The following is a 461,373-nucleotide window of genomic DNA, read 5'->3' on the forward strand; positions in this document are numbered from 1 at the left end:
ACGAAGTTCGCGATGCCGGAGACTTCGCTTTCAGGCATCTTGGCCTCGGTGTTGGTGGAGATCTTTCCGTCACCGAGCTGCGGCGCCATGCCTTCTTCAGTCATCATGAACCGCGCGAAAAGCTTGGCAGTGTTCGGGCTTTTGGTTCCCGCGGCGATGACAGCAACGCGCGGCGTAAGCTGGCCGATCCAAGGCTTCATCTCCTTGCAGATGCCCATGCCATAACCGTCTTTCTTCGCATCACGGAAGATGGCGGCGCTGAGGAAACCAACCGGTGGCTTTTCTTCCTTGGCACCAACGATCGGGCCAACATCCGTATCGGTCTTGGTGACCTTCGGTTTGTTCTGGGCAAGGCGTTTGACCCACTCGGCCGTTGCGCTTGCCTCATCGGTCTTCAGGTCTTCACCAAACTGCGCCTTGTAGGCTTCGCGCATCGCGTCGTCGCCATGGGTGGCCAGCTGGTTGAACCAGAACATCGTTTCATTGCGAAGCAATGGATCCGGAATGGCGACGCGGCCCTTCCATTCCTCTGTAGTCAGGGCCCACAGATTGTTAACAGGGCAGGTCTCACCGTTGACGTCGGTGTTATAGGCAAAGACCCAAGGGTTGTTGCTGGTGATTGCCGGGCTCTGATATTCAGCCGGGATCTTATCCTTAAGATCCGGTGCCAACCAGGAAACACCGAAACCCTGCGGCAGGATTTGGCTTGCCACTGATGGCAGGTTGCTCATGTTGAAGACGTCAGTGCGGACGTTGCCAGCAGCGGCTTCGCGAGCGATAACCTGCTCCTGTTCCTGTCCGCTCATCTTGACGCCGGTTGCCTTCAGACCGTATGTCTTCGAAAAATTCTCGGCCATCGAGACAATCTTGCCGGTGGCGTCAATGACGGTGATCGGCTCTTCTTTTTTGGCGGCCTCAATCAGCGCTTCCAGCGAATATTCGCTGTCGGGAATGCCGATTTCCTTAACGTCCTGTGCTTGGGCGCTTGAAAGGCCCATTGCCAGAACGGAAATGCCAGCCAGCATGTAGATTGATGTTTTAGGCATAGTTTTCCTCCACTGCCTTTGATTTCGCATCCCCGTTAGCGGGCGATACGTTTCTTCTCCTGGTCGAACAGATGCAGGTGTTGTCGTTCGACCCAGAAATGGATGCGCTCGCCTGCGGCGATATGCGGGTTTTCGGTTGCTATGGCGAAGAAGCTGGCTCCTTGGACGTCGAGTTCGACGATCCAGCTGCCGCCGGTTGGAACGACGTCAACGATGGTGCCTTGTCCGGCCGCGCAGCGGCTGGCCTCTTCAGCAGACAGGACGCCCACACGTGTGGCTTCCGGTCTGATACCGGCCGAAGCGACGGCCACACTGTCGATGCCGAAATGCGAGAGAACGCCGTTCAGCCAGACATGCAGCGGGCCGGTCTGACCCTCGGCTCGCTCAATGATGTTGATGGGAAGGCTGCCGACGAATTCGGCGACAAAGCGGTTGGCAGGACGCTCATAGATATCGTCAGGCGTGCCGATCTGCTGCAACTCTCCCTCACTCATGACAGCGATGGTGGTGGCGAGTGTCATTGCTTCCCACTGGTCATGGGTAACAAACACGATGGTCGAACCGGCCTCCGCGTGAATTCGCTTGAGCTCCGCACGCATTTCCAGACGCAGCTTGGCATCAAGGTTTGACAGCGGCTCGTCGAGCAGAATGATCGAAGGTTTCAACGCCAGCATGCGGGCCAGGGCAACACGTTGTTGCTGACCGCCCGAAAGCTGTGCCGGGTACCGATCCGCATATCGTGCGATGCCCAGTTTCGTCATGACCTGATCAACGATGGCGTTGCGTTCGGCGGTCGGTATCGACCTTAATGTCAGGCCGAAGGCGACGTTGTCGCGGATTGTCATGTGCGGCCACAGCGCGTAGTTCTGGAAGACCAGTCCCATATTGCGCTTTTCCGGCACGGTGAAAACGCCGTCACCAACGGAGACGATAGGCTTGCCATCAACGAGAATGCGACCGTCGGTGGGATGTTCAAGGCCTGCGATCATGCGCAGTGTCGTGGTTTTTCCGCAACCGGACGGGCCGAGCAGGCAAAGGAACTCGGATGCACCGATTTCCATGTTGAGATTGCCGATCGCGGCAGGCCCGCTGCGACCGTAGCTTTTGCGAATGTTTTCTAGGGTAATGCTGGACATTATTTGCTTCCCATGCCGTCTGAGAGATTGGCCTTGCCGATTTTCTGGACGAGCATCGTGCCGGTGAATGCGACGATGCAGAGCATCACAACCACTGCATTGGCAGCCTGGCTGTAGCCGTAGTCGACGAGGCGGATTGCGTAGGTCGTGAGCAGGTCTGTGCCTGGAACGGCAAGCACCACGACAAGACTGAGGCCCTTAATGCCGGATATAAAAGGCAGAAGGATTGCCGACACCAATGCGCCGCGCTGGATTGGTAGTACGATAGAGCGCATGCGGCGGAACCAGCCAGCACCGACAATCTGCCCGGCTTCCTCGGGTTCCTTGCCAAGCTGCATCATTGACGAGATGCCGGCGCGCGACGCGAATGGCATTTGGTCTGCGAGAATGGCGAGAACAAGGATGATCGGTGTGCCGTAAAGTGCCGGCAGTGGTGGACGGGCAACGGCAAACATCGAGAGATAAGCCGCCGCGAACGCGATGCCGGGCACCAGATAAGGCAGGAAGGTAATCTGCCGTAGCGCCACTGACACGAAGGGCACCGGTGAGCGAACCACGGCGTAACCGACCAGCAAGCCAAGCAGGCCCGCGCCAGTGGCGGCAAGGCCGACCATCCACACCGTGTTCCACAGCGCCAGCCAGAATTCACCGGTCAGCAATATACCCTGATGCAGCGCAGTCGTGCCGAGATTGGTGCCAATCCAGTAATCGAGCGTGAAGTTATCAAGGCTGAACGAACCCGGCACGCGCATGACAGTCGTCAGCGTCAGCGCGATAAGCGGAATGGCTGCGCTGATGGCGAATACCGTGAATGCCCAGGTGAGTGCCGGAATTTGCCATTTGCCCAGCGGCGTCTGACGGACCATCGAGCCTTTCGAGCCAATGGTCACGAAACGTTTGGCTTCTTTCAAAAGCCGCATGTCGATGACGATGGAAATAGCTCCTAAAAGTACGATCATGCCGGCAAGCACGGCAGATGCACCGGCCTGGCTGGTGGAGATGGCGCGAAACAGCGAGGTTGCGAGCACATCGAAACCAACTGGGACACCGAGCACATAGGCAACGCCGAAATCACCGAGACATTTTGCGAAAATCAAAGTTGTTGCCGAGACCAGCGATGGCATCATCAGCGGTAGGATAATGCGGCGTGCGACAACGGTAGGGCTCGCACCGAGGCTGCGCGCGGAATCTTCCAGCTGTGTATCAAACTGCTTGAGCGCATTGCCAAACAGCAGAATGACGAAGGGTGCGTAATGGAGCGCCAGAATGAGTGAAATTGGCAGCGCACCATAGGCAAGCCAATCCGGCGGTGTGAATCCAAGTGTCTCCATCCATCCGGGTTGACCACCGGTCGTGCGGTTCTTGAAAAGCGTCAGCCAGGCAAGTGCGAATGTCCAGGAAGGCAACATGTAAGGCACGAGCAACGCGGTGGAGAACCACTTCTTGCACATCAAATCCGTTCGGCTCAGCAGCCAGCCAATCGGGGCACCCACCAGAAATGCGATGATGATGGCTGCAGCCGAAATGATGGCGGTGTGGGCAAGTGGCCACCAGAAGAGATCCCGCGAAATTGGCGAAAGAAGCACGCGGTTCAGGTAGTAGAGCGTCAAATCGCCCAGTTCTTGCCGGGTGCGTGCGAGATCGGCGAAATGCACCGTCACCGCATCGACCAACAGTAGCAGGACCGGGGCGAGGATAAGATAACCGAAGACGACCAGCAGCAAAAGCGCCAGCAAAAGCGTCGGGTCTGCGCTGTTGACGCGCAACAGATAAAAAAGCCTTTTCCAGGCCGGTTGAGGGCGCAAAGGGTCCTCCGGCAAAGTTGTTTGCAGGGTCATGGGATCACTTTCTGGGGTTTGAACGGTGTTGTTCCGACGTCAGTCCGGCAAGGTGCCCACCGCGTCGGTCACCGCACGGACGGCTCGCCAAGCCTCGTCATATCGAACTGGCAAGAACTGCTCGTCACCGTTGAAGGCGGCAGTCATTTCCGGTGGAAAACGGAATGAAAAGAAACATGCTTTCAGCTTATCCGCGAGCACGGGATCAAGATCATGAGCATGGGTAAAGGCGGCGGTTGGAAACAGCGGACTTTGATAGATGACCCGAATGGCCGCCGTATCAATTGCCCCGCGTTCCACCAGGCGCTGCAGGACGTCGGAGGCGACCGCTGCCATATCGTAATCGCCTGACAGCACGCCCATTACCGATTTGTCATGAGCGCCGGACATGATTGGGCGATAGTCGGTATCCGGCACGAGACCTTCGGCGGGAAATAACGCGCGGGGTGCGAGATTGCCGGAATTGGAAGCGACAGCGACATGGGCGACACGTTTGCCCTTCAAATCTGCCAGATTTTGGTAAGGGGAATCTGCGCGCACAATTGCGACGAGGTGATAACCGCGCACCTCGCCATTTTGCCCTTTGGCGGCAAAAGGCACAGCGCCGGCCATATTGACCGCCTCGACCGTTGGGCCAGTAGAAAAGCCAGCAAAATGCAGGCGTCCAGAACGCATCGCGGCAATTTCCGCCGAGACGGATTGCACAGGGTAATAGACGATTTGCCGGTCAAGACAGGTGGAAAGGTGTTTTGTGAACGGGCGGAACAACCGCGCATAAACGGCGGGATCCTCGATCGGTGCGAAGGCCCAGACGAGTGTATCGGGATTGCGCAATTTCGACGGGTCGGTCGGCAGGTCGGCAACGAGGTCGCCATCGGCGTCGCAATAGGCCTGATCAAGCGCTGCGCGCTGATCGCACGGGGCTGCGCTTGCAACCGCACTATCGGTCAACATGAAAGCAATCAGCATGCAGCATGCCGCAAGGGCGCCGTGGTAATTCATTTTCTCCTCCCGAAGGATTTTACCGTCTCGCGTCGACAAAACCCTTGCTATAGGATGACAGCTATACCGAATTTCCTGTCAGAGTCCTGTCAACCTCATGCGCATCCTTCTCATAGAAGATTCCGTCGACATTGCCGAAGCGATTGAATCCAAGCTGATGCGGGCTGGACACCATGTAACGTGGGCGCAAGACGGTATATCTGGCGAGGAGTTGGCGATCCATGGCGAATTTGATGTCGTGGTGCTTGATATCAACCTGCCGGGGCGGAGCGGTTTTGAGGTGATGGCGCATATGCGCGACCGGAATTCACCGACTCCGGTGCTCGTGATTACGGCCAGAAACCAGCTGGATGACAAGATCAGCCTGCTTGATCTTGGCGCCGATGACTACATTGTCAAACCGTTTGACCTCGGTGAGCTTGAGGCGCGGTTGAGGGCGGTCACGCGCCGTCACAAGGGGCTTGCTAAATCGATCATTCGCATTGGCGGGCTGGAGATTGATCTGAATTCGCGGGCCGCCAGCGTGGATGGAAGCCCGCTGGAACTCGGGCGTCGCGAATTCGAATTTCTGGAAGTGCTCGCCACGCAAGCTGGCAATACGGTCAGCAAGGACAAGCTTTATCTGAAACTGTTCGGGCATGATGACGTTGGCACACCCAATGCCGTGGAGCTGCTGGTGTCGCGTGTGCGTAAAAAGCTTGAAGCCGTTGATGTCGAGATCGTCACCCATCGTGGCGCGGGTTACATGCTGCGCAGCAAGACCGATGCGATAAGCTGATGGCGCGATTGTCGATCGAGCGCCGCTTGCTTATCACAACTGTCTGTCTGTTCGTGGTGATTGGCAGTGTGCTTGCCCTGACGGTCCGCACCTATGCGCGGCGTGCAGCAGACGAGGCGTTTGACCGTGTGTTGACGGCCTCCGCACTTGCCATTGCCGATACTGTTGGTATCGAGGAAGGCGCCGTTACGGTCGATATTCCCTATTCCGCCTTTGCTATCCTCGGGACCTCGCGTCTCAATCGGGTGTTCTATCGGGTCACAGCGCCCGACGGCAGTCTGGTGACCGGCTCCCCTATTCTCGGCCTCGACATACCACTTGCCAATGAAGAGACCCTGCACCTGCATGATGCGGTCTATCGCGGCGATGCAGTGCGTATCGCTTCTGTGCAACGTTACCGCGCCGACACGGTGACGGGAACGGGCGGCTGGATCGGCGTGATGGTGGCTGAAACCCGCGAGGCGCGACGGGAACTGGCCGGGCAATTGACCTTCAACGGCATGTTGCCAGCTGTCACCATTGCGCTGTTGGCCGGTGGTCTGATCCTCGTTTCGGTCCGGTCGGCTTTTTCGCCGCTTCGTCTTATCGAAAGTAATCTGCGGGCACGGCGTCCGTCCGATCTGAGCCGGATTGACCGGGAAGTTCCGGTGGAAGTGTCCGCGCTGGTGTCTGCATTGAATGAGTTTATGGACCGCTTGGGCTCGGTTCTGGATGGAGTAAAACGCGTCACTGCGGATGCTGCGCATCAGTTGCGAACGCCACTGGCCGCCATTCAGGCGCAGGCCGAGGTAGGGCTTGAAGAAGCGGAAGACCCGCAAACGCGTCGCCGTCTGTCGCGTATCCATCACAATGCGCGTGAAGCTGGGCTGCTGGCGAACATGTTGCTTTCCGAAGCAACAACACTGCACCGATTGGAAACGCAGGAACGCGAGATCGTCGATTTCGGCGACGCCATCAGGAATGCTTTGCAAATGTTGCGGGCAGAGAGCGCCTATACCAGCCAGATGCTCTGCCTCACGCTCACGACGCATGATGCTCCGGTCCCGGTGGAGGCAGAACCGGTCGTGTTGCGTGAGATGGTTCGGAACGTGATCGAAAACGCCTTCATTCACGCGGCTGGTCCAACGACGGTGCAATTGGAGGCGGTGGATGGTTCGGCGACCTTAAAGGTCATGGACCGTGGGCCGGGTATACCGGATGCGGAAAAGGGCAAGATTTTCCAGCGGTTTGTTCGCGGTGGTGCGCGACGGCCAGGATCAGGCCTTGGCCTTGCCATTGCAAAGGATGTGGTCGTGGCCTTCGGCGGACGTATTTCCGTTGCGGACCGTGTCGGTGGTGGTCTTGTCGTCGAGGTCGTGCTGCCAATGATTGCTGGAGGGCAGGACAAAGATGTCTAACGTTGTTCGTAGCGCGCTGTTTTGCCTGTTGTTGATTGGCAGTCTTGTGCCAATGACCGTGCAGGCACAGGACAGAGCGGTCCGCATTACCGGTGTCGTGTCTGAAGAACGGATTGCGCCTTTGATTGCAGTGATCGAGAGCCGCTTGCCGGGAACGCAGCTGTCTTACGTCAGGCTTTCCTCTGCGCAGATCGCTGCCGAAGCAAAACGTGCCAACCCGCCATTTGACATTGCTCTGTTCTCTTCGCCGGATATTGCCGTCTCCGTCGCCAATGAGGGTTACGCAGCCGATAACGGCGCGGCTGTCATCGCTGCCGAAGAACAATGGCGTCATGAAGTTTTTGGTTTCTGGTCAGACCCCGCCGTGATGGTGTTGAGGCAGGACGCCTTTGCGGATCGACTGCCGCGCACCCGTATCGAGCTGGTACGTGCCCTTGAACAGAACAGCGAGCAGTTCTCACGCCGTGTCGGCATCGTCAATATCGGGATAGATGATGTAAGCTACCTGCTGGCTTCGCAGGACTCCATACGCACTTCGCTCTATTGGCGATTGATGCGCTCTTTCGGCGTTGCCAAAGCGCGAATTTACGACACGACAGACGATTTGCTGGAGGCGTTGCGGGCCGGTGAGATTGATGTTTTGTACAATGTGCCGCTGTCTACCCTATCAGCCAATGGTGCCTTGCCAGCGGGTGTGACGGTTGCCGTACCGCAAGATTACGTGCTTGCGGTGCCGTGGACTGTGCTAATGCCAAAGGGTGCAACAAACCTTCGCGATGCACGCGCTGCCCTGCAAGTGCTTCACTCGGTTGACGCGAAGCCCGCTCTTGCCGAAGCCGGTTTCAGCTATCCCATCGATTTTACGTCGTTCGACAGTCTGCAGGGGATCGAGCTTGGGCCTGAACTTCTGGTGTTTCGCGATACGATCAAACGCAGCAAGTTTCTCGACATCTGGTTTCAGATGGTTGTGAATTGACTGCTTTTTCAGGCCAGCTGCAAATCAAGCTGTGGGTAAAGCTTTTTGAGGTTTGGCAGGGATTTCGATTGCCAGGGATATTGCGAAGTGCCCTTGATCAAAAACTGCGTCTCTGATTGTTTGCGTGCTTCGATTGTCAGTTTGGCCAGAAGGTTTATTCCGGATGAGTTCAGGAACTCCAGGCCGGTCAGATCAAAGATCACCCGATCACGATTTTCGTGAAGCGCAGTCAGGGCAAGAGAGTAGATCGGCGCATAGGCATCCGGTCCAGCCAGCCGCAAAACTCCATCAAAATAAACGCAATCGTTTTCGGTCCATATCCGAAAATTCTCGTCTCTGATTTCCATCTGCTATTCACCTGTTGGAGGTCAGTGGCAACGCAAGCGAAGCTGTTGTTGTCAGTCTAACGCGATCGTCATTGGAAGTCTCAAACTCCCATGACATGCGCGCATCATAATCGGCCAAAAGCGTTAGCAAGCCCAATCCCGAACCTCCGGTGTCGGATACGGCATTGGCTTCAATTTGCCGGATAAGCAGTTCGCCCGGGTCAACTGATAACATGTTTATCAGTATTTCCTGAAATTTACCTGATGTTTCGGCATTGATCTTATTGCGAACCCGCATCAGAAACGTGTCGTCGACAACACAGGCTTCGATGACGATCTTGCCGGGCTGCCTAAATTTTACTGCGTTTTCGATCAGTTCGTTGCTCAGATATCCAATGTTGTGACGAATATTCGTGTGCAGCGCTCGCGAGCCGAAAAAAGGCAGTGCCATCGCCTCGGCGATAAAATCGGATGTGAGCCCCGAGTGCCGCCAACCAAGTTCAAGCGGACCGTCAACCAGCGTCAGGCGGGCCCCTTGTGAGAAGCTTGCTTCAGTAAGATTGTAAACCCCAAGGACGCTTCTGGACATAGCTTACCTGTGCCGCAATACGAGAAGGGTGATGTCGTCGTGAACCTTGTGTGGACCGATGTAGTCCATAAGCTTGGCGATGATGCCGGCGGCGATACGGTCAGCACTTTGCCGGTGTAATTTCACCGCTTCGTCGCAAAGACGGTCTATGCCGAAAAGCTCTCCGCTAACGTTTTCCGCTTCGGTCACACCGTCCGTGTGCAGAACGATGATATCGTCTTTTGCCAGACTGATCTTGCGCGTTCCAACAAAAGGCGAAATGTCGGACTCCAACCCAATTGGAAGGCCGAGATCCATGGTTTCAATTCGTTCCAGCGCACCATTGGCACGCACGACAATGACCTCCTCATGCTGTCCGGAAATCAGCATATCGTGCCCGTCATAGTCAAGGAAGGCCAGCGTCAGATGTTTGTCGATCCGGGTTCTGATGATATTCTTGAACAGTGCGCTGTTCAGATCAACCAAAAACTTCACCGGATCGGTCGTGCCTGCTTCATGCAGCGCTCTGGCAACAGATTGCACCATCAGCATCAGGACACCGCTTTCAAGGCCGTGCCCGGTGACATCACCGATACCAATCTTGAACCGCCCATTCGCTTCCAGAACGTCATAGTAGTCACCGCCCACCTCGTCAGCGGCGCTCATAAAGGCAGCGATCTCCAGATCCTTGGATGAGGCGAGTTCGGAGGCAAGCGGCAGAACCATCATCTGGATTCTTTCGGCAACTGCGAGTTCCGTGCCTAAGCGCCGATTTTCTTTTTCTAGCTGGGCGTTGAGCACCGAAATCTCTTCTTTTGCCTCTTCGATTTCGGCGGTTCGCTCCTCAACCAGCTGTTCGAGATTTTCGGTGTGATAACTGATCTGCTGCGCCATTCGATTGAACGCTTCACTGGCCTGCCCCACCTCGTCGCGGCTGGTGACCGGCACACGCACCGAATAATCCTGCGTCTGGATTCGGCGTGCGGCACTGGCAAGCGCACTGACGCCGCCGGTAATGCGTTTCGACACTGCCAGCACGGCCAATGTCACAATGATCAACGACAGGAGGATCGCGAGGATCTGATAGATGATGATGCGGTTGGTCGCGTCGGAAATCTTCGATTGAGCCGCAAAAAGCGAAGCATATATTTCCCGCTCAGGTACAACGATGCCAAGCGACATAGCATCTTTGCGGACATGGCCCGGCTCCCAGAGGTTGCTGGGTGGTAGGTTTTTCATGATCACCATATAGGGCACCGGCTCGCCGTCCTGCTCCAGTGTAAGGTGCCTTATGTCCTCACCGGGATTGTTGGCCAATTCCGTTATGGCAGGTTGCGAGCTGCCTTTCAGTGAGCGTTCGAGACCGGTCACACCGGTTCCCTTGGTGTCGCTGGCCGAACGGAGGCCAATCGTCTGTTCACCGTCCTTGCTGATGGCGATGACGTTGCCATCGGACATCGACAAAAATCCGAAGCCGGTTTCGGCAACTTTCACATTTTCGACGATCTCGGCAAGCTGATCGAGGGTGATGTCGGCACCAGCCGTTCCGGCAACGTTTTTCCTGTCAGTGCTCCATAGCGGATGAAAAAAGCTGACAATCTGTTTGCCAGTTATAGCATCGGTATACGGGGCTGTTCGGGTGATGTCATCGGGACCGGTATGTGCCCTCAACTCCGCGTCCCAACCCTGCCAGGACTCATAGAGGCCGGGGAAAAAGAAGTCCCAGAAATTGGCGGTGTTGTGCCCGGGATAAAGCCGGTCAAAAGTCTGCGCCTGATCGGTATAGGGTGCGGTCCTGAAGATCGGCCGTTCCTTTGGGCCGATAAAATACATCTGTAGTTTGGAAGAGCCGTTTTTCAGAAGACTGGGTGCCACGAGATCAAGAACGGCGCTTGTCTGAATTTCGTCCTGTACATCAGCTCGCGGTGAACGGTCTTCATTCAGCAGGTAACCCCAGGCGCTGACGACAGATGGTGCACCCGGCGCATTCTGTGCCCACTGACCAGCGGGGTCGAAGGTAAGCTGAACGCTGGCCGGCGAGGTTCCGGAAATTGCAGAGCCGATATTTTTCTGCCGTTGTGGATTGTCGATTTGTTCCTGCAACACGCCGGCAAGGACGCTGACGTCATTGTTGACCTGACCGAGAAGCAGCGAGACCTGGGCCGCTGTAGAATTGGCATAGGTACGGATATAGTCCTGGCTCGCCTGCTCAAGACCATGGCCGACCTCTTCGGTTGCGTCACGCGACAGGCGCTGCACATTCCATAAAGCCAACCCACCACTGATCAGCAAGTCAATGAGAACAGCGCTGCCGACGACAATAATGAACTTGGCCCGAAATGAGCCCCAAGGGCGGATTGTGGTCAAGGTTTTGGGCATCAGTATGGTTTCCGTCCGGATGCAGCCCAGATTGGCCATCCCGCATATCCCTTGGGGTGTAGGGCGGCGAGCACATGATCCTTGAACCCTTGCCGGAACCGGCGGATGAAGTCGGGAGGATCACCGCGACGCACGGCCATCTGTCCGGCATAAACATCTTCCCACGCTTCAATCACATCGGCGAAATCTCTTGGGTCCCCATCGAGGTTTGTTACCATGAAGGATTCCACCTTGATGTCGTCAAAACCGGCATCGTTGAGAAGACGGCGGCTTTTTGGTCCCATTTCCACATCCATGTCGAAATGGCTGAACAGTTTCGCCACCTGCTCATAGGTCCAGCGGATCGATTCCGAATGGGGTTCACCGAGGCAATGGGAGTTTTTTTCGTTGGTGATGTAAACTCGGCCACCCGGTTTGCAAATCCGAAACAACTCGCGCAGAAGGATGTCCGGCCGGTCAAAGATCTGCAGAGAGTGGCGGCAGGTGACAAAATCAAACTGATTGTCGGCCAACAACATCTGTGCGGCATCTCCATAGGTGTATTCAATTGAGGTCAGACCGAATTCTGCGGCGACACGCCTGGCGTAGTCGAGGCTTCTTTTCGAGTGATCCAGCGCAACCAGACGTGCCGGTTCGAATTGACGTTTGATCAAGGTCGCGAAGTCACCGATACCGCAGCATATGTCGGCGATGCTCAGCCCATTTCGCATCCCATGCCGCGGCAGAATTTCGCGTTCGTGTCGCCAGGTCATTTTGGTCTGTGTTCGGAGAATAGGAATGAAGCTCTCGTCCTCGACGAAGGTTTGCCCGGGATAAAAGGCTGAATCGTAAATCTCGACCGACAGGTTATTTTGGCGGGAGGCAAGCGTTTGGAAAAGAGGTGCGGACCACGCAATGACACTCGATGCAACAACGATGATGTTGCGCTGGGTATTTGTCTTGCAGGCCTCTGTTAGTACCTGCTCAAGACAACGAAACGCGGTCATGTTCAGATGTGTGACCCGTTTTATGTTGAGATAGATGACATTGCCGTTGCTATTGAGACTGCGCCTGATCACATCAAGAACACCAGCCATCTCACTGGGTGATGAAGGACGTATCCTGCCGCTCAGCACGATTTCCTGGTTGATATCGTCGAATTCAGCGGAAAATGATGGCGAGAACTGGCTCATTATGCGCCCTCCTGCAGCATAAAATCTGCAGTCAGGATTACGCGATCGTCGGCGTCAGTCTCAGCTTGGACATTGACCTTTATGGCCTCAGCAAGAACCAGCAGATCGTGGTCGGGATGATATTCCTCTCTCCGTGCCGATCGATCAAGGTTTTGCCAGCGCAGCAGGTCCGTCCTGTCGGGGGTAAAGCCGACGCAGACGCGGACACATGCGTCACCCCTCAGAAGATTAAAATCAATATTACCGACAGGTTTTGCAGAACGAAAAGCCAGTTCCACAATCTCGTTGATAAGCAACGAACTGAAGTTGGCGTAGCGGGACGGGTCCTCGTGCGACTGGGCAACAATGTCGGCGAGATATTCGGAGATTGTGTCACATAGGCGAAACTCCGACGTGAAAAGGCTGACGTCTAGCGCCAATGCTGCCATGTCCTGAAACGTTTCCGGGTTGGGACTGGCATATGGTCCGGTCATGATCACCTCCAAACACTTCAGGTAAGATGTCGAGATATTGCTTACAGACGGGTATATTTGTCAGGAGTAATCGATCGTCGGGGGACTGTCTCCGGCAGTGACACTGAACCGGCCATAAAACTATTTATCGCCGATGGTGGCATCGGTTTGCTGATGGCATAACCCTGCAGACGGTCACATCCAAGACCACGCAGCCAGGTAACCTGTTCGGTGGTTTCAACGCCTTCCGCCGCAACCTCCATGCCCAGATCGTGAGCGAGCACTATCACAGATCGAACAATGGCTTGGCTTTTGGCATTTGTTTCCAGGTCGGACACAAAATACTTGTCGATTTTCAGCGTATCGAAGGGAAAGTTCTTCAAGTAACTCAACGACGAGTACTGCGTTCCGAAATCGTCCAACGCAATTCGGATGCCGAGCACACTCAGAGTATTGAGTGTGTCGAGATTGTTGACGGTGCGTTCCAGCAGCACACCCTCGGTAATCTCCAGTTCAAGACGGTCGGAAGCAAGGCCCACGGTATCGAGTATCTGTGAAATCCGGTCGGTCAACCCGCTGACCAGAAACTCGGCTGGCGAAAGGTTCACGGCAACGATGTAGTCGGCAGGCCAGTTCAAGGCTTCGCGGCAAGCATTCTCCAGAACCCATTGTCCTATCTCACTCATCAGGCCGTCTGTTTCTGCCATCGGAATGAAGACGGCAGGCGGAATCTCGCCTAACAGCGGGTGTTGCCACCGCAGCAAAGCTTCAAAGCCGAATATCCTGTTGCCTTCGGCAATCGGCTGGTACTCAATGGAAAACTGGTCTTTTTCCAAGGCTATGCGTAGGCTTCTCCGCAGCAGTTCGCGCTGTTCGATGATTTGCAGCATCGCGACATCAAAGGCGCTGGCGCGGCCGCGACCTTCCTTTTTGGCCGCATAAAGCGCGATATCGGAGGCCTTCATCAGTGTCTCGGGATCGCTGCCATCACCCGGCGCAATCGAAATGCCAACGCTGAGGCCTACGAATACCGAAATTCCATCGATTGTGAAGGATCGCTTGAAGGCGTGAACCAGGGCATCCCCCAATTCACTGGTACGTTGGCGCTGGTCCTGACCGGAGGTGATGACGGCAAACTCATCCCCTGCCAAACGGTAGGCGGACTCCTTGCCGACAAGACATTCCTTGATCCTGTCAGCAGCCAGTTGCAGCAGCTTGTCGCCAGCGGGATGCCCCAGCGTGTCGTTGACAGGTTTAAAGTCATCAAGGTCAAGCTGCATCAGTGAAACACTGTTGCCATCAGACGAAATGGCGGTGAGTGCCGCCGATAAATCTCGCGCGAACTGGCGCCGGTTCGGCAGTCCGGTCAGCGGGTCATGGGTTGCCTGATAGAGCAGGGCCACGCGTTCAGTTTCATCTGCCGTTCGATGGGTCTGGACGACGCCGTAAAAATCACCGATCGCGTGGATTGCAAGTTCGCGAAATGCGCCAGCACCGAGGTCACGGCTGAGACGCAGTGGTTGATCCGGTGTCGCACCAAAGTGGCTCAAGACGCTCGCCCTGTCCAACTCTGGATAGATCTCCCAAAGGGATAAATCGCTTTCACGCGAAACGGAGGTCTGCACAGTTGCCGCGACATCAACGAGTTTGAACTGACGATCGAAGATCGTCAACTTGTCAGCACAATCACTGGTGCCGCCGGAAGACCGTTGCCAACTCGATTGCGCTTTGCTCATCTCTGAGAGATTCTCCCTCATCACAGGCTGCTAGAAGCTCTTTTCTTGGCTCAATATTAAGGCATATTAGCGTCGACTACTTAAAAGTCGATCAATAAAGTTGGTCGCATCAGAGATTTGCTTTTCCAAGCCATTCGGCCAAAGTGTCTGCATATCCATCTGATAGTGCTTGCGATTTGAAATTAGAACGCCGCAATTCTTGGTCTCGTCAATCGACGTGTCAGGCGCAGGACGACAAAGGTTGTTTGCACAATTAAATCTCACCGGATCCTGCAAGTTGCTTTTGCAGTTGCAACAGAGCGCGCCACACTCTAACGCCTTGTACCACAATATCGGGCGGATAGCGTCACGATCGTAAAAGCATTGAGATAATGACCGCAGCTCCCGACAGCAGAACTCTTCTTGGAATTGCCCTTGCATCTGGCGGCTACGCCTGTTTTGCCTTACAGGACGCGCTGGTTAAATGGCTGGTGGATACCTATGAAGTGCCGCAAATCCTGTTCATGCGAAGTCTGGTCATCGTATTGATCACCGGCACGCTTGCAGCGCAATTTCGCCACCCGTCGATATTCAAGAGTAAATATCGTGGGACGCTGGTGCTTCGCGCGGCTTTGATGTTGTTTGCCTGGTTGCTTTTTTATAATTCCGCCAAGGTCATGGGGCTGGCGGAGCTGACGACGCTCTATTTTTCCGCGCCAATCATGGTTGTGTTCCTGTCGATCCCGATCTTGAAGGAAAAGGTAGGCATTGGTCGCTGGATTGCCTGTTTTGGCGGGTTTGCCGGCATGGTGATCGCGGCAAATCCGACCCATTCACCCCACGTCATTCCGGCGCTGATGTGTATCCTTGCCGGTTTTTTCTGGGCTTGCAGCACCATTCTCATTCGCCTTGTCAGCAAGACGGAAACGACGCTCACCCAGATGTGGGCGACGAGCCTGCTGTTCGGTCTTGCTTGCGCCGTGACATTTCCGTGGATCTGGAAAACGCCTGACATGCTCGGTTGGTCCTTGATGATCGGTCTGGGTCTTGTCGCGACAATAGGTCAATACCTGCTTTACGAAGGGTTCCGCCATGCGCCGGCGTCTGCCTTGGCGCCGGTGGAGTATACCGGTCTCATCTGGGCTTTCGTGTACGGCTATCTGATCTGGGCCGAAATCCTCGCGACCAATGTTTTTGTCGGTGCCTTTGTAATCGTTGCCTCAAGCCTTGTTCTTGTCGCATGGGAGCGGCGGTCCATTCGTCTGGCAGAAGGTCGCGCTGCTGTCTAATTGCGGAGCCCGTATCTCGCGATCAGCATACCCGTGGTGTCCGGATATGAATAAGGCGGGAATGATCTCCATTCCCGCCTTTGCTTGTTCAACGTTTTAAACCTTCAGATCAGAACTCTTCCCAACTGTCGGTCGCTGCCGCCGTTGCCGCACCAGAACGACCACTAAAGGCCTGAGCGATTTTGCCAACCATACCACGTGCAGGTGACGGGGAAGGGGTTGAACGCGGCGAGGCAGCCATCAGGCCTGCCGTCTTGCGCAGGGCTGCAGTTTGGTTGCTCGTGCCGCCAACGCCACCATGTCCAAGCTGGAACTGGCTGATCAATTCGCGCAGACGACCGGCTTCGGTGGCAAGCGTAGCACCGGCGGCATTGGCTTCTTCCACCATCGCCGCGTTCTGCTGCGTTACCTGGTCCATTTGGTTGACGGCCGTGTTGACTTCCGCCAATCCAACAGACTGTTCGCGCGACGATGTCGCAATCGAATCCATATGCTGATTGATGGTGACGATGTAGGATTCAATGGTACGAAGAGCTTCTCCGGTTTCGCTGACCAGTTTGACACCGCTGCCAACTTCGACAGACGACTTGCTGATCAGTTCTTTGATTTCCTTGGCAGCCTGCGCTGAGCGCTGGGCCAGCTCCCGCACTTCCTGTGCAACGACCGCAAAGCCCTTGCCAGCCTCGCCTGCTCTGGCGGCTTCAACGCCGGCATTCAGGGCGAGAAGGTTGGTCTGGAAGGCAATTTCATCGATCACACCGATGATACTGGAAATCTGGCCGGAGGACTCCTCGATCCGTCCCATCGCCTGTACGGCGTTGGCAACAACGGCCCCGGAAAGGCGTGCGCTCTCGTTTGCCTGGATCGCGACCGTACGAGCCTCTTCGGCGCGTTTGGAAGAGTTGGTGACATTGACCGTGATTTGGTCGAGCGCCGCTGCGGTCTCTTCCAGTGATGCCGCCTGCTGTTCAGTCCGCTTCGACAGGTCGTCGGCACTCTGGCTGATTTCGCGCGAGCCGCTATCGATAGAGCTGGTCGAGTGCGCAACAGATTGAAGCGTGTTGCGCAGCTGTTCGGCCGTTGCGTTGAAGTCTGCACGCAGGTTTTCGAAGTCTGCCGCAAACGGACGATCAAGTTGATAGGTCAGGTCGCCGGATGACAGATGTTTAAGACCGGCAGCAAGGCCGTTGGTCGCTTCAGCCATGGCCTCGGCGCGTTGACGCTCTTCCTCGGTATTTTTGCGGCGCTGCTCTTCGGTCAGATTGCGCTGCTCGTCGGCCTGACGTTCAAGTTCCTGTGTCTTGAGGGCATTGTCCTTGAAGACCTGAACGGCGCGCGCCATGGCACCGGTCTCGTCAGAGCGGCCTTCGCCTTCGATGGTAACCGAGAGATCGCCAGCCGCAAGACGTGACATAGTCCCAGTCAGGCGACCGATTGCATCACCAAGTGATTTTGCAAACATAAAGAACGCCGCAAGTGCAAGCAGCGACGTCACAATGGTCACGCCGATCATGGTCCACAATGCGGTGCGGGCCTGCGCCAGCATATCCGTTGCATCGGTGCCAATTTCAAAGACGCCGATCTTTTCCCCAGAGAAGGAATTGAAAGGTACTGCCTTGACCAGTATGTCGCGACCGTCGAGCACCAACGGTTCGAAGATGGCTTTACCATCAAATGCAGCCTGCACCGTTTCCATAGGCAGAAGCGTCTTACCGTCTTCGGTCGATGACTGGTTGACCAGCTTGCCTTCGGACATGACGTTGACGGCGATCTCTGCGCCAAGTCTTTGGGCAAGCGGTGTGAAATAGGCGTTGGAAAGTTCGGTTCCGATATCAACGACACCGACAACCTTGCCGTCGACAAGAACAGGTGCGACGGCATAAATGCCAATGCCGGTACGACCGGGCTCGATACCGGCGGAAACCTTGCCGGTCGAGATTGTCGAGGCGACCGTCTTGCGGCGGTTCAGATAGTTGTCACCGAATTTTTCAGGCGCATGGGCGCGCGCAATGACGTTACCCTTGGCGTCGGCAACGGTAAAGTTCTGCAACCCGCCGACCTGTGCGATTTCTTTGATGTTCTTGGAAAATTTGTCCAGAAGTTGCTGGCGGTCATTTGCGTGAACCAGGCCTGCAATATCAGGTTCACCCGCAAAGGCCAAAGCCATCGCCGAAGCAGAGCGTTGAATGGCTGCCATATCGGTCTGGATAACCTGAAGATCACTTGCTGCCTTGCTATCAAGCGCCTTGTCATTCATATCCGCCTGACGATACCAGGCCAGTCCACCGATGGCAGCACTGGCAAAAAGCACAGCGGCAAAGCCGTAGCCCGTGATTTTGATCCAAAGTGGTTTTGTTACGGCTTTCGCATTCATTTCGGTCCCCCTCCGCGAAATATCTCTCCTCGGGACTATGTGCCTAAAGCTTCAATTTTTAATAAAAATCGTGATGATTTATTACTATTTATTTTCGATGCCGCTTGGCATTTCGGGGAGGTGTGGGGGTGTTTTGCTTCGTCAGCTAAGTTTCGATTTCAGCCGCGTCTGCCTGCACTTTCGCTGTTACTTTCCTTTTGGCCGAAATTCGACCAGCAGCGACTTGAGCTCTACTTCACGGACACGGCGCGCGGCTTCGTCGGGAGAAAACCATGCGACCTCGCGCTGCCCTCGTTCCTTGAAGTCGGCGACGGCATCGGTGGCCTCGACTTGAAAAACCTCAACCACGCAGGGTGCGACATCGCCGTCATCCAGCCATTTGAGGTATGTGTATCGACCAACCGGTTTCTTTCTGGCACGGCCACGAATGCCCGCTTCTTCCCAGGCCTCGATTTCTGCAGCCTGATAGGGCTTTTTCTTTTTCATCGGCCAGCCCTTGGGAATGACCCATCGCCCCGTGCCTCTCGTTGTGACCAGCAGGATCTGAATGTCATCTTGCTCGGCTAACCGCCGAAAACACAACGCGCCATATTGCGTTCGAAACCCGCCAGTGAACAGCTTGTCCGGCATCGATGCTAATTGTTGCAGCAAACTGCTTGATTTGGGAGGCGACCTCTTACGGTCCGGTTTTGGGGCTTTCATCCAAAGATAAATCGCTGATTTTTAGCCAAGCTTCAATCGTCCAGTTGCATTTATGACAGTTTTATGACAGCGCAACAGCGATCAGCCTGAAGGCAAGGAATAGAAGTCATGATGAGTATCTTCCGGAAAATGATGCCGCGCGAAGACAAGTTCTTCGATATGTTCAATGAACATGCGCGAACGGTCGTGGAGGCCGCAGAAGCCTTGCGGAATCTTCTGAATGGCATAGACCTTGAAGCCAATTGCGAACGTATCGTTGAGCTTGAAGATCGCGCCGACAATATCACCCGTGACGTTCTCCTTGCGGTTCGTCGCAGCTTCATCACACCCTTTGACCGTGGTGACATTAAGGATCTCATTCAGTCGATGGATGACGCGATCGACATGATGCACAAAACGGTAAAGACCATCCGCCTGTTTGAGCAGAGAAGCTTCGATCCGCTGATGCGCCAAATGGGTGAAGAAATCGTGCGGGCTGCACATCTTGTCGCAGCGGCCATTCCACTTCTCGACAAGGTTGGCGCCAATGCCCAGCGACTCAGCGCAATTGCCGAGGACGTTACGCGTGTCGAAGGTCGTTCGGATGACCTGCACGATCAGGGTCTGAAAGACCTGTTCCTGCGCCACGGCGCGACTGGCAACGCGATGGCCTACATGATTGGCAGCGAAATCTATGGCGAACTGGAAAAGGTTGTCGACAGGTTCGAAGATGTCGCCAATGAAGTCAGCGGCATTGTGATTGAGAACGTCTGATGGACGCAACACTCGCTTTTCCGCTTTTGGCGGCCCTGATCGGCATCGCGCTGTTTTTCGACTTTCTCAACGGGCTGCATGACGCGGCCAATTCGATCGCAACGATCGTCTCGACGCGCGTTTTGCGCCCGCAATATGCGGTAGCCTGGGCTGCATTTTTCAACTTCATTGCCTTTCTGTTCTTTGGCCTGCATGTGGCTGAAACACTTGGAACCGGTATCATCGACCCCGGTATCGTGTCGCCTGCGGTGATCTTCGCCGCATTGATCGGGGCGATCGTCTGGAACATCATTACCTGGATTTTTGGCATTCCATCGAGCTCGTCGCACGCTCTGGTCGGTGGCTTGATCGGTGCTGGCATTGCCAAGGTCGGCGTTTCCTCAATCGTCTGGAGCGGCTTCCTGAAAACCGCTGGCGCGATTTTTATGTCGCCGGCAATCGGCTTCTTTCTGGCCCTGGTTCTGGTGCTGGCGGTGTCCTGGATCTTCGTGCGCCAGACGCCGTTTGCGGTTGATCGTACCTTCCGTATCATGCAGTTCATTTCGGCATCGCTTTATTCACTCGGTCACGGCGGTAACGATGCTCAAAAGACCATGGGTATCATCGCGGTCCTTTTGTTCAGCCAAGGCTATCTCGGCTCTGAGTTTTACGTTCCTTTTTGGGTAGTGATTACCTGCCAGTCGGCGATGGCGCTCGGCACATTGTTTGGTGGCTGGCGCATCGTTCACACGATGGGATCGAAGATCACTCGTCTTAATCCAATGCAGGGATTCTGCGCGGAAACCGGAGGCGCATTGACGCTGTTTGCCGCGACGTGGCTCGGCATTCCAGTTTCGACCACCCACACGATCACTGGCGCTATCATCGGTGTTGGTGCAGCCCGTCGTATGTCGGCGGTGCGCTGGGGATTGGCGGGCAATATCGTCATTGCCTGGATTGTTACCATGCCAGCAGCGGCGCTGATTTCCTACGCGACCTTCAAGCTGGTTTCGCTGTTTGGATAAAATAATGGCTCCGGCTTGATTGTTAGCCGGAGTTTCCTCTTGTCAGCGGCTCATCTGACGTGATGGTTCAGATGATCTCCGTGATGACCTTGGAGCGGCGATATTCTCGCCAGACCGTGAACAGGCCGGCTCCCACCACAATCACTGCGCCAAACACCATGTTCAATGTGATGGTTTCACCGAAGAACAGGGTAGCAACTGCGACGCTGAGCACCAGCTGGAAATAAGTCAGGGGCTGCACCTCGACCGCTGTCAGCAGTGAATACGCCTTGATCAGGAAATAGTGGCTTATCGCACCGCAGATGCAGAGAGCGGCCATCGGCAGCCAGTCGCTTGGGGCAATGGGTGTCCAGTAGAAGGGACCAATGATGGAGGCCGCGATCGCGCCCACAATGCCCGCATAAAAAACGCTCGTGGTGGCGCTGTCGTGATGCCCGACGGCACGGGTTGCGACGTTGTAGAGTGCGTACATCAGGCTGGCGCCGAGCGGAATGAGCAGTCGAACGTCAAAATCGACATTCACAGGGTTGAGGATAACGAGAACTCCGATCAGACCGACAAGAACGGCCAAACCTCTTTTCCAGCCAACCTGCTCACCAAGCAGCGGAATGGATAGAACCGTGACGATGAGGGGAGTGGACTGCATGATTGCCTGGCTCATGGCGAGGCCTGCAGTCGTAAAGGCAATAACAACAATAACCACTTCGCTAACCAGCAGCAAACCACGAATGATCTGCAGAAACGGCCGTTTGGTGGTGAGCGATGCCCGCAGGCCACCAGGTGCAGCGGCCGCCAGAATTGTCACAAAAACGGCGAATGCCCAGAACCGGATCATGGTCACCATGATTGGCGGGTATTTTTCTCCAAGCAGCTTCGAAAAAGCATCCTGACCGGCGAATATCGTGACGGCGAGCAATACGTAGACGTAGCCCGATGCTTTACTGTTCATTTCTGCTGCCTTGAGCCTGTTCTCGTGGTGGAAAGCATATCTTCTATACCCGAAAACAAGACATTGCTTGAAAATTATGATGGCAAATGTTGGTACCCTGCAAGAAGAGGAGTTTTGGTTTTGCCTGATACTATACCGTTGGTACGCAGGCTGATTTTGTGCAGATTTCAGGCGTCAATTCAGACACAGAAACGCCCGGACAACCAACGGCTGATCCGGGCGCTTAAAGTGGTTATTGTGGGGTGGTTTGCAGCCGTTGTTTCAAAAGCCAGTCCCATAGTTCGGGATCGTTCAAGGCAGCCAGCTCAACGCCTGAGTGATCGACACCTTCAAACACCGTCAGTTTGGCGTCCCGTTTCAAAGTCTTGAGACGTTCATACAGGATGACGGAATCCGACAAAGGGATCACGTCGTCATTGGCGCCATGAAAGACCCAGAATGTCGCTTTTTCGTTGGTTCTGTTGAGGTAGTGGCGATTGCCGCCGCCCGCTATCGGCGCAAACGCAGCAAAGGTTTCAGGATATTGCTCAGCCAAGGCCCAGGCTCCAAAGCCGCCACGGCTATACCCTACAACATAGATACGGGATGGATCGACACGGTGTTTTGCAATAACTTCATCAAGCGCTGATTTTACTTTCTCGATAGGATAAAGCAGCTCCTCACTCGGGTTTTGAGGTGAAAAAACCAGAAACGGAAACTGCTTGCCATCTGCGATCAGCTTCGGAAGCCCGCTCGATTTGACTTTTTCAATATCGCTGCCGCCTTGGTCGCCGCCGTGAAGCCAGACAACGAGAGGATATGTTTCGCTTGAGGTTTCATAACCCTCCGGCGTGTAAATCAGATAATTGAGGTCATTCTTGATAGTTGCCGTTGATGTCATGGCAACCTGATCGGCCAGTGCTGCTCCGAACGTGCTTGCTGTCAGTGCTGCGCACAAAACAGCAGACAAAAATCCCTTTTTCATCCGTGTATCTCCTCTTTAACGGTTTCGGGGTTCGTCATGGTCATGCCCCACGTCTGACAAAGAAAGTTTCATGGCCAATGAAGGGTGATGACAGTTTGAGGCACCAACGTCTTAAAGAGTAGCGAAGTTGCAGATAAGGGCGCGAAACACATATTATCGTTGTTGCCCACTCTCACTATTTTGCGTCCAAGGCGCCAATTTGGGAACTGGATAAGGCTTCAGCCGTTTTCTTTTACACATCGCGCGGCACGCTCACGACATGGACTTCCCCGGCGTTTTGACCGGATAGCAATTGTCAGGCGTGCCGCAACGATCCCCGACATTATTGATAATTTGGCTGGGGGGTTGAGCAAATACATTTGCCATCGGCTGTCTTGAATTATCAAACCTGACTCCTACATCGCTTTCCGTTGTGGAGGTCACATTTGTAATGCCATCGTTTTTTGAAACCACTTTTGGACCTATTGAACTAAAAATTATTGATACTGCTTTGCATGAGTGGCGCAGCCATCACGCGCTGAAAAAAGATGATCCGGATGTCAGCATTGCAGCTGAGATTTGCATCAATCTTTTCCGGGAAGGCCACAGAACTGTGCCAGATCTGCAGGATGCCATGGCCCGCCATAAGGCTCTCAATGATATGACAGCCCGCCACTAAAGCATCTATTTCAGGCGGTTTTTCCGTCCTGAGTAAAACGTTGTGTCGCAAGTCAGAACATCGAAATTGTCTTATTGGGACATGTGTAAGTGTTAGGTTTGCGGCACCAAAACGCCGACAGCAAGCTCCCCGGTTGGAGTGCCCTGTCTCAGATGGCTTTTTCTAAATTCGCTTGGGCTCATTCCACGTTCGGCCCGCAAAAGCCTAGTGAGGTGTGGAGCATCGCAAAAACCACTCGCCAGCGCAATTTGCGTGACGGTTTCTTCTGTGGTGCGAAGCAACGAGAGCGCTCTCTCAAGGCGAATTTCCAGATAAATCTTTGATGGCGTCGTGCCTAGATCACTCAAAAACCGCCGTTCCAGACTGCGCCGTCCAACGCCCAGATCCTCGCCGATCTCCGCGACTGTCTTTGGGGTTTCGATATTCTGCTGCATGCGAAGGATGGACTTTTTGACGAGCGGATCATTGGCCCGCCTTGAGCTTTGTTGCCCAGGTTGAGGTTTTTCACCGCTTAGCGCGTTGTCGATCATCATGATGTTGAGGCTTTTGATCGCCGCCGACTGACCGATATGCCGCTCGACCAAAAAGGCTGCCAGATGCGCAGCACTGTGACCGCCGGAACAAGTCAGGCGGTTGCGATCCACCACAAAGATCTGATCTGCAACCAGTTGTTCGGTATCGAAGCGGTCCAGAAAATCCTGATGGTGAAACCAGCTTACACAGCAGCGATAACCATCCAGTAGACCTGCCTCATGCAAGATAAAGACACCTGTACACAGACCAACAACAGGGAGGCCGGTGGTTGCTCGTGACTGGAGAAAACGCAGCGTTTCCGGATCCAACGCACTTTGGTCACCAATCAACCCGCCCACGACGACGATATAATCATAGTCTTTCGCCTGGGTGAGACGGGTATCGGGCTGCACCTTTACGCCGCAACTTGACCGCACGCTGTCCATGGTCGCCGACAGCACCGACCATTCGCACAATATAGGCCTGGAACGGTCTGCCTCATCGGCCGCCAAACGCAACACATCCACGAAATTTGCAAATGCTGACAGTGTAAATCGGTTGGCAAGCAGGAAGGCGACACTGAGGCGTTTCTTGGGGCGTTGTAGGGTCATGGCGCAAATATTCATGCAAAGGGACGCAATTGTCCAGCTGGGTCCAAATAAATCTCCGTAGATTTTCCATCACGAGATGTTCCAACCAGCAGGCCCGCTCATGACGCGCTTTAATGCCTTTAACCTGTTGCGCAACGCCCTTACCGGCCACAAGAACTGGGACGAGCAATGGCCCGACAGTGCGCCAAAGGCCGAATATGACGTGATCATCGTCGGCGCTGGCGGTCATGGTCTGGGGGCCGCCTACTATCTGGCCAGTCAGCACGGCATTACCAATGTCGCTGTCATCGACAAGGGTTGGCTTGGCGGTGGAAATACCGGCCGCAACACCACGATCATCCGTTCAAATTACCTCTATGATGAAAGTGCGCGGCTTTACGACCACGCCGTCGATCTGTGGGAAAATCTCAGCCAGGAGCTGAACTACAACGTCATGTATTCGCGGCGCGGTGTTCTGATGCTGGCCCATACGGTGCATGACGTGCAGAGCTTCAAGCGTCACATTCATTCCAACCGTCTCAACGGCGTCGATAACCGCTGGCTGAGCGCCGAGGAATGCAAGGAATATTGCCCTCCGCTGAGCATTTCGCCCAATGCCCGTTATCCTGTCGTCGGTGGTGCGTTGCAGGAGCGTGCAGGCACGGCACGTCATGATGCGGTCGCCTGGGGTTATGCCCGTGGTGCAGCAGCGCGTGGTGTCGACATCATCCAGAATTGCCCGGTTACGGCCATTCGCCGTAATGCTGACGGTTCCGTTGCCGGCGTTGAAACCGCAAAAGGTTTCATCAAGGCCAAGAAGGTCGCCGTTTCCGCCGCAGGCCATACATCGGTTGTCATGGAAACCGCAGGCGTTCGCCTACCGCTGGAAAGTTATCCGTTGCAGGCACTGGTCTCTGAGCCGATCAAGCCGATTTTCCCTTGCGTCGTGATGTCGAATGCCGTTCACGCCTATATCAGCCAGTCCGATAAGGGTGAACTGGTGATCGGTTCGGGTACCGACCAGTATACATCCTACTCGCAGCGGGGCGGTTTGCCGCTGATCGAACACACGATTGCAGCGATTACGGAAATCTTCCCGATTTTCAATCGCATGCGGATGTTGCGCAAATGGGGCGGCATTGTCGATGTGACACCGGACCGCTCGGCCATTCTTGGCAAAACACCGGTTGACGGTCTCTACGTCAATTGCGGCTGGGGCACCGGCGGGTTCAAGGCAACCCCGGGTGCTGCCCATACCTTTGCCTGGACCATTGCGAAAAACGAACCGCATCCGATCAACGCACCTTTCACGCTGGAGCGTTTCCGCTCGGGTCGCCTGATCGACGAGGCCGCTGCCGCGGCTGTGGCTCACTGAGGAGCTTAAGATATGTTGCTGATCAATTGCCCCTATTGCCAGGAAACACTGCCGGAAGCTGAATTCGCCTATGCCGGTCAGGCCCATGTCATTCGCCCAGCTGATCCCTCGTCACAGACGGACGAGCAGTGGGAAGAGTTTCTGTTCATCCGTGAAAACACCAAAGGCCCGCATTTTGAAAGATGGCGGCATCTGCATGGCTGTGGCCGCTTCTTCAATGCTGTGCGCGACACGGTCAGCGACCGCTTCCTGACCACCTACCGTGCAGGTGAGCCACGCCCTGATCTTGCTTCTTTGCCGGGTGTTCCTGCCGGCTCGCCAGTCCGCTCCGAGGTGTCGAAATGAACTCGTACCGCGTTTCCGGTCGTGGCCGGGTCGATACAAGCAACCCTGTAAGCTTTACCTTTGACGGCAAGACCTATCGCGGCGCCAAGGGTGACACGGTTGCGTCAGCACTGCTTGCCAATGGCGTGCACCTGATGGGCCGCTCCTTCAAATATCACCGGCCACGTGGTCCGGTCGCTGCCGGATCGGAAGAGCCGAACGCGCTGATCGGTACACGACGGGGTGCAGGACGGTTCGAGCCAAATACCCGCGCCACCGTGCAGGAAATCTGGAACGGTCTGGAGACCACATCCCAAAACAAATATCCAAGCCTGAAGTTTGACGTCGGCGCCATCAACGACATGGCCTATATGCTGTTTTCGGCCGGCTTCTACTACAAGACCTTCATGTGGCCGAAGAGCTTCTGGAACAAGGTCTATGAACCTTTCATCCGGGCCGCGGCCGGACTTGGTGTTTCCCCGGCTGAAGAAGACCCCGACCATTATGCCTCGCGCAACCTTCACTGCGATGTGCTGATCGTCGGTGCTGGTCCAGCCGGTCTGGCTGCTGCACGCGCTGCCGCCGTTGATGGTCTGAAAGTCGTTGTCGTCGATGAAAATGCCGAGGCTGGCGGTACCTTGCTGTCTGAGCCGCAGGCACAAATCAATGGTCAACCTGCGTGGGATTGGTTAGCCAATGAGCTGAAGGCATTGAAGGATTTGGGCGTCAGGGTCATGACCCGGACAACAGCCATTGCCTATTATCACCAGAACATGATCGGTCTATGCGAAAAGCTAACCGACCACCTTCAAACCCTGCCTCGGGATGTGCCGCGTGAACGCCTGTGGCGGGTACGGGCGCGCCAGGTGGTGCTGGCGCAGGGTGCGCTGGAAAAGCCATTGGTGTTTCATGGCAATGATCGTCCGGGGGTAATGCTGGCTGGTTCTGCCCAGACCTATCTCAACCGTTACGGCGTTAAGGTCGGCAACAGGCCAGTGGTGGTCACCAGCCATGACAGTGCGTGGTATGCCGCTTTTGATCTTCATGGTGCTGGTGCTCGCGTTCAGGCAATCATCGATACACGGCCTGATGTACGGCCAGAACTGGTGAATGAAGCCCGGGCACTCGGCATCCCGGTTCGATTGTCGCATACGGTGACGGCGACGTCGGGACGGCTGCGTGTCAGTTCGCTTCGCGCGAACCCGGTCAATGGTTCTACTGTCGGCGCCGGCCAGTCTATCGCGTGCGATGCGGTGCTGATGTCGGGTGGATGGACCCCTTCCTTGCATCTCTTTTCCCACACTCAAGGCAAGATAGCCTGGGATGATGAACGCACCACTTTCCTGCCAGCTGTAACCAATGAAGATTGCTTGATTGCCGGTGCAGGGCGGGGGCTTTGGGGCATTGAAGCTGCGCTGAAGGACGGTGCGGAACGAGGCCGTGAAGTTGCAGAAGCGCTTGGCAAGACAAGTGGTACCTCCGGCTATCTGGTGGATCATGACCGGGTAGGCACAGGCGTCTCGCATACAGAACTGCCAAGCAACCGTCATCCCGGCAAGGCAAAAGCCTTTGTCGACTACCAGAACGACGTGACTGCCAAGGACTTGCGACTGGCGGTTCGTGAAGGCATGCGCTCGATCGAACATGTCAAACGTTACACCACCAATGGCATGGCGACCGATCAGGGCAAGATGTCCAACATCAACGGCCTGAATATTGCGGCCGAAGCGCTGGGCAAACGCCAGCCGGAAGTCGGTCTGACCACATTCCGTCCGCCTTACACGCCGACGACCTTTGGCGCCTTTGCAGGGTATCACCGTGGCGGACATTTTGAGGTAACACGCAAGACACAGATTGATGGCTGGGCCGAAGAGCACGGCGCCGCCTATGAGCCTGTCGGCCAATGGCGCCGCGCCTGGTATTTCCCGAAGCCCGGCGAAGATATGGATGCTGCGGTTGGCCGCGAATGCCGTGCGGTGCGCGACAGCATCGGTATTTTCGATGCCTCGACACTTGGCAAGATCGAAGTCGTCGGCCCCGATGCCGTTGAATTCATGAACCGGATGTATACCAATCCGTGGACCAAACTGGCACCAGGTCGTTGCCGTTACGGTCTGCTGCTCGGCGATGATGGATTTATCCGCGACGACGGTGTTATCGGCCGCATGACGGAGGATCGTTTCCACGTGACCACCACCACCGGCGGTGCGGCGCGGGTTCTGAACATGATGGAGGATTACCTCCAGACCGAATGGCCTGACCTTAATGTCTGGCTGACCTCCACTACCGAACAGTGGTCGACAATCGCCCTGAACGGTCCGAATGCGGCAAAGCTGCTTGCACCGCTGGTCGAGGGTGTCGAGCTGACGGAAGAGGCTTTCCCGCACATGTCCTGTGTGGAGTGCACGGTGGCCGGAATGCCGGCGCGACTGTTCCGGGTCAGCTTTACTGGTGAGATCGGTTTTGAGGTCAATGTTCCGGCGCCGCTTGGTCGCAAGCTGTGGGACATCCTCTGGGAGGCCGGCCAGCAATATGGGATTACCGCCTACGGCACGGAAACCATGCACGTGCTGCGCGCCGAGAAGGGTTACATCATTGTTGGTCAGGACACCGACGGCACGGTCACGCCTTATGACGCGGCGATGGGCTGGGCAGTTGGCAAGAACAAACCTGACTTCGTTGGCAAACGTGGCCTTGCACGCCCTGATCTCACTGCCAAGGGGCGCAAACACCTTGTCGGCCTTCTGACCGAAGACCGCTCGAAGTTGGAAGAGGGTGCCCAGATCGTCTTTGATCCAAACCAGCCGATCCCGATGAAAATGGTGGGTCACGTGACCTCCGCTTACCACTCGGACGCGGTTGGCCAGCCAATTGCACTGGCTCTGGTGGAGGGTGGTCATGAGAGGGCCGGTGAGACGGTCTACATCCCGATGCCGGACCGCACCATTGCCGCAAAAATTACCGGCATGGTGTTTGTCGATCCCGAAAACTCCCGCCTGAAGATCTGATCTGGAGATGACCATGAATATGCGCGTTTCTTTTCCCACCTCAGGTACGCTGGCCGAAAGCAAGGCTGCGCGGGTCGGCCTTTCCTCGGCCAGTGGGCGCTTGTCGCTGCGGGCGCGTGGTGACCTGTCACCGCTGAACAATACTCTTGGTCTTGTTTTGCCAAACAGGATCGGTGCGCGTGTTTCCTCAGGCGCAGTCGAGGTGGTTCACCTCGGTCCGGATGAGTGGACGATCCATTGCCCAGTGGATGACGTTGCGGGTCTGGTTGCTGCCTGTGCAAACATCTATGCGGCTCATCCGCATAGTCTTGTCGATATCTCCGGCCGCGAAGTGACAGTGGTGATCGAGGGGCCACAGGCCGCCGAACTGCTGACGCTTGGCTGCGCCCGCGACATCGATACCATTCCTGTTGGTGAGGCGCGTCGTACAAATTTCGACGGTGTAACCGTGGTGCTGCGGCGTGATGCGGCAGATCGGTTCCGCATGGATATCTGGAACAGTTTTGCGCCGCATCTTGGCCATCTGCTCGAAACCGGCTGCAAGGAACTTGCTGCAGAAATCGTCTAAAATATTGTGCAGCAGCGAAATAGAACACTGTGAAAGCGGATTTTACCCTGGTGATAGGGTTGAGCAGGAGAGCAGGGTAGAATGGCATACATCATGAAAGTCTCGTGCCCCGCACGAAGCGGTATCGTTGCCGCCGTGTCCGGTTATCTGGCCGACTGCGGATGCAACATCAACGACAGTTCACAATTCACCGATCAGGAAAATGACCGGTTTTTCATGCGGTTAAGTTTTGTTTCGGAGAAGGGCACGGACCGGGACGCCCTGGCTGAGGGCTTTGCATCCATCGCAAAAGATTTTGACATGGGATACGAGTTCCACGACCAGTCCCGCAAAGCCAAGGTGGTGATCATGGTGTCGCGCTTTGGCCATTGCCTGAATGATCTTCTGTACCGTTCTCGTATAGGGGCGCTGCCGGTGGAGATCGTTGCGGTGATTTCCAATCATCTCGACTATCAAAAGCAGGTGGTAAATGATGATATTCCTTTTTACCACATCCGCGTCACGCCGGAGACCAAGCCCGAGGCCGAAGCGGCGATCCTGCAGGTTGTCCATGATACCAATGCGGAACTTGTTGTGCTGGCTCGCTACATGCAGGTTCTGTCGGACCAACTGTGTCAGGAAATGTCTGGCCGGATCATCAATATTCACCACTCTTTCCTGCCATCCTTCAAAGGGGCCAACCCTTACAAACAGGCCTATGAGCGAGGTGTGCGGCTGATTGGTGCGACGGCGCATTACGTCACCGCAGATCTCGATGAAGGGCCGATCATTGAGCAGGACACCACGCGCGTAACCCATGCACAAAGTGCGATGGACTATGTCAGTCTTGGCCGTGACGTGGAGAGCCAAGTGCTGGCCCGCGCCATACATGCCCATATTCATCACCGGGTCTTCCTGAATGGAAACAAGACCGTGGTATTTCCAGCATCGCCGGGCGAATATGTTTCTGAACGTATGGGATAGTGCTAGCAAGCCATCTCACTACTTGCCGCTCAAAAATCTAGCGTAAAAATCCGTCGCGGTCGAAATCTTCCCATCCTGACAGATTGGTCTCATCGGATTTGGGTTTTGCTTTTGTTTTGTCCTTGCTGGCCTTTTTCAACGAGCGTGTGAGTTTGGCCTGATAGGCTGCTCGCCGTCTGTTTTCCAGCTTGGCGGCGGCATCTTCTTCACGCCATTCATCGACCGTTCCACGGTCCAGCAGATCTTCGACAACCTTCGGCTCGAAGACATGGAAGGTGATCTTTTTCGCACGTCCTCGCAGTTTCACCGTGCGCGTTCCGGCACTGGGCAATCGGCCATCATTCAGCCACCTATGGCGTTCCGTTGTCGAGATGGTCAGGATGTCTTCGATTTCCCGGGGTATTACCGGCAGGCTGGCAATATTGGCGAGCACTTCGGAAACCGTTGCTGATGCGGCACGAAAAGTTGTTCTCGACGTTTCCGGTAGTGCCAGCGTGAGTATGCCGACCTCAAGGTCGATCGACTTGCGAATGGTCATCGGAAGCCGTGCCTGAACTTCCTGCAGAATGCCTTTGGCGCGTACAGCCGATCCGAGCGTTGCCGAGGTTGGCAACTCCCACGTTTTGACCAGCTCAGGGCCATCATTTTCTGTCGGCTTTTTCTTCGGCATGTCAGTTAAAGATGGAGGTTGGACCGTGCAAAGTCAACGCCTACAGGTCGTTGGCGCCCCGGCAGTCTCGCGGTACGACTGCCGGGGCATGTATTGTCAGTGACGGACCGAAGTCACGCCTCGAGAGAGGTTATTTCCAGCTCTGTGAGGTGTTTTTTAATTCTCACCTTGTTGATGTTGCGGCCATCAAGCGCGACCACTTCGAAGACTAGACCTTTAAATACGACCGTTTCACCCTGACGCGGAAGATGGCCAAGACGCCACAGGATGAGGCCTGCCAACGTGGAGTAACGGTCGGCATCATCCACCAGATCGGCATCAACGATCTTTGACACGTGACGAATGTCGGTACGGCCATCGACCAGCAGGGCATCATCTGCCTCGCGCTCGAGAGTGAACGGCTCGTCATCATCCAGGAACTCGCCGGCAATGGCTTCCAGCAAGTCGGTTGGTGTGACCATGCCTTCCATCGAACCATATTCATCAAGGACAATAGCGACCTGAAGAGGCGACTGGCGAAGCTGCTCCAGAAGGCGCAGGGCGCTGACGCTTTCATGCACGACAAGAGGCTGGCGCAGGGAACGATCGAAATCGATCTTACCGGTTTCCAGGAGGTCGCGGAGCAAGTCCTTCGCGAACGCGACGCCGACGAAGTCATCCAGGCTGCCACGACCGATCGGGAAACGGGAATGGCCCGTTTCGATGATCTGCTTTCTCAACTCTTCTTCGCTGTCGTCGATATCAAGCCACTCGACATCACGGCGTGGGGTCATGATGGATTTTGCCGGACGGTCGGCGAGCGACAGTACACTTTCGATCATGTCATGCTCGACCGGGGTGAAGAGTTCGTTCTCCGTTGCCCGGTCGGCAATCACGTCGCCTGCTTCGCCAAGCGACGTCTCGCTCTTGCGGCTGCCAAGTAGCGACAGAACCGCATTGGCCGTACGCTCTCTCAGGTCACCCGTGCTCATGAACCGTTCGCGATTGCGTCGACCGACTTGGTTGAACGCTTCGATCAGGATAGAGAAACCGATAGCGGCATAGAGGTAACCCTTCGGAATATGGAAGCCGAGACCTTCAACGACCAGCGAGAAACCGATCATCATCAGGAAGCCAAGGCAAAGGATGACGACGGTTGGATGTTTGGACACAAATGCCATTAGTGGCTTGGATGCCATCATCATGACGGCCATTGCGACGATAACACCGATCATCATGACCGACAGTTCTTTCACCATGCCAACGGCGGTGATGACGCTGTCGAGCGAGAAGACTGCATCAAGCACAACGATCTGGACAAGAACCTGCCAGAAAATGGCGTGGTGGATCTTGCCTTCCTTGTGTTCGGTATGTCCTTCTAGCCGTTCGTGCAGTTCCATCGTTCCCTTGAACAACAGGAAGACGCCACCAACAATAAGGATCAGGTCACGACCGGATATCTCCATGCCTGCAACGGTAAACAATGGGGCGGTCAGGGTAACGATCCACGCGATCGAAGCGAGCAGGATGAGGCGCATGACCAGCGCCAGACTAAGGCCAATCAGGCGGGCCTTTTCGCGTTGGTGTTCCGGGAGCTTGTCCGCCAGAATGGCAATGAAGACAAGATTGTCGATACCGAGAACAATTTCGAGAACGATAAGGGTGGCAAGACCCGCCCAAGCGGCCGGGTCGGACATCCATTCGAAAATCATATATTGTAGAGACCGCCCGTCAGGGTGAGGCCAATCCTTCTGTTGTTGAAATTAGGAAACGCGTAAAGCCGCCCCGTTGCCGGCGCGGTTGATGTAAAAGCTTTGATTTCATGAAAAAGCGACGCCGCGTCGAAGCGGGTCGCGGTCATTCGGTATCCGTCAGTACTGTCGCCGTCTTCGGCTTCGTCTGGCATTTTCGGTTTCCTCTGGGGCAGAGAGGTATAACAAGACCACGCTCCAAAGCTAGAGCCAATTTGCAATTTTTGGCGTTCCCGCCGGGTAGGCATAAAACTTGTGGCTGCGTTTTGACCGGTGAGAGGGATGACAAGGCACCGATCTACGCCGGGGGAAAAGATGCTGATTGGCACCAAGGCCCGTTTTGATCAGAGCAAGGGAATTGATGTTGAAAACCGCTGGTTCGAGGACCGGATAGCCCGATCCTCGATGTTTTTCAGCCGATTTCCTTGGTTTAACCGCAACGTCCATCGAAATTCGTGCTGTCGATCGCCGTGCCGTTAAGCAGCAGCACGGAACCCGGATCCTGCGAAATCGAGCCGCTCAGGCCGCCCATCCACGACGCGTCGGATTTGCAATCGCGTGGCGTGTTGATAACGCGAATGTTACCTGTGAGGTTTTCACTTGGCCCCATGAAATAAAGCCCTGCCAGCGTCGCGTCATCGATGACGACATTGTCGAAACTGATGTCTTTGATGGGGCCGCCCAGGAAACCCCATTCATCGCCATACAGGAACATGCCGTAAGTACCGGCATTCTTGATGGTCACATTGCTGAGGCTGATGTCGGTCACTGGATTGAAGAATATCCCGGTATTGTTGGTGTCTTCGATCGACAGTCCGTTCACACGCACATTGGTTGTCTTGGCTTCATCAGGCAACGTACTGGCGGAAATCAACATCAGACCGTTGACGCCTCCCTTCAGTGTCATGTCCGTTATCGTCACATTCGAAGTCCCCTGAAGAACAACCAGATCCATGTCGCGGCCTTGCTGCGAGTTATCGATCCTAACTTCATTCATGCTGACGGTGTCTGCAGCAACGAGAAGAATACCTTCACGACGGGAGCGGGAAATCGTCACATTGTCGAGGCTGATGTTGCTGGCCAGATCCGTGACCACGGGTGGCCATCCACTGTCATCGATCGCACTGCCTGCAAAGATACCGTATGTTACGCTGTCGATTGTCGTGTCCTTGACCGTGAGGTTTCGGGTGCCGTGCGCGCTGATAGCTGCATAAGGCGCGACATTCGGATTTCCGACGGCAAATTCACACGCAGTATTGTTTTCGCAAATGAACAGATCGTGGATACGGCTATTCTGGATGACTGCTCCATCCACCTGCGTCAATCGAATGCCGTCATGTGCAGTGTTGGTTACATCAATGCCGTCAATGAACAGGTTGGATGTACCGGTACTACCGATACCCGCCAACCCGCCAGAGATCGAAAGCGAGGATACAACACTGTTCGACGCCATGGTGATGACGTCTTGAGACGGGTCATAACCCGTCAACACGCCGGTAGCATTCCGGTTGACATAACTTCCCCTGGCGCCACTTGAGGCACCGCGCAGTGCCAGACTGCCACCGCCGCCAAGCAGCGTCTGTCCGCTTGCCAGTGATAAGGATTGGTCAAGCCCGATGCTGCCATCGACTAGGATCACGGCGCCAGTGCCCGCCGATGCGACACGCGCATTTATGGCCGATGTGTTGCCGCTTGCCGATGAAATAGAGACAACCTGTCCAGCCATCTGGCCATTCAGATCGATAATAGCGTCTTCGAGATCGCCTGTTGCCCCAACATGTGTGCGAATTGCAGAGTTACGCTCGACGCGCTGTGTCCACGGATCAAAGGGCTCTGCGTTTTCTGTTTCCGTAACACCGAACGGTATTCTGAGACGTGCCATCAGGGCGCCGTCAAATCGGTCCTCATTGTCATAGGTTCCTGTCAGCGCGATATGCGCAGTCGATCCTGCGGGTAACACCGGAAGATTTGCAAAGGCCAGCTCTGCTCGCAATTTTGCGCCGAACATGTCGTCCATGTTCTTGCCACCATACCTGTAGCTACCGGCAAACAGCTTGAGTTCCGCGTTGCCATTGGACGATATTCCGGGAACCTTGATGCCGATTTCGGCATCGATGCCTGATCTTGCTCTTTCCATGCCTTCGCGGAATTTCAAGGTTCCACCATCAATCACCCCGGCGCCTGCGCCATCGACGGACTTGCCCGCACTAATCGGCAGGTAGATGTTGGCCCTTGTTTCATAGATCTGGCAGATTGCTTCAGCACCGAAGGACATCTGGTGGAAACTGTTGTCCAGTCCGCTGTTGAGATAATCGTAATAACCATAAAGGCCACCGACCCAACTGCCCGCCGAAAATCGATAGCCGCCGCCGAATGAGCCTTTTTGCACATCACCTTGCTGGATGGCGGCCCCGATATCGAAAAATAGTGCAGTGCTGTTGTCCAGCATGAACGGCAACATCAGCCCAAGGTTTGCCGCGGACTCCTGACTTTGCCAGCGTCCTTCAAATTCAGTGAAAGCCTTCAGTTGCTGGGCATTTGCAGGCACAGCAAAGACTGCCGCTGCCACCACCGGCGCGGTTAAAACTCTCAAAAATGTCATAAAATCCCCCATGCAAAAAGCCGATAACGGCTTCAGGAGATGGCTCTATAATACATGATAATTTGAGTCAACAAAAGTAATTCGCGATATATGTACTGTTCACATATGCGGCTATTGAACAGAGCTTATTGCAAGGCAGCATCGACAAACATGCCCGATCCGCCCTATACCCAAGGGACTGTTCACAAACCAAAGCATATGCCGCATGTCATTCTTAGAGCGCTCTCATTCTTCTTGTCCAAAACGCGGTTCAATCGCAAACCTGGGGACGACGCTAAAGCGTCTCACAGGAAAAATGCTGACAAGCGTGTTGCTCAGCGCTTCTTTCCTGGCGAGTTCAGCGGCAAATGCAACGCCTGTTCTTGTTGTTGATGTTGCAAGTCGCGGCGTGCTTTATCAGGAAGATGCAGGCGTGCCATGGTATCCTGCTTCCACAACCAAGTTGATGACGGCCCTGCTGACTTTCGAAGCTCTTCGTGCAAATGCAGTGACCCTGACGACGCCGGTCGTGATGACGCGCAATGCAACGAAGCAGGCATTTCTGGAATCGGGGCTGACCTTTGGGCGTACTATGACGCTTGAAGATGCGCTTTACGCGACAATCACAGCGTCCGCCAATGATGTGGCCGTTGCCCTTGCGGAAACCGTGGCTGCCAGCGAGCAAGCATTCGTTGCGCGCATGAATGAAAGGGCGGCTTCGCTTGGTATGACCGGCACGCATTTTGCCAGCCCAAACGGTCTGTTCAACCGACAGAATTATTCCACCGCTCGGGATCTTGCGATCCTTGGAATGGAAATAGACAGGCTGTTTCCGCAGTATCGCCATTTCTTTGAAGCAACGGCGGTCACCATCGATGGTAAGGAAATTAAGTCCAATAATTTGTTGCTGACCCGCTTCAGCGGCACGGTGGGCATGAAGACCGGTTTCCTGTGTGCCTCTGGCAGAAACTACGTCGGGCTTACCGAGCGTAACGGCAAACAGGTGATGGTGGTTGTTCTCGGTGCAACCACTGAACGCGAACGCAATGAGCGTTCAGCGCAGTATCTGACGCAGGCCTTTGACGGACGTCTTACTGCAAATGCAGGCCGTGTGGATGATATCCGTAACCGACCTGATGTCGCGCCTGAGGATATGCGTGTTCGCCTTTGCACAAACCAGAGCGTTGCATATGAGAACAGCCGTGAGGCTTTGTATCCGATGGGACTGCCGGGCCATGCCAGCTATCTAGAGACTGAAATGCCAGGTCGTCCGCACGCTATCCGGACGTGGGCGAGCGAAAATGTGCTGAATGTACCAGTGCCGACACCGCGTCCGGCCAATCTTTAATGATGACATGAAGCTCGGTCTGCCGCCGTGGCAGACCGATTGAAGCAGCTTAAGCCTGCTACGATAACTATTGGCTCTACCCTGCATTGCTGCGGTGCACGAATTTCAATTAACTTACCATTAACCATGCTCATTTAGCTTTGGCTTATAAAGCCGGGTTGTATCGGCGTATCACAGGCCATTTTTTTTGTTCTGCGTACTGGCAAGTTGCTCATTCTTCTCGTTTGAAGGTGGAACGTTGTATGCAGTCTCACTGGCTTCCCGCGCTTCTTTGCACTATTGCCGTTTGTGTCTTGGCGACCGGTTGCGCAAACGGTTCCCGTATCCAGAAACAACAGGTCAACACGGCAAGTACGGGAGATGCTGGTGCTCAGGCGCGCACATCGCAGGGTGATGATCTGCCAGGCGTCACTGGGCCGATAACCGGCTCAATCAAGCCGGCCAATTTTGAAAAGGCCGAACACAAGGGGCCTTTGTCGCTTGAAACGGCGGTACGAAAAGCCGTTGATTGGCACCCCGCAGTCACGGAGACGGTGGGCCGCCTGCGCCAACAAACAGAGTCCGTTAACGAAGCGCGTTCAGGCTATCTGCCTAATGTCAGCTGGGGTGTGGATTCGGCCTACAATACCAATCGATCGGATCGTTACAGCCCGGACCTTAACCTCAATGTCTCGCAAATGCTGTATGACTTTGGCAAGGTCGACAACAAGGTGAAGATTGCCACGGCCGGTATTTCTGGCCGCAAGTCGCAGGTTTTGATGGCAGTTGATGACCTCGCGCGAGAGACGTCATATGCGGTGATTGAAATTCAGCGCAATCGTGCTCTGCGCGTTGTGGCGCGTGACCAGATCAAGGATACCAAAGCAATTCTGGAATTGGTCAGTTCCCGGACAGACAAGGGTGCAAGCACCCGTTCCGACCTGCTTCAGGCGGAGGCACGCGTCCAGGCTGCTGAAGCCACATTACTGGAGATCGAGGGGGAACTGGCCCGCTGGCAAGCGGTGCTTTCGAATCTGAGCGGTATTGCCGGACGGATTGATGTCTCTGACGCGATGCCAGCCTGGCTGGCGAAAGCCTGTGGCTCGACAAATCTGGACTGGTCGCAGGTACCGGCAGTGATGCAGGCAGATGCGGACCGCAAGGCTGCCGCAGCGCAGGTTGATCTTGCCAGGGCCGAAGGGCTTCCAACCCTGTCGCTTGATGCAGGCATCGGTGTCGATCCCACGGATATTGGTTCTTACAAACCGGACTATAGCGTTGGCTTGCGGGTAACCGGCAGCCTCTACAATGGCGGCGCAACAAGTGCCCGGCGTAACATGGCAACGCAGGCGCTTGGTGCATCGCAGGCGGCAGAAGCACGCGCGCGGGTCGATATCTTGCGGAACCTCACGGAGGCCAGCAGCCAGATATCGAGCAAGGAAAGCCTGTATCGCTCTCTTTCCGTCCGCCAAACCACCATGCGGCAGACCCGCGATCTCTACCAGACGCAATATATTGAACTGGGCACGAGAAGCCTGCTGGATTTGCTCAATGCTGATCAGGAGTTGCATGCCGCGAGGTTTGACATCAGCAATATTAAATATGATCTGCATCGGTTGAATATTGACTGTACGTTCAGTGCGGGACAAATGCGCAAGGCTTTTGCGCTTGAAGGTCAAACCGTTCAAGGCGTGTCATTGTAGGTGGTTGCCAACACAATCATCTTGAGGCCTATAAATAATTGATTTTTGTCATTTTATCGAAAATATTCCAGCCTTTTCATGTTATGTGAGTAGGTTCCTGAACCTGTGCCGGTTCTTCTAATTGAGATTTTACCGCCCGCTGGCGTGGCACAAATCGGAACGGTACTGTCTACAAGCGGTACGAATGATCGCTAGAGAACAAAAATAAAGCAGATTTTTTACTGGAGACCACCTCCGTAACGGCACAGGTGGTTCTGAGCGCCGCACATTAATTCCCTGCTTTTTGTTCTGGGAAATTGCCGTTCGTTTTCGAAGAATTAACTAAAGTAGACTTTACTAATACTATTGCTGGTTGTTTTTCTTGCAACGCCCAGCTTCTATGCAATTATGAGAATGGGAGAGGCCCTTCAGAGGTAAATTTCCTTAAGGCCAAAAATCAGAGCTGATGGTTCAGCTCTACATCTCGCGGCGGTTCGCCGTTCGCAAAAATCCGGTTTCTTGAAAGTTGCTTGGTGTTCCGAGTGGCAGTGAATTTCTGTCACCGCTTGTTGCCGCGTTGCAGGAGAACAATTTCATGGTTGCGATAGTCACAGATAAGTCAGAGGGAAGTTCTCGATCGGTGTCACTCAATGACCTGAATGTAGATAGACCCAGTATCGTACAGATTAATGCGTCGCCCAATGACGTTGCCAATTTCGTTCGTGATGGCGACGATCTGCTGATGCGCATGCGATCAGGTGAGACGATCCGGATAGGCAACTTCTATCATGAGGTTGACGGCGAACACAGCCAGCTGGTGCTGGAAGACGAAAACGGAAATCTCTGGCTTGGCGAACATGGCGATGGCTTGGCGGATTTCCAGTTCTCGCAAATTGAAGGTGTAGACCAGCTGGTCGGTGCCACAACAGGCGATGGTTCTATTCTTGGTCTGGCGGCACTCGGCCTGCTGGCCGGCGGAGCGGCTCTCGCTCTTGGTGGCGGATCCTCTGGAGACGACAGTGATGCCGATGCTGATGCCGATGCTGATGCCGATGCTGATGCCGATGCTGATGCCGATGCTGATGCCGATGCTGATGCTGATGCTGATGCTGATGCCGATGCTGATGCCGATGCTGATGCCGATGCTGATGCCGATGCCGACGCCGACGCCGACGCCGATGCCGATGCCGATGCTGACGCTGATGCCGACGCTGATGCCGATGCTGACGCTGATGCCGATGCCGACGCTGACGCAGATCTCGAGCCTACCAATGACGTGGCATCAGCCAGCGTGACAATTCTGCCAACAGTGACGGAAGATGTGCCACTGGGTAACGCGAGTTATGTTGCTATCGTCAACCTGCTTAATATCGACCTGCAGGTCATAGCTGATGCAATCGAATTTGAGGTCGATACTGGTCACACGCAGGATTTGCAATTTGACTTCAGCGGAATCCTCAATGTCGGCGTGCTCGGAAACTACAATCTCGTTCTGCAAAAATGGGATGCGGTAACTGAGCAGTGGACTGGCATTGATGGCCAAGGTGAATCGACACCCTTGTCCCTGTCTCTTCTGGGAGGGACCAGCGGAACCGTTACTGGGCTTGAACCCGGCGAATACCGCGCCTTTATGGGGTATAATGATGGCACTTTGCTCGGCGTTGGTGTCGGCGGTACTTTGACGCTGAATGCAACTGATTATGACTTCACCGAAATTGCCGGATATGAAGCTGTTCCGGCAACTGGCAATGTCCTTATCAACGACGATGTGCCGGTTGGCACGACGGTGCAAAGTGTTGATGGTACAACGATTGATCCGGGCGGAACGACGATCCAGGGTGACTTTGGTCAATTGACCATTCTGCCGAACGGCACGTTCACCTATACCCCAACTGCTAGCGGTGCGGGGATAGGTAAAGTCGACACGTTCGAGTACACGCTGGTCGATGCTGATGGAAAAACAGGCACTGCGACACTGAATGTCCAGATTGGCAGCGACAGTGTAACCCTCGCCTGGGATGGAGCCGATCCGAGCCAGGCAGCAACGTTTGAATTCTCCGCCACTGGCGACGATGCAAGTGCATCTGTTGTCTGGGAAAATGTCACAAACGATGCATTCTTCGATGATAGTGAAGACGTGCTAATCAGCCTTCTCCAGCCAACAACAACATATAACAGTCAAGCATTTGTCGTCACCGACAGCATGGATGTTTCCGGCACCATTGTTCTTTCGGTAATCGCTGCGGCACTATCCAACGGCGAAATTGCTCTCCAAAGGGAGGTAAGCCCAGGAAACTGGCAGAATGTGCAGAGCGCACCCTTCAGCATCCTTGTTGGATTGCTTGGACCTATTGCCACAATCGATCTTTCGACAGTCGATTTTACTGCTGGAAACTATCGAGTTCATGCAACGTTGTCAGGGGTTGGTGTCGGTGTTCAGACCTCCCTTACGACAAATGTCGATGTCACCTATACCGATCAGTTCGAAATCGGGAGTGCGACTGGCGATACGGGTAACCTGCTGACCAATGACGATTTGGGCTCGGCCTTCACGTCATTCCAGATCTTTGACGGAACGAGTTATGTCAAAGTGACCGGCGCTATGAACATAGTAGGAGATTACGGCACGCTTACCGTAAACTCTGACGGGAGTTATAGTTATGTGCCGGACCCGACCCTGACGCACTTCACCGATGTTCAGACGGATACGTTTGAATATCAGTTGGTGCATCCTACAGGTTCTGTGGAGCAGTCCTCTCTGGTTGTCACCGTCGAGCCATCTGGCGCTGGTGTTCCAGTCCAGACAATGATGATGTTTGTTGCAGACGATATTGGCGGGCTCGACCAAATCGATGCAACCCATGACGACAGTTCTTCCTCACATGCCCACACGGACAGTCACGACGATCTATCACAGCTTATCGATGATAGTGGCGATGACCTGACTATTCCTCTTGAGGGACTGGATTCGCTGCCTGCGGATGATTCGGATGCTGACCTGACCACCGTCGAAGAGCGTGTGGACATGATCGATACTCCGGATCCGGTAGATTTGCCCGTTGATCCCCTCGGGCATCTCGCCACCGAAGACGACTGGAACTCTCATAACTCGCACGTAGTCTGAAAGAACTGAAGCGGCAGGTTGGCACCAACAGTCCACCTGCCGCGCAAGAGGAGCATTGATGTCTCTTTCCGATGGACAAACGGCCCCCCCCCCGGACACCAACGCGCCCGGCCTCGATATCGCGGGCTGGAATGAAGCTTTCCAATATGTGGCACGCCATTATGGCGTGCCTTTTTCCCCCGGTGCGGCCAAACAACTTGTCAAGACGCTGCATAATAACGGGACAGAAGAATGCCTGACCCGGATGGCAGGCAAAATGGGGCTGCGCATCAAACGGGCAGCACCGACCTCCAACCTGCTAACAAGCTGGCGACTGCCGACGATCCTGCAATTTGCGGATGGTGCAGTCGGTGTTGTCACGGCACTTTCTGCCAGCCAGGAGGTTTCCGTTGTCTTTAGCGGCGATGGTGGTTGCGCCACGACCCTGCCTCTCGACATCGTTCTGTCGCATAGTGATTTTGCCGTTGTGGCACGCCCGCAACGCGGCACAGTGGATGAACGGGTCGATAGTTACATTGCCCCACATCGCGAACACTGGTTCCGCACCATTGCCTTCAAGGACTTAGGCGCCTACAGCCATGTCATGCTGGCGTCTCTGGTTGCCAATGTCTTGGCATTGGGAGGCGTGATGTTTTCCATGCAGGTTTATGACCGGGTGGTGCCATCAAAGTCATTCAACACGCTTTATGTGCTGTTTATCGGCGTGCTTCTTGCCGCCCTGTTTGATTTCATAATGCGGCGGCTGCGCACCCGCATTATCGATATTGTCGGCAAACGGACTGACATGCGCATATCGGATCTTGTTTTCGGTCATGCTCTTCGTGTGAAGAACCAGGCTCGTCCGACATCGACAGGCACATTCATCGCCCAGTTGCGTGATCTGGAACAGGTGCGTGAACTTCTGACCTCGACGACGGTGGCCGCGGTCGCTGACCTGCCGTTCTTTTTGCTGTTCCTGTTCATTTTCTGGATGATCGGCGGACCACTGGTATTCATTCCGATAACAGCCCTGGTTCTCCTGTTGCTGCCGGGCCTTCTTGTCCAGGGCAAACTGCGGGCGGCAGCCAATGAAGCCATGCGTGAATCCTCGTTGCGCAATGCCATGCTGGTCGAGGCGGTGCAGGGCATCGAAGATATCAAAACCCTGCAGGCCGAAGATCATTTCCAGCAGCGCTGGAACCATTACAATGCAGTTTCGGCTGAAGGTCAGCTTCGTTTGCGTTCCATCACCAACGGTCTCGCCGCGTGGAGCCATTCTATCCAGACAGGAACATTTGCCGCCGTGGTTTTTGTCGGTGCACCGATCGTAATGGAGGGTGACATGACGACCGGCTCTTTGGTTGCCTGCTCCATTCTCGGCTCACGCATGATGGCGCCAATGGCGCAACTAACTCAAATCCTTGGCAGATTTCAGCAGGCACGGGTCGGCCTCAAAAGCATCGACGCCATCCTGCAAATGCCCTCTGACCATCCGGCGACCGAAACACGCGTCAGCGCGCCAAATCTGCGCGGGGCTTACCGGATCAAGGGTGCTATTTTCCATTATGGTGCTGGAGCCGGAAAGCCGGCGCTTGTCATTGGTGACCTTGCCATTGCCGCTGGCGAGAAAGTCGCGGTGCTGGGCAAAAACGGTGCAGGAAAATCCACACTTCTGATGGCGATGTCCGCCATGATCGAACCAGCTGCCGGAGAAATCTTGCTGGACGATCTGGCACTGTCGCAAATCGATCCATCCGATGTCCGCCGCCATGTCGGCCTTCTGACGCAGGATACCAGGTTATTTCACGGTACTATCCGTGAAAATGTGACTTTGGGTGCCCTGCATGCACCTGAAACTGCTTTGCTTGAGGTGTTGGCAATGACAGGTGCCGACGACTTCGTACGGAAGCTGCCGCGCGGGCTTGATCATCCCATCCTTGAAGGTGGCCGGGGTCTTTCCGGTGGTCAAAAGCAGGCTTTGCTGCTGGCGCGCCTGGTCATTCGCGATCCCGCTGTCGTGCTCCTTGATGAACCAACGGCTGCAATGGATGAGGCGACGGAACGTCAGTTCATCGCACGCTTCCAGACCTGGAGTGCAGGACGGACAGTGGTCGTTGCTACCCACCGAATGCGTGTCCTTGATCTGGTCCAGCGCATTGTGGTGGTTGAGGGCGGTCAGGTTGCACTCGATGGCAGCAAGGAAGAGGTTCTCAACACTTTGCGCGGCGTGACCAAGGTGGTTCCCCCGAAGGACAATCGCGCCAAGACTACCGGTAGCGTTGGTAGCAACGCAGTCGCAGGTTTTCCACTCAAGACCGTCAAGGAGGCATGAATGGCGACAATCGGCGATCGTGATTTTTCCGGTCAGGGTGGATGGGCTTTCGGTGACGATGACGGACGAAAACTGAGCCGTTCGACCCGGGTGGTACAGATTTTTGTTCTCCTGCTGATCGCCATGTTGGTCTGGGCCTATTTCGCAACACTGGACGAGGTTTCCAGCGGTGACGGCCGCGTGGTTCCTACCAGCCGCGAGCAGGTCATCCAGTCGCTGGAGGGCGGCATTCTCGCAAAGCTGCTTGTGCGGGAGGACCAGGTGGTTGAACCTGGGCAGATTCTTGCCCAGCTCGACCCCACCAGAAGTGAATCGGATGTTGAAGAAACCGCCGCAAAATATCGTGCCGCACTGGCAGCTTCCGCGCGGCTTGATGCCGAAGTCAACGGCACGGCACTTGCATTTTCACCGGCATTGGACGCTTATCCTTCACTGATCGCCGCCGAGACCGAACTTTACAATGCGCGTAGCCAGTCGCTTGAACAGTCCCTGCATTGGGTGGAAGAATCGCTTGAACTGGTGCGCAGTGAGCTGAAGCTTAACGAGGAGCTGCGGGTCGTGGGGGCGGCAAGCAACGTGGAAGTTATCCGTCTGCGCAGGCAGATCGTTGAACTGGAGCTCAAGAAGGTCGAAGTCAGATCAGAATATCTTGTGCGCGCACGGGAGGAACTGGCCAAGATGAATGGCGAGGTGAATTCGCTCTCACCTGTCGTGACCGGTCGGACCGACAGTCTTTCCCGCCTGACCCGTCGTTCTCCAGTACGGGGTATCGTAAAGAATATCGAGGTGTCGACGATTGGTGGTGTGATACCGCCTAACGGCAAGCTGATGGATATCATTCCGCTGGGGGACGAGCTTCTTGTCGAAGCCCGTATTTCGCCACGTGACATTGCCTACATCCACCCCGGTCAGCGCGCGAGCGTTAAGGTCAGCGCGTATGATTACGCGATTTACGGCAGTCTCGACGGGCAGGTAACCACCATTTCGCCCGACACGATCCAAGACGAGGTTGATCGCACGATTTATTATTACCGCGTCTTCATCAAGACCGAAAAAGATGCGCTTGTGAATGCCGACGGCCGGGAACTTCCGATCGTGCCGGGTATGGTCGCAACTGTCGACATTCATACCGGGGCAAAGACCGTGCTGGAATATCTTATCAAACCTTTCAACAAGGCTCGGGAGGCGCTGCGTGAACGTTGATATAGAGGCGGTATTGCCGATAACGCCGCAGGATATGACAGAGCGGCTTTCCAGCGTCAGGTCGTATTTGCGCGGCCGAATTCACCCGCTGAAAAGACCGTTCCCGGCTGTAACTCTGTTTTTTTCCGTTTCGGATGGTGACAAAAAGGCGCGCGTGATCAATGCCTCCGGGCCATCGCTGGAATCGGCATGGCAAAAAGGCATTGAGCAGCTTTTAAACGTCATGAAGGCGAACGGCATCAAGGGGCGCTGGCTTCGTGTGGACTGGGTTGATGTTGCGGAGGCAACAACCTGGTCACGATTGAAAGCGTTGCTTGATCAGGTCAAGCGTAACTATTTTCGCTTTGGCATCGCACTTGATACGGATTTGCGATTTACGTTCACGGAACAGGAATTGAACGCGAACGCGATGCTTTATGGTGGCAACACCATTGACCATGCTGTACTCAATGAGAAAAATTTCAGTCTCTATGCCCGTACACGGTATCACGTACTCCCCGAACTGCGTTTTGCGGATGACCAGTCTGTCTATCTTTTCCAGACGAAGGGTGTCTTCTGCGATGAGGCTGGCAGGCTGCACCAGCTGGATGGAACCGGCCTTGAGGCAGGACGACGTAAAATTGAAAAGATTGACGGCGGCATAGCACTGTCGCTGATCCGCGATTCATCGACCTATCTAGCCGGACAGGTCAAGCCAGATGGTTCCTTTGTTTATGGATATCACGCCTGCTTTGATCGGCGGATTGACGCTTACAATGCGCTGCGCCACGCCAGCACGACCTATGCGATGATAGAGGCTTGGGAAGTGACGCGTGACCCAAAGCTCAAGGATGCGATCGACCGTGCCCTGACATATCTGGCTCAGATGTTGATAAAACCTGCTGTCCTTCCCGATGGGGCTGACGCTGCCTTTCTCGTTGAGGCCGACGGCGAGATCAAGCTGGGCGGCAACGCCGTCGCGATACTGGCATTTGTGAAATACATGACAGTCATGGGCAATCATGACTGGCTGGAATTGGCGGAGGGGCTGGCGCTTGGCATCCGCCACATGCAGAACGCCAAGACCGGTGCATTTGTCCATGTGTTGAATTTCCCGGATTTGAGCATCAAGCAGCGGTATCGCACCATTTATTATGACGGTGAGGCGGCTTTCGGATTGATGCGTCTTTATGCTTTGACCGGAGACACGGTGTGGCTGGCGACGGTGGAGAAGGCTTTTGAACACTTCATAGCCAAGGAGCACTGGAAACATCACGATCATTGGCTTGGTTACTGCGTCAATGAATTGACCCGTTATAAGCCGGAGGAGCGGTATTTTCGTTTCGCCATCCGCAACATTGCCGGTTATCTCGGCTTTGTTGAAAACCGCATCACCACCTTTCCGACACTGCTGGAATTGATGATGGCGGCGCGACAGACCTTGTCACGGATCGCGGCGGAGCCACAGTTGCAGCGGTTGCTTGGCGATATCGATTTGGTGCATTTCGAGCGGGCGCTCGAAAAACGGGCGCAGCACCTGCTCAATGGGCATTTCTGGCCAGAAATGGCGATGTATTACGGCAATCCCGACCGCATTTCGGGCTCGTTCTTCATCCGTCATCACGCTTTCCGGGTGCGGATTGATGATGTGGAGCATTACCTCTCTGGCTTTGTCGCCTATCGCAGCTACCTGCGGGAACGGGCAGCTTTTCGTGAACTGGTTCGCCAATCTGCAGCAGCCAAACGTCGCTCTTTACCCATTCTGGAAGCGTCCAAGGTCCCGCTTCCCGATGGGCAGTGGACAGCTGCTCATGTCGAGGCCGCAACCGGTGGCCGTTGGCTTCGTCAACCGCCTGAGGGCTGGACGGCCAATGGACTTTGTATCTTCGCGCCAGCGATGCAGCCGGGTGCACTTGTTCTGGTACGCAGCGCAGATGGGGAGACGGGCGTCGCCGTTTCCAATCTTCATGGCCTACCGTCCCCGGCGGGCCTTATTACGACGGATGCTACACTGACGCAGATTTATCCGGGTCCGGTCCTGCATGTGGAGGATGGTACGCGTGCCATCCTTGATATGGGCGATTATGCGCGCCGTCAGATGACAGGCAATGTGCTTGGTGTAACCGGCAGTGCTGGCAAGACAACTGTCGTTGCCATGCTTGCACATGCACTCTCGGCCTGGGGCAATGTTGGCAAAAGTCATCACAATGCCAATCTGCCTGCCGGTGTTGGCTGGAATCTGGCCTCCATGGCCTGGAACACGCCACATGTGGTTCTGGAACTGGCGGTTGGCAAAATGGCGGTAAGCGCCCGCATGGCGCGGCCGCGGGTCGCCATTTTCACCAACGTTCTGCCGGCTCATTTGGGTCGGAATAGCACGGTCGCCGATATTGCCAGAACAAAAAGCGGGATTTTTCTTGGCATGTATCCCGGCGACGTCGCCGTGCTCAACCGGGATATGCTGGAATGGGATACGGTGCATGATGCTGCGCGCAAACGCGGGCTCGATATCATGACCTACGGGACCACTGACGACTGCGCATTTCAACTGATCCGCTATAACGCCGCCGATGGTCTGACCCATGCCCGTATTGAGGGGCGTGAGATCAGCTACCGTGTCGGTGCGGTTGGCCAGCATATGGCCTTAAACAGTCTCGCCGTGCTGGCCGCAGTGGCGTCGCTCGGCCATCCGCTGCAACCGGCCATCGCGCAGCTTGAAAGCTTTGCGGCACTGCCTGGTCGTGGCGAAGAGATTTGCCTGTCACTCGACGGTCGCCGTCTGACGGTGATTGACGATGCCTATAATGCCAATCCCGGCTCGATGCGCGCGGCGCTGGATCGTTTGAACGATCACGGTGATGGCCGCCGCCGGGTTGCCGTGTTGGGCGAAATGGCAGAGCTGGGTCCCGGTGCTGCAAGCTATCATACCGAACTTGCGGTATCGCTGCGGGAGAGCTCGATCAATCAGGTCTATGTTGCCGGTGATCTCTACAGTGAGTTCTGGGACGAACTGTCCCCGGAACTGAAAGGCGCCTATGTGCACTCGCGGCAGGTTCTCAAGGACATTTTGCGGGAAAAATTGCAAGACGGAGACGTCGTGCTGGTCAAGGGCTCACATAGTGCGGGCATGCATGAGCTGGTTGCCTGGCTGAAGAAAAGCGCTGACGGCAGCGCCGCTGCCTGACTTCGCAGGTCGTGGAAATTGACCGCTACTTGAACTGTTCCAGATCCATCTCGTTTACGGCGCGGCGAATATCGACCTGCGATTGCCCCTGAGCCAGCAGCGCGGCTGCAAGACGGCCGTGCTGGGCGAGTAGATGGCGCTGACGATCCGTGGCCTGAGCGTAGATATGGTGCGGCTCGAAACCAGCTGCGCGCAAACGTCTGACGTAATAAAGCTGGCTAAAAAACGGCACGACCCGGTCTTCCGGGTCCGATATGATATAAATATCCGGCCGTGGTTCTGTCGTGATTTTGTCGATTTCCTCAATGGGATCGTAAAAGCCGGATGCATCATAGAGAAGCTTCCCGGGCAGTTTGCGGCGTCGTTCCCAGAAATCAGAAACCTGTTTCACTGACACCAGACCCGATGTGATAACGACAGACGAAACATCATCCCGTTTGTTGAGAAGGCCTGCCACGATCTGCCCTCCGGCGGAATGACCGTTTAAAATGAAGGATGATACCCGGTGCCGTTGTTTGATCAGGTCCAGCGCACGTCCCATCAGGGCAATTTCACGTGGTTGACGACGATTGTTGTGATCACCAGACGAGCCGTATATGCCAGGTCTCGCCATAAAGATCACCGGATACCCGGCTTTTTGTGCCCATTCTGCCATGTCGGCAGCAATGGTGGCCGGTGATTGCCGCATATAGGATTCGGTTATGAACCGAACCCCTTTGGCACTGCGCAACATCACGTCTCCGCCGAAATAAACCAGCACCTTCTGGTTCTCGCCATCCGCCAGCGCATGCGGATAATAACGAATGCAATCCCCTTGGCCATCGACCTCAACCCAAAGACCGTAGGGAATATCGCTGCAAGCTATTTCGGTGGTGAAGGAGCCGTTGAGCGCCTCGGTCGGGTCAAAGCTTTGCTGGTCGTTAAAAGAGGTCAGCTGGCGCGGTTTGGGTAATTCAAACGGTCCCAGACGTGGTGCATCCGCCAGCGCAGAATGCGATGCCCCGGGAATAGCCAGTGCCAGCAGAGCCCAGCGAATGATCCACCAGGCGAGTCTTGGTTGTTGGGTGTTCAATGACGTACTCCGCTCATGACTTCATTCGCTATGCTGATGACAATCGAGTGAGTTCCTTCGCCATCACACCAGATACCGCCCGTCTCTTGCAAGCCTGTTTGTGCATGAAGCTTAACGTGGTGGTAACGGCGCCGTTAGCATCGCGGTCACGGTTAGACAGGAGCTGTCAAAATCCTTTCACAGCTGCGGGTGTGGTGTTTCTGCCGCGTCCATGCCATAGGGGTGCGCACAATTCAGAAGGCCATTCCGTTTCATGATCCGCATCGAAAATATCAGCAAGTCCGCCAGCCATCGTATCCTCTATATCGAAGCGTCTGCTGCGCTCAATCGCGGCGAGAAGATTGGTCTTGTTGGCCCGAACGGAGCAGGCAAAACGACGCTGTTTCGTATGATCACCGGTGAGGAACAGCCGGATGAAGGTCAGGTTGCTGTCGAAAAAGGCATGACAGTCGGTTACTTCGATCAGGATGTCGGTGAAATGGCAGGCCGGTCCGTGGTTGCCGAAGTTATGGAGGGTGCTGGCCCGGTCAGCGTCATTGCAGCCGAACTGCGCGAACTTGAAGCGGCGATGTCCGATCCTGATCGCATGGATGAGATGGATGCGATTATCGAGCGCTACGGTGAAGTTCAGGCACGTTACGAAGAGCTGGACGGATATGCCCTGGAAGGCCGCGCCCGTGAAGTTTTGGCGGGCCTCAGCTTTTCGCAGGAAATGATGGATGGCGACGTCGGCAAATTGTCCGGTGGCTGGAAGATGCGCGTGGCACTGGCCCGTATTCTCCTGATGCGCCCTGATGTCATGCTGCTGGACGAACCTTCGAACCATCTTGATATCGAAAGCCTGATCTGGCTGGAATCCTTCTTGAAGACCTATGAGGGTGCGCTTTTGATGACCTCGCACGACCGCGAGTTCATGAACCGTATCGTCAACAAGATCATCGAAATCGATGCGGGTTCGCTGAATACCTATTCTGGCGACTACACGTTTTATGAAGGCCAGCGCGAGCAGAACGAAAAACAGCAGCAGGCCCAGTTTGAGCGCCAGCAGGCGATGCTCGCCAAGGAAATCAAGTTTATCGAACGCTTCAAGGCGCGTGCGTCACATGCTTCGCAGGTACAAAGCCGCGTGAAGAAGCTGGACAAGATCGACCGCGTGGAACCACCACGTCGCCGCCAATCGGTGGCGTTTGACTTCCTTCCCGCGCCCCGCTCGGGCGATGATGTTGTGAACCTCAAGGGGGTTCACAAGGCCTATGGCAGCCGTACTATCTACGAAGGGTTGGACTTCATGATCCGCCGCAAGGAGCGGTGGTGCATCATGGGCGTCAATGGTGCGGGTAAATCCACGCTGTTGAAGCTGGTGACCGGATCGACCGAGCCGGATCAGGGCGCGGTGAATTTGGGGGCTAGCGTCAAACTTGGTTATTTCGCGCAGCACTCTATGGATTTGCTGGAGGGTGAACTGACCATTCTGCAATGGTTGGAACAGAAGTTTCCAAAGGCCGGACAGGCTCCACTGCGGGCACTTTGCGGCTGTTTCGGCTTCTCTGGTGATGATGTGGAAAAACGCTGCCGCATTCTTTCGGGCGGTGAAAAAGCTCGCCTTGTCATGGCGGCCATGCTGTTTGATCCTCCAAACTTCCTGGTTCTCGACGAACCGACCAACCACCTTGATCTTGATACCAAGGAAATGCTGATCAAGGCACTGGCTGCCTATGAAGGCACCATGCTGTTTGTTTCGCACGATCGCCGTTTTCTTGCTGCCCTGTCGAACCGGGTGTTGGAACTCACCGCCGATGGTATTCATCAATACGGCGGCGGCTATACGGAATATGTCGAACGTACCGGCCATGAGGCACCGGGCCTGAGCAGCTGATTATTCAGCACGGATGCTCTTGGAACGTCGCTGTCACAACCGCTGTTCTCCTGCAATGCTCGCCGTTGCCTCTACCAAGGAGCAGCAAGGCACTCGCTTTTGAAGCCAACTCGTTGAGTGCAATTTAGGTGTGCATGCTCAAACTTTGATGACGTCGTTTCTCGTTGTCATCAGGCATGTTTCCCTCCCGCTGCCATGCGAGGCGTAGCGGGAGGGGATTGCAGATGGAGTGATCAGGCGCGGCGGCTTGTCATTCCAAGCAGGTGGTAGAGTGCAATTGCACCGATCGTTGCAGTCCCGATACCATCAAGCGTGAAGCCTGCGACCTGTAGCTTGAAATTGCCTGCGCCGAGAACCAGTGCGACACCAACAGTGATCAGGTTGCGTGGTTCGGAAAAATCGACCTTGTTTTCTACCCAGATACGGCCCGCAGTCGCGGCAATCAGGCCGAAAACAACAATCGAGAGACCACCGATCACAGGACCTGGAATGGTCTGGATCAGCGCGCCGAATTTCGGGGAAAAGCCAAGAATGATGGCGACTGCCGCAGCAACCAGGAAAACAAGCGTCGAAAAGATCCGGGTTACCGCCATGACGCCCATGTTCTCAGCATAGGTGGTCATGCCGGTGCCGCCAAAGGCGCCGGAAAACATCGTTGCAATACCGTCACCGATAAAGGCGCGACCAAGGTAGGGGTCAAGATCGCGATCGGTCATTGCTCCGATTGCCTTGATATGTCCGAGGTTTTCCGCAACCAGAATGATCACGACAGGGGCAATCAGTGTGATTGCCGAGGCCGAGAAGGTTGGTGCGGTAAAATGAGGCCAGCCGAACCATGCGGCAGCCGCAACGCCGGAAAAATCAACCGGTGCGCCAAAGCCGAGCCCGTTGGTGACCACCATATAGGCGATATAGGCCACCGCACCACCGATCAGGATTGGCAGGCGGCGCGCCATGCCCGGCGCATAAACCGCGACGACGCCGACGGCAACAAAGGTTGTAATGGCAATCCAGCGGGAAAGCTGGTCACCATCGGGGCTTGCGGGTCCGGAACCAGAGGCGTTTGATACGGCAATCGGCGCAAGAACCAGTCCGATGGCAGCCACAATTGCACCCGTCAGAACTGGCGGCATCAGCCGCTCGATCCAGCGATGGCCAACAAACATTACCAGCAGGCCGATCAGGGTATAAAGCGCGCCTGCGGCAATGATGCCGCCAAGGGCCAGCGAGATGTCCGGGTTAACCGCTCCGGCGGCTGCGCCAGTTGCAACCAGCACCGGGCCGATGAATGCGAAGGACGAACCGAGATAGCTCGGCACCCGCCCACCTACGGCAATGAAGAAAATCAGCGTTGAAATACCAGAAAACAGGATCGATACGTTTGGATCGAACCCCATGAGAATAGGTGCCAGGACGGTGGAACCGAACATGGCCACAACATGCTGAAAACCAAGCACAACTGTTTGCCCGGTCGGCAGCCTCTCATCGGGCAGAATGCGCCCTTCCGTCTTCAGTCGCCAACGTGGAAAATACCCGCCAGTCTCGCTCATTGCTCGCCCCGCTCTGTTTGATGCGCGCCGTGCAACCGCGCGCAGATCATCCGCAGCAAGTCGCAGGCGTGAAGTAAAATTACCATTGTCCCGATATGTGACGGTGCTGGCGTCGATTCGACGCACCCGCACCGGATGTTCTTGATAATGATATTGGGCGCGACTGTCATCGCCTTGGATAAATTACCCACAACGCCGAAGTATAATATGCAGGAAGCTGGGCGCCGCGTCTTTTGCACGCGTCAGCAAGGCAACCAAGCTTGCCGTTCGGGCAGGCTACCTGGCCGGTGTAGGCCAGGTAATTATTGATATCGGTCGTTTTAAACGACGATACTTGGGGGCAAACAGTCAGGCTGTGGCGCTGACCTGTTCTGGTTTGACCTTGTGGATGAGGTTCATGATCGCTTCACTCATGCGTTCATAAACGCCGTCGTTTTCGATTGCGCCTTGCACCTTGTAATTATCCATCACCACAATCCGGTCTGCCAGCGCGACCATTTCCGGCATGTCACTGGTGATGACAATGACGGCGGTGCCATTATTGGCAAGTTCACGCAACAAATCGTGCAGATAGGCTTTGGTCTTGATGTCGATGCCGACGGAGGGCTCGTCGATGATCAGGACCTTGATGCCGGCGGCAAGCCATTTGGCGACACTGATCTTCTGCTGGTTGCCACCGGACAGGTTGCCAACCGTTTGTGCCAGGCTTGGTGTTTTGACTTCCAGCCTTTCGAGGAATGGGACAACGGCCTTGCGGATCTTGGCGTCGGACAGGCTTCCGAACAGGCCGGACAAACGTTTCCAGACGACAATGCCAGCATTGGCGAGGACCGAATGCGGCAACAGCAGGCCTTCCGTCTTGCGGTCTTCGCTGACGTAGCCCAAACCATATCGGTGGATAGCATCGCCGACCGAGGAGATGCGGGCAACCTGCCCATCGATCAGCACCTCGCCGCTGGTGACCGGAATTCGTCCCATGATCGATTTGGCGAGTTCGCTGCGTCCGGCTCCGATCAGGCCGTAAAGGCCGAGAATTTCACCCTTGCGGACTGTCAGGTCGACATTGCTATGACCGATGGCTGTCGACACGTCTTTCAGCTCAAGGGCCACCGGGTTGGTTGACGTGTCGCGCTTTTGCCAGCCGCCAGCGCTTTCGTTGCGGCCAATCATGAAACGCACGAGATCCTGACGACCAAGACCTTCGAGTGATTGGCTCTGGCAGGCATTGACGCCATCACGCAGCACGGTAACGCGGTCGCAAATCTCCAGAACTTCTTCCAGCTTGTGACTGACGAAAACCAGACTGACGCCATTGTCCCGCAATCTGCGCAAAACCGTAAACAGCGTTTTCGTTTCATTTGATGTTAGTGATGCTGTCGGCTCATCCAGCAGGAGAACGCGGCTTTGTAAGGACAGGGCTTTGGCAATTTCGACGAGCTGCATCTGCGCAACTGACAGGTCCATGACTGGTGTTGCCGGATCGATGTCGAATTCCAGTGCATCCAGCCATTTGCGTGCCGAACGGTTTAGTTCGGCATAATCAATTGGCTTGAGCGCGTGACGGGTTGTTTGTTCGAGGTGTATGTTTTCGGCAATCGAAAACCGCGGAATGAGATTGCGTTCCTGGTGAACAACGCCAATTCCTTTTGCCACGGCATCGCGCGTGCTGGAGAACTGGGCGTCCTGTCCGTTGACGAGAAGCTGGCCAGATGTTGGGCGATGAACGCCGGTGATCACCTTGATCAGTGTCGATTTGCCAGCACCATTTTCCCCAAGCAGGGCATGTATCGAGCCCGGCATAAGGGAAAGGGACACGCCGTCCAACGCCTTCACACCCGGAAAACGTTTTTCGATATTGATAGCTTCGAATACGGGAGTGACGGTCATTGTCATGCCTTTCTCGACACGGGGGCCGTGCCGCGCAGCTTGTTGACGCCAACGGCCGCAAGAATGAGTGCTCCCAACACGACCTGAACAAGGAACGGGTCGATTGAAAACAGCACCAATGCCTGAGTGATCAGCGCAACCACGACAACACCGAGGAAGGTGGCGGCAACGCTGACATGACCGCCCGCCAGAACTGCACCGCCAATCACCGGTGCGGCAAAGGACAGGATAAGCCAGTCATCACCAATCGACGGCTGGCCGATCTGCAGACGTGCGACCAGCAGCATGCCAGCACAGGCGGCAAGCAGACCCGAGATCGAGTGTGCAACGACCACGACGGTGCGGACCGAAATGCCCGACAGGGACGCTGCGTGTTCGTTACCGCCGACCGCCAAAATGAAACGACCGATTGGCAGACGATTGAGCAGATACCAAAGGCCGATGGCGACGATGACAGTTGGCAGTGCCAGCATGGGGATTGCGCCGAACAATGTCATGGAACCAAGTTCCTTGACGCTGTCAGGAATGCCGTAAAACGGCTGGGCACGGGTAATGCCGAGGTTGATGCCCTTATAAATGGACAGTGTCGCAAGCGTGATCACGAAGGCGGATATGCCGGTGATGCTGATCAATACACCGTTGAGCATGCCGCAGAGGACGCCGATCCCAAGCGCGAGAACGGCTGCAATCGGAGCTGGAAGCCCCCATATTTCCATCAGTCCGGCAAAAGAGATTGCCGCAAGACCGCCAATTGCACCAACTGACAGGTTCATCTGTCCGATGGCGATGATGATCATCTGCGAAAAACCGATCAAGGCATTGATGGAAATGGCCAGCAGCAGTGTCTGAATGTTGAAGGATGACAGGAAGTTCGGGCTGAAGCTACGGATCACGATAATCGCAATCACCGTTGCAAGCAGCGGTCCGAACCAGTCTGCCTTGGCGAGGCGGGAAAGTTTGAAATTTGTCATCGATCGTACCTCAGGCAAGGTTATGATAGGCAAGGTAGCTGCGACGCGCCTTGTCCATGAACACTGCGACGAGAAGGAGAAGACCAAGGAAGGTTTGTACCCAGAAATCACCGATCTGAAGCAGTAGAAGGCCACCGGTCAACAACGTGACGAGGGCGGCACCCAGGCAAGTCCCCAAAACAGGTGCCTTGCCGCCGTTCAATAGTGCGCCACCCAGCACAGGGCCGAGGAAGGCTGGCAGCAACCAGTCTTGCCCCAACTGGCCAGCCATCGATGGAATGGCGGCGCCATTGCGGGCAATGAGCATCAATGCGGCGATTGCGGCGAGGGACCCCGACAGCATGTGGCACAGAACGGTGATGCGACCGACACGAACGCCGGACAGCTCTGCTGCCTCCGGGCGCGCACCTGCGGCCAACATTTCACGGCCGAGAACACTGCGGTGATAAAGCCAGGTCAGCGCAATGGCGACGGCGATGGTTATCAGCAGCAGTGGCGAGAAGTAGGTGAAAAATTTCATTTTGCCGAAGGCGGCGAATTCGGGCGGCAGATTGCGATAGGCTTCCGCTCTGGTCAGGAACACCATGACACCGAAGAATATGCTCATGGTGGCCAGCGTAATGATGAAGCTGTGCAAGCCGGTGCGAACAACGGTGAAACCGTTGACGAAACCAAGCGCTGCACCCAGACCAATGCCGCCCACGATGGCCAGTGGCCAGGGAAGTTGCAGGATCTCGATGGCGTAGCCGGTAAACATCGCGGCACAAACGCCGATGGCGCCAACCGCGAGGCTCAATCCACCTGTGACGATCACCGTCATCATGGACAGGCCGATCATGATGTTGACTGCAGTGTTACGCCCAAGCGTGAAAAGATTGAAAGGGCTAAGGAAACCCTTCGTCGTCAGGCTAAAAACAAGGACGAAGATGGCGATCAGCAAGATCAACCCGAATTCGTTGGAGACAAAAATACTGGTGCGGGACGTTCCCGTGCCGAAGGCTGGACGGCTTGTGTCGACTTCGGCGGGTACTGGAATTTGTTGCGATGACATGGGTGTTCCTTCGAATTCCGGTCGTGGGGACAAGGCGCAAACGCCTATGCCGGACGGGGCAGGTCAGACGACGCTCCGTCGACGCAAGGAAGAGGCTTCGAAAAGCCTCTTCCTCCTTCGAACTCAAAAAACTTAGTTGCAGCTCAGATAGGTTGCGTCGAAGCTTTCGAGCAGCTTCTTGGTTTCGTCACGCATCGAATTGACATAGCTATCAACCTGGCTGGCATCGATGAAGGCGGTGCCGGAATCGATGAACTTGCTGGTCAGTGCATTGGTCTTGAATGGCGCGTCAGCCTTGACCGTGCAACCCGAGCGAAGCTTGTTGACAGCGTAGGAGCCGACATAAGCCTGACCATACGGATTCTGCAGCATGGTGCCGTCGACGAAGCCGTCCTTGATGGCCTGAAGCACAACCTGGTCATGGTCGATGCCAACCATCTTGATACGCTTGTCGCCGATTTTGCGCAGGGCATTGGCGGCAACGACCGATGGTACCCAGGCAGTTGCGATAACGCCGTCCACTTCGCTGGCATGCGCTGCGAGGTAAGCGTTGATCTTTTCTTCAGCCGGTTCCGGCGCGTCAATGTCGGCAATAACCTGCACGACTTCATTGCCGGTTTCTTCTGCAGCCTTCTTCACGGCGTCGATACGCAGCTGCGTATTCGGGTCGACCAGGAAGCCGGTGAGGTGCAAGATGCGCTTTTTGCCCGGCCCCAGGATGCGGGCCAGTTCCTTGGTGCCGATATAGGCCGAGTTACCGGTGTCGGTACCCAAGCAGAAGGCCGCAGATGATGGATCTTTAAAGCAGCCGCCTGCCGCGATCACTGTTGCATCATTGGATGTCAGCTCTTCTGCTGTCGAAACGGATCCAACCGGGTCGCCCGGGAAGATAACAAAGCCATTATATCCTTGGGAAAGCAGGCTTTCGAGCAACTGGTTCTGCTGGGCGAGTTCCCATTTCTGCGGCACCTTGTAGTCAGCCGACTGCAGGCCAAATTCTTTTACGGCATCAGCGCCGCCCTGTTCCCAAGCTGCGAAATAAGGGTGTGGGCCTCCCGGCACCAGTGCAACAGTCGTGTCGCTTGCCTGAGCGATACCCGCCAGGCCGACACTCATTCCCAATGCAGTCACAGCCGCAAAGCTACGCAATCCATTCAACATGAGTTTCCTCCTCATTGTGTTGACCTCCTCAACTCTGTCAGGTGTCTGATTAAGCGCCCAAAATGCGGGCTGCTCCCAACTAGCCACTTGCAAGAACGGCTTGGACACTATAATACTTGTATACAAGCTGCAAATGGAATCTTTGCGGCCACCGTTTTTCAGGATGAGGTGAGATGAAGCGCACTTTGACCGAGTTGCCGCAGGTGAATGATCAAGGCTCCTTGCAGAGCGTAACCCTGGGATCTGCGGGTCTGGAAGGGCTTGAGCTGGTTCTGGATCGTCAGCGTTCCGCCTCGGATCAGGTTCATGCTGCGTTGCGTCGCGCCATCATCGAAGTCCGCCTTGCGCCTGGCAGTCCAATCAGCGAAAACTCGATTTGTCGGCAGTTTGCCATCTCTCGCACACCTGTGCGCGCCGCTATCCAGAGATTGTCCGAGGAAGGGCTGGTGGATGTTTATCCGCAGGTCGGCAGCTTCGTGGCGCCGATCCGGCTAGCTGGTCTTCAGGACAGCCATTTTGTCCGGCGCTCGCTGGAAATTGCGCTACTGCGCGAGGTTCTGCCGTTATGGACGTCGGAAATGAGCCGCGCGATGCGTCAGTTGATCCGTGAGCAAGAGCAATTTATCGCCGCAGGTGACGGTGATGGATTTTTCCGCGCCGATGAGGAGTTTCACCATCTTCTGGGCACCTTTGCCGGGCGCGAAGGGGTTTGGCAGGCCGTGCTGAGTGCCAAGGTTACGCTGACGCGTTTCCATCGCCTGTGGCAGACGGCCGAGCGTCTGCCGGATGTTATCGCTGAACATCTGGCAATTGTGGACGCACTTGATCGCGGCGATGGTGCTGCCGCCGAGCAGGCGCTTGTCACGCATCTTGATATGATTTTCGTCATTTTCGGACGGATGTCCGAGCAGCAAAGAAAAAATCTGGCCGTTTGATAACGGCAAGTGGAGGGGAGTTTCAATGGAATTGAAGGGCAGGATCGCACTGGTGACCGGTGCGGGAGGTGGTATTGGCCGCGCTATCGTAAAAGCGCTGGCTGCGGCGGGAGCCCATGTGCTCGCGGTCGATCGTGATGCCGCTGCAATCGAACAATTGGGCCCGATTTGTGAGCCTGTTATCGTTGACCTCTCGGACCCTGCCGCCATTCAGTATGCGATGAAGGGTGTGCTTGAGCGCCATGGTCGCGTGGATGTTCTCGTCAACAATGCCGGCATACTTTCGCCGAACAAACTTGCGGGTACCACGCTGGAGGAATGGCACCGGTTGATGGCCATCAATCTGGATGCTGCCCTTCTGCTGACGCAGGCAACCATTCCCGCGATGAAAGAAAATGGTTGGGGACGCGTCATCAACATCTCGTCTTATGCCTGGAAATCCGGTGGTCTTACTGCGGGAACGGGTTATGCGGTGTCCAAGGCGGCACTTGTCGGCTTGACCTATTCCACGGCCCGCGAGTTGGCCTCTGCTGGCATTACCTCCAATGCCATTGCGCCAGCTTACGTCGTTTCGCCCATGATCATGGAACAATTGTCGGAAGAAGATCGCAATCGTCAGCTTGCGCAGATCCCGGTTGGACGCCTGTGTGAACCTGAAGAGGTTGCCCATGCGGTGCGGTTCCTCGCATCACCTCTGTCCGGTTTCATGACCGGCGTGGTGATCGATATGAATGGCGGTTTGCAGTTCGGCTGAGCAGGCGTGCCCGCAGCTATCGCCGGCCCTCAGTCGCGCCGTCAGGACATAATCGTGTAATTGTAGATTGGAAATACAGTGCCGGGTAACCGTCTCTCACAAACAGCGCTTGCTGCCCTGCCAACCGTTATCTCGGTTCCTGGCTATGACCGGTCGAAGGTAACACCGGGTATTGTTCATCTCGGTGTTGGCGCTTTCCACCGCGCACATCAGTCGGTCTTTGTTGATGATTGCCTTGGACGTGGTGAGACGGATTGGGGCATTGTCGCTGCTTCGATGCGCAGTGCCGACACGCGTGATGCGCTCGCACCGCAGGACAATCTCTATACCTATTGCGAACGCAACGGGCAGACCGTGACCTACCGGGTTATCGGCTCAATCCTCGAAATTCTGGTGTCACCGGAAGATCCGTCAAAACTGATCGACCGGCTTAGCGATCCTCGTGTGCGTATCGTAACCCTGACCGTGACGGAGAAAGGCTATCTCGCCAATCTGTCCGAGCGGACCTTGCTGCGCAGCCATCCGGATGTGCAGAACGATCTAGACGCTACCAAGGCACCGCGCTCGATCTATGGAGTGCTGATCGCCGCCTTCAGACGTCGCCGTGCCGAAGGTGCCGTACCACTGACACTCGTCTCCTGTGACAACCTGCCATCTAATGGCAAGGTGCTGAAAGCGCTGTTGGTGGAGTTCGCGGGTCTGACCGATTCAGATCTCGCAGATTACATAGCGCAGAATGTATCCTGCCCTTGCGTGATGGTAGACCGCATCGTGCCAGCGACCACGGATCAGGATCGTGCTGCAGTAAACCAGGCGCTCGGCGTGGACGACGCCTGGCCAGTTGTTGCAGAGCCCTATTTCCGATGGGTCATCGAGGATCATTTTCCGCATGGTCGCCCCGAGCTTGAAGCCTCAGGCGTCGAATTTGTCGATGATGTCGAACCCTACGAGCACATGAAGCTCCGGATGCTCAACGGGGCTCATACAGCGATTGCCGCCATTGGCCAAATCACCGGACTCGAAACGGTTGCCGATGTCTACGCAGATCCGCGTGCGCGCCGGTTCATCGATCGGTACTGGAGCGAAATAGACCCGACACTGCCATCGCATCTCAATGGTGCGACCTATGTCGGTGGTCTGCGTCAGCGTTTTGCCAATCCTTCGCTGCGGCACAAGGCGGTGCAGATTGCGTCCGATGCCTCGCAGAAGGTGCCGCAACGCATATTGTCGCCACTTGCTGAACTAATGGATCAGGGCAGACCGCATGGTGCGGTGCTGATGGCCGCTGCGTTGTGGATCTGCTCCTGCGCCGCACGCGATGAACAGGATGCGCCGATCATCATCAATGATCCGGCCTTCAACGAATGGCCAGCCGTCGACCAACGCGCATTGTCTGCCGAACAGGTGGTCGAGCGGTTCTTGGGTTTCGATCGAGTTTTCACACCGGAATGGCGCAACAAGCCCGGTTTTGCCGAAGCATTGGCTTCCGCCTGCAAGGCCATCAACACACAAGGCGCTCTTTGCGCCATTGACGACATTATCTAAGGGAGGAATACATGCAGGAAACTTGGCGCTGGTACGGCCCGAACGATCCGATCACACTCGAACATGTCCGCCAAACCGGTGCTACCGGCGTGGTGACGGCGCTTCACGAGATTCCCGATGGTACATCCTGGCCGCTTGAAGAAATCATCAAACGCAAGGAGATGATCGAGGCGGCCGGTCTTGAGTGGAGCGTTTGCGAATCCATTCCGATGGAGCAATGCGTAAAACGCGGTGACGCAGATGCGCCCAAGGCGATCGCCCGCTGGAAAGAAACCCTAGCCAATCTCGGTCGTGCCGGTATCCCCACCGTTTGCTACAACTTCATGCCTGTGGTTGACTGGACACGTACCGACCTTCGCTGGCGCACCGAACGTGGCACTGGACTGGCCCTGCGTTTCGAGATGACTGATTTCGTTGCCTATGACGTATTCATCCTCAAGCGTCCCAATGCTGCTGAAAGCTATGATGCCAACGTCGTTGCACGTGCCGAACAGCGGGCAAAAGCGATGAGTGATGATGAAAAACTGCTGCTGGAGCGCAATATCATCGCCGGCCTGCCGGGCGGTGCACTTGTGCAGACGCGGCAATCCATCAATAGGCTCTTGGAATCCTTCGGCGGTATCGATGCCGTTACAATGCAGAGCAACTTGCTGGCCTTCCTGAAAGAAGTGGTGCCTGTTGCAGAGGAACATGGTGTTTATCTCGGCATTCACCCGGATGACCCGCCATTCTCGCTTTTCGGTCTGCCGCGTGTTGTATCGACGCCGCAAGATGTTCGCAGCATCCTGTCTGCCGTCGACAGCCCTTACAACGGTATCACACTGTGCACCGGGTCTTACGGTTCACGTCCTGATAATGACTTGGTTGCCATGGCGACGGAATTTGCACCGCGTATCAACTTTGCGCATCTGCGCAATGTTACCGTCGAGGCGGATGGTTCGTTCTTTGAAGACGACCATCTGGATGGTGGTACCGACATGGTGGGTGTTGTCGAGGCGTTGTTGCGTGAGGAACGCCGTCGCGCGGCAGCCGGTGATACCCGCCGCGCAATTCCACTGCGCCCAGACCACGGGCATCTGCTCGGTGACGATATCGATAAGAAGACCAACCCCGGTTACTCCTATATCGGCCGCGTTAAGGGCCTGGGTGAGCTTCGTGGCGCGATCCGCGCAATTGAGCGCCAACTCGACAAAGAGGGGGCGGCGGCATGATCGGGCGGCCACTTGGAAACACAGGCCTTGAACTCAGTACATTTTCGTTCGGAGCCGCCGGTATCGGCAACCTCTACCGCGAAGTATCGCGTGAAGATACCATGGCCACGCTGGAAACGGCGTGGGAGGCTGGTATTCGTTATTTCGATACGGCCCCGCATTACGGACACGGCCTTTCGGAGCGTCGGCTGGGCGACTTTTTACGCGACAAACCCAAGGGGTCCTATGTCCTGTCGAGCAAGGTCGGCCGGTTGCTGAAGCCCGTCGCAGAGGAGGACATTCCCGATCACGGGTTTGTCCGTCCTTTGCCGTTCGCGCAGGTACACGACTATACCTATGACGGTATCATGCGATCCTATCAGGACAGCCTTGCCCGTCTCGGGCTGAATGGCATTGATATTCTTTACATCCACGATCTCGAAGCGACCACGCTTGGTGCGGATTATGATCGCCATTTCGCAGATTTTGTCGAAGGTGGTGCGCGTGCGCTTGAGGAACTCAAGGCAAGCGGCGCAATCAAGGCCATTGGCCTTGGTGTGAACGAGGTGCCAGCCTGCCTCAACCTTCTTGCGCGGGTGCCGCTGGATGTCATCCTGCTTGCTGGTCGTTACACGCTGCTTGACCGTTCTGCAGAAGCCGAGTTGCTGGCGCGTTGCGAGGAAACCGGGACGCGTCTTGTGATCGGTGGTGTTTTCAACTCCGGCATTCTTGCGACCGGTGCCCGGCCGGGCGCTACCTTCAATTACGTCGAGGCATCGCCCGATGTGATGGAAAAAGTGCAGGCTATGGAAGTGGTTGCGCAGTCGGCCGGTACGACGCTTGCTGCCGCCGCCTTGCATTTTCCGCTGCGCAATTCGCTGGTGGTGAGCGTACTGATTGGCACGGCAAAACCTTCCAGCCTTCTGCGCAATGTTAAACTTTTCGACCAGCCCATCGCAGAGACGGCTTGGGCGCAATTTGAAGAGCATGCGATCGGTACGGAGGGGTAAATGGAAACAGACCTGATCGATACACATCAGCATCTTATCATGCGTGGCGATCTCGGTTACGCATGGACTGAAGAGGTCCCGGCCATTGCGTCCGGCACCTTTGACCAGAATGTCTACGCTGAGCAAGCTGCAGGCTGCAACATCACCGCCACCATCTTCATGGAAAGTGGCGTGGATGACGTTGATTACCAGAGCGAGGCGCGGCTGGTGTCAAGACTGGTCGGATCGGGTTCTCCCAAAATGCTGGGTGTGATCGCCAGTTGCCGTCCTGAAACCGATGATGGTTTTGATGCCTGGCTGGAAGAATGCGGTGACCTCAACGTGGTTGGTTTCCGTCGTATTCTTCAGGTCATGCCGGATGATCTCAGCCGCAGCGAAACCTATCGGCGCAATCTTCGCAAGATTGGCAAGGCCGGATATCCCGTCGATCTCTGCTTCGATGGACGACAGCTGTCGATCGCCTACGATCTGGTTCGTGCTGATCCCGATACCGTGTTCATCCTCGACCATTGCGGCAGGCCGGATATTGCTGGCGGTGACTTAGCGGCCTGGCGTCAGGAGATGATCAAGCTCGCCGAATTGCCGAACTTCTGGGTCAAGCTTTCCGGTTTGCCGACATATTGCGATCCGACCGGCTCGAAGATCGATGGCGTCAAACCTTACAGCGACGCTGTCCTCGAACTGTTTGGCCCGAGCCGCATGGTTTGGGGTGGTGATTGGCCGGTCATTGATGTCGGTGGCGGTTTGGCCAACTGGGTAGATATCACAACAGAACTGTTGTCAGCCCTGTCGGTCGACGAGCGGCAATTGATCGGCACGCTCAACGCGAAACAAGTTTATTTGGGCAAGCGCTGATCAATAACGACATCTGATGCCGCGTCCCAGAGGCTTTGGACTGTCGTAACATGGGGTGCGCGAGCAACGGCTTGCGTGCCCCATTGCCGATAGCGTCAACAGAAACCGTTGAGCTTGAGGATCTTGTGTGCGTCGATTGCTGCACGCAGATCGTCTTCCGAGTTGCGGTTACCCTGATTGGCATCGGGATGATGCATTTTCAGTTTTTGTTTGTAGCGAACCCTGATTTCTTCAGGTGTCGCATCCTCTGACAGTCCAAGCGTTTCGAAAGCCTTTGCTTCCAGCACCTTCAACTTGCGCTGCTTAAGTTGAGCTTTTTCACGCTGACGCTGTTCCGCATCCTTGCGGGCATTGATGGTTTTGGCAGAGCCGGAACGGGCGGATGACGGCAGCGGAGCTTCCGACGGTTTGTTGACGGGTGTGCCATAGGTGCGGCGACGGCCTGTCGCTGCTTCCTTCTGATACCGCGCGACAACGGGGTCGGACAGTTCAACTGCGAAGTTATATCCGCTGTTATATTCCTTGGTGTGCTTCGGACAGAACAACAGGTACAGCCCTTCGCCGTCCCTGCCAACGGGAGCACGGTGCGCGCCTTCGTTTTCGCAGCCGTCCCATTGGCACTTCGGGCCAAGCGGCTTGCTTGATGCAGCCTTGGTTTTTTTGGTTGACCTTAAGCCGACGAAAATTTTTGAATCAGATGTCATGGGCGCCTTATAAGTTGACTGGGATCAACTGATCAAGAAAACAGCGCGTGACATCCATCTATTTTGTTAAAATCATGTGAACCGTTGCAAATTGTCCCATGCACCATGTGCCGATCTGGAATATCCGCTCATAGAACAGCAACTAATGTAAAAAAGCCCGGCGCGGTGGCCGGGCTTCGAACTGGTATTTAGTGGTGATGCTCAGGCATGTCCTTGAGCTGATCTTTTGTCCAAGCCGTCACGGCGTGAATGTCACCATCCTCGTCACGCATGAAATCCAGATCGCTGAGCGGAACCGCAACAGGTTTTGCACCGATGCCGAGGAAGCCGCCGACGTCGATGATGGCCTTACCGCCTGCGCCTGCACCGTGAATGTGGTCGACCTTGCCAACCTTGTGATCGTCAGCACCGTAAACGGTCGCGCCTTCCAAAACTGCTGGCGTGAGTTCAGTGGTCGTGAGACGAACGTGATTAGTGTGATCCATGGTCGTTTTCTCCTCTTGTTTGGAGTTAGAAAAACGTCCATGCGGGCCATCGGTTCCAAAAGTTTTCGCGTAGCCGCAGACACTAAAGGTTACGATAACCGTTATAATGTCTGTTGCACGGTCACCGTCTGATGGAAAAATTAACCGGAACTGTCGGTCTGTTTCAGGCAAATCCTGCGGATAAAAAACGTGCGACGGAGACGACAGCGTGTCGTCTCCATCCTTGTACACTCGGCTCTCATCATCAACGCTCACGGCAAAACTGCTGTCAAAAAAGTATCGGTTTAATTTTCGCCATGATGTAGATGCCTTGAATTTCAGGGGTTATGGTCTTGTTAATGATGAAATTTGCAAATTGGAGGTTTGCAGATTTTGCCGCAGACATTGTGCGCTCGGTGGGAGGAAACGCTGTGCAACCCGATCTGGAACTGGTCCATATCCGCAAAGGCGAAAGCTTCGCCGCGTGGAGACACGGCTATCCGTTTCGCACGGTTCGCTGGCACTATCACCCTGAATATGAAATTCATCTGGTTATTGCGACCTCAGGTCGTTTTTACATCGGTGACCACATTGGTCGCTTTGAACCTGGTCAGTTGATCATGACCGGCCCCAATCTGCCTCAAAACTGGATTTCCGATATCGAGCCTGACGAAATCGTGCCTGCCCGCTCGCTGGTTCTTCAGTTCCCGCAGAAATTTGTCGACGACAGTGTTGCCGGCATGGCGGAGATGGAAGCCATTGCACCGCTTCTAGAGCGCAGCCATCGCGGCCTGCTGTTCGACAACGTCACGAGTGACAAGGTGCGCCCTTTGATCGAGAAATTGATCGAGACACGCGGCATCATGCGGTTGGCACTGTTTTGGGAAATCCTTGATGTCCTGGCAAATGCGCCCGAACCGGAAGTGCTGGCCAGTCTGAGCTATGAACTGGACCTGTCGAATATCAATGAAAGCGGCATTAACAGGGCCATCGCGCACCTGCGTGAACATCTGACCGACGATATTGATGAGCGCGATCTCGCTGACATGGTTGGGCACACCGCCAGTTCCTTTTCACGGGCTTTCAAACGCCATACCGGAACAACGCTAGTTCGTTACAAGAACCAGCTGCGTGTCGATTTGGCCTGTCTGACACTGTTGACGCGTCCCGAAGTCAAGATTGCCCAAATCTGCTACGAGATCGGCTTTTCCAATATTTCGAATTTCAACCGGCATTTCCAGAACCTGAAGGGAATGTCGCCTTCGCAATTCCGCGCGACCTTTAAAGCCAACGGAGCATTTAAAGCCGCCGGATAAGCGCCACGATCCATATCCCGTACCGGGACAATAGAATTCGGAAAGCATGGTGCTTTCCGGAAACGGCCGGGCTTTGCCTGCCGTTCAAAGGGAGGAAAAACTGACATGAAAAGAGCTTTGACAGCATTGTCGATCGCCACCGTCGCGCTGACCGCGGTGCCTGCCTTGGCGCAGGACGCCAAGTTGAAGATCGGCATGACATTTCAGGAAATGAACAACCCTTATTTCGTCTCGATGAAGGAAGCGCTGGACGAGGCAGCGAAATCCCTCGGTGCGCAGGTTATAGTGACAGATGCCGCCCATGACGTTGCCAAGCAGATTTCCGACGTTGAAGACATGTTGCAGCAGAAGATCGACATTCTGCTTCTCAACCCGACAGACTCGGCCGGCGTGGAGGCCGCCGTCAATGCAGCCAAGGCACAGAATGTGATTGTTGTTGCCGTTGATGCCAATGCCAACGGCCCGGTTGATACATTCGTTGGTTCCAAGAACAAGGATGCCGGTTACCAGTCTTGCCAGGCTCTCGGCAAGGCGCTGAACGGCGAAGGCGAAGTCGCAATTCTCGACGGTATCCCGGTTATTCCGATCCTGCAGCGCGTGGAAGGTTGCAAGGAAGCGCTTGCCGAATTCAAGGACATCAAGCTGGTCGATACGCAGAACGGTCGTCAGGATCGCTCGATTGCACTCGGCGTTGTCGAAAACATGTTGCAGGCACGTCCAAACCTCAAGGGTATCTTCTCGGTCAACGACGGTGGTGCCATGGGCGCACTTGCCGCCATCCAGGGCTCGGGCCGCGACGTCAAGCTGACCTCGGTTGATGGTGCACCGGAAGCCGTCAAGGCGATTGCCGAAGGTACGCCATTCATCCAGACCACCGCACAGTTTCCGCGTGACCAGATCCGCGTAGGCCTTGCCATGGCGCTGGCACAGAAGTGGGGTGCGCGCGTCGTGCCGAAGGAAGTGCCAATCGACGTCCGTCCAGTCACCAAAGAAAACGCTGCCGACTTCAGTTGGTAAGCGCCTCCCGAGCGCCCTCGCCGGAGACGGCGGGGGCGACTTTTCCAATCAAACACGGGAGGAACAGATGCTACAGCTGAACGGTATCAAAAAAAGCTTTGGCAGGATCGAGGTTCTGCATGGGGTGGATCTCACCGTGCAGGCGGGTGAAGTTCACGCGCTACTGGGTGAAAACGGTGCTGGTAAATCGACACTGATGAAAATCCTGTGCGGGATTGTGAAACCCAGTGAAGGCGAAATCCGCATCAACGGCGAGGTTCGCCATTTCAGTGATTATAATGAAGCGATCGATGCCGGTATCGGTGTGGTGTTTCAGGAGTTTTCTCTCGTTCCTTATTTGAATGCGGTCGAAAACATGTTTCTGGCGCGCGAACTCAGCAACGGGCTTGGTTTCATGAAACGATCGGCGATGCGCAAGCGCGCCGCCGAAATCATGAAACAACTCGGTATCTCCATTCCATTGAATGTGCCAATCCGCAATTTGTCGGTTGCCGAACAGCAGTTTGTAGAGATTGCCAAGGCACTGGCACTCGACGCCCGTATTCTTGTGCTCGACGAACCAACAGCGACGCTGACGCCGGCCGAAGTCGAACATCTGTTTCACGTCATGCGCAGCCTTCGAAAACAGGGTGTCGCGATCATCTTCATTTCGCACCATCTCGAAGAGATTTTTGAGATTTGCGACCGCATCACTGTGTTGCGGGACGGTGAATTTGTGGCCTCCTGTGCTGTCAGCGACGTCAATCAGGCACGGCTGGTCGAAATGATGGTTGGTCGCCGGATCGAAAACAGCTTCCCGCCAAAACCTGTCATTCCTGCCGATGCCAAGACTGTTCTTGAGGTGGAAGAGGTCAAGCTCACCAGAAGCGGACCGGTTTCCAGTTTTCACCTCAAGGCAGGAGAAATCCTCGGTTTTGCCGGTCTGGTAGGTTCGGGCCGTACCGAAACAGTTCTGGCGATGCTTGGTGCCTATCGGGCCGCACGTTGCAAGCTGTTGATCAACGGTGTCGAGATACGGTTTGCTGATCCATCCCAGGCACTGGAGGCGGGTATCGGTCTGCTTCCTGAAAGTCGCAAGGAGCAGGGGCTGATCACCAGTTTCCCGATCATGCACAATGTCTCGCTGAACAATTACGGCAAATACCTGATCGGCCACTTCTTCATCAACCGCTCGCGTGAACTTGCAGATACTCGCACTGCCATGCAGCGGGTGCGTGTGAAGGCGTCAAGCCCGCATGCGCGCGTCGATACACTGTCCGGTGGCAACCAGCAGAAAGTGGTGATCGCCCGCTGGATCAACCACAACATGAAGGTGTTGATTTTTGACGAGCCGACCCGCGGCATTGATGTTGGCGCCAAGACCGAAATTTACCAGCTCATGCGCGAATTCACCGCCCGTGGCTATTCCATCATCATGATTTCGTCGGAACTGCCTGAAGTGATCGGCATGTCCGACCGGGTCTGTGTTTTCCGCTCAGGCGGGATTGTCGCAACGCTTGAAGGCGATGCGATCACCTCTGAGCAGATCATGACCCATGCAACAACCGGGAGGACACAACATGTCGCATGACGCGGACGCTCTTACGGGCGCGCAGGCGGAGGCTTCTGCCACCCCGATCTGGAAGACCATCATACAATCGCCTCTGGCCTTGCCACTGGCTGGCTTGATCGTTGTTTCGATCCTGATGGGTTTTGCCTCGGATAACTTCCTTTCCGTCTCCAACATTCTCAATGTCTTGAGACAGGTATCGATCGTCGCCATTCTGGCGGTTGGCATGACATTTGTCATCTTAACCGGCGGTATCGACCTGTCGGTCGGGGCACTGATGGCGCTTGCTGGCACGATGGCGGCGGGGCTGATGGTACATTTCGGCATGCCCGGCTGGGCCGGACTGCTGTCCGGCGTCGCTATTGCCATCGGGCTTGGCCTTTTCAACGGAATTCTGGTGGCATGGGGCCGCATGCCGGCCATCATCGTCACTCTCGCCACCATGGGTATCGCCCGTGGAGCTGGGCTTATCTATTCCGGCGGCTACCCGATCTCCGGCCTGCCATCGTGGATTTCCTGGTTCGGCGTCGGTCGTGTTGGTATTATTCCGGTTCCCGTCATCGCCATGGTCATCATCTACGCATTGGCGTGGCTGCTGCTGGAGCGGACTGCATTTGGTCGCCATGTCTATGCCATTGGTGGCAATGAAACGGCAGCACGACTGTCGGGCGTCAAGATTGGTCGCATCAAAATTGCGGTTTACTCGATCTCCGGCCTCACGGCGGGACTTGCAGCCATCATTCTGACCGGGCGCCTGATGTCGGGCCAGCCCAATGCCGGCGTTGGTTTCGAGCTCGATGCCATTGCGGCAGTGGTGCTCGGCGGCACTGCAATTGCCGGTGGCCGGGGTTTCATCCTCGGTACGCTGATTGGTGCTGTCCTGCTCGGCATCCTCAACAACGGCCTCAATCTGATGGGTATCAACCCCTATCTGCAGGACATCATCCGCGGCTTCATCATCCTGCTCGCTATCTACATCGCCCGCGAATGGCGCTGACGAAATCTCAACAGCTTTTCATAACGTTAGGAGAATAATATGGCTCAATCACTGGAAGGCAAAATCGCGGTTATAACAGGCGCCGCTTCCGGCATCGGTCTGGCAACGACCGAGAAGCTTCTGGCCAATGGCTGCACGGTCGTCATCGTCGACTGGAACGAAAAAGCGCTCAACGACCTGGTCGCCAAGCTTGGTAAAAATGCCATTCCTCAGGTCACCAACTTGCTGGATGCCGACAGTTGCGCTGCGATGGTTCCCGAAATTCTCGAGAAGGTCGATCATATCGACATTCTCTATTGCAATGCCGGAACCTACATCGGTGGCGACCTGACAGAGACCTCAGCCGACGAAATCGACCGCATGCTCAACCTCAATGTCAATGCCGTGATGAAGAATGTGCATGCAGTTGTACCGCATATGAGTGCGCGCAAAACCGGTGACATCATTGTCACCAGCTCGATTGCCGGCCATTTCCCGACCTATTGGGAACCGGTCTATGCCGGTTCGAAATGGGCTGTGACCTGCTTCGTTCAGACCATGCGCCGCCAGCTCATTCCGCATGGCATTCGTGTGGCCCAGGTTTCCCCCGGGCCCGTTCTCTCGGCCCTGCTTGCTGACTGGCCGGAAGAAAACCTGCGCAAGGCCAAGGAATCCGGCAGCATCATTGAAGCGAGCGAAGTTGCAGATGCTGTGGAATACATGCTTACCCGCAACCGCAACGTCACGATCCGCGATATGTTGGTCTTGCCGACCAACTTTGACCGGGTTTGAGTCTGGTCGGACTAGTTTGCTGAGCCGTGCTTTGAATAGCACGGCTGGCTGTTTCACTCCGGCGAGGGATAGGATCGTATGAGCAGTTACTTTATCGGTGTCGATGTTGGCACAGGTTCGGCACGCGCTGGCGTGTTTGATGCGGTTGGCACGCTTTTGGCCTCCGCCAAACATGACATCCTTATCTTTCGCAATGATGATGGGCATGTCGAGCAGTCGAGCGCCCAGATTTGGGATGCGGTGTGTACGGCTGTTCGTGATGCCGTCACATCGGCGGCGATCGATCCCTCGGCCGTGGCCGGGATCGGATTTGATGCTACCTGCTCACTGGTGGTGCAGGGCGCATCCAACGGAGTGGGCGATCCTGCGCATCCTGAACGCGATATCATCGTGTGGATGGATCATCGCGCGCTTGAACAGGCACGGCGGATCAATGCCACAGGACATATGGTTCTGTCTTATGTCGGCGGTGTTATCTCTCCGGAAATGCAGACGCCGAAACTGCTTTGGCTGAAGGAACATCTGCCTGAGGTGTATTCCAGTGCCAAGCACTTCTTTGACCTGACGGATTTTCTGACCTGGAAATCGACCGGTGCATTGGAGCGATCTTCCTGCACCGTGACCTGCAAATGGACCTATCTGGCGCATGAGGACAGGTGGGACGAGACCTATTTCCGTACGATAGGGCTGGATGACCTTCCTGATGACGGTTTTCGCCGGATTGGTCAAAGTGTCGTGCACCCGGGAACGCCATTGGGCAACGGCCTGAACCAGGAAGCGGCTGATGCGATGGGACTGCGCGCTGGCATTGCTGTCGGGGCAGGATTAATTGACGCCCATGCCGGTGGCGTTGGGACTGTGGCGGCAAAAGGTGGCTTGCAGGATGCATCATCCTGCCTTGGTTACGTGTTTGGCACATCGTCCTGCACCATGACAACGACTGCCGAGCCGACATTTGTGCCGGGTGTCTGGGGCCCGTATTTTTCCGCCATGGTGCCCGACATGTGGCTGAATGAAGGTGGTCAGTCGGCCGCCGGTGCGGCCATCGATCAGTTATTGAGCCTGCATCCCTACGCGGGCAAGGCGTCGCAGGAGGCAAAACAGGATGGTACCAGCTTGGCGCCATGGCTTGCGGCGCGGGTGCTGGCTGGCGTCGACAGACCGTCAGATGCGGTAAATCTTGCCGGACAGTTGCAGGTAGTCCCAGAATTCCTCGGCAATCGCGCACCTTTTGCCGATCCATATGCACGCGCCGTTGTGATGGGGCTTGGCATGGAAAGCGGTGCGGACAATCTTGCCGCACTGTACGTCGCCGGGCTTTGCGGGCTTGGTTATGGACTGCGCCAGATCATCGAAACGCAGGCCGAAAACGGCGTCTCCGTTTCCACGATCTCTGTTTCCGGCGGAGCGGGAACACATCCGCTAACCCGGCAGATTCTCGCTGACGCAACGGGAGTTCCCGTTGAGGTCACGGCCTGCTCGGAGCCGGTTTTGCTGGGCGCAGCTATGTTGGCGGCTGTTGCCGCCAAACTCTACCCCGATTTGCAGGCCGCAATGCCCGCCATGTCCACTGTGGCAGGGCGTAGTGAGCCGGTGCGTGATGCGGCGCGGGCGCTGCACGAGGCGCGTTACCAGGCATTTCTGAGAATACAGACACTCGCCCGTGAGGTGCGAAAAGACATTGAGCCATTGTTTCCCGCAGCCTCTGGCTAAGTTGCAGGCACATATATCAGGGAGGAACCAGCATGCAGTTTTCAGGGACATCGGTCATTATCACGGGCGCAGGCAAAGGCATCGGTCGGGCTTGCGCCCGTGTCATGGCTGAACGCGGTGCCGAAGTCATCGCCCTTAGCCGCACCACGTCGGATCTCGACAGTCTGCGTGACGAGATTGGTGGTCGTTCGATTACGGTTGATCTGGCTGACCCTGCTGCAACGCGCAAGGCTATGGCGGAGGCCGGCACTGCTGACTTCCTGATCAACAGTGCCGGTATCAATGTTCTCGAGACAAGCTTTGACATGACCGAAGCGGGCTATGAGGCGGTGATGGGCATCAATTTGAGGGCGGCCCTGATCACCAGTCAGGAGTTTGGCCGTGCCCGCCGTGCCGTTGGCGGTGGCGGTGCGATCGTCAACATAACCTCGATTGCCGGACATCGCGGTTTTAACGAACACTTGTGTTACGCAGCCTCCAAGGCCGGTCTTGAAGGTGCAACACGGGTGCTGGCCAAGGAGTTTGGCCCTTATGGCATAAGGGTCAATTCCGTTGCGCCAACCATCACTCTGACAGAACTTGCAATGGCTGCCTGGAGCGATCCGGAAAAGTCTGCACCTATGATGGTGCGTCATCCGATCGGCCGTTTTGCCGAGGCCGATGACGTTGCCCGCACCATCGCCACGCTACTTTCGCCCGATACGGCCATGGTCAATGGTGCCGTTATCAATGTCGATGGCGGTTTTCTCGCCGTTTGAGGGACTGCTCAATCGTTGAGGCGTGGCGCTGATCGTAGCTACCGCCTCAGCGACGTCAGGCTTGGCTGCTGTGCAAGGTTTGAGAGGGTGTGAGTGGGAAAATCAATTTGATCGAGGTGCCCTGTCCAAGGGTTGAGTGGATACGGGCCTCTCCGCCACTTTGGCGAACAAAACCATAAACCATTGCCAAGCCAAGGCCCGCTCCACCATGTTCTTCACGGGTTGTGAAATAGGGCTCAAAAGCCTTGTCGACCGCTTCGGGTGTCATTCCGATGCCTTCATCGGTCACATCAATGATCAGTACATCTTTTTCCGATGAAGCGCCGATAGAGATCAGGCCACCCTTTGGCATTGCTGCGGCGGCATTCAGGCAAAGATTGAGGATCGACTGCTCAAGAAGGGCAGGGTCAAGCGGAATGGTTGGCAATTCCTCGTTCATATGAAGTGTAATATGGCATTTCGATCCAACAGCAATCTCCAGAATATCCGCCATGCCACGCAGCAAGCTGGCGACGTCGATGTGCTGCGCGTGGATCGGTTGCTGACTGCCGACCGTCAACATGCTCGAGGCAAGTGAGCGCCCGCGGTCGGCGGCCTTGCGAATACGGGTGATATGGCGTTTCTGACGGTCATTGAAACCAGCCTCGCGCTCCAGCAGGCCGAGACTGCCGGTTATGATGCCGATCATGTTGCCGACTTCGTGGCTGACCTGATGGGTCATGCGCATGATGCCATCCAGTCGCTGGGCCTTTGCGGCTTCGGCTTCCTGGCGGTCCAGAGCAGTGACATCACGCGCCAGCATGACGATGCCGCCGTCCGGCTGGCGTGAGAGTGAGACTTCAATGACCTGCCCGTCAACGCGATGCCGGATAAAGATACGGTCTATCAACGCGCCGCGGTCACTATCTGATGGCAACAAGGACGGATCGATTTCCGGAATGGGTTCCACAAAACGTCGCAATGGCAATTTGCGTGAGGAACCTGAGCGGCCAACAAGCTCGATAATCCGGCGGTTCATGGTAATCGGCCGGCCGCTCGGGTCAAACAGCGCGATGCCTTCATTCATGTTGCGGAAGGTTGAGCGGATGGTGCGGGCCGCAGCCTCTGCCGTGCGGCGCAGCCGTGAGACACGATCAACGCTGTCATGAAACGCGCGAAATGCGTCGAGCAGCTGAATCAGTTCCGTTTCCGGCCCGCGATAGGATGGCGGGCCAACATCCTTATCACCCTTGGCCAGCGCGTTCATGCCATTCGACAGCGTGACGATACCGCGTGAGACACGCATGACCGAGCGAATGGAGAAAACCGCCATGACCAGCACCAGGAAGGACGCAAGCGCGACGATGACCAGCAAACGGCTGAGCGCATCGGACGTGGAAAGCAAATCCTCGTTCAGGCCACGGGCAATTGCATCGCTTTGGGTTTCTGTGGCGTGGGAAAGGTCACGCGACACGGTGTGGAGTTTGGCGACCGAGGCGCGTATTGCAAACATTTCAAGGAGATACTGAGTCTGTGCCTTGAAGACACGCTCATAATGCAGCAGTTCGAATGCTGCTAGGCGTTGGCCCGGATATCCTTCCTGACGGTCGGTTGTTTCCGAGACATAGCGACGGCGCAGTTCTCCGAGCTGGAAAAGGCTGTCAGAGGTTGAGGCCGCTTGCACAATGCCGTTCATGCGCTGGCGCAGATTGGGATCCAGAATGCCTTTGCCGGTGGCGATTTCGCCAAGTGCGGCGGCAGCATCTGCCTTATGAACCTGCGCTGCATCGGCATCCTTGACCAGATCGAGAGTTTGTGTGCGAATTTGCTGCAAGAGTTCCGCAATTCGGTCGCTTGCAAATCCCGGAATGCGTCGCTCGTCCTCTTTCGAGGTTATCATGGAGAGCAGGCTGTCAACCTGCTGCACCACCGAGCGGCTTTCGCTGGATACCCGGTAGGGCGAGGCGGCATTCATCAAGAAGGGTGCGCTCGACACCAGATCCGACACCTGCCGCGAAACCAGTGATACCTTGCCCAGGCTGGAAAATGCCTGCACACCGTAAGCGGCCATCTCGTCACGGGCCCTTTGCAAACCATATATGGCGATTGCCGAGAGGCTGAAGACCAGAACGCAGATAAACACAATCGCAAAAGGCAGGCGGAACGCAATCGACGACAGAAATGAACGATTGATCACGGGGACAGCTCGGCTTCGTCGGTATGCAGCACATAACCCTTGCCGCGTCTGGTCTTGATGTGGCGCGGCAAGTCCGGGTTTCGTTCGATCTTGCGGCGCAAGCGCAGAACCAGCACATCGACATTGCGGTCAATGTAGCGGTCGCTTTCTGAGCCCAGGCGGTCGAGGATTTGTGTGCGACTGACCGGCTGGTTCGGTGTTTCCGCCAGGATTTCAAGCAGCGCAAATTCCGCTGTTGTCAATGTCTTGCTACGATCGACAAGGCAAACGGCCTGATGGGCATCATGATCAAAAACCCAGTCCCCGAGATGCAGGGCCGAGCGACTGTGATCTCGTTCGCTGTCTTTTTCGTGTTTCAACGATGGAATGGTCCTGCGCAACACCGCCTTGATGCGCGCAGTCAGTTCGATTGGCTCGAAGGGTTTCACCACATAGTCGTCGGCGGCGGTTTCGAGGCCAAGCACCCTGTCTATGGCGCTGCCCGCTGCCGTTACCATGACAATGCCGATATCGACCTTTGTACGCAATCGCTGGGCAAAGGTCCGACCGGATGTGCCGGGCAGGTTATGGTCCACCAGCACGAGCTGCATGGTGTCCGTTGCCAAAATTGCGTCCGCTTCCTCGGCAGATCGCGCGCAGGTCGGCACCCAACCCTCAGCCTCGACCAGATCGGCAATAAGTTCGGACATGTCTGGATCGTCCTCGACGATCAGAATCTTTACCTTCTGATTGAGCACTGCGTATTCCTCCCGCAGCTATCATAAGCACGCTCTTTGCGATCTTCAAAGCTTCGGTGATTATCGGAAATGTCATATTTGTAACAAATGTCATGTTGTTGGGCGCTTTGGTGAAAGATTGGTAACCATTCTTCGATTGCGGCGGCGGCAGTATCTGACATGCTATATGCGGAGATTGGAACGGGGAGGTTCCAAGCAGGGAGGCTCAATTGAGAGCAGTGACCGCTTTTGCGGCAAGCATGGTCGTATGGCTGTGCGGAGCAGGCCATGGCATGGCCGAGTCGAAGTTGAACGTCCTGTGCGGCGTCGACGAGGCTTGGTGTGTGACCATGCAAAAGGCATTTGAAAGCAAGATGGGTGTCGAGATTTCGGTGGTTCGCAAGAGCACTGGCGAAATTCTCGATCAGATCCGCGCCGAACGTGCACATCCGACCATAGACGTATGGTGGGGCGGTACTGGCGATACCCATTTGCAGGCCAGCTCGGAAGGTTTGCTCGAAGAATATCACCCCGCCAACCCGCATGATCTGTTGCCCTGGGCACAGAATTTTTATGCGATGTCAGGTTCACGCTCTGCCGGAATTTATGCCGGGGCCCTCGGTTTTGCCTACAATACCGAACTGCTGGCTGAAGCGGGGCTGCCAGCGCCGACCTGCTGGAAAGATCTGGCCAAGGATATTTATCGCGGCCATATACAGTCGGGAAATCCGAATTCGTCGGGCACCGCCTTCACTTTGCTTGCCACGCTTGTGCAGCTGTTTGGCGAGGACGAAGCTTTCAGTTTCATGGCGAAACTGGATCGCAACGTCGTTGCCTACACCAAGGCAGGTTCAGCACCGGTCAAGGCAGCCGCCCGGGGAGACGTGTTGATCGGAATTTCCTTCATGCATGATGCGGTAACGCAGAAGATTGAAGGGTTTCCGCTGGCCATCGTCGCGCCCTGTGAAGGGACCGGCTATGAGATTGGTGCGGCCAGCATCATCAAGGGCGCGGCCAATCTGGCTCTTGCACGTGCCTTTGTCGACTACGCCTTGAGCCCGGAAGGGCAGGCAACCGGATTTCGCGCAGGTCAAAACCAGGTGCCATCCAATGCCAAGGCAAGCCTGCCGCTGACGGCGCCAGACATATCGATGATCAAGATGGTGGATTATGACTTTGCCACCTTCGGTCTGCCAGAAGAACGAAGTCGGCTGTTAGCCCGCTTCGACAATGAAATCCACCCGACGCAATAGGGTCGGCAATTCAAACAACAAAAACAAATAGCGCAGCACTGCAAGTGCTGCGAACGGCAGCGCCATGTTCAAACGCTGTCCCCCATTCAGACGCAAGCTATAGGAGGATACCCATGCGACTGACTATACTGACCAGCCTGCTTTTTGCCGGTACTGCACTTGCCACCACCGGCGCTCAGGCCGCAGGCGAGCTTAACCTGATTTGCTCGGCTGACGTTGTTATCTGTGAGCAGATGAAGGGCGACTTCGAGAAATCCCATGACATCAAGGTCAACATGGTGCGCCTGTCGTCGGGCGAAACCTATGCCAAGGTTCGTGCAGAAGCGCGCAACCCGAAGACCGATATCTGGTGGGCCGGTACCGGCGATCCGCATATGCAGGCTGCATCTGAAAACCTGACGCTGGAATACAAATCGCCAATGCTTGACCAGTTGCAGGATTGGGCCGTGAAACAGGCAGAAAGCACCGGTTACAAGACAGTTGGCGTTTACGCCGGTGCGCTCGGTTGGGGCTACAACACAGAAATCTTCAAGTCCAAGGGCTACAAGGAGCCGCTGTGCTGGGCCGATCTTCTGGCACCGGAACTGAAGGGCGAAATCCAGATCGCCAACCCCAATTCCTCCGGCACAGCCTACACGGCACTCGCTTCGCTGGTGCAAATCATGGGTGAAGACCAGGCCATCGACTATCTGAAGAAGCTCAACGCCAATATCTCGCAATACACCAAGTCGGGTTCTGCACCGGTCAAGGCGGCTGCGCGTGGCGAGACTGCGGTTGGTATCGTCTTCATGCATGATGCGGTGGCGCAGACGGCAGAAGGCTTCCCGGTCAAGTCGATCGCGCCATGTGAAGGTACCGGTTATGAGATCGGCTCCATGTCGATCATCAAGGGTGCCCGCAACCTCGACAATGCGAAGGTCTGGTACGACTGGGCGCTGCAGCCGGACGTGCAGTCTCGTATGAAGGATGCCAAGTCCTTCCAGTTGCCGTCCAACAAGACGGCCGAAGTGCCGAAGGAAGCGCCGAAGTTCGAGGATATCAAGCTGATTGACTACGACTTCAAGACCTATGGCGACCCTGTCAAGCGCAAGGCTCTCTTGGAGCGTTGGGATCGTGAAGTCGGCGCTGTCGCCAACTGATCCGAGACGTGACGGCCGATACCCCGACCTTTGGTTCGGGTATCGGCCTCAAGTTCATTCATCAGCATAAAAATAGCGAGGTTGGCCATGACGCGTGGCAATCGCAGGCTGGACGTTGTCCTGATGCTTGGGGCAGTGGCCCTGTTTCTTCTCCCCTGGTACCGCATCGAAGGCGGCTTCTACAGTTTTCGCTGGTTTTCGGAGTTCTTCTCCGCGTCCAGTAACGCGCCGGGCGTTCTGCAAATTCTTGTCTACGGCAAGCCGTGGCTGATTGGTATTGCGCTGATCTTCCTTGGTGCATGTGCTGTCAGGCCAATCGCCGATCCAATGCGACGCGGCAAGTTGCTGGCATGGATGGGTGCGATAGGTCTGTTGTTCCTTAGCCTACAGGGACTGGCGATCGGTTTTACCGGTTGGACATGGACCATTAGCGAGACCCTGTTTGGCCAGCTGGCCGATGGTCAGCCGTCGATTGGTGCGGGTGGCGTCTTGATGTCGCTGGTCTTTGTGCTGTTGTTTGCTTTCGGTCTTGCCGAACGCGGCGTGATGAAGGGTGATGCCTTTGTCGTCGGTTCGATTTCGGTGCTGGTTTTCCTCGTTACCGTCTTCGTGTTCTATCCGATTGGCAGCATGCTGATTGCCTCGGTTCAGGACTTTGACGGTTCGTTTAATGCCGATGGTTTTATCCGCAATATCCAGGATCCAGGTATCTGGAGCCTCGGCTGTGTGCTCGGTGAAGAACGCTGCGGCGTCGCGTGGCGGACATTGTTCCTCGCTTTGATGACTGCGTTTGGCTCGACGGTGCTTGGGCTTGGTTTTGCGCTGGTCGCAACCCGCACCCGTTTTCCGTTCAAGAAGGGGCTGCGCCTGCTGACGGTGTTGCCGATCATCACGCCACCCTTTGTGATCGGTCTTGCGCTGACGCTTCTGTTTGGCCGCGCCGGTGTTGTCACGCAGGGACTGTCTGATCTTTTTGGCATAGAGCCGGGTCGATGGCTTTATGGCCTGACCGGCATCTGGATTGCCCAGGTTCTGTCCTTTACCCCCATTTCATTCCTCGTGCTGATTGGCGTTGTTGAGGGTGTAAGCCCATCGATGGAAGAAGCGTCGCAGACGCTGCGGGCCGATCGCTGGCGTACCTTTTGGCGCGTGTCGCTGCCGCTGATGAAGCCTGGCCTCGCTAACGCCTTCCTCATTGGTTTCATCGAAAGTATGGCTGATTTTGGCAATCCGCTTGTGCTGGGTGGAAGCCATGGTGTGTTGTCGACTGAAATATTCTTTGCGGTGGTCGGTTCGCAGAATGACCCGTCACGCGCGGCTGTTCTGGCTATCATCCTGCTCTGCTTCACACTATCGGCTTTCCTTGCCCAGCGTTTCTGGCTTTCGGGCAAAAATTTCGCGACGGTTACCGGAAAGGGCGACAGCGGTGCCCACATTGCCCTGCCGCGCGGCCTGTCGATTGGTGTACACGCGGTTGTCGTTCCGTGGATGCTGTTCACCATCGTTGTTTACGGCATGATTCTGGTCGGTGGTTTCGTGAAGACCTGGGGTCTCGATAACTCTCTGACCTTTGCACACTATATCCGTGCCTTCTCGGTCAGTTTTGCAAACGGCTCCATCGCCTGGACAGGTGTCGCCTGGAATTCGTTCTGGACGACCATGGAGATTGCGTTGATTTCGGCGCCGCTGACTGCTGCTGTCGGCCTGCTGACAGCCTATATCATCGTCAGACAGAAATTTGCCGGTCGCAATATCTTTGAATTTGCCCTGATGATGAGCTTTGCCATTCCCGGTACGGTCATTGGCGTTAGCTATATCATGGCTTTCAACCTGCCTCCGGTGGAGTTGACCGGTTCGGCTCTGGTGCTGATTGCCTGTTTTGTTTTCCGTAACATGCCAGTTGGCGTGCGCGGCGGCATTGCAGCGATGAGCCAGCTCGACAAGAGCCTTGATGAAGCGTCGCTGACGTTGCGGGCCGACAGTTTCCGCACCATCAGAAAGGTCATCCTGCCATTGCTGCGTCCGGCCATCACGGCGGCGCTGGTCTACTCCTTCGTGCGTGCGATCACCTCGATCAGCGCCGTGATTTTCCTCGTCAGCGCGGAATACAACATGGCAACCTCCTACATCGTCGGTCTCGTTGAGAACGGTGAATATGGCGTGGCCATTGCCTACTCCTCAATGCTCATCGTGGTGATGATCACGGTCATTACCGGCTTCCAGCTGCTGGTCGGCGAGCGTCGTTTGCGACGTGAAAACCGTGTCGCAGGCCTGCAGCCAGCAAACTCCGTTCCTCTGTCTCAGGAGAAAACAGCATGATTTCCGTAAAACCCGGTTCCGTTATCTTTCAAAATGTTCGCAAGACCTTTGGTTCCTTCGTTGCCATTCAAGACCTGTCCCTCACCATTGAGCCGGGAACGCTGGTGACACTGCTTGGTCCATCCGGTTGCGGCAAGACGACAACGCTGCGCATGCTGGCGGGTCTTGAACACCCGACCGCTGGACGCATCTTGATTGGCGGCAAGGATGTCACCATGCTGCCTGCCAATGAACGTGACGTTTCCATGGTCTTCCAGTCCTATGCCCTGTTCCCGCATATGACCGCGCTCGACAATGTCGCTTATGGCCTGCAATCCTCAGGGTTACGTAAAGCAGAGGCGCGGGAAAAGGCTGAAGAAGGCCTGAAACTGGTTGGTCTTGCGGGTATGGGTCACCGTCTTCCCGCCGAGCTTTCAGGCGGTCAGCAACAGCGTGTTGCTGTTGCCCGCGCGCTGGTGCTTGAACCACAGGTGCTGCTGCTTGATGAGCCACTTTCCAACCTTGATGCGCGTCTGCGCCGCCGGGTCCGTACTGAAATTCGTGAGCTGCAGCAGCGTCTGGGTTTTACGGCGGTTTACGTGACGCATGATCAGGACGAGGCGCTGGCGGTCTCCGACCGCATCATCGTGATGAAAGATGGCGAGATCGCACAATCGGGCTCGCCACGCGAACTTTATGAAGCGCCAGCTTCATCCTTCATTGCCGACTTTATGGGCGAAGCGAATGTCATTGGTTGCGAAGTGGTTGGTATCGAAGGTCCAAATGCGCTGATCCGGGTCGGTGGTGTCGATCATCGTATACCGGCTCGTGATGCAAAAACCGGAACGGCACAACTGGCTGTTCGCCCCGGTTCTATTTCGATCGGGCAACCCGGCGGTCAAGGGTTGGCCGGTCGGGTGCTGCACAGCGCATATCTGGGCGGTCATGTCGAGTATGAGGTCGAGACGGATGTCGGCACGCTGTTCATCATCGATCATGCGGTTGAAACCAGCCTTCCGCCGGCCAGTGATGTGACGCTCGGGTTCAAAAGCCGCGGCATTGCCTTGATCCAATCTTGAATTCAACCAAGTGCATAGGAATGATGAAATGACCAAGCATGATATCGGCCTAGATCAACGCTTCGAACTGGCGAAGTCTCTGGCCGTAGAAGCGGGCGCCTTGGCGCTCGATTACTTCAACAAGCGCGATACGCTTGTTGTCGAGACCAAACGCGATCTTCAGGACGTCGTGTCGATTGCCGACCGTAATGTCGAAACCTTTCTACGTGAAAGGGTGCTCGCGGCCATTCCGGAAGACAGCTTTCTGGGTGAAGAATTTGGTCTGCAGGACGGAACATCGGGTTACACCTGGGTGGTTGATCCGATCGATGGCACGGCGCCCTTTGTCAACGGCTTGCCAACATGGTGTGTATCGATTGCCGTGTTGCGTGGTGGTGTGCCAGTGATCGGTGTCATTCAGGTGCCTTGCATGAACGAAACCTACGCCGCAGCAGATGGCATGGGTGCGACGTTAAACGGTAAATCGCTCAAACTTGATCCAAGCCGCACCATCCAGAATTCAATGACCGGTATCAGTTCCAACACCATGGTGACGCCGGAACTGGTTGGCTCGATCATCACCGATCTGCTCGCCCGTGGCGGCAGTTTTATCCGCAACGGTTCGGGTGCCCTGATGCTGGCCTATGTCGCGGCCGGACGCCTCGTGGGATACTACGAACCTTATATGCGCGCCTGGGACTGCATGGCCGGTTTTTGCCTCGTGAAAGAAGCCGGTGGCCGCTTTATGCCATTCCCGGCAGAAGGTGAAGCGCTGCTGAGCGGCCATCCGGTTCTGGCTGGCAATGTCTCTGCCTATGATGAGCTGATAGCGCTGCACAACACGTGCTACGTCACGCCCGCTGCAGCCGTTGCGTAGGGCCAGGAACGGGAGATAGTCATTCACAGGATTGGCGATATCAAGCGCTGCTGCTTGCTTGCAATCAATGAACACGTGTGCAATATTGCACGCGTGTTCAAATCGATTTGATGGTGATCTCGTGGAAAGCTTGCATTACGCCGATACGCTTCAGGCTCGCGCCGATCTCTGCCGTGCGGTCATCCGCTCTGCCGGAGAGCTGGTTCTTAAGGGTTTTCATGGTGAGGCCGAGCGCAGTGTTTCGATGAAGGGTCCACAGGATTTTCTCACCGTGACGGATGCTGCTTCCGAGGCGCATATCCGCAGCATGATTGAAAAACATTTCCCGGATGATACCTTCTTTGGTGAAGAGGGTGGCGGAAATATCGGTGCCAAGGTCTGGGTCGTGGACCCTGTCGACGGGACTGCCAACTTTGCACGGGGCATCCCGCATTTCTGCATTTCGATTGCCTATGTTGAAGATGGTCGAACAGAAATTGGGGCCATCTACAACCCGGCGCTAGACGAGCTTTATTTCGCCGTTCGCGGCGAAGGCGCGACACTCAATGGCAAGCCGATCAGTGCATCCGGAACCCAGCGTTTCGATGCCGCGTCCATCGAAATGGGATGGTCGACACGGGTATCCAACGATACCTATCTCGGTGTCGTCAAAAATCTGCTCGATATGGGGACCAATGTCCGACGTGCCGGATCAGGCGCACTTGCTCTGGCCTATGTCGCGGATGGCCGGTCAGACGGTTATCTTGAGCTACATATGAATTCCTGGGACTGCCTTGCCGGACTGCTGTTGGTCAGTGAGGGTGGAGGCGATGTCTGCCCGTTCCTGGAAATTGGCAGTCTTCGTGATGGCGGAGCAGTTCTGGCCGCCGCGCGAGGCGTCGCAGCAGGCGTAAGCAAGGCATCCGCCATTCCGCTGGCGGTGGTTGAAGCGAGCGGCGCGAGACCGGTTTCGTCGGTCGCCTGAATAAATTTGCAAAGATGAATGACGGCGCAAGCGCCGGTATGGAGGAATGGATTATGGACGGACCGGTTTATGCAAGACCCGCAATCAGCAAGATTGCCGAAGGTCTCGGGCCGCACAATGCCACGCTTTATATCGGTGGTAGTGATGGCGCGCGCGATATTGGTCTGCTGCGTCGCCACGGCATTACCACGGTTGTCAATTGCGCCGTCAATCTGGACATCAATCTGGTGCGGGGCGCCGACGAGGACGGTGATCTTCTCGCCACCGGTTACGGCGATATCCGTTATTACAAACTTGGCCTGATCGACGGGGAGGGAAGCCCCGATACGATGATGCTGGGTGCCTACTATATTCTGGATGGGGCTCTGCGCCAGACCATGCCGAAACGGGCGACCTATCCGTTCCCCGATGGCGGCAATGTACTCGTCAACTGCCGTAGTGGTCGCAGCCGGTCGGTGTCTCTGGTGGCGCTGTTTCTCCACAAACAACAGCCTGAACTTTATCCGACGCTTGATGATGCTGTTGCAGTCATCCGTGAGCGACGCGAATTGCGTCCGGACGAGTGGTTTGAAACCCCGAAACCGAGCCTTTATGAAGCGGCGCGGCGTGCATCCGACTGGATTGATCTCGTCGAAGGCCGAAAGAAGGCTTGATCATGGGTGTAAGACATTTCCCGCCGGTCGCTGTTATCGCAGACGCACATTTTCATGATACCTCGGCAGATTTTGGCTTTACCGGTATCAATGTGGATGGCCAGCAACTGACCATGCGAAGCTGGTCAGATACACGCCAATCGACCCGCGTTTTTAACGAAAGTGCGGACGCGCTGCGCGCTGCCCTTGATCAGGTGGCTGCCCGCAACATCCGCCATGTTGTGCTGCTTGGCGATTATACCGATGACGGTCAGCGTGCCACGACGGAAACGTTGCGCGGTTTGCTACAGGCCCATACCGATACCCATGGCACTGCCTTTTACGCCCTGCCGGGCAACCACGACATTTTTGGCCCGCAAGGTCGCCATCATCAAAAGGAATTCTTGGGGGAGGCGGGACGGAGCCTGTCGATAACAAGCAATCCAAGCACGATTGATGACTGTGTGGCGTTCAGCGATGCCATGTATTGTGAAGGCTATCCATCGGGCCTGAACCCGATGGCGGCATTCGGTTATTTTCGTCGTCCGGAATATCTGCACTGGGAGACACCCTTCGGCACAAGCGATGCTGCCGACGACCGGGTTTATACCGTGACCTCGCCTGATGGCAGCAATGTCTATCGCCTGATGGACGCCTCCTATCTTGTTGAACCGGAGCCGGGCCTTTGGTTGTTGATGATCGACGCCAATGTATTTGAACCGCTGGACGGGCAGTTCGAGCGTGGCGAGGAGGCTGCCTTTACCGACAGCACGTCTGGCGGCTGGAATGCGATGCTCAGGTCCAAACGCTTCATTCTGAATTGGATTGCTGATGTCAGCCAACGGGCAAAGCAGCAGGGCAAGACGCTTCTGGCGTTCTCGCATTACCCGGCGCTCGATCCGTTTGACGGAGCTTCCGGTGCCGAGGCGGTATTATTCGGCGAAACCAATGTCGTACGGCGCACGCCTGTGAAGGCTGTCGAGGATGCATTGCTCGCCGCTGGCGTCACGGTTCATTTCAGTGGCCATCTGCATGTGGAAGGTGTGACGAGACGAGGAGCCTCCGGTCGGAGCCTGACCAATGTTGCGGTCCCGTCACTGGTGGCTTTTCCGCCAGCCTTCAAGGTTGTACATGCCTCGATGACTGAGGTTGCGGTTGAAACCGTTGAAATGTCAGACTTGCCCGTCAACGATCTCCTATCGCAAGGATATGGTCGAGAGACCGATATCCGCGGCGAACAGCCTGATCTGGCCTTTACCGCCGGTCACTATGGTGACTTCCTGCGGCATCACAAACGCGCTTTGGTGCGGCATCGTTATTTCGTCAAGGAATGGCCTGCAGATATCGTTGCGGCAATCGGCAACAGGCTCGTGCTGGACGTGGTCTCCTCGCTTGGTGTCATGGATGACACCGTGCCTGTCCGGTTTGACGGCTTGGCTGATCTGCCGATGTTTGAATTGATTGCAGATTGGTACTGTCTGCGACAGGGGGCGTCGCTGGCTTTGTCGCATATCGAGCCGGAAAGGTTGATGCTCTACCGTTCGCTGGCCTTGAGGTTCGGGCGGGCTCCCGGAGTTCATGACGGCTCTCTCTCGAGTTTCCTTGGGATATTCTTCGGGGCTCTCGGGCTTTTTCTTGATCGTGCCGAAGGAGGAGCGCAGAATCTGGTTCTGTCGATCCCGACGGTTGGCGACGTCGTGCCGGCATAATTGTCGATATGAGGTGAGTGCATGGAATCGGCCATCGTAAGCATCAACCTGTTTGGCGCAGTCGCTCTGCTGCTCTTTGGTCTGCGTCAGATCAAGGACGGCATGTCTAGAGCGCTGGGTGCAAAGTTGCGGACCGGCCTTGCTGCCGGCACACGAAGCGGCCCTCGTTCATTTGCCGCCGGTTTCCTTGCAACCGTTGCGCTGCAAAGCTCGACAGCCACCGCCCTGATGGTCGCATCCTTCGTTGAGAAGGACATGATCGTGCCAGCAATGGCGCAGATCGTCATGCTTGGTGCAAACATTGGAACAGCGACCACGGCGTGGATCGTTGCCTTGGGTCTCGGTTGGTTGTCGCCGCTGCTGATCCTGGCCGGTGTCGTGTTGATGCGCATGACCTCGTCAGCCAAGCAGGGCGCTGGCACGGCGCTTGTTGGTGTCGGTCTCATGCTCTTGTCGCTGCATTTGCTGTCTGCGGCCACCGATCCGCTGCGTCAGTCGCCAGTACTCAATCTTTTCATCACCATGCTGGGTAATGCCTGGCCGGTTGCTTTGATGTTTTCAGCAGGTCTTGCTGTGCTGGCGTCGTCCAGCCTCGCGGTCGTTATTCTGATCCTGTCTTTGGCTGCGAGCGGCAGTATCGATTCCAGTCTGGTGATTGTGCTGGTGCTTGGCGCTAATCTCGGCGGTGCCGTGCCGCCAGTTCTGGCAACCATGAAGGCATCGATTGCCGCAAGGCGTGTGACGATTGGCAACCTCATCATTCGCGCCATTGGTTGCGCCATTGCCATGCCACTTGCTGGTTATGGTGCCGCGATTTTGGAACTTCCCTATTTTTCGCACCAGCAGCTCGCAGTTGATGCGCATCTTCTGTTCAACATTGCCGTGGCGCTGATTGCCTGGCCATTGTCACCGTTCATTTTGCGACTGACGGCGGCCATCCTGCCGGACAAAAAAACCGGCGATGATCATCGCAGCTTCCTTGATAGTCATGATCTCGACCAGCCGGTTGCAGCTCTTGCGGGTGCCAGCCGCGAAGTGATGCTGGTTGGCGATCTGGTTGAGCGCATGTTGCGTCAAGCTGCAGAAGCAATGCGCCGTAACGACCTTTCGCAACTGAGTGAAATCAGTGCTCTTGAAGGGCGCGTCGACCGAATTCAGCATGAAATCAAGGTGTTTGTGTCGCGGGTCGGGCAGGGGCAGTTGAGCGATGAGGATTATCGTCGTTCAATGGATATCGTTGAATATGCAATCAATCTTGAGCATATCGGCGACATCATCGAAAAGGGCATCCGGCCGGAAATTGCCAAGAAGGTTAGCCTTGGTTTGACATTCTCTGAAGACGGCCAGCAGGAATTGCTGCGCCTGTTCACCATCACGCTCGACAATCTGCGCATGGCCCAGACGGTTTTTTCGACGAAAAATTCTGAACTGGCGCGCCGTCTCGTCGAAGTGAAGGAAGATGTTCGTCGACTGGAAAAGCAGTCATCCGCCCGCCATTTGCAGCGCCTGCGGGACGGCAGGGCCGACAGTATCCAGACGAGTTCTCTGCATCTCGATTTGTTGCGAGACCTCAAGCGCATCAATGCCCATGTCGTGGCGGTGGCGCTTCCCATTCTCGATGATAGCGGCCTGCTTAACGAAAGCCGTATCCGGCAAGTCAATTAAGGTATGAAAGCCAGTTAACGGGCGGTTGTCCGCTCCACCATGCTGACCGGTACGACCTGCAATCTGGTTTCCGGTTCGTCGCTGTCGAGCGCGGTCAAAACCTTTTCAGTCAGCGCATCAAAGGACTGGGCGATGGTGGTGAGCTGATAACTTTTCCAGCCGGCCTGGGGGATGTCGTCAAAACCGACAACCGAAAGATCCTGCGGTACGCGGCGCTTCATTTCCAATCGGGCGGCGTCGAGAAAACCGAGCGCCAGCAGGTCGGTGACGCAGAATGCGCCATCTATATCCTTGTCTTTCAGCAATTCACAACCGGCCTGATAACCGCTGTCATAACTGGTTGGGCCGTTAGACCAGCTGACAACTTCAATACCTTCGCTGTCCATCCGTTTGGTAAAGGCCTTGGCGCGGCGAAGCTGTGCCGGGGTCTGGCTGCCACTGGTGACGACGGCGACTTTTTTGCATTTCGCAGTCCGCAGCCGCATTGCCGCCAGATCGGCGCCATGTGAATCGTCACTGAGAACGATATTGGTGTCAGTGCGGTCCATGCTCTGGTTGATCAGGATAAGACGCACGCCATTGGCAATACATTCATCCACGATCGAGGCCGGTGGTTCACCTGACAGTACAACGATTGCCTGCGCACGGAACTCAAAAAGCAGTTCGATCAGCGGTGCGATATCTTTGCGTGCATCCGCGGCGTTCAAAAGAAGGCACTGTGAACCACGACGCAAAAGCGCAAGGCTTAAAGCATCGAGTTGTTTGGAAATGAACGGCGAACTGAGATTGGCACCGACCACACCAATGAGATTGGAGCGATCATTGTTCAAACCCTGCGCCAGACGATTGACGCGGTAGCCAAGATCTTGCGCCGCTTTCAGAACCTTCTTGCGCACCGCTTTCGACACGCTGCCGCCCGGGGTGAATGTTCGTGATACGGCCGAGCGAGATACGCCAGCCCGTTTTGCCACTTCTTCCGCCGTTACAAAGCCTCGGGCCATGCATTCCCCCTGATATTTTTCACTTCATCACAGGCCACAAAGTTGGGGTTTTTCCAATCCCCAAAATGTCGAAACACGCGTTTGTGGTGCGAGAATTTCTCGTAACGCGTGGTCCGGCACGTCCATTGTGACGTCTCTGTTCAACTCTGTCACAGACACGCGTGATGTCATTTTTATCTGACGGGCTTTCCCTCTGATCACGTGTGCAATAAATATCCAAAATATACATAAAATAATCAAGCAAAATCAATTAATTATAATATTGATCACGTGTGCAATTTTATCGTTGACAAAACCTTCATGAGGATTGATCATCCAACCATAGTCGAAGGCATCGGGGCTCAAAATCCATGCCTTGGATAAGCAGGAGCGCCCCTGATTGGGCGTTTACCAAGGCTGACGGGTCGGGAGTCCCGTTGGGAGGATTGAATACATTGCTGATGCCCACAGTGCCCAAAATCGTATTTACGCGATTTGGGTGGAGGGATTTTGCGCGCTTTTCATCGAGTGGCGCATGACATCGCAATGGAAGGCCTGGGGAGGAATGATGGCTCTTCTAAGTGACACAAACAAAGCCGATGCGGTGGAGCAACGCGCCATAGGTGCACCTTCAGCGTGGCAGGCTTGGCGCTATCGGCTGAAGATTGCGCTGCGAGAGCCGACGACATTGATCGGCGTTTTGACCGCCTTGCTGTTCACCTATCTGATTGTCGTGCCGATCATATCCATCGTGCTGGATTCGGTTCGGGTGCAGTTCGGTCACGAGCGCCGACTTGGCAAGGATGTCGGCGATCTCACGATGTATTATCTCGACCGGGCGTTTTTCTCGCCGGTCGCAACGGACCTGTTCTGGCGGCCGCTGGCCAACACGCTGACAGTGGCGCTAGGCGCAATTTCCCTGTCGCTGGTAATTGGCACCGTGTTGGCCTGGCTGATCAGCCGCACCGACATGTTTGGCCGTCGCTGGTTCGCGACTGCGCTGATCGTGCCTTACATGCTGCCTGCATGGACATTCGCACTGGCCTGGACAACCCTGTTTAAAAACCGCACCGTGGGCGGCCAGCCCGGCTGGTTTGAGGCCATGGGCCTGACGCCGCCGGACTGGGTTGCCTATGGGCGTTTTCCAATCACCATCATTCTGGCGCTTCATTATACGCCGTTTGTCATCCTGCTGTTTGGTTCTGCCCTGCGCCGGTTTGACTCGCAGCTTGAGGACTCGGCCCGTATTCTCGGTGCGCGTCGTTATCAGGTCGCCATCCAGATCATCATGCCGCTGATGCGCCCGGCGCTTCTGTCATCCATGGTGCTGATTTTTGCAAAGTGCCTTGGCGAGTTTGGTGTGCCCTACGTTCTGGGTCTGCCAGTGAAGTTCGAAGTGCTGTCAACGTCGTTGTTCCGCAGTATCGCCTCGCGCCAGACGGGTGTCGCCGGTGTGGTTGCCGCATCGATCATGTTGATCGGTATCATCACCTTGATGATTGATGCACGGCTGGTGCGGGAAGCACGTCGTTTCGTGACTATCGGTTCCAAGGGATCAATGAACCGCCAGAACCGCCTCGGCAAACTTCGCCTTCCGGCAACCGGGTTTGCTGCGGCCGTCTTTATCCTGAGCGTTGGCATGCCGTTGCTCACGCTGGTTCTGTCGACTGTCATGAAGGTGCCTGCGCGTTTCACCTTCGACAACTTCACCCTCGATTACTGGATCGGCACCAACCTGCATACGGTTGCGCTGCAAACAGGCGTGCTGTTGAGCCCTGATCTGTGGGCGGCTGCCAAAAACACCATGATGATCGTTGGTTTCGCATCACTGACTTCAGGTGTTCTTGGTCTGCTGGTCGGCTACGTAGTTATCCGTACACCAGTGCGTAGTCTGTCGGTCTATTTGCGTCAGGTAACCTTCCTGCCGTATCTGGTGCCGGGCATTGCCTTTGCGGCGGCCTATCTGTCGCTGTTTGCGGTACCGCGTGGACCCATGCCTGCGCTTTATGGCACAGTGACCATCCTGATACTGGCGCTGATTGCCGATCAGATGCCCTATGCGTCGCGTGCCGGTATTTCCGCCATGACGCAGCTGGGCAAGGATCCGGAAGAAGCGGCACAGGTTGCTGGTGCCGGCTGGTTCCGCCGCATGATCTCCATCGTGATCCCGATTCAGAAGGGCTCACTGGTCACCGGCGTGCTGCTGCCCTTCATCTCGGGCATCAAGGGCCTCAGCCTCTTCGTGATCCTGGCGGTACCGAGCACTGATGTTCTGACCACCTTTTCCCTGCGACTGGTCGACTACCACTACACACAGGCAGCCAATGCCGTGGTGCTGATCATTGCCGCAATTGCCTATTTCGGCACGCTGTTGGCCCAGAAGCTGACACGCACAAATCTTGCAGAAGGACTTGGAAGCTAATGCCTACAATCAACCTGCGCGGCGCGCAGAAAAACTATGGTGTGAACTCCGCAAACGCGGTTGCCGATCTTGATCTGGAAATCCGCGACGGCGAATTCATGTGCCTACTCGGTCCTTCTGGCTGCGGCAAGACCACAACCCTTCGCATGATTGCGGGGCTGGAAAACCTGTCAGGTGGCGAGATCAGGGTAGGAGAACGGGTGGTCGACTCCGTACAACAGGGCGTCTTTGTACCACCGGAAAAGCGTGAAATGGGTCTGGTGTTCCAGAGCTATGCGCTGTGGCCGCACCTGACGATCGAGCGCAATACCGATTTTGGTTTGAGACTGCGCAACTTGCCGAAGGCCGAACGCGAAGCGCGGGTAGAGCGTGTCATGCAGGCTCTCGATATTGCCAAGTATCGTGATCGTTACCCGTCGCAGCTGTCCGGTGGTCAGCAACAGCGTGTTGCGCTGGCTCGTATGCTGGCGGTCAATCCGGGCGTGCTTTTGCTCGATGAGCCTTTGTCCAACCTTGATGCGCGCCTGCGACTTGAAATGCGTGCCGAGCTGAAACGCCTGCACAACGAATTCAAGACGACGATTGTTTTCGTGACCCATGACCAGTGGGAAGCGATGACACTGGCAACGACGATTGCTGTGATGAACGAAGGCACATTGCAGCAGATGGGTACGCCAAACGATATCTATGATCGTCCGGCAAACCGGTTCGTTGCCGAATTCGTCGGTAGCCCGCCAATTAATATTCTGACCTTCGGCAAACCGGGCGTGTCTGACATTGCCGACAAGGCCGAAGCCTATTTCGCGAAGAATTACCCGAAACTGCGCGGCATCGGTTCGGTTGGTATCCGGCCGGAAGCGCTGGAATACACCTCAAAACAGAAGTCTGTGCCCGAAAACAATTTCGGCGTGGAGATGACCGTCACTGGCGTACTGCCAACCGGTGGCAGCTGGATCCTCGAATTGAAGAGCCAGAACCACACGCTGTTTTTGACGACGCATGCCCTGCCACGGATCGACAGCGGCGAGCGGGTATTTGTGCACGCGCCGCCGGAAGCCCTGCATGTCTTCGACGCGGATGGGCGTCGGGTCAACGAGGCGGACACGGTGCTGAGGAAGAATAGTTACAACTGAAATTCACTGATCATTGGGGCGCTTGCTGGAGGAGAAGCAGTATGAAGCGTGACGTGAAGGGATGCATGGGCCGGTTTTTGTTAACGGCCGCGGTTTTGACAACTCTGGGGGGCGTGGTGAAGGCGGAGGAGCCTTTTAACCTCGATGCCCTGGTTGAGGCTGCAAAAAAAGAAAAGCCGATCACTGTCTATGACAGTACCGGCAAGATTGTCGAAATGGCTGCAAACTTTGCCAAAAAATACGGACTTTCCGCCGAAGGTTCGAAGGTCAAGGCAACAGCACAGCTTGAGATGATCATTCGTGAGGCGCGTGCCAACAATATTCAGGGCGACGTGTCGATTATCAGCGATGCTCCAGCCGCCATGGCGCAGCTGATACCTCAAGGATTTGCGGAAAGCTGGCTGCCACCGGATCTCGCAGACAAGATCCCTGCAGAATACCAGTCGCCGTTGACCGTGGTGAACAGCGCCAATGTATGGGCCTACAACACTGAACTGTTCGACAAATGCCCTGTCACCAACATCTGGGAACTGACCGAGCCAAAGTGGAAGGGCAAGGTTGCTATGCAGGACCCGCTCGGCAAGGCGTCCTATGTCGACTGGTTCAACCAGATGGCCAAACACGGCGATGACAAGGTCGCAGCCGCTTACAAGGAATTCTACGGCAAGGACCTTGAAAAGGGCGAGGAAACGGCAACGGCAGCTTGGATCAAGGCGCTCGCAGTGAATGCTCCGCTTCTGACCGATGCCGATGCGGCGGCTGCAGATGCGGTGGGTGCACCGGGCCAGTCTGAGCCATTCATGGGGCTGATCAGCTCTGCCAAGTTCCGTGATAACGCCGACAAGGACATGAAACTCGGCCTCTGCAAGGATTTGAAACCATGGCTCGGCTGGCTTTATCCCGGGGTTGGCCTGATCACCAAGGGCACGGACAGTCCGAACGCCGCCAAGCTCTTCATGCATTACGTGATGACTGCTGAAGGCATCGCGCCGCAGGCAATCGACGGAAAGATGTCCACCAACCGTGATGTCAGCCTGCCTTCGGACGAGCCGTCCGGCATTGGCGCGGTTCTTGATCAGGTGCTGCCGTACAGCATGGCAAGCGCTCTCGAAGATTGGGATGCGCGCGAGGACTGGCAGGATTTCTGGCGGATGAATTACCGAAAATGAATGGCGGATGTGGAGTTGATATCATGACCCAAACCAAACGAACCAAGCTTGATCGGCGCAAATCGGCGGTATCCGCCGTTGCACTGCTGGTTGCAACAGCTCTCAGTGGCGCGGCCCGTGCAGAAGATGCCTTTAATCTCGACGCGCTGATTGATGCGGCTAAAAAGGAGCCACCGATCACCGTCTATGCTGTCACCGGCAAAATCGTTGATACCGCGAAGTCTTTCACCGAAAAGTATGGTGTTCAGGCCAGCGGCAAAAAGGTGAACGAAGCAACGCAGATCGAACTGATGATCCGCGAGCACCAGGCCGGTAATATCGTTGGTGACGTCAGTGTCGCCACCGATGTGGCCTCCGCCATGGGCGAGTTGCTGCCGCAGGGTATCGTCAGCAGCTGGACGCCACCGGATTTGACGAATGACATTTCCGAAAAGCTGCGCGACCCGCTTGTTGTCGTTTCCGACCCGCATGTGTGGACCTATAACACTGAAAAATACGACAAGTGCCCGGTCAGCAATATCTGGCAACTGACGGAACCGCAGTGGAAGGGCAAGCTTGCTATGCTCGACCTCTTCGACAAGCCGCTTTATGCCGACTGGTTCAACCAGATTGAGACCCATCACGATGAGGATGTCGCCAAGGCCTATGAAGCGCTTTACGGCAAACCGCTTGATACGACCAATCAGACGGCGACGGCCTCCTGGGTGAAGGCATTTGCGGAAAATGCGCCGCTATTGTCGGATTCTTCGACCGTGGCAGAAGCTGCCGGGGCGCCGGGACAGGCCGAACCTTTCTTCGTGATCACGTCCACGGCAAAATACCGTGACAATGAATCCAAGGGCCTGAAGCTTGGTCTTTGCACTGGCGTACAGCCCTTTACCGGCTTTCTGTATCCCGGTTTTGGTCTGATTGCAGGCCAGACGAAAAGCCCCAACGCCGCAAAACTCTTTGTACGCTACCTGATGACTGAAGAGGGCATCGCTCCGCAAATCGCCGACGGCAAGATATCGGGCAACTCGAAGATTGGCCTGCCAGCAGATGAGCCATCGGGCATCGCCAAGCATCTCGACGAGCTGATGGCATTTGATGCGAGCACCGCTGCTGAGGACCTGGACAAGCGTGAAAGCTGGCAGGATTTCTGGCGGGTCAACTACAAAAAATGAAGCACGGGGCAGGCGGGAGGCCTGCCCTATTTTCCTTGGGAGGGGAAGTCATGCGCAATGGAAAGCATATGATGCGGGTGCTGCTGGCCACCAGCCTTTTGGCGGGTGTCTCAGCGGGATCTTTGCGGGCCGAAGAAGCCTTTGATCTCGATGCTCTGGTCGCTGCGGCCAAGCAGGAAAAACCAATCAACATCTACGACAGCACAGGCAAGATCGTCGAGATGGCCGAGAACTTCAGCAACAAATATGGGCTGAAGGTGACCGGCATGAAGGTGTCTGCCAATAGCCAGCTCGAAATGATCATTCGTGAAAGCCAGTCCAGCAATGTGCAGGGTGATGTGGTGCTGATCACCGACGCGCCGGCCGCCCTTGCGCAGCTTTTGCCGGAAGGTTTTGTCGAGAATTATCTGCCCGGCGATATGGCGTCGAAAATTCCCGAGGAGTTTCAGGACCCATTGGCAATTTCGACCAATGCCAACGTCTGGGCCTACAATACCGAGGCTTACGACAAGTGCCCGGTCAGCAATATCTGGGAACTGACGGAGACCAAGTGGAAGGGCAAGGTTGCTCTGGTTGATCCGCTTACCAAGGGCACTTACACCGACTGGTTCAACCAGCTTGAAACACATGGCAATGACAAGGTTGCCGCCGCTTACAAGGCGCATTTCGGCAAGGATCTGGAAACGTCGGAGAAAAGTGCCGCTGCCGCGTGGATCAAGGCACTGGCACAAAATGCACCACTTGCCACCGATGGCGACGACCCGGTGGCTGAAGCCGTTGGTGCTGCTGGCCAGAAAGAACCGTTCATTGGGCTGCTAAGCTCCGCCAAGTTTCGCGATAATGGAGACAAGGGATATAAGCTCGGCGTGTGTGCCGACCTCGATCCGTGGGTGGGCTGGACCTACATCAAGCTTGGTCTGATTGCCTCCAAAACGAAAAGCCCCAACACCGCAAAGCTTTTTGTCCATTACATTCTGACGGAAGAAGGCATTACACCGCAGATGAAGGACGGGAAAATCCCGACCAATACCGACATCAAGGTGCCGGATGATGAGCCATCGGGTCTTGCAAAGGTCGCCGATAAGCTACTCGGCTATCGTTCGGCAACCGGCCTCGACGACTTTGATCGTCGTGAAGAGTGGCAGGACTTCTGGCGGGTCAATTACAAGAAGTAACGTTGTCCGGCGCGGTTTTGGCCGCGCCGGCTTTTCCATCGCAAAGAGGTAAAACATACATGTCGACCGACAAGAATTCCACCAGCCCGCAGCCTGCTTCAGAGGATGCACTTGCCCGATCCCGACGGTTGATGGAGCTTGCGAAATCAGCGGCACTTGCAGTTCGTGCGCCGCTTCTGGAGGCTTTTCGGTCGAACATGACGATTGATTACAAAGTCGATCTGCATGACATTGTGACAGTCCATGACAAACGGGCCGAGGCGACGATCCGTGCCTTCATTCTGGAGCGTGAGCCTAATTCGGCGATCATGGGTGAGGAAGGTGGCCAGATCGGTTCAGGTGACATCCAGTGGTATGTCGACCCGATTGATGGCACCGCAAATTTTGCCCGCGGTCTGGCATTCTGGTGCGTATCGATTGCAGCTGTCATTGACGGTGAGGTGGTTGCCGGCGCGATACTGGACCCGGTGGCAGATCTGATGTTTGCCGCCGATCTTGAATTTGCCTATCTCAATGATGAGGCGATCCGTTCCCGTTCGGTTGCCGATGAGGCCAAGGCAACCCTGATTACCGGTTATCCGGTTTCGCGTGACTTCCGTCTGGACGGCAAGGAGGTAGCTCTCGCCAATTTTGGGGTGCTGGTAGAGACCTTTTCGACGCTGCGTCGTCCGGGCAGTGCAGCCCTCAGTATCGCCCATGTCGCAGTCGGTTGGGCTGATGCCGCCACCGGGTTTGGGGTCAATGCCTGGGACGTGGCAGCGGCCACGCTTATTCTCAAAAATGCCGGTGGCCAGTATGAGCCGCTGACGCTGGGCAAGGTGGCGCCGGGTTCACTCGATTTTCTGTGCCCCGGTTACATCGCAACAGGCGAAGGTGCGAACTATCCGGCGCTTGAGCATGTTGCCCGTTCCATTTCGGAAACCCGTATCGCCAAGGCTAGCCAGATACAGACATCGACCCGGGTCGGATAATCGGGTTGAAGCAATCAAGGTAAGCCGTCATTTGCGGAGGAAAATATGCAGCACATTGAAACCAGAAAACCGCAGATGCCGGAAAGCCGCGAACTGCCGAAACTCAGCCTGATCTATGAGCGTCACCCGACCTATGGGGTCGATCTGTTTATTTCGGGTAAGGAAGGCGCAAGCGATCTCGATCTTTTGCGTCGCAACGGTATTACCACCGTCGTCAATTGCGCTGTCAATCTCGACTTCAACTATGTCCGTCAGCCGCAGGTCGTGTCGGACCACGAAGGCAGCGTATATGGGCCGGGCGAAATCCGTTATTACAAGATTGGCTTAATCGATGGCGATGGCAATCCGGACACGCAGATGGTGGCGGCTCATTATATCTTCCGGGCGGCGTTGGAGCAGATACTTCCCGACAAACCCTCTTATCCTCGTCGGGAACGTGGCAGCGTGCTGGTAAACTGCCGCGGTGGCCGGTCCCGTTCGGTTGCCGTCGTTTCGCTGTTTCTGCACCTGACCCTGCCGGATGAGTTTCCGACCCTGGAAGCGGCAGTCGACCATGTCCGCGCTCGTCGCGAGTTGCCGGAAGATGAGTGGTACAAGGCACCAAAGCCGGTGTTGGCGAATGCGGCACGGCGTGCCGCCGAATGGATCAAGATGATCGACCGCTCGGCCTAGCGGTCGACATGATGCTGGGCAGACTGGATGAAATGCTGTCCGGCTAAAGCTCGTCCAGACTGTCGTTCAGTGCCTCGATGCTGCGCAGTCTGGCGCGGCCCGCGATATCTGCTTTTTCCAAGCATCGGGTGATCAGCAGATGGCAGAGAGTGAGAACCGATGTGTGGTTGAACAATGGGCCGGGCGCTAACGTCTGGCAGTGAAGATGCCAGGCTGCCGTGGTCAGCAGCGGAGCGCCTTCATCGGTGATGTATACGAGCTTTGCCTTTGATTTTGCAATCTGTTCCAGCAGCGTGTCCATGGTTGCGACACGACGGCGAAGACCAAACAGAATGACCACGTCATCGGGTCGGAAACTGACGAGGTGCTCTCCCAAGGTTTGCCCGGGGCCCGGGATGGCGACGATGTTTTCGATCACCTGAGTCAGTTGCCATTGCATATAGGCTGCGAACGGCTGGCTGCTGCGAAATCCGATGACCCAAACCTTTCTTGCCGCCAATGTTGCCTCGGCAATGGCATCGATCTGATGATCAGTGATTGACAGGAACGTTGCCTCGATATTGACGATCCCTTGAGCCACATGTGCTTTGACCGACTGGGTGGACGATGCATCCGCTGAAGTCGTCAGAAACAGCCGCGATCCCGTCTGTTTTTCGGTGCGGGCATGGCGACGGGCTTCTTCGTAATTATCGTACCCCAACCGTTGCACAAAACGCGAGACGGTGGCTTTCGAGACATGGGCCAACGCCGCCAGTTCCTGTGCAGAATAGCTGGCCAGTTCGCCGGGAAAATCGCAGACGAACTCACCAAGCCGGCGTTCTGCGGGGTGAAGCTCGGGAAGCGCCTGTCTTACGCGAAACAGAAACGACTTTTCTTTCGGCACACCTAACTCCACCAGATTATCTGCTGTCGCAGTTTTGACAGGCGTAGCGGTATTAGCAACCAGAATGCTTCTGGATGATGAATGTCGGTGGGAGGGCGCTCTCACGAGCATGCCTCGCGCATGTTGCCCGATCTGTCTGCCATGTGACGTAGCAACTGTTCAACCGCAGTACTGATCGGTGCAATAACTGGTATCTTGAAGCGAGGGGCAAGCCCGACAGCCGCCTGCCCCAAGGGGCCGCCGCCAATAATCACGGCCTCAGCGCCATCCAGCTCGAAAGACTGCTGCACGGTTATCGCCAGTGCGTCTTCAAGAGCGATGGCATTGGACGCCAGTTCAAGCGGGTCGTCAGGGGTCAGACGGGTGCCGGTATAGAGATGGCCAAGGCCAAGGCCGATTGCCTTGCTGGAGAAACTCGCCACGAGATCAGGTGTCACGGTGGCAATACCAAAGCGGCGTCCGCCCTTCGACGCTTCCAGCATGCCCGCTTCGCAAATGCCAACCACGGGAATATCGACCAATGGCCGCAACTGGTCGATGCCGGGGTCACCAAAGGCACTGATAATGATGCCATCTGAGCGGGAGGCCGCTGCGAGCCCCATTTCCACCACGCCAGCGACGGATGCGGCAAGTTGCCGATCATCGATGATCATCGGCACACCACGCTCTGCGGTGACGCCATCAATCGTCACGCCAGGTGGTAACAGGCCACGGGCAATCTCCGTCATCATCGCCGTCGTGTGCTTTGATGTATTAGGGTTGATGAGGGTTATATGTGTCATGTCATTTGGGGCGTCCGGTACAGGGACGCCCACCTCCCTTGTTCATTTTTATTTTTGGAACACGATAAGGCAAACGCTAGGTGTATTGAAGGCAGGCAACCTGCCCATTCGTGTCAGTGCCAACCAGCCTCGGCACCGTCGAATGGCAGCTTTGCACCGCCTGCGAGCAGCGCGGTGCAAAGGAGCAGCCGGGTGGCATATTTGCGAGATCCGGCGGTGATCCGGGAATGGTGATCAGGCGGTCGCGGCCGTGAGCAAGCTCAACGCGTGCGCCAAGCAGCCCCTTGGTATAGGGATGTCGAGGGTTCTTGATAATGTCACTGACCGTGCCTTCTTCAACAATGCGACCCGCATACATGACGGCGATCCGGTCTGCGACCTCTGCGGCAACGCCGATATCATGGGTTACGAAAATGACCGACAGTCCATATTCCTTTTGCAACTCGCGGATCAGCAGCAGGATCTGTATCTGCACGGTTGCATCCAGCGCGGTGGTTGGCTCATCGGCCAGAAGAACCTTCGGATTGCAGGCCAGCGCCATGGCAATCATTGATCGTTGCAACATTCCGCCCGACATTTCATGCGGATAGTTTTGCAGGCGGCGTTCAGGCGAGGGGATTTTTACCTTCTGAAACAGGGCGAGCGCACGCTCTGCGGCCTCCTTTCTGGAAACTCGCTCGTGGCGCATGATGGTTTCCTCGATCTGTCGCCCGAGAGTATAGACCGGATCCAGAGCCAGACGGGGTTCCTGAAACACCATGGAAACGACCGCGCCACGAAAATTGCCCAATTCTCGTTTTGAAAGGCCGGTGATGTCACGGCCGCCGACGACCATAGAGCCGTCCATTGTTGTGCCTTTGGGATGTAGCCGCAAAAGCGAGCGCATCGTTACGCTTTTGCCAGAGCCGGATTCGCCGAGCAGTGCCACGACTTCGCCGGATTGCACCGAAAGACTGACGCCGCTCACCGCTTTTACCGGACGGCGACCGCGATTGAACGTCACCGAGAGATTGCTGATATCGATCATCGGACTAATCATCTCATGCCTCCATCATGGCGTGGGCCTTGCTGTGTCCCGATCCCGAAAGGGACATGAGACAGGCGGCCTGTTGCTGCGCAGATACATTTGCAAGCGGCGGAACGGATATGCTGCAGATCTCTTCAGCGAGGGAGCAGCGGGTATGAAAACGACAACCTGACGGTGGGTCGATCGGGTTTGGGGGATCACCCGCCAGTGGTGTCTCCATTGTTCGTTCTGCGGGATCCATCTTGGGCATGGATGCCAGAAGGGCGGCAGAATAAGGGTGTCTGGTATGGTCGAAAATCGCGTCGCGGCTGCCGATTTCTGCAACCTTACCCAGATACATGACCATGACCCTGTCGCACATGAAGCGTACGACGTTCAGGTCGTGCGAGATGAACAGGTAGGTCAGGCCGAAATCACGTTTCAGATCGAGCAGAAGATTGAGGACCTGCGCTTCGACTGATTTATCCAGCGCGGACACGGCTTCATCGAGAATGACCAGACGCGGTTCCAGAGCCAAGGCGCGGGCAATGTTGACGCGCTGGCGCTGACCGCCTGACAATTCATGCGGATACCGTCCTGCAAAACGGCTGGGCTCAAGTCCGACGCGGTGTAGCAGGTCATGAGCCCGCGCCAGGGCCTTGTTGATCGGTACACCGTGAACCTGTGGACCGAAGGCGATGGATTCTTCCATGGTGAGGCGCGGATTTAGTGACGCGTAACTGTCCTGAAACACCATCTGGACCTGACGGCGATAGTCCGTCAGCGGCAGGGTGCCACCAACCGTTTCACCGTCAAACAGCAGTTCGCCTTGGTCGGGTTTGATCAACTGCATCAACAACCGTGCCGTCGTGGATTTGCCGCACCCGCTTTCGCCCACCACGCCAAGGGTTTCGCCCTTGAGAATGTCGAAATCGACACCATCAACGGCGCGCACGACCTTTTTCGGTTGAAACAGCCCGGATGATTTGACCGGAAAGTGCTTCAATAACCGACGTGCCGAAATCAGAGGCTGCGCCGGTCCGCCGCGATCACGCGGATCTTCCTTATCATTTGTAAGGTCCATCATGACTTCACATCCATGGCTGAGCGCAGCCCGTCAGAGAAAAGATTAAAGCTGATCGATGTGATGAAAATCATCACTCCCGGCAGCGCTGCGACCAGTGGATTGACGTAGATCGCAGTGCGCAATGTATTGAGCATCAGTCCCCATTCGGCATCCGGTGGGCGGGCACCGAGACCGAGGAATGAAAGGCCGGATGCGAGGATCATGGATACCGAAATCAGGCTGGTGGCAAAAACGAAGATCGGGCCGAGGACATTGCCCAGAATATGCACGCTGATGATAGTCGGAGCACGTGCACCGGACGCGCGGGCTGCATCGACATAATCCAGCCCTCTGACCTGTGTTGTCACACTTTCTGCGATACGAGCGATCTGGGGTATAAACACAACGGTCAGCGAGACCATGGCATTGGCAAGGCCGGACCCGAGGGCACCCGACAGTGCAACAGCCAGCAGCACTGAAGGAAAGGCATAAAAGACGTCAACGGTGCGCATGATCAGCGTGTTGGTGAGACCGCCAGCATAACCGGCGATGATGCCGATTGTCGAACCGATGACAAATGCGATCGGGACCGGGACAACGCCCATGATCAGCGATAGTCGTGTGCCGTAGATCAAACGAGAGAGCATGTCGCGGCCAAGCTCATCGGTGCCCAGCCAATGGCCGGGTGTTCCGATTGGCCGCAGTCGACGAATGACATTGGCTTTGGTCGGGTCGTGAGGTGCCAGATAGGGTGCAAAAATGGCGATAGCAACGAGCAGCACGATGATGGAAAGTGCAATCAATGCCACCGGATCACGACAGATGCGTTGGACGACGCCATGCCAGAAACCGGGAGAGCGGGCGATGCGCGGAGCATCGGTAACGGGATCTGCGGTAATGACTGCCATGCCTCAGCTCCTTTGAATGCGCGGATCGATGGCGCTTTGCAGCACATCGACGATCAGATTGACGAGGACGAAGAAGATCGCGAGCACCAGTATTGTGCCTTGCAGCACCGGCAAGTCGCGAGTAAAAATGGCACCATTCAGCAGAAAACCTGTGCCGGGGTAGGAGAACACGGTTTCGATAATGATCGAGCCACCGAGCAGATAACCAAGCTGCAGGCCCATGACAGAAATAGCTGTCGGCGCGACATTGCGCACCACGTGCCGCAGAACCTGCCTGGTCATCAACCCCTTGGCGGCCAGAGCCTGCGTGAAATCCTGCGCCAGAATATCGGCAACCAGTGAGCGGATCGTCCGAGCGATAATGCCCATCGGTATCACCGACATGGTGACGGCTGGCAGGATCAGGTAGCGGATGTAATCCCAGCCAATGGTGCGACCGTCCGAACCACCGGGTCCGCCGCCCATGGCGGGAAGCCAGCCGAGCGTGACCGAGAAGATGATAACCAGCACCATGCCCAACCAGTAATGCGGGATGCTGACGCCGAGCATGGAAATGGCCGATGCAATGCGGTCAATCCATGTGCCGCGAAACACACCTGCCATAAAACCAAGGGCGGTTCCCAGCGTGAAGCCGATGAGCGTTGCAGCCACAGCTAGAATGATGGAATTAATCGAAGCTGAGACGATCTCGCCGAGGACCGGACGACCGGTGGCAATCGACATGCCAAGATCACCTTGCAGGGCACGCCACATCCACATCAGATATTGTATGGGTAGAGGCTGGTTGAGGCCATAGAAGCTACGCATCTGTGCCTGGAGCTCAGCCGAGGCATCGGAAGGCAGTACGGCGGCGAGCGGATCGCCCGGGGCGATGTGGATCAGCAGGAAGCATACGACACTGACGCCTATGGCGACCGGTATGACATGCAGAAGTCGTTTCAAACCATACGCCAGCATTGGTCCTCGCTTGGAAATGGGTTGGATCGGGCAGCTGGGATATGCCGGGTATCCGGCATATCCTTTTCATTGCGATGGATCAGGGTTCGATGGTGATTTGCGAAAAATCCTGGAACCAGTTCTGTGCCTGCACGAAGCCTTTGACCTTTGCGGACATGGCGCGTGTGTTGACGTCATGGGTGACCATCAGGAACAGGGCATCGTTGACGTATTTTTCGTGAACCTGCTGCAGGACCTTGTCCTGTTCTGCCGGGTCAAATGCATTGCGGACCTTATCGAACAAGGCATCCATTTCCGGATCACAATAGAAACCCCAGTTGGTGCCAGCTGGCGGTGCGAGATTGCACTGTGACTGACGGATCATCGCGCTGAACGGATCCTGGATGAAGTAGCTGTAGTTGACCGCGGTGCCGCCCTTCGAGCTGGCATCCTTTGCCCCTGCACGCCAGATGTTGATGACGGTGTTCCAGTCTGCCACTTCGAACTCGACGTCGATGCCGATTTCAGCCAGCGTCTGTTGGATATATTCATTCATCGCCAGTGGCAGCATCTGGCCGGAACCTGACGAGGAAATGATAACCTTGGTCTTCAAGCGTTTGTCCGGGCCGTAACCGGCTTCCTCCATCAGCTTGGTGGCGGCCTCGACATTATATTCGAGTTTGAAATCTGGCTTGCCAAACCACTGATGCCCCGGAGGCAGATATCCCTGGGCTGGCACTGAAAAACCACCCAGCAACTCGTTCAGGCCGTCGCGATCAACGGCGAGGTTTGCGGCCTTGCGGACCCTGATGTCGTTCCACGGTGAACCTTCGATACGCGAAAGGTGCCAAGTCCAGTTATGCGGATAGGCGTTCGTGACGATGTTGAAACCGGCATCCTTGACCGATTGGGCAGAATCCGGTGCGGGCGCCTCGATCCAGTCCACTTCACCGGAGCGAAGGGCTGCGATGCGGGTGTTGGCTTCTGGCAAGGGGATCAGGACGAGTTTATCGAGCTTCGGAACGCGGTTTTTGTCCCAATATTCGGTGTTTGGCGTCAGTTCGGCCCGCTCACGTGGCGTAAAGCCATTTTCAAGTTTCCAAGGGCCGGTGCCTGACGGTTTTTGCGCTACTGCCTCCCAGCTTTTGCCCTGGGCTTCCCAGTTGGCAGGAGACGACAGCAGGATCCAGCTTAACTGATAGGGGAGGGTTGCATCTGGGGTCTTGGTGGTTATCTCGACGGTAGTCGGGTCGACGACCCGGTAGCTTGCAACTGCGGGAATACGTGATTTTCCTTGCGCGGATTGACGTTGGTCGAACTGCGGCGCGTCGGTTTTCAGCAATTTGTCGAGGTTCCAGACGACAGCCTCGGCATCAAACGTGCTGCCATCGTGGAATTTGACGTTTTCACGCAGCTTGAATGTCCATTTGGAGTTGTCAGCCGGATCAACATTCCAGGACAGTGCGAGGCCGGGGGTGAGGACCGATGGTTTGTCGGCGCTCGACAGATCCCATTCAACAAGCGAGTCATAAACGGTGTAACCCATGAAACGCTGACCTTCGCCGCCCTGATCGGTTTGACCTGTGGTCAGTGGAATGTCCGAGGCGGTCATGCCAATACGCAAAGTGCCAGCGGCCAGCGAAATACCTGCATTTGTGGTGATCAGGGCCAAAGCAGTGGCGCCGACCAGCATGGAGTTTTTCAATCCGCGCAGAATGGATGGTTTGGTCTGTATCTGCCTCGCAATTTGCATCATGCTGTTTCCCTCTTGTTGTTTATGCTGAACCTCTGTCCAGTCGTTTTGTGAGAAGCAGTTTTCATGCCAGTTCGTATGAAAATATAGTTTCATGTTGTTTTACAATTGTTTGGGTTGCAATTGGAAAGAGTTGTGGCAATCTGACGCCACTTATTGTTTGCTTAAAACTCGTGCTGCTTCTAATGAAGATGCACAATTGTGCGCCGCGGAGATGAACCATGGATACGAAACGATATCACTCACAGTTTGGCGGCTTGCCGGGCCAGACAGAACTTCTGTCGAGCAAGGCTGTTTTTACGACCGCCTATGCCGTTATTCCGCGTAGTGTGCTCACTGACATTGTCACCAGCGTTCTGCCGCACTGGAAAGCGACGCGCGCCTGGATCCTTTCCAGACCACTGACCGGTTTCTCTGAAACCTTTTCGCAATATGTGATGGAAGTACAGCCGGGTGGCGGTAGCGACCGTCCGGAGCCGGACAAACGTGCACAAGCGGCAATCTTTGTCGTCGAGGGTGGCATGGTCATCGAGTACGATGGCGGTGAACATACGCTGCGAAGCGGTTCCTTTGCCTATATCCCTGCTGGTTCATCGTGGAAATTGCACAATCCCGGCACCGAGGCTGTGAAGTTTCACTGGGTTCGCAAGGTCTTCCAGGAGGTTGAAGGACTGGAACTTCCGCCAGCGATTTTCGCGCATGAAGATGAGCGCTCGCTCTCGGCCATGCCTGGAACGGATGGCCGCTGGGCGACAACCCGTTTCATCGATCCCGATGATGTGCGTTACGACATGCACCTCAACATCGTGACCTTTGAGCCAGGCGCGACCATTCCATTTATGGAAACCCATGTCATGGAACACGGCCTTTATGTGCTTGAAGGCAAGGCCGTTTACCGGCTCAATCAGGATTGGGTCGAGGTCGAAGCCGGCGACTTCATGTGGCTGCGCTCTTTCTGCCCGCAAGCGTGTTATGCCGGTGGACCGGGCCGCTTCCGGTACCTGCTCTACAAGGATGTGAACCGCCACACCTCGCTCTGGTAGTCTAAGCAAGCGGGATAATTATCCCTAGGAAACGCGTGTTGCATCAAGCCAGATTTGTTTTGGAGCAGCACGCGTTTTTGTTTTTGTGCAAGGATTGTATGTGCTGGAGCGATTGATCAGCCCGTTACAGAGGAAATTTCATGAACCTTTGCGAAGGGGAGTTTCTCGGTCGCGATGTCGCATAAATGCCTGTGGTGGGTCAGGTAGATGACCTGTCCGACCTCAGCCATCCGCCCGAACAGCCGGAATACTTCTTCTGAGCGGGGTTCGTCGAAGGTCTCCATAATGTCGTCAGCGATAAACGGCACGGACGGGCGAGCCATGGCGAATTCTTCATATCCGGCCAGGCGCAGTGCCAGATACAGCTGAAATTGCGTTCCCTTGGACATTTCAACGGCAACCTTGGAGCCGCCGTTTCGCGGCAGGCCGATCAGGACTTCCTTGTCTTTGTCTGGTCGCGTTGCAAGGCCGTTATATTCTCCGCGGGTGATAAGTCGAAACGCCTCTGATGCCCGGTTCATCATCGCGCTTCGATGTTTGTCGCGATAGGCACGAATGCCATGTTCAGCGATCAGATTGCCGCTGCGCAGCCGAAGATAACGCAGCGCAAGATCTTCGACCTCCAACAGCAATGTGCGGCGCTGGGCTTCAAGACGTGCGACGGCATCATCGCCACCAATCGCCGACAGGCGCTCGGCCGCACGTGCCTTGTTGGCAAACAGGGTCTTTGAGCGTTCATCGAGAGCGTCAAGGCGTGCCACAAGTTCGGCTTGCTCGCGCTGTAATTCGCTCAAATCGACATCGGATGCACTGTCCATGGCAATATCCAGCGACGGCATCTGCATCTCGCTGAAAATCTGCTGTTCCAGCTTGTGCTGCTGGGCCACCAACTTGTCTCTGTTGCCAGACTGGTCCAATGCCTGCCGCACCTCTGCCAGTGTCTCGACACCAAAAAACTCGGTCATCTGGGTTTTATGTGCGGCGTGAAGTGCGATCTCGCTGTCCAGGTTCTCACGCTCAAGCGCCAGACCAGCAAGGGACTGATCCCGTTCCTGCCGTTTTGTGGCGACGTGTCTGGCTTCGTCAAGACGCTTGATCAAGGTTCTGGCTGCGGTGAGAGGATCGGTGTCGTCACATGTGTCGCCGAGAACCTCATAGATTTGCGCGACAGTGTCGACAAAGGATTTCTGGTTGGCTTCCATCGATGTGATGCGGTGGTGCAGGTCGGCCTGTTCACGCAATGCTTCGGGCAGGGCAACGACAACGTCGAGAAGTTCTCTGACCGCGCCAATGCTGTGTTGCCTGTCTGCAAACCACGTGGTCATCAGTGCATTTGACCAGCCGCGTTGCCACTCCTCAGAAGCTTTCGCGGCTCCATCACGTGTTGTCTTGCGCTGAGAAACAGCCGTTTCCAGTTCTGCAATGCGTTTGTCGGCGTCCACTCGTTTGGCTTGCAATGCCGTGTGGTCGGAGAGCAGGTTCTCCGCAGCCTGTGTCATGGCGGTGAGATCAAGTGCGTCCATCTCAACGCCACTGGCACTTAAGGCCTTCGCAAGGCCATCCTGTTCTGTTGCAAGTGCTGTTCTTGCCTGTTCGACGCTGTGTAAGGTCTGGCGTAAATCGTCCCAGGCGGCCAATCCGGCGGCGTGGCCTTCTGCCCATTGGCTTGTTTTCGCCAGCCAACTGGCAAGGGAGGCGTCTGTTGGGAGCTCGATTTCAGAAGGTGTCTCCGACTGGATTTCGTGGCGCAGCGTCGCAAGTTCGCCATTCGTTTCTTCAAGCAATTGACGCTGTCGCTCATTATTGGCCGTGGTTACAGCGAGTGCTGCCGTCAGGGACCGCAGTTCTTCCAACTCCTTGGCTCTGTCGAGACGGGCGGTGACAACCTCGTCGGTTTTTCGCATCTGTTTTTCAAAACGCGCGGCGGTTTCCCGATCAAGTGCGGCGAGGTGCTGCTTCCAGATTTCATCCCGTTCGGTAAGGGTGAGCTTAGTCTGCTCATCATCCAGAATGCTGGCTGATGCGCGCAAGGCTGCAATCCTCGCGGTTTCCTCGTCCTGTCGGCTCGTAAGCTCTCTTTGCCGTTCAATGATCTGGGCGCGACGTTGCTCGATCGCGGAAAGCCGCAATTTCCATGTCTCACGGCGATCAGCGGACGGTAAGGATATGCGTCTGAGGGCGTCTCCATCACCCGACCATGGGAAAAGTCTGGCGACGGCATCGTCGAAAGCCTGAAGTTTGGTGGTCAGACTGCGTTCCGCAAGACGCAATTCTGCGGATAGATTACCGTTTCGCACTCGGTTCAGCGTCGACTGAAGCTGTGCCAATCTGCTGGCGTTGAGCGCAACGACGGCTACATCCAGAGTTTTACGGGCCCGTTGCTCGTTCTCCAGAGCTTGTTGTGCCGCGACGTGTTCTTTTTCAGCAGCCAAAAGCGCGACGTCAATGCCGGATTTTTCGCTGATCAGATCGCGTAGTATTCCGATCGTAGCCGCCTGTATCAGCAGTGCTTTAGGGTTCTTAACGTCGGTATGCCCCAAGGATGCCAGGATCATGTCGAGCTTGCGGTTTGCCTGCGACAATGCCTCTTTTCTTTTCGGCAAATCTTCCTCTGCCGTGGCATAACGTGCTGCAGCATCGGCCAGTTGATCGATCCGCTCGGCAGTGGCCAATAGATGCTCATCGGTAACCAGTTGGGCCAGTTCGCCGCGAAGTGTTCGTTCGCGTTGGTCAAGGCCGGTCAACCGTGTCTGAAAGCGTGCCTCTTCGACAACGAGATTGGGGAGTGCCGTTGACCATTCGTCTGGTGGCCTTGGCAAATCATCATACTGCGAAAGCTGGTCTTTGCCGCGGTTGTATTCACCAACAAGCGGATGGGTGCGCAGAACGCGCGCAATCTCATCCTGCCGTGTTTTTGCGGCACTAATCTCCTTCATCACGGCGTCATAGGCCGCCTCGGCCTGTTCCAGTTCTGCCGTCAGGGCCCGATAGGCAGAAGCCTGCGTATCGATTTCGTCGCGCTGCGATTTAAGGTCTGCGATCTGTCGCTTGAGGCTGGCAATTTTTGTCGAGCTTGCGCGCTTGCGGAAAATCCCATCGGCTTCACTGGTGGCCGCTTCGAGAATGGAACTGACGCCTGCCAGGCCAGCACTGGCCGAAAACAGCAATTCGCCCAAGTCGCCCTTGCTTTCCAGAATGGCGTTGCCGCCATCTTCCAGCGTCTGGTCGTCGAGCGAAAACATCATGCGATAAGCATCACGGCTCAGACCGGCAAGCGGAACACTGAGCGCGCCCTCATTGAGCGGTTGGCCCTGTTCGTTCAACAGTGAGTTGTTGCGCTGCTTGATACGTTTGAATTCATGGGCCTGACCATCGAATTCGAGGCAGGCACCAATCTCCATCGCCTTGCCCTGATGCAGGAAACCGTATCGCGTGCGTTCTTCGATGCCGAACAGCAGATCGAGATAGGCATTCAGCGAGGTCGATTTTCCTGCCTCGTTGAGGCCGTAGATAATGTGCAGGTCCGGCGTGCCGGCTTTGTGCTCGCCAAAGTCGATCGAATAATCGGTAAATTTGCCATAACGGGTGAGATCGAGCCTGCGCAGACGCATCAGTTGATCTCCGACGCTTCCGGTTTTAACCGGGCGAGGATGTCATCACTGCCTTCCGCGAGAAGCTGGTCAATCAAGGCTTCAAATGCCACTTCGTTATCGCCACTGAATGCTCGTGCCTCCGGTGGCAGATCATCGCGCAATTCCTTGACCAAATCCCTTACTGCTTCACGAATGCCATGTTGTTTGATGATGTCGTTACGCATCAACTCGCCAAGCTCGAGTACCGGATCGGCGGCCGTATCTCCACTCGTGACACTTGTTGGGGCTATCGTCGCCACTTCGATCTTTTCAATCCAGGTCCGTCCGAGGCTTTCGGCACGTTGTTCGGTTTCTGCCAATAAAAGGTCTCGATCACGACGCAGCTGAAAGGACAGTGGTGTTGCCCCTGTCAGTCGCAGGCGTCCAACCAGATGCGTCGAGTTTGCTTGATCCCGGGCGTTGCCCATGGCCGCCTCAATCAGATCTGCGGTTTCACGCCAGGTTTCGGCTGAAGACAGATCCACCGGGATGCGTTCAAACTGTGCGATGCTGGTTGCGCGCTCTTCGATGGTAAGGCTGCGATCATCGTTGACTGTCACCAGGGTGACGGTCTTTTCGCCGTTTTCATTGATGTCGCGGCCCTGCGGCATGCCCGGCATGATGACGGTGCGCTCACCCTTATGCTGTGTGCGGGCATGGACGTGTCCAAGAGCCCAATAGTCGAAATTCCAGTCGTGCAGGTCAGATACCTTGCATGGCGCGTAAAGATCATGACCGGGCGCTCCGGCCAAACTTGTATGCATGATGCCGATATTCACCGCGTCCGGTGTGGGGCGATGATATTTTTCGAGAAGGCTTTCCGGCGCATGCGGTTTGGCAAAGCTCAGGCCATGAATGGCCAGCGTGAGGTCCCCATGGGCAAAATCAATGGTCTGGGGCCGTCCGCCAAATACGGTGACGGAAGGTGGCATGATCAATTCCTGGGTGATGCGGGACAGGGCATCATGATTGCCACGGATGACAAAGGTGGCGATGCCTGCCTCATGCAGCCGACGCATCTGGCTTGCCAGAAAGCGCGCAGTTTTCATCGAGGTCTGGTCACCGTCATAGAGATCACCGGCAATAACCAGCGCGTTGACCTGCTCATCGATACACAGATCGACGATGGCTGCAAAAGCTTGCCGTGTGGCGTCACCAATCAGCTCGGCAAGATCGCTGTTTCGCAATGCCAGAGAACGGAGTGGAGAATCGAGATGAAGGTCGGCGGTATGAATGAACCTGAACGGCATGCGACATTTTTCGAGGAATTCACCGGCAAAGTAAAGTGACGAATGCCGTCAGTGGTCGCGCAACAACAAGATAACTGTTGGTCCTGTCAGCGGCCATAAAAATTCCGGCCGTGCGGACACGGCCGGATTGGTGGGCATGGATAGTTGGTAGAAAGACCTACGCTGCGCCCCGGTACTGTATCGGGGAAACATTATGCGTTTGGGTCAGCCGGAACTGGCCAAGGCGGTTGGAGAGGGCAGAGACCTCCGTTACCAACGTATGGGAGGCGGCGTTGGATTCCTCAACCATTGCAGCGTTCTGCTGGGTGGCCTGGTCCATCTGGTTCACCGCAGCATTGATCTCCTGCAGACCGGTTGATTGTTCGCGCGCGGATTGCACAATCGCCAGGACATTCTGGTTGATCTGCTGCACCTCCGCGACAATCGCCTGCAGCGCTGTGCCGGTCTGTCCAACCAATGAGACACCACGTTTTACATGATCACCAGATGAGGAAATCAGGCTCTTGATCTCCTTTGCTGCCTGCGCCGAGCGTTGGGCAAGTTCACGAACTTCCTGCGCGACCACCGCAAAACCCTTGCCGGCCTCACCGGCACGGGCGGCCTCAACGCCAGCATTGAGGGCGAGTAGGTTCGTCTGGAAGGCAATTTCATCAATGACGCTGATGATGTTGGAGATGGATTGCGAGGAGTTTTCGATCTCACTCATTGCATTGACGGCTTCGCGCATCACATCGCCGGATTTCTCAGCACCAAGCCGCGTGCGTGTGACGAGATTGCCGGCTTCTTCAGCACGCGCGGTCGAATCTCTCACCGATGTGGTGATCTGCTCCAATGCTGCAGCTGTCTGTTCGACCGATGCCGCCTGCTGTTCGGTGCGGCGGGCAAGATTGTCGGCGGCGTTGCGAATTTCTTCCGAGCCGGATTGGATTGTTGAGGCGTTGTCGCGGAACGACAACATTGCCGCCTGCAATTTCTCCACGGAATGGTTGAAGTTGCCGCGAATTCCGTCGAGCGCCTGACAGAAGGATTCGTCGAGGCGCACGGTCATGTCACCTTCGGACAGCCGCTCCAGTCCACCAGCCAGTCGGGTTACAGCAAATCGGACTTCTTCTTCCTGCGCGGAATTGATCCGCTCACGTTCGAGACGCTCCGCCTCTTGCGCTGCGCGTCCTGCCTCGGCCTCGGCTTCGAGTTCCACACGGCGGCGGTTGTTCTGAAGCAAGATTTCAAGAGAACGTGACAGGTCACCAATCTCGTCATGCTTTTCACGGTCACGAAGATCGACATTCAGATTGCCGCTGGCAATTTCGTTGGTTTCACCGATCACATTGGCAATGCGGCCAATGAAGCGACGGGCAATCAGCCAACCGGAAAGACCAAGCAGCGCAATCGCCCCGGCGGTAATGAAAGCTGCACTCCACATCATGCTATAGAGACCGGCAAAGACCGTGTCTTTCGGGATAAAGGCAATCGCATACCAATTCATCTCGGGTGTGAGTTTGACCGGAGCGGCAATCGAGAAATAGGTGGTGCCATCCGGCGCCGTCATCTCCTCTTCGGTTCCGGAATTGGCGATGATATTGGCCCAACCTGCAACAGCATCGCCTGCATTGGATATGGATTTTCCGACCAGTGCCTTGTCCGGGTGGCTGATAATATTGCCCTTGGCAGTTACCAGCGCCAGAAAACCGGTATCCATCGGATGGATTTTTGAAATTGTTTCGTTTGCGGCGGCGAGCGAGATGTCGATGCCTGCAACGCCAACAGATTTGCGATCTTCAATAATCGGCATGGCAACGGATGTGATTAGCACGGTCTTGCCATCAACCGGGTATTCATAGGGTTCAATGACAACCGTTTTCTGGCTGTCGCGGGCCAGAAGGTAATAGTCGCCAACGCCAGGTACGGTGTAGTCCACAAGTGGATCGTGTGCGATCTTGTCGCCGCTGCGCGACATGTAAGGAACGTAACGTCCTGTCGCATCATGCCCCGTCTGACCGGTGTTATCGACGTCATGGCCGTCGAAAGCGTTCGGCTCCCAAGCTGTCCATGTGGCCAGAAGGGCGGGGTTGTCGCGAAGGGTTGCGGTTAGCATGGCATCAGCCGCTGTACGATCGGCCTTTTGCGCGGTTTGCATCGCTGTCAGGCTGGAGCGAATGCCGCTCGCCACCTGGACGGCGTTGCTCATATCCTTGGCGATCCCGGCGGCACCCGATTCCGTGATCTGTTTCATGCGAGTGATGCTCGCTTCCCGCATGTCGCTGTAGGTGATCGAGAATAGAATTCCAGCCGCAGCCGCTGTTGTCAGCACCCCAGCTGCTGCAACAGAGAAAATATTGCGGCTTGTGGCAGATCTGAAAATCATGACGCTCCCCCATATGAAGTCACGGAATACTCCTCCTCGAAGTTGCCGTGACTTGGAGCGGACAACCCTCGGTACCGGTAATCGGTGAGGATCGCTCCAAATGTATGTATATTATATATCTGTTATTAATAATGCGTTGTTTGCCATCGCCTGAAAGACGGTGCGAAATAAGGCCTTTCACGATTTTAGGCCCGGGCAAGCGGTGGTGGTTTTGCCTCATCCTATTGCGGATACGATAAGACAGTCGCCTGCCGTGCAATTAGTGGGACAGGGTGGTCGAGTGGTGTGAATTTTATGATTGTATTATTGTCATTTTGTGATATTACCCATTTTAAGGATTAGGTAACGCAAAAGGGGAGGTTTGCATGCCGGCACTGGAGGGATTGCGTGCTGTTGTCACCGGAGGCGCGAACGGTATCGGTCTTGCTATCGCAGTTGGTCTTGCAAAAGCTGGGGCCACCGTTGGCGTCCTCGATAATGATGCAGGACGTTTGGACGTTGTGATCTCCGAAAATGCGCATGTTGATCTTGTCGCTCTGGCCTGCGATGTCAGCGACCGTCAGGCCGTTCATAAGGAGATTAATACATTTGCCGCAGATGGCGGTCTCGACATTCTCGTCAACAATGCCGTTGTTTTCCATTATTCGCCACTGGCAGAATTTCCCGAACATGAAGTGCACCGGATGCTGGATGTTGGCATCAAGGGTTTTCTCTGGGCAACGCAGGCGGCGACGCCGTTCATTGAGAAGAGCGCAAACGGCAGCATCATCAATCTCTCATCCATTGCTGTTTCGATGGCTGTTGGCCGCACCTCGGTTTACACGACAATCAAGGGCGCAATCGATGCTTTCACGCGCCAACAGGCTGCCGAACTGGGCGCCAAGGGTGTGCGGGTGAATGCTGTTGCGCCCGGCTCGGTGCGCACGCCAGGAGCCAGCGCAGTCATTACGGATGCTGGCTGGGCGCAACGGGAGGCGAAGTCGCTGCTCGGCCGTTTGCCTGAGGCGGAAGATGTTGCCAATGCCGTGGTGTTTCTGGCCTCGGATGATGCGCGCTGCATTACCGGCGTATCTCTGAAAATCGACTGTGGAATGTCAATCGCGGGCGCTTGAAGCGCGGCCGCGACGGGTTTGCCAATTTGCATGAATGGAGGCGGGCTGTCCCTTTCCGGGCGCCCGAACCCTTGCTCATGCCTGCCTTTAGGCGGGCTGACCAAGGGCCAAAAGGGAGAGAGTTCAATGAGAAGCAATGCGCTATTGCGCGAACTTGTCGCTCAGGCAAAACCTGAAGGCGGCTTCCCGGACGAGGTCCGGGCAAAGGCAGCCACCTGCCTTGCCGACTTCATCTCCTGCGCAATCGAGGCTGCCGATCTACCGTGGAGCAGGCAGGCACTGGCTGTCGCGGTTGGCGGCAATGGCCCGTGCGCCGTGATTGGTGAGGCGGCGACTGTTGGTGCATTGGATGCAGCCTTCGCCAATGGCGTTCGTGGCCACGGCCTGGTGCGCGAAGACATGCATGCCGGCAGTATCAGCCACATGGGTGTCGTGGTCTGGCCAGTTGTTCTGGCGCTCGTTGCCGAAAACCCTGACCTTGTCGCAGATCCACTGGAAGCAGCTATTGCGGGTTATGAAATCGGCGGTCGGGTCGGGCGGGCGCTGATAACGCCAGATATGGCGCGGCGTTTTCGTCCCACGGGCCTGATAGGCCCACTTTCAGGCGCACTGGCTGGCGCAATATTGCTTGGTCTCGATCAGGACAAGACAGTCAACGCGCTGGCGCTTGCTGCAAATGCCTTTGGTGGTCTCAACGAGTGGCCGCATAGCGGCGCTGACGACATGTATTTTCACCCCGGTTTTGCGGCCCGCAATGCACTGAGTGCTGTGAAACTTGCCGCACTCGGTGCCAAAGGGTCAGACAGCGCGCTTGATGGTGTTGCCGGCCTGTTTCCCGCATTTGGCATTCCGCTGCCGACTGAGCGTATCTCGCTTTATCCAAATGGCGCGTTTGAAATCATGGCGGTTTTCAACAAGGAAGTGCCTGCCTGCAATTTTGCACAGTCACCTTGTCAGGTGGCTTTGGCAGCCATCAACCGGGTGGGAGATGGCGATAGCGTCGAGAAGATCCACCTGTCGACCTACAACGCCGCGCTGAATTATCCGGGCTGCAATTATCGCGGTCCATTTGAGACGCCGTTGCAGGCAAAGATGAGTATTTTCTTTGGCATGGCCGCGACGATTGCCCGTGGCGAGATTGCTGAGGCCAATTATGCGCTGCTCAATGATGCAGCGATCACAGACCTGATCGACCGCACGACCATCACGGTTTCCGATAGGCTGGATGGAGCCTTTCCGGCCCGTCAGGGCGCGGAACTCCGGTTGGAGACGAAGCGGGGTGAGGTGATCGTTGAACTCCTTGATGATGTGCGTTCAGCGTCGCCAGAACTGGTTCGCAAGAGATTGGCCGATGCCGCGGCAACTCGCCTGGGCAAACAACAAGCGCAGCAAATCGAACTTGCCATTGAAAACCTGACGAAGAGCGGGGCCAGCGCACGCGCTGTAGCGGCGCTGGAACAATTATGCCGAACTGGAGGAGGAGAAAGAGCCGTATGAGCGACTTTCAGATATTGATTGAGAGCATCTTGCAGCTCCTGATTACAGGTGTGCTGGTTGGTGCGCTTTACGGGATGATGTGCGTGGGTCTGGCTATGATCTTCGGCATCATGCGTGTGATTAACTTCGCCCAAGGCGATTTCATGATGCTCGGCATGTACGCGACTTATTTCGCGTTCGGCGCTTTTGGCATTCAGGCCTTTTTCGGTGCTGAACTTGGCGCCTATGTTGCCGTCATGGCAGCAGCGCCTGCGATGTTCCTGTTCGGCTGGATCATCCACCGTTTGATGATCCGTCGGGTGACGGGAACACGGACTGTGGGCATGGAGGCCGACGGCCACTACGCACAGCTCATCCTGACGCTTGGTATTGCCCTTATCCTGCAGAATGGCGCGATGATCCTGTTTGGTGCCGATCTGGTATCGATCCGCACACCGCTGTCGAGTGACGCATGGGCACTTGAACCGTTTGGTGAAAGCATGCCGATCCTGCTGTTCTTCAACAAGTCGCGTGTGCTGACGGCGCTGTTTTCGGCCGTCGCCATCATCGGCCTGTGGCTGCTGATACAACGCACCTTCCTTGGCAAGTCACTACGTGCTGCGGCCGACAATGCTGAAGCTGCGACCTATATGGGCATCAATGTCGACAAGTCGCACCGTGTGGCCTTCGCCATTGGTACTGCGGTTACGGCGATGGCCGGCGGTCTGCTTGCCACCAACTATCCGTTCAGCCCGTTCGTCGGTCTCGAATACGTCATCATCATGTATGCGGGTGTTGTTCTCGGCGGCATCGGCAGCGTCATCGGTGCCTTCTGGGGCGGCATGCTGATTGGTCTCATCCAGCAGTTCTCGACACTCGTCCTGCCCACCCAGTTGCAGAATGCGACAATCTTCGTGTGCTTCCTGCTGGTTGTCATGCTGCGACCCCAAGGCCTGTTCGGCCGCAACGTGGAGAGAACGTGATGAATATGTCTGTTCTCAAATCTATCAGGGTCTTCTTCGCATTAGCGCTTGGCTACATGGTGCTTGCGATCTTTGTGACCAATTCCTACTACCAACTCATTTTGACGCTGGTACTGATCTGGGCCATTTTTGGCCTGAGCTGGAACATCTTCAGCGGTTATACCGGGCTTGTGTCCTTCGGCCATGCCAGCTTTTTCGGCATAGGCGCCTTTGCCACCGTGCTTGCACAAATCTACTGGGGTCTGTCGCCCTGGCTGATGTTCTTTGTGTCGGGTCTGATCGGCGCGGTTGCCGGTGTTCTGATTGGTTTTCCAACCTTCAAGCTGCGCGGCCACTACTTCGCGCTCAGCATGCTCGCCTATCCGCTGGCACTGATGTACGTCTTCCAATGGCTTGGTTTTCCTGAAGTCAGCATTCCACGTGTCCACGACAATCCTGCCGCTTACATGCAGTTCACGGATGGTCGGGTCTACACGCTGATTGCCATGGTCTTCCTCTGCGCCGTTGTCGTGCTGTCGCGCGCAATCGAAGCCTCTCGTTTCGGCATGGCGCTTATCGCCATCAAGCAGAACGAGGCAGCTGCCGAGGCTGCCGGTATTGATACCCTGCGATGGAAACTCAAAGCTATCGCGCTGAGCGGTGCCATTGCCGCGATGGCCGGGTCGCTCTATGCCGTCGTCATTCTCGTCATTACACCGCAGTCGGTGTTTGGCATGCTGGTCTCTGCGCAGGCGCTGACTGTGACGATGTTCGGTGGTGCGGGTACCTTGTGGGGGCCGATTATCGGTGCGTCCTTCCTGATCCCGATTGCCGAAATCCTGCACGCGGAACTCGGCAACTTCCTGCCCGGTATTCAGGGCGTGGTTTACGGTGTTGCCATCGTGGTTCTGATCACCGCTGCACCGGAGGGCATGTTCTGGAAAATTCGTGACCGTTTGCGTAGCCGCAAGGAAGAAACGTCACCTGTGATCGCCGATCAGCCGGTGGCTGCCAATGTCACACCGCTTCCGGCCCGGGAAACCCGAGCACTCAACCCCGAAATCGTCCTCGACGTGCGCAATATGTCGAAGAACTTCGGTGGTCTGAAAGCCGTGCAGAATGTCAGCTTCCAGGTCAATAAGGGCATGATCCTCGGCATTATCGGCCCGAACGGTGCTGGCAAGACCACGCTGTTCAATCTGCTCAACGGCTTTCAGCTGCCGAGCGAGGGTGAGGTTATGGTTGATGGCGTCAATATGGCGCGTCGTAAACCGCATGAACTGTGTCAGGCCGGTGTCGGCCGCACGTTCCAGATCATGCGTCCGTTCACCCGCATGAGTGTTCGCGACAACGTGAAGGTCGGCTCTTACGTCACCGCAAAAAGCGAGGAAGAGGCAGAGACCATCGCTGACGATGCACTTCGTCAGGTCGGATTGTTGCATATCGCGCACCAGCTTGCTGGGGGTCTCTCGACCAAGGACCTGCGTCTGATGGAACTTGCCCGCGCTTTGGCCGGAAAACCACACATCCTGTTGCTGGATGAGACATTGGCAGGGCTTGGCAAGGAAGAGGCGGTCGAAGTGGTTGCCGTTATCCGTCGGCTGTCAGCGTCAGGTGTCACGGTCGTGATTATCGAGCACACGATGCATGCCATGGTTCAGCTGGTTGATCGCTTCCTTGTGCTCGATCACGGGCAGGTCATTACCGAAGGACTGCCGCAGGAAGTTACCCGGGATTCACGGGTTATCGAGGCCTATCTTGGAAAGAAATGGGTGGCAAATGCTTGAGATCGAAGACATCACCGCCGGCTATTCATCATCCATCGCGGTTCTGCACGGCGTGTCACTCACGATCGGCCAGGGCCAGTTCATCTCGGTTGTCGGTCCGAATGGTGCGGGCAAGACCACGTTGTTCAAGGCAATTTCTGGGATCGTTCCATTACGCGGTGGTCGCATTCTCTGCGAGGGACAGGATATTTCCAACCTTGAGCCATCCAGTCGACCACATCTGGGCATCGCCCATGTTCCAGAGGGACGGCAGGTGTTTCCGTCGATGACGGTGCTTGAAAATCTGGAAATGGGTGCCGCGACCGAAAAGGGCCGCCGCGAATGGAAAGAAAATCTTGAGCGCATATACACCTGGTTTCCGGTGCTGAAGGAGCGTGCTGGCCAGTATGCCGGCACATTGTCGGGCGGTCAGCAGCAGATGCTGGCCATAGGTCGTGGTTTGGCATCATCTCCGAAGCTTTTGATGCTTGATGAGCCATCCATGGGACTTGCTCCATCCACCGCCGATCTTGTGTTCGACAAGATGATGGAGATCAGGCGTGACATAGGTCTTTCGATCCTGCTGGTGGAGCAGCGGGTCGCCGAGGCCCTGCAATTTGCAGATCGCGGATACGTTCTGGAAACGGGACGAATTGTGCTCGAGGGAGACGGAGAGGCGCTGAAGGCCGACGACCGCGTCCGTCAGGCATATCTTGGAATGTAACAAAGCAATAATGTGTGGAGGAGTGAACACATGAAAAGCAATGCAAAATTCTTTCTGACAGCAGCACTGGCATCAACAGTGCTGAATGCCGGTTTGGCGCAGGCCCAGACGGCAGAACCAATCCAGATTGGTTTGATCGCGCCGACATCGGGCATTTATGCCCGTCCGGGTCAGGTCATGAAAATGGGCGCCGAAATGGCAGTCGAGGACGTCAATAAAGCCGGCGGCATCGCTTGCCTGGGCGGCGCGCCTCTACAGCTTGTCACTATCGATTCAGGCGATTCCGTTGAAAAAGCCACCAACTCTGCCCAGCGCATGGTTGCGGACTTTCCGGGCCTTGTCGGAGCAACTGGCGCTTATCTGAGCTCGTTCACGCTCGCGGTCAGCGAAGTAACGGAACGTGCTAATCTGCCGCTTCTGACCTTGTCCTATTCCGACCTCATCACCAGCCGCGGTTTCAAGAACATCTTCCAGACTTCTGCGACCGCGGGTGTGCAGGCACAAATCGCATTGCCGATCATCCTTGACCTTGCCGAGCAGCAAACCGGCACGCGTCCAAAGACCGTGGCGATCATCACCGATAACACGGCTGCATCGCTTGCCTCTGTTGATCGCATGAAGAAGGGCCTTCTGAAGGATGTCGGTCTTGACCTGTCCTTCGAGCAGGTGTTCACGCCGCCGCTGGCGGACGCGACCTCGCTTGTGCAGCAAGTGCGGCAGCAAAAGCCGGATCTGCTGTTTTTCCTACCGACGGTTATCTCAGACAGCAAGCTGATCCTTGAGAAGATGAAGGAGTTTCGGGTCAACACACCTGTGGTTTCCTTTGGTATTGCTATTGCCGAACCGGAAGTACTCAACACCATGCAGGCCGACCTGCTTGAAGGCGTGATGTCAGCGGTGGCGAACTGGGGCACCAAAGGTCAGGAAGACCTGATCAAGCGTCTGAACGAAAAGTATGGCGAGCCATGGATGACGCAGAATGCCATCTCGACCTATGGCGATATCTGGTTGTTCAAGGATGCACTGGACAAGAGCTGCAGCCGTGACCGTGCCGCTCTTGGTGAAGCGTTGAGAACGCTGAATGCCGGTCCGGCCAAATATTTCCCCGGCGGTACGCTAAGCTTTGACGACAAGGGCCATCGCGAAGGCGCCAGCCTGACGATCATCCAGTGGCAGAAGGGTATTCCGGTTACCGTTTATCCTGACGATCTGGCGCTTGCAAAGCCGATCTGGCCGAAATGATGATGCTAGCCCGGACATCGTGTCCGGGTGAGGACGTCATAACCGGGGCGGTTCAACCCGCCCCGGCTCTGGATACTGCGCCGCGCGCTGCAAGCGTAAAGAGGATGGAATGGCTGACGAGACATATGAAGTTCTTGCCGTGAAATATGCCCATAACGGGCGGCAATCTTCGCAGAATTTCATCGGCGGTGATGAACATGACCGGCCGATGCCACTTGACTATTTTGTGTGGGTGATCCGCAATGACAAGCGCACCATCATTGTCGATACCGGCTTTAATCCGGACAGCGGCAATCGCCGAGCGCGCGAACTGACCACACCCGTCAATCAGGCCCTTTCGGCCGTGGGTGTGGATTGCGCCAGCGTACAGCACGTCATCATTACCCATATGCATTACGACCATGCCGGCAACAACGACATGTTCCCCAATGCCTGCTTCCATATGCAGGAAAGCGAGATGCAATACGCGACCGGTCCCTGCATGTGTCACCACACGCTAAACCACCCATATGAGGCCGAGGATGTGACGGGCATGGTGCGCCGCGTTTACGCAGGCAAGGTCGCTTTTGCAAATGGGGACGACCAGCTTTTTCCCGGCGTTTCCGTACATCATATCGGTGGCCATTCGCGCGGCCTTCAATGCGTGCGTGTCAACACGGCGCGTGGCGCAGTCGTGCTCGCCTCTGACGCGTCCCACCACTACGCTCATATGAATTCCGGCCGGGTTTTCCCGACTTGCGACAGCGTTTCACAGACGATCGCTGGCTACGGACGGCTGATGCAGCTGGCCGGTGAGAAGCGCCTGATTGTTCCCGGGCACGATCCGGAGGTGCTCAAACGATATCCGGCTTACAGCAATCAGACCGAAGGCATGGTTGCCAAACTGGATGTCGACGAATTAACAATCTGATCCATAATTTTGTATTATTGACATATTGTATTACTGCAATGTAACGTAAACTTGATTGATGATCCGGGAGGAAAATCCGATGATCCTTGAAATGCGTGTCTACTACTGCGCCCCCACCAGACTGCCAGCTCTTCTCGACCGTTTCCGTAGCCATACGCTCGGCTTCTTCGACAAATATGGCATCGAACAGGTGGGTTTCTGGACGACACTTGTCGGCAGTGACAATCACACGCTCGGTTACATTCTCAAATGGAACAGCATGGCGGAACGTGAAGAGCGATGGAACGCATTCCAGGCCGACGCTGACTGGATCGCTGCGCGTGCGGAAACCGAACGCGAACGCCCGATCGTTGCGCGGGTGGATAACAGTTTCCTTGCTCCAACGGATTTTTCCGCCCTGCGTTAACGGCAGGTTTTAAAACCACTTCCGGCATTGGGCCGGAGCGCGATGAAAACAGGTGAGGTTGGGCAATCAGATGGCCGGAAAAACAATAGGCTTCATTGGATTGGGAATGATGGGCGCGCCGATGTGCGCATGCCTGGTTAAGGCAGGATTTCGCATTCTGGTGGCGGACGCAGATCCGGCGCGGGTCAGCGCGATCTGTGATGAGCTATCCGTATCGCCATTGACGAAAGATGTGGCGAGTGAGGCTGATGTTCTGATCACCATGCTGCCGAATTCCAAGATCGTTGAAACGGTTCTTCTAGGAAATGGTTGGGCAGCAGCACTGCGCAAAGGGGCTTTGGTCATCGACATGAGCTCGTCAGAGCCGGTTAGATCCCGCAATCTGGCGGCAACGCTTGAAGCGCAGGGGCTGGAATATCTTGATGCTCCGGTTTCCGGTGGCGTCAAGCGAGCCCGGGAGGGCACACTTGCCATTCTCGTGGGTGGCAAGGAAACAGTGAAAGCCGAGACGATGCCGGTGCTTGAAGCAATGGGCGGGTCCATTCTGTTTATCGGTCCGGCCGGGTCTGGCCATGCGGCCAAGGCGCTCAACAACTTCGTGTCGGCGTGCGGGCTGATGGTGACGGTTGAGGCGCTGCATGTTGCACAGCGCTTTGGCATTTCGCCTGAGGCGATGACGGATGTGCTCAACGCCTCATCCGGCAAGAGCAATACGTCTGAAAACAAGGTCAAACAATTTATGTTGTCGGGCACCTACGGGTCCGGTTTTTCACTGCATCTCATGGACAAGGATCTGGGCATTGCCCGTGCCTTGGCGCAATCGGTTGATTATCCGCTGACCTTCGGACGCAACGGTATCGACCTCTGGCATGAGCAGGCAGGCGAGGTCGGCCCAACTGCTGATCACACCGAAATGTATCGCCTGCTCGAGCAGGAACAGGATTGAGGGTTTCGCCATGATCGTCCTGGACAAGTTTTATATTGATGGTGCCTGGGTTGAGCCAGTTGGTGGCAGCACCATGGATCTCATCGATCCCTCAACCGAAAAGGTCATTGGTCGGCTGTCTCTCGGCAATGAAGCGGATGTTGACAGAGCCGTGGCGGCCGCCAAACGTGCAGCACCGGCCTTTGCCGCCACGACCGTCGAAGAACGCATTGCTTTGCTTGAGCGGATTCTTGCTGCCTATAACAGTCGTTATGATGAGTTTGCCGAAGCGATGCGTGTGGAAATGGGTTCGCCCATTACCTTTGCAACAAAGGGGCAGGCGGCGCGTGGACCTTTGCATATCGAGGCGCTGCTGAAGGTCCTGAGAGACTTTCGTTTCGAAGAGGACATGGATAGCGGCACGCGCCTGCGGCACCAGCCGGTTGGCGTCTGTGGTCTGATCACGCCTTGGAACTGGCCGGTCAATCAGGTCATCGTGAAGGTAGGGCCAGCACTTGCTGCTGGCTGCACGATGGTTCTGAAGCCCAGCGAATTCTCCGCCATCAGCACGGTTCTATTTGCCGAAGTCTTGCATGAGGCGGGTGTGCCTCCCGGTGTCTTCAATCTCGTCAACGGCGATGGTCCAACGGTTGGCTCTGCCATTGCAGCCCATGACGACATTGCCATGGTGTCCTTTACCGGTTCGACCCGTGCTGGCATCGAGGTGGCGCGGGCAGCGGCTCCGACGGTCAAACGGGTCGCGCAGGAACTGGGCGGCAAGTCGGCCAATATTCTGCTTGATGACGTTGATCTTGAAGATGCTGTGCGTCGAGGCGTGGCGGCCTGCTTTACCAATTCGGGCCAATCCTGCTCGATCCCCACCCGTATGCTGGTGCCCGCGCATCTGATGGACCGCGCGTCCAAAATCGCCGCGGACGCCGCGGATGCCTATCGTCTTGGACCGACGGATGCCGCCGATACCCAGCTCGGCCCGGTCGTCAATCGCAGCCAGTTTGATCGTGTCCTGAGCCTCATCAACAGTGGTGTGGCAGAAGGAGCAACACTTGTTGCTGGCGGTGCTGAACGTCCTGAAGGTCTGCCAGACGGCTATTATGTGCGCCCGACAGTGTTCAGCGATGTTGGGCCGGACATGGCCATTGCGCAGGAAGAAATCTTTGGTCCGGTTCTGTCGATCATTCCCTATCGGAGTGAAGATGAAGCCGTCGCCATTGCCAATGGCACATTTTACGGCCTTGCCGCCTATGTCCAGTCGGCAGACCGTGAGCGGGCGCGAGCTATTGCCCGGCGGCTCAATGGTGGTCAGGTGCATATCAATTATCCGCCTGCTGACTTCGGTGCGCCATTCGGTGGTTTTGGCCGCTCGGGCAATGGCCGCGAATGGGGCGAGGCGGGACTGCGCGAGTATCTCGAAACCAAGGCGATGATTGGATACGGAGCCGGCGAATGAGCACGGTCATCCAGGTCAGCCCGATAGCAATAACAGTCATAACGAGGGAGGCACATCGGAATGCCAACTGAAAGCGAAATCTTCGCCAAAGGGTTCCAGAACCGCAAACGCGTGCTGGGCGCAGCCCACGTCGAAAAGTCGTGGGAAAATGCTGACGATTTCAACCGGCCAGCCCAGAGGCTAGTCACGGAATATTGCTGGGGTGAGGTCTGGGGCGACGAACGGTTACCGTTTGAAACCCGTAGCATGCTCAATCTCGCCATGCTGACGGCCATGAACCAGCACCACGAACTGGCGGTGCATGTGCGCGGTGCCTTGCGCAACGGCGTGACACCAGACCAAATCCAGGCCGTTTTGTTGCAGGCCATGGTCTATTGCGGCGCTCCGGCGGCTCTTGCCGCGTTCAGAACTGCCAGCACGGCCATCAAGGAATGGCAGGCAGAGCAGGCAAAGGCTGGTGAAGCCTTGAACGGAAGCGGCAAATGAACTGTCCGCGCGCCAGTGCCATTGGCGATGGATGAGCGTGAGTGAGGAAAACGCGCCCGCAATGCCAGCATTCTGGCAACGGAATTGGGTGCTGTATCGAGGATAAGCAGGATGTCTAATCCGCAAGTGGGATTTATCGGACTTGGCAATATGGGAGGACGCATGACGCGCTGCATCGTGGCAGGCGGCGTCGAAGTCCTCGGTTACGACAAGGATGCGCAGGCAGCAGCGCGTTTTGGTGCGACACCGTCCCAAAGCATTCGGGAGGTGATGGAAGGCGCAGATATCATCCTGCTTTCTTTGCCTGACAGCGTCGTGATCGAACGTGTCGTGGAGGGCGAAGATGGAGTTCTCCAGCATATCCGCCCCGGACAGGTTGTTGCGGATATGAGCACGGCGTCGGCCGCCTCGACCAAAAGACTTGCCCGTCTTTTTGCGGAAAAGGGTGCGTTCCTGGTTGATGCCGGAATTTCCGGTGGCGCTGCCGCTGCCGAAAAAGGCGCCCTGACGCTGATGGTGGGCGGCGACGCCGGCGCCATTGAACGGTTGCAGCCCGTGTTTTCGCTGATTGCCAGCAAAGTGATCGTCATGGGCGACTGCGGCGCGGGTCACACCGCCAAGCTTCTCAACAATTTCCTCAACGCCGTCAGCCTTGCTGCGACGGCGGAAGTCATGGTGGCGGGCAAGAAGGCCGGTCTTGATCTGCACAAGCTGCTGGATGTGCTCAATGCCAGCAGTGGTGTTAACTTCGCAACGCTGAACCGCTTCCCTAGGATTGTCGACGGTGATTATCTGGAAGGCGGCCTGACCAGCAAGCTGATGACCAAGGATGTTTTGCTCTATTGTGACATGTTACACGAACTAGGCGTTTCGTCTCTCAACTCTGCCGGGCCCATGGCCAGCTTTGGTCTTGCGACTGCGCTTGGTTATGGCGATGTGATCAGCAATCGCGTCGTTGATGCAATCGGGGACATTTCGGGCGGCGTTCGCCTGCACAACAAAAAGGACTGATGTGATGAAGATTTTCCATGGCCGCCAGACTGGCGCGGTTTCCGAAGTTAGATCTTCGACATTTACGGGAACGGTTCATGCTGACCCGATCATGCCGACGACCGATGGCGTGACAATCAACAATGTGTTCTTCACGCCCGGTGCACGTACCTACTGGCACACCCATGAGACCGGGCAGGTGCTGACCGTTGTTGCCGGCGAAGGCTGGGTTTGTGTGGATGGTGAACAAGCTCAACGTATTCGTGTGGGAGATATTGTCTGGATTCCAGAGGGAGAGCGTCACTGGCACGGTGCAACGGCCACGAGCTACCTCCTTCACACTGCCGTTTCTATCGGCAAGACCGTGTGGGAAGAAGAAGTGACGGCCGAGCAATTCGCATCTGCAGGTGCCTGATCACCGTCCGGTACGGCATTCCACGTGTAGACTACGGGTCTTTATCGTCGGCGGACACAACTTGTTACAGACCTGCGGATCATGTAAATGTCGGATGGTCATAATGTAATATAGGAATTACTGATGGTTGTGCGTGGGGTTGCCTTGCAAGCGGATACGCTCCGCCGGCAGATAGAAAACGCCGTACGAGACGGCATCACCTCGGGTCGATATGCTCCGGGCAGCCGCCTCGTCGAGCGTGAATTGTGCGAGGAGCTTGGTGTAAGCCGGACTTCTCTGCGCGAGGCACTGCGCAAGCTCGAAGCGGAAAAGCTGGTGGAAATCGTCCCCCACAAGGGGCCAGTTGTCGCCAGCATTTCGCTTGAAGAAGCCGGCGAAATTTACGCGCTTCGTGAATTGCTGGAAGGTTTTGCTGCCCAGGAATTTGCAACGCGTGGCTCGGATGAAGACTTGAATGCCTTTGGCCGCGAAGCGGCGGTTCTGCGCGGCCACGCACTTGCTGGCGAAACGGCCGAGGTGCTTGAAGCCAAAAGCCGTCTTTATTCGATCATGCTCGGGCGCTGTGGCAACACGCTGGTGCGGGAGGTCCTCCAGAGCCTTTTCTCACGCATCAATATTCTGCGCGCAACGTCTCTTATGCACCCCGAACGGATTTCCCAGAGCCTTGCAGAAATCGATGCACTCACGAAGGCTTTACAGTCACGCGATGCCGAGGCCGCACGGAAGTACGCCTCGCAACACGTGAAAAACGCGTCGATTGTTGCCCTGAAGTTACTGGGTGAACAACAGAAGGCGGCCTTAGTGGACAGCTGAGGCGTCCCCAAACAATACAATCGGCTTCTCGCCTTCCGTCGTCACGAAGGATCGTTATCGGATTGTCCTCTCAATGCTGTATCAGCAATGAGAGGACACTCCGCTTTTATTGAATTGTCAGTCCCTGACACTACGGTTCAATGCCGGGATGTTGCGCGCCTATTCTCTGAACAGGCTGCTTTATTTCATCTTTTAGCCCGTTATCCCAGCGACAACAAAACAGGTGTCATAGGATTGACTCAATAGTGAAACCGGTTACATTCGTCGATGTAAACGGTTTCATAGTGTATATCCGTGCTTGGAGGAGCAAAATTTCATGTTTAGACATTTGATGGCTGCCGCTGCGATGGTGCTTGCGGCCGGTACGTCCGTGCACGCCCAGGAGCAGAGCTTCAAGATCGGTCTTTCCAACTCGTTCGTCGGCAGTGAGTGGCGCACGCAGATGATCGAAGAGGCTCAGGCTGCTGCAAAGGCTTGGGGCGAAAAGGGCGTCAAGGTTGAGGTTGTTGTCCAGAGCGGCAATGTCGATGTGCAGGGACAGATTGGCCACATCAGGAACTTCATGAACCAGGGCGTTGATGCGATCCTGATCAATCCGGGTAGCCCGACTGCTTTTGACCCGATCTTTGCGCAGGCCAAGGCACGCAACATCCTCGTGATCGCGACAGATGCGGAAGTATCCTCCAAGGATGCCATCTATGTCGGTATCGACCAGAAGGCATGGGCTGCACAGTCCGCGCAGTGGCTTGCAGATACATTGCAAGGCAAGGGCAGCGTTGTTGCGATCAACGGCATTGCAGGCAACCCTGCCAACGAAGCCCGCGTCGCCGGTTACCGCGAAGTATTTGCCAAATATCCTGACATCAAGGTCCTGAACGAAGCCAATGCCAGCTGGGACCAGGCGCAGGGTCAGCAGGCCATGCAGAACCTTCTCGCAACCTACCCTGATATCAGCGGCGTCTGGGTTCAGGACGGCATGGCTGATGGTGCATGGCGCGCAATCGAAGCCGCCGGCAAGGCAAAGGACATTGCTGCGACGGGTGAAATCCGCAAGGACTTCATGACCCGCTGGGAAGCCGAAAAGTTCAATTCCGGTGCTTCAGTCAACCCTCCCGGCGTTATGGCCAGCGCATTGAACGTTGCTGTGCTGAAGCTGCAGGGCAAGGAATTCAAGGACGGCGTTTTTGGCGGTACCTATGGCAATGCCATCTATATTCCGATCCCCTTCGTGAACAACGAAAACCTTGCTGACAACATCAAGGCTGCAGACGGCAAGCCAGGCTACTGGTCTGTGACTGCAGCCGTGACGCCTGAACAGGCTGGCGAGTTCTTCAAATAAAATGGCCTTCGGGCTGGCGATAGCCGCCAGCCCGGATTTCACAATTCGAATGCGGACAATGTGTGTTTTCCCATGTCCGCCAATGACAAGTACAATTCGGAGACATGCGATGGCGAACGCTTTGGAAGCGGCCGGCATAACGAAGAATTTTGGTGCCGTGCGTGCCCTGACAGCCGGTAAGCTGACGGTCGGCCGTGGTGAAATCCACGCGCTGCTCGGCGCTAATGGTTGCGGCAAGAGCACGCTATGCAAGATTGTGGCGGGTGCAGTAGCCCCGACCAGTGGCGCCATCAAGTTCAACGGCAGCGAAGTACACTTCAAAAGCCCGCGTGACGCCGAAAATGCAGGAATTGCGCTTTTTTATCAGGAGTTGAGCCTGATCCCGCAATTGTCCGTGGCCGATAATATCTTTCTCGGACGAGAGCCGAAGCGCGGCGTGTTTGTCGATCGCAAGGCCCTGATCGCCGAGGCGCGCAAGTTGATTGCACTGTTTGACGGTGTTGCCGGAGAAGGGCTTGAGCCGGACGCGATTGTCGGCAACTTACCGCCGGACCAGCGCCAGCTTGTCGAAATTCTTAAAGTTTTTGCGCAGAATGCCAGCCTGATGATCATGGATGAGGCAACGGCAGCACTTGACGGCCGCCAGTCACAGCGTTTCTTCGAAATTCTCAGGGCCAAGAAGGTCGATGGTGTCTCTACCATCATGATTTCCCATCGTCTTGACGAAGTATTTGCCGTTTGTGACCGCATCACCGTGATGAGGAACGGCGCGACAATTTCTGAACTCGATACCTCCACTACCACCCGTGAAGCTGTTGTTCATGACATGGTTGGGGATGTCCGCGCCGCACCGGCTCGCCAGCAGGGACGTTTGGCCGCTCCAGCCAGCCTGAAGGTGGAAAATGCGATCAGCACCGGTGTGCGTGGTGTGACGCTTGAAGCCTATCCGGGAGAGATCCTCGGTCTGGCGGGTCTGCAGGGACAAGGTCAATCGGCCCTTTTGAAAGGGCTGTTCGGTGCCAATCCCTTTACATCTGGGGATGTGCAGTTTGCCGGCCAGAAGGTGACCATCGCCAAGCCGGCACAGGCCGTTCATAACGGTTTCGCCTATGTCTCTGGAGATCGTGGCCGTGACGCCTCCTTTCAGGGGCGTTCTATTTTTGAAAATCTCGTCGCCGCTTTGATGGTGCGCGAAAAGAAAAAGCTGATCCGCCCTGCCACGCTGAAACCGCGTGTGCAGAAAGTCGCTGACGATATGAAAACGAAGTTTGCCGGCATGGATATGCCGATCGGCACGCTTTCCGGCGGCAATCAGCAGAAGATCTTCATTTCCCGCTGGCTGGCAACCGCGCCGAAGCTGCTGTTGCTGGATGATCCGACCAAGGGCATCGATCTTGGTGCCAAGGCAGACCTTTTTGCCCTAATGCGCCAGCAGGCCGATGCCGGTGCCACCATCCTTTTCTACTCGTCCGAGGACGCGGAAATTCTTGAATATGCCGACCGCATTCTGGTGTTCAACGGCGGTCGTATTTCGGCAGAACTGACCGGAGAAGACATGACCCCCATCAACATGACACGCGCCGCCTATGGAGACGCCGCATGAGTTCGTCCGGTATCTTACGCAAGCAACCTTGGATCATAACGCTTGTCGTTCTCGCTATTCTTGTTGCGGTCAACACGTTTCTGCAGCCCACATTCATTCAGCCGTCGGTGTTGCAATCCAACCTGACGACATTTCTTCCGCTAATCCTCGTTGCCATCGGCCAAACCTATGTCATTCTCGCTGGCGACATTGATTTGTCGGTGGGCAGCATCGTGGCACTTGCCAATGTTGTTACGGTCAGCGTGATTGCGGCGCTTGGCGGGTCAGCCGGTGCTGTGTTTGCAGGAATGGCGGCAGGTTGCATTGTTGGTCTGGTATGCGGACTGGTCAATGGCCTGTTCATTTCCGGCCTGCGCTTTCAGCCGATTGTCACGACCTTTGCCACGGGCATCATTTTTGCCGGACTTGCTATCTGGGTGTTGCCGCAGGCTGGTCTTCCGGTCCCTGAAGCCTATTGGCAAACCTATTCCGGCAGCTTCATCGGCTTGCCTTTTGTGGTGTGGGTTCTGTTCGCCGGTATTGCCTTCACACTGATCGTGTCGCGTATTCCGTTTCATGTGCATCTGTTGGCGGTCGGCGGCAATCGCACCGGTGCTTTTCAGACTGGTCTTCGTCTCTCCGGTATTCGTATCGGCGCTTACATGATCTCCGGCCTGTTTTCGGCGCTGGCGGCGCTCTGCCTCACCGGTGAAACCGCATCGGGCGACCCATTGCTGGGCGCAAGTCTGGCGCTGTCATCCATTTCGGCGGTAGTTTTGGGCGGAACGGCGCTTTCTGGCGGGTTTGGCAGTTCGACGGGGTCGATTGCTGGGGCGCTAGTGCTTGGCATGATCGGCAATGTGATTTTCTTTGCGGGCTTGCCCTTCGAGTACCAGACATTGGTGCAGGGTTTGATTGTGCTGACGGCGCTTGCCGGTGGCGTTCTGGTGACGAGGCGTTGATATGACAAATCCGGGCTTGCAAATCAAAACTCTGCTCACCGATCCCTTAACCATTGCCATTGGCGCATCTGTTTTCCTTCTGCTGGTTGGCGAATTGTTGTCACCGGGCTTTGCGCAGGGCTCGCAGATCGTTCGTTTGCTGACTATTGCCGCCATTCTCGGCATCGTCGCGGCAGGTCAGAACCTTGTGATCCTTGGCGGACGTGAGGGTATCGACCTCTCGGTCGGTGCCATGATCTCGCTAGGCGCTGTTCTGGCTGGTAACATGATGAACGGCCAGAATGCCGGTATTCCGCTCGCCATTCTGGTCGCTGGCGGCATTCCGTTCCTGATCGGTCTCGTCAACGGCATCGGCATCACCTTCGTGCGTATTCCTCCATTGGTCATGACACTTGGCATGACGGCGGTGATTCAGGGCGGACTTGTGGTGTACTCGCAGGGCGTGCCATCGGGTGCGGCAGCGCCGCTGCTGGCCGGTTTCATCAACCGTCCGCTGATTTTCGGCATTCCTGGCGTGCTCTTCGTCTGGTTGGGCATTGCGGCCATCATGCTGTTCATGCTGCGCAGAACGGCGTTTGGATTTGCCATTTACGCTATCGGTTCAAACGAACGCGCAGCGACACTGGTCGGTCTGCCAGTTTCCCTGATCCGCACGCTGCTCTATGGCCTGTCCGGTCTATTTGCGGGGCTGACCGGGGTCTGCGTGATCGGTTACACCGGCACGTCCTTCATTTCGGTTGGCGATCAATATGTCCTGCCGTCGATCATCGCGGTTGTCATTGGCGGTACTTCACTGGCGGGCGGCGCCGGTGGATATGTCGGAACAATGGCCGGAGCTGTTGCGCTAACCATCCTGCAAAGCGTACTGATTACACTCAACTTAGATGTATGGGCCCGGCAGATCATATTCGGTGTCACGTTACTTGCGCTGATGCTGCTTTATGGCCGCCAAAAGCAGCTGCGTGTGTAACAGATGAGCAAAGAACAAGGTTCGAATATCCGGGAAGTTGCAGCCATTGCGGGCGTGTCGATTGCGACCGTGTCGCGCGCGCTGCAGCAACCCGACAAGGTGCGCCCGGAAACCCGGAAAAAGGTTTTCGATGCCGTGAGGCAAGCGAACTTTGTGCCCAATGCCCAGGCGGCCAGTTTCCGACGCCAATCCAACAACACCGTCATTCTCCTGGTTCGTGATATCGGCAACCCATTTTATCTCGAAATCTACAAGGGTGTCGAAGAAGCGGCCAGCGAAGCTGGATACAAGGTTCTCATGGGTGATGCCCGCAACGATGTGAACCGGGTAGCAAATCACATCGATATGGTCCGGCAGAAACATGCCGATGGGCTGATCCTGATGACGGGCCAGTTTCCGACAGAGCTTTTGGATCAGGTGGATAACCTGCCGCCAATCGTCATCGCCTCGGAAACCGTTGCCGGCATTGCGCTACCAACCGTCAAGGTCGACAACCGTGCGGCATCCAAAAATGCCATGCGTCACCTCATCGAGGCCGGGCACAAGCAGATTGTGCATCTTGCCGGTCCGTTCCCGGAGACGCTGGCGCAAGAGCGTTTTGATGGCTACCGCGATGCTCTCACCGAAGCCGGGATCGATTACGATGAGACGCTGCTTGTCAGCGGTGACTACAGCATCGAAAGCGGTCGTCAGGCAATTACTGGCCTTCTGGAGCGCGGTATTTCCTTCACTGCCATCTTCGCATCGAGCGACCAGATGGCAATTGGTGCGATCAGCGAATTGCGGGCGCGTGGCCTGTCGGTGCCGAGTGACGTGTCGGTCACCGGTTTCGACGACATCATCTTCGCCAATGCGTTCGAACCACCGCTGACAACGGTGCGGCAGCCCCGTCAGGAAATGGGTCGCAAGGCCATGGCGCTGATGGTTGAGCGGCTGAACGGCAAACGGACAGCCGAGACAATCGTAATGGACACAGAACTGGTGGTGCGCGGCTCGGTGGCGCGCTGCCGACCGCGGCAGCCTTAGCTGCGATACCTGAAATTGTGAATGCAAGGAGAGTATGGATATGAAGACGATCAAAGGCCCGGCGATTTTCCTCGCGCAATTTGTTGGAGATAAAGCCCCCTTCGACACGCTCGACAATCTCGGCCAATGGGCAGCTTCGCTCGGCTACAAGGGCATTCAGGTGCCCACAGATCCCAAACTCTTCGATCTGGAAAAAGCTGCGGCTTCCAAGGCCTATTGCGACGATATCAAAGGGCGCCTTGCCGAACTCGGTGTCGAAATCACCGAGCTTTCCACTCATATTCAGGGCCAGCTTGTTGCGGTTCATCCTGCCTATGACGAGTTGTTTGATGGTTTTGCGCCAGCCGAATTGCGCGGCAAACCGCAGGCACGGCAGGAATGGGCCGTCAATCAGCTGAAATATGCGGCGAAAGCCTCGCAGCATCTTGGTCTTTCAAGCCATGCGACCTTTTCCGGTGCCCTGGCATGGCCGTTTGTATATCCATGGCCGCAACGTCCGACCGGCCTCGTTGAAATGGCCTTTGCCGAGCTTGCCAATCGCTGGAAACCTATTCTCGATACGTTCGATGAGAACGGCGTTGATCTCTGCTACGAGCTGCATCCGGGTGAAGACCTGCATGACGGCGTGACCTTCGAGCGTTTTCTGGAAGCGACAGGCAATCACGCACGGGCCAACATCCTCTATGATCCGTCCCACTTCGTGCTTCAGGCGATGAACTATCTGGATTTCATCGATATCTATCACGAGCGTATCCGCGCCTTCCACGTCAAGGATGCCGAGTTCAATCCGACCGGCCGATCCGGCGTTTATGGCGGCTATCAAGGCTGGGTTGATCGTCCGGGTCGGTTTCGCTCGCTGGGCGATGGGCATGTCGATTTCGGTGCGGTGTTTTCCAAGCTCACCCAATATGACTTCGACGGATGGGCGGTTTTGGAATGGGAGTGTGCTCTGAAGCACCCGGAAGATGGTGCGCGAGAAGGGGCAGACTTCATTAAAAACCACATCATTCGCGTGACCGAGCGGGCATTTGACGATTTCGCCAAAAGCGGGGTGGATGAAGCCGCCAACCTTCGCATCCTTGGTCTGTGAAAGGTAATCCCATGTCAGCAGGCACAAAAAAATTCGACAGCCGTCGTATTCGTCTCGGTATGGTCGGCGGCGGTCAAGGTGCATTTATCGGCGCGGTTCACCGTATCGCAGCGCGACTTGACGACCGTTATGAGCTGGTGGCCGGGGCGCTCTCATCCGACCCTGCCCGCGCCAACGCCTCGGCCGTGATGCTCGGTATTGAAGCAGATCGCTCCTATGCTTCGTTTGAAGATATGGCTGTGGCTGAAGCGGCGCGCGCCGATGGTATCGAGGCCGTCGCCATCGTGACGCCAAATCATCTGCATTTTGCCCCCTCAAAGCTTTTCCTGGAAAAGGGCATCCATGTTATCTGCGACAAGCCGGTGACCGCGACGATCGAGGAAGCCAAGAAGCTGGCCGAAATCGTCAAGGCGTCCGACAATTTGTTTATTCTGACGCATAACTACACCGGTTATGCCATGTTGCGTCAGATGCGAGAAATGATTGCCAACGGCGCCATCGGCAAGCTGCGTCATGTGCAAGCGGAATATGCGCAGGACTGGCTGACGGAAGCGGTGGAGACAACCGGCGTCAAGGGCGCGGAGTGGCGCACAGACCCCAGCCGTTCTGGCGCGGGCGGCGCGATTGGCGATATTGGCACGCATGCTTTTAACGCTGCAGCATTCGTCACGGGTGAAATTCCCGAGAGCATCTATGCTGATCTGACATCCTTCGTGCCCGGACGGCAACTAGACGACAGCGCCAATATCCTGTTGCGATACGCCAGTGGTGCCAAGGGTATGCTGTGGGCCAGCCAGATTGCCGTTGGCAACGAAAATGCACTTTCGCTGCGTGTCTACGGCGACAAGGGCGGGCTTGAGTGGCACCACCGCGTGCCAGACGAATTGTGGTTCACGCCCTATGGCGAACCGAAGCGGCTGATTACACGCAATGGCGCCGGGGCAGGCCCTGCCGCCAACCGCGTCAGCCGAGTGCCATCCGGCCACCCTGAAGGATATCTGGAAGGGTTTGCGACGATCTACAGTGAAGCCGCAGATGCTATCATAGCAAAGAGGGAGGGGAATACATCGTCTGGGGAGGGGATCTACCCCGGTATTGACGACGGCCTTGCGGGGCTTGCGTTCATTGATGCGGCAGTACGGTCCAGCCAGACCACGTCTTGGGTCGGGATCGACATCTAACCCGCAGTCTATCTGAAACAGACGACACCACACATTCGAGGCTGCTTTTGCACCTCCGGCTGCAGGGCCGGGGAGGGTGGCGCTTGCGTGTCGTTTACCGCTCAAACGAAAAGGGAGTTACGCGTTTGAAATCCTTGAAATCAACATTCGCAGGTATGGCACTGGTCGCAGCAATGGCGGCAGGTATCGCAAACCCTGTTCTGGCTGAAGACACTAAAACCCTGCCAATTGCAGCGCAGATGTACACATTGCGCGATGCAGGCACGCTTGAAGAGCAGTTTGCCATTCTCAATCGCGCCGGTGTCTCGGCAGTGGAAACCGTCGACATGCAGAAGGTCAGCGCAGATGAACTGTCTGCACTGCTTGAGAAACACAAGATCAAGGTGATCTCGTCACATGTGCCGATCGACAAGCTGCGCGGCAATCTGGACGGCGTCATTGCCGAGCAGAAGGCCGTTGGCAACCCGGTTGTGACCGTACCTTTCCTTAAGCCGGAAGATCGCCCGACTGATGCTGCTGCATGGACGGCCTTTGGCAAGGAGCTTGGTGGTTACGCAGACAAGTTGGCTGCAGCCGGTTTGGCCATGTCCTACCACAATCATGACTTTGAACTGGTCAAGTTTGACGGCAAGACAGCGCTTGAGCTTCTGCTCGATGCTGCCGGTCCCAAGCTGCAAAGCGAGCTTGATGTTGCCTGGGTAGCACGCAGCGGCACTGACCCGGCAGAGTTTCTCGGCACATTGAATGGCCGTGTATTTGCGATCCACGCGAAGGATAATGCACCTGCGGGCACAGCGGAAAATGAGCGTGGTTTTGCCACCCTCGGCACCGGCGTCCTGGATTGGAAAACAATCTTGCCAGCGGCCAAAAAGGCCGGTGCGAAATGGTTCATCCTTGAACACGACATGCCGCTCGATGCCGAAGCCGTCCTGACCAAGGGCAACGCCTTCCTCAACGAACACCTGCCGACAATTCAGTAAGACGGCTAAAAAATCGATCAGTTAAACTGACAATTGGCCACTATAAGAACTCCCCGGCAACTGGTTTACCGGGGAGTTTTTGCGTTTAAGAAGACTGTATTGCGGGGAAGCTCTTTCCGGCTACTCATGTGCCATTTAAACCTGCTAAAAATTTTGATCTCTTGATAAAATATGAGAAACATTTCTCATACTTGAAAATGGTGATTGTGAAAATATAACTTAAGCATCTGAAAAATATCAATTATAAATTTATTTCCATTGCTTGACTTCAATAAAGAATGATCGTTTTATTTGAGAATGCATTCTCAAAAATGATTGCTTGAAATATGGGCAACAAAGGATGCTTCAAACAATAAAGGGAACATGACATGTCTCGCAGGATCATCCATACCTCGATTTTCGCGGCCATCGCGGCGCTCTCGATTTCAACGGCATCTGCCTTTGCGGCAGAGACAGAGCTGACCAAGCTTCTGCCGCAGGAGGTGCGTTCCGCAGGTGTGCTGCAAGTTGGCGGACCGACTGCAATCGCACCTTACGTCAAGGTCGACAGCAAGGGCGAAGTCAGCGGCGTTATCGTGGAACTCATGCATGCCGTTGGCGAAAAGCTCGGTGTTGACGTGAAGTTTAACAACATCGCCTATTCAGCCTTGATCCCCGCACTTCAGGCCGGTCGTGTTGATGTTGGAATTGGTACGTTCACCGATACGCTTGCACGACAGGAGCAGGTTGATTTCGTCGATTACATCCTCACCAACATGGTGTTGATGGGGCGGCCGGAAACAGAGGAAAAGATCACCAAGGTCGCCGATCTCTGCGGTCAGACGGTAGCGTCGCCCAGCGGCACAACCTCCGAGCTTGTCATGAAAGCACAGGCCGAAAAATGTAAGGCCGAGGGCAAGGAAGCACTTAATATTCTGATCGTTCCGAGCCCTGCTGAGGCCCAGCTGCAGGTTGAGACCGGCCGTGCGGCGACCTTTGTTCAGGCCTACGGTGTGGGTATTGGCATTGAGGCATCTGGTCAGAACCTCGTAATTCTTGGAGAGCCCTTCCGCCCGGAATATCATGGTGCAGGCGTGAAGAAGGGTAACAAGGAGCTGGCTGACGCACTGATGGCAGGTTTCCAGGCAATCATGGACGACGGTACATACGCCAAGGTTCTTGAGAAATACAAACTCTCCAGCCTCTCCCTGAAAGAACCGGTTTTCAACGGCACCTCCACCAAGCCTCTGGCTGAGTAAGGTTACCCAAGAGACCAAGGATAAAAAGCATGGCCGTACAGACTTCCACTGAACCAAAACTTCTCCCACCCAGACATCCATGGCGCGTGATCACCGCAGTCGTCGTTATCGCCATTCTCGCAGCTCTTTTCCTGTCGCTGGCCGGAAACGAGAACCTGCAATGGAATGTCGTGTGGAATTATCTTTTCGATGAAGCGATCCTGTACGGCCTTGTAAACACAATCGTGCTCACCGCGCTGTGCATGGCAATCGGCACAGTCCTCGGTGTTGTTCTCGCCATCATGGCGATGTCCGGCAACCCTGTGCTGGAATGGGTGGCGCGGGTTTATATCTGGTTCTTTCGTGGCGTTCCGCTGATTGTCCAGCTGGTATTCTGGTTCAATCTTGCTCTGCTCTGGCCGCGCATCGGTCTGGTTGTTCCGCTGTTCGGTATCGATTATTCGGTGTCGACCAACTTCTTGATCTCGAGCTTCGTGGCATCTGTTCTCGGACTTGCCCTGCACGAGGCGGCCTATATGGCAGAAATTGTCCGCGCCGGTTTTCTGGGGGTCGATCACGGACAGACCGAGGCAGGACGTGCTCTCGGTATGAAGGACGGCAAACTCATCCGCCGCATCATTCTTCCCCAGGCCATGCGCATCATCGTGCCGCCAACCGGTAATGAAGTCATTTCACTGCTCAAGGCAACCTCGCTTGTCGCGTTCATCGCCGGTGGTGAACTGATGACTGCGGTTCAAAATGTCTATTCGCAGAACTTCCGGGTCATCCCGCTGCTGCTGGTTGCGACCTTCTGGTACCTCGTCGTCACCACTCTCGCCAGCCTGCTGCAGGGTTACCTCGAACGCCGTGTCGGCCAGGGATTCACCTCCATGGCACGCAAACCGCGCAAGGCATAAGGAGAAAAGAGATGGTCGCTATGGTGCAGATCCACTCCCTCAATAAGTATTTCGGCACGGTACATGTGCTTAAAGACATCGACCTCGATATTGAGGCCGGCAAAGTTACATGTATTATTGGCCCATCGGGCTCCGGTAAAAGCACTATGCTCCGTTGCATCAACCGTCTGGAAACACCGAATTCCGGCACCATTACCGTTGATGGCGAACTGATCGGTTATGTCCGGGAAGGCGCCAATTTACGGGAGCTTTCCTCAAGCCACATTGCTGCCCAGCGCGCCCGTATGGGCATGGTCTTCCAGCGGTTCAATCTGTTCCCGCATCTGACTGCCGTGCAGAATGTCATGGAGGCACCGGTCCAGGTGAAGGGCGTGGCAAAGGCGCAGGCTGAAGCCGAGGCCCTCAAGCTGCTTGAGCAGGTTGGTCTCGGACACAAGGCCCATTCCTATCCGGCCGAGCTTTCCGGGGGGCAAATGCAGCGCGTAGCGATTGCCAGAGCGTTGGCGATGAAACCTGAACTCATCCTTTTCGACGAGCCAACCAGCGCACTCGATCCGGAACTGGTGGGCGAAGTGCTGGATGTCATGCGCGAATTGGCAAAGACCGGCATCACCATGATTATCGTGACACATGAAATCTCGTTTGCGCGCGAAATTGGTGACCATCTGGTGTTCATGGCCGACGGACAGATCGTTGAAGCCGGGGAACCAAAGGAAATGCTGGCCAATCCACAGCATCCACGCACCCGAGATTTTCTGGCGCGAATCCATTAACAATTCCGGGTTGCAAAAAATGCAAAAAAGAGGGTTTGCCGCATGACACCGCCCAATTCCGGAAAGCCGGACGAAACACCTTTCAACGCCCGTGTCATGCTTCGCCGTGATCAGTTGATCGATGCGATGGAAGAGCTTCTCAACGCTGGTAAGTTGCCTGCAACGATGAGCGATCTTGGCAAGGCGGCCGGTATGTCGACAGCGACAACCTATCGATATTTCCAGTCGCTTGAAGAGGTCACCCAAGCCTATCTGATCCGTATCATGACAGAGCTGCGGGACTTCTCGGTGACGCGTGAGGAAACAGGGACTGCACTGCTCTACGTGATTAGTCGGTTCTGGGTCGATGTGGTGATCGAGCACGGACAGGTTCTTGTCCAGGTGCGTTCACGCAAGGGTTTTCTGGAACGCATGCACCGACAGGTTGCCAGTACGGTTCTTGGCGTCGAGGCGCGCCGCCGCGCTCTGCTTGGCGCGTTGGCAGAGAGTGGGCTGCCCTCGACCATGCTGGAAGATGCTGCGATGCTCTACAATACCATGTTCGATCCGCGCGATATTCTTGACCTCATCAATATCAGGTCTCTGGACGCTGATCGCGTTACCCACGTCCTTATCTCCTCGTTCGTAGGCGCCCTGAAGGGGTGGCATGCCGGGGTTACTGAAGATCGCACTCCTGTGGGTGCAACGAAATAAAGGAATGACGTCATGATTGGCTTTAAGATCGGAACGATTGAACGCCGTGTCGATCAGCGTATGGTCGAGCACTTCAAAGCCTTGCCTGTTGCCAATGTCAGCGATTGCATGTCGCGTATGTCGGGTTTCGGTCCACGCATCCGCCCGATGCATCGCAAGGGTGTGCTGGCAGGCTCTGCCGTCACTGTCCGGACCCGTCCCGGTGACAATCTGATGATCCACAAGGCGCTCGATATAGCATTGCCGGGTGATGTGCTTGTCGTTGACGCCGGGGGCGATGTCACGAATTCCCTGATGGGTGAGTTGATGCTGTCGCACGCGATCCAGCGCGGTTTGGCAGGTGTAGTGCTGGATGGCGCGATACGTGATCTGGCCTGGATCCGGGAACATGACTTCCCGGTGTTTGCCGCCGGTGTAACGCATCGTGGTCCTTACAAGGACGGTCCGGGCGAGATCAATGTGCCGATTTCGATCGATGGCACCGTGGTACACCCGGGCGATCTGGTCATCGGAGACGATGATGGTGCGCTGGCGATTGCTTTTGACGAAGTTGAAACCGTCTATGCGGCCGCACTGAAAAAACATGAGGCGGAAACCCGCCAGCTCGTGGCGATTGAAAAGGGCGAGAACAATCGCGCCTGGGTCAACGAAGCGCTGCGCACGCACGGCGTGCTCTAAACCGACTTTTAAAATCTGTTCGAAATGCCAGATCGTTTGACTGGAAGGAGTATCCGCATGCTTAAAATTTCCAACGCGCTGACCCGTATAAAGCCTTCTGCGACGATTGCGGCAACACGCAAGGCGCGTGAAATGCGCGCGCAGGGCATTTCCATCATCGCGCTCAGCCAGGGCGAGCCGGATTTCGATACGCCCGAGCATGTCAAGGAAGCTGCATGCGCGGCGATCATGAAAGGCGGCCTGACCTATCCCCCGGTGCCCGGTTTGCCGCAGTTGCGTCAGGCCATTCAGCGCAAGTTCGAACGTGACAACGGGCTGGCCTACAAGGAAGACGAGATTATCGTCTCCAGCGGTGGCAAACAGGTGATTTCCAATGCGCTGCTTGCGACGCTCGATGCAGGCGATGAAGTGATCATCCCGGCGCCTTACTGGGTCTCCTATCCAGAGATGGTCGCTTTGTTTGGCGGTACGCCGGTGATTGTCGCAGCGGCTGCTAGTAACGGTTTCAAGATGACCGCTGAGCAATTGCGTGCGGCGATCACGCCGAAGACACGCTGGTTGATGCTCAATTCACCGTCCAATCCGTCCGGTGCCGTTTATTCTCACGATGAGATGAAGGCACTCACCGACGTACTCGTTGAATTTCCCGATTTGATGATTATGGCGGACGATATCTATGAGCACCTGATCTACAATGATTTGCCGTTTGCAACACCTGCTGCGGTCGAACCGCGGCTGAAGGAGCGTACGCTGACGGTGAACGGCGTATCAAAGGCCTATGCGATGACCGGTTGGCGTATTGGTTACGCGGGCGGCCCGCGTGCATTGATTGCCGCCATGGAAAAGGCGCAGGGGCAGACAACATCGGGTGCTTCAGTGCCTGCACAGCGTGCCGCAATTGCCGCTCTTGATGGCGAACAAGGCTTTCTTGCTGAGCGTCTGCAATCATTCCATGAACGCCGTGACGTTGTGGTGGATATGCTCAATGCAGCAGACGGAATTCACTGCCTTGTGCCTGAGGGTGCATTTTATGTGTTTCCGTCCTGTGAAGGTGCACTTGGCAAAGTGTTCAATGGCCGGGTTTTGAATACCAGTGAGGATTTCACCGCCGCCTTGCTGGAAAGTGAAGGCGTTGCACTTGTTCACGGTGAAGGTTTCGGATTGCCGGGACATTTCCGCATTTCCTACGCCAGCGATATCGCAGACCTGAGGGAAGCCTGCCTGCGTATACAGCGTTTCTGCGCCAGCCTTCAGGCTGTTGCCGCGTAAAATCAAAAAGGGGATTTAAACATGTTGAAGAATGTAACTGTCGGTACTGCAACTGCGGCCCCGGGCGCCAAGGCGAAAGGCGTTATCGAGGTTGCGCCGCTTGCGACCGGGGAGATGGTGACGTTGCCGGTCCATATCATCAACGGCGCAAAAGATGGCCCGCGTCTGTGGGTCAACGCTGCCATTCACGGCAATGAATTTAACGGTGTCATCTCTGCCCTGCGTCTGGTTGACAAGATCAATCCGGCAGAACTGTCTGGTGTGGTGATCATCACCCCGATCAGCAACCCGCTGGCCTTTTTTGCCAAGACCCGCTTCACGCCGCACGATGGCGGTAATCTGGGTGAAAGCTATCCTGGCAAACCGGTCGGCCCGATCACCAAGCAGATCGCCTACCACCATTTTAACGAGATCAAGCAGAATGCAGATTACCTCATAGACTTGCATGCGTCTGGCGTCACCAATTGCTCCAAATCCTACTCCGTCCTGAAATATGCCGGACATCCGGAGACTGAAAAGCGTGCACTGGAACTTTTGCTGGCAAATGGCATCCATCTCAATTGCAGTGTCGATACGCTCGGCAAGAATGACGAGCCGGTGCCTTTGACCGGTTCACTCGACATGGAGTGTATGGCGCTGGGTATTCCATCCTTTATGCTCGAACTGGGCCATGCCAACCGAGTTGAGGAGGAGATTGTGCAGAGTGGTCTTTTTGGACTGGAAAACAGCATGCGTCATCTCGGTATGGTCGAAGGTGAGGTAACGGTTTTTGCCGACCAGATCGTCACCACAGAACGGTTTATCGTCCGCTGCACCGAAAGTGGTCTGGCTGTCCAGGCCTGCAAACCGCATGATTATGTCAATGCCGGTGATATCCTGACGCGTATCTACGACAGTTTCGGTACGTTACTGGAAGAAGTGCGGGCTGAAAAGGACATGCACATTATCAGCCTCAAGGAAGACTGCGTCGCAACCTCCGGCGACCGTGTGGTGTTTGGCGCTGCTTAACGGCCCTAAAGCTCTCGCGGCGGACTGTAATAACACCGAGAGCCCGGGTGATTGGCCGGGCTCTGCATGAACCGCACCAGTGGAAGCTGAAATTCTAGCGGAGGGTAATTTCGCTGGAGAGCTGAAAACCGACACCATGTATAACATGGATGGGCAGTTCGGCACCGCTTTCGCGCACTTTTACGCGCAATCGCTGCAAGACGGCGTCCAGACTGCGGGTGTCCGCAAGCGTCTGATATCCCATGGCAAGGCCGAGTTCGTGACGGCCAATGATCCGCTTACTGTCTTCTGCCAATTTTGAAAGCAATGTCGCCTCACGGCCGGACAGTTTGATGACCGTGCCCTGCGGAGAGGTGAGCCGCTGGCCGACCCGGTCTATCGACCACTTGCCGGTAGGCCGGGCAGGTTGTGCATTTTTGTCGCTCTGGCGAAGCCGGTCGGCCAGATTTTTGATGGCAAACACCAGTTCATCGCCATCAACCGGTTTTGTCAGGTAGAGATTTGCGCCTTCGGAGTAGCCGCGAAGTTTATCGTCCCGCAATGTGCGGGCGGTCAGCATGATGATGCCAATATTGGTTGTCTTCTTCAGGCGCTGCGCTATGTCAAATCCACTGGTATCCGGCAGATTGACGTCGAGTATGGCGACGTCAAAATCCTCCGTGCCCAATGCCAGGTCAAATTCCTTGCCGTTTCCAACGGCTGTGACGGCAAAGGTGTTCAACCGCAGAAAATCAGTCAATCCCTGCTTCAGATCAAGGTCGTCTTCCACGAGTATGACTCGGACCGGCCCATTTCCGCTTTGACGCGTGGCATGAGTTGGTGGGGTAGATACTGGGGGCATTGAACTGACTTTTGACTGTGCATTACGGGCTGTGGTGAGCGCGTGTGATAATCACGCGGCGAGTGCTCCAATCGAAACCGGTGGATTGGATGGGTGTTGATTTGACTGATAATTCACGCCAAAACGGGCAAAACAATGGTCGCTTCAGTGCCGCCGTCTTTACCGCTTGAAAGTGAAAAGTGTCCCGCATGGGCGTCTGCGGTACGTTTGACAAGTGACAGGCCAACGCCTGTTCCTTCGATGTGAGCCGAATTTGTGCCTCGTGTGTGGTTCTCGATCAGGTCTTCAACGACTTCTGCTTCGATACCTATTCCTTTATCCCTAACCCGGAAATGCACAGTCGCGTTATCCCTGAAAACGTCCAGCCAAACCTGTGTTGATCCAACCGGGGCGGAAAACTTGAATGCGTTTTCGAGCAGGTTGATAATTGCCAATTTCAACATCTCGCTATCGGCGCGAATGAATGCCTGTTCGACGTCCGGGGCGATTGAAACATTCAAGGTAACGCCGTGCAGCAAGTCACGCGCACTTATGACCGCGCTCATGGCGGCATTGCTGACGCCGATCTCTGACAGTGCTGGCTGAAAGGCTGGGCCTTGCAGTTTGCTTCTGGTGAGATTGACTTCCAAAACCTCGACCAGCCGCGCAACGCCGGTGTGGGCGCGGTCCAGTCTCTGCCGATTGGCCTCATCGTCTTTTGGCAAGGTCAGACCAATGCTTTGCAGGTTGGTTCTGATCACGCCGAGCGGCGTACGATACTGGTGGGAAATGACTTCCATGAACCGGACTTGCTGTTCCTGTGCCTGCAGTTCGGCGCAGAGTGCCTGTTCGGCCACCCGTTTTGCCTCCACCAGCTCCCCCGTTCTTTCGCGAACAAGATCATTGGCATGTTGTTCGGCGGCACTTGCTGCTTCCAAAGCACGGCGATCGGCATTGCGAGCAGCTGTTTCTGCGTTGCGCAACCGGACCGCCAGCGAGCCGGTTAAGAGTGTAAAGTGGGTTATGCTGGTTGCGGCATAAGAGCCTGCCACCCAGCTGGGGAGTGAGAGAATGCCATACCGCTGGCTGTTCGTCGCAATCAAACCTGCCCAAAGCAGGCCGAATGCCGCGGAGTTAAGGCCAGTTTGTGCATTGGGTTGCCGAAGGAAATCGATAAGGGCGACCGACATGGCCATTGTGGTGAGGACCAAGATAACCGGTCCGGCCAAAAGCACGAAAAAGCGGTTTACCCCGAAAAGCACACAGAAAACACCGATAATGCCGACAATAGCTGCGAAGCGGAAATAGAGATCGATCTTCGGGTAACGTGGGTCGAGGTCCAAAATGGCCCTTATCGATAGCGCACCAGCGGTCAGCCCAAACCAGGAGGACATACTCGACAAGTAGTCGTTACCGAGGCCACCATTGTCGAAAAACAGCAGTCGCGCCATGCCGAGCGCGCCAAAATAGGTCGAACTGACAGCCAGAATGTCCAGCATCAGGAAAATATAAAACTTCTTTCTGTCGAAATAGAAAAAAAACAGCTGGATAACCAGCAATACGCCCATGCCGCCAAACCACATGCCACGAACGAGGTTCTGGACGATGGATCTGTAGTCATAATAGCTGGGTGATAGCAGTTCCGCCGAGACGTTGAGGCTGGCGTCCTTGTTGTGTGCCCGGATGTAAATGATCCGCGTCTGGTCTGGAAATAACTCTAGAGGCAAGACGTTTGCCGACGTATTGAAGTTGGCATTCAGGCGTGGCGAATGATCGCCCATCTCGAAGCGGTCGAAATCCGCCTCCCGCATTCCGGGCTTTTCAACGCCGACATAGACCTCCAACTCATCGGTAAAGTTTGGCATGATTGACAGAAGAATATCCTGCGGTCGCTTCACGCCTGCTGGCAGTGTCACGGCAAATCGCAACCAGGCGGAGGTCCGCACAAAGCCGAGATTGACGTCGTGGCCTTCAATAGGCGCGAACAATGCCTGGTGTTGCAACATATCCTGCAACGTCAGTTTTTCGTTCTTGACGAGTGCGACGTCGATAAAGCCATCCAAAGGCACGGAACCATAGAGGTCAGCAGGAACTTGCTGAATGCGTATGCCGTCCGAAGTCTCGCCCGCGAGCAGAGAGGTGGCGCTGATAATCAACGCTGTCAGCGCGGACAAGAGAAGTTTTGTTAACGACACGAACTGTGAGGCCTGTTCATTTGATGGTTCTGTCCGATCGGTGCCTGTGACGGCACTAATGCGAATGTTTTCGCGTCGCCCGGTATGGTGATGTTGTCAAGCACAAGTGGCGAGTGAGGTGCGAAAATTGTGACTTCTGCGGGACATGCCTGTGGATGCTCTCATAAGAAAAGAGCGGCGGAAAACCGCCGCTCTGAGTTTTTTATTGCGATATCAGAACTTCACGCGAAGCTTTGCGTTGGCACCGTGATCGTATGCGTTTGAGCCGATCTGTCCGTTATAGGTGAAGCTGAGTGTCGATGCCGGGGTGATGGTCAAGTCCACACCTGCCTCGAGCAGTGCCGCATTGCGGTCAACTGGCGTGCTGGTCACGGAGAAACTGTCACCCGTGGCAAATCGAGCCGAGGATACCGGGTCGACATCACCAAAGGCATGCATCCAGCCGATGGTGCCGCGTGCCACCGATGCTACACCGGCAATATCCAGATCTGTAGATGCACGCAGACCGATGGTGGTGAAGGTCGTGTTCATCGAGGAATCGTCAACCGTCAGTGCAGCCGTGCCGCCTGTTTCGGTAAAGCCATCCGTTCTGGTGCGCGAATGCGCCAGGGCTGCGAAAGGCTCCAGTGCAGACTTGCCGACGTCAAGACGGTAGGCCAGTTCGCCATAGGCATTGAAGCTGCTGCCGTCATAGTCGCCGGACAATGTCTCGCCAAGCGCCGTGATGGTACGGCTCGTATCAACATTGTGCCAAGTGTAATTCAGGCCTGTGCGGAATGCGACCGGACCCCATTTGCTACCCGCGTAACCGCCAAGGTGGTAGTTGGTGCTGGCACCATTGCTGCTGTCCGTGTCGAAGAATGACCGACTGTAGCCGCCGAGCACACCAACACGCCAGTCGCTACCGACCATCATGTCGCCACCGAAGATCACGCCGCCATTGGCCGTATCCGTATCGGAACCGCCGTCAACGCCGCTGACCTTACCCCAGGAACCAAAACCGTTGACCCAAGTGGCGAAACGATCGGTATCGAAGGCTTCCTTGGGCTCGAAAGCAGCAAAACGTTCGTCCTTTGCTGCTTTCTTCTCTTCAGCATAACCGAGAGCCATCGAAGAAGGTGCCGCAACACCGTCAGTCACGGCGCGAACACGGCTGTTCAGGGCGGTGTTTACGGCGCGGTTCGTCTGTGTGAAGGCACCTTGTGCCGTCGCATAAACATCACCGGAAAGCTGCTGGTAAGCCTGCAGAGCGTCGTCTTCGCTCAACTGCAAAAGGTCGTTGTAAAGCTTCAACGAAGCGCTACCTGGTGTCTGGTCCAGACTGTCGAGTGCGCCTGCGAGCGACTTCTGATTGCCCGTTCGTGCAACCCTGCTGAATGGGTTCGGGTTGGTGCCGGTGTTGCCGGAACCCTTCACCGAGACATTCAAGTACGCGTTGTAGTCGTCATATGACGTGGTGATATCCAGAAACGCCGAAGACGTATTGATGAGTTCGCTGAACTTGCCAGTGAGACCGCCGTCTGCGTTGAGGATGGTGTATTTTTGGGTCTGCTGGTAGCTCGTTGCATCGTCCAACGACGTCACCTTAACATCGGCGCCATCTTCAATTGATGCTTGCCCATTAACGTGAACAAGATCACTTGTTGTGCCGCTTAGATCAACGGCATAGGTGGATCCATCTCTCAGTGTGAGATTTCCATCTACCGTCAATGTGCCGATCTGGTTGAAAGACGGGGCTCCAAATGTGGACGCTCTGGCCCAAATGATAGTCTCCAAACCGCCCGGGGACAGAATGCCACCGTCGCCAATGGTCGTTGTGCCAATGGTGCCTGTGCCACCGATCGTGCCGCCATTGTTCACTTTGACTGTGCCACCAAGCACATTGCTAACCAGCAAGCTGCCGCCATTGACATTGGTCACGCCGGAAAAGTTGGCGCTGTTACCGGTGAGTGTCGTGACGCCAGAGAGGTGCTTTATGTCACCGTTTCCTTTGATTCCGGCGGAAAATGTGTAATTGGCATCGGTGTGATTGAAGACGATCGAGCCTGAAGTGCCTGAGCCAAATGTAATTGAGTCAGACTTCAAGGTGCCAGCTGCAGCGGCGAATTCGGTTTCGGCAGCACCAATGTTTAGAGTGCCTTTTGACCCGGGCGCTGAAGCAATAAAGGTTGTGCCGTTATAGCTACCATCTTGCTGCTGCGTGCCGACGGTGACGACAGCTTCGTCACTGATGGTCAGCGTGCCGTTGCCTTGATAACCAATAATCAAACCACTGCTGTTTATCCACAGAGACTCCGAGCCGGTTACTGTTACATCGCCGGTGCTATTGGCGGAATTTCCAATGAAACCAGTAATATTTTCCACAACGCCGCCGTCGCTGACATTGAGTGTGCCATCAGTAGTATATCCGACGTAGATATTATGGTGATCAATCCATCTGGAACCATTACCGGTGACGTTTACGACGCCGACAGTGTCTGCAGGATAACCGATCATACTGGTCGTACTTTCGACCAATCCACCGTCTTTAATATTCAGCGTTCCGTTGCCAACAAAGAGCGCACCTGTATTTATCCAAGTTGATCCAGTACCTGACACGTTGACTTTGCCGGTGGTCGTCGCCTTTTGAGCGATGTAGCCCAGTCTATTTTGTACGACAGCGCCATTTTCGATGTTGAGTTCACCATTTCCGTTAACGCCGACGGTGAGAGGCTCGGTGGTTTCCCATCTGGTCCCATCTCCCGTGACGGTCACGATACCTGTATACCCAGCGCCAAATGCGATGAGGCCATCACCGCTGGTTACAGTTGCGCCGTTTGAAATTGTCAGATGTGTATCCGCGTTATTCGATACAAACAGTCTACCTGTAACAGCTTTGTCTGCTGTGATCGCGTGATTTCCACTATTGAAAGCTTCGTCTGCCCAAGCGAAATTGGATGCCGTCAACAGCATCGTTGAGGCAAGTAATGCGTTGCGGCTGATTTTCGCTACCTTATTAAACCGCCGGCCTATGTTGACTGGCGTCATTGAATTCTCATGCATGTCTGCCCCCGCAGAAAAGACATTGAAGGCACTTTGCCTGCAATGAGCGATATGTTCGCGCTGTGCATGAGATTCTAGACAAGCCACTGAAAAACTATAACTTTTTTATTCGTGACAATTGTTACGATATGTAACGATACGCAAGAGAAAGCGTGTCGGCGCAGCCACAGAGAATGTTCTAATATTGGCCTGCAGGGCGGTAAATGAGGTGCAACCGCGCTTCACCAGCTGATTTATACAGCCGGTGCGCTGGCTGATTCGCAACGGGACGATCGCAAAAATGAGGCCGGTATTGGCGCGGTAGAAAACGCGAGTTGAGTCACCGTTGATGAAAGCACTTCAGATATCTGGGAGTGCCTTCAGACGGGATCTTTTGGCGTGGTGGAGGGTGTTGAACTTTCCCGTACAACGATACGCGGTGTTACAACAAAATGCTCCGCAGTATTCCGGCCGTTGATGCGTTCGATCAACAGTCGCGTTGCCTGAAGGCCAAGCTGTTCTCCTGATTGGTCGATGCTGGTCAACCTGTTCTGAGCAAAGTCACAAAACATCGTGTTGTCATAACCAACCACGGCAAGGTCCTCAGGGATCGACAGGCCAAGCTCTCTGGCTACGCTGATGACGCCCAAAGCGATGAGGTCGGTCCAACAGAAGATGGCGTCGGGGCGCTGTGACGCTGTCAACATGCGGCGTGCGGTCAGTTGCACGTCGCGAAGCGTCTGCGAGGAGTGTACGATATTGATATATTTTCCAAGGCCGGCTTCCATCATGCCACGACGGTATCCAACCTCGCGTTGTGTCAGAATGGTGGAGGTGCTGGAAATAAGGCTTAGCATCGCAATCTTGCGATAACCGTTTGCGGCCAGATGCTTGACGACAATCATCGCGCCTTGCTGATCGTGATTGTTGACCGTGTCAAAACCCTGAGCCTCCGGGTCATGATGTCCGATGGCGACGAGAGGTTTGCGTATTGCGATATTGTTCAGATTCTCCCGGTCTTCAGTCGAACCGATCATCAACAGGCCGTCCATCTGGCGGTCGATCATCGATTCCACCATCGCCAGTTCCGTTTCGATCGACGAATGGCTGATGCCGATCATCGCTCGATATTGCGTTCGCTCAAGTGCGGTATTTACGCCGGTCATGATGTCGGCGAAAAACGGATTTCTGATATCGGGCAGCAGCAAACCGATCGTGTAGGTCTGTCCACGCATGCCACGTGCGGCTGCAAGTGGCCGATATCCAAGCTTGTTCATTGATGCCCGGACATTGGCGCGCAACGCGTCGGATACACCATAAGCATCGCGCAGAACTTTTGAAACTGCGGCCACAGAAACACCAGCGTCTTCAGCGACTTCCCGGATTGTTACCCGGCCGCCACGTGTTCCTTTTTCACCCACAAATGTACCTTTCAATCCTGCCGTTTGCATGCCTAACAAAAGCCTTTCAACAGGCTGGGGCAATGTCATTTCACTCTATCGGAACAAATTGGGTTGCCAAACGGAAAAAAGTGTAGAACGATATACGTAGAACATTCTACATGAATGATTGCAGCTGGATTTGAGGGAGGACGGCATGCACGACAAAGTGTCAACGCACGCCCGGAGAGACAATTCAATCACCAATTACGCGTGGACAGCGCCAATGGTGCGGCCACTCGCGGACAAGGGAGAGGGAACGCCTGCCTCCTTCCTCCAGAAGAGTTTTGTCCTGGAAAATAAGACCGGAAAAGAGGTTCTTCGCATCAGCGCCCTAGGGCTGTATCGGGCCTTCATCAATGGTCAGCGTGTTGGTAACGACCTGCTGACCCCCGGTTGGACAACCTACGACAAGCGCCTGTCTTACCAGACCTATGAGGTCAGCGATCTTCTGGTGGCTGGCGAAAACACCATCACCATATGGTTGGCGGATGGCTGGCTGCGTTCGCCGCTGATGTGGGGCAAACATCGCTTGACCAACACCTGGGGTAGCCAGATCGCGGCGATTGCAGAGTTGCGAGCTGGCGAGGGTGATGCCGGTCTGCTGCTTACCACTGATGCATCCTGGCAGAGTGGCACTTTGCCGGTTGTCAAATCGGGTATCTATTTCGGCGAGGCATTTGATGCGCGCGTTCAGCCGAAAGTGACGGCTGGCTCCGAGGTTGTGGCGTTCGACCCATCAATCCTTGTGGCACATGAAACCACGCCGGTGCGTGAAATGACGCCGATTGCGCCGCTCAAAAGCTGGACAGATGCGGAAGGTCGCACCGTGCATGATTTTGGCCAGAATGTTGGTGGTTACGTTGCCTATACGGTTAGCGGCGATGCGGGTGACAGCGTCCGTGTCGAGCATGCTGAAGTGCTGGACAAGGACGGCAATTTCTACAACGTGAATTACCGCACGGCAGAATCTCACACCATTTACACGCTGGCTGGCAAGGGCGCCGAACAATACCGGCCGCACTTCACCTTCCACGGTTTCCGTTATGCCCGCATCACGACAACCGGTAATGCGAAGATCTCAGACGTTTACTCCGTTCCTATCAGCTCGGTTACCGAGCAGAAGGCCAGCTTCACCTCTGGCAATGCGCTGGTAAACAGGCTGGTTCTCAACACTGTGTGGAGCCAGCGCGGCAACTTCATCGAAGTGCCAACCGATTGCCCGCAACGTGATGAACGCCTCGGCTGGACGGGGGATGCCCAAGTCTTCGCAGGCACTGCGCTCTATCTGGCAGATGCCCATGATTTCCTTGCCAAATATGTACGCGATATCATGGCGGACCAGCGTGAAGACGGTTCTGTGCCGCATGTGGTGCCGGATCCGACACGCCAGCAGCCAGAGTTTTATCCGGGCTTTTATGGTTCGACCGGCTGGGGTGATGCCATTGCTGTTATTCCGTGGCAACTCTACCTCCATTACGGCGACAGGGACATTCTTGCCGAGGCACTGCCAGCGATGATCCGCTGGGTCGATTTTGTCTGGTCGATCAGCGATGGTCCGATTGTTTCGCCGCCACGTCAGTGGGGTGCCCGGGGCTTTTCGTTTGGTGACTGGCTACAGCCATCTGGACCTTCGGCAAAACCGCTGCCAACGATTGGAGATGACGCCGCAGCAACGCTTTATCTCTACATCACCGCAAATCTGGTGTCGCAAATCGCGTCCATAACCGGTGATGCTGCCGTGGCACAACGGCTTGCTGATATGGCAGCTCAGGTCAAGACCGCCTTCCAGCGTGAGTTCATCACCACCTCCGGCCGACTGGCCTATGATGACCAGACGTCCTATGCGCTGGCGATCGTTCATGACCTTATTCCAGACGAGCATCTGGAAGCGGCCAAGGGCTATTTCAAGGCGACGATTGCTCGTTCCGAGGGACGTATCGGCACAGGTTTCATCGGCACGCCTGCGCTGTTGCCAGCTTTGCTGAAGATTGGCGAGGTGGGACTGGCTGCGGATGTGTTCCTGCAGGAAAATGTGCCCGGTTGGCTCTATCAGGTAAAGATGGGCGCAACGACGATCTGGGAGCGGTGGGACGCGGTCCAGGCGGATGGCACAATCTATAACCCACAGATGAACTCGTACAATCACTATGCCTACGGCGCTGTTTGCCAGTGGTTGTTCGAGGCTGTTGCCGGCTTCCGCCCGGATGCCGCCGAGCCCGGTTTTGCCACCATTGTCTTCGAACCAACCATCATCCCAGATCTGTCTCCGGTTCAGGCAAGCCACCAGTCTCCACGCGGTCTGATCTCTGCCGGATGGTCCGTTAACGGCAACACTGCGCTTTATGAGGTTGGAGTGCCGCAGGGTGCACGCGGCGTGTTGAAACTTGCCGATGATTACACCGACGTGACCGTTGACGGCGCCACCTTTACCGGTCGCGATCTGGGGCCGGGCAAACATTCCATCAGCTTTAAATTCATTCCGCCGGTGCGGGCGGTCAAAGAGGACTTCATGATTAACGCCCGTACGCCGTAAGGCGAAGGGCAAAGGCGTCAGCAGGCCTGCGGAGGGGTGGGCCAACAGGGAGGAAACCAATGCTGAAGACTCATAGAAGACATGCCTTGATTGGTTTTGCTGCCGGTCTATTGACCATGACGGTGCTGTCCGGCCCCGTCATGGCAAAGAGCACGGTGACCATGCTCATCGACAATGGCCCGAATACCGTGGCTCTGGCGGAAGCATTGGTGAAGGCATTTGAGCTGAAAAACCCGGATATCACCATTGATATCGAAACGCGGCCCGGCGGTGGTGAGGGAGACAACATCGTCAAAACCCGGCTGGCGACCGGGCAGATGACGGATATTTTCTATTATAATTCCGGATCGCTGCTACAAGCGCTGGCGCCGCAGCAGACCTTGATGGATTTGAGCCAAGAACCGTTCATGGCAAACGTTTCTGACAGCTTCAAACAGGTTGTAAGCGTTGGAGATGCTGTCTTTGGCGTGCCGATCAGTCCGGCGGAAGCGGGGGGCATTTTCTATAACCGTGATATTTACGCGGAACTTGGTCTTGATGTGCCCAAAACATGGGCCGAATTCATGGCCAACAATGAAAAGATCAAGGCAGCTGGCAAAACGGCGCTTATCCAGACCTACGGTGACCCTTGGACCAGCCAGCTTTTTGTTCTCGCTGACTTTTTCAACGTGCAGAAGGCGGCACCCGATTTTGCAACGCAGTTTACTGCAGGCGTTGCCAAATTTGCCAAGACACCAGCAGCAACACAAAGCTTCGAAAGGCTGAAGCAGGTTCATGATGCGAATATCATGAACGAAGATTTTGGTGCGGCGACCTACAATGACGGCCTGCGTATGCTGGTCAATGGCGAGGGCGCTCATTACCCGATGCTGACCTTTGCCATACCGGCCCTTTCAGATAATTACCCCGAATTGCTCGACAAGGTGGGATTTTTTGCCCAGCCGGGCGATGATGCAGCCAATAATGGTTTGACCACCTGGATGCCGGGCGGATTCTACATTCCCCTCACATCCGCAAATCCTGACCTTGCCAAACAGTTCATGGCCTTTGTCGCCAGCACCGATGGCTGCAAGGTTCTGGAAGATACCGTCGGTATCAACGGTCCCTTCCTGATCAAGGGTTGCGAGCTGCCGGAAAAGGTAGCGCCAGTGGTTGCTGACCTGCTGCCATATTTTGCCGAAGGCGGGCAGAACGCACCAGCACTCGAATTCCTCTCCCCCGTCAAAGGCCCGATCCTCGAACAGCTCACTGTCGAGGTCGGCTCAGGCATTCGCGAGCCAGCGGATGCTGCGGCTCGATATGACGAAGATGCGCGCAAACAGGCACAGCAGCTGGGCCTTCCGGGCTGGTGAGCCGATACCATAAAATACAGTCCAATATGGAAAGCAGGACATGACAAAACGCAAAACTGCCCTTACGGCTTTTGCCGCTGGCCTTTTCACACTGACTGCGCTTTCGAGCGCAGCCTTGGCAAAAACCAACCTGACCATTCTGGTGGATAATGCCTCGCATACGATTGCCATTTCCGAAGCTTTGGCGACGGCCTTTCAGGAGAAAAATCCTGATGTCGCGATAGACATCGAAGCGCGCCCCGGCGGCGGGGAAGGCGACAACATCGTCAAGACCCGACTGGCAACTGGCCAGATGACCGACATTTTCTGGTACAATACCGGTTCGCTGTTGCAGGCATTGGCACCGGAGCAGACACTTGTCGATCTCAGTGCCGAACCGTTCATGGACAATGTCGCTGACAGCTTCAAACAGGTGGTGACGGCAGGCAGTGGTGTTTACGGCGTACCAACCCGCCCGGCTGAGGCTGGCGGCATATTCTACAACCGCAAGATCTACGAAAAACTTGGCCTGTCGGTTCCGACGAGCTGGGCAGAATTCATGAGCAACAACCAGAAGATCAAGGAAGCGGGTATCCCCGCCGTTATCCAGACCTATGGTGAACCCTGGACAAGCCAGGTGTTGCTCTTGGCTGACTTTTACAATGTGCAGAAGCAGGTGCCGGACTTTGCCGCGCAATATACGGCAGGGACGGCGAAATTTGCCTCTACCCCTGCTGCCGTGCGCGGTTTCGAATATCTCAAGGAAGTCTCCGACGGCGGGTTCTTCAATGAAGATTTTGGCGCTGCGCGCTACGAAGACGGTCTGCGTATGATCGCCGAGGGCGAGGGCGCCCATTACCCCATGATCACCTTTGCCATTCCGGCACTTTCTGATGGTTATCCTGACCAGATCAATGATGTCGGCTTTTTCGCATTGCCCGCCGCCAAGGCGGAAGACACTGGCCTGACCGTGTGGATGCCGGCTGGTTTCTACATTTCCAAGACATCGGCCAATATCGATGTTGCCAAGCAGTTCCTCGCCTTCGTTGCAAGTCCGGAAGGATGTGCAGCGCAAAGCAAGGCCGTGGCGATTAACGGCCCCTACCTGATCAAGGGCTGCACGCTGCCTGACAATGTCGTGCAGTCGGTGACCGATCTTCTGCCCTATTTTGAAAACGGCAAAAATGCCCCGGCGCTGGAGTTCCTCTCGCCGATCAAGGGACCGATCCTCGAGCAGCTGACGGTGGAAGTTGGCACCGGTATACGCCAGCCAGCCGATGCTGCAGCACTTTATGATGAAGATGTCCGCAAGCAAGCTCAGCAGCTTGGTCTGTCCGGCAGATAAATGCCGATAATCCGGTGGCTTCGGCAGGTTTGCCCGAGGCCACCGCCTTTGTCTCTGGAGCCCTCATGGTCGCATCTGCTGTTTCAACCCTGACCACGCGTCGGTCGTCCTATCCCGGCTGGTTTTACCTGCCGGCGGCGGTCATCTACGGCGTGCTGTTTCTTCTGCCGACATTTGCATCTTTTTACTTCAGCCTCACACGCTGGAGCCTGTTCAGTTCAAGCTTTATCGGTTTTGAAAACTTCATTCAGTTCTTCCGCGAACCCTTTCTCATTCAAGGCCTCGTCAACACCATCATCTATGCGGTGATCACCTCAGGTCTCAAGGTTGTCATCGGAATGTTGCTGGCGGTGATGCTGACCAGCCAGATCATGGCGCGTGGACTGTTGCGGTCACTGGTGTTTTTCCCCGTGCTGGTGTCGACCATCGGTGTCGGCATTACCTTCACTGTTCTGATGCACCCCACACAGGGGGCAATCAATGAAGGTCTGGCGCTGTTGGGAATAAAAGGTCCTGGCTGGCTGACAGACCCCAAGCTTGCATTGTTCTCAGTTGCGCTTGTTGATGTCTGGAAGGGCGTGGGTCTTGCAACTGTGATCTATATTGCCGGCATCGTGGCCATTCCAAAAGACTACTACGAGGCGGCGCGCATCGATGGCGGCACCAAGCTGCAGAACTTTTTCTACATCACCTTGCCGCTTAGCCGACCTGCCACGGCAACCGTCATCACGCTGTCCTTCATCGGCGGACTTCGAACCTTCGACCTGATATGGGCGATGACAAAGGGCGGACCGGGCTTTGCTTCCGATACCATCGCCTCGGTGATCTACAAACAATACCAGTCAGGCTTTTTCGGACTGTCGACGGCGGGCAATGTGGTGCTGTTTATCCTGATTGCCATCCTTGTTGTTCCGATCACAATCTTCCTCAATCGCAGGGAGGGACATCAGTGAAATCCCGCGCTTCCACCATTGGCGGCATTGCTGCTCTACTCATCTCCTTCGTCGTTTTTGTCATCCCATTTGCGTTCATTGTGCTGATGGCATTCAAGGACAGGCGACAGGCCAATCTGCTGGATTTCTCCTGGCCATCAGGGTTTCACCTGTGGGACAATCTGGTCACGGTGATCACCACGCGAAACTGGATGCTGGTGACCGCTTTCATCAACTCCACCATCCTTACCGTTACCAGCGTGACGCTGCTTGTCGTGTTCGGCGCTATGGTCGGTTTCGTCCTGGCGCGTCGCAAAACCCGCTGGAACCCGTTGGTGGAGTTCCTGATCCTTGCCGGATTGATGATCCCACCTGCGGTGGTACCAACCATCTGGCTGCTGCAGGGTTTGAAACTATTCGGTACGCTGCATGGCATGGTGCTGATTGAGGTCGCCTATAACCTGCCTTTCACCATCATCCTCTACCGCGCCTTCATTGCGACCATTCCACGCGATCTGGATGAGGCAGCGATCATCGACGGTGCGCGGCCGCTGGATGTGTTTTTCCGGGTGATCCTTCCGCTGTTATGGCCAGTAACGGTGACCAATATCGTGGTACAGTCGGTTGGTATCTTCAATGACTTCACAAACCCGCTTTATTACCTGCCGGGCAACGCCAATGCGACGGTTCAGCTGACGCTCTACAATTTCCAGAGCCAGTTCAACACGTCCTACAATCTCCTCTTCACCAACATCGCGCTGATTACCATTCCGCCTTTGGTCGTCTTCCTGTTTTTCAACCGTCAGATTGTGGCAGGCATGACCGCCGGCGCCGTCAAAGGATAATTTCATGGCTGGTCTTTCTCTCAAATCCATCCACAAACGTTACGGCGAACTGCCCGTCATCAAGGGTGTGGACCTGTCCATCAAGCATGGTGAGTTCGTCGTTTTCGTCGGCCCGTCCGGTTGCGGAAAATCCACCCTGTTGCGCATGATTGCCGGTCTAGAAGATATCAGCTCGGGCGAGCTGCATATCGGCGACAAGCTGTGTAATGATGTCGAACCGCGTGACCGTGGAATTGCCATGGTTTTTCAGTCCTACGCGCTCTATCCACATATGAGTGTCTATGACAATGTCGGTTTCGGCCTAAAACTGGCCAGAACTCCCAAGGATGAACGCGACCGCAAAATCCGTGAAGCTGCACGCATCCTGAAGATGGAACACCTGCTGGATCGCAAACCGGGCCAGCTGTCAGGCGGCCAGCGCCAGCGTGTTGCGATTGGCCGTGCAATCGTGCGCCAGCCAGAGGTGTTTCTGTTCGACGAGCCGCTATCCAACCTCGATGCGGCACTGCGTGTCGATATGCGGATGGAAATTTCCAAACTCCACAAGGAGCTTGGCGCGACCATGATCTATGTCACACACGATCAGGTCGAGGCGATGACGCTGGCTGACAAGATTGTCGTGCTGGACGCTGGTGTCGTGCAGCAGGTTGGATCGCCGATGGAACTTTATCAGCGCCCCGCCAATCTCTTTGTTGCCGGTTTCATTGGCTCACCGAAGATGAACTTCGTGCCGGTACACGTCGACAAAGTAGAGGGCAGCCGGGTTACGGTCAGCGGACAGGACGTCGTCAAGCTGACGGTCGAAGCCGACGCACGCTCAGTGAAGACCGGTGATCAGCTGACGCTCGGCATTCGCCCGCATGACCTTGCTCCTGCTTCCGATGGTTCCATCGTTGGCCGGATCGGTCTGGTTGAGCGGCTTGGCAATGAGACGATCGTCAGCTTGGAATTGCCATCCGGTGCTCTGTGGCTTGCCGTGCTGGACGGCGACCAGCCTCTCAATCGCGGGGAAAGTCTGGCGCTAAGTGCTAACCCGACCAAGGCCGTGGTTTTTGATAGCGCTGGCAAGTCGCTGCTGGCAGATGTCGGTTAGGTGAATTGCAGTTCGCGTAGCGTTCTCCAGATCAGGAAACACCGGTCTTGTATGCCGGTGTTTCTATTTTTGGGAGGGTAAGGTTCAATCAGGGCACTATCGGCATGATCAATTCTGAAGAGCTAGCGTTTGCCTTGACGAAACACCACTTATCGATTTGAAACCGGATAGACCATTGTTCAAGCCGATCGCACCGACGCGGCAAGGCGATTTCGAAACTGGTGATGTCATCAATTGCCAGAAGGCTTGAAAACTACCGACAGGGCAAATGTAATGTTTACGACCAAGACGATTGAGAACACCGACAAGGCGTCGTTCTACCGCGAACTGAACAGTCAGCTGGAAGGGCTTCTGCATGGCGAGCGCGATTTCATCGCCAACGCAGCCAATGTTTCCGCGCTAGTTTTTGGTCTCGTATCGGATCTGAACTGGGCTGGGTTCTATTTCCTGAAACAGCAGGACGAACTGGTTCTCGGTCCCTTTCAGGGCAAGGTTGCCTGCGTGCGTATTCCGGTTGGCAAGGGTGTTTGCGGCACCGCAGTTGCCGACGCCAAGACACAGCTTGTGCCTGACGTTCACGCTTTTCCAGGTCATATTGCGTGCGATGCGAATTCGCGTTCGGAACTGGTGGTGCCGCTGGTCAAGGATGGGCGCATTCTCGGTGTGCTTGACCTCGATAGTCCGCTGCCGGGTCGCTTCGACCTGGAGGATCAGGCAGGCTTTGAGACACTCGCCGCACTCTATGTCGCGGCAAGTGATTTCTGATCTGTCAGCTTAGCCTTCAATCTACCGCGACCATGACGTCTGATGCCTTTATAACGGCATAGGCTTCACCACCAACGACTAGACCCAATTCGTTAACAGCGGCATTTGTGATGGATGATGTCACAACAACGCCATTGCCGATATCAATGCGCACATGTCCGGTTGTCGCGCCCTTGGGTACTTCGACGATTTTGCCCTTCAGGGTATGGCGTGCGCTGATCTTCATGAGTTTCTCCAGCTATGACTGAACCCAGTCGTAGCTGTTGCGTAATGAGAAACCGAAGTAAAGTTTTCACGCACTAACCTCGCCTCAGGAACAAACACCGCGCGACAGCAGTTGAACCCGAGGTCTGAAGCAGGTCTTCGAGCGATTGTTACGGGTGCGTCCATGAACAGAGACAAGCTCTCTACCTACAAGCAGAAGCGTGATTTCAAGGTGACCAAAGAGCCAAGCGGTTCGGGTCGTCCGGAGAGCTCAAATCGCCTGCGTTTTGTTATTCAGAAACATGATGCGACCCGGTTGCATTATGATCTGCGACTGGAATTGGATGGGGTTTTCAAATCCTGGGCAGTGACCAGAGGCCCGTCGCTTGATCCGCATGACAAGCGTCTGGCGGTCGAGGTGGAGGACCATCCACTTGATTATGGTGACTTCGAGGGCACCATTCCCAAAAAACAATATGGTGGCGGCACTGTCATGTTGTGGGATAGAGGCTACTGGGAGCCGGAAGGCGATATGACAGCCGAAGAGGCTTTAAAAAAGGGCGACCTGAAATTCACGCTGGACGGTGACCGTCTGCATGGCAGTTTTGTGTTGGTTCGCATGCGTCATGATCGCGATGGTGGCAAACGCACCAACTGGCTGCTTATCAAGCACAATGATGACTTTTCGGTGGAGGAGGACGGCGCCGCCGTTCTCGACAATAACATGACGTCGGTCGCCTCCGGCCGTTCCATGGAAACAATCGCGTCTGGCAAGGGCAGGAAACCCAAACCTTTCATGATGAAGAGTGGCGAAATCGAAGCCGATGCTGTCTGGGACAGCAATAACGACGGCCTGGCTGCAGACAAACGAAAGTCAGCATCTGCTGGTCGTAAGGCTGGTTCTCAGAAATCGGGTCATCAGAAGTCGAGCCGTCAGAAATCCAAAATCCCGGCTTTTGTGCCGCCACAACTGTGCCAGACACTGACGCGGCCGCCGGCAGGCAATGGCTGGTTGCATGAAATCAAGTTCGACGGTTACCGCATTCAAATGCGGATTGAAGATGGTGAGGTAATCCTGAAGACCCGCAAAGGTCTTGACTGGACAGAGAAGTTTAGTGCCATTGCCAAGGCCGCGTCCGGCCTTTCTGATGGTATCATCGATGGGGAAATCTGCGCGCTTGATGATCATGGCGCACCGGATTTCGCGGCACTACAGGCAGCACTATCCGAAGAGCAGACCGGTGGCCTTGTCTACTTTGCGTTTGATATGTTGTTTGACGGCGAGCAGGATATTCGCGACCTGCCACTGACCGAGCGTAAACAACGGCTGGAAACTCTGCTTGCTGAAGCCGACGCCGGCACACGCTTGCGTTATGTCGAGCATTTTGAAACCGGTGGCGATGCGGTTCTGCGATCCGCCTGCCGTCTTTCGCTTGAAGGTATCGTGTCGAAAAAAAGTGAAGCGCCCTATCGTTCCGGGCGGACTAACAGTTGGGCGAAATCCAAATGCCGTGCTGGCCATGAAGTTGTCATTGGCGCCTATGCCAAAACCAACGGGAAATTCCGCTCCCTGCTGGTCGGAGTCAATCGTGGCGATCATTTTGTTTATGTCGGCCGGGTGGGCACGGGTTACAGCGCCAAGGTCGTGCAAGAAATTTTGCCGAAATTGCGGGAAATGGAGACATCAAAGTCTCCCTTTACCGGCGTAGGTGCACCGAAACAAAGCGCTGATATCGTTTGGCTAAAGCCAGAACTTGTCGCGGAAATCGAGTTTGCCGGATGGACTGCCGACGGGCAGGTGCGGCAGGCTGCCTTCAAGGGGCTGCGGGAAGACAAACCCGCGGCAGAAGTCGAGGTTGAGATGCCTGTAAATCCGCAAAAATCCGATGTGCCTGAACCACAAAAGGGCAAATCAGCTCGGCTGGCCAAAGGTAAAAAGGCGGAGGTCATGGGTGTGATGATTTCACATCCTGACAAACCGCTGTGGCCGGATGCGGGAGACGGCGAACCGGTAAGTAAGCTGGCGCTTGCGCATTATTTCCAGTCTGTCGGTCCGTGGATGATTGGCCATCTCAAGGGACGCCCATGTTCGATATTGCGGACACCTGATGGTATCGGTGACGAGCAGTTTTTCCAGCGCCATGCCATGCGCGGCACATCCAACCTGCTGGAACTTGTGACAATCAGTGGCGACAAACAGCCATATCTGCAAATTGACCGCGTTGAGGGACTGGCGGCGATTGCGCAGATTGGTGGCACGGAACTTCATCCGTGGAACTGTGATCCTGGCCGTATCGAAGTGCCTGGCCGTCTGGTGTTCGACCTTGACCCTGGTCCGGATGTCGAATTTTCCGCAATCGTTGCTGCGGCGAGAGAAATTCGCGATCGGCTGGAGGAGGTGGGGCTGATCGGTTTTTGCAAGACCACCGGCGGCAAGGGCCTGCATGTCGTGACACCACTTGCTGCGCCCAAAAGCTCTGGCCCCGACTGGGACGATGCCAAGGCCTTTGCCCGTAATCTTTGCGAACAGATGGCCAGCGATAGTCCGGAACTCTATCTGACCAAGATGGCCAAGAACCAACGGGATGGCCGAATTTTTCTGGATTACCTGCGCAATGACCGCATGGCGACGGCAGTGGCTCCGCTATCTCCACGCGCTAGGCCGGGAGCGACGGTTTCCATGCCTCTGACGTGGACTCAGGTCAAATCCGATCTGGATCCCAAACGTTTCACCATCCGCACAGTGCCGGGCCTGTTGCAGAAGACATCTGCCTGGGAGGATTATTATGACAGCGAACGTTCACTTGCGCAGGCCATCAAACGTCTGGCGAAGATCAAGGCCACATTTTAGGAGTCAGATGTGGATCGGGGGTACATTACTTTCGTGACCGTTTTTCTCCTGCCAGTGATTTACGCAGTGCATCCATGATGTTGATGACATTATCGGGCGGTTCTGTCGCCGGCTTTTTGGCCTTGGTTTTCGAAGGCTTTTTCAACGCCTTCTTGCGGTTTTCGATAATGTCCAGCAACCGATCCTGCACCGGATCTGTGACCATCTTCGCATCCCAGTTACGGGTCTGTTTTTTGATCAGTTTCTGGACCAGCGAGAGAGTGTCGGGTTCCGGCTTTTGATGGTCGATACCCTCGAAATAGCTTTTTTCATCACGGACCTCGTCACCATAACGCAAGGTCCACAACACAATGCCTTTTCCGCGCGGTTCAAGCATGACGGCACGTTCGCGGCGGGCGATGACCAGTTGTGAAATGCCGACCATCTTCTGTGCTTCCATCGCATCGCGAATAACGGAAAACGCCTCCTGGCCAACTGGCTCGTTTGGCGAGAGGTAATAGGGCGTATCAAGCCATATCCAGTCGATGGTGTCTCGCGGTGTGAACATAGTCACATCGATCGTTCGGGTGCTTTCGAGTGCGACATTTTCCAACTCGTCATCCTCCAGCATGACATAGTCATCTTCGCCGCGAGGGTAACCTTTTACCTCGTCTTCATCCTTGACCACTTTGCCGGTGACCGAATCCACGTAACGGCTGACAACCCTGTTGCCGGTAGGTCGGTTGAGAGTGTGGAACCGCACCTTGTCACCCTCAGATGTGGCGGGCACCATCTGCACGGAACACGTCACCAGTGACAGCTTGAGGTAACCTTTCCAGTAAGATCGAATGGCCATGACAATCTCCGCTTAGCTTGCTCGCCGTGTTTTGCTGCTAGTGCGTTTTGGCTTTGAGGCTACCTTGTCGGTCTTTTTGCCTTTGTTGGCGTTGGCCGCAGACCGTTTGTCTGAGGCTTTTCCGGCGCCCATACCTGCACTTTCCCGCAGCGCCTTCAGCAGGTCACCCGGCTTAGATGCGACCGGTGCCTTACGTTTTGGAAGCGAACGACCTTCAATCTTGGCCTTGACCAACTCGGTGACTGCCGCCTCATAACGATCATCGAATTTGCTGACATCAAATGTGCCGGTCTTGGTGCCGATGATATGTTCGGCCAACTCCAGCATCTCGCCTTCGATCTTCAAATCGGGCAGTTCCTCGAAGGCTTCTTCGGGGGAGCGAACTTCGTAATCGAAATTGAGCGTAGAGGCGATCAAGCCATCATTGTGCGGACGAATGAGGACTGTGCGCAAGCGGCGAAACAGCACGGTGCGGGCAATGGCGACGACATTTTCTTTTTCCATGCCTTCACGCAACAGCGCAAATGCTTCAACCCCCATTTTATCGGGTGCCAGATAATAGGGCTTGTCGAAATAGACATTGTCGATCTGCATGCAGGGGATGAATGCCTCGATGGTGAGCGTCTTGTCGCTATCGGGAATGGCCGCTGCCACTTCCTCTGGCTCAAGGACCACGTAACGTCCGTCGTCGATCTCGTAACCTTTGACCTGATCGTCACGCTCGACAACATCTCCGGTGTCGCCATCGACAAATTCGCGCCGCACGCGATTTCCGGTTTTACGATTGAGCACATTGAAGCTGATGCGTTCTGCTGATGACGCGGCAGTATAAAGTGCCACCGGACAGGACACTTCGCCAAATTTGATGAAGCCTTTCCAGTTGGCGCGCGGGGAAACCATATGCTTGTCCTTTCAGGCACTGGCAATATGGTTCAACAGCGCAGCATGGACAAACGTTCCTTGCAGCGCACAATCATCTGCAGAATTACGGATGTGTCAGTGCGCAGAACCCGGTTTGCCCCTGACAGCGCTGACGACGCTGAGGAGCGCGATGACAACGCCACCGAGAAAGATGCCGAGAATTGCCTGCAAGACAGAGGCAGTGAGCCAACCAAGTACGCTGGGAAGCACAGGAGTTACGTTCTCCACGGCATGTTTTGCTTGCTCGATAACATGTTCCGGCAGATGAAAACCGAGGCCAGCAAGGCCGTGAACAATGATACTGCCGCCGACCCACAACATGGCCGCCGTACCAACCAGCGCCAGAACCTTGAGGAAAACCGGAACGCCTTTTACGAGGCCTTCGCCGAACGAGCGCACAAATGAACGGCCTGTTTTTGCCAAATGAAGTCCGATGTCGTCAGCCTTGACGATGATTGCGACCACGCCATAGACCGCAACGGTAATGAAAATGCCGACACCGGCCAATACCGCAGCCTGGGTGTACACATCTGACGTTGAAACTTCTGCCAGCGTCAGCGCCATGATTTCAGCAGAAAGAATAAAGTCGGTCCGTATAGCGCCGGAGACCTTCTGTGCTTCCAGCGTTGCCTGATCAACGACTTGGCCAGTTGAAGCCATGTCATGGGCCGCATGCGGGAAAAATGCCCCATAGATTTTTTCGGCGCCCTCAAAGCATAAATACATGCCGCCAATCATCAACAGTGGCGTTATCAGGAATGGCGCAAAATATGCAAGAAGCAGGCAAATCGGTAGCAGGAACAGCAGCTTGTTTCGTAGTGAACCAAGCGCAATACGCCCGATAATGGGAAGCTCGCGGCTTGGCGAAAGCCCAATGACATAGGCTGGCGTGACGGCGGTATCGTCAATGACCACACCTGCGGCCTTGACACTTGCCTTGGCGGTCTGGCCAGCAACATCGTCGAGAGACGCAGCGGCCAGCTTGGCTATTGCCGCGATATCATCAAGAAGAGCAATCAGGCCAGTCGCCACGGGTATTCTCCATATTTGCGGGGGGTGAAACAATCGGCGGGATTTAATGGACTCCGGCAGTTGTAGAGAGCCTGAGTGTTTCGGGCAATCGGAAACAGGCGTGCAGCTGCCAGATTTTTCCCTCTATCGAAGCAAACGCGGCTTTGGGATCAGGCGTTTGAAAACGTTGCGCTTTTTATGGTGACGGCCGAGATCAACGTCGCTGACAAGCTTGGCGCCGCCTTCGCGTCGTTCCAAGACTACCTTCCTGCTGTGAAAGGCCTCCAGCTCGGCCCGATGCGCTACACTCAGGATCGTTGCGTCAGGCAATTCATCGATCAGCGTCTGCATGATCTTGTCCTGGCTTTTTTCGTCAAGTGCGGAAGTTGCTTCGTCAAGCACGATGATATCCGGCCTGTGAAGCAGCAAGCGCGCAAATGCCAAGCGCTGTTTTTCGCCACCAGACAAGGTTTGGTCCCAAGGGGCGTCCTCTTCAATCTTTGCGCCCAGATGGCCCAGTCCCACCTTGTCGAGCGCCGATTTTACCTCATCAAGTGGCCATTCATCCGATGCGCCGGGATAGGCAACAGCACGACCCAGTGTTCCCGAGGGGATATAGGGGCGTTGCGGCAGCATGAACAACCGTTTACCGGGGTGCACGTCGACGCTTCCTTCACCCCATGGCCACAGGCCGGCGATGGTGCGTACCAGCGTGCTTTTCCCGGAGCCGGACTCGCCCGATACCAGAACCCGCTCTCCCTGGTTTATCAGGACCTTGGTCTCTGTGACGACAGCTGTGCCATCGTTCAGCGATACCGAGAGATCATTGAGGCTGAGAATGGCCTCGCCCTGAGTGTCGCCGTGTTTAACCCGGCCGACCGCGTCGCTTTTTTCGGCGCGTTCCAGTCCATCGAGCGACACCATGAGCGATGCCACACGCCTGGCGCTGGCATTCCAGTCTGCGAGGCGGGGGTAGTTGTCGACCAACCAGCCAAATGCACCCTGCACAATGGCAAAAGCCGATGCCGCTTGCATGACCTGTCCCAGCGACATGCTTCCATCAAGAAACTTCGGTGCGCACAACAGAATTGGAACGACAGGTGCAAACAGGCTGGACACCTGCGACACCAGTGTTGTGCGCATATATTGCCGGGCAATCAGTGCCCATTGATGAAGCACATGGGAGAAGGTTTTGTTGAGGTCGCTGCGTTCTTCTTCTTCGCCGCCCAACAAGGCGATACTTTCACCATTTTCCCGGATACGTGTCAGCGTATAACGGAACTCGGCTTCCGCCTGGTTTTTCACTTCCGAAATCCGCACAAAATTGCCTGCAATCACCACCATTGAGGTCGATGTGATGGTGGCATAAAGGATCGCGGTAATGACGAGAAAACCGGGGATGGTGACGGTGGTTCCGGCGATGGTGATGGTCAACGCACCACCAATGGTCCAGAGAACAACGATGAAGGTGGACGCAGACAAAAATGCAGAAACGACGCCAGCGACAAAATCCACGGGCGCCTCGGTCGCAATCCGCAAATCTTCAGACATGCGTGCTTCCGGGTTTTTGTGGTCGCCGCCTATCAAATTGAGCTGATAGTAACGACCGTTCGCCAGCCAGCGATTGATGATCCCTGTTGTTAGCCAGGAACGCCAACGGCGCTGTATCTTCATACGGAAAAATACCTGGATGACGACCAGCGACATGCTGCCAAACACAAGCGGTATGAAGATAGCACTCAAGAAATAGACGGTGCTAGCGTCGCGTTTTTCGATGGCATCGAAGAGGTTTCGGTTCCACACATTGATGCCGTACTGAAAAACGACATTGGTGCACAGCAAAGCCACCAGCACGATCGAAAACGGCCAGGCAAGCTTTTCACCGCTTCGGCTCCAGAAACCACGCGCGCTTTCCCAGAAACGGGACAGCAGATATTTGCGACGTGCCTTCTCTTTTTCTTCGGCTGTGAGTTCCCGTTCTGGCAACGGAGCATCAGGTGTTGACGCAGCACTTGTGTTCATTCTTCGCCTGCTCAGTCTTTGTGAAATAGGTTGTTGTTGCCGGGATAGACCTTGGCAGGCAGTTTCAGGGCGGTTTCCCATCAAATGGTCGCCGCTGATCTTGGTTGAAGGGTTTTTTGGTAGATGGTACCGGCGAGATGGCGCGTGTCATGGGTGAACGCTTCCATGGTCCAGCTGCAGATGTTTGAGAGAGTTTTCTACGGTTTTTATGTCATCGGCCGTAACAACCGGAATGGGGTCTGAAGCCATGGCCTCCAGCACTTCCGGCGAAAGTCCGCCATTGCGCATTACCCACTCCATCGCTTCGCGGGTTTCCCGCTCGGCACGCAACTGCGCGTAAAGCGCAATGATCAAACGATCTCTGGCATCAAAACGTTTGTGGCTGGTTTGTTTGGCAACTTTCGTCATGGTTCATGTCTCCGGTATCTATTCCACAGTTCGTTGGTCATGCTGTTGATCTTGAGAGTGGAGATAGGACCCAGCCCGGATGTGTTTGTTCCCTGTTCTGCTTTAACAGCCAGACACGCTCATGGTTCCCTTAGGGAGGCTTGAATAGAAATGGCGTGACATCAGGCAACAGTGAATCTGTCAGAATTCGACCTGAATACAATTGTCAGCGGTAACTGTTATTAGAGACGGTATTGGACGAATATTGATATTCGTCAAATTTGACACGAGAATTTCCAGCGTTCAAATTCATGTTGAGCACGTCAACCGCAGTTTGCAGAGTAAGAAATCTTGAGCCCAGCGAATGTTGAGCATCATATTATTCGTTCATCGCAGCTGAGCCGTGAGGACAATTACGAGTATTGGCGAACAGGCATTGCCAGCCTGTTTCATGCCACTCCCACGGATAGTGATTTCGATACATTCAGTGCCGATCTGGCGACCTATAATCCCGGCCAGTTCCTGATCGGCAAATCGTCGGCGAGCCCGCAGCAGTTTCATCGCTCCGGTGCTCTGGTATCCGCAACTGCGGTCGATCACCTTTTGGTGCAGTTCTACGTGAAAGGCGAGTGTTCGTATAATGCGGACGGCGGTTACGGTAAGGGCGTAACGGGCGACATCGTGTGTTTTGATCTCAGCCGCCCGATGCAGTCTTACGCCAGCAATATGGACATCATCAGCCTGGTCATTCCACGTCAGATGATGCGGTTGATGCCAAAAGTGGTTGATAATCTTCACGGTGCGCGCGTTGAAGGTTCATCGACACTTGGGGTCATTCTCAGCGATTACATGCTGTCTATCGCACGGCGTGCGCCGACATTAAGCCAGACGGAGGGGCAGCTTCTGGTGGAATCCACATCTGCCTTGTTATCAAGTGCATTTACCGGTGCCGTTACCACGCAGTTCGACACGCTGACGCATGTAAACCTGCAAACGATCCAGACATTCATCGAGCGCAACCTGACAAACTTGTCTCTGTCGACCGATATGATCATGTATCAGTTCGGCTTGTCGCGCTCTGCGCTTTACCGGCTGTTTGAACCCGTTGGTGGAGTTGGTGAATATATCCGAGAGCGTCGGCTCAAGCTGGCGAGATTGAAACTGGCATCGGTCGGGACCGGCCGTGGAGCAGTGGCGAAACTTGCCTATTCCTGCGGTTTTTCCAATGAGGACACCTTTTCCCGCGCTTTTCAGCAATATTTCGGCATTCGCCCCAGTGAGGCCATTCGGGATATCGGCGCTGCTGCGCAGCTGAAAAATATGTTGGATGGTGATGCCGATAATTGGATGCATAACTGGCTCGACAAATTGCAGATGCGCCAGTCATCCAAAGTCCCCTGAGGGTTTCGTACAATAAAAAATAGGCATTTGGGGCAGGTCTGTTCGCACAGGTTGCAGGCGCAAGCATTTGAATTGTTGGCATGATATCGGTTCAGCCGACATATTATCCCAATCCTCCCTGATATCGTCCCAACCCGGTTTCGCCGGCTTTATTTTTGGTGGCTCAGAAGGCACGACCTTTTCTCGATTGAGGCGGGAACCTAATGCCGGTCGCAATCATTATGCACGTCGGTGTTAGAGGGCCCGTTTCACTGGGCCCAACACCAGTCATTTCCTGCAAGGGAAAGACATGAGAGTCACGGTGCTTTTGATGGGAAAAGCACAGGAAAATGGGGATGTGCCGTAAGAATGCATATGTCAGATCAGGATCCAATATTGCTTCACCTCCACAGCGAATTTTCACCGGTGATCGTGCTTGCCGATTTTGAAAAGGCCGACCGCGCAGTGTGGTCCTTCAAGCGGGAACTGGTTGAGACGGAACAAAATTTTCTCTGGTTTTGCGATGACCCGTCTGAGGCGGCTTCTGAGGCGGCAGATAAAAGCATCCGGCAAACCAATCGCCATCCAGAACGATTTTTCGATTGGTTTTGGCAGTAAGACAAGGTCTTGTGAGGCGGGAGTATTCGTCAAGCCACGAAGAGGGTTGGCGGCCAACCCCTTGGCGTGAGAGGCTCCCTCATCAGAGCAGGCTTATCAGCTCCTCAAAAGACAGTCTCTGGAAATTCGGCTCGACATATCGTCGATGTGTATGAATGAACTTGCCGTTGCAAAGGCAAGTTGCGCTGATCGTGTGATCAGACATGCAACGAAGACAGCCAATGGCTGTCTTCGTCAAAAACAAACAGGTTGCTTATGCAGCCTTGTTGTCACCGTCGAAATGACCGCACCAATCGCTACCGGTTACGACCGGCCACAGGCCACGCGCATTGGCGTCTGGCTGTGAAACCGGCGGGTTGAAACGACAGAGGCCAGCGTCTGCGGCAACTGTGCCAGCATTTGCGGCGTGGTCTTCATAGAACGAGCAGGCTTTGCAGGACGCTTTGTTCGACATGTGTAGTTTCCTTCTTTGTAAAATTACGCAGAAACATGAGATTGATACTCATTTTTCTAGAATGATTCTAAAGTAGGATTTTCCGTTTGGCAATCTGTGCGCGCAATTTTTTGCCACGAATGTTCAAATCAGTAGAGCGACGAGAGAGGTTTTGCGCCTCTCAAAGCGCTGCAAAACACTAAGAAGCACGCGTATTTCTGCGCTGTTTGACGCGGATGGCATCGCGAAAATGCTGTGCACCTACGTGCTAAATATTTTACATATTGAATATTATTAGGCGTTTATTGGCCAAGTTTTCCAATGCACATATGTGCAATGTGTCATTTGGCTGTCATGTGATCTGCCTATGGTCGCCCCGTGAATACGAGAGGGCGCCAAGATGGTGGACATAAGGCACGTAGAAAAAGATGCACGCCTTGCATCGGGCAATTCGCCATACAGACGGTTGCGACATCATCTCACGGTCATAAGCCATGAGCCGGTAATGTTCATCGGCATTGCTTTGGCTGTCGTGTTCCTGCTGTTGATCCTCGCGCCAGTCATTTCGATCCTCGTCAATGTGGCTATTGTGCAGATTGGCGATGCTGCGCGCACTCGAGCTCCGGAAGGCGCATTCACCCTCTATTATGTGACGCGTGCTTTCGCCTCGCGCATGTCGAGCATCCTGCTGTGGCAGCCGATGTTGAATACCGCCTCGATTGCTATTGGTTCTATTGTTCTTTCCATGTCAGTTGGCGGTGTACTGGCCTGGCTGGTCAACCGCACAGAGCTGCCGGGACGTCGCTGGTTTGCGACGGCACTGATCATTCCGTTCATGCTGCCGACCTGGACGCTGGCGCTTGCCTGGACCACAATTTTCAAGAACCGCACGGTTGGCGGTCAGCCCGGTTGGCTGGAGACGCTTGGTTTTTCAACGCCGGACTGGCTGGCTTATGGTCGGTTACCGATGATCATTATCCTGTCGTTGCATTATGCGCCTTTCGTCATTTTGATCCTGGGCAGCGCGCTGCAGCGTCTTGATGCCCAGCTGGAAGATTCCGCACGTATTTTGGGTGCCGGCCGTCGCCGCGTGGCATTTCAGATTGTGCTGCCGTTGATGCGCCCCGCACTTTTGTCCTGCGGACTGCTGATCCTTGCCGATTGTATCGGGGAATTTGCCGTGCCTTACGTGCTTGGCCTTCCCGTCGGTTTCGACACGCTTTCGACTTCGCTCTATCGCGCAATCTCCACGCGGCAGACCGGCATGGCCGCAGTGATGGCCGCGGTCATCATGGCGATTGGTGTGGTCACACTCTACATCGATACCAGAATGATGCGCGAGGCGCGCCGGTTTGCGATCATCGGTGGCAAGGGAGCGATGGATCGCCGCCGCCCGCTGGGGCGCTGGCAGATGCCTGCCACTATTTTCACGCTGGCATTTTTTACCGTCGGTGTGGTGATCCCGCTGCTGACCTTGTTTCTGTCGACCATCATGCGTGTGCCGGGTCGTTTCTCGCCCGAAAATTTCACCTTCGATTACTGGATCGGCGCCAACCTCGACACCGTTGCCCTAAGAAACGGCATTCTGATGACGCCGGAATTCTGGAGCGCTGGCCTCAATACCCTGGTGATCATTGGCGTGGCCTCACTTGCATCCGGTGTTCTCGGCCTGCTGGTCGGGTATGTAGTCATTCGCAGCCCCTTTGCCGCACTTGGTAATTTCCTGCGCCAGATTACGTTCCTGCCATATCTGGTGCCAGGAATTGCGTTTGCAGCTGCCATCCTGACGCTATTTGCGGTGCCGCGTGGTCCGCTGCCAGCGCTATACGGTACGTCGATTATCCTTATTCTCGCACTGATTGCCGATCAGATGCCATTTGCCTCGCGGTCCGGTATTGCGGCCATGGCGCAGCTGGGCAAGGAGCCGGAGGAGGCTGCTCGCATCGCGGGTGCCGGTTGGTGGCGTCGTATGCTCAGCATCGTGATGCCGATCCAGAAACGGGCGCTGGCCAGCGCAATCCTGCTGCCATTCATCTCCGGCATCAAGGGCGTCAGCCTGTTCATCATCCTGGCCGTGCCGGCAACCGATGTCCTGACCACCTATTCGCTGCGTCTCGTTGATTATAACTACACCCAGGCAGCCAATGCCGTGGTGCTGATGATCGCGCTCTTGGCGCTGTTCGGCACCATTCTTATCAACCGTCTCACCGGCAATGGCATTGCCAAGGGACTGGAGAGCTGACATGCCCGATATCACCCTGACCAATGTCACCAAGAATTACGCTGGCCACGGCAACGCCGCCGTCGAGGGCCTGAATCTGACCATCGCAGATGGTGAGTTCATGTGCTTGCTGGGACCATCCGGTTGCGGCAAGACCACGACATTGCGCATGATTGCGGGCCTTGAACATCTGAGCGACGGCGAAATCGCCATTGGCGATAAGCTTGTTGACAGTGTTCCGGCCTCCGCCTTTGTGCCGCCGGAAAAGCGTGGCCTCGGTCTGGTGTTCCAGAGCTATGCGCTCTGGCCGCATATGACCGTGGAGCGGAACATCGATTTCGGCCTGCGCCTGCGCAAGCTGCCGGAAGCGGAGCGTCGCGCCAAGGTCAATGATGTGATGGAAAAGCTGCGCATCCGCGATTACGCATCGCGTTATCCCGCGCAGCTGTCCGGCGGTCAGCAGCAGCGCGTGGCATTGGCGCGCATGCTGGCGGTCAATCCCGGCATCCTTCTTCTCGATGAGCCTCTCTCCAATCTCGATGCTGCGCTCAGACTGGAAATGCGCGCCGAATTGCGTCGTCTGCATGAGGAGTTTCGCACAACAATCGTGTTCGTCACCCATGACCAGTGGGAAGCGATGACGCTTGCCACCACCATTGCCGTGATGAGTGGCGGGCGTTTGCAGCAGGTCGGTGCGCCCGATGATATCTATTCACGTCCGGTCAATCGGTTCGTTGCGGAGTTTATCGGCAATCCGCCAATCAACATGATCGCTTTGGACGGAACACCAAGCGGTGATTGCTTTGCCGCCCGCCTGTCCGAGAGCCTTGACTTGACGGGCGCAGCATCGATCGGACTACGGCCTGAGGAAATTTCCCTGTCAGAGACGTCGAACGCCGTGCCACTTGGCGCGTTGCTGCTTGAAAGCATCATGCCGACCGGTGGCAGTTGGATCATCGAACTGTCCCTTGGTTCAGAACGACTGTTTCACTCTACGCACAGCAGGCCAACCGCAAAGCCGGGTGACATGATCAGCTGTTTTGCGCGCCGCGAGGGTCTTTACCTGTTCGATGCTGCTGGCCAGCGTTTCGATACGACCGAAATCCGCGCCGCAAGCGCGGCACACCCAGCCGGAACCGCGCGTCCGGCACTTCTACTCGCATAACCTCACGAAAACATCTTTGTTCAAATCACTCAAAGGACTACCGATGAGACATTCCCGTACTTTGCTCTCCTCTCTGATGCTGTCTGCCGCTGTTCTGTGTGGCGCGGCCAATGCCGGCGCCGAAGAGGCTTTCGATCTCGACAAGCTGATTGAAGCCGCCAAACAGGAAGCGCCTATTACCGTCTACGACTCGACCGGCAAAATCGTCGAACAGGCGAAAGCCTTTTCGGAAAAATACGGTGTTCAGGCTACTGGCGTAAAATCCAGCGCACCAGAAACACTTGAAATCGTCATTCGCGAGGCCCAGGCAAACAACGTCAAGGCTGACGTGGTTATTCTGGCAGATGCACCTGCGGCACTGTCGCAGATCGTTGCCAAGGGTTATGCAAAGAGCTGGCTGCCAACAGATCTGGCAAAGGATATCCCGGCGATCTACCAGGACCCGCTGACAATCGTTCTTGCGCCGAATGTCTGGACCTACAACACGGCTCTGCATGACAGCTGCCCTGTTTCCAACATCTGGCAGCTGACAGAAGCCGAGTGGAAGGGCAAGGTTGCCATGCAGGATCCGCTTGGCAAGCCGTCCTATACCGACTGGTTCAACCAGCTGGCCACCCACGCCGACAAGGCTGTTGCCGATGCCTATCAGGCGCAATATGGCAAGCCATTGGAAACCGACGAGACCAGCGCTACCGCTGCCTGGGTCAAGGCGCTTGCCGCCAATAGCCCGCTGTTGACCGATTCCGACGGTGCGGCTGCGGAATCGATTGGCGCTCCTGATACCAAGGATAGCTTTGTTGGTCTGGTCAGCACGGCCAAGTACCGTGATAACAAGGACGGCATGAAGCTTGGCCTTTGTGCAGGTCTGTCTCCTTTCTCCGGCTGGACTTACCCTTCGCTTGGCCTGGTTGCATCAGGCACAAAAAGCCCAAACGCAGCAAAGCTGTTCCTGCGTTACATGATGACAGCTGAAGGCATCGCGCCGCAGGCGAAGGACGGCAAAATGTCGACCAACACCACCATCAGCCTGCCAGACAGTGAGCCGTCGGGCGTTGGCAAGGTTCGTGACCAGCTGCTTTCCTATGACGCCTCGACCGGCGCCGGTGACTGGGAAGCCCGTCAGGATTGGCAGGATCTTTGGGCCTTGAACTACAAGAAGTAACTGTCGAATATTTGTGACAATACTGGCAGGCCTTGTTTCTAGCCAAGGCCTGCACCATTCGTTCGAAAGAAATCATGCTGACTGTCGATGAACTGAACCTCCGTGAAGCCCTTTTGCGCGAAGTTGCCACCTCTGCCGGTGCTGTTGCCCTTGCTGCCTTTCATGCCCGCAAGCCCGGCGATTTTACGCTCAAGGGACGGCAGGATTTTCTCACCGAGGCAGACGGTGCGGTGGAAAGCCATGTGCGAGCCCTGATAACAAAGGCATTTCCCTTGGATGGGGTTTTGGGTGAGGAAGCCGGTGGTGGTCTGTCCGACAGGCTGTGGGTGATTGATCCGATTGACGGAACGGCCAATTTTGCCCGTGGCATTCCGCATTTCTGCATTTCAATTGCCTTTCATGAACAGGGCGAAACACTGCTGGGCGTGATCTTCAACCCTGCATCCAATGAATTCTATTTTGCCCGCAAGGGGCAGGGTGCGACCAAAAACGGTGCGCCTCTTGCGGCCGCGAAAACCGACACTATTACCAATGCATCGGTGGAGATTGGCTGGTCTCCCCGGGTCGAGAGCGCAGCCTATCTGGCGGCGCAGCAGCGCGTGCTGGAAAAAGGCGCCAATATTCGCCGTGGCGCATCGGGTGCGTTGGCCATTGCCTGGGTGGCAGAAGGCCGCACGGATGGTTACGCCGAATATTATATGAATGCATGGGATTGCCTTGCCGGTCTGCTGATGGTGCGTGAGGCCGGTGGTGTAACCGGAACCTATCCGGCGGAGCAGGCCGAATTGCTGACCGGTGGCGCGATCTTTGCCGCAGCCCCCGGTGTTGCCGTCGATTTTTCGCAGGCGATGCGGATTGCCATAGCGGATGAAGATCGCAAGGGAGAGGCAGCATGAACGCTTCCTCGCGATATGAACGCCCGCATCTTAGTCTGATCGAGAGCAACCTGCCCGGCTGGGATGTTGATCTCTACATTGGTGGACGTGAAGCCGTCTGTGATCCGGCCTTGCTGGCCGAACATGACATCAAGATTGTCGTCAACTGTGCGGTGAATTTTGACGTGAATTTTGTCTCCGGCGGTCAGACGGATGAGAATGGCATTCTGGCGTCCGGTCCCGGATTGCTTCGCTATTACAAGCTTGGGCTTGTGGATGGCGCGGGCAATTCCGACACCATGCTGCTGTCGGGGTATTACCTGCTGCGTGGCGCACTGGACCAAACCTTTCCGGAACGGGCCTCCTACCCGCATCGGGAAAAGGGCAATGTTCTTGTAAACTGTCGTGCCGGTCGCAGCCGCTCTGTGGCCTTGGTGTCGCTATTCCTGCATCTGGAAATGCCAAAGACTTATCCAACACTGGCGGCTGCAATTACCCATGTCCGCACCAACAGGCAATTGCGTACCGATGAGTGGTTTGAAACGCCAAAACCGCAATTGATCCGAGCGGCGGAACAGGCAGCTGATATGATCCGCCTTGTCGAGGCAGGAAAAAGAAGGGCGATTGCATGACCAACCGGCCGCCACAGAGTTTTGCGAGTGCCATTGAAGTGGCACGGAAGGCAGGCGTTTCGCGCTCCGCCGTTTCGCGTACCTTCACGGAAGGGGCGAGCGTCTCTGAAGAGACCCGTCGCAAGGTTCTCGCCGCGGCCGAGGAACTGAATTATCACGTCAACCATCTGGCACGTGGTCTATCGCAGGAAAAAAGCCGGCCGATCTGTATTCTGGGCGGTGATCTTCACGCGCCCTATCAATCGGCGCTGCTGGAAGCCATCACCCGGCGCATTCAGGCGGTCGGTCGCGCTGCAATGGTCATCAATACGGCGGGTGATGAGGCCGATATTCAGTCCGCGCTACACCAGACACTGAACTACCGTGCCTCAGCCACAATCGTTCTTTCGGGCGCGCCGCCAGTGTCACTGGTGCGAATCTGTATCGAAAGCGGCCAGCATGTCATTCTCATCAATCGTGCGGGACAGATCGAGGAGGCGGACCATATTAGCCTCGATCACGAGACCGCGATGAAAGATGCGTGGCACATGCTGGCCCGCGCGGGCTGCAAGTCCTTTGCGATTGTTTCCTCCACCAACGGGTCTCCCAGCCTGCTGGCCCGCGAACGACTTTTCTGCGACGTGGTCGCCAAGGCAGGCTTCGAGCCACCGCAGGTGATCAAGGCCGGCTCCACCAGTTATCGCAGCGGCGCAGAGGCGGCGCGGCGGTTGCTTCCTGGCGCAACACCTCCGGACGCAGTTTTTTGCGTGACCGATCTTCTGGCCTGCGGTTTTATCGACGTGGCGCGCAATGATTTTCAGCTGAAAATCCCCAGGGATCTCTGTGTTGTCGGTTTTGACGATATCGAGCAGGCCAGTTGGGAAGGGTATGCAATCACGACGTTTCGTCAGCCGATCGAAGAAATGGCAGAGGCGATCGTGACGCGCCTGACGGAAGAGCGTCTGGACAATCCGGTCGGTCACGTTACGACCTTCCGGGCGTTTCCCGTATGGCGCAAAACCGTGCGTTCGTGATGCCAAATATCATTGAAGTCATCGGTTGATCGGTTCTATCGTATCGATCAGACCGCCGTGGCGCGGCGTCGGACATCATCAAATTTCAAACCGAACCTTGCCAGATATTTGCTCAGCCGGTCGGCGTCATTGCTGCTTTTCTTCTCAAGGCGGCTGTTGGCGAACAACGCACGGCCTGCGGCGCTGGCTGTCACATGCTCGCAGCATGTTTTCAAAACAGTGGTGAGTTGAGCGACATCGAAAAGATCGAGTGCTGCGACGGCTTCTTGGCCGAGGACATCAACAAGGATTTGGTCTACTGCGCGGCCTGAAGGGGCGCCTCCCCAGGCGGCCTTGAGGCGTTCTGCCTCATGACGAACGACCTCGACGGTTATTCTGCCTTGCGGCGCAAGTGTTGCCATGCGCATGACCGATGCCGATAGATCACGGAAATTGGCGCTCCATGCGGCTTCCGGGGAGGTTGCGAAGGTTAGATAACGTTCGCGCGCTTCCTTGTTGAAGGTCACGTTGTGGCCTTCCTTTTCCAGAAAACGGCGCAGTTCGAAATCAAGGTTAGGCTCGATATCTTCCTTGCGTTCGCACAGTGCAGGCAGCTGGAAGGTCCAGATGTTGAGGCGGGCAAACAGGTCTTCGCGGAACCGGCCTTTTTGCACCTCTTCGCGCAGATTGCGGTTGGTCCCTGCCAGCAACTGGAAATCGGCCGATGTTTCCTTGTCCGCACCAACAGGCAGAAACCTCTTTTCCTCGATGGCACGCAGACACATGGCCTGTTCGTCCAGACCAAGCTCGCCGATTTCGTCCAGGAAAAGAACGCCCTTGTCTGCGGATTTCAACAGGCCAGCCCGCTCACCTGAGGCGCCGGTGAAGGCGCCCTTGACGTGACCGAACAGTGCCGACATCGCCTGATCACCGCGTAACGTGGCGCAGTTGACCTCTACGAATGGCCCAGTCACCTTTCGCTCGGCTTTTTTCAGTTCGTAAATCCGCTTTGCCAGCTGGGATTTACCTGCACCCGTCGGGCCGGTCAGCAATAAAGGTGCAACCGAGCGCATCCCAACCTGTTCAATCTCGTCAATCATGCGGTTGAAGGCGGCGTTGCGCGTCGAAATCCCGGACTTCAGAAACGAGGTTGCTTCCTCTCGCTCAGAGGCAAAGCGGGTGGCGATTTCATCGTAACGGGAAAGGTCAAGGTCAATGACGGTGTGCTTGCCAGCATAATCGCCTGGCAGTTCATGGTCGCGTGGCGGCGATAGCTGCAACAGGCGGGCGGGAATGATGCGGGCTTCCGTCAAAAGGAACCAGCATATCTGCGCCACATGCGTGCCGGTGGTGATGTTGACGAGATAATCTTCGGTGTCTGGATCGAAATCATACGTGCGGGCAAAATCACGCAGCTTTGTGTAGACCTCCGAGAAATCCCAGGGGTCGGTGAGATTGATGATGTTCTGACGAACCTGGGTCGCGGGCGAGACGGTCTCGATATCACCAATGATGGTTTCCGCCAGCCTGCCAAACTGGGTATCGTGGATCAGCTCAACACGATCAAAAAACATGCCGGGTTGCTGAGTCAGCGCGACATTGGGCCGCCAGCGGCTCCATCTGTCCTGGCGTCCGCCCATATCCAGTGTCGTCCCCAGAATGCTGATAGCAACACGTCGCTTCATGTATTATCCAGAAAGATAAATCTTATATTATTGGATAATTTAATGAGATCGCCGTTGATTGGCAATTCTGGATGTTGAAAAAGCTTTCGAATTTTTTAAATGATTAAAATCAAAGGTTTGAATTCGCTTTCGCTATGTTTTCGCGCCGTCGAAAGCAAACTGGCACGCCACTTGAAATGTATCTGGCAGAAACAAACAAAAAGGTGCGGCCATGGTGAACACGGCAATCTTCAAATCTTATTTCGGCAAGCTGCTGCCGCAGACGGATGCCGTTAATGATGCAGGCGCTGCTGCCTATGCCCTGACACCGCGTGAAGCACTTGCGCAGTATGCGGTGACGGGAACGTTCAACGACACGTTTTACGCCAATGCCGGTGAGCAGCTGGATGCGGTGGTGAAGCTTGCTTCAGAGGTCGAGCCGGAATTTCTGGCGAAACTGGCAATCTATGCGGCTGAACAAGGCCATATGAAAGACATGCCGGTCATGTTGCTGGCAATGCTGTCCGGCCTTGAGAGCGATGCCTTTACGCGTGCTTTCCCGCGGGTGGTAAAGAGCGGCAAGATGTTGCGCGGTTTTGTGCAGATCATGCGTTCTGGAACTGCGGGCCGCAAGTCGCTTGGAACACGTCCTAAAAAGATGGTTCAGGCATGGCTTGATAGACGTACGGTGCCGCAATTCCTGCAGGCGATGGTCGGCAATGATCCTTCGCTTCCGGATGTTATCCGTATGGTGCATCCAAAGCCAAAGGATGCGGAACGTGCAGCATTGTATGCATGGGCAATCGGCAAGCCATACGATCTTGCTGCACTGCCAGCCGAAGTGAAGGCTTTCGAGGCATTCAAGCGGGATACCAGCCGGGCTCTGCCAGCTGTGCCGTTCCAGATGCTGACCTCGCTCAAGCTGACAAAGGAGCAGTGGGCGGAAGTGGCACTCAGCGGATCCTGGCAGATGGTGCGCCAGAACCTCAATACATTTGCCCGCAACGGCGTGTTTGAGGTGCCGGGTATGGCTGAAAAGCTGGCCGCCAAACTCGCTGATCCGCAGACGGTTCGCAAGGCGCGGGTGTTTCCGTACCAGTTGCTGGTTGCCTGGCATATGGCTGGGCAGACGGTGCCCGGCGAAGTTGCCGATGCATTGCAGGACGCAATGGAAACCGCAATTTCCAGTGTGCCGGTATTCAAAGGCAATGTGGTGGTCTGCCCTGACGTATCGGGCTCGATGGGTTCGCCAGTGACCGGTTATCGCAAGGGGGCCACGTCAGAGGTTCGTTGCATTGATGTGGCCGCTCTTGTGGCAGCCTCGTTCCTGCGGCGTAACCCGCGTGCACGGGTACTGCCGTTTGAAAACCGGGTGGTGGACGTAAAATTGAACGGCCGCGATAGCGTGATGACCAATGCTGCAAAGCTTGCGGCCATCGGCGGCGGCGGAACCAATTGCTCGGCACCGCTGCAACGGCTGGTGAAGGAAAGGGCCAAGGTCGACCTCGTGGTCTTCGTTTCGGACAACCAGTCCTGGATCGATGACCGCGGTGAAGGCCAGGCGACAGGCATGATGGTTGAATGGGCGCGGATCAAGCGACGCAACCCGGCTGCAAAGCTGGTGTGTCTTGATATCCAGCCCTACGTCCAGACGCCTGCCAAGGCCGCGGATGTCTTGAACATCGGTGGTTTTTCCGACGCCGTTTATGACGCTATAGCCAACTTCGCGGCGGGCAAGTGCGGTGCAGGGGAATGGCTGCGACAGATCGAGGCGATCGATCTTTGACATTGTCCTGCGCCACCAGTGAAGGGCGCAGGATACCGTGACGAATGCCGATTGGAACTACAGACTGTTAATCTCCAGGTCGCGGGTTCGAATCCCGCCGGGGTCCCCATTTATGACCCCGTAGCTCAGCGGATAGAGCAGGCGTTCCAGCAATTTTTGTCGTCACGGACAGAATGAAATGCATGGCGAATACCGAAAGAAACTACATCGAAAAGTGTTTCTTTCAACCTCTTGTCGCCGTGAGCAACACTGGAAGACGTGGCGAATGCCGGGGAAACTACATCGGTAAACCCTAACGGGGAGCGGATTCGAACTCCGCACCGCCAAATGCCGAAAGGTATGGACGCGGAATGTTTCCTCATCCTGGTCGTCATGACCGAAATGCAGCGGCGAATGCCGAACGGAACTACAGCCTCCACGTTAGGGGTGGCTTGATGGGTTCGACTCCCATCCCCGGCAGCGCTCTCTGGCACGAGCGGAGCCCCCCATGTTTCGTTCAACCTCGTCGCCGCTGCTTTTCAATTTTGAAGATGCCGGAAGACGGAATGTTGTCCGGCAATGATGAATGAATGAGAAGGACTGCAAACGCAGAAAAGAAGATGGTTGAGATCGTAAGCGGACAGGATTTGATTGACGCCGGCATGCCGCAGGGCAAGTGGTTTCGCCCGGCGCTGGATGCCGCCAATAAAGTTTTGAATGACGGCGGTTCGATGAGTGCCGCCATGGCGACAGCACTTGCATTCCGGCCAGCCCCGACTGTACCGCTGAAAACGGATGGCGATGTCGAGATCTATTCCAACATCCGTGCCGAAAACGTGTTCGAACAAGACAATGTCGAGAAGGTCAATGCTACCATGCGGGCGCTTGTCCGCACGCCTGTTGTGCGCGCGGCGGCAATCATGCCGGACGCCTGCCCAGCCGGACCGGTGGGAACCATTCCTGTTGGTGGCGTGGTTGCTTCCGAGGCGATCCATCCTGGCATGCATTCGGCCGATATCTGTTGCTCCATGGCAATCTCGATCTTCCCCGGCGTTGATCCAAAGTCGTTGCTGGATGCGATCCACTCCGTGACGCATTTCGGGCCTGGTGGTCGTGCCGTTGATCAGCGTGTCAAACCGTCCGAAGCAACATTGGCGGCTTTCCAGCAGAACCCGTATCTGAGCGGTGCGGCGTTGAATGTTGGTATCGAGCACTTTGCAACGCAGGGTGACGGCAACCATTTTGCCTATGTCGGAACGATGAAGTCGACCGGCGAGACGGCACTGGTTACCCATCATGGATCGCGAGCGCCCGGTGCCCGGCTGTATGAACGTGGAATGAAGGTGGCAAACAAATTCCGTGAACAATTGTCACCGGAAACACACCGCGACAATGCCTGGATTCCGGCGGATACCGAGGAGGGTGATCTTTACTGGTCGGCTCTGCAGTCCATCCGCCAGTGGACGAAGGAAAACCATTATGTGCTGCATGACATGACGGCGGAAAAGCTGTCTGCCAAGGTGTCGGACCGTTTCTGGAACGAACATAACTTTGTGTTCCGAAAGTCAGACGGTCTGTTCTACCACGGTAAGGGGGCGACGCCTGCCTTTGATGGCTGGGCTGAGGATGCGACCGATCTGACGATCATTCCGCTCAACATGGCGGAGCCGATCCTGATCGTGCGTGGCTCCAATGCTGCTCATGGTCTGGGTTTCTCACCGCATGGCGCGGGCGTAACTTTTCGCGTAGCGCTCATTTGCGGCGTCTCGCGGCGGAATATGGCGCCGATTCCCGTGGGCTGAGCCCGAACAACATTGCCGACATCATGGCAAAAGAGACGGCTGGACTGGATGTACGCTTCTTTTCGGGAGAGGCGGACGTGTCCGAACTGCCGGGTGCCTACAAGTCGGCGGCCAATGTGCGTTCCCAGATCGAACATTACGGCCTTGCCGAAGTGGTCGACGAGGTGATCCCGTTTGGAAGCATCATGGCTGGTGACTGGCAGAAGAATGCGCCATGGCGTAAGAAACGTCGCTGAATATCGGGCGAGGCGGCTGATGCCGCCTCGTTCAAGCACGCCCGTTAAGCTGGGCCGGTCAGGCCGGACCAAGCAGGATGAAGGTCTCGCTTTTTGACACACCTTCGGTGCCGCGCACCGTTGAAATCAGCTGGTTCAACTCGGACATCGTGGATACCTCGATTTCGGCGACAGCATCCCAGACACCATTTGTATTGGAAAGAGACGCCACACCCGGCAAGCGTTTGATGGCCGACACTGTGTGCTTTGGTGAGCCGGACACTTCAACGAGGATAAAGGCTCGGATCAGATCGCGGCTGATGTCGTCTTTCAACCTGACGGTGAAACCCTTGATGTCGCCTGATTCAATCAGGCGATCGAGCCGCTTTTGAGCGGTGGCGCGGGCGACACCAAGAATCTGCGCAAGCTGTGGAACCGACGCCCTGCCATTGATCCGCAACTCCGCAATCAGCCGTCTATCAAGGTCGTCCATTTTTTACCATTTCGTCAAATGACTTACTATTTCGTCATTATATGAAATTTTCGAGCACTTTGTATTCTTTTTTGTTCTCGTTTCTCGAATTACCAATTGTCATCGCTGAGCAAGAGCTGGCCCTCGAAAAAAGCGGGATAATCCAAAAGAGTGGGCCGGTTGATAGCAGCAATTCGAAGACATCGAAGCTATACACACGACGTCCTGCTATGAGCCGGGACATCTTTTTGGGAGACGACCTGCATGAAACTTACTCGCGCAATTTACGGCCTTTTTGTTGCTGCGACCCTCTGCTTGCCTTTCACAAGCGCACATGCTGACGATCTGGAAAAAGTCCAGAAAGCCGGCAAGCTTTCGATTGCACTGTCGGGCGTTTTCCCTCCGTTCAGCTTCGTTGACGAAAGCAACAAGGTTGTTGGATTTGACGTCGAGATCGGTTCTGAAATTGCCAAGCGCCTGAAAGTGGAACCGGAAATCATTACCACTGCCTGGGATGGTATTATCGCTGGTCTGGTCACCGGCCGCTACGACACCATCATCGGTTCGATGAGCGTGACCGACGAGCGCAAGAAGGCAGTGGACTTCGTTGGTCCTTATTACCGCTCCGGTCTTGCGGCCTTTGTTCGCTCTGGTGCTGGCGTTGCCAATATCGATGAACTGAAGGGCAAGAATGTTGGCGTGACACTCGGCGAAGCCGCAGAAAAATGGGCTCGCGAACAGAACTTGTTTGAAGTGCGTACATACAAGGGGCTGCCGGAAATGCTTCTTGACCTGACGGCTGGTCGTGTCGACGCCATCATCGCTGATGACGTTCCGGTTTTCGTCGCCATTGCCAAGAACAATACGCCAGTAGAACAGGTCAAGGATGAGCGCATGCCACGTTACGACGTTGGTATTGCTGTCCGTAAGGGCAATCCCGAACTCGCTGCCGCCATGCAGAAGGCACTGGACGACATGATGGCTGATGGCACCTATGAGGCCATTTCGAAAAAGTGGATCGGCCAAGACGTTCGTTAATCCACGGTTTGACGCGCTAACGCCTGGTGTTTCGCGGGGCGGGAAATGGATTGCAGTACAAACTGCCTGAAATTTTCCGCCCAGTCATTCGATCCGTTTACAGAGATCGGGCTCCGAAATGTTCGGTTGCCAGGTCCGAGAGGCCGCAATGGACTTTCAATTAATCTGGCGGATAACGCCCTTCGTATTGGAAGCCTCGCTTCTAACCATCCAACTTACGGTCTGCTCGCTGGCGATCGGTCTTGTTGTTGCGGCTGTGGTAGTAACCGGCCGGTTTTCCAGAATAACGGCTGTCCGTTGGGCCGCCACGATTTATGTCAGCATTTTGCGCGGCACGCCGCTGTTGGTACAGCTGTTCATCGTCTTTTTCGGTGGTCCGCAGCTTGGTTTTGAACTCACCCCGTTTCTGGCGGGTGTCCTGACCATGGGCTTCAATATCGGTGCCTACATGTCAGAGGGTATCAAGGGAGCCATTATCTCCGTTGATAAGGGGCAATCCGAAGCCTCCCGCTCTCTTGGTTTTGGCCGGTTCGATACGATGCGTCTTTTCGTGCTGCCACAGGCCGCACCGCTGATGATCCGCTCGCTGGGTGTGAACACGGTCATCCTGTCCAAAAGTACCGCCCTTGTCTCGACCATCGGCGTGGTTGAACTGACCTATTCGGCGCAGCGGTTTGTGACCTCCACCTACAAGCCATTCGAGGTGTTTGCTGTTGCGGGTGCTGCTTATCTCGCCATTGTTGCAGTCATTTCGCTGACCGTACGTGGAGTGGAATATCTGTTTACCTCCAAAGGGGAGGTTCCAGCATGAGTTTCGATTTCAGCGTCGTACCGCCCTATTGGGAAATGCTTCTGATCGGCCTGCTCTGGACGGTTGTGATTACCGCCATCGCTGGCACCGTCAGCGTCATCTTAGGTATTGGCATTGCCACGACAACACTCTATGGCCCACGCATTGTTGCAGCGCCTGTGCGTGCCGTTATCTTCCTGTTTATGGGAACGCCTCTGCTTCTGCAGCTGTATTTGCTGTATTACGGCCTGTCTCAGTTGGGCGTTCTGTTGCCGGCCTTCTGGACAGGGGTTCTGGGGCTTGGCCTGCACTACGCAGCTTATAACGCAGATATTTTCCGGGCATCGCTGAAGGCGGTCGATCCGGGCCAGGCGGAAGCAGCGCGCTCCCTGGGCTTTGGTCACCTCGCCACGTTGCGGCACTTCATCATTCCGCAATCTTTCCTGACGGCACTGCCGCAGGTGGGCAATAACAGCATCATCCTGCTGAAGGATACGGCGGTGTTGTCGGTGCTGGGGATAACCGAACTTGTCCTCAACGCGCAGCGCGCCATCAGCGAAACCTATCGTCCGTTCGAATTCTATCTGACCGCAGCTGTGCTTTATTACGTCGTCAATCTGGTGATGGAATATCTGCTCCGTATCGCGGCCCGCAAAGTGGAAGCCATTCGATGAAAGCTCAAACTCCCATGATCGAACTGCGGCAGATCCGCAAATCCTACGGGCCTCATGAAGTGCTCAAAGGCATTGACCTGACGGTTGCTCGCGGCAAGATCGTTTCGATTATCGGCCCAAGTGGCTCGGGCAAAAGTACTCTTCTGCGGTCGATCAACATGCTGGAGGAAACATCTTCTGGCGAAATCTGGCTCGATGGCCAGATGGTCAATCGTCCCTTGAAGGGCCGTGCCTTCGAAAAACACATCAACCATATCCGTCAGGAAATGGGCATGGTGTTCCAGCAGTTTAACCTGTTTCCGCATCTGACTGTTCTGCAGAACATCATGATTGGCCCGATGCGGCTGAAAGGGTTGAGCAAGGTCGAGGCGAGAGATCGCGCCAACGCGTTGCTGGCAAAGGTTGGGCTGGCCGAAAAGGGCGATGCCTATCCGGCACGTCTGTCCGGTGGACAGAAGCAGCGCGTGGCAATTGCCCGTGCATTGGCAATGCAGCCAAAGGTGATGCTTTTCGATGAGGCGACGTCCGCGCTGGACCCCGAACTCGTTGAGGAAGTGAACCAGGTCATGAAACAGCTGGCGGCTGAGCACATGACCATGTTGATCGTTACCCATGAAATGCGCTTTGCAGCCGAAGTATCCGACCACGTCATGTTCATGGACGGCGGTGTGGTGGTCGAGCAGGGCGCCCCAGATCAGGTCCTAACCAACCCGGTGGAAGAGCGTACGCGCTCATTCCTCAGAAAACATCTTTCGAACTAAACGGAAAAAGCCATGACAAGCGAACAAAACTTTGCTTCCCGCGTCGGAAGCGAGATCGATGGTGCTCGCGTGCGCGAGTTTGCCTTACGGATGACCTCCTGGAGAAGCGAAACAGGCACAGTCGGTGAATCGACCTTCGCAAACCGCCTTTATGAGTTGCTTCAGGAAATCCCTTATTTTCAGCAGAACCCCAATGACCTGCGGCTTGTCGCCAGCCATGGCGATCCATTGACCCACAATGTCGTGGCGCTGGTTCGCGGAACCGGCAAGAGAACACTGGCACTTGCAGGTCACTTCGACACGGTGTCGACCGACAACTACCATGATCTCAAGGACCTCTCCTGCGAGAGCCTTGCGCTGAAAGATGCGCTGATCAAGGACCTGTCAGCCCGGGACGACCGCTCTGAACAGGAAGAACGCGCCCTTCAGGACCTGTTGAGTGGAGACTTTCTGCCCGGTCGCGGCTTGCTTGACATGAAGAGCGGTCTTGCGGTGGCGGTTGCGTGCATCGAGAAATTTGCCGCCGATGCTGATCGCAAGGGCAATCTGATGTTTGTCTCGACGCCGGACGAAGAGCGGGAAAGCCGCGGTATGCGTTCGATGCGTGATGCCTTCCCGTCACTTGTTGATGATCTTGGCATCGAAATCGAAGCGGGCGTCAATCTCGACGTGACCTCGGATCAGGGTGACGGTAGCGAAGGTCGCGCGGTTTATGCTGGCACAATCGGAAAACTGCTTCCGTTTGCTTTGGTCATCGGTTGCAGCTCGCATGCCAGCTACCCCTATGAAGGTGTCAGCGCCCAGGCAATGGGTGCAGGCATTCTCGCAAGGCTTGAAGGCAATGCCTCGCTGGCCGACAAGGATGAAAACGACGTCTCCCCACCACCGATTTGCCTTGAGGCGAAGGATCTTCGCAGCGGTTATGAGGTAACGACACCGGAGCGTTTTTGGATCGCCTTCAACTGGCTCTATCACGCCATGAGTGCTGATGAGCTTTTCGCGCGCTTTACGCAGGAAGTGATGATCGGTGCGACGGAAGCAGTCGAAAAATTCTCTGCGGCATCCGCAGAATACAGCCGCCTTGTTGGCCGTAGTGCTGGTGCAACACCTGCCAAGCCAAGGATCGTGACTTTCAAGGAATTGAAGGTAGCTGCAGGTCGTGCGTTTGGAGATGGTTTTGAGGCCGTATACCGCACAAAGGAACAGGAGCTTGCGCATATCGACAACCCGCTGGTTCTTACCCGTGAACTGACGGAATGGCTTGTGTCGATTGCCCGCGTTTCGGGCCCGGCCATCGTGATCGGCTTTGCAGGATTGCACTATCCGTCCAGCCGTCTGCGGATGTCCGATCGCAATGACCGCCTGTTGTTCCAGGCTATTGAAGAGGCACGCGCTGGTCTTGGCAATGATCCATCGAGAAGCATCGTGTGGAAACCCCACTTCCAGGGTATTTCCGACATGAGTTTCCTCGGCCTTGCGGCAAGCGGAAGCACGATTGTTTCAGAAAATACGCCGATTTCGCGTTTGATCGATTTGCCGCCAGCGAATGCCAAAAGCTTCCCGACCGTCAATCTCGGACCTTGGGGACGCGAATTCCACCAGAAGCTTGAACGCGTGCATGCTCCCTATGCATTCGAAGTTCTGCCAGGTCTGGTGATGGGCATTGCCCGCACGTTCCTGGGCGACAACAGCACAGAAGCCTGATCAGGGCGGGCCAACAATGGGTGGCGAAAGCCACCAAGCAATTGTGAGGATAGATCGAATATGACTGCCAATCAGAACCTCAATGTCGTGCCGTTTGTCAGCGTTGACCACATGATGCGCCTTGTCCTGAAGGTTGGAATGGAAACCTTCCTGACCGAACTTGCTGACGTGATCGAGGAAGATTTCCTGCGCTGGGAACAGTTCGACAAGACGCCACGCGTCGCGTCTCATTCCGACGAGGGCGTCATCGAACTGATGCCAACCAGCGATGGTACCCTCTACGGGTTCAAATATGTGAACGGCCACCCAAAAAACACCAAAGAAGGGCGCCAGACGGTCACTGCCTTCGGTGTGCTTTCCGACGTTGGCAACGGTTATCCGATGTTGCTGTCGGAGATGACCATTCTGACGGCGTTGCGCACGGCGGCGATGTCTGCGGTTGCCGCAAAACATCTTGCACGTCCGAACTCCCGCACCATGGCGATCATCGGAAATGGCGCGCAGAGTGAATTCCAGGCCTTAGCGTTCAAGGCGATCCTCGGTGTTGACCAACTGCGCCTTTATGATCTGGACCCAAGTGCGACGGAGCGTTGCGCCCGCAACCTCAGCGCCAATGGTTTCTCGATTACCAAGTGCGCGTCGCCGCAGGAAGCGGTGGAGGGCGCCGATATCGTAACAACGGTCACCGCCGACAAGCTGAATGCGACAATCCTTTCCGACAATATGGTTGGACCTGGAATTCACATCAATGCGGTGGGTGGTGATTGCCCAGGCAAAACCGAACTTCACAAGGACATCCTTTTGCGGTCGGACATATTTGTCGAATATCCGCCCCAGACCCGTATTGAAGGCGAAATTCAGCAGCTAGACGCGGATTATCCGGTCAAAGAACTGTGGGAAGTGATTGCTGGTAAAAAGCAGGGTCGTGACAACGAACGCGCCATAACCCTGTTTGACAGCGTTGGTTTTGCAATCGAGGACTTTTCAGCTCTTCGCTATGTCCGCAGCAAGCTTGAAGAAACAGGCCTGTTTGTTGACCTCGATCTTTTGGCGGACCCGGACGAGCCGCGCGATCTCTACGGCATGCTGTTGAGATGCGAGGCAAAACTGCAGGCTGCCTGAACATGTCAAGGTAAGATGCGGGCGGATTGCCCGCATCAACAGCATCAAACTGTCAGCTTTTGCCGAGGATTTGTTTGGCAATTGCAGATGCCGCCTCGACGTGAGCGCGGCAGGCTAATGCTGCCGCTTCCGGCGCATTGCGTCCGATTTCAGCAAAAATTTTGCGAATTTGCGTTGGTCCGGATACCATGCGGTTTCCAGTATTAGTCGCGGAGATCAGGCATGGTTGAGTTTCGAACCTGATGCAACACACGCATTCTCTTGACACCTCACGCGGTGTCCGGTGAATTCGGTTCCGTAACGTTGTACCTGATTTCAGCTCTCTGATTTCAGCCATTGAAGGAGACTTCCGCCATGGCCCTGTCCGAAACACTTCTTGCCAAACTGAAAGACCCCACGTTGGCCACCGACAAGGCGTTGATCAACGGTCAATGGCAGGCGAGCGGTGAGGGCGGCGCGAGTTTCGTTGTTACCAACCCGTCGACCGGTGAGGTGATTGCCACATTGCCCGACATGACCCGGGCCGATGCTGCACGCGCCATTGATGCAGCCCACAAGGCGCAAAAACTCTGGGCAAAAAAGACGGGCAAGGAGCGCGCTGCGGTGCTCCGCAAACTTTATGACCTGATGGTTGCCAATGCCGATGACCTTGCGGCGATCCTGACCATGGAAATGGGCAAGCCGCTAGCCGAGGCAAAAGGTGAAATCCTCTATGGTGCGGCCTATGTCGAGTGGTTTGGCGAGGAAGCCAAACGGGTGTATGGCGATACCATTCCCGGCCACCAACCGGACAAGCGCATTATCGTGCTGAAACAGCCGATTGGCGTGGTGGCCTCCATCACTCCATGGAATTTCCCCAATGCCATGCTGGCGCGAAAATTTGCACCTGCTGTTGCAGCGGGCTGCGCGATGGTCTCCAAGCCTGCGGCTGAGACACCGCTGTCTGCGCTTGCGCTCGCGGTGCTGGCTGAAAGGGCCGGTCTGCCGGCCGGTGTGTTCAATGTTGTCACGTCCAGAAAGTCTGCAGACATCGGTCTGGAATTCACCGAAAATGACAAGGTTCGCAAGTTGACCTTCACCGGTTCAACGGGGGTTGGCAAGATCCTGATGCGTCAAGGTGCCGAACAGATCATGAAGCTCGGCCTCGAGCTTGGCGGCAATGCACCCTTCATCGTGTTTGATGATGCAGACCTTGATGCTGCCGTTGAAGGTGCAATGATCTCGAAATATCGCAACAACGGCCAGACCTGCGTTTGCGCTAACCGCATTTACGTTCAGGCCGCGGTTTATGATGCCTTTGCCGAAAAGCTGGCTGCCAAAGTTTCTGCCATGAAGGTTGGCGACGGATTTGAAGAAGGCGTCGTTGCTGGCCCGCTGATCACCGAAAAAGCGGTCGAGAAGGTGGAGGAGCACATTGCCGATGCTCTGGAAAAAGGTGGCGCCATTGCTGTCGGTGGCAAACGTGATGCACGGGGTGGACTGTTTTTCCAGCCGACCATTCTGACTGGCGTTACATCGGCGATGAAGGTCGCGAAGGAAGAAACATTCGGGCCGGTTGCGCCGCTGTTCCGCTTCGAGACGGAAAGTGATGTGATCGACATGGCCAATGACACGGAGTTTGGCCTTGCTTCCTATTTTTATGCCAAGGATTTGTCACGGGTCTTCCGGGTTGCCGAGGCGCTGGAATATGGCATGGTCGGTATCAATACTGGCCTGATCTCGACCGAAGTCGCACCCTTCGGCGGTATCAAACAATCCGGCCAGGGCCGTGAAGGCTCGAAATACGGCATCGAGGATTATGTCGAGGTGAAATACCTCTGCCTTCAGGTGGATAGCGTTTAAGCCTCGCCGGATCAAACCGCAGCGGCACATTATGCCGCTGTTTGTTCCTGACGCGGCGATTTGTTGTCACGTCCGTCTCCCTTCGCTCACTGTAGCGTTCAAAGATCGCACTATCAGGAGTTGAGTGTGCAAAGCTGGCATCGACCAGCTTGACCAACTGTTTGAACTGCGTAAATTCAGCAAGAAATTTGACGCTGATGACGCAAAACTGATGGCTGTCATGTTTCTCAGGCCAGTGAATGAGGCGATTAAAGAGGTTATGTCAGTGGTGAGTTAAACCGCCTGTGACGGCCTCTTCAAGCACATTATCCGCCTCTGTCGCCGGGCTGTAACTGTGTGTCCTTATGCTCAGTCTGCTTAATAGACGTGTCACGAACATTATTTCATTATACGCAATAAAATATCAATTATTGGTGCAATTGTTACGGCGCTAGTTTGGCTGCAATATCCGTGCATCAGACGAACATGTGTCGCCTGAAACTGAAACACAGGTTTACGGGCGTCACTCACATGAACGAGATTTTTTCTTCCATTACCCGCCGTCGTGCGTTGCTAACTGCAGGTGCTGCTGTAGCCACTTTGGCGATTTCACCAAGACGTACATATGCAGCAGATGCTGCGCCTAACTCCACTTCGACAAAAGGAAACACTCAAATGGCTACTATCACCACCAAGGACGGCGTTGAAATCTTCTTCAAGGACTGGGGTCCAAAGGATGCGCAGCCAATCGTTTTCCATCATGGCTGGCCGCTGTCGGCGGATGACTGGGATGCCCAGATGCTGTTCTTCCTGTCGAAGGGCTATCGTGTTGTTGCCCATGACCGTCGTGGACACGGCCGTTCGGCACAGGTGGCGGACGGTCACGACATGGACCATTATGCAGCCGACGCATTTGCTGTCGTCGAAGCTCTAGATCTGAAGAACGCCGTTCATATTGGCCATTCAACCGGTGGCGGTGAAGTTGCCCGCTATGTTGCAAAACATGGTCAGCCCGCAGGTCGTGTTGCCAAGGCTGTCCTGGTGTCCGCCGTACCGCCGCTGATGCTGAAGACAGACAGCAACCCTGAGGGTCTGCCGATCGAAGTGTTTGACGGCTTCCGTTCCGCACTGGCTGCCAACCGCGCCCAGTTCTTCCGTGATGTACCGGCTGGTCCTTTCTACGGGTTCAACCGTGATGGTGCGACGGTCCAGGAAGGTGTGATCCAGAACTGGTGGCGTCAAGGCATGATGGGTGGCGCAAAGGCCCATTATGATGGCATCAAGGCTTTCTCTGAAACCGACCAGACCGAAGACCTGAAGGCAATCACCGTTCCAACGCTTGTTCTGCACGGCGAAGACGACCAGATCGTACCGATCGCAGATTCTGCCCACAAGGCGATCAAGCTCCTGACGAACGGCACGCTCAAGACCTACCCTGGTTTCTCTCACGGTATGTTGACGGTTAATGCCGATGTTCTCAATGCTGACCTGTTGGCCTTCGTAAAGGCCTGATATTACAGCTCACAATGAAGGATGGCCGCGGCACTCTTGCCGCGGCCATCTTCAATTCCATTTTGCCGTAATGTGACTTGATACGATGATGAAGTTAACTCCAGAACTTGTTGCCCTGACCGTTAGAGATGTCAGTGATGATGGCCCTGAGCCGGGCTGGACGCCACTTTCCGAAGCGGAGCTTGATCATCTCGTTGACAGGATCGAGCGAGAAGCGGGCAATGATCCTCTGTTGGTATTTGCCTACGGGTCGCTGATCTGGAATCCTGAATTTGAAGCGATCAGCCGTCAACGTGCCACCGCCTTTGGCTGGCACAGGTCATTTTCATTGAAGATTGAGCGCTGGCGGGCCAGCAGCGATCAGCCCGGCCTGATGATGGCACTTGAGCGCGGCGGTCAATGTGACGGCATTCTGTTTGAACTGTCAGCTGAGCGCCGACGTCAGGATTTGCGTGCCCTCGTAGCGCGCGAGATCCGGTACCGGGAAGTCATAGATATGGTTCGCTGGGTTGCGGTCCGTACCGAAAATGGCACCCGCAAAGCACTGACCTTTTGGGCCAGCACCAAACGGAACGGGCTGACGCAGTCTTTGCCAATTGAGCAGGCCTCGCAGTTGATTGCCAGAGCTTGTGGTCAAGGTGGTTCTTGCGCCGAATATCTGCACAACACAATTGTAGACCTCCATGCCGAAGGCATACGTGACCGCAATCTGTGGCGTCTCCAGGCGCTGGTGGCTGCGGACATTATCGCAGCCCAGACTACCTGAACCTACAGGTCACTTGATCGACATCACTCCAGCATCACCATGTGGGATGCGACCTGCTCTTCGAAAAACTTCGAGAAGGACGCGATGCGTGGCGGCAAAGCCTGATAGGGCGGATAATAGAGTGTCAGCCATAAATCCGCCGGCGCCCATCCTTGCAAAACATGCACCAGACGCCCGGTTCTGAGGTGCTCGGAGATGTGGAAACCGGGCAACATCGCGACACCCGCACCATCTGCCGCCATATCGGCCAGCACTTCACCATTGTTGGCGCTGAATGCGCGGCCGGCCGAGATTGATATGCTGGAACCGCCATCCGATAGAGCCCAGGTTTCCCGTCGGCTTTCGCCGCTATAGGCAAGGCAATCATCCGGTGTCAGCTCGCTTGGATGCTGCATATCGACAAACCGGCTTCCTGGTGCAGCGACCAGAATACGCGGCACGACACGGATTTTACGCCAGATCGTGAATTTGTCCGATGGTTGCGATGAAATACGGATTGCCAGATCAAAGTCATCGTCAACGATGTTCACCAGTCCGTCCGACAAGGAAATCTCAAAGCTCATCTTTGGATAACGTTCTCTAAAGCCTGACAGGATCGGCGGCAACACGGCCTTGCCGAACCACGTTGGAGAACTGATGCGCAAGCGGCCTTCATCGGCCTTGTGTGCATTTCGCACATCCTTGCGAGCATTTTCTAGGGCCTCGACCGCAGGCTGGATTTGCGCTGCGAAAACAGCGCCATCCGTCGTCAGTGAAACCTGCCGCGTCGTGCGCACAAACAACTGGACGCCAAGGTCGTCCTCAAGCGCGGCTATGGCGCGCGTTACCGCGGCCGGCGTCATATTCAGTTCGCGGGCCACCTGGGCAAAATTGCGCTTTTCGGCGGCCAGCAGGAATGTTTTCAGGGCTCTGTAATCGTTCATCTCTATTATTTCAAAAAACGCAATTCATTCGACAGAAATATTGCAATTCCGCGCAGTAATCAACCCGGCTAAAACTCTACTCAACGAAACGGACAACGCCAGTGCAGAAAGGCAAAGATTATGATCAAGGACATTAAGGGATTGCATCACATCACATCGATGGCATCTGATGCACAGCAGAACAACAGGTTCTTCACCGATACGCTCGGTCTGCGCCGCGTGAAGAAGACAGTCAACTTCGACGACCCAAGTGTCTACCATCTCTATTACGGTGACGAGAACGGCACACCTGGTACGGTCATGACCTACTTCCCATTCCCCAACATGATGCTCGGTCGTCCGGGTGTCGGTGAAGTCGGCGAAACACAGTTTGCTGTTCCAAAGGGCGCACTTTCCTTCTGGAAAGACCGCTTCACGGCGCAGGGTGTTGGTGGGATTGAAACCGACACGGCTTTCGGTGCCAACCGCTTGCGCTTCATTGGTCCGGATGGCGATGCTTTCGCTCTGGTCGAAACCGCAGATGACAAGCGCGCCGGCTGGGTCGGTGAGGGTGTCTCGGACGATGTTGCCATCCGCGGATTTAGCGGCGCGCGTTTCAATCTGCACGATACGGCTGCGACCGCAGAACTTCTCAGCTTCATGGGTTATGAACGCACAGAGGCTGAAGGTGACGTGACCCGGTTTGTCACTCCTGGCGGCAATGGTGCAGATACGATTGATTTGGTCTCGCTACCAAAGACACCGTTTGCCCGTCAGGGCGCCGGCTCGGTCCACCACATAGCTTTTGCAGTCGACAATCGCGAAAAGCAACTCGAAGTGCGCAAGGCGCTGATGGATACGGGTTACCAAGTCACACCGGTGATCGACAGAGACTACTTCTGGGCGATCTACTTCCGGACACCGGGCGGCATCCTGTTCGAAATCGCCACCAACGAACCCGGTTTTGACCGGGACGAAGATACTGCCCATCTCGGCGAAGCGCTGAAACTGCCAAGCCGCTATGAAAACTTCCGCGATCAGATCGAGGCTAATCTGGTTCCGATTGCGGCGTAAGACCGGGGGTTTCAACCCCATCCACTGATCAAAACATTATCCGCCTTTCGAAACGGCTGCCTGAGGCAGGCAGCCGACCGCCGAAGGTATCTCAAAACTCAACGCCGCTGGTCGGCACTCAAATTTAAACGGAGAACCACCATGTCTAAGCTCGAAGTCCTTACCCCTGCAAACAGCCAGCTCATCTTCATCGACCAGCAGCCGCAGATGGCGTTTGGTGTTCAGTCGATCGATCGCCAGACACTGAAGAACAACGTGGTTGGTCTTGCCAAGGCAGCCAAGATCTTCAACATCCCAACAACAATCACCACGGTGGAAACGGAAAGCTTCTCCGGCAACACCTTCCCTGAACTGTTGGCAGTTTACCCGGAAAATGACATTCTCGAACGCACCTCGATGAACTCCTGGGACGACCAGAATGTTCGCGATGCCTTGGCAAAGAACGCCGCTAAAGGCGCCAAGAAGATTGTCGTTTCCGGCCTGTGGACCGAAGTGTGCAACACGACCTTCGCTCTTTCCGCTCTCCATGATGTTCCAGACTATGAAATCTACATGGTTGCGGATGCGTCCGGTGGTACCTCAAGCGATGCGCACAAATACGCCATGGACCGCATGGTTCAAGCCGGTGTCATTCCAGTGACCTGGCAGCAGGTTCTGCTTGAATGGCAGCGCGATTGGGCCCGCAAGGAAACCTATGACGCTGTAACCTCGCTGGTGAAGGAACACTCCGGTGCTTACGGCATGGGTATCGACTACGCAGTCACTCACGTTCACGGCGGTGCCGAGCGCGTCAAGCACGGCAAACGTATCGGTCCTAACCCAGCCAAGTAAGGCCTGATCGAACCGCTCCGATAATCCCCTGTCGGAGCGGTTTTTCGTTCACGAGAGGAGTATATCCCATGAAAATCTATCTTCTTTCCCTCGGCGCAGGGCTGCTTGTCGGTATCGTCTACAGCCTGCTCAATGTCCGTTCACCGGCTCCGCCGGTCATTGCGCTTGTCGGCCTTCTTGGTATTCTCGTCGGCGAACAGCTCATTCCTTTCGCAAAGACCCTGATCAACAAGGAGCCTGCGGCAGTTTCCTGGATCAACCAGATCAAGCCGCACATGTTTGGTCATTTGCCCAAGGGGGATGATGACGCCAAAGTGATCGAGGCTCGCAACAACTCGACACCATCTGACGGTTGACGAAGCAGGTGCCGCTCAGGCATCCGGTGTTTCCTTTCAAACGTCAATTTTTGCATTGATCTTCATCACCATCATAAAGCCTGGAGTTACGCCCATGTATCCCGACCTGATCCTCCACCACGGGCTGATCACAACACTCGACCGTTCAAACCCGCATGCGACGGCCGTCGCGATCAAGGACGGCACATTTCTTGAGGTTGGCACGGATGCCGACATCATGGCACTGGCCGGCCCCGACACCAAAATCATCGACCTGAAGGGCAAACGGGTGCTGCCGGGCCTGATCGACAACCACACCCACGTGGTGCGCGGTGGCCTGAACTACAACATGGAACTGCGCTGGGATGGCGTGCGCTCGTTGGCCGATGCCATGGATATGCTGAAGCGCCAGGTGGCCATTACTCCGGCCCCGCAATGGGTGCGCGTGGTTGGTGGCTTTACCGAACACCAGTTTGCAGAAAAACGCCTGCCAACCATCGAAGAGATCAACGCCATTGCACCGGATACGCCGGTGTTCCTGCTGCATCTCTACGACCGCGCACTTTTGAATGGTGCAGCCCTGCGCGCTGTTGGTTATACCAGGGACACACCAAACCCGCCCGGCGGCGAGATCACCCGCGATGCCAATGGCAATCCAACCGGCATGCTGCTGGCCAAACCCAATGCCGGCATTCTGTATTCGACACTCGCCAAAGGCCCGAAACTGCCGCTCGACTATCAGCTCAATTCGACCCGTCACTTCATGCGGGAACTGAACCGGCTGGGCGTGACCGGCGTGATCGATGCGGGTGGTGGTTTCCAGAACTATCCCGATGACTATGAGGTCATCCAGCAATTGTCGGATAACAACCAGATGACAGTGCGTCTGGCCTATAACCTGTTCACGCAAAAGCCGAAGCAGGAAAAAGAGGACTTTCTCAACTGGACCAGCTCGGTCAAATATAAACAGGGTAACGACTATTTCCGCCATAATGGGGCAGGTGAGATGCTGGTCTTCTCCGCTGCCGACTTCGAAGATTTCCGCCAACCGCGTCCGGAGATGGCCCCGGAGATGGAAGGTGAACTGGAAGAAGTGGTGCGGATCCTCGCCGAGAACCGCTGGCCATGGCGTCTGCACGCTACCTATGATGAGACCATCAGCCGGGCACTGGATGTGTTCGAGAAGGTCAACAAGGACATTCCGCTCGAAGGTCTCAACTGGTTCTTCGACCACGCCGAAACCATCTCGGACCGTTCGATCGACCGGATTGCAGCGCTTGGCGGTGGTATCGCCACTCAGCATCGCATGGCCTATCAGGGCGAATACTTCGTTGAACGCTACGGTCATGGTGTTGCCGAAGCCACACCACCGATCAGGAAGATGCTCGACAAAGGTGTGAATGTCTCGGCAGGTACCGATGCCACGCGTGTTGCGTCCTATAACCCTTGGGTATCGCTGTCATGGATGGTCACCGGCAAGACGGTGGGTGGCATGCAGCTTTATCCACGCGCCAATTGCCTGGACCGTGAGACGGCGTTGCGCATGTGGACCGAGAAGGTCACATGGTTCTCCAATGAAGAGGGCAAGAAGGGCCGCATCGAGAAGGGGCAGTTTGCCGACCTGATCGTGCCGGACAAGGACTTCTTTGCCTGCGCCGAGGACGAGATTTCGTTCCTCACCTCGGAACTGACTATGGTCGGTGGCAAGATCGTTTACGGGACTGGTGACTTCAGAACGCTTGATGAGAACGATGTTCCGCCTGCGATGCCCGACTGGTCACCTGTGCGCAAGTTTGGTGGTTATGCCGCTTGGGGTGAACCGGAAGGCGCAGGCGCCCGCTCACTACGCCGTACGGCTATCTCGACCTGCGGCTGCGCCAGCGATTGCGGTGTTCATGGTCATGACCATGCCGGTGCATGGACCTCGAAACTGCCGATTGCTGATCTCAAGGGCTTCTTCGGCGCGCTTGGATGCTCTTGCTGGGCTGTATAAGCTTTTAAAACTGATCGGGTGACCTGTTGGTCGCCCGATTTCTATTATTGCATATTTGACAATTAAATCTGAATTATTGATGCAATTGTTGTTGGCGAATTTCGAGATCATTATCGCTCCATCACAGGAACACAGCGCCGCAACGCGGTGACAACAGCTGGAGCAAGCCATGAACCTTCTTACCTCCTCTTCACTCCGGCGGCAGGGACGTCTTGTCGACGTGATAACTGCTCCGGCTACACGAACGGTGGCACTGCTTGCCCTTTGTGCCGCTTATATTCAGGGACCTCTGACCAAGATTTTCGACTTCTCCGGCGCGATTGCCGAGATGGAGCATTTCGGTCTTCATCCTGCATCGGCCTTTGCAGTTGCCGTCATTATTTTTGAACTGGTGGCATCTGCCATGGTGGTGTCCGGTCGCCTTCGTTGGGCTGGCGCATTGGCGCTGTCAGGCTTCACACTTCTTGCAACAGCCATTGCCCTGCGTTTCTGGGAAATGGCGCCCGGCATGGATCGCATGATGGCGACCAATGCCTTCTTTGAACATCTCGGCCTTGCTGGCGCATTCGTGATCGTTGCGGCGCTGGATCTGACAAAAGGAGAAGGCAAATGAGCAGCACAAAATCCTCCGGCGGCAGCTTTGCCCCACTCGCGCAACCGGTTTTCGCGGTTCTCTGGGCTGCCACGGTTCTTGGCAATACCGGCAGCTTCATGCGCGATGTCGCCAGCTCCTGGCTGATGACTGATCTCTCGGCATCTCCTGCTGCTGTCGCCATGGTGCAGGCGGCAGGTACTCTGCCGATCTTTCTTCTCGCCATTCCTGCCGGTGTGCTCACCGACATTCTGGATCGCCGCAAGTTTCTAATCGCCATTCAGCTTTTGCTCGCTTCTGTCAGTCTCAGCCTGATGGTTCTGGCGCAGACCGGGATGTTGTCGGTCAGTGCTTTGATCGGTCTGACATTCCTTGGTGGTATCGGTGCCGCGTTAATGGGGCCGACATGGCAAGCCATCGTACCGGAGCTGGTAAAGCGCGAGGATGTCAAAAGCGCCGTTGCCCTCAACTCGCTCGGCATCAATATCGCTCGTTCGATTGGTCCGGCTGCCGGCGGCCTGCTTCTGGCAGGGTTTGGAGCCGGGATAACCTACGGAGCCGACGTTGCGAGTTACATATTCGTGATCGCCGCACTGGTCTGGTGGCCGCGTGCGAAGAATGCCAACGACGCCCTGCAGGAGAACTTCTTCGGCGCGTTCCGGGCTGGTCTTCGTTACACACGGGCAAGCCGTCCACTGCATATCGTTCTGGCGCGTGCTGCTATCTTCTTTGCTTTTGCCAGTGCGGTCTGGGCTTTGCTTCCGCTGGTTGCCCGTCAGTTGCTGGGTGGCGACGCAAGCTTCTACGGTATCCTGCTGGGTGCAGTTGGTGCCGGTGCGATCGGTGGTGCCTTGGTTATGCCAAAACTGCGTGACCGCTTAAGTGCCGATGGATTACTGCTCGGCGCGGCTATCATTACGGCAATTGTCATGGCTGTGCTGTCACTCGCCCCACCGAAGTTTGTCGCGATTATCGTTCTGCTGTTCCTTGGCGCTGCATGGATCACTGCCTTGACGACGCTGAACGGTGCTGCACAGTCAGTGTTGCCAAACTGGGTTCGTGGTCGTGGTCTTGCCGTTTACCTGACCGTGTTTAACGGTGCAATGACGGCGGGTAGCCTTGGATGGGGTGCGGTTGGTTCGGCTGTTGGTATTCAAGCCACCTTGTTGATTGGCGCAGCCGGATTGCTGATTGTCGGGTTGATCATGCACCGCCTGAAACTGCCTGCTGGCGATGCTGACATGGTGCCTTCGAACCACTGGCCAGAACCACTCGTTGCAGAACCTGTTGCTCATGACCGTGGCCCTGTTCTGATCCTGATCGAATACCATGTTGAAAAGCAGCACCGCCGGGCTTTCCTCAAGGCACTCGACACGCTGTCCCAGGAACGCCGCCGCGATGGTGCCTATGGCTGGGGTGTAACGGAAGACTCTGCCGATCCGGAGAAGATGGTCGAATGGTTCATGGTTGAATCCTGGGCTGAACACCTGCGCCAACATAAGCGGGTTTCCCACGCCGATGCCGACCTGCAGAGCAAGGTGCTGGCCTACCACACAGGACCGGAAAAACCCGTGGTCAGGCACTTCCTGACGATCAACCGGCCCGGCCAAGCCTGATTATGATCGATAATGGTGAGAGGGGCGCTGCGCGCCCCTCTTTCAGTAAGTGACGCTTCTGGCGCGGGGCCAAATCCCCATCTCTTTTCAAAAAAGGATTATGAAAATGGACATTGGTAGCGAGGCCGACGGCCTGACAAGTCTGATTGCGCCGATCCTCAAGCCGCTTGCACTGGGCCTGGAATTTTTCGGGGTTGGTGTGATTTTGGTTGGCGTTGCGGTTGCAACGGGCATCTATCTTCGTGACCTGACATCGGCGGCCAAACAGGATGCCTATGATCGTTACCGCGCCAATCTGGGGCGCGGTATCCTGCTGGGTCTCGAAATTCTGATCGGTGCCGACATCATTGCAACGATTATATCGCCGTTGACCTTCGAAAGTGTCGGTCTTCTTGGGCTGATCGTGCTCATTCGTACATTCCTGAGCTTTTCGCTTGAAGCCGAAATTGACGGCCATTGGCCATGGTCGCGATATTCACGGCGTGGTGCGGAAGGTCGGTGATCTCGACAAACTGCGCCCTCGCATCGTAGGGCGTATCCGTCAAAGGGTGGTTGGAACCATCCATGGTGGCAATCGTCGGTCGGCCGACGGATGGCATGTTCGATGTCGATGGTTCAAAAATGACGGCAGTGATGTTGTTCAGTGCCATGCACGGAGCCGTAGACGAGGCGGTCGCAGATCCCGCAAAAAAGGACCGCGACAGGCTTTTCAAATCAGTAAAAAATCTCTGTCTGCGTGCGGTTGTGGCAAACCGGGACTAATGCGCAACTCTATTTTTTTCTCGGTAGATATTGTTAACAGTAGAAATCATTTTCTACTTTCCGGAATGTCTGAGATATTCTAGTCAAACGCGTAAAAGCTCAGCAGAATTCACCTTTTTGTGAAGTTACCTCCGCCGATTGAAAGAGGGCGGTAATGATTTTGCTGTATCAGGATATTCAAACTCAACCTAGAGGGCGCAAATCCCTCGAAAATGAGATATGTGAATAAATCGGTGGTTGTCGTGTCCTAGGTTTGAAACCCGAGATATGATTGCCGACTGACAGGCAAAAAACGCAGATGCTGGTATCGGGGGAAAGGTTGTGACCGTCCTTAGTCGGGGAGAAAATGCTTAGGATCGTGTCCATCGATGAGCAAAGGCTGACGACAGCCGCTGACTTGCTTGCAAAAGGCTTTCCCGAAAGGGATGCAGGCTTTTGGGCTCGCGGGGTCTACCGCCTGCATGCCTATGCCCGAGACCATGATTTCGCATCGGTCGGCAGCATACTGCTTGCCAAAGACGAGCCGGTTGGCGTGTTGCTGAAAATACCCGGCTATCATATGACGACGGGCCAAAAACTTCTCAATCTTTCAAGCTGGTATGTCGACGCCAGGTATCGCTGGTTTGCGCCACGCATGCTGCAGGAAGCGATGGCGGACGACACGTTTGTTTACACGGACTTTTCTCCGTCTGAAAATGCTATCAAGCTTAACCAGCAACTGGGTTTTCGGACCTTTGCCTCCAGAAACCTGTTGTTTGCGCTGCCGTTTACTGCGCTGTTTGGCCGGAATGCTGGCACAGTTCTTCCGATTGATCAGGTTCCCGAAGGGGGGCTATCGGCGCGCCAGGTGGACGGCATCAACCTGCATATGAAACTCGGCTGTATGGCGCTGGCAATCAAGCTGCACGACACCTATCATCCGGTTATTCTCGATGTGATTTCCAAACGCAGGATACCGATGGCAAGGGTGCTTTATGCAACCAGTGCCCAGACTGTCGTTGATAATCTGCGTCCGCTTTCACGCTTCCTTCTCAAGCGCGGCGTTCCGCTCTTGAGCATGGTTACTCCAGCAGATGTTCAGGTTAGACACGCCATCAATCCGTGGCCGGCGCATGCCTACCAGATAAAAGGCGTGTGGCAGGACGACGTTATTAACGAGATGTTTTCGGAGCGCGTGTTTCTCAACGCCTGACGACAAGCGATCAATTTAGGAGAGTACAAATGTTAAGTGAGAGGAAGGCCGACCAGGACGTTTCAGAGGCGGTCTTCGGTTACCTGGAAGGTCGCTTCCCCAATCTGGTTCCGTTGAGCGCAACAACGCCGTTGCTGGAAGGCGCCATAGATTCTCTCGGCTTTCTGGAGCTGATCATGTTCCTGTCGGAACGTTTCGGCATATCGATCAATGACGAGAATTTTGACTTTATGGAGCTGGCGACACCTGCCGGCATTACAGCTTTCGTGGAGCGAATGACCCGGTGATTTCGCAGCCTGTACTCCTGCACGACCTTCTTGCGCCCCACATTTCTAGTGACAAGATTGCGATCATCAATGGTGATCGCCGCATCACTTACCGGGAGATGGGCGATCTGGTTGCCAGATATGCTGGCGCGCTCGTCGCGGAAGGTCTGGAACGGAGAGACAGGGTTGCAATCTTTTTGCCTCGCGGCATCGAGGAAAGTGTCGCTATATTCGCGGTCAGCCGGGCATCAGGTGTGTTCGTCCCCGTGAACCCGTTGCTGCGCGGTCAGCAGATCTCCCATATCGTCAGCGATTGCGGTGCTCGCTTTATCATCACCAGCAAGGCGTCAGGCGATATGATCGCTGAATGTCTGGCTGATATTAACGATGTTACCGTCCTGTTTGTTGAAGATATTTGCGATGCCGACCGTCTGACAGTACCTTCAAACAATATTGGCGAAGATCTCGCCGCCATCCTGTATACATCTGGCTCCACCGGCAAACCCAAAGGCGTGATGCTGTCGCATCGCAATTTGCTGGCCGGGACCCGTATTGTTCGCACCTATCTCGGCATCACCGGCGAAGATCGCATCCTGTCGATTCTCCCCTTCAGCTTCGATTATGGTCTCAACCAGCTGCTGACATCGGTGGAACAGGCCGCCACCATCGTTATTCTCACCTTCCGATTTGGTGACGACATCACCCGTGCGCTGCGTGATCACCAGATCACCGGACTGGCGGGTGTGCCGACCGTATGGGCGATCCTGACCAAAACGTCGCCGCTGCTTTCGAAGACGGAACTTCCGCATTTGCGTTATATCACCAATTCCGGCGGCTCGGTGCCAACCAGCACGGTTACAGCACTTCGCAAGTTGCTGCCGCAAACACAAGTTTTCCTGATGTACGGTTTGACGGAAGCCTTCCGTTCGACCTTTCTGCCGCCGGAGGAACTTGACCGCCGTCCGAAGTCGATTGGCAAGGCTATTCCAGAGTGTGAGGTCTTTATCGTAACAACATCGGGACAGCGGGCAGCACCGGGCGAGCCGGGCATTCTCGTCCATCGTGGCCCAACGGTGTCACTTGGTTATTGGAACAGGCCCGAGGACACGGCCGAGGTTCTGAAACCGCATCCGTTCCATGATGCCGGGATCGGCGGTGAGATTGTCTGTTATTCCGGTGATCTGGCAGTGCAGGATGACGAAGGCTTTTTCAGCTTCATTGGCCGCAATGACGCAATGATCAAGTCGTCGGGTTACCGTATCAGCCCGTCTGAGGTGGAAGAGGCTGTGATGGCAACCGGTCATTTCAGGCAGGTCGCGGTGATTGGATTGCCGGATGAACTGGCCGGCCAGAAGGTTCATGCACTGGCTGTTGCCGGGGCCGATGATGTCGATGTGACCACCGTCCTGCGGTCTGTGGCTACCAACCTCGCATCCTACATGGTGCCGCGCGTGATCGAAGTCGTGGATGAATTGCCAGTCACGCCCAATGGCAAGATTGATTACCAGAAACTGGTGAAAGAGCGGGTGGCGTCGTGAGCGAAACCGAGCGCCCCAAACCGTCGCATGGCTATGATCTTGCTGCGTCCCTTTTCCAGACGGACGGCCCTGATCTGCTGGTTGGCGGCGTTACGGTTCGTGAGGTAACCGCAAAAACCGCAACTCCCGTTTATATTTATGATGCTGGTCTCATGCGCCGGACCTACCGGCAGCTAGCGGCCGCATTGGACGGGTTTGCCACGATCCATTATTCGGTGAAGGCCAATCCCAATCCGCAGGTTATCAAGGTTTTTGTTGAAGAGGGCGCTGGCGTCGAGATTGCGTCGGTCGGCGAATATCGTGCAGCGCTGGCGGCAGGTGTTGCGCCGGGAAAAATTCTGTTTGCCGGCCCCGGCAAACGTGTTCGGGAGCTGGAAGAGGTCCTAGTCGGCGGTATCGGCGAAATTCATATTGAGAGTTTTGAAGAGATCGAACGCCTTAAGGTGATCGGTAAGCCTGTGCGGTGTTCTCTGCGGATCAACCCGGTGCCGACCGTGCAGGCCGGTGCCATGCGTATGGGTGGCAAGCCGACAGCATTCGGATTTGATGAAGAAGATCTACAAGCTGCCTTGGATGCCGTGTCCAACGTTGAGACTATCGACCTGGTCGGTGTGCATGTTTATGGCGGCACGCAAATTCTGGACGAAGCAGCACTTCTGGAACAATGGCGTCATGCGATTGGCATTGCGTCACGGATTGCTGCGCAGTTGGACAAACCGCTTGAAACGGTCGATCTCGGTGGTGGGCTCGGCATTCCCTATTACGTCGGCGACAAGTCCCTTGATCTGAATGTCATCGCGGCTGCGGTTCCGTCGCTGATTGCGTTGATGAAGGATGATCCACTCCTGTCATCCGCCAAGGCAATTGTAGAGCCGGGTCGTTTCCTTGTTGGACCTGCGGGCGTTTACGTTGCCGAAGTCAACTCGGTGAAACACTCACGCGGTACTTGTTTTGTGGTGACTGACGGTGGCATGCACCACCATCTGGCGGCATCGGGTAATCTGGGACAGGTTATCAAGCGCAGTTACCCCGTGGTTGCGCCAGCCCGTATGAATGAAACAAATTGGGCACCGGTGACGATCGCCGGCCCACTTTGCACGCCACTCGATATTTTAGCGCGTGATATCCAGATGCCGGACCTGAAGGCCGGTGACCTCGTGGCCGTCCTGCAATCAGGCGCCTATGGCATCACGGCAAGCCCAATCAACTTCCTGTCGCATGACCGTCCTACCGAGGTCATTGTAGAGGATGGGCAGGTTCGGGTGCTTGCTTAGCGGTAGACGGTAAAAATGATAATGCGCGGCTTCCTGTGAAAGCCGCGCATTATTTTTGGTCTAAGGTTGTTGTCAGGCGTCGTCGCTCTTGTCGAGTTTCTTGGTTGCGGCACCTTTCGAAGCGCCAGCAAGGCTTCCGGCAAGCAGTGCCTGGGTCGGGTCTTCACCCTTGAAACCAGCCTGAGACAGGATTTCATCAAGGATCGGCTTCTGCGCAGTGAAGCTGAGTAACTGGCCCGAGAGATCATTCAAGGCACTGCCACCGCCGTTACCTTCACCGCCCTTGCCGCCAAGCGCACCTGCCAGATTACCGGCGCTGAAAATGCGGATGTCGGAAATCTTCTCAATTGGCTTCATGGCTTCTGCCAGTGCCTCTGGGATGATTTCGATGCGCGCGCGGGCAAGTTCGTACTCGATGATATCACCGGACAGGGCGTTACGGGCGTCGTTACGGGCACGTTCTGCCTGGGCTTCAGCGTCACCGAGTGCAATCACGCCCTCTGCGCGGATCTTGGCGGCCTGAGCCTCAGCCTCTGCTGCGATCTTGGCAGCAGCAGCCAGGTTTTCCGCTGCGGCACGTTCCGCTTCTGCCTTGACCGTGATCGCTGTTGCATCCCGTTCTGCGGCCTTGCGGGCATCGATAACTGCAATGCGCTTGGCGCGTTCAGCAATTTCCACTTCACGCGCGGTCACAACCTGTTCTTCGGCCGTAATAGCGGCAGCCTTGGCTTCATCGGCCTTGGCACGAGCTGCCTGTTCTTCCTCTACCTTTTCGGCAACGGCAATTGCCGCTTCGATGCGAGCCGTTTCGGTAATCTTGCGGGCTTCAGCCTCGCGTTCGGCAATGCCGCGTTCAGCTTCGATACGCGCTGTTTCACGGGCCTGACGGGCCTGTGCGTCACGTTCCGCGATACCGCGTTCAGTATCCAGCTTGGCGGTTTCTTCGCTCAAACGGGCGGCCTGCTCGATCTTGGCAGCTTCCGCACGGGTCTCGGCCGTCTTGTTGGCGATGTCGCGTTCCTGGTTCAATTCTGCGTCACGCTGTTCGCGTTCAATAGTCAGTCTGCGCAGTGAGGCTTCACGGTCTTTGGTGGCGATTTCAACTTCGTTGTCGCGAACAATCTGGTTACGCTCGCGCTTGCGCTCTTCGGTGATCTTGGTCAGCGCCGTCAAACCTTCGGCATCGAAGGTGTTGTTCGGGTTGAAGTGTTTGATGTCGGTCTGGTCGAGACGCGTCAGCGATACGGATTCAAGTTCCAGACCGTTCGACTGCAGGTCATGGGCAACGGCGGCCTGCACCGATTTGACGAATTCGGCACGCTGTTCCTGCAGGTCGCGCAGCGACATGGTGGCTGCAACGGAGCGCAGACCGTCAACGAACTTGGCTTCGACCAGTGCTTTCAGCGCATCGGCATCATTGGTACGGTCACCGAGCGTCTGGGCGGCAAGCGCAATGTTTTCCGCATCCGGCTTCACGCGGACGTAAAACTCCGCGGTGATATCGGCACGCATGCGGTCTTTTGTGATGAGAGATTCGTGCTCGGATCTCTTCACTTCAAGGCGCAATGTGCTCAGCGATACCCAGGAATACGAGTGGAAGATTGGCAGGATGATCGAGCCACCGTCCAGCACGACTTTTTTGCCGCCAAGACCGGTTCGGACATAGGCTTTATCGCGCGTCGAACGGGTGTAGAGCGATGTCATGATAATGCCGATGACGACAATCGCGGCGATAATAACCCCGGCAATAAGGCTTAGAGAAAAGAAATCCATCGTGTGTTAACCCCCATTTTGCCCATTGTTGGACAAGTTAAGTTCCGCCGGTGCCGGGATGGCTTCAAAAAGCCCCTCGGAACCGTCGACAATTAAAATGTGCTCGCCGGTTGCAATGGTGTATCCCACTGCCGCTTTGGCGCGCAAGGAGTGGATGTTATCGTATCGGTCTTTGACCCTGACGGTGCCAGGATTTCCCTGATCGAGCGGACCGAGGGTGACTATTCCGACCAGTCCAATGAAGTCAGACTGGTGCAGCACACTTGTTTCATCACGCGGAATGATCTTGGCCAAGGCACGACTGGCCCAGCGGGTTACTGGAATGGCTGCTGCCAGTGCTCCGGTAATCGCCGCATAATCCGGCATTGGGCCAATAATGGTCGCCGACGATATTGCCTGTATGACAAAACCGGCCACTGCAAATGCTGCCAGAAGAATGACGGCGAGCACCAGGACAGGCACCCCGCCGGCATTGAGCCAGGACATCCAGCTGCCAAGCAGGCCGGAATGCGACTCTCCGGGTGTGTGATGGCTAAAACCATCATCAAGAAGCGAGGAGACGGATGCGCCGAGCAACATTGAAACAAGTTCCACAATGCCAAGGCCGGCAATGACCAGCAATGCCAGCCAAAATGCAGCCGTACCCGGTTGCACGATTGTTCCCATTAGCGTTGCCCTTCACGGAATGCCTTGAGACGCGCATCAATGGCGTTTTGTCGCTGCAAGCGGCCAAGCTCTTCAATTTCGGCGGCGCCGTTCGTGGGTTTTGTGGGTGTGCCGGTAACCCGCTCAATGGCATCCAGTGCGTCTGCAAGGCGTTGGTCATTGCGCTGCGATGGGGTTGAGTCCACGTGTGCTGCAGTTTTGGCTGCTTTCTGCGCGTCCTCGACCCGCTTCTGGGCGTCTGCCTTGGCTGAGGCAATACTGCGCAATGTGGCCTCTGCTTCGGTGATCTCGGCAGCATTTTCCATGATGGCTCTGCCAAGTGCTTCGCGCTGGGCCTCCAGATCGATCTGCAGGCCGGTTGCGGCACGCGCCAGATCTTCGCGATTATTTTCCAACCCGACCTTTATCTTTTCATCGAGGTCCTGAATTTCGTCATCCAGATCCTTGGCCTTGGCCTTCAACCGATGACCGGCTGCAACCGCGACGCCCAGTGCTGCACGGGCTTCCTCGGCGATTTTCCCAATTTCGCGGACGGCCTGCTGAGCAACGGCAACCGGATTGTTTGACTCAGCTGTGTCTACGGCGTTGTTGACAACACCTGCGATGACGCGCCCGAGCCGGGCAAGAATGCCTTCATTGTTCATGGAAGTCTCCTTGTTCGGTTGAAAGCCGGACCTTATTCCGGCGTGGATGGTCACTGTGTTTTCCTCAAAAATGAGGCGTGCTTCAGTAAAGTCAGTCCAACCCTCCCGATAACCCCGCACCGCGTAAGGCACAACGATACGGCCGTTGATCGTGGCGATGCTGACCGTGTCTGGTCCTTTGACGGAAAACAGTTTGGCATCGAGAGGAATGCTCTGGACGGGTTGCTCGGGGTCGTAATGGCTGTGGTCGCGCAAAGCCAGTGTCGCCATGCGTGAGGGCAGGCCGGTCCGGGCGCGGATGTTTTCATAGGCTGCGGTGTGCAGCGCAACTAGGTTTGCGCCTTCTGTCTGGTCGAGAACACTCATCGCATCCCGATAGGCAGACAGGGTCTCCCGCAGGGAAGACAGATCCTGCTTTGTCGGTTCGAGCACCAGAATGATGCGAGAAAGAAGCCTTCTGATCATGCTCAAGTATATAAAGCACTTCATTTGTGCTTTCAATGCATGTCTAAAATTATTTCTTGCTATGGTTGCGTGTGCTTACGGCGCTTACACGCAGCTTCTTCGTGATGCCATGCGGCGGTTCAATTACGCGTGTCTGCTGCCTGCGGGTAAAATACCAGCATCGAATTACATCGCCCGCCAACCCAAATGATCGGCTGAGGGAGAATTGACCTTGAAAAGAAAACCGCTGGTTTTTGGTCTGTGACAGAGTTTGTCACATATTTGTTATGTCGTGAGAATAGTGAGGTCGCATCTTAATCAACCCCTGCGATCATATGACCTTCACCTCCGAGGCAGCCCAGGCTGCGGTTTCTACTGCTGGCCTGAGTTTCCAGTATTCCCAGACGGCAATCCTCAAGGGCATCGACCTTTCACTGATCCGTGGTCGCACTTTGGCGCTTCTGGGGCCTTCCGGCTGCGGCAAGACAACATTGTTGCGACTGATTGCAGGTCTGTTGCAGCCGACAGCTGGTTCTGTGTCGATTGCGGGCAAGGTCGTGGCTGATGCGGGCAATTCGATTTTCGCACCGCCTGAAAAACGCAATCTCGGCATGGTGTTTCAGGATTATGCACTGTGGCCGCATTTGACCGTGGGAGGCAATGTATCCTTCCCGCTGGAAATGCGCGGCATTGGCAAGAGTGAACGACACCAGCGCACTATTCGCGCCCTTGAACGTGTCGGTCTGGCTGCTTTCGCGGATCGACGCCCAAGCGATCTGTCCGGTGGCCAGCAGCAGCGCGTGGCGATTGCCCGCGCCATTGTAGCGGAACCGCAGTTGATCCTGTTCGACGAGCCTCTGTCCAATCTTGATCGCGAACTGCGCGAAAACATGGTTGGTGAACTGGCAGAACTGATTGCCTCGCTGCAACTGACGGCCGTTTATGTCACGCATGATCATGCCGAAGCGCTGACGCTGGCCGATGAAGTTGCGGTTATGCGCAGCGGCCATATCGAGCAGCTGGCCTCGCCGGATTCCCTGATCGGTAGCCCGGCAACACCTGAAGTCGCGGACTTCCTCAGACTTGGCGGTCTGGCCGATATCGAGTGGAAAAACGGCAACTGGTTCCTGGCTGGCAGCACCTATCAAATTGCCGACATGCAAAACCCGTCCCGTAACCGCGCTCGTATCCTCATTCCGACACGTGCCGTGTCGGCCGACGAAGGTCGTGGCAGTTTCCAGGGCGTGGTGCTGCGTTCGCAGTTTCGTGGTGATGGCCATCTGGCGGTTGTCTCGCCGCCCGGCCTGCCGTCCGTCGAGCTTCAGCTTCTCAGCCAGGTCCGTTTCAGACCGGGCGAAACAATTCCGATTTCCGTCGATGCCGACCAGATTCACTGGTTCGGTGCCGATGACCAGATCACTCAAAAGGAGAGAGTTGCAACATGTTGAAATCCCTCAAGCACACCGCTTTTGGCGTATTGGCTGCCATGCTGATGGCCGGCACTGCCCATGCCGATATCACCGTCTACACCGCTGGCCCGCAGAACCTCATCGACAAGATGGCTGCCGGGTTTACCGCGCAGTCCGGCATCAAGGTCAATGTCTTCCAGGCAACAACCGGCAAGGTCATGGCCCGTATTGAGGCAGAAGCTGCAAACCCTGTCGTTGACATCGTCATCTCCGCGTCCTGGGATACGGCAACCGACTTCGCAAAGCGTGGCTGGCTGGTGTCCTACACAAGCCCTAACGCTGAAAAGGTTCCTGATTTCCTGAAGTCCGACACCGCTGTTGCACAGGGCGTTTCTGCGCTCGGTATTGCGTGGAACACCAAGAGCGGCACACCGAAGCCTGCCGAGTGGGCTGACCTGGCAAAGCCAGAGTTCAAGGACCTTGTGAACATTCCAGATCCTGCCCAGTCTGGTTCTGCTTTCGAACTGACCGGCGTTCTTGGCGTTCATGACGACTTCAAGGTCTTCAAGGACCTGCAGGCAAATGGCGCGATCATTGCCGGCGCCAATGCTGAAGCGCTTAACCCAGTTTTGCAGGGTGCAAAGGCTGCTGTTTTTGGCGCTGTTGACTACATCACCTATGGCAACAAGGCCAAGGGCGAAAGCATTGACGTTATCTTCCCTGCTTCCGGCACGGTTATCGCACCGCGTCCTGCCATGATCCTGAACTGGTCCAAGAACCAGGATGAGGCGAAGAAGTTCATCGACTACATGCTGTCGGACGAAGGCCAGAAGATGGTTGCCGCAACCTACCTGATGCCAGCACGTACCGACATCCCGGCTGACCGTCCGCTGATCAGCGACCTGAAGCTGCTCGACTACGATGCGTCCGCCATCTACGGCAAGCGCGAAGAGACCCTGAAGAAGGTTTCCGATATCTTCGGAACAAACTGAGTATAAAAGAATGCGTGCAAAGGATATTGGGGGCGCCGCGCCTGCTGCCTGGCTTGCTGCCTGTGGCCTCTTAATCGTCGTTGTCGTGCCCTTTGCCGCAATCGTACTCCAGGCAATCTTTCCTCAACTCGGACAGGGCTCCTTTTCGGAGCCCTTCTCGCGGCTTGCTCAAACCCTTGGGGATAGCAAGCTTTTGGGCATGACCCGCAACACGCTGCTTCTTGGGCTGTGTGTGGTGATAGCGTCGGCCGCTCTAGCGGTGCCGCTTGGTGTTGCGCGTGCCCTGTACCGCATTCCGTTTGCAAGAGTGTGGGATATCCTGTTGCTCGTGCCCTTCATGATCCCTCCCTACATCGCCACACTGGGCTGGATCATGACATTGCAGCCGCGCGGTTATCTGCAACAGCTTCTCGGTTTCAATCTTTCGCAATTCCTGTTTTCGCTGTTTGGCATGACTCTGGTCATGACCTTCAACACATTTCCGGTCGTTTATTTTGCTGTGTCGCGCACGGTCGAGGCGGTTGGTGCCCGTTATGCGGATGTCGGCCGTGTATTCGGTGCAACGCCAACGCGGGCATTCTGGCGAATTACGCTGCCTTTGTCGGCGCCCGGTCTTGCCGCAAGTCTTCTTCTGGTATTTGCCGCCGCCATCGAGGAATACGGCACGCCGGCAGCCTTGGGCAGCCGTGCCGGTTTCCCGGTTCTTGTAACCGGCATTGATACACGGGTCAGCGACTGGCCGATTGATTTGCCCGGTGCTGCCATCCTGTCATTGGTGCTGGTAACTTTGTCGCTGCTGGCTTTCCTCGTCCAGCGCTGGATCCTGGCGCGTCGTTCCTATCAGACCGTGGTGGGCAAACCGCAAAACAGTGACAAGCGCGAGCTTGGTGCCTTCACCGTACCTGTCATGGCGGCATTTGCTGTTGTGGCATTTCTGGCAACCGGCGTGCCGATGCTTGCCATTCTCGTTACGTCGCTATCGCGTACCATCTCGGGCGGTCTTGCCGTAGACAATGTAACGCTGGCAAATTTTGCCGCCGTTTTCAGCAACAGCGCCGGTGCGCTGGGTGCCTTGGTGAACAGCCTGACGCTTGGCGTCGGTACTGCTATCATTACCGGTATCATCGGCGTTGTCTCGGCTTATACAGTTGTAAAGACCAGAATGCGCGGACGTGTCCTGATCGATATCATGACCGTCATTCCCAATGCCCTTCCGGGTATTGTGGTTGCCGTTGGTTTGATCATGGCCTGGAACATGCCCGGCCCCCTGCCATTCACGCCCTATAATACCGCCTTGATCCTTCTTCTGGCCTATTGCTGTATTTTACTGCCACAGACGGCGCGTTACGCAACCGCTGCATTTGTGCAGCTCGGTGACAATCTTGAGGCAGCGGCGCGCGTGTTTGGCGCTAGTGGACCTGTCGCTTTCCGCCGTATTCTGCTGCCGCTGGTGTTCCCCAGTGTTGCCTCGGCGATGCTGCTGGTGTTTGCTCTTGCTTCTCGCGAACTGGTTGCCTCAGTTGTGGTGGCCCCAGTTGGCATGCAGACGATTGCCACCTTTATCTGGCGTCAGTTCGAACAAGGTTCAGTCGGGATCGGTATGGCCATGGCCTTTGTTACGATCATTCTGACGACACTGTTGCCGTTGCTGTTCTTGCAACTCCTGAAGAAAACAGGATTTGTGGTCGATTGACACTTAGCTTGCGCGTCAAATCGCGTTGCCGTTCATCGCGAACGGCAGGCGATTTACCGGTAAGGGCTGGGCCATTGTTTTCGCTACCTCTTGACGCCAATTGCTGAATTCTGATTATGCAACGGTGGTCGGGCTGACCGGCAAATTACCAAATGCGTAGCAACTGCTTATTTTAAAAGGCAAAACTGGCTTTGAACACAGTATGATACCCGATTATCTCGACACCAGGCAGCTGGAAGCGTTTGTCGCAGTGGTATCTATTGGCAGCATGACCGGTGCTGCAAAAGCGCTCGGAAAATCCCAATCGGTCATGACACGGCTGATCCAGGACCTTGAAAAAGAACTGGGGTTTCCGGTTCTTCACCGCAATGGCCCGCGTATTATACCAACCGAACAGGGACTGGCTTTTTTTGCTCAGGCGGAACTGTTTCTCAGTGGTTTGCGTACCATCAGCGAAGGTGCGCGCAAGATTGCCGTTGATGCCGCTCGGCCCATTGAGGTCGCTTCCGTCCCTGCTCTCGCCGCCAGCATTCTGCCTTCGGCTTTGGCGTTGCTGGAGAGTGCATCATTGCCCTCGCATATCCATGTCAAAAGCACGGCGTCTGAAAATGTCGTGCAAGCTGTGCTGGCGCGCACGTCTGATATTGGTATCGCCAGCCTGCCGCTCGATAATTCGGGGCTTGATGTGCACTGGATTGGCGAGTCCCCCTGCGTGGCGGTTGTCAGCAATGATGATGAATTGGCAAAACACAGAGTGGTAACGCCTGAGGACCTGCAGGGACGGCGGTTGATCGTATCAGCCAACCCGTACCGGTTACGGATGCGTATCAACCAGACCCTTGAGAAGCATGGCGTGCAACCCGGCGGCATCATTGACAGTAACGCGACCTATGTTTCGCTTGCCATGGCACGCTCCGGCCTCGGGATTGCCGTGGTGGAATCGGCAACGATTTTCGGGCTTCCCGTTACTGACGTTACAGCCATTCCCTTGTCCTTCAGAATCCCGTTCCACTGGGGTGTCATTACCGCCTCTGGCCGGCCGATGGGGCAGACGATCACTGCGTTGATTGAAGCGATAGAGACAAGTTCGAAGGCGCTTCCGGGGTTTGTCAAACATTCGGACAAATTACTTCTGCAATAAAGCGTGCGGGCAATCGGCTGTGGCTGATTCCAACGTGCACCCCTTATCCGAAACTATTTTCTGGAATTCGGCGTCTCATTGGAACGCTCTTGAGCACGCGAAGTTTTGCGAGTATCATCTTGCTAATTTCGCATAATTGATAGCTTATATTTCTATATTCAGAATTTAATTGAAACAAATCGACCTTACGTCGGACGTATAGAATATCTACCATTTAGATAGATTAACCGACTTTCTAAAGCGCAGGGCTTGCATCTGCGCTGGCGTAGTTGGGGCACATCGGTCGGATCACGCAGACAACGCGTGCAGCGGTATATTATAGGGTTATACGAAGGGAATTATGATGCTTTATTCTGTTTCGCGTCGCCGGATTTTAAAGAGCATGTGCGCAGTTGGTGCGCTGGTCGCTGCGACAACATTCGCAGTGCCTTCATGGGCTGAAGGCAAGCCGGGTGGAACGCTGATTTATCTCGAAAAACAGGCGCATACGAGCCTTTATCCGCCAGCTGCTGGCTTTTATCCGAACGGTGGCCTCCTCAACCAGATCACCGACAAGCTGACCTATCAGAACCCGCAGACGCTTGAGATCGAGCCGTGGATTGCCGAGAGCTGGGACGTCAATGCTGATGCAACAGAGTACACATTCCACCTGCGTGACGGCGTAACCTTCTCTGATGGCACACCGCTTGATGCCGCTGCTGTTGCCGCCAACTATGACGCATTTGGTCTTGGCAACAAGGCGCTGAAGCAGACGGTTTCGGAGGCAATCAGCAACTATGAGCGCTCGGAAGTGGTTGATGCCAAAACCGTAAAGTTCCACTTCAAGGCGCCAGCACCTGGTTTCCTTCAGGCAACAGCCACCCCGACATCCGGCCTCGTTGCCCTGTCGACGCTGAAATTGTCGTCGGATGAACTCGGTCAGGCGCTCAACATCATCGGCTCCGGCCCGTTTGTCGTGGCGAGCGAAAAGCTTGGCACTGAAATTCAGCTGACGGCGCGTACCGATTACGCCTGGGGTCCCGCGAAACTGAAACATCAGGGCCGTGCCAATCTTGATGGCATCACCATTTTGACGGTGCCGGAAGATGGCGTGCGCATCGGTGCACTGATCTCCGGCCAGGGCGATTTCATCCGCCAGGTTCACGCCTATGATGAGGCGCAGGTGAAAGCAGCGGGATATACCGTTTATGGTGCACAAACACGTGGCACGACCCACGCTGTTGCCTTCCGTCCAAGCAATCCGTTGGTTGCAGATCTGAAGGTCCGTCAGGCCCTTCTGCATGCCACGAACAGCCAGGAAATCATCGATACGCTGTTCTCGGACAACTATCCCAAGGCTCGCTCACCACTGTCGTCGGTTTCTGCCGGTTTTGTTGATCTCAGCAGTGACCTGACCTTTGATGCTGCACGCGCCAACGCTTTGCTGGACGAAGCGGGTTGGAAGCCGGGTGCTGATGGGATTCGTGAAAAGGACGGTCAGCGGTTGTCGTTGGGTGTTTATGAATCGCTCAACTATGCCCGTAGCAAGGAAACGTTACAGCTGCTCGCCCAGCAATGGAAAGCCGTTGGCGTCGAATTGAAACTGCTGGCTGGTGAAGCCGGTACCCGCACCAAGGATGATCTCGATCCGTTGAAGACACCGCTGGTGCCGACAAAAGTCGAACGTGCTGATCCGGAAGTTCTCAAGAGCCAATATTATCCGACAACGCGCGACCAGTTGCGCCAGAAGGGTGGCAAGGGCGAGGGCACGACGTTTGTCGACACCGACTTGAATGACATTCTCGACAAGATCGCGTCGGAGCCGGATACCAGCAAGCGTCTTGAATATACCGGTGAAGCGCAGAAGCGTTTGATCGAACAGGCTTACGTCATTCCGCTGTTTGAAGAACCCCAGTCCTTTGCGGGCGCGCCCTATGTCAAGGACGTCGCTTTTGAGGCTGTCGGTCGGCCTGTCTTTTATAGCGTGTGGCTTGATCGATAGATCAGGCCAGCAACATCGAAACAAGTGTGGTCTGAAGCATTGTCTCTTTCCCGATACCTCGTCTTGCGCATTGGCCAAGCTGTGATCGTGCTGTGGGCCGCATTCACCCTGTCATTCCTGCTGTTGCAGATGATGCCGGGTGATGCGGTCTTCATCAAGTTCATGGGGGCAGACTTCGTGCTGACACCGGAGCAGCTTGCGCATATTCGTGAAAGCTATGGCGCCGACAACCCACCGCTAGAACGTTATTTCAGTTCGTTGATCAACACGCTGTCCGGCGACTTCGGGTATTCGATTGATGCCGGTGTTCCTGTCAGCGCTTTGCTTGCCGATAATGTGTTGCCAACCTTCAGACTTGCTGGCCTCGGTTTTGTTGGTGCGGTTCTGCTGAGTTTCGTCTTGGCCTTCCTCTCTTATTTCTCGCCTTTCTGGTGGTTACGGCGCTTCATCACCGCGCTACCGTCACTATTTGTTGCCATTCCCGCCTTCTGGCTGGGCATGATGCTGATCCAGATCTTTTCGTTCAGGCTTGGGCTTGTTCCCGTCATCAATCCCGGTCCCTGGGTTGGGCTTATCTTGCCAGTGGCAACGCTTGCGGTACCGATCAGTGCGCCGATTGCACAGATTTTGATCCGCAATATCGATGACGTGATGACGCGGCCGTTCGTTGCCGTTGCCCGTGCCAAGGGCGCTTCGCTGCGCTTTGCGTTCTGGCGCCATGTGTTGGGCAATGCACTGCTGCCGGTATTGACCATATGCGGCATGTTGTTCGGTGAACTGCTTGCCGGCGCGGTTGTCACAGAAACGGTCTTTGGACTGAACGGTATCGGTCGACTGACCGAAGCCGCTGTCGCCACTCTCGATGTGGCTGTTCTGCAGGCCGTCGTCCTGCTGTCAGCAGCATGTTTCGTTACGATCAATCTTGTCGTGGACCTGTTCTATCCAGTGTTCGATCCACGACTGCGCAAGAGCATGAGGGCTGCCTGAGATGTCTCCTGTAGAAGAACCGGTCACGGGTCTGCACAGTCGGAAAAGATTTACCGGACTGCGAGAGAAGCTCGGCTCGATCACCATTGCAACGGCTCTTGCCTATCTGGTTCTGCTCCTGGCTGTGCTGTGGGCAGTCGTCCCCGGACTGTTCAGCAGCTATGATCCTATTGCCAGCGTGCCCGGCCAGCAGCTTCGTGCACCAAACTTGATCCATTTCTTCGGCACGGATGCCTTGGGCCGTGATGTGTTTTCGCGTGTTGTACATGGTTCCGTGCATTCGTTAAGCGGTGCGTTCATCGCAACCGCTGTCGGGTTTGTTGTCGGTACCGCTCTCGGTCTACTGTCTGGTTCGGCGGGTGGTATTGTCGATGAAATCATCATGCGCATTGTCGATGTTCTGCTGTCTATCCCGGCGCTGCTTCTGGCGCTGACCATTATCATCCTGCTTGGTTTTGGCACGCTGAATGCATCGATCGCAGTTGGTGTTTCGGCGATCGCAGCCTTCGCGCGCTTGATGCGTTCCGAAGTGATCCGCGTTCGTGCCAGCGATTACGTCGAGGCGGCCATCGGCAGTGGCGGCACTCTGGCCAAGGTTCTGTGGCGGCATGTCCTGCCCAACGCATTGACATCCGTTGTTGCCTTTTCCGCGCTGCAGTTTGGTTCGGCCATCCTGCAATTGTCGACGCTGAGCTTCCTGGGATATGGCGCACCACCGCCAACGCCGGAGTGGGGATTGCTGGTCGCGGAAGGCCGAAACTATGTCGCAACGGCTTGGTGGCTGACTGCCGCGCCCGGTCTCGTCGTCGTTATCATGGTGCTTGCAGCCAATCAGATCAGCAAATCGATGAGGAGCCAACGATGACGGTTCTAACGACGCCGCCTGATGGCGTGGATGCCTCGCTGCCAATCCTGGAAGTGCGCGATTTGTCTGTCTCTTACGGGGCTGGACGCACCGCAAACAGGGCTGTGCACGGCATATCGTTCAAGATCAATCGTGGTGAAACCCTAGCAATCGTCGGCGAGTCCGGTTCTGGCAAAACCACCACCGCGCAATCGATTATAGGCCTGTTGTCCGGAGGACGCATTGACGGCGGTCAGGTTCTGCTGAATGGCACCGATATTGCCGGATGGTCTGACCGGCGATTGGACGGTCTGCGCGGTTCGCGCATTGGTCTCATTCCGCAAGACCCCGGCAGCTCTCTGAACCCGATCCGCACCATTGGCTCACAATTGCTTGAGATGTTCCAGATCCATGGACATCGGCTAAGCAAGGCTGCAGGCAAGGCGAAGGTCTTGGAGTTGCTGGCCAAGGTCGGCCTGTCGTCTCCTGAACTGCGGTATGACCAATACCCCCATCAGCTGTCGGGCGGTATGCGGCAGCGCGTGCTGATTGCCATGGCGATCATGCTTGAACCCGAGCTGATCATCGCCGATGAGCCGACAAGCGCGCTGGATGTCACCGTCCAGAAACGTATCCTTGATCTGATCGAGACACTCAAACGGGAAACCAATGCCTCGATCCTGCTGATTACCCATGATCTGGGCGTTGCCGCTCGTGCCGATGCCATCGTGGTCATGCATCAAGGGCGTATTGTTGAAAGCGGGCCCACTGCAGAGATCATTGCATCTCCCAAAGAGGCCTACACGCAAAGGCTGCTTTCCGACGCGCCGTCCTTTGCGGACAATAACCGCGTCCGCAATCTGGATGGTACCAGCACCCTGGCGGATGATCTCGTGGTGGTTGAAAGTCTCAGCAAGCGCTTTTCTTTGCCGGGCAAGTCGGACGGATTGCTTGCCGTGGACGATCTGTCATTTCGTGTTGCCCGTGGCACCACGCATGCGATTGTTGGTGAATCCGGCAGTGGAAAAACCACGACGATCCGCATGGTCACCGGCTTTGAGAAACCGACGACTGGCCGTATCGTCATTGGCGGTGAGAACCTCGCTGAGCTCTCTGGCGAGAAACTTCGCCAATTTCGACGCAAGATCCAACTGGTCTATCAAAACCCGTTCAGTTCGCTGGATCCACGCCAGACGATTTCCCAGATCGTGGATGAACCGCTTCGAAACTTCGAACCACTTTCTCCCGACGAGCGTGCCAAACGGGTGCGGAATATGATCTCGCGCGTTGGCTTGCCGGCGGATGTACTTGATCGCCATCCTGCAACCTTGTCCGGTGGTCAGCGGCAACGTGTGGCCATTGCCCGCGCGCTGGTCCTGCAGCCCGAAGTCGTGGTGCTGGATGAAGCCGTTTCGGCATTGGATGTCACCGTGCAAGCCAGGATTCTGGCGCTGTTGTCTGAACTCCAGCGAGAGTTTGGCCTGACGTATATTTTCGTATCGCACGATCTCGCGGTTGTCCGCCAGATTGCCGACACGGTGTCGGTGATGCGCAACGGGCAGGACGTCGAACATGGGCTAGTCGAGACCGTATTCGGCAATCCCCGCCACGCTTACACGCAGGAACTGGTGGCAAGTATCCCAATGCTTCGCCAATCGGCCTGAGCAATGTTAATACAAGCGCATTTTTGCAGCAGTCCTCGCCTTTCCAAGAGATGTTCATGACCCGCCTTAAACCCCAAACCTTGGAAGAACTTGAAGAGCGGCTTGCCGAAGACCTTCTCTGGCTGAACCGTCCCGCGTCTTCGTGGGTCAAGCCGCGTGAGCATCAGGGTCAAAAAGTTCTGGATGTAGCGGTGATTGGCGCTGGTCTTTGTGGCCTCATCGCAATGGCGGCGCTGAAAGGTCATGGCATCGAGAATGTGCGTGCCTTCGACCGCGCACCGGCCGGACAGGAAGGTCCGTGGATCACCTATGCACGCATGGAAACGTTGCGCACCTCAAAGGATCTTCCGGGTCTGGCGCTTGGTCTGCCTGCATTGACTTTCCGGGCTTGGTACGAGGCGCAATTTGGCCGCGAAGCATTCGAGGCAATGTTGTTGATCCCGACGGCGCAGTGGATGGATTATCTCGTCTGGTATCGCCAGGTTCTTGGACTGGATGTCGTCAGTGAAGCGAGTGTGCAGGGCGTCACGCCGCGTGCGGACGGACTGTTCGAAATTGCCTACGCCGACCCACAAGGCGACCATGTGGAATATGCCCGCCGGGTGATTATCGCAACCGGGTTGGATGGTTTGGGAGAACCTTTCCTGCCCGCCGTTGCGCACCGTGTTCCGGAAAAATATCGGGCTCATGGTGCCGCGATAATCAATATGTCGATGCTGAAAGGCAAGACTGTTGCCGTCATCGGGTCCGGCTCCTCCGCCATGGACAACGCGGCTGCCGCTCTCGAAGCAGGGGCAGCGCGGGTTGATGTGTTTGCCCGCCAGAACAGTCTCGCCAAGGTCGATCGTCTCGCCGGAATTTCCGGCATGGGTACACGATACGGCTATTTCGACCTGCCTGATGCGGACAAGTGGCTGATCATGCACGAGGCCAGCAAGGTGGGAACACCGCCGCCGAAACACAGCGTTTTGCGGGTGTCAAAATGGCCGAATGCGCATTTCCATCTTTCCAGCCCGATAGACGACATTGTCGAAACGGCCGCTGGCGTTGAGATCACCACGCCGAAAGGCCGTTATGGTGTGGATTTCATCATCTTTGCCACCGGCTTTGGTATCGATTACGCCAAGCGGCCAGAATTTGAGGCCATTACCAGCAACGCCCTTTTGTGGGGAGAGGCTTACACGCCACCGGAAGCACTTGGAAATGCTGGCCTTGCTGCGTCACCTTATCTCGGCGCTGCTTTTCAGTTCATGCCGAAATCCGATGCTGAGCAGGACCGCTGGATCAGCCACGCCTACTGTTTCTCGTTCCCGTCGCTGTTGTCGCACGGCAAGATCAACAGCGGCATACCCTCGATCAACGAGGGTGCAACCACATTGTCCAACGGTATCGCGCGGTCGCTGTTCGTGGAGGATCGCGAGCAGCTGCTGGCGCAGTTCCACAGCTACGACAAAAGCGAACTGACTGGCGATGAATGGACAGATGCGGACGAGCCCGCAAGCGAACACCGTCGCGCCACCAAATAATCAACAGATCCATCAGGAGTTATCATGACAAAGAAGACCGTTTATTATTTTCATTCGCTAAGTTCTCCATGGGCCTATCTTGGTTGGCCCCAGTTCAAGGCATTGATCGAGAAACACGATCTGAACGTTGTTGTTCGCACCACGACTGTTGTGCCGGAAAACGGTGGTGTTCCGCTTCGTACGCGCCCAGTCGCACGTCAGGACTATCATGCCATTGAGCTGGATCGCTGGCGCAAGCGTCTCAACATGCCGTTGGTGCTGAAGCCTAAATATTATCCCACCATTCCGCATTTTTCCGCACGTATGGTTCTGGCCGCTGACAGCCTTGGCCTGCCAGCGCTTGACCTCAGCCACGCGCTTTTGAGCGCAGTCTGGGCGGAAGAACTCGACGTCAAGGATCCCGAAGTACGTATCGCCAAAGCCAATAGTCTCGGCCTTGATGGCAAGCTGCTACAGTCAATGGAAGAAAGCCCGGAGATCATTGCCGCGTGGGAAAAAAGTGAAAACGAAGCCAAGGAGCGTGGCGTATTCGGCACGCCGACATGGTTCTACAAGGATGTGCCTTACTGGGGGCAAGACCGCCTGAGCTTCCTCGACGAGGCACTCTCGGCAGACTGAGACAGTCCGCACGACAACAGCGAAACAGCATTTGGGAATTGCGACTATGGATCTTGGTTTGAACGGCCGGAAGGCTTTGGTATGTGGGGCAAGTGAAGGTATCGGCTATGCCGCTGCAAAGCTCCTCGCGTCGGAAGGCGTCAATTTGGTTCTCGTAGCGCGCAATGAAGAAAAGCTGGAACGGGCAGCGGCGGCATTGAAAGACCTTCATGCCGTCAATGTCGATTATGTGGCGGCAGATCTCGGGCATAAGGAAGAGCGCGCCAAAGTGCTCTCCTATTGCAATGATCCTGACATCCTCATCCACAATGGCGGCTGGCCCCGAACCGAGCGCGATTTCCGCAAGTGGAGCAATGACGACTGGCTGCGCGCACTCGACCTGATGATGCTGGCACCGGTTGAACTGATCACCGGCGTGATTGATGGTATGGCAGAGCGCAAGTTTGGGCGCATTGTTGCGGTGACCTCCCGCTTCGTGAAAGAACCAAGTGCGGAGTTGGCCCTGTCGACCAGCCCGCGACTTGGTTTGTCGGGGTTTATCACCGGGGTTGCACGGAAATATGCAGCTCATAACGTGACCCTCAACACCGCCCTGCCGGGCATCATAGCCACGGAAACGCAGTTTCAGCACGGCCGTGATCTGGCGGAAGCGGCGGGCAAGAGTTTTGATCAGATATGGGCGGAGCGTTCTTCAACCAATTCAGCCAATCGGTTTGCTACGCCTGAGGAATTTGCGTCCCTTTGCGTGTTCCTGTGTTCTGCGCATTCGGGCTTCCTGACCGGCCAACACATCTTGAGCGATGGTGCCGGTTATCCGGGCGTTTTCTGACGGCTGAAGCAGCGGCTTTCGGCGTTACCGCCGAAAGCTTTACAAAGCCTAAGAGGGCTCTCTCTCAGGATGCGATGTGCTTGGAAATTTCGCACCGCCCCTCGGCGCAGCCAACAGTGTCATCTGCTTTGGAGGCTGGCGACAGGTCAGGCACTTTCTCCGCGAGCGCCATGGCAATTCGGGCGCCTACAGCCATGTCGTCCTCAACCCCGAAGATATGATGCTTGATCGCGCCATCTCTTCCGATCAGAATTGAGGAGGGCGTGCCACGCAGGCCAAAGCGCTGCATGGTGATGGGCGTATCGGTTCGTTCGTCGGGCAAGTCTACCCCCACCGGGTGTTTGATGCGGTATTCGTGAAGAAATGCCTTGAGGGTAACCGGGGACATTGCGGCATGGTGTTCGAACACGGTATGGATACCAATGACCTGGAGATCGGCATCGGCAAAGATACGTTCAATCTTCTGAACCTGCGGTATCGATTGGCTGACGCAGCCAGGGCAAAGAAGCTGAAAGCTGTGCAACAGCACCGGGCGCCCACGCAATTCTGCCAATGTCAGAGGATGGGAAACGTTGAACCATTCGCTGATTGCCAGTTCCGGGGCGTAAATCAGATTGGAAGTAGCCATAAGTTTGATCCTTTCAGGGAAGGCGGGCCGTGAGGGAACGACCCGCCCGCCGGATGGGTATTACGCGGCGGCTCGCGTAAGCTTCACACCCGGGAAATCGACCGGAACATCCAGCGCCACATTGAGGTAGTTGGTGAAGAGGTTGAGTGCGATATGTGCAAGGATTTCGACAATTTCTTCATCATCGAAACCAGCATTGCGAAGGCTTGCAACATCGTCCCCGGCGATGTCCGCCCGGTTCTCAACAACCTTGATCGAGAAATCGAGCGCGGCCTGCGTTCTGGGATCTGGCGATCTACCTGCCTGTGCTTCAGACATCTCAATCGTGGTCGCACCAGCTTTACGGCCGAGACCTGTATGTGCGGCAAGGCAATAGTTGCAGTTGTTGCGATCAGCTATGGCAACCGCAATCTGTTCACCGAGCTTGGCACCCAGTCGCCCGCCGCCGAGTGCGGCAAACGAGCCCCACATGCTGGAAAGCGCTGCCGGCGAATTTGCCGCCGCTTTGAACATATTTGGCACTATGCCGAAGGCCGCCTTTATCTCGGAGAGCTTTTCAGCCGTCGTGCCTGTTGCGCTTGATGGTTCAATGAGAGTAATTCTTGTCATGTTCTTTCCTTTCAATGCCTGGAGGGGAGGGATTGCCGGTTTGGTGATGGCAGTCACTGAACCGGCGCTTGTTTTACTCGCCAGGCATGACCTTGCCGGGCAGACTGAGATCGCCAGATGCAACCTTGAAGACGTTGCTGACGCATAAGAGTGGGGCGTGCAGATTGCCGTTCACCTTCAGGCCGGCTGTCACACCATCAAAAGACGCTCCGACAATGCCATTGATCAGGGATAGCGGGATTTCGACGTCGACCCGATCGCCCTTGAAATTTGTAGGATACTCTGGACTGTCAATCAGCAATGGCACGCCAGGCCAGGTTGCAGGAACCTTTGGTTTCGTACCTTCGGGAATGTCAATCACTTTCAAGCCACCGCCACAGGCTTTGTCCTGCGCCAGAACCACCCAGTGCGGATGCCAGATATGACGGTTCTTGCCGCCATTGGCTGCGTCGTCGAAGTCGGGATGGAAGGTTACCGCGAGTGCGACAATTCCCTGCTTGCTCTCAAAGCCGATTTCGCCACTATCGAGACTGGTTGGCCAGACATAGGCATAGACGCTCGACCCTTCGAACTTGCCTGTCGCATCGGGTTTGTCCTTGCCTGCTTCACCACGCACGCGGGTTGAAAAGAGTGCAGTGTCGCCCTTGGCTGTGATCGTTGTTTCAATGATGTCGAAAGATGCCTGCACCGCCTCGGTTGGCTTTGCCGTGACCGAATGGGCGGATGCTGTTGCCAGCCATAGCGATGCCGTTCCGGCGATGAGTGCGCCGGCTGCGATTTTACCAAACATCGATAGTCTCCTTTTTTGTGTTGCCTGGAGGGTTTTCACCTATCCTTTGTTAAAAGCGGTCCAGGTGGCAGCCTGGACGGCCGGATCGGCGATCTCATGTTCGCGGCAATCGACACGGATTTCCCGTCGGCCGAATGCTGCGTCTACGAAATGACAGTGATGCGGGCGAGCCGCATCGGAATGTGCGAATGGTGCGAAATAGCGACAACTGACACACATGCGCTGAATGGGGATCGCATCATTCTGTTGTAAATGACTGATCATCTTGACTAACGTGATCAGCAGGTCTTCCTGCTCATGAGATGCCAGGGCATCAACCGCATCCCTAGCCGCCCCTGATACAGGTTCTGCTACGTCAAGAACCGCACGCCCCTTGGTTGTGATCTCTACTGTTACCGAGCGCTTGTCGATGCCGTCGCTGTTTTTCGCTACCAGGTCTTTACGCTCAAGCGCGGTGATGGAATCTGTTGCCGTCGGTTGAGATACACCAAGATTGGCGGCAATTTCCTTCACAGATAGCCCAGCCGCGCGCCCTTCCAGCAATTCAAGAATTGAGAGTTGGGTCGGGTTCAGGCCTGATGTTTTCGCTCGGCTCCAGTCTTCGTTGCGCATGACTGTTGCGATACGGGCAAGGCCTTCCCGAATGCGATGATTGACCGAGCCTGGGTTCTGTGTTGTTTCCATGTAGTGAATATATATAGGAGTCCTATTTTGTTCAAGGCCAATAATTATTTACTTTGTTGGTGGCGCGCCAATACCGGTATCGGAGATCGGGCCATGTGGCTGTTCGGGATTATGTGAGTGGGTGGCCTTCTCAACCATTGCCGGTCCTGTAAAGCCGCTCGCACCGTAAAATGCGAAATGCAGCCCCCAATAGCCCGTGGCAAACACCACAAGTGCCGCAGCAATGCCGCCGGGAATGGCAGGCAGATGGATTTTCAACGATGGCAGAAAGTGGGTCACCCGGCATTGATCACAGGCCACGGCGACCAGAATGGCCATTATCAGACCGTGTCCGATTAGGTCGACACGTCCGAAAGGCCAGACGGCAGCAGTGAAGATGATGATGAGCGCAATGGCCGAAAGACGCCGGATTAGAGGGGTCCACAAAAGACCAAACCCCATAGTGAATTCCGCAACGCCAGCCATCGGAATAAAGACATCGCGCGGCAGTCCGAACGTCAGGAACGGCTTTTCCAGGATGAGGGGGTAAAACCAGTCGGGATAGGCGAATTTCTCAAGGCTCGACCACATCAGGGCGATTGCGAGCCCCCATCGCAATGCCTCGAACCGATGTGAGCGGAGGTTTTCGTTTTTTGATGGCTCCAAGATGAGATAGGCGGCAACGCCAGCGCCAAGCGCCAGATAATCGAAGAGATGGAAGAGGTCATAGTCGCGGATGGCCAAAAGCCATAAGGCCAGAATTCCGATACCCGCCAACGGCATTGTTTTTCGAAAAAAAATACAGGCGGCGATGGCCAGTTGCAGCCATGAAACCCACTCTGCCGGCGTCCGCAGGTCAGGTGTTAAATATACGCCGCCCACCGAAAATATAGCTACAAAAAATGCCCCGACCGTAACGCGCACATAGTCATCAAGCCTTTTCCACAAAACATCAGTACTGCGGTCCAGCGCGTCATGAACCCTGTTGCCGAGCGGACTGATTTCAACAAGGCGCGTCAGCACAAAAAACACGACGACAAGTGCAATGCCGATCCAGAACCATGTATCCTTGAGAACAACGGACAATGATTGTGGTGGGGCACCCACGATATAGGGTGCGAACCATTTGACATGCGCCTGTGCAGATGTGCTGGCAAACAGCAGCGCGCCCGTAAAAATGGCGCCTCTTCCCAATGTCCATACCATGGTCATGCCCCCTTCAAACCTGATCTCAGGTTTTCTGTCCGACCCCGTAACGTGTGGCTGAATGTTTCAGGGATAAAAATGGTGCCAGGCCAAGTCGCGCCTCTTCCATTTTTTGCCAGAGGCTGGCCTCCTCCAGGGAGGGGATCGTGACCGTCTCACCACGGTCAAACCCTGCAAGTGCTGCCGTTACCATTTCGTCGGCATCCATCATCATGTCTGCTGGGATGACGTTGATATCGATGCCTGCACGATCAAAGATTTCCGTGCGGGTGAAGCCGGGAAGTACAGCCTGGATCTGAACCCCGCGAGGTTCAAGTTCAACGGCGAGGGCTTGCGTCAGTGCAAGAACAAATGCCTTGCTGGCAACGTAGGTCGGGTTGAAGCGTTCCGGCATCAAAGCCACTACGGAAGCGATGTTGATGATACCACCCTTGCCACGATCTGCGAATGTCTTGGCAGCGGTCACTGTCAGCGTGTGCAAAATGTCAACATTGAGATAGACCATGCTGGAGAGATCCTCGGCATCAGATGAAAGGACCGAGCCTTTCGGCCCTATCCCTGCACAATTGACGAGCAACTCCAATGACTTGTCCTCATATATGGCTGACAACACGCGCTTGATTTCATTGAATTTGGAAAGGTCTGCGGGAATTGGCGTAATCGAGACACCATGTTTTTCTGAGAGTGTGTCGGCCAATTGATTAAGCCGGTCGATATCTCTGGCGACGACGACGAGATCAAAACCTCGCTCAGCGAGCTTTTCGGCATATACGGCGCCAATGCCGGATGACGCACCGGTAACAAGAGCAGTTTTCCTTGTCATGTTCTGTCCTTCCCCGAGACGATGAGATGTAAATAATCCGTTCGTTTTGGTGCCGGAAGCAACGCACATACATTGCTCCCGACCACGCAGATCAGCCCTTGATGAAGGCAAGCAGATCCGGATTGACGATTTCAGGATGGGTGGTGCACAGGCCGTGAGGCAGACCAGCATAGGTCTTGAGAGTACCGTTCTTGAGCAGCTTGACGGAAAGTGGCGCAGAATCCGCATAAGGCACGATCTGGTCATCATCGCCATGCATCACGAGTGTTGGGACGGTAATGGCTTTCAGATCTTCCGTGAAATCGGTTTCGGAAAAAGCCTTGATGCAATCGTAGTGCGCTTTTGCACCGCCAGCCATGCCTTGCCGCCACCAATTTTCGATGACGCCTTGGCTGACCTTGGCGCCCGGCCGGTTATAACCGTAAAAGGGGCCGGCAGGGACATCGAGAAAGAACTGGGCGCGGTTGGCAACCAATGCTGCCCGGAAACTGTCAAACACCTCAATCGGTAGTCCGGCCGGGTTCTTGTCCGATTTGACCATGATTGGTGGCACGGCACCGATCAGTACCACCTTTGCCACTCTGCCAGATTTTGCGCGGGCAACGTAATGGGCGACTTCACCGCCGCCGGTTGAATGGCCTATGTGGATGGCGTTCTTGAGATCAAGGGCATCCGTCAGCGCTACAACGTCGGCGGCGTAGGTGTCCATCTCGTTTCCGGTCCAGGTCTGTGTTGAGCGACCATGGCCACGCCTGTCATGCGCAATGACGCGGTAGCCCTTGTCGAGGAAATACATCATCTGGGCATCCCAATCATCCGCGCTGAGTGGCCAGCCATGATGGAAGACAATTGGTTGCGCGTCTTTTGGACCCCAATCCTTGTAATAGATCTCGGTTCCGTCGCTTACTTTTACAAATGACATGACATGGTTCTCCGATGGATGTGTGGAAAAGTGTGTTGTGGCGTGGGATTGGTTGGGCAGAGCCATGGCGGCGGCGACGATACCGCTCGCCATAATGACCTCACGGCGGGTTAGCCGCGACGCAACGTTTACGGCTGTGAATTCACTCATAACGCCCTCCCTGATGATTGATCGTTCACGGAAAACAGATTGAGCCGAAGACGGGGCTATGGCGAGTAAAGCGTCGTAAAATGATGCAAACGCCCGACACGGTCATTTTATGTCGTTGTTCTATCTGTGTTAATATCAAGAGAGCGCCGGCCTGCGGCCTCGAGGAGTGCAAGTGCCGTCGTCAAGGGTGACCCGTCGGAACCCTCAGTAATGAGCCTGTTATGCCTGTCGTCTTGAAGGCGAAGTGTTACAAGATGGGCTGGGAATATGGCGACTGGTTTTCCACTGTCGAGGAACGACGCAAGGAAAGACCGTGGTTTGCTGTTTTCAAAATCCCAAAGGTGTCGCGACATTCCGAGACAGAATATCGCATCGAAATCCTCAAGGTCGATCTGCTCGAGACTAAGTGTGTCCGCAAGTTCTTCGCGTGCCACTCTGTCATCCATAAATCGCCGCACTGCTTGGTGTTGCGATGCCTTCTCCCTGACATCTGACAATTCTGGGTATTCACCTGTCAGCGTGGTGAGGACAATGTCAGCGCCAAAATCCTTGAAAAGATAATAGACCGGTGCAAAATCGCTTAATGTGATCTTCGAATTTGCTGCTTGGTCACTGTCGTTCGCTGCAAGGATAACCAGAAAACGGGTCGGCTGAATGCCTTCCATTGCGATCTCCTCAACCTGGAAGAAGATGATCGCTCGACTGACCGGCGTTGACGAGTTGAGAGTTGTAAATTGGTGTAAAGGAAGGACGGGATACTGCTTGTCGGTAACGAGGCCAGTTAGGAGGCGTTTTGTCTAGTCGATAGCTGCTTTTCATAGAGACCACAGGCAAACACGCTATCTTCCACCGATTTTAGCAGAGGAATGGCACCAGCCGACTGAGCAGACTCATAAGCAAGTGCCAGGGTCGAGCGCGCTTCGCCCAGGTCTGATGTTTTGAGCTGGATTTCTGCCTTGGTCCGCAACATTTCAGGCTGCCACCATGCCACGCCAGCGGCGGCGCATTTTTCCATTGCGGTATTGATTACATTCATGGCCTCGACGTTGCGATCAAGCCCGGACAATGCTCTTGCTTCTGTTGTGATGAACATTGTTTCAAAAAGGTTGAAACCGGCATTGCGAAGCGATTGCAGACCGGATTGTATTTGTGACAGGGCAGTTCTGTCGTCTCCCTGCCGCCGCAAAAGTTCAGCTTCGAAACACACCGCATATGTTCGCCAGACATCAAGCATCGTGGCTTTGGTGTGCTCTTTGAGTAGAGCAATGTACTCAGCGGCCAGACGGTCTTGTCCAGACATCAGAGCAAGTGGGCATGCCGCTTCTGCAAGGGCATTGGTCAGCGATGCGTAGTGGCCAACGGATTGGGCGTATTCCAGGGTTGATACAACATCTGCCATGGCCTCCTGTTGTCGTCCTAAAAACCATTTGCAGCGCGACAATATGATCTGAGCAGTTACCCGCTGGTCGAACTGAAAACGGATAACGTGCCCCGTCGATGGCAGACCCTGATAATCACGCAACATGGTCTCGAGGTATGTTTCACTTTCGGCATGGCGCCCGAGCCAGTGTAATGTCGCACCTCTGATCCGATTGCCGATGACTATATCGGCAGGATCGGGCGATGAAATTGCAAGTTTGGCAAACCGCGTTGCCAGATGAAGGCCAGTCTTAGGTTCCGCCCGATTGATGGCATCGACCCACAATCCCCATATTGCGCGCAGTTGATGGTCCACGTCGCCGAGTCTTTCTGCGATATCGGCAGATTCATTCCACGCTTCCACACCCCGACCGGGTGAAGCCGCCGTGATGATCTGCGGCCACCCCATCGCAGTATAAAGTTTCATCCTGCTCGCCTCATCAATACCGGGATTTGCGTTCAGGTAATCGATCGACGCTGTAACGGCCGAGATGCATTCGTCGTAAAGCGAAAGCTTGAAAAATAGCGGCAATGCCGCAACGGTCAGTCTTGCACCCAACAGCTTGTTGCCACCCGTCGACAGTGCCCAGTCGAGACATGCGCGCAGACCCAGAACAATATGGCCAAATTCCTCGACGGCCTCTTCGGTGGTTTGGCTGTAAATTCTGGCTGAAGATGTATCGAACAATTGCAGGAGATATGTGCCGAACTTTTCCATGGCAGGGCTAACGCCGTGGGTTTGAGCCAGTTTTTCCGCAGCATAGATGCGCGTGGTGTCAAGCAAACGGTACAGCTGGGTGGAAGCCGAGGTTTCCGCCACCACGAGTGACTTTGCGACAAGGGCGGCCACGAGATCGTAAGTGTCATCACTCAGTACCGCAGCTGCGGCAGATATGGAAAAACGTCCTCTGAAGATGGAAAGTTCGTTCAGACCCCGTTGTTCGTCCACGGCTAACAGCTGGTAACTCCAATCGAGTGTTGCGCGCAGTGTTTGGTGCCGTGGCAAAGCAGTGCGTCGACCACGGCTCAAGACCCTGAAACAATCATGGAGCGATGCTGCAAGCGACAAAATACTCATCGATTCCAGCCTGCCGGCCGCCAACTCAATCGCCAAAGCTATTCCGTCAAGCCGTGCACAGATGTCGATGACAATAGGCACGTCCATTTCTGTCAGTTGATATCCACCGAGACAGGCATCTGCGCGTTGTACAAAAAGCTGGACCGCAGGAGAGGCGAGTGCTTCTTCGAGTTTGACTGTTGATACTGGGACATCAAGCGGCAGAAGACGATGAACCCTCTCACCGCTGGCACGAAGAGGCTCACGGCTCGTTGCCAAAAAACGTGTGTTTGACGTTCGTTGTAGCACAGCCTCTACGAAGTCCGTTACATCGTCGATCAGATGCTCACATCCGTCCAGAAAGATTGTGACAGGCCTTGTTTCCAGCGTGGCACAGATGGTCGCCAACACATTGTCAGAACGGTATTTGAGGCCAAGGCTGGAGGCGACGGCTGCAGGCACCAAATCGCCGGATGCGATATCCGAAAGTTCGACTTTGATGATTTCAAGTTCGCCCGCCAACTGGCTGACGACGGCTTTGGCCACGGTTGATTTTCCAATTCCACCAGGCCCCGTAATTGTGAAAAGGCGACTCTTGGGAAGCTGTTCAAGAATTCCCTCGATGATCTGGTTACGACCAAAGACCTTTTGACCACCATCGTCAGGCGTGGGTGGTCGGATGGGTTCGCGCTGGGTGTTCTTCCTATCCCGGATCACCTCGCCAACAAATGTGTAACCTCTGCCGGGAATGTTGGCGATGAACTGTGGTTCTGATTTGGTGTCACCAAGGGCTTTCCGAAGTGCAGACAAATGCACCCGCAAATTGGCTTCATCAACATATGTGTCCGGCCATACGTGTTTTACGATTTCGTCGTTGGTCTTGAGTGCGCCGGGGGTTGAGATAAGGAAAAGCAAAATGTCTATCGCGCGGCTTCCCAACGCAACATTCGTTCCACCCCGCTTCAGGCTGCGCCTGGCAGGTACGATCGAAAAGGATGCAAAACGCAGTTCTTCTTCCACTGCGAAACCTCAGCAATTGGTCCTAATGCGAACGGATTAAGCTGCACTGTTGGTGTTCAATATAAAAAATAGAAATGCGCGATAGATTTTGCGGCTGTTTCAACTGTCTGCGTGAACGCTGCCCGCGCAGACTATGGGAAAGGCTGCGGTTGGAGTTACGTCCCGTCATTTTCCGTATAAAATGTCTCTCCGACAAAATCATGAATGGAATTTTGTATTTTGTCTATCCGGTGGCTTGGTTGTTGAGCGGCGCTTGCGCTTAAACCGTGAGGGGGATGACAGCTGTGGTTACGGAACCTAAAAGGCGTAGAATGGCTTACAGATAAAGATAAGCCTGATGTCAGACGGAGTTGAAAATTGAGTGTTGCCTTTGTCAAGGAAGAAAGTGCCGAAGCAGCTTCGGAAACCCTGCTTCCTGATCGCCCTATTTCACCTCATCCCAATCTCGTGACAGAGGCGGGATTGAAGGCGCTTGAATTGCAGTTGCAACAGGCGCGTGAAGCCTATGCTGTCGCCAATGCCATCGAGGATGTCAACGAACGCCGACGTCAGGCGGGCAATCCCTTGCGGGATTTGCGTTACTACTCGGCCAGAGTTCATAGGGCTCAGTTGATGCCGGTGCCGTCATCAACCGACAAGGTTGCCTTCGGCAACACCGTTACCTTCAGTCGGGATGACGGACGTGTGCAAACCTATCGGATTGTCGGCGAAGATGAGGCTGATCCGACAAAAGGCTCTATCTCCTTTGTCTCTCCTGTGGCCCGGCTTCTTATCGGCAAGACTGTCGGTGATGTGGTGCAGTCGGGAAATCAGGAAATCGAGATCATCGAAATCGCCTAAACGTTCACGCGACGGCATGACAGATGATTGGCGGGTTGAGATCAAACTCAACACAGGCTATCTGGTGCACACCCAAAGCTGATCTTCCACAATACAAGGTACGTCTCCCGTATGATCCCGGACTTTCTCGTCACCCATTCCGGTGGCTTCCATGCCGATGAACTTCTGTCCAGCGTGATCCTGACCCGGCTGTTTCCGAAGGCACGTATTGTCCGCAGCAGGGCGCCTGAGTGGATCGCGTCGGGCGAAGATCGCATCATCTACGATGTCGGCGGTGCGTATGACGCCGACAAGAACATTTTCGATCATCACCACCGCGGCGCGCCATTGCGCGAGGATGGCCAGCCTTACAGCTCTTTTGGTCTGGTGTGGAAGCATTACGGTCGCGACTACTTGGTTGCTTCCGGTCTGCCGGTAGAACATGTTGAAAAGGTTCACGCATCATTTGACGAAAACTTCGTGCTGCCGATTGATCTGGTCGATAATGGCGCACTCAGCCCCTCAGGCATTTTGGGCGGGCTAACACTCCCTGTATTGCTTGAGACGCTCAAGCCTGTGTTTGACGACACTGATCCTGACGCAAGCGATCGCGCTTTCCACGCAGCACTTGGCGTAGCGCGCAGCTTTGTCGAAGCTAGAATTGCCCAAAGCGCCTCCAAAATGCGTGCGGAGGCGGTTGTTCTTCAGGCAATCAACAACGCAGGGGAAGGGCGCGTTCTGGAATTGCCAATGGGCATGCCATTCCGCCCAACGATCATCAAGGCCGGTGCCGATCATTTGCTGTTCGTGGTGCATCCACGTGACAAGGACTGGTGTCTGACGACCATTCGTCGCGCCGATGAAGGCTTTGAAGTGCGCGCTGATTTGCCTGCCGCATGGGCGGGCCTGACCAATGGCGATCTGGAAGCCGCAAGTGGTGTGGAAGGCGCAAGCTTCTGCCACAATGGCCGTTTTGTCGCCGCCGCCCGTACCCGTGAGGCCGCGTTGGCCATGGCCGAGATCGCGGTCAGGCAAGCCCTTGCAACGGAGCAGGCTTCACTGGCGACAGTCGAATAAACCGGCCTCATGCCGTCACCCTCTGCGAGTGACGTGTCACTGCGAAAAGGAGATTGTTATGATTGAGAGAATTGGACTGACTGATCGCTGGAGTGACGCAGTCGTTGTCGGAAACCTGATTTTCCTGTCCGGTCATATCGCTGAAAAGACCCGTGGCCAGTCGGTCAAAATCCAGACTGAAGAGGTGCTTCTCGATATGGAGGACACGCTTTCAAAGGCTGGCGTGACCAAGGACAATCTGGTCAGCGTCAATATCTATCTGGCTGACATGTCCGGTTTCGATGAAATGAATGAAGCCTGGGACGCCTGGGTGTCGAAGGGCCATGCACCAACCCGTGCAACGGTAGAGGCACGTCTTGCCCGCCCGGACCTGCTGGTGGAAATGACTGCGATTGCAGCGAAGTAACGTGTAGCGGAGGGTTATCCGGCGATAGTGGCCTGGTTTCTCACTTTATGGAAACCAAGCTTCTCGGATATCTCGTCTGCTGCCTTGATCAAGCTCTCGAGATAGGCGGTGCGATTACGCAAACCGTCTTCTCGTGGTGCAACGAGACAAAGGGTGGCGATGCACGCGCCATCCGCCTGGTAGATCGGCACGGCAAAACAATGGGTGAAGTTCTCGACTTCACTGTTGAAGGTAAAAAAGCCGTCGCGGCTGGCCTGCCGCACTTGTGCAATGAATTCAGCCGGTTCCATACGTCTGCCATTTGGTAGAATGAAATCTTCCGCCGGGATCAGATCAAGGATCTGCTGGTCGCTTAAATGCGAAACAAGCAGACGGCCGGACGCCGTCCAGGCGATGGAAACCAGTTCACCAATATTGGATGAAATGCGGAACGGACGAATGCCTTCACGCATCATGGCAACAGTATATTTTCGGCCTTCAAGCAAGCACATCTGTGCGGTTTCTCGGGTCTCTTCCGCAAGGCGGATCAGCATGCGGTCGCATTCGCGCATCAGATCGAATTGTTCGGCATAGGCTGTGCCGAGGAAGTAGAGGCGGCGGCCGAGATAAACGCGGCCGTCTCCTCCTTCGTAGTCGAGCATGCCGTGGCGCAACAAAAGATTGATCAGCTCATAAACTGACGATCGGGGTGCCCCGATTTCCGAGGCGATCTCGTTTGGCCGCATGGGTTGTCGCTTCACGCGCAGAAACTCGAGGATCTCGAATGCGCGATCCAGTCCCCTTGTGCGTCGCGATACCGTATCGGCTGGCGCCTCGGTCATGCTGTTCTCCAAATCTTGTCAGCCGCGGTCGGCGCGGTAAGCAATGCAGTCGACTTCTACCTTGCAATCGACCATCATACTCGACTGAACACAAGCGCGGGCTGGTGGGTTGGCGCCGAAGTATTCTGCGTAAACGCCGTTGAAGCTCCAGAAGTCGCGCGGATCGTCCAGCCAGACGCCAACACGGACCACGTCTTCCACGCCGTAACCGGCCTCATGCAGGATGGCAATCAGATTTTCGATTGCCTTGCGGGTCTCGGCGACAATTCCGCCGCGTACGATTTCGCCATTTTCCATCGGCACTTGACCGGAAACATGCAGCCATCCATTGGCTTCAACTGCTCTGGCGAAGGGAAGGGGCTGTCCGCCTGCACCGGTTTCACCCGCACCGTAACGCTTGATAGTCATTAAATTCTCTCTTTTCTTTTAGTTGAAACTGGATGTCTTGAGGAATTCTGCAAGCCGCTCGGTTTTCGGCTTGATGAACATTTCCTTGGGATCGCCTTCTTCACAGATGACGCCCTGGTTCATGAAGATCACACGGCTGGACACCTCATAAGCGAAGCGCATTTCGTGGGTGACGAGCAACATGCTCATGCCGTCTGCGGCCAGGCCCTTGATAACCTGCAGCACTTCACCAACCAGTTCGGGGTCAAGGGCCGAGGTGACTTCGTCGAACAGCATCAGTTGCGGTGACATGGCAATGGCACGGGCAATGGCAACACGTTGCTGCTGGCCGCCCGAGAGCTGGCCGGGGAAATGGCCGCCACGCGAACCGAGGCCGACGCGCTCAAGCCACTTTTCGCCAATGGCGCGGGCTTCGTCACGGCTCTTTTTCTTCACCTTGACGAGACCGAGCATGACGTTTTGCAACGCCGTCATGTGCGGGAAAAGGTTGAATTGCTGGAAGGCCATGCCGGTCATGGCGCGCTGTCGGGCAATTTCGTTTTCGCTTTTACGTTTGCGGGCGTTGCCGGAGTATTCGTAACCGATCTCTTCTCCCGCTAGGCGGATATATCCGCCCTGGAATTCTTCCAGCATGTTGATGCAACGAAGCATTGTAGTCTTGCCGGAGCCGGAAGAGCCGATGATCGAGATGACCTCGCCCTCGTGCATGGTGGTATCGACGCTTTTTAAGACTTCGAGCGGGCCATATTGCTTGCGCAGCCCCTGAATTTCGAGAAGTACCTTGCTCATGACATGCGGCCTCAGGACGGGACAGCCGTCTTGCGTTCGACGTATTTGCCAAAACGCTCGATGCTGTAGTTGATGACGAAGTAGAGAAGCCCGGCGAAGAAATAGAACTGCAGGCTCATGAAATTGCGGGAGATGATCTCTTGCGTGCGCAGCAAAAGCTCGGCAACGCCAATCACTGAAAGCAGGGTCGATGCCTTGACCATCTCCGCTGCCGTATTGACCCAGGCCGGCAGGAACTGCCGCAATGCCTGTGGCCACAGCACATAGGCAAAGGTCTGGCTGAAGGTCAGGCCGATTGCCTTGGCGGCCTCGGTCTGTCCCTTGGGAATGGCCTGCAGGCCACCACGGACGATTTCGCCGACATGCGAGGAACAGAAGATGGCGAGGGCAAACACGCCCGCCTGAAACGGTCCAAGTTCAATGCCGACAGCTGACAGCACGTAATAGCTGGCGAGAACCAGTACGAGAACCGGTGTGCCACGGATGAAGTCAGTGTAGGCGCGGACAAAGAAGCGCAGCACACGATTGCCGTAGACCAGCGACAGGCCAACGAACACACCGAGTACTGAGCCTGCGAGGATCGACAGAAGCGAGATCGATACCGTGACGCCGAGGCCTTTGAGGATGACGTAACGCGCCAGCCAGACCTGATCAAAAAAAGCGGAAAAATCCATCATGACATCACCTCGGAACGGCCAGACGGCGCTCGACAAAACGCATCAGCGCAGCGAGCACAAAACAGGTGGTGACGTAGAGACCCGATGCGACGATCCAGGTTTCGATGATACGAAACGTCTCGACATTGATCTTGCGTGCTTCGAAGGTCAGTTCCGGCACGGCGATAGCCGCAGCAAGTGATGTGTCCTTGAACAGCGAAATGATCGTAGAGGACAGCGATGGCAGCACATTGCGGAACATCAGCGGTGCAATGATCGATATGCGGATCTGCATCGGCGTCAGGCCGATGGCGAGACCTGCTTCCGTCAAACCGCGCGGGATCGACAACAGGCCGGCACGAAACACTTCGGCCAGGTAAGCACCGGAATAGATCGCCAGAACGGCGACAAAACTTTCGATCTTGCCAAGCCGCACGCCCAGCTGCGGCAATGCGAAATAGGCAAACAACACCAGCACGAGGATCGGCAGGTTGCGAATGATTGTGACATAGGTCGCAGCCGGAGCCTTGATCCAGACATTCTTTGAGATCAGCGCGAAAGCGACAAGCAGACCGATTAGCGCACCGATCAGAATGGCAACAAAAGCAAGGCCAAGACTGAGTAACAGACCTTCAAGAAGCTGGTCGAAACTGCGCCAGACGGCGGCGAAATTGAGCGTGTAGCCCATGGCGTCATCCTGCCATAGTAGAGTGAGCGGGACGAAGGGCTGTGCCCTCCGTCCATATGAGACAAGCCGGTGGGCTTATTTGTATTCGACCGGGAAGCCGATCTGTGGCGGTGCCAGTTCCTTGCCGAACCATGTCTTGTACGAGTTCGCATAGAAATCGAACTCGACGCCGGTCATGGCTTCATGCAGGGCGGTGTTGACGAAGTTCAGCCAATCCTGGTCGCCACGCTTGACGCCGCAAGCATAGGTCTGTGGGTTCCAGCCGTAACCAGCATCCTTGTAGCGGCCCTGGTTCTGGGTCATGTACCAGGCAAGCGACGACTGGTCGGTTGCGGCAGCGTCGGAACGGCCGGATTCCAGAGCCTGATAGATCAGGTCAACGGATTCATACTGGTCAACTTTCGCATCCGGCAGAGCGGCATGAACCATGGCTTCAGCGTACACATTCTGCAGAACCGAGATGGTCACGGACGAGCCAGCGGCCTTCAGAGCTTCATAATCAGCATATTTGTCGTCTGCCTTGAGCATCAGGCCTACGCCTTCACGGTAATAAGGAATGGTGAAGGCGATCTGCTGCGCGCGTTCGCCTGTTACCGTCATGAACTGGCATGTCAGGTCAACCTTGTTGGTGGTGATGTTTGGAATACGGGCGTCAGACGACTGGTTGACGTATTCAATCTTGTCAGGATCGCCAAACAGCGCCTTGGCAACGATGCGGCCCATATCAACGTCGAAACCCTGCAGCTTGTCGTCGGCGCTCTTGAAGTGCCATGGCGCGTTGGTGCTGCCTGTGCCGAGCACGAGATGGCCGCGCGCAAGAACTTCATCGAGTTTGCTGCCGTCGGCGAGAACAGGAGTGGTGGAAAGGAATGTGGCGGCAACCAGAGACATGATGCCGGTACGGAAAGAAATGGTCATGGCGTTCCCCTATGAACTGAACGTTTCCTTTTGTTCCAATATATTGGACACGTGTCTGTTTTATTGGATTGACATATCAAGTATCATGGGAGATGTATTGTCAATAGGTATAGGTGATAATTGGTGCGGCGCCGCAAAGTGATGTATTTTGCGGCAGCCCCGTACTTGCCAAGACAGAGGAATTTATGCCCTTCTCGCCCAGCGACATTGACGTAGCCAGCACGCCCGCAATCCTCGTTGACCTTGATATCGCAAAGGCGAATGTCGAGCGTTTTCAGAGCTATGCTGATCAAAATGGATTGCGGGTAAGACCGCATATCAAGACACACAAATTGCCTGCATTGGCAGAGATGCAACTGGCTGCCGGAGCAATCGGGATCACCTGCCAGAAAGTGTCGGAAGCAGAGGCGATGGTTGCAGGCAGCGACGCAATCACCGATGTGCTGATCACCTACAACATCATCGGCAGCGAAAAGCTGGAGCACTTGAAGGCGCTTGCCAGAAAGGTAAAGCTATCGGTTGTTGCTGATAGCGCAGAGATTGTGGATGGGCTGTCTGCGACGTTCGCTGGTGAGGCGCAGCCGCTTGCCGTTCTGGTGGAATGCGACACCGGTGCCAACCGTTGTGGTGTTCCGGCGCCTGATGCGGCTCTGAAACTTGCAGCCTATATTGATGCGGCGCCGGGGCTCGTGTTTGGCGGTCTGATGACCTATCCGCCCGCTGGTGGGGAGGTATCGGTGGAGCGCTTTATGGGAGAAGCGAAGTCGCTTATCGAGGCGCAGGGCATCGCTGTTCCGGTGATCACATCGGGCGGCACGCCGTCGATGATGCATGCTGCCGAGGCGCCTGTCACGACAGAGTATCGTCCGGGAACCTATATCTATAATGACCGCTCGCTCGTATCACGCGGCGTGACGACGTGGGATAATTGCGCCCTGACGGTGCTTGCGACGGTTGTTTCTGTGCCAGCACCAAACCGTGCGATCATCGATGCTGGTTCCAAGACGCTAACGTCTGACCTTCTTGGGCTGACAGGCTATGGTCATGTGCTCGGTCGTGATGACATCACAATTGATCAGTTGTCCGAGGAACATGGTCGTCTTGTCAGTACCGGTTCCATCGGTCTGAATGTCGGCGATCGCCTGCGAATCGTGCCGAACCACGTTTGCGTGGTAACGAACATGGTGGATGCTGTTTTCGTAACCGGCGCTGGTGTGTCCGGCGTTGAGAAATGGCCTGTTGCCGCCCGTGGCAAGATTGTCTGATGCTGGTTGAGTTGAAAGCCTCTTGCCGCTTATGCGTGGCAGGAGGCTTTTGATACGGTGGCCATCGGCTAATAGCTGACCGTCACAACAACCGTGTCATTATATTGCCCCGGCGTCGGCGTGTTTTGTGCCGGAACGCGACCGTAGACGGTTACGCTCTGTGATGTCCCGGTTCCTGTGCCGGTGACCACCTGTCCAGCGGCACTGCCCCAGACACTGGATCGAGCGGCGTCCCTGTAGAGCCCGTAAATAACCGATGAGCTTCCCAAGACCATCTGCCGCGCAGCAGGCGGGCTATTGCTCAATCCGCCATTGAGGGCAATGCTGTAGGCAAGGTTCGCAGTACAGGTCAGTGTGATCGCCCCGTTTGCATCGACTGCACTATTGAGAACGCCATGGTTGCCGAAGTTGATCGACTGCGCCGACACAAGGCATGCCGGTTCCACAGCCGCCGTTACGTTAAACGGGACCAGTGTTGGATTCTGAGTAACGTCAGAGCAATTCGGTGCCAGCAACGTATAGGTCGTATAGGTGAAGCTGGTTTGCGCGCCAGCGAAACTCGAGAGATAGATACCGCGCGCAGCAGATGCCTGACTGGCTAAAATTCTGCCGTAGACGGTGCGGCTGGTGCTGCCAAGCAGTGGTGGCAGAATGGGTAGCAATAGGTCGATAGGCGGTGGCGAACCCAGTGCCGTTTGTGTGGTGGAACCCCAAGGTGTTGTTCTTCCGGCATTTTGATACAGTTGATAATTAAGTATGTTGCTGCCCTGAAGCATGCGGCGGATGCCGCCGGATTGGCCGCCACTGCCTGCGTTGATATTGGGGCAGATGCGCACCGACAGGCCTAGTGCCAACGGGTTGGTGCAGGTCACATTTAATGTGGCCGTTGTATCCACGGCCGCGCCGCTTGCCAGATTGACAAAACCGAAATTCATATCCGTCATACTGAAGCTGCATGTTTGCGCCAGCACCGGTGCGGCGCAAAGAAAGGCTGCGATGGCAAGGCCTGCACGGGTCAGCATCATCATTGAACGCTCCTGCATGTCGCTTCAAGGGTTGCACGGGTCTCCGTGGTCGATCCAATAACGATCTGCGCCTCGCAGTCGCCTTTGGTCGGCTGATGAATAAGAAGTCGGTGCTTGTTCGAGACGTTTTCGAGATAGGCCTGTCCGTCGTAGCCGACCACAAAACTACTTTCGTCATTGCCATCGATGGTGCCGGAAGACCCTGTTTCGATGACATCTCCGCTTTCTGATTTCAATGTCACCAGCGCGACGTGACCGCCGGTCTCCACTTTGAAATCAACGACGGAACCGCCGCCTTCCGTCGGAATCACCGTCTGTTTGGTTCGGTCAATTCGCGCATCGATTGGCAGGTTGGCCGGGTCGAGCGTGATCATGTTGGCATCATAAGACCGCAAGTTCGGAAGCAAGATCTTGCCCCGGCGGTTGGTTTGGCCGATGGGGCGGTTTTCCAGCGAAATCTCGACACCCGGCGCGCCGGCATCAACGACGGCAAAAGCATCATCGATGCGGTTGCCAAAGAAAACGTCACCACCAGCCAAGGCAACTGAGCCATCCAGTTGTACGTGGCCTTGGGTGCTGCCGTTGAATAGATCGACACCGGCTGCAACCCGTGCACCGCTGCCGCGATAACTGGCCGAGGCTGAAATGATATCATTGTTGCCGCGTGAGCCGCGCAACCGCCACCCATAACTGCCCTCGGTTTGTTGCTCGGATTTGACAGCATCTGCCGTAACGGAATAACCATCGGCACTGGACGAGAAGCCTGCAGAGGTAGAAATGCCACCGCCGAATGTCCAGGAGAGACCGGCAAAAATTCCATAGGATTTTTTATCCGCCAAATCCTTGTAGGCGGTGATAAAGACGTTGCCGTTTTCGCCGATAGGCCGTGTGACAGAAAGGCCGAGCAGCCGGGATTTTCTTTCATCAAAAGTTTCCAGCTGCGTGTAGGAAAAGTTGAGACTTGCTTCATCGAAGCTGAGTTGGGTGGAGAGGGAAATTTGATCAAGCGAACGCGCCGGGCGGGCGTTCACCAAATTCAAAGCCGTTGCATTTTTCGATCTGGTTGCCGCGACGGATGCCATGTCATGGTAATCGCCGAACGCCCGCTGCGAGCGAGCAAAAACCTGCATTCCCAGCAATTCTGCTTCGACGCTAGCCGATAGCTGATAGCCACTGTCTTCCCGGAAGTGGCTGGTGGAACCCGAAACGGTGCCCAATCCGAATGCGCCGAGTGTGAAAACACCACCAAGCCCGACATTATAAAATTCCTCGCCGCCTTCGGTATGGCTTTCTACGGTCAACTTGTTGGTCAAGCCGTACCGGACGGTCGCGGAGCCGAGAAAATTCTCGTCATAGTCAAATGAGGAGATGCCGTAATTGTTGCGGGCAAAACCGAGTTCGGCGGAAAAGTCGATGAGGCCGGGAGCCAGCAAATCTGCCGATGCAAAAAACGGTGTTTCCGACACGGTCTCCCGTCCCAGCGCATCGCGCACCACCAGCCGTGCATTGCCGGCACCGCTGACCACGGGAAGGTTTGTAATGGAGAACGGACCTTCAGGCACCTCCTGCGAGATACGTCTGATATTGTCGACATAGACATCGACGGTGGAAGGCACGGCAGCGGAGCCTGAAAAATCCGGCATTGGCATCGTGACAATATCCGGCCGCAGATCGAAGTTGCGGCGTATCTGTATTCCACCCATCCGCATTGGGCGTGTCCATGTCAGCCCGCCGGTAATCAGGTCGCCTGCTCGATAAGTCGTCAAACTATCTTCATCGGAATAGCTCCAAGTGGTGTCGAGGCGATTGCTGTCAAACTGCTCGACCTTTGAGGTGCTCAGGACCTGGGAGGATGACAAGACACCGAGTGGGCCAAAAACACGGCTTTCCAGCAAGGCCGAGACGCCGTTATATTCGACAATGTCCGACCAGCTTTTACCGCCGGATGATCCGTAGATCGTGTAATTCACCAAACCTCCCAGATCGCTCGTGGCTCGTTCTTTTTCTTCTTCGTCCTCTTGCGCATCGGTTTGGCCGGAGGCGTCGATGACCTTGCTGGCGCGGGCTTCCGTCGAAAGCGAAAAATAGATGGACTGGTTGCTTTCGTCGTAACGCCAGCTGACATCCGGCAGCTTGGCGATATCAACCCAACCATCGGCACCGACAGCAGTTTCAACCGGGATAATTCCGACATTTCTTAATTGAACCGGCTCAATCAGGAGCGAGCCGGTGCTGTTTTGACGAAAGGTGGCGATCAGTTCTGTTGAAACATCGTTGATATAGACTTCAAGTTGTAACTCTCTCACCTCCTCGGCGGCAACAGAGGGGGGTGAAGCATCAGGATGTAAATCCTGATCCTGGGAAAAACTGCGCGATGAAATGATCGTCAAACCTGCAATCGTCAAAACGGCAAGGCTAACCGCCTTTAACGCGCGCCGTCGCATTGACAGTGCCGCTTTCGCTATCTGCGGAAATTTTCAGTGTGCCGCCGCCTCGCTTGCCGCCCGCTGCCGGCACCAGCCAGGTTGCACCGGATTTTCCGAGTACATAGCCAACAAGTCCCTGTTGCTGGGCAACCGCTTGACCGCTTCCGTTGAGCAGCTTGAGATTGGCAACGCGCAAGCGCTTGGAGCCTTTATTAGAGACGGTAACCTGGTAGCCATTGCCCTTGGGTGTCACAGACCATGTTGGCTGCGCCTCGCTGGCATCGTCTTTCGAGAAAAAGACAGGGATGGAATGGCGGACAACGAGATTGATCGTGCCGGATCGAAGTTTACCCTGTGTTGGCAATTCATCGACCATGACGCGGTAGCTCTCTTCAGCCTTCACAGGCGCCTTGGAGAGCCGCACGATGCGGACGAGATTTTCCGCTCCGGGTTTGAGTTGTGTGATCGGTGGGCTTGCAACAACATCGTCTACCGCCGTTAAGACATCCGAGCCGTTTTGTTGGGTCCAGCGGAAAATCCGGACCTGAACATTGATCGCTGTTTTGGCATCATTGCGGATGCGCAGATTGGACGTCGCTGCTGGTGCTCTAAGATCCAAAATGACGGGGGAGACCCGTAAAGAGGTTGCGTGAGAAGGTGAAACATACAAACCGGCAAGTAACGCAGCCGCTAAAGTAAAAAGACGCATATGCGATCCTCCCTTTGGCGATCAATAAGTGAGTGTGGCCGTCACGGTATCCGTGTAAGTGCCAGGAGCAGGGGTGTTTTGGGGCCCAACACGCCCATACACAGTAAAAGGCTGTGCCGCGCCGGTTCCTGTTCCGGTCAACCTGTCCGTGCCTACCGTGTTGCCCCAAACAAGTGAGTGTGCGGCATCTCTATAGAGGCTATACGCGATTGTGGCCGAGGCGGGGCCGGTCATTAAACGCGTCGCAACTGTTGCGCCCGTCCCAGCGCCCGCACTTAGACCTAGACTAAATGGCGTGCCCGTCGTGCACTGCACGATAATCTGGCTGGTTGCATCTACATTGACCGCGAGAACACCATTGGTTCCAAAATTGAGATTGGCGGCAGAGTTAATCTGGCAGGCTGCCTGAATGGTGATCTGCACCGTGAAGTTCGTCGATGTAGATGTCTGCGCAAAGGTGACGGCGGGCAAAAACATCAGCGAAACAAACGGAACAAAATAGCGTATTGGTGCGAACTTCATGCTCTCTCCCTGTGCCATTGCACCGCAAGTTGGCCGGCGCCGGGCAATGAACGAATACTCCAATAACGAGTAATAAGAACTTGCTAATGTTCGCTTAGATTGGGTTAACAAATTCTTAATTTCCGAACCCGAATAACTACCGGGCGAAATTGAACATGTAGTACAATTACTTATCGAGAATTTGGCGGATCTTGCGGGGTAAAATTGTTTATTATCAACGCATTAATTAGCAGGTTCGGAAATTGTCTGCCCGGCAACTGCCAGCCACATCTGCCAACTGTTTTCGCGGCCCTTATGATTATGTCCTTACCGGACGTGAAATTTGCCAACTGAAGAGGCGCTGTTATCAAGTTTAGATTTCCCTGATGTCTCGGACCTGCCTCGTTAAGTGCCCGGTTGCGATTACATCGCTGGCATCAAACGGCACGAATTTAAGCATTTAGAGGTTTGCGGCTTAACCACCCTGCGCGGCGCGGTTTTTTAAAGTTTTTCGCTGAAACCGAAGTAATATTTTTTTACTGAAATGCAGTATCTTGCAAGTCGGCCTTTGTTGACGTACTCGAAACCTGCACGACCCTTTGGCCGATTAACAATACCGTTTGGTGGCGCTGCGTTTCAGCGCCATACACATTATGACGTTGGGATTACGATGAACCTTTATTTGGATTACCTGGCTGAGATCAAAAGCAGAGAAACTCAAGGGCTCGCTCCCAAGCCGATTGATGACGGAGCTCTCGTCGGTGAGATTATTGCGCTGATCAAGGATGCAGGTAGCGAACACCGCGCCGATGCCCTCAAATTCTTCATCTACAACACGCTGCCAGGCACCACCAGTGCAGCAGGTGTCAAAGCTGCGTTCCTGAAGGAAATCATCCTTGGCGAAGCGGTCGTGCCCGAGATTACGCCGACGTTTGCTCTCGAACTCCTGTCCCACATGAAGGGTGGTCCTTCGGTCAAGGTTCTGCTCGATATCGCGCTCGGTGACGATGCTGCAATCGCAACCAAGGCCGGTGATGTGTTGAAGACCCAAGTCTTCCTTTATGATGCCGACATGTTCCGTCTGCGTGATGCCTACAAGGCTGGCAATGCCGTCGCGAAGAGCGTTCTCGAAAGCTATGCCAAGGCTGAATTCTTCACCAAGCTTCCTGACGTCGAAGACGAAATCAAGGTTGTGACCTTCATCGCAGCTGAAGGCGACATTTCGACCGATCTTCTGTCGCCGGGTAACCAGGCCCATTCGCGTTCCGACCGCCAGTTGCATGGTCAGTGTATGATCACGCCTGAAGCGCAGGCGGAGATTGTCGCACTGCAGAAGCAGCATCCTGACAAGCGCGTTATGATGATCGCCGAAAAGGGTACGATGGGCGTGGGTTCGTCGCGTATGTCCGGCGTGAACAACGTTGCGCTGTGGACTGGCAAGCAGGCCAGCCCTTATGTGCCTTTCGTCAACTTCGCGCCAATCGTGGCGGGCACCAACGGTATCTCACCGATCTTCGCGACCACTGTCGACGTGACCGGTGGCATCGGTATCAACCTGAAGAACTGGACCAAGAAGACCGGTGACGATGGCAAGCCGATCCTCAACAATGATGGCAACCCGATCCTGGAACAGCAGTTCTCGGTAGAAACCGGCACTGTTTTGAAAATCGACGCGAAGGGTAAAAAACTTCGTGATGAAAATGGCAACGAATTGGTTGATGTTGCTGCAGCCTTCACACCCCAGAAGATGGAGTTCATGAAGGCCGGTAGCTCTTACGCTATCGTTTTCGGCAAGAAGCTCCAGACATTTGCCGCCCAGACCCTCGGCGTTGAGCCGACTGCGGTCTTTGCGCCAAACAAGGAAATTTCAATCGAAGGCCAGGGCCTGACGGCTGTTGAAAAGATCTTCAACCGCAACGCTGTTGGCGTGACGCCAGGCAAGGTATTGCATGCCGGCTCCGATGTCCGTGTAATTGTAAATATTGTTGGTTCGCAGGACACCACCGGTCTGATGACTGCGCAGGAACTTGAGGCGATGGCGGCGACCGTCATTTCGCCGCTGGTTGACGGTGCTTATCAGTCCGGTTGCCATACGGCTTCCGTTTGGGACAAAAAGGCACAGGCCAATATTCCAAAGCTGATGTCCTTCATGAACAACTTCGGCGTTATCACCGCGCGTGACCCGAAGGGCGCTTACCACTCGATGACCGACGTCATCCACAAGGTGTTGAACGACATCACCGTGGATGACTGGGCAATCATCATCGGCGGCGACAGCCACACCCGCATGTCCAAGGGGGTTGCGTTTGGTGCAGACTCTGGCACCGTGGCGCTGGCACTGGCCACCGGTGAGGCAACAATGCCAATCCCGCAGTCGGTCAAGGTAACCTTCAAGGGCACGATGCAGCCGTACATGGACTTCCGCGACGTTGTTCATGCCACACAGGCGCAGATGCTCAAGCAGCATGGCGACAACGTCTTCCAGGGCCGCATCATTGAAGTTCACCTCGGTACGCTTCTCGCTGACCAGGCCTTCACATTCACCGACTGGACGGCTGAAATGAAGGCCAAGGCGTCGATCTGTATCTCGCAGGACGAGACCCTGATCGAGTCGCTAGAAATTGCCAAGTCGCGTATCCAGATCATGATCGACAAGGGCATGGACAATGCTGTTGGTACGCTGAAGGGCCTGATTGCCAAGGCGGATCAGCGCATTGCCGAAATCCGTTCGGGTGAAAAGCCTGCTCTGAGCCCGGATGCCAACGCAAAGTACTTCGCAGAAGTTGTCGTGGATCTCGACATCATCAACGAGCCAATGATCGCTGACCCTGACGTCAACAATACAGACGTTTCCCGTCGCTATACGCACGACACGATCCGCCCGGTTTCCTACTATGGCGGCACCAAGAAGGTTGACCTTGGATTCGTTGGTTCATGCATGGTGCATAAGGGCGACATCAAGATCGTTGCCCAGATGTTGAAGAACATCGAAAAAACTGCAGGCAAGGTTGAGTTCAAGGCGCCTTTGGTGGTTGCGGCACCGACCTACAACATTATTGACGAGTTGAAGGCTGAAGGGGATTGGGAAATCCTGCAGAAGTATTCCGGCTTCGAATTTGATGACCTGAAGCCAAAGACTGCCAACCGTACCGAGTACGAGAACATTCTCTATCTTGAGCGTCCAGGCTGCAACCTTTGCATGGGTAACCAGGAAAAGGCTGAAAAGGGTGATACGGTTCTCGCAACCTCGACCCGCCTGTTCCAGGGCCGCGTTGTGGAAGACACCTCGGAGAAGAAGGGTGAATCGCTTCTGGCTTCGACCCCGGTCGTGGTGCTGTCGGCGATTCTTGGCCGCACGCCAAGCATTGAAGAGTACCGCAGTGCGGTTGACGGCATCGACCTGACCAAGTTCGCGCCGCCAAAGACCACACCGATCGATAGCCTGTCGGTCCACTACTAAGATTTTGACCTGAAACACAGTGCCCCGAAGTTGAAGAACTTCGGGGCACTGTTCTTTTGTGCGGATGTTTGCCGGACAACTATTGTCGACGCTAGAAATTGACCTGCAGGTTGGCATGGGCAGCATTGGACTGGAAACCACTGGCAAACTCGCCAGCATAACTCAGTGTCAAACGTGCGGATTTGGAAAGTCTGGCGGTAATGCCAGCTTTTACCAACAGTGAATCGCGCGGCATGGTAACACCTTCCAGAATGAAAGGTGAGCTACCCTCAAATGCAAAAAATGAGGTGGGCGAAAGATCACCTATTGCGTGGCGCCAACCCAACATGCCGGACACCATCACCGGCATGTCAGTCGGCAGGTTGGCAGCCCAGCGCATACCTATGGTGGAGACGGTCAGGTTGTCGGAGCCACCAGCAACAGACAAGGCTGCGACACCGCCATCTTCGCGGAAATTATCCGTATTGAGGTTGATGTAGGCAAGATTGGCGAAGGGCTGCAACTTGACATCATCCAGTTGCAGCGTCCAGGAAATATCGCCAAACGCCTGAAGAGTATCGCTACCATAATCGGCCTTCAGCCGGTCGGTGAAGGAGCCGAATGCGATATCGCGTTTGGTCGAGATATCGCTGCGCGAGTAGATGGCGCCGCCGAGTATATCAAGAGGACCGAAGTCACCGGCAGCATAAAGCCCTGCATGATAACTGTCCGCCGTGGCCTCAGAACCTGCGGAAAGAGAGCTGTATCCGAGAATGCCGCCGAGACGCCATTGTTCGGAAATGGCAAAATCAGCGCCGATGAGTGAGCCTGCTACACGGGCATCAAGACCGCTGGCCACACCATTGTCAGAGAAATTACCTTGAGCAAATATGCCGGTTGTCCAAAACGACAGCTCTTCCTGATCTGCCCAGGGTCTGGCAATTAGCGGGTTCATCTGATCCATGATCGCGTTACGGGGAAACTGGCTTTCCCAGAGAAATGCGCTTTTGAGAGATGCGTGAACCTCGCCGTTAAGCTGTGAAAAGGCAGCCTCGGCGGTTTCTATATTAAGAGGCAACACGGCCATGAACAGCGCATTTGTCGATCCCAGACTCTCAATGGCTGCTGCGGTTACGCGTTCATTTTGTGTCAGGGCAACATCAGCAAAACGCACAGCATTGCGATCAAGGCTGAGATCCACTGTGGTGGGATTGTAGGTCAGCGTCGGGGAAAGAAACGCAAAGTCGCTGGCGATGGTGTCGAAACTACCGGTGATGCTGCCAGCCGACAGGATCGTGTAGGCCGTGGACAGGCCATAGGTGTTGCTTGCTGCACGAATATCAAGCGTACCACCTTCGATATCAATTGTGCCGATGGCGTTCACCTGATCCGACAGACCGGTTGAGGTAATATCCACCTGGTAGGTCGATCCGATGCGGAAGGTCAGGTTACCATTCACGGAAACGGTTTGCAGGCCAGGACCGGGGGACAGAATGCCACCGGCATTGATCACCAATCCGCCGGAGACACCGCTGCCGGACAGCAAGCCGCCGTCAAAAACATCGATCGTTCCGGTGACTGTTCCTTGATTGATGAATTCACCGCCGCTGACGCTCGCCGCACCACTGATGATGCCGGTGTTTGAGAAGGAACCACCATTGTTGCTCAATGATGCAACTGTACCGTCATTCGACGCATTGCCGGAATTGGTGACCGCGCCAGTCGTTGCACCGCTGTTATTGGTAAATGTGCCCTGATTGCCGATCTCGACGGAAGCAAGCGTTGCATTGTTGACGACCGTGCCGCCATTGATTGTCGTTGCGCCCGTAACCTCGCCACCACTATTGTTGGTGAAAGAGCCAGCGTCATTTTGAAGGGATGCGATGGTTCCCGCATTGGTCACCGTGCCGGAATTTTTGATATTACCCGCGATGCCGTCCGAGTTGTTGATGAAGGCTGCAGCGGCTGCAACGTCGGCGTCGGTTATCTCGAAATTGTTGGTGACTGTCCCGCCAGTAATGGTGGTCTGTCCAGTGATTGTGCCACCGGCATTGTTGACGAAGTCTCCGGCCGTGTTGGTCAGCGAGGCGATTTCGCCGGCATTTGAACTGTTGCCGGCATTAGTAACGGCACCGGCCGTGCCATCCGTTGTGTTGGTAAAGATGCCACCAGCCCCAACACTCACGGCATTCATCTCTGCATTGTTGGTGACAGTGCCTCCGGCCACGGTTGTTGTGCCAGAGACAGCACCGCCGAAGTTGTTGGTGAAACTTCCCGCATCGTTTTGCAGGGATGCGATGGTACCGGCATTGGAGACTGTGCCGGAGTTTCTGATGTTGCCAGCCGTTGCGCCGTTGTTGTTGACGAAATCTGCTGCCGCGGCGACATCTGCATCTGTCATCTGGAAATTGTTGGTCACCGTTCCGCCGGAGATTATCGTCTTTCCGGTGATGACGCCGAGGTTGTTGTTGGTGAAGTTGCCTGCCATATTTGTCAATGAGCCAAGCGTGCCGGCATTCGACGCCGTACCGGCATTGGTGAGTGCACCTGCAGTGCCAGTTGTGTTATTGGTAAAGGTCCCGCCGGAGGACACAGAAACATCGCCCACAGTTCCGCTGTTGGAAAGTGCAGTGGTCGCTTCCACCACAGCACTACCTAGGCTGCCATTTACCGCAACGTTGCCTGCATTCAATTGCAGTTTGCCGTTGAGCGTTCCGTCAATAAACAGGTTGCCGCCATTCAGGTCGATATCGGAATTCACGACGCCACCAGCATTGATGCCGAGGCTGCCGGAGTTGATCGTGCTGCCACTGGTCACCGTAAGTGTCCCGGTATTGGTGATGGTAACATCACCGCCATTCACACCAAGCTGATTGACGGTGACGTTATTGGTGACCTGCGGGGAACCAGTGTTGACAGCCGCTGCATCATTTGCGCCCGGCAGAGCAGGTGTCCAGTTCGTTCCGTTGCTGAATTCATTGTCCGTATTACCGGTCCACACCGACTGCGCAAACGACGGCACGACAAAGGCCAGTGAGGCTAATGCTGTGAAAAGCCCGAGACGTCGAGCCAATACCGGAAGCAGTTGATGTGTCATTTAGCGACCGATGCTAACGAGCGCCGACAACCATCGGCGGGCAGATAACGACTCGTAACCAAGCATGGTTAATGAAGTCTTAACTGTCAACGTGCGGCGGCTTTGCTCGATCCCCTGATTCACAAGGGTTTCACGCCAGATAAAGCACTCAAAAACGGGCCTGATTTACCGCAGGAAGTTGCGGAACCGGCGTAATGCCAAAGTGAAGAGAATGACGGCAATAACCAGCAGGGCAAGCAACTGCGGCCAGACGACATCAAGGCCGGCACCCCTGAACAGCACCGCCTGTGCGAGGATGACGAAGTGGGTGTTGGGTGCAAGCAGCATGATGTGCTGGATGATGTCAGGCATGCTTTCACGCGGTGTCATTGCACCTGAAAGCACCTGAAGCGGCAACAGTACCAGAATAAGCAGCAGACCGAATTGCGGCATCGAGCCCGCGACGGTCGCAAGGAATATCCCCATGGATGTCGTTGCAAACAGAAACAGTGCCGTTCCCACCAGGAAGATGAAAGGAGAGCCCTCAATCGGTACGCCAAGCAACCCTTTGACCACCCCGAACAGGGCAAAACCTGCAGCAACCAGCACCACCAGGCCCATCGACCAGATTTTGCTGAGCATGATTTCCGTGGGTGTTACCGGCATGACCAGTAGATGTTCGACGGTCCCGTGCTCACGCTCACGGATCAGTGCAGCGCCCGTCAGGACAATCGATAACATGGTGATGGAAGTAATGATGTTATTGATGGAGCCGAACCACGACTTGTCGAGTGACGGGTTGAAACGTGCCCGAAGCGTCAGGTCGACGGGAACATTGGTTTGACCGCGGTACCGCTCCAGAAACTCATTGACCTCACTCGTCACGATCGACTGGATGTAGCTGCTGCCACTGAACGCCTGGCTCATACGTGTTGCGTCAACATTCAGCTGGATTGCCGGATGCTGGTTTGCCAGCACATGGCGCTGGAAATCCGGGGGAATGTTGAGGGCGAATGTATCAAGCCCCGCATCCATTCTGCGATCCATCTCACTGATGTCGATCAGCTTCGGCGGCACGAAATAGGGCGGCGTGAATGCCGTGCTGATGCGGCCGGAAAGAGGCGATTGGTCCTCATCGACAATTGCAATTGCGGCATTGTTGAGCGTTTCGGGCAGGGCGCTTGATCCGGTATAGATTTGCAGACTGAATGCGTAGAGGATCAGCAGCACCAGCATCGGATCGCGTGCCAGTCCACGCAATTCCTTTAAACCTAGCTGAAAGATGTTGGATGAAAACAAAGCTCAGCTCTCCTGCTTTTTAAGAAGCACGGCACCGAGTGTCGCAAGGATTGGTATGGCGATCAGCAGGGGAATGAAGGAACCGGCAAGGCCTGCAAAATCAAGCGCCTTGGAAAAGGCGCCGCGTGAGATGGTCATAAAATAGGTGGTGGGGTAAATTTCGCCGATGAAGGCACCCGCACCCTGAAGGGATGAGACCGGGTCGGTCATACCGGAATATTGCGTGGCTGGAATAAGTGTCAGCAGTGCAGTTCCGAAGATTGCTGCGATCTGACTAGACATGAATGTCGACATGAAAATGCCGATCGAGGTCGCAATGATCACATAAAGAAGGGCCGCTGCCGCGTAGGCAATAAAGCTGCCTGTGAAGGGAACGCGGAAGACTAGCGTCGCAAAGGCAACCAGCAGCAGGAAATTCATCACGCCTAGAACAACGTAGGGGATCTGTTTGCCGAACAGGAATTCCAGCCGTGTGACGGGGGTCACATAGAGGTTGATGATGGATCCGAGTTCCTTTTCTCGCACCACGCTGAGGGCTGCCAACATGGCCGGGATGAGCATCAACAGAAGCGGAATGACTGCTGGCACCATAGCAACCAGACTTTTGACATCAGGGTTGTAGCGAAAGCGTGTCTCGATGGAAAATGTGCCGCGGGTTGCCTCCGTGCCGTAAAGTTGTCTTGCCTTTCGGGTGAGCCAATCAGCATGCATGCCTTGGACGTAGCCGCTCACAGTTTCCGCCCGTTGCGGCATGGCGCCGTCGATCCAGGCGCCGATTTCGACGTCATCGCCACGCTGCACCTTGCGCCCGAAACCCGGCGGAATTTCAATGGCCAGACTTATCTCGCCATCACGCATCCGCTTGTCCATGTCGGCATAATCGCGAATGGGCTCTTTTTCGATGAAGTAGCGGGATCCGGCAATGTCGAGGACATAATCCCTGCTTATGGTGGTATCGTCCCGGTCTAGTACAGCGAATGTCAGGTCTTCGACATCCATATTTATGCCGTAACCGATGACAAACATCAGGATGACGCTGCCCAGCACCGCAAGCGTGGCACGAATGGGATCGCGCTGAAGTTCAAGTGCTTCGCGCCGCGTGTAGCTGAACATGCGCCTGATATCGAAGAAGCGTTTCTTGCTCATCGCCTGCGGATGGCTGGCAGCGGCAAGTTTGGTTATATCAGCCGTCTGAGAGGTTTTTGCCTTATCGGTCTTGTCCGAAGCCGTGATGCCCGAGGCTTCCTCCAGATAGGCGATGAATGCATCTTCCAGCGTGGGAGAATTGCGGCTTTTGGCAATGGCGGCTGGCGTGTCGCTTATCAACACCTTGCCTGCATGCATTAATGAAATGCGGTCGCAACGCTCCGCTTCATTCATGAAATGCGTGGAGATGAAGATCGTTACATTGTCTTTGCGGGAGAGATCGGCAAGGATTTGCCAGAATGCATCACGCGCGATTGGATCAACACCCGAGGTGGGTTCGTCAAGGATCAGCACATCTGGTGAATGGATCATGGCAACGGCCAGCGACAGGCGCTGGCGTATGCCAAGCGGCAGCCCGTCCGGCAACGTATCCATCACGTCTTGCAAGGTGAACCGTTGCGCCATTTCATCAATGCGTGTCGGAATGGTTTCGTCAGGCAGTTCGAACAGGCGAGCGTGCAAATCAAGGTTTTGGCGAACGGTCAATTCGCTGTAGAGCGAAAAAGCCTGGCTCATGTAACCGACACGGCGGCGCACCGCCATGTCACTCGCATCGACCTTGTTGCCGAAAAGCTTTGCCTCGCCTTCGCTGGCGGCCAGAAGGCCGGTCAACATTTTCATGGTTGTTGATTTGCCGCAGCCATTGGAGCCGAGAAAGCCGAAGATTTCGCCGCGTGGAATCTGGAAACTGACATTGTCCACGGCGGTAAAACTGCCAAAGCGCATGCTCAGATGGCTGGCCTCGATGGCATATTCCTGCGTGCCGCCGGTTTCTCGAGGCGGAATAACGACATCGACATGATTACGGCGTTCCGTCTCTGGCAGCATGGCAATGAAGGCGGCATCAAGATTGGCGGCCCCTGTGCGTTCAAGCAGTTCTGAAGGTGTGCCAGTGTCGAGAACCTTGCCGGCGTTCATGGCAACAAGCCAATCGAAGCCTGCGGCTTCTTCCATATAGGCTGTCGCGACGATAACGCTCATGCCCGGCCGTCCGACACGGATCGCGTCAATCAGTTCCCAGAACTGCCGCCGTGACAGCGGATCGACACCAGTCGTGGGTTCATCGAGGATCAGCAAATCCGGATCGTGGATCAGCGCGCAACAAAGGCCGAGTTTCTGTTTCATACCACCGGAAAGCTTGGCTGCCGGCCGGTCAGCAAAAGGGCCAAGACCGGTACTATCAAGCAGTTCGCGAATACGGGTTTCACGCTCCTGTTTGTCCTGGCCGAACAGGCGGCCAAAAAAATCGACATTCTCGAAAACAGAAAGTGTTGGGTATAGGTTTTTGCCCAGTCCCTGCGGCATGTAGGCAATGCGGGGGCAGGTGGCATTGCGATGTTTCGCATCGGAAATGTCGCCATCGAGAACTTCGACCTTGCCCTTCTGAACAGCCCGTGCGCCGGAAACGAGTGACAGAAGGCTGGATTTTCCAACGCCGTCAGGGCCGATCAGTCCCACCATGCAGCCTGACGGGATATCCAGCGATACCTCGCTCAGGGCAATCGTTTTTTTGTAGGCGAGAGTGACGTTTTGAAGCCGTACCACAGCGTTCTGACCGCTTTTGGCGGAACTCGAGGCAGTGCTGTTGTTTGTGTCAGCCTCGTTCATCGCGGCGCCGTTATTTTACAAGATTCTGTTCGAGATTTTGCGGCCATGTTGCTTGCGCATCCAGCCGGACATACGCCATGCCCGGCAAGCCGGTTTTGACGTACTGGATGTATTTTTGCAGCAATTCCTGCGGTATTTGGGCGCGAACCCGGAACGTCAGTTTCTGACGTTCTTCTTTAGTCTCAACGGTTTTGGGCGTAAACTGCGCCACATCGGCAACGAAGGACACCTGGGCAGGGATGGTCAACTGGGGAGCCGCGTCCAGCACGAGACGTACGTCTGAACCAATTGAGGTCCGGCCAGCTTCTGCCGTTGGTAGGAAGAAGGTCATGTAGACGTCGCCAAGGTCCACGAGGTTCAAGACACGGCCACCGGCAGACAGAACCTCGCCGGGCTGTGCGATTCGGTATTGAATTCGCCCGTCGCGGGGTGCCGTCAAAGTGCTGTCGGCAATGTCGGTTTCGATACTGTCAATTTGTGCCTTTGCCGCATCAACAGCTGCTTCGGCATCCACCACTTGCGCCTTAGCAGCATTGATGGCTGCATCAGAGGCAGCAAGCGACGCTTCTGCCGCAGCAAGTGTTGCCCTTGCAGCCTGCTCGGCCGCTTCGCTGTCATCGACGACCTGCTGTGACACGGTATTGTTGGTCAACAGTTGTCGCGAGCGGGCATTGGTTTTAGCCGCGGAATCGAGCTGGGCTTTGCGCTGTTCGATGACGGCTAGTGCAGATTTTCGTTCTGCCTCACGCTGGGCAACGAGGCTATGGGCCGTATCGACCGATATCTCCGCGCGGCGCCGCTGTGCTTCGGCCTGTCGTTTGCTGGCTTCCAGCTGGGCGGTGTCCATTTGTGCAAGTGGCTGGCCAGCCTTGACGAATTCACCTTCGCGAACCATCAACTCCTTGAGCCTGCCAGCTGTTTTGGTGGAGATGTCAATCTCCACGGCCTCTATACGGCCATTGCTGGAGACAAAACCTGCGGGCAAATTATCACCCCGCAGAACGGTCCAAGCGTAATATCCGACGCCGATGGCAATAACGGCGATGACGCCCCAAACCCAACCTCTTGCAGCTTTGAACATTACACTTAATCCGATTTATGGTTTTCGTGACTATGCATTAAGGGTTGAGGAAATGAACACCCTCTTGAGAGCCATGTCAAACGGCTTGGTGCCGCCACGCAATATAAATTTTCACATCTCAAAAAGGGCCAAGCCTTTGGCGCATTTTCGAAAATTGCAAAAAGTCAAAAGGCATTGACCGCTTAACTTCGTGGTGTCGACATGGCGGTGTTTGGACAGGTCGGTGGTGTTGTGGCTTTGCCGGCATTTGAAGATACGCAACTGGTCAATCAGGTTGATCTGAAAATCTCTTTAAAAAATTCAAGGTTTATGCGCCGTTGATGCGGGTTTTCCGTGTGAAAGTGTTTGGGGAAATCTGGAGCAAACCGGGCTATATCAAAAGTTCTTCTGACCCCATCAAACAACCTATCGTGCTAGGTCTGGTTCAGTCGACGATGGTCCGGCCTTTGCGGGATCGTAGTGCGGCTTCGAACAATGCCGAGTGTGCTCATGGACCTGCCGAAGATAAAAGCGCTGATTGATTTTGTCGGGCGAACCAACGTTACCGAACTGAAGGTAACGGAAAGGGACGTCACCGTTCGAATTTTCCGAACTGGCCACGAAATCTCTGCTGCAACGGTCACGACACCGACTGACGGCGTTCAAGCTATTCTACCGGCTACGCAAACGGCACCCACTGACAGCAACAGTTCTGGCACATCCGTCCGTGCACCGATCTTCGGTGTTTTGCACCGTGCATCTGCACCGGGCCAGCCGCCATTCGTCAATATTGGCGATGTGGTGGAAGAGGGGCAGACACTTTTTATTATCGAGGCCATGAAAGTATTCAACAAGATCGCCGCGCCCTGTGCTGGCCGTATCACCTTCGTTACGGATGTTGATGGCGGAGAGGTCGAAACCAACAATTTGCTGGCGGAGATTGCGTGATGGCAGAGAATTTCGCCAGCGCTGATCCACTCTTTGATACGGTGCTGATTGCCAATCGTGGTGAGATTGCTGTGCGCATACAGCGCGCCTGCCGCGAGCTTGGCCTGAAGACAGTTTCGATTTGCTCTGAGGCTGACAGGCAAGCCTCCTATGGCGAAACGGCAGATCATTTTGTCTGTGTTGGTCCCGCCAATGCGCGCAGAAGCTATCTCAATCAGGATGCCATTCTTCTGGCCGCCCGGTTAACCGGTGCAGGTGCCATTCATCCCGGTTACGGTTTTCTGTCCGAGAACACGTCATTTTCGGCAGCCGTAGAGGATGCCGGACTGACCTTTATCGGTCCAGATGCACGGTCCATTGCCACCATGGGTGACAAGATTACCGCTAAGAAGGCGATGATTGCCGCGGGTGTGCCATGTGTGCCAGGGCCGGATACGGCGCTTCCAGATGACCATGCCACGGTTGAGCAGATTGCCCGTGACATTGGTTATCCTGTCATCATTAAGGCCGCAGGCGGCGGCGGTGGGCGTGGCATGCGGGTGGTTCAGGAACCATCTGCGCTGATCGAAGCAATGACCCTGACGCGTGAAGAGGCCAGACAGGCCTTCGGCAACCCTGCGCTCTACATGGAGAAGTTTCTCCAGCATCCCCGTCATATTGAGATACAGGTGCTTTGCGACACCCATGGAAATGCGGTTTGGCTTGGGCATCGCGATTGTTCAATGCAACGGCGCCATCAAAAAGTGGTCGAAGAAGCCCCGGCCCGGGGTATTGCAGCCGATATCATTGAGCCTGTTGGTTTGGCGTGCGTGGAAGCCTGCCAGCAGATTGGTTATCGCGGCGTTGGCACGTTTGAATTTCTGTATGAAGATGGAAAATTCTACTTCATCGAAATGAATACCCGTTTGCAGGTCGAGCATCCCGTTACTGAAATGACCAGTGGCATCGACATCGTGCAGGCCCAGATCAAGGCGGCGCAAGGTATACGACTCGATCTTCAGCAGGGTGATGTTATCTGCGATGGACACTCTTTCGAGTGCCGGATCAACGCTGAAGATCCCGATACATTCCTGCCATCGGCAGGGGCTGTCACGGACATTGCCTGGCCGCAAGGCGAAGGAGTCCGACTCGATACCCATATCTATCCCGGCTACCGGGTGTCGCCGTATTACGACTCCCTGATTGCCAAATTGATCGTGCATGCGCCGACGCGGGCTGAGGCCATCACCAAGATGCGAACCGCGCTTGCCGGGACACGCGTTGAAGGCATTTCCACCAACCTGCCTTTGCTGCGTGCCCTGTTTGAAGACGCGGCTTTTGCCCAAGGCGAAACGGACATTCATTATCTAGAAAAGTGGCTGAAAGCATGGAGAGCGGCATGAGCAGGCTCGATTTCACCGATCCCGCCTCTCTTGAGGCTCTGACGGAGATGTTGGCGGCCGCCGGTGTCGAAGGCTTGGAAATCTCCATGCCAAATGCGCAGTTGCGGCTGGTTATTTCCGTGCCAGAGACTGTGAGAACGTCTTCGTCTGCCGTGGCTTTGAAGCCGAGGAGTGCGACATCCAGCACGACGGTGAAGGCACCGATTGCCGGGCATTTCCATGTGTCACATCCGTCTCTTGCCTCTGGGGCGGGTCAATTCCCCCGCTCGGTTGTTGCGTCCGATGTGATTGGATTTATCCGTATCGGCCAAATTCTCGTGCCCGTCCTTGCCGGCCGCACTGGCTTGTTAACCCGTCAGCTCACCGAGCAGGATGCTCTGGTTGGCTTCGGTGATGTTTTATTCGAACTCGAGCCTCAACCATGATTGCCAGATCAAGCATCCTCGCGTCGCACCATGAAATTCAGCCTGTCGTTAAAGGTCGGGCAAATGTTTCCTTCATCGGCTCACGCTCCTTTCTGCTTGAAGCGCCGGGTGAATTCGATTTGCCGGCACAGCGCTTTATCTGGGCGCTTTCTCAAACTGTAAGTGCATGGGCTGATGTCGCGGAAGTCATTCCCGGCATGACCAACCTTCTTACCATTTTCAAGGAAACGCCTGCGGAGCCCGATGCTGTCGTCGGCCGTCTGCTGGAAGCATGGGACAATGCCGCAAGTATCGATCTCTCGGGAAAAACGGTTGAGATACCGGTTCACTACGGCGGTGAATACGCAACGGATCTTGCCGCATTATGCGACTTTTCCGGCTTAAGTGACCGTGAGGTTGTACGCATTCATCATGAAGCGACATACAGGGTTTTTGCGCTCGGTAGCGCGCCCGGCTTTGGGTACCTGCACGGGCTTGATGGCCGTATTTACATGCCGCGCAAAACGGTGCCGTCCATCAAGATGGAAAAGGGTTGCGTGACAATTGGTGGCATGCAGACCGGTGTTGCCATGCTGACCGGTCCCAATGGCTGGAACTCAATCGGCTATGCGGATTTGAAAATGTTCGATCCAACGTTAGCGACACCGGCGCTTCTGGCGCCTGGCGACACTGTCCGTTTTGTGCCAGCGAGGGTAGAGCTATGATCGAAATCCTCGAAACCGGCCCTTTCAACACCGTTCAGGATCTCGGACGTCCGGGCTTTCGTAATATTGGTGTCACGGCTGGCGGCGCCATGGATCCGCTTGCTGTAAAAACCGGCAATATTCTTGTCGGGAATGAGCCGGATGCGGCGGTCATAGAAGTGCAGACCTTTCCGTTCAAATTACGTGTTTCTACGCCGATGGTTTTTGCGGTAACCGGTGCAGATGGCCTGGTCCTGCTGAATGGCAAAGACGTGTTGCCATGGTGCGCTCATCTGGCCAAGGGCGGTGATGTGCTGGAATTGCGACAACCGGTTAAACGCGCCCGCGCTTATGTTGCTGTTGCCGGCGGATTGGATGTCCCGGTGCTGATGGGATCACGCAGCACGGCACTGCGCGGCAATTTCGGCGGCAATGACGGAAGGCCGCTTGCGAAGGGTGATCATCTGAAAACTGGCACGCAGGAGAATATTTTGCCACTGCCTGCAAGTGGCTTGGCGGTGGTGGAGCCATCACAAGCTTTGGCCAATGTCTTTCCTGACATCGTTGAGGGCGTGTTGCAGGTTCGCGCTATTCCGGCTGGCGAACATCATTTGTTTGCCGATGATGGTGAAGCCTTCTGGGGGCAGGCCTGGCGTATCTCGTCGCGCAGTGACCGCACAGGTTACAGGCTTTCCGGCGAGCCCATCAAACCGACCGAGACCAGAGAAATGCGCTCGCACGGTGTGGTTCCAGGCGTTGTACAGGTTCCGCCTGGTGGGGAGCCGATTATTCAGATGAGCGATGCCAATACCGCTGGTGGTTATCCGAAGATAGCCGGTGTGATCGAGGCTGATCTGTGGCGGCTTGGACAGGCAAATCCCGGCGGAAAGATCAGGTTCGTCCAGACCAGCCACGAAGAGGCACGCCAGGTTGAGCAAGCGGTAAAAACCTATCTAGAGGACATCAAACGGACTGCAGACATGGTCAAGCGCGCTTTGAAGGCGATGGCCTGAGCAGCAACCGGATCAAGAGGGAGGAACTGATGAAAATCGATCTCAATTCCGACATGGGTGAAGGTTTCGGCCCCTACCGCTTGTGTGACGATGACGCCATGATGAAGCTGGTGTCGTCCGCCAACATTGCCTGCGGTTTTCACGGCGGTGATCCCGATACAATGGCGCGCATGGTGCGTTTGGCCAAGCAGAATGGCGTTGGTATTGGTGCGCATCCGGGTCTGCCAGATCGAGCCGGTTTTGGCCGGCGTGAATTGCCGTTTCAACCCGATGAACTGCGCCACCAGATGCTCTACCAACTGGGCGCACTGATCGCGATTGCCAAGAGCGAAGGCGTTGAGGTTGGCCACTTCAGTTTCCATGCGGCGATGGGCAACATGGTCAATCGTGATCCGGTGCTTGCCGACATGATGATGAACGCCATTTCGGCTGTTGATCCCAAGCTGGTGGTCTTTGTAACCCCGCAAAGTGAAATTGAAAAAGCCGCCAAACGGGCCGGTTTGAAAACCCTTGCCCTGTTCCTGGCCGACCGTGCCTATGACGCTAAGGGTAACCTTGTTGCCCGTGGTCTTCCAGGTGCGTTGGTCAAAGATGAACCATCCGTGCGTGCCCGGGTTCGCCGTTTTCTGACCGATGGGACAGTTGAGGCTATCGATGGCGCCATTCTTGCCATGCCGGCTCGGTCAATTCTTGTGCATAGCGATACGCCGGGTTCGCTGGAATTGGCCGGCATCGTGCACAGCGAAATCATTGCTTCAGGTGCGACCCTCGCGCCAGCCGCAGAACTTGCGTCTTAACAATCGGCCTTCTCCTTCATCTCACAGAAAGATCATTCCGATGCCTTCTACCGCTGACAGATTGAAAAACGTCTCCATATCCGCTTCTGCTGCCATGACACAGCGTGCCAGAGAACTGGCTGCGCAAGGTATCAAGGTTGTCAGCCTGTCGTCTGGGGAACCGGATTTTCCGACACCTGCCCATGCCATTGAGGCCGCCCATGAGGCTGCTCTTGGGGGCCAGACAAAATATCCGCCTATGGATGGCACACCGGGGCTGAAGGCTGCTATCGCCAGAAAGTTCAAGCGCGACAACAACCTCACCTATGATGCAAGCCAGATCATCGTATCCGGCGGCGGCAAGCAGGTTATTTTTAATGCCATGCTTGCGACCTGTAATCCGGGTGATGAGGTGGTTATTCCAACGCCGTCATGGGTGAGCTATGCCGACATCGTCAAGTTTGCCGGCGGTGTGCCGATTCCTGTTCCCTGTGTTGAAGAGACCGGCTTCAAGCTGCGTGCAGAAGATCTTGAAGCGGCAATCACGCCGCGTACCAAATGGCTGCTGTTGAACTTCCCGAACAATCCAACCGGTGCTGCCTGCTCACGGTCGGAAATGGCCGCAATTGCAGAGGTGATGTTGCGTCATCCGGATGTCTGGATCTTGACCGACGATATTTACGAACATCTCGTTTATGATGGGTTTGAATTCGGCACGATTGCTGATGTCGAACCACGTCTCTATGACCGTGTTCTGACGATGAATGGCGTTTCCAAAGCTTATGCGATGACCGGCTGGCGTCTCGGTTATTGCGCCAGCGGTTCAAAGGAACTGATTGCGGCGATCAGCAATGTGAACGGTCAAAATAGCGGTGGTATCGCCACGGTTACGCAGGCCGCAGCCATTGCAGCATTGGATGGACCGCAGGATCTGTTGAAGGAACGCGCTGCAATCTATCGCGAGCGTCGCGATCTTGTGCTGGGCAAGCTGGCTGAAATTGAGGGTCTGCGTTGCCACAAGCCGGAAGGTGCATTTTACCTGTACCCGAACATGTCCGGGCTGATCGGCAAGACCACCAAGGGTGGCCGCAAGATTGAAGGTGACGTCGATTTTGTCATGGGGCTGGTGGAAGAACACCACGTTGCCACCGTTCAGGGCGCGGCCTATGGTATGAGCCCGTATTTCCGCATTTCCTATGCCACTAGCGTCGAAATGTTGAACGAAGGTTGCGCCCGTATCGCGCAGTACTGCAAGGATATGCGCTGATAAATTTGATCTGCCGGCCTGAATGTCGGGCCGGCAGGTAACTACCTTACAGTTTCAACTTTTCGGTCAGCTCGACCAGAATGTCCTTCACGGCAAATGCCGGTTCCGACAAAGAGTTCTGGTCGGATGTGCATAAGGACAGGGTTTCCTCGATACGAGGAGACAAGATACGACAGATCAGCGGTTCGCTTGTTTCTGAGACGATACGGTCGGCGATCGCTTTCGGCATGATGGTTGCGCCAAGGCCATTGGCAACGGCACGTGCGAGAGTTCTGACAATCTCTACCTCTGCGACAACCTTGAGGTTGATGCGGCTTCGGGTAAAGGCCGTATCGACAGCACGGCGTACAAAATTGTACGCAGGCGGCATCAGCATCGGCATACCGTCCAGCGCGGCAATCGGCACCGGTTTTGAGTCCGCCTCGATGGCAAAATCCCGGTGCGCCACCAGATAAAACTCTTCACTCAGCAGCGGTTCGAAACGTACCCCCTTGATCGGTCCTACACCATGAATCAGGGCCAGCTCAAGGCGGCCGTTCATGATCATCTGGCTATAGGTCTGTCCGACGCTTTCGGTCAGATGAATGAGAATGCCTGGATGACGTTTGCGTGTTTCGGCCAGGAGATCGACCGACAAAGTTGCTGCACTGCTGAAGGGTACGAGACCGACGGAAACCCGTCCGGCAATCGAGTTTCCAGCCGCCGATGCATCCACCTGTGCCTGTTCCATCTGGCGCAAAATGATCTGCGCGTGACGGTAAACAGCGTGGCCGGCATCGGTCATCGTCACACCCTGCTGGCTACGGATGAGCAACTTCTGGCCAAAATGTTCTTCAAGCGCTGCTAGCTGCTGGCTGAGGGCCGGCTGTGCGAGATGCAGAATATCTGCCGCACGCGTGATGCTGCCGCTATCAACAATGACGATGAACGATTTTAAACGTCTTATATCCATGTTTTTTCAAATGGTTTTGAGTGGCGCGCAGATTACAGGCTGGGGCAGGTTTTGCAATGCAGGCCTTTGTATGAATTTCGTTATTCGCTGTCGTGGATTTTCGCCAATCCCGTACGGAAAAGCCGTTTTCTGCCCTCCATAAAAGTTCCTTATTACTCCAAAAGTAATCGGTCTTAGGCAAGAGCCCAAAGCTTAGCTAATGTTCATGGCAACAAATAAAGGGGATCAGAATGCCATTCTCCGATTACAAGACCGCATTGGTCACCGGCGCTTCATCCGGTATCGGCGCAGCAGTTGTAGAGCGGCTCCGTCGCGAAAATATTGAAGTTCATGCCGTTGCCCGTAGTGCGGATGCGTTGAATGAACTTGCAAAACGTACCGGCTGTATAGGGCATGCTATCGATGTTACCGATCGTGCAGCGCTTGCCACTCTGTCTGAGAAGGTTCAGTTCGATATTCTGGTCAATAATGCCGGTGTCGACAGGCCGAAAAAATTCCTGCAGGCTGATGCCGACGACATTGATCTTCTTGTCGATGTGAACCTTCGTGCGGTTCTGCATATCTGCCGCCTGATCGTTCCGGGCATGGTGGAGCGCGATCGCGGTCACGTCATCAACATTTCGTCGATTGCCGGCAATTACAACTTTGGAGGAAACTCCACTTACCACGCAGTCAAGGCTGGTGTTGCCATGCTGTCGAACCAATTGCGGCTGGATGCATTTGGCAAGCGGGTTCGTGTGACGGAAATCTGCCCGGGCCGGGTTGCGACGGATATCTTCAATCACGTGCACGGCAATGACCCGAGCGTGCGTGAACGTTTTATCGACGGTTTTGAATTGCCAAAGGCCGAAGACATCGCCGATGCGATAGCTTTTGCTATCGCAGCACCGGTTGCTGTCAATATTGGTCACATGGAAATTACTCCGACCTTGCAGGTGATGGGCGGTCTTCAAACTGCCAAGCCACAAACTGCCGCGCAGTCTGATGTCACCAAGGAGCCAAAGCCGTGAGCGGCTTTGATCTGATGTCCGTCCTGAGCAATCAGGAGTACATCGGGATGCTGCTCCACGGCATCAAGATCACATTTGCTATCTTCCTTGGCTCGTGGTCGCTGGCCATGTCATTGGCGCTGGTGCTGTTGTGCATCCGCTTTTCGCCGTTCAAATTCGGTGATCGTCTTGTTGCGGCGTATGTTTCCTACCATCGTAATGTGCCGACACTGGTACAGTTGATGTTGTGGTACTTCGGTATCTTCACGTTGCTGCCGTCGGGACTGACAAACTGGCTGACGGATCATAACGCCGAAGCAGTGTTTGCCGTGGTAGGGCTTGGACTTTGTCAGGCCGCTTATTTCAGTGAGGATTTGCGGTCAGGTTTGCGCTCGGTCAGTCCGGGGCAGATGGAGGCGGCAAAAGCACTGGGGCACGGTTATCTGTCGGCCATGCGCTTCATCATCATGCCGCAAGGTGTGCGTAATGCATTGCCGCCGCTCATCAACCACAGCGTTTCCCTGTTCAAGAACAGCAGTCTTGCTCTGGTTATCGGTGCGTCCGAATTGACCCATGCGGTCAAGGAAATTGAAAATCTCAGCTTCCAGACCTTTGAAATCTATCTGGTTGGAACTGTTCTTTATCTCTTCTTCTCGCTGTTGATCATGGCTGCCGGAGCTTATCTGTCGATGCGTCTGGATCCTGTATGGAGGGCACGGGCATGATCGGAGATATGATCACCATCATCCAAGACTACTGGCTGCTTTTGTTGATCGGTCAGTACCCGAATGGTCCGCTTGGTGGCCTTGCCAACACGCTTATTCTGTCAGCACTCGCTATTGCCTTTGCGTTCCCGGTCAGCATTCTGATGGCCATGGCACGCCTGTCCAAATGGCGCATGGTGCGGTGGCCGATCACAGCGCTTGTTTACGTCACACGCGGCGTACCGTTGCTGATGCTGATCCTGTGGACTTACTTCCTCATCCCGTTGTGGACGGGAGCTGATGTACCAAGCTTCGCCATTATGCTGGTGACGCTCGTTGTCTATCAGGGCGCATTCCTTAGCGAAGTTGTCCGGGCTGGTATTGTTGCCCTGGGGGCAGGCCAGATGGATGCAGCAAGAGCGCTGGGTCACAGCTATCTCAGCGCCATGCGTTTTATCATCCTGCCGCAGGCGCTCTATAACATGATCCCGAGCATGATCTCGACCTTCGTTGCGACGATTAAGGATACGACGCTTGGTTATGTCATTAACGTGCCGGACCTTACCTTCGCGGCAAGTCAGGTTAACAACCAGCTTCTGACGCAGCCCTTCCAGGTCTTCCTCATTCTGGCAATCGTTTATTACGCCATCTGCTGGAGCCTGACCTATCTCGCCAATGCTGTTGAGCGCCGTATTGCCAAGCGCCGCGCGGGTGTGGTTGCCCGCCCGCAACCGGAAACGCTGGCGCAGGCCAAAATCATAACGGAGCAGCCATGACCACGACATCATCATCGAAAGAGCAGACGATCCGTATCTCGAATGTCTGCAAAAGCTATGGCGACTATCAGGTTCTGAAAAATGTTGACGCTGAGGTGGCGCGTGGCGAAGTGGTGGTCATCTGTGGTCCCTCGGGTTCCGGAAAGTCGACGCTGATCCGCACCGTTAATCGTCTTGAGGAAATCAACAGCGGTTCGATCACGCTGGATGGCCAGGACATTCATGCGGCGACAAAAACGAAGGAACTCAACCTGCTGCGTAGCCGGGTTGGTTTCGTCTTCCAGAGCTTCAATTTGTTTCCGCATCTGTCGGTGCTGGAAAATGTGACGATCTCGCCCATCCGCGTCAAAGGCGTTGCACCTGATGTAGCCCGCGACAAGGCCTTGAAACTTCTGGATCGAGTTGGTCTGGCCGACAAGGCTGGCGCTTACCCGGCTCAATTGTCCGGCGGTCAGCAGCAGCGTGTGGCGATTGCCCGCGCTCTGGCCATGGAGCCGCCGGTCATGCTGTTCGATGAACCGACAAGCGCGCTCGATCCTGAAATGGTTGGCGAAGTGCTGGCCGTGATGAAGGGATTGGCCGCAGAAGGCATGACCATGATGTGTGTCACGCATGAAATGGGCTTCGCCCGCGAAGTTGCCGACCGCATCTGGTTCATCGATGCCGGTGAAATTATCGAAAAGGCAACGCCTGAAGAGTTTTTCACCACACCACGCCATCCGCGCGCGCAGCGGTTCCTGTCCGATCTGCGTCACTGATACCAAGCAAAATCATAAGAGGAGAACTGCAATGAACTGGAAATGCCTTACACTCACCGCCATTCTCGCTGGTACAGCCCTTGCGACGCCTGCCGCTGCGGATCAGCTGGATACGATCATGTCCAACAAGGTTCTGCGTTGCGCGACCTTCGCAGACGTTGTTCCTTTTGCTGCTCCCGATCCAAAGACCCGCGAAATGGCTGGTTTCGACGTTGATCTTTGCAATGCCATTGCCAAGGAACTCGGCGTAAAGGCTGAGGTCAAGCCGGTGTCGGTTGAAGCCCGCGTACCAGAGGTCAAGCTCGGCCGCGTTGATATCACGGTTGCCAACCTTGCCTATACACAGAGCCGCGCAGAGCAGATCCAGTTCAGCGATCCCTATTACCTTGCCAAGGAAATGCTGATCGTGCCGGTTGATGATGCCGGTCAGAAGAAAGCCGACTATGAAGGTCAGCGCGTTGCCTCCACCAAGGGCTCGACCTCTGAAATGTCGATCAAGCTCAACAAGTCCGATCCTTTGACCTTCCAGGACACTGCGTCTGCCTATCTCGCCGTTCAGCAGGGTAAAGCCCGTGGCATGGTTGCCAACACCATGACAACGACGAAGTTTGTCAACGAATCCAAGACCAAGGGCAAGCCAATGCGCATGATTGAGGAGCCAATGCTCTATCAACCGATCGGTATTGGCATGGCCAAGGACAATCCGGCTCTGACCGCCAAGATCAACGAAGTGCTGAAGAAGCTCGATGCAGACGGCGAGATCAACAAGATTTGGGACAAGTGGCTTGGCCCGAATACCGAATACAAGATGACCCGTACCGACAAGGTGGTTCCACTTTCCGAACTGAAGTTCGACCCGATTCCTTGATCCTGCCGGGCTAAGGCCCCTCAGCATCCATTGAAACACACACATCAACATCAATGCGAGCGGCGGGACGTTCCCGCCGCATGCCTTACCGTGGGAGGTTTTTATGATCCACATTAAAGATATCGCAGAACGGCCAAGCAAAGAAGACATCGAAGCGCTTTCGAAGTTCTCGCCTGCAACCATCCATGAGGCACAGGGTCGTAAAGGTGCACTTTCCTCCCGTTTGAAGCCTGTCGATTACAAGATGAAGCTGTGCGGCCCTGCCTTCACGGTGAAATGCGCCCCGCGCGACAACATCATGCTGCAGCTGGCCATCAACTATGCCAAGCCCGGTGACATCATTGTTGTTTCGGCTGGTGAATATGAAGAAGCCGGTTCTTTCGGTGACGTGCTGGCCAATGCCTGCCTGGCAAAGGGTATCGGCGGTCTGGTAACGGACACCGGTGTGCGCGACACACTGCAACTGCGCGACCTTGGTTTCCCGGTATTCTCTCTCAGTGTCTGCATCAAGGGCACTGTGAAGGAAACGATTGCAGCGGTGAATGACAGCATCATCGTTGGCGGCGAAATCATCAATCCCGGCGATATTATCGTTGGTGATGCCGATGGTCTGGTTGTCGTGCGCCGTGAAGACGCCCAGGAATCGGCGCGTCTGTCGCAAATCCGTGAAGATGCCGAAGCTGGTTACATTGAAGCCTACAAGCAGGGCAAATCGGTTGTCGAAGTCAGCAATCTCGAGGCCGTGTTGAAGGCCAAGGGTCTGGTTGTCGATATCTGATCATGTGGTGTTGCGAGACAGATCTGCTGTTTCGCACCATCGCCAGTGATCCCAATGAGAAAAGAGGAACGGTGTGCAGGGTGTCCGATACCGTTCTTCCCTTAAATGAAATGACACCTCCTTTTAAGGAACAAGGTCTGATGACGTCTCGACTATTTGATTTGTCCGGTTTGCGTGCCTTGGTGACGGGTTCGTCGCAGGGGATTGGACTTGCTTTGGCACAAGGTCTTATCGAACATGGCGCATCTGTTGTGCTGAATGGCCGTGACAAGGTGCGGCTTGGCGAAGCGGCCGCAGCGCTGAAGGCTGAAACGGGCGTTGCTGTCGATACGGCGGATTTTGACGTGACAGATGGTGACGCGGTCAAGCGTGGTGTCGAAGCCATTGAGCGGGATATCGGACCGATCGATATCCTGATCAACAATGCCGGCATGCAGTTCCGCTCACCGCTGGAGGATTTTCCAGCTGACCGGTGGGAACAGTTGCTGAAGACCAATATCTCCAGCGTGTTTTATGTCGGTCAGGCGGTGGCCCGTCACATGATCGGCCGTGGCAAAGGCAAGATCATCAACATCGCCTCGGTGCAGAGTGAACTGGCCCGTCCGGGGATCGCGCCCTACACGGCCACCAAGGGGGCTGTGAAGAACCTGACACGCGGCATGTGCACCGATTGGGCCAAACATGGCCTGCAGATCAATGCGATTGCACCTGGATACTTCAAGACACCGCTCAATCAGGCACTGGTCGATAGCGAGGAGTTCTCGTCCTGGCTTGAGAAGCGCACACCGGCTGGCCGTTGGGGCAATGTCGATGAACTGGTCGGTGCGGCTGTGTTCCTGTCGGGCAAGGCATCGTCGTTCGTGAATGGCCATACGCTTTATGTCGATGGCGGGATCACCACCAGCCTTTGAGTTTTGGCTCCGTGAGCCAAAGAGCCTTTTTGACATCCCATGATGGCGGTGATGGCGGATGCGTGCCCATCGGCCATGACTACTGATCATGCCCACTGACCATAACCGCGTGAGCGGTGTTTATCTTTTGGAGGAAACCATGAGCAAACCCGATATTCTGATGACGGGTCCATACCCGGAATGGGATCAGGTTGAACTCGATGCACATTACACGGTGCACAAGCTGTTTGAAGCCGCCGACCGCGATGCATTCCTGAACCAGCATGGCGACAAGATCAGTGCGATTGCCACCCGTGGCGAACTGGGGGCGTCTGCCGAGTTGATCGGCAAGCTGCCGAAGCTGGAAGTCATCTCCGTCTATGGTGTCGGTTTTGATGCGGTTGATCTGGCAGCCTGCCGGGCCCGCGGCATTCGCGTCACCAACACGCCTGACGTGTTGACCAATGATGTGGCCGACCTTGGTGTGGCAATGATGCTGGTGCAGTCACGTGGCATCATCGGCGCAGAGACCTGGGTCAAGGACGGAAGCTGGGCGGAAAAGGGCCTTTATCCGCTGAAGCGCCGCGTCTGGGGCCGCAAGGCCGGTGTGCTGGGACTTGGCCGTATCGGCTTTGAAGTCGCAAAGCGCCTGCGTGGCTTTGATATGGACATCGCCTATAGCGATGTCGAGGCAAAATCCTATGCGGAAGGTTTAACTTATATTGCCGATCCGGTGGAACTGGCCCGGCATGCCGACTTCCTGTTCGTCACGCTGGCAGCCTCTGCTGTCACCCGCCATATTGTCTCAAAGGATGTGATTGCCGCACTTGGACCTGAGGGCATGCTGATCAACATCTCACGGGCCTCGAACATCGATGAGGAGGCACTGCTGGAAGCACTGGAGAACAGGACGCTCGGTTCAGCAGCGCTTGATGTGTTTGAGGGTGAGCCAAAGCTCAATCCGCGTTTCCTGCAACTCGACAATGTGCTGGTTCAGCCGCACCATGCGTCTGGAACCATTGAGACCCGCAAGGCCATGGGCAAGCTGGTGCGGGATAATCTCGCCGCGCATTTTGCCGGGTCTGCCCTGTTAACTCCTGTTCTGTGAGAGAAATCATGAAAGCCGTCGTCATACATGCCGCCAAGGATCTGCGTATCGAGGAGAGAGACGTCGAACCTGTTGGTCCAGGTCAGGTAGAGGTTGCTATTGAAGCGGGCGGCATTTGCGGCTCTGACCTGCATTACTACAATCACGGTGGTTTTGGCACCGTGCGCATCCGCGAACCAATGATCCTCGGCCATGAAGTAGCTGGTACGATCAAGGCGCTGGGTGATGGTGTCTCGGGACTTTCCGTGGGCGACCGTGTTGCGGTCTCGCCAAGCCGTCCATGCAATGACTGCGAATATTGCCTGAAGGGCCAGCAGAACCACTGCCTCAACATGCGGTTTTATGGCAGTGCCATGCCGATGCCGCATATCCAGGGCGCGTTTCGCCAGAGGCTGGTGGCGCAGGCCTGGCAGTGCCACAGGGTGGAAGAGGGTGTATCGATCCATGAAGCGGCGATGGCCGAACCCTTTGCTGTCACACTGCACGCGGTGGCACGGGCTGGAGCTCTAACTGACAAGCGGGTTCTGGTGACCGGCTGTGGACCCATTGGAGCACTGGCGATCATTGCAGCACGGGCACATGGGGCGCGTGAGATTGTGGCAACCGATGTGATGGATGCGGTGCTAAAAAAGGCGCTGGATGTTGGTGCTGATCGGGTGATCAATGTTGCCGACAATGCCGATCAACTCTCTGCCTATTCCGCCAACAAGGGATATTTTGACGTTCAGTTCGAAGCATCGGGCAACCAGAGTGCGGTGCGCTCGGGTCTTGAGGTTCTTCGTCCGCGCTCGACCGTTGTGCAGCTCGGACTTGGTGGTGATGTCTCCATTCCGCAGAACATGGTTGTTGCCAAGGAAATCGAGATGAAGGGCACGTTCCGGTTCCATGAGGAGTTCGGGCTTGCCGTCGACTTCATCAACAAGGGCCGTGTTGATCTCAAACCACTTCTGACCGGAACCTTCCCGCTCAACGAAGCCGTCACCGCATTCGAAACAGCAGCAGACAGAACAAAGTCAATGAAAGTCCAATTGGCGTTTTGATCCGCCAAAGAAGAAACACGGTCAGTCAGATGGCATGACCTTGTGCAACACGAGCTTCCCCGTGCCTCAATGGTCACGGGGAAATGCTGATCGACGGTCGATAAATCGTGCGTTTTGTTTTTCCGGCGTTGCCGACGTGACGGCTGCGATTTCTAAGAAAAAAATCCTGACAAACTGTACCGCATCATCCATTTGATCCAATTGCATGAATCCGGTCTGGACCATCACGGCATCATTATTTTGACCACAGGAGGTTCATTGCCCCCGATTGACTCATGACAGCAATAGGAACAAAAAGAGAACAAATAAACTTTGCCCCTGCAAAATCATTGAGAGGATCGCATTCGCGCCATGTCGGGAATAATCGCCAATTCCATGCTGTCCGGGCTTCGGGAGCATATTGAGCGTTTCGAAGGCACAACCATGCGCAAACGGCAGGTCCTGCCGTTCGGGGTTCCGGAGATTGATGACAGATTGCCGGGAGGCGGACTGGCACTGGGTGCGCTGCATGAAGTGGCCGGTCACGGCAATGGTGCGGTGGATGGAGCCGCGGCTGCGGTGTTTGCTGCCGGTATTGCGGCGCGCACACGCGGCAAGGTGCTGTGGTGTGTGACCCGCGCCGATCTGTTCGCGCCGGCCCTTGCCCAGGTGGGTCTTGATCCCGGTCGGGTCATCCATGTCGAAGCCGGGGATGAGAAGATGCTACTTGCCTGTTTCGAGGAAGGGCTTCGTTACGGCGGGATCGGGGCCGCGATTGCCGAGGTCACCCGGCTTTCCATGGTCGCATCACGCCGGTTGCAACTGGCCGCAGAACAGTCGGGTGCGATTGGTATCGCCATTCGCCGCTGGCGCCGCCAGAGCGAGGCGGAGGATTTTGGCCAGCCGACGGCTGCGATCACGCGCTGGCGTGTTTCGGCAGTGCCGTCTTCGCCATTGCCGGTCGCCGGTATCGGCCGCGAGCGCTGGTTGCTCGAACTGATCCGGGCACGGGCAGGGGAGTGTTTCGATCTCGAAGTGGAGAGTTGTGATGGTCAGGGTTGTATCGCTGTACCTGCCCCGTTGGCCAACAGACCGTCTGAGACGGCTTTCGGGCACCGCTACGCCGCCAATCGATAAACCACTGGTGCTTGCTGGCCGTGATGGCCGACGTCGTTCTGTTGCGGCTCTCGACGCCAATGCCAGCAAGCTCGGACTGTCTGTCGGCATGGCTTTGGCCAAAGCGCAGGCGCTGGTACCGGGACTGGTCGTTGTGGATGCGGATAGTCGGGGAGATGGTGATGCGCTTGAGCGACTGGCCTTATGGGCGCTGCGATTTTCTCCTGTTGTTATGGTTGATCCGCCGGATGGGCTGATTATCGATACGACCGGTGCAGACCATCTGCATGGTGGCGAAGCTGTGATGCTGACGTCGATGGTCCAGCGGTTCGCAGCTGCCGGACTAGAGGCGCGTGCGGCCATTGCTGACACAAGAGGGGCGGCGCATGCTTTTGCGCGCTTCACGACCAGAACAACCCTTGTTGTGCCGCCGGGGGAAAGCTTGCCATTGCTTCGTCGTCTGCCGCTTGCAGCCCTTCGTCTGGAACCACAGACCGTGGCAGGCCTGCAGACGCTTGGTTTTGAGCGGATCGGTGATCTCATTGACCAGCCACGGGCACCGCTCACCCAGCGCTTTGGACCGGAAATTGGCAGGCGTATCGATGAAGCCCTTGGTCGTTCGGCCGAGCCCATAGATCCAATCCGTTCGCCGGACCTGCCGCAAGCGCGGTGCGTGTTTGCAGAGCCGATCGCTGCGGCAGAAACCATTGCCCGCTATACGGAAAAGCTGGTGATAGCCTTATGCGCGGATATGGAAACCAAGGGAGTTGGCGCGCGCCGTATCGACCTGCTTTTTACTCGCGTTGACAACAGCATACAGGCAGTTCGTGTTGGCCTGGCCCAGCCGGTTCGCGATGTGAAGCGCCTTACCCGATTGCTTTGCGACAAGATCGAAACGGTTGATCCTGGTTTCGGTATCGAGCTCATGACGCTGGTCGCTTCGGCTGCCGAACCGCTTGAGCATCGCCAGGCCATATCCTCGCTGGTGGAGGAGGCCGAGCCTGACATGTCTGATCTGGTCGACATTCTGGCCAACCGTGTCGGTGCACAACGGATCTATCGTTATGCCTCGGTCGAAAGTGATGTGCCGGAGCGTTCGGTCATGCGGGTTTCACCGTTCTCGTCACAGCCGACTGCGGGCTGGAAGGGAAGTTGGCCCCGCCCGCCACGGCTTTTACAGCATCCCGAACCGATTGATACGATGGCGCTGCTACCCGATCACCCGCCCGTCTCCTTTGTCTGGCGGGGAATGCGGCGGCGTGTGCGACGTGCCGATGGTCCTGAACGGATTTTTGGGGAGTGGTGGAAACGCGATGCGGAAATGATTGCTGTCAGAGATTATTTTCGGGTTGAAGATGATGCCGGTGAGCGGTTCTGGATTTTCCGGGCGGGCAATGGTGAGGATGCCGATAGCGGCTCACATGACTGGTTTCTGCATGGGATATTCGCATGAGTAACCTGCGATATGCCGAACTTCAGGTGACTAGCAATTTTTCCTTCCTGCGGGGGGCATCGTCTTGCGAGGAATTGTTTGCGGAGGCGAAAGAACTGGGCATTGAGGCGTTGGCGATAACGGACCGTAATTCGCTGGCCGGCATCGTGCGTGCGCATCAGGCTGCCAAGGACACCGGTCTTCGACTGGTCGTCGGGTGCCGGCTTGATCTTGCTGACGGCATGTCGATCCTTGCCTATCCGACCAACAGGGCAGCCTATGGCCTGTTGTGCCGTCTTCTCAGCCTTGGCAAACAACGTGGCGGCAAGGGCAAGTGTCATCTGGAATGGGCTGATGTCGTTGCCTATGGCGACGGTTGATTGCTGTTCTTGTGCCTGATGTTGCTGATGATGTCTGTGCTCTTAGTCTTCGTCGGCTGCGCGAGAGTTTTGGCGACCGTGCCTATATGGCGCTGACGCTGCGACGCAGGCCAAATGACCAACTTCGGTTGCATGAACTTGCTAATCTGGCGGCAATGAGCCGTGTGCCAACCGTTCTCACCAATGACGTCCTGTTTCATCATCGCGAGCGACGGATACTTCAGGATGTTGTGACGGCCATCCGGCATAACGTTACGATTGATGAGCTTGGCCACCGGCGGGAGCATTTCGCCGATCGTTATCTGAAGCCGCCAGAAGAAATGCTACGGCTTTTTCCAAGCTACCAGGAGGCGCATACCCGCACGCTTGAAATCGTCAAACGCTGCCAGTTCAATCTCGATGAGCTTTCCAAACAGTATCAGTATCCGGAAGAAAAGCTTTTTCCGGATCTGACACCGCAGCAGTTGTTGGAAAAACACACATGGGAGGGGGCAACTAGGCGTTATCCCGATGGTCTTCCGGACAAAGTTCGAGCCAGTCTTGAATATGAACTTAGGCTCATTCATAAGCTCGAATATGCCGCTTATTTCCTGACTGTGAATGCAATCGTTCGGTTTGCCCGCTCCAAGGATATTTTGTGCCAGGGACGAGGGTCGGCCGCCAATTCTGCGGTCTGTTATGTCTTGGGAATCACGTCCATTAATCCTGTCGACAGTAACTTACTGTTTGAGCGGTTCGTCTCAGAAAATCGCAATGAACCACCGGATATTGATGTCGATTTTGAACATGAACGCCGGGAAGAGGTGATCCAGTGGGTATATGATACCTATGGTCGGGATCGTGCGGCTCTTTGCGCAACGGTTATACGCTACCGTGCCAAGGGTGCGTTGCGTGATGTTGGCAAGGCCATGGGCCTGACCGAAGATCTGACAAAAACCTTGTCCTCACAGGTGTCGGGCTGGTCGGAAGGAGTAGAGGAAAAACACGTCCGAGATATCAATCTCAACTGGGATGACAGGCGGTTGAAGATCACTCTGGATCTTGCTCGTCAATTGATCGGTTTTCCCCGCCACTTGTCGCAACATCCGCGTGGGTTCGTATTGAGCCGCGATCGGTTGAATGAACTGGTGCCCATCGAGCCTGCGGCAATGGCTGACCGGCAGGTGATCGAGTGGGATAAGGACGATATCGACATCCTGAAATTCATGAAGGTCGATGTCCTGGCTTTGGGCATGTTGTCGTGCCTCCGCCGCTGCTTCGACTTTCTACGAGAAGATAAGGGTATTGATGAAAATCTTGCGAGTATCCCTCAGGGCGATGAAGCCACCTATGACATGATCTGCAAGGCTGACACGCTGGGCACGTTTCAGATCGAAAGCCGGGCGCAGATGTCGATGCTGCCCAGGTTAAAGCCTAGAGAATATTATGACCTTGTCATTCAGGTGGCGATTGTCAGACCCGGGCCAATCCAGGGTGACATGGTGCATCCCTATCTAAGACGAAGACAGGGCAAAGAAGAAATCAGTTATCCGAGACCTGAATTCGAAGAAGTTCTCAGCAAGACATTGGGCGTTCCGCTTTTTCAGGAGCAGGCCATGCAACTTGCCATTAAATGTGCCGGTTTTACCCCTGGAGAAGCGGACCAGTTGCGCCGGGCAATGGCGACCTTCAAAAACACCGGCACCATATCCAACTTCGGCATCAAAATGATCGATGGCATGGTGGCGAATGGTTATGACAGAGAGTTTGCGGGAAAAATATTCCGCCAGCTTGAGGGCTTTGGTTCCTATGGTTTCCCCGAAAGTCATGCGGCAAGTTTCGCATTGCTGGCCTATGCCTCATCCTGGCTGAAATGCTGGCACCCGGATGTCTTCTGTGCGGCACTGATCAATTCGCAACCGATGGGGTTTTATGCGCCGGCACAGATCGTTCGCGATGCCCAAAACCATGGCGTGGAAATCCGTCCTGTCTGTGTGAATGCCAGCCGCTGGGATTGCACGCTTGAACCACGTGGTGGCAATGATGGGCGCTTAGCGGTTCGGCTTGGTTTGAGGATGGTCAAAGGGCTTTCCAATAGCGAGGCCGGAGAGCTCATCAGCAACCGCGCTGATCAGCCCTTCCTCTCTGTCGATGATCTGTGGCAGCGATGTTCCATACCTGCCTCCGCATTGGTTGAACTGGCAGAAGCGGATGCTTTCCGGCCCTCCTTGGGCCTTGCGCGCCGTGACGCACTCTGGGCGATCAAGGCATTGCGCGATGAGCCGCTGCCACTGTTTGTGGCTGCCGCAAGACGGGAAGCGGTATCCGTGGTGGAACAGAATGAGCCGACTGTCGCTTTGCGATCAATGCCAGCGGGCGGTGAGGTTGTTGAAGACTACAGTCATGTCGGGCTGACCCTGCGTAACCATCCAGTCAGTTTTTTGCGCAGCGATCTTGTACGCCGAAGAATTCTGACCTGCGCGGATGCGGTGGCGTCTCGTGATAAAAACCGTGTCGAGGTTGCCGGGATCATATTGGTGCGCCAGCGACCCGGCTCGGCCAAGGGTGTGATGTTCATTACAATAGAAGACGAAACGGGTGTTGCAAACGTCGTGGTCTGGCCCAAGGTGTTTGAGAAACAGCGCAGTATCGTCCTAGGTGCCAGCATGTTGGGCATCAAAGGTTATATTCAGCGGGAGGGGGAGGTGGTTCATGTCGTTGCCCGTGAACTGATTGATCTTTCACATGATTTAGCAAGTGTTGGAGAACGCGGCGAGCCATTTCCCCTGCCGCATGGGCGCGGGGATGAGTTCCATCATGGCATGCCGCCGCCGGATCCAAGAGGCCGGCCAAAATCGGGCACCATCCTTACGCCTCACAGCCATCGGGGTGAATTCCGGGTCAAGACGCGCGACTTCCGATAGAACCTGGCGTTGCTTGCCCTGCAATGGCGACTCTGTTAGCCCCAAGGTTGCGGTATACGGATTGGAACAGCATGACTTCACAACTCGACTTCTTTGCATCGTCCGGCAAAACTGCAAGCGTGAGCATTGGCAGGTCTCCGCCGCGTGCGCGGGGACGGCAGGAAGAGGTTCCAGTCGATAGCGGAGCCATGGCCCGTCATCTCGAATCCACCGGCGAATATCGCATCTTGCGCAAGCTTCAGGCGCCACCAATCGTTAAACATCCGCGCCCGGAATTCCCGCGTCGTGGCATTATTCTCGATACGGAGACAACCGGTCTGAATTACCGTTCCGATGAGATTATCGAGATCGGGCTGGTGGCTTTCACCTTTAACGATGACGGCCAGATCGGCGATGTCACGGATATTTATGGCGGTCTTCAACAGCCGAGCGTTTCGATACCGCCAGAGATTACACGGCTGACAAGGATCACCGACGATATGGTTGCCGGCCAGGTGATTGACCGGGATCGTATGAATTCTCTGATTGAACCGGCTGATCTGATCATCGCGCATAATGCCGGTTTTGATCGGCCGTTCTGTGAGGCCTTTTCACCGGTTTTTGTTCATAAGGCCTGGGGCTGTTCGGTTGCTGAAGTCGACTGGTCGGCACGGGGTTTTGAAGGTAGTAAACTGGGGTATCTGATTGGGCAATCGGGTTACTTCCACGATGGGCACCGTGCCGTCGATGACTGTTTTGCCCTCCTTGAAGTGCTTGCCTTGCAGCGCGCACCCGCCGTGACCACACCGTTTTCGGAACTGCATGCCGCCAGCCAGTTGTCGCGTGTTCGTATCTATGCCGAAAACTCGCCCTTTGACATGAAGGACCATCTCAAGGCACGCGGTTACCGGTGGTCGGATGGCTCTGACGGTCGCCCGAAATCCTGGTGGGTGGAATTGCCGGAAGAGAAATTCGACGAGGAATTGCATTTCCTGCGGAACGAAATTTATCGCTGGGAGGCCGATCCTCCCATTCGGCATCTGACCGCTTTTGACCGTTTCCGGGCAGGCTGAGACGGTCAAAGACCTGTCTTTATAACCACCTTGCCGTGGTTGGTGCGCGGTTTGCGCAGATAATCCCAGGCTTTTATGTACTCTTCCATCGGGTACACGCGGTCGATGGAAGGTTTGATGCGCCCGTCTTTCAGATGCTGATAGACAAATGCAGTGCCACGCGCGCACATGTCAGGATTTTCAACGTAGTTGAACAGTGAATAAGGCTGGAAGGTCGCATTTTTCTGGAATAAGTCCTTCATTGGTAAGACAGGCGGCTTAGTGTCGAGCGTGCCGTAAAAATAGATCCGCGCGTCTCGGGCCAATGCCGGACTATATTGCGCAATCATGGTTTCGCCCACCGGATCGAAGGCGGCATCGATGCCCTTGCCACCGGTCATTTCCAAGAGTTGTTCAGCAACGCATGGGCCTTTGCCATCGGTAACGACAACATGGTCAGCACCCTTCGTTTGCAGGTAGTCGCGATTGGCCGCAAAGCGGGTCGTGCCGATCATAGTCGCACCTAGAATGCGTCCAATTTCCAACGAGGCAGTTCCGGCTGTACTGGTTGCTGCCGTCGCCAGCACGTGATTGCCAGCTCCCACCTTTGAGATTTCGGCCAGCGGAAAATAGGCCGTCATATACTGCATCCAGATGGAGGCGCTTTCCACAGCCGAAAGTCCATCTGGTGCAGGTGTTACGTAGCTGGCATCAATGATCAACGTCTCGGTGCTGGCGCCGCGCTGGTAATAGAAGTAGGGCAGGGTGCAATAACGATCGCCGATTGCGATCCCTTCGACACCATCTCCCACCGCTTCCACAATGCCCGCAGCTTCCATGCCGATCCTGGCGGGAAAGTCATGGAAGCTGAAGGAGTAATTGTCCAACATCAGATCCATGTCGCCCCAGTTCAGGGCAAAAGCCTCGATCCTTAGCCTGATCTCTCCAGGTCCCGGCTGTTCGACGGGGACATCCACGAGTGAAAGCCCCTGATAACCGGAATAGCTGTTGATGACCCAGGCACGTGCCATGGCTTTTGTCCTTCCTGTAAAACGATGTCGGGATCAGGCCTTCGTTGTGTGCAGATCACGTGGCAGCGAGGAGAAAATCTCCGGGCCATCGGCGCGCAGGATGACGATGTCTTCCAGACGAATACCGAAACGGCCGGGTAGGTAGATGCCGGGTTCGATGGAAAAAACCATACCTTCTTCGAGCACCGTTTCCGAGGTGGCAGTGATATAGGGTGGCTCATGGCCATCAATACCCATGCCGTGACCGGTCCGGTGCACGAAATAAGGGCCATATCCGGCTTCGGTGATGACCGAACGTGCCGCGGCATCGACCTCTTTCGCCTTCACGCCGGGGCGGGCGGCTTTGAGAGCAGCCTGAACTGCCTTTTCGACAATGGCATGAACTTCGGCATAACCTTCCGGCGCCTCACCAACCACCGCCATGCGGGTAATATCGCTTGGGAAACCATCCTTACGACCGCCAATGTCGATTACGACAGCATCACCCTTTTGGATGATCCGATCACCGGTGTGGTGATGGGGAAATGCACCATTGCCGCCAGCACCGACAATCCAGAATTTTGGATCAGCACCTTCCGAGGAAAAATGTGCACGGATTTCTGCGGCAACTTCGTTTTCGCTGAGGCCTGCACGCAGCGTGGCAAAGGCCTTTTGCATGGCGCGGTCTGCGATGTCGGCATTCATTTTCAGCTTTTCATATTCGCTGGCATCCTTGCGCATGCGCAACCCGCCGAGGGTCGCCGGTGTGAACTCGCTTTTCGTGTTGTCCGGCAAGGCATGCAGCAGCAAAAGAGCAAAATCGGCGCGCATGGTTTCATCCAAGGCGACCACGCCAGGCGCAGTGGCGCCGATGGCTTCAAGCGCTTCCTTCAGCGCCTTGTCCGGTCCCTGGTCGTCACTCCAATTGAAGAAAGATATGTCGGTATGCTCGCGAGTGCCGTCCGCATTGAGGGCCGGCATCAAAAATGCTTCCTTGGTTGGCGAAACCAGCAGCAGGCAAGGCCGCTCATCTGGCATTGGGTGAAAGCCCAGCACCCATTCCATATGTGAACCGGGGCCAACGGCCAGCAGTCCCGTGCCCGTTGCTTTCATTTGCGCGCGCAAGGCGGAAAGCCGGTTTTGTGTCTCGTTGCCCATAGATGTCTCCTCTCAATTTGCCGCAATAATGATGCGGCTGCCAAAGACGGGTACGTCACCGCCAAAGGCATCAAATTTTGCCATTTCTGTTTCTGATGGTGGTTCGCAGGACCATGTACGTCCCGGTCCCCAACCGCATTGCTGTTTGAGAAGGGCGGCATATTCTGCCCGTTTCAATGCTGCAATCGACGGATCGATTACCGGTACACCGAGCTCTTCTTCAAGCTCTTTGTAGAAACCGATTTCCATGGTGCAACCGAGGATGAGTGCTTCTGCATATCCTTCTTCCACAGCTTTGCGACCCGCCTGTTTCAAGCGGTGTGCCGTCTCGTCATGGTCTTTCTGGAAATCATCGACACCAAGCCCGACCTCGTAAAATCCGGCAAGGCGTTCGCCATGGCCGTATTCCACGACATTGGCGTGCATCTGGTTTACCCATTTGCGGCGGCCAACAATAATACCGAAGCGATTGACGAGGCTGGCAGCGATCTCGCAGGAAGCCACACATGGTGCTGTGATGATCATGTCGCCGGATATTTCGCGGGCGTCATGCAGGGCCGTGTCATAAAAACAACCGATGGCAAGCGCGTCGAAACCTTCCTGTGCAGCGGCTCTGACCGCCCTCATGATGCCTCTGGTAACCAGAGCCTCGTAGGTGCGAAACTCGATATGCGAAAAACCGTACTGGTCTTTCGGCAAGGCGGTGACATGCACCTCAGTGCCCGGCAGCTTGTGGTCACGTGCCATCTCCGCAAAGATGGCATCGACCTCAGGATTGGCGGCGACCGGGTTGAGATACATGATCTTGAGAGGTTTGTTGGTCATGCGCGACCTCAGACCTTGTAACCATGAACATCGGCAGCCCGCTCAGGCGTGATGAAGCCATTGCGAATATCCTGCGCAACCAGTGCCGGATCGCGTTCTTTTGGGTTGCCCAAGCCGCCACCGGTACCGGTAATGATGCGGATCACGTCATCCTTGTCGACACGGATGCCGGATGCATAGGCGTGGCGTTCCTGTGCTCCGTCCTTGCGCATCACGAGGGCATAGTTTGCCGTTCCTTCATTACCGCCATCCAGCGACCACGGCATGATGCGTGAACGGGTATAACCAAGCGTCAGGAAGGAGTTATCGCGTCGAATGCGGTAATCGATGCGAATGCCGTGGCCGCCTGACCATTTGCCTTCGCCGCCCGGTTCGGTGTTCAACTCCATGCGGTCGATGATCAGGCCATTGCGGGCTTCGGAGATTTCCGCCGGGCAATTATAGGTCTCTCCATGCACGCCTGAGAAGATGGCACTGTTGCCGTCGCGGCCTTCGCTGGCACCCCAGCCACCAATCTGAGGTTCAATGATGGTGTATTGCCGGCCGGTATCCGGGTGAATACCGCCGATGAAGGTTCCGGCGATTGACGAGAAGTGACCGGATGGCAGCTTGCCCGGCATATGTGGGGCAAGGCAGCGCCAGACCAGATCGTAAACGCGAATGCCGACTTCGTAATAGAAGCCAACGGCGGCCGGTTCCTTGGCATGGAATACGGTGCCTTCTTTTGTCAACACTTTCAGCGGACGGAAGGAGCCTTCATTGGCCGGTGAGGCAGGGTCGGTCAGCGCCTTGAAAATGACCTGCATGCTGACCAGCGTGTCATCGCGTCCGGCGTTGAACGGTCCATTGTCCTGATCCGGATTATCGCGCAAATCTACAATGAATTCATCGGCCGAGACGGTGATGGAAACATTGAAGAAACGTCCGTCATCCTGCTCTTCCGAAAGGGAGTAGGTGCCGTGCGGCAGTTTGGCCAGTTCGGCACGCGATACCTGTTCCCCGAAATTCATGAACTGCACCATGGCCGCTTCAAAGGTCGAAACGCCGTATTTAAGAGCCAGTTCTTCAAGCCGTTTTGCGCCGATGCGAACCGAGGCGATTGCCGCCCAGAGATCGCCTTCCAGAAAGTCCGGCATGCGGGAGTTGGTGGTGATGATCTCGAAAATCGGACGGATGGGCTGGCCACGGGAAATCATCTTGATGGCAGGCAGGCGCAAACCTTCCTGGAAAATTTCCGTTGCCTCCGACGACAAGGATCCCGGCGCCATGCCGCCAATGTCGGAATTGTGGGCAATGTTCGCTGTCCAGGCAATGATCCGCCCTTCGGAGAACACCGGCATGACAACGATCAGGTCGTTGAGGTGGGTCACGCCGCCGTAATAGGGGTCGTTGGTGATGAAAACGTCACCGGGTTCAATATCGCCGGGCTCTGAGAACTTCTGAACAACGAATTTTACCGACTTGTCGAGAACACCGATGAAGCCCGGAATACCTGCTCCGGAAGAAGCCAGATGGCCCTTGGCATCGGTAATGCCCGTGCCCATGTCCAAAACTTCGTAGATGATGGAACTCATCGCCGTTTTGCGCATGGCGGCAAACATTTCGTCAGCCGTGGCCTGCAATGAGTTCTGAATGATTTCAAGCGTGATGGGGTCGTGGATTTGTTCTGCCATGTCCAGCTCCTTCAGGCGCCAAGATGGATGTGAATATTGCCGAAACCATCGACCTCGACGCGATTGTCGGGATGGATGACGATGGTGGTGCCGGGATCTTCAATCACGGCCGGGCCTTTCAACTGCATGCCGGGCTGCAATTTCGTGCCGTCGTAGATCGTAGCGTCGTGAACACCTTCCAGAGCGTAATCGACTTTGCGGGTGCTTTTGGTAGCTGGTGATGCGTCGCTGTCGCCAAGCGGCTTTTCCTGCATCTTCAGTTTGCCAACCTCGGCAAAGGCCACGAGGTGAATGCCGACCAGCTCCACCGGTGCCTTGAGACGATAGGTGTATTCACGCTCATAGGTTTCGTGGAAGTCGGTTTCGATCTCTTGCAAGCGTGCCTGCGTGATCGTGCCTCCATCGATCAGAACTTCCGTCGTATGTTCCTGGTTCTGGTAGCGGAACTTGCCATAGCGCAGGAATTTGACCTTGGGGGCGTCGATGCCTTCGGCGGCAAACTGCTCCTTGGCCAGCGTTTCGCTTTCGCTGAACAGGTTTTCGATCATTGCCGCGGCACCATCTTTCAGGTCGGCCAGCTTGGTCACGAAATAATCGCGGCGCAGATCGGACATCATCATGCCCCATGCAGAGAAAACCGATGCACCTGCCGGAATCACAACCTTTTTGACGCCCAGTTCCATGCCCAGTGCCACGGCATGCATGGCACCGCCGCCGCCAAACGCCACCAGGGTGAAGTCACGCGGGTCGAAGCCACGGTTCAGCGACACCAGCTTCAGCGCGTTGACCATGTTGTTGTTGGCAATACGGATAATGCCACGTGCTACCTCGTCGGAAGATACGCCAAGCTTGCCGCCAACGGCATTCAGCGCCTTTTCAGTCGCGGCCATATCGGCCTCGACCGAACCGCCGCAGAAATAATCACGGTTGATACGTCCCAGCCAAAGATTGGCATCCGTTGTTGTCGCTTCCGTGCCGCCACGGCCATAGGCCGCAGGTCCAGGCATCGCGCCTGCCGATTTCGGACCGACATGCAGCTTGCCGAAATCATCTACCCAGGAAATCGAGCCGCCACCGTTGCCGATTTCCACGAGGTCGACGACCGGTACCATGATTGGATATCCGGCGGAGGTGCGGTCGCGCTCGATCCAGTAATCGGTCATGATGCGGACCTGACCGCCTTCGATCAGCGAGCATTTTGCCGTCGTGCCACCGATATCAAGTGCCAGCACATTTGGTTCACCAATTAGCTTGCCCAGTTCTGCGGCACCCCAGAAACCGGAGGCAGGGCCCGATTCAACCATGGTGATCGGGATTTTCGAAACCGAATCCAGCGAATCTACGCCGCAGTTGGACTGCATGATAAACAGGTTGCCATCAAAACCCTTGGTTTTCAGGCCATCGTTCAACCGTTTGAGATAACGTTCGGCGGCTGGCTGCACATAGGCCGACATAACAGTGGTGTTGCTGCGCTCATATTCGCGCCATTCACGGGTGATCTGGTGTGAGGAGACGACCGCCACCTCTGGCCACAGCTTTGCGATCTCGGCAATAACAGCCTGTTCATGCAATGGGTTGGCATAGGAATGCAGGAAGCAGACGGCGATGGCTTCAACGCCATCATCCCGGAAAATCTTCAAAATCTCCGGCAGTGAGGAAAGATCAACCGGCGTTACTTCCTCGCCTTTGTAGGTAAAACGTCCCGGCAGTTCACGACGCAGATAACGCGGCACAAAAACGTCGGGCTTTTCATAATGCAGGTTGAAAAAGTCCGGGCGGTTGCCGCGGGCAATTTCCAGCGTGTCACGGAAACCTTCTGTGGTGATCAGGCCAACTTTGACGCCCTTGCGCTCAGTCAGCGCATTGATGACAACGGTGGTGCCGTGGGCAAAAAAATCCACGCTGGCAGGATCAATGCCGCCCTTGTCCAGAACATTGAGAACACCCTGCTCAAAGTTGGGAGGCGTGGTGTCTGACTTTGCGGTGGTTATGGTTGCTTCACCGGTTGCGTGGTCCGTTTCGAAGCAAACGAGATCGGTGAACGTGCCACCAACATCAGTTGCGACGCGAATGGTTTTTCCGCTCATATCAGTGTGCTCCAGCCTTGTTCTGGGTGTGAAGAAGCATGCAAATGGTGCCCGGCAATTTCAGTGCTTCAGCCGCAGCCACACGCTCTGGCGTGTAAAAACCGGTTTCATGCAGGCAGTTGAGGGTGCCGATAACATTGCCGTCGACGATGATCGGCACGTTGATGACGCTGCCCAGGCCGAGCGATTTGATGATCTCGTGGTCATCGAAAACTGTGGCAATGTCTTCGATCGTGTTGGCAACGAAGGTCTGCTTCTGCTTGAGGGTAATTTCGGACCAGCGGGTTTCATTGTAAGGTTTGGTACCTGAAACGGGATAGACATCTGGCAGGCCGGAATAAACGCGCTCGGAGTTTTTACCCACGGTGTCTGCGGTCATGATGGTGAAGAGCTTTGCGCCGACAAGCTTTTTTGTCAGAGCTTCCAGCGCCACCATGGCCTTGTGTGGCTGATCGCCAGCTTCAGCGAGTGCGGCATTGAAATCGCTATAGTCAGTCATTTGCATTTTCCTGCTCCATTAGGCGATCGCGCAGGGCCGCTTCATCGCGGCTGACGACCGGAACTGCGCCGATAAGCCGGCGTGTGTAGGCATGTTGGGGATTGGTGAAGATGGCGTCCGTGCTGCCGATTTCGACGATGCGGCCTTTTTCAAAAACGGCGACACGGTCTGCAATATTGCGCACCACGGACAGATCGTGGGTAATAAAGAGGTAGGTCAAGCCACGCTTGTCCTTCAGCTCTTTCAAGAGTTTCAGCACGCGCGCCTGTACAAGCACGTCGAGTGCGGATGTCGGTTCATCCAGAACGACCAGTTCCGACTGGCAGGCCAGCGCACGCGCAATGGCGACACGTTGGCGCTGGCCACCGGACAGGGCCGATGGAGACCGTTTGCGGAAATCTTCCGGCAATCCGACTTCTTCCAGCAGTTCACCGGTGCGTTCGTCCCGTCCGGACTTGTCGCCGATATTGTGAACGTCGAGAGCCAGCCGCAACGAGGCGCCAATGCTGCGGCGTGGATTGAGCGATGAGAGGGGATTTTGCTGCACAAGCTGAATGTTCTGCCGATGTGTCTGCGTCCGTTTTGCCGGAAGCGTCTCGCCTTTGAAGGCAACATCACCTGACGTGGCCGCATAAATGCCTAAAATGATGTTGGCGATCGTGCTCTTGCCGGAGCCGGATTCACCAACCACAGCCAGGCATTCTCCGGCATTGACGTCGAAGGAAATATTTTCCAGCGCCGTGACGTCTCGGCCGGCGACATTGAAGGTTTTGGAGATGTTGCGAACGGATAGAAGCGCGCTCATGCCAGAAGCTCCTTCTCGCTAAAGCCTTCATGCGCGATGAGCGGCGCACTGAAATGCGCGGGATCGTCATCGATGTCGGGAATACCGCCGCCGGTGATGCGTGGAACGGCAGACAGGAGCGCGCGCGTGTAAGGATGGCGCGGATTATCAAACAGGGTTTCGGTCTTGCCCTGCTCGACGATGTTACCCTTGTAGATGACGTAAACCCGGTCTGCAAATTCCCGCACAACACCAAGATTGTGGGAAATGAACAAGACCGACGTATGGTGTTTTTCCACCAGCTTACCCATCAGTTTCAGCGTCTGGGCCTGTACGGTCACATCAAGTGCTGTTCCCGGCTCGTCAGCCAGAAGCAGGGCAGGATTGTTGGCAAGCGCCATGGCAATCATCACACGCTGGTTCATGCCACCGGACAGCTGAAAGGCGTAGGAATCCAGAACCCGTTCAGGTTCGTTGATGGCCACATCTGCCAGTGCCTGAAGCGCAAGTGCACGGGCCTCGGCACGTTTGACATCAGGCCGCGCGCGTTTGAGAACTTCGTGAAACTGCACCTCGATGGTGTAGACCGGGTTTAGCGACGAGGTCGGATCTTGAAAGATCATCGACATATCCGTGCCGCGTAACTCCTTGCGCTGGCGCGCAGTTATGGCGTTGAGGTTGCGACCTTCAAATTCCAGTCCGCCGGTGATCTTGGCATTTTTTTGCTCTTGCAGAAGTCCCAGCACGATGCGGGCGGTTACGGATTTTCCGGAACCGGATTCACCGACCAGCGCAACCTTTTCGCCCTTGGCGATGTGCAGCGATATGCCGTGCAACACCGCGTTGGTCCCGGAAAAGCTCTTGAAACCAAGCTTGAGGTTTTCGATTTTCAGGGTTGGGGTTTTCATTGATCCACTCCCAGAATTTCGCGCAGCGCATCGCCAATCAGGTTGAAACCGAACACCGCAATTAGAATGGCAAGGCCGGGGAAGACGGTGAGCCACCAACTATCAGGCAGATATTTTGCACCTTCGGCGACCATCGAGCCCAGGTCCGGTGTTGGCGGTTGTACGCCAAGCCCCAAGAAGGAGAGGGAGGAGGCGATGAGGATGACGAAGCCGAAATCCAGCGTCATCTTGGTCAGGATCGAGGGGACGCAGTTCGGTAGAATTTCCCGGAACATGATGTGCAGGCGCGAGGCGCCGATCACTTCGGCGGCAAGCACATAACCTTCTTCTTTTTCGGATCGGGCAAGGTTGTAGACAAGGCGTGTGTACCAAGGCCACCACATGGCAGTGACCGCGATCATGCCGTTTGTCAGTGTCGGTTCCAGAAGGCCCATCATCGACATGGCAAGAACCAGTGGTGGGATAGACAGGAACACGTCGGTGATGCGCATTAGCACATATTCCGTCCAGCCGCCGAGGTAACCGGCGGCAAGACCGATGGCGACGCCGACCGGAACTGCAATCGCCAGCACCACGATGCCGAGGATCAGCGATACCCGGTACGCATAGATGATGCGGGTAAAGAGATCACGGCCGACAAGATCAGTGCCGAATATGTAGGGCCATTCAGGTGCCTTGTTGAAATTCAGGAAATCGACGACAGCACCCTGATGTTCGGGGAAGGGCACGATGAAGTCGGCAAAAACCGCCGAGAATACCACCAAAGCCACAAGCATCAGACCGATCAGGGAAAGCGGATTGCGCACAAGTACAAAGAGGGTTTTGCTCATGCTTTCCCCCTTGCAAGGCGAATTTTCGGATTGATGACGGAGACCAGCAAGTCAACGACGAGATTGACGATGAGGAACATGGCGGAAATGATGAGAACCGTGCCGATAATGGCGTTGAGGTCCTTTCGCAAAACCACTGCGACGCCGTAACGTGACAGGCCGGGCCAGGCGTAAACAGCTTCGATGAGGAACGCATTGCCGAGCATGGCCGCAAAATCGAGACCGATGATCGTCAAAGACGGGATCATCGATGGCCGGAAGGCATATTTGCGTGAAATCCGCTTTTCCGGAAAACCATAGGCCTGCGCCATTTCGATATAGGGCTTATCGTAGGTTTCCACCATGTTGGAACGGACCAGACGGGCGGCCTGTCCGATGCCGGAAAGGGCAAGCGCGAAGGCTGGAAGAATGAGGTGCGAAAGGGCGTCAACAAAGGCGTCCGGGCGACCTGCCAGCAACGTGTCGAGCAACAAGAAGCCAGTCACAGGCACAATGGTGAAACTGTCTGCAATCCGTCCTGCGATTGGGAAAATCGGCAGGTAATAGGCAAACAGCAACATCAGGATGACGGCCCAAACGAAGCCGGGAGCAGACACACCGAGCAGCGTTATCAGGCGTATAAGGTGATCGACGACGGTGCCACGATACCGTGCGGACAGAACGCCAAGTGGCACACCGAACAGCACCATCATGATACCTGACACGATGACAAGTTCGAGCGTGGCCGGCAGGAATTGTGCGATGTCGGCTGTTACGGGACGGTTGGTATAAAGTGAAATGCCGAGATCACCGCGCAGAAGATTACCGATGAAGTAGCCATATTGCTCGATGAAGGATGCATCGAGGTGCAGCCTTACTCTCAGAGCCTCAACGGCCTCAGCCGTGGCATTAGGGCCGAGCGCAATGCGCGCCGGGTCGCCGGGAATGATCCGGGCTATGGCAAAGATCAGCAGGGACACGCCAAAAAGGACGATAAGCGACGTACCCAGCTTCTTCGCGAGAAGATGCAGGACAGGAAACATCTGTTTTTCTTTCAGAAAGTTAAAGGAGTGCCGGACGGGGGACCGCCCGGCACATCATCTTTACTCGTTCATTTCCATCAGACGGAATGTGAAGCCAAACGCAGCAAGAGGAAACGCCTTGGCAGGATCGGTAAGTGCTGGAACTGACACCTTGGGCGAGGCAGCAAAAACCGAAATCTGATCCTGACCATAAATGGACGGGGCGATGGATTTCAGCTTGAGACCAAGCTCCTGATAAATCTTCGCACGTTCTGCTTCGTCGGTTGTTTCACGGCCCTTGTCGAGCAATGCGTCAACCTCCGGGTCCTTCAGATGTTCTGGCGACATCCATGTGCCGGCAGCAGTTGAGTGATACATGCTGTAAAGCAGCGTATCAGGGTCTCCGGTCATTGTGTTGACGAAGACCTGGCTGATTTCAGGTGTGTTTTCTGCTTTCGTCACCTGTTCGGAAAACAGCGCCCATGGCATTTTTTTGACGTTTGCCTTGATGCCCAGTTGGCTGAAGTTGGCCTGCATCAGCAATGCAAAACGCTCTTCCAACGGCACCTCACCAATCCAGGAGATATCCATCTTGATGTCTTCTGGCTTGTATTTGCACTTGGCCAGATGTTCTTTGGCCTTGTCCAGATCCTGCGCCAGTGTCTGGTCTGCAGGCAAGGCACCCATCATGCCGACCGGAATAGGACCGGTGGCAGCACTGCCCTGCGAGATCGTGTCATTGACGGCCACGATTTTGACGGCGGCGTTGTAATCAAAGGCGTAGGATACCGCGAGGCGGCATTCCACGTCGTCGAATGGGGCCTTGGTGGTGTTCATCTTGACGTAGAAGCCGGATGTACCGCGCTCGGTTAGCAGTTGAGCACCGCTGGTCGCTAGAGATTTCAGGACTTCCGGTGGCAACCACTGCGAGGAAATTTCATGCTGACCCTGCGAAATCAGGGTTCTGACGGTTGCCGCCTCCAGTCCGTAACGAAGACGTACTGTGTCTGGGGCTTTGGGCGGCACGCCAAGGAAGTAGCCGGCATTTTTAGCCATGACGGTTTCTTCCTGCGGATTGTGTGAAACGACCTTGTAAGCGCCGCTGCCGGCTGCATGACCGGAGAGGTAAGCCTGTCCCCAGTCCTTCATGTCGCCTTCGCCGTCACCCAGATTTTCGAGAACAAGTTTCTTGTCGACGATTGGCAGGCGGGTCAGTGCCGAGATGAAGGGGGCGTCCTGTTCTGCGAGCGTAAATTTCACGGTGGTTGCGTCAATCGCCTCAACCTTTTCAACCTTGGTGAACAGGTAGGAAAGGCCAGCACCTAGTGCCTTCATGCGCTCTAGCGAGAACACGACATCGTCTGCCGTCAACGGATTGCCGCTCTGGAATTTGATGTCGTCGCGCAGTTTGAACGTATACGCCGTTCCGTCAATTTCCCAGCCGGTCGCCAGGTAGGGATCGTATCCAGGCTGTCCCTGTTTGGGGATGACCAGAGCATCATAAACATTGAACATCAGGATGGAGTCGGCGTAGTCGGACGCCTTGGCCGGATCCAGCTCACCAACGGGCGATTCATCCAGCCTTAGAACGGTCTCTGCCTGTGCGTATCCGTAGAGCGATGCGGTAGCAATCAATGCTGCTGATAATAACTTGAAACTGTTTTTCATTTCCTGTTCCCTTTTTTTGTTATGGGCTTTTTGGACTTCATGGGAGGCGTCTTGGAGCCAATGACCGGCTGCTTGGGCGCGCTGCGTCGGCTGGCCGCGCGCGTCACAACAAGGCTGTCGCCGTTGGTGTTGGTATGGTCGTCACCAAAAACATCCATGGTGCAGGTATGAAAAACCGTCGTTGTTCCCGTGGTGTGGTTCCAGGTGGCATGGACCCGTGTCGACGGAAAGTGGGCGGAATCGCCTGCTTCCAAAATCATGCGCTCGCCATCAATCTCGATGGTGAGGGCACCTTCCAGCACGAAGAATATCTCTTCCCCCTCATGCGACATCGGCTCGCTTCGATATCCCGGCGGCTCGTGAATGAGGGTGCTGCGCAAAACATTGCCGGTGAAGGCTGCCGACAGGCGCTCATAGGTGACGGCACGACCAGCTTCGCCGCCAAGGCCGTAGGCCTCACGGCTTTCCCGCCGGGTAACCGAGGAGCTGGGTTTCTGCGAGTTGAAAAATGAACCTGCGTCGACTTTCAGCACGCGACATACAGCGACCAGTGAGGTGAGGGAGGGAACTGTAATTCCGCGTTCGATCTGGGAAATGAAACCGACCGAGAATCCTGCCTTATCAGCAACTTCCTGCAGGGTCAGGCCTTGCTCCTTACGGCAAAGGCGCAACCGTTCTCCCAAAGGCTGAATGTCGGCTGCGCTATGCGCAGGGCCGCTTACAGGATTCATTTTTAGTTCCACTCTTTTTTAGTATTACTACAATCAAAGGATTGGAGCGGGTTTTTGTCAAGCATTTTTTAGTCATACTAAAATTTCAATCTAAAATTGATTTATCGAGTAATGAAAAGCCACTGCCTCAGATGATCCCGACGCTATGAAACAAACCTGGTGGATGTGGGATACAGTATTTTTAGTCCACCTATTCATATCTAAAGCATCTGATTTGCTTGGCTTTTATGATGTGCATCTACCAGGCAGAATGCTCTGAATGTTTATGGTTGTCAGTCGATTTATCGGCATCACGTGCTGCGGGTGAACTGTTCAAATCTCGATTTCCTAAAGGTCGCTCTCTGAATGGAGAACAACTTATGATGTTTTGTCTAAGTGATGCCTCGTCGGCGTTTAGATATGTGATGGCAGTGGCGGTTTGGTTTTTCTCAGGGTGAAGAGCAATACAGCAGAAAGGCTCGCGGCAACGAGATTGCAGCTCATACCCCAAACGAAGGCAGTGGCGTATAAGCCTTGCTGGTCACTTGGAGCCACGCCGCTCGAAAGCACCGAGCCAAAAAGAATGCCGGTGACTGCAACGCCGAGTGCTGCTCCTGCCTGCTGAAGCGTTGAAATCATGCCCGAGGCCATGCCAGCCTGTCGTTCGCTCACAAAACCAAGCACGAGGTTAAGCAGTGGCGTCATGACCATTGCCTGCGTCCCTCCGATAAGGATTAGGACGGGAATAAGATGTGCGATGACCAATCCTGCCCCCACCACCCACACCTGCATGATCATTGCGGCAAATGACAGGGTGTAAATCAAGGCACCGACTGCAATTGACAGTGCACCGAACCGTGCGAACAGGCGTGGTGCGATGATCGACATGACGACGAAGGCAATTGAACAAGGCACAAAAATGCTGCCAGCCTTAAGCGGGTTGAGGCCGAAACCGGTTTGAGCGAGCAAGGCAAAACATAAAAAGAATGACGAGGACGTGGAGTAGATCAACAAAACAAGCACGCCGCCTTTTGCAAAGCGTGTTTGGCGCAGGAGTGTCATGTCTACCAAGGGGGCGTGTCCCGACAGTCTTCGTTTTTCCTCATATTGATAGAACACCAAAAGCAGGGTGATTGCGCAAAGCAGCGAGACACTACTCCAGATTTGCCAGCCATGTGTGGGCGTTTCAAGGAGCGGTATCAGCAGTGCTGTCAGACCGAGGCTCACCAAGGCCACGCCCGGCCAGTCCATTTCCGGACGCTGTTGTGAACAGGTCTCCGGGATGTGAAGAGCAGCGAATATGGCAAATATCCCAACAGGCACGTTGATCAGAAAGATTGTTCGCCAGCCGAGATCGAAGACGTTGGCTTCCACCAGCAAGCCGCCAAGGATCTGCCCGGCAATTGCTGCTAGGCCAAGCGTCATCCCAAGCAGGCCAAAGGCTTTGCGTCCAGCATCTTCTGGGAAGTTGATACGGATCGATGCGTAAACTTGCGGGAATAATAGTGCGGCTGCCAACCCCTGGAATACACGCGCGGCAATCAGTATTTCCACGCCTGGCGCGATCGCGCAAAGCAGTGATGCGGTTGTAAATCCAGCCATTCCAGTGATGAATAACCGACGCCGACCGTAGAGATCACCAAGCCGGCCGCCGGTGATTAGCAATACACCAAATGCCAACTCGTAACCTGCAATGATGTAGCCAAGTTCTGACAGGCTTGCACCCAAGCTGGACTGCATAGACGGAATTGCGACATTCACGACGAATAGGTCAAAGATCGTTACAAACCCTGCGAGAAGCAACACAAAAAGCCCGAGCCAAGGCAGAGGCGCTGTGGGATTTCTTCCGGTTTCCGGTTGGTGCGAAACGTGTCTCGTCCTTGTTTCGCTCGTGCAGATTTCAGTGCTCATCTTGCGTCCCTTTGTTGTGACGCGGTAGATGTGGCTCGAATGTGAAGCTGTTACAATTTAACTCATTATACTATTACAGTCAGCAATAGGTTGATCATGAGAGTTCTCGACAGAACCAGGCCCGATCTTGCCAAATTTCTGCGCGCGCGCCGTGAGCGGCTGGCGCCTGAAGATGTCGGATTGCCGAGAGCAAAACGTCGGCGCACGCCGGGTTTGCGGCGCGAGGAAGTTGCCGCACTCGCTGGCGTCGGTCTTACTTGGTATACATGGTTGGAGCAGGGGAGAGAGATTGGCGTCTCTTCTGATTTTCTGGATAATCTTGCGCGAGTACTCAAACTCGATGCCACGGAGCGTCGGCATTTGTTTCTGCTGGCGCATGCGCGTCCACCAGCGGAGCCAGGCATTACCTTTTGTTCTGTGCCACCATTGGCTGCGAGGCTGGTTTCAGACCTTGCACCTCACGCCGCCTACGTCATCAATCTACGATGGGACGTATTGACGTATAATGGCCCTGCCGATCATCTTTTTGGCTTCGGCAGACATGAACCGACGCGACGCAACCTTCTCTGGATGCTGTTCACCGATCCGGTTTTACGGAACACGTTTGCGCAATGGGAAAAGGACGCCCCTGCGGTTCTGGAAAGCTTCCGCCGTGATTATGCAGGCTCGCGTGACGAGGTCGGCATGCGTCACCTGATCGATGAGTTGGAACATGTATCGCCAGAGTTTAAGGCCATGTGGCGTCAACAGGACGTACTTGCCCCCTGTACGGGTGTTCGCACGCTTGCGGTCGATGGGACATTACTGAACTTTGAATATACGTCGCTGCTAGTCGATGGTGGGCAGCATCTGCGGCTCATTGTGTATGCCTTGACTGCGCCAGCGTCTTTCTGAACCACGGTCCGTTTTCAGGTGCCGGAAAAAACAGCCCCGGCCAAAAACGCCGGAGCCGTTCAATAGGCTAAATCTACACTTTAGATCACGCCGTGCGCCCGCATGGCTTCTGCCACGCGAATAAAGCCGGCGATGTTGGCGCCAAGCACGTAATTGTCTTTCGCGCCATATTCTTCAGCTGTTTCTGCACAGCGGTCATGAATGCCCTGCATGATTTGGCCAAGACGCTCGCGGGCAGTCTCGAAGCTCCAGCTGTCACGGCTGGCGTTCTGCTGCATTTCCAGTGCCGAGGTGGCAACGCCGCCAGCATTAGCCGCTTTGCCCGGTCCGAAAAGAATGCCTGCCTCCTGAAACGCGCGAACTGCATCCGGCGTCGACGGCATGTTGGCGCCTTCCGCGACGGCAATCACACCATTGGCAATCAGGGTCTTTGCATCGCGACCGGATAATTCGTTTTGCGTGGCGCAAGGTAGCGCAACGTCACAAGGCACGTCCCAGATCGAGCCACTGCCGGATGCAATGAAATGGACGCCCTTGGACTTGACGCGGGCATATTCAGACATGCGTTCACGGCGGACTTCCTTGATCTCCTTGACGAGGTCAAGATCGATGCCTTCTTCGTCAATGATGTAGCCGCTGCTGTCAGAGCAAGCGACGACGGTTGCACCATAGCTGATAGCCTGTTCCATGGCATAAATCGCCACATTGCCGGAACCGGAAACGGTAACCTTCTTGCCTTCGAAGTCGGTGCCTTTTCTTTCCAGCATGGCGCGTGTGAAATAGACGGCGCCGTAGCCGGTCGCTTCCTTGCGCACCAGAGAGCCGCCATAGCTCAGGCCCTTGCCGGTGAAGACGCCTGCCTCAAAGCGGTTGGTCAGGCGCTTGTACTGGCCAAACATCCAGCCGATTTCGCGGCCGCTGACACCAATATCGCCAGCAGGCACATCGGTGTGTTCGCCGAGATGACGATAAAGTTCGGTCATGAAGGATTGGCAAAAGCGCATGATTTCGCCTTCGGAACGACCCTTCGGATCAAAGTCCGAACCACCTTTGCCGCCGCCGATCGGCAAGCCGGTCAAGGCGTTCTTGAAGATCTGTTCGAAGCCAAGGAACTTGATGATACCGAGATTGACGGAAGGGTGGAAACGGAGTCCGCCCTTATAAGGACCGAGTGCCGAATTAAACTGCACGCGGAAGCCACGGTTGATCTGTACCTGACCCTTGTCATCAACCCATGGCACGCGGAAAATGATCTGACGTTCCGGTTCGCAGATGCGCTCGATCAGGGCATCGGCGAGGTAGCCGGGATGTTTGGAGACGACGAGGCCGAGGCTTTCCAGCACTTCGCGGGTGGCCTGATGGAACTCCGGCTCCGCAGGATTGCGCTGCAGGACCTGGGCTAGAATGGGTTCAAGTTTCTCGTCGACGGTCGCCATGGCGACACTCCTTTCATCATCAATAAGAAGGCATGAGGGCCGCCGGTTTTCAGTCGGCAAACCCGCTGGGACAGTGCTCTCGCACGGTGCCGGATGCATCGCCCGTCATCCGTGCCTGGTGGCTAGCGGCGGGAGTTAGTGCAGATCGGCTCAGATGCACGACGTTGTGCATCTGACGGTGTTTTGAACTGAATGCAGGCAAATTGCCGCTGTTGTGGGCAAAATGGAGGGGTGGCGCCAAAATGAGTCTGATTCCAAAAGCGGCAAATGATCAATTGATAGGCTTATCGATTTAATTTTTGCGCCTTACAAGGACGGAAGTCCTCATTTCGGTACTCGCGTTAGATTTGAGTTATGCCTTGTCCGCAATCAGCGGGTTGTAGCTAAAGGGCTTGCGTCCAGCCGGTAGCCTTACCGGTGCTCCTATTAATCTCACGATGCAAATATTCTGGCGGCATCCGCTCAAAAGGTCTTTCAGTAATTGTTGATGTAAAAATGTACGAACAAGTACGTATGTGGTTGCAAAACAGATGCCAGCGGCACTATACCGCAGTCTCGGGAAGAAATTCCCTTCGCTGTCGTGCGTGGGAGGGCATGGTGGTAATATAAGAAAGTCCTTGCAGAGGGCGCTCCCTGAATTGCTGGTCATCTGGACCAGCCAAGATGTCGGCGCCCGTTCGAAAGCAGTGTGGTGACCGTAATTGAATGTGATCTCCGCTTCTGCTTCCGTCGCTGTGGGCTTTGACTGTCGACTCTGTCGAATCCACAATTGGAGCTAGAGATAAATGAAAGCCTCTAAAGGCATCCTGTCCCCGATAGCCAGGTTATGGCTATTCGTGCTTGGCGCCGTTCTCATTCTCGCCGGTCTGTTCTTTGCCGCTGCTGGCGGCAAGCTGGTGTCGCTGGGCGGTAGCTGGTACTTTCTGATTTCCGGCATTGCCATCGTCGTTGCCGGTTTGCTCGTCATGATGCGCAAGCCCGCTGGCGCACTTCTTTTCTGCCTGGTTACAGCGGCTACGGTTGTCTGGGCGTTGCTGGATGTCGGCCTTGAATTCTGGCCGCTGATCTCGCGTTTGCTGGCCTTTGGCGTTGGTGCGACCGTGGTCGTGCTCAGCGTGCCGTTGTTGCGCAAGGCTTCCGGAAAGACACCGGCCTATCTGCCGTCTTTTGCCATCGCGGCGCTTCTGGCGGTTGTCTCAGGAGCCGGATTTGCTGGCATGTTCGTGCCGCATCCGACCGTTGCGTTTAACGGTACCGTTGCGCCTTTGACGCCAGTTGATCCGGCCAAGGAGCAGAAGAACTGGGAGGCCTACGGCAACACGACCGGTGGCTCGCGCTTTGCAGCGCTTGACCAGATTACTCGCGATAACGTCAAGGATTTGACCGTTGCCTGGACCTACCAGACCGGTGATACGCCCATCAGCCCCGGTGGCGGTGGTGCGGAAGACCAGTTGACACCCTTGCAGGTTGGTGACCGCGTCTTCTTGTGCACACCGCATAACAACGTCATCGCTATCGATGCGGACACGGGCAAGGAAATCTGGAAAAACGAGATCAATGCCAAGTCGTCCGTGTGGATGCGCTGCCGTGGTCTTGCCTATTTCGATGCGACCCGTCCGCTTGAGCAGCCAACCGTTGATGGCTCGACGCCGGTCACAGCAGCCACAGTTCCGGAAGGTGCTCTTTGCCAGCGCCGCCTGCTGATGAACTCCATCAATGCCGAGCTTTTTGCAATTGATGCCGACACCGGCGCATTTTGCCCTGATTTTGGCACCAACGGCCGCGTCGATCTGAAGATTGGTATGGGCGATGCCCCTGATCCGCAATATGTGCTGACATCAGCGCCGACGCTTGCTGGTACCACTGTTGTTGTCGGCGGTCGTATTGCCGACAACGTTCAGGTCGATATGCCGGGCGGCGTCATGCGCGGTTTCGATGTGATCACTGGCGAATTGCGTTGGGCATTTGACCCGGGCAATCCTGAAATCACCAAGCTACCTCCAGAAGGTCAGACCTATACACGTTCGACACCGAATGTTTGGGCCGCAATGTCCTATGATGCAGCATCGAACACTGTATTTTTGCCGGTTGGTAGCCCATCAGTTGACCTCTACGGTGCGACGCGTACGGACCTTGACCACAAATACGGTGCTTCGATGCTGGCGCTGGACGCCACCACAGGTCGCGAGAAGTGGGTCTATCAGACCGTTCATAACGATCTCTGGGACTTTGACGTGCCAATGCAGCCGTCATTCTTCGACTTCAAGAAGGCTGATGGATCGACTGTTCCGGCCCTGACCTTCGGGACCAAGGCTGGCCAGATCTGGGTGCTCGATCGTGCGAACGGTCAACCTCTGACGGAAGTCGCCGACGTGCCGGTCAAACCAGGTAAAATCCCGAACGAACCTTATGCTCCGACACAAAAACTATCGGTTGGCATGCCGCAGATCGGTGCGCAGACGTTGACGGAAAGCGACATGTGGGGTGCGACGCCATTTGACCAGCTGTTGTGCCGCATTGCCTTCAAGGGCATGCGTTATGATGGCGTCTACACCGTTCCGGGAACAGATCTGGCGCTGAATTTCCCAGGCTCGCTTGGTGGCATGAATTGGGGCGGTTTCTCCACCGATCCGACGACAAACACCATATTTGTCAACGACATGCGCCTTGGTCTGTGGATTCAGATGAAGGAAGCCGCACCAAGCACTGCCGTCAACAGCGGTTCGGAAGCGACCAATACCGTCATGGGCCTCGTGCCGATGCGCGGTACACCTTACGCGGTCGACAAGAACCGTTTCCTGTCGGCGCTCGGTATTCCGTGCCAGGCCCCTCCCTATGGTTCGCTGACTGCCATCGACATGGACAGTCAGAAGATCAAGTGGCAGGTGCCGCTCGGTACGGTTGAAGATACCGGCCCTATGGGTATCAAGATGGGTCTTCCAATCCCGATCGGTATGCCGACCATTGGTGGCTCGCTGGCCACGCAGGGCGGTCTGGTATTCTTTGCCGCCACCCAGGACTACTATCTGCGCGCATTTGACAGTGCGACAGGCAAGGAAATCTGGAAGGCCCGTATGCCGGTTGGAAGCCAGGGTACGCCGATGACCTACAAGTCGCCGAAGACTGGCAAGCAGTACATTGTCATCTCGGCCGGTGGTGCACGTCAGTCGCCTGATCGCGGCGACTATGTGATCGCCTACGCGCTGCCAAACTAAGCCGTCAGGTACATTTCCTGGAAAAAAATGCCCGGCCATGCGCCGGGCATTTTTATGGAGCAGCCCACTGGCTGCCGGAACAGTCCGTGGTGACATAGGCCAATACGGAATCGACCACCATCTGTCTGTGCCGCTGGTAGATATCGGGTACGGAGAGGTCGCACTGGAAGAGTGTGCCGAATGTATGTTTGTTGGTAACGCGGAAAAAACACTGTGAACTGATCAACATGTGCAGATCAAGCGGTTCGATATCGCGGCGAAACACACCCGTTTTGCGCCCACGGGTGATGATATCTTCCAATGTTTTAAGCACGGGCGGGCCCGCATCCCCGATCGCCTTCGATTGCTTCAGATGCATGGCCTGGTGGATATTTTCATTCATTACCAGACGCACAAAACCGGGGTTGGCCTCATCGTGGTCGAATGTGTGTTCAATCAATTTTTTCAGGGCTTCAACAGGAGAGAGTGCCTCAAGGTTCAATTCTCTCTCAAATGTCCGGGCCTGAATATAGGCCTTCTCCAAAACCGCAAGATAAAGGCCGGTTTTGCCACCGAAGTAATAATAGATCATCCGCTTGGATGTCTTGGTGCGTTCGGCTATCGCATCAACCCGCCCGCCGGCCAGTCCCAGAGCGGCAAATTCTTCCGTGGCCGCTGCCAGAATGTCTTCCTTGGTTTTGTCGGGATCATTCTTTCGCATCTCGCGCTTTGGACTTCGCATTTAAGGTCAGCTTTCTTCGCATCTAAACTGGAACATCCGCTGGTAGGTCCATTTGGTATAAAATGCGAGTGGAAATAAGGCCAGTCGATCCCGGCTGGGCTGCCTGTGGTCATCTCTGCATCCTCTGTATCGCCGGTAAATCCTATATGGCATTTCCTGGTTCTGTCCTTTTCAGGACTGCCGGATGTGTCTGTCTAGTGGTTGAGTGCAGCTGTGAATTGTATGGTCCTAAAGCCTTCAATTCCCTGAGCAGCAGTGAATGTTAGCAATCCCGATGGGCTTATATTTTGGTTTGTCCCGACCGCTGACTTCGATGTGAAAAACCGGAAGTTCAATCATTAATTTATTAAACTAACCATTGACGAGCGATAGGTGTTCGCCTAGTGATACCGCTGAGATCGGGAGCTCTCGTTTGTTTTAGGAGGACAACATGACCACGATTCTGAAGCCGACCCGCCGCCGTTTTGTACAGCTGACAGGTGCCGTTTTGGCATCCAGCGCGCTGTCAGCACCTGCTATAGCGCAGGAAAAACAGCTAACGATCATTTCCAACCGCGGCAACGCCGGTCAGCGCAAAGCGCTTGAAACGATTGCAGCTGAATTTGGCAAGGCTGTCGGTGCAAATGTCACCGTCAATAACATGGATCACGAGGCGCATAAGACCGCGATCCGCAACTATCTCGTGGCAAGCCCGCCGGATATCTGCTTCTGGTTCTCCGGCAGCCGTATGCGTGGTTTTGTGCAGAAGGGGTTGTTCGAGGACGTTTCCGATCTCGTAGAGAAGGAAAATTATGCGGATGTGCTGGGCGGTACGCTCGGTTCCGTTACCGTTGATGGCAAACAATATGGTTTGCCGACAGGCGGTATCCTCTGGGGTCTGTTCTACCGTCAGGATACGTTTGACCAGCACGGTCTGACCGTTCCAAAGACATTCGATGACTTCTTTACCTTGGCTGAACAGTCCAAGAAGGCTGGCATCATTCCCATGAGCATGGGCACCAAGGATCAGTGGCCTTGCGGCGGGTGGTTCGACCACATGAACCTGCGTATCAATGGTCTTGAGCATCACATGGATCTGATGAACGGCAAGGTGAAATACACCGATGCATCGCTCAAGGATGTTTTCGACAAGTGGGAAGCGTTGATCAAGGCTGATTTCTTCACGCCAAACGGTTCGTCCTACGAGTGGGATCCTGCCGCGGCCAGCCTGGTGCAGAAAAAGTCCGCGATGATGGATCTCGGCAACTTTATCAAATATGCGTTCCCGGCCGAAGATCTGCAGCATGTGCGTTTTGCGCCTTTCCCGACGATCAATCCGGGCATGGACCAGTTCGAGGACTTCTCGGTGGATTCGATCCACATGCCGTCGGGTTCGAAGAACAAGGAACTGGCACGTGAATTCCTGGCTTACTTCTACAAGCCGGAAAACCTGAGTGCTTACCTTGCGCCGGAAGGCAATGTGCCTGCCCGCAGCGACTGCACGATCGGTGACGATCCGATCCTGAAAATGGCAGTCGCTGAGCTGAAAAACGTCAAGGGCACTTCGCAGTATTACGACCGCGACAGCGATCCCGATCTTGCGCAGGCCGGCCTCAAGGGCTTCCAGGAGTTCATGGCAAAGCCTGAGCGTCGCGAGCAAATCCTGACGCAGATCGAGCGTACCCGCCAGCGCATCCACGGCTGATCGCCGCTTCGTTTCAAAAGGAGGTGGGCTTGTTCCACCTCCGATCATTTCCATAGGATATGCCCATGTCTCTTTGGTGGCGCAGCCATCGTAACTGGCTGACACCCGCGCTGTTGCTTGCGCCGGGCCTGATACTTTTCCTCGTTGTCATCATTGCCTCGTCGCTTGAGACGTTCCGTATCTCGTTTTACGACTGGGACGGGATGGGCCCGAAGACATGGGTTGGTCTTGGCAACTACCGTGAACTGTTCGACGATCCGCAGTTCTATGTATCGCTGAAGAACAACACGATCTGGCTGATCACGTTCCTGCTGGCGCCGCCCGCCGGTCTGGCGATCGCGCTTCTGGTCAATCAGAAAATTGCTGGCATGCGATTTATCAAATCGCTGTTCTTCATGCCGCTGGTGCTGGCAACCGTCACGGTTGGTGTGATTTTCGGATGGTTCTACGATCCGACCTTCGGTTTGCTGGCCATCATCTACCACGCATTCGGTGCGGAGGCGCCAGCGCTTCTTTCCGATGAAAACCTTGTGACCTTTGCTGTTGTTGGCGCTGCCCTGTGGCCACAGATCGCCTTTTGTATGGTGCTGTTTCTGGCCGGTCTCAACAATCTCGATGAGGAATTGATCGGTGCTGGCCGTGTTGATGGCGCGAAAGGCTGGCAGATGCTGCGCCATATCGTTCTGCCGCAGCTCAGCCAAGTTGCCTTTATCGCCGTTGCCATCACCGTTGTCGGTGCCCTGCGGTCGTTCGATGCGATCTCGGTGATGACCGCCGGCGGTCCGTTCGGTTCCTCCATGGTGCTAGCCTACCAGATGTATGATCAGTCGATCTTCTCGTACCGTTTCGGTTATGGGGCTGCGATTGCCACCATCCTGTTCCTCATCATGTCCATATTCATTGCCTGGTATCTGCGCGGGCTGATCAAATCCGAAAAGAGGAGCTGATCCGATGTATCCTCGTCCCATACCCGAGAACAAAAAACTAGCCCGCTTTGGATATATGGCTGGCGTTTCGCTGGTGCTTGTCCTGTGGCTGTTGCCATTGTTTGCCGTCATCATGACGTCCTTCCGGTCGTTTGATGACGTAATGGCCGGAAACTACTGGGGCTGGCCCAGCAAGTTCAATCTCGTCGAGAACTATGTCGCGGTCTTCGAACAGACCAAGATGACCCGTTATTTCATGAACAGCCTGATCATTACGGTGCCCTCGGTCATCATGGTTCTGGTGTTCTCGACGCTGACCGGTTTTGTGCTGTCGCGCTATCGTTTTCGGGGTTCGATGGTGATCTTTGCGATCTTTGTCGGCGGTAATTTCCTGCCGCAGCAGATCATGATGATTCCGATCCGCGACCTGATGGTTTCGATCGGCCTCTACGATACCTTCTATGCGCTGATCCTGTTCCACGTTGCCTTCCAGACCGGCTTTGCCACACTGTTCATGCGCAACTTCATTGCCGCCTTACCGGACGAACTGTTCCAGGCGGCACGTGCCGAGGGTGCGTCACCCTGGCAGACACTGATCCACATTGTCGTGCCCCTTGTCCGCCCTGCGCTCGCAGCACTTGCCATTCTCGCCTTCACCTTCATCTGGAATGACTATTTCTGGGCGCTGGTGCTGACGCAGAGTGATGTCGTCAAACCGGTTACTGCCGGTCTCTCCAACCTCAAGGGTGAATGGGTTTCTGCCTGGAACATTGTTTCGGCCGCCACGATCTTCGTCGCGATCCCGCCGGTCATCATGTTCTTCCTGATGCAGAAGCACTTCATTTCGGGCCTCACCATGGGAGCGGTCAAAGGATGACTGTTGCCGCCCAGAACCCGACGCCCACCAACCAGACGAACAATAAGGACAAGATCGGCATGAAAAGCGTCGAACTTACCAATGTCGAAAAGCACTATAGTGGTTTCCACGCGCTGAAGGACATCAACCTTACGATTGAGAAGGGCGAGTTTATCGTGATGGTCGGTCCATCCGGCTGCGGTAAGTCCACGCTGCTCAAGACCATTGCCGGTCTTGAATCCGTGACCTCTGGCACGCTGACGATCAATGGTCGTGATGTGACTAAGGAAGAGCCGGGCGATCGTGGCATAGCCATGGTGTTTCAGTCCTACGCGCTCTATCCGCACATGACGGTTGGCGAAAACATGGGGTTCGGCCTGAAGATGGCAAAACGGCCAAAGGCCGAGATTGATGCCGCCGTAAAGCGTGCTGCCGAAATCCTGCGTATTACCGAACAGCTTGATAAGCGGCCAAAGCAGCTGTCCGGCGGCCAGCGCCAGCGCGTAGCGATCGGGCGGGCTATTACGCGTTCTCCGGAGGTATTCCTGTTTGACGAACCGCTGTCCAATCTGGATGCGGCACTGCGCACGCAAATGCGCGTGGAACTGTCGACGCTGCATGCCGAGCTTGGCTCAACGATGATTTACGTCACCCACGATCAGGTCGAGGCGATGACGATGGCCAGTCGGATCGTGGTGCTGAATAAGGGGGCAATCGAACAGGTTGGTTCGCCGCTTGAGCTCTATGCCAACCCGATCAACCATTTTGTCGCCGGCTTCCTCGGTGCGCCGCGCATGAATTTCTTTGAAGGTCGTGTCGTGACCGTTTCGGGCAACCGCGTCAGCGTCACTGTCGAGGGACTACCGGAATTGCAATTTGCCGATATCGCCGACGTGAAACTTTCTGTCGGCGACAAGGTCATGGTTGGCGTGCGTCCGGAACGGTTGAAAACCGGAGAGCAGACCGGTGACGCCAGTTTCGAGGCGAAAATCCGCCTGATCGAACATCTTGGCCGCGAGACAATCCTTCACGTTGACGGCGGTCCTGTGGTCACCACCGGCTCCGACACGGGCACCCAGAACATTACTGTTCAATTGGGTGATGTCGTTGCCTTTTCCAACGGTCAGTCGGTGAAGGTCAGCTTCGACCTCTCGGACGCTTACCTCTTCGGGCCTGACGGCAAAACGATCACTCCTGCGAAAGCCGCCACCCGCACTTAATTTAATTTGGAGTTTTGAAGATATGAAACGGTCCAATCCAGCGCCGCTTTCGGCTTGGCGCACGCTTAACCTTGACGATTTTTTGCTTGGCGTGCCGCATTATCCTGAGCATGTCGATGAAAGCTACTGGCAGCGTGATGCCGAGCGGATGAAGGAACTCGGTTTCAACACGGTGCGTATGGGCGAATTTGCCTGGCACATATGGGAACCCTTTGAGGACAAGTTCGACTTTGACCTGTTCGACCGGGCGATTGAGGTGCTCGGCAAGGCTGGCATCAACACCGTGCTCTGCACACCAACGGCGACACCACCGCGTTGGTTGACACATAACTATCCTGAAGTGCTGCGTGTTGACCGCAACGGCCGTCGGGCAAGCCATGGCTCGCGCCAGCATTGCGACACGACCAGCCCTGTGCTGCGTCACCACAGCCGCCGCATTACCAAGGCAATGGCCGAACATTATAAGGACAATCCCTATGTTATCGGCTGGCAGACAGACAATGAGCTGAACACCACGGTGTCGGAATCGTTCTCGGATTCTGCCGCACTCGCGTTCCGTAATTTTCTGCGTCACAAATATCAGACGATCGATGATTTGAACTTCGCCTGGGGCGGCCATTTCTGGGCCACTGCCTATGACAATTTCGATCAGGTCGTGTTGCCAATGCCGATGGCACCATCCTATTTGAGCCCCGGCCACGTCCAGGACTATCACCGTTTCCTGGCTGTAGCGACCGCAACCTTCCAGCATGATCAGGTCAAGATCCTGCGTGAAACCAATTCCGACTGGTTCATCTTCCACAACCTCGGCAATCTCACCGATATCGATTTCCGTGGCCAGTTCGGTGAGGACCTCGACTTCATCGGTTTCGACATCTATCCGATGCTCTATGACGAGTTCCGCCGGACGGGCGGCCATGCCGCAACCCAGGCCCTGCAGATGGATTTGTGCCGCAGCTATTCCGGCAACTTCATCGTGCCGGAGCAGGCATCCGGTCTTGGCAGCCAGCCTGCCTTCACGACGATGACACCAGAGCCCGGCGAAATGCGCCGCATGGCACTGTCATCCGTGGCGCGTGGTGCAGATGGTCTGATGTTCTTCCGCTGGCGCCCGGCGCATTTTGGTGCGGAAATCTACTGGATGGGCATTCTCGACCACGATGACGTGCCACGTCGCCGTTATGAAGAGGCACGTCATTTCGCGTCGGACATCAACAAGATCAAGAGCAAGTTGCTGGGCACCAGTGTTCATATCGACATCGGCATTGCCGGCGCGGACTTCGACAACCAGGAAGCCCACAAGACTTATCCGATCGGCCTGCCGTCGCCGGTGGAAGATGCAGTTCATCTGCACCGCTTCGCCTACCAGAACGGTTATGCGACCGGCTTCGTCCATCCGGAAGACGACCTGTCTCGCCTGAAGGTGTATTACATTCCGCATTGGGTTATGTGGGATAATACCTGGACACCAAAATTGCGTGCCTTTGTTGAGGCGGGCGGTACGGTGATTGTTGGTGCGATGACCGGCACCCGGGATCGCAACAACCATATCATTCGCGAGCAGGCGCCGGGCGCACAGCTTGCCGAATTGACCGGTGTGAAGGTTGAAGAGTTCGGCCGTGTTGTGGCGGCTGGCGGGCAGGGTCTGTTCCAGCGCAATGCGCCTGATGCCGGCATGTATGTGCCGCCGCAGGTTCTGCCGTCTTCGTCGTCGGAACGGTCCTACAAGATGCAGATTGGCAACCGAGAGGCGACGGCCGAACATCTCTACGAGACCATCGAGATCGCTGATGATGTGAAGGTCTTGGGGTCCTGGTCCGATCGCAGCCTGGCTGGAAAACCCATGCTGACCGAACGCAAGGTCGGGCAGGGACGTGCGATCTATCTCGCAACCTATCTGACACCTGAGGTGGTTGAGCTTCTTGTATCGACTGTCATTGCACAGTCGGGTGCCGAGCCTCTGGTTGAAGATTTGCCATCCGGCGTCGAAGTATCGCTCCGCACGGCAGAAGATCGTCGCCTGCTTTTCGTCATCAACACGACAAGCGAAAGCCGCTCTTTCAAGGCACTGCCTGCTGGTCAGGATCTGTTGACGGATGCAGCCGTATCAGGCGCAACTGAACTGGCTGGCTACGGCTGCCTGGTGATTGAGCTCAGCTAAGTCTCCACCCTCCCAGGAGAGCGATGCTTGAGCTATCAAGACGTGCGGGGAACCTAGTTCCCCGCACGTTTTTGTATCTGCATAGCGGGCTGGTCAGACTGCTGTTTCGTCTGCGGCTACATCGACTTCGAAGTCGAACAGTCGTTGGGTCGCGAGCGCTGCTGCACCCGGGCTCCAGAAATTGTCGCGCTCATCCGCTAGTATGGGTGGCGCCTGCATAAAACAGTATTTTCCCAGCGTTTCCGTCATCGGGTCGAGCAGGAACGGCCCGAATGCGGTTGCCTCGCCACCTGCGATAACGATTTCCGGGTCAATCGTATTGATCTGGGCTGCAAGCTGGATGCCGATCTGCTCGCCTGCATCCTTGAGAATTGCACGTGTTTCGGCATCACCCTGTTTGGCAGCTTCCAGCATGTCAAAGCGGTCCTTGGCGGCAGGCAAGTCCTTGGTTTTGCGCCACCGGGCAACAATGGCGGGTTCGGAATAGGATGCCTGCAGACAGCCCCGTTGACCGCATTCGCAGAGCGGTCCTTCCAGATGCTGTTTGACATGCCCCAGTTTCCCGGCGTGGCCGTGCGCACCGCGCAGAACCACACCATCTGCCACGGTTGCAGAGCCAATACCGGCACCAATGGCGAGTGCGATAAATGTACCGACGTTGCGGCCAAGCCCGAAAAGGTGGTGAGCCAGCGCAAAGGCAATCGTGTCATCTTCCATCCATACGGGGATGCGCGATTTTGCAAATAGCTGCTCGGCGAAGTGTACATTGTTCCAGCCAAAACGATGGCTTTTCAGACAAATTCCGTTGCGATTGTCGATGATGCCGGGCATTGAAAAACCAATGCCTGTTACTGGGCCGATCCCTTTGGGCGCATTGGCAATCAGGTGTTTGATTGCCTGATGGGATGCCTCGACAATTGTCTCAGGACGGGTGTTGGAATAGTCAATCGCGTGAGACAGGATTGGTGTTGTCGAGAGGTTCGTCAGGATGCACTCAATCCTGTCGATGTTCATCTTGATGCCGATAGCCGCATGACCATCATAATTGATGGCCACTGGTGTCGGGCGTCGACCGCTGGCACCACGTGTCGTTTCCTGCTCGATGAGGTAGTTTTCCTTGACGAGATCGCCAACAACGAAGGTGACCGTAGCCCGGCTAAGTCCCGTCACATCAGCGATTTCGGCCCTGCTCAATGGACCTTCCCGGCGCAGCAAATTTAGGACAAGGCGCCGGTTCATCGCGCGCGAGGTTCGCTGATCAATCTTGAGCATGATATTCCAAGGTCACTGCTGCCGGGCAGCAAATAATTTACGGAGTTGATTCTGCAATCGGTCAAATAAATACCATAACCGGACAGATCACGCTGAAAAAACATAATTTTCTCAACCGTACATTGGTGTCGTGTCGTGACGATGGTGCGATCTGGTTGCGGGTAAAGTCGCCGCAGGTCTCGGGGCCGAAGGCCCAGCCAAGTATTGTAGAAAAACAGCTTTACTCGAATTTTGCACGTAATTGGTTGAGATTGTCATGCGTTGCGGTGGCGCGCGCCGTATTCCTTGCGGAGAACCGGAAGGTGAGGAGATCACCGATAACGGTTGCACCAATCAGCCAACTGGCCAATTTCGACGCCACAGCCATGGAATGCAGGGCAACTGTTACCTGATCGCGGAACAATTCATTGAGCTGAGTGCCGGACACCAGAACGGTTGAAACGCCAATCTTGCCAGCGTGCTCTATCAGCGCGGCGATATCCTTACGGCGGGTCGCGGCATGAAAAATCACCAGTGTATCGCCCTTGCGAAGGCCAATCATGCTGTTGGCAAGATCAAAGCCGCTGCTTGCAACGGTCTGCGTGACAAGGCCAGCACGCAACAGACCGGTGGCCAGATGGCGTGCTGGTTGTTCCGCCACGCCAATGCCGAGACACCAGACGGTTCCGGCATTTTCAAACAGTGTCACCGCCTGCTCGATAGCGCCAGGATCAAGCGCTTCGCGGGTTGCTTCCAGTATTTCGTGTGCGGCTGCGAAGATGGCATCGCGGGCCGCCAATGCGTCCGGCGCCACGGAATTGATCTTGTGGCCAAGACGTGTGCTGGGCGATGTGTGGGTGGCGATAGGCCGATTGATCAGGCGTTTCAGTTCCGGCAGGCCGGAAAAGCCCAGACGGCGGGCCGTGCGAATGACGGTGGCATCGCTGGTGTCGCTCGCGGCCGCAATCTCACCTGCGCTGCGAAATGCCAGATCGGCTGGCGCCAGCGTCAGCAGATAATCGGCGACGCGACGCTCGGTCCGTGTCAGCGTGCGCGCATTGGCATCGTAATGGCGGCGCAGAAGTGCCGAGGCTTGGGCAACGCCCGAATCTGTGTGCGAGGGGTCGGTCATTGGGTTTGCCTAACACAGTATGGGAATGCCGTCATTGTCAGGACACTGCGGCAAGTGGCAGGCAAAGTGGTGTGCCGTCACTTGGGTGAGGGATGACCATGGCCGCCACGCCAAACACGCTTTTTATCAGCTCTGCGGTCAGCAGTTCCTGCGGATTACCGGCAGCATGAATGCCACCGTCGGCAACCGCAATAATGTGATGGGCAAACTGAGCGGCATGATTGAGGTCATGTACCACCATGACAACGGTGCGCCCTTGCTGCTTGTTGAGTTGACGCAGCAGTTGCAGGACTTCCATCTGGTGCGCGATGTCGAGATAAGTTGTTGGTTCATCGAGCAGCAGAATGGGTGTTTCCTGCGCAAGTGCCATGGCGATCCAGGCGCGCTGGCGTTGACCGCCCGACAGACGGTGCAGCGGTTGGTTTGCCAGATTGGCCAGGCCTGCGTCGGCAAGAGCAGTATCGACCACCGCTTCATCATGGTCGCTGGAGCGCGCCAGTAGCGGCTTGTGCGGGTAACGACCGAAGCGGCACAGCTGGCGAACTGTCAGACCATCCGGTGCGACAGGATTTTGTGGCAACAGCGCCATGATGCGGGCAACAGCCTTGCGTGGGCTTTGAGTAATGTCCTTGCCATCCAGCAGGACCGTGCCACCAACAGGGTTCAGGACCTGTGCCAAGGTACGCAGCAATGTGGATTTACCGGAGCCGTTGGCACCAATCAGTGCCGTAATCTTTCCGTCCGGGATTGCCAGCGACACCTGATTGAGTACGGAGTTATTGCCATAACCGACGCTCAAGGTTGCAGCTTGTAAACGGTCCTGTTGGATATCAGCCACGACGGCGAGCCTCCCAAAGCAAGAGGAAGAAGAGATAGGGTCCACCGATCACCGAAGCGACAATGCCGGCCGGAATTTCATTTGGCAGTGCCACCAGTCGTCCGATCAAATCCGCCAACAGAAGTGCCAGTGCCCCGGTCAGTGCGGTGGCTGGAACGAGATGGCGGGCATGTGGTCCCACCATAAGCCGAGCGATATGGGGCGCCAGCAAACCCAAAAAGCCGATGCTGCCGACGCTTGCGACGGCGCCTGCCGTCAAGACCACTGCGGTCAAGACAAGGCTGGCGCGTAAAAGATTGGGTGAGATGCCAAGGCTTTTCAGCGTATCGTCACCGAAGGCAGAAATGTCGAGAACCATGGCGAGCAGAATAACCACGGGCAGGCAGGCGAGAAGCCAGAACGACAGCGATAGAATGTCGGAAATTGTGCTGCCGTAGACGCTGCCTGCCAGCCAGACCATGCTCTGGTCGATACCCCGTGGATAACGCACCATCAAAAACTGCATCATGGCTTGTGCCAGTGCGCCAAGCGAAACGCCGACGAGGGCCAGAGTGGTGACGCCACCGCCAAGGCCGCGACCGATCGCCAGCAGCAGGGCGGCAACGGCACCAGCGCCGATGATAACACCAACCGGCACGCTCCAGATGATCCAGGCTGGTGGTGCAAAAATCAGTGCCAGCATCGCGCCGAGACCCGCGCCCTTGGTGATGCCGACGACATCGGGCGAGGCAATCGGGTTTCGCAAAGCTACCTGTAAGAAAAGACCTGCCAATGCGAGTGCAGCACCGGAGAGAATGGCGACGATGACGCGGGGCAGCCGATATTGACCGATGATGAAGGCATCTGGTCCGCCGAAAAGACCCGCCAGCACTCGGTTGAGAGAAAGCGGGACGGCGCCAAGGGCCATACTGACCAAGGCAAGCAGAACGAGCAAAACCGCAAGGCCAACGCATACCAGCGTGGTGCGCAAGGGCTGAGATGTTGATGGATCAACCAGCGCTGCGTTCATTGATTGCGGTTTCTCCACGTGATCAGCAGAAATGCTGGTGCGCCAAGAATGGCAGTGACGATGCCAACCGGCAGTTCGGCCGGGTAAGTCGCGAGTTTGCCACCAAGATCGGCGCCGACAAGCAGCAGCGGACCTGCGACGGTGCTGAGGCTCAGTACGGTGCGCAAGTCTTCACCGACGAGGCTTCTGACGATGTGCGGCACCATCAGTCCGACAAAGCCGATAGGGCCGGCAACGGCGACGGATGAACCGGCGAGGACAACGATCAATATTGACGCAAGGCCACCAGTTCGCTGGGTATTCTGGCCAAGCGATTGGCCGGTGCTTGCATCCAGCGCCAGCAGACCGAAATGATGGCCGCCTACAATGGTGATGATGATACCGATGACTGTGAATGGCAGAATGATCAGAACCTTTGACCACTGGGCAGAGGTCACAGAACCCGCCAGCCAGTAGACAATGTCTGTGGATGCATTGTTGGCAATGAGCACAGCCTGCACAAGAGCGGCGAGCACCAGTTGCAGGGCCACGCCTGCGAGCGCCAGTTTCAGCGGCGTGATGGCGTTGGAAAGCGAGAGCACCCACATGATGAAGCCGATGGCCGCTGCGCCAGCAAAAGCCGGTAGCACCGTTGTTCCGCCGGAAAGTCCGGGGAATGCAATGACGCAAACGACAATCGCTAATGCTGCCCCACCATTGATCCCGAATGTCTGAGGTGAGGCGAGCGGGTTTCTGGTCAGTGCCTGGATCAATACACCGGCGACAGCCAGATTGGCGCCGACCAGTATGGCAAGCAACACGCGCGGCAGGCGAACATCCCAGATTAGCGCAGTTTCCACCGAACTATCAGGCTGGAACAGGGCGGCAAGCGATTGCTGGATGGTGAGGCCAGCGGCTCCCACCATAAGATTGCCGATAGCCACAATTGACAGCAATACCAGCAGAATACCAAACAGCCAGACCGGATGGCGGCGAAAAGCTCCGCTCCACCCGATCTTGGTGTTTTCATGGGCAGAAGGCCCCGTGGCCCTCTCTGCCTTATTGGACATTGGAAACCTTATTCAATACATCATTGGCAATCAGTTCCGCGGTGCGAAGATCGCGGAAACGGGCGTATTGATTACGGTTCACTTCAAAGACTAGATTATTCTTTTCGGCGGCAATGGCTTTCCAAGCGGAATTGTCCTGCACGCGGTCGAAAATGGTGCCGCCTGGATCGGTGGCAACAAGCAGAACATCGGGATTGACGGCAACGAGACGTTCCAGACCAACGCCACTTTCAACTGGCTTGTCTGCCTTGATGGCAGCTTCAACGCCGATGGCTGCAAAGATCGAGCCACTGAAGGAATCGGACGTGTGCAAAGACCAATTGTCGGCTGTGGCAACGGCAAGCATGAATTTGCGATCATTGCCGGCCGGGATTTTTGCGGCGATGGCGGCCATCTTTGCCTCATGGTTGGCAACGACCTTTTCACCCTTGGCCTTGTCACCGATAGCATCCGCGATCGTTATGACGGCATCCTTGATGTCCTTGTAACTGCCATCCCAGCTGTTGAGAACGATGGTTGGCGCGATGGCACTCAACTGTTCGTAGATTGCGCCATGGCGGCGTTCATCGGCAATGATGAGGTCCGGCTGCAGTGCGCTGATCAGTTCGAGGTTTGGTTCCAGGCGAGTCCCGACGGAGCTGTATTCGATCTTTTTACCGAGGTTCTGCTCGATGCGATCCGGCTGATTGTCATCGGTAATGCCAACAGGCGTCACTCCAAGCGAATCCAATGCCTGCACAAAGGAAAATTCCAGCACGACGATGCGAGCAGGGGTGCCCGCGATCTCGGTTTCACCCAGTTTGTGGGTGATGGTGCGCGTCTCCTGCGCCTGGACCGGTGTCGTCGTGAACGCAAACAATGTTGCTGCAAATGCTGCGCAGAGTGCGCGCAAAGTATGGTTGGAAAAGAGGCGAGTCAGGGTCATGTGTCTCTCTCGGCGGCGGGGCCGCGATGTCTCCAAGGCGATGCCACGGCGGCGTCACGTTGGCCTGACTACACATTTGTAGTTTTTATTTCAATATACTTTCTTCAAATGGTCATGTTTTAGGTCGGCGTAATCTACTGAGGGAGGTGACTTGGCCATAGTCCATACGATCCCTGATCTGCACGGACTATGGCACACTGATACAGTCGACTAGCGTAACGAATACCCACCGTCACTGAACAAAGTGCTGCCAGTCATGTTGGTGTTGTCGAGCAGGAACAGGGCTGCATGCGCCTGTTCGTCGACCGTTGCCGGGCGTTGAACGAGGCAAAGTTTGCTCCAGTATTCATAGGCCGGCCCGCGTATCCCCGGCGGTCGGTTGCGCCAAAGGTCGCTATCGGTGGTGCCAGGGGAAAGGCAGTTTACCCTGATCGGATTGAGTTCGATGGCAAGCCCGCGGGCCAGCCCTTCCAGCGCCGAATTGCAGGCGGCGTAGGCCGGTGCACCAATCGGACGGACCGAGGCAGCACCCGCCATGAGAACAACAGATGCATTTGGTGCCAGACGGGGAAGGGCAGCGTGAACAGCCCAGTATTGGCCCCAGAATTTTGCCTTGAACAGGTCTTCGCTGGTGGTGATGTCACCGTCTGTAAAGGAACCGGTCTGGTAAGACGCGGCCGGTGTAAAAAGGCCTGAAAGAATGGGCGCTTCTGCGAAAAAATCACGGAGCGACGTCTTGTCGGTAATCTCCACGGTGCGACCGGAAGCCCGGTCTCCCAATGTTGTAAGTGTCGTGGCAAGCCGCTCTGGCGACCGTCCGCCGAGAAAGACGTGATCGCCACGTTCAATGAGTTTGCGGGCGAGGGCCAGTCCGATGCCGGACGTACCCCCGATGATGGCGTAGGTTCGATGTGTGCTCATGAACGCAACCATATTCCACCTCACAAGCGTGGTAAAAGCGCATAATTTTCCTTCGATTGACGAACAAAATTCGCTAATAGACTGCCATGCGACATCAATCTGGCGACGATATTGGCGTGTTTCTCATGGTCTGCGAGGCGGGCAGCTTCGTCGCGGCCTCGCTTCGTTTAAGGCTCTCGGCGTCGGCTGTGGCAAAGGCCATCGGCAGGTTGGAAAGCCGCCTGGGCATTCGGCTGTTTCAGCGCACGACACGCGTCCTTAACCTGACGGCGGAAGGTGTGGTTTATCGCGATGTATGTTTACGGGCACGCAGCGAAATAGTGCGCGCTGAAGTGGCCATCGCCGGACTTGCGCATGAACCGGCCGGTATGCTTCACGTCAGCCTGCCGCCGCTCTTCGGGGCAAAAATTATCGCACCGGTGCTCTATGCGCTCTGCCGAGAATGGCCAAACCTTGATTTCAGTATTTCAACATCGACGGAACCGAGCAATCTCCTGGATGGCACGACGGATCTTGCTGTCAGAATTGGCGAGATACCCGATGTCAGCGGCCTGAACGCTCGATCTTTGGGGCTGCAGCAAATCGTTCTATGCGGTTCGCCCAGCTATTTCGAGACACGACCCATGCCACAAAGTGTAGCGGATCTCGAGGATCACGATGTGATCGCAGCGCCGCGTCAGGGCAAACCCGCACCGTGGCAATTTCACAGTCTCGACGGGGAAATGGTGAGCTGGCACCCCAAGGCGCGCCTTGTGCTTGATGGGAGTCTGTTGACACATTCGGCGATCTGCGACGGGCAGGGGCTTGGCCTTTTGCCACGCTGGCTGGTACGAGATGAGTTGGCCAGCGGTCGGCTGGTCTCCTTGATGGACGATAGGATCGCCGGACATCTGCCGATTCATGCAATCTGGCCTGCATCTCCTGTTATGTTGCCTCGCCTGCGGGTCGCCATTGATGCCATCGTGGCGGTGACACGGCCTCTCTTGAAGGATGGCACACTGGGTTGATAGTGCTAAGCGTCAACTTCCTCGCTAATCGTCGTGCGGATCGATGGACCGTGTGTGGTCATCCAGACGGCTAGAGAATCCAGCGTTGGTTTCAGTGTGCGGCCAAGTTCCGTGATTTCATATTCGACTCTTGGCGGCATTTCCGGATAGACCGTGCGTTTCACCAAGCCCTGTTTTTCGAATAGCCTGAGGTGACGGGTCAGTTCCTTCTGGGTGACGGGCGTCGCTGCACGTTGCAGGGTGCCAAAACGCACCGGCCGGTTTTCAACAATAAGGCGATAAAGCACGGGGATTGCCCATTTGCCGGAGATGAGATTGACGAAATCAACCATTGGGCACCGTACACCTTGTTCAATTTGCTCCATGCGTTTTTTCATTTTTTTCCTTTAGTAGCAATTTGGTGCCTACTATACAAAAGATACTAAAGCCCTGACAATCGTCTCGCATCAAAAAAGGAGACATATTATGGGACGCCTTGCAGGCAAACACGCGCTGATAACCGGTGGGACCAGCGGCATTGCGCTGGAAACGGCGCGCCAATTCCTGAAGGAGGGAGCAAAGGTTGCCATCACCGGCCGCTCAGTCGAACGGCTGGAGGACGCAAAACGTCAATTGGGTGCCGATGTCATCGCAATTGCCAACGAGGCGGGTGATATCGCGGCACAACGTCAACTCGCAGCGCAATTGAGTGAGGCATGGCCAGTCCTCGATGTGGTGTTCATCAATGCGGGCGATGTGACACACCGTCCGCTGGAAGACTGGGACGAGGCAACCTATGACGCCTTGTTCGCCACCAATCTGAAGGGGCCGTTTTTCCTCGTTCAGGCACTTTTACCGCTGTTGAAGGCTCCGGCTTCGGTCATTCTCTGCGGCTCGGTTTCCGCTCATATCGGCTTGTCGCAGTCCAGCGCCTATGCCGCAAGCAAGGCTGGCCTTCTGTCACTGGCGCGGACCTTGTCCGGCGAGTTCAAAGACAGGGGTATCAGGGTCAATGGATTGAGCCCCGGTCCAACCGAAACACCTGCCCTTGGCAAGCTTGGTCTGGAAAGTGACGCGGAAGAAGCGTTGCGCCGTGAAATCCGGCAATTGGTGCCAATCGGTCGTCTGGGCACGCCACTGGAACTTGCCAAGGCCGCAGTATTCCTTGCATCCGATGAAGCATCCTTTGTTGTCGGCACGGAACTGCTGGTCGATGGCGGGGTCGGAAATCTCTAGCGAGCAATCCATTCAGCCGCCCTCTCGTGAGGGCGGCTGGCATAGGGAACCAAGACGCTGGGTACGCTGGCTTTTATTTTGAAGACTGGCGTGCCGCAGCCTCAATCACATCTGCAACTTTTTCCGGTTGCGAGGCAAAGACCGCGTGGCTTGCTGTTATTTCGGTAATCGCACTGCCTGCACGTTTGGCCATGTCACGCTCAAGCTCGGGATTGATTGAACGATCCTGCGTCGCGACGATCGCCCAGCTGCTCTTGGCCTTCCAGGCAGGGTCACCGATCTTGGCAGAGAAGGATTGTTTGGATGCAAAAACCTGCGCCTTTGCCATAAAAGCCGTTTCATCCTGAGGAAGGTCCGCCGCAAAGTCTTTCGCGAAAGCTGCCGGGTCGAGATAGAGATACTGACCGTCGGGTGTCTCGCGGATATTCATGCCCGAAGATGGCTTGGAACTTGCCAGCGACAACAGGCTTTCGCCTTTGTCCGGTTGAAAGGCTGCCACGTAAACCAGGCCAGCCACCTTGTTGTTATGTCCCGCTTCGGTAATGACCACGCCACCATAGCTGTGGCCGACCAGCAGGGTCGGTCCATCTTGCATGTCAAGCACCCGGTTGGTTGCAGCAATATCGTCGGCCAGCGAGGTGATTGGTTGCTGGACAATCGTGACATTAAACCCCCGCTTTTCGAGAATTTCAGTTGCCTTCTTCCAGCCTGACCCATCGGCAAGGGCGCCATGGACGACAACAATGTTTTTAACGTCGGCTGCATGGGCGGCAAAAGCGGCAAGGCTGGCGACGAAGGCCACTGCGATTGTGGAAATAGAACGCTGCATGGTGAAGTTTCCTTTTTGAGAATGGGTTACGGGGCAGGCATCAGCCGAATGTGAAGGCGTAGGCTTCCACACCGGGATCAAGGAAGCGGATTTCGAATTTGCGGGTTGTTACGTCGCCGGATTGGCGAATAAGCTGATAAAGTCTTGTCGAACTGACCGTGCCGTAACCGTCGGCATCAATGTCTGCACCATGGTGTGCACCCGGTGCTTTGCCATCAATGGTGACCTGGAAACGGATGGGTTTGCCGGCCTCACCGGAACCGAGGACAAGATGCAGGTCACGGGCGCTGAAGCGGGAGACGATCTTGTCATCCGGCTTGTTCGATACGGCCTGTTCCGGGTCGATGGTCCATGTGCCGGCCAGACCCCATTGGTTGAGATCAGGGTCGTCGACAGAATAATCAGTGGCGACGCCCGGCTCGACGGTTTCCGGTGAGACAAAACCGGTCGCGCGTTGATAACCGAGATAGGTTTCGCCAGAGCGGATATTCTTGAGATCTGGGCTTGCCTCAGCCCCCTGTGCGGCAGGGTTGACTGGTGTGCTTGCCTGCATGTTGCTGCCGGCTTCGTGGATCAGATCTTGAATCGCCTGTTCCGTTTGGCGGTAGTTTCCTTCGCCAAAGTGGTGGTACCGGATCTGACCATTTGCATCGATCAGGTAATGGGCCGGCCAATAGTTGTTTTCGAAGGCACGCCAGATCTTGTAGTTGTTATCAATTGCAACGGGATAATCGATCTTGAAGTCGCCAACCGCTTTGCGGACGTTGTCGATCTTCTTTTCAAAAGCAAATTCCGGCGCATGAACGCCAATGACGACAAGCCCCTGATCCTTGTATTTTTCTGCCCAGGCGCGGACAAAGGGAACGGTGCGAATGCAGTTGATGCAGGAGTAGGTCCAGAAGTCGACAAGGACGACCTTACCGCGTAATTGCTCCGAGGTAAGCGGTGGCGAGTTCAGCCATTCAACCGCGCCGTTAAACGATGGCGCGCGACCTTCAACCGGCAGATTGGCCCGAAATGGCTTGGTCAGGTCCACCGGTGCCACGAGCGTGCCATTGCTTGCCACGTCAAACGAGCTGGAACCGTCTGTTTTGGGATGAACGCTGTCAAGGATGGCTTGTTCGAAGGCAGATGTACTGGCATAGGAAAGCCGTGCGAGTAGGCCGGTATCGAGACCAAGGGCAATCACCCCGACACCTGCCAGAACAGCAACACCCAAAGCCTGGCGAATGCGTTCGCTGACCCCAAGAGAATTCTTGAGAGTGGCGAAGACTTTACCGCCGAGCGAAAGCGCAAGACCAAGAGATGTGGCAGCACCTGCCGCATAGGCAGCCAGCAGGAAGGTCGTTTCAAGATTGGCGCCTTTGAGAGCTGCTCCGGTCAGCACAAGTCCAAGGATAGGCCCGGCGCAGGGCGCCCATAATAGACCGGTTGCAACACCGAGAATGAGTGCACTGACAGGAGAGCTTGCCGAGCCGGGTTTGCCACGGGCATTGATAAGCCGGTTTCCAAGATCGACAACAGGCCGTGTGATGACAGCCGCAATCTGTGGCGACAGCAGGCTTACGCCGAAAATCGCCAGCAAGCCTATGGCGGCAAGCCGCCCGTATTCATTCGCATGGATTGCCCAGCTGCCACCAACGGCTGCCAGCGTTGCCACAAGCGCAAAGGTTACCGCCATGCCTGCGAGCATCGGCAATGTATCGCGCAGAAATGGCTGCCCGGTGCGGGCAAAGATGAAGGGAAGAATGGGCAGGATGCATGGGCTGAGAATGGTCAGCGCTCCGCCCAGATAGGCAATGATAAGAAGCGTCATCGTCGTCTCCTTGAAACGTGGAGCTGGTGTGATGTCATGATCGTAAAACCAGCGATGACGCCAATGTGGTCGTCACGACGTATCCCGCATGTGTCCGGTCGCCCTGCAAAATGTATCGAATTGTATCTGGGGCCCTAAAAGCTACATGCTCATGCAATTTCGGTCGTCAACGACACACCGGAGATACATGGCACGGGCTTTCTCTTGATCGTGATTATGCAAATCGGAGAAAGCTCATGAGCAATGAAATCAATCTCAATCGCCGTCACTTTTTCGGTGTCGCCGCAATGGCTGCCGCTGCCGTCGAGCTCGGCGTTCCCGTCTTGGCAAAGGCTGAAGCCGCAGTCGCACCGCCGCAAACGGCGATGAGTGCCGCAACAAAGGCGGATGGCCATACAGAATTTGCGGCCTTGAAGCAGATTGACGCTGGCGTTCTCAAAGTCGGTTACGCGGAGGCAGGTCCCGCTGACGGTCCCGCGGTTTTACTGCTGCATGGATGGCCCTATGACATCTACAGCTATGTCGATGTCGCGCCAATTCTGGCATTGGCAGGCTACCGGGTAATCGTACCTTACTTGCGTGGATACGGGACAACCCGGTTCCTTTCCGGCGATACGCCGCGCAACGGCCAGCAATCGGCTCTCGCTGTGGATATGATTGCACTTCTGGATGCACTTGATATCGAGACGGCAATTGTTGCCGGTTACGACTGGGGTGCGCGCACCGCTGATATCATGGCGGCCCTCTGGCCTGAACGCTGCAAGGGGCTGGTGTCTGTCAGCGGCTATCTCATTGGCAGTCAGGATATAAACAAGAAGCCGCTAGCGCCTGCGGCCGAACTATCATGGTGGTATCAGTTTTATTTTGCGACAGAACGGGGTCGCGCCGGTTATGCGGCCAACACCCATGATTTCGTACGGCTGATCTGGAAGACAGCCTCTCCAACGTGGGCGTTTGACGATGCGACTTTTGATCGCTCAAGCCCGGCTTTCGACAATCCTGATCATGTTGATATCACCATCCATAACTATCGCTGGCGGCTGGGACTGGTGGAGGGTGAAGCACAGTACGATGCCTATGAGCAGCGGCTTGCCAAACTGCCTGTTATCACCGTCCCGACCATCACCATGGAAGGTGATGCCAACGGTGCGCCCCATCCTGACCCATCTGTATATGCGGCGAGATTTTCGGGCAGGTATGAACACCGCAATATCACTGGTGGCATAGGCCATAACCTGCCGCAGGAAGCACCACAGGCATTTGCGCAGGCGGTTCTCGACATTGGCAAGTTTTAGGAGCCAATATCTTTTCTTGTCAGAGTAGATTACGCATGCGGTATAGCACCGCGTGCCAGCCCCAAGACGTTGAAGACATTCATGGAACACATAGACCACATTCTGGTCGTCGATGACGACCGTGACATCCGCGAACTGGTTTCGAGCTATCTGATAAAGAACGGATTGCGCACAACGGTGGCCGCTGACGGGCGGCAGATGCGGACATTTCTCGATAACAACACCGTCGATCTGATCGTGCTCGATGTCATGATGCCGGGCGACGACGGGCTTGTTCTGTGTCGTGAACTGCGGGCTGGCAAACACAAGGCGACACCGGTGTTGATGCTGACTGCCCGCGATGACGAGATGGACCGGATCATCGGGTTGGAAATGGGGGCAGATGACTATCTGCCCAAACCGTTTGCTGCGCGTGAACTTCTTGCCCGCATCAAAGCGGTTTTGCGCCGGACACGAATGTTGCCGCCAAATCTGCAAATCAGCGAAGCAGGGCGTCTGTTGACCTTTGGTAACTGGCGTCTGGATACGGTCGGCCGCCATTTGCTTGACGGAGAAGGAACGGAAATTGCGCTCAGCGGTGCGGAATACCGTTTGCTGAGGGTATTTATCGATCACCCGCAGCGGGTACTCAATCGCGATCAACTGCTGAACCTGACACAAGGTCGCGATGCCGAACTGTTCGACCGTTCGATCGATCTTCTCGTCAGCCGGTTGCGGCAGAGATTGGGCGATGATGCGCGTGAGCCAACCTACATCAAGACCGTCCGGGCGGAAGGCTATGTCTTTGCCGTCCCGGTCGAAATTTCGGAAGCCAGGACATGACCAGCGTTGGCAAAATCGATGCTGCAAAAAACGGGGCTGACCGCCAAGGCTGGTGGCCCGGTACGTTGCGATCAAGGCTTTTCATCATTCTGTTTGCCGGTCTGGCGATCGCCTACAGTCTTTCTTTCAGCATTCTGTTCATTGAACGCTACATGTCGGCCAAGGCTGTGATGCTCGGCACACTGGAAAGCGATCTGGCAACATCTATTGCCGTTATCGACCGCTTGCCAGCGGATGAGAGACCACAATGGATTGACCGGCTCAGCCGCGGAAATTACCGTCTCGTGCTGGGGCCGGGTCTTGCCGGCATACCAGACATGTCAGGCCGTGCTGCGGAAATCGCCGAGCGGATCGAAGAGGCGGCCGGCCACCGGTTTCCGCTGACGGTTGAGGCAATTCCCGGTGATGACAAAAGGCTGCAGGGGCATGTTGTCCTGTCTGATGGTTCGCAGTTGACGATCGATGTCACGCCGCGCGGTGTCATGCCGATAGCCAGCTGGCTTCCTTATGTGTTCGCCATCCAGATGGCATTGCTGATACTGTGCACGTGGTTTGCGGTGCGTCAGGCGATCCGTCCGCTTGCGGATCTCGCGGCCGCTGCCGATGCGGTTGATCCCGGCAAACAAGGCGCGCCGATGAGTGAGACTGGCCCTGCCGAAGTCGCACGGGCGGGGCGTGCCTTTAACGCCATGCGAGACCGGATTGCCCACCATCTGGAAGAACGCGTGCAAATTCTGGCGGCGATTTCGCACGACCTGCAAACACCGATTACCCGGATGCGCCTGCGGGCCGAAATGGCGGACGATACGCCTGAAAAAGACAAGCTGGTCGGTGATCTCAGTGAAATCGAACGACTGGTGCAGGACGGTATTGCCTATGCACGCAGTTCGCATGGCAATGCTGAAAAGCTGTCGCGGATCGATCTTTCTTCGTTCATCGACAGCATCGCCTACGACTATCAGGACACCGGCAAGGCAGTCCGCGTCATCGATCTTGTCAAAGGCACGGTGGCTACCAAACCACATGCGTTGCGGCGGATACTCACAAATTTCATCGACAATGCGATCAAGTTTTCCGGGGCCGCCGAAATCAGCGTGATACAGGGCAATCACGGGGAAACGGTTATCAGCGTTCTCGATCGTGGTCCGGGTATTCCCGAGGATATGCTGGAGGCTGCCATGCAGCCGTTTTTCCGATTGGAGCAATCCCGCAATCGCGAGACTGGCGGGACGGGGCTTGGTCTGGCGATCGCCCAGCAGCTTTCAGTGGCAATTGGTGGTTCGGTGCGTTTGTACAATCGTGATGGTGGCGGATTGGTTGCGGAACTCACGCTCGACTGAGCGCCCCGATCATTGAATAAAGCCTTGGAATTGTACGTCAAAGTATCTCGCGCTCCCGGCCCTACAATAGCTTACATTTCAATGATTTTCTGAAACACGCAGGATACGTCGATCCGTCAAAACACGCCTTGTCAGCAACAAAGGAGTGTTTCCATGACCCAGATTGAAAAGGTTCTCTATACCGGCAAGACCCACACCACAGGTGGTCGTGATGGATTTGTCCGTAGCGATGATGCACAGCTTGATGTGAAGCTGTCGCCACCGGGAACCTCAAAACCCGGCACCAATCCGGAGCAACTGTTCGCAGCTGGCTGGTCGGCCTGCTTTATCGGAGCAATGGGGCTGGCTGCGGCCAAGCGAAAGTTGCGTCTTCCCGAGGGAACGGCTGTCGATGCCGAGGTTGATCTCGGGATGACCGGTGATGCCTATTTTCTGCAGGCACGTCTCAATATCAGCCTGCCGGGCCTGGAGGCTGAACTGGCGCGGGCGCTCGTTGAGGAGGCGCATCAGAATTGTCCCTATTCCAAGGCAACACGCGGCAATATCAACGTAGAGCTCAAGCTGATTTGAAGGGAGGGCGACATGCGAAAGATGGTCATTCTGGCTGTTGTGGCGTCGGTGTTTGCCGCACCGTGCATCTATGACATTGCCTCGACAGAACCTTCAGCGCTCGCAGGTCTGTTCAGCCTTGCCATGGCCTATTGAACACAAGAAAGAAAGCGTCTCTTGCCGGTGGGCCAAGAGACGCTGCATTTAACCGCGACCAAGCGATGCCGATGTCGTGAGGCTGCCTTTGCGTGAGTACTCACGTGCAAGGTCGATAAATGCCCGCAGCTTTTGCGGAACGTGCCGACGGCCCGGGTAATAAAGGCAGAGAGCGGGCGTGGGCGGTGTCCAATCGCTAAGAACGATCTGCAGATCGCCGCTGTCCAGATGGGGTGAGATCGCGCGTTCCGACAGATAGGCAATACCTGCACCGCTGAGCGCGGCGTCAAGCATCAAGCCACTTTCATCCAGTACCATGCGTCCAGGTACATCAAGCGCATGGCGTTCATTGCCCTTGGAAAATTCCCAGCGATAAATGCGACCGCTTGCCATGCGCGCGCGAATGCACTCATGCATCAGCAGGTCTTTGGGATGGTGAGGTATGCCACGCTGTTTGACGTAATCTGTCGAGGCAACGACGACCTCGCGCATGTCAGGAATGATGGGCACCGCGATCATGTCTGGTGGTATGCGATCTTCCAACCGGATGCCGGCGTCACATCCGTTGGCGATGACATCCACCAGTTCCGAATCCGTGACGATCTCGACATGCATGCGCTGAAACCGTCTGAGATATTCGAGCACCAGAGGCTGGAGAATGAATCGCGCGGCACCCAGTGCCATGTTCAGACGCAACACACCTGACGGTTCTGCCACATGCTCTCCGGCATTTTCAAGCGCACCTTCAATTGCAGCCAATGCCGGGGCAATTGTCTCGATGAACTGCTCGCCGGCTGCGGTCAGCACCACACTGCGGGTGGTACGGTTGAACAGGCGAACGCCCATACGCTCTTCAAGACCCGCAACTGCGTGACTAAGGCCCGACGAGGATACGCCAAGTTCCCGCGCTGCTGCCCGGAAACCACCCCTCCGGGCAACGACGGCAACCGCTTCAAGTTCGGCGAGGCTTGCCTTGGTCATTGCGCAATATTCCTCATCAGCCCGTATCTTATTGTGTATCTAATAAGATCGATGACCTCGACGCATATTTCTGTCAACAGCCAAGGAGGCCAAGACATGCGAAACATCGACAAGATTTACATCAACGGTCAATTCGTCACGCCTGAAGGCACTGAGATATTGGAGCTATTCAACCCAGCGACCGAGGAAAAAATCGGAACAGTGAGGCTTGGCAATGCAAATGACACGCGTGCCGCTATCGCTGCCGCCAAACGGGCTTTTCCAGCGATGTCACGCGCGAGCAAGGCAGATCGTATTGCCATGTTGCATCGTTTGAGTGCAGCTGTTCGAGCCCGGACCCCTGACCTGACGGCTGCCATGACCGAGGAATATGGTGCACCCGCCTACTTCACCGGTTTTTCCGTGCAGAACACCGCATCGATTTTCGATGTTATGGCCGAAACGGTCGAGAACTATGCATTTAACAGGCAGGCCGGTTCCAGCGCCGTTAAAATGCTGCCACTGGGTGTCATGGCGGCCATAACCCCGTGGAACAGCAACTTTGGTTTCATTGCCACGAAGCTGGCCCACGCCATTGGTTCAGGTTCCACCGTCGTGATCAAACCTGCCGAACAGAGCGCTATCCAGACCCAGATATTGCTGGAATGCCTGCATGCCGCAGATCTGCCTGCTGGTGTGCTGAATGTTGTAAACGGCCTTGGTCCGGTTGTAGGAGCAGAACTCACCACACATCCTGATGTCGCTTCTGTCAGCTTTACCGGTTCTACTGCTGCTGCAAAAATCATCCAGCGTGCGGCCATTGAGACGATGAAACGGGTTGTTCTGGAGCTAGGCGGAAAGGGGCCGACAATCGTGCTTGACGATGCCGACCTGGATAGAGCGATACCGGTTTCCCTGATGAGCGGCTTTGCCAATAGCGGCCAGGCCTGCGTTGCCGGAACCAGAATATTGATCCCGCTTTCGCGTCGTGACGAGATGCTGGCGCGATTGAAGAGCGAGGCCGAGAAGCTGAAGGTTGGAAAGCCCGGTGACCCGGATGTCAGGATCGGGCCGCTTGTCAATGAACGGCAGTGGCAGCGTATCCAGTCTTATATCGAATTCGGTAAACAGGAAGGTGCGACTGTTTTGACAGGTGGCGAGGGGCGCCCGGACGGGATGAGCAGAGGATGGTTTGTTCGCCCGACAATCTTTGCCGATGTAACAAACGACATGAGGATCGCCCGCGAGGAGATATTCGGGCCTGTTCTGAGCGTCATTACTTACCGCGATGACGACGAAGCAATCGAGATCGCCAATGATTCTGATTATGGCTTGCAGGCCTATGTGCTTTCCTCCGACACAACCCGCGCGCTGGCTGTTGCTGACCGGTTGATCTCCGGCCGGGTGATTATCAACGGTGCGCCGCATGATCCTCACGCGCCGTTCGGCGGCTTCAAGCAATCGGGCATTGGTCGCGAAATTGGCGCTTATGGTCTGGATGAGTTTTTGGAGCCGCGCGCCATTCTGGTTCAAACGGCGTAACTATTCAAAAAAACAGGCCTGCCGATGGTTGGACGATCGGCAGGCCTGTCAGTTCCGATCGGGACGCGGCTTATGAATTGCCGAAAATCTTTTTCCAGAATTGGCCATTCGTCAGAAACAGGCCGAGCAGGATGAACACAAATGTGACGGCAATCATCAGGCTGGAGACCGCGGCAATTGTCGGATCCTGTTGGAATTCAAGGTAATGATAGAGCGCAACGGGAAGTGTCTTAACTGCGGGCTGAACCACAAATAGCGTTGTTTCCACCTCGTCAAAGGATGTGATGAAGCAGAAGAACGATGCGGACAGCAACGCCACGCGCATTTGCGGCAGGGTCACCAGAAAGAACGCACGAACCGGTCCGGCGCCCAAATCGCGGGCCGCTTCTTCCAGTTTGGGATCGACATCCTCAAGAGCGGCGAGGAAGATGATCACCACAAATGGGACCACAAGAATGACATGCGCAAGCGCGATGCCCGGTAGAGTGCCAAACAGTTGCGAGCGTGTCGTGACAAACAGGATGAATAGACCAAACCCTAGCACCACGCGTGGTACGACGAGCGGCGCAAGCAGTACGGAGCGAAGGACTTCGCGCCCCCGGAAACGGAACCGCGAAATGGCGTAGGCGGCGGGTATGCCGATCATCACGATGACGAGGGTTGCAAGTATAGCGACCGCCAGAGAACGCCACAGGCCTGTGATAAAGCCCTGATTGGCAAGCGCCTTTTGAAACCACGCCAAAGTCAGGCCGGGTGGCGGCCAGGCATTATAGGCGCTGACATTAAATGCATTGATGATCACGACAATAATAGGCGCGGCCATGAAGACTAGCGTTGCGCCGAGAATGATGTTGAGGACGGCGCGTTTCAACGGGGCGCTCCTTCATAACGGAACAACCGTCCGAGGCGACGAAGGCTGAAAAGAACAAGAACGGTGATACCAAGCAGCGTGAGACTTTGGACCGCGGCCAGTGCCCAGTCGAGACTGCCGATATTGTCATAGATCAGCCGCGGCAGTGTCAGCACACGTCCTCCGCCCAAAATGGAAGGTGTGACGAAGGCAGAGGCGGCGAGCGCAAATACGATCTCGATCGCCGAGAGAATGCCGGGAAGCGTCAATGGGAAGATGACACGCAGCAATACCTGCACGGGGTTCGCCCCCAGATCTCTCGCCGCTTCGATGCCACTGGGTGGCAACTGATTGATGGAACTTAACAGCGGCAGAACCGCAAATGGCAACATCACATGCACCATGGCAATCAGCGCGCCAAAATCATTCAGCATCAGTCGAAACGGGCCAAGGCCAGCAATACCAAGCATGGAGTTCACCAGCCCTTGGCTGGAGAGCAGAACGATCCAGCCGTAGGCCCGCACAATCACGCTCATCAACAGAGGTGTGAAAAGAACAGTGAAGGCAATGCCGCGGGCCAGCGGTGATTTCAGTTGGTTGAGTGCAAAGGCAACCGGGTAACCGATGAGGAGGCAGAAAAATGTCACACGGGCTGCCAACCACAGGGTGGTCCAGATGACCTTCCACGAAAACGGGTCGGTGATGAACCGTGCCCAGACTTCCAGCCCGATAGCTTGCCTGCCGGAGAAGCCAAAGCCGATGACCAACGCCAGACTGGCGATAAACGGCAGTGCCACCAGCACAACGACCGGTGAGATCAGCAGCAGCCAGGGTGAGCGCTCTCGGAGGGTCATTTCGATGATGTCTCTGCCGGCGAGCGATTGAGCAAGATTGCGGCGTCATTTTCCCAGCGCAGACCAACCTGTTGACCGGCTTCGGGCAGTGCACCTGAGGGGGCAAGTGCCGAAACGTTCAGCTCGTCGCCACCGGGCAGGCCGAATGTGTAGAGAACCGTCGTTCCCTGAAACAAAGTGCGCAACAGTGGAAGGCTGAGTTTGGCGTCTTGTTGTGTGGCGAGATGTAACCGTTCAGGGCGAATGGAAAGCAGCACCTTGTCACCGACGGCCAGTGTTTCCTGGCCGATCAGCACGAAAGTCAGCCCTTGCGCCGAAACGTGTGCTTCATTGCCGTTTTTGGCTGTCACTTCGCCGCTCAGAACATTGGTCTGCCCCATGAAGCGGGCGACAAATTCGGAGGCAGGGCGGTGAAAGAGCGCCAGTGGTGTATCAACCTGTTCAAAACGCCCGGCATTCATCACAGCGACGCGGTCAGACATCGCAAGTGCTTCCTGTTGATTGTGGGTGACGTACACAAAAGTGGTGCCGGAGGCGCGTTGAATGCGAACCAGTTCCTGCTGCATGTGCAATTGCAGCTGCAGGTCCAGAGCGCCCAAGGGTTCGTCAAGCAACAACACCGCAGGATCATTGACCAGCGCACGGGCGATAGCCACACGCTGTTGCTGGCCGCCTGACAATTGGGAAATGGCGCGCTGTCCGTATCCTTCAAGCTTTACGGTTTCCAGAATAGCAGAGACGCGGTTGCGTATCTCATGTTTTGACGTGCGTTTGAGCTTCAGCCCGAAGGCGATGTTATCAAAAACACTCAAATGAGGAAAAAGGGCAAGCTTCTGGAACACCATATTGGTCGGCCGGCGCTCCACGGGAACACCGATGACCGACTTGCCGCGGATGGTGATTTCACCTTCTGTCGGTGCTTCCAGACCCGCGATCATGCGAAGTGTCGTGGTCTTGCCGCATCCCGATGGCCCCAACAGGGAGAAGAACTCTCCCTGACGGATATCGAGGTTCAAAGGTTCAACGACGGTCTGGTCGCCAAACTTTTTGCCGACATTGCTTAGGCGTATGTCGATGGCTGCTGCCGTCACGACAGGTTCGCTTTCACGCGGCGGTTCCACTGGTCGAGCCAACCCGCATGGTTTGCAGCGATCTTCGCGTAATCCAGTCTCAGGGCCTTGGCGAGTTGCTCGCTGGAGACGGCCGGATCATTGGCTAGTTCTTCTGGCAGACCACTATTATCTTTCAGGACAGGTACAACTGAGGCAGTGACCGCATAATCGATGATGTTTTCGCGTGTCAGGCTTTCATTGATCAGGTTGCGGCCGACGCGCAGCTGATCATCCGTGCTGCCGTTCAACAGCTGGAAACCTTCAGGGAACAGGATCTGCCCTTCCTCCGGGATCGCATAACCGAATGGTGCGCCTTCCTTGATCCAAGGCAGGACGATACCTCGGAAGTGCGGTGCAATCCAGACTTCGCCACTTGCCAGAAGCTGCTGGATCTGGGCGTTTGAGTTAAACAGCGAATGGATGTGGCCGGACTTGGCGGCTTCTTCGTAAATCTTCAGCGCAGGTTCAATGTCATCGATGCTGCCGCCGTTGGCATAGGCGGTTGCAAGCACGCCATTACCCGTCCAGAATCCATCGAAGGTTGCGACACGACCGTGATACTTGGGGTCGAACAGGTCTTTCCAGGACTTCGGTGGTTCCTTGACCTTTTCGGCATTGTAGATGATGCCGCCGAGGTCGATCCACGGGAATGCGCCGACGTCGTTTGGCAGGCGAAAGTCGTCGTGGATATTGTCGAGGTTCTCTACGTCGGCAGCATTGAGTGCCACCCATGCATCTTCGGCAAGGCCACGTGCGGTGTTTTCGAGGTTGAAGAAACCGACATTGATCGGTGGAGGGCTGCCTGCCTTGCGGGCGGCTACAATGGTGTTGAGCACCGCATTGGATGAGCCCGGTGCAACGGTGATGCTGACGCCGGGATTGGCAGCCTGAAATGCGCTTGCAACCTTTTGCGGTACGATTTCCTGCGCGCCTGTCCAGACCTGTTGCTGGATCTGAACATTATCGGCGGCGAAAACGCTGGACTTACCAGCCAGTGTCAGTGCGGCGGCTGAGGCGCCTGCGGCACCTAGAAAATGACGACGTGAAAGCGTGTGGGTCATGGATTTTACCCTGCGTTGGGGAGATTATTGGGGGCGGGAGAAAACAGTAATGTCGAGCGCTTTCGTTGCGGTCAGCGCCTGATAGATCGAGCAATTATCGAGGTAGAGCTGGCGTAGACGGTTGGCCTCGGTCTGATCGATACCTTCGATTGCGACGTCGAGATGGAGCGAGCCGAGGTTTGTCTGACCCTCGACCCGCTGGAAACGGGCATCAATATGCACATTTCGAAATGCGGGCAGATCAGGCTCAATTGCGCCTCTGAAAACGTTCAATGCACAGGTGACGAGCGCGCCACCAATCAGGTGCGAGGTGCCTGCTGCCTGTCCGCGACCACCTTTGCCAGCGGTTGCGTCGGTCACGATCTGGAAGCTGTCATTGCCGATCAGAAAGCGGCCCGGAATATGGGTTGTCGCACCTTCAATCTGCACATCGGTGATAATCGTGCTCATTGTATTCAACCTCTGAAACGGTCACGCAGCGTTCCGGCTGCATAGTCTGTACGGAACTGCCCGCGTTTTTGCAGGATCGGCAGAACCTCATTGATGAAGATGTCGAGTGGTTCGTCGTAATAGGGCAGGGACAGGTTGAAGCCGTCGACGGCACCCGTTTCCCACCAGTGTCCCAGACGGTCGGCTAGCTGCTCGGGCGTGCCGACGAAATAGCCGCCGTCATTGCTGCCTTCGAGATGTTTGGCAATGTCGCGCAGCGTGTAGTTCTTGTTCTTGATCAGACGCAGGATTTGTTCGTAGCGGCTTCTTAGGCCCTGAACCTGATCCGGCTCTGGCAAAAGCTCATGCGGGATGGGTTCATCGGGTCCAATCTCAGACAGTTCCAGTCCAAACCAACTGCGCATCGACCCATAGACGTGATCGACTGTTGACAGTTCATGCAGCTCTTGCGCGATGTTTTTGGCTGCCTGCTCAGTGTCTGCCAGTACGGGGCAAAGGGCTGCCAGAACGGAGATTGCGTTACGCGGCCGTCCGGAACGTTCTGTTGCTTCCCTGATCTGTTTGGTGAACGCCAGCGTCTGGTCAAAGTCGTCGCCTGGTGCGTAAATCGCGTCCGCATAGGCACCGGCAAATTTCTGGCCGCTGGCTGATGCGCCAGCCTGAACGAGCAGAGGGTGGCCCTGTGGTGGTCGCGGGCTGGTCAGCGGGCCGCGTACATCAAAATAGGGCCCCTTGTGATCAATGGCGTGAACCTTGTCATAATCGACCAGTGTTCCCTGAGCCTTGTTTCTGACGAGAGCATCTGCTTCCCAGCTGTCCCACAGCTTTCGCACCACATCGACAAATTCTGCAGCACGATCATACCGCGTCGCATGTTCGGGGTTCGGGCGGTCTCCGAAGTTTGCTGCTGATTCCGGATGGAATGTCGTGACAATGTTCCAGGCCGCGCGACCTTTCGAAATGTGGTCGAGGCTTGCGAATGCGCGGGCGACGCTGAAGGGGTCCGAATAGGTTGTCGATGCCGTGGCGATGAGACCAATATGTTTTGTGGAGACAGCCAGCGCCGAGAGAAGTGTCAAAGGCTCAAAGAGCCAACTCAACCCTTTCCAAGGGTGATTGATGACCGAGAGACCGTCGGCAATGAACAGCGAGTCGAATTTGGCCGCCTCAACCTTGCGGGCGATCTCAATGTAATAATCAATGTCGAGAATTTCATTGATGCGGTTTTTAGGGTGCCGCCATCCGGACAAGTGATTGCCCTGTAACCGCATAAAAAGGTTGAGGTGGATTTCCCGCTGGGTCATCTGTTTGCCTGCACTGCTCGTCTGCAACAAAAAATAGAACTGGTACTTCGGGTGTCGGTTCTGTGTTCCAGCTCACGCCCATGCATCGCAGGCGATGAAGTTTTCAACGCGCCTCAGTTTTGTGTAACTGTATGAAAATAAGTAATTATTTTCCGATTTCGGAGTGTCTGGAAACGGACGTCTGTCCCGCTCATCTTATGTAATTAAAATCTATCAAATTTATAGGTAATATAATCTAATATCCCGACGACAATGAGAATTTCTTTGCAAACCAACGCGTGGGGAAGCGTGAATCATGAAGGGGAGGTCACAGGTCGTGCGCGGTTGCAACGGACGTTTGATGGCGGGTTGTGCACATTGGCGGAAATTCCCTTCAGGAACTTCCGGTTCTGCCGACTGCTTTCATCGGGAGACAGCCTTGGCCATGCATGGCTCTATCGCCAGCTATGGGTCGTTAAACAGAGAGCCTGCGCTTCGCTCAGTCTTCCCGCGCGACATTGCTGAGCGGCGAGGTGGTGCCATCTGAAAATCCGCGATAGCGCAAATGGCTGCGGTTCAGATGGGCGCGCATGGCTTCTCGCGCTTTTTCCGAAATGCCGGAGCTGATTGCCTCGCAGATGGCGCGGTGTTCGACAACGGTGTTTTGAATGTAATCCGGGGTAATCAGTGCAGGATTGAGTTGTCTCGAAAAGGCTGGCTGCGGCAGGATTTGCAGGCTCATCAGACTGAAAAATTCGATAAAGGCGCCGTTATTCGTCGCTTCGGCAATCGAGCGATGGAAAATGAAATCGAGATGGTCGAGTGCGCTTTCATCTTCCAGCGATGCTTCGAACTGGCGCGCGGCATTCCAGATGTTCGATTCCTGCGCCCATGAACGGCGGGTAGCGGCCAGGCCGGCTGCATGAACCTCGAAGGCCATTCTTAATTCCAGGAGATCCATGAATGAAGTTTTCAGGCGCGCAAATGGAGCGAGCGCTACGTCTGCATCGAATGTATCCGGTTCGCTCTCAGCCACTCGGGGCGCTTGCCGGACAAACACGCCAACCCCGTGCCGTGATTCCACCACGCCGTCGGATCGCAACGCCGAGACGGCTTCACGGATGACTGTTCTACTGACGCCGAACTGCTGTGATAAGTCATTGAGTGAACCCAGCTTGAAACCACTTTCAAACTGGCTTTCGCTTATGTGGGTTTTCAACGCCTGTATGGTTCGGCCCGTCAGAGTATCCAAAGTTCGCAGTTCCTGTATCGCTTATGTTTTGCGGTAAAATCTCACTTCTGTCGGCAAGGTATCACTACTTGGCCAAGTGATGCTACCTCTTTGGTCAATTTTCGCTTTTTAAGTGTGCGCACTCTGAGGTTGAGATGGCGGCTGTACGGTATATTTGGACGATAATTTGGCTTTTATTTTTAAAAAAAATTTGTATTGCCGCACAATGTCAGAAAATTCAGAGATGAGATAGCACTAATAAAAATAATTAAAAACATACTGTTAGAGATATTTAATGGATTTAATTTTCAAGAGATAGTATCTCTTTGTTTGTTGTTGACAAGAGGTACTATTTCAATAATGCTCTACCTCAGAACAAGTGAGCTTACGACCAGTCAGATGTAACAAGACGGTTGGCGATTGGCTCCGGGAACGTGGTCCGCGCACACTGCGCGTTCAAAATTAAAATGGAAAGCTGCTATGGGTGCCGTCTCCGCACGTCTCACAGAGCTGGGCATCGTATTGCCGTCGATTGCCCCGGCTTCAGGTAATTACATTTCGCACCGAGTGGCGGGAAGTCTGCTGTTCGTTTCGGGTCAGATACCCAGAATAGATGGCGTCGAGCATTTTGTCGGCGTTGTCGGTCAGGATATTTCGCCCGGCGACGGTTATCAGGCCGCCCGGCTTTGCGCACTCAATGTCATAGCGCGTGTCAACGCTGCGCTGGACGGGGATCTAGACCGGGTGGTTGCCTGTGTCCAGCTTCGCGGCTTCGTCAATGCGCCACCTGATTTCAAAGGGCATCCGGCCGTCGTTGATGGTGCTTCCGATCTTCTTGTCGAGATATTTGGAGACAAGGGCCGTCATGTCCGCACCGCACTTGGCGCGGGATCTCTGCCGCGCGGATCATCTGTCGAGATTGATGCCATATTTGAAATCGCACCTAACGCCTGACAACAAAAAGGGGAACTGGCCATGAACGGGACCAGCATGTCGGAAAAAGCCATAGAGATGACCGGCGTCAACAAGTGGTATGGCACGCTCCAGGTGCTGAAGGGCATCGACCTCAATGTCGCACGGGGCGAACATATCGTTTTGTGTGGCCCCTCTGGATCGGGAAAGTCGACTTTGATCCGCTGTATCAACCACCTTGAGGAAATCCAGCAGGGCAAGATTGCCGTTAATGGCAACGAACTCAGCCAGAAAGGTAACAACGCAGACCATATCCGCCGTGATGTCGGCATGGTTTTCCAACAGTTCAATCTGTTTCCGCATCTAACCGTTCTTGAAAACTGCATGCTGGCGCAGCGTCGCGTTCGCAAAACGCCGGTTGCCGAGGCGAGGGACAAGGCAATGCGTCATCTGGAGCGCGTCCATATTGCCGAACAGGCCAAAAAATTCCCGGCCCAGCTTTCCGGCGGACAACAACAGCGCGTCGCCATCGCCCGGGCATTGTGCATGGATCCCAAGATCATGCTGTTTGATGAGCCGACGTCAGCTCTTGACCCGGAAATGGTCAAGGAAGTGCTTGATACGATGGTATCGCTGGCCGATGACGGCATCACCATGATCTGCGTTACTCACGAAATGGGATTTGCGCGCGCTGTTGCCCACCGGGTGATTTTCATGGACCGCGGCGAGATCATCGAAAGCGCCAAACCGGACACGTTCTTCAGCAATCCGGCCCATGAGCGTACCAGAACGTTCCTCAGCCAGATCCTCAACCACTGAGGAGTGACCGATGAATTATACGTTTGATTTTACCCCTGTATTTGCTGCCTGGCCGATGCTCGCGGACGGCATCATCGGCACATTGAAGATGTCGTCGTTGTCGATGGTGTTCGGTTTGAGCCTTGGCATCGTCTTCATGTCCATGCGGATGAGTAAGACGCCCGTGCTGCGCACCATCGCCATTGGCTACATCGAACTGATCCGCAACACGCCAATTCTCGTGCAGGTATTCTTTGTGTTCTTCGGCATGCCAGCACTGGGCATCCGGTTAAGCGGAGAGCAGGCGGCGATCCTAGCCATGACACTGAACTGTGCGGCCTATGCCGCGGAGATTGTTCGCGGCGGTGTGCAGTCCATTCGTCCTGGCCAGATCGAGGCGGGCAGAGCGCTTGGTTTGCACACGGTGGACATTTACCGCTTCGTTGTGTTTCGGCCTGCCATCCGTGCTGTTTATCCGGCGCTGTGCAGCCAGTTTATCCTGATGATGCTGAACTCCAGTCTGATGTCATCGGTGTCGGCGGAAGAACTGACCTATTTCGCCCAGACGCTGGACTCCCAGACCTTCCGCAGTTTCGAGATCTATCTCACCCTCGGTGCCATTTATCTTGCGCTGTCGCAGTTCTTTTCCATCGCTCTCGGCGCCATTGGCCGAGTGTATTTCTCCTATCCTGTAAAGTGAGGCAGTGCGATGATCCGTCAATTTGGTTGGGGAGAGTTCCTGTTCTTGCTGGAGGGCGCGCGTTGGACGGTAGTCCTGTCGCTTCTTGCCTTCACAGCTGGAGGCGCGCTCGGACTGGCAGTCGCACTTGGACGTACCAGCAAATGGAAATGGCTGCGTATTTTGATGGCGACCTACATCCAGATATTCCAGGGTACGCCGCTGCTCGTGCAACTGTTCTTCGTGTATTTCGGCCTGCCGCTGGTCGGCATTAAGGTGGATGTCTGGGTGGCGCTGACCATTGGTCTTTCGCTGCACACCAGCGCCTTTCTCGGTGAAATCTGGCGCGGCAGCATTCAGGCGGTTCCTGATGGGCAGAGCGAGGCCGCGCGTGCGCTTGGTATTGGTTACGTACACCGCATGGTCGATATTGTACTGCCGCAGGCCTTCCGGATCGGCCTGCCAGCCACCATCAGCTTCCTGGTCAATCTGATCAAGGGAACGGCGCTGGCAGCACTTCTTGGCCTGACCGAGCTTACCCGCTCTGGACAGCTAATGGCCAACATCACGTTTCAGCCGCTGCAGGTCTATGGGGCTGTTGCACTCATCTACTTCTTCATCTGCATACCACTGACCTATTGCAGTGCACGGATCGAAAGGCGCCTGAACGCCGCTCGGTAACACAAGAACGCATGACAAAAACCAACCAGAGGTGACACTATGTTCAATACAGCATTCACTCTTTCGCGTTCCAAAGCCCTCGGCGGATTGACTGCCGTCCTTCTTGCCGCGACCTCATTTGCGACGTCGGCACTGGCTGTGACGCCGGAAGAAATCAAGGCCAAAGGCACCGCGACCATTGGCGTACAGATGGACCAGTTCCCCTGGGGCTTTATTGATCCAAAGGGTCAGAACGACGGCTTCGATATCGAGATTGCCAACATGATTGCCAAGGAACTTGGTGTTGAGGTGAAATTCGAGCGCATCACCGGCCAGAACCGTATTCCGCTGCTGGTCAACGGCAATGTCGACTTCCTGGTACCGTCGATGACGATTACCGAGGAACGCGCCAAGGTCATCCAGTATGTCATTCCTTATTCATCGAATGACATCACGGTCTGGGGCAAGAAAGATGCTGACATCAAGGCGAACGAGGATCTCGGCAAGTTCGTGATCGGCGTTAACCGCGGCAGTGCTTTTGAACCACTGCTGGTCAAGGTTGCGCCTCCAGACACCCAGATCAAACGTTTTGACGATGACGCAACAACCGTGCAGGCGCTGCTTTCTGGCCAGGTCGATGCCATTCTTGGCAGCGTGACATACGGTATTGTTATCAAGCAGGCCGGTTACGATGCGCAATTCGACCGCAAGTACAAGGTCGCAGACAATTTCCAGGGCATGGCAGTGCGCAAAGGCGATCAGGAATTGCTGGATTATCTGACGGACTTTGTCACCCGCCACACGGCAGACGGCACGCTGGATGCCGCCTACAAAAAATGGATCGGGGTTGATCGGGCCAAGTTGCCAACGACCCTGCCGGGTGTCGATTTCACCGGCAAACAGTAACGCTGAATTTCTGCGCGGTCGCTGCGGCCGCCGCGCAGAACACCTCAATATCAACAATTCAAGAGCTTTTGGCCTCCACCTGATTGTGTGGGTGGGGGAACGGCGGACGCACGTCAAAAATTGAACGTCCCGCGCCCGGCACAACCAGCAGCTCGCTTACGGAGCATGAGTTATAAAATGGCGAAAGATGGCAAGCAGATCAGGGTCGGTGTCGATATCGGTGGCACCTTCACCGACGTTGCGATGGAGGTAGGCATCACGCTCCATTCGATCAAAGTGTTGACCGATTACTCCTATCCCGAAAACGCGATCGTCAAGGGTATCCGACAGGTGGCGGAGGTGGCGGGTGTCGAGCTTTCCGAGATCGATACGATCATCCACGGCACCACGCTGGCGACCAACGCATTGATTGAACGACGTGGCGCGCGCACGGCCTTCATCACCACCAAGGGCTTCCGTGACGTCATCGAAATGCGCACCGAAAGCCGTTTCGAACAATATGATCTCAATATTGTTCTGCCGGCGCCGCTCGTGCCAAGAAACGAACGTTTTGTCATCGATGAACGTATCGGTGCAGATGGCTCGGTGCTCAAGGCACTGGATATCGCCGAAGTGGACGCGCTGTGTGACCGCATCATTGCAGCTGGTTACGAGAGCGTCGCGATCGGTTTCATCCACTCCTATCTGAATGGCGAGCATGAAAAGGTCGTTCGCGAACGCCTACTTGCCAAAAAGCCGGATATTTCGGTGTCGATCTCGTCTGAGGTCTCGCCGCAGATGCGCGAATTCCAGCGTTTCAACACGGTTTGCGCCAATGCTTTCGTCAAGCCTCTGATGGCGTCTTACCTAAACCGCCTTGTTGGCCGGTTGACCGAAGAAGGCACGCGCTGCCCGGTCTTCATGATCCATTCCGGTGGCGGTATCATCAGCGTCGAAAGTGCAGTTGAATTCCCAGTGCGCTTGCTTGAATCCGGACCGGCTGGTGGCGCGATTTTTGCAGCCCATATTGCCAGCAGCTATGGTCTCGATCAGGTTCTGTCCTACGACATGGGCGGTACAACCGCGAAGATTTGCCTGATTGAAAAACAGACACCGAAAACATCGAAAACCTTTGAAGTCGCCCGTACATGGCGCTTCAAGAAGGGCAGCGGCATGCCGATTTCCATTCCGGTTATCGAAATGGTCGAAATCGGTGCCGGTGGTGGCTCTATCGCTACCATCGACAGCATGCGCCAGATCCGTGTTGGGCCGCACAGTGCGGGTTCCGAGCCAGGCCCTGCCTGCTACGGTCGTGGCGGTGCAAACCCGACGGTAACCGACGCTGACCTTATCCTTGGTCGTCTTGACCCGGATGAATTTGCCGGTGGCGCCATGAAATTGGACCGCCCGGCCTCTGACAAAGCCATGGACACCGACATTGCCTCCAAACTTGAAACGGACATCGCAACGGCTGCTTACGGTCTCAGCGAAGTTGTTGATGAAAACATGAGCAATGCCGCGCGTATGCATGCGGTGGAAAACGGCAAGGAACTCTCCGAGTTCACCATGATTGCCTTTGGTGGTGCAGCACCAATTCATGCGGCACGGCTGTGTGAAAAGCTCGGCATGTCGGATCTACTGATCCCGCCTGGTGCCGGTGTTGGTTCGGCTATCGGCTTCCTGCGTGCGCCTTTCGGTTTCGAATCCGTTCGCAGTGCTTACAGCCGTCTCAGCCGATTTGAGGCCAAGGCGATCAACCAGACGATCTCCGACCTGATTGCCGAAGCCACTTCCTTCGTTCGTTCCGGTGCTCCAGATGCCGATCCGGCACTCGAATGCACGGCTTACATGCGTTACGTCGGTCAGGGATGGGAAGTGCCTGTCACCATCGAAGTCCGTGATTACGCCGACACAGACGATAAGCTGTTCCGTGACCTGTTTGATGAACAATATGAACAGTTCTTCGGCCGTGTCATTGACGGTCTGGATGTCGAGATCGTTAGCTGGTCGCTGCGTGCAACGTCAAAAGTCACGCCTCCCGGCCGTATTGGCAAGACTGAAAAGGCTGCCAGCGCCAAAACCAGCGGTGTGCGTAAAATCTTCGATGTGCAGGAAGGCAGCTTCCAGAAAGCCTCGATTGTGTCGCGCAGCGACATGAAGGCCGGCGACTGGGTCTCAGGACCTGCCGTCATCACCGAACGCGAAACCTCGACCATTATCACCGCAAGCCGCGAAGTCATCATGCAAGCTGACGGATGCCTGCTCGTACGCGTCAAGCAAAGCGCTTGAACGGAGGATTACCCATGAAAACCAATGCACTTTCCGAAGTCCACATGCAGATCATGTGGAACCGTCTGATCTCCGTTGTTGAAGAACAGGCTGTCACCCTTATTCGTACCGCTTTCAGCACCAGTGTGCGTGAATCGGGTGACTTGTCTGCCGGTGTGTTCAACCGTGGCGGCAAGATGATTGCCCAGGCTGTGACCGGTACGCCCGGCCACGTCAACGCCATGGCCGAGGCGGTTGGTCACTTCATCCGCGATATTGGCCCTGAAAACATTTTCGAAGGTGATGTCTACATCACCAACGATCCCTGGAAGGGGACGGGCCACCTGCACGACTTCACCGTCGTGTCGCCCAGCTTTCGCCATGGGGCGCTGGTGGGTTACTTCGCTTGCACCGCCCACGTTGTGGACGTGGGTGGTCGCGGTTTCGGACCGGATGCCAACGAAGTTTACGAAGAAGGTATCTTCGTACCGATCATGAAATTTGCCGAACGTGGCAAGGTCAACAAGGATCTGGTCAACATCCTGCACAACAATGTGCGTGAAAGCCATCAGGTGGTGGGTGACGTCTATTCGCTGGCAGCCTGCAACGAAATCGGCCATCGCCGTCTGATGGACATGATGGAAGAGTTTGAGCTTGATGATCTGGAGACGCTTGGCGAATTCATCTTCAAGCGCAGCTATGACGCGACGATCGAGCGTATTGCGGCGCTGCCAAAGGGCTCCTATTCAAACGTGATGCGCGTCGACGGTTACGGCTCGCCAATCGACATTGCCGTGCGTCTTGATGTTGCAGACGATCATATTCTTGCGGATTTCGAGGGCACATCACCGCCTAGCCCAAAGGGTATCAATTGCCCGATCATCTATTCGGCAGCCTATGCCTGCTATGGTATGAAATGCTCGATTGCGCCTGAAATCCCTAACAACCACGCTTCGCTGCTGCCATTCCGTATGACGGCACCGACCAACTGCATTCTGAACGCTCAGCACCCGGCGCCAGTATCGGTTCGCCACGTTCTCGGTCACCTGGTGCCGGACGCCGTACTCGGTGCGGTTCACAAGATGCTGCCGGGGCAGGTTCCGGCAGAAGGTGCCGGCGCCCTGTGGAACCTGCATGTCAGCGTACGGCCATTGCAGGGTGAGCATGCACCAGCCGACGGCGGTCAGCGCGCAGAAGTCCTGCTGTTCAACAGTGGTGGTGCTGGCGCCCGCTCGACACTTGATGGTCTGAGTGCCACCGCCTTCCCAAGTGGTGTCCATTCTATGTCGATCGAGGCGACCGAGCATGTTGGTCCGGTTATCTTCTGGCGCAAGGAATTGCGGGATGGTTCCGGCGGTGCCGGCCAGTTCCGTGGTGGCCTCGGTCAGGTTGTCGAGATATCCCCAACCGATGGGCATGAAATGCACTTCAACGCGATGTTTGACCGCGTCGATCATCCACCACGGGGTCGTGAAGGCGGTGAAAATGGTGCAGCCGGCGCCGTTCTTCTCGACGACGGAACACGTCTTGCCACCAAGGGTCGTCAGCATGTGCCTGCCGGTCGGCGGTTGATCCTGCAGCTGCCGGGTGGCGGCGGTTACGGTCCGGTTGAGAAGCGCGACGCCGATGCCGCGAAGCGCGACACTGACTTCGACTATGTGATTGCCCAATAACCCTCCCGTAGAAACCGGGCGAGAGGTTCAGCCTCGCCCGGTTTCTGGCTCAAAGATAAGGTCAAGGAAGTCGGAAATGAGTTTCGAAAACGGGCGCGCAGCAAGCATCAAATCATCCCCAAGCATGGCCATTGCCATGGCGGCAAAAAAGCTGGCGGCGGAAGGTCGCGACATCATTGATCTCTCATTGGGAGAGCCGGATTTTGAACCGCCGGAGCATGTCACCAAAGCGGCTGTCGCAGCTGTTTTGAAAGGTGGCATACGCTATGGCGCGCCAGCTGGCATGGAAAGCCTGCGCGAGGCGATTGTACAAAAATTCAAGACCGAGAACGGGCTGGATTACACCGCCGACGAGGTGATGATTGCCAATGGTGCAAAACAGATCCTGTTCGACGCATTCCTGGCGACACTGGAACCGGGTGACGAAGTCATTATTCCAACACCCTGCTGGGTGTCTTACGGCGATATCGTTGCCCTGCATGGCGGCAAGCCGGTTTACGTCAACTGCGGCCCTGAAGATGGTTTCAAGATTTCGGTCGGTAAGCTGAAAGCTGCCATCACGCCAAAAACCCGCTGGCTGATGTTGAATTCTCCTTCCAATCCGACCGGAGCAATCTATTCCGCCGCTGAATACCAGTTGCTCGCAGAGGTGCTTATCCGCCACCCTGATATTCTCGTGGTCTCAGACGAGATTTACGAACATGTTCTTCTGCACGACAAACCCTTCGTCTCGTTTGTCAGTGCCTGTCCGCAATTGCGTGATCGCACTTTGGTCGTCAATGGTGTGTCAAAGGCATATGCCATGACCGGTTGGCGGCTTGGATATGCGGCAGGGCCAAAGTCGTTGATCTCGGCGCTCAACAAGATGCAGTCGCAAAGCGTGTCCTGCGTTTCGTCAATTGCACAAGAGGCTGCGCTTGCAGCCCTGACTGGCAATCAGACCTTTGTAACTGATGGGGCACAGATTTTTGCCAGCCGTGCCCGTCTCATGGCGGAACGTCTGGCGAAGATCGATGGCATCGACTTCATTCCTCCCGATGGCGCATTTTACGCATTTATCGGAGTGCAAAGCCTGTTGGGTCGCAAGACGAGCGGCGGGGATGTCATTGCTGACGATACGGACTTTGCCGCCTGTCTGCTGCAGCAGTTTGGCCTTTCCAGCGTTCCCGGTGCTGCATTCGGTGCGCCTGGTTTTATTCGCCTCTCGATCGCCGCATCCAATCAGGAATTGGAAAGTGCCTGTGATCGTTTGGCTCAAATGGTCGGCTCTCTAAAGGCCTGAACCATCATTCCACCGATTCACGAGTAAACAGAGGTGACGGTCAACCGCACCTCGACAACAGGAGGGTTACATCCATGAAGACCGAAGATCTGAAACATGTTTTGGGGGCGGGACTGTTGTCCTTCCCGGTTACGCATTTCGATGGCGATGGCAAGTTCAATGCAAAAAGCTACGCCGAGCACGTCAACTGGTTGTCCGGTTTCGAGGCGGCGACCTTGTTTGCGGCCGGCGGTACAGGCGAGTTCTTTTCGCTGACGCCGGAGGAAATCCCGGAGATTGTTCGAGTCGCAAAGGAAGCGGCCGGCACAACACCAATCGTTTCGGGCTGCGGTTACGGCACTGAAATCGCCATTTCCATAGCCAAGTCAGTGGAAAAGGTTGGCGCCGACGGCATTCTGCTTTTGCCTCATTATCTCATCGACGCGCCGCAAGAAGGTCTCTACCAGCACATCAAGGCAGTATGCCAGTCAACCGGCATGGGTGTGATGGTTTACAACCGAGACAACTCGGTTCTTCAGGCGGATACGCTGGCACGGCTTTGCGATGCATGCCCGAACTTGGTCGGTTTCAAGGATGGGACGGGCGACATTGGCCTAGTGCGCCAGATCACCGCGAAGATGGGTGACCGCCTGACCTATCTCGGGGGTATGCCGACAGCGGAGCTTTTTGCGGAGGCCTATCTGGCTGCAGGCTTTACCACCTATTCGTCGGCGGTTTTCAACTTCGTTCCGGCTCTCGCAGTGGAGTTCTACAAGGCACTGCGGGCAGGTGAACGGGCCACGTGCGAAAAGATCCTTATCGACTTCTTCTATCCGTTCATGGCGATCCGTAACCGCGCCAAGGGGTATGCCGTTTCAGCCGTCAAGGCAGGCGTGCGATTGCAGGGCTTTGATGCAGGCCCGGTCCGGTCTCCATTGCAGGATCTGACAAAGGAAGAGATGGGCATGATGGAAGCGCTGATCGGCAAGTACAAGCGCTGAACGAACTGTCATGGTTGCCCTTACTGCGGGCAACCATGACGCATGGATAGGCTGCCTCAGTCGATGGCAGGATGGACATCCGGCGGGATCGGGCAGACGTAGGGCTGCCCGTCCATTTTTTCTTCCCATTCAGCCTTTGCTCTGGCCAGTAATTCCGGCGAAACAAGAAGATCAAGTCCGGTTGCGGCCATCGCTCTGGCGGCATGGATCATCGCCTTGTGTGCACCAGGACTGCGCCCTTGCGCCACGACCTGCCATGTGTGCGGATTTGTGCCGATTGCCCAGGCCGGTGCCCAGCATTGCGCGGTTGGTGTGACACGGCTGACATCGCCCACGTCGGTTGACCCTGCGCGGAAGTGCGACTGCCCCTCAAACGACCGAAGTCCGAGATGCAAAGGTTGTGTGCCATCCACCTTGTGATTGAGGAAAACGTCCTCCTTGATCTGATAAAGCCGAATGCTGCTCTTGATTGCCTCATCTGAGAAAGTGGCTTGAATCTTCTGCGCAAAGGCAACATCCGCGTCATCGAATGGAACCGGTCCGAGAGCGGTCAGATTGTCATGGATTGCGTGTTCAAGAGTCAGATTTGGCAGGAGATTTGTTGAGGCTGAATCGAAGACGATCTCGACTTCGGTTTCCGTCATCATGGCAGCGCCTCTTGCCACCTTGTTGACCCGCTCGGCAAGGGCAAGTGCTTGCGACATTTCAGGCGCACGAACGAGATAAAGCACTTCGGCACGGGCCTGTACGACATTGGCCGCTTTGCCGCCGGTATCGGTAATCGCGTAATGGACGCGGCAATCCTGTGGCATGTGTTCGCGCAGGAAGTTGACGCCGACATTCATCAGTTCCACCGCATCAAGTGCTGAACGACCAAGATGGGCGGCATTGGAGGCGTGGGCTGCAACGCCTTTAAAACGATAATAATATTCGAGAACGGCGAGATTGTTCGTCGACCGCACGCCGTTGAACGGTGCTGGATGCCAGGTCAGGGCGGCATCTACATCGTCAAACAGACCGGCCCGCGCCATGAAGGTCTTGCCGGATCCGCCTTCTTCGCCAGGGCAACCGTAATAGCGCACCGTTCCAGGAATGTTGTTTTCCGCCAGGTGTTTTGCAAGGGAAATGGCCGCAAGCAGTGAGCCACTGCCCAGCAGATTGTGACCGCATCCATGGCCGGTTGCGCCTGTCTCCATGACCTTTTGTTCGTCAACACCCGCGACCTGGCTCATATCTGCCAGCGCATCATATTCGCCGAGGAATGCGATGACCGGTTTGCCACTGCCATATTCGCCAATGAATGCAGTTTCCATACCGGCAACACCTGTGGTGACCGAGAAATCATGCTTTTTCAGCATATCGATCAATAGCCCGGCTGAGCGGTGTTCATGGAATTTCAGTTCTGCAAAATCCCAGATGCTGTCACTGAGGGCCGTAAACCCGGATGAAAGGCCATCAATATTGGCGTTCAACGCGGCAAGTGAAGCGGTATCAGGCATGTCGTATCCTCAGGGCAGGGGTGGAATTTCAGGCAAAAGAAGTCTGGATGGCGGACTAACGCCCGCCATTGCATCTGTTTTTGTGGTTGAATTGTTCAGGACGTCAGGTCATGGCTGACGTCCTGAAGGTGCGGATCAATCTGCGATCGATACTTCCCAAAGGCGGGCATTCGACTGCCACACTGGCTCACCGCGGAGCTTGGCGGTTGCGCCCCAGACGTCGATCATATCGTAGAGGAAAATGCCGGGCATTTCAGCCAGCATCAGCTCATGGAATTCATCGAAAATCGCCTGGCGCTTGGTCTGGTCGGTTTCGACATAGGCGGCGTTCATCAGTTCGATGGCCTTTGGATTGTCCCACATCAGCGATGCGTTCTTGTCCTTGTCACCGACATAGAAGCTGTACATCAGTGCTGGGTCGAGACGTGGCGCTACCGACTGCGAAATAACCTGATAATTGCCGGAACGACGGCGATCCACCTGTGTTGCATAATCGAGAACTTCGATCTGAACGTTAAGACCTGCCGCCTGCATCATGGCCTGCGCCATCACAGCGGCGGGGAAGCTTGGCACGTTACCGCGCTTGTTGGCGATGATGTTGATCTGCTCGCCCTTGTAACCGGCTTCTGCCAGTTCTTTCTTCACGGCTTCCAGATCGTAGGCGGGACGTTTTTTCTGAACGTCGCTGTAGTAGATGGAGTCTTCGGCAACCATGGAACCGTTGGCATGGCCGGTTTCATTCGAAGCCGCCATAACGAGCTGGTCGAGATCAAGCGCCATGGCCATGGCACGGCGAACGCCTGGCTTGCTCAAAACCGGGTCACGGGTCTGGATGTAGAACAGGTTCTTGCCGTTGTTCGGCGAAACGATCAGCTGGGTCTTGTCGTTCGACTTGAATTCGGGGATCAGGTCCGGCGAGATTTCGGCAGTGTCCAGAACGCCAGACTGCAGGCCAGCCTTGACCGTGGATGCATCAGGAATGACCATGAACTTGATGCCGTCAGCCAGCGGGCGCTTAGAGCCCACCATGCCATCTGCCTTGCCATCATTTTCCGGTGAGACATAATCATCGAACTTGGCGAGGCGGATATATTCGCCCTTCTTCCACTCGTTCCACTTGAAGGGACCGGTGCCGATTGGCTCCTTGAAGGTGCCATCAGCAGCAACAGAGTCGGGCGAGATCATGCCGGTGTAACCGCATTCAGGGCGCGACATCAGACCGAGGAAGACCGCCGAAGGCTTTTCAAGGGTCATGGTAACGGTGTTGGCGTCCACAGCCTTGATGCCGGTAACGTGGACGATGCGGCTACCGTCAAAATCACCAACGCAGGTCCATTTGGTGGCCGGGTCCATATAGCGGTTCCAGTTCCACACCACGTCTTCAGCGGTCAGCGTCTTGCCATTGTGGAACTTCACGCCGTCGCGAAGAGTAAACGTATAGGTCAGGCCGTCATCGGAGGTTTCGAAGCTCTTGGCGAGAAGTGGCTTGACTTCACCATTGTTGGCGTAGCCGACAAGGCCTTCAACGATGTGCAGGATAACGCCATCGGTATTGCCGTCGCGATTGACGCCGGGATTGTTGCTGCGCAAATCCGAGCTTTGCGCCACGACGATGTCGCGGGCGACAGCCATATTGGCCATGGTGAGCAGGACTGTACCTGCAAGCAGTATCTTTTTCATGTTCTACCCTCTTTTGTGATTGAGTTTATTGCTGGAATTGGTCCCAGCAGACGCGTGAAAGTCTGCCGATCGTTTCTAGTGATACGGTGTAGCCCGGCGTTCCGTCGGCCATGGCCTGTGGCACCTGATCGGTGAAGGCGGCGATGATGTAGAAAGGCGCGCCATCGCGGTAAACAATGCCGGCATTCATGCGACCGCGCTTGCCCGTTCCGCCCTTGTGAGCGACCAAGGTGCCGAATGGCAGGCGTGATGGAATGGCGTAACGCAGGATCTGATTTTTGAGCGTTTGCAGTGCGTAGGCACACAGCTCCATGGATGAGCCGAGCAGTTCGGCAGCTTCCGGTGACGTCTGCGCATCAAGAATTGTCTGCAACAGAAACACCTGATCGCGTGCCGTGGTTGTCGTCACCGAACCCAAAGTGTGATCCGGCGACAGGGCCAATGGCGGAATGAGGAAACGGTGATGCGTTCCGCTCATGCCGATGGACTTGCAGTAGCTGTCCACTTCGGAAAGCTGAAGCCGTTCGAACACCATCTTGGTGCAGACATTGTCACTCAGCACCATCATGCCGGTAATAGCATCACGCAGCGAGATGACGATGCCAGGCGTCAGGTAGCGAAACATGCCGCTGGCGACTTCCTCGGAAAAACGTTGCTCGTAGACAATCTGTTCGTCCAGATCCAAACGTCCCTCATGCACGGCTTTGAGGGCTGCCATCATGATGGATGTCTTGCGGGTGCTGGCAGACGGTGTTTCTTCATCTTCACCGCGACCGATGGTTTCACCGGTCAGAAGATTGCGCACCATGAAACGGGTGGTGAAAGGCTGCGCGTTGCAAATTTCCTCAAGCGCGGTTGCCGCAGTAGCGGTGTTTACACTCATGTCCATTTTATGCCTCCAGTCGCCATTTCAGTTGCACTCCACCATTTTCGTTGAGGTCGAGAGCAGGAATTGCCTGAAGGAGACGCCGTGTGTAGGCCTCCTTCGGGTTGTCGAAGATGGTGTCACGATCACCTTGCTCGATGATGCGTCCGTCCTGCATGACGATGACGCGGTCAGCCACCTGCTCGACCACGCCGAGGTCGTGACTGATGAACAGGCACGAAAACCCGTAACGTTTCTGCAGATTTGAGAAGAGGTCGAGAACCTGCGCCCGGACGGTTACGTCAAGTGCTGAAACCGGTTCGTCGGCGATCAGGAATTTGGGACGGCGCGCGATTGCGCGGGCTATGGCAACGCGTTGACGCTGGCCGCCGGACAGTTCGTGCGGATAACGGCTGGCATAGCTGCTGTTCAGACCGACTTCTTCCAGCGTCTCATAAGCACGCTTCTTTTTTCCTGCCTTGTCGATATCAGGCACCAGACGCAGTGCTTCTTCGACCAATGCAAGAATGGTCATGCGTGGATCGAGAGACGAGTAGGGGTCCTGAAAAACCATCTGGCAGTTCAGGCGGTAGTCGTTCCAATCAGCATCGCGGCTGCGGCCACCAAACAGGATCTGGCCACTGCTTTCCTTGACAAGTCCGGCAATGGTGCGGCCAAGCGTTGTCTTGCCGGAGCCTGAGCCACCGACCAGTGCCACAACCTCTCCCTCATGAATGTCAACGCTGACACCATGCAGTGCGCGTTTTGGTGCTGCCTTTTTCAGGAAACCCTTGCGGCCGGGATAATCGACGATGATGTCGCGGGCGCTAACCATCGGCTTGGCGTCAGCCGCCAGTACGCGTGCTTCACTGCGAAACGGCAGGGAGGACAGCAGCTTTTTTGTGTAGGGATGTTGCGGCTTCTGCAGAATATCTTCCGTCGTGCCTTGCTCGACGATGACACCTTTTTCCATCACCACGAGACGGCTGGTATAACGGGCGACCATCGGTAAGTCGTGGCTGATGAGCAGAACGGCCGTGCCTTCGGCGCGGGTCAGTTCCACCATCAATTCCATGACGTCACGTTGGATCACTGCATCAAGCGCAGTGGTCGGTTCATCGGCAATCAACAGGGCAGGCTTCAGAAGCATGACCGATGCCAGCATGATCCGCTGGCGCATGCCGCCTGAAAATTCGTGGGGCCAGGATGTCAGCGCACCTTCAGGGTCACGGATGCCGACACGTAGCAACATGTCGAGAATACGTTTGCGGCGTTCTTCCGGTGACAGCGTCGTGTGAAGGACAAGACCTTCCTCAAGCTGTTTACCAATGGTCATCGATGGATTGAGCGATGTCATCGGTTCCTGAAACACCACGCCGATTTCCGCACCGCGCATGGCGCGCAAGTCGCGGCTGGTCATAGTTAGGGTATCACGACCCTTATACATGATCGTGCCACCCGTTCCCTTGATGACAGGCGGCAGAAGCGAAATCAGGGCACGGGTGGCAAGTGTCTTGCCGGAGCCGCTTTCGCCAACGATGCCGAAGATCTCGCCGGGTTTGATGTCGAAACTGACATTCTTCACCACTTCGATGCCGGTGTGGGAGACCTGAAGCGACAGGTCGCGAACGCTGATGAGATTTTGTTCTGTCATTTCAGGCCCCTCATACGTGGGTCGAGTTTGTCGCGCAGCGCATCGCCCAGGAGGTTGATTCCAAGAAGGGTGAGTGCAATGCAAAGGCCAGGGAAAAGACCGAGCCACACGGCTTGCTCAATGAAGGGGCGGCCAGCGGCCAGCATATTGCCCCAGGTTGGTGCGGGTGGTGGTACCCCAAGACCAAGGAAGCTGAGCGCACTTTCCGACAGAATGGCCCAGCCGAACATTGAAGTTGCCAATACGGTGATTGGCGCAACGCAGTTGGGCAGGATGTGGCGGAACATCGTGAAGAGTTCACTGTTGCCCATTACGCGCGACGCCTCGATAAATTCACGCTCGCGGAGCGACAGCACGGCGCCACGGACAACGCGGGCCATGGAGGGTGTGTAGGCAATACCAAGCGCAAAGATGATGCCGTACTCGTTGGCACCAAACACGGCGAGAAGACCAAGCGCCAGCAGAATGCCGGGAAAGGCCAGCAGTGCATTATTGACGGCCATGATGACGCCATCCACCCAGCCACGGGCATAACCGCTGATTAGGCCGATGAGCGAACCAAAAAACACGGCGAAACTGACCGTCAGAAAGCCGATCCAGACGCTGGCGCGTGCGCCGACAATGATGCGGCTCAGCACGTCACGGCCAAATTCGTCGGTACCAAGCCAATGTTCTGCACCGGGTGCCGCCAAACGGGCGGTGAAACTCAGTTTCATCGGATCGTAAGGTGTCCAGAACAGACCTGTCAGAGCTGCGAGCAGCAGGACGGTGATGAGCGTTCCGCCAATAGCGGCATTGAATGTAAACTTTTTCATTCGGCCACCACGCGCGGATCGAACAGAGGATAGAGCAGGTCAACGATAAGATTGACCACGACGTAGGAGAGGGCGACGAACAAAAGGCAGCCTTGAATAACCGGGTAATCACGTTGGAAAATGCTATCGACCATCAGACGGCCAAGGCCAGGAATGGTGAATACAGTTTCGATGACCGCGATACCGCCGAGCAAATTGCCGAGGATCAGGCCGATCATCGTCCAGGTAGGGCCGAATGCGTTCTTGAACGCGTGTTTCCACAAAACGGCACTTTCGGACAGTCCCTTGGCTCTGGCGTGGGTGATGTAATCAAGCCGCAAAACTTCCAGAGTTGATGCGCGCGCCATGCGGATCAGAACACCTGCCTCATGGATGACAAGCGTCATGATGGGCAGCACGATGTAAAGCAGGCCAGCCGTGAAGTTTTCAGACATCGAGACGTAACCGAGCACCGGCAACCAGCCGAGCTTGAGGCCGAAAAACAACAGCAGCAGCAGACCGAGCCAGAATGTCGGGATGGAAAGCAACACCGTTGCTGTGCCAACCAAAGCAAGGTCAGTAATGCTGTTTTGTTTCCAGGCAGCGATCACGCCGGCGGGAACTGCAATCAGACTGGCAAGCGCGACTGCAATCAGCACGATTTCCGCACTGATGATGAAGCGTGAAACAACAAGTTCCAAGACCGGTTCGTCGTTGACGATGGACTTTCCGAAGTCGCCAGCTAGAACATTCTGTCCCCAGATGAGGAACTGTTCCGGCATGGACTTGTCCAAGCCCAACTCGGTACGCATTTCGGCGATCTGCTCTGGCTGAGCCATGTCGCCCAGCATCAATGCTGCCGGATCGCCGGGAATAAAACGGATCAATGCAAACACGGTGATCGATACGATCAGCACGGTCGGCAACGCCATGAATAGGCGATTTAAGATAAATCGAAGCATATGTTCCCCTGAACTGGACATGCCGTTTTTTAGGCGGCTATCCATTGTTCCAATTTTTACGGACTATGAGCGATATGGAAAAATTGCGCAATATTATGCATTTTTGTCATAGGTTTATGCATATTGTCGCAGTGATGCAGACAGGGTGAAAATCTGCATAAATGTTTGTAAACGCTTATTTTTGTGAGATATCTATCTGCTGTTTGAGTGTGTCCATCAATGCCTGTGTGGCAAGTGATGGTGGGACCCCAGCTGGTTTTGCCAAGCCAAACTCCTGTGTAGCAACAGGCACGAACTGGCGCTGAACAATCGGCAGGTGAGGGTAGAGATTCGCATAAAAACTGCTGACGATACCGACGCCGAGATTATGCGCGGCATAGGCACAAGCCGAGCTATTGCTGTGAGTTTCGATCCTGACATTCTGGCGCACGCCAGCGCGTTGGAACGTATTGTCGAGCATCACACGCTGGGGGCGTTGCCGTCCCAACATGATCAGCGGTTCACCACGCAAATCTTTCGGCCCGATCTCTTTCTTGGCCGCCAACGGGTGGTCCTTGTGCATGACGCAGACACTGACGCCACGTGCAACGGGCTCCATGGTGATACTTGTGGGTATTTCCCCCTCATATCTCAGGAAGCCGAAATCGATGACCCGCTGCTCGATCATACGGGTGATGGATGTGGTTGTTTCAAAAAAGGTTTCGATGCGCACATTGGGAAAGTTGCGCCCATATTCAGCGAGAACGGCGGGGGCAAAATTTTCCCACATGCTGCTGGGCAGGCCCATACGCACCAGATCAGGACCTGAAACGCCGGTGCGCAAGTCGTCTGCCAGTTCGGAAAATCGCTCAATACCGAGCAGCACATTTTCGGCATCTTTTGCAAGGATCAAGGCTTCGGGCGTGGGGATAAGCCGGCCCTTGTCGCGTGCAAAAAGCGTCAGAGACAGGTCCGATTCAAGCTGTTGCAACAACCTGCTGACGCCCGATTGGCTGAGGTTCATGCTTTTGGCCGTCGCAATTGTCGAGCCTGTTGCAAGCAGGGTTTTCAACACCTCCAGCTGCCGGAAATTGATCATCGGAGGCGTTCCTTCACGATTAAACCCAAGAGTTATATCCAATCTTCCAGACAGCGTAGAAAGGCAACCGCAACTTTGGAAAGTGGTATGCGCTCACTGCTGATGAGCGCATAATTGACTGTCAAAGCGGGTTCCAGTGGTACGAATGCCAAGGGCAGTTCGGAGTATTCCCTGGCGATGAGTTCACCCACAACAGCAATTCCCAGTCCTTCCGCCGCAAGTGCACAGGCACAGCCAACCGAATGCGCCTCGATGGCGGGGCGTTGTCTGAGGCCCTGATTGTAGAGGAGGGCTTCCAACTCATGGCGCACAGGTCGTGCGTTGTTGAGCAGGATCAGGTCGTTGCCCTTGAGGTCCGTGACTGTCAGCCCGTCGCGGCCGGAAAGCGGATGGTCATGGTGCAAGACGCAAATATTTCGCGATGGAAGCACGCGCTCATGTTTCAGGCCGACGGTGGATTCAGGCAAGCGGGTAAAGCCGATGTCGGCCTCATCATCTGCAATCATACGTTCGATGCTCAGGTAATTGCCTGACTTCACCTCGATACGTGCGGGTCCGTTCTCTCTAAGGAGGCGTTTGATCAGGCGGGGCACCAGTGTCACGGACAGACTGGCGGGAAAAGCCAGTCGCAACGGGATTTCCTGCGAACGTCCATGTTCCAGTTCCTGTGCCATGACCTTTAGAGACGTCAGTCGGTCAGAAATCGCCCGGATTTGGGGCCCTATTTGTAAGCCTTCTCGCGTGGGAGAAAGCCTGTTCTTGTCACGCTCAAACAGCCGGACGCCAAGATAAAGCTCAAGCTGCTGCAGCAATCTGCTGACATTTGATTGGGAAACGCCAAGCTCACTGGCGGCTGCAATGGTGGAGCCTGTTGCGGCAATGGCATCATAGGCATGGATGTGCCGGATGCTGATCGTGACGTCGCTATCCTCCGTCATTTCTTCTCCCGAAATTGAATAGAGCGACCCGTAAACCGCATAAGATTGTGCACCTTGGCCAAAACGCACATTTTCACGGACTAAGAAATCCGCTGAAAAGGCATTCGTCAATGACGACCGTAATTGAAAAAATCGCAACACAGCTTGCCACCCGTAAAAGCTTTTCGCCATTGGCGTTGCAACGAGCCACAGACGCTATTGTCGATACGATTGGCTGTATGTTGGCGGGTGCCAATGATGAGTCACCACGCGCCGTGATGCGCGCCTTTGTCGGTGATATCAGTGAGCGTGGTGGCTCGGCATTGGTCGACGGGTCAGAAGCATCGGCTTCAGTCGCCGCCCTGATCAATGGTACCGCCGCGCACTGCCTTGATTTTGATGATAATTTCCATCCTGCCCGTGCACATGCATCTGCGGTTCTGGTGCCAGCCCTGCTTTCCCTCGCAACCGCCGATTACGGGATAACTGGCAGGCGATTTGTTCATGCCTATCTGGCTGGCTTGGAGGCGCAGGCGGCGGTTGGTTTTGGTGTTATTCCCTCGCATTACAACAGGGGCTGGCACGGTACATCGACTGTTGGTGCAATCGGCGCAGCCGCTGGTGTCGCAGTTTTGGTGGGAATGGGCGGGGACCAGATTGCGCAGGCGATGAGTATTGCGACGAGTTCTGCCTGCGGGCCAAAGGGTCAGTTCGGAACACCCGCTAAACCGCTGCATGCGGGGCTGGCGGCACGCAACGCGGTTGAGGCGGCATTGCTTGCCAAGGCCGGTTTTGCAGGACGGCTTGATATTTTCGAGAGATCACAGGGTTTCAAAGATCTGTTCGGTGGCGATGCCGCAACCGGTTGGGATGCGCTTTCATTCGGTCACGACCACATCATCGAAACACGTGGGCTGGTGACCAAGCAGCACCCGTGCTGTGCTTCAACACACCGCGCTATCGACGCAGCGCGTGAGTTGCAGGATCAGCACGGATTTCGGGCGGAAGATATCAGGTCCATCAACACCAAGGTCGGCATTTCCGCGATGGATAATCTGACCTATCCCGACCCGCGCGATGAAATGCAGGCACGGTTTTCAATGCAATATTGCCTAGCGACCGCACTTGTTCACGGCAGGCTGTCTCTCGGTGATTTTACACCGTCTGCCATCTTTCGTACGGACATTCGCCAGTTGATGCCGCTGATATCCATGTCGGCTTACACCGCTGCCGAAGAGGTTGGCACGGAGCGGTTACCGCATCAGGTCGACATTCACTTGAATGACGGACGGCATCTCAAAATCGGGAGATTGCACGCCGATGGCTCAATTCAGAAGCCGCTCTGCAACGCTCAACGGCAGATGAAATTTGCAGATTGCCTGAGATGGGCTGGCCTGAATGCTCACAGTGATGCCTGGCAACAACTTATGGACATTGAAGATGCGACGTCATTTCGATCCCTATGGGCAGAGGTCAGCCACTCTCTGCGCAGATAGGTGTTGAGCGAAAGGGTAGATTTGCAGCTTACTTCGCGATCAGGACTTCGATGCCTCGTTTTTCAAACTCGCGGGCATCGCGGTCTGAAATGCCATCATCTGTAACGAAGGAATGGATCACGTCGAGAGAACCAAGGCGCGTGAACGACGATTTGTTGATCTTGGTCGAATCCGCCACGAGGTAAACATGGGCCGCCGCCTTGATCATCGCTTCCTTCAACTGAAGGTCGGCAAAGCTTGGATAGGTCAGCCCGGCATCCAGTGCCACACCGGCTGTGGCGAGAAACAGCTTGCCCGCAAAAATGTTGCGGAAATATTCGACTGACTTGTCACCCGAAAGCGAAAGCGTGGGGGATTTGAATTGCCCGCCCGGCATGTGCACCGCAAATGATGGCACAGCACCCAATATGATTGCGATGTTGAGGGCGTTGGTGATCAAGGTCAGATCACGGCGGTTGGTCAGGCGTGTTGCAATTTCTGTTGTTGTCGTGCCAGCATCAAGGATCAGCGTTTCGCCATCCTTGACAAGGCTTGCAGCAAGGGCGCCAATACGGCGCTTTTTGTCCATGTTTTCCTGATGGTACAGGGTCATGGTGCCAGTTTGTGGTGCGACCGTATTGAGATAGGCGCCACCATGCTCGCGCGTGATGAAACCTTCGTTTTCGAGCCTTTCAAGGTCCTGACGGATGGTTGCTTCTGATACGTGGAAGGCGGCCGCCAACTCTCTGACGCGGGCGGAGCCTTCTTCTTGAAGCCATTCAAGAATGCGGCGACGTCTTGGCTCGGATAAAAGCCCGATCATCGACTCCGAAGCATCTTGCTCGTCTTTCGCTTCCATTTGGACTTACCTAAGCTCCTGAATCGCAACCAATCGAAATTATTCGATTCCTTTTTATCGGATACTTACAGTATCGATCTGGTAGCATCAAATCCTCAATTGGCGTTCTGCTGCAACACCACGCGTGCTTGCAGTTTCTGCTGCACCTGGTCGACAACCACGGCGGCGATGATGACCAGACCCTTGATGACGGTTTGCCAAAAGGACGAAACGCCCATCATGATAAGCCCATCCGCGAGGATGCCGATGACGAAGGCGCCAACTATGGTGCCTGCGATACGACCGCGACCACCCGACATGGATGTTCCGCCAAGGACAGCTGCCGCGATGGCATTCAGTTCGAAGGTCTCACCGGTTGCCGGGTGGCTTGCCTGCAGTTGCGAGGAGATGATGAGGCCGACAAATGCGGCACACAGGCCTGAGAACATGTACACGAACAGCTTGATACGATCGACGTTCACGCCGGACAGGGCCGCGCCGCGCTCATTGCCGCCAACGGCATAGATGTGCCTGCCAAGCGGGGTACGGCTGGCAAGATAGGCCGCGCCCAGCGCCACCACCACCATGATCCACACAGAGACCGGAAAGCTGAGAAACGTGCCGGAACCGATGATGCGGAAAGTGTCAGACCCATACTCCGGATTGCCGGAAAGGTTTGGGAATGTCCGGCCCTCGGAGAACAGAAGTGCTGCACCGCGCGCGACATAGAGCGTGCCGAGCGTGGCGATGAACGGCGCCACATTCAATTTGGTTATCAGGAACCCGTTTATTGAGCCGATAAAGACACCCACGACTAGCACGATAAGGCAGATTTCGATCGTATTAAACTGCAGGCTGTACCCAATGCCGAGGAAGCCGAGATCAATGCCGTAAAGCACCAGATATCCGGCGACCATGGCGCAGAGGCCGACAATTGAGCCGACTGACAGGTCAATGCCACCAGCGATGATAACAAAGGTCATTCCGATAGCAAGCAATGCATTCAGCGCAACGTGCTTGGAAATGATCACCATATTGCCCATGCTCAGGAAGTTGGGAGCGGCGATGGCAAAGAAGGTAAACACCAGAATGAGAGCCACGAATGTTCGCATGTGCAAAAGTAGCAGCAATGCAGAGGTTCTGGACGTTGACACTCCAGTGACGGTTTTGACGTTGCCCGAGGTGTCGATGCTGCTCATAGTGTTTCAACCTTTTTAAGATTGGGAGTTGCCGCCGAAACGACATCCGCTGCGTTGGCGCCAGCTGGAAATTGTCCAGTCAGCCGGCCATTCGCCATGACGAGAATGCGATCGGAAAGGGCCAGAACCTCCTCCAGATCGGATGTGACAAAAAGGATGCCCAAGCCATCACCGGCCAGGCGCCGCATGGTGCGGAAAATTTCCGCCTTGGCGCCGATGTCGATGCCGCGAGAAGGCTCATCCATCAGAAGGATTTTCGGTTTCGTCATCAGCGCCTTGCCGATAACGACCTTTTGCTGGTTGCCGCCGGACAGGCTGGAAACTGGATGTTCCATGCTGGCGATCTTGATCGCCATGCGCTTGACGAATTCGGCAGCCTTGGCGGCCTCTGCCTTGAGGCTCAGGTGAAACCCGCGCGTGAAGTCGTAAAGAGACGACATCGTCAGGTTTTCCCGGATTGTCATGATCTGCACGAGTCCGTCGCGTTTGCGATCCTCAGGGATCAGAGCAAGACCGCGACGGATGCGCCCGGAGACACTTTGTTCCTTGAGTGGTTTACCCGAAATGAACATCTGGCCGGACGAATTCGGATGCTGTGCCATGATGCACTCAAGCAGTTCCGAACGGCCGGCGCCCATCAGGCCGTAAAGCCCGACGATTTCACCTTCTCTGACCGTCAGCGACATGTGATCAACGGCATAACCGCCAGCCGGGCTCGGCAGGCAGATGTTTTCAACACGAAACACTTCGTCGCCCAGCTCGTGCTCAACGGTTTTGGGAAACTCTTTAGATGCGCTGCCGATCATGTTGGCAACGATCCAGGGGATGTCCACGCCCTTCATCGAGCGCGATCCGGTGATAACGCCATCACGCAGGACGGTTATATAGTCGCCTATGCGAATAAGCTCTTCCAACCGGTGGGAGATGTAAACAATTCCAACGCCTTGTTTTTTTAGGTCGTTGATGACCCTGAACAGCACCTCGACTTCGGCCGCAGAAAGGGCCGATGTTGGCTCATCGAGAATGAGAATGCGGGCATTTTCCGCCAGTGCCTTGGCAATTTCAACGATCTGCTGCTGACCGATCCGCAGGTTACCGAGCGGCGTGTCGGGATCGATATTCTGTTCCAGCCGCTTCATCAGCGCTCTGGCGGCACTGGTCTGTGCAGCCCTGTCGATATGAATGCCAGCCCTGGTCTTTTCGTGACCAACGAAGATGTTTTCCGCGACCGTCAGGTTGGGGAACAGGTTGAGTTCTTGAAAAACAATGCCGACGCCATGTTTGGCGGCATCCGTTTTGTCGGTAAAAACAACCGACTTACCATCCAGTTCGATGGAGCCGCCATTCAGTTGTTCAACGCCCGCTATGATTTTCATAAGCGTTGATTTTCCGGCGCCGTTTTCGCCGACGAGAACGTTGACCGCACCCAATCGCAGGTCAAAGTCGACGTTCTTGAGTGCCTGGGTTCCGGGATAGATTTTTGAGCCATTGCGGATGGACAGGCCGATCGGATGCGGTTCGACTGCTGCAACCGCACTCATTGTGCCACCTCGATGGAGACTGGCATGATCAGTGGCTGTTCGGTTGCCGAGCGAATGACCACAGCGCCGAGGAAATTGATCTTTTTACCCTTCAGCGGCGTGTCAGCAGTGGGCAGTTTGGAAACGGCCTTGTCGTTGAGGGCGCGGCCAAGTCGGGCATATTCGATCTGGTCACGGAATGTGGAGAAATCATAAAGTGCAGTCGTATCGCGCAAGGCCGACCCCTTGACGACCGGTCCCAGTTGCAGGGTCGCGTCGGCCTTTCCATCACCATCAATGTCGATATCTGCGACGGCTGCTTTGGATGCGCGGTTTTCGTTGATAACGTTTGCTGTTCCCTTGGCCGCGAAGTTCCAGCCGCCGCCAGCGCCGCCAACTCTTACGCCATGGCTCTCCCCAGCCTTGTCGAGACCGGACTTGATGGCGTCGCGAAGTTGCGTGAGATCCACGGCCTTCTGTGACAGCTCTGGTACCAGCTTGGCATCAAATGTCGTTTCGACCAGTTCTGCAATCGGGTCTGCCGCGGCGCCTGTCGCGTCGTCTTTGTTGGTCTTGACCAGTTTGCAGCCTGAAACGGACACGGCAAGCAGGCTCACCGCAACAAGGGTTGTGATTTTCATGGCGATCCGAACTTTTAAAAGCGGGCAAACATCCGGGGTGCTCAGGCGCCCCGGATGGCGGGGCAGGTTTTACTGCGTCAGCGCGAATGTCTCGAGCTTTTCGGCATTGTCAGCGTTGATGAGAATGCAATCCATCAACTGCTTTTCTTCAAGGCCTGTGGAGCCGGTCTTGATGAACTTGTCAGCCTGTTCAACAGCCAGCTGTGCTTGCTGGTAAGCGGGCTGAAGAACGGTTGCCTTGATGCCACCCTTCTTGATGGAGTCACGAACGTCGTTCGAACCATCGAAACCAACGACGATAACGTCCTTGCGGCCAGCGGCTTCAAGTGCTGCATAAGCGCCCATGGCCATGGTGTCGTTGCCGGAGATCACGCCCTTGATGTCAGGATGCGCCTGCAGGATCGATTCCATAACAGTGTAAGCTTCGGTCTGCGACCAGTTTGCCGTCTGTTTGGCAACCAGCTTCATGTCCGAATATTGGTCGATCACGTCGTGATATCCCTGCGAACGAATGCCGGCATTGGTGTCGGATTCCTTGCCGAGAAGTTCGGCATAATTACCCTTTTCACCCATCAGCTTGACGAACTCTTCCGCGCCAAGCTGTGCACCCTGATAGTTGTTGGAAACGATCTGCGATACGGCAACGCCGGCTGTGGTGATCTCGCGGTCAATCAGGAAAGAAGGTATGCCCTTGTCCTTGGCCTTCTGGACTGCCGCAACCGAGGCGTCTGCACCGGCATTGTCGAGAATGATGGCTTTTACGCCAGCTGCGATAGCGCTGTCGAACAGTTCGTTCTGCTTGTTGGCGTCATCATTGTGGACCAGAACCATAGTGGCATAACCCAGTTCTTTCGCCTTGGCTGCAGCGCCATCCGCTTCAGCCTTGAAGAATGGGTTGTCATGGCTTGGTGTAATGATTGCGATAGTATCGGCGGCTAAAGCCACGCCAGACATCGCACCGGCAATGCCGAGCGCGACGACGGACATCAAAAGACGTTTCGTCAGTTTCATGGAGACCTCCCGTTGTCAAAACCACCCTCCAGCGGTTTTTCGAGGTTTAAACTATCGATTACTTTCGTTTGATGTCAATATATTTTTGAGATTTGCGGTTTTTCGCAAAATTGATGACCCAACATGCACTGATAGGATGTAAGGCGGCGCACTCTCTTTCGTTATGGTTTGGTGGGGCAATAATTCACTTGAACGCTTTGGTGTTTCATGCGATTTGTTCAATCAAATGAAATAAATCGAAAGCATTCAAAAGCCGTTTAGTGCTTTGATGTGGTTGCCACCTCTGGGAGGAGTGGATTGTGCCGGTTCGTTTGCAAACAGATACGTGTATCGCTGTCAGGGGTCGGTCGGACTTCAATCGCCCGCTGTGCGATGTCGGTTTCGTTTCATTTCGATCTGCTTTGACACTGTCTCGTCATCACATCTGATTTTACGTTGCCGTCTGCAGAAGGCGCGCGCCCAAATATTCACATACATGGAGGAAACCTATGACAACACAACGTTTTGGCGCCGGTATCTGGCACTTCGCCACCTATCTCGATCGTTATGCCACGGATGGATATGGTGCACCGCGCAGTGTTATCGAGGCGATTGACCTGGCAGGTCAGGTTGCTGATCTGTCGGTTGTCGATATCAACTATCCATTCTTCGGCGGTGACTTTTCCAATGCGCAGGTTAAAGAGGCGCTGGATCGTAACAAGTTGGGCGTCATCGGTATTACGCCAGAGATCTATACCCGTGAATTCGTCAAAGGCTCATTCACCAACCCGGATGCCGGTGTTCGCAGACGAACCCATGAACTGGTGACAGAAGCCTGTGATCAGGTTCGTTATTTCGGTGCTGATTATGTCAAGCTTTGGCCGGGTCAGGATGGCTGGGACTATCCGTTCCAGGTTGATTACGGCACATTGTGGAAGCACTCGCTTGATGGGGTCGGCCAGCTTGCCAGCGAAAACCCCGATCTGAAATTCGTGATCGAATACAAACCGCGGGAACCACGCGTGCGCATGAGCTTTGGTTCTGTGGCACGTACACTGCTCGGTATCGAGAAAATCGGCCTGCCGAATGTTGGCATTCTTCTCGATTTTGGCCACGCCATCATGGGCGGTGAGTCTGCTGCCGACAGTGCACAGCTTGCAATCGATTATGGTCGTCTGTTCGGTATGGACGTCAACGACAACTATCGTTCATGGGATGACGATCTGGTTGCTGGCAGCCTTCATCCAATTGAACTGTTTGAGTTTTTCTACGTTCTCCGCAAGAACAAGTGGGAAGGCGTCTGGCAGCTGGATCAGTTCCCGTTCCGCGAAGACAGTGTTGCAACGGCCAACCACGCCATTGATTTCCTCAAGGCCGCCGACAAAGGGCTTGCCGCGCTTGATGTTGATGCATTGAGAGAGGCGCAGAGCCGTCATGACGCGATTGGTGCCTTGAAAATCGCCCAGAAAGCATTGTTCGGCGCCATGTAATGGCGTGCAAGTAACGGTTCGATTTCGCTTTCTGCATATCAAAGCCCGGCCGTAAGGTCGGGCTTTTTACATTTATATCTTTTAACCAACAGTCTAGCCGCTTTCCCCCTCGATCAGGGCCATTGGCCAGACGCGGCGGTAGGTGGCCGGATAGATATCCTTGTAGGCAGGCATAACAGACAGCAGACCCTCGGCAAGGCTGACGCCGAGGTCGTGTAGCGAAAGGCTGAAGCCCGTTAATGCCGGAGACAGAAACTGGGTGTGCGGACTGTGGCGGCCGATGATGGCGATATCTTTCCCCGGTTTGATGCCTGCTTCTTCCAGGCCTTTGTATAGACCCGTCACCAGCGTTTCGTTGACAAGAGTAATGGCGGTCGGGCGGGTCGGCCGGGCAGCTATCTCCTGCGCCACCGCATAACCGCCAGCCTCATTGGGGCGGGCGCGAAAGATGTATTCATCGCGCAGCGTCAGATTATGGCGAGCCAGAACTTCCCGGCATCGTTCGATGAAAATGTAACCCAGATTGAGATCGCCATGCGGCCAGACGACACCGATGTCCGTGTGTCCAGCATTGATGAGACGCTCCATGGCGGTTTCGGCCATGCCTTCAAAATCCAGATCGATCCACGGTTGACCAACGTCGGTCAGGCTGCGACCGAGTGAGATGAACGGGATGTTTTGCCGGTCGAGCAGTTCGAAACGGGCGTCGTTTCGCCGGGTTGCCGAAAGAATGATGGCATCAGCAAAACCGCGTGCCACGGTGCGTTGTAGGTAGGCGTCGGGATCTTCGGATGAGGAGCAGAGCAGCGCGACAAGATCGAGATTGTGACGAGCCAGCACCGTCTGCACGCCGTCAAAGACGCTCATGAAAAACGTGTCGCCCTGGCCAGTGATTTCCGGCCCAGTTTGCATCATGAAACCGATGACGCCGGTCGAACCCTTGCGCAGAGAGCGGCCCGACTGGTTGGCAACATAACCCAGTTTTTCTGCGGCCTCGAGAACACGTTGGCGTGTCCGAGGATTTACATCCGTCTTGCCGTTCAGCGCACGCGATACGGTGCCGATCGATATGTCGAGATGTTCGGCCAGTTGGCGAATGCCCTTCATGCTGTAATCCGTCTTTCATCACCGCTTCAGCAAACAGTATTGACAAAAAATCAGACATGTCCATAGTTACCGTAAACGTTTACGGTTTTTGCTGGAGGGCGAGAATCCAAACGTCACAGGGAGGATAATCTTGACATACAACGTTGTATTGTGTGGCTGCGGAGCTATGGCCAAGGGCTGGCTTCGTGCGGTTCAATCCACACCAGACTTACGGGATGCGCTGTCGCTGGTCGGTCTTGTTGACCTTGACCTGAATGTCGCTCGGGCGCTTGCCGACGAGTTCAATTTGGGGCCGGTCACCATAGGGACAGACCTGCGTGAGGTTCTGGAAAAGACCAGAGCCGATATCGTGTTTGATGTCGTCATTCCCGCCGCGCGCCATTCGGTTGTCCGCACTGCCCTGGCGTATGGTTGCCACGTGTTGAGCGAAAAGCCGATGTCGAGCTCAATGAGTGAGGCGGCCGATCTTATTGAAGCTGCGAAGGCTGCCGGCAAGATCCATTCCGTGGTGCAGAACCGCCGTTTTATATCGGGTGTGCGGCGTATGCGTCGCTTTGTTGAGAGTGGTGTGATCGGCGACATCACCGCCATTCATTGTGACTTTTTCATCGGTCCGCATTTCGGCGGATTCCGTGAAAAAATGGACAATGTGCTGCTTTTGGACATGGCGATCCATACCTTCGATGCTGCCCGTTATGTTTCGGGCAAACTGCCACTTTCTGTCTATTGCCTGGAAACAAATCCCCGGGGCTCGTGGTACGCCCATGGTGCTTCCGCCAATGCGGTGTTCCAGCTTTCGGATGATGTGGTCTTTACCTATCGCGGGTCCTGGTGTGCTGAGGGCGAACGGACAAGCTGGGAAAGCATCTGGCGTCTTGTTGGTACGAAGGGAATGCTGACCTGGGACGGCGAGGAGAACTTCAAGGCCTCTGTCGCTGGTGGGCAGGATGGCGTGTTGCGTGGTTTTACCTCCATTGAGGTGCCGCCACCTGCCAATGAAGAAGAAACCCGTGGGCATGCCAGTGTCATCGCTGATTTTCTGTCGGCCATCCGGACAGGTCGTACCCCTGAAACGGCTGGGCAGGACAACATCAAGAGCTTGGCCATGGTGTTTGGGGCAATCGAAAGCGCCAGGTCTGGCCGATCCATCGATCTTGCAGCATAGGAAAAATCAGCAATGAGCGAGCAGAACAGAAATTCCATCCGCGTTGGTACAATGGTCAGTGCCACAAAGGGTCAGGCCGCACAGCGTATTTCGCAAATCGCGGATATGGGTTTTGAGAGTTTTGAGCCGTTTTTCTGGCAGACGACCAATGGCCAAGATATTGCCGAGCTTGGAAAACGTTGCGTCGATGCCATCGGCGACAGGGATATCACCATGTCAACGATCGGCATGTTTGGTAATCCGCTCGAGGAAACCGAATTGGATTTGCAAACCCTGCAAGGTTGGAAAGACTGCATCGATAACGCCCATTATTTTGGTGCGACCTGCGTCGCTGGTTTTACCGGCCGCATCAGAAACAAGCCATTGCCAGAAAGCCTACCGCGTTACCGGGAAGTATGGAGCGAACTTGCCAAACGTGCCGCTGACAAGGGCATCAAAATTGCCTTTGAAAATTGTGCCATGGATGGCAACTGGGCAACCGGTGACTGGAATATCGCCCACAATCCAGACGCCTGGGAGCTGATTTTCAACGAAACGCCTGACGATAATATCGGTCTGGAGTGGGAGCCCTGCCACCAGATGGTTTATCTGATCGATCCGTTGCCGCAGATCCGCAAATGGGCGCACAAGATTTTCCATGTTCATGGAAAGGATGCCACCATTCGCTGGGATGTCATTCGTGAGCACGGAATTTTTGGAAAACACCCGTTCGTTTTTATGCGCACACCCGGGTTTGGCGACAGCAACTGGACCGATATTATCTCTCAACTGCGTCTCGCTGGCTGGTCCGGTTCCATCGACATTGAGGGCTGGCATGACCCTGTCTACCGCGATGCGCTTGAGATGACCGGTCAGGTCCATGCACTTAACCATTTGAAACAGGCGCGAGGAGGCGATTTCGTCGTCGATCCGACCTGACAGGAGTGGCCGGTTGCCTGAGGAGGCGGGCAATCGGCAAGGTGACGTGAAGATAACCCGAAGGAGGAGAACTATGGGTATCCGAAAGCATTCGATTGCCATTGCACTGGCCATGACATGTACTTCGCTTGTTGGTTTCGCCGCGAAAGCTGACGACGTAACGCTGACCCTGTGGTCTCTGGATCGCGATATTCAGCCCGCACCCAATCTGATCAAGGAATTCAACGCACAGAATAATGGCATCAAGATCGAATATCGCCAGATCCAGTTTGACGATGTCGTGAGTGAAGCCATGCGTGCCTATTCGACCGGAAAGGCGCCCGACATCATCGCCATCGACAACCCCAACCACGCGATGTTTGCGTCGCGCGGGGCCTTTCTTGATTTGACAGACATGATCAAGGGATCGACAGAGATCAAGCCGGAGAACTATTTCCCTGGCCCCCTGAAGTCGGTCACTTGGGACGACAAATATTATGGTGTGCCGAAGGCAACCAACACAATTGCGCTTTACTACAACAAGGACCTGTTCAAGGCGGCAGGGCTTGATCCGGAAAAGGCACCCCAAACATGGGATGAACTGGTGGAAACGGCTCGCAAGCTGAATGATCCGTCGAAGAATGTGTATGGCATTACGTTTTCTGCAAAGGCCAACGAAGAAGGAACCTTCCAGTTTCTGCCATGGGCACAGATGGGGGGATCATCCTACAAGGCCATCAACGGCGAGGGTGCCGTGCGTGCTCTGACCATCTGGAAACAGTTGCTGGATGAAAAGCTGACGTCGCCCGATACGCTGACGCGCAGTCAGTGGGATTCGACGGCGACGTTTAATGCCGGCAACGCCGCCATGGCGATATCAGGCCCTTGGGAAATCGATCGCATGCTGAGCGATGCCAAGTTTGAATGGGGCACGGCCTTGTTGCCAGTTCCGCAGGAAGGCGCTGAACGCTCTTCGGCTATGGGTGACTATAACTGGGCGATCTTTTCAAAAAGCCAGCATCCGGAAGAGGCTTTCAAAGCGCTGGAGTTCTTCGCGTCGAAGGATGCCACCATGTACAAGGATTTCGGCCAGCTGCCCGCCCGCGCTGATCTGCCGGTCCCACCCACCGGCAATGCGGTCAAGGACGCTGCCTTGGCGACATTCGTCGAACAGCTGAAATATGCCCAGCCGCGTGGCCCGTCGCCTGAGTGGCCCAAGATTTCCAAGGCCATTCAGGATGCCATTCAGGCCGCGTTGACCGGGCAAATGGAGCCTAAGGCGGCGCTTGATCAGGCCGCCGAGAAGATCAAGTCGATCGAAGGCTGACGGGCCTTTGGTATGACGTGACCGAACATCTCGTTTCCTCCCCGACGTCACTACCCGGCACTGCGGTGCCGGGTAGTCTGAAACGATCACAAGAGGTTCTGATGAGACGAATACTCTCCAGTATAAGCGACGGTCGCGGTTTCGACCTGATGCTGGTTGGCGTGCCCTTCGCATTCCTGTTTGCGCTGGCTGGCCTGCCGCTGATCTACAATATCCTGATGAGCTTTCAGGAGGTGGACATGTTCAGCCTCGGCAGCTTCATCAGGCCATTTGTAGGCTTCGACAATTATGTTGCCTTGTTTAAACAGCCGGAAACCTTGCCGATCCTGACCAATACGCTGATCTTCGTGGTTGGCTCGATCGCGGGGCAATTCATGATTGGCTTTGGTCTGGCGCTGTTTTTCTGGACGAGTTTTCCCGGCTCCACATGGCTGCGCGGATTGTTCCTTGTGTCATGGGTCATGCCAGGATTGGTCGTTGGTGCGATCTGGAACTGGATATTGTCTGGTGATTTCGGCGTGTTGAATTTTTTCCTGCGGGAAAGTGGTTTGATCAGCGACAATATCTTCTGGCGCTCCGATCCCGATTTCTCTCTCTGGGCCGTCGTTATCGCCAATATCTGGCTTGGCACGTCCTTCAATATGATCCTGCTTTCGGTTGGCCTCTCCGCCATCCCCAGTGATCTCTATGAGGCGGCCGAGATGGACGGCGCCAATGCTTGGCATCGTTTCTGGACAATCACCTTGCCGATGATGCGTTCGACGATCGGGGCGATTATTTCGCTGGGTCTGATTTTTACCCTGCAGCAATTTGATCTTTTTGCGGCCATCACCGACGGAGGCCCCAACAACTCCTCCAACGTCGCCCAATATTGGGCCTGGGATCTGTCGTTCCGCCAATATGATTTTGGCAGAGGTGCAACGATCTCGGTGATCATGACGGTGTTTGTAATGTTTGCGGCGGCAGTTTATGTGCGCTCGACACGGCATGAGGTGCGCGGATGAGCGAAACATCTCGTCATCGTTTGATGCTGGCCATCGCTGTCGTCATGGCGGCCATCTATCTGTTTCCGCTCTACTGGATGTACATAACAGCAATCAAGGCCGGATCGGAAATGTTTGCGAACCCGCCAAGTTTCTGGCCTTCGACTGCACAGTGGGGCACGTTTGCCTATGTGTGGGAAAGCCGCAATATGGGGCGGTACTTGTGGAACTCGACCTTGATTGCGTTCGGGTCTGTTGCGCTGATCACCGTGCTTGGAACCGGCTGTGCCTATGTACTGGCGCGTTACAGAAACGTCTGGATTGATGCCGGTCTTTTCCTGATCCTGATGTTGCAGGTTCTGCCGGCCTCGTTGATGGTTACACCGATCTTCGTCGGCTTCACGCAAATCGGCCTGCTCGATTATCCACGTTTTGCCGTCATTCTAGCGATTGCGGCCAAAAGCATGCCGTTTTTTGTCGTGCTTGTTCGTGCAACCTTCATGGCTGTGCCGTTGGAGCTGGAAGAGGCGGCACTTGTGGATGGCAACTCCCGTTGTGGTGCCTTTTTCCACATCGTTTTACCGCTTGCCCGCAACGGCATTCTGGTGAGTGCAATCCTTATCTTCATGCAGGCCTTTGGCGAATTCGTTTATTCCAAATCGATGATCCAGGATGTCACTTTGCAGCCGGCAAGTGTTGGTCTCAATTCCTTCATGGGGCCGAACACCAGCGAATGGAACAACATCATGGCCTACGCCACAATGTATGTAACGCCGATCCTTGCGATCTTCGTGCTGTTGCAGCGACGTATCGTCTCCGGCCTGACCTCAGGAGCTCTGAAATGACCCAGCAAATCGAACTGTCGGGCGTGAACAAATATTACGGCGCCTACCATGCGCTAAAGAACATCGATCTTTCTATCCGCAAGGGTGCGTTTGTAGCACTGGTCGGTCCGTCCGGCTGTGGAAAGTCAACTCTGCTGCGTTCGCTCGCCGGGCTTGAGACAATCTCTGCCGGAGATCTGGTGATCGCGGGTGAGCGGATGAATGACGTTCCGCCCAGAAAACGTGACCTTGCCATGGTGTTTCAGTCCTATGCGCTTTATCCGCATATGACAGTGGAGCAAAATCTTACCTACAGCCTGAAAATCAAGGGCGTGAAAAAGGCAGAAGCAAAGAAGGCCGCCGAAGAGGTCGCAGCCATCACCGGACTTTCTGATCTGCTTCATCGGTACCCGAGGGAGTTGTCAGGCGGCCAACGTCAACGTGTGGCAATGAGCCGTGCGATTATTCGTAACCCCAAAGCCTTCCTGTTTGATGAACCTCTGTCCAACCTCGATGCCGCTTTGCGTGTCCACATGCGCAAGGAAATCCGAGCGCTGCACGACAGGTTGGGCGCAACATCGGTCTATGTGACGCATGATCAGGTCGAGGCGATGACCATGGCAGATCATGTCGTGGTGATGCGCAGCGGCGTGATTGAGCAACAGGGCAGGCCGCTTGAGCTCTATGACCGACCGGCCAACCGCTTTGTTGCCGGTTTTATCGGTTCACCCGCAATGAACTTCATTCCTGCGCGGTCATCGGCGGATGGAAAATCGCTCAGCCTCAATCTCGGTGGTGAACAGGTCATTGAACTCGGGAAGGTCTTGCCAGCCAACACGGAATTGCTGGTTGGGGTTCGGCCGGAACATCTGGTGCTGGCAGCGCCCGATGCGCCAGGGTTTGACATTCCGGTCGCCGCCGTCGAGTCGACTGGTGCAATGACCTATGTAACGTCCGCCACATCACCGGAAATCGTCGTTGTTTTGAACGGCAGGTCTCCGCTCACGTCGGATACGTCCATCCACCTGACTTTCGACCGAAACAACATTCATGTGTTCGATGCAAAAACCGAAAAACGGATCGAACCTGGCGTTTAAACCACGCTTGAGTGTTAGAAAAAAGCGCCTGATATCAGGCGCTTTTTGTGGTCATCCTGTATGATGTTGTGGTCTCAGGCTTTTGCTGCAGCTGTTATCTTGGATGTCTTCCCAATCCTGTTCAGGAACCAGACCGACAGGCCCATGCCGAGCAGCGAAATGACGGTCGCCGTCGAGAACAGTGTTGCATAACCCAGGTGATCGGCGAGGTATCCGGCGATTGACGCGCCGAGCATGTAAATTATCAGTTCTGCGCAGGTCAGGATGGTAAAGTCAGTGCCTGGCTGATCCTTGGAGGCTGCCTTCATGAAGAAGGAGTAGATTGCCACCAGCTCCATGTAGCGGATCAGGGTCTGGAATGCAGACGCCGACATGGCAATGGCAATGCCCGGCCAAACTCCAAAGGCGTTGAGTGCAAAAGCAAGGAAACACAAGCTTCGCAAGCCGCCGAGCAAAACAAGGGTGGCTGTCAGTCCTGCCTTGCGAATGATCAGGGCAGCAATAACCACACCGAACAGACCAGCTGTCGCCGCCGCGCTGCCGGACAGATATCCGATCCAATCGGTGGGCACCTTGCTATCGACGAGATAGGCGCCTTCCATGCCACGGACCAGACCTTCGCTTGCCCTGTAGGTCAGCGCAAAACCGAGGATCAACCACGCCTGTGGGTGACGGAAAAAGCCCAGGAGGCTGGGGCGCTTCGCGCCACTTGAAGCCGCCGGTTGTTCTTGCTCCATGAAACGGGCCGCAATAAGAGGCAGCAAAGAGAGGGCAGCAACCAGCAGGATCATGGTTTTCCAACCGGCAAGATGGAACACGACCAGGGCTGCGGTGCCGCCGATCAAAACGCCCAGTGCCACAGCGCCTGCCTGCACTGCATTGCCGAGCGAGCGGGTTTTGTCGGTCAGAAACCGGACGGCATATCCGTCGGTTGCAATATCCTGCACGGACGAAGCAAGTGTAATGAACAGGCAGATGGCAAACAACGTTCCTGCCTGACTAGGATCTGTGAAAGACATTGCGGCTATGCCTGTACTCACCAGCAACTGGGTTGGAATGATCCAGCCACGTCGGTGGCCAAGTCGTGGCATGGGTGACCAGCGATCCACCAGCGGTGCGACAGCAAATTTCAGGATCATCGGCAACATCAGCAATGAAAACAGGCCGATTGCCGTTCTTGAGGCACCACTTTCGCGCATGATCGGCGGAAGTGCCACCAGCAGCAGATAAGTCGGTATGCCTTGTGCCAGATATAATCCGCCAAGAACGCCCATCAGGCGCTGGTCGAGCGAGCCGCTATCTGTTTTGTCATGATATGTTTCTGTGGTGTGGGCCATGCGTGAACCAGTGCAATTAGCGGGTATGTTCAATGGGACAGGGTGCAGTTCCCGGGCGAACTCAGGTGAACCTGCGCCTGACGGGAAACAGTTGGCTTCGATGCTTAGTCCTCAGTGCACGAAATGCTTGGAGGCAAACGAACCTTGATAAGACAATTGCGAACCGGGTCAGAAATTCGACTGCGTCAGCAGATCTCAGGTCTCTTGCGTGTTGGCGCCAGCCATGCGGCGCAGTTCGGAGGGTTTCACGCCGTACCGGCTTCTGAAACTGCGATTGAAATAGGACAGGTCGTTGAAGCCTGAGGCATAAACAATCTTGCTGATCGGAGTGGTCGCCGTTTCTGCCAGTATCATGTTCTTGGCCAGCATCAGCCGGCGTTCAAGCACATAGCGGGAATAGGTCGTTCCCATACGGCTGAACAATTTCTGGATTGCGCGCGGCGTGATGCGTTCGGCCTTGGCGACATCGACAATCGAGAAGGAGCCATCGGAAATATTGGCTTCGATCAGGGCCTTGATCGTTTCGATGCGGTTTTGCGGAACCTCTTCCGGTCCAGCCTGATTGACGTGACTGATCAGGACCGGCAGCAGATCGTAAAAATGCGCGACCATCATGCTGGCATGATGTTTATCGTGATATTCCTGCCGGAGCAGGTATCCGGCATAATGGGTAATCAGTTGCAGCGGCAGGCAATCTTCTGAAAATGGCTTCAGCATCACGTGGTTCAGTGAGCTGCCAAACCTTGCAATCGAGGTATGGGGCAGGTGGGCGCAATCAAACCGCCCGCCTTCTGGCAGAATGATCTCTGACACGCTGTCAGCGGGCAGGAAGATGACATCACGACCGCCCAGTTCAAAATGCTGTTTCTTGTGGTTGACGATGAGGGGACCATCGGTTGCCCTGATGATCACCACATCCGGCGTGCCGACGCCGTGGGCCGTTAGCCGCAAGGGACTTCTCGGAAAATAAAGCGTTGCCAGCGACAGGTCGACATATTTCCAGAACAGTCCGGTAATGCCTGCCAGATCGCCATTCTCGATGCGAATTGTCGCCTCTCCGAGCATATCGAGCAGAATGGTGCGGCAGACCAGCCGACTTTCACCATCGGGAAGAGAAAGTGCGCCAACCTTCAAGGGGCGGATCATTTCCATCACATCAACCTTCTTTCTCTGTGAATGTTCGCATTGATCCAAAAGCGGTTCGCTCCCATCCAAGCACCCCCCACTATTACCGCATAAAACATGATTAAAATAGTATTGTATTTCGTCATTCTATGACGGCATGGCGTGCACTCAGGGGGCAGTATGAGAAGGAACTTTTATTTTGGTGTCAGCGGCTTAGCGCTTGCCATCGCATCGAATACCGGCGTTCACGCGCAGGATGTAAATCAGTCTGAGAATGCAACCGTGCTTGCCCCGCTTGTCATTACAGGTAGCCGTATACCACAGCAGATTTCCCAGACAGCCCGAACGATCCATGTCGTGGAAGCCTCCGAAATTGAAGCTGAAGCGCGCTCCGGCAAGACTATTCAGCAGATTCTCGGCGAGAAAATTCCCGGCTTTGATCCGGCCAGTGAAGGGGCGCGTACATCCTATGGTCAGAACCTGCGCGGGCGTACGGCGCTCGTTCTGATCGATGGCGTTTCCTTGAACTCGGCGCGCGCGCTCAGCCGTCAGTTTGATGCCATTGACCCGTTTAATATTGAACGGATCGAAGTTCTCTCGGGCGCCTCGGCGATTTACGGTGGCAACGCGACCGGCGGTGTTATCAACATCATCACCAAAAAAGGTCGGGATGCGCCGGAAGGCACACATGCCGAGGTAACGGCGGGCGTTGGCAGTGGTTTTGCCGGCAGCCGCGATTTTGATCGTAATGCTGCCGGTGCAGCAACCTATAACGGTGAAAATTGGGATGCGAGGTTCTCGGTATCCGGCAATAAATCCGGCGCCTTCTACGATGGTAGCGGGACCATGCTTGTTCCCGATATCACGCAGACATCAACCGCATTTAACGAGCGTGTCGATGTGATGGGATCGGTCGGGTTGCAGTTCGATGATAATCGCCGGTTGGAATTGTCGGGTCAGTTTTTCGACAGTACGCAGGATTCACCGTACGGCCTTTATTTGGGGCCGTTGTTTGGTGGTTTGCGGAACCCCAACCTTCTGGAAACACGCGATGGTTATGAATCGGATTTCAATCCGATAACTCGCCGTACCATGTTTAACACCACCTACACGGATGATGATATGCTGGGGCAGCAATTGCTGGTGCAAGGCAGCTTCAGAAGCGAAAAGCTGCAATTCAACCCGTTCCCGGCAACCACGCCAACCTTCTATTTTGGCGGTAGCTCGCAGAATACCGACTATTACAGCATCAAGGCAGCGATGATTGCCGAGCCAACTGATGGCTTAAAGATTACCTACGGTATTGATGCTGATAGGGATTCCTTCAATGCTCACCAGAACATTTTCAACATTGTTACAGCCATGAACACCGGTGGTATGGACTTTGATACGATTGGTGTGACCGGCCTCTATCCCGATATCGACGTTTCAACTGTGGCGGGTTTTGTTCAGGCGTCCTATGAGGCAACTGACAAGCTGACGGTCAATGGCGGCGTGCGCTACCAATACGTCAAAACAGAAGTTTCCGACTTCGTGGGAGCTGCCCAACAGGTTGGCATTATCAATGGAAGTGCAACTTCGGCAGACACTATCCCTGGCGGCGAGATCAGCTATGATGCTGCACTCTTTAACCTCGGCGCCAGCTACGCGCTGACAAATACCCAGCAGGTCTACGCCAACTTCTCGCAAGGCTTTGAGCTTCCTGATCCTGCGAAATATTACGGTATCGGAAGTTACACGCTTGTTGGCGGCCGTTACGAACTGCTTAACAGTGTAAATGTTGCGGATTCTGCCCTTCAGGCGATCAAGACCAATTCGTTTGAAGTCGGTTATCGTTTCAATGATGACACCTACAGCTTCGAGACCGCCGCCTATTATTCGCTGTCTGATCGCTCAATCGCATTGAATAGAAATACTTTGGCCATCTCTGTTCTTAATCAGGATCGCCGCGTTTACGGCCTTGAGGCCAGCGGCAGTGTCAAACTCGACCATGGTTTCGATGTTGGCGCATCGGGCCAGTGGGTAAAAACCGAAGTGAAGACCGCCAATGGTTGGGAAAAAGAATCCGTTGGCACGGCCAGTGTTTCCAAGCTCGGTGGTTATGTTGGCTGGACGAACGACAATCTGAATCTGAAATTTGCGGGCCAGCACGTGTTCAGTCTGGAAGATGCGAGCAACAAGGAGATCGACGGTTACACCCTGTTTGATTTGACTGGCGCCTATCGTTTCGACGAACAGAGCACCACGTTGAGGTTCGGTGTGCTGAACCTGTTCGATAAGGAGTACAACACGGTCTGGGGTTCTCGTGCGAAGGCGCTTTATGGCGCGCTCGCGAATGAGGCAGTCTTTGATTACAAGGGCAGAGGCCGCACCTTTGCCGTCTCGGTCACCAAGGTTTTCTGAAAAAAAACGACGCGGGAGGCCGACATCGGCCCCCCGCATCTTTTAACGTTTTTATGGATATGCGGTTGCGCCGTCCGGTTTGCGGGTAATCTTGCGCTCCCAGTGAATGTAATCTTCTTTCACCAGTACCTTTTCATCAATTTCTATACCCCAGCCCGGGCGGTCAGGGCGTAGCTCCATGTGGCCGTCGACCGGCATGTAGGGATCCAGTGCCCAAGGTGCATGGACATGCGGTTTGAACTCGAGGATCTTGAAATTGGGCTGGGCTGCGCAGAAGTGAACATTGACGGCCGTTGCTAGCGGTCCCATCGGGTTATGCGGAGCCACTGTCACATAATGCGCCTCGGCAATCGCCGCGATGCGCCGCATTTCACTAACGCCACCGACCACGCAGATATCAGGTTGAATGATATCTGCGCCCCGTGCCGACAACAAAGAGAGAAACTCGTACCGTGAGTAAAGAGATTCCCCGGTTGCCAAGGGCACGGTGACCTTTGATTTCAGTTCGGTCCATGCTGGTATGTGCTCCGGGCGGATCGGCTCTTCATAAAACAGCGGATCGTAAGGTGCGATTGCTGCTGCCAGTTGTACCGCCTGATAGGGCTCAAAAATCTTGGCATGAGCATCGAAGGCAAATTCGAAATGCGAGGGTGTGATGTCTCTGATCTTGCCGAACCAGTCACCTGTTTCCTTCACCAGTTCACCCCAGCGGCCGGTATGCAAATCGCGGCGGAAGGGGCTGAGCTTAAAGGCAGTGTAACCATAATCCTCTTGCAGCTTCATGGTCTGGTCACGGGCATGTTCTGCATCCGGCGCGGTGTAGACGCCGCAATAGACCCGCACGCGATCACGCACATTACCGCCCAGCAGCATATAAACCGGTAGGCCAGCAGCCTTGCCCGCTATGTCCCACAATGCGTGATCAATGGCTGAAATAGCGGCGAGGCCTAGCGCGCCAGGTGGAAAGCGGCATTGCTGGTTAAGCTTCAGGACCAGATATTCCACCCGGCGAGGATCCTCGCCTTCAATCTGGTGAAACAAATAGTCCAGCAGTGGCGGCAGGGCCCAGTCGGGTCCATGATTGTAGCATTCGCCCCAGCCGGAAATGCCTTCGCTGGTTTCTATTTTCAGAAGCAGGCGCGGGCGATCATCGACGCGCTGCATATATGTTTTTATGCCGGTAATATGCACGTTAATACTCCTCAGGCAGCCTGCTGCTCGTTGCTGACCCGGTCAACAACGTTGCGCAGCAAGGCGCGTTCGCTTTCGTTGAGCGAAACCACGCCGGGAAGACGGACCGGACCAACATCATTGCCGAGCATGCCGAGCGCTTCTTTGACGACCGTGACATTGGCGCCGTTGTTGTATTTGGTGCGAAGCGCCTCGAAACCTGCAATGCCGTCGATCAACTGGCGTGCTGTAGCATAATCACCCGCTTCCAAAGCCGTGTGGATGGCATGCGAACGTTGCGGGAAAACGTTGACGAGACCTGATGTGAAACCGCGCGCGCCAAGCGCGTAAAAGGCGGGAGCCCAACCCTCGGCAAGGCCGCAAACCCAAATGGCCGGTGCATCCTGAGTTGAGCGGATGATGTCTGCCAGCAGCATGAGGTTTGACGAGGCAAACTTGATGCCTGCAATGTTGGAATGCAGTGCCAGCTCACGGAAATCTGCCACCGAAAAACCGTCACTGCGCACATAAGCGATGACCGGCACAGTAGACGAATCTGCCAGCTCGAGGAAATACCGCGCCTGATAGGAGGGGCCTGCAAACGGGTCCATCGGGTGATGGCCCATGATCGCATCTGCACCTTCAGCAATTGCGTCTTTCGCAAGTGCTTTGGCATCGGCCAGCGAACGGCCAACAGCCGCACTGACCAGTGCCTTGCCATCTGCTGCACGGATCGTTGTGCGGTGGACGAGGCGAATTTCGTCCATGGTCAGCGTGAAGAACTCACCGGTATTGCCTGCAGCCATCAGGTTGTGCACGCGGGCTGCCGCCAGCCCCTTGATCAGCGTGTCGAGCTTCTCGACATGAACGCTGCCGTTAGCGTGGTAGGGGGTAACCGGCACTCCAGAAATGCCAGTCAGTGCCTTTCTTACGATTTCGAGCTTCTCACTCACCCTTGATGTCCTCCCTTTTTCCAAAAACGATTGCGAGATATGTCTCGCCAGAGCGCACCACATGGTCGCGCATCTGCTTTTCTGCTCGTTCCGCATCCCCTGCTATGATGGCATCGGCAATGGCTGCGTGCTCACGCAACGCCTTTTCGCGCTCTGCGGTATCCGAGTGAATGATGCGGCGAATGCTGGCGTCATAAAACTGCTGACGCTCAATCAGCTTTGCCAAATATTGACAGCGAGATGCCTGATGGATCTGGTCATGGAATGTTTCGTTGAGCGCAATAAGCTCATCAACATCGCCACTTGATGTGGCGACTTCCATAAGGCCGACAGTGGCCCTTAACGCTGTAGTCGCCTCTTTTGACATGCGCCGGGCTGCGAGATGGCCAATCATCGATTCGAGAGCCGCGCGTGCAAGGATCATTTCCTCTGCCCAGCCCATGTTGAAGCGGATGATAACGCCGCGTCGTGGCAATGCCTGAACAAGCCCCTCTGCTTCCAGCTGCCGCAACGCCTCCTTGATGGGGGTGGTGCTGACGCCAAACTGCTCTGCCAGTTGCCGTTCGTTGACTTTTTCGTCAGGGGCGAAACGACCGGCAATGATCGCGCCCCGCAGGATGCGGTGCACATGATCACGGACGGTAATCTGGAGTTGTGGGTCCAGTTTCTCAATGCGCCCCTGTGTCGATGAAAGATCCGGTAGATCAGCCATTGATGCAAAATCCTGTTGACGTGTTATCGAACTTGTGAGATCTGATATACCAGATTTCAGATCGATGTCGATATGAAAATTGTAGTTTTCAGAGGTTGAGGAGCCTCGTTGTGGAGGAGAAGAGCATGTTAAGACGCCATTTCCTGACGCTTGCCGGTGCTGTTGCCATGTCAGCAGCATTGCCTTTTGCCGCGTCAGCGGCGACGCCCAAAGATCAACTTGTCATCGCGACCAACATGTCGTCGATGCGTGGTCTGGATCCGCATGAATTGAACCAGCTTGAAGCGGCTGAAGTTGTCGCCAACCTCTATGAGCGGCTGATTGTTTTGCCGGCCGACAAGATTAACGAGCCTCAGCCGGGCCTTGCTGAAAGCTGGACTGTTTCCGATGACGGCAAAACTTTTACGTTCAAAATTCGCTCTGGCGTGAAGTTCCATTCCGGCAATCCACTTACCGCTAAAGATGTAGAATGGTCGCTTCGCCGTTTGGTGAAGTTGGGGCTGGCGCCGTCGACAGATTTACGCCAATGGGGTTTTTCAGCTGACAATGTTGATAGCCTGATCAGGGCAACTGACGATCAGACTGTAGAGATCAAGACCGCAGATGTGTGGAACGCAGATTTGCTGTTGTTGTCTTTGGCAAGCTTTTCCACCTCTATCCTGGACAGCGCATTCCTTGCCGACAAGGAAAAGGATGGCGACATGGGGCGTGCCTATTTGCAGACGGCGGATGCGGGTTCCGGCCCTTACTCCTTGCGCTCATGGCGTTCCAACGAAACGCTGATTGCCGAGGCGTTCCCCGATTATTGGCAGGGTGCTCCTGCAATGCGCCGCGTGCTTTTGCGTCACCTGCCGGAATCGTCTGCGCAACGTTTGCAAATCGATGCGGGCGACATGGATGTTGCGACACGTCTTTCCTCGACAGATCTGGCAGCCCTTGAGGCAGGCGGCAATGTCGAAATCCAGAAAACGCCGGGTTTTGGATTCTATTATGTGGCGCTGAACCAGAAGGACGAAATTCTTTCAAATCCTAAGGTTCGCGAGGCATTCCGCTACCTCATCGATTATGACGGGCTGTCTTCCACAGTGATGAAATATTACGGCATCAAGCAGCAGAGCATCATTCCTGCTGGTCTTCCGGGGGCAATCACCGAAAATCCATACAAACTGGATATTGAAAAAGCCAAGCAATTGCTTGCCGAAGCAGGGTATCCGAACGGTTTCTCAAAGACCTATTATGCCACCCCTGTAACCCCGGAATATGAGGTGGCACAGTCACTTCAGGCCAATGCTGCAAAGGCTGGTATCAAGCTGGATTTGCAGGGTGGTGACCACATTGGCAAGTTCCGGGACCGGGCTTTTGAGATATTCTCTGCCCGCTCAGGAGAACGTCTGCCGGATCCGCACGCTGTTCTTGCCTCCTATGCTACCAATGCCAACAACGCCGATGAAGCAAAGCTGACCGGTCTTCTTGCCTGGCGTTCTGCCTGGGATGTTCCGAAGGATATTCAGGATATGGTGTTGGCCGCAGCACATGAAACCGACAAGGCAAAGCGTGCCGATCTCTATGGCAAGATCAATAAGGCCTATCTGGAATCCTCGCCTGCTTTAGTCACGTCATTCCAGAGAACGGATGCCAAGGCAGTCCGCAAGGACGTGAAAGGTTATGTCGGTCATTCCACCTGGCTGACCCGCTGGGATACCGTGACAAAGGGTGAATAACTCTTTTCGGGAGAGCCAGTCTGATCGGATCAGGCTGGCTCTCTGTACCTCTTTTAAGTGACGATAGTCTCACTGGCACCATCGGTGCTGTGTGCGGATTATGCTCCAGCAAGGATTTCCGAATTGAACTCCTCCCAGGCAACCGCCACAAGGGTATCGGGCAGCAGTAAAAAGCTGCTGTCCTCAATCCGAAAAATCGCCACATCATTTGCGGTGATCCTGACAACCCTGTTTGGGCTTTTGGTGATAACCTTCGTTATCGGGCGTCTTGTCCCTGCCGATCCGGTTATCGCGGCCATCGGCGACCAGGCCGATCAGGCCACATATGAGCGCGTTTACAAGGAAATGGGGCTGGATCGTCCTCTTTACGAGCAGTTCGGGACCTATCTGGTAAATGTGGTGCAACTGGACTTTGGCCAATCTCACATTACGAAAAATACGGTTTCAAGCGACCTGGCCCGTGTCTTCCCGGCAACGATTGAACTGGCGACGCTCGCCACCATCATTGGTGCAGGACTTGGCGTCCCACTCGGCGTGGTTTCTGCAGTGCGCAAGGGAACATGGGTCGACCACCTAGGGCGCGTTGTCGGACTTATGGGGTATTCGACGCCCATTTTCTGGCTCGGTACCATCGTAATTTTGGTGTTTTACGCGAAATTTGGCCTCATCCCCGGCGGTGGGCGCATCGATATCTACAATGAAGGGCTTGTCGAAGGGCCGACCGGTTCTTTGCTGCTGGACTCCGTACTGGCTGGCGAGTGGGAAGTGTTTCTGAGCGCGCTGCACCATGTTATCGCGCCCGCTCTTATCCTTGGTTACGCAGCGATGGCGTATCTTAGCCGTATGAGCCGCAGCTTCATGCTGGAGCAGTTGCGCCAGGAGTACATTCTCACCGCCCGCGCCAAGGGGCTGGGACAACGCGCTGTTGTCTGGCGGCATGCATTTCGCAACATCCGCGTCCAGTTGTTGACGGTAGTGGCTTTGGCTTATTGCGGACTGCTTGATGGCACCGTGCTGATCGAAACGGTTTTCGCATGGCCGGGTCTTGGTCAATATCTGACATCGGCACTGTTTTTTGCGGACATGAATGCAGTGCTTGGCAGTGTGCTGCTGATTGGCCTCATTTCCATCGCGATCAATCTCCTGTCGGATATTGTCTATCGCTTCATCGATCCACGGACGCGGTGATTTATCATGATGAAGAACGGATCTTTCACCACCCTGCATAATTGGTTGATCAGCGAGGACTTCACGTCTTCCCGCCAAGCCAGGCTACATAAAGCTTATGTTGCCTGGCTTGGGCTGCTGGCCAATCCGCTGGCCTTTACCGGCTTTCTGGTGGTTCTTGGATTGATTGTCGTGGCTATTGTTGCGCCCGCCATCACCAGCTACAGCCCCTATGATCAAGATCTATCGCGCGCCTTGCAGCCACTATCTTGGCAGCACTGGTTTGGCACGGATGAATTTGGTCGTGACGTTTACACCCGACTTGTCTATGGCGCGCGAACAACCCTCTACATCAGCATTCTGGTGACACTGATCGTCGCGCCCATCGGCTTCATGATTGGAGCGATGTCCGGTTATCTCGGGGGATGGGTGGATGTGGTGCTGATGCGCATTACTGATATTTTCCTTTCCTTTCCGAGCCTGGTTCTGGCGCTGGCCTTTTCGGCGAGTCTTGGACCTGGCATCGAAAATGCGGTGATTGCCATTGCATTGACGGTGTGGCCCCCAATTGCCCGCCTTGCGCGCGCTGAAACGTTGACATTTCGAAATGCCGATTTCGTCGTAGCTGCAGAGTTGCAGGGTGCGGGAATGATGCGCATTCTTCTACGTCATATCGTGCCGCTTTGTGCACCATCCGTGGTCGTGCGTCTGACACTGAATATGTCCAGCATCATTCTGACGGCTGCCGGTCTCGGCTTCCTTGGTCTCGGTGCACAGCCGCCTATGCCGGAGTGGGGTGCAATGGCAGCGTCAGGGCGTCAATATCTGCTTGATGCCTGGTGGCTAACGACCATTCCCGGCATTGCCATTCTCATAGTCAGTCTTGCCTTCAACCTGCTGGGTGATGGCCTGCGCGATATTCTGGACCCAAGAAATGGCTGATTCAAAAGAAACAATTCTGAGCGTCGAAAATATGTCGGTGGAGTTTCCAACACTCTCTGGCGTGGTGACCGCAGTGCGTGACGTATCCTTCAATGTCGGGCGCGAGAAGGTCGGCATCATCGGTGAATCCGGCTCCGGTAAAAGCACCGCAGGTCGTGCTATCATGCGCCTTCAGCCTCCGCACGCGCGTGTCAAAGCCAAACGCATGCAGTTTGAGGATGTTGATCTCCTTAAGGCAAGCGAGCAACAGATGCTGTCGATACGCGGCCGTCGTATCGCCATGATCCTTCAGGACCCGAAATATTCACTCAACCCGGTGATGACGGTCGGTGAGCAGATTTCCGAGACGGTTATTCTGCACGAACATGTCTCGAAAAAGGAAGCAAGGTCGCGTACGCTAGCGATGCTAGAGCGGGTGAATATCCGTGATCCACAGCGTGTTTTCGATCTTTATCCGCATGAGGTCTCTGGCGGTATGGGCCAGCGGATCATGATCTCCATGATGCTGATTGCCTCGCCATCGTTGATCATCGCCGACGAGCCAACCTCTGCACTGGATGTCACGGTGCGTCAGCAGGTGTTGTCAATCCTTGATGAACTGGTCATGGAGCGCAACATTGGCCTGCTGTTCATCTCGCATGATCTCAATTTGGTGCGTAGTTTCTGCGACCGTGTCATCATCATGTATGCTGGGCAGATTGTCGAAACCATTGCTGCAGCTGATCTCGATAATGCGCGCCACCCTTACACGCGCGGTCTGTTGAATGCACTGCCGAGCCTAGAGCATCCACGTGACAGGCTGGATGTGTTGCGGCGCGACCCGGCCTGGTTGGAGAACCGTTCATGAGTATGATTAATGTCGAAAATCTGCAGGTCTCCTATGGCGCTGGTGATACGCTGCTGCGCGTGGTTAATGACGTGTCTTTTGAGATTGCCGTCGGCGAAACATTTGGTCTGGTCGGCGAAAGCGGTTGCGGGAAATCGACCGTTCTTGGTGCCCTTGCCGGGCGTAACCGGCAATGGACAGGGGCCGTCACCATCAATGGTGAAGTCATTGGACAGAAACGCACAAAATCGCAACTCGCCACACAGCAGATGGTGTTTCAGGACCCATTCGGATCCATCCACCCACGCCACACGATCGGCCGTACATTGCTGGAGCCACTGGAAATTCATGGCAAGGACCGCCGCGAGGAGCGGATTGAAAAAGTGTTGACCGATGTCGGTTTGCCGCACAGTTTTCGTTACCGCTTTCCGCATCAGCTTTCAGGTGGCCAGCGTCAACGTGTGGCGATCGCTCGTGCGCTTATTCTGGAGCCTCGCATTCTGCTGCTGGATGAGCCGACATCAGCACTCGATGTGTCGATCCAGGCGGAGATCCTCAACCTGCTGAAAGACCTCCGGGAGCGTGAGAAGCTCACTTACATTCTTGTCAGCCATGATCTGGCTGTCGTCGCGCATCTGTGTGACCGGGTTGCGGTTATGCAGAACGGCGTGTTTGTCGAGGTCGCCGAAAAACAACAGCTTATCGATGGCACAGTGAGCCATCCCTACACCCGCGTGTTGATGGACGGCAGTCGGGGTTATGTGCCCAAGCGCAGCACTGCTCCAGCCTGATCTTTATTCTGGCAGCCTGACTGAGACGTTAACTTATAAGGGTTGGGGTAGCGCGTGCATTGCGGACGTACCCGGTTTCAATGTCGCTTTCGAGGCCTATCGTTTGCAGTTTTTCGATGACGGTGCGGATGCGCTCTCTCCCGCAGAATACTACGCTTCGTTTCTGCTGGCCCATCTGAAGAATCTGATCAAAGTTTGCCGTGCATGCCACATGATTCCAGCGTCGATGTCACCGCTTCATTACCCGAGGCGGCTCAGTCCGGAATGTTGTTTTCCGGACAGTTCTTAATATCCGCACCCCTTTGACGCCAAGACCTTTGATCTATGCAGGCATTCGGATAGGCAAATTTATAGCCGATTGTAGGTGATGAAGGCGCGCACCGCAGGCGATGCTTCGGTTTTGCGGTGAGCAATGGCAAGATCCGAAGTAATGTTGTTGTCAATGATCGGCACGTATCGGATCGTCGGCAACATCAGACAATTCAGCGACTTCGGTACCAGCGCAATTCCAAGTCCAACAGCCACCATGCTGGAAATGGTGGTAAAATCGCGCCCGAGTGGGCTGATGATCGGCTGGAACCCGGCCTCGTTGCAGGCGCTGATCGTGTTGTGATGAAACCCGACATCCGGTGGCTGTCGCGGTGTGATGAAGGTCTCATGTGCAAGGGCGGATAGTTGAAGCTGTTTGGCGTGGGCAAGTGGATGTTTTTCAGGCAGCACGACCACCAGCGGCTCTTTCAAAATGATGTTGGTGGTTATGCCTTCCGGTGTCGGAGCCGGCGGCCTGATGTAACCGAAGTCAAGCGTGCCATCTGCGATGCTTGCAAGTTGCATGCGCATTTCCATTTCGGTGAGTTGCAGTTCAACATCCGGATAGGATGAGCGAAAACTGGTGATGGACTGCAGCATGGAACCGGCATAAGCGGCCGATGCGACATAACCGATCGAGATGCGCCCTGTCTCGCCACGGTCAAGGCGTTTAAGTGCTGCAAGTGTCGCATCCGCGTCGGCCAGCAGCTTCTTGGCGTCAGCATACAGCAGTTGCCCCGGCAAGGTCAGATTGACGGAGCGTTTCGTCCTGTCCAGCAGGGGCATGCCGACAATTTTCTCAAGGTTCATGATTTGCTGGCTAAGACCGGGCTGCGCAATGCCGAGTCTTGCTGCTGCACGCTCGAAGTTTCTCTCGTCCACCAATGCGGTGAAATATCTGAGATGACGAAGTTCAAAACTGTCCGCTTTGGCAATTTTGGGTCCAGCCATGGCCGTCGCTTTCGAGGTGAAAACTAGAAGAATTACAAACTATGCAATTCTGTGATTATCATAATTTTAGATTATGAAAATACTTGTCTCTGCTTATTGGAACATTGTGAGCCCTCTGAGTAATAAGATGACAAAAAAAGTCCAGAAAATATGTCGTCTCGACATAGGACATGTGATTGGCTGTCATTTGAGGGTTTGCAACGTGGGTATCAATCAGAAGCGCAGGGCACTTTTGACGACTGGTCATGTCTTGGCTGTTGCTATGGTCATGGTATGGCCGCAACTGGTTAGAGCGCAGGATTCCGGCAGCGCGGTACAACTCGGAACAATCACTGTGCAAGGCGAAGGGCAGGAAAACCCTAAGGGACCTGTAAAGGGTTATGTTGCCAAAAGCAGTTCAACGGCCACCAAAACAGGCACGCCTATCCTTGAGACACCACAATCCGTGTCGGTCATCACCCGCGACCAGATTGATGCGCAGGACGCCAAGACGCTTAGTGAGGCGTTGCAATATACGCCGGGCGTCGTTGCTGCCCCTTATGGTTCTGACGCCCGGTTCGATTCTCCGACAATTCGCGGGTTTGATGGGCGTCAGGTCCAGTTTCTGAACGGGCTTCGCATCATGCGCACCGCCGGTGCCGCACCGATCGAGCTCTATGGTCTGGAACGGGTAGAAGTGCTGCGCGGTCCAGCTTCTATTCTGTATGGTCAGGCCAACCCCGGTGGCTTGATCAACCAGATCAGCAAACGTCCGACATTTGATGCTTTTGGTGAGGTTGGCGTCCAGATCGGTAGTGACGACTATTATCAGACGATGTTCGATCTTGGCGGTCCGATTGCCGATAGCGAAAACTTCGCCTATCGCCTGACGGGCGTGGCACGCAACGCCCACGATGAAAGCGGCTTTCTCGATAACGACCGTTATTTCGTCGCGCCTGCTTTCACCTGGAAACCGGACGACGACACGTCATTGACAGTCTTGACCAGCTTCCAGCGCGATAATCCAAGCTCACCGTCTGGACTGCCGCCAGCCCTTACCTTGAACGCGACGGGTGTAATGCTGCCGCGCGGTTTTTATGTCGGCGATCCGTCATTCGATTTTTCCAATCGTAAACAGACCAATATCGGTTACGAATTTGAACATCGGTTTGATGAAACCTGGACCTTCAGACAGAACTTTCGGTATTCGAACCTCGACTGGAACTATCAATCGCTTGGGATGAGTTCCGCAGGCAATGGTATGGCTGGCAGCCTCATCGCTCGAAACGCCACTTTTCAGGACGAACGTCTGAATACGTTTAATGTCGACAACAACCTGCAGGCCGAGTTTGCTACTGGCGGTATCGACCATAAGCTGGTGTTCGGTCTTGATTATCGCAATTTCGATAACAAGGTAAAAACCGAGTTCTGGCGGGCGACCCCACTTGATCCTGTCAACCCTGTCTATGGCGGACCAATCTCACTCATTTCGCGCTCGACATATGCAGATGTGAAATCGACCCTAACGCAACTTGGCATTTATGCTCAGGACGAGATGTCCTATGATAACTGGCGTGCAACAGTTGGTTTGCGTTACGACTGGGCCAGCACGGAAGGTGGAGCGGTTGCTGCGCCTGGCGCGGCTCCAAGATCTCGCAGCAAGGATGATGAGAAGCCGACTGGTCGTGTTGGTCTTGGTTACGTGTTCGACAATGGTATCGCGCCCTATGTCAGCTATGCCACATCGTTCGAGCCAACGCCGGTTCCCGCCAATGGAAAATTGCTTGAACCGACCATGGGCGAACAATGGGAAGCCGGCATAAAATACCAGCCTGAAGGCTGGGACGGTTTCTTCTCCGCTGCCGTTTATGATCTGCTTCAAAAGAACGTCTCTTATCAGATTGCCTCCCTTGTTTACGGCCAATATGACGTACGTGTAAAAGGTCTGGAGTTGGAGGGAGTGACCAGCCTTGCGGATGGGCTCAACCTTCGTGCAGCCTATACCTACATGGACACGGAAATTGTCAGCGGCACGAATAACGCCAGACGTTATGAGAATGCGCCAAGGCACTCTGCAGGGCTGTGGCTGGATTATACCTTTGCGGAAGATACGCCCCTGGAAGGGTTTGGCATGGGTGCTGGCGTGCGATATGTCGGCCAGCGCTACGGCAACTCAGCCAACACGTTTGATATGAGCGCCGTGACATTGTTTGATGCGGGTGTGCATTACGACAAAAACAATTACCGTGCCTCGCTGAATGTCCAGAACATTGCAGACAAGGAATATCTAGCCAGCTGCGGTACATTCGGTTGCTATTACGGAAATGGCCGCACGGTAATGGGCAAGCTGACCTATCGCTGGTAAATACGGGCAATTGATAACGATCCGGAATGACGGTGCACACAAAACTCAACGTATCAGGCCTCGGGCGGCGACAGGTTCTTGGCCTGCTCGCCGCACCGCTATTTGGGCGGTTGGCACAAGCTGAGGTCTTTCCGCAGCGTGTAGCAGCCATTGATTGGGCGATGCTGGAAACCGTCATGGCGCTTGGTGTCGCGCCTGTTGCCGCGACTGAACTTATCCAGTTCAGAAAGGATAGTGTCGAGCCGCTGGTGCCGGAGACTGTCGCAGATCTGGGTTTAAGAGGTTCGCCGAATTTTGAACTTCTCTATCTGTTGCGGCCTGAGCTTATTCTGATTTCGCCATTTTATACCCGCTATCAGCAGCAGCTTGAAGCCATTGCACCAACCATGTCGCTGCCGTTTTACGTCAAGGGTGAACCGCCCTTCGGCAAAGCACTTGCGGCGGTCACTGTGCTGGGCGAGCGACTTGGCAGGTCCACACAGGCGCAAGAGGTACTGCAGCAGACCGGGCATTCGCTGGAAACGATGCGTGCGCGTCTTTCACCCTACGCCAATCGTCCGACCTACATCATCAATATTGGTGACAGCAGGCATTTTCGCGCTTTCGGCAGCGACAGCATGTTTGGCGACATCCTGATGCGACTTGGTCTGCCGAATGCGTGGCGTGAGGGCTCGCGTTTTACCTTCGCAGCGCCGGTGCCGCTGGAAACTCTTGCGGAAAATCCGGATGCGCGGATTGTCGTTGTGTCCAATGTGCCGGTGGAGGCGCGCAGCGGGTTGCGCAGAAGCCTGATCTGGAACGCGCTTGAGCCAGTCAAGAACAAGCGATTGGTGATGCTGGACAACATCAATCCTTATGGCGGTGTGACGGCCGGCATGCGTTTTGCCAGGTTGTTGACGGAAGCACTGCTAGCCAATGAGGATGCGCTGTGACCGTCAGGACAATCTGGAGCCTTGCCGCTGCAACACTGCTTCTGGCTCTGGCACTCGCCACCTATACGGCACTGCAAAGATTACCATTGCAGAGTTGGCCTCCCATTCCGTTTGATGCGGCACGGATGACAACCGACCAGATCATTCTGGCTTACGCCATATTGCCTCGCTCAGCGGTTGCGATACTTGCGGGCGCCATACTCGGGCTTTCCGGCGCACTTCTGCAACGGCTTCTACAAAACCCGATTGCCGACCCGTCTACGCTTGGCGTGTCTGCAGGCGCGCAACTTGCCATCGTTGCCGGTACGTTGTTTTTCCCGGAAGTGCTGGATGGCTACCGCGGTCTGGTAGCCCTGTCCGGTTCGTTCATGGCGGCATCGGTTGTTTTCCTGCTTGGATGGCGGCGCGCCTTCGAGCCTGTGTCCATGGTTGTCTCAGGTCTTCTGGTCGGCGTGACGGCGTCTGCGGTTTCTGCGGCACTGACCCTGTCGCAGGGCGAATATCTGATGTCCCTTGTCACCTGGAATGGTGGTTCGCTGAGCCAGCAGGACTGGTCGGTATCCCTGTCATTGCTGCTTCAGTTGATCGGTGGGCTGTTCCTGACCTTGCTTCTGATCCGACCCCTGGTGGTTCTGGCGATTGGTGATGCCGGTGCGCGGTCTCTCGGGGTCTCGCTTTTCGGGATTCGTTTTGCCATCGGGGCATTGGCTGTTGCGCTATCCGCCGGTGTTTCAGCTGCTGTGGGACTTGTGAGTTTTATCGGACTTGCTGCACCAGCACTGTTGCGGGGGCTTGGTGTTCGTAAACCAGCCCATATCCTGTTTGCCGCTCCAGTCGCTGGGGGCCTATTGCTTTGGCTCTGCGACGGTTTTGTCCAGTTGCTGGCATCGACAACCAGTGAAAATTTCCCGACAGGTGCTGTGACCGCGCTGATCGGCGGCCCGCTGCTGTTGTGGCTTTTGCCGCAGGTCCGCTCCGATGATGCCCATCAATCCGGAATTGCGGAACAACTGAACCGACGATCGCTGCGCAGTCTTCTGCGGTTGTGTGCTTTTATCCCGGTCATTGTCTTTGTTGCACTGGCTGTTGCCAAAACCGCTGATGGCTGGGTGATTTTGAAGATGCAGGACTTCAAGGATGTTCTGCCGCTTCGCTGGCCCCGCCTGCTGGCGTCGGCTGGTGCCGGCGGTCTGCTTGCTCTCGCGGGTGCCATTCTGCAGCGTCTGACCGGCAACCCGATGGCAAGCCCGGAAGTGATTGGTGTGAGTGGCGGAGCAGGCATCGGTTTTGCCGCCGCGATTACTGTTTTCCCGGCAGCTGGCATGTTGCAATTGTTTGCCGGAGCAGGGCTTGGTGCAATCGCCGTGATGATTGTTGTGCTGATATTCTCCAGCAGGCAGCATCTTTCGCCGCAACGCATTCTGCTGGCCGGTGTTGCGGTCAGCTCTTTCAGTTCTGCAATCCTGGCAGCACTGCTTGCAGTTGGTGATCAGAGATCATGGCAGATCCTGTCCTGGCTGGGGGGTACTGCGTCGACCGCGACACCGGTTTCCGCCATGGTTTTGGGCGCACTCGGCGTTATTATACTGTTTCTATGCCTGACATTGTCTCGCTGGTTGACGATCATGCCGCTCGGAGCTTCCGTGCCGCAAACGCTGGGAGTGCCTGTCCGGGCAGCACGAATTCTGATGATATTGGCTGCCGGGCTGGCAACCGGCGCTGCCGCGTTGCTGGTTGGTCCGCTTAGTTTTGTGGGGCTGATGGCGCCGCATATTGCCTTCAGGGCAGGATTTACAAGATCTCGCGATCATATGCTGGCGACGTTCCTGCTGGGAGCAATGCTTATGCTGATTGCAGATATCGGCGCAAGAACAGTGACATTCCCTTACGAACTGCCGTTGGGATTGTTTGCTGCGATGGCGGGCGCGCCCTATCTCATTTGGATGATAGGCAGGCGCGCATGACAAATGTGACTGCTATTATGTATGCGGTAATGAGAGGATCAAGGGCATGAACAGTGTTGTTACATCGCAAAACGATGAGGCTGCTCCCTTGTTCTCATTAAACAATGTATCGCTGTCTTTACAGGGCAGGACGTTGTTGCAGCCCTTGACCCTCGCTCTTCCAGCGAAAAGAACAGTTGGTCTGATCGGTCATAATGGCTCCGGCAAATCGACTCTGCTGAAAATCCTTGCCCGTCTGCAATACCCGACCGGCGGCGATGTGTCCTTCTGCGGCAAATCACTGTCGGAGTGGGGTAATCGCGAGTTTGCCCGAGCGCTTGCTTACCTTCCGCAAAATACACCGCCAGCATCGGGCATGCTGGTGCGGGAATTGGTGGCTCTTGGTCGTTACCCATGGCATGGGGCGCTTGGTCGGTTCAGCACTCTTGATCAGCAAAAAGTAGATGAGGCAATTGAGCTGACAGATATCGGACCATTCCTTGACCGGCTTGTCGATACGCTGTCTGGCGGTGAACGCCAACGGGTGTGGCTGGCGATGCTGGTTGCCCAGGACGCACATTGCCTGCTGCTAGATGAGCCAATTTCAGCGCTCGATGTGGCGCATCAGATTGAGGTGCTGTCACTTGTTCAGCGTCTCTCGCATGAAAAGGGTCTCGGTGTTGTCGTGGTGCTGCACGACGTCAACATGGCGGCCCGCTTCTGCGACGACATTATCGCACTTCATTCCGGTAAGCTGATCGCCCGTGGCAGCCCGGATGAGATCATGACATCGCAAGCCCTGCAAAAAATCTACGGTGTTTCAATGGATGTCATCACGCATCCGGCCACCGGCAGGCAGGTGGCGCTGGCGCTATAAACCGTTGCAACCGCTCTGAAAAATCTCAATTTGTCAGACGTGCGGCGGTAAATTTGTCGGTGACCAGCACGTCGATGACGCCAAGTTTCAACGCGCCTGCAATGGCTTCGGTCTTGGACTCTCCACCGGCCAGTGCCATGACGCGATTTGTCTTACGCAGCTCTTCGAGTGAAAGGCCGATAACCCGATCATTGAGTGGTGTTTCCACCGGTTTGCCGTCCTTGTCGTAGAAACGATAGGAGATCTCGCCAACCGCGCCGGCATCGTGCAGCATGGCCATTTCCTGCGGCGAGAAGATATTGCCGGACCGGGCCAGAAGTTCTGACGGTTCGACGGCGCCAATGCCGACAATGGCGAGGCTAAGGCGGCTGAAAAGGTCCATGGTTTCACGCACAACCGGGTCGGCCAGCATGACAAGCTTTGCTTCTCGCGATGAGGTGATGCCTTGTACGAGGAGAAGGCGCGGTTCGCCACCGGTTAACCGGGCCAGACGCGCTGTCAACTGTGTTGCGTGGGTTTGCACTGATGCATCGCCCATGCCACCAAGCACCTGCACAATGTATTTGGCCTTTGCGTTTTTTAGCGGATGAATGTTGTCCACCATCCGCAGAATGGTCTGGCTCCAGCTTGAAACACCGATGATTTCATCCTGCTGAAGGGTGACCTCCAGAAAATGTGCGGCTGCTTCGCCAATTCGCGCGGTAATGGCGCTGTCCCGGTCTTCCGAGCAGTCAATGACGATCGCTTCGGTGAGATTGTAGCGATCACGCAGGGCATTTTCGAGGTCGGCAAAGGTACCGGCGGGTGGAATCACTGTCGTGCGAACAATGTCCTCCTGTTCGGCGCGCTTCAGCATGCGCGACACGGTTGCCTGCGACATATGCATGATTTCAGCAATTTCGGACTGCCTTTTGCCTTCGATATGGTACATCTGGGCAATTCGGGCGATCAGTCGCAGCTCATTGAGCCGTGCCATGCAAACCTCCGGCAGTGAATTTTTATTCACTCATAGATGAAGGGACGGACACGGTCGAGCGATAGATTGCGTCCTGCCAAACATGCAGGCGATCCATAACATCGGAGCTCCGTGGGGTGATTGTATTGCTGTTGCGTGGCAGCGCACTGATGGCTGCCAGATCCGGCCACACACCCAGTGAAAGGCCCGCAAGATAAGCGGCACCCAGTGCTGACGCCTCTGGCGCATCACATTGAATGATCGACCGGTCCAGAACATCGGCCACGCATTGCATGAGGAAAGTGTTCTGGCTTGGGCCGCCATCGACGTAAAGACGACCCATTGGTGTCTGCGACTGCGAGGCCATCGCTTTGAATACGTCATGCACCTGAAATGCGATGGAATCGGTGACTGAACGCGCCATCTGCGCCCGCGTTGTGTTGAAGGTCATGCCGGAAAACAATGCGCGTGCATCAGAATGCCAGTAGGGCGCGCCAAGCCCGACAAAGGCCGGCACAAAACCGGGGCCGCCGGGGGCGGCCGTTGCGGCAAGTTCGGTAAGTGCCTGCACATCGGCAAGGCCAAGCATCTCCACCATCCATGGAAGAGAAGCGGCTGAAACCAGAATATTACCCTCAAAAGCATAGGTCGGTTTGCCCGCAATTGACCACGCGATGGTGGTGGTGATGCCCTGTTGTGGCGCGATGAAACCGGGAAGGGTGGTCATGATTGACGACCCTGTACCGAAGGTTGCCTTGCCGTCGCCGGGATTAAAGGCGCCATGACCGAACAATGCGGCATGGCTGTCTCCGATGGCGGATGCGATCGGAATGCCGTCCTTAAGACCCGGCACATTTTTGGTGATGCCAAAATGCGCGGCGCTGTCGCGAACTTCCGGCAGCGCAGACTTGGGAACACCAAACAGGGCACACAGTTCGTCGCTCCAGACTTGGCCGTTGAGATCATATACCTGGCTGCGGGCGGCATTGGCCGCATCACATGCGTGGACTGCGCCGCCGGTAAAGCAATGGATCAGCCAGGCGTCGATGGTTCCCAGTTTTACGTTACGTCCTGCTGGTGCTCGATCCAGAAGCCATTTCATTTTCGGGCCAGGGAACATCGGGTCAATTGGCAAACCCGTCAGTGCCTGCACGCGCGGTGCATGTCCGGCGGCAATCAAGGCGCTGCAGGTGGCAGCGGTACGGCGGCACTGCCAGCTGACCACTGGCCCCAGAGGTTCGCCTGTTTGCGCATCCCAGATGGTGACGGATTCGCGCTGGTTGGAAATTGCAATGCCAATGATCTCGACATCGGGAATCGACTGAATACAGCGGTCGATTGCTTCCTGAACGGATACCCATAATCTGACGGGACTCTGCTCGACCCAACCGGGCTCAGGGTGCTCGATGCCAACAGGTGACGAGCCACGCGACAGGATTTCGCCTGCCGTGGAAACAAGCACGGCCTTCGAATTTGTGGTGCCCTGGTCAATGGCGAGAATGGCAGTCGTCGTCATGGCAGCTCCGGTCGAGGGGCATCAAGGGCCGGGCAGTTGGCTTTAAACAAGATCTGCCCGGTTTTGAATTTAGGCATGGCAATTCACGCCTGTGAAGGCTTCCGTGCAATCAGCGCCGCGGCTGCATCTGCGATGGCGGCAGGCGACATACCGAACTCATCGAGCAGGAATTCTGCAGAGCCGGTCGGTGCAAAAATGCCGGGAACGCCAAGGATCTTCATAGGCACAGGTGCCTCAGTCACCACACATTCTGCAATGGCAGAGCCAAGACCGCCATATATAGAATGTTCTTCGGCCGTCAGGATGGCACCTGTTTCCTGTGCCGCCTTAACAATGGCATCGATATCGAGGGGGCGAACGGTTGCCATGTTCAATACCCGGGCTTCGATCCCCTTCGCGGCCAGAATCTCGGCGGCTTTCACCATACGGTGGGTCAGCGTGCCGTTGGCGATTAAAGTGATTGCATCGCCATCCCGCAACAGATTGGCCTTGCCCAGCTCGAAAGTGTGATTGGCGGGCAGTAAATCCGGTACGCCGACACGCGATAGACGCAGGAAAACCGGGCCGTCGAAACTGGCGGCCCATTCGACGGCGGCTGCGGTTTCGACGGAGTCGCATGGTGCGATGACCGGAAGGTTCGGAAGAACGCGCGTCCAGGCAAAGTCTTCAATCGAGTGATGTGTCGGGCCGAGTTCGCCGTAGGCCATGCCGGAAGAAATACCGATCAGCTTCACATTGGCATTGGAGTAGGCAATATCAGCCTTGATCTGTTCAAGCGAACGGCCGGTCAGGAAGCAGGCCGCGCCACAAACGAATGGCAAGAGGCCACCATTGGCGAGGCCAGCACCAACGCCAACCATGTTCTGTTCTGCAATGCCGACGTTGACGAGGCGTTCCGGCCATTTGGCTTTGAAACCGCCAAGTTTGGAGGAGCCGACGGAGTCGTTACAGACGGCAACGATCCTGGAGTTTTCCGCGCCAAGGCGCTCCAGCACGGCGACAAAGGCGTCGCGGCAATCATGCAGTTTTGGAGAAGGTGTTACAGCGTTCATCACAGCGTCTCCGAAAGCTCAGCCAGGGCAATTTTATACTGATCAGCATTTGGCACCTTGTGATGCCAGTCGACGGTATCCTGCATGAAGGAAATGCCGTGGCCCTTGTTGGTATGGGCGACAATGCAATGCGGTTGGTGACCGCGCGTTTCCAGAGCTGGCACAATTTCGTTCATGGCATTTCCGTTGATTTCGGAAACGGTCCAGCCAAAAGCCTCGAGTTTGGAGGCAAAGGGCGCGAGATTGTTGGTGTCCTTGAGGGCGGCACCCTGCTGGAACCGGTTATGATCGATGATCAGTGTCAGGTTCTCGAGGCCGAACTGTGCTGCGGAAGCGATAGCTTCCCAGTTTGAACCTTCCTGCATCTCGCCATCACCTGTCAGGACGTAGGTGTGATACTTCGCGCCTGTTATCTTGGCTGCCTTGGCCATGCCGACGGCCACCGGTAGGCCATGGCCCAATGGGCCCGTGTTGGTTTCAACGCCTGGAACCTTGTTGCAATTCGGGTGACCGTTCAGGCGCGAATGCGGCTTGAGAAAAGTGCTGATTTCCTCTTCCGGGATGAAACCTCGTTTGGCCAGCGTCACATAAAGCGCCAAGGCAACATGACCCTTGGAAAGTACAAAACGGTCCCGATCAGGGTGTTTGGGCTGGTCCGGCCAGATGCGCAGAACCCGGAAATAGAGGGCTGTCAAAATGTCGATTGCCGACATCTCTCCGCCAATATGGCCAGCTCCGGCTTCGACAACGGCTTGAAGATCGCGAAGACGAATTTGTCGGGCGATATGTTCGAGATCATTCGGCTGCATGAAATCCTCGGATTGAATATATATTCACGTATCAATATATTTTCACATTGACGTAATAAGTCAAGCGTTAACTGCCATGAGCGTGCCTCTCAATCGCGTTTCATTTTGTTTTGAGAATTAAAAAGCCGTCATGAATAAATATTCTTAATTGGGTGGACTGAATGACAATGCATGCGGCCGCGTTGGCAGCTGAATGACAAAACAGTTGCCATCGCAGTCAAACATGATTATTTTTATCATAATAATCCGTGATGGCATGGCAGCTCAGAGAGGCGGTTTTCCAGGTTGGAAAACGTCCTTGAGGTCGAATTTAACGCCTGTGCCGGTTTTTATGAAAAACGTTGAATGTAATTGACATGACATACATGCACTCGATGATTTGCCATACAGACGGCATCAAGGTTACGGCGCCGGTCAAATGGCGGGGCCTCGATGGCATCATGAGTGTGTTCTGGGATGCTGAAGGGCAAAATGGCGCAAGTGCCTATTACCTGTCTCCTGATCCACGTATCGTCATTTTTCTGAATGATGTGTCGTCGCATATTCATATGTCCAACCGCGACCGCGCCGACGTGCAGCAATATCGCCCGATGATGCGGGCCATTTACGTGCCCGCCGGCGTGCCATTGTGGACGAACTTCACTGGCACGCACCGGTTTTCTCATCTTGATCTACATCTGCACAAGGATCGGTTGCTGCGGTTTCTGTCACCATCGATCGGTACATCTGCCGCTCTTGCCGCCCTGCGCAAGCCTGTTGAAATCCAGGACATTCGCTCGATTGAGATGCTGGCCGGTCTGGTCATTGATGAGCTTTCCTCGCCTTCACGTCATGCGATCTATGCTGAAAGCCTCGTCGGCAGTATCGTCGCCGGTCTCCTCGATATGCCAGATGATGTCGGTGAACCCTCCAACGGGCGGCTGACGCAGGCGCAGATGAACAAGTTGATCAGCGGCGTGAACGCCCGCAGCGATTGCCGCATGACAGTTGCCGAAATGGCTGCTATCGTTGGCCTGTCGGAAAGCTGGTTTGCCAATGTTTTCAAGCAGACAACGGGCAAGACACCGCTGCAATGGCAGCTTGGAAAACGGATTGATCTGGCACAGAAAATGCTGCTTGAGAGTGATTTGAGTGTGGCGGGCGTGGCTGCGCAGCTTGGGTTTTCAGATCAGGCGCATCTGACAAAGGCATTCCGACAAGTCTCTGGTCAGACGCCCGCCGCGTGGCGGCGCATGCAACAGTTCAGCTGAGATATCAGCCGACAGGATATGCACTTAATGGTCAAAATCGTAAAAGTGCCATCTAAGACATGCTGTGCGCAAACTATCGCGCATATGGCAATAAGTGCACTTGTCTGTTAGCCTTTGTGGATGAAAAGAGCATCACGCATGGGTGTGACTGTAGCCTATTCACCCACAATCATTCCGGCCTGGGCTTCCGACAGAAAAAATGCCGTGACGGAAGCGGATGCGGCCTTTCTTGCCGGTTCGGCTTTGAACTCGCTGGACGGATTCATCAAAAAAGATCACGCGTGGACAGGGTGCTGGCGAAGCCGCCTTGCACTGCGCTGCGCCATTTCGGCCAACCAGATGTTGGGCCGTGAGACCGAAGAAGCCGCCTTGCGCGATGCGGTATTGATGGTGCGACCCGGTGACAATGCCGGGCCTGCCGGAAACGTCCTGCTTGCGACCAGAATGCTGAAGACGCGGATGGATTTTATCAGCAGCAAGACCCTGCAATCCCTGACGGAGCTTTTTGCATTGCGATGGGACAGCGCGCTTGCTGACCTTCCTGTCGTGATCGACGAGATCATGCAAAAACCACAGGCCGCGCCGATAGCGGTGGCGGAATTGGTCACAAGAATTCATGCCGTTCGGCCCGATGTGGAGGTTTTGGCGTGGTGGCTGGGCGATTGGGTTTTGGCGAAACGGCTTGGCTGGAATTTGCCCGTGCCGTTTTTTCTTGCCCAACGCTACAGCGGTGCATTTCGGACATCTGCTGGAAAAGGACGCGTGGCGCCGGGAGAGCAGGGTTTCAATCGCGCGGTTTCCATAGCGCTTGTTCACGGGACGGAAGATGTGTTGCTGATGGCAAATGAGATTGGTCGCCGCGCGGACCGAACGATAGCCAGTTCTGCCACCATTCGCACCAAGGGCGGAGACCGGATTATCAGACAGCTTTTGAGCGAAGATGCCGTGTCAGCCTCGGCACCGGGCACGGACCTGTCCCGCTGGGCAAGCAGCAGATTTTTCGAACGGTTGGAGACCATGGGTGGGGTGAGAGAGCTTTCGGGCCGCTCTACCTTCCGGGTTTACGGGATTTGAAGATGGAGATTGACGGCCCCGCCAAAAAAGAACGTCGCGATAGGCGGTCAAGCAGCAAGATTGAGATCCCGCTGGATACCGAACTGGAACATTTGCCGGCCGAGTTTCGGTGGCGAGAATGGATGATGCGCGTCGAGGCAATCATTTTTGCCGCATCAGAACCAGTTCGCCGCGAAACGCTGGCTCGCGTTGTGGGGGAAGGCTGCGACATTGATCGACTGATTGCTGATCTGCGCGCAGAAATGAAACCGAGGCCCTACGACATTGTTTCCGTGGCTGGTGGCTGGCAGTACCGCACCAAACCGGCCTATGCACATGCAATCAGGGCATCGAAAACACCGACACGTGCGCTGGCCCCGGCTATCTCCCATCATGAGGCCATGGTGTTGATTGCAATTGGGTATTTCCAGCCAATCACGCGTGGCGAGCTGTCGAGAATATTCGGCAAGGAAATTTCGCGCGATACGATTGCCAGTATTCGAGGAGCCGGCTTACTCGATACCGGGCCGCGCAGTCCCATGCCCGGCGCTCCATATACCTATGTGACGACGAAATATTTTCTGTCGGCTTTCGGGTTTGAGACACTGCGTGATTTACCGGATATCGAAGCCCTTGAGGACGCAGGCCTGTTGAATAGGACAGCTGTTGTGGTGACTGACTCCGCGATCGAGAATATGCAGCAAGCAGACGAAAAGTAGGTGTGCCCGCTCAGTTTCTGCTTCCAGGGATGTCCGAAACACCAGTGGTCTTAGCCGATGTTTAGTGGGTAGCCAAAGAGCAATGCTGCTGCAATTGATTGGTTAAGGGAAGCCTCACGCGGACCCAAGCATAGCAGTTTGATTCCGTCGGCTAGCCGCCTGCGTCGGGTCAAGTGGATTAGACGTACTTCGTTGCCATGTCGGGAACGCGACATCTTTTTCACTTCTTCGTTATACATCTCACTATTCCTGCAAACTCGTCCGTTGCTGGGAGCACGGTTGTCTCCGCGGTCGACAAGCAATCGCCGCATCTTGGGTTTTCACGGGGCGGGTCTTCCTATTTTCAAGACGCAGTCTCAAGGAACTGCGACCGAACCGACGGAATGACCCAACCCACGTCCACAGCGGGGACGGTCAACATCTCAGTCAGATTGAGACGCTGATGCAGGTAACCCGGCAATTTGCCTGCGCAGCAGCGCCAGCCAATGGATTGATCGCTTGCCTGGGATTGAGCATGCTATGCACAATGACCGCAAGTTTTCGCGCAACAGCAACCGCGGTACGTTTGAAGCCCAGCCGCTCACGCAGCTTCAGCCCCCAGATCTTAAGAATGCATTCGGTCCTGACAGTGGTTCTTGTTAAGTGGACGGTTGCCACCTCATAGAGTAATCCCCGCAGCCGACCGTCACCGCGTCGCGAGATATGGCCATCGTAATCGATTTTGCCGGACTGGTAGGGCCGCGTCGTCAGTCCGAGGCAGGCACCCACTGGGTGCGAGGTGGCGACGTCATCAGGATATTTGATCGCTGCAATGTACGAGACGGCCGTGACGGCACCAACGCCTGGAAATTGTCATCCGGAAGCTTCGTAGCCTGGCTCTGGCTTGAAGCTGCGAGTACCGGAAAGAGGGTTGGCCACGACGTAGATAGTGGCAACCGCCCAGAAGGGGCGTGGAAGATCGAAGTTGATTGCCACGAGGTAGGCAAGCATCGCTGCAAGAACGTCTTTAGTGAAAAGATGACCACGCCAGTTGTAAGCACAGGCTGAGTGCTCATGTCTCATCAACCGATTGGGAGGCCTAATCGTCTGTCGCGGTTTTCCTAGTGTCGAACAGACCATAAATTTCCGGAGAAACATAGCTGAAAAATGGAGAGGCGATGCACGCCTGAACGTAGGCTTCAACTTGATCATCACACGTAATAATCGGAGGAGCAGACCGTGGCTTTGTCATAAAAGCACGGAACTTCGAGAACGGGGCGCGAGCCAAGCGCAAAGCGCTGTGGATGCGGACTCGAAGCGCAATCGTACCAATGATCGGGCAGTTTAAGCTGTTCGTGGTGTAGTGGCTGGTTGATGCCAGGTCGTCATATCTAGCGGTCATGTTTGCCTCCGGGCTTTATATTTTCGAATCATATCGACAAAGCCGGCGCAGGAATTTAGACATCCTCTCAGATGATAACGAAATCCCACCAAGCACCGCTCTTCCTTTCATGGGCTGCAGTCGACAATGATCTCGACTTATCAACGGCACGCGCAAGTGCTGTGCGGATCGATGTGTCGCAAAATGATCGTGAGGTTCCAGAACATCACCATCGCAAGGGTCAACTGGTCATGGCGTTGCGAGGAGGCGTAACGTGCCGGGTACCGAACGGCATGTGGATGGTTCCTCCGAGCTGTGGAGTCTGGGTTCCCGGCGGCATGCGTCACAGCAATATGGCAACTGCAAATGCTCGTTTGTTTTTCCTTTTTATTGAACCGGGGGCTGCCAATCTACCTGATCGGTGCTGCACACTTTCGCTCTCGCCGATGGTCAGGGAACTCATCATCGAGTTGGCAGATCAATCTGAAGACATCGAAATGATCACCAGTCTCCTTTTATCTAAACTGCCGCGCATGCGTGTGGAGGAATTGCACCTTCCTTTGACTGAAGAGCCAAGGCTTAGGTCCATTGCGGTAGCACTGGTTGATGATCCATCGGACCGTAGCACGATGACGCAGTGGGCGGCGCGTGTTGCAATGAGTGAAAACTCGCTTGCCAGGCTCGTGCAGCATGAGACCGGATTGACGTTCGGACGCTGGCGACAGCAACTGCAGCTAATTGTTGCACTTAGGAACCTTGCTGCTGGAGCAACCGTGCAACAGATTTCAGGTGATCTCGGTTATGAATCTGTGTCAGCCTTCATCACGATGTTCAAGAAAGCGCTCGGATCATCGCCAGCCAAGTATCTCAAAAACCTTGCACGCGACCGGTGACGCAAAGTATGGCGCCGCAGCGCAAACTGATATTCACAACATTCGAGCTGCACGTCCGCTCCGCCGCGTGGCATTATTGTAGTAACTTGAAGCTTGCTGGACCGAGCGATGTTTGGACTGGTCCATGGCTTCGGGCAGAGTAATGCCTCTATTGGCAGCTTCGGTCAGATAGCCGGAACGCAAACCATGTGCTGAGATTTCTGTAGGATCCAGTCCGGCCATTACGGCACGTTGTTTGATGATGGCATTGATGGACTGCGGATCAACGGCACGCCGTGATACCGTTCCCCACCTGCCAATTGACCTGAACAGACTGCCCTTGGCGATTTTTGCTGCGGCTATCCAGGCATCCAAGGCCTCTACTGGCCGACCGGTGAGATAGACGACGTCGTCTCGTTCGCCGGTGGTAGTTTTGGTCCGACCCAAATGAATGGCAAGCGAGGCCAGGGGAGGGCCGTCCGGCACCTCGATCGGCGCTTCGGCGGAAAGTTGCTCCAGACGCAGCCCGGCCACTTCGCTGCGGCGGCGACCACCTGAAGCAAAGGCAAGCATGAGGATTGCCCGGTCACGGAGATCCCTTAGACTTTCGCTTTCACAGGTGGCCAGCAGTTTTGACAGCACATCAGCTGTAACGGCCATGGTACTTTTGCGTTTACGGGCCTGTGGCGTTGCTCGAACGGCAAGCCGTATCGCGGATTTGAGGGCAGGGGAGGCGAATGCACCAGTATGACCGCGCCATTTCGTTAGTGTCGACCACGATGCCAATCTCCTGCGGACGGTGTCTGGCGCGTGTGGACCCGTTGCGCGCAGAAACCCCTGCTCACGTAACCTCTGGGAAACCGGGTCAGGCATGCCATGGTCGGGATCGGCTATGCGCTTTTCCGGATCCCATAGATGGTGAGCAACAAACTTGAGAAGCAATGCCTCTGGCGCTGGCCAGGGCAGGGGGCTGCCGGTTGAAGCCAATGACCAGGCTTCGAGATAAGCAAGATCGGACGTAAGCGCCCGTAGCGTATTTTCTCCCATGCCTTGGTTGACGAGATGCCGCAATGTTTCGACATCCTGATCCGTTAGAAGCTCTGCGAGTTCGTCTCGACGCTCGATCGGCAGAACGGCCGCGATTGTATCGAGTTCTTCCGCGCGGCGAGCGACCGGATTATCGTCGGCAGGTTTCATATAAGTGACGACGATGGATGGATTTTAAGATCAGTCTGGCCAAAGTCGTACCCCTTGAACAAAAGCGATGCCTTGGCAATTGCCGCAACTGCATAGGAGTAACAGTCACCCATGTTCAGTCCTGCCGGGTGGCGTCCTTTGCCGAACTGGTCAAAAGCCTTTTCGGCCGCATGATAATGCCGTTCACCAAAGTCGACCGCAGTCACGTTCGGCAGATTAACGAACAGCTTGATAATTGCTCCCGCATTCGAGAACTTCTTGCCCGAAAGCACCATGCGCGTCTCCAGAAGAGTCGGCCAACCAACAAGAATCTCTTCCCGGGTTATGAGAGCCTGAAACAGTTCCGCCTCGGGCTCGTTCAACGCGGTTGCCAATATTACAGACGTATCAATGGCAATCATATTGGCAGGCCGTGTTCGTCATAGAGGTCATCATGAGCGGAGGTGGTTCCGGCGGGCACCGAGCGCCGGCCTTCAGCCATTAGGTCCCACAGTGCATCCGCCGGTGTCTGCGCCGATTTCTCCCGCAGTTCCTGATCATAACGCTCAAGCGCCAGTTCAACCAGGCGGTTTATTGGCTGACCGGTGCGACGCGCCAGCGCATGGGCAAGATCTCTCGCCTTGCCGCTGCGGATGGAAAGCTGTGGTTCGGACATGGCATTCCCTTCAAATTTTGCCCTTAAGATATGCTTTGCGGACAAAGATGGCAAGAAAATCACGGGAGATGGCTAAACACTGATAACAATTAATTATTGACTACTCATCAATCGACTTTGCCGCGTTCCTCTATAAATCAGGGCCACGAACTTCGGAGCCCTGAGTTTTTCGATAATTTAGACTTGGGTCGCTGGCGATCTTCGCGTGCGCCACCACAGGGTGATGAATGTAAGGATAGCGACGAGAAGGAAAGCGCCGACGCCCATTCCGATACGGGCAAGCTGCACCATATTCGACTTGGGCCCGCCATCACGGATGACCTGAACATTTTCCGGTGTCACGTTGAGCTTCTTGTCACCGTAGCTTGTCAGAATATAGTTGGCGAGGAGGGCGATATCGTCGTTGTTAAGGTGGTTCATCGCATTCGGCTGGTCGCCGAAAGGCGGCATAAACACGTCGCCGCTCTCGGTCTTGCGGTGGACGCCATAGAGGATGGTCGCTAAAAGATTGTTGGCGTTGTCGCCCGAAGTCGCTGAGTTTTTAAAGAGCGTTGGATAGTAGCGATCCTTCATACCCTGTCCTTCATAGCCATGGCAGGAAGCGCAGTTTGCCGAGTAGAGCAAGCCGCCCTTGGCTAGGGCATCGGCGCTTTCATTCAGACTGCGACCACGGAAAGACGGAACCACGCTCATCGCCGTGCCATGGCCAAAGCGCGATGTATCGCCCTTCGAAATCGCCGGGATTGTCGAGAGATAGGTTGCCATAGCGCCCAGATCCGCATCGGTAAGGTACTGGAAGCTGTGCGAGATTGCCTCGGCCATGCTGCCGGAAGCAGAGTTGTTCATATCGCTGACCTTGCCGGTCTTTAAATATTCCACAAGCTGCTTCTTGGACCAACTGCCGACACCGTTATTGACGTCAGCCGTAATGTTGGGCGCATACCATGCGCCAACCTGCGAGCCCGACATCTTTGCGGAGGTTTCCTGCATGAGGATGCCGCGCGGCGTGTGGCATGTGCTGCAATGGGCAGGGCCTTCGACAAGATAACGACCCCGGTTCCATTCATCCGACTGGCTCGGATCGCTCGTCAGTGGTGTATTGTTGCGGAACAGCAGGTTCCAGCCCATCATCGATGCGCGGATGTTCATCGGGAAAGGAAGTGACGTTTCCTTGGTCGTCTGATCCACAGGCTTCACGCCCTGCATGAAGTAGGCGTACAGCGCGCTGATATCCTCATCCGACATATGTGAAAATGCAGTATAGGGCATCGCTGGATAGAGGTTTGCGCCATCGGCACGCACGCCCTTGCGAACGGCGTCGAAAAACTGCTGTTCGGTATAGTTGCCGATACCGAACTCCTTCGACGGCGTAATGTTGGTGGACATGATCGTTCCCACCGGCGATGACATCGGCAGGCCTCCCGCCATGGGCTGACCGCCGGGGGCGGTGTGGCATGCCACGCAATCCGAGGCGGTAGCGACATAGGCGCCGCGTTTAACGAGCGCGTCGTTGCTGTCCTGAGCGAAAGCGATGGTGGGCAGGAGGGCTGCGATAATGAACAGGGATCGTTTCATGCTCATTCTCCCCTCGCCTGGGCAACCAGCGCATCAGCGGCCTTGAACGCGGTGGCGACCATGGTGATTGTGCTATTGCCGCAGGCGGTGGATGCCATGGCACCGCCGCCAACGATGAACAGGTTTTCGTGGTCGTGAGCACGCGACTCGGCATCGACAACCGAGTTGCTGGCGTCGTTGCCCATGATCGTCCCGCCCATGATGTGCTTGCTCTGCGAGAACGTAGTTCCGATCTTGACATCGACAGCACCCATCGCGACGGCGATGCGTTCGGCAATCGGTTTGGCATAGACCTCGAAGGAGCGGCGTGTGTAATCGCCGACATCGTAATAAACGTGTGGCTTGGGCAGGCCCAGCCAGTCCTTCTTGTCCGAAAGCGTCAGCCGATTATTCGCGTCTGGCAGCATTTCGAAAGCCATGACGACATTAGCGGTGCAGGCCGTCAGGCGGCGAATTTCTGCGTCCAGCGCCTTGCCAACCAGCCCCTTCTTCAGCGCATCGAAGGTGACGAAGCGATTGCGGGCGAAGTTGTTGTAGCGGAAATAGGCACCGGCATGTTGCGAGCGGAAGTCGCCCTGGGAGGTATGCATGATGCCGCTGTTGACCACAGAGCCAACGCCAGACCAGTAAGGTTCGGCAGTGATCACATTCATGCTGATCTGAGGATGATCCATCATGTTGCGGCCGACCTGATCCGAACTGTTGGCAATGCCATTCGGGTTGCGGTCGTCTGCCGACATCAAAAGCAGCTTTGGATTTTCGATACCGTTGCAGGCTAGAACGAAGTTCTTGCCCGTGACACGGTGCGACTGGCGGTTCTGGTCGAAATAATGGACGGCGGTGACGGTGTTGCCTTCGCCGGTTTCGACGCGATAAACGACGGAGTCAGAAAGGATCGTGGCACCTTTCGCTTCCAAACGGCCAAGGGCCGTCGCGCCGTCGTATTTCGCGCCGACGGGACAGACAGGAACGCAGTTGTTGTTGGCGCAGCAGGCGGGGCGGTCATCGTAGGGAATGCCGCTGTTGCGCGCCTGCGAAACTGGAATGTTTTTCAGGCCGATTGTGGCAACGGCTTCTGTGAAGCGTTTTTCACCGGGGCTGAACGGCAGTTCCACCATCGGATAGGGAGCCGAACGGCGCGCAGGCCACTGCTTTTCCGGATCGGAAGGACCACAGATGCCAATCTTCCGTTCGGTGCGTACGTAGTAGGGCTCCAGCGTGTCGTAGTCGAAAGCCCAGTCACGACCGACGCCATAGAGCGAGTTCAGACGCATGTCCTCCGGTGTCAGGCGCCAACTCGTACCCGCCCAGTGCCAGGTCGACCCCCCTGCGTATCGGATGTAGGTCTGGTCATAGGAATCTGGTCCATCGAGTTGTAGGTAGTCGTCGCCCGGCATCGGATGCGGTGCCCAGATTGCTGGCGGATAGGAGGAGTTGGCGCTTCCTTTCAGCGCAAGTGGCAGGTTGCGGAAGTTTTCCGTCACCTCAGCGCGGGACTTGCGAGGACCAGCCTCGATCATGAGAACGGAGTGGCCGGCATCCAGAAGCTCCTCGGCAATGACGATGCCGACGATCCCGGTTCCGACGATGACGACATCGGCGCTATTGATATTAGACATTATGAAAATCTCAGAAGGTTGGCATGTCAGCCAGAGAGGCTGAAGGAACGACATCCCACAGATTGGGACCGGTCAGGCCAAATGACGGGATGGTGACGACATCGGCTGTCGTCTTGAAGGTCAGCGCTTGCTCGAAGGTAAAAACCTCCGCATCGGTCTTGGCGGAGGAACAGCCACTGTACCATGCCAGGATTACCCAATGGGCAAAGTCCTTGAGCTCGCCTTCGGGAATGTCGTTCATGAAGTCTTCAACGATATTCGCCTGCTTCTTCTCGGCAACGGCGATGATGGCATCAAGCATCTGTGTCAGGTTCTGGTGCTGACCCGCTGCAAATGAAGCGATGCGATTGCCGACACCAGGACTTAAGTCATGATCGATCAGAAGATTGGACAGCTTCATGAACCGGTCCTGCACGCTGGCATCAACTGCTGCCATCGTCAGCTTGGGAGCTAGAGATGCAAGCGCGCCGCCTGCAAAGAGGGCGGCGCTACCAAGCAGCATACCGCGACGTGACAACAGGGCGTTGCCACTTTTATCATTATTTTCTTTTGTCATGGGTTTCCTGAAGAAAGACAGAGACCAAGCAAGGGCACGAACTTATCGCAATTATCCATTCGACGCGTCGCATCCGGTCAAATTGTCGAGCAAGGTCAGAAGATTGCGTTGACTTGGAGGGTGTCTTCACGAGTAATGGCGAACAGGATGGGGGATGCTTTTTGTTCGTCATGCAAGGCCTGAAATGGAATCGGGTGGGTGCAATGAACAGGTGCATCCCACAGCACAGAGTAATTAGTTGGATTGCTGATTATCAGCTACGCCACCAATTGCGCATTGTCAATTCGGGCAGGAGTACACCTAGTAGTGAAATTGACCGCTGATCACATGCTGAACACGCATGGAATCTTGCTCAGGCGTTGCCAGCAAGTCGCTCTTGCACTTTTTAGCGATGAAGCTAATGAGCTGGGCTTTTCCCCCACACAGTTCAGTGCACTTGCATTTATCAAAATAGAACCCGGCATCCACCAGAATACACTGGGGGACAGGATCGCTCTGGATCGCTCATCCGTCACCAAATGCCTGGAAATTCTCGAAGAGAAAAACCTAATAAAGCGTGATGTGGACCGGCAAGACAAGCGTGCTCGGCTGCTTTACATCACGCCTGAAGGTGAAGAAACTCTCGAAAAAGTTGCCGACGCCGCAGTTCGCGCACGAAAGCGGATTACAGACGCGATGGGGGAAGAGCGATTCTCCAATTTCGTGGATGACATGAAGGCGTTCTGCGAAATTCTTGATACGTAGTTTGCTGTTGGATAGCTAAAATGTGTTGATACCAACCCAGCTCTCAAGACGAGAACTGGGTTGATTGAGCTATTAAAACTCTTCCCAGTTGTTCTCGGATGTATCGAGCGCGGCGTTACCGGAGAAGGCCGAGGAAATCTCGCGGCTTAACGCGCGAGCAACCTCGACAACCGCACGATTTGCAAGATTCCTAAGATATCAAGGCTTGTCTCGTGAAGAGCGCTTGATGCTCAGGTGTTCGAGACGCGTGGCGATTGAATTGGTTGGGGTTTGGCACACGGTTGGTGTGCCGACTTTCACTTTAGCTGGTATATGCTGGCGACGAGTGCCTCTTTAGCCAAAGATACGGACTGTCCGTTGACGATACTTTGGACATTGGTTGCGAATGTACGCTGACGAAAGGCCGTATGGATGTTATTGACTACTCATCAACCGCTCTCGGGATCGCGAGTTCACATTCCATCGAGGCGATTTTAGTCCTTCACCGTCACGCGCTCACGATAGTGTTGCAGGACAGATGTGGCGCCCTCTTCGGAGAATATGGCGTTCAATCCCTGCGCGGCGCCTTCGGCTGCAATCTCAGCTCGGCGAGCCATGGTTTCCTCGAACCGGGCGATAGCTGACCCTGCGTTGTCGGAGGAAAGAGCGTCCGCCAAATCAACCGCATCTGCAAGCGCGAGGTTCACGCCTTCGCCCGAAAACGGCGACATCAGGTGCGCTGCGTCACCAAGCAATGTCAGTCCTGGCCTGCTTGGCCAGCGGAGACCAATAGGCAGTGCATAAAGTGCGCGGATACCGAGTATTCGTCCTGTCTCGATCACGTCCCTCAGCGGCGGCGCCCATCCTCGAAAAGCCTCGCGCAGCGTGGCGCGAAGCGAACTGTGCGACAGCTTTTGCCATTGCCGAACCGTCGCTTCCGGAATTCGCAAGCCAGCATATCCCCTGATATGGCCGAGCCCGTTTCGCTGGGTTATCAATGCACGGTTATCACCGACAGCAAACATCTTTCCGCTTCCGGTCAGGGTGTCGATCTGCGGGTGGTCCGTGATATCGAAGCCCAGTTCTACAAGCGTTATGCCCTCATATGCTGGGACGGCATCGCTCAACAGCGGCCGAACGCGCGACCAGGCGCCGTCAGCTCCAATGACGATATCGAAACGTTCGCGCCATCCGTTGCCAATCAATTCATAACCAATGCCATCGGATGCGATATCAATGGTCCGGCTGTTCCAACGGATCGATCCGACCGGCAAGGCATCCAGGAGTATGCGGCGAAGCGCGCTACGGTCGATTTCGGGTCGATCATCGCCGGGTTCATTCCGGTCAAAGAGGAGGGCGCCATCGGAACCAAATAGTCGGTCGCCCTGATCTTCGGGTCGCGCCATAGCTGAAAACTCTGTCTCCAGACCGGCAAGGCGGATCGCACGTTGACCCGTCTCAATATGAAGGTCGAGCGATCCCCCTTGCGGTCGCTCCTCTGCGTAGCTGTCTCGCTCGAGCACAACGGGGTGTATGTCACGCAACTGCAGTAGTCGCGCCAGCATCAGCCCGCCGGGTCCGCCCCCGACGATTGCGATCCTTTGTCTTGTCATATCGGCCTTCTCCGGTTACATAGGTTCCTATATATAAACATAGGAACCTATGCAATGACTGAAGATGAATGGGACCCTCTGAAACAACCCGGCCATTACTTCAGCCGTATAGCGCGCGGTTTGGCGCGCGTCGGGGATGCACGATTACGTGAGCTCGGATTCGCGACCGCGCAACTGCCTGTGCTTACCGCACTCAAAGGCGGCGACCGGCTGTCTCAGATCGAACTCGCCCGATGGGCGAAGGTCGAGCAGCCGACCATGGCGCAAATGCTGGCGCGGATGGAACGCGACGGCTTGATCAAGCGGGAGCCCGATCCGCGAGACAAGCGGTCGAGTCTGGTGTCGTTGACGGATGGCGCACTCGCACGTTTGCCCGCCGGTCGCGCTGTTTTGCGTCAGGGTAATGCGGACATGACCAAGGGATTATCGCTGGAAGAGGTCGACACACTCGTGTCTTTACTTCGGCGAGTGCTTGATAACGTGGAGGCACTTGAGACGTAAAGGGCGCTCCATGCGCTCTTATATGCACATAGATGGCGCATGCCAGTGCACCGACTGCCAGAGATTGACGGGAGCCGCCTACAGAGTAACCGTCACTGCACGACGCAGCAAGTTTCCGATAACGACCGGCGAGCCCAGGCTTTACGTCAAGACCGCCGACAACGGTCGCCCGCGGTTGCAGTTCATCCGTTCCGATTGCGGATCACCCATCTACACGACAGGAGAGCATGAAGATGCCGAGTAGGTCGGACTCAGACTTGGGACGGTCACTGAGCGCCAGGAGCTTAAACTCCACTCGTACATCTGGTGATCTTCGGCGCGGGGATGTGCGCAGGATCAGACTCGACTTCCGGGGCGAGCAGGTGATTGAGCGTCCCGGACCCGAACATACCGATTGACCAAGGTCGCAGCCGGAGACTACGAGGCCAAGATGGGAGGTGCCTCGAAGGACACCCCGCTGAGAATGAGTGGACGAATGAAACATATGGGAAGTCATAGGAATTTTTCCCCCATTCCCGGCCAGCTCTCAGCTTAATTCATTGCGCTACTCCGTAAAAACCTTTTTGCGTTGTCGACGTATTGATGGAAGAACCATCAACGTCAGGACAACCAGCGCGATGAATAAGAGCGTCGCGCTCAATGGGCTGGAAACGAAAGTAGCTGGATTTCCCCTTGAGAACATCATAGCTCTTCTAAGGTTCTCTTCGAGCAATGGGCCAAGAATGAAACCCATGAGAAACGGCGCAGGTTCGCAGTCCAGCTTTAAAAGGATGTAACCCAGAAAGCCGAACATCGCCACTAGCCCTAAGTCCAGATCGTTCATGTTCGTCGAGTAGATACCAATCGCGCTGAACAGCAGAATGGCAGGGAACATAAAGTTGTAGGGCGTGGACAACAGCTTTACCCATATGCCTACGAGAGGTAGGTTGAGCATCAACAGCATGAGGTTGCCGATCCACATTGAAGCAATCAGCCCCCAAAACAGGGATGGGTTTGTAGTCATAACGCTGGGACCAGGCTGAATTCCCTGAATCATCAGGGCCCCGACCATTATTGCCATAACGCCGTTACCTGGAATACCCAAAGTCAACATCGGAATGAACGATGTCTGAGCTCCCGCGTTGTTTGCCGATTCCGGTCCTGCTACCCCCTCAATAGCCCCTTCGCCAAACTCTTCGGGACGTCGGGATAACTTCTTTTCTAACGCGTAGGACGCAAAGGACGACAGCGTCGCTCCACCACCCGGTAAAACCCCCATGACCGATCCAAGCCCGGTGCCTCGAAGAATTGGAGCGATGGCGTGTTTTATTTCGGACCAGGAAGGCAGCAGACCTTTTGGTTTGGTGACTTTGCTTTTCCGGCTCGGGTCGTCCTCCAAGTTGGAGAGAATTTCGGAAATTCCGTAGATGCCCGTTGCGAAGGCTACAAAATTAATTCCGTCCATTAACGCGACCTGTCCGAAGGTGAAACGCGGGATGCCAGTGTAGATGTCCGCGCCAACCAGGCCAAAGAGCAGACCCAAAATGATCATCGCCAACGCTTTGATTACTGAGCCGCTTGCAAGCGTCACAGATAAAATCAGACCAAGAACGATCAGAGAGAAGTACTCAGGAGGCCCAAAGCTCAGCGCGAGCCTACTGAGAGGTGGGGCAAATACAACGACAACAACAGTTGCCATTGTACCTGCGACGAATGAACCGATGGCAGCAATCGCAAGGGCAGCGCCCGCCTTGCCTTTCTGGGCCATCTTGTAACCATCAATGGCGGTGACCGCGGATGAAGCCTCTCCGGGCAAGTTAACGAGGATCGCGGTCGTGGACCCGCCATATTGCGCACCGTAGTAGATTCCTGCCAGCATGATCAATGATGTCGATGGATCCAAGCCAAACGTGATTGGCAGAAGGAGGGCAATTGTTGTCGTGGGGCCGACCCCAGGCAACACACCGATGAGAGTACCTAGCAAGCAACCGATCAGACAGTAGAGCAGGTTTTGCAGCGTCATCGCTGTTTGTAGTCCTAGAAGGACGTTGTCGAAGAGTTCCATCGTTTAAGTCCTCACCTTCCTAGCAGATAGCCGAAAAGCGGCAATGGAACACCAAGCGCCCAGATGAAGACCGCGGTACATCCAGCTGCCAGACACATCGCCGAATAAGCGCGGTGCTTCAAACTCATGGTAGGTGCGGCAATGGTTGCCGTCAGGGACGCCAGAGCAACCGCAGGCACAAACCTCAGCGGGCGCAGTGTTAGGGCGAATACAAGCGGCGTCGCAAGCACTGCGATAAGTGCCGTAGGGCGAACGACTATCATTCGAACCGATGGCTTTCGGCGGCCCGTAACAGTTAAGGCGATGCCAAGTGAAGCGAGGGCTCCAGAAAGAAGTGCAGGATAATAGCCTGGCCCCATTTGAGCCGCGCGACCCATAGGGTAAAAAGTTGACATACATCCGAATGCGGCAGCAAAGCCGAAGAACAAGACACCTGCAACGACATCCTTATTGATCGAGACTGCGAGTTGGTTCGTTTCATTTTTATACATTACTTCCCCTCAACTTGTTTCGCCGCGTCTCTGCAACGCGGCGATTTATCATTGTGCGAGTTTGAGGCGCCCGATTAGATCAGTGTATCTCTCAACTTCGACATTCATGGTTTCCGTTGCCTCCTGCGGCGAACTCGCAACGACCGTCGCGCCTAGGCTTGCAAGCCGTTTTGCAACGTCTTCGCGTGCAAGGACAGCAACGACCTCCTTGTTTAAGCGATCAACGATTTCTTTTGGGGTTCCAGCGGGTGCTAGCAGTGCGCTCCAGGAAGAGGCATCGTAATCAGCGAAACCAGACTCTGCTATTGTGGGAATATCTGGGAATTCGGGGTGGCGCTCCGCTCCTGCCACAGCGAGAAGCTTTAGGCGCTCGTCGCTTACGAGAGCCTTCACGGAGGCCAAGGTATCAAATGCCATCGTTGCCACACCGCTAATCAAGTCAGGATGCGCCGCGGCACTGCCGGCGTAGGGAACATGGATCATGTCGAGATCGGCAGTATCCAAAAACCACTCAGCGAAGACGTGAGCGTTGCTGCCGTGCCCCGCGGAGGCAAACCCTAGTTTTCCTGGGTGCTGTTTTATATGTGCTACAAACTCCTGGAGATTCTCAACGGGCAGACTTGCAGGCACGACCAAACCGAGTTGCGTCCGGGTCATCAGTGAAACAGGCGCAAAATCCTTGACGGGATCGTAAGTCAGACTGGGCATAAGTGCTTTTCCAAGGACGTGCGACTGAACGACGACCTCAAGAGTGTAGCCATCAGGCTCTGACTTCGCGACGAATGCACTGCCAATGGAGCCGTTCGCACCCGGCCTGTTCTCAACAACCACGGGCTGACCCAACGCAGGACTGAGATGCTGTGCAATCAGCCGCGCCGTGATATCGCCCTGCCCTCCCGGTGCGTAGGGCACTATCAACTGAACCGGACGCGTTGGATAGTCTTGTGCGGCGGCAGGTTGGGTTAGGGTCAGTGCTGTACCAACCCACAAAAAGCCCGACAGGATAGTCTTAAAAATCATGACTTAGCTCCAGCTGTCTGTTTCATTTTTCCATGGGAAAGTCCGCGATCTGGTTCAGCAATATTCACGCGAACCATGTCTCGCAAAAGTTGAACGATTGCCATCCCACTCTCGCCTTCTGCGCCATCTACGATGAAGCGGTTGGTGCAATAGCGCATTTCCCATCCACCTGAATCGAGGCAGGCTGTGACAATGCGTTTTTCGAGCTCAGGAGTTTGGACGAGATCCTTATCTTTCAGAAGGAACGCCAACATAGCCGCTATCCCATATGCGCCCCAATTTGAGATCGAAGCAGGGAGGAAAATGTCTGTAGGCGTTACTGTAATCGCTCCGCCTGGCTTATCTGTCTGGGTTTCACGTCCATATGGATGGAAATCCTGCATGAAAGAATGGATCCGTCCGAAACCAATCTCGTTTCCGTTATCGCCAACACCGATCGATAGAATTCCCCGTTCGGCTGCTTGATCAAATAATGGAGCGATATTGACACATCCTTTCGGCACTACGCCCGTAGAGTAGTGTACGATCCCATTTTCATTGGGGCCTAGCCTTTCGATCGAAATGATTGCTTTCGGCGCAGTTTTATCGAGAAGTCTACTAGCCCAAGCCTCAATCGCATCCTGTTCTTCGGGTGCAGTTTCAATTGCCGCTCCCATCCTGCGGTTCTTTGCAAGATCGAAGTCACGGATCATCAAGTGAGCCGCCTCGCTGGAGGCTACCATTGGAGGCGCGTGGCAGACTTCAGTTACAAAAACTGGAACAGCCTTTAGGCCCCAGTAAATGGCTCGTGCCAGCGCAGCTGCGCCGGGAGGGCCATCACTTTCACCCCATGGCGCTTCAGGTCCGTAGCCAGCCCCTGTCACAATGAGGACGACATCTCCGGCTCCGACTTTTTTCACCAAAGCTTCAGCAGCTCTCGCGCTGATAGGTCGTCCACCCCCTTCACGCCTCGCTTCTTCGTAGATTGGCGCGATGATGTTGTGGTTCATACCACGATTACGCATTTCGACGGTCACCAGACGGTCGATGTATTCTCCGATGATATCAGGCATTAAGCTTTCCCTCTTCTTTGAGGGAAAGCTTAGGAGAGCCCTTTGATCTCATCCAATAGAAAGTTGTCATGCCCCATAAGGTTTTGTTATGGAGGCATTTGAGCCTGTAGGAGGAGATACCAATATTGGTCGCCAATAGCCCTGCTTTGATCAATCCAAAACACCTGTCAGCGTTCCGTGCGGTGATGGTATCAGGCAGCATAACGGGAGCGGGAAAAATCCTGCACGTTACGCAGCCCGCCGTGACGCGTCTGATAAAAGATTTAGAGGCAGACCTTGGACTAACCTTGTTTACGAGACATTCTGGACGGGTTACGCCAACTAGTCATGCGCATATCTTATACCGTGAGGTTGAGCGCTATTTTTATGGACTGGACCGGGTTTTTGAATCTGCCCGCACGCTGAGAAATAACAGAGGTGGGCAATTGCGAATTGCTGCGATGCCTACCCTCTCTTCTCGGACACTTCCAGAAGCAATTCGTCGGTTCAGGCAGAAAAATCCTGACATTGACATCATTATTGAGTCGGAAGTGTCAGTCCACATACTGGATGCTGTTCGAAACAACGAAGTCGATTTGGGCATTGGAAGAGTGCCGAAGGAACGGGACGAGATTGCTCGCTTGAGTATGCCGACATCCCACGCGATCTGCATTCTCCCCAAAAATCATCGACTAGCAGAAAAGAAGGTTGTTTCAGTAACTGATCTGTCTGGAGAAGCCATGGTGACCCTCGGCAGCAGCAGCCTCTTGCGTCTACAGGTCGACTCCGTACTCCGCCTTGCAGGTGTAACGGTCGGCAGCACAATCCAGACCCTGTTCTCAAATACGGCGAGCACGTACGTATCGAACGGTTTAGGCATCGCAGTTGTTGATCTATTTTCTATTCTTGGTGCTGATCTCAGCAGAATTGAAATACGCCGTTTCTACCCGGAAATAGCGTTTGATTTCGCAGCGATCTTTCCTGCAGGTGATAGGGCGCCATTGGTGGTCGAGTTTGCGGAGGAACTCAGACAGGTCGTATCTAACGAGATTTCTGCGATGGATAAACAGATGTCTGAGATATCATCTTCGATAAATCAGTCGGCGCATTAGACAAAAACGCTGCCCTGTCGTTTGGCAGTTATATGGTAAGCGGTGCCTCGATCACACTGCGTTGGGGCTGGGTAGCCGCGTTTTCAAAATGATGCGGATAATCCGCCATGTTGGTTGTAGTCTTTATACTCCGAACCAAAGTAGCGAGATAGACGCGGTGCAATTTCGCCCAGTCTTTGCCTTTGACGCGGTAAACAATCCACTGAACGGCGAGGGCACGTTGTTCGCTTTATCCCCGACAAGGCGTTGCCGATGAGCTTACGCAGTTGCGCCGGTCACGCCTTTCCAATGCGCCATTGCGCGGATGCGATGAACGTGGGTGGCCAGGGCTGAGCGTTTCTGATGTGGCGGCACGAAGAGATTTCTGACCGCGGGTTGTCAAACGCGTTCACCTGCATCCAGCTTCTTCAGGAAAGACGCGGCGCTATCGCGATATGCCACTTTTTTTTGATGATCCATGCGATGCCAAGGGGCATAGATTTGCGCCAGACGATGATTGCTGGACAGGGTACCAGCATTCCGATCGAGAAAATCCCAATAGAGCGCGTTGAAGGGACAGGCGTCCTTTTCAGTCTTCTTCGAGACGTCATACCGGCAGCCATCGCAATAGTTCGACATTCGTGAGATGTAGGCGCCACTTGAGGCGTAGGGCTTGGACGCCATAAAACCGCCATCGGCGAATTGGCTCATACCTATGACGTTGGGGAGTTCCACCCACTCGAAGGCATCAGCGTACACTTCCAAATACCAGCAATGAACGAGATGGGGGTCGAGGCCTGCCAGCATCGAGAAATTTCCAACCACCATCAGCCGCTGGATGTGGTGGGCGTACGCATGGGCAATAGTCTGCTTTATGACGGTTGCCATGCACGCCATGTCGGTATCACCACTCCAGAAGAAGTCGGGCAGGGGCCGCTGTGCCTCAAACACATTGCTTTTTTCGTACCCGGGCATTTTCAGCCAGTAGATGCCCCTGATATACTCGCGCCACCCGATAATCTGGCGGATGAACGCCTCGACGGCATTAAGTGGGGCATTGCCTTCGAAGTAGGCGCGCTCTGCAGCGCGGCAAAGAGCCAGAGGATTGAGCAGTCCGATATTAATGTAGAACGACAGCAGCGCGTGATTGAGGAATGGCTCTTCAATCAGCATTGCATCCTGTGTTTCACCGAAATGCGGCAGGAAGTCCCGAATGAATACATCCGCTGCATCCAATGCCTGGGCACCGGTAACGGCAAAGCTGAAATTCTTGGTCGATCCCATGTTACTCGGGAAACTTCGCTCGACCAGGTCAAGCACTTCTGCCGTCACCCGGTCTGGCCGGAACTCCGGATGTTTCGGCCGAAACAGATCAGGCTGCGCCGGCTTTCGGTTCTCGGCATCAAAATTCCACCGACTGCCGACAGGTTTGTCGCCATTCATTAGCAAACCGGTTTTCCTGCGCATGTCCCTGTAAAAATATTCCATAGTCAGTGATCGCCGCCCCGCAGCCCAGGCCCGGAAACCTTCCCCAGAACAGAGGAACCGACTGTCGGCTCGGATCTCCACGGGTATGCCAAGATCGGATTGCCAACTCTTCATGGCGTCCAGCACACGCCATTCGCCGGCTTCAGTGACGATGACGCCGGCGGGGGCCGTGGCCCTAACGCCGTGTTTCAGCTCACTGGTAAACCCGCCGGAATTATCGGGATCATCGAGTTGCGTGTACCGGACAGTGAACCCGGCATTCCGAAGCTCATCGGCGAAGTGCCGCATTGCGGAGAAGATCAGGGCTATCTTCAGCTTGTGATGCTGCACATACGTTGCTTCTTCCATTACCTCGCACATCAGGATTATATCCTGTGTGGGATCAGCACCATTGAGGCTCGACATTTCCAGCGTAAGCTGATCGCCTAGTATGAAAATCAAATTTCTGGCAGCGCTCATGATGGCATTCTTTGCTAAAAGACATTCGGTCTTATTACGTATTGAAAGGTCTGATGGATCGCTGGGAGATATTTACACGAGCAACGGGACGTTAGGGGACAGGGCACGACTTATCGTCTCATCCTCGATGTCTTGCCCACCAATGTCTCAATGCGTAAGTCGAAGATTGCTCAACGTTAGGTGATTGTGGCAAAGCCACCTAAGTCGTTCACCAGAGTTCTCATTATGTATCTCGCCGCCACGTTCATCGACGGCGAAAAAATGGCAGCGATCATTGGTGAGGTGGGGGATGCCTCCTCGTGAGCGCCTCGAGATTTTTCTAAGGAAAATGGCGTATCAGAAGGCTGGTATGGGGTATGCTCGTGGGCGATCCCGAAACGACAAGTAAATCCCTAAAATTGGCATCTCCTTGCCAACTTCGCCACGGATCAAACCCTTAAAGGGCACCACCCATCGTCGTTCAGGCGGGGAAGACAACTCTCAAAATGGTCGTCCACCTGATGACGACCGCTTCTGCGCTAAGCGGCAGCGGGCTGGTGATCATTGACCACTCATCAGGAGGTCATAAGGCGAGGTCGTATCAGATCCACGGTGCAGCAAGGATGCTGTCTTTTTGTATATCCCACTGACATATACATTCTTGGTGATTAGGCTTTGGACACGGAGGCATAAATGCGTAATGAGCGAGTTATGCAACAGGGCGCGGTTTTTCAGAGCAATCGGAGCCAAGCCATTCGAATGCCAAAGGCTTTGGCTTTGCCTGACGATGTTAAGCGCGTGGACATCGTAGCAGTAGGACGTACCCGAATTATAGCGCCCGCCGGTGAGGCTTGGGACAGTTGGTTCGAGGGACCAGAAGTCACATCCGATTTCATGCTTGAACGCGGTCAGCCTGCCATGCAGGAACGTGATACATTCTAATGTTGAAATATATGCTCGATACGAACATTTGTATTTACACCATTAGTACAGGCCGCAGAAAGTGCGAGATGCGTTCAATCGCCACTCCGGGCAGCTGTGTATAAGTTCGGTTAGCTTGACGGAGTTTATCTACGCGGCGGAAAAGTCTGCGAATCCCGAGAGAAACTTGAATGTCGTAGAAGGTTTCGCAGCACGGCTGGAGGTGTTGCATTATGATGAGGTCGCGGCCAGCCACACTGGTCAATTGCGAGCTGAACTGGCTAGAGACGGAACGCCAATCGGTCCGTATGACCAACTGATCGCGGGGCACGCACATTCTCGCGGACTAATCGTCGTGACTAACAAACGGCGCGAGTTCGATCGTGTGTCTGGTTTTGCGGATCGAGGATTGGACTGTTTAATGCCGTGTTCGTGCTTGATGTTCGGTTAAATAACCGTGTGAGCTGGCCGATTATTTGCGTAAATGAGCAGACCTAGGCTCAAGTGCCTTCTGACCAGTCTTGCCGCCAACCGATCGTTCTAGACGGGCCTACCGGTCGAAGTCGACGACGGCGGAGTTGCGGCAGTGAGCGCGGGCGGTGGTACTACCGAGACAACCTTTACGACACTGGGCGTGAACCTCAGCTCCGCTTTCGACCTAGCCGACTTGACTGCCAACGCGCATGGCAGACTGGGGTGGCGTCATGCTTTTGGTGACACTACACCCGTATCTACCCAGCGCTTCTCGGGTTCCGATGCCTTCAAAGTTGTAGGTGTTCCGATCGTCAAAGATACAATACTGATTGAAGCAGGCTTCGACGTGGACCTCAGCACGGCCGCCACGTTCGTCATCTCCTATCAGGGCGAGTTTGGCAACGGAGTTGTAAACAACGGCATAAGAGCGGATCTCAGTGTAAGGTTTTGATCAGTGGCTGCGGTTTCTTCGTTGCCCGGACCCCGCAGCTATTCTGTCCCTTCGATTTGTGAACGGAGACCCAGACAACTTGGTCAAACACTCTTTCGGAAAGCACTGAACCAGTAACCTCCAAACCGAGTTTCGAAAGCAACGCCGTGTTGACTTGTCGGCCGTTAGCGTCGCCTATGGAGGGAGCGATCACCGTCACGTTACGATCCTGGTGTTGGATTGGTACCAGCCCAACCATCGAACAGCACGGGCGAACGAATAAGCCAATTATGTCCCAACCGTTAGCCGGCAATTGGATTGTACGCTATCGTACATCCGATACTATTGTAATTGATTGGCAAATCTGATCATTTCCCCCCTCCCACCTCTCAGTCTCTCAATTCGGCCTAGCTGAATAAAATCGAGTGGGCTTTAAGTGGTCCTACTTTCTAACACGCGATGAGATTTCACATGGATCGACGCCGTACGACGCAGACGAAGTTTAGACTTGGATTTGAGCCTGCAGTCGCTGTTGGACTTGTTTGCGTGTTCGCATTCTTTGTGGTGAGCGGGATCGTGTCCTACAGAAACCTGCAAGCCTTGCGCGAAGGAAACGAACGCGTTGTCCAGACCCATGTCGCAATCGTCGCACTGGATGAATTGCTCTCGAAGGTGCAGGACGCAGAAACCGGTCAGCGGGGATTTTTGCTGACAAACAATGAATCATACCTCGCGCCATACAACCTTGCTGTTGAGACTATTCCAGCGCAACTGGACCGGGTCGGATTTCTGACCGGAATCAATCCAGGTCAGGATCGACGCCTCGCCACTTTGCGCCAGCGCGTCGATGGAAAGCTCGCCGAACTTGCAGACACCATCGCAGTCCGTCGTAGCGCTGGCCTGGAAGCTGCGCTTGCTGCTGTCAACTCTGACAGGGGCAAGACGGAAATGGATGCAATTCGAGCGCAGATATCAGCGATGGCCGGCGGTGAATCCGATGTGCGTCTGCAACGATTGAACGAGATGAACTCCGCCCAGAGAACGGCATTCGTCAGCACTGTTATGTCCGCCGCTCTGGGGCTGCTATTGACTGTTTCGATCGCATTTCTCGTTCGTCGCAGTACATTGGCACGACGGCGTGACGAATGGCTTCAAATAGGGGAGGTCCAGCTTGCGTCGGCCATGATGGGGGATCAGCCAGTTGATCGTCTCGGAACGAGCATCCTGGACTTCATGGCTCACTACACCAGCGCTGTCGCCGGCGTCGTTTATATCGGAAAAAACGGCAGATTTGAGCGAGCAGCGCGCTACGGCGTGCCGACGGGCGCGAACGTTCCGGAGACGTTTGAGACTGGCGAGGGCCTGCTTGGCCAGGCTGTATCCGAACGCCGCAAGATTGTGGTCGATGACGTGCCTGATGGCTACCTAGAATTTGGCTCCGGATTGGGCACCGGAAAACCAAGACACCTTATCATACTCCCCGGTGAAGTCGACGGTACCGTAACGACAGTCGTGGAACTTGGCTTCCTTCAGGACGTCTCTGATGACGTCACCAAATTGCTGGCGCGGGCCGCGGAAGCCATGGCGACAGCGGTGCGTGCAGCCATCTACCGTAGCGAGCTCCAAGATCTGCTTGAGGAAACCCAGCGTCAGTCAGAGGAACTACAAACCCAAAGCGAGGAATTGCGTGTTTCCAACGAAGAGCTGGAAGAGCAAAGCCGCGCCCTTAAGGAGTCACAGGCACGGCTTGAGCAGCAGCAGGTGGAACTGGAACAGACAAACTCACAGCTCGAAGAACAGGCGCAGCAGCTGGAGGGTCAACGCGATGATCTCGAACAGGCAAACGCCGCAGTAAGCTTGAAAGCACGGGAACTGGAACAAGCGAGCCGTTACAAGTCGGACTTCCTCGCCAACATGTCTCACGAGTTGCGTACCCCGCTCAACTCCTCTCTGATACTTGCAAAGCTGCTTGCTGATAACCCGCACGACAACCTGACCGATGACCAGGTGAAATATGCGAAAACGATCCAGTCTTCGGGCAAGGACCTGCTTAATCTTATCAATGACATCCTTGATTTATCGAAAATTGAGGCTGGCCATGTCGAGATTAGACCTGAGACTGTCACTATCGAGCGACTGACAAACAACCTGCGTCAACTTTTCCAGCCGCTGGCGGGCGAGAAAAAGCTCGGTTTCCTTATCAATGTGGCTCCCGATCTCCCCCAGACTATCGAGACCGACCTGCAGAGGCTGGAACAGGTCCTCAAAAACCTCCTCTCGAACGCGATCAAGTTTACCGAGAAGGGGCAGGTCAAACTCGATGTTTCCGAAAATGTTGACGGTGGTATCGCATTTTCTGTCTCCGACACTGGCATCGGAATAGCCCCGGAAAACCAGCAAACCGTCTTTGACGCTTTTCAACAGGCTGATGGCACGATCAGTCGTAAATTTGGCGGAACCGGCCTCGGCCTGTCGATTTCACGTCAGCTTGTACGGCTTCTTGGCGGGGTAATTCAGCTTGAAAGTCAGTTGGGGCAGGGTAGCAAATTCACATTTTCATTACCTGAGCACTACGACCCCAATATCGTTCTGCCACGGGAGAAAGTTGAGCAGGGCAGTCCGGCAACGCAGAGTATGCAAGCGCCCGCAGCGGCACCACCCCCCCATCGCAAAGTTGAAGACGATCGCGAGCGGCTGACGGACGACAAGCGCATTCTCCTCGTTATCGAAGACGACGAGACCTTCGCGGGGATCTTGAGGGATCTGTCTCGTGAGCTGGGCTTCCAGTCTATCGTAGCTGGCTCGGCCGAGGAGGCGTTGCAACTAGCCAAGGAATTTATGCCGAGTGCAGTTGTTCTCGACGTTGGTTTGCCAGACCAGTCGGGCCTGGCGGTACTTGATCAACTCAAGAACGATGTCCAAACCCGACACATTCCTGTCCACGTCGTCTCGGGTAGCGATCATACCGAAACAGCATATGCACTTGGAGCGATTGGCTACCTCATAAAACCTGTCAGTCGTGACCAGCTCGTAGGAGTTTTGCAAAAATTTGAGACCCGCCTGTCGCAAAGTGTCCACCGCGTTCTTATCGTTGAGGACGATGCGGTGCAGCGCGACGCAGTTGCCGAGTTGCTGAAAACTTTGAATGTCCAAACAGTGACGGCAAGCACTGTGGCTGAATGTCTTGATCTTCTAAGCCAAGGCACGTTCGATTGCATGGTCCTTGACCTGTCCCTGCCGGATGCGTCGGGATACACTCTCCTTGAAACATTGAGCAGAGAGGATAGCTACGCTTTCCCTCCTGTCATCGTCTACACGGGCCGGGAATTGTCGACTGACGACGAGCAGAACCTGCGGCGTTACTCAAAATCAATCATCATCAAAGGCGCCAAATCGCCTGAACGGCTGCTCGATGAGGTTAGCCTGTTTCTTCATCAGGTGATTTCAGAGTTGCCGGATGAGCAACAGAAAATGATCCGTAAGGCTCGCAACAGAGATGCCGTCCTGGAGGGGCGACGGATCCTCATTGTCGAAGACGATATACGCAATGTCTACGCACTCACAAATATACTTGAGCCGCGCGGAGCAATTGTTGATATCGCACGCAATGGCAGCGAAGCTCTGGAGGTACTTGCGAAAATATCCAACGGTGACGGTGCACCCATAGATCTGGTGTTGATGGATGTCATGATGCCGATTATGGACGGACTAACCGCAACGCGTCACATTCGCGAAAATCCTAGCTGGAAGAAGCTACCCATCATTACATTGACAGCAAAAGCGATGCCTGACGATCAGCAACGCTGTATTGAAGCCGGTGCCAATGATTATATGGCCAAGCCGCTGGATGTAGACAGACTGTTATCGCTGGTGCGCGTCTGGATGCCGAAATGATTGACACACCAGCGCAGGACAAGGTCGAGGATATCGAGATCCGTCTTCTGCTGGAGGCGTTGTATCTCAAATACCACTATGACTTTCGCAACTACGCAATGGCATCGATCAAACGCCGCCTCAAACAGGCGCGCGAGCAGCTCGGATTTTCGACGTTCTCGTCATTGCAGGAGAGTTTGCTTTATCATCCTGATATGTTGCCGCGACTGTTGCGCTACCTCACGGTACAGGTCAGTGAGATGTTCCGTGATCCGACCTACTTCAAGGCGATACGGGAACACGTTGTTCCGCACCTGAGAACCTACCCGACTCTGAAGGTCTGGGTGGCTGGATGTAGTGAAGGTGAAGAGCTTTATTCTCTTGTCATCCTGTTTCGGGAAGAGGGGCTTGAGGAGCGGACAATTTTTTACGCCACGGACATCAATCAGGACGCACTCAGTGCTGCGGAATCCGGCATTTATCCTGTCGACCGAATTCGTTTATTCACTGAGAACCATCGCCTTTCCGGCGGCAAAACAAGCCTGTCGAACTACTATCAGGCAGCCTACGGCAATGCTTCTTTTGACAAGTCCCTTCGCCGCAACGTCGTGTTCTCCGACCATAGTCTGGTGACCGATGCGGTCTTTGGTGAAATGCATCTGATCTCCTGTCGAAACGTCATGATCTATTTCGACAAAAAGCTCCAAAACCGTGCCTTGGGTCTATTTAACGATTCACTCGCCCGCAAGGGATTTCTTGGCCTTGGCTCGAAAGAGTCGCTGCGGTTTTCCGATTACGGCAGTGCTTTTTCAGACTTTGATCGCAACGAGAAAATCTATCAGAAGGTGGGAGAATGATCTCTGATCGCATCGATGCCATCGTGATCGGTACATCTGCGGGTGCGGTGGAAGCGCTTTCAATGTTGCTGCCTCATCTGCCCGGCGATCTGCCTGTTCCGGTCATCGTCGTGGTCCATGTGCCACCTGACAAACGTAGTATCATGGCAAGCCTCATGGCGTCGAAATGCGCGTTGCGTGTGAAAGAGGCGGAGGACAAGGAACCGCTGGTTCCTTCCACGATCTATTTCGCGGTGCCAGATTATCACCTCCTTGCAGAAGCTGATAAAACTCTCGCACTGTCAAATGATGAGCCTGTATCGTTCTCTCGCCCATCAATTGATGTGCTTTTTGAAAGTTCTGCGGATGCTTTCGGAGCGAGATTGGTTGCGATTGTACTGACCGGTGCCAATCATGATGGCGCCGCTGGCGCACGCGCCATCATCGACGTCGGCGGCACAGTTCTCGTACAAGATCCACAAACAGCTTTCGCATCTACAATGCCTCAGGAAGCGATCAAGGCCTGTGGGACAGCAAAGGTGCTGTCGATTGCCGGCATCTTAAAATATCTGGAGGAACTCTGAATATGGCACTGGTTCCTTTCTTGCTGGTTGATGACCTTGAAGAAAATCTTTTGTCGCTTGAAGCGCTTCTTCAAAGCGAAGATCGCCTGATCCTCAAAGCGAGATCGGGGGATGAGGCTCTTGAAATTCTTCTGGAACATGATGTGGCGCTGGCTCTCGTTGACGTACAGATGCCGGGTCTGAATGGTTTCGAGCTTGCTGAACTTATGCGAGGCAATGAACGAACCAGGCGCATACCAATCATTTTTGTCACTGCCGGGACCGGCGCTGGCAGACGCTTCACAGGGTACGAGGCAGGTGCGGTCGATTTCATTGAAAAACCGATCGAGCCGGATGTCATCCGTAGCAAGGTTGGCGTTTTCTTTGAGCTCTACCGCCAAAGGCAGCAACTGGCCGAACAGCGTGACGCGTTGGCTTGCCAGGCGGATGCACTGAAAGAGGCCGCGCGGCATAAGGATCTGTTGCTGCATGAAATAAATCATCGCATCAAAAACCTTTTCAGCCTCGCAGCTGGACTGATCTCGATCAGTGCACGTCCAGCGACATCGGTGGAGGAACTGGAAACTGATCTCAAATCGCGCATGGGGGCATTGGCGCGCGCCCACGATCTGACACTCCCCGATTTGAGTGGTTCGGCGGATCCTGCGAGCGCAACGACTACCGTATCCGCGTTGCTGAAGGCAATCGTTGCACCACATGAGCACTCCCTCGGTCCGTCGGTCGACATTCTCGGGACGGACGCGCCACTCAAAGGCGGTGCTCTGACGTCGCTGGCCCTTTTGCTTCACGAACTTACGACTAACGCCGCCAAATATGGCGCCCTGTCCAATACCTCCGGCAGTTTGGTGATCAGTGTGTCTATTGACGATGAGACTTTGACGTTAAGCTGGGAAGAGCATGTCGAGCACCGGGTCGATATTACTCCTCAGCGCCAGGGGTTCGGCACCAAACTCGAAAAAGCAGCGCTTTCGGGCCTCGCAGGCTCTATCAACCGCGTCTGGAGACCAGATGGACTGTCCCTAACCGTTGAGATGCCGGTCGAAAAGCTGCTCGCCTGAATTGCTGCGGAGGCGATATATGTCCCCATACTTACACGCTCGAAAGCGCACGTGGATCTGCGGAGAATTCCGACCCGACGCTATGATTTTCTTTTCTGAAGGGATTGCCTGGTCAATTGTCGCCAGTACCTAGCGCTCCCGATGGCGCTGGTCAGCTTAAGACGAGATATCTAGGATCTGCCCGGGTTACTACGGTGACCCGCGCTGCATTCGATCAGCATTCCGAGACTGTCGAATTCACAAGCACATTCAGGATAAGGACGCCGCAATCCGGCGATTTTCAAGGCTTGATATCCAACTGAAAAAGTGTGGTCTCCAGATCGCCTCCAGAGATCGGTTTTGAAAGATAGATCGCCTCATCAGGTAGAGTTCCCTGCGATGGGCTGTAACGGCCGGAGATAACGACGATCTTGCAATTCGGTCGTTCCTCTTTCACACGATGGGCCAAGCTTATACCGTTGATCGTGCCCGGCATATCAATATCGGTCAGAAGTGCACAAATAGTCGGCTCCCGTTCCAAAACGTCAAGGGCCTGATCAGCGTTGGCGGCTTCAAGTACTTGATAGCCAGCGTCAACCAGCATGTCGACGATGTCCATTCTTATCAATCCGTCGTCTTCTACGACAAGTAAAGGCTTTGACTTCATTCAATGCTCTTTCTGAAATGTTTCAAGGTCGGCTGTGATAAAGCAACGAATGCCTTCATGATGATATTCAACCTTGACATGGCTGTCGGCAGTACCATTCAGCCCGGCTGAGATGAGACGCATGCCGGAACCATTCGTCGCTGGCGCCACAACGGCCGGTCCTCCGCTCTCAATCCATTCCAGTTCAAAGCGATTCCGCTGAACACCTCCGACACGCCATCTGAGATCGATCCGTCCGCTGGCCACAGACAGGGCGCCGTATTTCACGGCATTGGTGGCCAGTTCGTGTAATATCAGTGACAGCGAAAGCGATGGCCGCGAGCCAATCCGAAGGTCTGGGCCAGATGCTGCGAAGCGAGGGTTGGCGAGGTCGTCGTGCAGGGCAGTCATCTGACCAACCAACTGCCTGACAGTGGAGGAACCACGTCCGCCTTCGAGGATAGTGTCGTGAGCGTCGCTCAATACTGAAATCCGGTCCGACAGCCTCTTTCTCGCTGTGGCGATATCAGGTGCGGTCCTCAGCGTCTGGGACGCGATTGCCTGAACCATCGCAAGCTGGTTTTTCAGTCGATGACCCAGCTCATGTGAAAGAAGGGTCTGACGCTCCTCCTCAGCGCGGAGCTGTGTCACGTCTTGAGCCTGCACCAGAATTCCGGTTACCGAGCCATCTTCGCTCCGCATCGGTTGGTAGACCAAGTCGATCAGACGGGTTTGCATCTCTCCCTCAGGACCGCGATTGAGTTCAACGGAGAGGTTTTTTGCAATAAAGGGCTCTCCGGTCGAGTAAACATTGTCGAGTATTTTGATAAACCCCTGCCGGACAACCTCGCTGACCGCCTCTGCCACCGTCTTGCCAATGATTTCGCGTCCAACGCCGATCATCGCGTAGTATTGCTCGTTGGCGTAATCGAATGTGTGATCAGGGCCGACAAGCATGGCGATACCGCCAGGATTTAGCTCAAATACCTGCATGAAACGTTCACGCTGCGTACGTTCCTTTCGCGCCATTGCGACCTGCGCTGTGATTTCGCTGCAGGCACAGAACATACCTAATACTGTTCCCCACGGATCTCGCACAGGCGTGTAGCTGAAGGCAAAGTGAGTTTCTTCAGGATAGCCGTTGCGATGCATCGTAAATTGAATATCGTCCATGGCAGTGCCATGCCCATTGTACGCGGCGGTGATAATTGGTTCCACCTGATCCCATATATCGTGCCACAAATCATGGAATGGCTTGCCGAACGCATGTGGATGGCGGTTGCCACACATGGCCGCGTAGCCGTCGTTATAGAGTGTTATCTGAGATGGACCCCAAACCATTAGCATTGGCTGGAGCGAACCTAGCATGACATTTGTCAGGGTCTTCAGTTCGACGCCCCACCCGTCCATAGGGCCAAGGGGTGTCGAGGACCAGTCGAGGTCGCGGAAGAGACGTCCGCAATCCGGGTTCGTTGCAGTCATGCGTTTTCCTGAAGTTGTGCCCTATCCAACAGCGCGTGAACGCACTGGATTAATATAAGTTCCGCCAAGATGTAAAGGCCGTGTAGTTCCAAGAATCCAGCATAAGCTTGCGTTGATAATTCAGTGTTTTCCCTTGAACGAGCAGGCGCAGGAACCGACAAACAAAGCTCTTTCATATTGTCGATCTGATCCCACAAGCACCTGCTTTCGTCGAACTATGCTACACTCCAAAGCCGCAACAGCGTAGCCCGACCTCACTTAGCGCTTTCAAACGTCTGTCGAAGTTGTTCGACATGCTCCCCGGAGAGCGTTTCGATCAGGGTATGAAGTTCAGCCGTCCGTTCCTGAACCCACGCAAGCGCCTCTTCGCTGATCTCGAACTGTTTCGAATAGCGCGCTTTGACTTAGGCTTCGTTTAGAATGTTGTATCATGCGGTAAAGCGCTGGTGGTCACGCGGCCAGATGTCGGCCAGCCGCCGGTCACGATCCTCGGAAAGCCCGCGCAGGAACTTCAGATTGTGCGAGGGCGGGGAGTAATTGGTCAGCGTCAGGAGGTAACAGGAGTAGGCAGATTCGACTGCTTGCTGGAGTTCGAAAATTGCGTGTTTTAGCCGCTTTTTTTGTGCCAGATATCTCGACGTGTCGAGAAACGAGCCTGCTGCAGCAATTCCCTCGTTAAAATGCCCTTCCGCCACCCTAAGCGCATCGGCAGGGCTGAGCGGCTTTGGTTCGGCCAGCGGTCGGTCATCGAACTCGTAAAGGACAATGCCCTCACGGGCGTAAGCGACAACGCAATGCTGAGCATTGAGAAGAGCTCAATTCATGATGTGTTCGTGAGGTTGAATCGAAACGATCTCGTCGCCGTTGATATCTGCGGTTCATCTCTGAGGAAGCACGGCCAAACCGTCCTGGACGTAACGTTCATTGACCTTGGCTGGAGGCGACCGGCCAAGAGCGGTTTATAATTTGTCCAATCCGCCCATGCCACTGCGTCGATGCTCACCAACCAACGGATGTCAGCTTGACGAGCCTTGGAAATCCGCCAAAGCCGCTCTTTGCCGCCGCCCGCGACCATTCACGGGACGGCTACTAATCACGGAGCGACGTCGCGTCCGCGCCGGAAGCTGGGCATGGTTGGCGTAAATGCTTCGATGGCCACCACAACTGGGTCTGATTTGATCGGGAACACTACAGGCTGCTAAAACTCAGGTGGAGCGAGGTTGGTTAACGTCGATGCCGATGATGTAGGCGACTGCGGTGTTGTCGGCACTAAAATGTACGGTGTCATCGAAACTTATATCGACGAGAGCATCAAGCGCGTCGGCTTGCAATGCTCGGTCTTCGACAGTGAACTGGGAGGGCTCTGTAAAAACGATGATTGAGACATCGTGCTTGCCCGTGACCGTTTTGACGTCCGCCAAATCCACACGTTCCATCACATGTGTCGTATGATTGCGTAGCGTCATGATATTGAGGTCGGTTGTTTCACCACCTTCATTGATGGCCTCAACTACCGCCTCTCCCGGAAAGGGGAAAGGTGTGCCGAGCGCTTCCAGTTCGGCACCTTCATGGCCGTCAATGACCAGTCTCACCGTGTTGCCTTTCAGCGCGACGATGGACCGGTCGATACCGGGAAATACCGAGAAGGGGCCTGAACCCGTGATCGTGGCGAGACTGACCCGCCATAGGAATTGCGCGCCATCCACAGTCGACGGTTCCAGCGCCACCTCATGGGTGACGCCGAGACCATTTTTCCACGGCATGGCCTTGTGTTCACTGGCCCGCAAAAGTCTCATTGTGCTGCCTCAGTTTCCAAGGATACCGGGCAGACGGAGACCCTTTTCCTTGGCGCAATCCAGCGCGATGCCGTAACCGGCATCGGCATGGCGCATGACGCCGGTTGCCGGGTCGTTCCACAGCACGCGTTCAAGGCGTTTGGCGGCATCATCGGAACCATCAGCGCAGATCACAACGCCTGAGTGCTGCGAAAAGCCCATGCCAACGCCACCGCCGTGGTGCAAGGAAACCCAAGTCGCTCCGGAGGCCGTGTTGAGAAGGGCATTGAGCAGTGGCCAGTCGGAAACGGCGTCCGAACCATCCTTCATCGCTTCGGTTTCGCGGTTTGGAGACGCGACCGAGCCGCTGTCGAGATGGTCACGGCCAATGACAACAGGCGCTTTCAACTCACCGTTCTTGACCATTTCATTGAAGGCGAGAGCGAGGCGATGACGATCACCCAGACCCACCCAGCAAATACGTGCTGGCAGTCCCTGGAAGGCAATGCGTTCGCGTGCCATGTCCAGCCAGTTGTGGAGATGTTTGTTGTCTGGCAGCAGTTCCTTGACCTTGGCATCCGTCTTGTAAATGTCTTCCGGATCACCTGAAAGCGCTGCCCAGCGGAAGGGGCCAATGCCACGGCAAAACAGCGGACGAATATAGGCCGGAACGAAGCCCGGGAAAGCAAAGGCGTTTTCGAGACCTTCCTCCTTGGCCATCTGGCGAATATTGTTACCGTAGTCGAGTGTCGGAACGCCCATGTTCCAGAAATCCACCATGGCCTGAACCTGAACCTTCATCGAAGCACGGGCGGCAGCTTCCACAGCCTTCGGGTCGCTTTCCTGCTTTTCGCGCCATTCGGCGACGGTCCAACCGGATGGCAGATAGCCATGAATCGGGTCATGTGCCGAGGTCTGGTCCGTGACGATATCAGGGCGAATGCCGCGCTTCACGAGTTCCGGGAAGATATCAGCGGCATTGCCAACCAGACCGACGGACTTTGCTTCACCCGCCTTGGTCCACTGGTCGATCAGGGCCAGTGCTTCGTCCAGCGTATGCGCTTTTGCGTCGACATAACGGGTACGCAGGCGGAAATCGATACGGGTCTCATCGCATTCGACGGCAAGGCAGCATGCGCCTGCCATAACGGCTGCGAGAGGCTGAGCACCACCCATGCCGCCAAGACCGCCGGTCAGGATCCATTTGCCGGTCAGGTTGCCGTTAAAGTGCTGGCGACCCGCTTCAACAAAGGTTTCGTAGGTTCCCTGAACAATACCCTGCGTGCCGATGTAAATCCACGAACCGGCAGTCATCTGGCCGTACATGGCCAGACCCTTGCGGTCGAGTTCGTTGAAATGTTCCCAGGTTGCCCAATGCGGAACGAGGTTGGAATTGGCAATCAAGACACGTGGCGCATCCTTGTGGGTGCGGAAAACACCCACCGGCTTGCCAGACTGTACCATCAAGGTTTCGTCTTCGTTGAGGTCTTTTAAAGTGGCGACGATACGGTCGAAATCTTCCCAGGTGCGGGCTGCACGGCCAATGCCGCCGTAGACGACCAGCTCATGCGGACGCTCTGCAACATCGGGATCCAAGTTGTTCATCAGCATGCGCAGAGGTGCTTCTGTCATCCAGCTTTTGGCGTTCAGCTCAGTACCCTGCGGGGCGCGGATTTCGCGTTCGTTATGGCGTGGGTTTGTCATGCTTTATCCCCTTATCGTTTGCTGGCGAGCGCAAATTGCTCCATGCGCGTCAGAATGGTTTTGAGATGTGTGCGAAGCTGTCCGGCCTTGTTGTCGTCATAGGCAAAGGGCGGTGCTTCCGTGATGAGGTGGGTGGATTGCGCCAGTTCCATTTGAATGGCGTGTACTCCGGTCTGTGGCTGGCCGAAATGACGGGTTGTCCAACCGCCCTTGAAACGACCATTCAGGATGCTGGTGTAACCTTCTGCGGCTCCGGTCACCTCAACCGCAATTCTCTCAATGGCTGGATCACAAGTTTTGCCGAGGTCAGTGCCGATGTTGAAGTCCGGCAGCTTACCCTCGAATAGAAACGGAATCTGCGAGCGGATGGAGTGGCAGTCATAGAGAATGGCGATGCCGTGAATGGATTTTACCCGCTCGATTTCTGCAGCAAGCGCAGCATGATAGGGTGCGTGGAATGTCTGCAACCGGTGGGCAATATCGGCTTGCGTTGGTTCACATCCATCCTTCCAGATCGGCTGGCCGTCAAAATCTGTGTCCGGAACAAGCCCGGTGGTATTCTGGCCGGGGTAAAGGCTGGTGCCGGAGGGATCACGGTTTGCATCGATGACATAACGATGGAAGGTGGCGCGCACTGACGTCGCATCCTCCAGCAGGTCGGCGTAGAGGGCATGAATATGCCAATCGGTATCAGCCAGGATCTTGCCGTTGTCATTCAGACGGTCATGGATTTCTGCCGGAACCTCGGTGCCGGTGTGTGGCAGACCGAGAATGATCGGTGAGGTGCCCTGGCGAAGCTCGAAAACCGGCATGTTTACGCCTCCAGCTTCGGCAGAATGCCGTCGGAAATTGCGGCGACCAGTGCACCGGATGCGACGAGGTCAGAGGCGTGTTTGAGATCCGGCGCCATGTAACGATCATCCTCCAGGGAAGGGATGATGGCGCGAAGCACGGCGATTGCCTTTTGCAGTTCCGGGCTGGTTTTCAGCGGACCGCGAAGCTCGACGCCCTGCACTGCTGAAAGCGCTTCAATGCCGAGAATGGCGAAGAGATTTTCGGTCATGGGCAGAAGACGGCGTGCACCATGGCATGCCATGGAAACATGGTCTTCCTGATTGGCAGAGGTCGGTGTGGAATCCACCGATGCCGGATGCGACATCTGTTTGTTTTCGCTCATCAGTGCTGCCGAGGTAACTTCCGCAATCATCAGACCGGAGTTTAATCCGGGCTTTTTGGACAGGAAGGCGGGCAGGCCATAGGAAAGGGCCGGGTCCACCAGCAACGCGATGCGGCGCTGGGCAATGGCACCGATTTCGCAGATCGCAAGGGCCGTCTGATCGGCTGCGAAGGCAACGGGTTCTGCGTGGAAGTTGCCGCCGGACACCACCGAGTTGTCAGAGAGAACCAGCGGATTGTCGGTTACCGCATTGGCTTCGATTTCCAGTGTGCGGGCAACCTGTCGCAACAGGTCAAGGCACGCACCATCGACCTGCGGCTGGCAACGAATGCAATAGGGGTCCTGTACGCGTTCGTCGCCTTCGATGTGGCTGACGCGGATTTCTGAGCCTTCGAGCAGTTGACGCAGGGCTGCACCGGCATCGATTTGGCCCTTGTGGCCGCGCAAGGTGTGAATATCGGGGTGGAAAGGCGCGGACGATCCCATTGCCGCGTCCGTCGACAATGCACCAGTGACAAGCGCGACTTGTGCGGCGCGGTGAGCACGGAACAGGCCAGCCAGCGCGAGCGCTGTGGAGGTCTGTGTGCCATTGATCAGTGCCAGGCCTTCTTTCGCGGCGAGTACGACAGGTGCCAGACCTGCCTTTGACAAAGCCTGAGCAGCGGGAAGTGCATTGCCTTCATAGAAAGCTTCGCCTTCGCCCATCATTACGGCTGCCATATGCGCAAGAGGTGCCAGATCGCCGGACGCCCCGACCGAACCCTTCTCGGGAATGAACGGAATAACGCCTTTCTCCAACATGCCTTCGATAAGGCGGATCAGGTCCAGCCTTACACCGGATGCACCACGGCCGAGCGAAATCAGTTTCAGCGCCATGATAAGGCGAACAACGTTTTCCGGCAGTGGGGCGCCCACGCCGCAGCAATGCGACAGGATCAGATTGCGCTGCAGGGTCGCGACATCGGCGGCGTCGATCTTGATCGAGGCCAATTTTCCGAAGCCGGTGTTGATGCCGTACACTGGTGCATTGCCAGCTGCGATTTCGGCGATCCGGTTTGCCGCTTTTTCGATGGCTGCATCAAAGCTGCGGTCGAGGACAACATTTTCATTCTGCCAGTAAATTCTGGCAAGATCGGCAAGCGGCACTGAGCCGGGATGAAGTGTAATGGTCATGAATGACCTCCCATAAATGAAGGCGAGAGAGCGCTGACATCGCCGGCGAATATGCGGGCATGCAGCGGATTGAACCCTATCCGGTAAACCAGTTCTGCGGGTTCGTTGATGTTCCAGATAGCAAGATCTGCGCGTTTGCCGGCCTCGATGGTGCCGATCTCGGCAAGGCGACCAAGTGCGCATGCAGCTTCGCGGGTAATGCCGGCAATACACTCATCCACTGTCATGCCAAACAATGTGGCCGCCATGTTCATGGTCAACAGCAACGAGGTCAGCGGAGAGGTGCCGGGATTGTTGTCGGTTGCCAGAGCGATCTTGGTGCCGTGTTTGCGGAACAGATCAACCGGCGGCTTGCGGGTTTCCCGGATGAAATAAAACGCGCCCGGCAATAGAACGGCAACGGTTCCGGCCTTTGCCATGGCAGCCGCGCCTGCATCGCTTGTATATTCGAGGTGGTCGGCTGAAAGCGCACCGAATTCGGCGGCAAGTGCCGCACCTGACAGATCGGAAAGCTGGTCTGCGTGCAGCTTTACCGGCAGGCCAAGTTCCAATGCGCTGTTGAAAACGATACGCATGTCCTCAGGCGAAAATGCGATGCCTTCACAAAAGCCGTCAACAGCATCCACCAGCCCTTCAGCATGGGCTTTCTGCAGAGCTGGCAGGACAACATCCTGAATGAAGTCGATGTTTCTGCCCTTGTATTCTGCCGGCGTGGCATGGGCGCCGAGGAAGGTCGTGTTGACCGAGACATCGCGGGCTTTTGCCATGTTGCGGGCAACCCGCAACATCTTCAGTTCATCTTCGACCGTCAGGCCATAGCCGGACTTGATCTCGACCGTGGTGACGCCTTCGGCCAGCAGTGTGTCCAGACGTGGCAGGCTCTGGGCAATCAGATCGTCTTCGCTTGCAGACCTCACCTGTGATACAGATGACACGATGCCGCCACCAGCGCGGGCTATTTCTTCATAGGTTGCACCGTTCAGGCGCATCTCGAATTCGCGGGCGCGATTGCCGGCATGAACCAGATGGGTATGGCAATCGATGAGGCCAGGCGAAATCCAGCGACCTTCACAATCGATGGTGTGTGTTCCGGCCGGAGCGCTGATCTTTTCACTGGGTGCTACCTGAAGGATAACACCGTTCTCAATCAGGATCGCACCGTTTTCAATGATACCGAGATCGGAACGGTCGGATTGCAACGTCATCAGACGGGCATTTGTCAAAAGCGTTTTCATGGACGTCTCTCCGGCTCAATGACCGATGTGCTGCCAATCAGCGCAGACAGGGTTGCAACATCGGTATTCAGAGGGCGGTCATCATGGTAGGCCGCGATATGCGTACGGATCAGCTCGTAAACCTGGCCGGTCTTCGCAGCCTTGGCAGCAGGCTGTGGCTGCACATCATAGGCTTGTGCTGCGGCCAGCAGTTCGATCGCCAGCACGGTTTGCAGGTTTGAAACAATCGACAGTGCTTTGTCTGCCGCGGGTGTGGCATGGGTGAGGATATCTTCCTGCAGTGCAGAGGTAATCCCACCATCAAGACTTGCTGGCGCTGCAAGACGACGATTTTCCGCAATCAGCGCTGCGGCAGTATATTGAATGATCATGTAGCCGGAGAACACGCCGCCTTCAGCCGCCAGAAAGGCAGGCAACCCGCTGACAAGCGGATTAACAAGGCGGTCGATCCGCCGCTCGGAGACCGCGGCCAGTTCGGCCGCGGCGGTTGCCAGACTGTCCATCGCCAGACCAAGTGCAGCACCCACAGCATGGGCCTGTGAATGGACCAGCGGGTTGTTGGCGGTGCCGGTCACGACTGGATTGTCGGTGACGCTTTCCAGTTCCTGATTGACGACATCGCCAGCCTTCAGGAAAGCGTCTCTGACGGCTCCGTGGATTTGCGGTACGGCGCGCAGGCTCAAAGGGTCTTGCGTACGGCTGCCAGCCGACTGCGCCAACAGTTCACTTCCAGCCAGCCAGTGACGCAGTGTTTTGCCGACCTGCTGAAGTCCTTGCGACTTGCGCAGGGCAAGCGGTTCTGCTGCAAACGGATCGGACTGACTGCCAAGATTTTCATAGGTCATGGCGGCACTGACATCCGCCCAGTCGAGCAGACCTTCCAGCCGCGACAAGGCAAGGCTGGCCAGACCGGTTGCGCAAGGTGTGCCGTTAACGAGGCTCAGGCCTTCTTTTGCCTGAAGTGTCAGGGGCGCAAGACCCGCCTGTTGCAGGGCCTGCGCTCCGGTGATGAGGTTTCCTTCAAAAACAGCCGTTCCTTCACCAATCAGCACCGTTCCGATCGCGGCTGCATGGGTGAGGTATCCGACAGAACCGCCCGACGGAATCACCGGCAATATGTTGGCATTCAAAAGTGTCAGCAGAGCTTTGACGGTGTCTGGATGAATGCCGGAAAAGCCGTGCGCAAAATTGGCAATCTGTGCCGCCATGATGGCACGTGTCGGCTCTTGGCCTAGTGCTGGGCCAACACCACAGGAATGGCTGAGCAGGATATTGCGTGACAATGCCTGCTGTTTGTCCCTGTCTATGATGACATCACACAATGCACCAACACCGGTGTTGATGCCGTATCCACGAATACCGCGCTCCACCAATGCATCGACAATGCCGCGTGCATCAGAAATCCGCTGCCATGCCGCTTGCGACAACTGCAGTTCGGCTCCATTGGCAATCGCACCGATGTTGCGCCAGGTCAGCGGGCCGTCGAGGATGATGGTCTCAGGCATGGGGTGTTACTCCCGCACGTCGTTGAACGAACCGTGCAACATAGTCATTTGCCGGATTGTTGAGAATTTCATGCGGCATTCCGACCTGAACCAGCTTTCCATCCTTGAGAATGGCGATTTCGGCGCCAATGCGCAGCGCCTCATCCAGATCATGGGTAATGAAGATGATGGTCTTGGAGAGGTTCTTTTCCAGCTGTAGCAACTGATCCTGCATATCGCTGCGGATCAGCGGGTCGAGCGCAGAAAATGCCTCGTCCATCAGGATCACGTCGGTGTCTGCGGCAAGGGCTCGCGCCAATCCGACACGTTGTTTCATGCCGCCAGACAGCTGATGCGGGAACTTGTTCTCGTAACCTGAGAGGCCAACCATCTCGATCCATTTCATGCCGATCGGATTGGCGTCTGCCTTGCTGAGGCCCCGCACGCGCTGGCCGTAGGTCACGTTCTGCAAAACGGTGCGATGCGGCATCAAGCCGAAGTTCTGAAACACCATGCTGACGCGGCGTGTGCGGAATTCACGCAGGTCACGGGCGGAAAGATCGAGCACATTATTGCCGTCAAAAATGATCTCGCCGCTGGTCGGTTCGATCAGCCGGTTAATATGGCGGACAAGTGTTGATTTTCCTGAGCCGGAAAGCCCCATGATCACAAAAATCCGTCCGCCGCCGATCTTGAGGCTGATGTCGTTCAGGCCAACACTGCATCCGGTCCGCGAAAGGATTTCGGATTTTTCAACGCCTTCACGCGCCAGAGCCAATGCAGCCTTGGAGTTGGCGCCAAAAATCTTGAAAACGTTTTTGATTTCGATGTCAGTCATTGTGGCCGTCCTTTTGTCTGGATTGACCAAGGCTCTGGGTGATCCGGTCGAGCACGATGGCAAGAATGACGATACCTATGCCAGCTTCGAGACCCTTGCCGACGTCCAGGGTCTGGATGCCGTTGAGAACCTGTTCGCCGAGGCCACGTGCACCAATCATCGAGGCGACGACAACCATGGAAAGCGCCATCATGATTGTCTGGTTCAGACCGGCCATGATGGTGGGGGTTGCCAGTGGAAGTTCCACACCGAACAGGATTTGTCGTGGGCTGCCGCCAAAGGCTGTTGCAGCCTCGACCACTTCACTGTCAACCTGGCGAATGCCGAGGTCGGTGAGGCGGATCAATGGTGGAACCGCGTAAATGATGGTGGCGAGAACGGCGGGTACCTTGCCGAGACCAAACAGCATGATGGCCGGTATAAGATAAACGAAACTGGGCATGGTCTGCATGACGTCGAGCACAGGCAGGGTGATGCGCCGCATGATGCTGCTTTTGGCCAGCCAGATGCCCAAGGGCACGCCGATGGCAACCGAAATGACCGTTGAAATTAGCATCAGTGCCAGGGTCTGCATCGTCAGATCCCAGAGGCCGAGAGCACCGACCACCATCAGCAATATTCCGACCATGGCGACGAGAGAAACCTTGCGGCTTGCAAACCAGGCGAGCGCCATGAAGGCAATCAGGACTGCCCACCATGGTAGACCGCGCAAAATCCACTCGAAGAACAGAATGGCTTGCAGGATGGTTTGTGAAATTGCTTTGAAAACAAAGCCGTAATTCACAACAAGGTTTTGTACGAACTCGTTTATCGGCCCGCGAATGGAAATGTGTAAGGCATCAGGAAACATCGCTTAAGCCCTCGGTATGGGAGACTGAAAAAAGCACAGGGGCAGGGAATGCGCGAGGTGGAGGCAAACGCTATTCGTTCGCCGACCCCGCACATTCCCGATCTGTTTAGTTGAGGGAAGCTTCGATCTTTGCCTTGGCTTCAGCTGAAACCCAACCGCCCCATACGTCGCCCTTGGTCTTCAGGAAACGTGCCGCTGCAGCCGGAGCGTCAGCCTTTTCGTCGACCATGTAGGCAAGGCTTGCATTGACTTCTTCCAGCGGGAAGGTCGCCTTTTCAAGGATGCTGACGATTTCAGGCGCTTCTTCCGCAAATGTGCTGTTGATACCGTAAGCGACTTCAACAGCCGGGAACGCACAACCGGCTTCACGCTTGCCGCTGGCGCTGGTCAGTTCTTTCCAGCAATCTGCATTGTAGGTTGGCTCTTCCAGCTGAACGAGCTTGAACTTGCCCATGATTGCCGTCGGGTTCCAGTAGTAAAACAGGACTGGTTCGCCCTGAAGGTAAGCGGAGCTAATACCTGCATCGAGTGCCGTACCTGTGCCTGGGCGGAAGTTCACATAGGTTTCACCAAGCTTGTATGCTTCAAGCTTTGCGGTGTTGACGCCTTCACATGTCCAGCCCGATGGGCAGTTCAGGAAACGGCCCTTGGATGGTTCTTCCGGGTCCTTGAACAGCGCAACGATTTCGGGATTGGAAAGCTGGTCGACGCTTTTCAGATCAGGCGCCTTGGCTTCGATGCCACGGCTTGCATCGCCCTTGACGAGATATTCCGGCACGAACCAGCCTTCGGATGCGCCGACAAATGTCTTGCCTATCGACTTGACCTTGCCAGCTGCAGAGGCTGCATTCCAGACGTCGGAACGGCCAATCCACTCTTCGGCGAAAATCTGCACATCGTTGTTTGCCGTTGCTTGTTCGAGCGTCACGGAGTTGCCGGGAATGGAGTCGACCTTGCAGTCATAACCCTTTTCGAGAATGGTTTTCATCACCTCGGTAATGAACGAGCCGCTTTCCCAGTCAATGCCCGCAAAGGTAACCGTTTTGCCGTCGCCGCAATAGGATGCCTGTGCCGAACCGACAGAACCGCCAAGGATCATGGCCGCGGCTGCAATTGTATATTTCAATTTGTCATTCAACATTATGTTCCCCTTTTTTGATGAATGTCAGTGACGTTAAAAATGCAGTCTACTGTTGCCGCTTGAGAGCAGCATGAAATGCGCGGTCGATCTCCTCCTGACGGATGTGCCGACCATCCTGAACAACCCATTGTCCGGCAACCATGACGTCCCGAACGGCTTTTGACCCAAGGGCAAAAAGCCAGCGGTCCAGAATTTTTGTCGATGGCGCGGTGGCGATAAAGGCCTCAGCCTCACTCAAAACCACCAGATCGGCAGACGCGCCGATGCTGAGCCCATGCTTTCGTTGGCCCGCTGCCTGTGCGCCGCCTGCCAAGGCGCCCTTGAACAAAGTCTCACCCACAGAGCTGCCGCTGCCAGCTGTTATTCTGTTGCGTCTCTGGTCTCGCAGCCTCTGGCCATATTCGAGCAGGCGCAGTTCTTCGCTGACGCTGGTGGCGACATGGCTGTCCGTTCCAATACCAAAACGGCCATTGGCGCCAAGAAAATCGGTGGCCGGGAATATGCCGTCGCCCAAATTGGCTTCGGTTTCCGGGCAAAGACCGGCAACCGCGCCGCTGCGTGCAAGACGCGATGTCTCTTCCGCTGTCATATGGGTGGCGTGAATCGCACACCAGCGTTCATCGACAGGCATTTCATCGAGCAGCCATTGCACCGGTCTGCGACCGCTCCACGCCAGGCAGTCGTCCACTTCCTTCTGCTGTTCGGCAACATGGATATGGATCGGGCCACCGGTTTGTTCGGCGCCGAGAATGGTGTGCATTTCCTCCGGTGTGGCAGCGCGCAGGGAGTGAATTGCCAGCCCCAGGTTAATTGCCGTGCCCGCTCGCTCTTTCTCCAGACGCTCGAGAAGCGTCACAAAATGATCGACTGAGTGAATGAAGGGGCGCTGACCATCGCCGGGGGCTGTGCCCCCAAAACCGGCATGGGCGTAGAAGACCGGGAGATGCGTGAGGCCAATGCCGGATTGCTTTGCAGCATTAAAAATGCGCAGCGACATTTCCGCCGGATCGTCGTAAGCTGTGCCATCTGCCTGATGGTGCAGGTAATGAAATTCTACGATGTGGCCGAAACCACCCTTGAGAAGTTCACTATACAACTTTGCGGCAACTGCTTGCATATCTTCCGGAGAAAGCTGGCCCACAAGGCGATACATAGCGTCACGCCAAGTCCAGAAACTATCCTCGGATGAACTGGAAACCTCGGCGAGACCAGCCATGGCACGCTGAAAAGCGTGTGAATGCAAGTTGGCAATTGCCGGCGCAACCGGGCCTTTTACCTGCTCTTCGGCATTGGTTTGCGTGGTTTCAGCCTGAATGTCGCTTATTGTTCCATCGTGATCGATGGAAAGCGTGACATTGTTTGCCCAGCCATCAGCCAGAAAAGCACGTTTGCAGAAAAGAGTTCTTGTCGATGCCATCGTTGCGCCTCAAGTTGTATATGGAACATTGCAGCTTTTTAGATGACAATCAAGCGGGATATTGAAATAATGGGCTTAAATTTCGGCTGCATATTTTGTATGCAGATGAGGACTGTAACAAGGATGCCATTGTATGCCGCAGGCTGAAGTCGAGGCTATCGTCAAGGATGCCAGCGCACGCGAGGCGCCGCTATACGAGCGTATGAAAGCCCAGATAAAGGCACGTATCGAATCGGGCGAGTGGCCGGTTAACTCGCGTATTCCTTCGGAAAATGAGTTGGTTGACGTTTTGGGTGTCAGCCGCATGACCGCCAACCGGGCGCTGCGGGAGTTGGCCAGTGAAGGCGTGATTGTGCGTGTGCAGGGGCGCGGATCGTTTGTTGCGCCAAAAAAGCGCAGTGCCAAATTTATGGGCGTTCGCAACATTGCCGATGAAATTGCCGAGCGGGGAGCAACACATCGTGCCGAATTGATTCTCGCCCAGAAAGAACCTTGTGGACCGGAATTGGCTGAAGCACTGGAGATCAAGGTCGGAAATATCGCCTTCCACACCATCATCGCGCATCATGAAGATGATGTGCCGATCCAGATCGAGGACCGCTTCGTTAATCCCGATATTGCACCTGACTATCTGGAGCAGGATTTTACGGTCGTAACGCCGAACGCTTTTCTGACGCGGGTCGCACCGATCATACGCACGGAGCAATTCATCGAAGCGGTGTTGCCGCAGCCATGGGAATGCAAGCTTCTTTCGGTGGCGCGGTCAGAACCGTGCCTTCTGGTTCGCCGCCGGACATGGTCGGGAAATCAGGTGGCCTCGTCCGTGAGACTTCTTTACCCGGGCTCGCGATATCGACTTCAAAGCTCTTTTTAAAATTTCTGGTTGAGCAAAGGTACATCGGTTGGTCGGTTGGATTTTCGACAATCACCGAAGACGCTGATCGGGTAGACGTTCACTGCCGCTGCTCACCCGATGGACTGGAAGTCATCTACTGAAAAGATGTTCTAAAATAATCGTATTTTTCAGGTCGCCATGGCTTGCGAAGCCGCGTCAACGATGAGATCAACCACTCCAGAAGAGAAAATATATCTCATAAACCGCGAAGTTATATCATGCCAAATCAGAAAAATTTCCTCGTTCCGCAAGCTCACTCTCGACGCCAGTTCCTGGGCCTATCCGCTACGGCGGTCGCCGCGGCTGGATTTGGGTTGACGTCTTCTGGGCTTTTCATTCCGTCTGCCGCACGGGCGCAGGACGCAGGCCCACGCAAGGGTGGCCATCTCGTCATAGCGATGCACTCCGCTTCGAGCTCTGATCACCTTGATCCGGCATCCTACACCATGGCCTATATGTATACTGTAGGCTTCCAGCTTTTTAATACGCTCTTGGAGCTTGGGCCGGATGGAAAGCTGACGAGCGCTTTGGTAGAGACCTGGGAGCCTGCTAATCCGGACGCTAGCAAATGGGTATTTCGTTTGCGGCGAGGTGTGACGTTCCACAATGGCAAGGAATTAACCGCCAAAGACGTCGTTTACTCACTCAATCATCATCGCGGCGAGGACACCAAGTCGGGTGGTAAGGGTGTGCTGCTGGCTGTAAGCGATATTGTGGCATCGGACACCTATGAGATCACAGTTACCCTGACGGCTGGCAATGTGGACTTCCCGTCTGCGTTTCTTGACTACCATCTGGGGATCGGCCCAGAGGGAGAGGATTTCGACAAGGGTATCGGGACCGGTGCGTTTGTTCTTGAGGATTTCCAACCCGGTGTGCGCGCGCTGACGCGGCGTAATCCGAACTACTGGCACCCCGACCGGGCCAATGTCGATTCCGTCGAAACAATTGCGATGGATGATGCAACCGCGCGCGCTGCCGCCCTGATGAGCGGTCAGGCACATATCATCAATGCCGTCGAGCCTCGTATTGTCAGCCGTTTGACAAGCCGGCCAGACATCCAGATTCTTCGCACGCCTGAGAACTCGATGTATTGCTTCCCGATGCGCACAGACTCGGAGCTTCTTAAGAACAATGACCTGCGTCTTGCACTGAAATATGCGATTGACCGAGTGGAGCTCCAGAAAAGCCTGCTCGTCGGCACAGGCGCTGTTGGTAACGACCATCCTATTCCGTCTTGGAACCCGCTTTATTCAAAGGATGTGCCACAGCGTGCATATGATCCGGAGAAGGCAGCTTTCCATCTGAAAAAGTCCGGTTTCTCTGGCTCTATCCCGCTCAGCGTTTCTGATAATGGCTTCACCGGTTCAGCCGATGCTGCGCAATTGTATCAGGCTTCCGCCGCAAAGGCTGGCATTACGATCGATGTCGAGCGTGTGCCATCGGACGGTTATTGGGATGAGGTCTGGCTTAAAAAGCCATTTGTTGCATCCAATTGGTCCGTGAGGCCAACAGCCGACGCTATGCTTTCCATGCTGCTTCAGAGCGATGCGCCCTGGAATGAAACAGGTTGGAAGAACGAGACCTTCGATAAATTGCTGGCAACATCGCGCGTGGAGCTCGACGAGACAAAACGCAAGCAGATCTACCATGATATGCAGGTCCTAATCGTTGAGGAGGGTGGGGAATTGATCCCTGTCTTCACCGACAATCTCGCTGCGGCAAACGGCAAGGTTAAGGGGTATGTTTCCATTCCCGGTGGCGGCGACATGAGTGGCTATCGCCTTGCGGAAAAGGTCTGGCTCGAAGAATAAGCCTTATTTTCCGTCAAGACATGGAAATGGCAGCGATGACCATATAGACGGTTTATCGCTGCCATTTCGTTATACCTTGCAGGCGGAAAAAATGCCGAACCCTGCAAGACCTGACACCGGACTGTGATGACACAAAAGCCAATACAGACAGCGCACAGCGCTCAGACCTCCCAGTTTACATTCCGGCGATCTGCGGCGCGCATCTGGCAAAGCAGCGGATTGATGTCGATGATTGTCCGTCGGCTACTTTTGGGGATTTTGCTGCTTTGGGCTACGTCTGTCGTAATATTTGCGGGAACGCAGATATTGCCCGGTGATGTCGCGACAGCAATGCTTGGTCAGCAGGCAACGCCACAGGCGGTTGAGAGCATTCGCAAAGAGCTTGGCTTGGAGAGGCCTGCTATCCAGCGTTATGGCGAATGGCTTGGGAATGCTGTTCAGGGTGACCTCGGACGCAGCTATTCAAACAGACAGGATATCGCGAAAAGCATCGCGCCTCGCTTAGGCAACACGCTGTATCTGGCTTCAGTATCTGCCCTGTTTGCCATTCCATTGGCGCTTATACTCGGCATCATTTCCGTGCTGTATGCGGGGCGGGCTGTCGACAGAACGATTGCAGTGGCAACTCTAGGCACAATTTCGCTGCCAGAGTTTTTCGTCGCCTACATATTGATCGCTTATCTGGCGGTCTCGCTTGGGCTTTTGCCGTCGAGTGCCTTGGTGACATCGTCCATGAGTGGCTGGCAACGGTTGGTTGCGGTATCGCTTCCCTGTATGACGTTGGTGATTGCTGTGACAGGGCATATGGCGAGAATGACACGTGCCTCTCTGATGGCTGTTATGTCTTCACCCTATATCGAGACTGCGCAGTTAAAAGGCTTGCCGCGGTGGCAAATTCTTTTGAAGCATGCCTTGCCGAACGCCTTGTCGCCCGTGGTCAACGTCATTGCCTTGAACCTGGCATATCTCGTCGTTGGCGTGGTCGTAGTCGAGGTTATATTTGTTTATCCAGGCATGGGACAATACATGGTCGATCATGTCGCCAAACGTGACGTGCCCGTGGTGCAAGCATGCGGCCTTATCTTTGCTGCCGTTTATATCGGACTGAATATTATTGCCGATGTCATGGTGATGCTGACCAATCCAAGATTGAGGCATCCGCGATGAGACAAAGGACAACTTCACGTCTTCTCGCGGTCATCGGCTTTGGCGGCGTCGCATTCTTTCTTTTCATTGCGGTTTTCGCAAACTTCATTGCTCCGCATCCCATATCGGAAATTGTTGGCGGCGTATGGGAAGGCCCCTCGAAGCAGGCTCTTCTTGGTACAGACAACATAGGCCGAGATCTTTTGTCCCGGGTTATCTGGGGAACCAGACTGACCTTGTCCATCGCTGGGGCAGCAACCATTCTGGCGTTTGCATTCGGCGTGCCGTTGGGCTTCCTGGCCGCCCTTTCGGGTGGGTGGCGGGACCAGGTGTTATCGCGCACAAATGATCTGCTGATGGCGATACCGACGCTTATTTTCGCTCTGGTTGTTCTGGCTGTGTTGCCCAAGAGTGTGTTTGTGTTGATCTCTGTAATGGCTGTACTGGAGGCCACACGCGTGTTCCGGGTCAGCCGCGCAATTGCCTCTGACCTTGTTGTGCTAGACTATGTAGAGATTGCGCGCCTGCGCGGCGAAAGCAAACTGTGGATCATCTTTAACGAGATACTTCCCAACGCTATTTCTCCTTTGTTGGCAGAGTTGGGCCTACGTTTCGTCTTCGCCATCCTGTTCTTATCGACCCTGTCGTTTCTCGGCCTTGGTGTTCAGCCTCCGGTGGCTGATTGGGGAAGCCTGGTCAAAGAAAACAAGGATGGTTTGATGTTCGGCGTATTTGCGGCACTCATCCCGGGCGCCACCATCGCGATATTGGCTATCAGCATCAACTTCATTGTTGACTGGATTGGGCAGCGCAAGCGCGGCGTAATGAGAGGCGTCAAAAAGGATGACTGAAATCGCGCTTGAAATTACCGATCTCGAAATCAGATCGGTTGAAGGCATTGTTGTCGACCGTATCGGTTTGCGTCTTCAGAAGGGGCGCGTTCTTGGCCTCATCGGTGAATCCGGTGCTGGCAAATCCACCATCGGTCTTGCGGCACTCGGCTATGTCCGCAATGGTCTTCATATCGCCAGCGGACATATTCTTCTCGACGGAAAAGACATTCTCGCTGCGGGAAAAGGACAAGAACTGCGCGGTTGCAAGGTCACATATGTGGCCCAATCGGCTGCAGCGGCCTTTAATCCTGCCCACAAATTGATCGACCAGGTCATTGAGGCAACCGTCTGGCATGGCGTGATGAAAAAGCCGGATGCACGCAAGCGGGCCATTGAACTCTTCGCAATGCTGGGGCTTCCCGATCCCGATCGTTTTGGTGAGCGATATCCCCATCAGGCATCCGGTGGTCAGCTTCAGCGCGCAATGACCGCTATGGCCCTTTGCCCGAAACCCGACTTGATCGTCTTCGACGAGCCGACGACCGCCCTTGATGTGACGACACAGATTGAAGTGCTTATCGCCATAAAAAATGCGATTGCGACGACCGGAACTGCTGCGCTTTACATCTCCCATGACCTTGCTGTCGTTGCGCAAGTTGCAGACGAGATGATGGTTCTTCGTCACGGGCGAATGGTTGAAGCGGGGCCAGCGGCGCACCTCCTTGAGGCACCTCAACAGGACTATACAAAACGACTATTGGGGGCCAGGCAGAACGAAACAGAGGAGCGATCATCAACCACTGCTCTTCTTTCTGTGAAGAACGTATTTGCGGCCTATGACCCTTCAGTCCCTGTACTGACCGATGTTTCTCTAGATGTCGAAAAAGGGCGGACAACGGCGATTGTCGGGGAATCGGGTTCGGGCAAGTCGACGCTTGCGCGGGTGGTCAGCGGCTTATTGAGTGCGGCGGGTGAGATTCATTTCGAAGGGGTTCAACTCGCTTCACGCGTTGGTGACCGCCCGAAGGACGTATTACGCAACATACAGATGATCAGCCAGCTTCCAGATTTGGCACTTAATCCGAACCGGACAGTGGCTGACATTATCGGTCGTCCGCTTAAGTTTTATTTTGGCATGCGGGGCAAAGAACGCCTCAAGGCTGTCGAAGAATTGCTCGAGCTTGTCGAATTGTCACCAACTCTTCAGGCCCGTTATCCGACAGACCTTTCGGGCGGACAAAAGCAGCGGGTTTGTATTGCTCGCGCTTTGGCTGCACGCCCCAAACTCATGCTTTGTGACGAGCCAACCTCTGCACTTGATCCACTGGTGGCAGAGGGAATTCTCGATTTGCTGCGGCGTGTGCAGGCCGAAAACGGCACGTCATATCTGTTTGTAACCCATGATTTGGCGATTGTGCGCGCAATCGCCGATAAGGTCGCGGTCATGCATAAGGGACGGGTGGTTCGTTACGGACAGAAGGCAGATGTGCTGAGCCCGCCATTTGACGATTATACCGGCAAACTTCTCGCATCCGTTCCCCAAATGGCCACGGGGTGGCTCGACAGCGTCGTTGCTGCACGGCAGAGCCTCTAGAAATTTTGATACTGAAAAGGACATTTCGCCATGAGCAAGAAGACAATTATTCTGGACGGAGGCATGGGCCGTGAGCTGGAACGTGTTGGCGCACCATTCCGGCAACCGGAGTGGTCGGCACTGGCACTTATCGAAGGGCCTGAATATGTTCGTAAAGTCCATGACGAATATATTGCAGCCGGCGCGGACGTAATCACGACCAACAGCTATGCCGTTGTTCCTTTTCATATTGGCGAAGATCGCTTTGCCAAAGACGGGCGTACGCTTGCAGCTCTTTCTGGCACTCTGGCGCGTGAAGCCGCTGATGCCGCGCCGCGCAGTGTAAGGGTTGCTGGTTCGCTTCCACCTGTCTTTGGCTCCTACCAGCCTGAACTTTTTGATCCGGCGCGTGCCGGTGAACTGCTCGGAGTACTGGTGGAAGCACTTGAGCCATCGGTGGACTTGTGGCTCACGGAAACGCAGAGCAGTCTTATCGAGGTAAAGGCGGCACATCAGGCCATTCGGCATACAGGCAAGCCGCTCTGGATTTCCTATACATTGCGCGACGATGTCTCTTCCGAAGAAATGGGAGAAGCGCAGCTCAGGTCTGGCGAAACAGTTGCGGACGGCGCCCGCCTTGCCGCTGAACTCGGTGCAGAAGCGCTTCTGTTCAACTGCGCTATGCCAGAGGTCATGGATGCTGCCATTGCGGCCGCAAGCAAGGTCTTTTCGGATCTGGGCAAGGACATCCCTGTCGGAGTTTACGCCAATGCGTTCCCATCACAACAGGGTGATGAAGAAGCAAACGCAACGGTGACAGAAGTTCGTGCTGATCTCGATCCAGAATCTTACGGCAACTGGGCGAAGCGTTGGGTCAATAACGGCGCCTCAATCATTGGCGGCTGCTGCGGCATCGGCACCAACCACATTCATGCTCTTTCAACACGGTATCTTTGCAATTAAAGCAAACGCATAATTGAAGGGCGGCCTATCTGGCCGCCCCTTAGTCTCTCAAGACAAGATACGCGCAGCCGTCAGTGACAACGCCACGACGCCGTTGGCAATGCACCGTTCATCCGGCTGGTAATCCGAGTTGTGCAGCTTGTCGTGGCGGCCCTCCTGAGACGCTCCGATGCCAAGCTGGAATGACGGTACCTTTTCCGCGACCAGAGCGAAGTCTTCGGAACCCAGGCTGGCTTGGCGCTTGAACATCACGTCGCCATATCGCTCGTGGATGGCGGCTGTTGTTGCCTCGATCAAAAATGGGTCCGACACCATTGATGGAACGCCGCGCACGTAATTGACCTCGGTTTTGACACGCATAGAGGCTTCCAACCCAGCGCATATACGGCGCACGGCCGCCTCAATGACATCCCGGGTGCCTGGATCCTGGCAACGAACCGTCCCCATGATCATTACTGAATCTGGAATGATATTGTGAGTGTTGCCGCCATGAATAGCACCGACGGTCAAAACCGCGGTGTGCATGGGATCAACTTCACGCGAAACAATGGTCTGCAGCTGAAGTACGAGCTGAGCCGTAGCGACAATTGGATCGACGGCATGATGAGGCCGTGCAGCATGACCGGATTGTGCGTGCACTGTTATTTCGAACTCGTCAGACGAGCCATTGGCAATGCCTTCAACAAAACTGAAGGTGCCGGTTGGTTCATCCGGATGATTGTGGAAACCAAGGGCCAAGTCGACACCATCGAGGATGCCGTCGGCAATCATGGCACGCGCGCCACTTTCCTGCGTTTCTTCTGCAGGCTGGAACATCAGTTTTACATTGCCTGCAAGATGCGGCGCGATTGTTTTCAATACACTGCCGATGCCAATCAAGGTTGCGGTATGCAGATCATGGCCGCAGGCGTGCATCTTGCCTTCGTAGACGCTGGCGAAGGGTAGGCCGGTCTGCTCTTCAATAGGCAAGGCATCCATGTCCGCACGAATAACAAGGGTCTTGCCAGGGCGACCACCTTTGATAAATCCGACAACACCGGTTCGTCCGACGCCTGTTTGATGTTCGATGCCAAGGCGTTCAAGCTCTTGCGCCACGACATTGGCCGTACGTGTAACGTCAAAACCCGTTTCTGGATGTGCGTGGATATCCCGACGTATCTCGATCAACTGCGGCTCGATTTGGTCTGTGAGGTCCTGAACGACGGATACGAGGTCGTTAATCCGAGCAACATCAGGGGGCGAGACTTTCGTCATGGTCTTTCCAATCAGGCTATGGCGACGTTATCGACAACGTCGGTTTTGTAAGCCCTCGCCATATCAGGATTTTTTCTCTCTAGACAGAGTTTGGCGTGTAAGTTTCTCTTCAAAAATATTGCTGAGGGGTATGCGTTGAGGCGCGCTTTCGCGCGCCTCCATTATCGTCGGTTCATTCTTAGCCAAACATGCTCAGCGATTTTGTTGTCTCAGACTGGCTCTGAGGCTTGTCGTCCTGTTCTTCAGCATGTTTGTGCTGCACAAGTGCGCGGTTTCCGGTGAGCTTGCGAACAAGTACGTAGAACACCGGTGTCATGAAGATACCGAAGAACGTTACCCCGATCATACCCGAGAACACCGCAACGCCCATGGCAGCGCGCATCTCGGCACCTGCGCCAGTGGAGATGACCAGAGGCACCACGCCCATGATGAAGGCGAGCGATGTCATCAAAATAGGACGCAGGCGCAGACGGCTGGCTTCGATCGCCGCAGCAACCGGTGTTTTGCCCTCAAACTCAAGTTCCCGGGCAAATTCCACGATCAGGATCGCATTCTTTGCCGATAGTCCCACAAGAACGATTAGTCCTATCTGGGTGAAGATGTTGTTGTCACCGCCGGTCAGCCACACGCCGGTCAATGCGGCCAGGACACCCATGGGTACGATCATGATGATCGCCAGTGGAAGTGTCAGACTTTCATATTGTGCGGCCAGCACCAGATAGACCAACAGAAGTGCCAGCGGGAAGACGAGGAAGCCTGAGCTTCCAGCCAGGATCTGCTGGTAGGTGAGGTCGGTCCATTCGTAGTCAATGCCGGAAGGCAGTGTTTCAGCGGCTATGCGTTCAATCGCGGCCTGTGCTTCACCAGATGAGAAGCCTGGGGCTGGACCACCATTGATATCGGCCGAGAGGAAGCCGTTATAACGGTTTGTACGTTCCGGACCGGTTGTGGCATCCACCTTCAGCAGGGCTGACAGGGGGATCATTTCGCCGCTTGCCGAGCGTACCTTCAGCTGGCCGATATCCTCGGACTGCGAGCGGAACTTGGCATCAGCCTGCACCCGCACGCTGTAAGTACGACCAAACGCGTTGAAGTCGTTGACGTAGAGTGAGCCGAGATAGATCTGCAGGGTTTCGAAAACGTCAGTGACTGAGACGCCAAGCTGTTCTGCCTTGGCACGATCTAAGTCCGCGTAAAGCTGCGGCACATTGATCTGGTAGCTTGAGAACAAACCAGCCAGTTCCGGAGCCTGATAGGCCTTTGCAAGGAATGCCTTGTTGGCTTCATCAAGTGCCTGGTAACCGAAGCCAGCCCGGTCTTCGAGTTGCAGTTTGAAGCCACCTGTTGTGCCAAGGCCGTTGACCGGTGGTGGCGGGAACATGGCGATAAATGCATCCTGGATTGCGCCGAATTTCTGGTTGAGCGACATGGCAATCGCCCCGCCGGAAAGATCGGCCGTCTTGCGCTCCTCAAACGGGCTCAAGGCAACAAACACTACGCCTGCATTCGAGCTGTTGGTAAAGCCGTTGATCGACAAGCCGGGGAAGGCAATGGCGTGTTCGACGCCTGGCTGTGCCAAGGCAATCTCACTCATGCGCTTGATGACGTCTTCTGTGCGGTCAAGGCTGGCAGCGTCAGGCAACTGGGCAAAGCCAATCAGATACTGCTTGTCCTGTGCGGGCACGAAGCCACCGGGCACGGCATTGAAGATGCCGTAGGTTGCACCGGCCAGCGCCATGTAGACAAACATGACGACACTCTTGCGTGACAGCAAGCCACCAACGCTGCGACCGTAACCATTAGACGCAGCACCAAAGCCACGGTTAAACAGGCGGAAGAAACCACCGAACACCTTGTCCATGCCACGTGTCAGCCAGTCTTTTGGAGCGTGGTGCCCCTTAAGCAACAAAGCAGCCAGAGCTGGAGACAATGTCAGGGAGTTGATAGCCGAGATAACCGTTGAAATGGCGATGGTCAGCGCAAACTGTCGATAGAACTGGCCAGAAAGACCGGAGATAAACGCCAGTGGCACAAACACCGCAACGAGAACCAGTGCAATCGCGATGATCGGACCGGACACTTCCTTCATGGCGCGGTAGGTTGCCTCGCGTGGAGACAGTCCGTTTTCGATGTTGCGTTCGACGTTTTCGACCACAACGATGGCATCGTCCACCACAATGCCGATTGCCAGCACAAGCCCGAACAGACTGAGTGCGTTAATCGAGAAGCCAAAGACATACATGACCGCAAATGTCCCGATGATCGAAACCGGAACGGCAATCAGCGGGATGATCGAGGCGCGCCATGTCTGCAGGAACAGGATCACGACGACCACCACAAGCGCAACGGCTTCCAGCAGCGTATCAATAACCTTGTCGATGGACGAGCGGACAAACTGTGTGGTGTCGTAGACGATTTCGTACTTCACGCCGTCAGGCATTGCCTTTTGCAGTTCTGTCATGGTGGCAGAAACGCTGTCGGAAATGGCAATGGCGTTGGAGCCGGGAGCCTGGAAAACGGGAATGGCAACGGCAGATTCACCGTCCAGCAATGAGCGCAGTGAATAGTCGGAAGCACCGAGTTCAACGCGAGCAACATCCCGCAGACGGGTGATCGCACCGTTTGAGCCGCTCTTGACGATGATATTGCCAAATTCTTCCGGCGTGCTCAGACGGCCCTGTGCATTGACATTGAGCTGCATGTCGATGCCAGACAGGTTGGGTGAAGCGCCGATAATACCAGCGGCTGCCTGCACGTTCTGGGAACGGATGGCATTGGTGATGTCGGCGGCGGCAAGACCATGTTCTGCTGCCTTTTGCGGGTCGAGCCAGATGCGCATGGAGTAGTCGCCCGCGCCGAAGATCTGTACCTGACCAACACCTTCGATGCGTGCCAGCCGGTCCTTGATGTTCAAAACGGCATAGTTACGCAGGTACGTCAGGTCGTAACGATCACCTGGCGAAACCAGGTGGATCACCATCATCAGATCGGGAGAGCTTTTGACGGTTGTTACGCCAAGGCTGCGTACCTCTGAAGGCAAGCGGGGTTCAGCCTGCGAAACACGGTTCTGCACCAACTGTTGTGCCTTGTCGGGATCGGTGCCTAGCTTGAAGGTGACTGTCAGGGTCATCACGCCGTCAGACGTGGCCTGGCTGGACATGTATAGCATGTCTTCGACGCCGTTGATCTGTTCTTCAAGCGGTGTTGCCACCGTTTCGGCAATGACCTTGGGATTGGCGCCAGGGTAGGTGGCGCGCACGACGATCGATGGTGGCACGACTTCCGGATATTCGGAAATTGGTAGAGCGCGCATACCAAGTAGGCCCGCAACCACGATCAGTACCGACAGAACGGCGGCGAAGACCGGTCGATCGACAAAAAATCTGGAGATGTTCATAACAAAGTCCTCTCCGGTTAAATTCTGGATACAGAGAGCCGTTTCGGTGGCACCGGACCACCGAATGGCGAATTTTTTTAGATGATTGGGCGAGGCGGGTCAGGCCCGCCTTTGCCCTTTGGTTATTGTGATGCTGCGACGGTCTCTTCGGCCTGTGGCGCAATGGTGGCGCCTGGGCGAATACGCTGCAGGCCATTCACGACGATCGTGTCACCGGCGGAAAGACCGCTTTCGATGATGCGTGCGCCTTCGGCTGCCCCACCCGGCTTGACCTGGCGGTAGCTGACCTTGTTTTCACCGTCGACAATGAAGACGAACTTCTTGTCCTGATCTGTTCCGATGGCGCGGTCGCTGATGACGATATGGTTCTCAGCCTTTGGCTGACCCATGCGGACACGAACGAACTGGCCGGGGATCAGGCGACCATCGGGATTGTCGAAGATGGCGCGCACACCAATTGTGCCACTGGCTGCATCGACCTGGTTATCAACGAGGTGCAGTGTACCCTTGATCGGTGTTCCCTCATCGGCGAGCGTACCGGCCTCGACGGGGATTTGTTCAAGCGCAGGGATTGCTGAAGCGGAAACAGGCAGTTGCGACAGCGCCTTTGCGACCATTTCTTCGCTGGCATTAAAGCTGGCATAGATCGGATCGACGGATACCAGTGTGGTCAAGGCCGGTGCAGCAGAACCGGCAGCAACCAGGTTGCCAACGGTGATTTCAAGTTTGCCGACCTTGCCGGAAACAGGCGCGCGGATTTCGGTGTAACCGAGGTCAATTTGCGCTGTGGTCAATGCAGCACGGGCGGCGCGCAGTTGCGCTTCGGCTTCGGCGAATGCGCCCTGACGCTGGTCCATGTCACTTTGTGAAATGGTGCGGTTATCCGACAGTCTGCGACCACGTTCGAGTTCTGTACGAGCCAGACCAATCTTTGCCTCGGCTGCTGCAACCTGTGCTTCGGCGCCCGCCAGAGTTGCCTGGAATGGTGCCGGATCGATTGTGAAGAGGGCATCGCCCGCCTTGACGAGGGCACCTTCGCGGAAATGAACCGATTGCACCTGACCGGCGACGCGTGAGCGTATTTGCACACGTTCTACCGCTTCCAAACGTCCGGAAAATTCTTCCCAACGCATGACATCACGGCTTTGTACCGTTGCCACTGTCACCGGAATTGCTGGTGCTTCGGCAGGTGTCGAGGCCGCAGTTGCATTGGTCTGCGTGCTCATTTCAAAAAGTAAAGCTGCGGCTGCAACGGACACAGCAAGGCTTATGCCGGCACCCGTCAGGGCCCAGCGCTTGTTTTTCAGCGTCATGGGTTTCTCCTTGGCCCTGCGTCAGGGCCGATCAGTTATATGAAAATGCTGTTTTAATGTTTCAGTTCTGCAATAAAGGCGTTGAATTCGGTACAGACGGTTGGCAACCACTGACCTCCTCCTCCGCGATAAAGTTCCGTCCAGCCTTCGCCAGCGGGGAATACATGTTGTCTGACAAAAGTGCCCGCGTCACGCAGCCTGTCGGCATAATTGACGGTCTCATCACGTAGCGGGTCGTCCTCGGCAGTGAACACCAGCGCTGGCGCGACCTTGCTGAGCCGTGTGCACTGGCAAGGAGCAGCATAAGGATGGAAAAAGCCACACGCTTTTGCCAGATAGTGACTCCACCCATCAGCCCAGCGTTGTCGCATGCCTATGCTGTCGGCATTGCGGAATGACGCTGTTGCCATCATCGGATCAATCATAGGAGAGAGCAGGATCTGTCCTGTCAGTTCTCCGGGCATGCGGTCGCGTGCCTTGAGCGCTAGTCCTGCTGCGACATTGCCACCGGCCTCTTCACCAGCCACAAACAGCTGAGACTTTGCACCGCCATATTGTTTCCGGTGGTTGTAAAGACAGTTCAATGCCTCGAATGCGCAATCAATGGCCTGAGGAAACTCATTGTTCGACGGTGTAATATAATCCGCCTCGACAACAATAGCACCCGTTTCGGCCAAAGCTCTCGCGACAGGCAGTTCCGGACATTGGCCGCTTTGTTCCTGAAACGAACCGCCACGCAGGTAAAGGATCAGCGGCGGTGTGCGTGAGACAGTCTCATTTTGATAAAGACGCACAGAGAGACAGGGGGTATCAGCCCCGCCAATCTCAATGTTTTTCCAATACGTCTTCATCGTGTTTTGTCCGGTTTGGGCAGTGACTCGCACGCCACTTGCCATAAATCATGAAATGCATATTATTGTTCGGATAAAATCGATCAAGCATGCATAATTGAAAACACTATTCCAAAATTCGGAACAATAGAGCGAAAATGAAAGGATGTCGGCGTGGATCAGTTGTCGGCGATGCGTGTATTTGTGCGAGTTGTTGAGACCGGCAACTTTTCCCGTGCTGCGGATTCGCTTAATATGCCCAAAACCACGGTCACGAACATGGTGCAGGGGTTGGAAGCGCATCTGCGTACAACGCTGCTGAACCGCACGACGCGACGGGTAATGCTGACGACGGATGGCGCCCTCTATTATGAACGCGCCATTCAGATCATCTCGGAAATTGACGAACTCGACGGCAGCCTTTCCAATGCGCAGGTCCAGCCCTCCGGGCGGTTGCGCGTCGAAATGGCAGGGGCCTTTGCCGACCTTGTGGTTATTCCCAACGTCTGCTCCTTTCACGAGAAATACCCGCTGATCAAGTTGGATCTGGGTGTCGGCGACCGATTGGTGGACTACATCGCCGAAAACGTCGATTGCGCTTTGCGGGTCGGTACGCCGCGAGACCAGTCGCTGATCGCGCGCAAGGTTTCAGAACTGAGGCTGGCCTCTTACGTTGCACCACGCTATCTGGAAAAATTCGGATCGCCGCAGCATCCGCAAGAGCTTGAAGATAAACATTTTTGTATCGGCTATCTGAACGCAGTGTCCGGGCAGATCATGACCATGGATTTCGAAAAAGACGGCCAGAAACTTGAGATCGCGCCCAACTACATCATGTCCGTCAATGACAGTCGAACCTATCTCAATGCCGCGGTTGCCGGAATGGGTGTGGCACAGCTTGCACCCTTCATGGCCGATGATGCCATAAAGCGCGGTGAGCTTTTGCCCGTCTTGTCCGATTGGGAACATGAAAGCTTGCCGATTTATATCGTCTATCCACAGACACGCCATGTGACGAACAAGGTAAGGGTATTCGTCGACTGGCTGGCACGGCTGATGCACAATCTTGATGTAAAGACTCCAGCCTGATCGCTGTGTCTCAGGCCCGTTCGCCGTTTTCCGCATAAATGCGGGCATAGGCTGCGAGGATGAAACGTTCAGCCTGGAGGAGATATTTTTCCAGGCTCTCAGCTGCGGTGGCCGCGGCTCCGCGCTCCAATTGGCTAAGGATCGTCTGATTCTGGTCGATATAGGGTCCGTGCAAATACTCAGGATCACGCAACAAGCCAAAGACCAGGCGCAGCTCCAGCGATATCTGGCCATAAAATGCGGTCAGGCGCGGGCTGTCTGCCAATTGCACGATTGCTGAGTGAAAAGCGATGTCGGCGCTGCCGACGCCCAGCCATTCACCTGCTTCACGGTGGCGTTTGGCGGTTTCGACGGCTTCGCGCATGACTGAAACGCTCGGGTGGCGCGGATGGGCCTGCGCCAATGCCGGGCACTCGATAAAACGTCTGACGCGGTAAATGTCGATAATTGTCGCCATGCTGGGTGTTGAAACGAATACGCCGCGGTTGGCTTCATAACGCAGTAGGCCTTCTTTGGTCAGCAGTCTGAAAACCTCGCGCAAGGTGTTGCGCGACACCTGCAGCTCCTCGCCCAGCGCAATTTCCGAAAGATGGCTGCCGGGGGGCAGGGTGCCGGATACAACGCGTTCGCGTATGCGGGAAGCTGTGGTTTCCGCGAGCGTTTGCACCGGCTCAGTCGAGGCCGCCGTTGTGCTCACGGATTTCGCCTTCTTCATCTGCGTTCCCAACATGCTGGTGTCTTTCTGCGCTTCAGGAAAGGGCCGACTATGACGGCAACGATATTGATGAAGCGCGCGCAATCTATGCGCCGTGGTGCGAGGCTTCAAGCGAGATAAGTGCTATAATGGCTGCTAAGACAAGAAAAAATAACCTGCAACACAAAATAAGTGCTTCTTTTATGTGCATAATTTTATTTTTTGTAGGTTGATAATGAAAGATTGTTCAACAGTATAGACATGATTGTTGCCCTTTGCTAGATTTTGCTGACGGTTGACCCCGCAGGTGGTCGGCTTTTTGCCATTCTCCGCTCTTGATGGGTTATTGATGCTGACATTCGATCTGAACAGCGATCTCGGTGAAAGTTTTGGTCCCTGGGCGATGGGAGATGACGTGGCGATGCTGGACATTGTCAGCAGCGCCAATGTCGCCTGCGGCTTCCATGCCGGTGATCCGGCCGGAATTTTGCGGACGTTGCAACAGGCGAAAGCCAAAGGCGTCGTGATCGGCGCTCACGTCGGTTACCGCGACCTCGCAGGTTTTGGTCGACGCAATATGGACCCGACAAGCGAAGAACTGGTTGGCGATGTCATCTATCAGATTGGTGCGTTGAAGGGTCTTGCGACCGCCGCCGGTACCCGTGTCGATTATGTGAAGCCACACGGCGCGCTTTATAACACGATTGCCTTTGATGAACGTCAGGCGGCTGATGTGATCAAGGCAATTCTCAGTGTTGATCCCGAACTTGTATTGATGGCGCTTGCCGGCTCCCCCTTGATCGAGCAGGCGCGTGTCGCGGGCCTTCGCGTTGTCGCGGAAGCTTTTGCCGATCGTGCCTATACTGCCGACGGAAAGCTTGTGTCGCGCCGTGAAAACGGTGCCGTCCTGCATGATCCTGACGTGGTGGCGCAACGCATGTTGCGACTTGTGCGTGAGGGTGTTGTTCAGTCCATCGCTGGAACTGACGCTCGGGTCGAGGCGCAGTCGATCTGCGTGCACGGCGATAGCCCGGATGCAGTCTCGATGGCAGCCCGCCTGAGTGCCGTGTTTGCGGAAGAAGGCGTATCCATCCGGTCCTTCGTCGCGGAAGGACACGCCTGATATGACACTCGCAGCCTCATCTTCTGCTGTTACCGTGCCGTCGCTACGGGTTTTGCCGTTGCGTCCCGGTGCGTTGCTGTTGGAGTTGGTTGGGCTGGACGAAACGCTGTCGCTTTATGATGCCTTTCAGCAATCACCTGTGCCAGGTGTTCTGGAAATCGTGCCCGCTGCGCGGACCCTGATGATCGCATTCGATCCACTCAGCCTTGACCAGGCCGAGTTGCTGCAAGCCGTTGCCGCGCGGTTGGGCAAAAAGCGCAGTATTGGAGTGGCCGAAACAGTCAATATCCCCGTCCATTATGATGGCGAAGATATCGCTGATGTTGCCGAGCTGCTGGGATGCTCCGCGTCTGAACTCATCAGGCGCCACACTGAAGCGGAATATACCGTTGCCTTTACCGGCTTTGCGCCGGGTTTTGCCTATCTTTCCGCGCCCGGTGCAGAGCTTGCCGTTCCCCGTCGCAAGTCACCCCGCACAGTCGTGCCCGCCGGTTCAGTCGGCCTTGCCGGTGAATTCAGCGGTGTTTACCCCAAGGCTAGCCCCGGTGGCTGGCAGTTGATTGGTAGAACACCACTGGCGATGTTCGATCTTGCCCGTGACCCCGCAACGCTTTTGCGCCCTGGCCTGCGTGTTCGTTTCCACGACATTGCTCGCTCCAGCATGCACGCGGTTGAAACGCCAGCTTTTGTTGCGGAGCCTGTCGCACGTGTTTCGTCCGATATTCGAAACGGCATCGAAATCTTGAGCTCCGGTCTGCCGGTTCTGGTGCAAGATTTGGGGCGGGCCCATATGGCAGCGCAGGGGGTCAGCCTGTCCGGAGCGCTTGATCATGGAAATTTCAAGCTCGCAAACCGCATTGTTGGCAATCGTCCCGGCACACCGGCACTGGAAATCGCACCGGCCGGCTTCTCCTTCAAAGCGGTTGGACGCGGTGTCATGGCCTTTACGGGCGCACCGGCTGCTGCGTCTGTGACCAGTGCAAACGGCGCTGTTGCCTGCGTAGATTTCAATACGCCCGTTGCGCTGGATGATGGCGATGTGGTTGCTCTTCAGTCTCCGCTAAGTGGTACGCGCTCTTATCTTGCGATGCGTGGCGGCTTTGTCGTCGAGCCTGTGCTGGGCAGTGTGGCAACCGATACGCTGGCGCAGATTGGCCCTTTGGTACTTGATGCCGGTACACAGGTGGCTGTTAATTCTCAAAACGTAAAAACCCCAGTGCTGCCGGGTGAGCAACCCGCTTTTGCCATGCCGAATGCCGACGAGATCGTGACGCTGGATATTTATCTGGGGCCACGCACCGACTGGTTTACCAATGAGGCGGTGGAAAGTTTCCTTTCGCAGAGCTGGCAGGTGACACCACAATCCAGCCGCGTCGGCATTCGTCTGTCGGGCGAACCGCTTGAGCGCCTAAACCGCAATGAATTGCCGAGTGAAGCAACACTTCGCGGTGCATTGCAGGTGCCTGCCAGCGGGCAGCCGGTGCTTTTCCTGTCCGATCATCCGCTGACGGGCGGTTATCCCGTCATAGCCAATGTTGCGGCTCATCACCTTGATCTGGCAGGTCAGATACCTGTTGGCGCTCATATCCGTTTTAATGCCCTGAATGCTTTTACGCATATCGATTTCGTTGCGAGTGATCCCCGATGAAAAAAGTCCTGATTGCCAATCGCGGTGAAATTGCTGTTCGCGTCATTCGTGCCTGTAAGGATTACGGTCTTCGCGCGGTGGCGGTATATGCCGATGCGGATGCTGACGCATGTTTCGTCAAAAAAGCCGATGAAGCCTATGCGCTGAAAGGTGTGACGGCCGCTGAGACCTATCTCGATATCGCCAAGCTGATTGATGTCGCAAAGCGTAGCGGCGCAGATGCCGTACACCCTGGTTATGGTTTTCTCTCGGAGCGTTCCGAATTTGCCCGCGCAGTTATCGATGCAGGCCTGATCTGGATTGGTCCCGATCCTGAGGTCATCGAAGTGCTTGGCGACAAGCTTTCGGCGCGCCGTATTGCACAAAGTGTGGGTGCGCCGCTGGTTGCCGGCAGTGATGGTGCAATTGAAACGGCGTCTGAGGCGCTTGCTTTTGCCAAACAACATGGCGTTCCAATTGCCATCAAGGCTGCCCATGGCGGCGGCGGACGTGGTCTGAAAATCGCTCGCCATCTGGACGAAGTCGAAGAACTGTTTGAGTCAGCCACGCGTGAAGCGGTGGCGGCATTTGGCCGTGGTGAGTGTTTCATCGAACGCTTTCTGGACAAGCCGCGCCATATCGAGGCACAAATTCTTGCCGATCGCAGCGGCAATGTGGTCGTCGTCGGCACACGCGATTGTTCTCTGCAGCGCCGCAACCAGAAGCTGGTCGAGGAAGCGCCTGCACCGTTCCTTTCCGACGCGCAGCGTCAGGCCATCCATAAAGCTGCCCGAGATATCTGTGCAGAGGCGGGTTACACCGGTGCCGGAACTGTGGAGTTCCTGCTGAGCGTCGACGGTGTCATTTCTTTCCTTGAGGTCAATACCCGTCTTCAGGTGGAACATCCGGTTACCGAAGAAACAACCGGAATTGATCTTGTCATCGAGCAGTTCCGCATTGCTGAAGGCAAAACGCTGTCGTTTACACAGACACCAGAACCGCGTGGTCACGCCATCGAGTTTCGTATCAACGTGGAAGACCCTGGTCGTGGCTTCTTACCATCCGCCGGTCGTATCACCCGTTTTGAAGCGCCTGCCGGTCCGGGTGTCCGTCTGGACAGCGGCGTGAACAATGGGTGCGATGTGCCGCCGATGTTCGATTCCCTTGTGGCGAAACTCATTGTCTGGGGCAGGGATCGTGAGCAGGCAATTCTGCGTGCCCGTCGCGCACTTGGTGAGTTCGTCATCGAAGGTGTGCCCTCGACCCTGCCGTTCCACCGTGCAGTCATGCAGGAAAATGATTTTGCGGGCGCCGACTTTAAGGTTCATACTCGCTGGATCGAGACTGATTTCGCAGCTGTGCTTGAACAAGCTGCACGCCCGGCACAACAGGGCAACGCAGCCCTGCTGCGCGGTGTTGCCGAGATTGACGGCAAGCGTGTCGAGATTGGCCTGCCGGAGAGTTTCTTGCGACTTTTCGGTCAGGCTCACATGACACCGGCAGACGCCAAAGCGGATGCTGCGGCAGATGAAAACGCATTGCGTGCGCCACTCGCTGGAATGCTTGCCCACTGGCGCATTGAAAACGGTGCTGAAGTCGAAAAAGGCCAGGTTGTTGCGATGATGGATGCCATGAAAATGGAAACGGCCATCTCTGCACATCGTTCTGGCGTCATCACACTGCTCGCCGAAGCCGGTACATTCCAGCAGGCGGCAACTGTCATTGCGCGCATCGACCCGATTGAAACGGGCACATCTTCCCATAACGCCGGACAGGCCAAGCCGGAGACAAAGGCATGACCAATTCCCCGAACACTCAGCGACCGCTGCTTGCAGTCAACAACTTAAGTGTCAGCTTTGGCGGACGCCGGGTCGTTGACGACCTTTCATTCAAGGTGGAAGCGGGCCGCACGGTTGCTGTTGTGGGTGAGTCCGGCTCCGGTAAATCCGTAACCTCTTTGTCGACCATGCGATTGGCCGACATGATGGGTGCGAAGTTCGACACCGGCAGCATTCTGTTTGACGACAGAGATCTGCTGAAACTGACCCAGAAGGAAATGCGCTCCATCCGTGGCAAGGAAATTGCCATGATCTTCCAGGAGCCGATGACCTCCCTGAACCCAGTTTTCACCATCGGTGACCAGGTATGTGAAGTGCTGATCCTGCACGAGAAGATCGGCAAGGCTGAAGCACGCAAAAAAGCCCAGGAACTGCTGGAAATGGTGCGCCTGCCGGATGCCGGAGAGCTTCTGGACCGTTATCCGCACCAGTTGTCCGGTGGCATGCGCCAGCGTGTGATGATTGCCATTGCTTTGGCCTGTCGTCCCCGGCTGTTGATCGCCGATGAACCGACGACGGCGCTAGACGTGACCATTCAGGCGCAAATCCTCAACATCATGCGTGACCTGCAGCAGAAGCTCGGCATGGGCATGATCTTCATTACCCACGACATGGGTGTTGTCGCCGAAATGGCAGACGATGTTGTTGTCATGTGGAAGGGCAAGAAGGTTGAAGAAGGCCCGGTTGCCGAGATTTTTGCTAACCCCAAGCACCCCTACACACGCTCCCTGCTGTCGGCTGTGCCACGTCTTGGCAGCATGACGGGCGAAGAGTTCCCGATCCGTAAGCCATTGACGGTGCTTCAGGACGGTGAGCCAAAGACAGTTGGCGAGGAACGTGTTCAGAACACGGTTCGCCAAGAGGGTGAACCTCTGCTGTCGGTGCGGGATCTGTTTGTGCGCTTCGATATCAAAAAGAACTGGTACGGCAAAGTGACGCATCGCTGCAGTGCCGTTTCCAAAGTATCCTTTGATATCCGTCCGGGTGAAACACTGGCGCTTGTCGGTGAATCCGGCTCCGGCAAATCGACAATCGGTCGCACGATCCAGCAGTTGCAGGCGTCACGTGCTGGCGAAATCTCCTTTGCCGGAAAACGCTACAGCGATATGTCGGCAGCCGAGCGTTTCTCCATGCGTCAAAAGGTGCAGTACATCTTTCAGGACCCGTTCGCGTCACTCGATCCGCGCAAGACAGTGGGCTTTTCGATTGCCGAACCGATCAATACCCATGGTTTGATCCTGGGCACCAAAGAGGTGCGTCGCCGGGTTGATGAATTGCTGGAGCGCGTCGGTCTCGATAGCTCATTCGCCAGCCGTTATCCGCACGAGTTTTCCGGCGGTCAGCGTCAGCGTGTCTGCATTGCCCGTGCACTGGCATCCGATCCGCAACTGATTATTGCCGATGAGGCTCTTTCGGCTCTCGATGTGTCCATTCAGGCGCAGATCATCAATCTGTTCATGGACCTTCAGGCAGAGCGCGGTCTGGCCTATCTGTTCATCAGCCATGACATGGCAGTGGTGGAGAAAATGAGCCACCGCGTTGCCGTGCTTTATCTTGGTCAGATCATGGAAATGGGCAGCCGCCAGCAAGTGTTTGAAACGCCTGCGCATGACTATACCCGCCGTCTCCTGTCAGCTGTGCCGGTTGCCGATCCGACCCGTGCCCGCAATACGGCGATGCTGGAAGGCGAAATCCCAAGTCCTATTCGTGCTGTGGGCAACGAACCAAAAATTCTCGAACGTGAGGAAATAAATCCGGGTCACTTCGTAGCAAAAAGTGCCTGAAAATAGCGATTAATCGCGTATCACTAAAAGGAAGAGGTACATGAAAATAATCAAATGGGGAATAAGTGCTACTTTCATGGCGCTGGCTCTTGCTTCGGCGCAGCCAGCCGCTGCCGCTGGGAAACTGACGGTTTCCTTGCAACAGGATCCGGGAAGCTGGGACCCGATCGACACGTTTCTGGTGGCATGGGCTTCCGTTTCTACCAACATTTTCGATGGTCTGACTTACCGTGGTCCTGACCTTAAAGTTGTTCCGGGACTTGCTGAATCCTGGGAAGAGCTGAATGACGGCAAACTGCTGCGCTTCAAGCTGCGCCAGAATGTCAAATTCCATAACGGTGAAGACTTCAATGCTGCTGCCGTCAAGTTCACCTTTGACCGTCTTCTGGGAGATGAAGGCGCCAAGGGTCCACAGCGTTCCAACTACACCGTTATCGAAAGCGTTGATGTTATCGACGACTACACGGTCGAGATGAAACTCAAGTCGCCGGACCCAGTGCTGCTGACCAAGCTGGCCGGTTATGGCGCGATGATCGTTCCGCCAAAATACATTGAGGAAAAGGGTGAAGACAACTTCAACGTCAACCCGGTCGGTACCGGCGCGTTCAAGTTCGCGTCCTATGCTCCGAAGGTTGACATCAAGCTGGAAGCCAACCCGGACTACTGGGGTGGTGCACCGAAGATCTCCGAGCTTGAGTACCGCTTTATCGCCGAGCCGGCCACAGCCGTTGCCGAACTTCAGGCCGGTCGTGTCGACATCGTTATTCCGCCAACCATTCCGATTGGCATGATCCCTGTCATCACCGGCGATTCCAAGCTGGAGATTGTCAGCGTTCCCGGCCCAACCGTAGATGCGCTGCGTTTCAACACCCGTGATGGCATCACTGCCGATCCGCGTGTTCGCAAGGCCATCATCATGGCTGTCGATCGTTCCACCATCGTCCAGTCCATTCTGGCTGGTCAGGCATCGGAGATCGCAAGCTTCCAGAGCGCGCTGTCCTTTGGTTATGATCCCGAACTGAAGCCGCTGCCTTACGATCCTGCCGGTGCAAAGAAGCTTCTTGCTGACGCTGGCGTCAAGGCTGGAACGCCTTTGCAGATCGACGTTCGCGGTGCAGATTCCACCATGAATGAAGTGGTACAGGTTATTGCCAGCTACCTTCAGCAGGTCGGCCTGAATGCAACCATCAAGCCTTATGAGACCAACGTGCTGGTCAACGACATCATCCCGCAGGGCAAAACCGGCGCGATGTTCCAGCAGAAGTGGGGCGGTTGGACATTCGACTTCGATAACACGGCCTATGCCATGTACCACTCGGGTGAAAAGTGGAACCCGTATGAAAAGGACGAGACGCTGGACAAGCTGCTGGAATCGCAGCGTCCGCTGACCGACCGTGCAGAGCGTGAAAAGATCCTTCGCGAAGTTGGCCAGTATGTTGCCGACAAGGCACTTGAACTGCCGCTCTACAACTCCAACGCCATCTTCGGCATCAACAAGCGCGTGAAGGGCTTTGTCGCTCCTCCTGACAACCGCTTGAAGCTGAATGAGGTAACCGTCGAGTAATCCGACGAAAACGGCGCCGTCTGCCTGACGGGCGGCGCCTCTGACTTGCGAAGGGAAAAAACGTGGCCGGTTTCCTCATCAAACGATTGTTGCAGGCGCTTTTTGTCGTCATTGCCATTACACTTCTTGTGTCTTTTGCCGTGCGCCTGACAGGCGACCCGGCCCTGATGATGTTTCAGGGCGGCGGCGGAAGCATGACGGAAGATGATCTGGCGCGTATACGTGAAGCACTGGGCACTGACCGGCCGTTCTTCGTGCAATATGTGAGCTTCCTCAAAGGGCTGGTCACGTTCGATCTCGGACGCAGCTTTACCGGCGGCACCTCCGTTTCCCGTCTTGTTGGCGATGCGCTTCCGGCTACGTTGCTGCTAGCCTTTATCTCGATGTTCGTGTCGATCGCCCTTTCCATTCCGCTCGGCATCAAGGCTGCGACGTCGCGTGGCAAGGCTGCCGATCAGACCATTCGCATCTTCTCGCTGATTGGTCTTTCCTTCCCGAATTTCTGGTTGGCGACAATGCTGGTACTGCTGTTTGCCATAACGCTCGGCTGGTTGCCGCCAAGCGGCATGGTTGGCATGTCCAGCTATGTCATGCCCGCATTGACCATGGGCGTCATCCTGACCGCGACCAATGTTCGTCTTGTGCGCACAGCCATGCTGGACACGCTGCAGTCGCAATATGTCATGGTTGCCCGTGCCAAGGGCTTGAGCGAAAGCAAGGTTCTCTACAAACATGCGCTGCGCAATTGCGCCATTCCGCTCATTACCTATTTCGGCCTGCAGTTCGGCGGCCTTCTCGGTGGTATCGTGGTCATTGAACGTGTGTTCAACTGGCCGGGCCTGGGCACGCTTGCTTTTGATGCGGTCGCCGCGCGCGACTATCCTGTGCTGCAGGGTGTCATCACCGTTCTTTCTCTGCTGATTGTCGGCATTAACCTGCTGGTCGATATTGCCTATGGGCTGGTCGATCCGCGCATTCGCACGGAGTAATCGCTGATGGCTGCCAATTCCTCACGCGCTTCCCGCTTTGCAAGTCTTGAATTTGTGCTTGGCGCTTGCCTGACCGTTGTTATCTGCCTTGCAGTGCTATTCTCCGATTTCCTGTTCCCCGGCGGGGCAGAAAAGATCGACCTTATGGCCCGTCTGGCAAGACCCTTTGCAAGTGCTGCACACCCGTTTGGCACTGATCCACTTGGACGTGATGTGCTGGCGCGTGTTGTTGCCGGCGGCAAGATTTCGCTGCTCGTCGGCTTTTCGTCTGTTCTCGGTGCCGTCGTGTT

Annotated in this window: 389 protein-coding genes and 10 pseudogenes (2 of these 399 cut by a window edge); 226 read left to right on the forward strand and 173 right to left on the reverse strand. The window is 55.4% G+C overall.

The window, feature by feature from the left end; translation table 11 throughout:
* The 4 genes in view from ACZ5FM_RS18240 to phnD are tightly spaced (at most 39 nt apart) and all read right to left on the reverse strand, a layout consistent with a single transcriptional unit that may run on beyond the window.
* A protein-coding gene (locus ACZ5FM_RS18240) for an ABC transporter substrate-binding protein (RefSeq protein WP_464040839.1) crosses the window boundary here: on the reverse strand, positions 1-1,046 show its 5' portion. The gene continues 94 nt to the left of window position 1, outside the view; 1,046 of the gene's 1,140 nt are visible here — the first part of the coding sequence; the start codon lies at positions 1,044-1,046; the stop codon falls past the left edge of the window.
* 35 nt (positions 1,047-1,081) lie between these two features.
* Positions 1,082-2,182, reverse strand: coding sequence for an ABC transporter ATP-binding protein (locus tag ACZ5FM_RS18245; protein WP_464040840.1), 1,101 nt, complete (start codon positions 2,180-2,182; stop codon positions 1,082-1,084).
* Complete coding sequence (locus ACZ5FM_RS18250; protein ID WP_275642082.1) at positions 2,182-4,020, reverse strand: ABC transporter permease; 1,839 nt, start codon at positions 4,018-4,020, stop codon at positions 2,182-2,184. Before ACZ5FM_RS18250 ends, ACZ5FM_RS18245 begins: the two co-directional genes overlap by 1 nt.
* A 39-nt stretch (positions 4,021-4,059) precedes the next feature.
* Positions 4,060-5,022 carry a phosphate/phosphite/phosphonate ABC transporter substrate-binding protein gene (gene phnD, locus ACZ5FM_RS18255; RefSeq protein WP_259147323.1) on the reverse strand — a complete coding sequence of 321 codons (963 nt, stop codon included), beginning with the start codon at positions 5,020-5,022 and terminating at the stop codon, positions 4,060-4,062.
* A 97-nt stretch (positions 5,023-5,119) separates the two neighbouring features.
* Here phnD and ACZ5FM_RS18260 point away from each other — a divergent pair, with 97 nt between their 5' ends.
* The 3 genes from ACZ5FM_RS18260 to ACZ5FM_RS18270 are packed head-to-tail and all read left to right on the forward strand — an operon-like array spanning position 5,120 to position 8,173.
* Positions 5,120-5,800, forward strand: coding sequence for a response regulator transcription factor (locus ACZ5FM_RS18260; protein ID WP_464040841.1), 681 nt, complete (start codon positions 5,120-5,122; stop codon positions 5,798-5,800).
* Between the two features lie 26 nt (positions 5,801-5,826).
* Entirely contained in the window at positions 5,827-7,197 is a 1,371-nt protein-coding gene (locus tag ACZ5FM_RS18265) for a sensor histidine kinase (RefSeq protein ID WP_464040842.1), read from the forward strand.
* Positions 7,190-8,173 (forward strand): ABC transporter substrate-binding protein, encoded by a 984-nt coding sequence (locus ACZ5FM_RS18270; protein ID WP_464040843.1) that lies wholly within the window; start codon positions 7,190-7,192, stop codon positions 8,171-8,173. Before ACZ5FM_RS18265 ends, ACZ5FM_RS18270 begins: the two co-directional genes overlap by 8 nt.
* Before the next feature lie 8 nt (positions 8,174-8,181).
* Here the strand turns inward: ACZ5FM_RS18270 and ACZ5FM_RS18275 are convergent, their stop codons facing one another.
* Genes ACZ5FM_RS18275 through ACZ5FM_RS18300 form a run of 6 tightly spaced genes read right to left on the reverse strand, consistent with a single transcriptional unit; the run spans position 8,182 to position 14,806 of the window.
* A complete protein-coding gene (locus tag ACZ5FM_RS18275; RefSeq protein WP_250985093.1) occupies positions 8,182-8,520 on the reverse strand; it encodes a slr1659 superfamily regulator in 339 nt (112 codons plus the stop codon).
* Between the two features lie 7 nt (positions 8,521-8,527).
* Positions 8,528-9,088 carry a slr1658 superfamily regulator gene (locus tag ACZ5FM_RS18280; RefSeq protein WP_464040844.1) on the reverse strand — a complete coding sequence of 187 codons (561 nt, stop codon included), beginning with the start codon at positions 9,086-9,088 and terminating at the stop codon, positions 8,528-8,530.
* A 3-nt stretch (positions 9,089-9,091) separates the two neighbouring features.
* The gene (locus ACZ5FM_RS18285) at positions 9,092-11,446 is read right to left on the reverse strand and encodes a SpoIIE family protein phosphatase (RefSeq protein WP_464040845.1); all 2,355 of its coding nucleotides are present in this window, start codon (positions 11,444-11,446) and stop codon (positions 9,092-9,094) included.
* Positions 11,446-12,618 (reverse strand): methyltransferase domain-containing protein, encoded by a 1,173-nt coding sequence (locus ACZ5FM_RS18290; protein ID WP_464040846.1) that lies wholly within the window; start codon positions 12,616-12,618, stop codon positions 11,446-11,448. Before ACZ5FM_RS18290 ends, ACZ5FM_RS18285 begins: the two co-directional genes overlap by 1 nt.
* On the reverse strand, positions 12,618-13,091 hold the full coding sequence (locus ACZ5FM_RS18295; RefSeq protein ID WP_250985097.1) for a hypothetical protein: 474 nt from the start codon (positions 13,089-13,091) through the stop codon (positions 12,618-12,620). The genes ACZ5FM_RS18290 and ACZ5FM_RS18295 overlap by 1 nt, the downstream gene beginning before the upstream one ends.
* Before the next feature lie 41 nt (positions 13,092-13,132).
* Positions 13,133-14,806 (reverse strand): putative bifunctional diguanylate cyclase/phosphodiesterase, encoded by a 1,674-nt coding sequence (locus tag ACZ5FM_RS18300; RefSeq protein ID WP_464040847.1) that lies wholly within the window; start codon positions 14,804-14,806, stop codon positions 13,133-13,135.
* Between the two features lie 371 nt (positions 14,807-15,177).
* Here ACZ5FM_RS18300 and ACZ5FM_RS18305 point away from each other — a divergent pair, with 371 nt between their 5' ends.
* Positions 15,178-16,074, forward strand: a complete 897-nt coding sequence (locus ACZ5FM_RS18305; RefSeq protein WP_464040848.1) for a DMT family transporter — start codon at positions 15,178-15,180, stop codon at positions 16,072-16,074.
* Positions 16,075-16,183: 109 nt separating this feature from the next.
* Here the strand turns inward: ACZ5FM_RS18305 and ACZ5FM_RS18310 are convergent, their stop codons facing one another.
* Positions 16,184-18,448, reverse strand: a complete 2,265-nt coding sequence (locus ACZ5FM_RS18310; RefSeq protein ID WP_464040849.1) for a methyl-accepting chemotaxis protein — start codon at positions 18,446-18,448, stop codon at positions 16,184-16,186.
* 186 nt (positions 18,449-18,634) lie between these two features.
* Positions 18,635-19,150 carry an NUDIX hydrolase gene (locus ACZ5FM_RS18315; RefSeq protein WP_192488928.1) on the reverse strand — a complete coding sequence of 172 codons (516 nt, stop codon included), beginning with the start codon at positions 19,148-19,150 and terminating at the stop codon, positions 18,635-18,637.
* 108 nt (positions 19,151-19,258) lie between these two features.
* Between ACZ5FM_RS18315 and ACZ5FM_RS18320 the strand changes: the two genes are divergently transcribed.
* Both ACZ5FM_RS18320 and ACZ5FM_RS18325 read left to right on the forward strand, forming a co-directional pair.
* Positions 19,259-19,903, forward strand: a complete 645-nt coding sequence (locus ACZ5FM_RS18320) for a DUF47 domain-containing protein (protein ID WP_192488927.1) — start codon at positions 19,259-19,261, stop codon at positions 19,901-19,903.
* The gene (locus ACZ5FM_RS18325) at positions 19,903-20,907 is read left to right on the forward strand and encodes an inorganic phosphate transporter (RefSeq protein ID WP_192488926.1); all 1,005 of its coding nucleotides are present in this window, start codon (positions 19,903-19,905) and stop codon (positions 20,905-20,907) included. The genes ACZ5FM_RS18320 and ACZ5FM_RS18325 overlap by 1 nt, the downstream gene beginning before the upstream one ends.
* Positions 20,908-20,974: 67 nt before the next feature.
* On the opposite strand, the gene ACZ5FM_RS18330 is transcribed toward ACZ5FM_RS18325, so the two are convergent.
* Positions 20,975-21,856 (reverse strand): DMT family transporter, encoded by an 882-nt coding sequence (locus ACZ5FM_RS18330; protein ID WP_464040850.1) that lies wholly within the window; start codon positions 21,854-21,856, stop codon positions 20,975-20,977.
* Between the two features lie 232 nt (positions 21,857-22,088).
* A complete protein-coding gene (locus ACZ5FM_RS18335; RefSeq protein ID WP_464040851.1) occupies positions 22,089-22,820 on the reverse strand; it encodes a carboxylesterase family protein in 732 nt (243 codons plus the stop codon).
* A gap of 430 nt (positions 22,821-23,250) precedes the next feature.
* Here ACZ5FM_RS18335 and ACZ5FM_RS18340 point away from each other — a divergent pair, with 430 nt between their 5' ends.
* Positions 23,251-23,478 carry a hypothetical protein gene (locus tag ACZ5FM_RS18340; RefSeq protein ID WP_250985102.1) on the forward strand — a complete coding sequence of 76 codons (228 nt, stop codon included), beginning with the start codon at positions 23,251-23,253 and terminating at the stop codon, positions 23,476-23,478.
* Between the two features lie 92 nt (positions 23,479-23,570).
* Here ACZ5FM_RS18340 and ACZ5FM_RS18345 read toward each other — a convergent pair whose 3' ends face one another.
* Positions 23,571-24,617 (reverse strand): GlxA family transcriptional regulator, encoded by a 1,047-nt coding sequence (locus tag ACZ5FM_RS18345; RefSeq protein ID WP_464040852.1) that lies wholly within the window; start codon positions 24,615-24,617, stop codon positions 23,571-23,573.
* An 85-nt stretch (positions 24,618-24,702) separates the two neighbouring features.
* On the opposite strand from ACZ5FM_RS18345, the gene ACZ5FM_RS18350 reads away from it, so the two are divergent.
* The 5 genes from ACZ5FM_RS18350 (at position 24,703) to purU (ending at position 30,819) form a co-directional block, all read left to right on the forward strand.
* Entirely contained in the window at positions 24,703-25,956 is a 1,254-nt protein-coding gene (locus ACZ5FM_RS18350; protein WP_259147342.1) for a sarcosine oxidase subunit beta family protein, read from the forward strand.
* Between the two features lie 12 nt (positions 25,957-25,968).
* On the forward strand, positions 25,969-26,301 hold the full coding sequence (locus ACZ5FM_RS18355) for a sarcosine oxidase subunit delta (protein WP_464040853.1): 333 nt from the start codon (positions 25,969-25,971) through the stop codon (positions 26,299-26,301).
* The gene (locus tag ACZ5FM_RS18360) at positions 26,298-29,288 is read left to right on the forward strand and encodes a sarcosine oxidase subunit alpha (protein ID WP_464040854.1); all 2,991 of its coding nucleotides are present in this window, start codon (positions 26,298-26,300) and stop codon (positions 29,286-29,288) included. The genes ACZ5FM_RS18355 and ACZ5FM_RS18360 overlap by 4 nt, the downstream gene beginning before the upstream one ends.
* Before the next feature lie 13 nt (positions 29,289-29,301).
* Positions 29,302-29,856: a sarcosine oxidase subunit gamma family protein gene (gene soxG, locus ACZ5FM_RS18365; RefSeq protein ID WP_464040855.1), complete on the forward strand. Its 555-nt coding sequence runs from the start codon at positions 29,302-29,304 to the stop codon at positions 29,854-29,856.
* Positions 29,857-29,937: 81 nt separating this feature from the next.
* On the forward strand, positions 29,938-30,819 hold the full coding sequence (gene purU / locus ACZ5FM_RS18370; protein WP_259147347.1) for a formyltetrahydrofolate deformylase: 882 nt from the start codon (positions 29,938-29,940) through the stop codon (positions 30,817-30,819).
* Between the two features lie 37 nt (positions 30,820-30,856).
* Here the strand turns inward: purU and ACZ5FM_RS18375 are convergent, their stop codons facing one another.
* From ACZ5FM_RS18375 to ACZ5FM_RS18390, 4 genes are all read right to left on the reverse strand, one after another.
* On the reverse strand, positions 30,857-31,489 hold the full coding sequence (locus ACZ5FM_RS18375) for a hypothetical protein (protein WP_259147348.1): 633 nt from the start codon (positions 31,487-31,489) through the stop codon (positions 30,857-30,859).
* A 113-nt stretch (positions 31,490-31,602) separates the two neighbouring features.
* Positions 31,603-33,180 carry a TerC family protein gene (locus ACZ5FM_RS18380; protein WP_464040856.1) on the reverse strand — a complete coding sequence of 526 codons (1,578 nt, stop codon included), beginning with the start codon at positions 33,178-33,180 and terminating at the stop codon, positions 31,603-31,605.
* Positions 33,177-33,374 (reverse strand): hypothetical protein, encoded by a 198-nt coding sequence (locus ACZ5FM_RS18385; RefSeq protein ID WP_250985111.1) that lies wholly within the window; start codon positions 33,372-33,374, stop codon positions 33,177-33,179. Before ACZ5FM_RS18385 ends, ACZ5FM_RS18380 begins: the two co-directional genes overlap by 4 nt.
* Before the next feature lie 275 nt (positions 33,375-33,649).
* Complete coding sequence (locus ACZ5FM_RS18390; RefSeq protein WP_464040857.1) at positions 33,650-35,821, reverse strand: inverse autotransporter beta domain-containing protein; 2,172 nt, start codon at positions 35,819-35,821, stop codon at positions 33,650-33,652.
* Positions 35,822-36,116: 295 nt separating this feature from the next.
* Between ACZ5FM_RS18390 and ACZ5FM_RS18395 the strand changes: the two genes are divergently transcribed.
* The 6 genes from ACZ5FM_RS18395 (at position 36,117) to ACZ5FM_RS18420 (ending at position 48,610) form a co-directional block, all read left to right on the forward strand.
* Positions 36,117-37,148, forward strand: coding sequence for a D-alanyl-D-alanine carboxypeptidase family protein (locus ACZ5FM_RS18395; RefSeq protein WP_464040858.1), 1,032 nt, complete (start codon positions 36,117-36,119; stop codon positions 37,146-37,148).
* Positions 37,149-37,390: 242 nt separating this feature from the next.
* Entirely contained in the window at positions 37,391-38,830 is a 1,440-nt protein-coding gene (locus tag ACZ5FM_RS18400) for a TolC family outer membrane protein (protein ID WP_464040859.1), read from the forward strand.
* A 574-nt stretch (positions 38,831-39,404) separates the two neighbouring features.
* Positions 39,405-41,933: a BapA/Bap/LapF family large adhesin gene (locus ACZ5FM_RS18405; protein WP_464040860.1), complete on the forward strand. Its 2,529-nt coding sequence runs from the start codon at positions 39,405-39,407 to the stop codon at positions 41,931-41,933.
* 58 nt (positions 41,934-41,991) lie between these two features.
* Positions 41,992-44,244 carry a type I secretion system permease/ATPase gene (locus ACZ5FM_RS18410; RefSeq protein ID WP_464040861.1) on the forward strand — a complete coding sequence of 751 codons (2,253 nt, stop codon included), beginning with the start codon at positions 41,992-41,994 and terminating at the stop codon, positions 44,242-44,244.
* Complete coding sequence (locus ACZ5FM_RS18415; protein ID WP_275643338.1) at positions 44,245-45,447, forward strand: HlyD family efflux transporter periplasmic adaptor subunit; 1,203 nt, start codon at positions 44,245-44,247, stop codon at positions 45,445-45,447.
* Positions 45,437-48,610: a UDP-N-acetylmuramoyl-tripeptide--D-alanyl-D-alanine ligase gene (locus ACZ5FM_RS18420; RefSeq protein WP_464040862.1), complete on the forward strand. Its 3,174-nt coding sequence runs from the start codon at positions 45,437-45,439 to the stop codon at positions 48,608-48,610. The genes ACZ5FM_RS18415 and ACZ5FM_RS18420 overlap by 11 nt, the downstream gene beginning before the upstream one ends.
* A gap of 25 nt (positions 48,611-48,635) precedes the next feature.
* Here ACZ5FM_RS18420 and ACZ5FM_RS18425 read toward each other — a convergent pair whose 3' ends face one another.
* Positions 48,636-49,682 carry an alpha/beta hydrolase family protein gene (locus ACZ5FM_RS18425; RefSeq protein WP_464040863.1) on the reverse strand — a complete coding sequence of 349 codons (1,047 nt, stop codon included), beginning with the start codon at positions 49,680-49,682 and terminating at the stop codon, positions 48,636-48,638.
* A gap of 253 nt (positions 49,683-49,935) precedes the next feature.
* Here ACZ5FM_RS18425 and ACZ5FM_RS18430 point away from each other — a divergent pair, with 253 nt between their 5' ends.
* Positions 49,936-51,558 (forward strand): ABC-F family ATP-binding cassette domain-containing protein, encoded by a 1,623-nt coding sequence (locus ACZ5FM_RS18430; protein ID WP_275643335.1) that lies wholly within the window; start codon positions 49,936-49,938, stop codon positions 51,556-51,558.
* 233 nt (positions 51,559-51,791) lie between these two features.
* Here ACZ5FM_RS18430 and ACZ5FM_RS18435 read toward each other — a convergent pair whose 3' ends face one another.
* The 5 genes from ACZ5FM_RS18435 to ACZ5FM_RS18455 all read right to left on the reverse strand — a co-directional run bounded on the left by ACZ5FM_RS18435 (position 51,792) and on the right by ACZ5FM_RS18455 (position 58,178).
* Positions 51,792-53,108, reverse strand: a complete 1,317-nt coding sequence (locus tag ACZ5FM_RS18435) for a solute carrier family 23 protein (RefSeq protein WP_464040864.1) — start codon at positions 53,106-53,108, stop codon at positions 51,792-51,794.
* 348 nt (positions 53,109-53,456) lie between these two features.
* Complete coding sequence (locus ACZ5FM_RS18440) at positions 53,457-54,995, reverse strand: sugar ABC transporter ATP-binding protein (RefSeq protein ID WP_368077701.1); 1,539 nt, start codon at positions 54,993-54,995, stop codon at positions 53,457-53,459.
* A gap of 2 nt (positions 54,996-54,997) precedes the next feature.
* Positions 54,998-55,966 (reverse strand): ABC transporter permease, encoded by a 969-nt coding sequence (locus ACZ5FM_RS18445; RefSeq protein WP_312951146.1) that lies wholly within the window; start codon positions 55,964-55,966, stop codon positions 54,998-55,000.
* A 10-nt stretch (positions 55,967-55,976) separates the two neighbouring features.
* Entirely contained in the window at positions 55,977-57,017 is a 1,041-nt protein-coding gene (locus ACZ5FM_RS18450) for an ABC transporter permease (RefSeq protein ID WP_464040865.1), read from the reverse strand.
* A 132-nt stretch (positions 57,018-57,149) separates the two neighbouring features.
* The gene (locus tag ACZ5FM_RS18455) at positions 57,150-58,178 is read right to left on the reverse strand and encodes a sugar ABC transporter substrate-binding protein (RefSeq protein WP_275643330.1); all 1,029 of its coding nucleotides are present in this window, start codon (positions 58,176-58,178) and stop codon (positions 57,150-57,152) included.
* Between the two features lie 173 nt (positions 58,179-58,351).
* Here ACZ5FM_RS18455 and ACZ5FM_RS18460 point away from each other — a divergent pair, with 173 nt between their 5' ends.
* From ACZ5FM_RS18460 to ACZ5FM_RS18485, 6 genes are all read left to right on the forward strand, one after another.
* The gene (locus ACZ5FM_RS18460; RefSeq protein ID WP_250984375.1) at positions 58,352-59,113 is read left to right on the forward strand and encodes a GntR family transcriptional regulator; all 762 of its coding nucleotides are present in this window, start codon (positions 58,352-58,354) and stop codon (positions 59,111-59,113) included.
* Between the two features lie 25 nt (positions 59,114-59,138).
* A complete protein-coding gene (locus ACZ5FM_RS18465) occupies positions 59,139-59,867 on the forward strand; it encodes an SDR family NAD(P)-dependent oxidoreductase (protein WP_312951139.1) in 729 nt (242 codons plus the stop codon).
* A 78-nt stretch (positions 59,868-59,945) separates the two neighbouring features.
* A complete protein-coding gene (locus ACZ5FM_RS18470) occupies positions 59,946-61,412 on the forward strand; it encodes a mannitol dehydrogenase family protein (protein ID WP_464040866.1) in 1,467 nt (488 codons plus the stop codon).
* 11 nt (positions 61,413-61,423) lie between these two features.
* On the forward strand, positions 61,424-62,623 hold the full coding sequence (gene uxuA / locus ACZ5FM_RS18475) for a mannonate dehydratase (protein ID WP_464040867.1): 1,200 nt from the start codon (positions 61,424-61,426) through the stop codon (positions 62,621-62,623).
* Entirely contained in the window at positions 62,620-63,612 is a 993-nt protein-coding gene (locus ACZ5FM_RS18480) for an aldo/keto reductase (RefSeq protein ID WP_464040868.1), read from the forward strand. Before uxuA ends, ACZ5FM_RS18480 begins: the two co-directional genes overlap by 4 nt.
* Positions 63,613-64,467 carry an amidohydrolase family protein gene (locus ACZ5FM_RS18485; protein ID WP_464040869.1) on the forward strand — a complete coding sequence of 285 codons (855 nt, stop codon included), beginning with the start codon at positions 63,613-63,615 and terminating at the stop codon, positions 64,465-64,467.
* Positions 64,468-64,562: 95 nt separating this feature from the next.
* Here the strand turns inward: ACZ5FM_RS18485 and ACZ5FM_RS18490 are convergent, their stop codons facing one another.
* Both ACZ5FM_RS18490 and ACZ5FM_RS18495 read right to left on the reverse strand, forming a co-directional pair.
* On the reverse strand, positions 64,563-65,171 hold the full coding sequence (locus ACZ5FM_RS18490; RefSeq protein WP_192489872.1) for a J domain-containing protein: 609 nt from the start codon (positions 65,169-65,171) through the stop codon (positions 64,563-64,565).
* Positions 65,172-65,359: 188 nt separating this feature from the next.
* Complete coding sequence (locus tag ACZ5FM_RS18495) at positions 65,360-65,656, reverse strand: PRC-barrel domain-containing protein (RefSeq protein ID WP_275643322.1); 297 nt, start codon at positions 65,654-65,656, stop codon at positions 65,360-65,362.
* 410 nt (positions 65,657-66,066) lie between these two features.
* Between ACZ5FM_RS18495 and ACZ5FM_RS18500 the strand changes: the two genes are divergently transcribed.
* The 7 genes from ACZ5FM_RS18500 (at position 66,067) to ACZ5FM_RS18530 (ending at position 73,756) form a co-directional block, all read left to right on the forward strand.
* Positions 66,067-66,951, forward strand: coding sequence for an AraC family transcriptional regulator (locus ACZ5FM_RS18500; protein WP_464040870.1), 885 nt, complete (start codon positions 66,067-66,069; stop codon positions 66,949-66,951).
* 105 nt (positions 66,952-67,056) lie between these two features.
* Complete coding sequence (locus tag ACZ5FM_RS18505) at positions 67,057-67,968, forward strand: ABC transporter substrate-binding protein (protein ID WP_192489868.1); 912 nt, start codon at positions 67,057-67,059, stop codon at positions 67,966-67,968.
* 67 nt (positions 67,969-68,035) lie between these two features.
* Positions 68,036-69,538 carry a sugar ABC transporter ATP-binding protein gene (locus tag ACZ5FM_RS18510; protein WP_464040871.1) on the forward strand — a complete coding sequence of 501 codons (1,503 nt, stop codon included), beginning with the start codon at positions 68,036-68,038 and terminating at the stop codon, positions 69,536-69,538.
* Positions 69,528-70,514, forward strand: coding sequence for an ABC transporter permease (locus ACZ5FM_RS18515; RefSeq protein ID WP_464040872.1), 987 nt, complete (start codon positions 69,528-69,530; stop codon positions 70,512-70,514). The genes ACZ5FM_RS18510 and ACZ5FM_RS18515 overlap by 11 nt, the downstream gene beginning before the upstream one ends.
* A 39-nt stretch (positions 70,515-70,553) precedes the next feature.
* Positions 70,554-71,285 (forward strand): SDR family oxidoreductase, encoded by a 732-nt coding sequence (locus tag ACZ5FM_RS18520; protein ID WP_464040873.1) that lies wholly within the window; start codon positions 70,554-70,556, stop codon positions 71,283-71,285.
* 78 nt (positions 71,286-71,363) lie between these two features.
* Positions 71,364-72,998 (forward strand): FGGY-family carbohydrate kinase, encoded by a 1,635-nt coding sequence (locus ACZ5FM_RS18525; RefSeq protein WP_464040874.1) that lies wholly within the window; start codon positions 71,364-71,366, stop codon positions 72,996-72,998.
* Positions 72,999-73,030: 32 nt separating this feature from the next.
* Complete coding sequence (locus ACZ5FM_RS18530) at positions 73,031-73,756, forward strand: SDR family oxidoreductase (RefSeq protein WP_275643319.1); 726 nt, start codon at positions 73,031-73,033, stop codon at positions 73,754-73,756.
* Positions 73,757-73,811: 55 nt separating this feature from the next.
* Here ACZ5FM_RS18530 and ACZ5FM_RS18535 read toward each other — a convergent pair whose 3' ends face one another.
* Together ACZ5FM_RS18535 and ACZ5FM_RS18540 are read right to left on the reverse strand one after the other, a co-directional pair.
* Positions 73,812-75,932, reverse strand: coding sequence for a sensor histidine kinase (locus tag ACZ5FM_RS18535; RefSeq protein ID WP_464040875.1), 2,121 nt, complete (start codon positions 75,930-75,932; stop codon positions 73,812-73,814).
* Positions 75,929-76,669 (reverse strand): response regulator transcription factor, encoded by a 741-nt coding sequence (locus tag ACZ5FM_RS18540; RefSeq protein ID WP_192489858.1) that lies wholly within the window; start codon positions 76,667-76,669, stop codon positions 75,929-75,931. The genes ACZ5FM_RS18535 and ACZ5FM_RS18540 overlap by 4 nt, the downstream gene beginning before the upstream one ends.
* Before the next feature lie 239 nt (positions 76,670-76,908).
* On the opposite strand from ACZ5FM_RS18540, the gene ACZ5FM_RS18545 reads away from it, so the two are divergent.
* The 9 genes from ACZ5FM_RS18545 (at position 76,909) to ACZ5FM_RS18585 (ending at position 88,243) form a co-directional block, all read left to right on the forward strand.
* Entirely contained in the window at positions 76,909-77,901 is a 993-nt protein-coding gene (locus tag ACZ5FM_RS18545; protein ID WP_464041051.1) for an ABC transporter substrate-binding protein, read from the forward strand.
* Positions 77,902-78,014: 113 nt separating this feature from the next.
* A complete protein-coding gene (locus ACZ5FM_RS18550) occupies positions 78,015-79,040 on the forward strand; it encodes an ABC transporter substrate-binding protein (protein WP_259148676.1) in 1,026 nt (341 codons plus the stop codon).
* 87 nt (positions 79,041-79,127) lie between these two features.
* On the forward strand, positions 79,128-81,359 hold the full coding sequence (locus ACZ5FM_RS18555) for an ABC transporter permease (protein WP_464040876.1): 2,232 nt from the start codon (positions 79,128-79,130) through the stop codon (positions 81,357-81,359).
* Positions 81,356-82,417, forward strand: coding sequence for an ABC transporter ATP-binding protein (locus tag ACZ5FM_RS18560; RefSeq protein ID WP_464040877.1), 1,062 nt, complete (start codon positions 81,356-81,358; stop codon positions 82,415-82,417). Before ACZ5FM_RS18555 ends, ACZ5FM_RS18560 begins: the two co-directional genes overlap by 4 nt.
* A gap of 28 nt (positions 82,418-82,445) precedes the next feature.
* The gene (locus ACZ5FM_RS18565; protein WP_464040878.1) at positions 82,446-83,273 is read left to right on the forward strand and encodes an inositol monophosphatase family protein; all 828 of its coding nucleotides are present in this window, start codon (positions 82,446-82,448) and stop codon (positions 83,271-83,273) included.
* A gap of 121 nt (positions 83,274-83,394) precedes the next feature.
* On the forward strand, positions 83,395-84,237 hold the full coding sequence (locus tag ACZ5FM_RS18570; RefSeq protein WP_464040879.1) for an inositol monophosphatase family protein: 843 nt from the start codon (positions 83,395-83,397) through the stop codon (positions 84,235-84,237).
* A gap of 53 nt (positions 84,238-84,290) precedes the next feature.
* The gene (locus ACZ5FM_RS18575) at positions 84,291-84,890 is read left to right on the forward strand and encodes a dual specificity protein phosphatase family protein (RefSeq protein WP_250984396.1); all 600 of its coding nucleotides are present in this window, start codon (positions 84,291-84,293) and stop codon (positions 84,888-84,890) included.
* A gap of 2 nt (positions 84,891-84,892) precedes the next feature.
* Entirely contained in the window at positions 84,893-86,578 is a 1,686-nt protein-coding gene (locus ACZ5FM_RS18580) for a metallophosphoesterase family protein (protein WP_464040880.1), read from the forward strand.
* Positions 86,579-86,599: 21 nt separating this feature from the next.
* Positions 86,600-88,243 carry a Na/Pi cotransporter family protein gene (locus ACZ5FM_RS18585; protein WP_464040881.1) on the forward strand — a complete coding sequence of 548 codons (1,644 nt, stop codon included), beginning with the start codon at positions 86,600-86,602 and terminating at the stop codon, positions 88,241-88,243.
* A 14-nt stretch (positions 88,244-88,257) separates the two neighbouring features.
* Here the strand turns inward: ACZ5FM_RS18585 and ACZ5FM_RS18590 are convergent, their stop codons facing one another.
* Positions 88,258-89,244, reverse strand: coding sequence for a LacI family DNA-binding transcriptional regulator (locus ACZ5FM_RS18590; protein WP_275643311.1), 987 nt, complete (start codon positions 89,242-89,244; stop codon positions 88,258-88,260).
* Between the two features lie 547 nt (positions 89,245-89,791).
* Here ACZ5FM_RS18590 and ACZ5FM_RS18595 point away from each other — a divergent pair.
* From ACZ5FM_RS18595 to ACZ5FM_RS18625, 7 genes are read left to right on the forward strand one after another with little or no spacing between them, the layout of a single operon-like run.
* Positions 89,792-91,645, forward strand: a complete 1,854-nt coding sequence (locus ACZ5FM_RS18595; protein ID WP_250984605.1) for an ABC transporter permease — start codon at positions 89,792-89,794, stop codon at positions 91,643-91,645.
* Positions 91,645-92,778 carry an ABC transporter ATP-binding protein gene (locus ACZ5FM_RS18600; RefSeq protein ID WP_250984400.1) on the forward strand — a complete coding sequence of 378 codons (1,134 nt, stop codon included), beginning with the start codon at positions 91,645-91,647 and terminating at the stop codon, positions 92,776-92,778. The genes ACZ5FM_RS18595 and ACZ5FM_RS18600 overlap by 1 nt, the downstream gene beginning before the upstream one ends.
* A gap of 41 nt (positions 92,779-92,819) precedes the next feature.
* The gene (locus ACZ5FM_RS18605; protein ID WP_464040882.1) at positions 92,820-93,947 is read left to right on the forward strand and encodes an ABC transporter substrate-binding protein; all 1,128 of its coding nucleotides are present in this window, start codon (positions 92,820-92,822) and stop codon (positions 93,945-93,947) included.
* 23 nt (positions 93,948-93,970) lie between these two features.
* Positions 93,971-95,110 carry an ABC transporter substrate-binding protein gene (locus ACZ5FM_RS18610; protein ID WP_464040883.1) on the forward strand — a complete coding sequence of 380 codons (1,140 nt, stop codon included), beginning with the start codon at positions 93,971-93,973 and terminating at the stop codon, positions 95,108-95,110.
* 50 nt (positions 95,111-95,160) lie between these two features.
* Positions 95,161-96,285, forward strand: a complete 1,125-nt coding sequence (locus ACZ5FM_RS18615; RefSeq protein WP_405049452.1) for an ABC transporter substrate-binding protein — start codon at positions 95,161-95,163, stop codon at positions 96,283-96,285.
* 59 nt (positions 96,286-96,344) lie between these two features.
* A complete protein-coding gene (locus ACZ5FM_RS18620; RefSeq protein ID WP_464040884.1) occupies positions 96,345-97,256 on the forward strand; it encodes an inositol monophosphatase family protein in 912 nt (303 codons plus the stop codon).
* A 45-nt stretch (positions 97,257-97,301) separates the two neighbouring features.
* Positions 97,302-97,928, forward strand: a complete 627-nt coding sequence (locus ACZ5FM_RS18625) for a dual specificity protein phosphatase family protein (protein WP_250984404.1) — start codon at positions 97,302-97,304, stop codon at positions 97,926-97,928.
* Between the two features lie 43 nt (positions 97,929-97,971).
* Here the strand turns inward: ACZ5FM_RS18625 and ACZ5FM_RS18630 are convergent, their stop codons facing one another.
* From ACZ5FM_RS18630 to ACZ5FM_RS18660, 7 genes are all read right to left on the reverse strand, one after another.
* Positions 97,972-98,811 carry a MurR/RpiR family transcriptional regulator gene (locus ACZ5FM_RS18630; RefSeq protein ID WP_250984405.1) on the reverse strand — a complete coding sequence of 280 codons (840 nt, stop codon included), beginning with the start codon at positions 98,809-98,811 and terminating at the stop codon, positions 97,972-97,974.
* Positions 98,812-98,912: 101 nt separating this feature from the next.
* The gene (locus ACZ5FM_RS18635) at positions 98,913-99,593 is read right to left on the reverse strand and encodes an aspartate/glutamate racemase family protein (protein WP_275643306.1); all 681 of its coding nucleotides are present in this window, start codon (positions 99,591-99,593) and stop codon (positions 98,913-98,915) included.
* A gap of 76 nt (positions 99,594-99,669) precedes the next feature.
* Entirely contained in the window at positions 99,670-100,632 is a 963-nt protein-coding gene (locus tag ACZ5FM_RS18640) for an ABC transporter ATP-binding protein (RefSeq protein WP_275643305.1), read from the reverse strand.
* A gap of 1 nt (position 100,633) precedes the next feature.
* Positions 100,634-101,683 (reverse strand): ABC transporter ATP-binding protein, encoded by a 1,050-nt coding sequence (locus ACZ5FM_RS18645; RefSeq protein ID WP_259148895.1) that lies wholly within the window; start codon positions 101,681-101,683, stop codon positions 100,634-100,636.
* Entirely contained in the window at positions 101,683-102,573 is an 891-nt protein-coding gene (locus tag ACZ5FM_RS18650) for an ABC transporter permease (RefSeq protein WP_250984408.1), read from the reverse strand. Before ACZ5FM_RS18650 ends, ACZ5FM_RS18645 begins: the two co-directional genes overlap by 1 nt.
* A 3-nt stretch (positions 102,574-102,576) precedes the next feature.
* Positions 102,577-103,530 (reverse strand): ABC transporter permease, encoded by a 954-nt coding sequence (locus ACZ5FM_RS18655; protein ID WP_464040885.1) that lies wholly within the window; start codon positions 103,528-103,530, stop codon positions 102,577-102,579.
* A 79-nt stretch (positions 103,531-103,609) separates the two neighbouring features.
* The gene (locus ACZ5FM_RS18660) at positions 103,610-105,202 is read right to left on the reverse strand and encodes an ABC transporter substrate-binding protein (RefSeq protein WP_464041052.1); all 1,593 of its coding nucleotides are present in this window, start codon (positions 105,200-105,202) and stop codon (positions 103,610-103,612) included.
* A gap of 281 nt (positions 105,203-105,483) precedes the next feature.
* On the opposite strand from ACZ5FM_RS18660, the gene ACZ5FM_RS18665 reads away from it, so the two are divergent.
* Positions 105,484-106,305: a bifunctional allantoicase/(S)-ureidoglycine aminohydrolase gene (locus ACZ5FM_RS18665; protein ID WP_250984410.1), complete on the forward strand. Its 822-nt coding sequence runs from the start codon at positions 105,484-105,486 to the stop codon at positions 106,303-106,305.
* Positions 106,306-106,421: 116 nt separating this feature from the next.
* Here the strand turns inward: ACZ5FM_RS18665 and ACZ5FM_RS18670 are convergent, their stop codons facing one another.
* The 3 genes from ACZ5FM_RS18670 to ACZ5FM_RS18680 form a co-directional block, all read right to left on the reverse strand.
* Positions 106,422-109,916 (reverse strand): ATP-binding protein, encoded by a 3,495-nt coding sequence (locus ACZ5FM_RS18670; RefSeq protein WP_464040886.1) that lies wholly within the window; start codon positions 109,914-109,916, stop codon positions 106,422-106,424.
* Entirely contained in the window at positions 109,916-111,187 is a 1,272-nt protein-coding gene (locus ACZ5FM_RS18675; RefSeq protein WP_464040887.1) for a metallophosphoesterase family protein, read from the reverse strand. The genes ACZ5FM_RS18670 and ACZ5FM_RS18675 overlap by 1 nt, the downstream gene beginning before the upstream one ends.
* Before the next feature lie 157 nt (positions 111,188-111,344).
* Positions 111,345-113,552: a methyl-accepting chemotaxis protein gene (locus ACZ5FM_RS18680; RefSeq protein WP_464040888.1), complete on the reverse strand. Its 2,208-nt coding sequence runs from the start codon at positions 113,550-113,552 to the stop codon at positions 111,345-111,347.
* A gap of 365 nt (positions 113,553-113,917) precedes the next feature.
* Between ACZ5FM_RS18680 and ACZ5FM_RS18685 the strand changes: the two genes are divergently transcribed.
* From ACZ5FM_RS18685 to ACZ5FM_RS18825, 29 genes are all read left to right on the forward strand, one after another.
* On the forward strand, positions 113,918-114,664 hold the full coding sequence (locus tag ACZ5FM_RS18685) for an SDR family NAD(P)-dependent oxidoreductase (protein ID WP_464040889.1): 747 nt from the start codon (positions 113,918-113,920) through the stop codon (positions 114,662-114,664).
* 126 nt (positions 114,665-114,790) lie between these two features.
* Complete coding sequence (locus tag ACZ5FM_RS18690; RefSeq protein WP_464040890.1) at positions 114,791-116,161, forward strand: MmgE/PrpD family protein; 1,371 nt, start codon at positions 114,791-114,793, stop codon at positions 116,159-116,161.
* Entirely contained in the window at positions 116,158-117,123 is a 966-nt protein-coding gene (locus ACZ5FM_RS18695; protein ID WP_250984416.1) for a branched-chain amino acid ABC transporter permease, read from the forward strand. The genes ACZ5FM_RS18690 and ACZ5FM_RS18695 overlap by 4 nt, the downstream gene beginning before the upstream one ends.
* Positions 117,123-118,889, forward strand: a complete 1,767-nt coding sequence (locus ACZ5FM_RS18700; protein ID WP_250984417.1) for a branched-chain amino acid ABC transporter ATP-binding protein/permease — start codon at positions 117,123-117,125, stop codon at positions 118,887-118,889. Before ACZ5FM_RS18695 ends, ACZ5FM_RS18700 begins: the two co-directional genes overlap by 1 nt.
* Positions 118,882-119,592 carry an ABC transporter ATP-binding protein gene (locus ACZ5FM_RS18705; protein WP_192489830.1) on the forward strand — a complete coding sequence of 237 codons (711 nt, stop codon included), beginning with the start codon at positions 118,882-118,884 and terminating at the stop codon, positions 119,590-119,592. The genes ACZ5FM_RS18700 and ACZ5FM_RS18705 overlap by 8 nt, the downstream gene beginning before the upstream one ends.
* A gap of 30 nt (positions 119,593-119,622) precedes the next feature.
* Positions 119,623-120,834, forward strand: coding sequence for an ABC transporter substrate-binding protein (locus tag ACZ5FM_RS18710; RefSeq protein WP_250984418.1), 1,212 nt, complete (start codon positions 119,623-119,625; stop codon positions 120,832-120,834).
* A gap of 109 nt (positions 120,835-120,943) precedes the next feature.
* Positions 120,944-121,744 (forward strand): N-acyl homoserine lactonase family protein, encoded by an 801-nt coding sequence (locus ACZ5FM_RS18715; protein WP_250984419.1) that lies wholly within the window; start codon positions 120,944-120,946, stop codon positions 121,742-121,744.
* A gap of 79 nt (positions 121,745-121,823) precedes the next feature.
* The gene (locus tag ACZ5FM_RS18720; protein WP_464040891.1) at positions 121,824-122,150 is read left to right on the forward strand and encodes an NIPSNAP family protein; all 327 of its coding nucleotides are present in this window, start codon (positions 121,824-121,826) and stop codon (positions 122,148-122,150) included.
* 58 nt (positions 122,151-122,208) lie between these two features.
* Positions 122,209-123,096: an NAD(P)-dependent oxidoreductase gene (locus tag ACZ5FM_RS18725; protein ID WP_464041053.1), complete on the forward strand. Its 888-nt coding sequence runs from the start codon at positions 122,209-122,211 to the stop codon at positions 123,094-123,096.
* A gap of 10 nt (positions 123,097-123,106) precedes the next feature.
* Positions 123,107-124,543, forward strand: coding sequence for an aldehyde dehydrogenase family protein (locus tag ACZ5FM_RS18730; protein ID WP_259148694.1), 1,437 nt, complete (start codon positions 123,107-123,109; stop codon positions 124,541-124,543).
* A 60-nt stretch (positions 124,544-124,603) separates the two neighbouring features.
* Positions 124,604-125,029, forward strand: coding sequence for a carboxymuconolactone decarboxylase family protein (locus ACZ5FM_RS18735; RefSeq protein ID WP_192489824.1), 426 nt, complete (start codon positions 124,604-124,606; stop codon positions 125,027-125,029).
* Positions 125,030-125,140: 111 nt separating this feature from the next.
* Positions 125,141-126,040: an NAD(P)-dependent oxidoreductase gene (locus tag ACZ5FM_RS18740; RefSeq protein WP_464040892.1), complete on the forward strand. Its 900-nt coding sequence runs from the start codon at positions 125,141-125,143 to the stop codon at positions 126,038-126,040.
* A gap of 4 nt (positions 126,041-126,044) precedes the next feature.
* Positions 126,045-126,434: a cupin domain-containing protein gene (locus tag ACZ5FM_RS18745; protein WP_250984424.1), complete on the forward strand. Its 390-nt coding sequence runs from the start codon at positions 126,045-126,047 to the stop codon at positions 126,432-126,434.
* Between the two features lie 123 nt (positions 126,435-126,557).
* Entirely contained in the window at positions 126,558-127,247 is a 690-nt protein-coding gene (locus ACZ5FM_RS18750) for a GntR family transcriptional regulator (protein ID WP_250984425.1), read from the forward strand.
* A gap of 316 nt (positions 127,248-127,563) precedes the next feature.
* On the forward strand, positions 127,564-128,586 hold the full coding sequence (locus ACZ5FM_RS18755) for a substrate-binding domain-containing protein (protein ID WP_464040893.1): 1,023 nt from the start codon (positions 127,564-127,566) through the stop codon (positions 128,584-128,586).
* Between the two features lie 109 nt (positions 128,587-128,695).
* A complete protein-coding gene (locus ACZ5FM_RS18760; RefSeq protein ID WP_464040894.1) occupies positions 128,696-130,189 on the forward strand; it encodes a sugar ABC transporter ATP-binding protein in 1,494 nt (497 codons plus the stop codon).
* Positions 130,186-131,130, forward strand: a complete 945-nt coding sequence (locus ACZ5FM_RS18765) for an ABC transporter permease (protein WP_250984428.1) — start codon at positions 130,186-130,188, stop codon at positions 131,128-131,130. The genes ACZ5FM_RS18760 and ACZ5FM_RS18765 overlap by 4 nt, the downstream gene beginning before the upstream one ends.
* A gap of 1 nt (position 131,131) precedes the next feature.
* Positions 131,132-132,100, forward strand: a complete 969-nt coding sequence (locus tag ACZ5FM_RS18770; RefSeq protein ID WP_464040895.1) for an ABC transporter permease — start codon at positions 131,132-131,134, stop codon at positions 132,098-132,100.
* A gap of 3 nt (positions 132,101-132,103) precedes the next feature.
* Positions 132,104-133,126: a LacI family DNA-binding transcriptional regulator gene (locus ACZ5FM_RS18775; protein WP_250984430.1), complete on the forward strand. Its 1,023-nt coding sequence runs from the start codon at positions 132,104-132,106 to the stop codon at positions 133,124-133,126.
* Positions 133,127-133,166: 40 nt separating this feature from the next.
* The gene (locus ACZ5FM_RS18780) at positions 133,167-134,216 is read left to right on the forward strand and encodes a sugar phosphate isomerase/epimerase family protein (protein WP_312951057.1); all 1,050 of its coding nucleotides are present in this window, start codon (positions 133,167-133,169) and stop codon (positions 134,214-134,216) included.
* An 11-nt stretch (positions 134,217-134,227) separates the two neighbouring features.
* On the forward strand, positions 134,228-135,397 hold the full coding sequence (locus tag ACZ5FM_RS18785; RefSeq protein ID WP_464040896.1) for a Gfo/Idh/MocA family protein: 1,170 nt from the start codon (positions 134,228-134,230) through the stop codon (positions 135,395-135,397).
* Positions 135,398-135,522: 125 nt separating this feature from the next.
* Positions 135,523-136,377 carry a sugar phosphate isomerase/epimerase family protein gene (locus ACZ5FM_RS18790; protein ID WP_464040897.1) on the forward strand — a complete coding sequence of 285 codons (855 nt, stop codon included), beginning with the start codon at positions 135,523-135,525 and terminating at the stop codon, positions 136,375-136,377.
* A gap of 368 nt (positions 136,378-136,745) precedes the next feature.
* Complete coding sequence (locus tag ACZ5FM_RS18795; protein WP_464040898.1) at positions 136,746-137,615, forward strand: ABC transporter substrate-binding protein; 870 nt, start codon at positions 136,746-136,748, stop codon at positions 137,613-137,615.
* Between the two features lie 29 nt (positions 137,616-137,644).
* Positions 137,645-138,511, forward strand: a complete 867-nt coding sequence (locus ACZ5FM_RS18800; RefSeq protein ID WP_259148702.1) for an amino acid ABC transporter permease — start codon at positions 137,645-137,647, stop codon at positions 138,509-138,511.
* An 11-nt stretch (positions 138,512-138,522) separates the two neighbouring features.
* Complete coding sequence (locus tag ACZ5FM_RS18805; protein WP_310503214.1) at positions 138,523-139,284, forward strand: amino acid ABC transporter ATP-binding protein; 762 nt, start codon at positions 138,523-138,525, stop codon at positions 139,282-139,284.
* 42 nt (positions 139,285-139,326) lie between these two features.
* Positions 139,327-139,977 (forward strand): TetR/AcrR family transcriptional regulator, encoded by a 651-nt coding sequence (locus ACZ5FM_RS18810; RefSeq protein ID WP_259148703.1) that lies wholly within the window; start codon positions 139,327-139,329, stop codon positions 139,975-139,977.
* Between the two features lie 12 nt (positions 139,978-139,989).
* The gene (locus ACZ5FM_RS18815) at positions 139,990-140,655 is read left to right on the forward strand and encodes an RraA family protein (protein WP_464040899.1); all 666 of its coding nucleotides are present in this window, start codon (positions 139,990-139,992) and stop codon (positions 140,653-140,655) included.
* 57 nt (positions 140,656-140,712) lie between these two features.
* Complete coding sequence (locus ACZ5FM_RS18820; protein ID WP_464040900.1) at positions 140,713-141,924, forward strand: pyridoxal phosphate-dependent aminotransferase; 1,212 nt, start codon at positions 140,713-140,715, stop codon at positions 141,922-141,924.
* Between the two features lie 21 nt (positions 141,925-141,945).
* Positions 141,946-142,932, forward strand: coding sequence for a M14 family metallopeptidase (locus ACZ5FM_RS18825; protein ID WP_312949909.1), 987 nt, complete (start codon positions 141,946-141,948; stop codon positions 142,930-142,932).
* 94 nt (positions 142,933-143,026) lie between these two features.
* Here the strand turns inward: ACZ5FM_RS18825 and ACZ5FM_RS18830 are convergent, their stop codons facing one another.
* From ACZ5FM_RS18830 to ACZ5FM_RS18845, 4 genes are all read right to left on the reverse strand, one after another.
* Positions 143,027-143,701, reverse strand: coding sequence for a response regulator transcription factor (locus ACZ5FM_RS18830; RefSeq protein WP_464040901.1), 675 nt, complete (start codon positions 143,699-143,701; stop codon positions 143,027-143,029).
* Positions 143,702-143,886: 185 nt separating this feature from the next.
* Positions 143,887-145,926 carry a sensor histidine kinase gene (locus tag ACZ5FM_RS18835; RefSeq protein ID WP_464040902.1) on the reverse strand — a complete coding sequence of 680 codons (2,040 nt, stop codon included), beginning with the start codon at positions 145,924-145,926 and terminating at the stop codon, positions 143,887-143,889.
* 234 nt (positions 145,927-146,160) lie between these two features.
* The gene (locus tag ACZ5FM_RS18840) at positions 146,161-148,974 is read right to left on the reverse strand and encodes an autotransporter outer membrane beta-barrel domain-containing protein (RefSeq protein WP_464040903.1); all 2,814 of its coding nucleotides are present in this window, start codon (positions 148,972-148,974) and stop codon (positions 146,161-146,163) included.
* 374 nt (positions 148,975-149,348) lie between these two features.
* Positions 149,349-150,419 carry a LacI family DNA-binding transcriptional regulator gene (locus ACZ5FM_RS18845; RefSeq protein WP_464040904.1) on the reverse strand — a complete coding sequence of 357 codons (1,071 nt, stop codon included), beginning with the start codon at positions 150,417-150,419 and terminating at the stop codon, positions 149,349-149,351.
* A 145-nt stretch (positions 150,420-150,564) separates the two neighbouring features.
* Here ACZ5FM_RS18845 and ACZ5FM_RS18850 point away from each other — a divergent pair, with 145 nt between their 5' ends.
* The 8 genes and pseudogenes from ACZ5FM_RS18850 to ACZ5FM_RS18885 all read left to right on the forward strand — a co-directional run bounded on the left by ACZ5FM_RS18850 (position 150,565) and on the right by ACZ5FM_RS18885 (position 159,254).
* Positions 150,565-152,943: an alpha-L-rhamnosidase gene (locus ACZ5FM_RS18850; protein ID WP_464040905.1), complete on the forward strand. Its 2,379-nt coding sequence runs from the start codon at positions 150,565-150,567 to the stop codon at positions 152,941-152,943.
* A gap of 59 nt (positions 152,944-153,002) precedes the next feature.
* On the forward strand, positions 153,003-154,295 hold the full coding sequence (locus ACZ5FM_RS18855) for an ABC transporter substrate-binding protein (RefSeq protein ID WP_464040907.1): 1,293 nt from the start codon (positions 153,003-153,005) through the stop codon (positions 154,293-154,295).
* Positions 154,296-154,335: 40 nt separating this feature from the next.
* Complete coding sequence (locus ACZ5FM_RS18860; protein WP_464040908.1) at positions 154,336-155,619, forward strand: ABC transporter substrate-binding protein; 1,284 nt, start codon at positions 154,336-154,338, stop codon at positions 155,617-155,619.
* 65 nt (positions 155,620-155,684) lie between these two features.
* Positions 155,685-156,572 (forward strand): carbohydrate ABC transporter permease, encoded by an 888-nt coding sequence (locus ACZ5FM_RS18865; RefSeq protein WP_192489807.1) that lies wholly within the window; start codon positions 155,685-155,687, stop codon positions 156,570-156,572.
* Positions 156,569-157,396, forward strand: coding sequence for a carbohydrate ABC transporter permease (locus tag ACZ5FM_RS18870; RefSeq protein WP_250984441.1), 828 nt, complete (start codon positions 156,569-156,571; stop codon positions 157,394-157,396). The genes ACZ5FM_RS18865 and ACZ5FM_RS18870 overlap by 4 nt, the downstream gene beginning before the upstream one ends.
* A 4-nt stretch (positions 157,397-157,400) precedes the next feature.
* Positions 157,401-158,489, forward strand: coding sequence for an ABC transporter ATP-binding protein (locus ACZ5FM_RS18875; protein WP_275643284.1), 1,089 nt, complete (start codon positions 157,401-157,403; stop codon positions 158,487-158,489).
* Positions 158,490-158,619: 130 nt separating this feature from the next.
* Positions 158,620-158,739: pseudogene (locus tag ACZ5FM_RS18880) on the forward strand (tRNA (N6-threonylcarbamoyladenosine(37)-N6)-methyltransferase TrmO); the annotation flags it as partial.
* 23 nt (positions 158,740-158,762) lie between these two features.
* Complete coding sequence (locus ACZ5FM_RS18885) at positions 158,763-159,254, forward strand: GAF domain-containing protein (protein ID WP_464040909.1); 492 nt, start codon at positions 158,763-158,765, stop codon at positions 159,252-159,254.
* A gap of 16 nt (positions 159,255-159,270) precedes the next feature.
* On the opposite strand, the gene ACZ5FM_RS18890 is transcribed toward ACZ5FM_RS18885, so the two are convergent.
* Positions 159,271-159,480, reverse strand: a complete 210-nt coding sequence (locus ACZ5FM_RS18890) for a TOBE domain-containing protein (protein WP_464040910.1) — start codon at positions 159,478-159,480, stop codon at positions 159,271-159,273.
* Between the two features lie 162 nt (positions 159,481-159,642).
* Here ACZ5FM_RS18890 and ligD point away from each other — a divergent pair, with 162 nt between their 5' ends.
* Positions 159,643-162,309, forward strand: a complete 2,667-nt coding sequence (gene ligD / locus ACZ5FM_RS18895) for a DNA ligase D (protein WP_464040911.1) — start codon at positions 159,643-159,645, stop codon at positions 162,307-162,309.
* A 25-nt stretch (positions 162,310-162,334) separates the two neighbouring features.
* Here the strand turns inward: ligD and ku (ACZ5FM_RS18900) are convergent, their stop codons facing one another.
* The 5 genes from ku (ACZ5FM_RS18900) to ACZ5FM_RS18920 form a co-directional block, all read right to left on the reverse strand.
* Entirely contained in the window at positions 162,335-163,144 is an 810-nt protein-coding gene (gene ku / locus ACZ5FM_RS18900) for a non-homologous end joining protein Ku (RefSeq protein WP_464040912.1), read from the reverse strand.
* A gap of 12 nt (positions 163,145-163,156) precedes the next feature.
* Positions 163,157-164,044 carry a non-homologous end joining protein Ku gene (gene ku, locus ACZ5FM_RS18905; protein WP_464040913.1) on the reverse strand — a complete coding sequence of 296 codons (888 nt, stop codon included), beginning with the start codon at positions 164,042-164,044 and terminating at the stop codon, positions 163,157-163,159.
* Between the two features lie 96 nt (positions 164,045-164,140).
* Positions 164,141-165,097 carry a DUF808 domain-containing protein gene (locus tag ACZ5FM_RS18910; RefSeq protein WP_464040914.1) on the reverse strand — a complete coding sequence of 319 codons (957 nt, stop codon included), beginning with the start codon at positions 165,095-165,097 and terminating at the stop codon, positions 164,141-164,143.
* Between the two features lie 123 nt (positions 165,098-165,220).
* Complete coding sequence (locus ACZ5FM_RS18915) at positions 165,221-167,098, reverse strand: ABC transporter ATP-binding protein/permease (protein ID WP_464040915.1); 1,878 nt, start codon at positions 167,096-167,098, stop codon at positions 165,221-165,223.
* 147 nt (positions 167,099-167,245) lie between these two features.
* Entirely contained in the window at positions 167,246-167,506 is a 261-nt protein-coding gene (locus ACZ5FM_RS18920; RefSeq protein ID WP_464040916.1) for a hypothetical protein, read from the reverse strand.
* 330 nt (positions 167,507-167,836) lie between these two features.
* On the opposite strand from ACZ5FM_RS18920, the gene ACZ5FM_RS18925 reads away from it, so the two are divergent.
* Both ACZ5FM_RS18925 and ACZ5FM_RS18930 read left to right on the forward strand, forming a co-directional pair.
* Complete coding sequence (locus tag ACZ5FM_RS18925; protein WP_464040917.1) at positions 167,837-168,886, forward strand: helix-turn-helix domain-containing protein; 1,050 nt, start codon at positions 167,837-167,839, stop codon at positions 168,884-168,886.
* A gap of 354 nt (positions 168,887-169,240) precedes the next feature.
* The gene (locus ACZ5FM_RS18930; protein WP_250984450.1) at positions 169,241-169,483 is read left to right on the forward strand and encodes a hypothetical protein; all 243 of its coding nucleotides are present in this window, start codon (positions 169,241-169,243) and stop codon (positions 169,481-169,483) included.
* Between the two features lie 253 nt (positions 169,484-169,736).
* Here ACZ5FM_RS18930 and ACZ5FM_RS18935 read toward each other — a convergent pair whose 3' ends face one another.
* Positions 169,737-169,937 (reverse strand): hypothetical protein, encoded by a 201-nt coding sequence (locus tag ACZ5FM_RS18935; protein WP_250984451.1) that lies wholly within the window; start codon positions 169,935-169,937, stop codon positions 169,737-169,739.
* 379 nt (positions 169,938-170,316) lie between these two features.
* On the opposite strand from ACZ5FM_RS18935, the gene ACZ5FM_RS18940 reads away from it, so the two are divergent.
* The 6 genes from ACZ5FM_RS18940 to ACZ5FM_RS18965 all read left to right on the forward strand — a co-directional run bounded on the left by ACZ5FM_RS18940 (position 170,317) and on the right by ACZ5FM_RS18965 (position 176,984).
* A complete protein-coding gene (locus tag ACZ5FM_RS18940) occupies positions 170,317-172,158 on the forward strand; it encodes an ABC transporter permease (protein ID WP_464040918.1) in 1,842 nt (613 codons plus the stop codon).
* Position 172,159: 1 nt separating this feature from the next.
* Positions 172,160-173,302 (forward strand): ABC transporter ATP-binding protein, encoded by a 1,143-nt coding sequence (locus ACZ5FM_RS18945; RefSeq protein ID WP_464040919.1) that lies wholly within the window; start codon positions 172,160-172,162, stop codon positions 173,300-173,302.
* Between the two features lie 43 nt (positions 173,303-173,345).
* Positions 173,346-174,464: an ABC transporter substrate-binding protein gene (locus ACZ5FM_RS18950; protein WP_192489792.1), complete on the forward strand. Its 1,119-nt coding sequence runs from the start codon at positions 173,346-173,348 to the stop codon at positions 174,462-174,464.
* A gap of 74 nt (positions 174,465-174,538) precedes the next feature.
* Positions 174,539-175,360: an inositol monophosphatase family protein gene (locus ACZ5FM_RS18955; RefSeq protein ID WP_464040920.1), complete on the forward strand. Its 822-nt coding sequence runs from the start codon at positions 174,539-174,541 to the stop codon at positions 175,358-175,360.
* Positions 175,357-175,971, forward strand: coding sequence for a dual specificity protein phosphatase family protein (locus ACZ5FM_RS18960; protein WP_464040921.1), 615 nt, complete (start codon positions 175,357-175,359; stop codon positions 175,969-175,971). The genes ACZ5FM_RS18955 and ACZ5FM_RS18960 overlap by 4 nt, the downstream gene beginning before the upstream one ends.
* Complete coding sequence (locus ACZ5FM_RS18965; RefSeq protein WP_464040922.1) at positions 175,968-176,984, forward strand: LacI family DNA-binding transcriptional regulator; 1,017 nt, start codon at positions 175,968-175,970, stop codon at positions 176,982-176,984. The genes ACZ5FM_RS18960 and ACZ5FM_RS18965 overlap by 4 nt, the downstream gene beginning before the upstream one ends.
* Before the next feature lie 47 nt (positions 176,985-177,031).
* Here ACZ5FM_RS18965 and rtcR read toward each other — a convergent pair whose 3' ends face one another.
* On the reverse strand, positions 177,032-178,648 hold the full coding sequence (rtcR, locus tag ACZ5FM_RS18970; RefSeq protein ID WP_464040923.1) for an RNA repair transcriptional activator RtcR: 1,617 nt from the start codon (positions 178,646-178,648) through the stop codon (positions 177,032-177,034).
* Positions 178,649-178,859: 211 nt separating this feature from the next.
* Between rtcR and ACZ5FM_RS18975 the strand changes: the two genes are divergently transcribed.
* Positions 178,860-180,413 carry an RNA-binding protein gene (locus tag ACZ5FM_RS18975; RefSeq protein ID WP_464040924.1) on the forward strand — a complete coding sequence of 518 codons (1,554 nt, stop codon included), beginning with the start codon at positions 178,860-178,862 and terminating at the stop codon, positions 180,411-180,413.
* Between the two features lie 599 nt (positions 180,414-181,012).
* Positions 181,013-182,430 (forward strand): annotated as a pseudogene (locus tag ACZ5FM_RS18980) (RtcB family protein).
* 58 nt (positions 182,431-182,488) lie between these two features.
* On the opposite strand, the gene ACZ5FM_RS18985 reads toward ACZ5FM_RS18980, so the two are convergent.
* Positions 182,489-182,902 (reverse strand): Lrp/AsnC family transcriptional regulator, encoded by a 414-nt coding sequence (locus ACZ5FM_RS18985; RefSeq protein WP_192489787.1) that lies wholly within the window; start codon positions 182,900-182,902, stop codon positions 182,489-182,491.
* 243 nt (positions 182,903-183,145) lie between these two features.
* Here ACZ5FM_RS18985 and ACZ5FM_RS18990 point away from each other — a divergent pair, with 243 nt between their 5' ends.
* The 6 genes from ACZ5FM_RS18990 to ACZ5FM_RS19015 all read left to right on the forward strand — a co-directional run bounded on the left by ACZ5FM_RS18990 (position 183,146) and on the right by ACZ5FM_RS19015 (position 188,970).
* Complete coding sequence (locus ACZ5FM_RS18990; RefSeq protein ID WP_464040926.1) at positions 183,146-183,919, forward strand: transporter substrate-binding domain-containing protein; 774 nt, start codon at positions 183,146-183,148, stop codon at positions 183,917-183,919.
* Between the two features lie 148 nt (positions 183,920-184,067).
* Positions 184,068-184,730, forward strand: a complete 663-nt coding sequence (locus tag ACZ5FM_RS18995; RefSeq protein WP_192489786.1) for an amino acid ABC transporter permease — start codon at positions 184,068-184,070, stop codon at positions 184,728-184,730.
* Positions 184,727-185,383: an amino acid ABC transporter permease gene (locus ACZ5FM_RS19000; protein WP_275643264.1), complete on the forward strand. Its 657-nt coding sequence runs from the start codon at positions 184,727-184,729 to the stop codon at positions 185,381-185,383. The genes ACZ5FM_RS18995 and ACZ5FM_RS19000 overlap by 4 nt, the downstream gene beginning before the upstream one ends.
* Positions 185,380-186,144, forward strand: a complete 765-nt coding sequence (locus ACZ5FM_RS19005) for an amino acid ABC transporter ATP-binding protein (protein ID WP_312949830.1) — start codon at positions 185,380-185,382, stop codon at positions 186,142-186,144. Before ACZ5FM_RS19000 ends, ACZ5FM_RS19005 begins: the two co-directional genes overlap by 4 nt.
* 12 nt (positions 186,145-186,156) lie before the next feature.
* On the forward strand, positions 186,157-187,848 hold the full coding sequence (locus ACZ5FM_RS19010; protein WP_464040927.1) for a M20/M25/M40 family metallo-hydrolase: 1,692 nt from the start codon (positions 186,157-186,159) through the stop codon (positions 187,846-187,848).
* A 60-nt stretch (positions 187,849-187,908) separates the two neighbouring features.
* The gene (locus tag ACZ5FM_RS19015; RefSeq protein WP_464040928.1) at positions 187,909-188,970 is read left to right on the forward strand and encodes an ornithine cyclodeaminase; all 1,062 of its coding nucleotides are present in this window, start codon (positions 187,909-187,911) and stop codon (positions 188,968-188,970) included.
* Between the two features lie 52 nt (positions 188,971-189,022).
* Here ACZ5FM_RS19015 and ACZ5FM_RS19020 read toward each other — a convergent pair whose 3' ends face one another.
* Positions 189,023-189,160, reverse strand: a complete 138-nt coding sequence (locus tag ACZ5FM_RS19020) for a hypothetical protein (protein ID WP_464040929.1) — start codon at positions 189,158-189,160, stop codon at positions 189,023-189,025.
* A gap of 164 nt (positions 189,161-189,324) precedes the next feature.
* Between ACZ5FM_RS19020 and ACZ5FM_RS19025 the strand changes: the two genes are divergently transcribed.
* The 3 genes from ACZ5FM_RS19025 (at position 189,325) to ACZ5FM_RS19035 (ending at position 193,069) form a co-directional block, all read left to right on the forward strand.
* On the forward strand, positions 189,325-190,812 hold the full coding sequence (locus tag ACZ5FM_RS19025) for an NAD-dependent succinate-semialdehyde dehydrogenase (protein ID WP_464040930.1): 1,488 nt from the start codon (positions 189,325-189,327) through the stop codon (positions 190,810-190,812).
* Between the two features lie 654 nt (positions 190,813-191,466).
* Positions 191,467-192,303: an alpha/beta fold hydrolase gene (locus tag ACZ5FM_RS19030; protein ID WP_464040931.1), complete on the forward strand. Its 837-nt coding sequence runs from the start codon at positions 191,467-191,469 to the stop codon at positions 192,301-192,303.
* Between the two features lie 88 nt (positions 192,304-192,391).
* Positions 192,392-193,069, forward strand: a complete 678-nt coding sequence (locus ACZ5FM_RS19035; protein ID WP_464041054.1) for a gamma-glutamylcyclotransferase — start codon at positions 192,392-192,394, stop codon at positions 193,067-193,069.
* A 23-nt stretch (positions 193,070-193,092) separates the two neighbouring features.
* Here the strand turns inward: ACZ5FM_RS19035 and ACZ5FM_RS19040 are convergent, their stop codons facing one another.
* On the reverse strand, positions 193,093-193,992 hold the full coding sequence (locus ACZ5FM_RS19040; protein ID WP_250984469.1) for a LysR family transcriptional regulator: 900 nt from the start codon (positions 193,990-193,992) through the stop codon (positions 193,093-193,095).
* 120 nt (positions 193,993-194,112) lie between these two features.
* Between ACZ5FM_RS19040 and ACZ5FM_RS19045 the strand changes: the two genes are divergently transcribed.
* The 12 genes from ACZ5FM_RS19045 (at position 194,113) to ACZ5FM_RS19100 (ending at position 205,444) form a co-directional block, all read left to right on the forward strand.
* Positions 194,113-195,045 carry a ring-cleaving dioxygenase gene (locus ACZ5FM_RS19045; RefSeq protein ID WP_464040933.1) on the forward strand — a complete coding sequence of 311 codons (933 nt, stop codon included), beginning with the start codon at positions 194,113-194,115 and terminating at the stop codon, positions 195,043-195,045.
* 141 nt (positions 195,046-195,186) lie between these two features.
* Complete coding sequence (locus tag ACZ5FM_RS19050; protein ID WP_192489776.1) at positions 195,187-195,876, forward strand: hydrolase; 690 nt, start codon at positions 195,187-195,189, stop codon at positions 195,874-195,876.
* Positions 195,877-195,944: 68 nt separating this feature from the next.
* Positions 195,945-196,232, forward strand: coding sequence for a XapX domain-containing protein (locus ACZ5FM_RS19055; RefSeq protein ID WP_464040934.1), 288 nt, complete (start codon positions 195,945-195,947; stop codon positions 196,230-196,232).
* A 94-nt stretch (positions 196,233-196,326) separates the two neighbouring features.
* On the forward strand, positions 196,327-198,204 hold the full coding sequence (locus ACZ5FM_RS19060; protein WP_464040935.1) for an amidohydrolase: 1,878 nt from the start codon (positions 196,327-196,329) through the stop codon (positions 198,202-198,204).
* 169 nt (positions 198,205-198,373) lie between these two features.
* On the forward strand, positions 198,374-198,817 hold the full coding sequence (locus ACZ5FM_RS19065; RefSeq protein WP_250984472.1) for a DoxX family protein: 444 nt from the start codon (positions 198,374-198,376) through the stop codon (positions 198,815-198,817).
* Positions 198,814-200,412 (forward strand): MFS transporter, encoded by a 1,599-nt coding sequence (locus ACZ5FM_RS19070; RefSeq protein WP_250984473.1) that lies wholly within the window; start codon positions 198,814-198,816, stop codon positions 200,410-200,412. The genes ACZ5FM_RS19065 and ACZ5FM_RS19070 overlap by 4 nt, the downstream gene beginning before the upstream one ends.
* 106 nt (positions 200,413-200,518) lie before the next feature.
* Positions 200,519-200,914: a DUF1622 domain-containing protein gene (locus ACZ5FM_RS19075; protein WP_464040936.1), complete on the forward strand. Its 396-nt coding sequence runs from the start codon at positions 200,519-200,521 to the stop codon at positions 200,912-200,914.
* A gap of 62 nt (positions 200,915-200,976) precedes the next feature.
* Positions 200,977-201,174: a hypothetical protein gene (locus ACZ5FM_RS19080; protein WP_250984474.1), complete on the forward strand. Its 198-nt coding sequence runs from the start codon at positions 200,977-200,979 to the stop codon at positions 201,172-201,174.
* 346 nt (positions 201,175-201,520) lie between these two features.
* On the forward strand, positions 201,521-202,366 hold the full coding sequence (locus ACZ5FM_RS19085) for a calponin homology domain-containing protein (protein ID WP_464040937.1): 846 nt from the start codon (positions 201,521-201,523) through the stop codon (positions 202,364-202,366).
* 29 nt (positions 202,367-202,395) lie between these two features.
* Entirely contained in the window at positions 202,396-202,653 is a 258-nt protein-coding gene (locus tag ACZ5FM_RS19090; protein WP_464040938.1) for an acyl carrier protein, read from the forward strand.
* Complete coding sequence (locus ACZ5FM_RS19095; RefSeq protein WP_464041055.1) at positions 202,653-204,170, forward strand: AMP-binding protein; 1,518 nt, start codon at positions 202,653-202,655, stop codon at positions 204,168-204,170. The genes ACZ5FM_RS19090 and ACZ5FM_RS19095 overlap by 1 nt, the downstream gene beginning before the upstream one ends.
* Entirely contained in the window at positions 204,167-205,444 is a 1,278-nt protein-coding gene (locus ACZ5FM_RS19100) for a type III PLP-dependent enzyme (RefSeq protein ID WP_464040939.1), read from the forward strand. The genes ACZ5FM_RS19095 and ACZ5FM_RS19100 overlap by 4 nt, the downstream gene beginning before the upstream one ends.
* Positions 205,445-205,516: 72 nt before the next feature.
* On the opposite strand, the gene ACZ5FM_RS19105 is transcribed toward ACZ5FM_RS19100, so the two are convergent.
* The 3 genes from ACZ5FM_RS19105 to ACZ5FM_RS19115 are packed head-to-tail and all read right to left on the reverse strand — an operon-like array spanning position 205,517 to position 208,992.
* Entirely contained in the window at positions 205,517-207,217 is a 1,701-nt protein-coding gene (locus ACZ5FM_RS19105) for a flotillin family protein (RefSeq protein WP_250984477.1), read from the reverse strand.
* A gap of 6 nt (positions 207,218-207,223) precedes the next feature.
* Positions 207,224-207,883 (reverse strand): OB-fold-containig protein, encoded by a 660-nt coding sequence (locus tag ACZ5FM_RS19110; RefSeq protein WP_464040940.1) that lies wholly within the window; start codon positions 207,881-207,883, stop codon positions 207,224-207,226.
* On the reverse strand, positions 207,883-208,992 hold the full coding sequence (locus ACZ5FM_RS19115; protein ID WP_464040941.1) for a PspA/IM30 family protein: 1,110 nt from the start codon (positions 208,990-208,992) through the stop codon (positions 207,883-207,885). The genes ACZ5FM_RS19110 and ACZ5FM_RS19115 overlap by 1 nt, the downstream gene beginning before the upstream one ends.
* 422 nt (positions 208,993-209,414) lie before the next feature.
* Between ACZ5FM_RS19115 and ACZ5FM_RS19120 the strand changes: the two are divergent.
* From ACZ5FM_RS19120 to ACZ5FM_RS19175, 12 genes and pseudogenes are all read left to right on the forward strand, one after another.
* Positions 209,415-209,771 (forward strand): annotated as a pseudogene (locus tag ACZ5FM_RS19120) (ABC transporter ATP-binding protein); the annotation flags it as partial.
* A 357-nt stretch (positions 209,772-210,128) separates the two neighbouring features.
* Positions 210,129-210,419: a TOBE domain-containing protein gene (locus tag ACZ5FM_RS19125; protein ID WP_464041056.1), complete on the forward strand. Its 291-nt coding sequence runs from the start codon at positions 210,129-210,131 to the stop codon at positions 210,417-210,419.
* Positions 210,413-211,372: an ABC transporter substrate-binding protein gene (locus ACZ5FM_RS19130; protein WP_464040942.1), complete on the forward strand. Its 960-nt coding sequence runs from the start codon at positions 210,413-210,415 to the stop codon at positions 211,370-211,372. The genes ACZ5FM_RS19125 and ACZ5FM_RS19130 overlap by 7 nt, the downstream gene beginning before the upstream one ends.
* Before the next feature lie 10 nt (positions 211,373-211,382).
* Positions 211,383-213,065 (forward strand): ABC transporter permease, encoded by a 1,683-nt coding sequence (locus ACZ5FM_RS19135; RefSeq protein WP_464040943.1) that lies wholly within the window; start codon positions 211,383-211,385, stop codon positions 213,063-213,065.
* A 202-nt stretch (positions 213,066-213,267) separates the two neighbouring features.
* Positions 213,268-214,206, forward strand: a complete 939-nt coding sequence (locus ACZ5FM_RS19140) for a LysR family transcriptional regulator (RefSeq protein ID WP_464040944.1) — start codon at positions 213,268-213,270, stop codon at positions 214,204-214,206.
* Between the two features lie 343 nt (positions 214,207-214,549).
* Entirely contained in the window at positions 214,550-216,187 is a 1,638-nt protein-coding gene (locus ACZ5FM_RS19145) for a TIGR04028 family ABC transporter substrate-binding protein (RefSeq protein WP_464041057.1), read from the forward strand.
* Positions 216,188-216,226: 39 nt separating this feature from the next.
* Entirely contained in the window at positions 216,227-217,174 is a 948-nt protein-coding gene (locus ACZ5FM_RS19150; protein ID WP_464040945.1) for an ABC transporter permease, read from the forward strand.
* A 1-nt stretch (position 217,175) separates the two neighbouring features.
* Positions 217,176-218,039: an ABC transporter permease gene (locus ACZ5FM_RS19155; protein WP_464040946.1), complete on the forward strand. Its 864-nt coding sequence runs from the start codon at positions 217,176-217,178 to the stop codon at positions 218,037-218,039.
* Positions 218,036-219,682 (forward strand): dipeptide ABC transporter ATP-binding protein, encoded by a 1,647-nt coding sequence (locus ACZ5FM_RS19160; protein WP_464040947.1) that lies wholly within the window; start codon positions 218,036-218,038, stop codon positions 219,680-219,682. Before ACZ5FM_RS19155 ends, ACZ5FM_RS19160 begins: the two co-directional genes overlap by 4 nt.
* A 56-nt stretch (positions 219,683-219,738) precedes the next feature.
* Positions 219,739-221,208 carry an NAD(P)-binding domain-containing protein gene (locus ACZ5FM_RS19165; protein WP_464040948.1) on the forward strand — a complete coding sequence of 490 codons (1,470 nt, stop codon included), beginning with the start codon at positions 219,739-219,741 and terminating at the stop codon, positions 221,206-221,208.
* 24 nt (positions 221,209-221,232) lie between these two features.
* Positions 221,233-221,826: a DsbA family protein gene (locus tag ACZ5FM_RS19170; RefSeq protein ID WP_464040949.1), complete on the forward strand. Its 594-nt coding sequence runs from the start codon at positions 221,233-221,235 to the stop codon at positions 221,824-221,826.
* Positions 221,827-221,872: 46 nt separating this feature from the next.
* Entirely contained in the window at positions 221,873-222,655 is a 783-nt protein-coding gene (locus ACZ5FM_RS19175; protein ID WP_250984487.1) for an SDR family NAD(P)-dependent oxidoreductase, read from the forward strand.
* Between the two features lie 64 nt (positions 222,656-222,719).
* Here ACZ5FM_RS19175 and ACZ5FM_RS19180 read toward each other — a convergent pair whose 3' ends face one another.
* The 9 genes from ACZ5FM_RS19180 to ACZ5FM_RS19220 form a co-directional block, all read right to left on the reverse strand.
* The gene (locus ACZ5FM_RS19180) at positions 222,720-223,283 is read right to left on the reverse strand and encodes a redoxin family protein (protein ID WP_464040950.1); all 564 of its coding nucleotides are present in this window, start codon (positions 223,281-223,283) and stop codon (positions 222,720-222,722) included.
* 60 nt (positions 223,284-223,343) lie between these two features.
* Positions 223,344-223,892 carry a carboxymuconolactone decarboxylase family protein gene (locus ACZ5FM_RS19185; protein WP_464040951.1) on the reverse strand — a complete coding sequence of 183 codons (549 nt, stop codon included), beginning with the start codon at positions 223,890-223,892 and terminating at the stop codon, positions 223,344-223,346.
* 73 nt (positions 223,893-223,965) lie between these two features.
* Positions 223,966-224,682: a hypothetical protein gene (locus ACZ5FM_RS19190; RefSeq protein WP_464040952.1), complete on the reverse strand. Its 717-nt coding sequence runs from the start codon at positions 224,680-224,682 to the stop codon at positions 223,966-223,968.
* Between the two features lie 39 nt (positions 224,683-224,721).
* On the reverse strand, positions 224,722-225,294 hold the full coding sequence (locus ACZ5FM_RS19195) for a MarR family winged helix-turn-helix transcriptional regulator (RefSeq protein WP_259148775.1): 573 nt from the start codon (positions 225,292-225,294) through the stop codon (positions 224,722-224,724).
* Positions 225,295-225,414: 120 nt separating this feature from the next.
* On the reverse strand, positions 225,415-226,557 hold the full coding sequence (locus tag ACZ5FM_RS19200; protein WP_464040953.1) for a hypothetical protein: 1,143 nt from the start codon (positions 226,555-226,557) through the stop codon (positions 225,415-225,417).
* 19 nt (positions 226,558-226,576) lie between these two features.
* Complete coding sequence (locus ACZ5FM_RS19205; RefSeq protein WP_464040954.1) at positions 226,577-227,374, reverse strand: SDR family NAD(P)-dependent oxidoreductase; 798 nt, start codon at positions 227,372-227,374, stop codon at positions 226,577-226,579.
* A gap of 91 nt (positions 227,375-227,465) precedes the next feature.
* Positions 227,466-228,296: an alpha/beta fold hydrolase gene (locus ACZ5FM_RS19210; RefSeq protein WP_259148903.1), complete on the reverse strand. Its 831-nt coding sequence runs from the start codon at positions 228,294-228,296 to the stop codon at positions 227,466-227,468.
* 257 nt (positions 228,297-228,553) lie between these two features.
* A complete protein-coding gene (locus ACZ5FM_RS19215; RefSeq protein WP_312949750.1) occupies positions 228,554-229,111 on the reverse strand; it encodes a type 1 glutamine amidotransferase family protein in 558 nt (185 codons plus the stop codon).
* 116 nt (positions 229,112-229,227) lie between these two features.
* A complete protein-coding gene (locus ACZ5FM_RS19220) occupies positions 229,228-231,942 on the reverse strand; it encodes an ATP-binding protein (protein WP_464040955.1) in 2,715 nt (904 codons plus the stop codon).
* A 357-nt stretch (positions 231,943-232,299) separates the two neighbouring features.
* Here ACZ5FM_RS19220 and greA point away from each other — a divergent pair, with 357 nt between their 5' ends.
* From greA to ACZ5FM_RS19235, 3 genes are all read left to right on the forward strand, one after another.
* Positions 232,300-232,782, forward strand: coding sequence for a transcription elongation factor GreA (gene greA / locus ACZ5FM_RS19225; RefSeq protein WP_464040956.1), 483 nt, complete (start codon positions 232,300-232,302; stop codon positions 232,780-232,782).
* 111 nt (positions 232,783-232,893) lie between these two features.
* Complete coding sequence (locus ACZ5FM_RS19230) at positions 232,894-233,838, forward strand: MYG1 family protein (RefSeq protein ID WP_464040957.1); 945 nt, start codon at positions 232,894-232,896, stop codon at positions 233,836-233,838.
* A gap of 58 nt (positions 233,839-233,896) precedes the next feature.
* Positions 233,897-234,244 carry a RidA family protein gene (locus ACZ5FM_RS19235; RefSeq protein WP_192489745.1) on the forward strand — a complete coding sequence of 116 codons (348 nt, stop codon included), beginning with the start codon at positions 233,897-233,899 and terminating at the stop codon, positions 234,242-234,244.
* 14 nt (positions 234,245-234,258) lie between these two features.
* On the opposite strand, the gene ACZ5FM_RS19240 is transcribed toward ACZ5FM_RS19235, so the two are convergent.
* The 6 genes from ACZ5FM_RS19240 to ACZ5FM_RS19265 form a co-directional block, all read right to left on the reverse strand.
* Positions 234,259-235,065 carry an IclR family transcriptional regulator gene (locus ACZ5FM_RS19240; RefSeq protein WP_464040958.1) on the reverse strand — a complete coding sequence of 269 codons (807 nt, stop codon included), beginning with the start codon at positions 235,063-235,065 and terminating at the stop codon, positions 234,259-234,261.
* Positions 235,066-235,083: 18 nt separating this feature from the next.
* The gene (locus tag ACZ5FM_RS19245; protein WP_192489743.1) at positions 235,084-235,473 is read right to left on the reverse strand and encodes a RidA family protein; all 390 of its coding nucleotides are present in this window, start codon (positions 235,471-235,473) and stop codon (positions 235,084-235,086) included.
* 18 nt (positions 235,474-235,491) lie between these two features.
* A complete protein-coding gene (locus ACZ5FM_RS19250) occupies positions 235,492-236,262 on the reverse strand; it encodes an amino acid ABC transporter ATP-binding protein (protein ID WP_464040959.1) in 771 nt (256 codons plus the stop codon).
* An 11-nt stretch (positions 236,263-236,273) separates the two neighbouring features.
* The gene (locus ACZ5FM_RS19255; protein WP_192489741.1) at positions 236,274-236,939 is read right to left on the reverse strand and encodes an amino acid ABC transporter permease; all 666 of its coding nucleotides are present in this window, start codon (positions 236,937-236,939) and stop codon (positions 236,274-236,276) included.
* A 4-nt stretch (positions 236,940-236,943) separates the two neighbouring features.
* Complete coding sequence (locus ACZ5FM_RS19260; RefSeq protein WP_464040960.1) at positions 236,944-237,606, reverse strand: amino acid ABC transporter permease; 663 nt, start codon at positions 237,604-237,606, stop codon at positions 236,944-236,946.
* Positions 237,607-237,681: 75 nt separating this feature from the next.
* On the reverse strand, positions 237,682-238,524 hold the full coding sequence (locus tag ACZ5FM_RS19265) for a transporter substrate-binding domain-containing protein (protein ID WP_464040961.1): 843 nt from the start codon (positions 238,522-238,524) through the stop codon (positions 237,682-237,684).
* 185 nt (positions 238,525-238,709) lie between these two features.
* Between ACZ5FM_RS19265 and ACZ5FM_RS19270 the strand changes: the two genes are divergently transcribed.
* The gene (locus ACZ5FM_RS19270; protein WP_464040962.1) at positions 238,710-239,789 is read left to right on the forward strand and encodes a D-TA family PLP-dependent enzyme; all 1,080 of its coding nucleotides are present in this window, start codon (positions 238,710-238,712) and stop codon (positions 239,787-239,789) included.
* Positions 239,790-239,857: 68 nt separating this feature from the next.
* Here ACZ5FM_RS19270 and ACZ5FM_RS19275 read toward each other — a convergent pair whose 3' ends face one another.
* From ACZ5FM_RS19275 to ACZ5FM_RS19290, 4 genes are read right to left on the reverse strand one after another with little or no spacing between them, the layout of a single operon-like run.
* On the reverse strand, positions 239,858-240,817 hold the full coding sequence (locus ACZ5FM_RS19275) for a Csu type fimbrial protein (RefSeq protein ID WP_250984503.1): 960 nt from the start codon (positions 240,815-240,817) through the stop codon (positions 239,858-239,860).
* On the reverse strand, positions 240,814-243,258 hold the full coding sequence (locus ACZ5FM_RS19280) for a fimbria/pilus outer membrane usher protein (RefSeq protein WP_464040963.1): 2,445 nt from the start codon (positions 243,256-243,258) through the stop codon (positions 240,814-240,816). The genes ACZ5FM_RS19275 and ACZ5FM_RS19280 overlap by 4 nt, the downstream gene beginning before the upstream one ends.
* Positions 243,230-243,949 carry a fimbrial biogenesis chaperone gene (locus tag ACZ5FM_RS19285; RefSeq protein WP_464040964.1) on the reverse strand — a complete coding sequence of 240 codons (720 nt, stop codon included), beginning with the start codon at positions 243,947-243,949 and terminating at the stop codon, positions 243,230-243,232. Before ACZ5FM_RS19285 ends, ACZ5FM_RS19280 begins: the two co-directional genes overlap by 29 nt.
* A gap of 21 nt (positions 243,950-243,970) precedes the next feature.
* Entirely contained in the window at positions 243,971-244,471 is a 501-nt protein-coding gene (locus ACZ5FM_RS19290) for a Csu type fimbrial protein (protein WP_464040965.1), read from the reverse strand.
* 649 nt (positions 244,472-245,120) lie between these two features.
* Here ACZ5FM_RS19290 and ACZ5FM_RS19295 point away from each other — a divergent pair.
* Positions 245,121-247,910 carry a bifunctional aconitate hydratase 2/2-methylisocitrate dehydratase gene (locus ACZ5FM_RS19295; protein ID WP_259148789.1) on the forward strand — a complete coding sequence of 930 codons (2,790 nt, stop codon included), beginning with the start codon at positions 245,121-245,123 and terminating at the stop codon, positions 247,908-247,910.
* A 91-nt stretch (positions 247,911-248,001) separates the two neighbouring features.
* On the opposite strand, the gene ACZ5FM_RS19300 is transcribed toward ACZ5FM_RS19295, so the two are convergent.
* The 4 genes from ACZ5FM_RS19300 to ACZ5FM_RS19315 form a co-directional block, all read right to left on the reverse strand.
* Positions 248,002-250,986, reverse strand: a complete 2,985-nt coding sequence (locus ACZ5FM_RS19300; RefSeq protein ID WP_464040966.1) for an autotransporter outer membrane beta-barrel domain-containing protein — start codon at positions 250,984-250,986, stop codon at positions 248,002-248,004.
* 165 nt (positions 250,987-251,151) lie between these two features.
* The gene (locus tag ACZ5FM_RS19305) at positions 251,152-252,264 is read right to left on the reverse strand and encodes an ABC transporter permease (protein WP_464040967.1); all 1,113 of its coding nucleotides are present in this window, start codon (positions 252,262-252,264) and stop codon (positions 251,152-251,154) included.
* A 3-nt stretch (positions 252,265-252,267) separates the two neighbouring features.
* On the reverse strand, positions 252,268-255,078 hold the full coding sequence (gene rbbA, locus ACZ5FM_RS19310) for a ribosome-associated ATPase/putative transporter RbbA (RefSeq protein WP_464040968.1): 2,811 nt from the start codon (positions 255,076-255,078) through the stop codon (positions 252,268-252,270).
* 10 nt (positions 255,079-255,088) lie between these two features.
* On the reverse strand, positions 255,089-256,159 hold the full coding sequence (locus tag ACZ5FM_RS19315) for an HlyD family secretion protein (protein ID WP_464040969.1): 1,071 nt from the start codon (positions 256,157-256,159) through the stop codon (positions 255,089-255,091).
* Between the two features lie 489 nt (positions 256,160-256,648).
* Here ACZ5FM_RS19315 and ACZ5FM_RS19320 point away from each other — a divergent pair, with 489 nt between their 5' ends.
* From ACZ5FM_RS19320 to ACZ5FM_RS19350, 7 genes are read left to right on the forward strand one after another with little or no spacing between them, the layout of a single operon-like run.
* On the forward strand, positions 256,649-257,086 hold the full coding sequence (locus ACZ5FM_RS19320) for an acetyl-CoA carboxylase biotin carboxyl carrier protein (protein WP_464041058.1): 438 nt from the start codon (positions 256,649-256,651) through the stop codon (positions 257,084-257,086).
* Positions 257,086-258,468, forward strand: coding sequence for an acetyl-CoA carboxylase biotin carboxylase subunit (accC, locus tag ACZ5FM_RS19325; RefSeq protein ID WP_464040970.1), 1,383 nt, complete (start codon positions 257,086-257,088; stop codon positions 258,466-258,468). The genes ACZ5FM_RS19320 and accC overlap by 1 nt, the downstream gene beginning before the upstream one ends.
* Complete coding sequence (locus ACZ5FM_RS19330; RefSeq protein ID WP_464040971.1) at positions 258,465-258,893, forward strand: acetyl-CoA carboxylase; 429 nt, start codon at positions 258,465-258,467, stop codon at positions 258,891-258,893. Before accC ends, ACZ5FM_RS19330 begins: the two co-directional genes overlap by 4 nt.
* The gene (pxpB, locus tag ACZ5FM_RS19335; protein ID WP_464040972.1) at positions 258,890-259,597 is read left to right on the forward strand and encodes a 5-oxoprolinase subunit PxpB; all 708 of its coding nucleotides are present in this window, start codon (positions 258,890-258,892) and stop codon (positions 259,595-259,597) included. The genes ACZ5FM_RS19330 and pxpB (ACZ5FM_RS19335) overlap by 4 nt, the downstream gene beginning before the upstream one ends.
* Entirely contained in the window at positions 259,594-260,589 is a 996-nt protein-coding gene (locus ACZ5FM_RS19340; RefSeq protein WP_464040973.1) for a 5-oxoprolinase subunit C family protein, read from the forward strand. The genes pxpB (ACZ5FM_RS19335) and ACZ5FM_RS19340 overlap by 4 nt, the downstream gene beginning before the upstream one ends.
* Before the next feature lie 29 nt (positions 260,590-260,618).
* Positions 260,619-261,386, forward strand: a complete 768-nt coding sequence (locus ACZ5FM_RS19345) for a 5-oxoprolinase subunit PxpA (protein ID WP_250984516.1) — start codon at positions 260,619-260,621, stop codon at positions 261,384-261,386.
* A 40-nt stretch (positions 261,387-261,426) separates the two neighbouring features.
* Positions 261,427-262,632 carry a pyridoxal phosphate-dependent aminotransferase gene (locus tag ACZ5FM_RS19350; protein WP_464040974.1) on the forward strand — a complete coding sequence of 402 codons (1,206 nt, stop codon included), beginning with the start codon at positions 261,427-261,429 and terminating at the stop codon, positions 262,630-262,632.
* Between the two features lie 46 nt (positions 262,633-262,678).
* Here ACZ5FM_RS19350 and nac read toward each other — a convergent pair whose 3' ends face one another.
* Positions 262,679-263,584, reverse strand: coding sequence for a nitrogen assimilation transcriptional regulator NAC (gene nac / locus ACZ5FM_RS19355; RefSeq protein ID WP_192489722.1), 906 nt, complete (start codon positions 263,582-263,584; stop codon positions 262,679-262,681).
* Between the two features lie 230 nt (positions 263,585-263,814).
* On the opposite strand from nac, the gene ACZ5FM_RS19360 reads away from it, so the two are divergent.
* The 13 genes and pseudogenes from ACZ5FM_RS19360 to ACZ5FM_RS19420 all read left to right on the forward strand — a co-directional run bounded on the left by ACZ5FM_RS19360 (position 263,815) and on the right by ACZ5FM_RS19420 (position 278,357).
* Positions 263,815-264,594: an SDR family oxidoreductase gene (locus ACZ5FM_RS19360; protein ID WP_464040975.1), complete on the forward strand. Its 780-nt coding sequence runs from the start codon at positions 263,815-263,817 to the stop codon at positions 264,592-264,594.
* Entirely contained in the window at positions 264,591-265,298 is a 708-nt protein-coding gene (locus tag ACZ5FM_RS19365) for an amino acid ABC transporter permease (protein WP_259148795.1), read from the forward strand. The genes ACZ5FM_RS19360 and ACZ5FM_RS19365 overlap by 4 nt, the downstream gene beginning before the upstream one ends.
* The gene (locus ACZ5FM_RS19370) at positions 265,295-266,053 is read left to right on the forward strand and encodes an amino acid ABC transporter permease (protein ID WP_192489719.1); all 759 of its coding nucleotides are present in this window, start codon (positions 265,295-265,297) and stop codon (positions 266,051-266,053) included. The genes ACZ5FM_RS19365 and ACZ5FM_RS19370 overlap by 4 nt, the downstream gene beginning before the upstream one ends.
* The gene (locus ACZ5FM_RS19375) at positions 266,050-266,811 is read left to right on the forward strand and encodes an amino acid ABC transporter ATP-binding protein (protein ID WP_192489718.1); all 762 of its coding nucleotides are present in this window, start codon (positions 266,050-266,052) and stop codon (positions 266,809-266,811) included. Before ACZ5FM_RS19370 ends, ACZ5FM_RS19375 begins: the two co-directional genes overlap by 4 nt.
* A 31-nt stretch (positions 266,812-266,842) precedes the next feature.
* Positions 266,843-267,679, forward strand: a complete 837-nt coding sequence (locus ACZ5FM_RS19380) for an ABC transporter substrate-binding protein (RefSeq protein WP_312949689.1) — start codon at positions 266,843-266,845, stop codon at positions 267,677-267,679.
* A gap of 103 nt (positions 267,680-267,782) precedes the next feature.
* Positions 267,783-268,457 (forward strand): 4-carboxy-4-hydroxy-2-oxoadipate aldolase/oxaloacetate decarboxylase, encoded by a 675-nt coding sequence (locus ACZ5FM_RS19385; protein ID WP_259148797.1) that lies wholly within the window; start codon positions 267,783-267,785, stop codon positions 268,455-268,457.
* A gap of 140 nt (positions 268,458-268,597) precedes the next feature.
* Positions 268,598-269,368 (forward strand): SDR family oxidoreductase, encoded by a 771-nt coding sequence (locus ACZ5FM_RS19390; RefSeq protein ID WP_464040976.1) that lies wholly within the window; start codon positions 268,598-268,600, stop codon positions 269,366-269,368.
* A 139-nt stretch (positions 269,369-269,507) separates the two neighbouring features.
* Entirely contained in the window at positions 269,508-270,455 is a 948-nt protein-coding gene (locus ACZ5FM_RS19395; protein WP_464040977.1) for a 2-hydroxyacid dehydrogenase, read from the forward strand.
* A gap of 8 nt (positions 270,456-270,463) precedes the next feature.
* A complete protein-coding gene (locus ACZ5FM_RS19400) occupies positions 270,464-271,495 on the forward strand; it encodes an L-idonate 5-dehydrogenase (protein ID WP_464040978.1) in 1,032 nt (343 codons plus the stop codon).
* A 351-nt stretch (positions 271,496-271,846) separates the two neighbouring features.
* Positions 271,847-272,611 (forward strand): ImuA family protein, encoded by a 765-nt coding sequence (locus ACZ5FM_RS19405; protein WP_312949679.1) that lies wholly within the window; start codon positions 271,847-271,849, stop codon positions 272,609-272,611.
* Positions 272,523-274,043, forward strand: coding sequence for a Y-family DNA polymerase (locus ACZ5FM_RS19410; RefSeq protein WP_312949677.1), 1,521 nt, complete (start codon positions 272,523-272,525; stop codon positions 274,041-274,043). The genes ACZ5FM_RS19405 and ACZ5FM_RS19410 overlap by 89 nt, the downstream gene beginning before the upstream one ends.
* Positions 274,040-277,305: pseudogene (locus ACZ5FM_RS19415) on the forward strand (error-prone DNA polymerase). The gene ACZ5FM_RS19410 and the pseudogene ACZ5FM_RS19415 overlap by 4 nt, the downstream one beginning before the upstream one ends.
* A 71-nt stretch (positions 277,306-277,376) precedes the next feature.
* Positions 277,377-278,357, forward strand: a complete 981-nt coding sequence (locus ACZ5FM_RS19420) for a 3'-5' exonuclease (RefSeq protein WP_464040979.1) — start codon at positions 277,377-277,379, stop codon at positions 278,355-278,357.
* A gap of 5 nt (positions 278,358-278,362) precedes the next feature.
* Here the strand turns inward: ACZ5FM_RS19420 and ACZ5FM_RS19425 are convergent, their stop codons facing one another.
* The 13 genes from ACZ5FM_RS19425 to ACZ5FM_RS19485 form a co-directional block, all read right to left on the reverse strand.
* Positions 278,363-279,367, reverse strand: coding sequence for a zinc-binding dehydrogenase (locus ACZ5FM_RS19425; protein WP_464040980.1), 1,005 nt, complete (start codon positions 279,365-279,367; stop codon positions 278,363-278,365).
* Between the two features lie 33 nt (positions 279,368-279,400).
* Complete coding sequence (locus tag ACZ5FM_RS19430) at positions 279,401-280,504, reverse strand: M24 family metallopeptidase (RefSeq protein ID WP_464040981.1); 1,104 nt, start codon at positions 280,502-280,504, stop codon at positions 279,401-279,403.
* A gap of 12 nt (positions 280,505-280,516) precedes the next feature.
* Positions 280,517-281,329 carry an aspartate/glutamate racemase family protein gene (locus tag ACZ5FM_RS19435; RefSeq protein ID WP_464040982.1) on the reverse strand — a complete coding sequence of 271 codons (813 nt, stop codon included), beginning with the start codon at positions 281,327-281,329 and terminating at the stop codon, positions 280,517-280,519.
* Positions 281,330-281,337: 8 nt separating this feature from the next.
* Positions 281,338-283,002, reverse strand: a complete 1,665-nt coding sequence (locus ACZ5FM_RS19440; RefSeq protein ID WP_464040983.1) for a hydantoinase B/oxoprolinase family protein — start codon at positions 283,000-283,002, stop codon at positions 281,338-281,340.
* A gap of 11 nt (positions 283,003-283,013) precedes the next feature.
* Positions 283,014-285,089: a hydantoinase/oxoprolinase family protein gene (locus tag ACZ5FM_RS19445; RefSeq protein WP_464040984.1), complete on the reverse strand. Its 2,076-nt coding sequence runs from the start codon at positions 285,087-285,089 to the stop codon at positions 283,014-283,016.
* Between the two features lies 1 nt (position 285,090).
* Positions 285,091-285,588: a GAF domain-containing protein gene (locus ACZ5FM_RS19450; protein WP_259148811.1), complete on the reverse strand. Its 498-nt coding sequence runs from the start codon at positions 285,586-285,588 to the stop codon at positions 285,091-285,093.
* The gene (locus tag ACZ5FM_RS19455) at positions 285,581-286,393 is read right to left on the reverse strand and encodes an ABC transporter ATP-binding protein (protein WP_464040985.1); all 813 of its coding nucleotides are present in this window, start codon (positions 286,391-286,393) and stop codon (positions 285,581-285,583) included. Before ACZ5FM_RS19455 ends, ACZ5FM_RS19450 begins: the two co-directional genes overlap by 8 nt.
* Positions 286,390-287,280: an ABC transporter ATP-binding protein gene (locus tag ACZ5FM_RS19460; RefSeq protein WP_464040986.1), complete on the reverse strand. Its 891-nt coding sequence runs from the start codon at positions 287,278-287,280 to the stop codon at positions 286,390-286,392. Before ACZ5FM_RS19460 ends, ACZ5FM_RS19455 begins: the two co-directional genes overlap by 4 nt.
* Positions 287,277-288,110: an ABC transporter permease gene (locus ACZ5FM_RS19465; protein ID WP_250984533.1), complete on the reverse strand. Its 834-nt coding sequence runs from the start codon at positions 288,108-288,110 to the stop codon at positions 287,277-287,279. Before ACZ5FM_RS19465 ends, ACZ5FM_RS19460 begins: the two co-directional genes overlap by 4 nt.
* On the reverse strand, positions 288,107-289,132 hold the full coding sequence (locus ACZ5FM_RS19470) for an ABC transporter permease (RefSeq protein WP_464040987.1): 1,026 nt from the start codon (positions 289,130-289,132) through the stop codon (positions 288,107-288,109). Before ACZ5FM_RS19470 ends, ACZ5FM_RS19465 begins: the two co-directional genes overlap by 4 nt.
* 60 nt (positions 289,133-289,192) lie before the next feature.
* On the reverse strand, positions 289,193-290,779 hold the full coding sequence (locus ACZ5FM_RS19475; RefSeq protein WP_464040988.1) for an ABC transporter substrate-binding protein: 1,587 nt from the start codon (positions 290,777-290,779) through the stop codon (positions 289,193-289,195).
* On the reverse strand, positions 290,776-291,510 hold the full coding sequence (locus tag ACZ5FM_RS19480; protein ID WP_464040989.1) for a helix-turn-helix domain-containing protein: 735 nt from the start codon (positions 291,508-291,510) through the stop codon (positions 290,776-290,778). Before ACZ5FM_RS19480 ends, ACZ5FM_RS19475 begins: the two co-directional genes overlap by 4 nt.
* 393 nt (positions 291,511-291,903) lie before the next feature.
* Positions 291,904-293,400 carry an MFS transporter gene (locus ACZ5FM_RS19485; protein ID WP_464040990.1) on the reverse strand — a complete coding sequence of 499 codons (1,497 nt, stop codon included), beginning with the start codon at positions 293,398-293,400 and terminating at the stop codon, positions 291,904-291,906.
* Between the two features lie 96 nt (positions 293,401-293,496).
* On the opposite strand from ACZ5FM_RS19485, the gene ACZ5FM_RS19490 reads away from it, so the two are divergent.
* Positions 293,497-294,294, forward strand: a complete 798-nt coding sequence (locus tag ACZ5FM_RS19490) for a helix-turn-helix transcriptional regulator (protein WP_464040991.1) — start codon at positions 293,497-293,499, stop codon at positions 294,292-294,294.
* Between the two features lie 80 nt (positions 294,295-294,374).
* Here the strand turns inward: ACZ5FM_RS19490 and gdhA are convergent, their stop codons facing one another.
* Entirely contained in the window at positions 294,375-295,730 is a 1,356-nt protein-coding gene (gene gdhA, locus ACZ5FM_RS19495; protein WP_250984538.1) for an NADP-specific glutamate dehydrogenase, read from the reverse strand.
* A 785-nt stretch (positions 295,731-296,515) separates the two neighbouring features.
* Between gdhA and ACZ5FM_RS19500 the strand changes: the two genes are divergently transcribed.
* On the forward strand, positions 296,516-298,945 hold the full coding sequence (locus tag ACZ5FM_RS19500) for a glucose/quinate/shikimate family membrane-bound PQQ-dependent dehydrogenase (RefSeq protein ID WP_275643205.1): 2,430 nt from the start codon (positions 296,516-296,518) through the stop codon (positions 298,943-298,945).
* Between the two features lie 52 nt (positions 298,946-298,997).
* Here ACZ5FM_RS19500 and ACZ5FM_RS19505 read toward each other — a convergent pair whose 3' ends face one another.
* On the reverse strand, positions 298,998-299,666 hold the full coding sequence (locus ACZ5FM_RS19505) for a TetR/AcrR family transcriptional regulator (protein ID WP_464040992.1): 669 nt from the start codon (positions 299,664-299,666) through the stop codon (positions 298,998-299,000).
* Positions 299,667-300,096: 430 nt separating this feature from the next.
* Between ACZ5FM_RS19505 and ACZ5FM_RS19510 the strand changes: the two genes are divergently transcribed.
* The 5 genes from ACZ5FM_RS19510 to ACZ5FM_RS19530 all read left to right on the forward strand — a co-directional run bounded on the left by ACZ5FM_RS19510 (position 300,097) and on the right by ACZ5FM_RS19530 (position 306,513).
* Positions 300,097-301,350, forward strand: coding sequence for an ABC transporter substrate-binding protein (locus ACZ5FM_RS19510; RefSeq protein ID WP_464040993.1), 1,254 nt, complete (start codon positions 300,097-300,099; stop codon positions 301,348-301,350).
* Between the two features lie 65 nt (positions 301,351-301,415).
* Complete coding sequence (locus ACZ5FM_RS19515) at positions 301,416-302,297, forward strand: carbohydrate ABC transporter permease (RefSeq protein WP_192489695.1); 882 nt, start codon at positions 301,416-301,418, stop codon at positions 302,295-302,297.
* Between the two features lie 4 nt (positions 302,298-302,301).
* Positions 302,302-303,153 (forward strand): carbohydrate ABC transporter permease, encoded by an 852-nt coding sequence (locus ACZ5FM_RS19520; protein ID WP_312949626.1) that lies wholly within the window; start codon positions 302,302-302,304, stop codon positions 303,151-303,153.
* Positions 303,154-303,212: 59 nt separating this feature from the next.
* The gene (locus ACZ5FM_RS19525) at positions 303,213-304,352 is read left to right on the forward strand and encodes an ABC transporter ATP-binding protein (RefSeq protein WP_464041059.1); all 1,140 of its coding nucleotides are present in this window, start codon (positions 303,213-303,215) and stop codon (positions 304,350-304,352) included.
* A 22-nt stretch (positions 304,353-304,374) separates the two neighbouring features.
* Complete coding sequence (locus ACZ5FM_RS19530; RefSeq protein WP_464040994.1) at positions 304,375-306,513, forward strand: beta-galactosidase; 2,139 nt, start codon at positions 304,375-304,377, stop codon at positions 306,511-306,513.
* 93 nt (positions 306,514-306,606) lie between these two features.
* Here ACZ5FM_RS19530 and ACZ5FM_RS19535 read toward each other — a convergent pair whose 3' ends face one another.
* From ACZ5FM_RS19535 to ACZ5FM_RS19565, 7 genes are all read right to left on the reverse strand, one after another.
* Entirely contained in the window at positions 306,607-307,707 is a 1,101-nt protein-coding gene (locus tag ACZ5FM_RS19535) for an ROK family transcriptional regulator (protein ID WP_464040995.1), read from the reverse strand.
* 298 nt (positions 307,708-308,005) lie between these two features.
* The gene (locus ACZ5FM_RS19540; protein WP_250984545.1) at positions 308,006-308,896 is read right to left on the reverse strand and encodes a MurR/RpiR family transcriptional regulator; all 891 of its coding nucleotides are present in this window, start codon (positions 308,894-308,896) and stop codon (positions 308,006-308,008) included.
* Between the two features lie 37 nt (positions 308,897-308,933).
* Positions 308,934-309,734 carry an ABC transporter ATP-binding protein gene (locus ACZ5FM_RS19545; protein WP_259148824.1) on the reverse strand — a complete coding sequence of 267 codons (801 nt, stop codon included), beginning with the start codon at positions 309,732-309,734 and terminating at the stop codon, positions 308,934-308,936.
* Positions 309,727-310,743 carry a FecCD family ABC transporter permease gene (locus ACZ5FM_RS19550; protein ID WP_259148825.1) on the reverse strand — a complete coding sequence of 339 codons (1,017 nt, stop codon included), beginning with the start codon at positions 310,741-310,743 and terminating at the stop codon, positions 309,727-309,729. The genes ACZ5FM_RS19545 and ACZ5FM_RS19550 overlap by 8 nt, the downstream gene beginning before the upstream one ends.
* Positions 310,740-311,792 (reverse strand): FecCD family ABC transporter permease, encoded by a 1,053-nt coding sequence (locus tag ACZ5FM_RS19555; RefSeq protein WP_464040997.1) that lies wholly within the window; start codon positions 311,790-311,792, stop codon positions 310,740-310,742. Before ACZ5FM_RS19555 ends, ACZ5FM_RS19550 begins: the two co-directional genes overlap by 4 nt.
* Complete coding sequence (locus ACZ5FM_RS19560) at positions 311,782-312,717, reverse strand: ABC transporter substrate-binding protein (protein ID WP_464040998.1); 936 nt, start codon at positions 312,715-312,717, stop codon at positions 311,782-311,784. Before ACZ5FM_RS19560 ends, ACZ5FM_RS19555 begins: the two co-directional genes overlap by 11 nt.
* Before the next feature lie 210 nt (positions 312,718-312,927).
* The gene (locus tag ACZ5FM_RS19565; RefSeq protein ID WP_464040999.1) at positions 312,928-313,650 is read right to left on the reverse strand and encodes an SDR family oxidoreductase; all 723 of its coding nucleotides are present in this window, start codon (positions 313,648-313,650) and stop codon (positions 312,928-312,930) included.
* A gap of 74 nt (positions 313,651-313,724) precedes the next feature.
* Between ACZ5FM_RS19565 and ACZ5FM_RS19570 the strand changes: the two genes are divergently transcribed.
* Positions 313,725-314,645 carry a LysR family transcriptional regulator gene (locus ACZ5FM_RS19570; protein ID WP_464041000.1) on the forward strand — a complete coding sequence of 307 codons (921 nt, stop codon included), beginning with the start codon at positions 313,725-313,727 and terminating at the stop codon, positions 314,643-314,645.
* A 5-nt stretch (positions 314,646-314,650) separates the two neighbouring features.
* Here the strand turns inward: ACZ5FM_RS19570 and ACZ5FM_RS19575 are convergent, their stop codons facing one another.
* Positions 314,651-315,010 (reverse strand): winged helix-turn-helix transcriptional regulator, encoded by a 360-nt coding sequence (locus ACZ5FM_RS19575; protein WP_250984552.1) that lies wholly within the window; start codon positions 315,008-315,010, stop codon positions 314,651-314,653.
* Between the two features lie 100 nt (positions 315,011-315,110).
* On the opposite strand from ACZ5FM_RS19575, the gene ACZ5FM_RS19580 reads away from it, so the two are divergent.
* Entirely contained in the window at positions 315,111-315,860 is a 750-nt protein-coding gene (locus ACZ5FM_RS19580; protein WP_464041001.1) for an SDR family oxidoreductase, read from the forward strand.
* Between the two features lie 73 nt (positions 315,861-315,933).
* Here ACZ5FM_RS19580 and ACZ5FM_RS19585 read toward each other — a convergent pair whose 3' ends face one another.
* Both ACZ5FM_RS19585 and ACZ5FM_RS19590 read right to left on the reverse strand, forming a co-directional pair.
* Positions 315,934-316,689 (reverse strand): alpha/beta fold hydrolase, encoded by a 756-nt coding sequence (locus ACZ5FM_RS19585; protein ID WP_312949600.1) that lies wholly within the window; start codon positions 316,687-316,689, stop codon positions 315,934-315,936.
* A gap of 40 nt (positions 316,690-316,729) precedes the next feature.
* Positions 316,730-318,505 carry a cytochrome c biogenesis protein DipZ gene (locus ACZ5FM_RS19590; protein WP_464041002.1) on the reverse strand — a complete coding sequence of 592 codons (1,776 nt, stop codon included), beginning with the start codon at positions 318,503-318,505 and terminating at the stop codon, positions 316,730-316,732.
* Between the two features lie 236 nt (positions 318,506-318,741).
* Between ACZ5FM_RS19590 and ACZ5FM_RS19595 the strand changes: the two genes are divergently transcribed.
* The 5 genes from ACZ5FM_RS19595 to ACZ5FM_RS19615 all read left to right on the forward strand — a co-directional run bounded on the left by ACZ5FM_RS19595 (position 318,742) and on the right by ACZ5FM_RS19615 (position 322,667).
* Positions 318,742-319,800: an alpha/beta fold hydrolase gene (locus tag ACZ5FM_RS19595; protein WP_464041003.1), complete on the forward strand. Its 1,059-nt coding sequence runs from the start codon at positions 318,742-318,744 to the stop codon at positions 319,798-319,800.
* 81 nt (positions 319,801-319,881) lie between these two features.
* Positions 319,882-320,622 carry a response regulator gene (locus tag ACZ5FM_RS19600; protein ID WP_464041004.1) on the forward strand — a complete coding sequence of 247 codons (741 nt, stop codon included), beginning with the start codon at positions 319,882-319,884 and terminating at the stop codon, positions 320,620-320,622.
* A complete protein-coding gene (locus ACZ5FM_RS19605; protein WP_464041005.1) occupies positions 320,619-321,962 on the forward strand; it encodes a sensor histidine kinase in 1,344 nt (447 codons plus the stop codon). Before ACZ5FM_RS19600 ends, ACZ5FM_RS19605 begins: the two co-directional genes overlap by 4 nt.
* A gap of 153 nt (positions 321,963-322,115) precedes the next feature.
* The gene (locus ACZ5FM_RS19610; RefSeq protein WP_259148836.1) at positions 322,116-322,532 is read left to right on the forward strand and encodes an organic hydroperoxide resistance protein; all 417 of its coding nucleotides are present in this window, start codon (positions 322,116-322,118) and stop codon (positions 322,530-322,532) included.
* A 12-nt stretch (positions 322,533-322,544) separates the two neighbouring features.
* Complete coding sequence (locus ACZ5FM_RS19615) at positions 322,545-322,667, forward strand: hypothetical protein (RefSeq protein WP_464041006.1); 123 nt, start codon at positions 322,545-322,547, stop codon at positions 322,665-322,667.
* Between the two features lie 48 nt (positions 322,668-322,715).
* Here the strand turns inward: ACZ5FM_RS19615 and ACZ5FM_RS19620 are convergent, their stop codons facing one another.
* Complete coding sequence (locus ACZ5FM_RS19620) at positions 322,716-323,648, reverse strand: LysR family transcriptional regulator (RefSeq protein WP_464041007.1); 933 nt, start codon at positions 323,646-323,648, stop codon at positions 322,716-322,718.
* 96 nt (positions 323,649-323,744) lie between these two features.
* Between ACZ5FM_RS19620 and ACZ5FM_RS19625 the strand changes: the two genes are divergently transcribed.
* Entirely contained in the window at positions 323,745-325,169 is a 1,425-nt protein-coding gene (locus ACZ5FM_RS19625) for an aldehyde dehydrogenase family protein (RefSeq protein ID WP_464041008.1), read from the forward strand.
* Between the two features lie 70 nt (positions 325,170-325,239).
* Here the strand turns inward: ACZ5FM_RS19625 and ACZ5FM_RS19630 are convergent, their stop codons facing one another.
* The 7 genes from ACZ5FM_RS19630 to ACZ5FM_RS19660 form a co-directional block, all read right to left on the reverse strand.
* The gene (locus tag ACZ5FM_RS19630) at positions 325,240-326,040 is read right to left on the reverse strand and encodes an ABC transporter permease (RefSeq protein WP_464041009.1); all 801 of its coding nucleotides are present in this window, start codon (positions 326,038-326,040) and stop codon (positions 325,240-325,242) included.
* Positions 326,037-326,873 (reverse strand): ABC transporter permease, encoded by an 837-nt coding sequence (locus ACZ5FM_RS19635; protein ID WP_464041010.1) that lies wholly within the window; start codon positions 326,871-326,873, stop codon positions 326,037-326,039. The genes ACZ5FM_RS19630 and ACZ5FM_RS19635 overlap by 4 nt, the downstream gene beginning before the upstream one ends.
* A complete protein-coding gene (locus ACZ5FM_RS19640; RefSeq protein WP_464041011.1) occupies positions 326,870-327,994 on the reverse strand; it encodes an ABC transporter ATP-binding protein in 1,125 nt (374 codons plus the stop codon). Before ACZ5FM_RS19640 ends, ACZ5FM_RS19635 begins: the two co-directional genes overlap by 4 nt.
* Positions 327,961-329,046 carry an ABC transporter substrate-binding protein gene (locus ACZ5FM_RS19645; RefSeq protein WP_464041012.1) on the reverse strand — a complete coding sequence of 362 codons (1,086 nt, stop codon included), beginning with the start codon at positions 329,044-329,046 and terminating at the stop codon, positions 327,961-327,963. The genes ACZ5FM_RS19640 and ACZ5FM_RS19645 overlap by 34 nt, the downstream gene beginning before the upstream one ends.
* A 24-nt stretch (positions 329,047-329,070) precedes the next feature.
* On the reverse strand, positions 329,071-329,496 hold the full coding sequence (locus ACZ5FM_RS19650) for an OsmC family protein (protein WP_464041013.1): 426 nt from the start codon (positions 329,494-329,496) through the stop codon (positions 329,071-329,073).
* A 5-nt stretch (positions 329,497-329,501) separates the two neighbouring features.
* Entirely contained in the window at positions 329,502-330,800 is a 1,299-nt protein-coding gene (locus ACZ5FM_RS19655; protein WP_464041014.1) for an LLM class flavin-dependent oxidoreductase, read from the reverse strand.
* 478 nt (positions 330,801-331,278) lie between these two features.
* The gene (locus tag ACZ5FM_RS19660; protein WP_250984568.1) at positions 331,279-332,031 is read right to left on the reverse strand and encodes a FadR/GntR family transcriptional regulator; all 753 of its coding nucleotides are present in this window, start codon (positions 332,029-332,031) and stop codon (positions 331,279-331,281) included.
* A 459-nt stretch (positions 332,032-332,490) separates the two neighbouring features.
* Between ACZ5FM_RS19660 and ACZ5FM_RS19665 the strand changes: the two genes are divergently transcribed.
* The 9 genes from ACZ5FM_RS19665 to kdgD all read left to right on the forward strand — a co-directional run bounded on the left by ACZ5FM_RS19665 (position 332,491) and on the right by kdgD (position 342,147).
* The gene (locus ACZ5FM_RS19665) at positions 332,491-332,964 is read left to right on the forward strand and encodes a RidA family protein (protein WP_250984569.1); all 474 of its coding nucleotides are present in this window, start codon (positions 332,491-332,493) and stop codon (positions 332,962-332,964) included.
* Positions 332,965-332,985: 21 nt separating this feature from the next.
* Complete coding sequence (locus tag ACZ5FM_RS19670; protein WP_464041015.1) at positions 332,986-333,741, forward strand: amino acid ABC transporter ATP-binding protein; 756 nt, start codon at positions 332,986-332,988, stop codon at positions 333,739-333,741.
* Between the two features lie 10 nt (positions 333,742-333,751).
* Positions 333,752-334,420: an amino acid ABC transporter permease gene (locus tag ACZ5FM_RS19675; protein ID WP_192489668.1), complete on the forward strand. Its 669-nt coding sequence runs from the start codon at positions 333,752-333,754 to the stop codon at positions 334,418-334,420.
* Positions 334,421-334,429: 9 nt separating this feature from the next.
* Positions 334,430-335,080, forward strand: a complete 651-nt coding sequence (locus ACZ5FM_RS19680; RefSeq protein ID WP_060725904.1) for an amino acid ABC transporter permease — start codon at positions 334,430-334,432, stop codon at positions 335,078-335,080.
* A gap of 39 nt (positions 335,081-335,119) precedes the next feature.
* Positions 335,120-335,965, forward strand: coding sequence for a transporter substrate-binding domain-containing protein (locus ACZ5FM_RS19685; protein WP_192489667.1), 846 nt, complete (start codon positions 335,120-335,122; stop codon positions 335,963-335,965).
* Positions 335,966-336,142: 177 nt separating this feature from the next.
* Complete coding sequence (locus tag ACZ5FM_RS19690) at positions 336,143-338,233, forward strand: hydantoinase/oxoprolinase family protein (protein WP_464041016.1); 2,091 nt, start codon at positions 336,143-336,145, stop codon at positions 338,231-338,233.
* 14 nt (positions 338,234-338,247) lie between these two features.
* A complete protein-coding gene (locus ACZ5FM_RS19695) occupies positions 338,248-339,885 on the forward strand; it encodes a hydantoinase B/oxoprolinase family protein (RefSeq protein WP_464041017.1) in 1,638 nt (545 codons plus the stop codon).
* Positions 339,886-339,961: 76 nt separating this feature from the next.
* Positions 339,962-341,167: a pyridoxal phosphate-dependent aminotransferase gene (locus ACZ5FM_RS19700; protein WP_464041018.1), complete on the forward strand. Its 1,206-nt coding sequence runs from the start codon at positions 339,962-339,964 to the stop codon at positions 341,165-341,167.
* Between the two features lie 74 nt (positions 341,168-341,241).
* Positions 341,242-342,147 carry a 5-dehydro-4-deoxyglucarate dehydratase gene (gene kdgD, locus ACZ5FM_RS19705; protein ID WP_464041019.1) on the forward strand — a complete coding sequence of 302 codons (906 nt, stop codon included), beginning with the start codon at positions 341,242-341,244 and terminating at the stop codon, positions 342,145-342,147.
* Positions 342,148-342,203: 56 nt separating this feature from the next.
* Here the strand turns inward: kdgD and ACZ5FM_RS19710 are convergent, their stop codons facing one another.
* The 8 genes from ACZ5FM_RS19710 to ACZ5FM_RS19745 form a co-directional block, all read right to left on the reverse strand.
* Positions 342,204-343,646 (reverse strand): M20 family metallopeptidase, encoded by a 1,443-nt coding sequence (locus ACZ5FM_RS19710; protein WP_192489662.1) that lies wholly within the window; start codon positions 343,644-343,646, stop codon positions 342,204-342,206.
* Positions 343,647-343,781: 135 nt separating this feature from the next.
* Positions 343,782-345,326 carry an ABC transporter substrate-binding protein gene (locus tag ACZ5FM_RS19715; RefSeq protein ID WP_259148848.1) on the reverse strand — a complete coding sequence of 515 codons (1,545 nt, stop codon included), beginning with the start codon at positions 345,324-345,326 and terminating at the stop codon, positions 343,782-343,784.
* A 25-nt stretch (positions 345,327-345,351) separates the two neighbouring features.
* Complete coding sequence (locus tag ACZ5FM_RS19720) at positions 345,352-346,215, reverse strand: serine hydrolase (RefSeq protein WP_312949551.1); 864 nt, start codon at positions 346,213-346,215, stop codon at positions 345,352-345,354.
* A gap of 1 nt (position 346,216) precedes the next feature.
* Positions 346,217-347,845, reverse strand: a complete 1,629-nt coding sequence (locus ACZ5FM_RS19725) for an ABC transporter ATP-binding protein (RefSeq protein ID WP_464041020.1) — start codon at positions 347,843-347,845, stop codon at positions 346,217-346,219.
* Positions 347,842-348,660: an ABC transporter permease gene (locus ACZ5FM_RS19730; protein WP_312949546.1), complete on the reverse strand. Its 819-nt coding sequence runs from the start codon at positions 348,658-348,660 to the stop codon at positions 347,842-347,844. The genes ACZ5FM_RS19725 and ACZ5FM_RS19730 overlap by 4 nt, the downstream gene beginning before the upstream one ends.
* Complete coding sequence (locus ACZ5FM_RS19735; protein ID WP_192489657.1) at positions 348,657-349,601, reverse strand: ABC transporter permease; 945 nt, start codon at positions 349,599-349,601, stop codon at positions 348,657-348,659. Before ACZ5FM_RS19735 ends, ACZ5FM_RS19730 begins: the two co-directional genes overlap by 4 nt.
* Before the next feature lie 175 nt (positions 349,602-349,776).
* Positions 349,777-350,676 (reverse strand): LysR family transcriptional regulator, encoded by a 900-nt coding sequence (locus tag ACZ5FM_RS19740; protein WP_192489916.1) that lies wholly within the window; start codon positions 350,674-350,676, stop codon positions 349,777-349,779.
* Between the two features lie 35 nt (positions 350,677-350,711).
* The gene (locus ACZ5FM_RS19745) at positions 350,712-351,617 is read right to left on the reverse strand and encodes a LysR family transcriptional regulator (RefSeq protein WP_464041021.1); all 906 of its coding nucleotides are present in this window, start codon (positions 351,615-351,617) and stop codon (positions 350,712-350,714) included.
* A 110-nt stretch (positions 351,618-351,727) separates the two neighbouring features.
* Here ACZ5FM_RS19745 and ACZ5FM_RS19750 point away from each other — a divergent pair, with 110 nt between their 5' ends.
* A complete protein-coding gene (locus tag ACZ5FM_RS19750; RefSeq protein ID WP_464041022.1) occupies positions 351,728-353,092 on the forward strand; it encodes an MmgE/PrpD family protein in 1,365 nt (454 codons plus the stop codon).
* 28 nt (positions 353,093-353,120) lie between these two features.
* On the opposite strand, the gene ACZ5FM_RS19755 is transcribed toward ACZ5FM_RS19750, so the two are convergent.
* The 5 genes from ACZ5FM_RS19755 to ACZ5FM_RS19775 all read right to left on the reverse strand — a co-directional run bounded on the left by ACZ5FM_RS19755 (position 353,121) and on the right by ACZ5FM_RS19775 (position 358,280).
* Entirely contained in the window at positions 353,121-353,930 is an 810-nt protein-coding gene (locus ACZ5FM_RS19755; protein WP_192489654.1) for a DeoR/GlpR family DNA-binding transcription regulator, read from the reverse strand.
* A 95-nt stretch (positions 353,931-354,025) separates the two neighbouring features.
* Entirely contained in the window at positions 354,026-355,108 is a 1,083-nt protein-coding gene (locus tag ACZ5FM_RS19760; RefSeq protein WP_192489653.1) for an ABC transporter permease, read from the reverse strand.
* On the reverse strand, positions 355,105-356,649 hold the full coding sequence (locus ACZ5FM_RS19765; RefSeq protein WP_259148853.1) for a sugar ABC transporter ATP-binding protein: 1,545 nt from the start codon (positions 356,647-356,649) through the stop codon (positions 355,105-355,107). The genes ACZ5FM_RS19760 and ACZ5FM_RS19765 overlap by 4 nt, the downstream gene beginning before the upstream one ends.
* Positions 356,646-357,269 (reverse strand): DUF2291 family protein, encoded by a 624-nt coding sequence (locus ACZ5FM_RS19770; RefSeq protein WP_464041023.1) that lies wholly within the window; start codon positions 357,267-357,269, stop codon positions 356,646-356,648. The genes ACZ5FM_RS19765 and ACZ5FM_RS19770 overlap by 4 nt, the downstream gene beginning before the upstream one ends.
* A 69-nt stretch (positions 357,270-357,338) precedes the next feature.
* Positions 357,339-358,280: a D-ribose ABC transporter substrate-binding protein gene (locus tag ACZ5FM_RS19775; protein ID WP_192489650.1), complete on the reverse strand. Its 942-nt coding sequence runs from the start codon at positions 358,278-358,280 to the stop codon at positions 357,339-357,341.
* A 488-nt stretch (positions 358,281-358,768) separates the two neighbouring features.
* On the opposite strand from ACZ5FM_RS19775, the gene ACZ5FM_RS19780 reads away from it, so the two are divergent.
* Complete coding sequence (locus ACZ5FM_RS19780; protein WP_259148855.1) at positions 358,769-359,749, forward strand: sugar phosphate isomerase/epimerase family protein; 981 nt, start codon at positions 358,769-358,771, stop codon at positions 359,747-359,749.
* Positions 359,750-359,842: 93 nt separating this feature from the next.
* Here ACZ5FM_RS19780 and ACZ5FM_RS19785 read toward each other — a convergent pair whose 3' ends face one another.
* A complete protein-coding gene (locus ACZ5FM_RS19785; RefSeq protein ID WP_259148856.1) occupies positions 359,843-360,856 on the reverse strand; it encodes a LacI family DNA-binding transcriptional regulator in 1,014 nt (337 codons plus the stop codon).
* Between the two features lie 130 nt (positions 360,857-360,986).
* Here ACZ5FM_RS19785 and ACZ5FM_RS19790 point away from each other — a divergent pair, with 130 nt between their 5' ends.
* The 6 genes from ACZ5FM_RS19790 to ACZ5FM_RS19815 all read left to right on the forward strand — a co-directional run bounded on the left by ACZ5FM_RS19790 (position 360,987) and on the right by ACZ5FM_RS19815 (position 367,149).
* On the forward strand, positions 360,987-362,021 hold the full coding sequence (locus tag ACZ5FM_RS19790; protein WP_464041024.1) for a Gfo/Idh/MocA family protein: 1,035 nt from the start codon (positions 360,987-360,989) through the stop codon (positions 362,019-362,021).
* A gap of 12 nt (positions 362,022-362,033) precedes the next feature.
* Entirely contained in the window at positions 362,034-362,939 is a 906-nt protein-coding gene (locus tag ACZ5FM_RS19795) for a sugar phosphate isomerase/epimerase family protein (RefSeq protein ID WP_464041025.1), read from the forward strand.
* 73 nt (positions 362,940-363,012) lie between these two features.
* Positions 363,013-364,245, forward strand: a complete 1,233-nt coding sequence (locus tag ACZ5FM_RS19800) for an ABC transporter substrate-binding protein (protein ID WP_259148859.1) — start codon at positions 363,013-363,015, stop codon at positions 364,243-364,245.
* 101 nt (positions 364,246-364,346) lie between these two features.
* Positions 364,347-365,249: a carbohydrate ABC transporter permease gene (locus tag ACZ5FM_RS19805; protein WP_464041026.1), complete on the forward strand. Its 903-nt coding sequence runs from the start codon at positions 364,347-364,349 to the stop codon at positions 365,247-365,249.
* On the forward strand, positions 365,246-366,073 hold the full coding sequence (locus ACZ5FM_RS19810) for a carbohydrate ABC transporter permease (protein ID WP_464041027.1): 828 nt from the start codon (positions 365,246-365,248) through the stop codon (positions 366,071-366,073). The genes ACZ5FM_RS19805 and ACZ5FM_RS19810 overlap by 4 nt, the downstream gene beginning before the upstream one ends.
* Complete coding sequence (locus ACZ5FM_RS19815; protein WP_464041028.1) at positions 366,070-367,149, forward strand: ABC transporter ATP-binding protein; 1,080 nt, start codon at positions 366,070-366,072, stop codon at positions 367,147-367,149. The genes ACZ5FM_RS19810 and ACZ5FM_RS19815 overlap by 4 nt, the downstream gene beginning before the upstream one ends.
* Positions 367,150-367,223: 74 nt before the next feature.
* Here the strand turns inward: ACZ5FM_RS19815 and ACZ5FM_RS19820 are convergent, their stop codons facing one another.
* Positions 367,224-368,486, reverse strand: a complete 1,263-nt coding sequence (locus ACZ5FM_RS19820; RefSeq protein ID WP_464041029.1) for a RhtX/FptX family siderophore transporter — start codon at positions 368,484-368,486, stop codon at positions 367,224-367,226.
* A gap of 195 nt (positions 368,487-368,681) precedes the next feature.
* Positions 368,682-369,638: a rhizobactin biosynthesis transcriptional regulator RhrA gene (rhrA, locus tag ACZ5FM_RS19825; protein WP_312949523.1), complete on the reverse strand. Its 957-nt coding sequence runs from the start codon at positions 369,636-369,638 to the stop codon at positions 368,682-368,684.
* A gap of 153 nt (positions 369,639-369,791) precedes the next feature.
* On the opposite strand from rhrA, the gene rhtA reads away from it, so the two are divergent.
* Entirely contained in the window at positions 369,792-372,014 is a 2,223-nt protein-coding gene (gene rhtA / locus ACZ5FM_RS19830; protein ID WP_464041030.1) for a TonB-dependent siderophore receptor RhtA, read from the forward strand.
* A 51-nt stretch (positions 372,015-372,065) separates the two neighbouring features.
* Here the strand turns inward: rhtA and ACZ5FM_RS19835 are convergent, their stop codons facing one another.
* From ACZ5FM_RS19835 to ACZ5FM_RS19845, 3 genes are read right to left on the reverse strand one after another with little or no spacing between them, the layout of a single operon-like run.
* Positions 372,066-373,205, reverse strand: a complete 1,140-nt coding sequence (locus ACZ5FM_RS19835) for a mandelate racemase/muconate lactonizing enzyme family protein (protein ID WP_312949518.1) — start codon at positions 373,203-373,205, stop codon at positions 372,066-372,068.
* A gap of 11 nt (positions 373,206-373,216) precedes the next feature.
* The gene (locus ACZ5FM_RS19840) at positions 373,217-374,137 is read right to left on the reverse strand and encodes a dihydrodipicolinate synthase family protein (protein ID WP_312949516.1); all 921 of its coding nucleotides are present in this window, start codon (positions 374,135-374,137) and stop codon (positions 373,217-373,219) included.
* Positions 374,130-374,849, reverse strand: coding sequence for a GntR family transcriptional regulator (locus ACZ5FM_RS19845; RefSeq protein ID WP_192489639.1), 720 nt, complete (start codon positions 374,847-374,849; stop codon positions 374,130-374,132). Before ACZ5FM_RS19845 ends, ACZ5FM_RS19840 begins: the two co-directional genes overlap by 8 nt.
* A 125-nt stretch (positions 374,850-374,974) precedes the next feature.
* Here ACZ5FM_RS19845 and ACZ5FM_RS19850 point away from each other — a divergent pair, with 125 nt between their 5' ends.
* The 5 genes from ACZ5FM_RS19850 to ACZ5FM_RS19870 all read left to right on the forward strand — a co-directional run bounded on the left by ACZ5FM_RS19850 (position 374,975) and on the right by ACZ5FM_RS19870 (position 380,296).
* Positions 374,975-376,570 carry an ABC transporter substrate-binding protein gene (locus ACZ5FM_RS19850; protein ID WP_464041031.1) on the forward strand — a complete coding sequence of 532 codons (1,596 nt, stop codon included), beginning with the start codon at positions 374,975-374,977 and terminating at the stop codon, positions 376,568-376,570.
* A gap of 123 nt (positions 376,571-376,693) precedes the next feature.
* Positions 376,694-377,758 (forward strand): ABC transporter permease, encoded by a 1,065-nt coding sequence (locus ACZ5FM_RS19855; RefSeq protein ID WP_371815336.1) that lies wholly within the window; start codon positions 376,694-376,696, stop codon positions 377,756-377,758.
* A gap of 9 nt (positions 377,759-377,767) precedes the next feature.
* On the forward strand, positions 377,768-378,679 hold the full coding sequence (locus ACZ5FM_RS19860; RefSeq protein ID WP_371815344.1) for an ABC transporter permease: 912 nt from the start codon (positions 377,768-377,770) through the stop codon (positions 378,677-378,679).
* Positions 378,672-379,526 (forward strand): ABC transporter ATP-binding protein, encoded by an 855-nt coding sequence (locus tag ACZ5FM_RS19865; protein ID WP_464041032.1) that lies wholly within the window; start codon positions 378,672-378,674, stop codon positions 379,524-379,526. Before ACZ5FM_RS19860 ends, ACZ5FM_RS19865 begins: the two co-directional genes overlap by 8 nt.
* Positions 379,523-380,296: an ABC transporter ATP-binding protein gene (locus ACZ5FM_RS19870; protein ID WP_464041033.1), complete on the forward strand. Its 774-nt coding sequence runs from the start codon at positions 379,523-379,525 to the stop codon at positions 380,294-380,296. Before ACZ5FM_RS19865 ends, ACZ5FM_RS19870 begins: the two co-directional genes overlap by 4 nt.
* 348 nt (positions 380,297-380,644) lie before the next feature.
* On the opposite strand, the gene ACZ5FM_RS19875 is transcribed toward ACZ5FM_RS19870, so the two are convergent.
* Positions 380,645-381,556 (reverse strand): LysR family transcriptional regulator, encoded by a 912-nt coding sequence (locus ACZ5FM_RS19875; protein WP_464041034.1) that lies wholly within the window; start codon positions 381,554-381,556, stop codon positions 380,645-380,647.
* A gap of 262 nt (positions 381,557-381,818) precedes the next feature.
* Here ACZ5FM_RS19875 and ACZ5FM_RS19880 point away from each other — a divergent pair, with 262 nt between their 5' ends.
* The 4 genes from ACZ5FM_RS19880 to ACZ5FM_RS19895 are packed head-to-tail and all read left to right on the forward strand — an operon-like array spanning position 381,819 to position 387,652.
* Positions 381,819-383,900: a TonB-dependent siderophore receptor gene (locus tag ACZ5FM_RS19880; RefSeq protein ID WP_464041060.1), complete on the forward strand. Its 2,082-nt coding sequence runs from the start codon at positions 381,819-381,821 to the stop codon at positions 383,898-383,900.
* Between the two features lie 26 nt (positions 383,901-383,926).
* Positions 383,927-384,832, forward strand: a complete 906-nt coding sequence (locus tag ACZ5FM_RS19885) for an iron-siderophore ABC transporter substrate-binding protein (RefSeq protein ID WP_464041035.1) — start codon at positions 383,927-383,929, stop codon at positions 384,830-384,832.
* Positions 384,829-386,796 carry a Fe(3+)-hydroxamate ABC transporter permease FhuB gene (gene fhuB, locus ACZ5FM_RS19890; RefSeq protein ID WP_464041036.1) on the forward strand — a complete coding sequence of 656 codons (1,968 nt, stop codon included), beginning with the start codon at positions 384,829-384,831 and terminating at the stop codon, positions 386,794-386,796. Before ACZ5FM_RS19885 ends, fhuB begins: the two co-directional genes overlap by 4 nt.
* A gap of 46 nt (positions 386,797-386,842) precedes the next feature.
* The gene (locus ACZ5FM_RS19895; protein WP_464041037.1) at positions 386,843-387,652 is read left to right on the forward strand and encodes an ATP-binding cassette domain-containing protein; all 810 of its coding nucleotides are present in this window, start codon (positions 386,843-386,845) and stop codon (positions 387,650-387,652) included.
* A gap of 25 nt (positions 387,653-387,677) precedes the next feature.
* On the opposite strand, the gene ACZ5FM_RS19900 is transcribed toward ACZ5FM_RS19895, so the two are convergent.
* The 4 genes from ACZ5FM_RS19900 to ACZ5FM_RS19915 all read right to left on the reverse strand — a co-directional run bounded on the left by ACZ5FM_RS19900 (position 387,678) and on the right by ACZ5FM_RS19915 (position 391,984).
* The gene (locus ACZ5FM_RS19900) at positions 387,678-388,628 is read right to left on the reverse strand and encodes a sugar-binding transcriptional regulator (protein ID WP_464041038.1); all 951 of its coding nucleotides are present in this window, start codon (positions 388,626-388,628) and stop codon (positions 387,678-387,680) included.
* A 22-nt stretch (positions 388,629-388,650) separates the two neighbouring features.
* Entirely contained in the window at positions 388,651-390,123 is a 1,473-nt protein-coding gene (locus tag ACZ5FM_RS19905; protein ID WP_464041039.1) for an FGGY family carbohydrate kinase, read from the reverse strand.
* Positions 390,124-390,206: 83 nt separating this feature from the next.
* Entirely contained in the window at positions 390,207-391,175 is a 969-nt protein-coding gene (locus ACZ5FM_RS19910) for a transketolase family protein (RefSeq protein ID WP_312949492.1), read from the reverse strand.
* Positions 391,175-391,984, reverse strand: a complete 810-nt coding sequence (locus ACZ5FM_RS19915) for a transketolase (RefSeq protein WP_464041040.1) — start codon at positions 391,982-391,984, stop codon at positions 391,175-391,177. The genes ACZ5FM_RS19910 and ACZ5FM_RS19915 overlap by 1 nt, the downstream gene beginning before the upstream one ends.
* Before the next feature lie 356 nt (positions 391,985-392,340).
* Here ACZ5FM_RS19915 and ACZ5FM_RS19920 point away from each other — a divergent pair, with 356 nt between their 5' ends.
* From ACZ5FM_RS19920 to scpB, 3 genes are all read left to right on the forward strand, one after another.
* Positions 392,341-393,234 (forward strand): helix-turn-helix domain-containing protein, encoded by an 894-nt coding sequence (locus ACZ5FM_RS19920; RefSeq protein WP_312949487.1) that lies wholly within the window; start codon positions 392,341-392,343, stop codon positions 393,232-393,234.
* A 138-nt stretch (positions 393,235-393,372) separates the two neighbouring features.
* Positions 393,373-394,308: a DUF1403 family protein gene (locus tag ACZ5FM_RS19925; protein ID WP_464040509.1), complete on the forward strand. Its 936-nt coding sequence runs from the start codon at positions 393,373-393,375 to the stop codon at positions 394,306-394,308.
* A 2-nt stretch (positions 394,309-394,310) separates the two neighbouring features.
* Positions 394,311-395,006 carry an SMC-Scp complex subunit ScpB gene (gene scpB, locus ACZ5FM_RS19930; RefSeq protein ID WP_464040510.1) on the forward strand — a complete coding sequence of 232 codons (696 nt, stop codon included), beginning with the start codon at positions 394,311-394,313 and terminating at the stop codon, positions 395,004-395,006.
* 426 nt (positions 395,007-395,432) lie between these two features.
* Here scpB and ACZ5FM_RS19935 read toward each other — a convergent pair.
* The 3 genes and pseudogenes from ACZ5FM_RS19935 to ACZ5FM_RS19945 form a co-directional block, all read right to left on the reverse strand.
* Positions 395,433-395,852, reverse strand: a pseudogene (locus ACZ5FM_RS19935) (transposase); the annotation flags it as partial.
* A gap of 6 nt (positions 395,853-395,858) precedes the next feature.
* Entirely contained in the window at positions 395,859-396,197 is a 339-nt protein-coding gene (locus tag ACZ5FM_RS19940; RefSeq protein ID WP_464040511.1) for an FUSC family protein, read from the reverse strand.
* Positions 396,085-396,387: a hypothetical protein gene (locus ACZ5FM_RS19945; protein WP_464041071.1), complete on the reverse strand. Its 303-nt coding sequence runs from the start codon at positions 396,385-396,387 to the stop codon at positions 396,085-396,087. The genes ACZ5FM_RS19940 and ACZ5FM_RS19945 overlap by 113 nt, the downstream gene beginning before the upstream one ends.
* Positions 396,388-396,458: 71 nt before the next feature.
* Here ACZ5FM_RS19945 and ACZ5FM_RS19950 point away from each other — a divergent pair, with 71 nt between their 5' ends.
* Positions 396,459-397,259, forward strand: coding sequence for an AraC family transcriptional regulator (locus ACZ5FM_RS19950; RefSeq protein ID WP_464040512.1), 801 nt, complete (start codon positions 396,459-396,461; stop codon positions 397,257-397,259).
* 33 nt (positions 397,260-397,292) lie between these two features.
* Here ACZ5FM_RS19950 and ACZ5FM_RS19955 read toward each other — a convergent pair whose 3' ends face one another.
* The 6 genes from ACZ5FM_RS19955 to ACZ5FM_RS19980 all read right to left on the reverse strand — a co-directional run bounded on the left by ACZ5FM_RS19955 (position 397,293) and on the right by ACZ5FM_RS19980 (position 402,840).
* Entirely contained in the window at positions 397,293-398,435 is a 1,143-nt protein-coding gene (locus ACZ5FM_RS19955; protein ID WP_464040513.1) for a tyrosine-type recombinase/integrase, read from the reverse strand.
* Positions 398,432-398,836: a type II toxin-antitoxin system VapC family toxin gene (locus tag ACZ5FM_RS19960; protein ID WP_464040514.1), complete on the reverse strand. Its 405-nt coding sequence runs from the start codon at positions 398,834-398,836 to the stop codon at positions 398,432-398,434. The genes ACZ5FM_RS19955 and ACZ5FM_RS19960 overlap by 4 nt, the downstream gene beginning before the upstream one ends.
* On the reverse strand, positions 398,833-399,090 hold the full coding sequence (locus tag ACZ5FM_RS19965) for a type II toxin-antitoxin system VapB family antitoxin (RefSeq protein WP_464040515.1): 258 nt from the start codon (positions 399,088-399,090) through the stop codon (positions 398,833-398,835). The genes ACZ5FM_RS19960 and ACZ5FM_RS19965 overlap by 4 nt, the downstream gene beginning before the upstream one ends.
* Before the next feature lie 177 nt (positions 399,091-399,267).
* Positions 399,268-400,665, reverse strand: coding sequence for a c-type cytochrome (locus tag ACZ5FM_RS19970; RefSeq protein ID WP_464040516.1), 1,398 nt, complete (start codon positions 400,663-400,665; stop codon positions 399,268-399,270).
* A gap of 2 nt (positions 400,666-400,667) precedes the next feature.
* Entirely contained in the window at positions 400,668-402,284 is a 1,617-nt protein-coding gene (locus ACZ5FM_RS19975; protein WP_464040517.1) for a GMC family oxidoreductase, read from the reverse strand.
* Between the two features lie 10 nt (positions 402,285-402,294).
* Positions 402,295-402,840 (reverse strand): sugar dehydrogenase complex small subunit, encoded by a 546-nt coding sequence (locus ACZ5FM_RS19980; RefSeq protein ID WP_312947444.1) that lies wholly within the window; start codon positions 402,838-402,840, stop codon positions 402,295-402,297.
* 306 nt (positions 402,841-403,146) lie between these two features.
* On the opposite strand from ACZ5FM_RS19980, the gene ACZ5FM_RS19985 reads away from it, so the two are divergent.
* On the forward strand, positions 403,147-403,584 hold the full coding sequence (locus tag ACZ5FM_RS19985) for a MarR family winged helix-turn-helix transcriptional regulator (RefSeq protein ID WP_464040518.1): 438 nt from the start codon (positions 403,147-403,149) through the stop codon (positions 403,582-403,584).
* Positions 403,585-404,057: 473 nt separating this feature from the next.
* Here ACZ5FM_RS19985 and ACZ5FM_RS19990 read toward each other — a convergent pair whose 3' ends face one another.
* On the reverse strand, positions 404,058-405,176 hold the full coding sequence (locus ACZ5FM_RS19990; protein WP_464040519.1) for an FAD-dependent oxidoreductase: 1,119 nt from the start codon (positions 405,174-405,176) through the stop codon (positions 404,058-404,060).
* A gap of 54 nt (positions 405,177-405,230) precedes the next feature.
* Here ACZ5FM_RS19990 and ACZ5FM_RS19995 point away from each other — a divergent pair, with 54 nt between their 5' ends.
* Together ACZ5FM_RS19995 and ACZ5FM_RS20000 are read left to right on the forward strand one after the other, a co-directional pair.
* On the forward strand, positions 405,231-405,677 hold the full coding sequence (locus ACZ5FM_RS19995; RefSeq protein ID WP_464040520.1) for a MarR family winged helix-turn-helix transcriptional regulator: 447 nt from the start codon (positions 405,231-405,233) through the stop codon (positions 405,675-405,677).
* Between the two features lie 22 nt (positions 405,678-405,699).
* A pseudogene (locus ACZ5FM_RS20000) lies at positions 405,700-405,987 on the forward strand (GFA family protein).
* Between the two features lie 234 nt (positions 405,988-406,221).
* Here ACZ5FM_RS20000 and ACZ5FM_RS20005 read toward each other — a convergent pair.
* Genes ACZ5FM_RS20005 through ACZ5FM_RS20020 form a run of 4 tightly spaced genes read right to left on the reverse strand, consistent with a single transcriptional unit; the run spans position 406,222 to position 410,284 of the window.
* Positions 406,222-407,721 (reverse strand): tripartite tricarboxylate transporter permease, encoded by a 1,500-nt coding sequence (locus ACZ5FM_RS20005; protein WP_464040521.1) that lies wholly within the window; start codon positions 407,719-407,721, stop codon positions 406,222-406,224.
* A gap of 11 nt (positions 407,722-407,732) precedes the next feature.
* Positions 407,733-408,212, reverse strand: coding sequence for a tripartite tricarboxylate transporter TctB family protein (locus ACZ5FM_RS20010; RefSeq protein ID WP_464040522.1), 480 nt, complete (start codon positions 408,210-408,212; stop codon positions 407,733-407,735).
* A 48-nt stretch (positions 408,213-408,260) separates the two neighbouring features.
* The gene (locus ACZ5FM_RS20015; protein WP_464040523.1) at positions 408,261-409,232 is read right to left on the reverse strand and encodes a Bug family tripartite tricarboxylate transporter substrate binding protein; all 972 of its coding nucleotides are present in this window, start codon (positions 409,230-409,232) and stop codon (positions 408,261-408,263) included.
* Complete coding sequence (locus ACZ5FM_RS20020) at positions 409,229-410,284, reverse strand: glutamate cyclase domain-containing protein (protein WP_464040524.1); 1,056 nt, start codon at positions 410,282-410,284, stop codon at positions 409,229-409,231. The genes ACZ5FM_RS20015 and ACZ5FM_RS20020 overlap by 4 nt, the downstream gene beginning before the upstream one ends.
* A gap of 125 nt (positions 410,285-410,409) precedes the next feature.
* Between ACZ5FM_RS20020 and ACZ5FM_RS20025 the strand changes: the two genes are divergently transcribed.
* Complete coding sequence (locus ACZ5FM_RS20025; RefSeq protein ID WP_464040525.1) at positions 410,410-411,375, forward strand: LysR family transcriptional regulator; 966 nt, start codon at positions 410,410-410,412, stop codon at positions 411,373-411,375.
* Between the two features lie 258 nt (positions 411,376-411,633).
* Here ACZ5FM_RS20025 and ACZ5FM_RS20030 read toward each other — a convergent pair.
* Together ACZ5FM_RS20030 and ACZ5FM_RS20035 are read right to left on the reverse strand one after the other, a co-directional pair.
* Positions 411,634-411,747: pseudogene (locus ACZ5FM_RS20030) on the reverse strand (IS6 family transposase); the annotation flags it as partial.
* 6 nt (positions 411,748-411,753) lie between these two features.
* Positions 411,754-413,301, reverse strand: coding sequence for a cryptochrome/photolyase family protein (locus tag ACZ5FM_RS20035; protein WP_464040526.1), 1,548 nt, complete (start codon positions 413,299-413,301; stop codon positions 411,754-411,756).
* A gap of 690 nt (positions 413,302-413,991) precedes the next feature.
* On the opposite strand from ACZ5FM_RS20035, the gene vapB reads away from it, so the two are divergent.
* The 7 genes and pseudogenes from vapB to ACZ5FM_RS20070 all read left to right on the forward strand — a co-directional run bounded on the left by vapB (position 413,992) and on the right by ACZ5FM_RS20070 (position 421,456).
* Entirely contained in the window at positions 413,992-414,222 is a 231-nt protein-coding gene (vapB, locus tag ACZ5FM_RS20040) for a type II toxin-antitoxin system VapB family antitoxin (RefSeq protein ID WP_312947972.1), read from the forward strand.
* Positions 414,222-414,623: pseudogene (gene vapC / locus ACZ5FM_RS20045) on the forward strand (type II toxin-antitoxin system tRNA(fMet)-specific endonuclease VapC). The gene vapB and the pseudogene vapC overlap by 1 nt, the downstream one beginning before the upstream one ends.
* Positions 414,624-414,781: 158 nt before the next feature.
* Positions 414,782-415,126, forward strand: a pseudogene (locus ACZ5FM_RS20050) (autotransporter domain-containing protein); the annotation flags it as partial.
* 450 nt (positions 415,127-415,576) lie between these two features.
* The gene (locus ACZ5FM_RS20055) at positions 415,577-418,999 is read left to right on the forward strand and encodes a response regulator (protein WP_464040527.1); all 3,423 of its coding nucleotides are present in this window, start codon (positions 415,577-415,579) and stop codon (positions 418,997-418,999) included.
* Positions 418,996-419,835: a CheR family methyltransferase gene (locus ACZ5FM_RS20060; RefSeq protein ID WP_464040528.1), complete on the forward strand. Its 840-nt coding sequence runs from the start codon at positions 418,996-418,998 to the stop codon at positions 419,833-419,835. Before ACZ5FM_RS20055 ends, ACZ5FM_RS20060 begins: the two co-directional genes overlap by 4 nt.
* A complete protein-coding gene (locus ACZ5FM_RS20065; protein ID WP_464040529.1) occupies positions 419,832-420,398 on the forward strand; it encodes a chemotaxis protein CheB in 567 nt (188 codons plus the stop codon). Before ACZ5FM_RS20060 ends, ACZ5FM_RS20065 begins: the two co-directional genes overlap by 4 nt.
* A gap of 2 nt (positions 420,399-420,400) precedes the next feature.
* Positions 420,401-421,456, forward strand: a complete 1,056-nt coding sequence (locus ACZ5FM_RS20070) for a response regulator (RefSeq protein WP_464040530.1) — start codon at positions 420,401-420,403, stop codon at positions 421,454-421,456.
* Between the two features lie 280 nt (positions 421,457-421,736).
* Here ACZ5FM_RS20070 and ACZ5FM_RS20075 read toward each other — a convergent pair whose 3' ends face one another.
* The 13 genes and pseudogenes from ACZ5FM_RS20075 to hutF all read right to left on the reverse strand — a co-directional run bounded on the left by ACZ5FM_RS20075 (position 421,737) and on the right by hutF (position 436,357).
* Positions 421,737-422,102, reverse strand: coding sequence for a response regulator (locus ACZ5FM_RS20075; RefSeq protein WP_464040531.1), 366 nt, complete (start codon positions 422,100-422,102; stop codon positions 421,737-421,739).
* Positions 422,103-423,563 carry a PAS domain-containing sensor histidine kinase gene (locus tag ACZ5FM_RS20080; RefSeq protein ID WP_464040532.1) on the reverse strand — a complete coding sequence of 487 codons (1,461 nt, stop codon included), beginning with the start codon at positions 423,561-423,563 and terminating at the stop codon, positions 422,103-422,105.
* 254 nt (positions 423,564-423,817) lie between these two features.
* A pseudogene (locus ACZ5FM_RS20085) lies at positions 423,818-424,351 on the reverse strand (HEPN domain-containing protein); the annotation flags it as partial.
* Between the two features lie 417 nt (positions 424,352-424,768).
* Positions 424,769-425,359: a HutD/Ves family protein gene (locus tag ACZ5FM_RS20090; RefSeq protein ID WP_464040533.1), complete on the reverse strand. Its 591-nt coding sequence runs from the start codon at positions 425,357-425,359 to the stop codon at positions 424,769-424,771.
* A gap of 9 nt (positions 425,360-425,368) precedes the next feature.
* Positions 425,369-427,042 carry a urocanate hydratase gene (hutU, locus tag ACZ5FM_RS20095; RefSeq protein ID WP_464040534.1) on the reverse strand — a complete coding sequence of 558 codons (1,674 nt, stop codon included), beginning with the start codon at positions 427,040-427,042 and terminating at the stop codon, positions 425,369-425,371.
* An 11-nt stretch (positions 427,043-427,053) separates the two neighbouring features.
* Positions 427,054-427,854 carry an N-formylglutamate deformylase gene (hutG, locus tag ACZ5FM_RS20100; RefSeq protein ID WP_464040535.1) on the reverse strand — a complete coding sequence of 267 codons (801 nt, stop codon included), beginning with the start codon at positions 427,852-427,854 and terminating at the stop codon, positions 427,054-427,056.
* A 2-nt stretch (positions 427,855-427,856) separates the two neighbouring features.
* Positions 427,857-429,392, reverse strand: a complete 1,536-nt coding sequence (hutH, locus tag ACZ5FM_RS20105; protein ID WP_464040536.1) for a histidine ammonia-lyase — start codon at positions 429,390-429,392, stop codon at positions 427,857-427,859.
* Entirely contained in the window at positions 429,389-430,627 is a 1,239-nt protein-coding gene (gene hutI / locus ACZ5FM_RS20110; protein ID WP_464040537.1) for an imidazolonepropionase, read from the reverse strand. The genes hutH and hutI overlap by 4 nt, the downstream gene beginning before the upstream one ends.
* Entirely contained in the window at positions 430,624-432,132 is a 1,509-nt protein-coding gene (locus ACZ5FM_RS20115) for an HAL/PAL/TAL family ammonia-lyase (RefSeq protein WP_464040538.1), read from the reverse strand. The genes hutI and ACZ5FM_RS20115 overlap by 4 nt, the downstream gene beginning before the upstream one ends.
* Positions 432,125-432,949, reverse strand: coding sequence for a quaternary amine ABC transporter ATP-binding protein (locus ACZ5FM_RS20120; RefSeq protein WP_464040539.1), 825 nt, complete (start codon positions 432,947-432,949; stop codon positions 432,125-432,127). The genes ACZ5FM_RS20115 and ACZ5FM_RS20120 overlap by 8 nt, the downstream gene beginning before the upstream one ends.
* Entirely contained in the window at positions 432,942-433,799 is an 858-nt protein-coding gene (locus ACZ5FM_RS20125) for an ABC transporter permease (RefSeq protein ID WP_192489377.1), read from the reverse strand. Before ACZ5FM_RS20125 ends, ACZ5FM_RS20120 begins: the two co-directional genes overlap by 8 nt.
* 106 nt (positions 433,800-433,905) lie before the next feature.
* Positions 433,906-434,940 carry an ABC transporter substrate-binding protein gene (locus tag ACZ5FM_RS20130; protein WP_464040540.1) on the reverse strand — a complete coding sequence of 345 codons (1,035 nt, stop codon included), beginning with the start codon at positions 434,938-434,940 and terminating at the stop codon, positions 433,906-433,908.
* Between the two features lie 46 nt (positions 434,941-434,986).
* Entirely contained in the window at positions 434,987-436,357 is a 1,371-nt protein-coding gene (hutF, locus tag ACZ5FM_RS20135; protein ID WP_464040541.1) for a formimidoylglutamate deiminase, read from the reverse strand.
* A 133-nt stretch (positions 436,358-436,490) separates the two neighbouring features.
* On the opposite strand from hutF, the gene hutC reads away from it, so the two are divergent.
* From hutC to ACZ5FM_RS20165, 6 genes are all read left to right on the forward strand, one after another.
* A complete protein-coding gene (gene hutC / locus ACZ5FM_RS20140) occupies positions 436,491-437,231 on the forward strand; it encodes a histidine utilization repressor (RefSeq protein WP_259149792.1) in 741 nt (246 codons plus the stop codon).
* A 239-nt stretch (positions 437,232-437,470) separates the two neighbouring features.
* Positions 437,471-439,066 carry an ABC transporter substrate-binding protein gene (locus tag ACZ5FM_RS20145; RefSeq protein ID WP_464040542.1) on the forward strand — a complete coding sequence of 532 codons (1,596 nt, stop codon included), beginning with the start codon at positions 437,471-437,473 and terminating at the stop codon, positions 439,064-439,066.
* A gap of 222 nt (positions 439,067-439,288) precedes the next feature.
* A complete protein-coding gene (locus ACZ5FM_RS20150) occupies positions 439,289-440,233 on the forward strand; it encodes an ABC transporter permease (protein ID WP_312947506.1) in 945 nt (314 codons plus the stop codon).
* The gene (locus tag ACZ5FM_RS20155; protein ID WP_464040543.1) at positions 440,230-441,063 is read left to right on the forward strand and encodes an ABC transporter permease; all 834 of its coding nucleotides are present in this window, start codon (positions 440,230-440,232) and stop codon (positions 441,061-441,063) included. Before ACZ5FM_RS20150 ends, ACZ5FM_RS20155 begins: the two co-directional genes overlap by 4 nt.
* The gene (locus ACZ5FM_RS20160; protein ID WP_464040544.1) at positions 441,056-442,639 is read left to right on the forward strand and encodes an ABC transporter ATP-binding protein; all 1,584 of its coding nucleotides are present in this window, start codon (positions 441,056-441,058) and stop codon (positions 442,637-442,639) included. Before ACZ5FM_RS20155 ends, ACZ5FM_RS20160 begins: the two co-directional genes overlap by 8 nt.
* Before the next feature lie 30 nt (positions 442,640-442,669).
* Positions 442,670-443,581 carry a homocysteine S-methyltransferase family protein gene (locus tag ACZ5FM_RS20165; RefSeq protein WP_250985693.1) on the forward strand — a complete coding sequence of 304 codons (912 nt, stop codon included), beginning with the start codon at positions 442,670-442,672 and terminating at the stop codon, positions 443,579-443,581.
* Between the two features lie 48 nt (positions 443,582-443,629).
* Here ACZ5FM_RS20165 and ACZ5FM_RS20170 read toward each other — a convergent pair whose 3' ends face one another.
* The 4 genes from ACZ5FM_RS20170 to ACZ5FM_RS20185 all read right to left on the reverse strand — a co-directional run bounded on the left by ACZ5FM_RS20170 (position 443,630) and on the right by ACZ5FM_RS20185 (position 450,396).
* Positions 443,630-444,835 (reverse strand): M20 metallopeptidase family protein, encoded by a 1,206-nt coding sequence (locus ACZ5FM_RS20170; RefSeq protein WP_250985694.1) that lies wholly within the window; start codon positions 444,833-444,835, stop codon positions 443,630-443,632.
* A gap of 178 nt (positions 444,836-445,013) precedes the next feature.
* Complete coding sequence (locus ACZ5FM_RS20175) at positions 445,014-448,232, reverse strand: efflux RND transporter permease subunit (protein WP_275642492.1); 3,219 nt, start codon at positions 448,230-448,232, stop codon at positions 445,014-445,016.
* 122 nt (positions 448,233-448,354) lie between these two features.
* Positions 448,355-449,545 (reverse strand): efflux RND transporter periplasmic adaptor subunit, encoded by a 1,191-nt coding sequence (locus ACZ5FM_RS20180; RefSeq protein ID WP_259149781.1) that lies wholly within the window; start codon positions 449,543-449,545, stop codon positions 448,355-448,357.
* A gap of 53 nt (positions 449,546-449,598) precedes the next feature.
* Positions 449,599-450,396: an alpha/beta hydrolase fold domain-containing protein gene (locus tag ACZ5FM_RS20185; RefSeq protein ID WP_250985697.1), complete on the reverse strand. Its 798-nt coding sequence runs from the start codon at positions 450,394-450,396 to the stop codon at positions 449,599-449,601.
* Between the two features lie 153 nt (positions 450,397-450,549).
* Between ACZ5FM_RS20185 and ACZ5FM_RS20190 the strand changes: the two genes are divergently transcribed.
* Positions 450,550-451,464: a LysR family transcriptional regulator gene (locus ACZ5FM_RS20190; protein WP_259149780.1), complete on the forward strand. Its 915-nt coding sequence runs from the start codon at positions 450,550-450,552 to the stop codon at positions 451,462-451,464.
* 10 nt (positions 451,465-451,474) lie between these two features.
* Here ACZ5FM_RS20190 and ACZ5FM_RS20195 read toward each other — a convergent pair whose 3' ends face one another.
* Positions 451,475-452,179, reverse strand: a complete 705-nt coding sequence (locus ACZ5FM_RS20195) for a GntR family transcriptional regulator (RefSeq protein WP_259149779.1) — start codon at positions 452,177-452,179, stop codon at positions 451,475-451,477.
* Positions 452,180-452,507: 328 nt separating this feature from the next.
* Here ACZ5FM_RS20195 and ACZ5FM_RS20200 point away from each other — a divergent pair, with 328 nt between their 5' ends.
* From ACZ5FM_RS20200 to ACZ5FM_RS20230, 7 genes are all read left to right on the forward strand, one after another.
* A complete protein-coding gene (locus ACZ5FM_RS20200; protein ID WP_464040545.1) occupies positions 452,508-453,281 on the forward strand; it encodes a LamB/YcsF family protein in 774 nt (257 codons plus the stop codon).
* 1 nt (position 453,282) lies between these two features.
* Positions 453,283-454,929 carry a 5-oxoprolinase subunit PxpB gene (gene pxpB / locus ACZ5FM_RS20205; protein ID WP_464040546.1) on the forward strand — a complete coding sequence of 549 codons (1,647 nt, stop codon included), beginning with the start codon at positions 453,283-453,285 and terminating at the stop codon, positions 454,927-454,929.
* On the forward strand, positions 454,926-456,707 hold the full coding sequence (locus tag ACZ5FM_RS20210) for an acetyl/propionyl/methylcrotonyl-CoA carboxylase subunit alpha (RefSeq protein ID WP_464040547.1): 1,782 nt from the start codon (positions 454,926-454,928) through the stop codon (positions 456,705-456,707). The genes pxpB (ACZ5FM_RS20205) and ACZ5FM_RS20210 overlap by 4 nt, the downstream gene beginning before the upstream one ends.
* Positions 456,704-458,530, forward strand: coding sequence for an ABC transporter ATP-binding protein (locus ACZ5FM_RS20215; RefSeq protein WP_464040548.1), 1,827 nt, complete (start codon positions 456,704-456,706; stop codon positions 458,528-458,530). The genes ACZ5FM_RS20210 and ACZ5FM_RS20215 overlap by 4 nt, the downstream gene beginning before the upstream one ends.
* A 40-nt stretch (positions 458,531-458,570) precedes the next feature.
* Entirely contained in the window at positions 458,571-460,094 is a 1,524-nt protein-coding gene (locus ACZ5FM_RS20220) for an ABC transporter substrate-binding protein (RefSeq protein ID WP_464040549.1), read from the forward strand.
* A gap of 62 nt (positions 460,095-460,156) precedes the next feature.
* Positions 460,157-461,083 (forward strand): ABC transporter permease, encoded by a 927-nt coding sequence (locus ACZ5FM_RS20225; protein WP_464040550.1) that lies wholly within the window; start codon positions 460,157-460,159, stop codon positions 461,081-461,083.
* 6 nt (positions 461,084-461,089) lie between these two features.
* Positions 461,090-461,373 carry the 5' portion of an ABC transporter permease gene (locus ACZ5FM_RS20230; RefSeq protein ID WP_250985705.1) on the forward strand. The gene runs 565 nt beyond the window's last position, so only the first 284 of its 849 coding nucleotides appear in the window; it begins with the start codon at positions 461,090-461,092; its stop codon lies off the right edge, out of view.

The sequence above is a fragment of the Agrobacterium sp. 5Ca50 genome (assembly GCF_055381905.1).

What these genes read in the sequence shown, in the direction of transcription:
- ACZ5FM_RS20160 (WP_464040544.1), top strand. Translation starts at nt 441,056, where the DNA reads ATGACTGAAATCGCGCTTGAAATTACCGATCTCGAAATCAGATCGGTT.
- ACZ5FM_RS20175 (WP_275642492.1), bottom strand. Translation starts at nt 448,232, where the DNA reads ATGAACATCTCCAGATTTTTTGTCGATCGACCGGTCTTCGCCGCCGTT.
- ACZ5FM_RS19600 (WP_464041004.1), top strand. Translation starts at nt 319,882, where the DNA reads ATGGAACACATAGACCACATTCTGGTCGTCGATGACGACCGTGACATC.
- ACZ5FM_RS19785 (WP_259148856.1), bottom strand. Translation starts at nt 360,856, where the DNA reads ATGAAGGGCATTCGCCAACTGGCCGAACATCTCGACATATCGATCGGC.
- ACZ5FM_RS18575 (WP_250984396.1), top strand. Translation starts at nt 84,291, where the DNA reads ATGGACGGACCGGTTTATGCAAGACCCGCAATCAGCAAGATTGCCGAA.
- ACZ5FM_RS19525 (WP_464041059.1), top strand. Translation starts at nt 303,213, where the DNA reads ATGAAAAGCGTCGAACTTACCAATGTCGAAAAGCACTATAGTGGTTTC.
- ACZ5FM_RS18285 (WP_464040845.1), bottom strand. Translation starts at nt 11,446, where the DNA reads ATGCCCAAAACCTTGACCACAATCCGCCCTTGGGGCTCATTTCGGGCC.
- ACZ5FM_RS19080 (WP_250984474.1), top strand. Translation starts at nt 200,977, where the DNA reads ATGGTGGCAATCGTCGGTCGGCCGACGGATGGCATGTTCGATGTCGAT.
- ACZ5FM_RS19085 (WP_464040937.1), top strand. Translation starts at nt 201,521, where the DNA reads ATGCTTAGGATCGTGTCCATCGATGAGCAAAGGCTGACGACAGCCGCT.
- hutI (WP_464040537.1), bottom strand. Translation starts at nt 430,627, where the DNA reads ATGAAAACGCTTTTGACAAATGCCCGTCTGATGACGTTGCAATCCGAC.
- ACZ5FM_RS18390 (WP_464040857.1), bottom strand. Translation starts at nt 35,821, where the DNA reads ATGACATTTTTGAGAGTTTTAACCGCGCCGGTGGTGGCAGCGGCAGTC.
- ACZ5FM_RS18505 (WP_192489868.1), top strand. Translation starts at nt 67,057, where the DNA reads ATGAAAAGAGCTTTGACAGCATTGTCGATCGCCACCGTCGCGCTGACC.
- ACZ5FM_RS18595 (WP_250984605.1), top strand. Translation starts at nt 89,792, where the DNA reads ATGGCTCTTCTAAGTGACACAAACAAAGCCGATGCGGTGGAGCAACGC.
- ACZ5FM_RS19000 (WP_275643264.1), top strand. Translation starts at nt 184,727, where the DNA reads ATGAGTTTCGATTTCAGCGTCGTACCGCCCTATTGGGAAATGCTTCTG.
- ACZ5FM_RS18585 (WP_464040881.1), top strand. Translation starts at nt 86,600, where the DNA reads ATGGAATCGGCCATCGTAAGCATCAACCTGTTTGGCGCAGTCGCTCTG.
- ACZ5FM_RS19450 (WP_259148811.1), bottom strand. Translation starts at nt 285,588, where the DNA reads ATGACTGACTATAGCGATTTCAATGCCGCACTCGCTGAAGCTGGCGAT.
- ACZ5FM_RS18520 (WP_464040873.1), top strand. Translation starts at nt 70,554, where the DNA reads ATGGCTCAATCACTGGAAGGCAAAATCGCGGTTATAACAGGCGCCGCT.
- ACZ5FM_RS18590 (WP_275643311.1), bottom strand. Translation starts at nt 89,244, where the DNA reads ATGGCCCGAGGCTTTGTAACGGCGGAAGAAGTGGCAAAACGGGCTGGC.
- ACZ5FM_RS19175 (WP_250984487.1), top strand. Translation starts at nt 221,873, where the DNA reads ATGGATCTTGGTTTGAACGGCCGGAAGGCTTTGGTATGTGGGGCAAGT.
- ACZ5FM_RS18750 (WP_250984425.1), top strand. Translation starts at nt 126,558, where the DNA reads ATGGTTGTGCGTGGGGTTGCCTTGCAAGCGGATACGCTCCGCCGGCAG.
- ACZ5FM_RS18875 (WP_275643284.1), top strand. Translation starts at nt 157,401, where the DNA reads ATGGCTGGTCTTTCTCTCAAATCCATCCACAAACGTTACGGCGAACTG.
- ACZ5FM_RS19920 (WP_312949487.1), top strand. Translation starts at nt 392,341, where the DNA reads ATGACATACATGCACTCGATGATTTGCCATACAGACGGCATCAAGGTT.
- ACZ5FM_RS18415 (WP_275643338.1), top strand. Translation starts at nt 44,245, where the DNA reads ATGGCGACAATCGGCGATCGTGATTTTTCCGGTCAGGGTGGATGGGCT.
- ACZ5FM_RS20145 (WP_464040542.1), top strand. Translation starts at nt 437,471, where the DNA reads ATGCCAAATCAGAAAAATTTCCTCGTTCCGCAAGCTCACTCTCGACGC.
- ACZ5FM_RS19385 (WP_259148797.1), top strand. Translation starts at nt 267,783, where the DNA reads ATGATCCACATTAAAGATATCGCAGAACGGCCAAGCAAAGAAGACATC.
- ACZ5FM_RS19925 (WP_464040509.1), top strand. Translation starts at nt 393,373, where the DNA reads ATGGGTGTGACTGTAGCCTATTCACCCACAATCATTCCGGCCTGGGCT.
- ACZ5FM_RS18330 (WP_464040850.1), bottom strand. Translation starts at nt 21,856, where the DNA reads ATGAACAGTAAAGCATCGGGCTACGTCTACGTATTGCTCGCCGTCACG.
- ACZ5FM_RS19135 (WP_464040943.1), top strand. Translation starts at nt 211,383, where the DNA reads ATGCGTGCAAAGGATATTGGGGGCGCCGCGCCTGCTGCCTGGCTTGCT.
- ACZ5FM_RS19245 (WP_192489743.1), bottom strand. Translation starts at nt 235,473, where the DNA reads ATGACTATCAAGCGTTACGGTGCGGGTGAAACCGGTGCAGGCGGACAG.
- ACZ5FM_RS19850 (WP_464041031.1), top strand. Translation starts at nt 374,975, where the DNA reads ATGTTAAGACGCCATTTCCTGACGCTTGCCGGTGCTGTTGCCATGTCA.
- ACZ5FM_RS19505 (WP_464040992.1), bottom strand. Translation starts at nt 299,666, where the DNA reads ATGCGAAGTCCAAAGCGCGAGATGCGAAAGAATGATCCCGACAAAACC.
- ACZ5FM_RS19070 (WP_250984473.1), top strand. Translation starts at nt 198,814, where the DNA reads ATGAGCAGCACAAAATCCTCCGGCGGCAGCTTTGCCCCACTCGCGCAA.
- ACZ5FM_RS18310 (WP_464040849.1), bottom strand. Translation starts at nt 18,448, where the DNA reads ATGAATGCGAAAGCCGTAACAAAACCACTTTGGATCAAAATCACGGGC.
- ACZ5FM_RS20180 (WP_259149781.1), bottom strand. Translation starts at nt 449,545, where the DNA reads ATGACGCTGAAAAACAAGCGCTGGGCCCTGACGGGTGCCGGCATAAGC.
- ACZ5FM_RS19005 (WP_312949830.1), top strand. Translation starts at nt 185,380, where the DNA reads ATGAAAGCTCAAACTCCCATGATCGAACTGCGGCAGATCCGCAAATCC.
- ACZ5FM_RS18460 (WP_250984375.1), top strand. Translation starts at nt 58,352, where the DNA reads ATGAAGCGCACTTTGACCGAGTTGCCGCAGGTGAATGATCAAGGCTCC.
- ACZ5FM_RS18530 (WP_275643319.1), top strand. Translation starts at nt 73,031, where the DNA reads ATGCAGTTTTCAGGGACATCGGTCATTATCACGGGCGCAGGCAAAGGC.
- ACZ5FM_RS19615 (WP_464041006.1), top strand. Translation starts at nt 322,545, where the DNA reads ATGCGAAAGATGGTCATTCTGGCTGTTGTGGCGTCGGTGTTTGCCGCA.
- ACZ5FM_RS19285 (WP_464040964.1), bottom strand. Translation starts at nt 243,949, where the DNA reads ATGCGTCTTTTTACTTTAGCGGCTGCGTTACTTGCCGGTTTGTATGTT.
- ACZ5FM_RS20065 (WP_464040529.1), top strand. Translation starts at nt 419,832, where the DNA reads ATGATCTCTGATCGCATCGATGCCATCGTGATCGGTACATCTGCGGGT.
- ACZ5FM_RS18290 (WP_464040846.1), bottom strand. Translation starts at nt 12,618, where the DNA reads ATGAGCCAGTTCTCGCCATCATTTTCCGCTGAATTCGACGATATCAAC.
- ACZ5FM_RS18495 (WP_275643322.1), bottom strand. Translation starts at nt 65,656, where the DNA reads ATGGATCACACTAATCACGTTCGTCTCACGACCACTGAACTCACGCCA.
- ACZ5FM_RS20210 (WP_464040547.1), top strand. Translation starts at nt 454,926, where the DNA reads ATGAAAAAAGTCCTGATTGCCAATCGCGGTGAAATTGCTGTTCGCGTC.
- ACZ5FM_RS20035 (WP_464040526.1), bottom strand. Translation starts at nt 413,301, where the DNA reads ATGAGCGCTGCCAGAAATTTGATTTTCATACTAGGCGATCAGCTTACG.
- ACZ5FM_RS18975 (WP_464040924.1), top strand. Translation starts at nt 178,860, where the DNA reads ATGGTGAACACGGCAATCTTCAAATCTTATTTCGGCAAGCTGCTGCCG.
- ku (WP_464040912.1), bottom strand. Translation starts at nt 163,144, where the DNA reads ATGGCCATTCGATCTTACTGGAAAGGTTACCTCAAGCTGTCACTGGTG.
- ACZ5FM_RS19955 (WP_464040513.1), bottom strand. Translation starts at nt 398,435, where the DNA reads ATGAAACCTGCCGACGATAATCCGGTCGCTCGCCGCGCGGAAGAACTC.
- rtcR (WP_464040923.1), bottom strand. Translation starts at nt 178,648, where the DNA reads ATGAAGCGACGTGTTGCTATCAGCATTCTGGGGACGACACTGGATATG.
- phnD (WP_259147323.1), bottom strand. Translation starts at nt 5,022, where the DNA reads ATGAATTACCACGGCGCCCTTGCGGCATGCTGCATGCTGATTGCTTTC.
- ligD (WP_464040911.1), top strand. Translation starts at nt 159,643, where the DNA reads ATGAACAGAGACAAGCTCTCTACCTACAAGCAGAAGCGTGATTTCAAG.
- ACZ5FM_RS18445 (WP_312951146.1), bottom strand. Translation starts at nt 55,966, where the DNA reads ATGACAAATTTCAAACTTTCCCGCCTCGCCAAGGCAGACTGGTTCGGA.
- ACZ5FM_RS20070 (WP_464040530.1), top strand. Translation starts at nt 420,401, where the DNA reads ATGGCACTGGTTCCTTTCTTGCTGGTTGATGACCTTGAAGAAAATCTT.
- ACZ5FM_RS18695 (WP_250984416.1), top strand. Translation starts at nt 116,158, where the DNA reads ATGAGCGACTTTCAGATATTGATTGAGAGCATCTTGCAGCTCCTGATT.
- ACZ5FM_RS19030 (WP_464040931.1), top strand. Translation starts at nt 191,467, where the DNA reads ATGGCTACTATCACCACCAAGGACGGCGTTGAAATCTTCTTCAAGGAC.
- ACZ5FM_RS18280 (WP_464040844.1), bottom strand. Translation starts at nt 9,088, where the DNA reads ATGTCCAGAAGCGTCCTTGGGGTTTACAATCTTACTGAAGCAAGCTTC.
- ACZ5FM_RS18775 (WP_250984430.1), top strand. Translation starts at nt 132,104, where the DNA reads ATGAGCAAAGAACAAGGTTCGAATATCCGGGAAGTTGCAGCCATTGCG.
- ACZ5FM_RS19695 (WP_464041017.1), top strand. Translation starts at nt 338,248, where the DNA reads ATGAAAACCAATGCACTTTCCGAAGTCCACATGCAGATCATGTGGAAC.
- ACZ5FM_RS18275 (WP_250985093.1), bottom strand. Translation starts at nt 8,520, where the DNA reads ATGGAAATCAGAGACGAGAATTTTCGGATATGGACCGAAAACGATTGC.
- vapB (WP_312947972.1), top strand. Translation starts at nt 413,992, where the DNA reads ATGCAACAGGGCGCGGTTTTTCAGAGCAATCGGAGCCAAGCCATTCGA.
- purU (WP_259147347.1), top strand. Translation starts at nt 29,938, where the DNA reads ATGGCATACATCATGAAAGTCTCGTGCCCCGCACGAAGCGGTATCGTT.
- ACZ5FM_RS19885 (WP_464041035.1), top strand. Translation starts at nt 383,927, where the DNA reads ATGACGGTGCACACAAAACTCAACGTATCAGGCCTCGGGCGGCGACAG.
- ACZ5FM_RS19515 (WP_192489695.1), top strand. Translation starts at nt 301,416, where the DNA reads ATGTCTCTTTGGTGGCGCAGCCATCGTAACTGGCTGACACCCGCGCTG.
- ACZ5FM_RS19025 (WP_464040930.1), top strand. Translation starts at nt 189,325, where the DNA reads ATGGCCCTGTCCGAAACACTTCTTGCCAAACTGAAAGACCCCACGTTG.
- ACZ5FM_RS18985 (WP_192489787.1), bottom strand. Translation starts at nt 182,902, where the DNA reads ATGGACGACCTTGATAGACGGCTGATTGCGGAGTTGCGGATCAATGGC.
- ACZ5FM_RS19670 (WP_464041015.1), top strand. Translation starts at nt 332,986, where the DNA reads ATGAACGGGACCAGCATGTCGGAAAAAGCCATAGAGATGACCGGCGTC.
- ACZ5FM_RS19485 (WP_464040990.1), bottom strand. Translation starts at nt 293,400, where the DNA reads ATGAGCACTGAAATCTGCACGAGCGAAACAAGGACGAGACACGTTTCG.
- ACZ5FM_RS18335 (WP_464040851.1), bottom strand. Translation starts at nt 22,820, where the DNA reads ATGAAAAAGGGATTTTTGTCTGCTGTTTTGTGCGCAGCACTGACAGCA.
- ACZ5FM_RS18385 (WP_250985111.1), bottom strand. Translation starts at nt 33,374, where the DNA reads ATGCCAGACGAAGCCGAAGACGGCGACAGTACTGACGGATACCGAATG.
- ACZ5FM_RS20155 (WP_464040543.1), top strand. Translation starts at nt 440,230, where the DNA reads ATGAGACAAAGGACAACTTCACGTCTTCTCGCGGTCATCGGCTTTGGC.
- ACZ5FM_RS18410 (WP_464040861.1), top strand. Translation starts at nt 41,992, where the DNA reads ATGTCTCTTTCCGATGGACAAACGGCCCCCCCCCCGGACACCAACGCG.
- uxuA (WP_464040867.1), top strand. Translation starts at nt 61,424, where the DNA reads ATGCAGGAAACTTGGCGCTGGTACGGCCCGAACGATCCGATCACACTC.
- ACZ5FM_RS19710 (WP_192489662.1), bottom strand. Translation starts at nt 343,646, where the DNA reads ATGCCTGATACCGCTTCACTTGCCGCGTTGAACGCCAATATTGATGGC.
- ACZ5FM_RS18625 (WP_250984404.1), top strand. Translation starts at nt 97,302, where the DNA reads ATGCAGCACATTGAAACCAGAAAACCGCAGATGCCGGAAAGCCGCGAA.
- ACZ5FM_RS19045 (WP_464040933.1), top strand. Translation starts at nt 194,113, where the DNA reads ATGATCAAGGACATTAAGGGATTGCATCACATCACATCGATGGCATCT.
- pxpB (WP_464040546.1), top strand. Translation starts at nt 453,283, where the DNA reads ATGACACTCGCAGCCTCATCTTCTGCTGTTACCGTGCCGTCGCTACGG.
- ACZ5FM_RS19340 (WP_464040973.1), top strand. Translation starts at nt 259,594, where the DNA reads ATGATCGAAATCCTCGAAACCGGCCCTTTCAACACCGTTCAGGATCTC.
- ACZ5FM_RS18860 (WP_464040908.1), top strand. Translation starts at nt 154,336, where the DNA reads ATGACAAAACGCAAAACTGCCCTTACGGCTTTTGCCGCTGGCCTTTTC.
- ACZ5FM_RS19445 (WP_464040984.1), bottom strand. Translation starts at nt 285,089, where the DNA reads ATGAGCGGAAAAACCATTCGCGTCGCAACTGATGTTGGTGGCACGTTC.
- ACZ5FM_RS18325 (WP_192488926.1), top strand. Translation starts at nt 19,903, where the DNA reads ATGGACGCAACACTCGCTTTTCCGCTTTTGGCGGCCCTGATCGGCATC.
- ACZ5FM_RS20115 (WP_464040538.1), bottom strand. Translation starts at nt 432,132, where the DNA reads ATGCCTGAGACCATCATCCTCGACGGCCCGCTGACCTGGCGCAACATC.
- ACZ5FM_RS18545 (WP_464041051.1), top strand. Translation starts at nt 76,909, where the DNA reads ATGGTCGTATGGCTGTGCGGAGCAGGCCATGGCATGGCCGAGTCGAAG.
- ACZ5FM_RS19510 (WP_464040993.1), top strand. Translation starts at nt 300,097, where the DNA reads ATGACCACGATTCTGAAGCCGACCCGCCGCCGTTTTGTACAGCTGACA.
- ACZ5FM_RS19145 (WP_464041057.1), top strand. Translation starts at nt 214,550, where the DNA reads ATGCTTTATTCTGTTTCGCGTCGCCGGATTTTAAAGAGCATGTGCGCA.
- ACZ5FM_RS19745 (WP_464041021.1), bottom strand. Translation starts at nt 351,617, where the DNA reads ATGACGGAGGATAGCGACGTCACGATCAGCATCCGGCACATCCATGCC.
- ACZ5FM_RS20125 (WP_192489377.1), bottom strand. Translation starts at nt 433,799, where the DNA reads ATGTTTCCTGATGCCTTACACATTTCCATTCGCGGGCCGATAAACGAG.
- ACZ5FM_RS18300 (WP_464040847.1), bottom strand. Translation starts at nt 14,806, where the DNA reads ATGAGCAAAGCGCAATCGAGTTGGCAACGGTCTTCCGGCGGCACCAGT.
- ACZ5FM_RS19520 (WP_312949626.1), top strand. Translation starts at nt 302,302, where the DNA reads ATGTATCCTCGTCCCATACCCGAGAACAAAAAACTAGCCCGCTTTGGA.
- ACZ5FM_RS19915 (WP_464041040.1), bottom strand. Translation starts at nt 391,984, where the DNA reads ATGCAGCCGAATGATCTCGAACATATCGCCCGACAAATTCGTCTTCGC.
- ACZ5FM_RS20220 (WP_464040549.1), top strand. Translation starts at nt 458,571, where the DNA reads ATGAAAATAATCAAATGGGGAATAAGTGCTACTTTCATGGCGCTGGCT.
- ACZ5FM_RS19290 (WP_464040965.1), bottom strand. Translation starts at nt 244,471, where the DNA reads ATGAAGTTCGCACCAATACGCTATTTTGTTCCGTTTGTTTCGCTGATG.
- ACZ5FM_RS19765 (WP_259148853.1), bottom strand. Translation starts at nt 356,649, where the DNA reads ATGAGTGCGGTTGCAGCAGTCGAACCGCATCCGATCGGCCTGTCCATC.
- ACZ5FM_RS19265 (WP_464040961.1), bottom strand. Translation starts at nt 238,524, where the DNA reads ATGACCATTTCTTTCCGTACCGGCATCATGTCTCTGGTTGCCGCCACA.
- ACZ5FM_RS18260 (WP_464040841.1), top strand. Translation starts at nt 5,120, where the DNA reads ATGCGCATCCTTCTCATAGAAGATTCCGTCGACATTGCCGAAGCGATT.
- ACZ5FM_RS19675 (WP_192489668.1), top strand. Translation starts at nt 333,752, where the DNA reads ATGAATTATACGTTTGATTTTACCCCTGTATTTGCTGCCTGGCCGATG.
- ACZ5FM_RS18675 (WP_464040887.1), bottom strand. Translation starts at nt 111,187, where the DNA reads ATGCCGTTCAGGTTCATTCATACCGCCGACCTTCATCTCGATTCTCCA.
- ACZ5FM_RS19425 (WP_464040980.1), bottom strand. Translation starts at nt 279,367, where the DNA reads ATGGCACGTGCCTGGGTCATCAACAGCTATTCCGGTTATCAGGGGCTT.
- ACZ5FM_RS19730 (WP_312949546.1), bottom strand. Translation starts at nt 348,660, where the DNA reads ATGAAAAAGTTTACATTCAATGCCGCTATTGGCGGAACGCTCATCACC.
- ACZ5FM_RS19240 (WP_464040958.1), bottom strand. Translation starts at nt 235,065, where the DNA reads ATGACCGAGGCGCCAGCCGATACGGTATCGCGACGCACAAGGGGACTG.
- ACZ5FM_RS19395 (WP_464040977.1), top strand. Translation starts at nt 269,508, where the DNA reads ATGAGCAAACCCGATATTCTGATGACGGGTCCATACCCGGAATGGGAT.
- rhtA (WP_464041030.1), top strand. Translation starts at nt 369,792, where the DNA reads ATGAGAAGGAACTTTTATTTTGGTGTCAGCGGCTTAGCGCTTGCCATC.
- ACZ5FM_RS19650 (WP_464041013.1), bottom strand. Translation starts at nt 329,496, where the DNA reads ATGAGCACGATTATCACCGATGTGCAGATTGAAGGTGCGACAACCCAT.
- ACZ5FM_RS20090 (WP_464040533.1), bottom strand. Translation starts at nt 425,359, where the DNA reads ATGAGACTTTTGCGGGCCAGTGAACACAAGGCCATGCCGTGGAAAAAT.
- ACZ5FM_RS18765 (WP_250984428.1), top strand. Translation starts at nt 130,186, where the DNA reads ATGAGTTCGTCCGGTATCTTACGCAAGCAACCTTGGATCATAACGCTT.
- ACZ5FM_RS18720 (WP_464040891.1), top strand. Translation starts at nt 121,824, where the DNA reads ATGATCCTTGAAATGCGTGTCTACTACTGCGCCCCCACCAGACTGCCA.
- ACZ5FM_RS19155 (WP_464040946.1), top strand. Translation starts at nt 217,176, where the DNA reads ATGTCTCCTGTAGAAGAACCGGTCACGGGTCTGCACAGTCGGAAAAGA.
- ACZ5FM_RS19530 (WP_464040994.1), top strand. Translation starts at nt 304,375, where the DNA reads ATGAAACGGTCCAATCCAGCGCCGCTTTCGGCTTGGCGCACGCTTAAC.
- ACZ5FM_RS18690 (WP_464040890.1), top strand. Translation starts at nt 114,791, where the DNA reads ATGAGAAGCAATGCGCTATTGCGCGAACTTGTCGCTCAGGCAAAACCT.
- ACZ5FM_RS19610 (WP_259148836.1), top strand. Translation starts at nt 322,116, where the DNA reads ATGACCCAGATTGAAAAGGTTCTCTATACCGGCAAGACCCACACCACA.
- ACZ5FM_RS19350 (WP_464040974.1), top strand. Translation starts at nt 261,427, where the DNA reads ATGCCTTCTACCGCTGACAGATTGAAAAACGTCTCCATATCCGCTTCT.
- ACZ5FM_RS18465 (WP_312951139.1), top strand. Translation starts at nt 59,139, where the DNA reads ATGGAATTGAAGGGCAGGATCGCACTGGTGACCGGTGCGGGAGGTGGT.
- ACZ5FM_RS18890 (WP_464040910.1), bottom strand. Translation starts at nt 159,480, where the DNA reads ATGAAGATCAGCGCACGCCATACCCTGAAGGGCAAAATCGTCGAAGTA.
- ACZ5FM_RS18320 (WP_192488927.1), top strand. Translation starts at nt 19,259, where the DNA reads ATGATGAGTATCTTCCGGAAAATGATGCCGCGCGAAGACAAGTTCTTC.
- ACZ5FM_RS19015 (WP_464040928.1), top strand. Translation starts at nt 187,909, where the DNA reads ATGACTGCCAATCAGAACCTCAATGTCGTGCCGTTTGTCAGCGTTGAC.
- ACZ5FM_RS19625 (WP_464041008.1), top strand. Translation starts at nt 323,745, where the DNA reads ATGCGAAACATCGACAAGATTTACATCAACGGTCAATTCGTCACGCCT.
- ACZ5FM_RS19775 (WP_192489650.1), bottom strand. Translation starts at nt 358,280, where the DNA reads ATGAAACTGACGAAACGTCTTTTGATGTCCGTCGTCGCGCTCGGCATT.
- rbbA (WP_464040968.1), bottom strand. Translation starts at nt 255,078, where the DNA reads ATGAACGAGGCTGACACAAACAACAGCACTGCCTCGAGTTCCGCCAAA.
- ACZ5FM_RS20080 (WP_464040532.1), bottom strand. Translation starts at nt 423,563, where the DNA reads ATGACTGCAACGAACCCGGATTGCGGACGTCTCTTCCGCGACCTCGAC.
- ACZ5FM_RS19805 (WP_464041026.1), top strand. Translation starts at nt 364,347, where the DNA reads ATGAGACGAATACTCTCCAGTATAAGCGACGGTCGCGGTTTCGACCTG.
- ACZ5FM_RS19190 (WP_464040952.1), bottom strand. Translation starts at nt 224,682, where the DNA reads ATGTTTGGTAAAATCGCAGCCGGCGCACTCATCGCCGGAACGGCATCG.
- ACZ5FM_RS19910 (WP_312949492.1), bottom strand. Translation starts at nt 391,175, where the DNA reads ATGAACGCTGTAACACCTTCTCCAAAACTGCATGATTGCCGCGACGCC.
- ACZ5FM_RS18315 (WP_192488928.1), bottom strand. Translation starts at nt 19,150, where the DNA reads ATGAAAGCCCCAAAACCGGACCGTAAGAGGTCGCCTCCCAAATCAAGC.
- ACZ5FM_RS19575 (WP_250984552.1), bottom strand. Translation starts at nt 315,010, where the DNA reads ATGGAGCAAATTGAACAAGGTGTACGGTGCCCAATGGTTGATTTCGTC.
- ACZ5FM_RS19595 (WP_464041003.1), top strand. Translation starts at nt 318,742, where the DNA reads ATGAGCAATGAAATCAATCTCAATCGCCGTCACTTTTTCGGTGTCGCC.
- ACZ5FM_RS18340 (WP_250985102.1), top strand. Translation starts at nt 23,251, where the DNA reads ATGCCATCGTTTTTTGAAACCACTTTTGGACCTATTGAACTAAAAATT.
- ACZ5FM_RS19590 (WP_464041002.1), bottom strand. Translation starts at nt 318,505, where the DNA reads ATGACGCTTCTTATCATTGCCTATCTGGGCGGAGCGCTGACCATTCTC.
- ACZ5FM_RS18710 (WP_250984418.1), top strand. Translation starts at nt 119,623, where the DNA reads ATGAAAAGCAATGCAAAATTCTTTCTGACAGCAGCACTGGCATCAACA.
- ACZ5FM_RS18345 (WP_464040852.1), bottom strand. Translation starts at nt 24,617, where the DNA reads ATGAATATTTGCGCCATGACCCTACAACGCCCCAAGAAACGCCTCAGT.
- ACZ5FM_RS19050 (WP_192489776.1), top strand. Translation starts at nt 195,187, where the DNA reads ATGTCTAAGCTCGAAGTCCTTACCCCTGCAAACAGCCAGCTCATCTTC.
- ACZ5FM_RS19880 (WP_464041060.1), top strand. Translation starts at nt 381,819, where the DNA reads ATGGTCATGGTATGGCCGCAACTGGTTAGAGCGCAGGATTCCGGCAGC.
- ACZ5FM_RS19370 (WP_192489719.1), top strand. Translation starts at nt 265,295, where the DNA reads ATGATCGGAGATATGATCACCATCATCCAAGACTACTGGCTGCTTTTG.
- ACZ5FM_RS18760 (WP_464040894.1), top strand. Translation starts at nt 128,696, where the DNA reads ATGGCGAACGCTTTGGAAGCGGCCGGCATAACGAAGAATTTTGGTGCC.
- ACZ5FM_RS18405 (WP_464040860.1), top strand. Translation starts at nt 39,405, where the DNA reads ATGGTTGCGATAGTCACAGATAAGTCAGAGGGAAGTTCTCGATCGGTG.
- ACZ5FM_RS18745 (WP_250984424.1), top strand. Translation starts at nt 126,045, where the DNA reads ATGAAGATTTTCCATGGCCGCCAGACTGGCGCGGTTTCCGAAGTTAGA.
- ACZ5FM_RS19260 (WP_464040960.1), bottom strand. Translation starts at nt 237,606, where the DNA reads ATGGGCTACACGCTCAATTTCGCCGCCGTCTGGCGCAGTTTCGACCAG.
- ACZ5FM_RS18680 (WP_464040888.1), bottom strand. Translation starts at nt 113,552, where the DNA reads ATGATTTTCAGATCTGCCACAAGCCGCAATATTTTCTCTGTTGCAGCA.
- ACZ5FM_RS19605 (WP_464041005.1), top strand. Translation starts at nt 320,619, where the DNA reads ATGACCAGCGTTGGCAAAATCGATGCTGCAAAAAACGGGGCTGACCGC.
- ACZ5FM_RS18950 (WP_192489792.1), top strand. Translation starts at nt 173,346, where the DNA reads ATGAGACATTCCCGTACTTTGCTCTCCTCTCTGATGCTGTCTGCCGCT.
- ACZ5FM_RS20015 (WP_464040523.1), bottom strand. Translation starts at nt 409,232, where the DNA reads ATGATTTTTAAGACTATCCTGTCGGGCTTTTTGTGGGTTGGTACAGCA.
- hutF (WP_464040541.1), bottom strand. Translation starts at nt 436,357, where the DNA reads ATGGCATCGACAAGAACTCTTTTCTGCAAACGTGCTTTTCTGGCTGAT.
- ACZ5FM_RS19470 (WP_464040987.1), bottom strand. Translation starts at nt 289,132, where the DNA reads ATGTTTCCTGTCCTGCATCTTCTCGCGAAGAAGCTGGGTACGTCGCTT.
- ACZ5FM_RS18550 (WP_259148676.1), top strand. Translation starts at nt 78,015, where the DNA reads ATGCGACTGACTATACTGACCAGCCTGCTTTTTGCCGGTACTGCACTT.
- ACZ5FM_RS19700 (WP_464041018.1), top strand. Translation starts at nt 339,962, where the DNA reads ATGAGTTTCGAAAACGGGCGCGCAGCAAGCATCAAATCATCCCCAAGC.
- ACZ5FM_RS19460 (WP_464040986.1), bottom strand. Translation starts at nt 287,280, where the DNA reads ATGAAAACCCCAACCCTGAAAATCGAAAACCTCAAGCTTGGTTTCAAG.
- ACZ5FM_RS19680 (WP_060725904.1), top strand. Translation starts at nt 334,430, where the DNA reads ATGATCCGTCAATTTGGTTGGGGAGAGTTCCTGTTCTTGCTGGAGGGC.
- ACZ5FM_RS19550 (WP_259148825.1), bottom strand. Translation starts at nt 310,743, where the DNA reads ATGAACGCAGCGCTGGTTGATCCATCAACATCTCAGCCCTTGCGCACC.
- ACZ5FM_RS18270 (WP_464040843.1), top strand. Translation starts at nt 7,190, where the DNA reads ATGTCTAACGTTGTTCGTAGCGCGCTGTTTTGCCTGTTGTTGATTGGC.
- ACZ5FM_RS19480 (WP_464040989.1), bottom strand. Translation starts at nt 291,510, where the DNA reads ATGAATCCTGTAAGCGGCCCTGCGCATAGCGCAGCCGACATTCAGCCT.
- ACZ5FM_RS18965 (WP_464040922.1), top strand. Translation starts at nt 175,968, where the DNA reads ATGACCAACCGGCCGCCACAGAGTTTTGCGAGTGCCATTGAAGTGGCA.
- ACZ5FM_RS20120 (WP_464040539.1), bottom strand. Translation starts at nt 432,949, where the DNA reads ATGACTGACATCGAAATCAAAAACGTTTTCAAGATTTTTGGCGCCAAC.
- ACZ5FM_RS19405 (WP_312949679.1), top strand. Translation starts at nt 271,847, where the DNA reads ATGTCGGGAATAATCGCCAATTCCATGCTGTCCGGGCTTCGGGAGCAT.
- ACZ5FM_RS19965 (WP_464040515.1), bottom strand. Translation starts at nt 399,090, where the DNA reads ATGTCCGAACCACAGCTTTCCATCCGCAGCGGCAAGGCGAGAGATCTT.
- ACZ5FM_RS18770 (WP_464040895.1), top strand. Translation starts at nt 131,132, where the DNA reads ATGACAAATCCGGGCTTGCAAATCAAAACTCTGCTCACCGATCCCTTA.
- ACZ5FM_RS18600 (WP_250984400.1), top strand. Translation starts at nt 91,645, where the DNA reads ATGCCTACAATCAACCTGCGCGGCGCGCAGAAAAACTATGGTGTGAAC.
- ACZ5FM_RS18800 (WP_259148702.1), top strand. Translation starts at nt 137,645, where the DNA reads ATGGCCGTACAGACTTCCACTGAACCAAAACTTCTCCCACCCAGACAT.
- ACZ5FM_RS19645 (WP_464041012.1), bottom strand. Translation starts at nt 329,046, where the DNA reads ATGACCCACACGCTTTCACGTCGTCATTTTCTAGGTGCCGCAGGCGCC.
- ACZ5FM_RS18785 (WP_464040896.1), top strand. Translation starts at nt 134,228, where the DNA reads ATGTCAGCAGGCACAAAAAAATTCGACAGCCGTCGTATTCGTCTCGGT.
- ACZ5FM_RS18685 (WP_464040889.1), top strand. Translation starts at nt 113,918, where the DNA reads ATGCCGGCACTGGAGGGATTGCGTGCTGTTGTCACCGGAGGCGCGAAC.
- ACZ5FM_RS18620 (WP_464040884.1), top strand. Translation starts at nt 96,345, where the DNA reads ATGTCGACCGACAAGAATTCCACCAGCCCGCAGCCTGCTTCAGAGGAT.
- ACZ5FM_RS18555 (WP_464040876.1), top strand. Translation starts at nt 79,128, where the DNA reads ATGACGCGTGGCAATCGCAGGCTGGACGTTGTCCTGATGCTTGGGGCA.
- ACZ5FM_RS18360 (WP_464040854.1), top strand. Translation starts at nt 26,298, where the DNA reads ATGAACTCGTACCGCGTTTCCGGTCGTGGCCGGGTCGATACAAGCAAC.
- ACZ5FM_RS19400 (WP_464040978.1), top strand. Translation starts at nt 270,464, where the DNA reads ATGAAAGCCGTCGTCATACATGCCGCCAAGGATCTGCGTATCGAGGAG.
- ACZ5FM_RS19315 (WP_464040969.1), bottom strand. Translation starts at nt 256,159, where the DNA reads ATGTTCAAAGCTGCAAGAGGTTGGGTTTGGGGCGTCATCGCCGTTATT.
- ACZ5FM_RS18510 (WP_464040871.1), top strand. Translation starts at nt 68,036, where the DNA reads ATGCTACAGCTGAACGGTATCAAAAAAAGCTTTGGCAGGATCGAGGTT.
- ACZ5FM_RS19555 (WP_464040997.1), bottom strand. Translation starts at nt 311,792, where the DNA reads ATGTCCAATAAGGCAGAGAGGGCCACGGGGCCTTCTGCCCATGAAAAC.
- ACZ5FM_RS19295 (WP_259148789.1), top strand. Translation starts at nt 245,121, where the DNA reads ATGAACCTTTATTTGGATTACCTGGCTGAGATCAAAAGCAGAGAAACT.
- ACZ5FM_RS20215 (WP_464040548.1), top strand. Translation starts at nt 456,704, where the DNA reads ATGACCAATTCCCCGAACACTCAGCGACCGCTGCTTGCAGTCAACAAC.
- ACZ5FM_RS20055 (WP_464040527.1), top strand. Translation starts at nt 415,577, where the DNA reads ATGGATCGACGCCGTACGACGCAGACGAAGTTTAGACTTGGATTTGAG.
- ACZ5FM_RS18885 (WP_464040909.1), top strand. Translation starts at nt 158,763, where the DNA reads ATGTTTACGACCAAGACGATTGAGAACACCGACAAGGCGTCGTTCTAC.
- ACZ5FM_RS18855 (WP_464040907.1), top strand. Translation starts at nt 153,003, where the DNA reads ATGCTGAAGACTCATAGAAGACATGCCTTGATTGGTTTTGCTGCCGGT.
- ACZ5FM_RS18525 (WP_464040874.1), top strand. Translation starts at nt 71,364, where the DNA reads ATGAGCAGTTACTTTATCGGTGTCGATGTTGGCACAGGTTCGGCACGC.
- ACZ5FM_RS19170 (WP_464040949.1), top strand. Translation starts at nt 221,233, where the DNA reads ATGACAAAGAAGACCGTTTATTATTTTCATTCGCTAAGTTCTCCATGG.
- ACZ5FM_RS19140 (WP_464040944.1), top strand. Translation starts at nt 213,268, where the DNA reads ATGATACCCGATTATCTCGACACCAGGCAGCTGGAAGCGTTTGTCGCA.
- ACZ5FM_RS19865 (WP_464041032.1), top strand. Translation starts at nt 378,672, where the DNA reads ATGGCTGATTCAAAAGAAACAATTCTGAGCGTCGAAAATATGTCGGTG.
- ACZ5FM_RS19870 (WP_464041033.1), top strand. Translation starts at nt 379,523, where the DNA reads ATGAGTATGATTAATGTCGAAAATCTGCAGGTCTCCTATGGCGCTGGT.
- ACZ5FM_RS20185 (WP_250985697.1), bottom strand. Translation starts at nt 450,396, where the DNA reads ATGAAGACGTATTGGAAAAACATTGAGATTGGCGGGGCTGATACCCCC.
- ACZ5FM_RS19750 (WP_464041022.1), top strand. Translation starts at nt 351,728, where the DNA reads ATGACGACCGTAATTGAAAAAATCGCAACACAGCTTGCCACCCGTAAA.
- ku (WP_464040913.1), bottom strand. Translation starts at nt 164,044, where the DNA reads ATGGTTTCCCCGCGCGCCAACTGGAAAGGCTTCATCAAATTTGGCGAA.
- ACZ5FM_RS18960 (WP_464040921.1), top strand. Translation starts at nt 175,357, where the DNA reads ATGAACGCTTCCTCGCGATATGAACGCCCGCATCTTAGTCTGATCGAG.
- ACZ5FM_RS19200 (WP_464040953.1), bottom strand. Translation starts at nt 226,557, where the DNA reads ATGACCATGGTATGGACATTGGGAAGAGGCGCCATTTTTACGGGCGCG.
- ACZ5FM_RS19655 (WP_464041014.1), bottom strand. Translation starts at nt 330,800, where the DNA reads ATGACCCAGCGGGAAATCCACCTCAACCTTTTTATGCGGTTACAGGGC.
- ACZ5FM_RS18615 (WP_405049452.1), top strand. Translation starts at nt 95,161, where the DNA reads ATGCGCAATGGAAAGCATATGATGCGGGTGCTGCTGGCCACCAGCCTT.
- ACZ5FM_RS19820 (WP_464041029.1), bottom strand. Translation starts at nt 368,486, where the DNA reads ATGGCCCACACCACAGAAACATATCATGACAAAACAGATAGCGGCTCG.
- ACZ5FM_RS19065 (WP_250984472.1), top strand. Translation starts at nt 198,374, where the DNA reads ATGAACCTTCTTACCTCCTCTTCACTCCGGCGGCAGGGACGTCTTGTC.
- ACZ5FM_RS18305 (WP_464040848.1), top strand. Translation starts at nt 15,178, where the DNA reads ATGACCGCAGCTCCCGACAGCAGAACTCTTCTTGGAATTGCCCTTGCA.
- ACZ5FM_RS19330 (WP_464040971.1), top strand. Translation starts at nt 258,465, where the DNA reads ATGAGCAGGCTCGATTTCACCGATCCCGCCTCTCTTGAGGCTCTGACG.
- ACZ5FM_RS20005 (WP_464040521.1), bottom strand. Translation starts at nt 407,721, where the DNA reads ATGGAACTCTTCGACAACGTCCTTCTAGGACTACAAACAGCGATGACG.
- ACZ5FM_RS18740 (WP_464040892.1), top strand. Translation starts at nt 125,141, where the DNA reads ATGTCTAATCCGCAAGTGGGATTTATCGGACTTGGCAATATGGGAGGA.
- gdhA (WP_250984538.1), bottom strand. Translation starts at nt 295,730, where the DNA reads ATGGCGACCGTCGACGAGAAACTTGAACCCATTCTAGCCCAGGTCCTG.
- ACZ5FM_RS18780 (WP_312951057.1), top strand. Translation starts at nt 133,167, where the DNA reads ATGAAGACGATCAAAGGCCCGGCGATTTTCCTCGCGCAATTTGTTGGA.
- ACZ5FM_RS19345 (WP_250984516.1), top strand. Translation starts at nt 260,619, where the DNA reads ATGAAAATCGATCTCAATTCCGACATGGGTGAAGGTTTCGGCCCCTAC.
- ACZ5FM_RS18400 (WP_464040859.1), top strand. Translation starts at nt 37,391, where the DNA reads ATGCAGTCTCACTGGCTTCCCGCGCTTCTTTGCACTATTGCCGTTTGT.
- hutH (WP_464040536.1), bottom strand. Translation starts at nt 429,392, where the DNA reads ATGACCATTACACTTCATCCCGGCTCAGTGCCGCTTGCCGATCTTGCC.
- ACZ5FM_RS18715 (WP_250984419.1), top strand. Translation starts at nt 120,944, where the DNA reads ATGGCTGACGAGACATATGAAGTTCTTGCCGTGAAATATGCCCATAAC.
- ACZ5FM_RS18515 (WP_464040872.1), top strand. Translation starts at nt 69,528, where the DNA reads ATGTCGCATGACGCGGACGCTCTTACGGGCGCGCAGGCGGAGGCTTCT.
- ACZ5FM_RS19250 (WP_464040959.1), bottom strand. Translation starts at nt 236,262, where the DNA reads ATGAGCAAGGTACTTCTCGAAATTCAGGGGCTGCGCAAGCAATATGGC.
- ACZ5FM_RS19770 (WP_464041023.1), bottom strand. Translation starts at nt 357,269, where the DNA reads ATGAAAATCACAACCCTTGTTGCGGTGAGCCTGCTTGCCGTGTCCGTT.
- ACZ5FM_RS20075 (WP_464040531.1), bottom strand. Translation starts at nt 422,102, where the DNA reads ATGAAGTCAAAGCCTTTACTTGTCGTAGAAGACGACGGATTGATAAGA.
- ACZ5FM_RS19270 (WP_464040962.1), top strand. Translation starts at nt 238,710, where the DNA reads ATGCCCTTCTCGCCCAGCGACATTGACGTAGCCAGCACGCCCGCAATC.
- hutC (WP_259149792.1), top strand. Translation starts at nt 436,491, where the DNA reads ATGCCGCAGGCTGAAGTCGAGGCTATCGTCAAGGATGCCAGCGCACGC.
- ACZ5FM_RS18940 (WP_464040918.1), top strand. Translation starts at nt 170,317, where the DNA reads ATGGTGGACATAAGGCACGTAGAAAAAGATGCACGCCTTGCATCGGGC.
- ACZ5FM_RS19945 (WP_464041071.1), bottom strand. Translation starts at nt 396,387, where the DNA reads ATGACCGCTAGATATGACGACCTGGCATCAACCAGCCACTACACCACG.
- ACZ5FM_RS18955 (WP_464040920.1), top strand. Translation starts at nt 174,539, where the DNA reads ATGCTGACTGTCGATGAACTGAACCTCCGTGAAGCCCTTTTGCGCGAA.
- ACZ5FM_RS18805 (WP_310503214.1), top strand. Translation starts at nt 138,523, where the DNA reads ATGGTCGCTATGGTGCAGATCCACTCCCTCAATAAGTATTTCGGCACG.
- ACZ5FM_RS19905 (WP_464041039.1), bottom strand. Translation starts at nt 390,123, where the DNA reads ATGACGACGACTGCCATTCTCGCCATTGACCAGGGCACCACAAATTCG.
- ACZ5FM_RS18815 (WP_464040899.1), top strand. Translation starts at nt 139,990, where the DNA reads ATGATTGGCTTTAAGATCGGAACGATTGAACGCCGTGTCGATCAGCGT.
- ACZ5FM_RS19990 (WP_464040519.1), bottom strand. Translation starts at nt 405,176, where the DNA reads ATGACAAGACAAAGGATCGCAATCGTCGGGGGCGGACCCGGCGGGCTG.
- ACZ5FM_RS19110 (WP_464040940.1), bottom strand. Translation starts at nt 207,883, where the DNA reads ATGGGAACAATCGTGCAACCGGGTACGGCTGCATTTTGGCTGGCATTG.
- ACZ5FM_RS20020 (WP_464040524.1), bottom strand. Translation starts at nt 410,284, where the DNA reads ATGCCTGATATCATCGGAGAATACATCGACCGTCTGGTGACCGTCGAA.
- accC (WP_464040970.1), top strand. Translation starts at nt 257,086, where the DNA reads ATGGCAGAGAATTTCGCCAGCGCTGATCCACTCTTTGATACGGTGCTG.
- ACZ5FM_RS18490 (WP_192489872.1), bottom strand. Translation starts at nt 65,171, where the DNA reads ATGACATCTGATTCAAAAATTTTCGTCGGCTTAAGGTCAACCAAAAAA.
- ACZ5FM_RS19585 (WP_312949600.1), bottom strand. Translation starts at nt 316,689, where the DNA reads ATGCAGCGTTCTATTTCCACAATCGCAGTGGCCTTCGTCGCCAGCCTT.
- ACZ5FM_RS19320 (WP_464041058.1), top strand. Translation starts at nt 256,649, where the DNA reads ATGGACCTGCCGAAGATAAAAGCGCTGATTGATTTTGTCGGGCGAACC.
- ACZ5FM_RS19215 (WP_312949750.1), bottom strand. Translation starts at nt 229,111, where the DNA reads ATGGAAGGCATTCAGCCGACCCGTTTTCTGGTTATCCTTGCAGCGAAC.
- ACZ5FM_RS18610 (WP_464040883.1), top strand. Translation starts at nt 93,971, where the DNA reads ATGACCCAAACCAAACGAACCAAGCTTGATCGGCGCAAATCGGCGGTA.
- ACZ5FM_RS19570 (WP_464041000.1), top strand. Translation starts at nt 313,725, where the DNA reads ATGCGACATCAATCTGGCGACGATATTGGCGTGTTTCTCATGGTCTGC.
- ACZ5FM_RS20130 (WP_464040540.1), bottom strand. Translation starts at nt 434,940, where the DNA reads ATGTTGAATGACAAATTGAAATATACAATTGCAGCCGCGGCCATGATC.
- ACZ5FM_RS19755 (WP_192489654.1), bottom strand. Translation starts at nt 353,930, where the DNA reads ATGGAAGCGAAAGACGAGCAAGATGCTTCGGAGTCGATGATCGGGCTT.
- ACZ5FM_RS20060 (WP_464040528.1), top strand. Translation starts at nt 418,996, where the DNA reads ATGATTGACACACCAGCGCAGGACAAGGTCGAGGATATCGAGATCCGT.
- ACZ5FM_RS19760 (WP_192489653.1), bottom strand. Translation starts at nt 355,108, where the DNA reads ATGAGCAGCATCGACACCTCGGGCAACGTCAAAACCGTCACTGGAGTG.
- ACZ5FM_RS19160 (WP_464040947.1), top strand. Translation starts at nt 218,036, where the DNA reads ATGACGGTTCTAACGACGCCGCCTGATGGCGTGGATGCCTCGCTGCCA.
- kdgD (WP_464041019.1), top strand. Translation starts at nt 341,242, where the DNA reads ATGAAGACCGAAGATCTGAAACATGTTTTGGGGGCGGGACTGTTGTCC.
- ACZ5FM_RS19465 (WP_250984533.1), bottom strand. Translation starts at nt 288,110, where the DNA reads ATGAGCAAAACCCTCTTTGTACTTGTGCGCAATCCGCTTTCCCTGATC.
- ACZ5FM_RS19565 (WP_464040999.1), bottom strand. Translation starts at nt 313,650, where the DNA reads ATGGTTGCGTTCATGAGCACACATCGAACCTACGCCATCATCGGGGGT.
- ACZ5FM_RS19995 (WP_464040520.1), top strand. Translation starts at nt 405,231, where the DNA reads ATGACTGAAGATGAATGGGACCCTCTGAAACAACCCGGCCATTACTTC.
- ACZ5FM_RS18650 (WP_250984408.1), bottom strand. Translation starts at nt 102,573, where the DNA reads ATGGCAGTCATTACCGCAGATCCCGTTACCGATGCTCCGCGCATCGCC.
- ACZ5FM_RS19275 (WP_250984503.1), bottom strand. Translation starts at nt 240,817, where the DNA reads ATGATGATGCTGACCCGTGCAGGCCTTGCCATCGCAGCCTTTCTTTGC.
- ACZ5FM_RS19375 (WP_192489718.1), top strand. Translation starts at nt 266,050, where the DNA reads ATGACCACGACATCATCATCGAAAGAGCAGACGATCCGTATCTCGAAT.
- ACZ5FM_RS18660 (WP_464041052.1), bottom strand. Translation starts at nt 105,202, where the DNA reads ATGCTGGTCGGCGCCACTGCTTTGGCCCTGATCACCACAAATGCAGGT.
- ACZ5FM_RS19540 (WP_250984545.1), bottom strand. Translation starts at nt 308,896, where the DNA reads ATGACCGACCCCTCGCACACAGATTCGGGCGTTGCCCAAGCCTCGGCA.
- ACZ5FM_RS19500 (WP_275643205.1), top strand. Translation starts at nt 296,516, where the DNA reads ATGAAAGCCTCTAAAGGCATCCTGTCCCCGATAGCCAGGTTATGGCTA.
- ACZ5FM_RS19580 (WP_464041001.1), top strand. Translation starts at nt 315,111, where the DNA reads ATGGGACGCCTTGCAGGCAAACACGCGCTGATAACCGGTGGGACCAGC.
- ACZ5FM_RS18485 (WP_464040869.1), top strand. Translation starts at nt 63,613, where the DNA reads ATGGAAACAGACCTGATCGATACACATCAGCATCTTATCATGCGTGGC.
- ACZ5FM_RS18250 (WP_275642082.1), bottom strand. Translation starts at nt 4,020, where the DNA reads ATGACCCTGCAAACAACTTTGCCGGAGGACCCTTTGCGCCCTCAACCG.
- ACZ5FM_RS19090 (WP_464040938.1), top strand. Translation starts at nt 202,396, where the DNA reads ATGTTAAGTGAGAGGAAGGCCGACCAGGACGTTTCAGAGGCGGTCTTC.
- ACZ5FM_RS18450 (WP_464040865.1), bottom strand. Translation starts at nt 57,017, where the DNA reads ATGTCATCGCAACAAATTCCAGTACCCGCCGAAGTCGACACAAGCCGT.
- ACZ5FM_RS19490 (WP_464040991.1), top strand. Translation starts at nt 293,497, where the DNA reads ATGAGAGTTCTCGACAGAACCAGGCCCGATCTTGCCAAATTTCTGCGC.
- ACZ5FM_RS18810 (WP_259148703.1), top strand. Translation starts at nt 139,327, where the DNA reads ATGACACCGCCCAATTCCGGAAAGCCGGACGAAACACCTTTCAACGCC.
- ACZ5FM_RS19800 (WP_259148859.1), top strand. Translation starts at nt 363,013, where the DNA reads ATGGGTATCCGAAAGCATTCGATTGCCATTGCACTGGCCATGACATGT.
- ACZ5FM_RS20200 (WP_464040545.1), top strand. Translation starts at nt 452,508, where the DNA reads ATGCTGACATTCGATCTGAACAGCGATCTCGGTGAAAGTTTTGGTCCC.
- ACZ5FM_RS20150 (WP_312947506.1), top strand. Translation starts at nt 439,289, where the DNA reads ATGTCGATGATTGTCCGTCGGCTACTTTTGGGGATTTTGCTGCTTTGG.
- ACZ5FM_RS19125 (WP_464041056.1), top strand. Translation starts at nt 210,129, where the DNA reads ATGCAAAACCCGTCCCGTAACCGCGCTCGTATCCTCATTCCGACACGT.
- pxpB (WP_464040972.1), top strand. Translation starts at nt 258,890, where the DNA reads ATGATTGCCAGATCAAGCATCCTCGCGTCGCACCATGAAATTCAGCCT.
- ACZ5FM_RS18635 (WP_275643306.1), bottom strand. Translation starts at nt 99,593, where the DNA reads ATGACACATATAACCCTCATCAACCCTAATACATCAAAGCACACGACG.
- nac (WP_192489722.1), bottom strand. Translation starts at nt 263,584, where the DNA reads ATGGATATAAGACGTTTAAAATCGTTCATCGTCATTGTTGATAGCGGC.
- ACZ5FM_RS19715 (WP_259148848.1), bottom strand. Translation starts at nt 345,326, where the DNA reads ATGAAAAAGATACTGCTTGCAGGTACAGTCCTGCTCACCATGGCCAAT.
- ACZ5FM_RS19475 (WP_464040988.1), bottom strand. Translation starts at nt 290,779, where the DNA reads ATGAAAAACAGTTTCAAGTTATTATCAGCAGCATTGATTGCTACCGCA.
- ACZ5FM_RS19895 (WP_464041037.1), top strand. Translation starts at nt 386,843, where the DNA reads ATGAACAGTGTTGTTACATCGCAAAACGATGAGGCTGCTCCCTTGTTC.
- hutG (WP_464040535.1), bottom strand. Translation starts at nt 427,854, where the DNA reads ATGCCGGTTTTCGAGCTTCGCCAGGGCACCTCACCGATCATTCTCGGT.
- ACZ5FM_RS19980 (WP_312947444.1), bottom strand. Translation starts at nt 402,840, where the DNA reads ATGACAAAAGAAAATAATGATAAAAGTGGCAACGCCCTGTTGTCACGT.
- ACZ5FM_RS19725 (WP_464041020.1), bottom strand. Translation starts at nt 347,845, where the DNA reads ATGACAGAACAAAATCTCATCAGCGTTCGCGACCTGTCGCTTCAGGTC.
- ACZ5FM_RS19410 (WP_312949677.1), top strand. Translation starts at nt 272,523, where the DNA reads ATGGTCAGGGTTGTATCGCTGTACCTGCCCCGTTGGCCAACAGACCGT.
- ACZ5FM_RS19075 (WP_464040936.1), top strand. Translation starts at nt 200,519, where the DNA reads ATGGACATTGGTAGCGAGGCCGACGGCCTGACAAGTCTGATTGCGCCG.
- ACZ5FM_RS19900 (WP_464041038.1), bottom strand. Translation starts at nt 388,628, where the DNA reads ATGGCACGGCTCAATGAGCTGCGACTGATCGCCCGAATTGCCCAGATG.
- ACZ5FM_RS18440 (WP_368077701.1), bottom strand. Translation starts at nt 54,995, where the DNA reads ATGACCGTCACTCCCGTATTCGAAGCTATCAATATCGAAAAACGTTTT.
- ACZ5FM_RS19635 (WP_464041010.1), bottom strand. Translation starts at nt 326,873, where the DNA reads ATGACCCTCCGAGAGCGCTCACCCTGGCTGCTGCTGATCTCACCGGTC.
- ACZ5FM_RS18735 (WP_192489824.1), top strand. Translation starts at nt 124,604, where the DNA reads ATGCCAACTGAAAGCGAAATCTTCGCCAAAGGGTTCCAGAACCGCAAA.
- ACZ5FM_RS18705 (WP_192489830.1), top strand. Translation starts at nt 118,882, where the DNA reads ATGCTTGAGATCGAAGACATCACCGCCGGCTATTCATCATCCATCGCG.
- ACZ5FM_RS19210 (WP_259148903.1), bottom strand. Translation starts at nt 228,296, where the DNA reads ATGTCATTTGTAAAAGTAAGCGACGGAACCGAGATCTATTACAAGGAT.
- ACZ5FM_RS18670 (WP_464040886.1), bottom strand. Translation starts at nt 109,916, where the DNA reads ATGCGTCTGCGCAGGCTCGATCTCACCCGTTATGGCAAATTTACCGAT.
- ACZ5FM_RS18605 (WP_464040882.1), top strand. Translation starts at nt 92,820, where the DNA reads ATGAAGCGTGACGTGAAGGGATGCATGGGCCGGTTTTTGTTAACGGCC.
- ACZ5FM_RS19255 (WP_192489741.1), bottom strand. Translation starts at nt 236,939, where the DNA reads ATGATGGATTTTTCCGCTTTTTTTGATCAGGTCTGGCTGGCGCGTTAC.
- scpB (WP_464040510.1), top strand. Translation starts at nt 394,311, where the DNA reads ATGGAGATTGACGGCCCCGCCAAAAAAGAACGTCGCGATAGGCGGTCA.
- ACZ5FM_RS20010 (WP_464040522.1), bottom strand. Translation starts at nt 408,212, where the DNA reads ATGTATAAAAATGAAACGAACCAACTCGCAGTCTCGATCAATAAGGAT.
- soxG (WP_464040855.1), top strand. Translation starts at nt 29,302, where the DNA reads ATGAATATGCGCGTTTCTTTTCCCACCTCAGGTACGCTGGCCGAAAGC.
- ACZ5FM_RS19455 (WP_464040985.1), bottom strand. Translation starts at nt 286,393, where the DNA reads ATGAGCGCGCTTCTATCCGTTCGCAACATCTCCAAAACCTTCAATGTC.
- ACZ5FM_RS19560 (WP_464040998.1), bottom strand. Translation starts at nt 312,717, where the DNA reads ATGACCCTGACTCGCCTCTTTTCCAACCATACTTTGCGCGCACTCTGC.
- ACZ5FM_RS19130 (WP_464040942.1), top strand. Translation starts at nt 210,413, where the DNA reads ATGTTGAAATCCCTCAAGCACACCGCTTTTGGCGTATTGGCTGCCATG.
- ACZ5FM_RS18375 (WP_259147348.1), bottom strand. Translation starts at nt 31,489, where the DNA reads ATGCCGAAGAAAAAGCCGACAGAAAATGATGGCCCTGAGCTGGTCAAA.
- ACZ5FM_RS19235 (WP_192489745.1), top strand. Translation starts at nt 233,897, where the DNA reads ATGATTGAGAGAATTGGACTGACTGATCGCTGGAGTGACGCAGTCGTT.
- ACZ5FM_RS18455 (WP_275643330.1), bottom strand. Translation starts at nt 58,178, where the DNA reads ATGTTGAATGGATTGCGTAGCTTTGCGGCTGTGACTGCATTGGGAATG.
- ACZ5FM_RS18865 (WP_192489807.1), top strand. Translation starts at nt 155,685, where the DNA reads ATGGTCGCATCTGCTGTTTCAACCCTGACCACGCGTCGGTCGTCCTAT.
- ACZ5FM_RS18480 (WP_464040868.1), top strand. Translation starts at nt 62,620, where the DNA reads ATGATCGGGCGGCCACTTGGAAACACAGGCCTTGAACTCAGTACATTT.
- ACZ5FM_RS18840 (WP_464040903.1), bottom strand. Translation starts at nt 148,974, where the DNA reads ATGACGCCAGTCAACATAGGCCGGCGGTTTAATAAGGTAGCGAAAATC.
- ACZ5FM_RS18930 (WP_250984450.1), top strand. Translation starts at nt 169,241, where the DNA reads ATGTCAGATCAGGATCCAATATTGCTTCACCTCCACAGCGAATTTTCA.
- ACZ5FM_RS18350 (WP_259147342.1), top strand. Translation starts at nt 24,703, where the DNA reads ATGACGCGCTTTAATGCCTTTAACCTGTTGCGCAACGCCCTTACCGGC.
- ACZ5FM_RS19105 (WP_250984477.1), bottom strand. Translation starts at nt 207,217, where the DNA reads ATGGATTTCTTTTCTCTAAGCCTTATTGCCGGGGTTATTATCGCCGCG.
- ACZ5FM_RS18825 (WP_312949909.1), top strand. Translation starts at nt 141,946, where the DNA reads ATGTTGAAGAATGTAACTGTCGGTACTGCAACTGCGGCCCCGGGCGCC.
- ACZ5FM_RS19040 (WP_250984469.1), bottom strand. Translation starts at nt 193,992, where the DNA reads ATGAACGATTACAGAGCCCTGAAAACATTCCTGCTGGCCGCCGAAAAG.
- ACZ5FM_RS18915 (WP_464040915.1), bottom strand. Translation starts at nt 167,098, where the DNA reads ATGAACACAAGTGCTGCGTCAACACCTGATGCTCCGTTGCCAGAACGG.
- ACZ5FM_RS19055 (WP_464040934.1), top strand. Translation starts at nt 195,945, where the DNA reads ATGAAAATCTATCTTCTTTCCCTCGGCGCAGGGCTGCTTGTCGGTATC.
- ACZ5FM_RS19970 (WP_464040516.1), bottom strand. Translation starts at nt 400,665, where the DNA reads ATGAAACGATCCCTGTTCATTATCGCAGCCCTCCTGCCCACCATCGCT.
- ACZ5FM_RS18755 (WP_464040893.1), top strand. Translation starts at nt 127,564, where the DNA reads ATGTTTAGACATTTGATGGCTGCCGCTGCGATGGTGCTTGCGGCCGGT.
- ACZ5FM_RS18850 (WP_464040905.1), top strand. Translation starts at nt 150,565, where the DNA reads ATGCACGACAAAGTGTCAACGCACGCCCGGAGAGACAATTCAATCACC.
- ACZ5FM_RS19060 (WP_464040935.1), top strand. Translation starts at nt 196,327, where the DNA reads ATGTATCCCGACCTGATCCTCCACCACGGGCTGATCACAACACTCGAC.
- ACZ5FM_RS19795 (WP_464041025.1), top strand. Translation starts at nt 362,034, where the DNA reads ATGAGCGAGCAGAACAGAAATTCCATCCGCGTTGGTACAATGGTCAGT.
- hutU (WP_464040534.1), bottom strand. Translation starts at nt 427,042, where the DNA reads ATGACAAACCCACGCCATAACGAACGCGAAATCCGCGCCCCGCAGGGT.
- ACZ5FM_RS19360 (WP_464040975.1), top strand. Translation starts at nt 263,815, where the DNA reads ATGCCATTCTCCGATTACAAGACCGCATTGGTCACCGGCGCTTCATCC.
- ACZ5FM_RS19195 (WP_259148775.1), bottom strand. Translation starts at nt 225,294, where the DNA reads ATGCGCAACGAAGACTGGAGCCGAGCGAAAACATCAGGCCTGAACCCG.
- ACZ5FM_RS18245 (WP_464040840.1), bottom strand. Translation starts at nt 2,182, where the DNA reads ATGTCCAGCATTACCCTAGAAAACATTCGCAAAAGCTACGGTCGCAGC.
- ACZ5FM_RS19180 (WP_464040950.1), bottom strand. Translation starts at nt 223,283, where the DNA reads ATGGCTACTTCCAATCTGATTTACGCCCCGGAACTGGCAATCAGCGAA.
- ACZ5FM_RS18435 (WP_464040864.1), bottom strand. Translation starts at nt 53,108, where the DNA reads ATGAGCGAGACTGGCGGGTATTTTCCACGTTGGCGACTGAAGACGGAA.
- ACZ5FM_RS19720 (WP_312949551.1), bottom strand. Translation starts at nt 346,215, where the DNA reads ATGGACATGAGTGTAAACACCGCTACTGCGGCAACCGCGCTTGAGGAA.
- ACZ5FM_RS18820 (WP_464040900.1), top strand. Translation starts at nt 140,713, where the DNA reads ATGCTTAAAATTTCCAACGCGCTGACCCGTATAAAGCCTTCTGCGACG.
- ACZ5FM_RS18395 (WP_464040858.1), top strand. Translation starts at nt 36,117, where the DNA reads ATGCTGACAAGCGTGTTGCTCAGCGCTTCTTTCCTGGCGAGTTCAGCG.
- ACZ5FM_RS19035 (WP_464041054.1), top strand. Translation starts at nt 192,392, where the DNA reads ATGAAGTTAACTCCAGAACTTGTTGCCCTGACCGTTAGAGATGTCAGT.
- ACZ5FM_RS18355 (WP_464040853.1), top strand. Translation starts at nt 25,969, where the DNA reads ATGTTGCTGATCAATTGCCCCTATTGCCAGGAAACACTGCCGGAAGCT.
- ACZ5FM_RS19665 (WP_250984569.1), top strand. Translation starts at nt 332,491, where the DNA reads ATGGGTGCCGTCTCCGCACGTCTCACAGAGCTGGGCATCGTATTGCCG.
- ACZ5FM_RS18430 (WP_275643335.1), top strand. Translation starts at nt 49,936, where the DNA reads ATGATCCGCATCGAAAATATCAGCAAGTCCGCCAGCCATCGTATCCTC.
- ACZ5FM_RS18380 (WP_464040856.1), bottom strand. Translation starts at nt 33,180, where the DNA reads ATGATTTTCGAATGGATGTCCGACCCGGCCGCTTGGGCGGGTCTTGCC.
- ACZ5FM_RS19975 (WP_464040517.1), bottom strand. Translation starts at nt 402,284, where the DNA reads ATGTCTAATATCAATAGCGCCGATGTCGTCATCGTCGGAACCGGGATC.
- ACZ5FM_RS18990 (WP_464040926.1), top strand. Translation starts at nt 183,146, where the DNA reads ATGAAACTTACTCGCGCAATTTACGGCCTTTTTGTTGCTGCGACCCTC.
- ACZ5FM_RS19115 (WP_464040941.1), bottom strand. Translation starts at nt 208,992, where the DNA reads ATGATCAGAAGGCTTCTTTCTCGCATCATTCTGGTGCTCGAACCGACA.
- ACZ5FM_RS18845 (WP_464040904.1), bottom strand. Translation starts at nt 150,419, where the DNA reads ATGCAAACGGCAGGATTGAAAGGTACATTTGTGGGTGAAAAAGGAACA.
- ACZ5FM_RS19620 (WP_464041007.1), bottom strand. Translation starts at nt 323,648, where the DNA reads ATGACCAAGGCAAGCCTCGCCGAACTTGAAGCGGTTGCCGTCGTTGCC.
- ACZ5FM_RS19020 (WP_464040929.1), bottom strand. Translation starts at nt 189,160, where the DNA reads ATGGTATCCGGACCAACGCAAATTCGCAAAATTTTTGCTGAAATCGGA.
- ACZ5FM_RS20195 (WP_259149779.1), bottom strand. Translation starts at nt 452,179, where the DNA reads ATGAAGAAGGCGAAATCCGTGAGCACAACGGCGGCCTCGACTGAGCCG.
- ACZ5FM_RS19435 (WP_464040982.1), bottom strand. Translation starts at nt 281,329, where the DNA reads ATGACCAACAAACCTCTCAAGATCATGTATCTCAACCCGGTCGCCGCC.
- ACZ5FM_RS19280 (WP_464040963.1), bottom strand. Translation starts at nt 243,258, where the DNA reads ATGCGACGGCGCGCGTTAAAGGCGGTTAGCCTTGCCGTTTTGACGATT.
- ACZ5FM_RS19875 (WP_464041034.1), bottom strand. Translation starts at nt 381,556, where the DNA reads ATGGCTGGACCCAAAATTGCCAAAGCGGACAGTTTTGAACTTCGTCAT.
- ACZ5FM_RS19845 (WP_192489639.1), bottom strand. Translation starts at nt 374,849, where the DNA reads ATGGCTGATCTACCGGATCTTTCATCGACACAGGGGCGCATTGAGAAA.
- ACZ5FM_RS19390 (WP_464040976.1), top strand. Translation starts at nt 268,598, where the DNA reads ATGACGTCTCGACTATTTGATTTGTCCGGTTTGCGTGCCTTGGTGACG.
- ACZ5FM_RS19430 (WP_464040981.1), bottom strand. Translation starts at nt 280,504, where the DNA reads ATGGGCAACGAGACACAAAACCGGCTTTCCGCCTTGCGCGCGCAAATG.
- ACZ5FM_RS19380 (WP_312949689.1), top strand. Translation starts at nt 266,843, where the DNA reads ATGAACTGGAAATGCCTTACACTCACCGCCATTCTCGCTGGTACAGCC.
- ACZ5FM_RS19810 (WP_464041027.1), top strand. Translation starts at nt 365,246, where the DNA reads ATGAGCGAAACATCTCGTCATCGTTTGATGCTGGCCATCGCTGTCGTC.
- ACZ5FM_RS18655 (WP_464040885.1), bottom strand. Translation starts at nt 103,530, where the DNA reads ATGCTGGCGTATGGTTTGAAACGACTTCTGCATGTCATACCGGTCGCC.
- ACZ5FM_RS19690 (WP_464041016.1), top strand. Translation starts at nt 336,143, where the DNA reads ATGGCGAAAGATGGCAAGCAGATCAGGGTCGGTGTCGATATCGGTGGC.
- ACZ5FM_RS19420 (WP_464040979.1), top strand. Translation starts at nt 277,377, where the DNA reads ATGACTTCACAACTCGACTTCTTTGCATCGTCCGGCAAAACTGCAAGC.
- ACZ5FM_RS18560 (WP_464040877.1), top strand. Translation starts at nt 81,356, where the DNA reads ATGATTTCCGTAAAACCCGGTTCCGTTATCTTTCAAAATGTTCGCAAG.
- ACZ5FM_RS19205 (WP_464040954.1), bottom strand. Translation starts at nt 227,374, where the DNA reads ATGACAAGGAAAACTGCTCTTGTTACCGGTGCGTCATCCGGCATTGGC.
- ACZ5FM_RS19815 (WP_464041028.1), top strand. Translation starts at nt 366,070, where the DNA reads ATGACCCAGCAAATCGAACTGTCGGGCGTGAACAAATATTACGGCGCC.
- ACZ5FM_RS18580 (WP_464040880.1), top strand. Translation starts at nt 84,893, where the DNA reads ATGGGTGTAAGACATTTCCCGCCGGTCGCTGTTATCGCAGACGCACAT.
- ACZ5FM_RS19230 (WP_464040957.1), top strand. Translation starts at nt 232,894, where the DNA reads ATGATCCCGGACTTTCTCGTCACCCATTCCGGTGGCTTCCATGCCGAT.
- ACZ5FM_RS19440 (WP_464040983.1), bottom strand. Translation starts at nt 283,002, where the DNA reads ATGGCAGAACAAATCCACGACCCCATCACGCTTGAAATCATTCAGAAC.
- ACZ5FM_RS18645 (WP_259148895.1), bottom strand. Translation starts at nt 101,683, where the DNA reads ATGGACCTTACAAATGATAAGGAAGATCCGCGTGATCGCGGCGGACCG.
- ACZ5FM_RS19860 (WP_371815344.1), top strand. Translation starts at nt 377,768, where the DNA reads ATGAAGAACGGATCTTTCACCACCCTGCATAATTGGTTGATCAGCGAG.
- ACZ5FM_RS18700 (WP_250984417.1), top strand. Translation starts at nt 117,123, where the DNA reads ATGAATATGTCTGTTCTCAAATCTATCAGGGTCTTCTTCGCATTAGCG.
- rhrA (WP_312949523.1), bottom strand. Translation starts at nt 369,638, where the DNA reads ATGGAAATGATCCGCCCCTTGAAGGTTGGCGCACTTTCTCTTCCCGAT.
- ACZ5FM_RS18795 (WP_464040898.1), top strand. Translation starts at nt 136,746, where the DNA reads ATGTCTCGCAGGATCATCCATACCTCGATTTTCGCGGCCATCGCGGCG.
- ACZ5FM_RS19940 (WP_464040511.1), bottom strand. Translation starts at nt 396,197, where the DNA reads ATGATCAAGTTGAAGCCTACGTTCAGGCGTGCATCGCCTCTCCATTTT.
- ACZ5FM_RS19010 (WP_464040927.1), top strand. Translation starts at nt 186,157, where the DNA reads ATGACAAGCGAACAAAACTTTGCTTCCCGCGTCGGAAGCGAGATCGAT.
- ACZ5FM_RS18665 (WP_250984410.1), top strand. Translation starts at nt 105,484, where the DNA reads ATGGATACGAAACGATATCACTCACAGTTTGGCGGCTTGCCGGGCCAG.
- ACZ5FM_RS19780 (WP_259148855.1), top strand. Translation starts at nt 358,769, where the DNA reads ATGACAACACAACGTTTTGGCGCCGGTATCTGGCACTTCGCCACCTAT.
- ACZ5FM_RS18640 (WP_275643305.1), bottom strand. Translation starts at nt 100,632, where the DNA reads ATGATTAGTCCGATGATCGATATCAGCAATCTCTCGGTGACGTTCAAT.
- ACZ5FM_RS19165 (WP_464040948.1), top strand. Translation starts at nt 219,739, where the DNA reads ATGACCCGCCTTAAACCCCAAACCTTGGAAGAACTTGAAGAGCGGCTT.
- ACZ5FM_RS19735 (WP_192489657.1), bottom strand. Translation starts at nt 349,601, where the DNA reads ATGCTTCGATTTATCTTAAATCGCCTATTCATGGCGTTGCCGACCGTG.
- ACZ5FM_RS19950 (WP_464040512.1), top strand. Translation starts at nt 396,459, where the DNA reads ATGATAACGAAATCCCACCAAGCACCGCTCTTCCTTTCATGGGCTGCA.
- ACZ5FM_RS19185 (WP_464040951.1), bottom strand. Translation starts at nt 223,892, where the DNA reads ATGACAAGAATTACTCTCATTGAACCATCAAGCGCAACAGGCACGACG.
- ACZ5FM_RS18920 (WP_464040916.1), bottom strand. Translation starts at nt 167,506, where the DNA reads ATGACGAAAGTTGCCAAACAAACCAGCCACAAACGTTTTGATGCCAGA.
- ACZ5FM_RS18730 (WP_259148694.1), top strand. Translation starts at nt 123,107, where the DNA reads ATGATCGTCCTGGACAAGTTTTATATTGATGGTGCCTGGGTTGAGCCA.
- ACZ5FM_RS18295 (WP_250985097.1), bottom strand. Translation starts at nt 13,091, where the DNA reads ATGACCGGACCATATGCCAGTCCCAACCCGGAAACGTTTCAGGACATG.
- ACZ5FM_RS19685 (WP_192489667.1), top strand. Translation starts at nt 335,120, where the DNA reads ATGTTCAATACAGCATTCACTCTTTCGCGTTCCAAAGCCCTCGGCGGA.
- ACZ5FM_RS20170 (WP_250985694.1), bottom strand. Translation starts at nt 444,835, where the DNA reads ATGACGAAAGTCTCGCCCCCTGATGTTGCTCGGATTAACGACCTCGTA.
- ACZ5FM_RS19960 (WP_464040514.1), bottom strand. Translation starts at nt 398,836, where the DNA reads ATGATTGCCATTGATACGTCTGTAATATTGGCAACCGCGTTGAACGAG.
- ACZ5FM_RS18935 (WP_250984451.1), bottom strand. Translation starts at nt 169,937, where the DNA reads ATGTCGAACAAAGCGTCCTGCAAAGCCTGCTCGTTCTATGAAGACCAC.
- ACZ5FM_RS18945 (WP_464040919.1), top strand. Translation starts at nt 172,160, where the DNA reads ATGCCCGATATCACCCTGACCAATGTCACCAAGAATTACGCTGGCCAC.
- ACZ5FM_RS19300 (WP_464040966.1), bottom strand. Translation starts at nt 250,986, where the DNA reads ATGACACATCAACTGCTTCCGGTATTGGCTCGACGTCTCGGGCTTTTC.
- ACZ5FM_RS18565 (WP_464040878.1), top strand. Translation starts at nt 82,446, where the DNA reads ATGACCAAGCATGATATCGGCCTAGATCAACGCTTCGAACTGGCGAAG.
- ACZ5FM_RS20165 (WP_250985693.1), top strand. Translation starts at nt 442,670, where the DNA reads ATGAGCAAGAAGACAATTATTCTGGACGGAGGCATGGGCCGTGAGCTG.
- ACZ5FM_RS18995 (WP_192489786.1), top strand. Translation starts at nt 184,068, where the DNA reads ATGGACTTTCAATTAATCTGGCGGATAACGCCCTTCGTATTGGAAGCC.